This is a genomic window from Streptoverticillium reticulum (genome assembly GCF_047456005.1).
Taxonomy (GTDB): Bacteria; Actinomycetota; Actinomycetes; order Streptomycetales; family Streptomycetaceae; genus Streptomyces; species Streptomyces reticulum.
Genome location: NZ_CP179755.1, coordinates 6,417,501 through 6,878,873, shown reverse-complemented (window position 1 = coordinate 6,878,873; position 461,373 = coordinate 6,417,501). Strand labels below are relative to the sequence as shown.

Sequence of the window (461,373 nt, the reverse complement as noted above, 5' to 3'; positions counted from 1 at the left end):
GTGCTCGGGATCGATGCCGTGCCGCTCGTAGACGGCGCGGTACAGCCGCGCCTGCGCCGCGCCGTTCGGGGCGGTGATGCCGTTCGTACGGCCGTCGTAGTTGATGCCGCTGCCCCGGATCACGGCGAGGACGTCGTCGCCGTCGGCCTCCGCCTGCGCCAGGCGCTTGACCATCACGACGGTGATGGCTTCGCCCAGCACCATGCCGTCCGCGCGCCGGTCGAACGCGTGGCAGGCACCGCTTGCGGAGAGCATGCCCGCCTTGCTCGTCTCGGCGAACACGCGGGAGGAGGCCGCCAGGTTGACCCCGGCGACTATGGCGGCGTCGCACTCGCCGTTGCGCAGGCTGGTGCAGGCCTGGTGGGCCGCGACCAGGCCCGATGAGCAGGCGGTGTTGACGGCGAGCACGGGTCCGCCGAAGTCGAGCAGGTAGCCCAGCCGGGAGGCCAGGATCGCCTCGTGGTGCCCCGTGAGGGTGCCTTCGCCGCCGCCCAGGTGCTGGTAGTCGCCCTGCTCCGCGCCGACGAACATGCCGATCCGCTCGTCGCGCAGCTTCCGCTCGCCGTACCCCGCGGCCTCCAGAACGTGCCACGCCTCCTGCAGCAGCAGGCGTTGCCGCGGGTCCATGGTGCGCGCCTCACGCGGCGATATCTCGAAGAAGGCCGGGTCGAACTCGCCGATCCCGGGGACGAAGCCGCAGCGGACGGTCGCCGGATCCGGGGCCTGGGGGTCGCTCCAGTCGGGACGCCGGTCGTCGGGGACGGCCGAGAGCACGTCGCGCCCCTCCACGAGGATCCGCCAGAACTCGTCCACCGTGCGTGCGGCCGGGAAGCGGCCGGTCATGCCGATGACGGCGATGGGTTCCGGTACGGACTCCGGGCTCGGCGGGACAGCGGTCGCGGCCGGTGCGGGAGCCGGTGCCGGGGCTTCGGGCCGGGGGCCGGCCACGGCCGGCTCCGCTGCACAGTGGTCGTCGAGGTGGTCCGCGTGTTCGGACACCAGGTGCGCCACCAGCGTCTCCGGGGTGGGGTGGGAGAAGAACAGCGAGGGGACGACGTCGACGCCGAAGTGCGTGGTCATCGCGTTCGCGAGCCGCACCAGGGTGATCGATTCGAAACCGAGCTGGGCGAGGTTCTCGTCGGCGTGGATCTGGTCACGAGGCACCTGGACGGTCTCGGCGATCAGCGTCTCGAGGTCGGACAGGACGCGGGCGGCGAGGTGCTCGTGGTCCGGTCCCGCGGCCGGAGTGCCCGGCTGCTGCCCGGGCTCCGCCGACGCGGCAGCCACGGCGGGCGCTGCAGGCACAGCGGGTGCCTCGTCGATCCCGAGCAGACGACGCAACCGCTGCGGTTCGCCCGCCATGACGAGCCCTTGCGGCACGCCCCGGCCGATGAGCTGCTCGAAGAGCCGGATGCCCTCGGCGTTCTCCAGCAGGCGCTGGCCGCTGGAGGTGAGGTACAGCTCGGTGGCCCGCGCGTCGTCGAAGCCCATCTCGCCGTCGCGCCACAGCGGCCAGTTGATGGCCACGGTCGCGCCCGAGCGCGTTCCCCGGCGGACGCACTCGGCGCGGTGGTGGGCGTACAGCGTCTGGAACCGGTTGCCGACGGCGTAGTCGCAGCCGCCGAAGTCCCCGAGCTGCGCGGAGGACGACGAGAAGTAGCAGACGAAGTCGAGGGGTTCGTCCGCGAGGACCTCGTCGAGGACGAGCGTGCCGTCGACCTTGGCGGAGAGCAGGCCCGGGAAGGCGCGGGCTTCGCCGGTGAGCACGCTGCCCGTGCCGGGGACTCCCGCGGCGTGGATGACGCCGTCGATCCCGCCGAAGCGCTCGCGCGCCGACCGGACGACCTCCCGCATGGCCCGCCGGTCGGCGACGTCCGCCTGCTCGTAGTGGGCCTCGCCGCCCAGCGACTCGATCCGGGCGACCCGCCGTGCCCGGTCCGCGTCGAGGGGCGAACGGCCGGTCAGCACCAGCCGTGCCGACCGGGTCCGGGCGAGGTGCTCGGCGAACAGCAGCCCGAGCGCCCCCAGACCACCGGTGATCAGGTAGGTGCCGCCCTGCTTCAGCAGGTCGTCGCCGGAACCGGCGGTGGCCGGGCGGACCCGGCTGACGTGGCGCGTCCCGTCGCGGTACAGGACGCTCACGGGCTCGGCGAGTTCGGCGCTCAGCCGCTCGAACCAGGCGGCCATGGTCGTCGGGGCGCTCGTGCCCCGGGCGTCCTCGATCACCGCGGCGAACCGCACGCCGGGCAGGACCTGGCCGAGGGAGCGGTCGAAGCCCATCCACGACTCGGCGTGGGCGCGCTCGATCCCGTCGCGGAACTCGCCCGCCCGCAGCACGTACCGGACGCCCGGCTCCGCCGTCGCCACGGCCTGCAGCAGCTGGACGGCGTCGGTGCAGGACTGCGGTCCCGCCCCCTCCTCGACCGGCCACAGGTCCAGTACGCCGTCGACGGGGCCGAACCGCTCGCGGATCTCCGTGAGGACGCGGATCCAGTCGGCCCGGTCCTCCGCGTCGACCGCCCAGCGGCGCTGCGCGGCGTCGTCCGGTGCCGGTGTCCGCGCGACGAAGACGAGCGTCGCCCCGGGGTCGGTCTCCCCGGCGGCCCGCTCCAGCTCCGCCTGGTTCGCGGGGACGGAGCACAGGCACACCAGGGTCCTCGGCCCGGCGTGCTGCCGTACCGGAGCAGCCGCGGGCTCCCAGAACTCCTCGAACACGTGGGCCCCGGGGGTGTCCTGCCGCAGGGCACGGGCGGTGGCCGACGTGTCGATCCAGTGCCGCTCCCTGGCGAACGGGTAGGTCGGCAGGGCGATGCGCGGCGGCGTCCCGGCGCCGTGCAGCACGGACCAGTCGACGTCGGCACCCCGCACCCACAGGTCCACCAGCTCGGCGGGGCCGCCGGACACCGCGGCGTCGAGGCGGCTCCCGGAGCCCTGGACCGCCTGGCCGCGCGCGATACCGTCCTCCTCCCCCGCGACGAAGTCCTTGAGCCGGCCGAGCAGTTCGTCCATGGAGTCCGTGACGATGCCGAGCCGCTCCCGCATGGCCTCCCGGCCGATCTGCGAGGTGTGGGCGAGCGAGGGCAGGTCGGCGGAGGAGAGCCGCTGCGTCTCGATCCAGCCGGCCAGGTCGGCGGCCTTCGCCCGCAGCCGCTCCGCGCTGCGTGCGGAGAGCACGACCGCGACGGGTGCTTCGGGCGTACGGACGGCGGGCGGCTCCGCCCGGTACTCCTCGACGACCAGGTGCGCGTTGGAACCGCCCGCACCGAACGACGAGATCCCCGCGATGCGGGGGAACTCCCGCTCCGTACCGTCGACCACCAGCACGGGCCGCTTCCACTCGGCCAGCGTCTGCTGCACGGCGAAGGGGCTGTTCTCGAAGTCGATGTGCGGGTTCAGCTCCGCGGAATGCAGCGAGGGCACCAGCTGCCCGTGCTTCATCTGGAGCAGCACCTTGGTCAGACCCGAGATGCCGGCGGCGCTCTCCGCATGTCCGATGTTGCTCTTCACCGACCCGATCGCGCAGAACCGGTTGTCCTGGGTGTGCTCACGGAACGCTCGCGTGAGCCCGGCGATCTCGACGGGGTCGCCGAGCGAGGTCCCCGTCCCGTGCGCCTCGATGTAGCCGATCGCGCGCGGGTCGCTCCCCGCCTGCCGCCAGGCGTCGGAGACGGACCGGGCCTGCGCCTGCGGGCTGGGAACGGAGTAACCGTTCGTCCGGCCCCCGTGGTTGACCGCGATCCCCTTGATGACCCCGTGGATGCGGTCTCCGTCGCGCACGGCCCGGGCCAGCGGCTTGAGCAGGACGGCACCGACGCCCTCGCCGGGCACGTAGCCGTCGCCGCCCGCGCCGAAGCTCTCGCACCGGCCCTTGCTCGACACGAACTTGCCCTGCCCGAGCATCAAGTACTTGTTGGGGTGGACCGACAGGTTCACCCCTCCCGCAAGCGCGACGTCGCACGCGCCGGACCCGATGCTCTGGCACGCGAGGTGGATGGCGGTGAACGACGACGAGCACATCGTGTCGACGCTCATGCTCGGACCGTGGAAGTCGAAGAAGTACGACACCCGGTTGGCGACGGCCGACGGATTGCCGGACAGCGCGACGGGGTTGCCCAGGACCTGCTCCTGGGCGCCGTACAGCTGGTACTCCTCGTACATCACGCCGACGTAGACGCCGACGCGTGCCCGAGTCCCGTCGCCGGGCGGGGTGTTCAGCCGCTCGGGGGTGTAGCCCGCGTCCTCGACGGCCTCGTAGGCACACTGCAGGAACAGCCGCTCCTGCGGGTCCATCAGCTTCGCCTCGGGCGGCGAGATACGGAAGAACAGGGAGTCGAACTCGTCGACGCCGTCGACGAATCCGCCCCACTTGCTGTACGTCTTGCCGGGCGCGTCCTTGTCGGCGTCGTAGTACACGCTCTGGTCCCAGCGGTCGGCCGGGATCTCGGTCACGCAGTCGCGGCCCGCGGCCAGGTTCGCCCAGAACTCCTCGAGCGTGCGGGCCTTCGGGTAGCGCCCCGCCAGCCCGATGATCGCGATGTCGAGCCCCGTCCCCGTCGTCGGGCCCTGCGGGGCGGGCGTGGCCGGGAGCGCCCTCGGCTCGTCGAACCGCGTCGCCCACCTGCCCGTTCTGGGCGGCTTGCGCGCGAAGGCGGCCCGGCCCGGTGCGACGTCCCCGCCCCGGTGCGCCGGGGCAGGTCCCGCGGACACCCCCGCGGGACCGCTGTCGGGCTCCGCGCCCAGGTGCCGGGCCAGCTCGGGCCCGTGCGTGGCGAGGAAGTGGCCGGTGAGTGCACGGATGTCGCGGAACTCGAAGAACAGGGTCTTGGGCAACGACCCGAAGACGTCCTCCAGTTCGTCCGTCATCTTCATCATCATCACCGAGTCCAGCCCCAGGCTGTCGAACGCCGCACGGGCGTCGATACGGTCGGCCGGGAGCTTGATGACCTCGGAGAGGACGCGCGTGAAAAACGCCGTCGCCTTGGCTTCGAGAGTGCTGGTGTCGTTGTGCGTCACTGATGCGTCCCGGCGGCAGAGGAGAAGAGGGAACTCTGGTACGAAGCGGAGGAGCCCGTGTCATCGGCTCCCGCGCGGCCCGGTCCGGAAGCGACCAGGACCTGGTGGTGCGTCGAGGCGGCGACGCGGTAGAAGGCGGCGACCCCGGCCGCCGTGTCGAGGGGGACGACGCCGTGGCGCGAGCGCAGCATCGACCGGACTTCCGGTGACACGTCCATCCCGCCGTCCTCCCACAGCGGCCAGTTGACGGAGAGGCTGTGCCCGGAGCGCTCCCCCCGGGCCACGAGGTCCTGGCGGTGCCAGGCGTAGGCGTCCATGAACGCGTTGGCCGCCGCGTAGTCGGCCTGGCCCGCGTTGCCGAACGCCCCTGTCGTGGACGAGAACGTCACGAAGAAGTCCAGCGGCAGCGTGGACGTCGCCCGGTCCAGGTTCACCAGTCCGGACACCTTCGGAGCCAGGACTTCCGCGAACTCCTCGGCGCGCTTGGTCAGGATGTATCCGTCCCGCGTCACCCCGGCGGCGTGGATGACGCCGTCGATCCGGCCGTGCTCCTCGACCAGGGTGTCCACCACGGCGTCGACCTCGGCCGCGTTCGCGACGTCGAGCTGCACGTAGTGCGCCGACGCACCGTGGGACCGCAGCTCCCGCAGGGCTTCCCGCACCCGCCGGTCCACCGGCGAGCGCCCGGTCAGCACCAGCGTGACGCTGCCCGTGCGCGTGGCGATCTCCCGCGCGAAGACCAGGCCCAGCGCTCCCGCCCCACCGGTCAGGAGGTAGACCCCGTTCTCCCGCCACGGAACCGGGGCGACGTCGGCGGCGCCGTCGCCGTCCTCGATCCAGACGGGCACCTCGCGCCGCGCGTCGACGTACCGCACGAGCGTGTCGTCGGGGTGGGCACGGTTCTCCCGCACCCGCTCGGCCGCGGTCTCGGGTGTATCCGTCTCCTCCAGGAGGATGACCTGCGTCGAGACGTTGGGGTTCTCGATCGCGGCCGTGCGCAGCAGCCCGACGAGTCCGGCCAGCGGAGCGGACGCGGGTCCCCGGCCGATGACCAGCTGGATGCCGGCCCGGCCCGCCGACGCGCCGCGCAGCACGGAACGCACGTGTTCGAGTGCCTGCAGCCCGTACGCGGTGTACTGCTTGTCCAGTTCCTTGTCACCGGAGGTCAGCACGACGGCGTTGTCGTGCGCCGGCAGCAGCGCCGCCGCCTCCGGCATGTCGACGAGGAGCACGGTGCGCCGCACGCCGTCGTCCTCCGGCAGGGCGTCCGTCACGGGACGCGCCTGCCATCGGGGGTGCAGCAGCGCCCGGACGCCGGCCGGTTCGTCGCCGTGCCCCGGCTGCCCGTCGAGGGCGCGGAAGGACAGGCCGCCGATCCGGACACGCACGCGGCCCCGGTCGTCGGCCAGGTCCACGTCGAGCTTGTGGAGCGCGGCGTCGCCCGGCTGGTCCGCACTGGGGCGGACCAGCGCCCACATGGCGGCGGTGCCGCTGTCGAGGACGAGGACGTCGTCGATCGCGAAGGGCACGAGCACGGCGCCTTCGCGCCGCGCCCCCAGACTGCCGATCACTCCGACGGACGCCTGCAGCGCCGCGTCGAGGAGGCTCGGGTGCACCGTGTACTCGCCCTGAGTGCCGTGGGCCGCGGCGGGCAGCACGAGCTGCGCCAGCGCCTGGTCCTGCCCGACCCAGATGTGCCGGACGCCCCGGTGGGAGGGGCCGTAGGTGATACCGGCGGCGCCGTACGCCCGGTAGCACTGCTCGGAGGTGAGCTCCGTGCGGTCGCAGGCGTCGCGGAGGGCCTGGAGGTCGAGCACCGTCTCCGCGGCTCCCTCCGCCAGGTAGACGGCGCCTTCGCCGTGCACGACCGGTTCCGCGTCATCGGCGGTGCTGTAGACCCGGAACCCGATGTCGCCATCGGCCTGCGGGCGCAGGCCGACGTGCACTTCCCGCGGCTTGCCGGTCACGTGCAGCGGCTGTGCCAGGACGATGTTCTTCAGCGCCACGGGCGCCGCGGGCTCGGCCTGGGTCCGGCAGGTGATGCAGGTCGCGGCGACGGCCATCTCCAGCAGGGCCGCGCCCGGCATGAGCTTCGCGCCGCCCACGACGTGGTCGCGCAGGAACGGCTCGTGCCCGGTGAACACCGAGGTGAACCGCTGCTCCGTCAGGTCCGACGTGTTCTCGTGCACCAGGGGGTGCAGCACGCGCGGCCCACGGGTGTCCACGGCCCGGTCGTCGAACGGGAAGTGGCGCTCGCGGCCGAACGGATAGGTGGGAAGTGCGACGCGTCGCGGTGTCGCGCCGTTGGGGTAGAGGCGGTGCCAGTCGACGGGGACGTCGTTGACCCACAGTTCGAGCAGCTTCTCGTACTTCCCCTTCCCGGCCCAGGTGGCGACCAGGACGTCGGTGTCGGCGTCCTGGGCGAACAGCGCGGAGACGGTGTTCCCGTCCTTGGCCCCGCCGCGCACGACGTCGTCGGCGGATGTGCCCGCGAGGAAGCGGTGGAGCTTCTCGACGAGGTCCGGTGTGGAGGTGGCCAGGATGCCGAGGCGCTCCGGCAGCGGCTCGCGTCCGACCTGCAGCGTGTACGCCACGTCCGCCAGGTCGAGCGGGGCGTTGTCGGGACGCGTCAGCCATGCGGCGAGGTTGCGGGCCACGTCGCGCAGTTCGTCGCCGGTGCGCGCCGACAGGGGCACGGCGGCGGGGCCGGCGGCCGCCGGGGCGCGCTCCCCGGGTGCGGGGAGGTACTCCGAGACGATGACGTGGGCGTTGGAGCCGCCCGCGCCGAAGGAGGAGATCCCGGCGATCCGCGGGGTCGCGGGGTCGGGCGTCCGCCAGTCGGCGAGTTCGCGCTGGACGGTGAACGGGGTGCCGGCGAAGTCGATGTTCGGGTTCAGCGTCTCGGCGTGCAGGGACGGGGCGAGCTTGCGGTGCCGCAGCTGGAGCAGGACCTTCGTGAGACCGGCGATGCCGGCGGCGCTCTCCGCGTGGCCGATGTTGCTCTTCACCGACCCGATGGCGCAGAACTGGTTGTCCTGGGTGTACTCGCGGAAGGCCTTCGACAACCCGGTGATCTCGATCGGGTCGCCGAGCGCGGTCCCGGTGCCATGGGCCTCGACGTAGCCGACCTCGCGGGCACCGACACCCGCGGCCTTCAGCGCGTCGGCGATGGTTCCGGCCTGGGCGTGCGGGTTCGGCACGGTGTAGCCGTTGGTCTTCCCCCCGTGGTTGAGCGCCGTGCCCTTGATGACCCCGTAGATCCGGTCCCCGTCCGCGACGGCTTTCGCCAGCGGCTTCAGCAGGACCGCGCCGACGCCCTCGCCGGGCACGTAGCCGTCGCCGCCCGCGCCGAAGCTCTGGCAGCGCCCGGAGCCGGAGACGAAGTTGCCCGTGCTCAGCAGCAGGTACTTGTTCGGGTGCAGCGACAGGTTGACCCCGCCCGCGACCGCCACGTCGCAGTCGCCCCACCGGATGCTCCGGCACGCCAGGTGGATCGACGTCAGCGACGACGAGCACATGGTGTCCACGCTCATGCTCGGACCGTGGAAGTTGCAGAAGTACGACACCCGGTTCGCGATGGCGGCGGCGCTGCCGCTGACCGCGACGGGATCGCCGAGCGCCTGGCTCTGCGCGCCGTGGAGCTGGTACTCCTCGTACATCACGCCGACGAACACCCCGACCCGGCCGTCCAGCACGTTGCCGGCGCGGGTCTTCACCGACTCCCGGACGTACCCGGCGTCTTCGAGGGTCTCGTACACGCACTGGAGGAACAGCCGTTCCTGCGGGTCCATGATCTCCGCCTCGCGCGGAGAGATGTTGAAGAACAGCGGGTCGAAGTCGTAGGCGCCGTCGACGAATCCGCCCCACTTGCTGTACGCCTTTCCGGCGGCCTGCCGGTCGGCGTCGAAGTGGCTCTCGTGCTCCCACCGGTCGGCGGGGATCTCGGTGACGCAGTCCTTGCCCGCAGCCAGGTTGCGCCAGAACTCGTGGACGTCGTGCGCCTGCGGGTAACGGCCCGCCAGGCCGATGATCGCGATGTCGGCCGGCCCCGACGGGGCCGTGCCGGCCACCGCCGCCCCGGCCCGCGGCCGCCCGGCGCGCTCCCGCCAGGTGCCCGTCTCCCCGGGCTCGGTCCCGCGCGTGACCGGCTCGTCCGGCGCGACGACCCGTGCACCACTGCTCGCGGTGGGGACGAGGGAACGCACCTTCTGCCGGTGGGCGGTGACGAAGTGCCCGGCGAGTGCCTCAATGCTCTGGTACTCGAAGAGCAGGGTCTTCGACAGCGATCCGAAGACCTCCTCCAGGGCCCGGGTGAGGTCCATGGCCATCACGGAGTCGATGCCGTAGTCCTCCAGCGACGCCTCGGGGTCGATCCTGGCGGCGGGCAGGTTGATCACCGACGACAGCAGCTTCGTCAGGTACGCCACCGCCGCGCGCTCGATGCCTTCGCCCGTGGGACCGTCCTCGACCGTGGCGCGCTCGTCGGGGGTCGGGTCGTCTGCCGTCAGGTCCTCGGCGGCGGGCCCGGCCGGGGCGGACCCGTGCCCGGCCGCCGGGGCGCCGATGAGGGACGCGAAGCGCTCGGTGTCGCCCTCCAGGACCATGACCTGGTCCTCGTCGGTGGCGAGCGCCCGGTGCAGGGCGTCGATCCCGGTCCGGGTCCGCAGCGGGACCATGCCGAAGTTCTCGCGCATGCCCCGCTCGGTTCCGGTGTCGACGCCCATGCCGCCCTCGGCCCACAGCGGCCAGTTCACCGACAGCGTCCGGCCCCGCCGTTCGCCCCTGGCCACCAGGGTGTTGCGGTGCGCGGCGAAGGCGTCCATGAAGGCGTTCGCGGCCGCGTAGTCGGCCTGCCCGACGTTGCCCGACACACCGGCGACCGACGAGAAGGGCACGAGGAAGTCGAGGTGGACGTCCCGGGTGGCCTCGTCCAGGTTGACCAGGCCCGTCACCTTCGGCGCCAGGACGGCGTCGAAGTCGGCCTGGGTCTTCTTCAGGATGAAGCCGTCCCGGATCACGCCCGCGCTGTGCAGCACGCCGTCCAAGCGGCCGTACGTGTCGCGGATGCGGCGCACCAGCGCCTCCACCTGGGCCCGGTCCGTGACGTCGGCCTGCTCGTAGGCCGCTTCCGCACCCGACGACCGCAGCTCGGCGACGACCGCCTCCCGGCCCTCGTCCAGGGCCCCGCGGCCGGTGAGCACGATCCGCGCGCCCCGCACCCGTGCGGCGATGTCGCGGGCGAACAGCACGCCCAGCCCGCCGGCACCACCGGTGATCAGGTACACCCCGGCGTCCTTCCACGCCGCCGCCACGTCACCGTCGGCGGCGGCACCAGGCAGTTCGCGCCACCGCAGCACCTCACGGGCACCACCGCGGTAGCGGATCACCGCGTCGCCCGCCGCGGTGCGGTCGGCCGCCAGCCACGGAGCGACCCGCTCCGGGTCCTCCCACGGTTCCACCAGGACGACCTGGCCCACGACACGCGGGTTCTCCAGCCCCGCGGTCCGCACGACACCGGAAAGACCCGACCACACCGACGACTCCCCGTCGGCGCCCACGACCACCTGCACGCACACGTCGTCGTGCGAGCGCTCGGCCAGTATCTGCCGCACCACGCCGAAGACTTGCGACGCGTAGTCCGAGAACTGCCCGTCCACACCCGACGCGTCGGACTCCAGCCGGACGACCCGGGCCCCTCCGCGTGATGCGAGCGCGTCCGCGACCCGGGGCAGCCCGGCGACCACCGTCACCGCGGCGAGGCCGCCCTCGCGCGCGCTGCCCCGGTGTTCGTCACCGACCCAGTGCGGCGCGGCGAGGAACTCCCCGGTCTTCCCTGCCTCCCCGGACTTCCCCGCCCCTCCGGCCGAATAGGCCCGCGAGGACAGGCCCTTGAGCCGAACGGCGACCGTCCCGTCGTCGTCGCACAGGTCGATGTCGAGACGGCGGACCGCTGAACCCTCCTGCGGGCCGGCGCTGGGGCGCACCCATGCCCACATGGACCGCGCGCAATCACCGGTGATCTCCACCTCGTCGACCGCGAAGGGCAGGTGCGGTGTCCCGTCGCCGCTCGCGGTGACCCCCACGGCGGCCTGCAGGGCCGAGTCCAGCAAGGACGGGTGGAGGCCGTAGGCGTCCAGTGTCGCCCCGACGGTGTCGGGCAGCACCAGCCGGGCGACGGCCTGGCCGTCGCCCGCCCACAGCCGCTGGACGGCACGGTGGCCGGGACCGTAGTCGATGCCGTGTGCCGCGAAGGCGGCGTACACCTGATCGGCGTCCAGCTCCGCGTCCCGGCACTCCGACCGCAGGCCTGCCAGGTCGACGGTGGTCCCGGGGGTGCCGCCCGCGGCCGCACGCGGCACGAGCGCCACACCCTCGCTGTGGATCACCGGCTGCGCGCCGGGGTCCTGGTCGGGGTGGCTGCAGATCTCGAAGGCGATGGCGTCCCCGCCACCCGGGCTCAGGCGTACGTGCACCGCCAGGGACGCCTCTCCCACGACGACGGGCCGCGTCCAGGCGACGTTGGTGAGACGAATCGTCCCGTGCGGCTCGCCGTCCAGGGACACCGCCACGGCCGCCCGCACCAGTTCCAGGCATGCCGCCCCGGAGAGCGTCCGTTCACCGCTCACCCGGTGATCGCGCAGGAAGAACTCCTCCCCGGTGAACACCGAGCTGAACCGCTGCCCGGCCAGGCTGGACGTGTTCGTGTGCACGAGGGGGTGCAGCTGCCCGGCGCCCGGCCGCGGCGCCGGCGCCTCGTCCGTGGACGGCCAGTGGCGCTCGCGCTGGAAGGGGTAGGTGGGCATGGAGATCCGGCGCCGTGTGCCGGTCCTGTGGAGCTTCGCCCAGTCCACCGCCAGGCCCGCCACCCAGAGTTCGAGCAGCTTGCCGTACTTCTTCTTCTCGATCCAGGCGTCCAGCGCCCGCGCCAGGTCCTCGTCGGCGGCGAACACGCGCAGGCTGTCGTCGCCACCGCGGCGCTTGGCCTTCGCGCGGTACAGGCCGGGAACGTCCTCGCCCGCGAGGAAGCCCCGGAGCGCCTCGGCGAGTTCGCCGCCGGTGGCGACGACGAGGCCGAGCCGTTCCTCGAACGCGTCCCGGCCGGTCTGCAGGGTGTAGGCGATGTCGGACAGCGACTCCGCCGCCCCGTCCCGGGCGATCCAGTCCAGGAGCTGCTCGGCCTGGTCGCGCAGACCGGGTTCGGTCCGCGCGGACAGCACGATCGCCACCTCGGCGTCCGGCTCGTCACCGGGCTGCCGGACGACGCGGGCGGGGAGGTACTCCGCCACGACGACGTGGGCGTTGGACCCTCCGGCGCCGAACGAGGACACCCCGGCGATCCGCGGCGTCTCGGTGCCGTCGGCGCCGCGGGGGCGGGTCCACTCGGCCAGGGACCGCTGGACCGTGAAGGGGCTGCCCGCGAAGTCGATGTGCGGGTTCAGCACCTCGGAGTGGAGCGAGGGAACCAGCGTGCCGTGCTTCATCTGCAGCAGCACCTTGGTCAGCCCGGCGATGCCGGCGGCGCTCTCGGCGTGGCCGATGTTGCTCTTCACCGAACCGATCGCGCAGAACCGGCCGTCCTCGGCGTACTGCCGGAACGCACTGCTCAGACCGGCGATCTCGATCGGGTCGCCCAGCGACGTGCCGGTGCCGTGCGCCTCCACGTACGAGACGTCCCGGGCGTCCACGCCGGCCTGGCTCAGCGCCCGGCCGATCACCTTGGCCTGCGCCCGCGGGTTCGGAACCGAGTACCCGTTCGTCTTCCCGCCGTGGTTCACCGCCGTGCCGCGGATGACGCCGTAGATCGTGTCCCCGTCCGCCTCCGCACGGTCCAGCGGCTTGAGCAGGACCGCGCCCACGCCCTCACCGGGGACGTAGCCGTCGCCGCCGGCGCCGAAGCTCTCGCACAGCCCGCGGCTCGACGCCCACTTGCCGCTGCCCAGCATCAGGAACTTGTTGGGGTGCAGCGACAGGTTGACACCACCGGCGACGGCCACCTCGCACTCGGCGTTGAGGAGGCTCTGGCAGGCCAGGTGGAGCGCCGTGAGCGACGAGGAGCACATGGTGTCCACCGCCATCGAAGGACCGTGCAGGTCGAAGAAGTACGACACCCGGTTCGCGATGGAGGACGGGTTGCCGGACAGCGCGATGTTGCGTCCTCGCGCCTGCTCCTGGGCACCGTAGAGCTGGTACTCCTCGTACATCACGCCGACGAACACGCCGACGTTGCCGCCGAGCCCGTCGGCGCTGTGGCGGCTCAGTTCCGGCCGCGTGTACCCGGCGTCCTGGAACGTCTCCTGCACGCACTCCAGGAACAGCCGCTCCTGCGGGTCCATGAACTCCGCTTCGCGCGGGGAGATGTTGAAGAACAGCGCGTCGAAGCGGTCCGCACCGTCCAGGAATCCGCCCCACTTGGCGTACGTCTTCCCCACCGCGTGCTTGTCCGCGTCGTAGTAGCGACCGTGGTCCCACCGGTCGGCGGGGATCTCGGTGACGCAGTTCTTGCCGTCCACCAGGTTGCGCCAGAACTCCCGTATGTTCGACGCCCCCGGATACCGTCCGGCCACACCCACGACGGCCACGTCGGCGCGCCCCGTGACCCGCGGCCGCACCACGTCGCGCGCCCGCGCCCAAGGACGCTTCCCCGACACCGCGACCGGCCCGGCGACTTCGGCGGCGGTCGGGGCGGCGGCGTCGGCGGTCACGGCCGCGGTGTGCTCGGTCTCCCGGCCGGAAGACCCGTCGGCCACGCCGAGCAGTACGGCCAGCCGTTCCTCGTGCGCCGTCGCGAAGTACCCGGCGAGGGCACGGATGCTCTGGTACTCGAACCACAGGGTCTTGGGCAGCGAACCGAAGTCCTGCTCCAGCTTGCCGGTCAGGTTCATGGTCATGATCGAGTCGATGCCGTACACCTCGAAGGCGTCGTCGACGTCGATCCGGTCGGCGGGCAGGCGCAGTTCGGCCGCCAGCACGCCGGCCAGGTATGCGCACACGCGCTCGTCCCACGTGCCGTCCTGCCGCCCGGCGCCCGCACCGCGGTCCGGAACCGGCTGCGGCTCGGGAGCCGCGTGCACCACGTCCGCGGCGACCCGCGGCGCAGCCGCCTCACCGGCGCCGTAGGCGCGCGTGGAGAACCCGGTGAACCGGCAGGACACCACGCCGTCGTCGTCGCACACGTCGATGTCGAGCTTGCGCACCCCACTGCCGAGGACGTCGTCGGCGCTGTAGCGCACCCAGGCCCACATGCCGGCGCGGAACGGAGCGAGTATCTCCACCTCGTCCACCGCGAACGGCAGGAACAGCGCGCCGTCTTCGGCATCACGGCTCTCGGCGAGCAGCCCGACGGTCGCTTGCAGCGCCGAGTCCATCAGGCCCGGGTGCACCACGAACTCGCCCAGGGAATCCGCCGCCTCGGCGGACAGGCGCAACCGTGCGAGGGCCTGGCCGTCGCCGACCGCGATGCTCTCCACCCCACGGTGCCCGGGGCCGTAGTCGAGCCCCAACGACCGGTACAGGGCGTAGCAGCGCTCCGCGTCCCACCGCGCACCGTCGCAGGCGGCCCGCACGCCGTCCACGTCCACCGCCGTCACCGCGCCCGGCCAGCCCGGCAGCGCCGTACCACGGCAGTGCACCACGTCGTCGTCCGCCGGTCCGGGGGACGTCGTGACCGCGAAGCCCACCTCTCCCCCGGACTCGACCACCAGCGTCGTCCGCACCCGCACGGGCTCGTCGGCCACCTTGACGGGCCGCGCCCACACCACGTTGCGCAGCCTCAGCCCGCCGGCGTCGTCCACCGACGCCGCGACCGCGGCCCGCGCCATCTCCACGTACGCCACACCGGGCAGCACCCGCTCGCCCTGGACGACGTGGTCCCGCAGGAAGAACTCGTCACCGGAGAACACCGAGTCGAAGCGCTGCACGTCCAGGGTCGAGGAGTTCACCTGCGCCAGTGGGTGCACCGCGCCCACGCTCCGCGCACCGTGGGCGCGTGCCGCCGGCGTACCCACGTCACCGACCCAGTAGCGCTCCTTGGCGAACGGGTACGACGGCAGGGACACCCGGCGCACCGCGCCCGCGCGAGGCAGGGTCTCCCAGTCGAAGGCCAGTCCCTTGACCCAGAGGTCCATCAGCTTGGCGAACTTGCCCTTGTCGATCCACGCCCCGACGGTCGTCGCCATGTCGGAGTCGGCGGCGAGCAGGGTCAGGGTCTCCCTGTGCTGCTTGACGTCGCCCAGGTGCAGGTCCTCGACGTCGTCGTCGCCCGCGGCGAAGGCGGTGAGCTTGCGCGTGAGGTCGGCGAACGAGGCGACGCGCAGCGCGAGCCGCGACTCCATCGCCTCGCGGCCCACCTGGAGCGTGTACGCGACGTCGGCGAGGCGCAGGCGGGCGAGGTCCTGGCGGTCGAGCCAGCCGACCAGGTCCTGTGCCCGCTCGCGCAGGCGGGCGCGGTCCTTCGCCGAGAGCACGACCACCTGCGGGCCGTGGTCGTCCGCAATGGTGTCCGCCGTTTCGGCGCCGCGGTACTCCTCCACGATCACGTGCGCGTTGGAGCCCCCGGCGCCGAACGAGGAGACGCCGGCGATCCGGGGCGTCTCGGTGCCGTCGGCGCTGCGGGGGCGCTTCCACTCGGCCGGCTCCCGCTGGACGCGGAACGGGGTCGAGCCGAAGTCGATTTCGGGGTTCAGCTCCTGCGCGTGCAGGCTGGGGGCGATCATCCCGTGCCGCAACTGGAGCACCACCTTGACCAGCCCGGCGGCGCCGGCCGCGGCCTCCAGGTGGCCGATGTTGCTCTTCGCCGAGCCGATCGCGCAGTACTGACGGGCGTCGGTGTCCTTCGCGAACGCCCGGGAGAGGCCGCCGATCTCGATGGGGTCGCCGAGGGCGGTCCCGGTGCCGTGCGTCTCGACGTAGCCGATGTCGTGCGCCGACACCCCGGCCCTGTCCATGGCCTCGCGCACCGCCTCGGCCTGGGAGGCCGGGTTGGGCACGGTGTAGCCGTGGGTCCTGCCGCCGTGGTTGATGCTGCTGCCGCGCAGCACGGCATGGATGACGTCGCCGTCGCGCCGCGCGTCCGCCAGCCGCTTGAGCAGCAGGACGGCCACGCCCTCGCCGGGGACGAATCCGGTGCCGCCCGCGCCGAAGCTGCGGCACTTCCCGTCGTCGGAGAGCATCCGCACCCGGGACATGAGGACGTAACTCGACGGGTGGGCGTAGAGGTTGACCCCGCCCGCGAAGGCCGCGTCGCACTCGCCGCGGCGCAGGTGCTCCATCGCCTCGTGCACGGCGCTCAACGACGACGAGCACATGGTGTCGACCGCCAGGCTCGGGCCCTTGAGGTCGAGGAAGTAGGACACCCGGTTCGCCACGGCCGCGAACGACGTCACGGGGTGGAGGTTCTCGCCCTGCTCCCACAGCCGCGGCCCGTACAGCTCGAAGCCGGTCTTGGACACGCCGGCGAAGACGCCGACCCGGCCGCCGTGCCGGTCCGCCAGGCGCTGCCGGGTGTAGCCCGCGTCCTCGAGCGCGTTCCACGACTCCTGGAGGAACAGGCGCTCCTGGGGGTCCATGCTCATCGCCTCGTGCGGCGAGATGGCGAAGAACAGCGGGTCGAAGTCGGCGAACCCCTCCAGGAAGCCGCCCCACTTGCCGTAGCTCAGCCCCCGCGCGACGGCCTCGTCGCGGTCCGCGTGGAAAAAGCCCGTCAGGTCCCAGCGCTGCGGCGGGACCTCCGAGACGCAGTCGCGCCCCTCGGCCAGGTTCTCCCAGTACTCGTCGAGGTTGCGCGCCCGGGGGAAGCGCCCGCTCACGCCGATGACCGCGATGGCGTCGGCGGCGTCGGGCGTCTCCCGTGCGACGGCGGCCGGAGCGGGGGCGGCCCCGACGGGATCCCGCTCCACGACGGGGGCCGCGACCGCGGGGCGCGCCGCGCCGGCACCGGTCCAGGTGACGCACTGCTCCCGGTGTTCCGCCACGAAGTAGGCACCGAGGCTGTCCAGCGAGTTGTACTCGTAGAGCAGTGCGGCCGAAAGGCCGGGGAAGACCTCCGCGAGCTTCCGGTTCAGCCGCGTGACGACGATGGAGTCGATCCCGTAGCTCTCCAGGGAGGCGCCGGGATCGATCTGCGCGGCCCGCAGGCCGGTGACGCCGCCGAGCAGTCTGGCGAGCTTGTCGAGCACCCTGTCGCGCAACTCGTCCTCGCCGACGGCCGCCACGGGGACCGCCGCCGCGGTGAGCGCCGGGGAGGACGGGGGCGCGGCGGACCGGGCCGTGGCGGACGGGGCGGAGAAGGCCTCACGGATCCGGGGGCCGTCGCCCTCGACGGCCATCACCTGGCTGTGGGTCGTCAGGAGGAACTCGTGCAGGACGCGTATCCCGCTCTCCGTACGCAGGGGAGTCATGCCGAGGTCCTCGTGGAGCGCGCGCGCCGTTTCCTCGTCGACGGTCATGCCGCCCTGCGCCCACAGGGGCCAGTTGACGGACAGGCTTCGCCCGGAGCGCCGTCCCGCGGTGGCGAGGGCGTCGCGGTGGTGCGCGAAGGCGTCCATGAACGCGTTGGCGGCCGCGTAGTCCGCCTGGCCGGTGTTGCCCGTGACCGCGGCCCCCGAGGAGAACGTGACGAAGAAGTCCAGCGCGAGGTCCTGGCAGGCGTTGTCGAGGTTGGCCGTCCCGGTCACCTTCGGTGCGAGGACCTCCCGCAGCGTCTCCGTGCTCTTGGTGCGGATGAGGCCGTCCCTGGTGACCCCGGCGCTGTGGATGATGCCGTCGATCGAGCCGCACTCCCGCACGGCCCCGGCCACGAACTCCTCGACGGCCGCCGCGTCCGCGACGTCGAGCCGCACGTAACGTATCCGTGCGTGCGGGCGGCCCAGCGCCTCCAGCGCCCGAGCCCGCTCGCCGTCGAGGGGCGAACGGCCGGTCAGGAAGAGGGTCGTGCTGCGGACCGACCGCAGCAGGTCCTCGGCGAAGATCAGCCCCAGGCCGCCCAGACCACCGGTGATGACATAGGTGCCGCCTTCCTTCCAGGGCAGGTCGGCGGGGGCGGGGGCGGGCAGCTCCCGCCAGGCCAGGGCCTGCCGCTCGCCGTCGCGCCACCGCACCGCCGACGCGTCCGCGTGGTCCCGGGCCTCCAGGACCTGCTCGACCACCCGCTCCACGCCCCGGGCCCGGTCGACGAGCACCAGCTGCGGCACGACCTTCGGGTTCTCCAGCGCCGCGGTGCGCAGCATCGCGAGGAGACCGGACAGCGGCGAGTCGTCGCCGGTCTCCGGGCAGACGAGCTGGACGAGCGTCCGGGGCAGCGCCGGGCCGGCCGGCAGGCGCTTGAGCGTGTCGAGCACCTGGCAGGCGAAGTCCGTGTAGCGCGCCGCGAGCCCGGACGCCGGGCTCTCCAGGAGGTGGACATCGGGGGCGCCGCTGTGCGCCCGCAGGGCCTCCGCCGCCTGTCGCGGCCCCGCGAGCAGCACGACGTGCCCGGGGATCCCGGTGGCGGTGCCGTCGGCCGCCCGCTCCCAGACAGGACCGAACCTCACAAGTTCAGGGCCCGTCCCCTCGCCCGCAGGCACCGCCCCGCTGTTCACCGCTTCCTTGAACTGCTCCTTGGAGATGCGGTTCGCCTTGAGGTCCAACAACAACTCGACCAGTGCCTCGTTCACTTGGCCGCCCCTCCGTCTTCCGTTGCGCGCGTCGGCGCGGTGGTGAACGCCGGGCTGAGCATCTCTGCCGCGGCGGCCAGGTCGAGTGAGCCGTTCAGATAGTCGTCGAGGACGTCGTCGACCTGCGGTCGCGGGCCGCCGCCGTCCGGTTCCGCCGGGCCGTCGGGCCGGCCGGCCGCTTCATCGGCGACCCAGTACCGCTCCCGGGCGAAGGGATAGGTCGGCAGGGAGACCGGGCGCACGTCCATGCCGACGTGCAGCGCCCGCCAGTCGATGTCGAAGCCGTTCACCCACAGGTCGAGCACCTTGGCGTACTGGCCCTTGGCGATCCAGGCCGCGACGACCTCGCCCAGGCCCTCGTCGGCGGTGAACGCCGCGCCGCCGTCGCGGTTCACCCGGCTGCGGTGCAGGCCGTCGGCGTGCCCCGGCCTGTCGATGAAGTCGCGCAGCCTGTCCGCCAGTTCGTCGAGGGAGCCGACGACCGTGCCGAGCCGGTCGGGCATGGCCTCACGGCCGACCTGGAGCGTGTACGCGACATCGGCGAGCGGCACGTCTCCCCGTTCCGGGCCGGTCAGCCAGCGCAGGAGCGCGCCGGCCTGCTCCCGCAGCCGCTCCCCGTCCATCGCGGAGAGCACGACCACGGCCGGTCCGTCCGGGGCCTGCCGGGTATCGGGCCCGGCCGGGCGGTACTCCTCGATCAGTACGTGGGCGTTCGCGCCGCCCGCGCCGAAGGACGAGACGCCCGCCCTGCGCGGCACTTCGCGGGCGACCCCGTCGGCCTTGACGACGGGCCGCCGCCACGGGGCCAGCTCGCGCTGGACGACGAACGGCGAGGCCGCGAAGTCGATGTGCGGGTTCACCTCGTCCGCGTGCAGCGTGGGCGCCAGCTCGCCGTGGCGCATCTGGAGCACGACCTTGCACACGCCCGCCAGGCCCGCCGCGGCCTCCGCGTGCCCGATGTTGCTCTTCACCGAGCCGATCGCGCAGAACTGTGTGTCCCGGGTGTCGTGGGAGAACGCGCGCTTCAAGCCGTTGATCTCGATGGGGTCCCCCAGCGCGGTGCCGGTGCCGTGGGCCTCCACGTAGCTGATCGTGCCGGCGTCGATGCCCGCCTTGTCCAGCGTCCGGCGGATCAGATCCCCCTGTGCCACCGGGTTGGGCACGGTGTAACCGTTCGTCGTGCCCCCGTGGTTGACGCCCGTGGCGCGGATGACGGCGTGGATGCGGTCGTTGTCCCGTTCCGCGTCGTCGAGCCGCTTGAGGACGAGCGCGCCGACGCCCTCGCCCGGCACGAACCCGTTGCCGCCGCGCCCGAAGCTGCGGCACTTGCCGTCGTCCGAGAGCATCTGCAGCCGGGAGAGGCCGACATAGCCCGACGGGTGCAGGTAGAGGTTCACCCCGCCCGCCACGGCCAGTTCGCACTCGTCCCTGAGCAGGTGCTCGCACGCCTCGTGCAGCGCGGTGAGCGACGAGGAGCACATCGTGTCGACGGGCATGCTGGGGCCGTTCAGGTTCAGCTTGAACGACACGCGGTTCGCGACCGAGCCGAAGGAGGTGTAGGGGGACGTCGTGTCGCCGCGCCGCCACCTGTCGGGACCATAGAGGTTGTGACCGGCGCGCGTGATGCCGGCGAAGACCCCGACGCGCCCGCCGTGTTCCTGCTCCAGGCGCGCCCGCGTGTAGCCCGCGTCCTCGAAGGCCTTCCACGTCTCCTGCAGGAAGAGGCGCTCCTGGGGGTCGACCTCCACCGCCTCGTTGGGCGTCATCGCGAAGAACAGCGGGTCGAACTCGGCGAAGCCGTCGAGGAATCCGCCCCACTTGCTGTAGCTCTTGCCCTCGTCGGCGGCCCGGTCCTTGTCGGCCTCGTAGAAACCGTCGAGCCCCCACCGGTCCGCGGGGATCTCGGTGATCGCGTCCCTGCCGGACCGCAGGCCGGCCCAGAACTCGTCCAGGGTGTCGGCCTGCGGGAACCGCGCGCTCATGCCGATGATCGCGACGTCCCCGCCGCCGCGCGGCCGCACGGCGCGTTCCCGCCGGCGCGGCTCGGTCACGCGAGCCGGTGCCGTGAGCGCACCGGGCCCGGCGGGCGCCGGCGCGGGACCGTCCTGCGGCTTCGGCGCGAGGCCGACGACGCGCGCGATGTCCTCCTGCCGCTCGGTGACGAAGTGGTCGGCCAGCGCGGCGACGGTGCGGTACTCGAAGAAGAGCGTGCTGCCGACCTCCCCGAGGTCCTTCTGGAGCCCGTTGAGCAGTTGGAGGATCAGGATGGAGTCGATGCCGTACGTGGACAGCGGCTCTCCGGCCTTGACGGAGTCCACCGGGATCATCAGCGTGCGCGCCACCAGGTCCTTGAGGTAGGCGACCACGGCTTCCTTGAGGAGTCCCGGGTCCGTGCCCGTCGCCTGCGGCGCGCGCGTCGGCGCCTGCGGCGCGGCAGGCGTCACGGCAGGCGTCACGGCAGGCGTCACGGCGGACGGTGCTTCGACGGCGTCCGGCCGCTCGCCGCCCCGGGTCTGGTGGATCACTCCGTCGCTGTAGGCCACGACGACCTGCTGGCCGAGCACGTGTGCGTCGGCGGCGGGGAACTCGACCGCCTCGTACCCCTCCCATTCCAGGACGGACTGCCACATCTCGGGCTTGAGCGCGGGGCCGCCGTCGGTGCGCAGCTCCGGGTCGTCGTAGAGCCACCAGCCGTCCAGGAGCGCGAAGGTGAGCAGGCTGAACGGCGTGTACCCGTCGATCTCGTTGATGACCACCGCGGCCCCGGGCTTCATCAGCGCCTTGACGTTGCGCAGCGACTCGCGGATGTCCCGGGTGGCGTGCAGCACGTTGGTCGCGACGACGAGATCGTAGGCGCCCTCGGCGAAGCCCTGCTCCGCCACGGGCTTGCTCGCGTCGAACAACTGGCAGCGCAGGAAGGGGTTCTCCGCGCCGAATTCGCGTGTGCCGTGGATGAGGAATGCGTTCGACATGTCGGTGTAGCAGTACTCGCCGATGTTCCGCGCGTACGGCCCGAGCCGCCGCATCACCGTGGCCGTCGTACCGCCCGTCCCCGCACCCACTTCGAGGATGCGGACCTCGGCATCGGGGTCCTCGGCGATCCTGCGCTCGACCAGCTCGACGACGCAGTCGCCGACGACGTCGTTGAAGTGGTCCGCGATCATGTTCCGCTTGTAGATGCCCTCGACGAGGTCGAGCGAGGACCCGGGGAAGATCACCTCGACGGCCTGTGCCGTCCCCGTCAGGATCCCGGTCAGCACGCGGAAGGTCCGGTCGACCAGGTCGGCCGTGGCCCGGAGCTCCGGGTCGGCGAGCCACACCCGCTTGCCGCGCTCCCACTCCTGCTCGACCTCTCGCGCGTCGAGCCGGTCGCCGACGGCGGTGAAGGACCCGGTACCGGTCTCCTCGATGTGGCCGAAGCGCGTCAGGACCGCGAAGCACTCCCCCACCCAACGGTCGAACCCGTCCAGGACCCCGTTGTCCTGCATGAAGGACGCGACGTCGAAGACGCGCCTGCCGAACCAGCCGCGCTCCCTCAAGTCGCACCACAGCAGCCTGGCCAGAACCTCGTCCAGCTCCATCGCCTTGGCCTTCGTGCCGGTGCGGACGGACCGCACCTGGTCGGCGCGCGACGGCAGTGCCGGGGCGAGCGCGGGCCGGCGCACCGCGGACCCCAGCACGCGGACCGACTCCCGGTCGTCGAACGACTCGAACTTCTCCGGCTTGCGCGTGTTGAGGTGGGCCACCTGCACCAGCGGCGAGCCCAGCAGCCGCTCGACGGTGGACATGCCGAGGGCCGGGTCGATATCGGCCAGCCCCTCCTGCTCGTACAGGCGCTCCCTGATGTGCTGCGGCACGTCGAGGCCGCTGCCCACCGCACCCCAGTACCCCCAGTTGACCACCCGCACGGGGTAGGACCGCTCGGCGGCCAGGCGGTGGGAGAGGGCGTCCTCGACGGCGCTGCCCGCGACGTAACTGCAGTAGCCCATGGCCGGGTTGAGCGAGGAGACCGACGAGAAGAACAGCATGAAGTCCAGATCGTCGGCGTCGAAGACCTCGGCCGTCCACGCACTCGCGTCGAGCTTGGCGCTCAGGCCGAGCCGGAACCGCTGTTCCTCGGTGTTGGGCAGGCTCTGGTCCACCAGGCCGAACACGGAGTGGACCACGCCGTTGACCGTGCCGAAACGCTCCTTGATCCGCGCGTGGGCGGCGGCGAGCGACTCGCGGTCGGCGGCGTCGGCGCGGACGTACCAGGGCGCGGGGCCGAGCGCGGCCAGCCTGTCGATCTTGCGCTGGATGGCGTCGTCCTGCTCCCGCCTGCCGATCCACACGACCTGGGCTCCGAAGCGCCGGATCACGTCCTCGCTCCAGATCTCGCCGAGGCCGCCGGCCCCGCCCAGGACGACGTAGACGCCTCCCCTGGTGTACGGGCTGCCGGACGGCGCGGCGAGCGCGGCGGGCGCCAGCCGCCGGCGGAACCACTGCCCGCCCCGCAGCGCCCGGACCGGCTGTGCATCGGCGCTGAACAGGGTGGACACGGGAAGGGGGTCGCCCGCGCCGAGGTCGAACGCGTTCACCCGCCAGGTGGGGAGCTCCTTGGCCGTCACGCCGATCAGGCCCAGCACGCCCGCGTCGGCGGGGTGGACCCGCTCGCCGCGCAGCACGGGCTGCGTCTGCCGGGTGACGACGGTCCAGGTCAGGTCCGAACCCGCGTGCCCCAGCGCGAGCAGCGCCTTGACGAGGCGGAAGAACGCGATCACCCCGGCATCGGCCCGTCGCAGCAGCGCGGTGGCGTCCGCGTCCTCCCCCGTCCGCGAGATCCAGACGAGGTGCCGGACGTCCCCGACGCCCCGCAGCCGCGCGGTCAGCTCGTCCACGCCGAGCGCGGGGTCGACGTCGAGGAAGGCCGGCGCGCCGAACTCGGCCGCGAGCCGGGCGCGTTCGGTGGCGTCCGCGCCGAACACGACCACGCCGGCCTGCGGGGAGGGCTCCCGCGCGGGTGCCTGGTCCCGGACCCACACGGGGGCCAGCGTCAGGTGGTTCCCGTCCGCCGGGAGCGCCGGGCGCTCCGCGGGTAGGGGCTCCTCGCGGGCGGCGGGGGGCCTGCCGGGGGCCTCGACCGCCTCGGGCAGCCAGTACCGCTCGCGCTGGAAGGGGTACGTCGGCAGCGGGGTCCGCCGGTGCTCGCCGTCGGCGAACAGCTCCGCGTACTCCAGTTCACAGCCCTGGAGGTAGAGGTCGCGGACGACCGCGAGGTGCTCGACGCGCTCGCTCTCCGAGGCGCCGTCGGCGCACTGCCGGATGCGGGAGTTGCCGCGCCGCTCCTGCTCGGCGTCGCCGCCCCGGCGGCTCTCGGACAGGTCGGCGACGCGCACGTGCTCCTCGCGTCCGGTCGACAGCCACTCCCGCAGCCGGTCCTCCAGCTCGTCGGCGGTCCGCGCGACACAGGCCAGCCGGACCGCGCAGTGCCTGCGTCCGAGCAGCAGCGTCAGGCTGACGTCGCCCAGGTCGGTGCCGGGGTGGGCACCCAGGTGTTCCGCCAACTGCCGGGCTTGCGTGCGCAGTTGTCCGTGGGAGAGGGCGGAGAGTGCGACGAGGTGAACGGCCGGGCGCGTGCCGCCGCGCGGCCGCGCGGGCGCTTCCTCGACCACCATGTGGGCGTTGGTCCCGCTGAACCCGAAGGAGTTCAGCGCCGCGAGCCGCGGACGGCCCTCCTCGGCGGTCCAGTCCCGGTGGACCGTGTTGACGTAGAACGGGCTCGCCGCGAAGTCGATGTGCGCGTTGCCCTGCTCGAAGTTGAGGGAGCGCGGGATCTCGCGGTGCCGCAGCGCCAGCAGGATCTTGACGAGCCCGGACACGCCCGCCGCCGGCGACGTGTGGCCGAGGTTGGTCTTGACCGAGCCGATGGCGCAGTACTGCCGCTTGTCGGTGTAGCCGCGGAACGCCCGGGTCAGTGCCTGGAACTCGATGGGGTCGCCGAGCCGGGTCCCGGTGCCGTGCGCCTCGACGAGCCCGATGTCGGCGGGGTCGACGCCGTACTTGTCGTAGACGGCCCGCTCCAGCTGCTCCTGGGACTTCGCGCTCGGCGCGGTGATGCCGTTGGACGTGCCGTCCTGGTTGAGGCCGGAGCCGCGGACGAGGCCGTGGATGTGGTCGCCGTCGGCGAGCGCGTCGCCCAGGCGCTTGAGCACGACGAAGCCGACGCCGTCACCGGGTACGAAGCCGTCCGCCCGCTCGTCGAAGGTGTGGCACCGCCCGGTCGCGGAGAGCATCCCCGCCCGGTGGGCCTGCAGGTAGTAGTGGGGCGCGCACTGGACGGAGACGCCGCCCGCCAGGGCCATCTCGATCTCGCCCGCGCGCAGTGCCTGGCACGCCAGGTGCACGGCGACCAGCGAGCCCGAGCACGCCGTGTCGACGGCGATGGCGGGCCCCTGCAGGTCGAGGTGGTACGAGATGCGGGCAGGCATGATCGACTCGGCGTTGCCCCACATGGCCTGGGCCGGGGTGTCCGCTCCGGGCGACGGCAGGTAGTCGACGGGCTGAGTCCCGATGTAGACACCGCAGTTGGTGCTCCGGGCCCCCGCTCCGGCGTAGCCCGCGTCCTCCAGCGCCCGCCAGGACTCCTCCAGGGCGATGCGCTGCTGGGGGTCCATGTAGGTCGCCTCGACACCGGAGATCTGGAAGAACGCCGGGTCGAACCGGTCGATGTCGTTCATCAGCGACGCGTGACGGGGGACGTCCGCACCGGGCTCGACGAACCGGGACATGTCCCAGCGGGTGATCTCGCCGACCAGGCTGTCCCCGTTGGCGAGGTGCTCCCACAGCCGGTCGACGTTCTCCGCCCGGCCGAACCGCCCGCTCATGCCGACGATCGCGATCGGCTCCAGCTGCGGATCGGCGTTCCCGGCCCGCACCGCGTCGGTGCCCGCCGTGCCCGCCGCGGGTGCCGCGTCCGCCGTGGGGAGCGCGGCCCCCCGGCCCTGCCCGGGTCGCATCAGGCGGGCGCCGGCCTGCGCCGGGAAGTTCTCGGTGACGTGGGCCGCCAGCCGCAGGACCGAGCTGTGGTCGAACAGGTCGGTGGGCTCCAGCACCCCGCCGAGGATCTCGTTGAGGTCCCGGACCAGCTGGACGCCGACGATGGAGTCCACGCCGTAGTCCGCGAACGAGTCCTCGACGTGGACCTCGTGCTCCTCCAGTTCCAGGGCCTTCCGAAGCTGCGCCACGATCTCGCGCCGCACGTGCGCGTCGAGTTCGCGGACATCCCAGTCGGTCGCGTCCCGGTCGTTCGCGTCCCGGTCGTTCGCGTCCCGGCCATGTGCGTCCCGGTCCCGGTGGTCCGTGTCCGGCGCGGGTGCGCCGGCGCCGGTGCGGGCGACGACGACCTGGTGCCCGGCGTCATGGACCGCGGCGGCGGGGAAGGAGACGGCCGCGAAGCCCTCGTCGTGCAGCACCGACCGCCAGCGGTCGGGCTCCAGCGCGGGGCACCCGTCGATCCGCAGCTCCGGGTCCCGGAAGAGCCACCACCCGTCGAGCAGCCCGAAGGTCAGGTGCGAGAACAGGGTGCGGCCGGCCAGCTCGTTCAGCACGAGCGTGCCGTCGTGCCCCAGCAGTGCCCGTGCGTGGCGCACCGCCGCCCGGACGTCGCCGGTCGCATGCAGGACGTTGGTCGCGAGGACGATGTCGTACGTCCCCTCGGCCAGGCCCTGCCCCGCCGGGCTCCGCTCCACGTCGAAGAGCTCGTAGCGCAGGTACGGGTGCCCGGCTCCGAACTCCTTCTTCCCCGCGCGCAGGAAGTGGGCGGAGACATCGGTGTAGCAGTACTCCGCGACGCCGTCCCGGTGACGGCTCAGCGCCCGCAGCACCTTCTCGGTGGTGCCACCCGTGCCCGCACCGATCTCCAGCACCCGCACCCGGCGGCCGCGGTCGGCGGCCAGCAGGGCCTCGACGCGGTCCGCCACCTGCTCCGCGACGACCTCGTTGAGGGCCTCGGCGCTGTCACAGCGCCGGTAGACGCCCTCGACCAGCGCCGTCGAGGCATCGGGGAAGATCACGTCGGTTCCTCTGCGGCGTCCGGAAAGGACGTCGGGGCACCCGCGGATCGCCTGGTCCATGAGGTTGACGTAGGGGTTCGTGCCTCCGCTGTCCCGGCAGACGGCCGCCCAGCGCCGCCACGCGCCGGCACCTCCCTCGGACGCCTTCGGGGTCGGCGTATAGCGCTCCGCGTCCAGCTCCAGGTAACCGTGCTCGGCCAGGAAGCGGAGGCTCTCGTCGAGCCAACGGCCGTGGACCCGGCCCGGCTTCAGGCCGTCCCGGAGCGTGGCGACGGAGGCGCTGCCCTCCGCTGCCATGCCGAGCTCCTGCAACTGCGCGACCAACAGTCCGCACAGGAGGTCGTCGTCGAACCCCCGGCCGCTCCCGGAGTCCGCGATCACCCGCCGCAGCCGGGCGTCGTCGACGGTCCCGCCCCCGACGGCCCTTCCCCCGGCCGCTTCGGCGCGTGCCGCCTCCGGCGGGCACGCGACGTCGGCGGGCCAGCAGTGCCTCTTGGTGAACGGGTACCCGGGCAGCGACACGGGGGCCGGACGCCTGCCGCCGAACAGCTCCCGCCAGTCCAGGTCGTATCCCTGGCAGTAGAGCTTCGCGACGGCGCGCAGCGCCTCCGCGAACGCCTGCCGGTCGTGGCGCAGCAGGTTCGCCTCGCGCACCAGGTCGCCACCGGACTCCAGCACGTCGGCCCGCGGGACGAAGCCCTTGGGCACGCTGCCGTCGACGGCGCCCGGCACCGTCGCGCCGCCCAGCCAGTCGCGGAGCAGGCGCACGGCCTCACCTGTGTCGCGGGCCACCACCGCGCACCGGTGCCGGAAGTGGGCCCGGCCGTCGAGCAGCGTCGCGCTGACCCGGCGCGGGTCGTGCCCACCGGCACCGCCGTCGAGGAAGTCGGCCAGGTCGGCGACCCGCTGCCGCAGCGCCTCCGGGTCCTTCGCCGACAGGGCGAACAGGTGGGCGGGCACCGTCGTGTCGTGCTCGGATTCGGGCGTCACGAAGCTTTCCACCACCATGTGTGCGTTGGTTCCGCTCATTCCGAAGGCGCTCAGGGCCGCGACACGCTCGCGTCCCACCGTGCGCGGCCACTGTCTGTTCGCCCGGTTCACGAAGAACGGGCTGTCCTGCCAGTCGATGTACGTGCTCTCCCGCTCACAGTGCAGGCTGGCCGGGATGGTCTCGTGGTGCATGGCCTGGAGGATCCCGATCAGGCTGACCAGCCCGGACGCCGCGAGCGTGTGGCCGACGTTGGGCTTGGTCGAGGTCAGCGCGCAGTACCGGCGCCTGCCGGTGAGGCCGGTGAAGACGTCGTTGAGCGCGTTGACCTCCACCGGGTCGCCGAGCCGGGTTCCCGTGCCGTGGGCGACCAGGTAGTCGATCTCCGCCGGGTCGACGTCGTACTTCTCGTAGGTCGACCGCAGGAGGTCGGCCTGGGCGGCGCCGTTGGGGGCGGTGATGCCGTTGGACCTGCCGTCGTGGTTGATCCCACTGGCGCGGATGACGCCGTGGATCCGGTCCCCGTCGGCGATGGCCGCCGACAGGCGTTTCAGCACGACGACGGCGACGGCTTCGCCGGCCACCATGCCGTTGGCCCGCTCGTCGAAGGCGTAGCAGACGCCGTCCTCCGACAGCATTCCCGCCTGCCGCATGTCGGTGAGCTGCCGGGGTGTGGTGATCAGGCTGACGCCCGCCGCGAGGGCCGTGTCGCACTCGCCGTCCCGGATGCTCAGGCAGGCCTGGTGGGCGGCCACGAGCCCGGACGAGCAGGCGGTGTTGACCGCCATGACAGGGCCGTTGAAATCGAGGAAGTGGGCGAGCCGCGCGGCGAGCACACCGTCGTGGTTGGCGGTGATGCTGCCCGTGCTCCCGGCCAGGCCCTCGTAGTCACCGTGCTCGACACCCACGAACATGCCGACCCTGCCCGGCGAGCCGGGCTTCCAGGCCGCGTCCTCCAGCGCCCGCCACGACTCCTGCAGGAGCAGCCGCTGACGCGGGTCCAGGCTGCGGGCCTCCTTGGGGGAGATCTCGAAGAACAGCGGGTCGAACTCCTCCGGCCCCGCGAGCTGTCCGCAGCGGAAGGCACCGAGCGGGCTGTCCGCCGCCTCGCCCCACAGCGCGAGCCGTTCGGCACCGACCGGGCCGACGACGTCGCGGCCTTCCGAGAGGACGGACCACAGCTCGTCGACGTCACGCGCGCCGGGGAAGCGCCCGCTCATGCCGATGACGGCCACGGCTTCGCCGCTGCCCGCGGACCGCGCCCGGGGCGCGGAGTCCACCTGCGCGGCCGGCGTCGTCTCCTCCCGGACGGACACGTCGGGCGCGTCGGCGGGTTCGACCGCCGTCGGCGCGGGCGCCGCCCCGTACAGCGCCTCGAGGACGTCCTTGTGCTTGCCGGCGAGGTGGTCCCGCAGCTTCCCGAGCGTGGGGTGGCTGAAGAAGACCGACGGTGTGATCTCGACGCCGATGTGTCTGCCGATGCCGGTGGCCAGTTCGACGAGGCTCACCGAGTCGAAGCCGTACTCGGAGAGGTTGTCGTCCTGGTGGATCCTGTCGGACGGGACCTTGACGACGCGGCTGATGACGTCCCGGAGGTCCTTCTCCAGGCCCTCGTCGACGCCCGTCCCCGACGGCCCGGGACGCGGCGTGGCGGCGGGCTCCGCGTCGGCGGCCGCCGACGGTGGCGGCAGCAGGCCGAGGAAGCGGTGCACCCGGCTCGGCTCCCCGACCACGACCATGTGCTGGACGGCGTCCTGCGCCAACAAGGTCTCGAACAGCCGCAGTCCGTCCTCCGTCTCCAGGAAGTCCTGACCGCTGGAGCGCAGGTACAGATCGGTCGCGTCCTCGTCGAGGCCCATGCCTCCGTCGCGCCACAGCGGCCAGTTGATCACCGCGGTCCTGCCGGAGACCTCCCCTGCGACGCCCTGTTCGCCGCGGTGGGCGGCGTAGGCCGTCTGGAAGCGGTTGCCGAACGCGTAGTCGCAGGTGCCGAAGTCACCGATCACCGCGGAGGTCGAGGAGAAGTAGCAGACGAAGTCGAGGACTTCGCCGGCCAGCGCCTCGTCGAGCGCGAGCGTGCCCGCGACCTTGGCGGCCGCCGTCCGCTCGAACGCGGTCACGCTCTTGTCCAGAACGCTCCCCTGTCCCTCGGCTCCCGCGGCGTGGATGACGCCGTGGACGGCTCCGAACCGCTCACGAGCCTGTGCCAGGGCGCGCTTCATGTCGCCCGCGTCGCAGACGTCCGCACAGACGTACAGGGCCTTGTCCGCGCCGAGTTCGCGCAGCCTCTCCTGGCGCCGTGCGTCCGGTGCGGAGCGGCCGGTCAGCACGGTGTTGGCCCCGTGGGTGCGGATGAGGTGCTCGGCCACGAGCAGCCCGAGGCCGCCGAGACCGCCGGTGATGAGGTAGGTCCCGCCGCGCTTGAAGGCGCTGGGAGCCTCGGTCACCTCCGTCTGCCGCACGCGGCTGACGTAGCGCCCGCCGTCCCGGTACAGGGCGCTGGACGCGGTCTCCTGGCACACTTCGGCGGCCAGCCGCTCGGCCCAGCCCGCGGCCGTGCCGGGCCGCCGCGGGTCGGCGGCGTCCTGCAGCACGACCGTGAACGCGGTCCGCGGCAGGACGAGCCCCAGCGAGCGCTCGAAACCGACGGCCGCTTCGAGGTGGGCGCGCTCGACGCCGTCGCGGTACTGGCCCGCGTGCACGAACCGCCGCACGGGGACGCCGGCCCGGGCCAGCGCCTGGAGGGCGAGGAGGACCTCGCCGACGTCGTCGGGGCGCGAACCCGGTTCCAGCTTCCAGAGGTTCCAGACGGCGTCGACGGCGCCGTGGCTCGCGGCGATGGCGCCGAACGCGTCCGCGTAGTCACCGGCCTCCGCCCTGCGGACCTCGTACGCGTCCGGGGAGATCCGGCGGAAGGCGGTGCCCTGCCCGACGAAGGCGACGCGGGCGTCGGGGTCGAGCGCGCGGACCGCCCGCGCGACCTCGGCCTGGCGCTCGGCACCGCTGCACAGGCAGATGATGCTGCCGAGGCGCCGCGCCGGGCCTTCCGTCAGGGGTTCCGGCTCCCAGGCCTCGGTGAAGACGAGGGGCCGCGCGCGCTCCGCGGGCGCACCGGCCCGGGGCCCGCCCCGGTCGGCCCGCCCTCCCGCGGTGAGCTGCTGGTCGTCGAAGGGGAAGCAGCGCTCGCGGGCGAAGGGGTAGGCCGGCAGCCCGATGCGGCGCGGCCTGCGGCCGTCGTAGAGGACGGTCCAGTCGACGGGCACACCGTTCGCCCACAGTTCCAGGAGCTTGTCGTACTTCCCCTTGCCGGCCCAGGACGAGATCATCGTGCTCAGATCGGCGTCGGCGGAGAACAGCGTCCGCACGCCGCTTTCGCCCCTGGTCGAGCCGCGCACCACGGCCCCGGCGGCGCCGCCGGCCGAGCCGTCCGGGGCCAGGAAGGCGCGCAGCGCCGCCACCAGGTCCGGCACGGACGCGGCGGGAACGCCCAGCCGTTCCTCCATCGCTTCCCGCCCGACCTGCAGCGTGTAGGCCACGTCCGCCAGCTCCACGGCCGCGTTCTCCGGCCGTTCCAGCCACTCCAGCAGGCCCTCGGCCCGCGCCCGCAGCCCGTCCTCGGTCCGCGCCGACAACGGCACCACCGCGCCGAGCGCGGGGTCGAGCCGGTACCCGTCCTCGGGGCCGTCCTGCACGTGCTCCGCGATGACGACATGGGCGTTCGATCCGCCCGCGCCGAAGGACGAGATCCCGGCGATGCGCGGCGCCTGCGCACCCGTGCCGTTGCCGGGCAGGACGGGCCGGTCCCAGTCGGCCAGTTCGCGCTGGACGACGAACGGGGTGTCCGCGAAGTCGATGTGCGGGTTCAGCGTCTCCGCATGCAGGGACGGCGCCAGCTTGCCGTGCCGCATCTGGAGCAGCACCTTGGTGATGCCCGCGATGCCCGAGGCGCTCTCGGCGTGGCCGATGTTGCTCTTCACCGAACCGATGGCGCAGAACTGCTTGTCACCCGTGTGGTCCCGGAAGGCGTTCGACAGCCCCGTGATCTCGATCGGATCGCCCAGCGCGGTCCCGGTGCCGTGCGCCTCGACGTAGCTCACCGCACGCGCGCTGATCCCGGCGGACTCCAGGGCGCGGCCGATCGCCTCCGACTGCGCCTTGGGGTTGGGCACGGTGTACCCCCCGGCGCCACCGCCGTGGTTGACCGCGGTGCCCTTGATGACGCCGTGGATCCTGTCCCCGTCGGCGATCGCCCTCGCCAGCGGCTTCAGCAGGACCGCGCCCACGCCCTCGCCGGGCACATAGCCGTCGCCGCCGGCCCCGAAGCTCCGGCACCGGCCGTCGGTGGAGGCGAACTTGCCCTGGCTCAGCAGCAGGTACTTGTTCGGGTGCAGCGAGAGATTGACACCGCCCGCGACCGCTGCGTCGGACTCACCGGTCCTGAGGCTCTGGCAAGCGAGGTGAACGGCCGTCAGCGAGGACGAGCACATCGTGTCGATGCTCATGCTCGGACCGTGGAAGCCGCAGACGTGCGACACCCGGTTGGCGATGGAAGCCGAACTGCCCGCCACCGCCGACGACTTGCCCAGCAGCTGGCTCTGGGCTCCGTAGAGCTGGTACTCCTCGTACATCACGCCGACGAACACACCGACCCGACCGTCCAGCACGTTGCCGGTCCGGCTCTTCGGGCCGCCCCGCGTGTACCCGGCGTCCTCCAACGTCTCGTGGACGCACTGGAGGAACAGCCGCTCCTGCGGATCCATGATCTCCGCCTCGCGCGGAGAGATGTTGAAGAACAGCGGGTCGAAGTCGTACACGCCGTCGAGGAAGCCGCCCCACCTGCTGTACGACGTCCCGACGGCGTCCTTGCGCGGGTCGAAGAACTGCTCGTGGTTCCAGCGCGATTCGGGGATCTCGGTGACGCTGTCCCTGCCCGCCGCGAGGTTCTCCCAGAACTCCGCTACGTCGCCCGCCTGCGGGTAGCGGCCTGCCAGGCCGACGATCGCGATGTCCATCGGCCCCGCGGTGACCGCCTCCGGAGCGACGGCCGGGGCGGAGGGCGCGGTGGACACAGGCGCGGAGACCCGCCACGTGCGCTGCCGCCCGGCGGCGCTCGTCGACGCGGCGGCGCGGACCGTTCCCCCGGCACCGGGACCGCTCTCCCCTGTGGACAGGAGTTCGCGCATACGGTCGGGGTGGACTTCGAGGAAGTGTCCGGCGAGCGCCTCGATGGTGCGGTGCTCGAAGAACAGGGTCTTCGACAACGGCCCGAAGACCTCCTCCAGGGCCCGCGTCATGTCCATGGTCATCACGGAGTCGACGCCGTAGTCGTCGAGCGTCGCCTCCGCGTCGATCTTGGCCGGAGGCAGGTTGATCACCGACGACAGCCGCTGCTTGAAGTACGCCTCGGCCCGGCCGGCCAGGCCTTCCGCCCGCTCCGGCATCGACGGCGAGGGCGGCGACGACGGGCGACGGTCCTCCGTGCGCCGCGGTGCGGTCGTGGCATCGGGCTCGGGCGCGGCCAGCAGGGTGTGCCTCATCCGGGCCCGCTCGCCCTCCAGGACGAGGACCTGGTCGTCCGGTGCGGCCAACGCCCGGTACAGGGCCCGGACCCCGGTGTCCTCGCGCAGCGGGACCAGGCCGAACTGCGTCCGCAGCCACTGTTCGACGCCCGCGTCGACGTGCATCCCGCCGTCGGCCCACAGCGGCCAGTTGACCGACACCGTCCGGCCCCGGCGCGCGCCCTGTGCCACGAGCCCGTTCCGGTACGCCGCGTAGGCGTCCATGAACGCGTTCGCCGCCGCGTAGTCGGCCTGTCCCACGTTGCCGAACGCCCCGGTGAAGGACGAGAAGAGGACGAGGAAGTCCAGGTCCGCGTCCCGGGTCGCGGCGTCCAGGTGCACCAGGCCGGAGACCTTCGGGGCGAGAACGGCGGAGAAGTCCTCGGCCGACTTCTTCAGGATGAAGCCGTCCCTGAGCACCCCGGCAGAGTGCAGGATCCCGTCCACCCTCCCGTGCGTCCGGCGCGTCCAGTCCACGAGCGCGACGACGTCCTCCTCGACACTGACGTCCGCCTGCCGATAGTCCGCTTCGGCGCCCAGCAGCCGCAGCTGCTCCAAGAGCTCCCGCCTGCCCTCGTCCGGCGCGGCACGCCCGGTCAGCACGAGCCGGGGCCGGTCCGCCTTCGTGGCGATGTCCCGCGCGAACAGGGCGCCCAGCCCGCCGGCACCACCGGTGATCAGGTAGACGCCGCCGTCCTTCCACGGCAGCGCGGGCTCGGGTGCGTCCTCGAACTCGCGCCACCGCAGCACCTCGCGCACGCCCGACCGGTACCGGACCGCCGCGTCCTGCGGCGCGGCCCGGTCGGCGTCCACCCGGGACGCGGCACGCTCCGCCCCGTCCTCCGGGTCGATCAGGACCAACTGCCCCGAAACACGGGGGTTCTCCAGCCGGGCCGTCTTGAGGATGCCCGCCAGACCCGCCCACAGCCACGCGTCGGCGTCGGCCGGGACGACCAGCTGGACGCGGACGGCGCGCTGCGTCCGTTCGCCGAGCAGTTCCTTGACCTTCGCGAAGACCTGCCGGGCGTAGTCGGAGTAACGCCCGTCGACGCTCGTCGCAGCGGAGTCCAGGAGCACGACCTGTCCGGTTCCCCGTGCCCGCAGCGCCTGCGCGACCTCGGGAAGACCGATGAGCAGGGCCAGCGCGGCAGGCGTGCCGTCCGCTTCCCCCGCGTCCCGCGTCCGGTCGTGGGCGACCCAGCGCGGCGAGGCGAGCAGCTCGCCCGCGGGCTGCTCCGCCGGGAGCGCCCGCAGCGAGACGCCCCTGAGCCGTACGCACACCTTCCCCGCGTCGTCGCAGACGTCGATGTCGAGACGGCGGACCATGGCACCGGCGGACGCCGGCGTGCCGGCACCACCGCGCACCCACGCCCACATCGACGGGGTGCACGCGCCGAGCACCTGCACCTCGTCCACGGCGAACGGCAGGAGCAGCTGGCGCCGCGCCCCCTCCCCCGGCACCATGCCGACGCAGGCCTGGAGCGCGGAGTCCAGCAGGGCGGGGTGCAGCCCGTAGGCGCGCAGGGTCGTGCCGACGGCGTCCGGCAGCGTCAGCCGGGCCACGACCTGACCGTCACCGATCCACAGGCGCTCGACGCCGCGGTGCCCGGGGCCGTACGCGATGCCCTGCGCCCGGAACCAGTCGTAGACCTGGCCGGCGTCCACCTCGGCGCTCTCGCACTCCGCGCGCAGACGCGCGATGTCCACCTCGACGTCCGTGGGGGCCGCGGCGGGTTCCCGCGGCACCCGCACCACGCCCTCGGCGTGGACCACCGGGTCCGCGTCGGAGTGCAGGCCGACGATCTCGTAGCCGATCTCGTCCTGCCCCCTGGGCAGCAGCCGCACCTCGACGGCCTGGTGCCCCCGGCCCACCGTCACCGGCCGTGCCCACACGGCGTCGGCGATGGTCAGCGCGCCGTGCGGCTCGTCCAGCGAGGCCTCGACAGCGGCCCGTACCAGCTCCAGGCAGGCCGCGGCGGAGAGCACTCGCTCACCGTGCACCCGGTGGTCGGCCAGGAAGAACTCGTCCCCGGTGAACACGGAGGTGAACCGCTGCCCGCTCAGGCTGGACGTGTTCGTGTGCACCAGCGGGTGGAGCTGTCCCGCCGCCCGCGACCGCTGCTCGGTCTCCGTGCTCGTGACGGGCCAGTAGCGCTCGCGCTGGAAGGGGTAGGCCGGCATCGGGATGCGGCGTGGCACGCCCCGCCGGGGGAGCTTGCCCCAGTCGACCGGCACGCCCGTCACCCACAGCTTGAGCAGCTTGTCGAACTTGCCCTTCTCGGCCCAGGCGCCCAGCGTGCGGGCCATGTCGTCGTCCGCGGCGAAGAGTTGCAGCGCGTCGTCCCGGCGCCGCTTGACCGTCCCCCGGTGCAGGCCGGGAACCCCGGGAACACCGCCGTCGCCGAGGAAGCGCGTCAGCTTGGCGACGACGTCGGCGGTCGTGTCCGCCACGAGACCGAGGCGCTCCTCGAACGCCTCCCGGCCCGTCTGCAGGGTGTGCGCGACGTCCGCGAGCGAGGCCCCGGCACCGTCCTCGTCCGCGAGCCACTCCACGAGTTGCCCGGCCCGCTCCCGCAGGGCCTCCGGCGTCCTCGCGGAGAGCACGACGACCGCCGGGCCTTCCTGGGGGTGCTGTCGCGCCGGGTCGGGCACGTACTCCTCCACTATCAGGTGGGCGTTGGAGCCGCCCGCTCCGAAGGAGGAGACCCCGGCGACGCGCGGCAGCTCCGTGCCGTCGGCCGACAGCGGGCGCTGCCACTCCGTCAGCCCGCGCTGCACGAAGAAGGGGCTGTTCTCGAAGTCGATGTGCGGATTCAGCACGTCCGAGTGGAGCGAGGGCACCAGCTGCCCGTGCTTCATCTGGAGCAGCACCTTGGTCAGACCCGAGATGCCGGCGGCGCTCTCCGCATGTCCGATGTTGCTCTTCACCGAACCGATCGCGCAGAACCGGTTGTCGTCCGAGTACTCGCGGAACGCCCTCGTCAGGCCGGCGATCTCGATCGGGTCGCCGAGCGACGTGCCGGTGCCGTGCGCCTCGACGTAGCTCACCGACCGCGCGTCCACGCCCGCTTCCCGCAGTGCCCGGCCTATGACGTCGTACTGTGCACGGGGGTTGGGAACCGAGTAGCCGTTCGTCTTGCCGCCGTGGTTGACGGCCACGCCCCGTATGACGCCGTAGATCGTGTCGCCGTCCTCCTCCGCCTTCGCCAGCGGCTTCAGCAGGACGGCGCCGACGCCCTCGCCCGGAACGTAACCGTCGCCGCCCCGGCCGAAGCTCTCGCACTGCCCCTTGCTCGACAGGTACTTGCCGCCCGCGAGCATCAGGTACTTGTTGGGGTGCAGGGAGAGGTTCACACCGCCCGCGACGGCCAGCTCGCAGCCGCGCGTCAGCAGGCTCTGGCACGCCAGCTGGATCGCCGTGAGCGACGAGGAGCACATCGTGTCGACGGCCATGCTCGGCCCGTGCAGATCGAAGAAGTACGACACGCGGTTCGCGATCGACGACGCGCTGCCCGCCAGCGTGAGGTTGCGGCCCCTGGCCTGCTCCTGGGCGGCGTACAGCTGGTACTCCTCGTACATCACCCCCACGAACACGCCGACGTTCCCGCCGGGGCCGCCCTCGTCGCGATCGCGGCCCAGCGCCGCACGGGTGTACCCCGCGTCCTCGAACGTCTCCTGCACGCACTCCAGGAACAGCCGTTCCTGCGGGTCCATGTACTCCGCCTCGCGCGGGGAGATGTTGAAGAACAGCGGGTCGAAGTGGTCCGCCCCCTCCAGGAAACCGCCCCACTTCGAGTACGTCCTGCCGGCGGCGTCGACGTCCGGGTCGAAGAACCGGCTGTGGTCCCACCGGTCCTGCGGCACCTCGGTGACGCAGTCCTTGCCCTCGACCAGGTTCCGCCAGAATTCCCGCACCGACCGCGCCTGCGGGTAGCGCCCCGCCAGGCCGATGACGGCGACGTCGACGGAACCCGCGGCGTTCTCGGGGCGGGGTCGCGCCACGCGCCGGGCCACCTGCCCGAAGCGCCGGCGGGGCGCCGCGACCGAACGGGCGGCCGCAGCGCGGGTGTCGAAGGAGCCGGTCCCCGGCGCCGGTGCGTCCACACCGAGCAGGTGCCCCAGCTCGTCCTCGTGCGCCTCCAGGAAGTACTGCGTCAGGGCACGGATGCTCTGGTACTCGAAGAACAGTGTTTTGGGCAGCGAGCCGAAGACCTGCTCCAGCTCGGTGGTCAGGGCCATCGTCATGACGGAGTCGATGCCGTAGACCTCGAACGCGTCGTCGGCGTCGATCCGGTCCGCGGACAGGCCGAGCTCCGACGCCAGCAGCCCGATGAGGTACCGGGAGGTCCGGTCGTCGAGCCCGTCCCCGCTCACGGCCGCCCCGGCCGGTGCGGCAGCAGCGGTGCCCGACGGCTCGGGAGCGGCGCGGCCGGGCTGCTCGGGCCGGGACCGCGTGGTCGCGCCCTCGGCATCCTCGGCGCCCTCGGTCCCGTAAGGCCTGGCGGAAAACCCGTTGAACCGGCAGGACACGACGCCCGACCCGTCGCACAGGTCGATGTCGAGCTTGCGCACCCGGCTCCCGGGCCGGTCGTCGGCGCTGCGGCGCACCCAGGCCCACATCACCTCGTGGCACGGCCCGAAGACCTGCAACTCGTCCAGGGCGAAAGGGACATGGGCCGCGTCCTCCGGGCCCAGCCCGATCGCCGCCTGCAACGCCGAGTCCAGCAGGCTCGGATGCAGCACGAACGCGTCGAGCGAGCCGCGCACCTCCGCGGGCAGCCGCAGCCGGGCGAGCACCTGGCCGTCCCCGGCCCAGATGCTCTCGACGCCGCGGTGCGCGGGCCCGTACGCCAGGCCGAGCCGCCGGTAGGCCTGGTAGCAGTGCTCCGCGTCGAGCCGCGTCCCCGCCCACGCGGCCCGCAGCCCCGCCAGGTCCACCGGGTCGGCGGACGCCGGCTCGCCGAGCGACACCACGCCCTGGCCGTGCACCACGGGCACCGCCTCTTCCCCGGCCGTCTCCGGCAGTCCGGAGATCTCGAACGCGACCTCGCCGTCCCCGGCGGGGTACAGCTCCGTGCGGACACCGACGGGCCGCTCCCCGGCCTTGACCGGGCGCGCCCACACCACGTTGCGCAGCGTCAGTCCGACCGTGCGGCTCTCGACGGACGCCGTCACCGCCGCCCGCGCCATCTCCAGGTACGCCACACCCGGCAGCACGCGGTCGTCCTTGACCACGTGGTCCCGCAGGAAGAACTCGTCGCCGGAGAACACCGAGTCGAACCGCTGGGCCTCCAGGGTGGACGTGTTGGCGTGCACCAACGGGTGCAACCGGGCGCCGTCCTGCCCCGCACCTCCCGCCGCACGCGAGGCGGTGACCCAGTGGCGTTCGGGCGCGAAGGGGTACGTGGGCAGGGGAACGCGGCGCGGAGTCGTGGTGCGGGCGAGGAGCTCCCAGTCCACGCTCAGGCCGTCCGCCCAGAGGTCCATCAACTCCCCGTGCGCACCGCGCTCAAGCCGGTTCCGCACCGTGCGCTGCTCGTGCTCGTCGGCCTCGAAGTCCGCGAGCGCTTCGCGGGTGACCCGCGTCCGGCCGTGGCGCACACCGTCGATGTCCCGGACTCCGTCGAGGAACGCCCGGAGCTTCTCGTGCAGTTCGTCCCGGCTCTCCACCAGCAGGGCGAGCCGCTCCTCCATGGCTTCCCTGCCGACCTGCAGCGTGTACGCGATGTCCCCGAGCCGGGCGGTCCGGCCCCCTTCCGGGAGCCAGCGCACCAGCGCACGCACCTTCTCCCGCAGGCGCTCGGCGTTCTTCGCCGACAGCACCACCAGTTCCGGTGCCGGGTCGGGCACCGGCCGGTCGTCCGGCCGGGCGTACTCCTCGATCAGCACGTTGGCGATGGCGCCATGGGCACCGAACGAGGAGACGCCGGCGATGCGGGGCACCTCCGTGGTCACCCCCGCGACGGTCCGCGTGGGCCGCTTCCACGGCTCCAGCTCCTGCTGGACGCGGACCGGCGAGCCGGAGAAGTCGATGAAGGGGTTCAGCTGCCGCGCGTGGAGCGAAGGCGCGATCATCTTGTGCCGCATCTGCAGGACCACCTTGGTGATGCCCGCGATGCCCGCCGCGGCCTCCAAGTGGCCGATGTTCGACTTGACCGAGCCGATCGAGCAGAACCCCGACCTGTCGGTGTCCTCGCGGAACGCCTTGGTCAGAGCGGTGATCTCGATCGGGTCGCCCAGCGACGTGCCGGTCCCGTGCGCCTCGACGTAGCTGACGTCGTCCGCGGAGATCCCCGCGTCCCGCAGCGCGGCGACCATCAGGTCGGCCTGCGCGGACGGGTTGGGCACGGTGGTGCCGTTGGTCTTTCCGCCGTGCCGCGTCGCCACGCCCCGGATCACGGCGTGGATGTGGTCGCCGTCCTCGACGGCCCGGTCCAGGGACTTGAGCAGAACGCAGCCCACGCCCTCCCCGGGGACGTAACCGGTGCCGCCCTCCCCAAACGAACGGCAACGCCCGTCGGTGGCAAGGAAGTTCAGCTGGCTGAGCGCCACGTACTTGTTCGGGTGAAGCGACAGGTTCACGCCCGCCGCGAAGGCCATCGACGTCTCGCCGCTCCTGATGCTCTCGCACGCCATCGCGACCGCGTACAGCGAGGACGCGCAGGCCGTGTCGACGGTGAGGCTCGGCCCGTGGAGGTCGAAGAAGTACGAGACGAGGTTGGCGGCCTCCGCACGGTCGGACACGTCCTGGCCGCTGTAGAGCTGGTACTCGTTCCAGGTCATGCCCAGGTACACGCCGACCTTCCCGGCCCCGTCGGGGTTCAGGCCCTGCCGGGTGTATCCGGCGTCCTCCATGGCGGCCCAGGCCGCCTGGAGGACGAGCCGGGTCTGCGGGTCGGTCGCGGCGGCCCGCTTGGGCGGGATGCCGAAGAACATGGTGTCGAAGTTCTCGGCCCCGTCGATGAAACCGCCCCACTTGCTGACGGTCTTGCCGGGCCTGGTCTCGGGGGCGTAGTACGCGTCCTTGTCCCACCGGTGCGGCGGGATCTCCTCGATGCAGTCCTCGCCGTTGCGCAGCACGTCCCAGAACCGGTCGAGGTCGGCGGCGTGCGGGTAACGGCCGCTGATCCCGATGACGGCCACGTCCCGGGACCGCCCGGACCCGCCCGACGCCTCGCCGCGCGCGGTCACCCGGGCCTGCCCGGTCGTGGCCGCCGGCGCGGCGGGGAGCGTCGCGGCGGCGGTCGTCGCGGCGGCGGGCCGACCGGCGCCGAGCAGCGCCGTCATCCGCTCCGCGTGGTCGCGCACGAAGTATCCGGCCAGGTCGCGGATGGTGCGGTACTCGAAGAACAGCGTGCCCGGGACGGAGTCGAAGTCCTTGCCCAGCAGCCGCAGCAGCTCCAGGATCTGGATCGACTCGATGCCGTACGCGCCGAGTTCGGCGGCGGCGTCGATGCGCTCCGGCTCGATCTTGAAGACCTGGGAGATCTTGTCCTTGAGGTAGTCGACGGTCCTGGTGAACAGGTCGGGGGCGGCCGGCTCGGCGGCCGGGCGCAGCGGCTCGTGCTCGGCGGCCCACTGTGCCGGCTCGCGTTCGGCGACGCGCAGGACGCGTTCGATCCTCTCCCGGTCGCCCTTGGCCACCACGACCTGCGTCTCGTCCGAGGCGAGGATCGTCATCAGCGCCCGGATGCCCTCGGACGTCCCGAGGCCGCGCAGGCCGGAATGGTCGAAGTAGAGGGCCTTCGACGTGGCGTCCTGTGCGATGTCCCCGAGCATTCCGCCCTCGTCCCAGTAGGGCCAGTCGACCGTGATGGTCCGGCCGCGGCGCTCGCCGTCGGCCCGCAGCGCTTCACGGTGGTGGGCGTAGGCGTCGAGGAAGCGGTTGGCGGCCGCGTAGCTGCCCTGCCCGAAGTCGCCGAGGTGAGCGGCGATCGACGAGAACAGGACGAAGAAGTCCAGCGACTCCTCGCGCGTCAACTCGTCCAGGTGGACGGTTCCGTGCACCTTGGGCGCCAGGACCCCGTCGAAGTCGGCCTTCGCCGCGGTCAGTACGTCGCTGCCGCCCATGACGCCCGCGCTGTGGAAGACCCCGTCCAGTCGCCCGAACCGCGCCCGGGCCGCGTCGATCGCGGCGCGCACCGCGTCGCGGTCGGCGACGTCGCACCGCAGGTACGCGACCTGGGCGCCCGCCGCCTCCAGCGCCGCGGTCCGCTCCCGCAGGTCCGCGTCGAGTGCCCTGCGGCCGAGCAGTACGAGCCTCGCCCGGCACTGCTCGGCGAGGTACGTGCCGAGGTGTCCGCCGAGTTCGCCCGCTCCACCGCTGATGAGGTAGACGCCGTTCTCCTTCAGCGGCAGGCCGGACGGCACGGCGTCCACGCTGCCGTTCCACCGCCGCAGCACCCTCGTCGAACGGACGCCACCGGCACGCCGGACCTCCTGCCCGCGTGTGAACATCCCCTGCGTGACGCGGAGTTCGTCGAGCACTCCGGCGACCACGGACTCGGCGTCCGGCACCCCGTCGAACTGGAGGGTATTCATCCGGATCAGGTGGTTCACCGGGGTCATGGCACGCGCGAACCCCGAGAGCGACTGCGCCGCCGCTCCGGCCGGTCCCCGCTCTCCCGGCACGACGGACAGGTGCTGGAGTTCGTGTTCCAGCCCGGTGCCGTGTGCGGCCCGGAAGAAGTGGAGCAGACTCTCCAGTTCGACCGTGCGGTCGACACCGTCCGATGCCAGGGGCCACAGGTTGACGACGGCGAGCGGCGTCCGCCCCGGCAGGTCCACCGCGGTCAACAGCCGGTCGAAGTCCGCCTGGCTGAGCCGGTCGACGACGTAGTGGTCAGCGGCGCGCTCTTCGAACGATGCACCGGACCGCACCTGGATCACGGTTCCCGCGTGGTGCCGGCGGAAGAGCGCGACGCGTGCCGGTTCGTCGTCGAGGACGAGCAGGGTCGAGCCGGAGCCCGTCCCGGCCCCCGGTTCCGCCGTGTTGCCCGCCGCCACCCAGCGCGGCACGTAGAAGTGCAGGTCCTCGCTCCCGTGGCCCGCGCTCTGCGGTTGCGGCGCCTCGGGCTCGTACCGCCCGTCGATCCAGAACTCCTCACGGGCGAAGGGGTAGGCGGGCAGGGACGTGACCGGCGGCACCCGGTCGCCGAACAGGCCCTCCCATTCCAGGTCGTAGCCCTGGCGGTACAGGTCGGCCAGCGCGCGCAGGGTGTCCTGGTGCTTGCGCCGGTCGCCGGCCGGGCCGCCCGCGCGCGCGACCAGCTGACCGGCGTACTCGGCGAGCGCGGCCTGCGGTGCGAAGTCCCGTGGGCGCACGCCCTGGAACGTGTCGGGCGCTTCCTGTCCTTCGAGTACCTGGCGGAGCAGTCGCGCGGCGTCCTCGGGCGTCGCCGCGAGCAGTGCGCAGCGGTGCGCGAAGTGGTGTCTGCCGACCAGGAGCGTGGCGCTGATCCGGGCGAGACCGGCCTGGTCCTGGCCCCTGTTCTCCAGGAAGGCCAGGAGTTCGGCGGCCTTGGCCGTCAGGGCTTCGCCGGTCTTGGCCGAGAGCACGAGGAGGTGGGGCCGTGCGGGGTCACCGGTGTCCGCGGCCTCCGGCGCGTCGTACCCCTCGACGACGACATGGGCGTTCGTCCCGCTGATCCCGAAGGAACTGACCGCCCCCAGCCGCTTCTTGCCGGGCCCGCTCTTCCAGGGACGGGTCTCCTTGTTGACGTAGAAGGGGCTCCGCGCCCAGTCGATGTAGTCGCTGTCCTGCTCGCAGTGCAGGCTCACGGGCAGGGTTTCGTGCCGCAGCGACTGCACCAGACCGATCAGGCTCACCACCCCGGACGCGGCCAGGGTGTGCCCGAGGTTGCCCTTGACCGATGTCAGGGCGCAGTACTGCTTCTTGTCGGTGTACGGGCCGAAGGCGTCGGCGAGGGCGTTGACCTCGATGGGGTCACCGAGCCGGGTACCGGTGCCGTGCGCGACCACGTGCTCGATCCCGCTCGGGTCGATGCCGAACCGCTCGTGCACGGAGCGCAGCAGCGAGGACTGCGCCGACCTGCTGGGCGCGGTGATTCCGTTCGTACGGCCGTCGTAGTTGATGCCGCTGCCCTTGATGACGGCGTGGATCCTGTCCCCGTCCGCCAGGGCCCTGGAGAGTCGCTTCAGCACCACGACGGCGACCGCCTCGCCCACGACCATGCCGTTGGCGCGCTTGTCGAAGGGGCGGCAGACACCGTCGTCGGACAGCATCCCGGCGCGGCCGGCGTGCTGGAAGAACTGTGAGGTCGCGAGGATGTTGACGCCCGCGGCGAGCGCGGTGTCGCACTCGCCGGTGCGCAGGCTCACACAGGCCTGGTGCACGGCGACCAGCCCGGCGGAGCACGCCGTGTTGATCGCGACGACCGGTCCGGAGAAGTTCAGGAAGTACCCGAGGCGCGATGCCAGGATGCCGTCGTGGGCGGAGGTGAGGGTCTCACCGCTGCCGGCGAGCCGCTGGTAGTCGCCCTGCTCGGCACCGACGAACATGCCCACCGTGCTGTCTCGCAGCTTCCCGGCACCGTAGCCCGCGTCCTCCAGCGCCCGCCACGACTCCTGGAGCAGCAGCCGCTGCCGCGGGTCCATGGCCTCGGCCTCGCTGGGGACGATCTCGAAGAACAGCGGGTCGAACTCGGCCGCGCCCGGCAGCCATCCGCCCCTGGGCGCGTGGCCGCCGGGTGCCCCGGCCCAGTCCCGCCGCCGTTCCGCCGGAAGGGGCCCGACCACGTCCCTGCCGCCCGCGAGGATGTCCCAGAGGTCGTCGGCCGTCCGCGCCTGCGGAAAGCGCCCGCTCAGACCGATGACGGCGATGTCGTCCTCGCCGGGAACGGCGGCCGGTGCGGCAGCGGGCCCCGGCCGCGGCGACCTGGCGCTGCTCCGCCGCACGGGCGGCGGAGCCCCGGTCCCCTCGTACGTCCGCGCCACGGCTTCGCCGTGGTCCCGGACCAGGTGGTCCTGGACCATGCCCAGCGTGAAGTGCGTGTAGAGGTCCGCGGGCGTGAGGTCGATCCCGTAGTACGCGCTCAGCTCGGTGGCCAGCCGGGTGTTGCCGACCGAGTCGAAGCCCAAGTCGGCGAGTTTGTCGGCCGGTTGGATGCCGTCCGCCGGCAGCTTGAGCACGCCGGAGGCGATGCGGCGGAGGTCGGCCCGGACGAGGTCCGCGACCTCCGGTCGGTCGCTCCGCTCCGCGGGGAGCTGCTCGGCGGGCGAGTCGGGCGCGGTGTCGGCCGTGATCCAGTACCGCTGCGCGTCGAACGGGTACGTCGGCAGCCGGAGTTTCCCGGTACGGACCGCGGAGAAGAGGTCGCACCCGTGGAGGTCGGCGCCCGCGGCGAAGGCCTCGGCCAGGGCGGAAAGGTGCCGGGCGTACTCGGGGTCGGGGACGTCCGCTCCGAGGTGGAAGCCGGGGAGTTCCGGCCGGGGTGCCTCCCCGGGCGCGCCCCTGTCCTCACCGAGGTTGTGGAAGCAGCCGACGGCGCGGCCCTCACGTGTGAAGTGTTCCAGCGCGTCCCGCAGATCGGCGGTGCTCCGCACGACGAACGATGCGCGGACGTCGAAGTGTTCCCGTCCCAGCAGCAGCGTGGCGCTGAGGTCCATCAGGTCGACGCCGGTGCCCGCACGCCCGAGCCACTCCGCCAGGTCCCCGGCCCGGCGCCGCAGCGCCGTCCCGGTCCTGCCGGACAGGCAGACGAGGTAGGCGGCACGGGGCTGCGGCGCGACCGGCTCGCCGGGCGGCGCCTCCTCCAGGATCACGTGCGCGTTCGTACCGCCGAAGCCGAACGAGCTGACCCCGGCGCGGCGCGGGAGCGGCTCGCCCGCCTCCGAGCGCGGCGCGTCCCACTCCCGCGGGGAGTCCACGACGTAGAAGGGCGTCCCGTCCAGCGTGATGGCGGGGTTCAGCTTCGTGAAGTCCGGCAGGCCGGGCAGCTTCCCGTGCTCCATCGAGAGCAGGACCTTGATGACGCCCGCGATCCCCGCGGCGGGTTCGAGGTGGCCGATGTTCGGTTTGACCGAGCCGAGTCCGCAGTAATTGTGCGGTCCGGAGCCCGTGCCGTCGCCCCGGGCCCTGCCGAAACCTTCCACCAGTCCACGGACCTCGATCGGGTCGCCGGTCGGCGTACCGGTGCCGTGCGCTTCGACGTAACCGACGGTCTCCGGCGCGACTCCCGCCTGGGCGAAGGCCTTCGAGATGACCCTGGCCTGCGCGTCGGCGCTGGGATAGGTGAGGCTGCGGGTCCTCCCGCCGTGGCTGACGGCGCTGCCCCTGATGACACCGTGGATGCTGTCGCCGTCGCGCAAGGCGTCCGCGAGCGGCTTGAGGAGCACCAGGCCGCCGCCCTCGCCGCGCACGTACCCGTCCGCGCGTTCGTCGAAGGTCTTGCAGGAGCCGGTCGGGGACAGCATCCCGACCTTGGAGAACGAGACGGTCCGCTCGGGCGTCAGCACCAGGCTGATGCCGCCCGCGATCGCGACGCCGCACTCCTTCTGCCGCAGGGACTGCACTGCCAGGTGCACGGCGTCCAGCGATGCGGAGGACGCCGTGTCGACGGTCACGCTGGGACCGGTGAAGTCGAAGAAGTGGGAGACGCGGTTGGCGATGACGGCTCCCGCCGTCCCCGTGGCGTGATGCGCGGCGGGCTCTCGTACCTCTGCTTCCTGTAATCCCTTGTAGTCCAGGTTGAAGGCGCCTATGAAGACCCCGACATCGCTGCCGGCCAGCTCGCCGGGGCGCACGGCGGCGTCCTCGAGGCAGGACCAGGCGAGGTGCAGCATGATCCGCTGCTGCGGGTCCATGCTCTCCGCCTCCAGCGGAGACACCCGGAAGAACCCGGCGTCAAAAGACTCCACATCTGTCAGAAAGGCGCCCCACCGACTCGTTCCCGGACCTTCCGTGTCCGCGAACGCCCGCCAGTCCCAACGGCTTCCGGGCACTTCGCCGATGTGCGAGCGACCGCTCTCCACAGTGGCCCAGAACTGCTGGTAGTCGTCAGCTCCGGGGAACCGACAGGCCATGCCGATGATGGCGATGTCGTTGTCGTTGCTCTGCACAGAAAAGCCCTCTTTCAAACCCCGGCTTCCCGATCGAGACAGGCCACAACCGAGAAGGGGCGGCGATCAGGAAAGGACTTCAACTTCGAACTTTGTGAGTGGGTCCGACAGCAGCTCGGGACGGTGGCACCACCACATGCCGCGCAGGCTTCGTCGCCCACCGGCATTCGCCGGATCACGCTCCCGGCGTGATCCCCTGTGAAGCCGCGTCGCGTTCACGTTGGCACCGAAGAGCGAGCAGGCGCCTTACAGGACAACGAACGGCACGTGTCCCGCGAACGAACTCATCGGCGGGGTCGGGGGACTTCCGGACATCCCGCGGCCGAGGCCTCACGGCATAGAGGGGCTGGGGTGTGTGTCCGGACCGATACGCGGAAACTCATCAACGCGCCTACGCGTCTGCCGTTCCACGGACGTGCTCTCATCGCTTCCCCCGCCTACGATGCGTTTCAGACAGCAGGTACACGCTACCCCACGAGAGTCCGGCGTCAAGGCAGTTCAATAAGCTTGATCATTATTCGTGCGGACGGCGTTCCCCGCCCAGGGCCGGTCGGCCCTCCCGGGGGACCGACGAGCGCGTCGTTGCAGGTTGCGGCAGTTGCCCGCACGTCGGCACACCACCCGGCCCGGCGTTGCCGCTAACCCGCGCACGGCCGACGGCGGTTGACCCGCCAGGGGCGCACCGGGATGATCCATTTCCTGGCACGGTTGTTGCCGGGACCGATATTCACCAAGGGGTTCAGACGTGACAGAGGCCGTTTCCTTCCCGCAGGACCGCTCCTGCCCCTATCACCCGCCCACCGGCTACCGGCCGTTGCTCGAAGAGGGGCCGATCTCCCGCGTCAAGCTCTACGACGGGCGCGAAGCGTGGATCGTGACGGGCCACGCCGAGGCACGGCAGCTGCTGACCGACGAGCGACTGTCGTCGGTCCGCGAGAACCCCGCCTTCCCGGTGACCTCCCCGCGCTTCGCGGCCATCCCCCTCGAACAGCGCCGCACCCCGCTGCTCGGCGCCGACGGCCCCGAGCAGCACGCCCAACGCCGCATGCTGTTGCCGAGGTTCACCAACCAGCGCGTGGCCGACCTGCGCCCGCGGATCCAGCAGCTCGTGGACGAGCTGCTGGACGACATGGCCGAGAAGGGCCCGGCCGCCGACCTGGTCACGCAGTTCGCGCTGCCGCTGTCGTCCAGCGTGATCTGCGCGCTGCTCGGCGTGCCGTACTCCGACCGCGACTTCTTCGAGGAGCAGTCCTCGCTCCTGCTGCGCGCCACGACGGGCGAGGAGGCCGCGGGGGCCGCCGTCCGACTCATGGGCTACATGGGCGAACTGATCGCCCGTAAGGAGAGCGAGCCGGGCGACGACCTGCTGGACACCCTGGTCGCCCACATGCGAGCGGGCGAGCTGGAACGCCAGGACGCGGTGAGCCTGGCGATCTTCATGCTCATCGCCGGTCACGAGTCGACCGCCAGCATGATCACGCTGGGCACCCTGACGCTGCTGGAGCACCCCGAGCAGCTCGCCGCCCTACGAGCCGACGACTCGCTGTTCCCGAACGCCGTCAACGAACTCCTGCGGTTCCTCTCCATCGTGGAGGGCCTGGCCCGGGTGGCCACCACGGAGATAGAGATCGGCGAGGTGGTCATCCGCCCCGACGACGCGGTGTTCTTCGCGACCTCGCTGGTCAACCGGGACCCGTCCGTCTACCCGGTCCCCGAGGAACTGGACCTGACGCGCTCGGCGCGCCACCACATCACGTTCGGCCACGGCATCCACCTCTGCCTCGGTCACAATCTCGCGCGCGTCGAGATGGAGATCGCGCTGCGAGCCCTGTTCGCCCGCCTGCCCGGCCTGCGCCTGGCCGAACCGGTCGACCGGATCCCGTTCGCACCGGGCGACACGATCCAGGGGCCGCTCTCCCTCCCGATCGCGTGGTGAGGCCGGCCGTCCGGGGATCCACCATGATCAGGCAGAACCCACACTGGAGGGGCAAGTGAGAGACGAAGTCGTGACCCGCGCGACCACCCGGGTGGTCCCGGTGCCCGGGCTGGCGAAGCCGGTCGCGCTGATCACCCTGGACAACGGGCTCGACCCCACGAAGCCGAACACCTTCGGCCGCGAGGCCATCATCGGCATCGACGCCGCCTTCGACGCGGCGCTGGCCGCGGACCCGGCGGCGATCGCGGTGACCGGCAAGCCCTTCTGCTTCTCCGTCGGCGCCGACCTGGCCGCCGTCGGCATGGACCGCGAGACCACGCTGGCCGTCGGCAAGCTCGGCCACGACGCGTTCCGCCGCTTCACCGACTCCGCGATCCCGACGTTCGCGTTCGTCAACGGGGTGGCGATCGGCGGCGGACTGGAACTCGCGCTGTCGTGCCAGTACCGGACGGTGGCGGCGGACGTCCCCGCGATCGGCTTCCCGGAGTGCGCCCTCGGCCTGTTCCAGGGCTGGGGCGGCACGCAGCTGCTGCCGAACCTGATCGGTCCGGACCGCGCGGTCACCGTGATCATCGAGAACGCGTTCGACAACAAGATGCTCCAGCCCGCGGAGGCCGTCGAACTGGGCATCGCGGACGTGCTGCTGGACCCGGCCGACTACCTCGACGCGTCACTGCGCTGGCTCGCCGGTGTGGTCAACGGCGAGATCGCGGTGCCCCGCCCCGAGTTCGACCGCGGCGCGGGCTGGGACGCGGCGATCGCACGGGCGCACGCACTCGTCGAAGCCAGGACCCACGGCGCGTCGCCGGGGCCGGCGCGGGCCGTGGAACTGCTGGACTTCGCCCGCCACAACGACCTGGACCGCGGCTACCCCGCCGAGTCCGAGGCCATGGCCGACGTGCTGATGCGCGACGAGTCGCGTGCCAGTCTGTACGCGTTCAGCCTGGTGCAGTGGCGCGCGGCCCAGCAGCCGGGCATACCCGACGAGTCGCGGGCGCGTCCGGTGGAGAACATCGGGATCGTCGGCACGGGTCCCGAGGCCCTGCAGCTGGCCCTGCTGTTCGCGCGACAGCTGGACGTCCCGGTCGTGTTGACCGACACCGACCGGACACGCGTGGACGAAGGCGTGGCCCGCGTGCACGCCGAAGTCGGCACGCTGCTCGACAGCGGGCAGATGTCGCGGGACGCGGCGGACCGCGTCAGGGCGCTGGTGTCCGGCTCACCGGACCGGGAAGCGCTCCGGGGGGCCGACGTCGTCGTCGAGGCCCGGGACGGCGATCTCCCGGCGAAGCAACGGGGGTTCGCGGAGATCGAGGAGTACGTGTCGGCCGGATGCGTTCTGGCGACCACCACTTCCCGCACCTCTGTCGCGGAGGCCGCGACCGAACTGCGCCACCCGGAACGGATGGTGGGGTTCCGATTCGCCGAACCGATCGCCGCCATGCCGCTGTTGGAGGTCATGCGCACCGACCGGACCGACGACGCCGCGTTGGCGACGGCCTTCGCGCTGGGCAAGGGCCTGGGCAAGACCTGCGTACTGGTGTCGGACGCGCCCGCGTTCGTGGTCGACCGGGTGCTCGCCCGGTTCCTGGGCGAGGTCGTCGCGGCCCTGGACGAGGGCACGCCGTTCGAGGTGGCGGACCGGGCATTCGACCTGCTGGGGCTGCCGATGACTCCGTCGGGCCTGCTGGAACTCGTCGGCCCCGCAGTCGCCTTGCGCGTCGCCGAGGCCTTGCACACGGCGTTCCCCGACCGGTTCGCCGTGAGCGGGAACCTGCGGCGGCTCGTCGAAGCGGGCAAGGCCTCCGTGTGGCTCCGGGACGCCGAGGGCGGCAAGACCCTCGATCCCGAGGTCGCGGCGCTGTGGCAGGCCGGGTCCGCGCCGTCCACCGGCGCCGAGCTGCTGGACCGTACGTCGGTGGCCCTCGCCGACGAGATCCGGCGGATGCTGGACGAGGGCGTGGTGGCCGAACCGCAGGACGTCGACCTGTGCCTGATCCTGGGCGTCGGCTGGCCGTTCTGGCTCGGCGGGATCACTCCGTACCTCGACCGGGTCGGTGCGTCGGAGCGGGCGATCGGCCGGCGGTTCCTGCCGCCGGGCGTCGCCGGCGTTCCGGAGGAGTAGCGGCCCCGGACCCGGGCGGCCCTCCTTGCCTCCACCGTGCCGCCCCGGCGACCGCCTCGCGGCCGGCCGCCGGGGCGGTCCCGTGGAGCCTGTGCGACCGGGCGCCGGAGTTGTCACCGGGCGCCCGCTCCCAGCTCGGCGCGCCGCTGCAGCGGCTCCCACCAGTGCCGGTTCTCGCGGTACCAGGAGACTGTCTCGGCGAGCCCGGCGGCGAAGTCCTTGCGCGGCCGGTAGCCCAGTTCCTGGGTGATCTTGGTGCAGTCCACCGAGTACCGGCGGTCGTGGCCCTTGCGGTCGGTGACGTACTCCACCGACTCCCAACCGGCCCCGCACGCCTCCAACAGCAAGGAGGTCAGCTCCTTGTTGGTGAGCTCGGTGCCACCGCCGATGTTGTAGACCTCTCCGGGCCGGCCCTTCGTGCGAACCAGTTCGATGCCTTGGACGTGGTCGTCGATGTGCAGCCAGTCGCGGACGTTGAGCCCGTCCCCGTACAGCGGGACCGTGCGGCCCTGCATCAGCCGGGTGATGAACAGCGGGATCAGTTTCTCGGGGAAGTGGTGGTGGCCGTAGTTGTTGGAGCAGCGGGTCACCCGGACGTCGAGTCCGTGTGTGCGGTGGTGGGCGAGGACCATCAGGTCGGCGGCCGCCTTCGAGGCCGCGTAGGGCGAGTTGGGGGACAGCGGGTGCGTCTCCGGCCAGGAACCGTGCGGGATGGAGCCGTACACCTCGTCCGTGGAGATATGGACGAAGACGCCCCGGCCGTCGGCGTGGTGGCGCAGCGCCGCGTCGAGCAGGACCTGCGTCCCGCCGATGTTCGTCCGGACGAACTCGGCTGCGCCCAGGATCGACCGGTCCACGTGCGACTCCGCGGCGAAGTGCACGATCTGGTCGTGCTCGGCGACCAGCCGGTCCACGACCGCGGCATCGCAGACGTCGCCCCGGACGAAGGAGAACCCGGGGTGATCGCGCACCGGGTCGAGATTGGCCGGGTTGCCGGCGTAGGTCAGCTTGTCGAGCACGGTGACCCGTACTCCGGCCGGGCCGTTCGGGCCGAGCAGGGTGCGAACGTAGTGGGAGCCGATGAAGCCGGCAGCGCCGGTGACGAGGATCCTGGTGACGGTCATGACGAGATGCGCACTTTGCTGTGGTCCCCGAGCACCAGCCGATGGGCCGCCGGCACACCGGTGGCAGGGGTCACCTCGACGTTCCGCCCGATCAGCGAACTCTCGATGCGGCGGACCCCCTGGATCGTGGCCCCGGTCAGGACGATGGAGAACTCTATTTCGCTGGACTCGATCCGGCAGTCCGACGCTATCGAGGTGGACGGGCCGACGTAGGAACCGGCTATCCGTGTGTTCGCGCCGATCACGACCGGTCCCACGATCCGCGAGCCCCGTATCTCGGCGCCGGCTTCGATCGTGACCTGGCCGATGATCTCGCTGGCCTCGTCGACCGAACCCTCGACGCGGCCCCCGATGCCTTCCAGTACGGCGCGGTTGACCTCCAGCATGTCGATGACGTTTCCGGTGTCCTTCCAGTAACCGGAGATGGTCGTGGACCGGACGTCACGTCCGTGGTCTATGAGCCATTGCAGCGCATCGGTTATCTCCAACTCGCCGCGCGCGGACAGCTCGATGCCCCGTACGGCCTCATGCACGGCCGAGGTGAACAGGAAGACGCCGACCAGGGCCAGATCGCTGCGCGGGGCGGCCGGCTTTTCCTCCAGGGCCACCACCTTTCCGGAGATGTCGAGTTCGGCGACGCCGAAGGCGGTGGGGTCGGCCACCTTGGTGAGCAGGATCTGTGCGTCGGGGCGGCTGCCCCGGAACTCGTCCACGAGATCCGCGATACCGCCGACGATGAAGTTGTCACCGAGATACATGACGAAGTCCTCGTCGCCGAGGAACTCCCTTGCGATCAGCACAGCATGGGCGAGGCCGAGGGGCGCCGACTGCTGGATGTAGGTGACGTCGAGGCCGAAGGCGGACCCGTCGCCGACCGCCCGCCGGATCTCGGGGGCCGTGTCACCGACGACGATGCCGACCTCGCTGATTCCTGCCTCCGCGATGGCCTCCAACCCGTAGAAGAGCACGGGCTTGTTGGCCACGGGGACAAGCTGCTTGGCGTAGGTATGAGTGATGGGCCGCAGGCGGGTTCCGGCCCCGCCGGACAGTACGAGAGCCTTCATGTCGGCGCAGTCTAGATCAATAAGTCCGATGTCTTCAGTGCTTGTAGGGGGCTTGTAGGCGAACAGGGAACGTTCGGCGGTGGCACCGGCATTCCGGTTGTGACGGTTCGTCATGACGTCCGTCCGCGCCAGGTGGACACGAGAGGGGGAGCGGCAAATACGGCCGGACGCCTCCGGATTATGCTGGCGGGATGAGGGGGACCGAAAGCGTGTTGCGTGCGGTCGGTGACCTGCACGTGTCGTACGAGGACAACCGGGCGGTCGAGGCGACGGTCGCGGGGAGGGTGAGCGCGTGATCGAGAGCCTGCTGCCGTCGAGCGTGGTGTGCGCCCACAGTTTCGCCGATCGGCTCGACACTCTGCTGTTCCCGGAGGAGGAAGCCGTGATCGCCCGGGCCGTCGCCAAGCGGCGGGCCGAGTTCACCACGGTCCGTGCGTGTGCGCGGGAGGCGCTGGCGAAGCTCGGACACCCGCCGGCGCCGCTCCTGCCCGGGGAGCGGGGCGCCCCCGGCTGGCCGGAGGGCGTCGTGGGCAGCATGACGCACTGTCAGGGCTACCGCGCCGCCGTGGTGGCCCGGGCCGGCGAGGTGGCCGCGCTCGGCATCGACGCGGAGCCGGACGAACCCCTCCCGGACGACGTACTGGAGGCCGTCGCCCGCCCCGAGGACCTCACCGCGCTGGCCGCCCTGCCCTCCGGGGGCCCGGCCTGGGACCGGTTGCTGTTCAGCGCCAAGGAGTCCGTGTACAAGGCGTGGTTCCCGGTGGGCCGACGGCTGCTGGACTTCCAGGACGCTTCGGTCACCATCCTGCCGGACGGCACGTTCACGGCCCGCATGCTGGTGCCTGCACCGGACCTGCTGGGCAGGCCGCTGACCGGCTTCTCCGGCCGCTGGGCCGCCGGGAACGGGCTGGTGCTGACGACGATCGCGGTGGAGCCGTAGCGGGGTGCCTGCTCAAGCGCTGCTTGCGTCCTGCGCCTGACACCTGTCCACGTACTCACCGTTCCGGTCCGGAGGCGAGGCGGTCAATACGCGTGCCGGTCCGGCTTGTTCATCCACGCGCCGTAGGCCTGGGCGCCGAGCTCGGGATGGATCTGCTCGACCTTGATCCTCCACTCACTGAAGGGCTTCGTGTTGCATCACGCAGTCTCCGATCGGCATCACTATGACCGATTCGATGGCCGATTTGCCCGAAAAGTCGTATACGTATTAGCCTAACTCGGGTGGGTTCTCGTGCAAGCCGTGACGCCGGGGCCGACAGCGCCACCGTCGTGATCTCGCAGAAGGTGCGCGCAGACCGCGTCGAGGAGTACCGGCGCTGGCAGGACAGGACGAACGAGGCCGCCCGCGCATTCGCCGGTTTCGAGGGCGCCGAGGTCTACTCGCCCGAAACCGGCGAAGAGAACGCATGGGTGGCCGTCTTCCGTTTCTCCGGGGTCGACCACCTGACCGCCTGGTTGAACTCACGCCGAAGGCAGGAGCTGCTCGCCGAAGGACAGGAGCTGTTCGAGGGGCCCCCGACCCAGGAAGTGCTCCGCGGCGGTGCCGCTCCCGAGCGGGCCCCGGAGGCCATCACGGCCGTCATCTCGCACGAGGTCAGGCCCGGACAGGAACAGCGGTTCCTGCGTTGGCAGGCGAAGACCCTCAAGGCGCAGGAGAAGGCACCCGGTTTCATGGGGTCCGAATTGTTCAAACCGGTCCAAGGGGTTCAGGGAGTGCAGGAGCGCTGGGTCGTCGTCTTCCGCTTCGACACGCGCGAACACCTCGACGCATGGCTCGCCTCCGATGTCCGCGCGGAACTGCTGGAGGAGGGACGCAACTGTTTCGCCTCCTACGACGTGCGCAAGGTCGGCTCGGCGTTCAGCGGCTGGTTCCGTTTCGGCGAGGGAGCGCAGGGCCGTGCTCCGCCCAACTGGAAACAGGCCATGTCCGTGCTCCTGGCCCTCTATCCCACCGTGATGGTGCTGAACCTGACCGAGGGAGCCGAGCTGAACGGTGTCGGCGTTCCCGGATATATCGGGCTGTTCATCGGGAACATGCTGAGCGTCAGCGCGCTGACCTGGCTGCTGATGCCTCTGGTGAACAAGGCGCTCGCCTTCTGGCTGGTGCCCGCGCGCGCATGCGGCCGCCGCGTCGACCTGGTGGGCGCGGCCGTGGTGGTGCTCTGTTATCTGGTGACCATCGCGGTCTTCGGACTGATTGCGCCCTGACCGACCGCTGACCGTTGACCGCTTTCCACACCGGCCGAGCGAGGAGGGGAGGCCGTGATGTCCGAAGGAGCCGTCGAAAGAGCCGTCGAAGGGACGCTGATCCGGCGCGGCGACCCCGGCTACGAGAGCGCCAGGACCGACGCGGCCGCTGTCCGGCGCTCGTACGCCCCCGCCGCCTGGGACCGTCTGCAGGAACTCAAGGCGCGCTGGGACCCGGAGAACCTGTTCCGCTCCTGCCTCGCGCCATGACGGGCCGGGGGCGGGGCAGGCGTCGAGGCCGGCCGGATCAGAGGTGCCGACTGCAGCGCCGGTCTTTTGCCACTCCTTGAGCGACTGCAGGGCGTCTCTTTTCCGCAATCCCCGGCTCAGGGCCGCGACGGGGCGCACCTCTCCGGCCACCCCCGGAGCCGGCCGGCCATGGCAACTCGGCCGACTTCAGGGGTCGTCGACGGGGGATTTGAACCCCTTTCCGGCACTCCATGCATCTTGCAACGACTCCCGTGAGCCATCGCAGGGTGGCTCGATTTCAGTATTGGGTGCAAGATCCATGTTGTTACGCTCGCCGGGTGAACGCGATCAAGGGCAGAGGTCCGCTCTCGGAAAGAGTCGTCGCTGTCGTGGGCGCAGGGGCCAGCGGTATTCTCACGACGACCCAACTCATCACACAGGCCGCCGTTCTGAGCCGCGACCACAAGTTACGCATCCAACTCTTCGACCACACCGGTGAAATGGCGACCGGCCCCGCTTACGGTACGCCGCACGAATGCCATATCCTCAACATGCGTGCATCCACCATGACCATGTACGGCGACCGCCCGGACCACTTCCTCGACTGGATCGACTCACGTATTCCGCACGGGAGTCGACCGACATCCGGAGATGCCTACATACCCCGTGCACAATACGGCGGTTACCTTCGCGAGCAGTTGCGTTCCGCCGTCGAGGACGCCCACCGGCACGGCATCGAAGTGGAGTTCGTGAAGGCCCGCGTCACGGACTGTCTGCCCGGTACCGGAAAAGCACTCGTCCAGTGCGGGGACGTCGTATATCCATGCGACGCCGCGGTGCTGTGCTCCGGCGACCTGCCGGGGAAAGGGCTGCCGCAGCTGGCCGGTTCTCCGGCGTATACTTCTCCACAGCGGCCGGACACTCCGCGCTGCTCAACCTCCACCCGGGCGTCCTGCCCGCCTACCGCGGGGTGCTCACCTACGCCCGGGCGATGGCCAACTCCGATGCGCACGCCGGGTTCACGCTGCACCACATCAACGCCGACTGGGACGCGGGCGATGTGCTGTCCTGCACCACCCAGCCGCTGGACCACGACCGCTCGGTGCTGGAGAACATGATCCGGCACCACCGGGCCGGCGCCGCCCTGATGCACGAGGCGGTCGTCCAGACCCTCGAGGGCGAGCAGTTGCCCGGCGTTCCGCAGCCGACGGCCGAGGCGCGTTACTACACCCACGCCACGCCGGAGGAGCTGACGGCCATCCAGGACAAGGGGATCCGCCTGTTCCGGGCCGAGCCCGTCATCGGGACACTGGTCCGCGCCTTCTGCGCCGACGGCGGCAGCACGGCGCGCGGCGCGCACAAGGTCCTGCGGGACGCCGTCGTCGACGCCGGGATCCTGCCGTGACGCCCCCGGCCGGCCCCCCGAAGAGCGGCGCGGCGGGCGGCGCGCTCGGCCGGACGCTCACGATCGTGCTCACCCTGGCCTGCGCGATCACCTCGTCCAACATCTACATCAACCAGCCCGTCCTGACCGACATGGCGAGCTCCTTCGGGGTCTCCGAGGGCGCGATGGGCTCGGTCCCGACGGCCACGCAGTTCGGCTACGCGCTCGGCATCCTGCTGCTCGTCCCGCTCGGCGACACCCGCGACCGCCGCAAGCTGATCCTGTCCCTGGGGGCCGCGACGACGGTGGCACTGGCCGCCGCCGCGCTCGCCCCCGACCTCGCCGTCCTCACCGTCGTCAGCTTCCTGCTGGGCGCCCTCACCCCGATTCCGCAGATCGTCGTCCCGCTCGCCGTGGCGCTCACCGGCGGCCAGGCCAAGGGCCGGGTCGTCGGCGTCCTCCAAGGCGGCCTGCTGGTCGGCCTGCTCGCCTCCCGCACCTACGCCGGGGCACTGGCCGACCTCGTGGGCTGGCGCTGGGTCTACGGCTGCTCGGTCGCGCTGATGGTGATGCTCCTGGTCCTGCTGTTCTTCACGCTGCCCAAGGGCATCACCGGCAGTGCCGCGATGCCGTACGGCGATCTGCTCAAGAGCCTGCCGAAGCTGTTCCGGGGCAGCCCGCTGGTGCGCCGGGTGTGTACGTCCGGGGCACTGGTCGGCGTCTCCTTCGGCGCCTTCTGGACGACGCTCGCCTTCGTCCTTCAGGACTCCTACGGCTACGGGCCGGGCATCGCCGGGCTGTTCGGCCTGGTCGCCGCGGCGAGCGCGCTCGGTTCGCCGCGGGCCGGCCGGCTGGCCGACCGCAAGGGGGGCCGCTACACGCAGACGGTGCTGCTGGTCGTCTCGCTGGTCGGCTGGGCGACGCTCGCGGGCGGCAAGGAGTGGCTGGTCCTGATGGTGCTGGGCGTCGTCCTGCTGGACGTCGGCGTCTGGGGAAACCAGGTCGTCAACCAGGCCATGCTCTTCAAGCTCGACGCCGGGCAGCACAGCAGGCTCAACACCCTCTACTTCACGACCCGTTTCCTGGGGATCGCGATGGGCTCCCTCCTCGGTTCCCAGATCTGGAACGCGGGAGGGTGGTACGGCGTCTCCGTCCTCGGGGTGGGTGCGCTGCTGCTGGCCGCGCCAATCCTGTGCACCACCCGTGACGTGCGACCGGTGGACGACATCCCGGCCGGCACCAGCGCCGAGGAGGCCGCCTCCCGGGCGGGCTGACCTCACATCGGGAGGGCCTGCGCGGAACGCGCGGGTCCTCCCGGGCGGGACCTCGGTCCGGCCCGGGCCCGGCCGGCATCGGGAGAACCACGGCACCTCCGCCCGTTATGGGGGCGATGGGCCTGCACCGATGGACGGGTGGGCACGCGTGTGAGGTGAGGAGCAGCTGTGGGTGATCTGACGGTCGGTTCCCGGTCCGGGACCGATGAGCCCGAAGAACCGGCGGAGCATGGCCAGTTCGTCCGGCAAGCGGCGGGATCCGTGCCGGAGTCATCGCCACCGTCATCGTCACCATCGTCGTCGGCGGCCGGCAAGGAGGCGAGCGGTGGCCCGGCCGAGCGCAGGAAGCCGCGCTCCTTCTGGAAGGAGCTGCCGGTCCTCATCGGCGTCGCCCTGATCCTGTCACTGCTGATCAAGACGTTCCTGGTGCAGCCGTTCAAGATCCCGTCCGACTCCATGCAGAACACTCTCCAGCGCCAGGACCGGGTCCTCGTCGACAAACTGACACCGTGGTTCGACGCCAAGCCCCACCGTGGCGAGGTCGTCGTCTTCCGCGACCCGGGCGGCTGGGGCGACGACATACCCACCCCGCACCCCAACCTTGTCGAGCGGGCCTTCAGCTTCATCGGCCTGACGCCACCGGCCGATCAGAAGTACCTCATCAAACGGGTCATCGCGGTCGGCGGCGACACCGTCGAATGCCAGGGCACCGGCCTGGTCAAGGTCAACGGCAAGGCCCTGGAGGAAGACTCGTACCTCTACCCCGGCGCGACCGCGTGCGGCGACAACCCGTTCGGCTCGGTCCACGTTCCCAAGGGCCGGATCTGGGTGATGGGCGACCACCGCAACAACTCCGCCGACTCCCGCTACCACCAGAACCTTCCGGGCAACGGCACGCTCCCCGAGGACGCGGTCGTCGGCCGCGCCGTCGTCATCGCCTGGCCCGTCAGCCGCTGGACGAACCTCCCGGTGCCCGGCACCTTCGACCGGTCCGGGATCAACCCGCCTGCTCCGGTCGACGACCGAGGGCCTTCGCGTGCGCGTGAGCCCAGCCCCCGAGGGTGACGCCGGCAGCGATCAGAGCGACGTGCGCGAGGAGCGCCGGGACGAAGCCGCCGGGCAGCCACCCGAGCAGCCCGCGGTCGTCGTGGTGAAAGAGGAGGCGAAAGAGGCCCTGGCTGAAAACCACCATCGCCACCGCGCCGAGGATCTGCAGGACGTCGTATTTCTTCATGGCCTCTTCCCTCACGAGTGAATACGATACGAACGTATCAGCGTCGACATCCTCACACCCGCACACAGCATGGAAATTCCTGCATTTCGTCACACTCTTTCCAGTGCTACGGTGAGAGGTATGCGTGACGAAAACCCGACGGCATGCCTGATGTGCAACACACGCATCGCCCCTTCAACGCGAGGCCGTCCCGCCGTCTACTGCTCCCGCAGCTGCCAGGCCCGGGCATACCGTCGGCGCAAGAACCGGCTGCCCGCACCGGGCACCCCGGTCACGCCCCCGTCGCCGCGGCAGACGGACACCCGGGCACGCCAACGGCGCCGGATCGCGGAGGCGTTGTGGCGCATCGCCGCCGAAGAGGGCCTGGACGCGGCGAGCATGCGCCGGATCGCGGCCGAAGCCGGCGTCTCACTGCGCGTGGTCCAGTACCACTTCGACAGCAAGCACGCCCTCCTGGTCGACGCCCTGCGACTGCTGCACGAGGAGAACGGACGGATTGCGGCGACCCGCGTCCCTTCCGACATGACGGACCCGCACGGGCTGCTGCGTGCGCTGCTGAACGAATTCCTGCCGCTGGACGAGCAACGCGCTTCCGCGCTCCGGGTGTTCGCGGCGTATTACGCGCGCAGCCTCACCGACCCGGCGCTCGCGGCGGTCTTCCTGGCCGCCGAGCAGCCGCTGGAGGCGCTCGTCGGGGACATCATCGAGACGGGCCGGGCGTCGGGGAGCACCGCCCCGGGCCTCGACGTACGGCACGAGGCGGACCTTCTGGTGTCGGGGGCCACAGGCCTGGGCCTGGACGTCCTGCACGGGCGCCGCTCACTGGCGGATGTACAGGCGGTGTTGGACTACCACTTGTCCCGCATCTTTACGGCGGACGCCGCAGCGGGGCGGTGAGGGGGACGGAACCCGAAGATTGATCACGGCCGCACGCAGTCCCTAGGCTGTAGCCATGTCCGGCAAACAGGTTGATGCTTCGGTCATCGATGGCGCGCTGTGCAGTCGTGACGGCGAGGCGCCCTGGACCGTCGCGTGGGGCAAGCTGCCGCCGGGTGTCGAGACCGTCCAGGTGAGTTTTCGTCGCGGCCGCACGTCGCAGCCAGCGGCACGGATCGGTGTGTTGGGGCAGCACTGGGCCGGCGAGGTCGCCGGCCGTTTCGACAAAGTCGTGGTGAGCTTCGCCGGGAAGCGGGAGTCCGGCAAGGTCAAACCACGGGAGAAGACGCCGCAGCCACGTCGTCGGCTGCGGCGGGCGCGTGCCGACGGCACGGCACCCGTCGATCCCTTGGAGGAGATGAAGCAGCATTGGGGCCTGGCTGCGCTGATCCTCCAGCCGGGCGACGTCGAGCTGCCCGAACTACCCGACCTGCGGATCATCGGCGACCAGCTGTGACGGTCTCTGTTTCAGCGGCGCCGCGCCAGCAGGCACCGAGGGTGGACCGGGGGCGCGGCCCGGGAATCGGACGCGGCTCACCGGCTTCGCCCGGCCGGGCCCTCCCCCCCCCTCGTGGGCAAGGGCCCGGTCGGCCCCGTTCAGGAACGGTCCGGCACCGGCGCGGACTTGCCGGCCGGCACCGCCGCGGGATCCTGTTCGGCGTCGGTCGTTCGGCTGCTGCGGTTGAAGACGATGATCGAGACCACGATGACCGCGAACCCGACGATCTCCGACACGGTCGGGCGCTGGCCCAGTACGGGCCAGGCGATCAGTCCTGCGGCGATCGGCACCCCGTAGAAGTACGACGCCACCCGGTCCGCGCTCTCCGAACGCATCAGGACGAACAGGAGGCTGAGTGCACCGATCGACACCCCGACCGACATCCACAGTTCCGACAGCAGGAACTGCGGTGTCCACCGGATGACCCCCTTCTCGAAGATCAGTGCGCCGACGAGCATGACGACGGCCGACGAGCCGGACTGGACGCAGCCGTTGACCAACGGGTGTGCGCCGGGGTTCTTCATCTGGAAGTAGAACTGACCGGTGGACAGTCCCAGCAGACCGAGGAAACCGAAGGCGACGTTGGTCGGAGTGAGCCCGGACGACGACTCCAGGCCCCGGTATACCGTGATGGCGACACCGACCACTCCGCCGATCAGGGCCAGCACGGACAGCAGCCGGACCTTTCTCGCGGTCACGACGGAGACCATCAGCCACACCAGAATGGGCTGCAGCGCGATGATCAGTGCCGAGACCGCGGGGGTCATGCCGCGGTAGAGCGCGTAGAACACCCCGACGGAGAACACGCCTTGCAGCAGGATGCCGCTGATGACGAGGTGGATGTAGCCCGAGCGCGGCCAGGCGACCTTCAAGCACGTGACGAGGACGAACAGAATGACTGCGGTCGCGCCGAACCGGATTGCCAGGTAGTACAAAGGCTCCGCGTAGGGCAGGCCGTACCGGCCGCCCACGAATCCTGATCCGTAGATGGTGATGAACACCAGCACGGTCAGCGAAGCCTTGAGATTCCTGTTCCCGCCGGCCACTAGCGCACGCCGGCCTTGGCGTCGGCCGTGACCATGCCGGTGCGCGGACGCGTCGCATCAGGCGTGTCCGGAGCGTCCGGCGCGCCCTGAGTGCCGACCAGCCGACCCGCCAACTCGTATTCGTTGACCAGGGAGATGATCTCGTTCTTCAGCACCGCGATCGCCTTCGGGAAGTCGGCCTCGTCCACGGCCAGCCGCGTATTGGGGGCGGCCGACCGGGATTCCCTCTCCAGCATGCCGATGCCGTACACCCGGGAAAGAATGCGTCCGAGAATCACGGTCTTGTCCTGGGACGGCACATCGGTGATGTGGCTGAGGTTGATGTCGGTGATGTGGAAGAACGCGTCTTCCAGATAACCGAACCGGCCGACGAACTCCAGCGGCGACCGGAGCCCGGACTCCTGGAACCGGCGCAGGAACAGGTTCGCCAGGTGCTGGCAGAGCAGGTCGTTCGTTCCGTCGAAAATGGTGTAGACGCGAGCGTCGAGGAGCGCGTAGGCCGCTATGTTGTCCGGCGCGTCCGTGCGGTATCCCTCGCCACCGCACAACTGCTGGTAGTCGATGGCCGATTCGAGCATGAGCTCGGAGGACAGCACCTTGGTCGCCAGCGAGGCGAACATGCTGTTCTCGAGGTCCGTGTAGTAGTCCTCCGCCAGCATCAGATGCCGGTAGAGCGCGTTGCACACGACGTAGTTCTGCTTGATGCGGCTGACCTTGTACCGCACGTAGTCGATGTCGTGCAGCGTGCCGTCACCGATCGCCCTCGTGCTGACGTGACGCAGCGCCTCGGTGCTCAACCGGCGCAGGAATCCGCTGCTCATGGCGGCCTTGCTGAACCGGGACGCGCACAGGATCTCGGCGGCGTCGCCCAGGCTCTCCCTGGTCTTGGTGAGTCTGTAGTGGCGGGGCACGCTCAGATCCAGGGTGTTGAGTCCGTATCCGAGGTTCTTCAGCCCCAGGCTGTCATAGACCTCGGTGGTCTCGAACCCGCCGTCCGACCGCTTGTGCGCGAAGTAGGCGAACTCCTTGCGCTCCGGGTGCTTGGCGCAGACGATCCACCAGTCGGCCTGCTCGCTGAACGCCTGCCAGTGCTTGGTGCCGGTGATCCGGTACGTGTCACCGTCGTCGTGGTAAGTGGTCTGCATGCGCGCGAGGTTCGAGCCGCTGCTCGGCTCGGTGAAGGCGAGACCGCCGATGACGGGGTTGTGGAGGAAGTCGTCGAAGACCTCCTTCTTCAGTACGTCGTCACCGCCGGACGCCACGTTGCGGAGGAAGAGGACGGTCACGATCATGGTGTACATGCCCATCGGCAGATTGCGCTCGGACATGATCTCGATGATCTCGCACATCTCCCGGTGGCTCTCCCGGCCGCCGTACTCGCGCGGGATGGCCGGCAGGTAGATGCCCAGATCGACCAGCTTCTGCAGGTTCTCCTTGGACAACGGCTCCTGCGGCAGCCGGGCGCTGTCGAACTCGTCGATACCGCCCCGGAAGTTGTCGAGGAACTCGGTCGAATCGAGGTGGACCAACGGGTTGCGCGACACGCTCATGGCAATAATCCAATCTCGGCAGGCAATTCGGCTCTCGGCTCTGGTGCTACAGCGCGCTCAGTTCGGCCCGCAGGTGGTCCGGGATACCGGCGGTGGCTTCCCGCTCGTAGTCGAAATGGACCATGATGCAGGTGCCGTGGGCGACTTCGGCGCCGTTCTGCGTGGCCGTCTGCTCGATGGTGATCGAGGTGTTCCCGATCTTCGCGACCTTCGTCTCGATGACGACGTCGTCCGACGCGAAGATCTGCCGGGTGAAATCGATCTCGTACCGGCGCAGGATGAGCGCGAGGTCACGCATGTTCGGTTCTTTGCTGAACAGCCGGAAAATCGGCAACCGCCCATGCTCGAACCAGACCGGCACTGCGGAGTTGGTGACATGACCGAGCACGTCGACTTCGGAGAAGCGCGGCGAAATCGTCACCTTCACGTTCTACCCCCGATTACTTCAAATTGGTTCAGTTGTTCGAGTGATCGACAGTGTCTCATCGCTGAGGTTCCGTCATGGGTGTGACGTGCAGCACGCCTTCGGCACACCTGTCACTGCGTCACGAGTCGGCCCGTCGTGAAGCGGAACGACAGGGTCGTATCGAACACGCCGCCCGATGCTGGGCGATACCTGTGGACGAAGTCAACTGCCTTTGGAGAGCTTGAACAGGTGGCTTCGTGAGGCGGAGTTGAGATCCCCGAAGGAAAGTAATGACGGCCGCGGGCACTTCGGGTCGGTGCACTGACCGCAGCGGGGCGGGGATATGGCGCAGGGGTCGGGGACGGAGCGTCAAATGTTCAACTGCAGGCGCGGTGAGCGTCGCATGCGGAACTGACAACGAGGTGTACTCGCGTGGAACGGACATGCAGCCTGCACCCGACTACGGCGCCGCGGGCCTGCCTCCGACAGCGGAAACCCTCGGTCCTGCGTCCGGACATTCGGGGTTTCCGCTGCCGGAGTCACTCACTCCGTCTTCCCCCGTGAACTCCCGTCGGCACCCGGGCGCCGCGCGCTGAGCACGAGGCCCACCGGTTCCGTGTCCGTCGGCAGTCCCGTCATCGGTTCCCAGGACACGTCGGTGAAGCCGCAGTCCTTCAGTACGTCCTCGTACGCCGCGCAACTCCAGTAGTGGACGGCCAGCGAAGTCGGCGGCGTGGTGGGGATCGAGATGGTGAACGGGTCCCCGTCGCGGAGCCTGTCGGGGCGGTTCAGGACGAAGCCGTTGGGCTGGGAGACCTGCGGCTGCAGGCGGGGGTTTCCCACAATGGCGAGCAGACGCCCGTGAGGTGCGAGGTTGACGTATGCGCTGCGGCACATGCGGGCCAGGGTGCTGCGGCTGTCCGCGTAATGCAGAACGAGGGCTGCAGTGACGATGTCGAAGGCGCCCAGCACCGGCAGGCCGACGATGTCGTGCACCTCGTAGCGCACGCCCAGTTGCTCTTGCTGCTCTGTGCGTCGTGCGAGCTCGATCATTGCGGCCGAGGCGTCCACGCCGAGTACGTCGGCCGCTCCCTGTCGGCGTAACGCCCGGGTGAACGGCCCGCCGCCGCAGCCCAGGTCGAGGACCGAGGCGCCGTCCACCCGGCCGAGCGCGTGCAACAGCGAGGGGATTTCCACGTTTTCGCGATAGGGGCCCACGACACGGTCGACTTCACGGTAGTGCGCGGCAATCTCGTCGTACTGGAGGGACACCGGTTCTCCCTGGGGGTGTGGCCGATGAGGCCAATGGTGTGGGTGGTACAGGTTGCGTGATCATGCCAGCAGCGGCAGGAGGCATCAAGAGCCGCAGGAAGGCTCGGCCCGGCAGGCCGACCGCCGTCCGCGAAGCGCCGTATGATGCCCCAACTCACCCCCGTTGGCAAGGAATTCCTCGACGTCAGGCCTTCACCGCTCCGTGCCCGATACGCTTCGGGCAGCAACGGCCCTACCTCTCACAGGGCGCCCTGCCCGTCCGGTGCAGGGCCCCGGTCGTACCGGGAACCGCAAGAGTGAGGAGCCGAAGCTGATGGTGAGGCCGAAGGACAGAAGGAAGCACCGGCGACGGCATCCGCTTTGCGAGTGGGTGACGCTGTCGGCAGCGCTTCTGAACGTGGTTGCCGCCATCGCGCGGTGTTGCGATCAGCTGGTGCGCTGACGGCGTGCCGCTGACGTGGTTTCGGACGATCGGTCGGTCTGCTTGCCAAGTGGGCCCGGCCGCCGGGTAGTCGGCCGGGCCCACGCGATGCCTCGCGCGTGACAGACCTGGCTCCGGGGACCACCGGAGCCGGGTCTTTCGGCGCCGCGCGAGAGACTGCCCCGCCGGCCGGTCCGCGGATTCCCGGAAGTCGACCGTCTGACGTACAGTCATGTACGTTTCCGCAGCCCCGCTGTCCATCGTGCCCATCGGCCGACGACGCGGCCACTGTAGCAACTGCCCTTGCCGCGGACACCCGTGCTGTCCCGGATTCTTGCAGGTCACGGGGATGGCGAATCATGGCGCGCCCTTGCGAACGCCTGGCGACCGCCCCGCCCTCGCCCGCCGTCGAATGCATCTTCGCCGCAGGTCATCGGGGGTGGCGAAGGTGGCCAACAGCCCTGGCGCCAGGGTGGCGCGACCCTGGCGAACAGCATGATGTCGACCACGGCGTCGACCACGATGTCGACCGTCTGTTGAACGGAGTTCGCCACCATCCCGGCATCCCGGCCCCCTCACGGAGATGGATGCCTCATGTATACCGAGCGCCTTGCGCGACTCACTCGCCCCACGCTGCGCGCCGCGGCCATAGCCACCGCCCTCGCCGGCAGCCTGCTGATGCCGACCGCCGCTCTGGCGGCGGCCGTTCCCACCCCGAGCCCCTCCCCCACAACCCCCGGACACAACGGGTACGTATCCGCTGCCCGTTCCGACGCGCAGATCCGCTCGTTCTGGGAGAAGCACGCCCACGACAAGCCCTCCACCCCCACCCTCGACAAGAAGGCCGGGAGCAAGCCCGGCAAAGAAAGACGCGCAACCGAGGGCAGCACGACCGGCAGTGAGCCGGTCAGGATCGCCGGCACCAAGCCGACGGCGTCGGCAGCAGCCACGCCCAAGCGGAGCGCCCTCCGCGGTGCCGCCGACCTCCGCGAGGGCGTCCGCGCCTTCACCGGACGCCTCAACTGGGACGACGGCCCCGGCTACATGGGCCTGTGCACCGCCACCGTCGTCGTGTCCGACAACCACGACACCCTGGCCACCGCCCGCCACTGCATGAAGACGCTCTCCGACAAGGTCACCATCGACCCGAACGCCAACTACCGCTTCGCTCCCGGCTGGTACGTCGACGCAAACGGCGAGCACGCCCCCTACGGCTGGTTCACCTGGCGCGGTGCCGCGGTCACCCCCGAGAACGACCAGCAGAACGACGACACCGCCTTCATCGCCCTCAACCCCCAGAACGGCAAGCACGTGCAGGACGTCGTCGGATCTTCCGGCATCGCCTTCAACGCGGCTCTTCCGTCCAACGTCGCCATCGCCGGGATCCCCGGCGACGTCAACCAGCTCCACGTGTGCGAGCAGCCCGCCCACTGGGGTCAGGAGAACCCCCCGCAGATCCTGCTGCAGAGCTCCTGCGACGGCGACAGCGAACTCGCCGGCGGCGCGTCCGGCGGCGGCGTCTACGATGCCGACGCCTTCCGCAACGGCGGCGGCCTGTACGACATCGGCTCGTACTCCGGCTCCTACCTGAACCAGGCGGCAACCGCCTCCTTCCGCGACGAGGCGGCCAACATCTACCGGGCCGTCGGCGGTTCGCAGGGCAACGGCGACGTCGTCCTCAAGCCCGGCTTCACGATGAACGCCGATTCGTCCGTCACCGCGGGCGGCACCACGCTGACGCTGCAGAAAGACGGGCAGCTGCACCTCAACGGCCCGCGCAGGGACTGGTGGAGCGGCCAGTCCAACATCGGCGGCGCCCGCCTGGACTTCCAGAGCGACGGCAACCTCGTCGTCTACGACGGCAGCGGCACCGCACACTGGGCGCTCAACCTCAACAACCGCGAGGGCGGCACCGCACCCGTGGCGGGTTCGACGGTGAAGCTCCAGGCGGACGGCAACCTGGTGGTGTACGGGCCGGACGGCGCGGTGAAGTGGGCGGCCTTCTGCTACGGCACCGGCCACTGCTGAGCGGGGACGACGATGATGACGGGCGCCCCCGCAGGGTGCCCGTTACCGCACGCGGCTGTACGTCCTGACGATCACGCCGTTCTCGAACGCCCGCACCGACTCCAGCGTGAACTCGGTGACCGAGAAGCCCGAGCCGAACATCGGCATGCCGGAGCCGTACACCTGCGGGTACGTCTTGATGACCAGCTCATCGATCTCGTCCAGCAGCTCGCCGGCCAGCTGCGATCCCCCGCAGAGCCAGATACCCAAATCGCCTTCTTCTGACTTGAGTTCGCGGATCCTGCCGACCAGGTCGTCGGAGATCAGCTCCACGTTCGGGTCGGGCGACTCCGTGAGGGTGCGCGAGGCGACGTACTCGCGCATCTGCGCATACGGGCTGGTGATGCCGGCGTCCAGCGCCAACTGGTAGCTGGCCCGGCCCTGGACGACCGTGTCGAAGTGGCGGTTCTCCGCGGCGTCGAAGCCGAGGAGCTTACGGCCCTCGACGGAGACGGTCTCCGGGTACTCCTCCTTGAGGTACTCCAGGAACTCCGCGGTGGCGTACTTGAACATCGACGTCGCGTCACCGCCCGGGTCGCCGATGAAGCCGTCGATCGTGCAGGCGACGAAGTAGGTGAGCTCGCGCAAAAGGGTCCCCTCCCGTTGGGCGGTTGGACGTCCGGGCGCCTCCCGGCAACAACCACTTCATCTATAGTGCTTCACCTGTAGTGGTTAGGCAAGCAGGTTTTTTGAGGAGGTCCCCATGGCCAGAAATCCGGAGCGCAGGACGGCCCTCGTCGACGCCGCCATCGAAGTGCTCGCGCACGAGGGCGCGCGCGGACTCACCTTCCGCGCCGTCGACGCCCGGGCCGGCGTGCCGGTCGGCACGGCCTCCAACTACTTCGCCGACCGGGACGATCTGCTGACGCAGACCGCCGGCCGCATCCATGTACGGATGACCCCCGACCCCGCACAGGTCGGCCGGGCCCTGCGGCCGGAGCCCTCGCGCGAGCTGGTCACCGAGCTCATGCGGTGGCTGGTGCAGCGCATGTCCGCCGAGCGGACCGGTTACCTGGCCATGCTGGAACTCCGCCTCGAAGCCACGCGCCGCCCGGCGCTCCAGGCCGAGCTCAACCGCGCCGTGCGCGCCGCCTACGACGAGTCCGTGCGCTTCCACTTCGACGCCGGGCTGCCCGGGGACGAGGACACCTTCCTCGTTCTCTACCTCGCGATGACGGGCGTGCTCCTGGAACACCTCACGCTGCCCGACATGCTGCCCGAGCCCGACCTGGACCGGCTGGTGGAGTCGGTCGTCACGCGCGTCCTGCCGCCCCGGTGAGCCGGGCCAGCCGGGTATAGGAGTCCAGCAGCGCGGCGCGGTCGTACGACCCGGTCGTCACCAGCACCTCGTCCGCGCCCGTACGCCCGACCAGCGCCGCCAGTTCCGCCGCGACCTGCTCCTCCGTGCCGTGGATGTGCCCGCGCAGCCCGGCCTCGTAGTACTCGCGCTCCCGGTCCGTCATCGGCAGCGTCGCGATCTCCTCGGCGGACCGCAGCGGCGGGAAGACGCCGCGTGTACGGGACCGGGCGAGCGCCCACGCCTCCGGTATCAGCAGCCGCTCCGCCTCGTCGGCCGTTGCGGCGACGGCCACGTTCCCCGCGACCACGACGTACGGCTCCTGCCACCAGGGGGACGGCCGGAAGGCCGCCCGGTACCGGTCGATCGCGGCCCGCATACCGTCCTTGCCCTTCAGCCCGCCGATGACCAGCGCCGCTCCGGCCGCCGCCGCGACCTCCGCGCCGGCGTCGTTGGCCAGCACGAACGCCGGGACGCACAGACCCTCGGCCGGGTGGGCGTGCACCTGCGGGTAGGCGCGGGCCCCCGTGGTGAACCATTCGGCCAGCTCGGCCAGTTGGGCACCGAAGTCGGCCATGGCCTCCTTCTCCGTGCCCAGCGCCCGCCGGATCCCGTCGGTGAACCCGACGGACCGTCCGAGGCCCATGTCGATGCGCCCGGGGAACAGCGACTCGAGCACACCGAACTGCTCCGCGACGACGAGTGTCCGGTGATTGGGCAGCATCACCCCGCCCGTCCCGACCCGGATCCGCCGCGTCACCGCGGCCACCGCCGCCGCCAGCACGGTGGGCGCGGCCCCGGCAACGCCGGGCACGCCGTGGTGCTCGGCCACCCAGAACCGCCGGTACCCCAGCTCCTCGATCTGCTGCGCGAACCGCACGGTGTCGCGGAGCGCCTCGCCCGGCGGGCGGCCCTGCCGGGTGTGCGAACGGTCGAGGACGGAGAGGGGGACGGGGACGGGAGGGGTGGGAGTGGTCACGTTCAGTGCAACGTGGGTGGTGGGGGCGGGGATTCCTTCCCGGATCCCTCAGAGCCTCCGAGCCTCAGAAGGGGACGTCCAGCCCGGCCGCTCGCAGGCACTGCAGCGCCCTGCCCATGCACTCACCGGCCGAGGCCCCGTCGGCCCGGACGGCGTGCGGCAACGACCCGCCACCGGCGGCGAAGGTCCACGCCGGCTTGCCTTCACGCATGCGCTCGACGTCGACGCGGAGCATGGGCTCGACGCCCTGCTCGCCGAGCCATTCCATGATGAGCAGCGTCACGTCCTCGACACCGCTGTCCGGGTCCGGCTTGGGCCATCGGCGCTTCGTGTTCTTCACGGTTGCAACTGTACGGAGCCGTCCTTTATGCCTCGTTGTGGGGCCGAGGGGCAGCCTCGTGGGCAGCGGCGATGGCATCGATCCGGCCCGCGAGGTCGAAGTCGGCGTCGGTCAGCTTGTGCCCGGCATCGTGGGTCGTGATGGAGAACCGGACGTGGTCCCATCGGAGATCGATATCCGCGTGGTGACCAATGAGCCGCTCGACGTCTGCCACGTGCACGATCATTGCGACGCCGCCGTGGTAGCGGATGCCGAATGCACGGGTGATGGCGTCTCCCTCCCGCTGCCACCCTGGCCTGTCCAGCAGCCGCGCGGCGATCTGCTCGTCCGTCAACGGCAGAGAGTCGTCCGCCATAGCTCCCTCCTTTGCCGCTTCAGAGCTGCCTGACCAGTGACTCGAAAACAGGAGAGTTGCCGAACGGCTGGATGTCACCGAGCTTCTCCCAGCCCCACGCGTAGTACGCCGAGCGGGCCGGGGTGTTCTTCGGGTCCACCAGGATCGTTCCCAGATCCTCACTGCGGCCCGTCAGCAGCTCGTCATGAAGTCTGCGGGCAATTCCTCGGCGCCGCCACGGCGGTCGGACCATCAACTCCGAGATCGCGAATACCTTGCCCTGCCCGGTCAGCACCGAGACATGAGACGGGACCTCCCCGCGGAATCCGCCCCACCAGGTTCCCGACGGAGCGATCCCGAACCCGAAGACGTACCCGACGAGTTCATTGCCTTCCCGTGCCGTGACCAGCTCGAATCCGGGACGCTGCACGTATGCCGCGAGGCGGTCCAGGAAAGCCGGTCGTGATCGAAAGGCGCCGTCCAGCTTCTCCGCGTATGCCTCCTCGTACACGTCCGCCAAAGCCTCGCGCCGTTCGTCGGCCTCCTCGCCGTTCAACCTGCTCAGGTCCAGGTCAGCCATGCTTGTCCTCCCACTGTGCACCTACGCGACGAGAGCTCTCGATCTGTCCAGGAAATCCCGGACCACCGGGGAATCCTGGCGCTGTTCCACTCCTCTTCTAAAGGCGTCGAGGCGGGCGGTGGTGCGGGTCGACGAGACCTGGGCCAGCAGCGGCAGGGCGTCATGGGCCACATGGCACGCGTCGTCCACCTCACCCTTCTGCAGGTGCACTTCGGCAAGGACGACGGAGTACCAAGCCCTGTTGCGACCGTACCGATGGTCCATGGTCGTCAACGCCTTCTCGGTGAGCCTCTGAGCAATCCCGGTCTCGCCGAGGTCGGCATGGCACGTGGCAGCGAGACCGTCCAGCTCGGCCGACGAGTAGAAGTCGATCCACTTGGGGTCTTCGTTCGACGTTCCGTGATCGAACACCTTGTAGGCTCGGGAAAGCGCAGCGTGGCACTCCTTCGCGTCCCCGAGGAGAGACCATCCACAGGCCTCACGCAGGGCAAGCAAGGACATCAGTCTGGGCGGGACGTGCCGGGCGCTGATGCGCTGCCCCATCCGGGCCAATTCCGCTGCATCGCGGGGCATGCCGTTGCGGGCGGCTGCCATGGACATCTGTGCGTAGGCATGAACCTCGACCTCCGGGTCTTCGGCCATGCGCGCCTGGTACAGCGACTGATTGTAGAAACCCCATGCGTCCACTGGGCGGTCTGCGTCGTAGGCCAGCCACCCCGTCAAGACCGCCAAGTCTCCGCAAGCAGACCGCAGATGCCTGCCCGTCGCCTCCGTATAGCGCGCCGTGTTGATAAGCCGGTTCAGCGCACCAAGAGCACGCCGAGCGTCAAGGCTGAGGTTGTCGCCACCCATGCGTTCGTCGAGCTGCTTGAGCTGGCGCACTGTCTTGCGGACGGTCCTCACCTCTGCGGTTCCGATCCTGCGGGGCGTACCGCGTTCCGGGCAGAACCCCAGCGCGGCGAGCCCAGTGACGAAGTGCCGCCGGTCCACTGCCTGCTCCGGGTCGTCGAGTTGATCCAGCGTGACGACCGTACGCCCGGGCAGACGCCGAGCGGAAGAGTGGCAGGTGAAGCCGAGCGCCTCCATGCTCTCGCCAGCCAACGCGGACAGGACCCGCCGGTACACAGGGCGCGGACACGACACGTCTCCGTCCTCCCAGGTGGCGACCACCCGGGCCGTACACCCGGTGTTCTCGCCGGCCTTCCCTGCCTCTCTGTTGATCAGTTCGGCGAACTCGGGACGACTCATCTGGAAGCGTTCTTCGCGTACAGCCCGGATCTTCACGTTCGGGGTCTTCGTCTCGGCCATCGGGCTCGCAGGCTCCATTCATCAGCACTGTGCCAGAGCCGACCGTAGCGCCGTTCCCGACCGCTGATGGAGCGCATGCATCAGGTACTGCATCTGCAAGCGGAAGTTGCATCGAAGATGCATCACAGCGGCGTCGCTCGTGCGAACGCATGGGACCTACGGTCAGTGGCCTGCCCGACCATCCGAACGACACCGGGAGCACGCATGCACTCGAGGACGAACAGCACAACCGCCGCCGCTGACAGCCAGGCCATGTCAGGAGCCTCCTCCCCGCTCAAACTCCCGATCGGCAGCGTGGCACGCGATACCGTCCGGGACAGGGTGGGACGGGTGATGGGCAGGGAGGGACCGAACTATCAGTTGCGCCCCCTCAACGGCGGACGCGAATGGGAAGTGGCTCCAGGCGAGATCGAGCTCGCTCAGCCTTTCGGAAGCGTACGCGGAGGGTGTAACTGATGCGCTTGCTCGCCTACATGGTCGAGAACGGAGACCTGGTGATCGGCCTCGGAGATCCGCGCCGAGTAACTGCCGTCCGCACCGAACGGCAGCCCGATGGCCGTGATGACGTCGTCATGGAGTTCGAGGGCGGCCAGCCGCTGCGGCTCGACGCCGAGGACACGGTCAGCGTCCGGCGCAGCCATCGGCAGACGCCTGCCGACCCGCCCCGCGGCTAGGGTGTGTCCGATGGGCCAGTGCGGGCCCCGCGGCGTCCGGTGCTGGAGGAGTATCGTCCCGGAACAACCGCCTCCGGCAGCGGAAACCCTCGGTCCTGCGTCCGAAAATTCAGGGTTTCCGCTGTCGGAGTCACTCACATCCCAGAACGGGAAGCCCGTCAGCACGTGGTGCCTGGCGCAGGACGCGATAGCGGCCTCCTTCGCCAGGTGCCGTGCCTGGGGCTCGGGTACCTCCCAGCGCTAGCTGGGGGAGCATCACGGGGCCCGTGCCGACCCACCAGACACCGCCTAACCCAGCAACAACCCCCGGTCCCACCCCGTAACCGGCGCCGCATCCGTCGCAAAGGTACGGAGGGCCAACGCCACACCCGTCGCCCCCGTCAGGAAGCCCGCCGGGTCGCTGGTGATGTTGCCGTCCGAGGTAGGCGGGACCAGGCCGAACGGGGCCTCGGGCGCCGCCAGTTCCAGGATGCGGTCGGCCAGCCAGGGCAGTGCCGCGCGCAGGGTCGCGTCGCCGGTGTCGTCCGCCATGCGCCACGTGGTCTGGAGCAGGCCGCTCCAGCCGTGGCACAGGCCCGCGTCCTCCAGGCGGCCGGCGGCCCGGGTCTCGTGGGCCCGGCGGGCTTCCGCCAGTGCGGCCCGCAAAGCCGTCACGGCCGTGTCCCGCCACTCGGCGACGTCCAGCGCGCGTCCCGCCAGGTACAGGGCCCGCGCGATGCCGGCCGTCCCGTAGCACCATGACGGCCTGCCGGGGGTCGTGTCCTTGGCGACGACGGCGCCGTCGGAGTCCAGGACCATCGTGCGGGGCCACCACGGGCCGTCGGCGGCGAACTGCCGGACGGACAGCAGCCATTCGGCCATGCCGCGGATGGCCTCGTCCTGTCCGGCCACGGTCACCCCCGCCTCCCTCGCCAGGGCGAGCAGGGCCAGCGGGCCGGGGATGCCGTGGGCCAGGCCCACGTTGGCGTGGCCGGTCTCCACCGTCGCCCGTGCGAGGCCCGTACGGAGTTGTGCCGTCCACCAGCCGGGCAGGGCGCGGCCGTCGAGGTGCAGCGGCTCGGTCAGTCCGGTGAGCGCGGTCAGGACCTCGGTGAGCGCGTCCGGCCGGCCGGGGTCGTCGAGGAGGTGGGCGCCGAGGCCCGCCAGGCCGGAGATGACATCGTAGGTGCCGATGGTCACGCACACGCCGTCCTGCGGGCGGCGGCGCCGCTCCCAGGCGGCGAGGGCGCGGGCGAACGTCCGGACCTGGTCGGCGAGTCGGTCGGCGGCCTTGAGCGGGCGGCCGGTGATCAGGGCGGCCCGGGTCAGGGCGAACGACAGGGCGGGGACGCCCCGGTAGAGGCCCGGGGTGTCCTGAGGGGCGGTGCGAGCGCGGGTGACGGCCTCGCTCAGCCAGCGGTGGGCGGTGTGCCGGGCGTCCGCGTCGCCGTCGGCGCCGAGTTCGAGGTGGAGCAGGGCGATGCCCGGCAGGCCGTCGCTCAGGGTCAGGGCGTTCGCGGAGTCCAGCGGTTCCGGGTCTGCGAGACGTCGGGCGATGTCCGCGCACAGGGCGGCTGCCGCGCGCTGTTGTCGGTTCACGTGCGTGTCCGCTCCCGGTCGATGTGGGCGCGAACGGCCGTACGCGCCAGGGCGAGCGACTCCTCCTCGGCCCTGCGCATCGTGCCCGCCAGGCGGTTGTGGTGCATGTGCAGCAGTGCCGCGACGGCAGTCTTCTCGCTGCCCCACGCCGCGGCGCCGAGCCCGCGCAGCCGTGCGCCGTAGGCGGCGACGGCGGGTCCGCGGCGGTCCCAGATGTGCAGCAGTTCGGCGCCGCCGGGGAGGCGGCCGAGTTCGCCCCAGTCGCCGTCGGGGTCGATGATCCGGCGGGCCTCGCGCCGGAGGGCCATGGGGGCGGCGCGGTGTCCCTCGGGACCTTCGCCGTCGAGGAGTCGGAGAGCCGCCTTCCGGCCGTCGCCCGCCTCGGCGTGGAAGCGGTGTACGAGGTCCACGTAGTTCGCTGCCGCCAGAACACGGGGGTCCAGGGGCAGGGTGCCGGCGCGGGTCAGCTGAAGCTGTTCCAGGCAGGCGCGGCTGTCGGCCTCGAAGGCCGCCTCCGCGGCGGCCATGGCCTCGGGTCCGCCGTAGCGCTCCCACTCGGGCTCGTAGGCGTCGATGACCATGCGACCGCACAGGCCCTGCTGTTGGAGATCCTGGTGCCACTCCCCCAGCCGCGGCAGCAGACCGGTGCCGCGGAAGCGGAGCCGCAGGTGCGGCGCGGGGTCGCGGTAGCGGAGGAAGAACCACCGGTCGATGCCCTCGGGCAACCGCTCCAGCAGTTCCAGCAGCTCCGGCAACTGCCGGGTGAGCAGGGCGTCCTGGCGCTCCGGGGAGCAGTAGAGCTTGGCGTACAGCCATGACGATCCGGGGCCGTGCACGGTGCGCGGGCGGGCCGGGCCGAAGACCGGGGGCACGGCGGTACCGGCGGTGGTCCGTACGAGCGGGAAGGCGATCTCGGTGGCCCGGCCCCCGGCCCAGCCGTTGCCGTAGGCGCCCCCGGCGGGCGGCTCCTGGAGGAACGCGCCCGGGCGGCGCTGCCATTCGTGGCGCAGGAGTTCCCGCTGTGCGGGATCGTCCAGGTCGAGGGGGATGCGGTGGTCGGCGAACACCGAAGCGACGTGCCGGGGCACTCCCGCCCTCGTACGCCAGTGGGTGAAGCGCCGCTGCCATTCCCCGGGTTCGGTGGCGGGGTCGTACAGGGCGGGGTCGGCGGGGCGCCAGCGGGCCGCGGCCAGGACCGTCCGGCCGTGGCGGACGCGCGGGAGGCAGGGCAGGGCGTCCGCGGCACCCCAGTCCCAGCCGGGCCAGGCGCCGTCCCCGCTGCGGGCGATCTCCTCCAGGAAGCGGGCGAGGTCGGGGGCGTTGCCGCGGGGCAGGAGCATGCTGGGCAGAGTGGGGATGATCTCGCGGCCCAGGGTGACCGACACGAGCGCGAGCCGCCGGGGATCGGCGACGACCGCGAGGTCGGCGAGGGCGAGGGTGTGCGGCGCGGACCGGTCGGCGAACGTGGACACGCTGATGGTGTGGTCGAGCCACTGCGGGACGGTGGAGACGTTCGCGGCCTTGCCCGTACGGGTGCGGAAGGTCAACTGGGCGCGTATCGCCTGCGGGTTGCGGGTGGGGACGGAGCGTACGACGGCGCCGATGTCCTCGGCGGCGTCGCCGAGGAGGTGGCCGAACCGCCCGGCGACCGCTCCCGCGACCGGGGACACGCCGCCGACGACCAGACGGAAGTCACCGGCCGCCATGGCGTCGACCGAGTCGGCCAGCAGCTCGGCGAGGAGGTCGAAGGACGGGGGCGGCCCGGGGTCGGGGTCCGTGGCGGCGGAGGTGCCGACCGCGCTCAGGGCGGTCAGCAGCGCGTCGTCCAGGACGAGTTCGCGCTCGCCCGCCATCGTCGTCTCCGGGGCCAGGGCGAGCAGCAGCCGGTCGCGCGCGTCGATGTCCCCTACGTGGCCGGGACCGGGCGTCGGCCCCGGCCCGTAGCCGGCCGGGAGGCCCAGGCCCCGCTCCGGGTCGAGGAGTTCGAGCAGGGGTACGGCACGGTCGGTGCCGTACCGCTCCAGGAAGTCCGCGTGGAAGGTGCGCAGGTGGCGGGGCCCGGGGCGGCCGGCGGCCAGCGCGGCCAGCGTCCGTGCCGCGGTCTCGGCTTCGGCCCGTACGGACTCGGGCAGGCCGACCTGTGCGTCCAGGGCGAGGTCCACCTGCACCGTGCGCTCGCCCGGCCGGAGGCGCTGCATGCGTGCGGTCGCGGCGGCCAGTTCGGCCCGGCCCTGTCCCGGGGGCAGGGCCGCGTAGCCGGTCAGGGCGCTCCGGATTGCGGTGAGTTCGGCGACGATGTGGCGGCTGTCGGGCGAGAGCGTGTCCTCGTGGCCGGCGAGCAGGCCGAGGACGTGGGCGAGCGGGTCGGTACCGTCCAGCGGCGGGCGGAGCTCCGTGAGCAGCATGCCGCGGCGGACGAGTTCGGCGGGCATCCGCTCCACCGCCGCCGCGGGTGCGTCGGGGTAGGCGTCGTGCAGCAGGGCCAGCAACTCGGTCCAGGCCAGCGGAACGGCGGCGAGTTCGACGGTGCGGCGCACGGCCTCGGTGTGGCGCACCGTCACTTCCTGGAGGGGCTGTCCCTGCTCCGCCCTGGGGACGAAGGGCAGGACGAGCCGGTCGCCGCGGACCGTGCACAGGTCGTTGGCGGTGACGCGGAGCCGGGCGAGTACGGCAGGGTCGCGCTCCAGGCGGTCGACGACGCCGGACGCCCAGCCCATGTCCGCCCGTACGTGCTTGGTGTGGCCGTCGCCCCAGCGGGCGCCGGGCTCGGGCGCGAAGCCGACGGCGCTCACGCCCGCGAGCAGGCCGAAGGGGGTGGCCCGGCCGCTCATCCGCAGCCGGTAGCGCGTCACCGCGCGGGCGGCACGGCGGATCTCCTTGGCGCGCAGGGTCCGGCCCTCGGCCACGGCGTCGAGGACGGCCGAGAGAGAGGGGCTGGAGAGGGCGACCGCCTCCCGCAAGAGGGCGTCGGCGGCGGCCTGTTCGAGTACGGCAAGGTCAGTGGGCACCGGACCGGCGGATTCCGGCCCCGGCGGCCGTACCGCCGCCCGGAGCAGGACGAGGTCGGCGCAACCGAATGCCGCGGGAGCGGGGACCGCGCTCCTGCCGCCGCCGCTGGATCTTTCCTGGTGCACCGTCAACGCCCCTTTCCTCCGCCCACGGTCCGATCCGGTGCCGACGGGTTCGGGGCCCCGCCGGCACCGCGGTCATCGACTAACAGATGCAGCCCGTCTCCGGGTTGCAGATGCGGCCGGTGATCGGGCCGCCGTGCGTGATGAAGCCGAGGGCGTCCGCCGCGCCCGTCTCCTCGAAGGAGGGCACGGCGATTTCTTCCACATCCAGCTCAAACAGGTTTTCCATGGGAACTCCTCCTGTTGCCGATGGGCCAGTCCGCTCGACCGGCCGGCTGTGGACGGGACCCTAGAGGTGTTCCGAACAATCATTCAATAGCCGTGCAATTCCCTGATAAGTGCCCTAGTTCCGCCTCCGCGCCTCTTGCCGGAATGTTCGACAGTCCATACACTCCCCGCGCTCTTCGTACGCCCCGTACCCAACAGCGCGCCCCCCGGGCGCAGTTGAACGCGCCGTCGCCGGGCCGGTTCCCTGGAACGCACTGAGCGGAACCGGCGCGGACCGGCGCGGAAGGGCGGCTCGTGGACATACGTGCAGTGGTTGTCGGCGGCGGGTACGCAGGGCTCGTCACGGCCCGGGTGCTGGCCGGGCGGTGTGCCGGAGTGACCGTCGTCGAGCAGGACGGCCTGGGCCCGGATCCGGGTCACCGCAGAGGCACCCCGCAGAGCCGTCACCCCCATGCGCTGCTGGCCCGCGGCGCGCGCATCCTCGAAGAGCTCTTCCCCGGCCTGCAGGACGAACTGACCGACAGGGGCGCTCCCGTCTCCGACTTCGGGCGGTTCCCGATGCTGTACCCGACGGGCTGGTCGCCCCGGGTGCCGACCGGAATCGTCCTGCAGACCTTCAGCCGTCCGCTCCTCGAAGCCTGCATCCGCCGCCGCGTGCTGGAGGACCCGGCGGTGACCCTGCTCGACGGCACCCTGGTCACGGGACTCGCCCTCGACGCCCGCCGCGAACGGGTCGCCGGCGTACGGGCCGAGGGGCGCGGCACGCTCGAAGCCGACCTCGTCGTCATCGCCGCCGGACGGCACTCCCGGCTGCCCGCCTGGCTGGCCGAGGCCGGGCTCGCCGCGCCCGAAGTCCGCCGCGTCGACGGCAGGTTGTCGTACGTCTCCCGCATCTACGCGCGCGACGCCTCCGCCGACCCGGCCTGGCAGGCCTCCCTGCAGGCCACCCTCGCACCCGACACCGACCGCGGCGGCGCCGTGGTCGCCATCGAGGACGGCCGCTGGCTCGTCTGCCTGCTGGGGGCCGACGGCCGGACGGCCCCCACCGACCCCGACGGCTTCGCCGCCTACGCGGCCGGCCTCGCGAACCCGTACGTCCACGAGATCACCGGGACCGCCGAACCGCTCGGCCCCGCCTACCGCTACGCCGGGCTCGGCAGCGCATGGCACCGCTACGACCGGCTGCGTACCCGGCCCGCCGGTCTCGTCGTCCTCGGCGACGCGCTCTGCTCGCTCAACCCGCTCTACGGGCACGGCATGACCGTCGCCGCACTGCAGGCCGTCCTCCTCGGCCGGACGCTCGACGGCACCACCACGCTCCCCCGCGCCTGCCGCCGTTTCCAGCGGCGGGCGGGCCGGACGCTCGCCCTGCCCTGGCTCATGGCGGCGAGCCTGGACCTGGGCTGGCAGCCGGGACGCACCCCGCTCCCGGCCGCCCTCGCCCGCCGGCTCCTGCACCGGCTGCTGCGCCGCATTCCGGACGACCCGGACCTGTACCGGCGGTTCCTCGGCGTCCAGCACCTGACGGCGTCCCCGGCCACCCTCCTCGGCCCGGCCCTGCGGCCCGCCCGCGCCCGCACCAGGGGGACCGCGGCATGAAGGCCTTCCCTCCCGCCGGGCACCTCCTCTACCGGCTGCCCGCCTGTGCCCCGGCGCCCGGCCGAATACGCGAACTCGACGAGGCTGTCATGGCCTGGGCCGACGGCCCCGCCGCGCGCGACCGCCTGGCGGCCTCGCTCGCCGGGGAGCTCATCGCCCGCGCCTACCCCGGCCTGCGCCAGGACCGGGCGGCCGACCTGGCCGGCTGGTTCGCCTGGCTCTTCCTCGTCGACGACCTCCACGACCCCGACGGGACGGCCGACGCCGGCGTCGCCTCGCGGCTGCTCGGCACGCTCGTCCTGGAACCCGGCCCCGCCCCCGACGGGCCGCCCCTCGTCCGGCACCTGGCCCACGTCTGGCAGCGCATCGCCCGTACCCAGAGCCGGTGGTGGCGCATGCGGTTCCTCACCCACACCATGCATTTCCTCACCGCATTCCGCTACGAGGCCCTGTACCGGCGACACCGGCGCACCCCCGCACTCCGCGAGTACGTCCAACTGCGCCGCGCCTCCGGGTCCGTCACGGCCTGCCTCGACCTCCTCGAATTCGCCACCGGAAGGGAGGTCCCCCCGCTGCTGCACGAGACCGACCAGCTGCGCGGCATGTTCACCAAGGCCACCGACGTCGTGGTGTGGGTGAACGACGTGGTCTCGCTGGAGAAGGAACTGCACCTCCGCGAGAGCGTCAACGGAGTGCTCGTGCTGCAACGGCAGTTCGGGCTCACCCTGCAGGAGGCGGTGAACCGCGTCTACGCCAAAGTGGCCGCCGACGTCCACGCCTTCCACGCGCACGAGCGGGAACTGCAGCGCATGTGCAGCAGCTGGCCGGGGCTCACCGAGCGGGACCTGACGGCCCTGGCCTCGTTCACCGACGGCATGAGGGCGTGGATGCGCGCCAACCTCGACTGGTCGGCGCACTGCGCACGTTACCGGCACCGGCAAGCAGCCCCGTGACCCCGCGACAGGAAGAAGCGTCATGAGCACCTTCACCGCCGGCACCGCCCCCGGAGCGCTCCCCGGCCTCGGCCACATGTGGCCGCTGCTGCGCGACCCCACCGCCTTCCTCGCCTCCCTCCCGGCGCACGGCGACCTGGTGGAGATCAGGCTCGGCCGCGAACGGGCCTACGTGCCCTGCCATCCCGAGCTCCTGCGGCACGTCCTGACCGACGACCGCACCTTCGACAAGGGCGGCGCGTACTACGACCGGGCCCGGGCCATGGCGGGCAACGGCGTGGCCACCTGCCCGCACCGGGACCACCGCAGGCAGCGGCGGCTCATGCAACCCGCCTTCCACCAGGACCAGTTGAAGGCGTACGCGGCGGTGATGGAGCACGAGACGACCGAACTCACCGACTCCTGGGGGGACAGCGAGGTCATCGACGCGTACCCCGTCCTGTACGCCCTCGCGCTGCGCACGGTGACCCGCACCCTCTTCGCGGCGCACGTGGACGAGGGCGTCGTCGGGGAGATCCGGCAGTCCTTCGAGACGGCCTTCAGCGGGTTCTTCCGGCAGATGTTCATGCCGCCGGCCGTGCGCCGCCTCCCGCTCCCCTCCAACCTCCGTCACCGACGGGCGCTCCGGCACCTGCACGACACGGTCGAAGGGATCGTCGCCGCGTACCGGCGCGACGGGGCCCACCGGGACGACCTGCTGTCCGTGCTCTTCTCCTCCCAGGACGAGGACGGCGGCGGTCTCACCGACGCCGAGATCCACGACCAGGTCGTGACCGTGCTGGCCGCCGGGACCGAGACCGTCGCCGCCACCCTCACCTGGGCCCTCCAACTGCTCTCCGGCCACCCGGAGCAGGAACGCAGGCTCCAGGCCGAGGCCGACGCCGTCCTCGGCGGACGGCCGGCCCGCTGGGACGACATCGCCCGGCTCCCCTTCGCCGCACGCATCGTCGACGAGACGGTACGGCTCCATCCGCCCGGCTGGCTGTTCACCCGCGTCACCTCGGCGGAGACCGAACTGGCCGGGCGGCGGCTGCCCCCGGACACCACGGTCGTCATCGCGCCCACCACCGTGCACCGCCGCACCGGGGCGTACGCCCGCCCCCTGGACTTCGACCCGGACCGCTGGCTGGACGACCGGGCCGCCGCCCTGCCGCGCGGCGCCTTCCTCGGGTTCGGCGCGGGGGCGCGCAAGTGCATCGGCGACGGCTACGGCGTGGCCGAGTGCGTGCTGGTGCTGGCCACGATCGCCGGCGCCCGGACCGTGCGCAGCATGCCCGGCGCGGACACCCGGCCCGCGCCTCTGGCGGCCTTCCACCGGCCGCGCCGACTGCTGCTGCGGCTGGACCGGCGGGCGCCATAGGGGTGCGCCCCGCCAGGGGCCCCGTAAGGGGCGCGGGGAACTGCGCGACCAGCCCCCACCGGCCCGCAGCCGACACACCACCCCAGGGGTCCGGGGCGAAGCCCCGAGAACCTCGACTGCGGGAGCGTCGTGGCTGATCGCGCAGTTCCCCGCGCCCCTTACGGGGCCCTTACGGGCCGCCGCCAGGCCTGTGGCACACTTCGCTCACCCAGAACCGGCCACGCCGCACAGGCGTCGTCCGCTGGGAAGCGCAGGACCGACACACGGGGGAGCATGCGGTGAGCGGCACCGAGATCTACTTTGCCGGCAACTACCACGACATGAGCCAGCAGTACGGCACGGCGTCGGGTTTCCAGTTCGAGTTCTACTGCTCCCGCTGCCACGACACCTGGCGCTCGCCCTTCGAGCCCTACCGGGGCGGGCGCCTGGCCGGCTGGCTGAGCAAGGGGGTCGGGGCGGCGTCCGGCCTGCTCGGGTCCGTGGTGAGCGAGGTGTCCACCGCCGCCGACGGGCTGGCGGGCTCCAGCTGGGGCAAGTCGCGCGACGCCGCGTTCCAGCGTGCCATCACCGGGGCCGAGGGGCACTTCAACCGCTGCGCGCGCTGCGCCTCGTACGTGTGCGGACGCTGCTGGAACGCCGAGCAGGGGCTCTGCCTCCACTGCGCGCCCGACACCGCGGGCGAGATGATGGCGGCGCAGCAGCGCGGGCTCAACGACCTGGTGTCGCAGCGCGCCTACGACGAAGGGCAGCGGCGCGGCCAGGAGTACGACGCGCAGACGCCCCGGCAGCTGGTGTGCCCGCAGTGCCGCACCGAGACGCAGGGCGGCCGGTTCTGCATGGGCTGCGGCCACGAGCTGGCGCAGCAGCCGTCGTGCGCGGGATGCCGGACGCCGCTGCCGGACGGCGCGGCGTTCTGCCCGGGGTGCGGGCAGCGGCGGTAGGGGCTGTCGCCCCGTAGGGGGTACGCCCCATAGGGGGTGCGCCCCGTCAGGGGCGCGGGGAACTGCGCGACCAGCCCCCACCGGCCCGCAGCCGACGCACCACCCCGGTACCTGACCGGGGCGCCCCCCTATATCCGAACCGGCCCCGGATCCCGCGGATCTCCGCGCGCCGCTCCCCCGTGTGGCCCTGATTCCTTACCGAATGGAGCAGTAGAACTACGCAGCGGATGCTCCGGCAGGGGCGGCGGGTGAATCTCTGAAGCGAAGGAGGTACACCCAATGAAGTCAATTCGTACCGCTCTCTGTGGAACTCTGACGGCTGTTGCCCTCTGCGCGGCCCCGGCCGCGTACGCCCTCAGTCCCGCCCAGGCCGAGGCCCGCCTCGTCCAGGCGGGCCAGGACCATCGTTGCGACCACGGCTGCGGCGACCACGACCGTGACAACGGCCGTGACGACGAAGGCCGGGACGAGGACCACGGCCGTGACGACAACGGCCGCGACGAGGACCACGGGCGTGAGGACCACGGCCGCGACCACGACCACGGTCGCGGTGAGGACCACGGACGTGGCGAGGACCACGGCCGGGACCACGACCACGGCCGCGGTGAGGACCACGGTCGCGACCACGGCCGGGATCACGGCCGCGACCACGACCACGGTCGGGACAACAGCCGTCCGCACGGTCACAACCACGCGGGCGGCGGCGCCACCGCCATCACCCCGGCCGCGGAGTCCTCTCCCGACGCCTCGACGCTCGTCCTCGCGGGCGGCGCCACGGTGGCCCTGGCCGGTGGTCTGATCTGGAACCGCCGCCGCGCCGCGGCGAAGCGGTGACGGGAAGCGAACCGGCACCATGTCAGAAGCGCGCACAGGCGGTTTCGGCCGCCTGCTGACCGGAGCAGCCTGGACGGCACTGCTGCTGGCCCTGTGGCTACGCGGCCATGACATCGCCGAGGAGCCGATATCCCCGGCTCCGCGGACCGGTGACGCCGCCGCGGCCCGCTCCCCCGCGCGCACCGGCCTGCCCCCGGCACACGGACCGTTGCCGGGGGCGGGCCCCCAACAGCTGGCGATCGACGCCATCGGCCTGACGGCCCCCATCGAGGGCCACGGCCTCGACCCGCGCGGCGGGGTCGAGACGCCTCCGTTCGACAGGCCCAACTCCGTGTCCTGGTACCAGGGCGGTCCGCAGCCGGGCAGTGAGGGCGCCGCCATCCTGGTCGGGCACGTGGACACCGACAAGGCACCGGCGGTCTTCTACGAGATCCGCTTCCTCAAGCCCGGCAGCGCGATCACGGTGACCCGCAACGACGGCACCACCGCCCGGTTCACCGTGGAGGACGTCGCGCTCGTCGACAAGGACCACTTCGACGACGACAAGGTCTACGGGCCGCACGACCCCGGCCGCGCCGAGCTGCGCCTGATCACCTGCGGCGGCGCCTACGACCGTGCCCACCACGAGTACGCGGCCAACGTGGTGGTCTCCGCCTATCTGACGGGGGCGGCCGCGAAGCCGGCACCCGCGGCACCACCGCCCCCGGCGCCGCCCGCACCGCATGCACCGCCCGCACCTCCGGCCCCGCCCCGGCCTCCCCACCCGCCCGGCGGCACGAACGAACAGGGCGAGGAGGCCTGACCTCCTTGCCCGGGAGGCAATTCCGCCGGACCTGACAGACTATCGACCGGCCCCTGACCGCGGCTTTTCTCCAACTGCCGCAGGTCAGGGGCCGGTTCATTGCCATGCGGGCGGCTTGCGCACGGGCAGCGCGCATTCGGCAGCCACGGGGCGGTAGAAGAATCACTCTTCACCCCGTACCGAAGAGCCCCGTGCCGAAAGAGCCGAAAGAAGAGTGCGCATGCTGCTCGAGCAGGTCTATCAGGATGCCCCCACGGTCCGTTCCGGAAGGCACCGCACGACGGTCAACGAATTCACCGACCAGATACCCGCGCTGCGCCCGGAGGTCCTCCGGGAGGCTTCCGAACGGCTCGTGGAACTCGGGAAGTTCGACAGCGACAAGATCCTCGTCGAGGAGGACAAGGGCGCGATCCTCGGCGGTGCCGTCTCCCTCGCGGTCGGCCTCCCGCTCGCGGTGGCCCGCTGGTACACCTACGACGTCGGGCACAGCTCCATCCCGGTGCCCATCGACAGCGAGTACTTCAGCGGAACGCTCTACGTCAACGGCATCGAGCCGGGCGACCGCGTGACGATCGTCGACGACACGATCAGCACCGGCGGCACGCTCATCGCCCTGGTCGAGGCCGTGCAGGCCGCGGGCGCCACGGTCTCCGAGGTGCTCGTCGCCGTGGAGAAGCCCCAGAACGGCGGCCGGGAGAAGGTCGAGGAGCGCTTCGGCATCGATGTCCGGACGCTCGTGAAGATCGCAGTGGACGAGGTCTCCCAGCGCGCCTACGTGCTCGACTGACGCACCGTCACTCCCGCGTCCCCACCGAACCGCCGAAGGAGAGCCCAAGCCCATGCCCAGCCGCCAGGGGCCGGTCAAGCCCACCGAACTCCACGAGCTGACGCACCTCGCGGAGCCGGGAGCCGCCCGGATCTTCGCCAAGTGCGAGTTCATGAACCCCACCGGGAGCCACAAGGACCGCGTGTTCTCCTACATGCTCGACGAGCTGGAGAAGCAGGGCCGGATCAGCCCCGGCATGACCCTCGTCGAATGCTCCACCGGGAACGGCGGGGCCGCGCTCTCCCGCGTCGGCAGGGACCGCGGGTACAAGATCGCCATCATCATGCCGGCCGGCATGACCGAGGAACGCCGCAAGCAGATCGAGACGTTCGGCGCCACCGTCATCGAGACCTCGCAGGACGGCTTCCTCCTGGAGAGCGAGGACACCGCGCGGCAGTACGTCGCGGACCACCCCGGCAGCCACTTCCTCGACCAGTCGACCAACGAGCTGAACTGGCGGTCCTGGCGCAGTTGCGGCACCGAGATCGTCGCCGGGATGACGGAACGCGGGCTCGTGCCGGACCACTTCATCTGCTCCGTCGGCACGGGCGGCACCTTCACCGGCATCGCCGACGTCCTCAAGGCCGAGTACCCGGACATCGTCACCACCGCGGTGGAGGTGGACCGTTCGGCCGCTCTCTACGCCAAGCGCAAGGGCCTGCCCTTCGAGCACCACGCGCACAACATGATGGGGCTGGGGCCGGGCAAGGTGCCGTCCAACCTCCGCGAGGAGCTGGTCGACGAGGTCGAGCTGATCACGGGCGACGACGGCTGGACGACGATGAAGCGCCTGATCGCCGAGGAGGGCCTGTTCACCGGCCCCACGGCGGGCGGCAACATCTTCGCCGCGCAGCGCCTGGCGCGCACGCTGCCGCCGGAACAGGTCGTGGTCACCGTGCTGTTCGACGCGGCCTGGAAGTACTTCAGCATCTGGGACGGCAAGTACCGCGACTACGAGGCCGCCGGGGAGCGCACGCCGTGACGGGGCCGGGAGAGCGGCTCACCGCGGTGGCCGGGCGGCTGCGGGAGGCCTGCGAACGGGCAGGGCGGCCGGCGGACGACGTCGCGCTGATCGCCGTGAGCAAGTTCCATCCGGAGGCGGCCGTCCTCGACGTGCTGGCGACCGGGCACCGGCGCTTCGGGGAGAGCCGGGTGCAGGAGGCGCAGACCAAGTGGCCCGCGCTGCGCGAGCGTTATCCGGATGCCGAGCTGCATCTGATCGGTTCGCTGCAGACCAACAAGGCCGCGGCCGCGGTCGGTCTGTTCGACGTCATCCACTCCGTCGACCGGCCGCGGCTGGCGGCGGGCCTGGCCGCGGCCATGGACCGCACGGGCCGCCGGCCGCGCTGTCTGATCCAGGTGGACACCGGCGCAGAGGCACAGAAGGGCGGGGTCGCGCCCGATGCGCTGGCGGCCCTGGTGAAGGAGTGCCGGGACGTGTGCGAACTGCCGCTCACCGGGCTGATGTGCATCCCGCCCGCCGGGGAGGATCCGGTGCCGCACTTCCGGCTGTTGCGGTCACTGGCGGCCGAACACGGCCTGGCCGAGGTGAGCATGGGCATGAGCGCGGACTTCGGGGCGGCCGTCGCCGAGGGCGCGACGATGGTGCGGGTCGGTTCCGCGGTGTTCGGGCCCCGGCCCCGCGCCGGGGTCTGACCGGGCCTGACCGGGCCTGACCGGGTTCTATCGGGGGCGGGAAGGAGGCGGTGTGGTACCGCTGTTCGTGTTCAGTGCGCTCTCGGCGCTGGTGGACGTGTTCGCGGGCGACCGGCTGCAGCGGGTGGACCCGGGCAGTGTGGCCGCCGTGGCCTTCACCGCCACGGGCGCGGTCTTCTGCACCGCCGCGCTGGTCCGGCTGCGGTGGACGCGGCTGGTGGCGGTGGTGCGCGAGCACGGCAGGGACCTGGCCGTGCTCAACCTCTCCACGGCCGTCACCTGGCTGACCCTGCTCTACGCGCTCAAGCTGATGGAGCCCGCGATCGCCAACGTCGTGTCGATCGCCGTCGGCCCGGCCTGCACCGTGGTGCTGCAGGCGGTGTGGTGGCGGCGGGACCGGGTGCTGCCGGGCGAGGTCGTGTCCTCGTGCGGGATCCTGGCGACGCTCGTGGTGCTGGTGTGGATGTCGCTGGCCGGCCGCAGCGGGGTGGGCGCGCAGGAGCTGGCGCCCATGCTGCTGGGGGTGCTGGCGGCGGTGGTCTCGGGTGCCGCGTCCGCGGCGAACGTGGTCTTCTCCGCGCGACTGGGCGCGTCCGGCCTGGACGTGCCCACGGTGCTGGGGCTGCGGTTCGGCGCGGTGGCGGTGGGCGGCTGGGTGCTGGCCGGGACGGGCGGGGCCGGCGAGCTGCCGCGGGCGGTGACGCCGGGTCTGGTGGTCGCGGTGATCGGGGTGGCCGTTCCGGCGTATCTGGTGCAGCTGGGGGTACGCCGGGTGACCCCGATGACCGCCTCGATGATCATTTCGCTGGCTCCGGCCATGACCCTGCTGCTGCAGATGGCCGATCCACGGCTGTCCTTCTCCCCGTCCTCCGCCGTGGGCATCGCGGTGATCACTGCACTCATCGGCACGGGCCTGCTGGCGCGGCGCGGAGAACGACGGCCGACGGTGGTACAGGAGAAGGGTGACAGCACAGGTGACAGCACACATGCACTGCGTGATCGTTGATGCGTTCTCGACGGGGAGGTACCTGCCGGCCGCGCTGGCGCGGCGCGGCGTGGGCTGCACCCACGTCCAGAGCTCGGAGGCCGTTCCCGGGTTCTACCTGCGGACCTTCCCGTCCGGTGCGTTCGCCCCCGAGGACGCCCTGGTGCACCGGGGCGACCTCGACGGGCTCGTGGCCGAACTCGCCCGGCGGGGACCGGCGTTCGTGGTGGCCGGGGCCGAGACCGGCGTCGACCTCGCCGACGCCCTGGCCCACCGGCTGGGCGTGCCCGGCAACGCCGTCGACGCGGGGCGGGTCCGGCGGGACAAGTACGAGATGGCCATGGCCGTGCGCGGACACGGCCTGCGGGCGCCGGACACCCTGCGCACCCACCGGTTCGAGGCGGCCCGCGCCTGGGCCGAGGCCTACGACCGGTGGCCGCTGGTGGTCAAGCCCGCCGACAGCGCGGGCACGGACAACGTGTTCTTCTGCTCCAACACGGTCGAGATGTGCACGGCGTTCTCCCGCATCCTGGGCTCCTCCAACCTGATGGGGGCGGCCAACAGGACCGTGGTCGTCCAGGAGTTCCTGGCGGGCACCGAGTACTTCGCCAACTCCGTGAGCGTGGACGGCCGGCACCACATCGCGGAGATCTGGCGCTACCACAAGCGCCCGGGGCGGGGCGGTGCGGCCGTCTACGACTACGAGGAGCCGCTGTCCGACGACGATCCGGCGGCCCGGCTGATCCGCCCCTATCTGCTCGGCGTCCTGGACGCGCTCGGCGTGCGGCACGGCCCGGCGCACTCGGAGATCATGCTGACCGGGCACGGGCCGGTGCTCGTCGAGTGCGGGGCGCGGCTGGCCGGGTCGATCCTGCCCGACGTCGTCGACCGCTGCTTCGGCACCAACCACGTGGACCTCACCGCCGAGGCGCTGTCGGACCCCGCCGGATTCCGGACTTGGGCCGACCGGCCCGCCGAGCTCAAGACGCACCTGCGCTACGTGTCGCTGATCTCGCCCGTCTCCGGCCGGGTCACCTCCCTGTCGGGCTTCGGGCGGATCCGGGAGCTGGAGTCGTTCGCGGGGCTCCAACTGGGCGTGGGCGTCGGCGACGTGCTGGCACCGACCGTGGACTCGGCCACCTCGCCGGGCGTCTGCTACCTGCTGCACGACGACCCCGGGCAGATCGAGGCCGACTACCGGGCGCTGCGCGCCGCGGAACTGGACGGGCTGTACGCGGTGCAGTGACGCGTGCGCCTCTGGCGCTCCGGGGCCGGGCGGTGCAGGCTTGTGCGTTGCCCCGTAAGGGGCGCGGGGCTGTTGACATATGCGGCTCCGCCGCGTGGGCGCGACCAGCCACCGACGGCCCGCAGACGACGCACCACCCCGGTACCTCGACTGCGGGCGCATCGTGGCTGATCGCGCAGTTCCCCGCGCCCCTTACGGGGCAACGCACCCGGAACCGCACCGAGGAGGCGCATGCCGTGTCACCGCACCCGCCCGGCCGGCCGCAGGCCGCCCGCATAGCGATCACCCCGGCGGCGGCCGAGGTGCTCCGCCATCTGCGCGCGCAGCACGGCCCGCTGATGTTCCACCAGTCCGGCGGCTGCTGCGACGGCAGTTCGCCGATGTGCTACCCGCGCGGCGAGTTCCGCACCGGCGGCTCCGACGTGCTGCTCGCGGAGCTGGCCGTCGAGGGCGTGGCCGAGCCGACCGGCTTCTGGATGTCGGCCGAGCAGTTCGAGCGCTGGCGCCACACCCACCTCACGGTGGACGTGGTGCCGGGGCGCGGCAGCGGCTTCTCGCTGGAGGCACCCGAGGGGGTGCGCTTCCTCATCCGGTCACGGCTGCTGACGGACGAGGAGGCGCGACTGCTGGACGGGGCGGACGCCCCGTAAGGGTGGGCGCCCCGTAAGGGGCGCGGGGCAGTGTCGATATGCGGCTCCGCCGCGTGGGCGCGACCAGCCACGACGCGCCCGCACTCGACGTTCTCGGGGCTTCGCCCCGGACCCCAGGGGTAGTGCGTCGACTACAGGCCGTCGGTGGCTGGTCGCGCAGTTCCCCGCGCCCCTTACGGGGCACGAAGCCCTAGGACGCAACGTCGGCCAACGACAGCGTGTGCAGCCGCTCCGGCGGCCCGGGGCGCGCGTAGTACCAGCCCTGCGCGGTGTCGCAGCCCAGCGACCGCAGGTGCTCGGCCTGGGTGCCGGTCTCCACGCCCTCGACGGTCACCGACAGGTCGAGCGTGTGGGCGAGGGAGACGATGCCCTCGACGATCTTCACGTCGACGGGATCGGCCGGCGCCTGCTGCATGCCACGGGTGAAGGAGCGGTCGAGCTTGAGGGTGCTGACGGGCAGCCGGCGGAGGTAGGAGAGGTTGGAGTAGCCGGTGCCGAAGTCGTCGAGGGCGATGTCGACACCGAGGTCGGCGAGCCGGCGCAGGGTGTGCAGCTCCTCCTCGTCGGCCCCGATGAGGGCGTTCTCGGTGACCTCCAGGCACAGGGCCGAGGGGTCGAGCCCGGCGTCGTCGAGGACGGCGACGGTGTCGGCGACGAGCGTGGGGCAGCGCAGCTGGGAGGGCGAGAGGTTGACGTTGACCCGCAGCGGCGCGCGCCCGTCCCCCGTGCCGCCCCACGCGCGGGCCTGCCGGGCGGCCTGCTCCAGCACCCAGCGGCCCAGCGGCACGATCAGGCCCGTGCTCTCGGCGAGCGGGATGAACTGGTCGGGCCCCAGCACCCCGTGGACCGGGTGCAGCCAGCGGACCAGGGCCTCGGCACCGCGCACGGTGCCGTCGTCGAGGCGGACCAGCGGCTGGTACTCGATGAAGAACTCGCCGTTGTCGAACGCGGCGGGCAGGCGGTTGGTGAGGCTGTGCCGGGCGATGGCGCGGGCGTCGGAGTCGGCGTCGGCGGTCTCGTAGCGGTTGCCGCCGGCCGCCTTGGCCCGGTACATGGTGATGTCGGCGCTGCGCAGCACCTCGGCGGCGCCGGACTCGCCCGCGGCGCCGGTGACGATGCCGATGCTGGCGCGCACGGCCAGGTCCCGGCCGTCCACGGTCACGGGGCCGGAGAGCGCGGCGAGCATCCGCCGGGCGAGGGCCGCGGCGTCGGTGTCCGCGGCGGGGCCCGCGGTCAGGGCCACGAACTCGTCGCCGCCCAGGCGCGCCACGAGCTCCCCGGGGCCGCAGACGCAGGAGCGCAGCCGGTCGGCGACGGCGACGAGCAGCCGGTCGCCGACGGCGTGGCCGAGGCTGTCGTTGACGGCCTTGAAGCCGTCGATGTCGAGGTAGCACAGCCCGAAGCGGGCGTCCTCCGCGCCGCTCTCCAGGGCCCGGTCGAGGCGTTCGAAGAACAGGGCGCGGTTGGGCAGCCCGGTGAGGACGTCGTGGGTGGCCTCGTACCGCAACCGCTCGTGCAGCATGCGGCGTTCGGTGATGTCCTCCATGAGCGCGAGCTGGTACTGCGGCCGGCCCGCCGCGTCGCGCAGCAGGGCGACGGACATGTCGGTCCACAGCACGCTGCCGTCGCCGCGGTAGTAGGGCTTCTCGACGCGGTAGTAGTCGCGGTCGCCGCGCACGAGTTCGCGGTACAGGCCCCAGATGCCGGGCCCGTCGTCGGGGTGCACCAGCTCGCCGACGTTGCGGCCGGTCACCTCCTGCTCCAGGCCGCCGAACATGCGGATCAGCGCGTCGTTGACGTCCATGATGCGGCCGTCGACGTCCGCGATGCCGACGCCGACGGCCGCTCCCTCGAACACCGCGCGGAAGCGGGCCTCGCTGGACCGCAGGGCCTGTTCGGCCTCGGCCCGGGCGAGGCGGGCGGCGGCCTGCTGCTCGGCGACGGTGTGCTCGTGCAGGGCGCGCGCGAAGCCGGCGGCGACGGCGTGCTGCAGCCGGGCGCAGCGGGCGCGGCTCTCCTCGGGGGAGACGGCGGGGCCCGGCGGGCAGTACAGCACGAGGTAGGCGTCGATGACGCCGAGGACGAGCGGCAGCACCTCGGGGTCGGTGCACTGCGCCCGGACGAGCGCGGTGCCGACCCCGGTGGCGGGCCGGGGGTCGAAGACGCGCGCGTGCAGCGCATCGCGCAGCGTGGCCGCCAGGGGCAGCAGCTGGTTCTCGAACTCGGCGCGGGTCAGGGAGGTCTCCGCGGTCGGGTGGAGCGCACGGCTCCAGATCGCGGCGAAGCGCCGGAGCCGGTCGTCGTGCCCGGTCCGGTCACCCAAGAGCAAACCGGTTGTGCGGTTCGGACCGGTCGGACGGCGCTCCATCAGACTGTCTCTCCAGCTCATCGGAGGGGTGATGACAGGAGGCTACTGATCGCACGTTCGAAGGGAAGTGCCAAACGGAAATGAGCGATCCGCATTCGGCCACTGTGCACCTTCCGCCTCCTGCGCCCGTTTCTGCACAAACGATCACGCTATCGGCAGCATCGTTGGCCGCTGCAAGCAATGATCGCAAATAAATGATCACATAAAGACCCGATGCGCAATACCTCCGGGGTCCCGGATCGGAACGGCACCCTCCCCCGGAGGGTGCCGCGCCGCTTCCGCTCAGCGCACCCCCACCGATGCCAGCGCACGCCGCTGGGCCGGGGAGACCCGGGTCGGGAAGTAGAGGTAGCAGACGCCGCCGGAACCGCTCTTGACCTGCCCCTGGGCGTTGCGGCGCTTCGTCCTCAGCCAGATGGTCTCGAACTGCCGCCGCTGATAGACCCGTTCCACCTCGGCGTCGGACTTCGCCGCCGGGTCGTGGACGACCACGTCCCCGGACCGCGTGAATCCGGTCACGCACATCAGGTGGCCGGCCGTGCCGTAGCCCGCGCCGTCGAGCTCGGAGGCGAGGAAGGACTGCGAGGTGATGACGGGGATCCCCGCCCGCACCAGCCGCTCGGCCTCGTTCAGCGTGCGCAGCCGGGTGATCACGGCCTGCATGTCGTGGTACGTGGCCGCGTAGGCGGCGTTGAACGGCCAGTTGCCGCAGCCCTGGTACTGGTAGTCGTAGGTGAACCGGGCCGCGTGGCAGACCTGGGGATCCGCGTAGGAGGGGTCGACCCAGGCGAGGTCCCGGTGCGTCGGCCTGCGTCCCCAGTACTCGAGGACCATCTGCGAGGAGGTGGGGCTGCACCAGGCCTCCCCGCCGTTGTCGTACTGCGGGTACTGCCCCTTGTGGATCTCCTGCGAGTAGCGCGGCACGGTCAGCCGGTGCCCCGCGCCCTCGCCCGGCCGGGAGGCCGGGACGGTGAAGCGGTCCGGGACCGCGGACGCCATGGCGCCGAGCCGCCAGACGGTGGGCGTCAGCGCGGTGCCGGGCCTGCGGTACAGGGTGAGCCGGAGCTCGTAGGACACCAGGCGCACACCGCTCGCCGGGGCGCCGACGGCGAGGGTGTCGGTCGAGACGCCGCTCTTCCCGTCGCTCTGCCCGTCGACGGAGGTGCGCCGGATGTCGCCGGTCCCGTCGCCCGCCGTCCAGCGGCCCATGACGTACCAGGGCGTCCGCGTGCGGTCGTCGTAGGCGGCGCGCACCTCGGCCTGGAGCCAGGTGCCGGCCGGGGCGTGGGCGTTCCAGGAGACGACGATCTCGGTGGCGGGAGCGGGGAGCGTGTGGACGGGGGAGCTCCAGGTGGCGTACTCCCACTCCGACGTGACGTGGGTGTGCGGGTCCGTGTACGTGCGGGTGCCGAGGGCGTGGGCGATGCACAGCCCCGGGCGCCCGTCGCCGAGCACCCGGGTGCCGGCCCCTCTGCCGCCGGCCCACTGGGGGTAGGTGGTCCAGGCCCGGTAGTCGACGGAGGCCTCCGCGCGCGGCGCGGCGGTGGCGACGGGCGTGCTCGCGGCGGCGAGGGCGAGAGCGGCGGCGAGCACGGTGCGGCGGGGTGTGGCTCTGCTGGACATGTCGGGTGGGCCCCCAGTCGTGGGAAGTCGGACGTGGGTCGCATGCGGGGGTTTCTTTCCCCTGCGCCACGGTCCACCAATCGGGCCGTACGGCCCGTGTAAGCGACACCGGGGCGCCCCGAAGGGGCGGGGGCTCCGCCGCGTGGGCGCGACCAGCCCCCACCGGCCCGCAGCCGACGCACCACCCCAGGGGTCCGGGGCGAAGCCCCGAGAACCCCGACTGCAGGCGCATCGTGGCCGATCGCGCAGTTCCCCGCGCCCCTGACGGGGCGCACCGCACCCGTAGGGTGACCCGGTGAACGACCCGCTCCCCGCCCTCGCCCGCCGGCTCCGGGCCCTGCCCCCCTCCCTCGGCCCCGTCCGCCTCGTGGCCGTCGACGGCCACGCCGGCTCCGGCAAGACGACCTTCGCCGCGCGGCTGGCCGCCGCCCTGGGCGGCGCCCCCGTCCTGCACCTGGACGACCTCGCCACCCACGACGAGCTCTTCGCCTGGACGGACCGGCTCCGGGACGGAATCCTCGCCCCGCTCTCCCGCGGCGAGCCGGCGCACTACCGCGCCTACGACTGGACGGCCCGCCGCTTCGCCGGACCGGAGCATGTGCTCACCCCCGAGCCCGTGGTGATCGTCGAGGGCGTCGGCGCAGGCCGCAGCGCCCTGCGGCCCCATCTCGCCTGCCTGTTGTGGATGGAGCTGCACCACGAGGGCTCCTGGGCCCGGGGTCAACTCCGTGACGGCCCCGCACAGGCAGAATTCTGGGACGGCTGGAAGCGAGCGGAGCGCAGGCATTTCGCGGCCGACCCCTCGCGCCCGTATGCCGAACTCCTGGTGCTGCAGTGCACCGAGGGGTACGAGTTGCTGCCGGGACCCATGGCCAGCGCCTGAACTCCCCCTGTCCTCACGTTCGGTGACGATCCCCCGCCCCACCCCTCCCCGGCGGTGTGCGATTCCCCGCCGACTCCCCCAACTCGGCTTGACCCAGGGGCCGTACAGGACTTACGTTCTCAATGTGCGGCCCCCGAGGGCCGCTTGCGGACACGAAGCCCCCGGTTGTTCCCCCGTGATCGGGGGCTTCGTACTGCCCGCCACGCCCGCGATTTGGGCCCTTTGCCCCCTTGCCCCACCCCGCCGGGTCACCCTGGGTGACCGTTCCGCGGATCGCTCTTCCGTCCGCCCCCTGATCACCCGTGCGCCGTGAACTGCGCTCCCCGCACCCTTCGGCCGATCCCGGCCGCGCAGGTACGATGCGAGGCGGCGCACCCTCCGGCGGGCACCCCGCGGGACCTGTTGCCGGGTGTGCCGAGAGCGCTGGTCAACTCCCGTCCACAGCACAGCGGTTCGGAAAGGCGCGGCCAGGCACTCGCCCGGCAGCACGCTACGGGGGCAGGTTTGTGGGGGACGTGATGGATCTCGGGATGCAGGGCCCGCCCGCCCCGGCCGATCTCGCCTGGCTGCGCGCCGTCGACGCCTACACGATGGGCGCCTACGCGCAGGCGGAGGAGGAGTTCCGGACGGCGGTCCGCATCGATCCCGGCATGGCCGACGCCTGGCTCGGGCTGCACGCGCTGCGCGCCGACACCACCACGGCGCTGCTGCGGATGTACCGGCACCGGGACAGGTTCGGCGAACAGCGCGCCCGGCACCGGCGCCCGCTGAACTCCTGGTACTGGCTGGGCTGGTGGGTCCAGCCGGTACTGGAGAACAACCGCGACCTGCTGCTCGCCCACGCCTCGCACTGGCTCGACGGCCGGCACGTCCCCGAGCTGGACCGGGCGCTGGCAGGCTGCCCCCCGGCCGAGACCGACGTCCAGGTGCGCTTCCTGCACGCGTGCCGCTCCTACCTGGTCAAGGACTGGGACCAGCTCGTCCGGCACACCGAACCCCTGCTGGACGACGCCCTGCTGGGCATCGAGGCCGGGCTGTTCGGCGGCATGGCACGGGTGCGGCTGGAGATGTACGGGCAGGCCGAGCCGCTGCTCGCCGCCGCGCTGATGCGCTGCCGCAGCGAGCAGCCGCAGCGCAAGGAGCTGCGCTACTGGCTCGCCCGGGCGCACGAGGGCACCGGCCGCAGCGCCGCCGCCCTGCCGCTCTACCGGGCGGTCCACCGGGTGGACCCGTCCTTCATGGACACCGCGGCCCGGCTGACCGCCATCGCCGACGCGGACGGGCTGGACGATCACCTGGGCCTCCCGACCGTCCCCCTCGGCGGCAGCCCCCCGCCGGAGGCCGACCCGCCGCCCGGCCCGGCGGGCCCCCCGGCGGGGCAGGCCGGCCAGTACGGCCCGGGCGGCCGCACCTCCCCCGGCCCCCTCGACGACCGCGACCTCCTCACGGGCACGGACCCCGAGCCCACCGGCACCGCACCGGTCGACGCCGACGGCGTGCGCGAGAAGTTCCGGGTGCCCGCCCAGCCGCTCCCCCAGCCGCTGCCCGGGCGCTCCGACCCCGTCCTGCTGGCCAAGGCGCTCGCCGAACTGGAGCGGATGGTCGGGCTGGAGCCGGTCAAACGGCAGGTGCGGGCGCTGTCCGCACAACTGCACATGGCACGGCTGCGCGCCGGGCAGGGCCTGCCCGTCCAGCCCCCCAAGCGGCACTTCGTCTTCTCCGGCCCCTCGGGCACCGGCAAGACCACCGTCGCCCGGATCCTCGGCCGGGTCTTCTACGCGCTCGGCCTGCTCGGCGGCGACCACCTGGTCGAGGCCCAGCGGGCGGACCTGGTGGGCGAGTTCCTCGGGCAGACGGCCGTGAAGGCCAACGAACTGATCGACTCCGCGCTCGGCGGCGTGCTCTTCGTCGACGAGGCCTACAGCCTCTCCAACTCCGGCTACAGCAAGGGCGACGCCTACGGCGACGAGGCGCTGCAGGTGCTACTCAAGCGCGCCGAGGACAACCGCGACCGCCTGGTCGTCATCCTGGCCGGCTACCCCGAGGGCATGGACCGCCTGCTGGCCGCCAACCCCGGCCTGGGCTCCCGCTTCACCACGCGCGTCGACTTCCCCAGCTACCGCCCCGCCGAACTCACCAGCATCGGCGAGGTCCTGGCCGGGGAGAACGGCGACGCCTGGGACGAGGAGGCGCTGGAGGAACTGCGCAGCATCAGCGCGCACGTGGTCGAGCAGGGCTGGATCGACGAACTGGGCAACGGCCGTTTCCTGCGCACCCTCTACGAGAAGAGCTGCGCCTACCGCGACCTGCGCCTGTCCTGCTACCCCGGCACCCCCACCCGCGACGACCTGGCCACCCTCCGCCTCCCGGACCTGATGCAGGCCTACGGCGAGGTCCTCTCGGGCCCCGGCTGGGGAGTCACCCGCCGCGAGACGAGGGACCCCCAGGACCCGCAGTAGGGTTCCTCGCCCCGTGGGCGCCCCGTAAGGGGCGCGGGGCTGTCCACATATGCGGCTCCGCCGCGTGGGCGCGACCAGGCGCCCCGTAAGGGGCGCGGGGAACTGCGCGACCAGCCCCCACCGGCCCGCAGCCGAACGCACCACCGCAGAGGTCCGGGGCGTAGCCCCGAGCACCTCGACTGCAGGCGCGTCGTGGCTGATCGCGCAGTTCCCCGCGCCCCTTACGGGGCGCTGGCCGGGCGCCGACGGGGCAACAACCGTCAGCCCGCCAGTACCTCCTGCTCCTGCGGAGCACGCGGCACCTGTGCCGCAACCGGCGCGCCCCGGTGCGCCGGATCCCGCACCTCGCCGACGAGCATCTCCAGCACGTCCTCCAGGGCGACGAGCCCCAGCACGCGCCCCGACGCATCGGTGACGGCGGCCAGATGGGCGGCAGCCCTCCGCATCACCGTCAGCGCATCGTCCAGCGGCAGTTCGGCCCGTACGGTCTCCACCCGCCGCCACACGTGCTGCGGGACGGCCCGTTCCCGGTCCTCCAGGTCCAGTACGTCCTTGACGTGCAGATAGCCCATGAAGGACCCGCCGGGCGACGCGCACACGGGGAACCGGGAGTACCCGGTCCGTACGGTCAGCTCCTCGACCTGCCGGGGGGTGACCGACGGGTCGACGGTCACCAGCGTCGCGGGGTCCAGCAGCACGTCGGTCACCGGCCGGCTGCCCAGTTCCAGCGCGTCCTCCAGCCGCTCCTGCTCGGCGGAGTCCAGCAGTCCGGCCTGCCGCGAGTCCTCCACGAGGTGCGTCAGCTGCTCACTGGTGAACACCGCCTCGACCTCGTCCTTGGGCTCGACCCGGAACAGCCGCAGCACGCCGTGCGCACAGGCGCCCAGCAGCCGGGTGACCGGCCGGCACACCCGTTCGAAGGCGACCAGCCCCGGGCCCAGCCACAGCGCGGCCCGGTCCGGTGCGGACATCGCGAGGTTCTTCGGCACCATCTCGCCGATCACCAGGTGGAAGAACACCACCAGGGCGAGGGCGATGACGTAGCCCAGCGGATGCACCAGCTGGTCGGGCAGCCCCACCGCGTGGAAGACCGGCTCCAGCAGCGCCGCCACCGTCGGCTCGGCGACCGCACCGAGGGTCAGCGAGCACACGGTGATGCCGAACTGGGCGGCGGCCATCATCTGCGGCAGGTTCTCCAGCCCGGTCAGCACCGTGCGGGCACGGCCCGAACCCTCGGCCGCCTTCGGCTCGATCTGGCTGCGCCGCACGGACACGAGCGCGAACTCGGCGCCCACGAAGAATCCGTTGGCCAGCACCAGCACGCCGGCGAAGAAGAGTTGCAGCACGCTCATCGGACGTCCCCCGGGGTGCTGCCGGTGCGCACGATCCGCACGCGCTCGGCCCGGTGGTGGCCCACGCGCCGCACCGACAGCCGCCAGCCGGGCAGTTCCGCGGCGTCCCCGGGCACGGGGATCCGCCCCAGCAGCTCGGCGACGAGTCCGGCGACGGTCTCGTACGGGCCGTCGGGCGCCTCCAGTCCGATGCGCCGCAGCGTGTCGACCCGGCAGCCGCCGTCCGCGTCCCAGGCGGAGCGGCCGTCCTCGCAGACGACGGGCGCCAGTTCGGGCCGGTCGGCGTCCAGCGCGTCGTGCTCGTCGCGGACCTCTCCGACGAGTTCCTCGACGATGTCCTCCAGGGTGACCACGCCGGCCGTGCCGCCGTACTCGTCGACGACCACGGCTATCGGCTGCTCGCTGCGCAGCTGCTCCAGCAGCGGCTGCACCGGCAGGGTCTCGGGGACGAGCATGGGGGACACCGCGATCCGCCCCACGGGCGTGCGCCCGCGGTCGGGCCGGGGCACCGCGAGGGCGTCCTTGAGGTGCACCATGCCGACGACCTCGTCCAGCCGCTCCCGGTAGACGGGGAAGCGCGAGAGGCCGGTGGCGCGGGTGAGGTTGAGTACGTCCTCGGCGGTCGCGGTCGACTGCAGGGCGCTGACCTTCACCCGGGGGGTCATCACGTGCTGGGCGGTGAGGTCGCCCAGCGACAGGGTGCGCACGAACAGGTCGGCGGTGTCCTGCTCCAGGGCACCGGCCCGGGCCGAGTGCCGCGCGAGCGAGACGAGTTCGCCGGGGGTGCGGGCGGAGGCGAGCTCCTCGGCGGGCTCGACGCCCAGCGCCCGGACGAGACGGTTGGCGACCGTGTCGAGCAGGGTGATCACGGGCCGGAAGAGATGGGTGAAGACGCTCTGCGGGCCGGCCACGAAGCGGGCGACCTGCAGCGGCCGGGAGACGGCCCAGTTCTTGGGCACGAGCTCGCCGACGACCATCTGCACCGCGGAGGCGACCAGCATGCCCGCCACGACGGCGACGCCGGAGGCGGCACCGGCCGGCAGTCCGGCCGCGGTGACCGGCCCGGCGAGCAGCCGGCCGAGCGCGGGCTCGGCCAGCATGCCGACCGCCAAGGAGGTGATGGTGATGCCCAGTTGGGTGCCCGAGAGCTGGAAGGACAGCTCGCGCAGGGAGTCGACCACGGTCCGGGCCCGGGGGTCGCCGTCCGCCGCGGCCCGCTCGGCCTCCGGCTTCTCGACGGTCACGAGACCGAACTCGGCGGCGACGAAGAAGCCGTTCGCCAGGATCAGGAGCAGTGCTGCGGCAAGCAGCAGAAGGGACACGGTGACACTCATGACGCCGCCTCGCGAGGGGAGGCGGCGCAGGTACTACAGGACGATCCGTCCATTGCCGGAGGGAGTCACTCCTCGGTTCGCAGGTACCCCGGTCGGGGCGGGCACGTGTGTGCCCGAGGGACCAGAGTAATCAAGAAACCCGGACGATGGACCACGTCAGGCCGTGGAAGCGCCGGTTCCGTGTGCCTCGACCAGGGCCCGCAGCGCCCGGAAGTCGGCGATCGCCCGCTCCTTGGCGACACCGGGCTGGATGCCCATGGCGGGCAGGCTGGTGCCGTCGGAGAGGTCGAGGTGCACCCAGGCGTCGCCGTTGCGCAGGTTCACGCGGACGATCTCCGCCCAGGCCAGCCGGCGGCTGCGGGTGAGGTTCACCACGGTCACCCCGTCCCGGGTGGCGACCACCTTGGGACGGCTGAGCAGGGCGAGCACGCCGAGGCCGAGCAGCCCGGTGGTGATGAAGGTGATCCGGTCCCCGGTGGACAGGGCCTCCAGCATCAGCGAGACCACCGTGAGCACGACGACCAGCGCGACGCCGATGCTCAGCAGGACGACGCGGGTGCGGGTCGGGCGGAAGGTGACGGGCAGCTCGGGCACGGTGTTCTCCTCCGGGCTCTGATACGTGCGTGCGGACCGGAGGTCAGAGGCGGCAGGCGTGGATGCCGGTGGTCAGGATGGCGCGGGCACCGAGCTCGTACAGCTCGTCCATGATCCGCTGGGCGTCCTTCGCCGGGACCATCGAGCGGACCGCGACCCAGCCCTCGTGGTGCAGCGGGGAGACGGTGGGCGACTCCAGGCCGGGGGTGAGGGCGACGGCGCGCTCGACGTGCTCGACGCGGATGTCGTAGTCCATCATCACGTAGCGCCGGGCCACCAGGACGCCCTGCATGCGGCGCAGGAACTGCTGCACCTTGGGGTCGTCGGCCGGGGCGCCGGTGCGCCGGATGACCACGGCCTCGGACTTCAGGATCGGCTCGCCGATGATCTCCAGTCCGGCGTTGCGCAGGGTGGTGCCGGTCTCCACGACGTCCGCGATGATCTCGGCGACGCCGAGCTGGATGGCCGTCTCGACGGCGCCGTCGAGGTGGACGACGGAGGCGTCCACGCCGTTGTCGGCGAGGTGCTTGGTGACCAGGCCGGAGAAGGAGGTGGCGATGGTCATGCCGCCGAAGTCGGCGACGCCCTTCGCGGTGCCCGGGCGGGTCGCGTAGCGGAAGGTGGAGCCGGCGAAGCCGAGCTGCATGATCTCCTCGGCCTGCGAGCCGGAGTCGAGCAGCAGGTCGCGGCCGGTGATGCCGATGTCGAGCTTGCCGGAGCCCACGTAGACGGCGATGTCGCGGGGGCGCAGGAAGAAGAACTCGACCTCGTTCCCGGCGTCGACGAGGACGAGTTCCCTGCGGTCCTTGCGCTGGCGGTAGCCGGCCTCATGGAGCATCGCCGACGCAGGCTCGGAGAGAGAACCCTTGTTGGGGACGGCGATGCGCAGCATGAGGTCGGTTTCCTTCGTGCGTTGGGGTGGTGGTGTGTGGGGGAACTGATCGGCTGATCAGAGATGGGCGTAGACGTCGTCCAGGGAGATTCCCCGGGCGATCATCATCACCTGCAGGTGGTAGAGGAGCTGGGAGATCTCCTCGGCGGTGGCCTCGGCGCCCTCGTACTCGGCGGCCATCCACACCTCGGCCGCCTCTTCGACGACCTTCTTGCCGATGGCATGCACGCCCTTGCCCACCAGTTCGGCGGTGCGGGAGGCGGCGGGGTCGCCGGAGGCCTTCTGCTGGAGCTCGGCGAAGAGCTCCTCGAACGTCTTCCTGTCCATGGTGCCCCCTACCCTACGGGGTCCGCCGCGGCGCTCAGTGCCAGGGCTCGGACACCGAGCGCAGGACGGACGCCGTGGTGACGGCGGCGGTGACCGCCTCGTGGCCCTTGTCCTCGGACGAGCCCTCGAGTCCGGCGCGGTCCAGGGCCTGCTCCTCGGTGTCGCAGGTCAGCACGCCGAAGCCGATGGGGACCCCGGTGTCGACGGACACCTTCGTGAGCCCCTGGGTGACGCCCTGGCACACGTACTCGAAGTGGGGGGTGCCCCCGCGGATGACGACGCCGAGGGCGACGATCGCGTCGTAGCCGCGGCCGGCCAGGACCTTGGCGGCGACCGGCAGTTCCCAGCTGCCGGGCAGCCGCAGCAGGGTCGGCTCGTCGATGCCGTACTCGTGCAGGGCCCGCAGGGCGCCGTCGACGAGTCCGTCCATCGCCTTCTCGTGCCACTGGGCGGCGATCACGGCCACTCGCAGGTCCTGGCAGTTCTTCACACTCAGTTCGGGTGCGCCCTTGCCGCTCACGTCTCTCCTCGGTTCTGGTCGGTTCACTGGTTGCCGCAGGCGGACACCGGGTCGGCGTCGAGCCAGGGCAGGTCGTGGCCCATCCGGTCGCGCTTGGTGCGCAGGTACCGGAGGTTGTGCTCGCCCGCCTGTACGGGCATGGGCTCGCGTCCGGTGACGGCGAGGCCGTGCCGGACGAGGGCGGCGGTCTTCTCGGGGTTGTTGGTCAGCAGCCGCAGCGACCGCACGCCGAGGTCGGCGAGGATGCGCGCCCCGACGGCGTAGTCGCGGCCGTCGGCGGGGAGGCCGAGTTCCAGGTTGGCGTCGAGGGTGTCACGCCCGTCCTCCTGGAGCTCGTAGGCGCGCAGCTTGGGCAGCAGGCCGATGCCGCGCCCCTCGTGGCCGCGCAGGTAGAGCACGACGCCGCGGCCCTCGGCGGCGATCCGCTCCATGGAGGCGTGGAGTTGGGGCCCGCAGTCGCAGCGCAGCGAGCCGAAGACGTCCCCGGTGAGGCATTCGGAGTGCACGCGGACCAGGACGTCCGCTCCGTCTCCGAGGTCGCCCGCGACGAGGGCGATGTGCTCGACGCCGTCCACCGTGGAGCGGTAGCCGTGGGCGCGGAACTCGCCGAAGGCGGTGGGCAGCCGGGTGGTGGCCTCGCGGCGGACGGCGGGTTCGGCGGCGCGGCGGTGGGCGACGAGGTCCTCGATGGAGATGACCGACAGGCCGTGCCGGCGGGCGAAGGGGATCAGCTCGGGCAGCCGCAGCATGGCGCCGTCCTCGCCCGCGATCTCCACGATCGCGGCGGCGGGGCGCAGTCCGGCGAGCCGGGCCAGGTCGACGCCGGCCTCGGTGTGGCCGGGGCGGACCAGCACGCCGCCGGGCTTGGCGCGCAGCGGGAAGACGTGACCGGGACGGACGAAGTCGCCGGGGACGGACGCCGGGTCGGCGAGCATCGCGATGGTGATGGCACGGTCGGCGGCGGAGATGCCGGTGCTGGTGCCGTGCTCCCGGCCGGCGTCGACGGAGACGGTGAAGGCGGTGCCCATCGTCTCGGTGTTGCGCGCGACCATCTGCGGCAGGTCGAGCCGGTCGATGTCCGGCTCCTCCAGCGGCACGCAGATCAGTCCGCGGCACTCGCTCATCATGAAGGCCACGATCTCGGGGGTGATCTTCTCGGCGGCGACGACGAGATCGCCCTCGTTCTCGCGGTCCGCGTCGTCCACCACGACGACGGGCCGGCCGGCCGCGATGTCGGCGATGGCCCGCTCGACGGGATCCAGCACGAGCTCGTCGGCAACTGTCCAGCTCTGCAACATGGTCATGCGCCTACTCCTTTGTTCTCCCCCGGACTCCGTCCGGGGGCACCCCCATCTCCGCCCGCGCGGCGCAGAGGTGCGGCCTTCACCTTCGTCTGCGGCCCGGCGGCCGCGCGCGCGTCGCTCACGCCACTCCTTCCGCAACGGCGGCCGCCGGCACGCTCGCCCGACGCGAGCGCAGCCACCAGTCGCGCATGCCCCATACGACGAGGGCGAAGTAAACGACATAGACAAGACCGGAGAACGCCAGGCCGCTGCTGAACGCGAGCGGCACGCCGACGACGTCGACGAGCAGCCAGGCGAACCAGAACTCCACGTATCCACGGGCCTGGCAGACCATCGCGGTGAGGGTGCCGACGAAAATGTAGGCGTCCGGCCAGGGGTTCCAGGACAGTTGGGGCACGGCCGTGAACAGCCCGCCCACGGCGAGGGTGCCGACGGCGGTGCCCGCGAGGAGCAGGCCGCGCTCGCGCCAGGTGGCGAAGCGCACGGCTATCGAGCCGTCCTGCGCGTCGCGCCGGCCGCGCGTCCACTGCCGCCAGCCCCACACGGCCACGCCGATGACGAGCAGTTGCTTGCCGACGCCGCCGCTGAGGTGGGCGGAGGCGTAGGCGGCGACGAGGATGACGCCGGAGAGCAACTGCGTGGGCCAGGTCCACATGTTGCGGCGCCAGCCGAGCGCGAGCGCGATGAGGCCCACGGTGTTGCCGATCATGTCCGACCAGATGACGTGCTGTCCGGCGACCGTGAAGGCCTCGCCGTTCAGCCAGTTGAGGGCGCTCATGCGAGGGGCTCCCCGGAGGTGCGGGACGAGTGGCCGAGCAGCCGCTCGACGTACTTGGCGAGGACGTCGACCTCCAGGTTGACCGGGTCGCCGGGCTTCTTGATCCCGAGGGTGGTCAGGTCGAGGGTGGTGGGGATGAGGCTGACGGTGAAGTGGTCGTCGGCCGCGTCGACGACGGTCAGGCTGACGCCGTCGACGGTGATGGACCCTTTCTCCACGACATAGCGGGCGAGACCGTCCGGCAGGGCGATCTTCACGATCTCCCAGTGCTCGCCGGGGGTCCGCTCGGTGATGGTGCCCGTGCCGTCCACGTGTCCCTGGACGAGGTGTCCGCCCAGGCGTCCGCCGAGCGCCATGGGGCGTTCGAGGTTGACGCGCGAGCCGGGGGCGAGGGCGCCGAGGCTGGAGCGGTTGAGGGTCTCTGCCATCACGTCCGCGGTGAACTCCCCGTCGGCGTGCTCGACGACGGTCAGGCAGACGCCGTTGACGGCGATCGAGTCGCCGTGCTTGGCGCCTTCGGTGACGATCGGGCCGCGCAGGCGGAACCGGGAGCTGTCGCCGAGCTGTTCGACGGCGACGACCTCACCCAGTTCTTCGACGATTCCGGTGAACACGCTCAACTCTCCTCGGTGGCGGGGACGGTGGCGGGGGCGATGGGGGTGGCGGTGATGCGCAGGTCGGGACCGAGCCGGGCGACGTCGGTCACGTCGAGACGCAACGCCTGGGCGATGGTGCCGATTCCGGCGTCGCCGAGGGCGGTGGGCCCGGCGCCCAGGAGGGCGGGGGCGAGGTAGCCGACGACGCGGTCGACGGCGCCGGCCGCCAGGAAGGACCCGGCGAGGGTGGGCCCGCCCTCCAACAGGACGGAGCAGACGCCGCGTTCGTGCAGGGCGGCCAGCAGGGTGGTGACGTCGAGGCCCGGCCCGCCCGCGGCGCGGGGCAGCCGTACGACCTCGACGGTGCCGAGCCCGGCGAGGTGCCGGGTGTCGGCGTCCTCGGCGACGGCGACGAGGGTGCGGGCCGCCTCGTCCAGGACCCGGGCGCCGGGTTTGACGCCGGCGCGGGTGTCGACGACGACGCGCAGCGGCTGGGTGGCGTCCGGGCGCCCCCGTACGGCGAGGTGCGGGTCGTCGGCGTGCAGGGTGCCGGAGCCGACCACGACGGCGTCGGCCTCGGCCCGCAGGCGGTGCACGTCGGCGCGGGACTCGGCGGAGGTGATCCAGCGGCTGGTGCCGTCGGCGGCGGCGCTGCGGCCGTCGAGGGTGGCGGCGTACTTCCAGGCCACGAAGGGGCGGTGGTGCAGCACCGAGGTGAGCCAGGCGGCGTTGCCCGCCGCGGCCTCGTCGGCCAGCAGGCCGCCCTCGGTGTCCACGCCCGCGGCGGCGAGGGTCGCCGCGCCGCCGGTGGCGACGGGGTTGGGGTCGGCGACGGCGTAGACGACGCGGGCGATCCCGGCGTCGATCAGCGCCTGGGCACAGGGGCCGGTGCGACCGGTGTGGTTGCAGGGTTCGAGGGTGACGACGGCGGTGCCGCCGCGCACGTCGTGGCCCGCTCCGGCGGCGGCGCGCAGGGCCTCCACCTCCGCGTGCGGCCCGCCGGCCCGCCGGTGCCAGCCCTCGCCGAGGGGGCGGCCCTGCGGGTCGAGGACGACGCAGCCGACGACGGGGTTGGGGCTGGTCGAACCGAGGCCGCGGGCGGCGAGCGCGATGGCGCGTCGCATCGCGTCTGCTTCGGTAGCGGTGGCCACCGGGGTCCTCCTGCCTCTTCGGGCACGGACTCCGGGGCCGTCGTCGGGGACGACGAGAAGCGGGTGCACCGCACCGGGGAACCACATCCGGGACGGACTGCGGGGGTCGGGAACGCCCACGAGGGACGGACCGCCCGCGCCGGCCGCGACGATGTGCCGATGCGTACCCGCCGCGCACTGCCTCCCATCCGGACTTTAACCGTCGGTCCAGGAATTTCACCTGGTCAACCGGCCGCTGGCTGCGGACGGGTCGCGGACTGTAACCGCCGGTTCGGACTTTCACCGACCCCGGAGTGCGCTGCGTAAACGATTGTCGTTTGCTGATGAATACTGCCTGACCTGCGGTTTCTCTGAAATCAGCAGATCCGGCGCCTCCGAGCGTACGCCGCGCGACGCCACGGTGTCCACGGGGTCTTGACATGGAGGGAGGGGTTCTGGGTGAGACCCCGGTCACGTGGGGCACTGTGTTCCCCCGCCGTTCCCCCGCCCACGGCGGTCTGGCCGTACCCGGGGTCCGGCTGCTGCACTGGGCCGGATGAGACGGTACGACTGCGCGGCACACCCGGCGCGACGGGCCCTCGCCGCGGTCTTTGCCCTGCACGGCGCCCTGTCCGGAAGCCTCGCCACCCGGCTCCCCTGGATCCAGGAACACCTGGGCCTCGGACCGGGGCGGCTCGGCCTCGCCCTCGTCTTCCCCGCGCTCGGCGCCTCGTGCGCCATGCCCCTCGCGGCGCGGGTGAGCCACCGCTTCGGCAGCCGGGCCGCGCTGCGCGGACTGCTCGTCCTGCTGTGCGCCGCCTTCGCGCTGCCCGCCCTCTCCCCCGGCCCGGCGGTCCTGTGCGCCGCGCTGGCCGGGTACGGGGCGGCGGCCGGAATGGTGGACGTCGTCATGAATGCGCTCGGGGTGGAGGTCGAGGACCGGCTGGGCCGCTCGATCATGTCGGGCCTGCACGGGATGTGGAGCACGGGGACGCTCGCCGGTTCGGCGCTGGGCACGCTGGCCGCCCACCGCGGGACCGACGCCCGCGTCCACCTCGGCCTGACCGCCGCCGGTCTCGCCCTGCTGGGCGCCGCCGTCTGCCGGTGGGTGCCCGACCTGCGCGGCGGCACGGACCCGGCGCAGGATCCGCCGCCGCGCTTCGCCCTGCCGCCGCGTTCCGCGCTGGCCATCGGGGCGGTGGGCTTCTGCGCGGTGTTCGCCGAAGGGGCGGGCCTGGACTGGTCGGCGGTCTACCTCCGCCGGGAGCTGGGCGCCGCTCCGGATCTCGCGGCGGCCTGCACGACGGCGTTCACCTGCACGATGGCGGCGGCCCGGCTCGCGGGCGACACGGTGGTGCGGCGGTTCGGCCCGGTGACGGCGGTGCGGGCGGGCGGGGCGGCGGCGGCCGCGGGCGGCGCGCTGGTGGTCACGGCGCGCGGGCCGGTGGCGGCGACGGCCGGATTCGCGCTGATCGGCCTGGGAGTTGCCGTGGTCGTCCCGCTGGTCTTCGCGGCGGCGGGACGCAGCGGTCCGCAGCCCGCCCGGGCCATCGCGGGGGTGGCGACGATCGTCTACACCTCGGGCCTTGTGGCGCCGGCCGCGGTCGGGCAGATCGCCGCGGCGACGTCCCTGTCGGTGTCCTTCTGCCTGGTGACCGTGCTGGCCGCGGGCCTGGTGCTCGCGGCGGGCGCCCTGCGTCCGGCCGGGGACGCGCCGCGGGCCGTGGAACGGGCCCGAAGGACCCGGTCCACGGCCCGTGGTGGGGGACCGTGAGGCGTGCGAACGTCAGATCAGGATGCCGATCCGGTTGTGTCCCCGGTGGCGGCCGCCCTCGCGGTCGCAGTCACGGTCACGGCCGCGGTCGCCGCGGTCACCGCGGTCGCAGTCACGGCCACGGTCGCCGCGGTCCCAGCCACGGTCGCCGCGGTCGCAGTCACGGCCACGGTCGCCGCGGTCCCAGCCACGGTCCCAGCCGCGCTCACCGCGGTCGCAGTCACGGCCACGCTCGTGGCCGCCGCCACCCCAGCCCCAGCCGCCGCCCCAACCCCAGCCATTGCCCCAGAAGTTGTGGTGGTGGCTGTGCCGGAGGAGGCCTACGATCCAGCCGTGGTCGCCCCAGCCGCCGCCCCAACCGCCGCGGTCCCAGCCGCGGTCGCAGTCGCGGTCACGGCCGCGGTCCCAGCCGCGGTCGCAGTCCCGGTCCCGGCCGCGGTCCCAGCCACGGTCGCAGTCCCGGTCGCGGCCGCGGTCACGGCCCCGGTCACGGTCACCTCTGTCACGGTCGCCGTCGCGACCCCTGTCACGATCGCCGTCGTGGTCGTGGTCCCACGCGTGGTGGTGGGGCGCCGCCGGCGCGGCCTGGGCCACCCCGGCGACCGGAACGACAACGCCCGCGGCGAGGATCGCGGCAGCCGCGGTGCGGCCGACGAACTTACGCATGTATCTCTCCTGGATTGCAGGAAATCGGACAACCCACCCATACCTCGCATCCACCGCCCCCCAGCCGTCGGTCATGGGCATACAGCCCTAAGGGGTGAGAATTGCGCCGATCGCAGCAACGCCGGGCCGCACCGCGGGCCGGGGGGACCGGGCCGGGGAACCGGGCCGGGGGAATCGCCCCGCACCGCCCGCCTAACATGATCCGGACCCCCTCACGGAAACCCCCAGGAGCACACCATGGGCCTCGGCCTCCGCTGGACCCTGCACGGCGACGGCCGCACCCCCGCCCCCGGCGCCGTCGTCAGACCGGACGAGCGCCTCTCCTGGCCCAGGACCGCCGGACTGGGCGCCCAGCACGTGGTGGCCATGTTCGGCGCATCGTTCGTCGCTCCGGTCCTCATGGGCCTGGACCCGAACCTGGCGATCATGATGTCCGGCGTCGCGACCATGCTCTTCCTGCTGGCGACGCGCGGCCGGGTGCCCAGCTACCTCGGCTGCAGCCTCTCCTTCGTCGGCGTCGCCGCGATCATCCGGGCGCAGGGCGGCGACAGCGCGGCGGTCACCGGCGCCATCCTCGTCGTCGGCGCCGCGCTCTTCCTCGCCGGCCTGGCGGTGCGGAAATTCGGGGCGCGGATCATCCACGCGGCGATGCCGCCGGTGGTCACCGGCGCCGTGGTCATGCTGATCGGCTTCAACCTCGCGCCGGTGACGGCCACCACCTACTGGCCGCAGGACCAGTGGACGGCACTGCTGACCATGCTCTTCACCGGGCTCGCCGTGGTGTGCCTGCGCGGCTTCTGGTCCCGCGTGGCGATCTTCCTCGGGCTGCTCTTCGGCTATGCGGTCTCGTGGATCTCCGACCGGCTCTTCGGGAAGATCCACTCGGTGCACGGCGGCCCGCAGGCCGTCGACCACTGGCGGCTGGACCTCTCGGGCGTGGCCAAGGCCGACTGGATCGGGCTGCCGTCGCTGCACGGGCCGAGCTTCGGCTGGTCGGCGGCGCTCGTGGCGCTGCCGGTGGTCATCGCGCTGATCGCGGAGAACGCCGGGCACGTCAAGGCGGTCGGCGAGATGACCGGCGACCCGCTGGACGACCAGCTGGGCACCGCGATCGCCGCGGACGGCGCCGCCACGATGCTCTCCACGGCGGTCGGCGGCCCGGCCAACACCACCTACTCCGAGAACATCGGCGTCATGGCGGCGACCCGCGTCTACTCCACCGCCGCCTACTGGGCCGCGGCGTGCTTCGCGCTCCTCTTCGGCGTCTGCCCCAAGTTCGGCGCGGTCGTGGCGGCGATCCCCGGCGGGGTGCTCGGCGGCATCACGGTGATCCTCTACGGCATGATCGGCCTGCTCGGCGCGCAGATCTGGGTCCACAACAAGGTCGACCTGCGCAATCCGCTGAACCTGGTGCCGCTCGCGGCGGGCATCATCATCGGCGTCGGCGGCGTCAGCCTCAAGATCAGCAAGAACTTCGAGCTGAGCGGCATCGCGCTGGGCACCATCGTGGTCATCACGGGCTACCACGCGCTGCGGGCCCTGGCCCCCGCACACCTCAAGGGGCAGGAGCCGCTGCTGGACGAGGGCACGAGCGCGTACGACAACACCAGGGCCGAGGAGGCGTAGGGCGCTGCCGGGCGCCCGGCGACGCCCGGCGTTCGTTCACCCGTTCGGCTTAACTGTCCGACGGATTCACCTACTCTCCGCATCCGTCTGTCACTCTATGTATATGACGATGACGCGGGGGACGGTCACCGGACTCGACGGTGTCCTGGACGACATGCGGGAACTGGCGGCCGCACTGCCGCCGACGGACGGCGTGGCCGTCTTCAACGAGGTGTATCTGGCGGTCACCGAGGAGGTCGTGCACCGGCTGGACTCCGGCGCCTTCCCGGACCGTCCGGCGGCCGCCGAGCTCGACGTGCTCTTCGCGGACCGCTATCTGAACGCGGTGCACCGCGAACCGGGCCGGCGCCCGCCCGCCTGCTGGCGCCCGCTGATCCAGATGCGCGGCCACCCCGCGGTGCGTCCCCTGCAGTTCGCCCTGGCGGGCATCAACGCCCACATCGGCCACGACCTCGCCCTGGCCCTGGTCGACACCTGCCGGGCCCTGGACGCCGAACCCTGCGCGCTCGAGGGCGACTTCCAGCGCGTCGGCCGGCTGCTCGTCGTTCTGGAGGAGCGGATCCGCGAGGACCTGATGCCGGGCCCGGATCTGCTGGACGTGGCCGATCCGCTGACCCACCTGCTGGGGTCCTGGACCCTGGAGGCGGCCCGCGGCGCCGCCTGGGCCGCCTTCCGGGCCCTGTGGGCCCTGCGTGAACTCCCCGACCTGGCCGAGGAGTTCACGGACCGCGTCGACGCGAGCGTGGGGATGGTGAACCGGTGTCTGCTCACCCCGCTGGGCTGAAGCCCCCCGCGCCGCTCCCCGCGTCAGTCCTCCGGCAGCTCGACCGGAGCGATCTCGTCGTAGACGTCACCGGGGCCGGGGTTCGTCCCGTCCGTCGCCCCGCCAAACTGGTGCATCACGCCCCACACCGCGTTGAGCGCGGTCTGCACGGCGCCCTCGGCCCAGCCGGCCGTCCAGGAGATGTCGTCGCCCGCGAGGAAGATGCCCCGCTTGTCCTCGGGCAGCCGGTCCTGCATGAAGTGGGTGAACAGCCGCCGCTGGTAGCGGTAGTGGCCGGGCAGGTTGGCCTTGAACGCGCCCATGAAGTAGGGCTCGTTCTCCCAGGAGACCGTCACCGGGTTGCCGATGATGTGCTTGCGGATGTCGACCTTGGGATAGATCTCGCCGAGCGACTTGAGCATGACCTCCATGCGCTCCCCCGCCGACAGCGGCAGCCACTTGAGGCTGTCGTCGCACCAGGTGTAGGAGAGGCAGATGACGGCGGGCTGGTCGGGCCCGTTGTCGAGGAGGTAGGTGCCGCGGGTCATCCGGTCGGTGAGCGTCATCGACATCACGTCCCGTCCCGTCTCCTCGTCCTTGTCCAGCCAGAACGGCCGGTCCACAGGCACGAAGAGCTTGGACGACTCCATGTAGTGCGTCCGCTCCATCGCCGTCCAGTGGTCGATGGGGAACAGCTCGTCGTCGCACTGGATCTTGGACAGCAGCATCCAGGACTGTGCGGTGAAAATCGCCGCCCGGAAGGAGCGGATGTCGCCGTCCGCATCGGTCACCGTGATGCGGTTGCCCGACGTGCGGTGCAGCCGGGTCACGGCCGGGCGGTGCGCGCCGCCGTGCAGGGAGGACAGCGAAGTGCCCTGCGGCCAGTGGACGAGCTTCTCCGGCTCGCGCTCCCACAGCCGCAGCGGGAGCTGCTGGCTGCCGCCGACGATGCCGCGGTGGTGGTCGTCCGCCTCGGTGTAGACGACGCGCAGGATCTCCAGGATGGAGTTGGGGAAGTCGGTGTCCCAGCCGCCGGTGCCGAAGCCGACCTGGCCGAAGATCTCCCGGTGCCGGAAGGACTTGAAGGCCGCGGAGTCGCAGAGGAAGCCGTAGAAGGTCTGGTTGTCGAGCTTCTCCACCAGCTTCGCCCAGATCTCGCGGATGCGCGGCACGTCGCGCTCGCGCATGGCGCGGTTCATGTCGGAGAAGTCCGCGCCCTCCTCCAGACAGGCGTTCCACGCCTCGGCCACGTCGCGGTAGACCTGCGGCAGGTCGTCGATGGACTCCGCATAGTGCGACTCGCCCTTGAGATCCACGACGGTGGACGGGGTGGCGGGGGCCAGGGGGTTGGGGAAGGGCGTGGTCTCCAGGCCCACCAGGTCGATGTAGTGCTGGAAGGCGGTGGAGGAGGGCGGGAAGCGCATCGCGCCCATCTCGGCGGTCAGGCCCTCGTCGCAGCCGTCGAAGCCGACGGTGCGCAGCCGCCCGCCGATCCGGTCCGCCTCGTAGACGACGGGCTTGAGCCCCATCTTCATCAGCTCGTACGCGGCCACGATCCCGGACAGCCCGCCGCCGATCACGGCGACCTCGGTGCCGTGCTCGGTCGCCGGTATCTGGCCGAGGCCCGCCGGGTGGGCGAGGAAGTCGTCGTAGGCGAAAGGGAAGTCCGGGCCGAACATGGTGATCGGCGGCTCGACGGGCCGGCCGGACTCGTGCTCGTCGTGGGCGGCGGTGGGCACCGTGGACGTCATCGGCTGGACTCTCCTACTGACAGGGGGTGTTGGGGAGGGGGTGGAGGGCGGGGTGCCGCGGGGATCAGCGCAGCGCGCCGTACAACTCCGGGCGCCGGTCGCTCAGATAGGTGTTCTGGGCACGCGAGGACGCGAGCAGGTCCGGGTCCACGTCGGCGAGGAGCAGGTCCTCGCCGGCCCCGGCCCGCGCCCGTACGGTCCCGTCGGGCGCGGCCAGGCAGGACAGCCCGGCGAAGGGGAACTCGCCTTCGTCACCGCAGCGGTTGACGTAGGCGATGTAGAGCTGGCTCTCCCAGGCGCGGGTCGGCACGATCGTCTGCGGGACGATCTCGAACGGGCGCGCCAGCGCCGTCGGGACGAGCAGCAGGTCGGTCCCGGCGAGCGCATGCGCGCGCACGGCTTCGGGGAACTCCACGTCGTAGCAGATCAGCAGGCCGAGGCGGATGCCGTCGAGTTCGGCCTGGACCACGAGCTCCCGGCCGGGGGCGAAGTGGGCGTTCTCGTAGTCGCCGAAGACGTGCACCTTGCGGTAGTTGGCGAGCCGGGAGCCGTCCGGGCCGAAGAGCTGGAAGGAGTTGAAGACCGTGTCGCCGTCCCGCTCCGGGTAGCCGTAGCCGACGGCCAGCCCGTGCTCGGCCGCGATCCGGGAGACGGCCTCGGCGCCGGGCCCGTCGGCGGGCTCCGCGAGCTCGCCGAACCGGGAGCCGACGGCATACCCGCTCAGATACAGCTCGTTGGCCAGCAACAGCCGCGCGCCCCCGTCGGCCGCCCGCCGTGCGGCGGCCGCAAGAGCGGTGAGGCTGTCATCGGTGGAGGACGGAACGCCGCCGGGGCCCTGGTACAGCGCGATGCGCAGCGGATTCATTCGCGTCCTCTTCAACTGATCGAGCGGGGAGACCCGGCGTGCGCGACAAGGATTTGTTAAACGCCTTGACGGTACGGGCCGGTAACAGGGCCGGACAAGGCGCCGATGTTGCGTGCCAGCGGCACATTCATTGCGCGTTTCTGCAGCATTGCAGCGATTCGTTGCACGCCCCCGCCGACACGGCAGTGACGATCACGGCAGTGACGATCAGGGGTGCGGCCGCCGGAAATTGCGGAAAGGCCCGGTGATCGCGCAGTCCCTCGGCAATCCATGTGCTCGATGAGGAATTCGTCCCCGCACCGGGCCTGCGCCCGGGCCCGGCCGGAGGGGCTCCTCGCCCGGGGGAACTGCGGATCTTGCTGGTAGCGTCTTCCGGGTTTTGATGATGCGTCACCCTCGTGACGCCGGAACGGGGAGAACGACCACGTCATGATGGGCCACTCGCACGCCGTGAGCGGTGCACTGCTGTTCGCCGGCACGGCACCGTACCTGCCGCCGCTGGTCATGCACGCGCATCTGGCACCGCAGGAAATACTGATGGGCACGGTCCTGTGCGCCGGTGCCGCGCTGCTGCCGGACCTCGACCATCACGACGGGACCATAGCCAACTTCCTGGGCCCGGTGTCGAAGACGCTGTGCCGCTTCGTGGCCTGGGCCTCCGGCGGCCACCGGCACGCCACGCACTCGCTGTTCTTCGTGGCGCTGATGACGCTCGGCAGCTGGGCCGGAGTGACCTTCCTGGGGCGGCCGTTCACCCTGGTCATGACGTTCTTCCTGCTGGCCCTGGCCGTCCGGGCGCTCAACATCTGCCCGCCCGGACACGGCTTCCACGCCTGGGGCACCATCGTGGCGATGGCCGGTATCGGCACCGCGGTGATAGCCAAGTTCATCCCCTCGGCGCCGGGCTGGCTGCCGTACGCCGTCGGGCTGGGCTGTGTGGCCCACCTGCTGGGCGACTCGATCACCAAGCGGGGTGCGCCCTGGCTGTGGCCGATCAAGACCCGCTACGAAATAGTGGTGATCAAGTCCAGCGGCAACCGGCTGGAGACGGAGATCCTCACCCCGATCATGGGTGTGGCGACCGTCGCCCTGCTGTGGTTCACGGCGCTCTCGCCGGACGCCACGAACTGACCCATCGGACCCGCCCTAGGACGGCGCCCCGGAGCTGAAGCGCCGCAGCAGCGGAGAGAGGACGAGCACCGACTTCGTTCGTTCGACGAACGGCTCGCCCGCGATGCGTTCCAGGACGCGCTCGAAGTGCCGCATGTCCGAGGCGAAGACCTGGACGATCGCATCGGCCTCGCCCGTGACGGTGGAGGCCGAGGCGACCTCCGGGTAGCGGGACAGCCCCCGGTGGATCGCCTCGGGCGAGGTGTTCCGGCGGCAGTAGAGCTCGATGAACCCCTCGGTCTCCCAGCCGAGGGCCGCGGGGTCCACCCGTACCGTGAACCCCGTGATGGCGCCCTCGGCGCGGAGCCGGTCGACGCGCCGTTTGACGGCCGGCGCGCTCAGCCCGATCTCCGCGCCGATGTCGGCGTAGGAGCGCCTGGCGTCTTCGGCCAAGGCGTGCACGATGCGTTCGTCGAGCTCGTTCAGTCGCACTGCGGGTGGATCACTTCTCTAAGAGGGCCGGTGTAGTGAGAAGTAGATCACGGACGGGGCATTCACGACATCGCAGGCCTACTCCGCAGCAGCGGGCTCCACGGCGGTCCCCTCCGCGGACTCGCGCTCGAGCCGGGAGGACTTGCGCCCGTAGAAGAAGTAGATCAGCAGGCCGACGACCATCCAGGCGCCGAAGACCTCCCACGTGATGACGTCCAGGCTGCTCATCATGTAGATGCACAGCAGGAAGCCGATCGCCGGGAAGAACGGGCTGAGCGGCACCCGGAAGCTGCGCTTCATCGCGGGCCGCGTGCGCCGCAGCACGATGACGGCGACGTTGACCAGGGCGAAGGCGAACAGCGTGCCGATGCTGGTGGCGTCGGCGAGCTGGCCCAACGGGACGGCCGCGGCGAGGACTCCGCAGAAGAGGGAGACGATGATCGTGTTCGTCCGCGGGACGCCGCTCTTGGCGTGGACCTTGGAGAAGGCCTTGGGGACCAGGCCGTCACGGGACATGGCGAAGAGGATGCGGGTCTGGCCGTAGAGCACGGTCAGCACGACGCTGGCGATGGCGATGACGGCACCGGCCGCGAGCAGCACGGCCCAGAAGCTCTGGCCCGTCACGTCCTTCATGATCCCGGCGAGTGCGGCCTCCGTGCCCTCGAACTTCTTCCACGGCAGGGCACCGACGGCGACGGCGGCGACGAGGCAGTAGAGCGCGGTGACGATGATCAGCGAGAGCATGATCGCGCGCGGCAGGTCGCGCTGGGCGTCCTTGGCCTCCTCGCCCGCGGTGGAGGCGGCGTCGAAGCCGATGTAGGAGAAGAACAGCGAGGCACCGGCCGAGCTCACGCCCGCGACGCCGAGCGGCATGAACGGGCTGTAGTTGCCGGCCTTGACGCCCTGGAAGGCGACGCCGCAGAAGAGCAGCAGCGCGGCGATCTTGACCACGACCATGATCGTGTTCGCCCGGGCGCTCTCCTTGGCCCCGCCCAGCAGGAACACCATGCACAGCAGCACGACGATCAGCGCCGGCAGGTTGAAGATGCCGCCGTCGCCCGGCGGGTTGGCCAGCGACGCCGGGATGGTGACCCCGATCGTGCCGTCCAGCAGCTCGTTCAGGTACTGCCCCCAGCCCACGGCGACGGCCGCGACCGAGACGCCGTACTCCAGGATCAGGCACCAGCCGCAGACCCAGGCGACGAGCTCGCCCAGGGTGGCGTAGGCGTACGAGTACGAGGACCCGGAGACCGGGATCGTACCGGCGAGCTCGGCGTAGGAGAGGGCCGAGAACAGCGCCGTGATACCGGCGATGACGAACGAGACGATGACGGCGGGACCGGCCTTGGGCACGGCCTCGCCGAGCACGACGAAGATGCCGGTACCCAGCGTGGCACCGATGCTGATCATCGTCAGCTGCCACATGCCGAGCGACCGGCGCAGGGTGCCGCCCTCGCCCTGGCCGCCCTCGGCGACCAGGCGTTCGACCGGCTTGCGCCGCATCAGACGGGCACCGAGTCCGACGGGCGCCTGCGGGGTGCGCACGTCGTCGGCGGGGGGCGCTGTGCCGTGGTCCAACACTGGGTGGCTCCTTATCGCTGCCGGTGGAGGGCGCGGGCGAACGGCGGTCACCCACGGGTGCGCCGACAGGGCAGAGCAATCCCGTAGCAGGGGGGTACCGCCGAGCAAGCGGTACCCGCCACTCCACGTTCTGCGCAGACCTTATGAGGTGATGACCTGCGCTCGTAATGCACCATTATTGCGTATGCCCGTTCGATCATTGCGTGGGGTGCTTCGAAACGAAAGATCATTGCACCCCGCGTCAGGAATCGGTACAGGCTGAGCAAAAAAGCGAAGCAAAAAGGGGCGCGACCCGGATTCCGGGTCGCGCCCCTTCAGGGCAATGCGGGACTACTGCCAGCTGGCGTGCAGCGGCTTGCCCTCGGCGTAACCGGCGGCGCTCTGGACGCCGACGACGGCACGCTCGGCGAACTCCTCCAGGGAGCCGGCGCCGGCGTAGGTGCAGGAGGAACGGACACCCGCGATGATCGAGTCGATCAGGTCCTCGACGCCCGGGCGGGCCGGGTCGAGGAACATGCGGGAGGTGGAGATGCCCTCCTCGAACAGGGCCTTGCGGGCGCGGTCGTACGCCGACTCCTCGGAGGTGCGGTTGCGCACGGCGCGGGCCGAGGCCATGCCGAAGCTCTCCTTGTAGAGCCGCCCGTCGGCGGTCTGCTGGAGGTCGCCCGGGGACTCGTAGGTACCGGCGAACCAGGAGCCGATCATGACGTTGGATGCACCGGCGGCGAGCGCCATGGCGACGTCGCGCGGGTGACGGACGCCACCGTCGGCCCAGACGTGCTTGCCGTACTTCTTCGCCTCGGCGGCGCACTCGAGCACTGCGGAGAACTGCGGGCGGCCCACACCGGTCATCATGCGGGTGGTGCACATGGCGCCCGGGCCCACACCGACCTTGATGATGTCGGCGCCGGCCTCGATGAGGTCGCGCACGCCCTCGGCGGCGACGATGTTGCCCGCGACGATCGGGACCTGCGGGTCCAGCCCGCGGACGGCCTTGACCGCGGCGATCATGCCTTCCTGGTGACCGTGCGCGGTGTCCACGACGATGGTGTCCGCACCGGCGGCGAGCAGGGCCTTGGCCTTGCCGGCCACGTCGCCGTTGATGCCGACGGCGGCGGCGATGCGCAGCTTGCCGTCCCCGTCCACGGCCGGGGTGTAGAGGGTCGCGCGGAGGGCGCCCTTGCGGGTCAGAATGCCGACCAGCCTGCCGTCCTTGTCGACGGCGGGGGCGAGCTTGCGGTGGGCGGCGTCGAGCTGGTTGAACGCCTCGCGCGGGTCGATGTCGGCGTCGAGGAGCAGCAGCTCCCGGGACATGACCTCGGACAGCTGGGTGAAGCGGTCCACACCGGTCAGGTCGTGCTCGGTGACGACGCCGACCGGGCGCTGGTCCTCGTCGACGACGACGCCGGCGCCGTGGGCCCGCTTGGGCAGCAGGGACAGCGCGTCGGCGACGGTCTGGGCGGGAGTCAGCACGATGGGGGTGTCGAGCACGTGGTGACGGCTCTTGACCCAGGAGATGACCTCGGTGACGACCTCGATCGGAATGTCCTGGGGGATGACGACGATGCCGCCGCGGCGGGCAACCGTCTCGGCCATGCGGCGGCCGGCGATCGCGGTCATGTTGGCGACCACGAGCGGAATGGTGGTGCCCGTCCCGTCCGGCGTGGACAGGTCCACTGCCTGGCGGGAACCGACCGCGGAGCGGCTCGGCACCATGAACACATCGTCGTACGTGAGGTCGTACGGCGGCTTCTGGTCGTTGAGGAAACGCATACTGGCTCTCTCACCTGCGGTTTTGAGTACAAAGCGGGTGGGGAGTCAGCACCGAACCCGCACCGGATCGGGCTGAGGTTCCTGGACCCATCATCCATGATGTCGCCGCGTACTGGCCAATGGGAGTCGCATTCTGTGACTTCCCCCAGGCCCTTCATGTCCGGTCTGTACCTTCGGCCAAGGCCCCGGAGACCCGCTGGTCCGGGGCCCTTGGACGATCTCGGCCCTACAGTCCGGCGGCCTGCTTCAGGGCCTCGACCCGGTCGGTACGCTCCCACGTGAAGTCCGGCAGCTCACGGCCGAAGTGACCATACGCAGCCGTCTGCGCATAGATCGGACGCAGCAGATCCAGATCACGGATGATCGCCGCGGGACGCAGGTCGAAGACCTCACCGATCGCATTCTCGATCTTGTCGGTGTCGATCGTGTTCGTCCCGAAGGTCTCCACGAACAGACCCACCGGCTCCGCCTTGCCGATCGCATACGCGACCTGCACCTCACACCGCGTCGCCAGACCCGCAGCCACCACGTTCTTCGCCACCCAGCGCATCGCATACGCAGCAGAACGGTCGACCTTGGACGGGTCCTTGCCCGAGAACGCACCACCACCATGACGGGCCATACCACCGTAAGTGTCGATGATGATCTTCCGGCCCGTCAGACCCGCGTCACCCATCGGACCACCGATCTCGAAACGCCCCGTCGGGTTCACCAGCAGACGGTAACCCTCGGTGTCCAGCTTGATCCCGTCCTCCACCAGCTCCTTGAGAACATGCTCCACCACGAACTCACGGACGTCCGGCGCCAGGAGCGAGTCCAGGTCGATGTCCGAGGCGTGCTGCGAGGACACCACCACGGTGTCGAGACGGACCGCCTTCGCACCGTCGTACTCGATCGTCACCTGCGTCTTGCCGTCCGGACGCAGGTAGGGAATCGTCCCGTTCTTGCGCACCTCGGTCAGACGACGCGAGAGACGGTGCGCCAGGCTGATCGGCAGCGGCATCAGCTCGGGGGTCTCGTCACAGGCGTAGCCGAACATCAGGCCCTGATCGCCCGCACCCTGCTTGTCCAGCTCATCCTCATCACCCTCGACACGCGACTCATACGCCGTGTCGACACCCTGAGCGATGTCCGGAGACTGCGAACCGATGGACACCGAGACGCCACAGGAGGCGCCGTCAAAGCCCTTCTTGGACGAGTCGTAACCGATCTCAAGAATCTTGCCGCGCACCAGCTGCGCGATCGGCGCATACGCCTTCGTCGTGACCTCACCGGCAACATGCACCAGACCGGTGGTGATAAGAGTCTCGACAGCAACGCGGGACGTCGGGTCCTCACGGAGAAGAGCATCGAGAATGGTGTCGCTGATCTGGTCAGCGATCTTGTCGGGGTGACCCTCGGTCACAGACTCCGAGGTGAACAGGCGGCGGGACACTCCGCGTCTCCTTGCGTGCAGTCGGTCGGCGTTTCCGGAGATCTTGCCGGGAAGGCACTCGAGCGTCGTTGGACTTCCGATAGATCCCCACTCCTTCGGATGTCGGGCAGACCGCACGGAGGTCGTAGCACTCGTGCACGTGCTCGTGGAACGCCGCGTACTGGGCCTCGTTCGCCACGATCCGCTCGGCGAAGTAGCGGTTGTCCGTGAGGTTTTCGAGGAGCATGTTGTGGGCGACGAGCAGGCAGCCCTCGCGCAGTCCCGGGGTCGTGGCGCGCATGATCGGGGCGTAGACGGCCTTGTCGCGCAGCGCGGGGTCCTCGGCGTCCTTCGGCCCCTCCGCGTCGAGCACGCACAGGTCGACGTCCTCGACGGTCCGGCCGTACGGGACGGCGTCCGCGGTCACGTACGCGACATGCCCGGACAGCCCCAGCGCCGCGAAGTTCTCCTGCGCCAGGCGCATGCTGTCCGCGTCGACGTCGACGAGGGTCGCGCGGCCCCCGGCCGCCATGATGCCGGGCATCGCCCACACCGCCCAATAGCCGTAGTAGGAACCGGGGAAGAGCGCATTGCGGGGTGCCAGGATGTGTGCCAGCGCGAAGAGCAGCCGCGCTTCCTCGGGAAAGATGTAGGTCGCGTACGCGCCGTGCCGGAACCGGGCGGACAGCATGGCCCGGAAAGCGGCGAACTCCCCGGCGGGATAGGCCGTCGAGCCGATGAAGCCGGCTTTCTTCAGGCCGTCGAGAATGCGGTGCGCACAAGCCTGTTCGTCGACCGGAAAACGCGTCGAGAGGTTGAACTGGTCCGTGTTCAGCCCGACTTCGGACGGGGTGACGGCGCCGGAGCCGGTCCAGCGGCAGTAGGCGTCCCTGCCGAGGGCGCCGCGGCGGAAGGCGCGGTACTCGGCGTACGGGGCGAGGGCGTTGTCGATGACGACGTGCACCGGGCCGGTGGCCGCGGACGTGCCCTGAAGGAGGGTCATGTCCGCGGAGTATCCGGATTCGCCGCACACAAAAATCCCCATGACGGAACCGGGGAGGTTCCGCCATGGGGCCGGTGCCGTGCTTTGGCCTACGAGCCGTCCGGGTCCGCCCGGTCCAGGGCCGGGCGCGGGCCCGGGCCCGTCTCGTGGAGCAGGTGGTCCGCTGCCGCGGTGTCGGTGACGAGGCTGGTGACCAGGCCGGAGCGGAGCACCGCGCCGATCGCCGCCGCCTTGCGCAGACCGCCCGCGATGGCCACGACCTCCGGGATGCGGCGCAGCCGGTCCGCCTCGACCGTGATGCAGCGCTCCCCCAGGTCACGGCCGATGCGGCGGCCCTCGGCGTCGAAGAGGTGCGCGGACATCTCGGCGGCGGCGCCCAACGAGGCGTAGTGCGCGCGCTCCTCCTCGGTGAGCATGTCGTAGACGGTCGAGATGCCCGGTGCCCAGGAGCCGATGGACACCGCGGCGACGGTGACCTTGTCGAAGTAGTCGAAGGCCCGGGCGATGCCGGTCTGGCCGCGCAGCGCGGCGGCGGTGGCCGGGTCGGGCAGCAGCATCGGCGCGTAGATCGGGTGTGCCTCGCCGCCGGACACCTGGGCCGCCCGGCGCACGGCCTCGACCGAGCCGCGCTCGGCGGTGCCCGCGTCGTACACGCCGGTCAACTGGACGACCGTGCACGGCGGCAGCCGGTGCAGGGCCGCGGCCATGTGGATGGTGGAACGGCCCCAGGCCAGGCCGAGCACATCTCCCTCGTGCACCAGCTCGCCGAGCAGGTCGGCAGCCACCTCGCCGAGGTTCTCGGGGTCGGGCGCATCGTCGGCCGCATCGGCCGGGGACTCGACGACGACCGCGTGCCGCAGTCCGTAGCGGGCGCGCAGTGCGTCCGAGCGCTCCGCGTCCAGCTCGGCCGGCACCCGGATCTCGATCCGCACCAGATCGCGTTCGAGCGCCGTCTCCAGCACCCGGGCCACCTTGAAGCGGCTGACGCCGAACTCCTCGGCAATCTGGATCTTCGATTTGCCCTCGAGGTAGAAGCGGCGGGCCATCGCCGCCGCCTGTACCAGCTCGGCGGGCCCCATGGGCGATGCTGAACGGCCCGTCGACACCGCGGTCTCCTCACTACTTTGCAGAGTTCTGCCAGGACTTGATGGACCCGAATGCCGGACCCGACGTCATCCTGTCAGAAACGACGGTCCTTGATCAGGCCCCGACCTCGGCGCTCAGCAATTCGGGCGAGCGCCGACTGCGGTTCAGTGCCCGCAGGCCCAGGGCGCGGCGGCGGTCGCCTTCTCCGCCTGTGCGCGCAGGCCGCGTACGGCCGCTGCGGGGTCCTCCATACCGTAGACGGCGGAGCCCGCGACGAAGACGTCCGCGCCCGCCTCGGCGCAGCGCTCGATGGTGGTGGCCGAGACCCCGCCGTCGACCTGCAGCCACAGCTCCAGACCGTGCCGCGAGATCAGCTCCCGGGTACGGCGGATCTTGGGCAGCATGATGTCCAGGAACGCCTGGCCGCCGAAGCCGGGCTCGACCGTCATGATCAGCAGCATGTCGAGCTCGGGCAGCAGGTCCTCGAACGGCTCGATCGGCGTCGCGGGCTTGAGCGCCATGGAGGCGCGCGCGCCCTGGTGCCGGATCTCCCGCGCCAGCCGGACCGGCGCGGCCGCCGCCTCGGCGTGGAACGTCACCGAGCCCGCGCCCGCCTCGGCGTACTGCGGAGCCCAGCGGTCCGGGTCCTCGATCATGAGGTGACAGTCCAGCGGGATGTCCGTGGCCTTGCGCAGCGACTCGACGATCGGCACGCCGAGCGTCAGGTTGGGGACGAAGTGGTTGTCCATGACGTCGACGTGGAGCCAGTCGGCGCCCTTCACGGCCTGCGCCTCGTCGGCGAGGCGGGCGAAGTCCGCGGAGAGGATGCTGGGGTTGATCTGCACAGCCATGCCCCAAGCCTGCCATGACGCTGCGCTGTGCGGTGCCGCGGGGCGCCCCGTCAGGGGCGCGGGGAACTGCGCGATCAGCCACGACGCGCCCGCAGCCGAAGTACCCGGGGCTTCGCGCCCCGGACCCCTGGGGTTGTGCGTCGGCTGCGGGCCGGTGGGGGCTTGTCGCGCAGTTCCCCGCGCCCCTTACGGGGCGCAGGTTTCAAGCGGTACGGCGCAGCAGCGCCAGATACATCGCATCCGTCCCGTGCAGGTGCGGCCACAGCTGCACGTCCGGGCCCTCGCCCAGTGCCGGAACGCCCCGCATCAGCGGCCGTGCGTCGATCCACTCCGCGGCCGGGGCGGGCCCGCCCCGCCCCTTCAGCACGTCGTCCACGACGGCCCGCGTCTCGGCCAGGTGCGGCGAGCACGTCGCGTAGCCGACGACGCCCCCGACGCGCACGGCACGCAGTGCCTCCCGCAGCAGACTCCGCTGGAGCGGGGCGAACCCCTCCAGGTCCTCCGGGCGGCGCCGCCACCGCGCCTCGGGACGGCGCCGCAGCGCGCCGAGCCCGCTGCACGGGACGTCGACGAGCACCCGGTCGAAGACCCCCTCCCGCCACGGCGGTCGCGTGCCGTCGGCGGCGATGACCTGGTACGGACCGGGATTGCCGGCCAGCGCGCGCCCCACGAGGCGCGCCCGGTGCGGCTGCTTCTCCGAGGCCAGCAGCGCGGCACCGCGCTCGGCCGCGAGCGCACCGAGCAGGGCCGCCTTGCCGCCGGGCCCGGCGCAGCCGTCCAGCCAGCGCCGGTCCGGCCCGTCCAGCGGTGCGTCGGCCAGCGCGAGGGCGACCAGCTGGCTGCCCTCGTCCTGGACGCCCGCCCGCCCCTCGCGCACGGCGTCCAGCGCCCCCGGCTCGCCGCCCTCGGCCAGCCGCACCGCGTACGGGGACCAGCGGCCGGGCAGCCCGGAGTCCTCGCCGAGCGCCGCCAGGAGCTCGTCCGTGGTGGCCCGTCCGGGACGGGCGACGAGCGTCACCTCGGGCCGCTCGTTGTCCGCCTCCAGCAGGTCCTCGATCCCGGCCCGGCTGCCGCCGAGCGCGTCCCACAGCGCGGAGACGACCCAGCGCGGGTGGGAGTGCACGACGGCGAGGTGCTCCTCGGGGTCGTCCTCGTAGGGCGGGGCGACGCGCTCCACCCAGCCGTCCAGGTCGTGGGCGGTGATCTTGCGCAGCACGGCGTTGACGAACTTCGCCCGGCCGTCGCCGAGCACCACGCGGGCCAGCTCGACGCTGGCCGACACCGCGGCGTGCGGCGGGATGCGGGTGCCGAGCAGCTGGTGGGTGCCCAGGCTCAGCACGTCCAGCACCGGCGGGTCGACCTCGCGCAGCGGCCGGTCGATGCAGGACGCGATGATCGCGTCGTACGTCCCCTGGCGGCGGAGCGTGCCGTAGACCAGCTCGGTGGCCAGCGCGGCGTCACGCGCGTCGAAGCCGCCCTTCTCACGGGCCTTGCGCAGCAGCGGCGGCAGCACGAGGTTCGCGTACGCGTCCCGCTCGTCCACCGCCCGCAGCGCCTCGAAGGCGAGGATCCGCACCGGGTCCTTCTGCGGACGGCGGTGGGGTTTCGCGGGTCGGCTCTGCTGACGGCGGGGCGCGTGGTCGTTCAAAAGGTGCTCCGGAACTGGGGAAGGCGACCCCTCCAGCCTACGCGGGCTGATCGGCCCCGAGCTGCTCGCCTGCGGCGATGCGCACCCCGCGGGCCCAGTCGGCGGCCTGCATCGGTTTCTTGCCCTGCGGCTGGACCCACAGCAGCTCCACCGCGTGCGAGCCCGTGCCGATGTGCACGGAGTTCTTGGCGGCCCCGATCGCACCGGGGGCCAGGTCCGCGCGGTCGGGGGCGAGCGCCGCCGCCATCACCTTCAGGCGCTCGCCGCGGAAGGTCGTCCAGGCGCCGGGGGCCGGGGAGCAGCCGCGCACCACGCGGTCGACGCGGAGGGCGGGGGCGGCCCAGTCGATCCGGGCGTCCGCCACGTTGATCTTGGGGGCGAGGGAGATGCCGTCGGCCGGCTGCGGCACGGCCTTGAGGCTGCCGTCCTCGATGCCGTCCATGGTGGCGGACAGCAGTCCGGCACCGGCGAAGGCGAGCCGGGTCAGCAGGTCGCCGCTGGTGTCGGTGGGCCGGACCTGCTCGGTGAGCACGCCGAAGACGGGGCCGGAGTCCAGCCCCTCCTCGATGAGGAAGGTGGAGGCGCCGGTGACCTCGTCGCCGGCCAGGATCGCGTGCTGCACGGGGGCGGCACCGCGCCAGGCGGGCAGCAGCGAGAAGTGCAGGTTGACCCAGCCGTGCGCGGGAATCTCCAGGGCCGGCTTCGGCAGCAGGGCACCGTAGGCGACGACGGGGCAGCAGTCGGGCCCGATCTCGCGCAGCCGGGCGAGGAAGTCCTCGTCGCGCGGGCGGGCGGGCTTGAGGACCTCGATGCCGGCCTCCTCCGCGCGCTCGGCGACAGGGCTGGCGACCAGTCGGCGGCCGCGGCCGGCCGGGGCGTCGGGGCGGGTGACGACGGCGACGACCTCGTGGCGCTCGGAGGCGATCAGGGCGTCGAGGGCGGGGACGGCGACCTCGGGGGTGCCTGCGAAGACGAGCCTCATGGGTGGCGAACTACCTCTCCTCGAGCGCCGGGTGGAACGGCGCACCAGTCTAGAGGTGCCCGGGCCCCAGGGGGCGTGCGGGTGGATGCGCGCCCCATTCCGGAGTACGTGCGCCCCCATACCGTGACCCGGCGGGCCGTGGCGCGTTGGGTCAAGAGAGATTGACCGGAGCGGGCCGCAGCCACGGGCCTGCTGCCCTTGCCCCGCCAAGGGGCGTCAACTCGCGTCCGTATACGTCACGTTCACCGCCGGTCCGAGAGGCTTGTTCATGCCCGACCACGCAACCCACGACGCCCAGGCACGGGCCAGCCTGCATCTCCTGGTCCGGGACATCGAGAGGGTGCGCCGCCAGGTGGACGCCCTGCGCACCCTCACCGCCCAGCTCGGCAACGTCTACCGCCCCCGCAGGACGGGCCCCTCGGCGGGCTTCGTCGTCTACGGCCGGGCCCCCGCGCCGACCGTGCGCCTGGCCCAGGAGCTGCGGGACAGCGTCGAGACGCTGGTGACGGCCGCGGTGGACTTCGACCGCTCGCTGGGCTTCTCGTGGGACGCGGTGGGTTCGGCGCTGGGCGTCACCAAGCAGGCCGTGCACCGCCGTTACGGGGCACGCCGGGCGAACGGGCAGACCACGACGGAGCCCCCGGCCGAGACGACGGTGCGCACGGCGGAGCCGCCCGTGGTCCCGGCGGCCCGCTCGGTCCCGGTGCCGGAGCCGCGGGCATCGGTGTTCCCGGGGCCGCGTAACGGCTAGGGCCTGTCCGGCGGATTGCGCCCCGTAAGGGGCGCGGGGCTCTGCTGAATATGCGGCTCCGCCGCGTGGGCGCGACCAGCCCCCACCGGCCCGCAGGCAAGGGCACCACCCGGTGGCCCGGGGTGGTACCCCGGGCACCTCGGCTGCGGGAGCGTCGTGGCTGAGCGCGCAGTTCCTCCCCCAGCTACCGCTGGGAGGTGCCCCCAGCGCCCCTTACGGGGCTCTGCACAACCGTCACCCGATATCCGGCGGATCCACCCGCAACCGCACCGGCTCCCCCTCACGCCGCGCGAGGCGAACCGCCTGCGCCGCCTTCAATGCGGCCGCCAACGCAGCGCCCTGTCCAGGGCGCACCCGCAACAGCGCCCGCTCCCACTGCTCCCCGGGCGGCGGCTCCCCTGTCCGGGCCGGGGCACCGGCCCTGCGCACCGGCAACGGCACCGGCCCGAGCACATCCGTCCCCGGAGGCAACTCCGCGGAACCGATCAGCTCGGCCACAGCGGCAGGCGCCCCGGCGACCGACACCATCCGCGAGACGGGCGGGAAGCCCAGCTCCGCCCGGTCGGCCAGCTCCCGCATCGCATGGCCCGCCGGATCCCAGCGCACGAGCGCCTGCACGGGCCGCAGCGTCGGCTCGGCCACGACGACCACCGTGCCGCCCGCCTCCTGCCCCCGCACCAGGGCCGCAGCACCGAGCCAGCGGCGCAGCGCCTCCTCCCCGGCCCGCAGGTCGGGCAGGCCGAGCAGGGCCCACCCGTCCAGCAACAGGGCAGCCGCGTAACCGCGTTCGGCGACCGGCTCGGCGCCGGGCGTGGAGACGACGAGCGCGGGCTGGTCCGGCACGGTGTCCAGCACGTGATTGCGCCCCGAGGTGCGCACCGGCACCGCGGGGAAGGCCCGGCCGAGCTCCTCCGCCGTGCGCTGCGCCCCCACGATCCGTGCGCGCAGCCGGAAGCCGCCGCACTCGGAGCAGTGCCAGTCCGTGGTCTGCTGCCCGCACCAGCCGCAGTGCAGCCCGGCGTCGCGCTCCCGCGCCTCCAGCGGCCCCGAGCAGTGCCGGCACCGCGCAGGCTCGCGGCAGCGCTCGCAGCCGAGCCGGGGCGCGTAGCCGCTGCGCGGCACCTGCACCAGCACGGGCCCGTGCCGGAGCCCCTCCCGGGCGGCCTCCCAGGCGATCGTGGGCAGCCGCGCGGCCCGGGCGGCCTCGTCCCGCGCCTCGTCCTTCTCCTCCACCGTGCGGACCCGGGGGGCCGTCGCGCGCACCCGCTCCCGGTCCGCGGCCAGCGGCAGCGCCCAGCCGGTGTCCACCAGCTGCGCCGCCTCGACGGTGCAGCCGAAACCGCCCAGCAGGAACCCGGCCCTCTCCTGCACCGCGCGCAGCACCAGCACCTCGCGCGCGTGCGGCTGGGGGGCGTTGGTGTCGCTGTGACTGGAGTCGCCGTCGTCCCAGATGGCCACGAAGCCCAGGTTCCACACGGGCGCGAACATCGCGGCACGCGTACCGACGACGGCCCGCACCGCGCCGCGGTTCACGGCGAGCCAGCGGCGGTAGCGCTCCTCGGGGCCGAGGTCGGCCGTCAGCAGCACGTGCCGGCCCTGGCCGAGGAGCGCGGTCAGCTCCGCGTCGACCCGGGCGGCGACCCGCCCGTCCGGCACGACGATCAGCGCGCCCCGCCCGGAGGCGAGCGCGGCGACGGCCGCCCGCGCGAGCTCGGCGGGCCAGTGCGGCCCGGGCAGCGCCGTCCAGACGGCACGCGGGGAGTCCCCCCGCGCCAGGGCGTCCAGATACGCGGGCCCGGTCGGATACCGCACCCAGCTGCCCGCCTCGGGCGCACCGGGCCGGGGCAGCAGCCGGGGCGAGGCCTCGGCCTCGATACGGGCGTGCCGCGGCGGAACGGCCAGCTGGAGCACGTCGGCGAGCGACCCGGCGTACCGGTCGGCAACGGCCTTGCAGAGGCTCAGCAGCGACGGCCGGAGCACGGGCTCCGGCGACAGCACCTGGGCGAGCGCGGCCAGCGGCCCCTGGTAGTCGGACTCGGCCACCCGCTCGATGATGTACCCGTCGAGCAGCCCGCCGCCCTCGCGGCGGCCGTCCCGCACCTTGGACGTACCGGCCCCGAAGCGCACCCGCACCCGGGTGCCGGGCTGGGCGTCGGTGTCGAGCTCGGCGGGCACGGCGTAGTCCCACAGCCGGTCCAGGTGCACCGGCCCCTTGTCCACCAGCACCCGCGCCACGGGCAGCTCCCCGGCCAGCGCCGCCCCGCGCCACGTCCGCGGCTTGGCCCGCGGCACCTTGGCCTTGCGCACGCTCTCCCGGATGAGCGCCAGCTGCTCCCCCGCCGGCGACTGCTCGGGCCGCCCTTTCTCGCTGCTCACAGCTCCAGTCCTACCAGAGGGCAACGACAACGGCCCCGAACCGATCCAGCGGTCCGGGGCCGATGTGTGCCTACGGGGCTTACAGTCCGGCGGCCTGCTTCAGGGCCTCGACCCGGTCGGTACGCTCCCAGGTGAAGTCCGGCAGCTCACGACCGAAGTGACCATACGCAGCCGTCTGCGCATAGATCGGACGCAGCAGATCCAGATCACGGATGATCGCCGCGGGACGCAGGTCGAAGACCTCACCGATCGCATTCTCGATCTTGTCGGTGTCGATCGTGTTCGTCCCGAAGGTCTCCACGAACAGACCCACCGGCTCCGCCTTGCCGATCGCATACGCGACCTGCACCTCACACCGCGTCGCCAGACCCGCAGCCACCACGTTCTTCGCCACCCAGCGCATCGCATACGCAGCAGAACGGTCGACCTTGGACGGGTCCTTGCCCGAGAACGCACCACCACCATGACGGGCCATACCACCGTAAGTGTCGATGATGATCTTCCGGCCCGTCAGACCCGCGTCACCCATCGGGCCACCGATCTCGAAACGCCCCGTCGGGTTCACCAGCAGACGGTAACCCTCGGTGTCCAGCTTGATCCCGTCCTCCACCAGCTCCTTGAGAACGTGCTCCACCACGAACTCACGGACGTCCGGCGCCAGGAGCGAGTCCAGGTCGATGTCCGAGGCGTGCTGCGAGGAGACGACCACGGTGTCCAGGCGAACGGCCTTCGCACCGTCGTACTCGATCGTCACCTGCGTCTTGCCGTCCGGACGCAGGTAGGGAATCGTCCCGTTCTTGCGCACCTCGGTCAGACGACGCGACAGGCGGTGCGCCAGGCTGATCGGCAGCGGCATCAGCTCGGGGGTCTCGTCACAGGCGTAGCCGAACATCAGGCCCTGATCGCCCGCACCCTGCTTGTCCAGCTCATCCTCATCACCCTCGACACGCGACTCATACGCGGTGTCGACACCCTGAGCGATGTCCGGGGACTGCGAGCCGATGGACACCGAGACGCCACAGGAGGCGCCGTCGAAGCCCTTCTTGGACGAGTCGTAACCGATCTCAAGAATCTTCGCGCGCACCAGCTGCGCGATCGGCGCATACGCCTTCGTCGTGACCTCACCGGCAACATGCACCAGACCGGTGGTGATAAGAGTCTCGACAGCAACGCGGGACGTCGGGTCCTCACGGAGAAGAGCATCGAGAATGGTGTCGCTGATCTGGTCAGCGATCTTGTCGGGGTGACCCTCGGTCACAGACTCCGAGGTGAACAGGCGGCGGGACACATCGCTCCCTGGGGTTGCAGCGGCTGCTGGCTGATCATTGACGGACCCGGCCGAGAGCTGCGCTCGACCCGGAACCGGTGCCAGTTTATCCGGCGTTCTCGTGCTTCGGGCATCCCGTCTCGGATCGGCACCGGCGTGACCTGCGACACTCACCCCCGGAGTCCCAAGCGGCGCAAGGGAAACCGGAGGGCAGGAGTCCGCCGGAGCGTCAGCCGAGACGGCGGACGACGAGGTCCCAGACGACGTCCGCGAGGGCCTCCTTCGGGCCGTGCGGGACGGGGGTCTCGGAGCCGTCGGGGGCCAGCACGACGGCCTCGTTCTCCGCCGAACCGAAGGTCTTGCGCTCCCCCACCTCGTTGACAACCAGCAGGTCACACCCCTTGCGCGCCAGCTTGGCGCGACCGTTGGCCAGCACGTCGTCCGTCTCCGCGGCGAAGCCGACGACGACCTGGCCGGGGCGGGCGCGGTCCGCGGAGAGCTCGGCGAGGACGTCGGGGTTGCGGACGAGGGCGACGGGCTCGGGGTCCCGCCCGTCCCGCTTCTTGATCTTGCCCGTGGCGTACTGCGCCGGCCGGAAGTCGGCGACGGCGGCCGCCATCACCACGGCGTCGGCGTCGGCCGCGGCCTTGATCACCGCTTCACGCAGTTGAACAGCCGTGCCGACGTGGACCACATCGGCCCCGGCCGGGTCCTGCAGGTCGCTGTTCGCCGCGACGAGCGTCACACGGGCACCACGGGCCACCGCGGTCCGGGCCAGGGCATAGCCCTGGCGGCCCGAGGAGCGGTTGCCGAGGAAGCGCACGGGGTCGAGCGGTTCGCGGGTGCCGCCCGCGCTGATCACCACGTGACGGCCCGCGAGGTCCGGGGCCTGCGGGCCACGGGCCAGCACCCGGCGGCAGACCTCGAAGATCTCCTCGGGGTCGGGCAGCCGGCCCTTGCCGGTGTCGACGCCGGTCAGCCGGCCGACGGCGGGCTCGATGACGACCGCGCCGCGGCGGCGCAGGGTCGCCACGTTCTCCTGGGTGGCCGGGTTCTCCCACATCTCGGTGTGCATCGCGGGCGCGAAGACGACCGGGCAGCGGGCGGTGAGCAGGGTGTTCGTCAGCAGGTCGTCGGCGAGCCCGTGGGCCGCCCTGGCCAGCATGTCCGCCGTGGCCGGAGCCACGACGACGAGCTGCGCCTCCTGCCCGATGCGTACGTGCGGCACCTCGTGGACGCTCTCCCAGACCTGGGTGACGGCCGGGTGACCGGACAGCGCGGACCAGGTCGCCTCGCCCACGAAGTGCAGCGCGGACGCCGTCGGCACCACTCGCACGTCGTGCCCGGACTCCGTCAGCCGCCGCAGCAGCTCACACGCCTTGTAGGCGGCGATCCCGCCGCTGACCCCCAGAACGACCTTCGGCTTGTCCATTGCCGGCTGCTCCCCGCGCTCGCGTTTCCTACAAGCTCTATGACACACCAAGGGCCCGGCAGCCGTGCTGCCGGGCCCTCGGGTAAGAAGGTCGCCGCTTAGGCCGCCGGGGCCTCGATGGCCTCGGAGGTCAGCAGACCCGCGTTGATCTCGCGGAGCGCGATGGAGAGCGGCTTCTCGTGGACGTGGGTGTCCACCAGCGGGCCGACGTACTCCAGCAGGCCCTCGCCGAGCTGCGAGTAGTACGCGTTGATCTGACGCGCGCGCTTGGCGGCGTAGATCACGAGGCTGTACTTCGAGTCGGTCGCTTCAAGCAGCTCATCAATCGGCGGGTTGATGATGCCCTCGGGCGCGGTGATGGAAGAGGACACTCTCTGCCTTCCGTTGCGATCCAGCTGAATTGAATCCGGGATTCTCAGTGAATTCCGAGTTCAGCGCAGCAAGGCTACCAGTTCGCGCGCAACGTCCTCCACGGAGGTGTTGACCAGCGTGGTGTCGAACTCCGACTCCGCCGCCAGCTCGACGCGGGCGGCCTGCAGGCGGCGCTCGATCACCTCGGGCGACTCGGTGCCCCGGCCGGTGAGCCGGCGGACCAGCTCCTCCCAGCTGGGCGGCGCCAGGAAGACCAGCCGGGCCTCCGGCATGGTCTCGCGGACCTGCCGGGCGCCCTGGAGGTCGATCTCCAGCAGCACCGGCACGCCCGCCTCCAGGTGGTCCAGGACCGCCTGGCGCGGGGTGCCGTAGCGGTTGCCCGCGAACTCGGCCCACTCCAGCAGCTCGCCGTTGGCGATGAGCTTGTCGAACTGCTCGTCGTCCACGAAGAAGTACTGGACCCCCTCCTGCTCGCCGGGGCGCGGCTTGCGGGTGGTGCAGGACACCGAGAGCCACACCTCGGGGTGGGCCTTGCGCATATGGGCGACAACCGTGCTCTTGCCGACCCCGGAGGGGCCGGAGAGCACGGTCAGCCGCGGTTGTCTGGCCGGGGGAACGGGGGACGTCCCCCGGGAGACTGCAGTACTCATGCAGCGATTATCCCGGTTCCCGGGAGTGCCTGGGAACGTCAGGCGGCCGTGCCCCCGAACTCACGCTCCAGGGACGCGATCTGGTTGGAGCCGAGACCGCGCACCCGGCGGCTCTCGGAGATCCCCAGCCGCTCCATGATCTGCTTGGCACGGACCTTGCCCACACCGGGAAGGCTCTCCAGGAGGGCGCTGACCTTCATCTTGCCGATGACATCGTTCTTCTGGCCCTGCTCGATGACCTCGTGCAGCGAGGCGCCGGAGTGCTTGAGTCGATTCTTGACCTCGGCCCGCTCCCGGCGAGCCGCGGCGGCCTTTTCGAGCGCGGCTGCGCGCTGTTCAGGGGTAAGGGGCGGAAGAGCCACGCCTACGTCACCTCGGATGTCGAACTGTCGGATACGGACCGGTGAGGAACCTAGTCGGCCCACACCTGGGGAGCAACGAGCAACGCGCTTGCACGTTCGCTCTCGTCGGAGACTAGCGGCCGATCCCGCTCCAGTCAGCGAGAACAAGCGAAAAGTCCTGGTCAGACTCCGTCGACCAGGACTTTTCCGGACATAACAACCAACAATTTCGGCGTTAACGCGCCGCCGGACCGTTCGCCGCGACCGCTTCCTGCACCTCGCCGGCGAACCGCGCGGCACTCTCGCGCAGCGCGGCGACGTCCGGACCGTGACGCAGGACACCCCGGCTGACGTTCGGGACGACGTCGCGCACGGCCGCGCCGAAGACCTTCGGCAGATCCGCGGCGGTCGCGCCCTGGGCGCCGATTCCCGGGGCCAGCAGCGGGCCGTCGATGGCCAGATCCGCGTCGGCCGCACCGAGCGAGCCGCCCAGCGTGGCGCCGACGACCGCGCCGTAGGAGCCCATGGCCCCGGCGGCGGCCTCGGCGGCGTTCTCGGCGCGCAGGTGGCCCAGCATGGTGGCCGCGACCGTCGCGCCGTCGGCGCGCACGGCGTGCTGCACCTCGGCGCCCTCCGGGTTGGAGGTCAGGGCGAGCACGAAGACGCCGGTGCCGCTCTCGCGCGCCAGGTCCAGCGCCGGGCGCAGCGAGCCGTAGCCGAGGTACGGGCTGACGGTCACGGCGTCCGAGAACAGCGGCGAGGAGGGGTCGAGGTAGGTCGCGGCGTACGCGGCCATGGTGGAGCCGATGTCGCCGCGCTTGGCGTCCATCAGCACCAGGGCGCCGGCGGCCCGGGCGTCGGCGACGGCCCGTTCGAGGACGGCGATGCCGCGCGAGCCGAACCGCTCGAAGAACGCGGACTGCGGCTTGAGCACGGCGACCCGGTCGGCCAGCGCCTCCACGACGGTGTGCGTGAAGCGCTCCAGGCCGGCGATGTCGTCGGACAGCCCCCAGTCGGCGAGCAGCGAGGCGTGCGGGTCGATGCCGACGCAGAGCGGGCCGCGCTCGTCCATGGCACGGCGCAGCCGCGCGCCGAAGGGGGTGGGTGAGGTCATGCGGTCACCTTCCGGTGGTCGGCGCCGACGGCGTCGGCGAGGGTGGCGTACGGGCTGGCGGCGAGGCGCTCGGCCAGGCCGCGGTGGATGCGGCGGCACCAGAACGGGCCCTCGTAGATGAAGGCGCTGTAGCCCTGGACCAGCGTGGCGCCCGCCAGGATGCGCTCCCAGGCGTCGTCGGCGGTCTCGATGCCCCCGACACCGACCAGGGTGATCCGGTCGCCCACACGGGCGTACAGGCGGCGCAGGACCTCCAGCGAGCGCTCCTTCAGGGGGGCGCCCGACAGGCCGCCCGCGCCGATGGCCTCGACGGTGCGCTGGGGGGTGCACAGTCCGAGGCCGTCGCGGGCGATGGTGGTGTTGGTGGCGATGATGCCGTCCAGGCCGAGCTCGACGGCCAGGTCGGCGACGGCGTCGACGTCCTCGTCGGCGAGGTCGGGGGCGATCTTCACCAGCAGCGGGACCCGGCGCCCGGTCACCGTGCGGTCGGCGGCCGCGCGCACCGCGGTGAGCAGCGGGCGCAGGTGGTCGACGGCCTGGAGGTTGCGCAGCCCGGGCGTGTTAGGGGAGGAGACGTTGACGACCAGGTAGTCGGCGTGCGCGGCGAGGCGCTCGGTGGAGGTGACGTAGTCGGCGACGGCCTCCGCCTCCGGCACCACCTTGGTCTTGCCGATGTTGACGCCGACGGTGGTCCGGAAGACCGGGTTCCGCGTGGCGAGGCGCTCCGCGACGGCCGCCGAGCCGTCGTTGTTGAAGCCCATGCGGTTGATCAGCGCGCGGTCCGCGACGAGGCGGAACAGCCGCTTCCTGGGGTTGCCCGGCTGCGGCTGGGCGGTGACGGTGCCGATCTCGACGTGGTCGAAGCCGAGCATGCTCATGCCGTCGATGGCGGCGGCGTTCTTGTCGAAGCCGGCGGCCAGGCCGAAGGGGCCGTGCATCCGCAGGCCGAACGCCTCGGTGCGCAGCGCCTGGTGGCGGGGCGCGAGGACGGCCGCGGCGAAGGTGCGCAGGACGGGGATGCGGGCGAGGAGCCGGATCCAGCCGAAGGCCAGGTGGTGGGCCTTCTCGGGGTCCATGCGCTTGAAGATCAGGTCGAAGAAGAGACGGTACATTTCCAGCCTTCGGATCATGGAGAGGGGGACACCTCCCGGTGTCCCCCTCCGTCGCCTTTACGCCTCGCGGGCGGCGGTCAGATGCTCCGCGTGTTCCTGCAGGGAGCGCACGCCCACGTCGCCGCGGGTGAGCGCCTCGATGCCCTGGACGGCGGCCGCGAGGGCCTGGACCGTGGTCAGGCACGGCACCGCGCGGGCGACCGCGGCGGTGCGGATCTCGTAGCCGTCGAGCCGGCCGCCGGTCCCGTAGGGGGTGTTGACGATCAGGTCGACCTGGCCGTCGTGGATCAGCTGGACGATCGTCTTCTCGCCGTTGGGGCCCTCGCCCTCGCTCTGCTTGCGCACCACGGTGGCGTTGATGCCGTTGCGCTTGAGCACCTCGGCCGTGCCGGAGGTGGCCAGCAGCTCGAAGCCGTGGGCGACCAGCTCGCGCGCCGGGAAGATCATCGAGCGCTTGTCCCGGTTGGCCACCGAGACGAACGCGCGGCCCTTGGTGGGCAGCGCGCCGTAGGCGCCGGCCTGCGACTTGGCGTAGGCGGTGCCGAAGACGCTGTCGATGCCCATGACCTCGCCGGTCGAGCGCATCTCCGGGCCGAGGACGGTGTCCACGCCGCGGCCGTGGATGTCGCGGAAGCGGCTCCAGGGCATGACGGCCTCCTTGACGGAGATCGGCGCGTCCAGCGGCAGCGTGCCGCCGTCGCCCTCCTTGGGCAGCATGCCCTCGGCGCGCAGCTCGGCGACCGTGGCGCCCAGGGAGATCCGGGCGGCGGCCTTGGCCAGCGGTACCGCGGTGGCCTTCGAGGTGAAGGGCACGGTGCGGGAGGCGCGCGGGTTGGCCTCCAGCACGTAGAGGATGTCCCCGGCCATCGCGAACTGGATGTTGATCAGGCCGCGCACTCCGACGCCCTTGGCGATGGCCTCCGTCGAGGCCCGCAGGCGCTTGATGTCGAAGCCGCCGAGGGTGATCGGGGGCAGCGCGCAGGCGGAGTCGCCGGAGTGGATGCCGGCCTCCTCGATGTGCTCCATGACGCCGCCGAGGTAGAGCTCGTGGCCGTCGTAGAGCGCGTCGACGTCGATCTCGATGGCGTCGTCGAGGAAGCGGTCCACCAGGACCGGACGGGTCGGGGAGATCTCGGTCGACTCGGCGATGTACGACTCCAGGCGCGCCTCGTCGTAGACGATCTCCATGCCGCGGCCGCCGAGCACGTACGACGGACGGACCAGGACGGGGTAGCCGATCTCGTCGGCAATGGCCTTCGCACCCGCGAACGTGGTGGCCGTGCCGTGCTTGGGGGCGGGCAGGCCCGCCTCGGCGAGGACCCGGCCGAAGGCGCCGCGGTCCTCGGCGGCGTGGATGGCCTCGGGCGAGGTGCCCACGACCGGGACGCCGTTGTCCTTCAGCGCCTGGGACAGGCCCAGCGGCGTCTGGCCGCCGAGCTGGACGACCACGCCCGCGACCGGGCCGGCCTGCTGCTCGGCGTGGACGATCTCCAGCACGTCCTCCAGGGTGAGCGGCTCGAAGTAGAGCCGGTCGGAGGTGTCGTAGTCGGTGGAGACGGTCTCCGGGTTGCAGTTGACCATCACGGTCTCGTAGCCCGCGTCGCTCAGGGCGAAGGAGGCGTGGACGCAGGAGTAGTCGAACTCGATGCCCTGGCCGATCCGGTTCGGGCCGGAGCCCAGGATGATCACGGCGGGCTTGGTGCGCGGCGCGACCTCGGTCTCCTCGTCGTAGGAGGAGTAGAAGTACGGGGTCTTCGCGGCGAATTCGGCGGCGCAGGTGTCGACGGTCTTGTAGACCGGGCGCACCCCGAGGGAGTGCCGGACCTCGCGCACGACGTCCTCGGTCAGACCGCGGATGGCGGCGATCTGGACGTCGGAGAAGCCGTGCCGCTTGGCCTCGGCCAGCAGCTCCGGGTCCAGGCGCTCGGCCGCGCGCAGTTCCTCGGCGATCTCGTGGATCAGGAAGAGCTGGTCCACGAACCACGGGTCGATCTTCGTGGAGTCGAAGACCTCCTGCGGGCCGGCCCCGGCGCGGATGGCGTCCATGACGGTGTTGATCCGGCCGTCGGTGGGCACCGCGGCCTTCTCCAGCAGCGCGGCCTTGTCGCCGGGCTCGCTGACGAAGTCGAACTGCGAGCCCTTCTTCTCCAGCGAGCGCAGCGCCTTCTGCAGCGCCTCGGTGAAGTTGCGGCCGATGGCCATGGCCTCGCCCACCGACTTCATGGTGGTGGTGAGGGTGGCGTCCGCGGAGGGGAACTTCTCGAACGCGAAGCGCGGGGCCTTGACCACGACGTAGTCGAGCGTGGGCTCGAAGGAGGCCGGGGTCTTCTCCGTGATGTCGTTCGGGACCTCGTCCAGCGTGTAGCCCACGGCCAGCCGGGCGGCGATCTTCGCGATCGGGAAGCCGGTCGCCTTGGAGGCCAGTGCGGAGGAGCGCGAGACGCGCGGGTTCATCTCGATGACGATGACCCGGCCGTCGTCGGGGTTGACCGCGAACTGGATGTTGCAGCCGCCGGTGTCGACGCCGACCTCGCGGATGATCGCGATGCCGATGTCGCGCAGCACCTGGTACTCGCGGTCGGTCAGCGTCATCGCCGGGGCGACGGTGATGGAGTCACCGGTGTGCACGCCCATCGGGTCGAAGTTCTCGATGGAGCAGACGACCACGACGTTGTCGTGCTTGTCGCGCATCAGCTCCAGCTCGTACTCCTTCCAGCCGAGGATGGACTCCTCCAGGAGCACCTCGGTGGTCGGGGAGAGCGTGAGGCCCTGGCCGGCGATGCGGCGCAGCTCCTCCTCGTCGTGCGCGAAGCCGGAGCCGGCGCCGCCCATGGTGAAGGAGGGACGGACGACGACGGGGTAGCCGCCGAGCGTCTCGACGCCCGCGAGGACCTCGTCCATGGTGTGGCAGATGACCGAGCGGGCGGACTCGCCGTGGCCGGTCCTGGCGTTGACGGCCTCGACGACGCCCTTGAACAGGTCGCGGTCCTCGCCCTTGTGGATGGCCTCGACGTTGGCGCCGATGAGCTCGACGCCGTACTTCTCCAGGACGCCGTTCTCGTGCATGGAGATCGCGGTGTTGAGCGCGGTCTGGCCACCGAGGGTGGGCAGGAGCGCGTCGGGGCGCTCCTTGGCGATGATCTTCTCGACGAACTCCGGGGTGATCGGCTCGACGTACGTGGCGTCGGCGATCTCCGGGTCGGTCATGATCGTGGCCGGGTTGGAGTTGACCAGGATCACCCGCAGGCCCTCGGCCTTGAGGACCCGGCAGGCCTGGGTGCCGGAGTAGTCGAACTCCGCGGCCTGGCCGATGACGATCGGGCCGGAGCCGATGACCAGAACGGACTGGATGTCGGTGCGCTTAGGCACGCTGGCCCTCCATCAGGGAGACGAAGCGGTCGAACAGGTACGCGGCGTCGTGCGGGCCTGCTGCTGCCTCGGGGTGGTACTGGACGCTGAAGGCCGGCTGGTCGAGCAGCTGGAGGCCTTCGACCACGTTGTCGTTGAGGCAGACGTGGGAGACCTCGACGCGGCCGTAGGGGGTGTCGGTCGCCTGGTCGAGCGGGGCGTCGACGGCGAAGCCGTGGTTGTGCGCGGTGACCTCGACCTTGCCGGTCGTACGGTCCTGCACGGGCTGGTTGATACCGCGGTGGCCGTACTTCAGCTTGTAGGTGCCGAAGCCGAGGGCGCGCCCGAGGATCTGGTTGCCGAAGCAGATGCCGAACAGCGGCGTCCTGCGCTCCAGCACGCCGCGCATCACGGAGACCGGGTGGTCGGCGGTGGCCGGGTCGCCCGGGCCGTTGGAGAAGAACACGCCGTCGGGGTCGATGGCGTAGACGTCCTCGAGGGTCGCCGTGGCGGGCAGGACGTGCACCTCGATGCCGCGCTCGGCCATCCGGTGCGGGGTCATGCCCTTGATGCCCAGGTCGATCGCGGCGACGGTGAACTTCTTCGCACCGATCGCCGGGACGACGTACGCCTCCTTGGTGGCGACCTCGGCGGAGAGGTCGGCGCCCTTCATCTCGGGGGCCTGGCGCACCTCGGTGAGCATGGTGCCCTCGTCGGGCAGGGCGTTGCCGGAGAAGATGCCGACGCGCATGGCGCCGCGCTCGCGCAGGTGGCGGGTGAGGGCGCGGGTGTCGATGCCGCTGATGCCGACGATGCCCTGGTGGCGCAGTTCCTCCTCCAGCGAGCGCCGGGCACGCCAGTTGGAGGAGACGCGGGCGGGGTCGCGGACGACGTAGCCGGCCACCCAGATGCGGGCGGACTCGGGGTCCTCGTCGTTGACGCCGGTGTTGCCGACGTGCGGGGCGGTCATGACGACCACCTGGCGGTGGTAGGAGGGGTCGGTCAGGGTCTCCTGGTAGCCGGTCATGCCGGTGGAGAAGACCGCCTCGCCGAAGGTGACTCCGTGGGCCCCGTAGGCACGGCCGCGGAAGGTTCGGCCGTCCTCCAGGACGAGTACGGCGGGAACCCTGGCGGCTCCCCTGCTGGAGGTCGTCATCGTGCGCCTTCCGTCGTGCTGTCGTTCGTGGTGGGGGTCATGGTGGTGAGGGCCTCGACCCAGGCCGCGTGCTCGGCGGCCGTGTCGGAGCGGAAGCCCGAGTCGATCGTCTTGTCGCCGTGCTGCCAGGTGATCACGAGCAGGCCGCCCTCGGTGAGGACCTTGCCCGCGATGCCCTTGTCGAGGCGGGCGCCGCGCAGGGCGGCGGCGGGGACGAAGAAGTCCTGCGCCCCGGGGCGGTCGACCCGGACGCCTTGCTCCGTCAGGGTGAGTTCCGCCCGGCTGCGGGTGCCCAGGCCCTGCGCGACGATGCGGTCGAGCCACTGCCCGGCGGTGGTCGAGCCGTGGTACCGCCCGGTCATCGTGAGCGTGCTCGCGCCGGGGTCCGCGGGGACGGCCGGCAGCTCGGGCAGGTCGCCCTGGAGCGTGCCGCGCCACTTCCAGCCCTCGCGCATCAGCCAGTAGAGCAGTGCGATGAAGAGGAGGAGTCCCACGACCCAGCCGATCCGGCCGGCCCAGTGGGTGACGGCCTGGGACTTCTCCTCGGCCGCCAGAATCATCAGTGCAGGTGTCACGCCAGCTTCCCGTCCACGACCGTTGCCCGGCCCCGCAGGAAGGTGTGGGTGACGCGACCCGGCAGCTCGCGGCCCTCGTAGGGGGTGTTGCGGCTGCGGGAGGCGAAGCCCGCGGGGTCCACGACACCACGGTAAGCGGAATCGACCAGCGTGAGGTTGGCGGGCTCCCCGGGGGCGATGGGGCGGCCGTGACCGGCGAGGCTGCCGATGCGCGCGGGCTTGAAGGACATGCGCTCGGCGACCCCGGCCCAGTCCAGCAGCCCGGTGTCGACCATCGTGTGCTGGACGACGGACAGGGCCGTCTCCAGGCCCACCATGCCCATCGCCGCGGCGGCCCACTCGCAGTCCTTGTCCTCGTGCGGGTGCGGGGCGTGGTCGGTGGCCACGATGTCGATCGTGCCGTCGGCCAGCGCCTCGCGCAGCGCCATCACGTCGCGCTCGGTGCGCAGCGGCGGGTTCACCTTGTAGACCGGGTTGTACGAGCGCACGAGCTCGTCGGTGAGGAGCAGGTGGTGCGGGGTGACCTCGGCGGTGACGTCGATGCCGCGCGACTTGGCCCAGCGGACGATCTCGACCGAGCCGGCCGTGGACAGGTGGCAGATGTGCACCCGGGAGCCGACGTGCTCGGCGAGCAGGACGTCGCGCGCGATGACCGACTCCTCGGCGACGGCCGGCCAGCCGCCCAGGCCCAGCTCCGAGGAGACGACGCCCTCGTTCATCTGGGCGCCCTCGGTGAGCCGCGGCTCCTGGGCGTGCTGGGCGACGACGCCGCCGAAGGCCTTCACGTACTCCAGCGCACGGCGCATGATCACGGCGTCGTCGACGCACTTGCCGTCGTCGGAGAAGACGGTGACCCCGGCCGCGGAGTCGTGCATGGCGCCCAGCTCGGAGAGCTGCTTGCCCTCCAGGCCGACGGTGACGGCGCCGATGGGCTGCACGTCGCAGTAGCCGTGCTCCTTGCCGAGCCGCCAGACCTGCTCGACGACGCCGGCGGTGTCGGCGACGGGGAAGGTGTTGGCCATGGCGAAGACGGCGGTGTAGCCGCCGCTCGCGGCGGCGCGGGTACCGGTCAGGACGGTCTCGGAGTCCTCGCGGCCGGGCTCGCGCAGGTGGGTGTGCAGGTCGACCAGGCCGGGCAGCAGGATCCTGCCGTCGGCCTCGATCACCTGGGCGCCCTCGGCGCTCAGGCCCGTGCCGACCTCGGAGACGGTCTCGCCGTCGACGAGGACGTCCTGCGGCTCGCCGCCGAGGATCTTGGCACCACGGATCAGGATCTTCGACATGGTTACTTGTTCTCCTCGGTGCGGGCGTTGTTCGTGGTGACGGCCGGCTCGGAGCCGCCGAGCAGCAGGTAGAGGACGGCCATCCGGGTCGAGACGCCGTTGGCGACCTGCTCGACGGCCGTGCAGCGGTCGGAGTCGGCGACCTCGGCGGTGATCTCCATGCCGCGGTTCATCGGGCCGGGGTGCATCACGACGGCGTGCTCGGGCATCTTCGCCATGCGGTCGGCGTCCAGGCCGTAGCGCCGCGCGTACTCGCGCTCGGTCGGGAAGAACGCGGCGTTCATGCGCTCGCGCTGGACCCGCAGCATCATCACGGCGTCGGACTTCGGCAGCACCTGGTCGAGGTCGTAGGAGACCTCGCACGGCCAGCTCCCGACGCCGACGGGCACCAGGGTGGGCGGCGCGACGAGGGTGACCTCGGCGCCCAGCGTGGTCAGCAGGTGGACGTTGGAGCGGGCGACCCGGCTGTGCAGCACGTCGCCGACGATCGTGATCCGGCGCCCGGACAGGTCCTTGCCGAGGCCGGTGTCGGGGCCGACCAGGCGGCGGCGCATGGTGAAGGCGTCCAGCAGGGCCTGGGTGGGGTGCTCGTGGGTGCCGTCACCGGCGTTGACGACGGCGCCGTCGATCCAGCCGGAGTTGGCGAGCCGGTAGGGGGCGCCGGAGGCGTGGTGGCGGATGACGACGGCGTCGGCGCCCATGGCCTCCAGGGTCAGGGCGGTGTCCTTGAGCGACTCGCCCTTGGAGACCGAGGAGCCCTTGGCCGAGAAGTTGATGACGTCGGCGGAGAGTCGCTTGGCGGCGGCCTCGAAGGAGATGCGGGTCCGGGTCGAGTCCTCGAAGAAGAGGTTGACGACGGTGCGGCCGCGCAGGGTGGGCAGCTTCTTGATCGGCCGGTCGGCGACGCGGGCCATCTCCTCGGCGGTGTCGAGGATCAGGACGGCGTCGTCGCGGGAGAGGTCGGCGGCCGAGATGAGGTGACGCTTCATCCGGTTTGCTCCGTGGTTGAGGAGATATGCGGGGGTGAGGTGCGGGCGTGCGACCGCGCGGTCCCGGACAGGCCGGGTCCGCCGAGGGGTCGCTACTGCCCGTCGGCCGGTGCGGTCGCGCGCGTGCCGAGGAGCACGCTGTCGCGGCCGTCCTCCTCGGTGAGCTGGACCTTGACCGTCTCCCGCAGCGACGTGGGGAGGTTCTTGCCGACGTAGTCGGCACGGATGGGAAGTTCGCGGTGGCCGCGGTCGACGAGGACCGCGAGCTGGACGGCGCGGGGGCGCCCGATGTCGTTCAGCGCGTCGAGGGCGGCACGGATGGTGCGGCCGGAGAAGAGCACGTCGTCGACGAGGACCACCAGGCGGCCGTCGATGCCCTCGCCGGGGATCTCCGTGCGGGCCAGCGCCCGGGCGGGGCGCATCCGCAGGTCGTCGCGGTACATGGTGATGTCGAGGGAGCCGACCGGCATCGTCCTGCCGGTGATCTGCTCCAGCTTGACCGCCAGGCGGTGGGCGAGGAAGACGCCTCGCGTGGGGATGCCGAGGAGCACCACGTCGTCGGCGCCCTTGGCGCGCTCGTCGATCTCGTGGGCAATGCGCGTCAGGACCCGGGCGATGTCCGGTGCTTCGAGCACCGCACGCGCGGGTTCCGGCGCAGGAATGACTGCGTCCATGAAACGGACCTCCTTCTCCGCCTCACGGGACGGACATTAAAGGACGTCGGATTTACCTGTTCACCGTATCAGGCCCCACGGCGGGCACGGGCCGCGACCACCGACGGCCCAGCCGGTGGACCATTCGGCTTGACGAAGTGAGATTACGCTGCGTAACCTCACAGTGAGTTACCAGACACGCGGCGGCAGCCGCACGTCATACAGCGTCCGGGGAGCTTTATGTCCAGCGAATACGCCAAACAGCTCGGGGCCAAGCTCCGCGCCATCCGCACCCAGCAGGGCCTCTCCCTCCATGGCGTCGAGGAGAAGTCCCAGGGTCGCTGGAAGGCCGTCGTGGTCGGCTCGTACGAGCGCGGCGACCGCGCCGTGACCGTGCAGCGCCTGGCCGAGCTGGCCGACTTCTACGGTGTGCCCGTGCAGGAGCTGCTGCCGGGCACCACGCCCGGCGGTGCCGCCGAGCCCCCGCCGAAGCTGGTCCTGGACCTGGAGCGGCTCGCCCACGTCCCGGCCGAGAAGGCCGGCCCGCTGCAGCGTTACGCCGCCACCATCCAGAGCCAGCGCGGCGATTACAACGGCAAGGTGCTCTCGATCCGCCAGGACGACCTGCGCACCCTTGCAGTGATCTACGACCAGTCGCCCTCGGTGCTCACCGAGCAGCTCATCAGCTGGGGCGTGCTCGACGCGGACGCCCGCCGCGCCGTGCAGCACGAGGACGTCTGATCTTCTCGTTTTTCAGGGAGAAACGTAAAACCGCCGGGGGCGGGAAGAACCGTTCGGTTCTTCCCGCCCCCGGCGGTTTTCGTGCCTGCGGCTACGCGTCGTCGTCGCGGCGCAGGCTCGGCTTGAGCTCCTTGAAACGGCCGAGGAGGCCGTTCACGAACGCGGGCGAGTCGTCGGTGGAGAACTCCTTGGCGAGCTGCACCGCCTCGTCGATCGCCACGGCGTCGGGCGTGCCGTCCTCCCAGATCAGCTCGTACGCGCCGAGCCGCAGGATGTTCCGGTCGGCGACCGGCATCCGGTCCAGGGGCCAGTCGACCGAATAGGCGGCGATCAGCTCGTCGATCCGCGCGACATGCTTCGCGTAGCCCTCGACCAGCTGCATCGTGTACTCGTTGACCGGCGGCTGCCGGTCGTCGGACCGGGAGTGCCGCACCCAGTCCGCGAGGACGCCGAGCGCGGTGCTGCCGCGCTGGTCGGCCTCGAAGAGGATCTGGAAGGCACGCTTACGGGCCTTGCTGCGGGCGGCCACGGTTAGCTGTTCACCCGACCGAGGTAATCACCGGTGCGCGTGTCGACCTTGATCTTCTCGCCCGTGGTGATGAAGAGCGGGACCTGGATCTCGTAACCGGTCTCCAGCTTGGCGGGCTTGGAACCACCGGTGGAGCGGTCGCCCTGGACACCCGGCTCGGTGTGCTCGATGACGAGCTCGACGGCGGCCGGCAGCTCGACGTAGAGCACCGAGCCCTCGTTCGAGGCGACGGTGGCGGTGAAGCCCTCGATCAGGAAGTTGGCGGCGTCGCCGACGGTCTTGCGGTCGACCATCAGCTGGTCGTAGGTCTGCATGTCCATGAAGACGAAGTACTCGCCGTCCATGTAGGAGAACTGCATGTCGCGGCGGTCGACAGTGGCCGTCTCGACCTTCACGCCCGCGTTGAAGGTCTTGTCGACGACCTTGCCGGAGAGCACGTTCTTCAGCTTCGTACGGACGAAGGCGGGGCCCTTGCCGGGCTTGACGTGCTGGAACTCGACGACGGACCAGAGCTGGCCGCCTTCGAGCTTGAGCACCATGCCGTTCTTGAGGTCGTTCGTGGATGCCACGGTTGCGGTATCTCCTGGGCTGGTGGAACCAGAGAGTGCGATGCGCTCCGTCAGAGCGCGAGCAGCTCTTTGGTCGTAATGGTGAGTAGCTCGGGTCCGCCGTCCGCCTCGGGGCGGACGACGAGCGTGTCATCGATCCGGACGCCGCCCCGCCCCGGGAGGTGGACCCCCGGGTCTACGGTGACCGGCACGCAAGCGTCCAGTTTACCCATGGCCGACGGCGCCAGCCGCGGGTCCTCGTCGTTTTCCAGACCCACGCCGTGTCCCATCCTCGGTCCGGTGCGTTCTCCCAGGCCGGCCGCCTCCAGTACGACACGTGCGGCCCGGTCCACGTCGCGGTACGGCGTGCCCGGCGCCAGTGCCTCGCGGCCCGCGCGCTGAGCGGCGAAGACCTGGTCGTACAGCTCGATCTGCCAGTCCGCGGGCGAGGTGCCGATGACGAAGGTGCGGCCGATCTCGCTGCGGTAGCCGCGGTAGTCGGCTCCCAGGCAGACGCTGAGGAAATCGCCCTCCTCGACCCGGCGGTCGGTGGGCACGTGCCCGGCGAGCCCGGAGTTCGGCCCGGCCCCCACCGAGGTGGGGAAGGCCGGGCCGCCCGCGCCGTGGTCGACCAGGCGGCGCTCCAGCTCCAGCGCCAGGTGCCGCTCGGTGCGTCCGACCAGTATCGACTCCAGCAGCTCGCCCAGGGCCTGGTCGGCGATCTCCGCGGCGATGCGCAGGCAGGAGATCTCCTCGTCGTCCTTGACCACCCGCTGCTGCTCCACGGCCGGGCCCAGGTCGCCCAGCCGCAGCCCGGGCGCCACGGAGCGCAGGGCGCGGTGGCGGGTGACGGTCAAGTGGTGCTCCTCGACGGCCAGCGAGCGGGCCCCCGCGGCACCGGCCCGCTCGGCGGCGGCCACGGCCGGGTCGCCCTCGGGCGCGGTCAGCACCTCGACCTGGACCTCCTCGCCGGGCCGGCTGCGGCCGGTGGCGTCGGTGTACGGGTCGGTCGTGCAGACCAGCAGGTCGCGGTCGGGGCCGAGGAGCAGGACGGCCCCGGACGGCGCGCCGCCCGACAGATACCGGACGTTGGCGTCGCCGGACACCAGGGCGGCCTCGCTGCCGCCCGCCGCACAGCGCTCGCGCAGCCGCGCGCGGCGTGCCGCGTAGACCTCGGACATGGCTCCGAGCGTACGTTCGGCGGCGGTGACCGGCCGGTTCAGCGCGTCCGACCGGGCGGTTCCGGCGGCCCCGCGGGCCCCGGGCCGTCAGCGGGCGGCGGCACCGGCCAGGACGCGGGCCACGGCCTCGTCCAGGAGCCGGGCCGTGGTGGCCACGTCCTGCTGGGAGTTGTCGATGATCGGCAGCCCCGAGCCGTACCAGCCGGCCATCCGGCCGTGGATCCGGGCGACCTCCTCGTCGGCGAGGCGGCGGTTCCCGGTGCGCTCGGCGTTGCGCTCCAGGACCACGTCCAGACCCGGCAGCAGGACGACCGGCAGCAGGCCGGGGCCGACGTGCCGCTTCCAGCCGCCGAGGCCGACGACCGGGCGGTCGGGGAAGACGGCGTCGTCGAGGATGCAGGAGATGCCGTTGGCGAGGAAGTTGCGGGCGGCGAAGCCGCAGGTGCGGCGGGCGAGGCGGTACTGCGCCTCGGAGTTGTCGTTCCACCCGGACTGCGGGTCGGCGAAGCCGGAGCGCACCCACTCGCGCACGTCGTCCAGGCTGATGTGGGCGGTGGGCACGGCACGGCGGTCGGCCCAGTGCCGGGCGACCGTCGTCTTGCCCGCCCCGGCCGGGCCGATGAGCAGCACGGCCACGGCGGCGTGCGCCGCGTCGACGGGCGGCGGCACGGGCAGGCCGGGGGCGAGGGCGAAGTGCCCGGTCGCACCGTCGGACGGCACGGGCGGCGAGGACGGCGGCGGTCCCGGCGGCACCGCCGGAGGGGGCGCGGGCGCGGACCAGCCGGGCGCCGGGGCGGGGCCCGGCGGCATCGGGGGGTGGGGCGGCGGCAGCGGCGCTCCCACTGCGTGCTGCATCCGGTGGCACTCCAGTCTTGTGAAGGGGCCGCAACTACGGCCGGACGAGAGTACCGGAGCGCGCCCGCCCGCCCGGCCGCAGTGGGGTCAACGGCCGGGGCGGGCGCCAAGTGCCCGACGCGCCGCGCGGGTCAGGCCAGTTGCTCCGCGAGGGCCCGCAGTGCGAGCCGGTACGAGCCGATGCCGAACCCCGCGACGGTGCCGCTGGCGACCGCCGCGATCACGGAGGTGTGCCGGAACTCCTCGCGCGCGTACGGGTTGGAGATGTGCACCTCGATGAGCGGCGCGGTGCGCTGGGCGGCCGCGTCGCGCATGGCGTACGAGTAGTGCGTGAACGCACCGGGGTTGATGACGACGGGGACCGAGCCGTCCGCGGCCTCGTGCAGCCAGCGGATCAGCTCGCCCTCGTCGTTGGTCTCCCGCACCTCGACGGCGAACCCGAGCTCGGCGCCGAGCTCGGCGCACTCCTTGACGAGCCCGGTGTAGGACGTGGACCCGTAGACGTCGGGCTCCCGGGAACCGAGACGGCCCAGGTTGGGGCCGTTCAGCACGAGCACCCGGCGGCCGCTCACGCGGCGATCTCCGCGTGCGCGGCCAGCAGCATGGCCGGGTCCGGCGCCTCCAGAACGACCGGCTTGGCCAGGCCGTCCAGGACGATGAAGCGCAGCCGGTCGCCGCGGGTCTTCTTGTCGACCTTCATGGTCTCCAGCAGCTTGGGCCACTGGTCGCCGCGGTAGGTGACGGGCAGGCCCACCGCCTGCAGCACCGTGCGGTGCCGGTCGGCGGTCGCGTCGTCCAGCCGGCCTGCGATCCGGCCCAGTTCGGCCGCGAAGACCATGCCGACGGCGACGGCCGCGCCGTGCCGCCAGTTGTAGCGCTCGTTCTTCTCGATCGCATGGGCGAGGGTGTGCCCGTAGTTGAGGATCTCGCGGCGGCCGGCCTCCTTGAGGTCGCCGGAGACGACCTCGGCCTTGACCCGGATGGCGCGCTCGATCAGCTCGGCCGTGTGCGGGCCCTGCGGGGTGCGGGCCGCCTCGGGGTCCGCCTCGATCAGGTCCAGGATGACGGGGTCGGCGATGAAGCCCGCCTTGATGATCTCGGCGAGGCCGCTGACGTAGTCGTGGACCGGCAGCGACTCCAGCGCGGCCAGGTCGCACAGCACCCCGGCCGGCGGGTGGAAGGAGCCGACGAGGTTCTTGCCCTCGGCGGTGTTGATGCCGGTCTTGCCGCCGACGGCCGCGTCGACCATGCCCAGCACCGTGGTGGGCACGGCGATCCAGCGCACCCCGCGCAGCCAGGTGGCGGCGACGAAGCCGGCCAGGTCGGTGGTGGCACCGCCGCCGACGCCGACGATCACGTCGGTGCGGGTGAAGTTCGACTGGCCCAGCGCCTTCCAGCAGTAGGCCGCGACCTCGGCGGTCTTGGCCTCCTCGGCGTTGGGCACCTGGATGGCGATGGCCTCGTAGCCCTGGGCCGCGAGGTCCTCGCACAGCGCCTCGCCGGTCGCGGCGAGGGCCTCGGGGTGCAGCACCGCGACCCGCTTGGCGGGGCCGACGAGAGTGGGCAGCTCGCCCAGCAGCTGCTGCCCGACCAGGACCTCGTACGGCGCGGTGCCCGCGCTGCCGGCGACCTGGATACGGGTGGGGGCGTCCGTCATGGGTTCCTCACTGCGTGATGTCCGGTGTGGGGCCGGCGGGGAGTCCGAGCGCCTCGAGCACGGCGTCGGCGACCTCGGCGGGGGCCCGGCCGCCGGTGGCCACGACGGCCCTGGCGACCTCGGTGTAGAGGGGGCGGCGCTGTTCCATCAGCTCGCGCCAGCGCTTGCGCGGGTTGACGGCGAGCAGCGGGCGCGGGGCGTCCAGGCCCACGCGGTGCACGGCGTCGGCGAGTTCGACGTCGAGGAAGACCACGGGCAGGCCGGTGAGCAGGGCGCGGGTGGTGGGGTCCATGACGGCGCCGCCGCCGAGGGCGAGCACCCCGGGGTGCTCGGCCACGGCGGTGCGCACGGCCTGCCGCTCCAGCTCGCGGAAGTACGGCTCGCCCTCGTCGACGAAGATGTCCGGAATGGGCTTGCCGGCCGTCCGCTCGATGTCGGCGTCGGTGTCCCGGTAGCCGGTGCCCAGCCGCTCGGCGAGCAGGGCACCGACGGTGGACTTGCCGGCTCCCGGCGGGCCCACCAGGACGACGGACGGTGTCACTTGACGGCCAGGTTGTCGAGGTAGCCGCGGACGTTGCGGCGGGTCTCGGCGACGCTGTCGCCGCCGAACTTCTCCACCACCGCGTCGGCCAGCACCAGCGCCACCATGGCCTCGGCCACGATGCCGGCCGCGGGGACCGCGCAGACGTCGGAGCGCTGGTGGTGCGCCTGGGCCGGCTCGCCGGTGGTCACGTCGACGGTGGCCAGCGCCCGCGGCACGGTCGCGATCGGCTTCATCGCGGCGCGCACGCGCAGCAGTTCGCCGGTCGTCAGGCCGCCCTCGGTGCCGCCGGAGCGGCCGGTGGCGCGGCGGAGTCCGTCCTCGGTGGGCACGATCTCGTCGTGCGCCTTGGAGCCGGGCACCCGCGCCAGCTCGAAGCCGTCGCCGAGCTCGACGCCCTTGATGGCCTGGATGCCCATCAGCGCGGCGGCCAGGCGGGCGTCCAGGCGGCGGTCCCAGTGCACGTGCGAGCCCAGGCCGACGGGCACGCCGTAGGCCAGGACCTCGACGACGCCGCCGAGGGTGTCGCCGTCCTTGTGGGCCTGGTCGATCTCGGCGACCATCGCCTTGCTCGCCTCGGCGTCCAGGCAGCGCACCGGGTCGGCGTCCAGGCGCTCGACGTCCGAGGGCTTCGGGTACACGCCGTACGGGGCCTTGGCGGCGGCGAGCTCGACGACGTGGGAGACGATCTCGATGCCGGCGGTCTCCTTCAGGAAGGACCGGGCGACCGCGCCCAGCGCCACCCGCGCCGCCGTCTCCCGGGCCGAGGCCCGCTCCAGCACCGGCCGGGCCTCGTCGAAGCCGTACTTCTGCATGCCCGCCAGGTCCGCGTGGCCCGGACGGGGCCGGGTGAGCGGGGCGTTGCGGGCGAGCGCGGCGAGCTCATCGGGGTCGACGGGGTCGGCCGCCATGACCTGCTCCCACTTCGGCCACTCGGTGTTGCCGACCATGACGGCGATCGGGGAGCCGAGGGAGAGGCCGTGCCGGACGCCGCCGAGGAAGGTGATCTCGTCCCGCTCGAACTTCATGCGCGCGCCGCGTCCATAGCCGAGGCGCCGTCGGGCCAGGTGGTCCGCCACCATGTCGGTGGTGATCGGCACGCCGGCGGGAAGGCCCTCCAACGTCGCCACGAGTGCGGGGCCGTGCGACTCTCCTGCGGTCAGCCAGCGCAACCTGCTCAACGGGACTCCTCCTGCTCACGCCTCGGATCGTGGCGGCCGCGGCAACCCGGTCCGCCACCCCCGATCCTCCCATGCCGCGGGTTTTCCCCCGGTTACCGGTCCAGCTTGTGGACCTACTGCGTCAGGTTCCGAGACGCCGTCAGCGGCCGCGGGCGGCCAGCGCCGCCTCGCCCGCGGCGCGCATCGCGGCCAGCGGGGCCGGGGTGCGGCCGGTCATCTGCTCGACCTGGAGGACCGCCTGGTGCACCAGCAGGTCCAGGCCGCCGACGACCGCGCCGCCGCGCTGCTGCCACGCGGCGGCCAGCGGGGTCGGCCACGGCTCGTAGAGCACGTCGAAGAGCGTGCCGGGCCGCTCGGGCACGGCGGCGGCCAGGGCGTCGGTGGCGCCGGCGGGGGTGGTGGCCACGACCAGCGGGGCGGCGAAGGCCTCGGCGGCGTCCGCCCAGTCCGCCGTGCGCACGGCGACACCGAGCCGCTCGCCCCACTGCCGCATCTCGGCGGCGCGCTCCGCGCTGCGGACGTAGACGGTGACCTCGCCGGTGCAGATGCGGGCGAGCGCGGCGAGGGCGGAGGAGGCGGTGGCCCCGGCGCCGAGGACGGCGGCGCAGCCGGTCTTCTCGATGCCCCGCTCGCGCAGGGCGGCCGCGATGCCGGGGATGTCGGTGTTGTCGCCGAGGCGCCGGCCGTCCTCGGTGAACACGACGGTGTTGACGGCCTCCACCGAGCGGGCGGTGGCGCTGACCTCGTCCAGCAGCGGGATGACCGCGCGCTTGAGCGGCATGGTCAGCGACAGCCCGGCCCACTCGCCGCCGAGCCCCGCCAGGAACGCGGGCAGCGCGGCCTCGTCGACCTCGAAGCGGTCGTACGTCCAGTCCTGCAGGCCCAGTTCCGCATAGGCGGCCCGGTGCAGCACCGGGGAGAGCGAGTGGGCGATCGGCGAACCGAGCACCGCCGCGCGGCGGCGGTGCTGCGTCAGGTCACTCATCCCTGCTTCTTCTTTTTCTGGCTGTCGTTGAACTCGCGGACGAGCTTGTCGTGCTCGGCGAGGGTGTTGGCGAACTGCGTCTTGCCGTCGATGGAGACGAAGTAGTACCAGTCCCCCGGCTCCGGGTCCATGGCCGCCTGCAGGGCCACCATGCCCGGGTTGCCGATGGGGCCGGGCGGCAGGCCCTTGTGCACATAGGTGTTGTACGGGTCCTGGTCGGAGTGGATCTCTGCCGTGCCGATGTTGATCTTGCTCTGGTTCTTGAGGTAGTTGAAGGTCGAGTCGAACTGCAGCTTGCCGTTCGTCTCGGTGTTGGTGGGCTTGAGGCGGTTGTAGACGACCCGCGCCATCTTGCGGAAGTCGTCGTGCGTCACGCCCTCCGCCTGGACCAGGCTGGCCACGGTGACGAGCTGCATCGGCGATTTCAGGCCGAGTTCCTTGGCCTTGCCGTCCAGGTCCTGCTGCGCGTAGTTGTCCTTCGCGCGGGCCACCATCTGGCGCAGGATGTCCTCCGGCTTGGTGCCCTTGCCCGCGTTGTACTGCGACGGGAAGAGGAAGCCCTCCAGCGGGTCCTTGATCTTCGGGTCGTCGTTCGCCCAGGCCGGCAGCCCCAGGTTCTTCGCCTGGTCCTTCGCGACGTCCTTGGTCGTGCCCGGCTTGAGGTCGAGCTTCTTGTCGATCGCCGTGTAGACGTCGACGGCCCGGGTGCCCTCGCCGAAGGTGAGGAAGTTGGTGTTGTCGCTCATCATCTCGATGGCCGCCTGCGCCGACATCTCCTTGCGCAGGCTGTAGGTGCCCGGCTGGATGCCCTTGCCCTTGGCGCTCTTGTCGGCCGCCTCGGCGAACCCTCGGGCGCTCTTGACGACGCCGTTCTTCTCCAGGATCTGGCCCATCTGGGTCAGGCTCGACCCCTTGGGGATCACCACCTGGACCTGGCCGTTCCCCTCGCCCTCGAAGTCGGGCGCGGGGCCGAAGTTGGCCTGCCAGTAGTCGTACCCCAGGTACCCCAGGCCGCCCACGCCGCCGACCAGCACCACGGCGACCAGCAGACAGGCCGTGCCACTGCGGCGCTTCTTGGGCTGCTTGGTGCGCCGCTCCCGGCCGCGCTTGCGCCCCCCGGCCCCCTCGTCCCCGTCCACGTCCTCGTCGCCGGCGGGGACTGCCGGGGCCTCGGCCGGGTCGTCGAAGAGGGAGATCCGGTCGTCCGCGGGCTCCGCCTCGGCGGTGCGCTGCTCGCCCACGTACGGGACCTGATGCTGTCCCGTCTGTTCCTGGTGGGGCACCTGTTCCTGGTGCGGCACCTGCTCCTGGTGCTGCGGCGGGTAGGGGTCGGTGTGGCCGTAATGGTCCGCCTGCTCCACGGCATGGCCGACCGGGTACTGGCCGGTGTGCTGCTCCTGGTACTGGCCGGTCTGCTGTTCCGTGTACGGGGCCGCGCCGGGCTGTGCGGCGTAGGGACCCCCCGTGTCCTGCGAGGGGTCCCAGCCGTACTGCTGCTGACCGGGGTAGTGCTGCTGACCGTAGGGGGGCTGCTGCACCTGCTGCTGCGCGGCGTACTGCTGCCCGGCGTACCCCTGGTCCCCGTACAGGGGGTCCTCGGGGTGCCACGGTTGGGAGCCGGGACCCCGGCCGTACTCAGTCATCTATCCCCTAGAGCCGCACAGCGGCAGCCGATGAGCGCCCTTCGATGCCTCGCGGAGCGCGAGTCCGATATCTCGTCCTGCCCGGCAGAGATTCGAACAGCTGCCATGTCGCGCGGAACGTTACCGTATTGCGATCAGATGACCACGTCGACGGTCTCGCCCGGGGGACGCCCCGAGACCTTCTCGGTCTCCAGGGCGTTCTGGAGAATCACCACGGCTGCGGCCTGATCCACCACCGACCGGCCCTTCTTGGAACTGACGCCCGAGGCGCGCAGGCCCTGTGCCGCTGTGACGGTTGTCATCCGCTCGTCGACCAGCCGGACCGGGACCGGCGCGATGCGCCGGGCCATCTCCTTGGCGAAGGTCCGCACCTTGGCGGCCGCCGGACCCTCCCGCCCGCTGAGCGAGCGGGGCAGGCCGACGACGACTTCGAGGGGCTCGTACTCGGCGACGATCGCCGCCAGCCGCTTGTGGGCCTGCGGGATGTCCCGGCCGGGAACGGTCTCCACCGGGGTGGCGAGGACCCCGTCGGGGTCGCACGAGGCGACCCCGATCCGGGCGTCCCCGACATCCACGGCGATACGCCTGCCGCGTCGCACCGCGATCAGGCCGCTTCCGTGACGAGACGCTCGACGGCGGCCATGGCCTCGCCGACGGCCTCCGGGTTCTGGCCGCCGCCTTGGGCGACGTCCGGCTTGCCGCCGCCACCGCCGCCGAGGGTCTTGGCGGCCGTGCGCACCAGGTCGCCGGCCTTCAGACCGCGCTCGCGGGCGGCGTCGTTGGTGGCGATCACCGTCAGCGGACGGCCGTTGGCCACCGTGAACAGGGCCACCACGGCCGGGCGGCCGCCGTTGATCCGGCCGCGCACGTCGAGGACCAGCTTGCGCAGGTCGTCGGCGCCCGTGCCGTCGGCCACCTGCCCGGTCACCAGGGCCACGCCGCGGACGTCCTTGGCGCCCGCGGCCAGACCGGCGGCGGCCTGCAGGACCTTCTCGGCGCGGAAGCGCTCGATCTCCTTCTCGGCCTCGCGGAGCTTGGCGAGCATCCCGGAGATCTTCTCCGGCAGCTCCTCCGGGCGGCCCTTGACCAGCTCGGTCAGCTGGGCGACGACCGTGTGCTCCCTGGCCAGGAAGTTGTAGGCGTCGGCACCGACCAGGGCCTCGACGCGGCGCACGCCGGAGCCGATCGAGGACTCGCCGAGCAGCTTCACCAGGCCCAGCTGGGCGGTGTTGGCGACGTGCGTACCGCCGCACAGCTCCTTGGAGAAGTCGCCGATGGTCACGACGCGCACGCGCTCGCCGTACTTCTCGCCGAACTCGGCGATGGCACCGGCCTTCTTGGCCTCGTCCAGGCTCATGACCTCGGCGTGGACGTCGAGTTCACGGGAGAGGACCTCGTTGATCTTCTGCTCGACGTCGGTGAGCACCGTGCCGGGAACGGCGGCGGGCGAGCCGAAGTCGAAGCGGAAGCGGCCGGGCGAGTTCTCCGAACCGGCCTGGGCGGCCGTCGGGCCCAGGGCGTCGCGCAGCGCCTGGTGGGTGAGGTGGGTGGCGCTGTGGGCGCGGGCGATGGCCCGACGGCGCGTCACATCGATGGCGGCGTAGGCGGATGCGCCGAGCGTGACCTCGCCGACCTGGACGACGCCCTTGTGCACGCTGACGCCCGGAACCGGCTTCTGCACGTCGCGGACCTCGATGACCGCGCCGTTGTCGAGCTTGATGCGGCCCTGGTCGGCGAGCTGGCCGCCGCCCTCGGCGTAGAAGGGGGTGCGGTCGAGGACGACCTCGATCTCGTCGCCCTCGGTGGCGGCGGGCGAGGGCACGCCGTCCACCAGCAGACCGACGACCGTGGCCTCGTTCTCGGTGTGCGAGTAGCCCGTGAAGGCGGTCTCGCCGGACTCGTCGGCCAGGATGCGGTAGGCGGAGAGGTCGGCGTGGCCGCTCTTCTTCACCATGGCATCGGCCTTGGCGCGGTCCCGCTGCTCCTTCATCAGGCGGCGGAAACCGGGCTCGTCCACCGAGAGGCCCTGCTCGGCGGCCATCTCGAGGGTGAGGTCGATCGGGAAGCCCCAGGTGTCGTGGAGCAGGAAGGCCTTCTCGCCGGCCAGGACGGTGCCGCCGGCGGCCTTGGTCTCGGTGACGGCCGAGTCGAGGATGTTGGTGCCGGCCTTGAGGGTCTTGAGGAAGGCGGCCTCCTCGGCGAGCGCGACGGTCTCGATGCGCTTGCGGTCCGTCTCCAGCTCCGGGTACTGCTGCCCCATCGTCGTGATGACGGTGTCGACGAGCTCGCCGACGACCGGGCCGGTGGCGCCCATCAGGCGCATGTTGCGGATGGCGCGGCGCATGATGCGGCGCAGGACGTAGCCGCGGCCCTCGTTGCCGGGGGTGACGCCGTCGCCGATGAGCATGGTGGAGGTGCGCATGTGGTCGGCGACCACGCGCAGGGAGACGTCCGTGTCCGGGGCGGCGCCGTAGCGGACGCCGGTCAGCTCGGTGGCCTTGTCCATCACGACGCGCAGGGTGTCGGTCTCGTACATGTTCTGCACGCCCTGCAGGATCATCGCCAGGCGCTCGAGGCCGAGACCGGTGTCGATGTTCTTGCTCGGCAGGTCCCCGAGGATCGGGAACTCCTCCTTGCCGGCGCCCTCACCGCGCTCGTACTGCATGAAGACCAGGTTCCAGATCTCCACGTACCGCTCGTCGTTGACGGCCGGGCCGCCCTCGACGCCGAACTCGGGGCCGCGGTCGTAGTTGATCTCGGAGCAGGGGCCGCAGGGGCCGGGGACGCCCATGGACCAGAAGTTGTCCTTCTTGCCCAGGCGCTGGATGCGCTCGGCGGGGACGCCCACGACGTCCCGCCAGATCTGCTCGGCCTCGTCGTCGTCCTGGTAGACGGTGATCCAGAGCTTCTCCGGCTCCAGGCCGAAGCCGCCGTCGGCGACCGGCGACGTCAGCAGCTCCCAGGCGAGCTTGATGGCCCCTTCCTTGAAGTAGTCGCCGAAGGAGAAGTTGCCGCACATCTGGAAGAACGTGCCGTGCCGGGTGGTCTTGCCGACCTCCTCGATGTCCGGCGTGCGGACGCACTTCTGCACGCTCGTGGCGCGCGGGAAGGGCGGCTTGACCTCGCCCAGGAAGTAGGGCTTGAAGGGCACCATGCCCGCGGGGACCAGCAGCAGGGTCGGGTCGTCCGCGATGAGCGACGCCGACGGCACGACGGTGTGCCCGCGCTCCTCGAAGAAGCGCAGCCAGCGGCGGCGGATTTCAGCCGACTCCATCAGTGGTCCTCATTCCGAGTCGAGTTGGTCGAGTTGTAGGTGTGCTGCGTGTGGTGCTTGGGGTACTGCCGGCCGAGGGCGGCCTGCGGACGCTGGCCGGGCAGCGCACGGTGCCCGGGCTCCGGCTCCGGGGCGCTCAGCCCGAGCGCGTCCTTGAGCGCCGCCTCGCGGTGCGCCATGCCGTCGGCGACGTCCAGCGCGAAGAGCTTGACCCGGCGGCCCGCGATGACCGCGCGGTCCGCGGCCTGCAGGGCCAGGCTCTCCGGCGTGAGCTTGTTCAGCGTGCGGTTGACCTTGGTCGTGGCCCACACACCGGCGGCTACACCGGTGGTGAACCAGAAGGCGCGGCGAAACATTTCTGGGGTCAACCCTTCCCACGGGTACGGCGGCTGCCGCGCCGGGCGGACGGCAGGCTCTTGCCGACGAAGACGGTGCTCTGCGGTGCGTCACGGTCACGGCGGCCCATCGCGCGGCGGACGCCGTAGCCGAAGGCCGCGACCTTGACCAGCGGCCCGCCGAAGGCGGAGGAGACGGTCGAGGACAGCGCCGAGGCGTTGGCCGTGACCTCCTGGACGTCCGCGGCGATCGAGTCGACACGAGCCAGCTGGGTGTTGGCGGAGCGCACGGTCGCGGAGGCGTCGGCCAGCAGCGGCACGGCCTGCTCGGTGACCTCGGCGACCAGCGCGGTGGCGGCCTTCAGCGTCTGCGCGAGGCGGACCAGGACCAGGGCGATGAACGAGACGAGGATCGCCCAGAAGACGGCCACGAGGATCCCGGCCACTTCTCCACCGGACACGCTGCACCGCTCCCTGCTGTTGCATCTCACCAAACGTCGGGTTCCGACCTTATCGCGCCGGACCTGCGGGCCCGTACCGCATTACCGCGCGCTCGGGGCCTGCGCGAAGAGCTCCGGGAACGCACAAGCCCGCCGGCTCGCCGGCCACAGGGGCCGGAGAGACGACGGGCTGAGCAGAAGGAGAGCTCTACGACCGGATCAACGGGCGTAGTACTCGACGACGAGCTGCTCGTCGCAGATCACGGGGATCTCCTTGCGGTTCGGCTCACGGTCCAGGCGGAAGGCCAGCGCGGCCAGGTTGACCTGGAGGTAGCGCGGGGTCTCACCCTCGGCGGCGAAGCCACCGGCGCGGGCCGTCTCGAAGAGGGCCTTGGCGCGGCTGCGCTCGCGGACCATCACGACGTCGTCGGGACGGACGCGGAAGGACGGCTTGTCGACCTTGCCACCGTTGACCTCGATGTGGCCGTGGACGACCATCTGACGGGCCTGGTAGATGGTGCGGGCGATGCCCGAACGCAGGACCAGGGCGTCGAGGCGGCGCTCGAGCTCGACCACCAGGGCCTCACCCGTCTTGCCCTCGGCCTTCTTGGCGCGGTCGTAGGCGCGGGCCATCTGGCGCTCGCTGATGTCGTACTGGGCGCGCAGACGCTGCTTCTCGAGCAGACGGACCTTGTAGTCCGAGTTCTGCTTGCGGCCACGGCCGTGCTCGCCCGGCGGGTAGGGGCGGGCCTCGAAGTACTTGACGGCCTTCGGCGTCAGGGCGATGCCGAGCGCACGGGACTTCTTGACCTTGGGACGCGACTGGTTAGGCACGTTCTCCAGACCTCCGTTGTAGGTTAGGTTAGGCTCACCTTACTCAAGGAGATCGCATGTCTCGCCCGGGGAACACCAGCGACATCACGGACAGCACGAAAGAGGCCGACGCGCTCGATGGCGTCGACATGACGGAGGTCCGATCAGATCGTGGTCAGCCGCGTCCCAGCGGACTTGAAATCGCGCGGATGCCGTCAGCAGCCGAACGCACACGAACTCTCGTACAGAGTACATGCTCCGGAGCACTGCTGATCCCCGGCCTCGACGCCATGCGCCCCGACCTGCTCGTCCCCGAGGCCCGCACGGTGGGCCCCGACGGCGAGGTCCTGCTGGTGTTCCCCGCCGACTCCCCCGTCGTACGGGCCGCCACCCACGCGGTGGACGACGAGCTGACGGCCGTGCTGGAGCTGACCGACGTGGCCCCCGTCTCGGTGCCCAACCGGATCCGCGGCCGCGCCTGGCTCTCCGGCTGGCTCACCTGCCTGCCGGGGGTCGCCGAGCCGGGCCGGACGATGCTGCGGCTGGAACTCGGCGACCTCTGCGTGGACGACCTGTGGGGCGTGGAGCAGACCGAGCCGGAGGAATTCGCCCGGGCCGACGCCGATCCGCTGGCGGAGTACGAGACGGAGCTGCTGCAGCACCTGCACGCGGCCCACGGCGAGCAGGTGCTCGGCCTGTACTCCCTGCTGGGCGAGCGGGCCGAGGGGGCCCGCACGGCGGGCGACCGCGCCGTGCCGCTGGCCCTGGACCGCTTCGGCCTCCGCGTGCGCTTCACCCGGGCCCGGGGCGGCGGTACGGCGGCGGAGCGCTCCTTCGACGCCCGCTTCGAATTCCCGCGGCCGGTCCGCGACATCGCGGGGCTGCGCAGGGCGATGCACACGCTGTTCGAGGCGGCGCTGGAATAGGAACGGGGGCCGTGCCCCTTCCTCAGCCCTCCGCCCCGCCGCGCAAGCGGCCCCGCACCCGCTCGACGACATCGGCATACCTCGCCTCGGCCCCGTACCGCGTCGGCTCGTAGTACCGCTTGCCGTGGATCGCGTCCGGCGCGTACTGCTGCGCGGCGATACCCCCCGGCACGTCGTGCGGATACACGTACCCCTGCGCGTGCCCCAGCTTCTCCGCGCCCTTGTAGTGCCCGTCGCGCAGGTGCGGCGGCACGGGCCCGGCGAGGCCCGCCCGGACGTCGGCGAGGGCGGCGTCGATCGCCAGGTACGCGGCATTCGACTTCGGCGCGAGGGCCAGCGCCACGGCGACCTGGCTCAGGATGATGCGGGCCTCCGGGAAGCCGATGAGCGCCACGGCCTGGGCGCCGGCCACGGCCGTCTGCAGGGCCGTGGGGTCGGCCAGGCCGACATCCTCGCTCGCCGAGATCATCAGCCGCCGGGCGATGAACCGGGGGTCCTCCCCCGCCTCGATCATCCGGGCCAGATAGTGCAGCGTGGCGTCGACGTCCGAGCCCCGGATGGACTTGATGAGCGCGCTGGCGACGTCGTAGTGCTGATCGCCGGCGCGGTCGTACTTCACCGCCGCGCGGTCGACGGAGTCCTCCAGGGTCTCCAGCGTGATCTCGGACTCGCCCTTGGCGATGGCCGAGCCCGCGCCCGCCTCCAGGGCGGTGAGGGCGCGCCGGGCGTCGCCGCCCGCGATGCGCAGCAGGTGCGCCTCCGCGTCCGCGCCGAGGGTCACCGCGCCGCCGAGCCCCCGCTCGTCGGCGAGCGCGCGGTGGACGAGGCCGCGCAGGTCGTCGTCCGTGAGGGCCTGGAGCGTCAGCAGCAGGGAGCGGGACAGCAGCGGGGAGATGACCGAGAAGTACGGATTCTCCGTGGTCGCCGCGATGAGGGTGACCCAGCGGTTCTCGACGGCCGGCAGCAGGGAGTCCTGCTGGGCCTTGCTGAAGCGGTGGATCTCGTCCAGGAAGAGGACCGTCTCCTTGCCGTACCCGCCGGAGGCGCGGCGGGCGCCGTCGATGACGGCCCGGACCTCCTTGACGCCGGCGGTGATCGCGGAGAGCTCCACGAAGCGCTTGTTGGTGGCCTGGCTGACCACGTAGGCGAGAGTGGTCTTGCCGATCCCGGGCGGACCCCAGAGGATCACCGAGGACGGCCCGGCGGGGCCGCCGCTGCCCTCCCCCACCAGCCGCCGCAGGGGCGAGCCGGGCTTGAGGAGATGGCCCTGCCCGACGACCTCGTCGAGCGAGCGGGGACGCATACGGACGGCCAGGGGACTGCCGGCCGGGTCCTTCTCCTGGCGGTCCTCTGCAGCTGCGGTGAACAGGTCGGGCTCCACTCCGGAAACCCTAAGCCACGGTACTGACAACGCCGCCGGGCCAGGAGGTCCGACGGCGTTGATCAAGACATCTGCGGGAGGCGGGCGGTCAGGCCGTGCCGCCCGTCCAGAACCACCACCACTTGGTGAGGATCAGCATCCCGATGATGCCGACGTGCAGCACCGGGAGCACCCAGTGGAACTCCAGCAGCATCCGCTTGAGCCCGGCCGGAGCCGGGATGAAGCCGTGCCGGACGTTCTGCACGGTGACGTACCAGAACATCACGATCGTGGCGACCCAGGCCAGGCAGCACCACAGGCACAGCGACCCGATGACGTACAGCGACTCGTACTGCAGCCACGAGACGAAGCCCACGCCGAAGAGACAGCCGGCCTCCATCCCCAGCCAGTACCAGCGGCGGTAGCGGGCGCCGGACAGCAGCCCCAGCCCGATCGCGATGATCGCGCCGTAGCAGACGAGCCCCAGCATCGGGTTGGGGAACCCGAAGGCCTTGGCCTGCGCGCTCTCCATGATGTTGCCGCAGGAGACGATGGGGTTGAGGCTGCAGCCGGGGGTGAACGTCCTGCCGTCGACCTTGGCCTCAAGGATCTTGAACTTGTCGAGCGTGATGACCCAGGACGCCAGCAGGCCCATGGCACCGGTGATCACCAGCATCAGGGCGAAGGCCCGGCTGCCGCCCACGGCACCCGAGGCGGGTCCGTCCCGCTCCACGCCGTCGGTGTCGGAACGATCCAGTGCCGAAGTGGTCATAGTGCCGTGGGTCCCATCAGTCGGTCGTTGCACCCATTGTGCCTCAGGGGCCTGACAATCAGCCCTGTGCAGCCAGGAGTTCACTCACGACGGTGTCGAAGGCGACGGGCCGCTGCTCGCCGCTTTCCAGATCCTTGAGCTGCACCACACCTTCCGCCAGGTCACGCTCGCCCGCGACGAGCGCGAAGCGCGCGCCCGAGCGGTTGGCCGACTTCATGGCGTTCTTCAGGCCCTTGCCGCCGAAGGCGAAGTCGGTGGCGACGCCCGCGCGACGCAGCTCCGTCACGAGGCCGAAGAGCTTCGTGCGGGCCTCCTCGCCGAGCGGCACCGCGAAGACCTGGGTGGCGGCGGGCAGTTCGAGCTCGATGCCCTCGGCCTTGAGCGCCAGGACCGTACGGTCCACGCCCAGCGCCCAGCCGACGGACGGCAGCGCGGGGCCGCCGATCATCTCGGACAGGCCGTCGTAACGCCCGCCGCCGCCGACGGCGGACTGCGAGCCGAGGCCGTCGTGGACGAACTCGAAGGTGGTCCGGGTGTAGTAGTCCAGGCCGCGGACCAGCTTCGGGTCGTCCTCGAAGGCGACGCCCGCCGCGGTCAGCAGCTCGCGCACCTGCTCGTGGTAGGCCTTGCAGGCCTCGCACAGGTGGTCGCGGAGCATGGGTGCGCCCACGAGCTGCTTCTGCACGGCCTCGCGCTTGTCGTCCAGCACCCGCAGCGGGTTGATGTCGATGCGGCGGCGGGTGTCCTCGTCCAGGTCGAGCCCGCGCAGGAAGTCCTGCAGCGCGGCGCGGTAGGCGGGGCGGCACTCCTTGTCGCCGAGCGAGTTCAGCAGCAGGCGGAAGTTCTTCAGGCCCAGCGACTTGTAGGCGTCGACGGCCAGGATGATCAGCTCGGCGTCCAGTGCCGGGTCCTCGGCGCCGATGGCCTCGGCGCCGACCTGCGAGAAGTGGCGGTAGCGGCCGGCCTGCGGGCGCTCGTAGCGGTAGTACGAGCCGGAGTACCAGAGCTTGACGGGCAGGTTGCCGCCCTTGTGCAGGTTGGCCTCCAGCGCGGCGCGCAGCACGGAGGCGGTGCCCTCGGGACGCAGGGCGAGCTGGTCGCCGCCGCGCGTGGTGAGGGTGTACATCTCCTTGGTCACGATGTCGGTGGACTCGCCGACGCCGCGGGAGAACAGCTCGACCTGCTCGAAGCCGGGCGTCTCGATGTAGCCGTAGCCGGCGCGCCGGACCGGCGCGGCGATGGCCTCGCGCACGGCCAGGTAGACCGCGGAGTCGGGCGGGGTCAGGTCGTAGGTGCCCTTGGGGGCCTTGAAGGTGCTCACGGAAACTTTCGTCACATTCCTCGTCGCGGAGCCGGGGAAACGGCTCCAGGGCCGGCGGCCACTTCCCGCAGGAAGGGGTTGGTGGCGCGCTCCTGGCCGATGGTCGTCTGGGGGCCGTGGCCGGACAGCACCACGGTCGAGTCATCGAGCGGCAGGCACACACGGGCCAGCGACTGGAGGATCTCGGCGTGGTCACCGCCGGGCAGGTCGGTGCGTCCGATGGAGCCGGCGAACAACAGGTCGCCCGAGAAGAACACCGAGGGGATCTCGGCGGTCTCGGGGAGCCGGAAGGTCACCGACCCCTTGGTATGGCCCGGTGCGTGCGCGACGGTGAACTCCAGGCCCGCAAGGTCGAGACGGGCGCCATCGGACAGCTCCTTGAGGTCGTCCGGCTCCCCCACCGTCAGCTCGCCCATGAGGTGCGCCCCGATGGAGCGGCCGAGCGCCTTCTCCGGGTCGCTCATCATGTAGCGGTCGGCGGGGTGGATCCAGGCCGGGACGTCATGGGCGCCGCACACCGGGACGACCGAGGCGACGTGGTCGAGATGGCCGTGGGTGAGGACGACGGCGACGGGCTTGAGCCGATGCTTCTTCAGCGTCTCCTCGACTCCCTGGGCCGCCTGGTGGCCCGGGTCGATGATCACGCACTCCTCGCCTGCGGCCGGGGCGACCAGGTAACAGTTGGTCCCCCAGGCCCCGGCGGGGAACCCGGCAATCAGCACGTTCGTCCTTAAAAAGTCGGCCAGCAGAGATCCGGCGGGAGCCCCGGCGAAGGGGTCCGGCCCTCTCAGAGCCTACCGGCGCCACTCCCGCAGCCGCGAACCCGTATACGGTACGGACACACCTGCGATTCGCGGCTCAGTGGCACGACAGACGGACAGCGACACCGACAGTCACGGACGAGACGGTACGAGGAGACGACCCGGTGGTCAGTAACGAGCAGCGGCGACGGCAGCTCGCCCGTGAGAAGTTCGAGCGGCAGCAGCAGCGCCGCGAGGAGAACCGGCGCAAGGCCCGCCGCCGCAACGCGGTGATCGCCGCGGGCCTCGCCGCGATCCTGGCCGCGGGTGGCGGCGCGTACGCCGCGGGTGCCTTCGAGGGCAACAAGAAGGACAGGGTCGACGCCGCCGAGTCCTCGCCCTCCGCGAAGCCGGACCCGTGCGCCAAGCCGGCGTCTGGCTCGCCCTCCACGAAGACGTGGAAGTCCGAGCCGGAGATGAGCATCGACAAGTCGGCGTCGTACGCGATGAAGCTGAACACGACCTGCGGCGCCATCGACGTCAAGCTCGACGCCGAGAACGCCCCGCACACGGTCAACTCGTTCAACTTCCTCGCCGGCGAGGGCTTCTTCGACCACTCCAAGTGCCACCGCCTGACCACCGGCGGGATCTACGTCCTGCAGTGCGGCGACCCCAAGGGCACCGGCCAGGGCGGCCCGGGCTACACGCTGCCCGACGAGAACCTCAAGGACGCGAAGCTCAAGGGCAAGGTCTACCCGGCGGGCACGGTCGCGATGGCGAACCAGTACAACGCGCAGACCGGACAGGGCCGCAACACGGGCGGCAGCCAGTTCTTCCTCGTCTACCAGGACAGTCCGCTGCCTCCCGACTACACGCCCTTCGGCACGATCGGCGAGGAGGGCATGAAGACCCTCAAGAAGATCGCCGGCGCCGGTGAGCAGTCGGGCGCGGGCGACGGCGCGCCGAACGCGACCGTGGTGATCGACAAGGCGTCCGTGACCAAGTCCTGATGCGCGGAAGGCGAAATTTCGGTCGCGCGGGATACGGACAGCCGGGCCGCCGTTCGCCTATGTTGGCGTTGTGTAGGGTGCCTGCTCCGACGGCTGCCCGCACCCAGATGATCAAGCCGTCGGACCGGTCGGGGCGCGGCCCCGCCCGGAACAACTGTGGACGATGCGCGAGGGCCGCACGCCGGCCCCGGCATCATGTGGAGGAGGCGCTGTGAGCAGCGACCCATGGGGCCGCGTCGATGAGACGGGGACCGTGTACGTGCGTACCGCCGACGGCGAGAAGGTCGTCGGCTCGTGGCAGGCGGGTTCCCCGGAGGAGGCTCTCGCTTACTTCGAGCGCAAGTACGACGGCCTGGTCGTCGAGATCGGCCTCCTCGAGCGACGGGTGAGGACCACCGACCTGTCGGCCAAGGACGCGATGACCGCCGTCGAGCACCTGCGCACCCAGGTCGACGAGCACCACGCCGTCGGTGATCTGGCCGCGCTGCGCGAGCGGCTGGACGCCCTCGTCGCGGTCGTCGACTCGCGCCGCGAGGAGCGCAAGGCGGCGAAGGCGAAGCAGTCCGAGGAGGCCCGTACGGCCAAGGAGGCGCTGGTCGCCGAGGCCGAGGAGCTGGCGGCCAGCGAGCAGTGGCGGTCGGCCGGCGAGCGGCTGCGCGCTCTGGTCGACACCTGGAAGGGCCTGCCGCGGCTGGACCGCAAGACGGACGACGAGCTGTGGCACCGCTTCTCGCACGCCCGCTCGGCGTTCTCCAAGCGGCGCAAGGCGCACTTCGCCTCGCTGGACGCGCAGCGCGAGGACGCCCGCAAGGCCAAGGAGAAGCTGGTCGCCGAGGCCGAGGCGCTCTCGGGGTCCACGGACTGGGGCCCCACGGCCGCCCGTTACCGCGAGCTGATGCAGGACTGGAAGGCCGCGGGCCGCGCCCAGCGCGAGGCCGAGGACGAGCTGTGGGCCCGCTTCCGCGGCGCCCAAGACGTCTTCTTCCAGGCCCGCAGCGGGGTCTTCGCCGAGCGCGACGCCGAGCAGGCCGGCAACCTCACGCTCAAGGAGGAGCTGGCCGCCGAGGCCGAGAAGCTGCTCCCCGTCACGGATCTGAAGGGGGCGCGGGCCGCCTTCCGTTCGATCAACGAGCGCTGGGAGGCCATCGGCCACGTGCCGCGGGACGCCCGGCCGAAGATCGAGAGCCGGATGCATGCGGTCGAGCGCGCCATCCAGGACGCCGAGGAGGCGGAGTGGCGGCGCACGAACCCGGAGGCGCGGGCCCGTGCGGCCGGTCTGACCGGGCAGCTCCAGGCCGCCGTCGACAAGCTCCAGGAGCAGGCCGACAAGGCGCGTGCCGCGGGCAACACCGCCAAGGCGGACAAGCTCACCAAGGAGCTGGAGGGCCGCAAGGCGCTGCTGGACCAGGCCCTGAAGGGTCTTGAGGAGTTCGGCGGCTGAGCCGTCAGCACATGAGTAAGGGGCGCCGGCCATGGGCCGGCGCCCCTTACTCACGTCCGCCTACGGTCTGCGGGCCGAGGTCACGCGGTAGACGTCGTAGACGCCCTCTACACCGCGCACGGCCTTGAGGACGTGCCCGAGGTGCTTGGGGTCGCCCATCTCGAAGGTGAAGCGCGAGGTGGCCACCCGGTCGCGGGACGTCTGCACGGCCGCGGAGAGGATGTTGACGTGCTGGTCCGACAGGACGCGCGTGACGTCCGACAGCAGCCGCGACCGGTCCAGGGCCTCCACCTGGATGGCGACCAGGAAGACCGACGACTGGGTGGGCGCCCACTCGACGTCGATGATCCGCTCGGGCTGCTGGGAGAGCGAGTCGACGTTGACGCAGTCGGCGCGGTGCACGGAGATGCCGTTGCCGCGGGTGACGAAGCCGATGATGGGGTCGCCCGGGACGGGGGTGCAGCAGCGGGCCAGCTTGACCCACACGTCGTCGACGCCCTTGACGACCACGCCCGGGTCCGCGGTGGAGCGGCGCTTGGAGCGGGTGCGGATCGGGGCGGTCTCCTCGATGTCCTCGGTCGCCGCGTCCTCGCCGCCGAGCGCCTGGACGAGCTTCTGCACCACGCCCTGGGCGGCGACATGGCCCTCGCCGATGGCGGCGTAGAGGGAGGAGATGTCGGGGTAGCGCATCTCGTGCGCGAGGGTGACGAGCGAGTCGCCCGTCAGGATCCGCTGGATCGGCAGGTTCTGCTTGCGCATGGCCCGCGCGATGGCGTCCTTGCCCTGCTCGATGGCCTCGTCGCGGCGCTCCTTGGAGAACCAGGCGCGGATCTTGTTGCGGGCGCGCGGGGACTTGACGAAGCCCAGCCAGTCGCGCGAGGGGGCGGCGCCGGGGGCCTTGGAGGTGAAGACCTCCACCAGGTCCCCGTTGTCCAGGGTCGATTCGAGCGGCACCAGGCGCCCGTTGACCCGCGCGCCTATGGTGCGGTGGCCGACCTCGGTGTGCACGGCGTAGGCGAAGTCGACCGGGGTGGCCCCCGCGGGCAGCGCTATGACGTCGCCCTTGGGCGTGAAGACGAAGACCTCGTTGCGGGAGAGGTCGAAGCGCAGGGACTCCAGGAACTCGCCCGGGTCCTCCGTCTCCTTCTGCCAGTCGAGCAACTGCCGCAGCCAGGCCATGTCGTTGACGGTGTCCTGGTTCTTGCCGGCGTGCTTGGGCACATCGGTACGGATCTTGGAGGCTCCGGCGACGGCCTCCTGCTTGTACTTCCAGTGCGCGGCGATGCCGTACTCGGCGCGGCGGTGCATGTCGAAGGTGCGGATCTGCAGCTCGACGGGCTTGCCGCTGGGCCCTATGACCGTCGTGTGCAGCGACTGGTACATGTTGAACTTGGGCATCGCGATGTAGTCCTTGAACCGCCCCGGCACCGGATTCCAGCGGGCGTGGACGGTGCCCAGCGCCGCGTAGCAGTCGCGGACGGTGTCGACGAGGACGCGGATGCCCACCAGGTCGTAGATCTCGGCGAAGTCGCGGCCGCGCACGATCATCTTCTGGTAGACGCTGTAGTAGTGCTTCGGGCGCCCGGTGACGGTGGCCTTGATGCGGGCGGCGCGCAGGTCGGACTGCACCTCGTCGATGACGGTCGCCAGGTACTCGTCCCGCTTGGGGGCCCGCTCGGCCACCAGCCGCACGATCTCGTCGTACATCTTGGGGTAGAGGATCGCGAAGGCGAGGTCCTCCAGCTCCCACTTGATGGTGTTCATGCCCAGCCGGTGCGCCAGCGGGGCGTAGATCTCCAGCGTCTCGCGGGCCTTCTTCTCCTGCTTCTCCCGCTTGAGGTAGCGCATGGTGCGCATGTTGTGCAGCCGGTCGGCGAGCTTGATGACCAGGACGCGCGGGTCCTTGGCCATGGCGACGACCATCTTGCGCACGGTCTCGGCCTGGGCGGCCTCGCCGAACTTGACCTTGTCGAGCTTGGTGACGCCGTCGACGAGCAGGGCGACCTGGTCACCGAAGTCGCGGCGCAGGGTGTCGAGGCCGTACTCCGTGTCCTCGACGGTGTCGTGCAGCAGGCCCGCCATCAACGTGGCCGGATCCATGCCCAGTTCGGCGAGGATCGTGGTGACGGCCAGTGGGTGGGTGATGTACGGGTCGCCGCTCTTGCGCTTCTGGCCGCGGTGCCAGCGCTCGGCGACCTGGTAGGCGCGCTCGATCTGGCGCAGGGTGGCGACGTCGGCCTTCGGGTCGTTGCTGCGGACGATGCGCAGCAGCGGTTCGAGCACGGGGTTGTACGGGCTCTGGCGCTGGACGCCGAGGCGGGCGAGGCGGGCGCGGACCCGGCTGGAGGAGCCGGGGCGGGGCGCGGGGCCCTGCACGGGGGCGGACCGGACCGGGGCGGGGGCCGGGCGGGCCTCGCCGGCAGCGGTCTTCTCGCTGCGCCCGTCCGGGGCGGGAGTCGGCGCGGACCCGTCCGCGCCCTGCGGGCGGCCCGTGGGCGTGCCCGCGGCCGCCGCGGCCTCGCGAGCCGTTTTGTCCTGCTGGGCGGCGGTGAGCGGCTGGGCCTCGTCTGGCAAGAGCACTCCTCAGGGGTGTCCGGCCCCCCGATCAGGTCCGGACGTCCGGACTGCCATGGTATCGATCCCGGCCGGGGGTACGCCGCTCGCCCGGCGACCGGGGGGGACGACGAAGGCGGGCGCCGGGGTGCTCCCCGGTGCCCGCCTCCACCTCCGTACCGGCCGGTCAGACCGTGATCAGGACCTCCAGCGGCGCGCCCTCCAGGACGGCCTCCAGACGCTCCCGGCCCGGCAGGAAGCCGAGCTCCATCAGCATGGCGACGCCCGCGACCTGGGCGCCCGCCCGGCGGATCAGCTTCAGCGAGGCCTCGGCCGTGCCGCCGGTGGCCAGGACGTCGTCGATGACGAGCACCCGGTCGCCGGGCTGCAGCGCGTCCGCGTGTATCTCTATCTCGGCCGTGCCGTACTCCAGCTCGTACGCCTGGGCCAGGGTCGCGCCCGGCAGCTTGCCCGCCTTGCGGACGGGGACGAAGCCGCGGCCGGCCCGGACGGCCACGGGGGCCGCCAGGATGAAGCCGCGGGCCTCCAGGCCGACGACCTTGTCCGCCTGGAAGCGCTCGCACAGCTCGGCGAAGGCCTCGGTCAGCGCGCCGAACGCGGTGGCGTCGGCGAGCAGGGGGGTGATGTCCTTGAACATCACGCCCGGCTTCGGGTAGTCGGGGACGTCGATGATGCGGCTGAGCAGCAGGTCACGCAGCTCCTGGCCGGTGCCCTCGGGGCGGACGGTGCTCACTGGCGCCTCCCCGAGGGACGGCCGCCGCGATTGCCGCGGCTGCGGCCGCCGGCCTGGCGGCGCTGTCCGACGACACCGGCCGGGGACGCGTCCTCCGGCTCCTCGCCGTCGTCGTCATCGGTGTCCTGCAGGTCGGCGCCCTCGCCGGAGTCGGCCTTGGCGGCCGCGGCGGCCCGGCGGGCGAGCACCCGCTTGGACAGGGCCCGCATCTGCGGGTCGCGCTCCTTGAGGTCGGCGACCAGCGGGGTGGCGATGAAGATCGACGAGTAGGCGCCGGCCGCGAGGCCGACGAACAGGGCGAGGGAGATGTCGTTGAGCATGCCCGCGCCCAGCACGCCGCCGCCGATGAACAGCAGTCCGGCGACCGGCAGCAGGGCGACCACCGTGGTGTTGATCGAACGCACCAGGGTGCCGTTGAGGCTGCGGTTGGCGAGCTCGCTGTAGGTGAAGCGGGTCTGCTTGGTGATGCCCTTCGCGCTCTCCTTGAGACCGTCGAAGACGACGACGGTGTCGTAGAGCGAGTAACCGAGGATGGTCAGCAGACCGATCACGGTGCCCGGGGTGACCTCGAAGCCGACCAGGGCGTAGATGCCGACGGTGATGGTGAGGTCGTGGATCAGGGCGATCAGGGCGGCGAGCGCCATGCGCCACTCGAAGGCGATCGCCAGGTAGATCACCACGAGGACCATGAAGACGCCCAGGCCCGTCCAGGCCTTGTTGGCGATCTGGTCGCCCCAGCTGGGGCCGACGATGTCCGTGTTGATCTTGTTCGTCGAGACGTCCAGCTTCTTGGCCAGCGCGTCCTGGGTCTTGCGCGACTGGTCCGTGCTCAGCTCGCTGACCTGGACGCGCAGGGTGCTGTCACCGAGCTTCTGGACGGTGGCCGTGTGCCCGGAGGCGTTCTGGGCCGTCAGCCGGGCCTGTTCCGCCGAGACGGAGGTCTTGGGCGTGGTGAAGACCGCGCCGCCCTTGAACTCGATGCCCATGTTCAGGCCGCGCACCGACAGGCCGACGATGGCCGTGATGGTGATGAGGATCGAGATGCCGTACCAGATCTTCCGCTTGCCGACGAAGTCGTAGCCGACCTCGCCGCGGTAGAGCCGGGCGCCGAGAGTGCCGAGTCGCGACATCTCACGCCTCCTTCGGGTCGACGGTGGCGGAGGGACGGCGGCGGGAGGACCGCAGCGGCGGCCTGACGCCGAGTCGCTGGGGGTCGAGCCCGGACCACGGGTGGCCGCTGGCGAAGAACTTGCGGCGGGCGAGGATCGTCATCAGCGGCTTGGTGAAGAGGAAGACCACGACGACGTCGAGCAGCGTGGTCAGGCCGAGGGTGAACGCGAAGCCCTGCACCTTGCCGACGGTGACGATGAACAGCACCGCGGCGGCCAGGAAGGAGACGAAGTCCGAGACGAGGATGGTGCGGCGGGCGCGCGGCCAGCCGCGCTCCACGGCCGGACGCAGGGTGCGGCCCTCGCGGATCTCGTCACGGATCCGTTCGAAGTAGACGATGAACGAGTCGGCGGTGATGCCGATCGCCACGATGGCACCGCACACGGCCGGCAGGTTCAGCGCGAAGCCGATGGCCGGGCCCAGCAGAACCATGATCGTGTAGGTGAGCACCGCCGAGCACAGGAGGCTGGCGAGGGCGACGAGCGCGAGACCGCGGTAGTACGCCACCAGGTAGATGATCACCAGGCCGAGACCGATGGCACCGGCGATCAGACCGGCGTTCAGCTGCTCACCGCCGAGCGCGGCGGTCACGGAGGTCTCGTTGACCACGTCGAAGGACAGCGGCAGGGCACCGTAGGACAGCACGTTGGCCAGGTCCTGGGCGCTCTGCTGGGTGAAGTTGCCGGAGATCTCCGCCTGGCCGCCCGCGATCGAGGTGCTGACCGACGGGTCGGAGACGACCTCGCCGTCGAGGACGATCGCGAACTGGTTCTGCGGCGGCGCCTTGCTGGCGAGCTGGCCGGTGACCTCGGCGAACTTCTTGGAGCCGTTCGAGGTGAACTTCAGCTGGACGAGCCAGCCCTTGCCGGTCTGGCTGTCGAAGGCGGCGTTGGCGCTGCTGACGCCGGTGCCCTCGACGGACACCGGGCCGAGGATCTCCTTGACCCCGCCGTCCTTGCGGCACGCGACGATGGTGTCGGTGGGCAGGGCGTTGGCCGCCGCCTTGGCCGCGTCGGAGCGGCCCTCCTTGGTGGAGCAGTCGACCGCTTCGAGCTTCTTCTGCAGGGAGGCCATGTCCGTCGCGGACGGGCTGGGCGTGGGCGACTTCTGGTCGTTCTTCTTGCCGTCGCTCTTGCCGTCCTGCGAGGCGGAGGCGGACGGCGTCGCCGAGGGGCCGGAGGCCTTCAGGGCGTCGGTGACGGCACGGCCCTGGGTGCTGGCGCTCGCGGACGGCGAGGGCGAGCCGGAGGGCTTGCTCTTGTCACCCTTGTCCTTGGCACCGCCCGAGGCGCTGGGCGTGGGCTCGGGGGCCTTGGCGCCGGAGGTCGACACCAGCACGGGCCGGAAACCGAGCTGGGCGGTGGTGCCCACCTGCTCGCGGGCCTGCTTCGCGTTCGTCCCGCGCGGGATGTTCACGATGATGTGCCGGCCGCCCTGGGTCTGGACCTCGGCCTCCGAGACACCCAGACCGTTGACACGCCGCTCGATGATGCCGACGGCGGTGTTCATGTTGGTCTGGTTGATCGCGTTGGGCCTGCCGGGCTGGTTCTTGGCCTCCAGCGTGAAGCTGGTGCCGCCCGCGAGGTCGATGCCCAGCCGCGGCGTGGTGTGCCCGGAGGCGAACATCCCCCCGGTCAGCGCCACCATGGCGATCAGGATGAAGGCCAGGACTCTGCCCGGCCTGCCCTGGCCGCCCGGGGACCTGCGGCCCTTCTTCGGTGCTGCCACCTTGTCGTTTCTCCCTGTCCAACCGCCGGGCGTCGGGTGTGCGCCGGGCGGCCACGAAGTCTTGTGGGGACGTGCCCCCGCCGGAGCCTAGACGACCGCAACGGAACCGCGGTGCACCGCTCCCTGGGTGCTCCGCGGTTCCGTGACACGGTTACTTCGCGTCGGCGTCGCCGTCGCGCTTGGCGTCCTTCGTCCCCTCGGCGGACTCGCCGGGCTGGTCGGCCTTGTCGGCCGGGTTCTCGGAGCCGGCCTCGGCGGCGGCCTCCTTGCCCAGGTCGGTCTTCTTGCTCAGATCCGTCTTCTGCTCACCCTCGGCGGCCCCGGCCTCGGCCTCGGTCCCGGTCAGCGAGGAGACGTCGTCCGGGACGACCGTCTCGTCGGGCTCGATGCCGTGGACGATGCGGTTGTACTCGGCGTCCTCCAGGACGGCGCCGATGGAGTTCTTCGCGTAGATCGCGTGAACGCCCGGGGCGACCTCCAGGAGGACCGTGTCGTCGCTGACCTCCTTGACGGTCGCGTACATGCCGCCGATCGTCCGCACGCCGGTGCCCGGCTGCATGTGGTCGCGCATCTGCGCCGCCTGGCGCTGCTTGTTCTTGGCCGACCGGGTCATCAGGAACATGGCCCCGATGAGCACGATGAACGGCAGGAGACTCACGATATTCACGGGACGGGGTTTCCTTCACACGACCGCGATGGGGACACGGCCTGGTCTACGGGGGTGGTATGCCGCACCGATAAGGACGGCATCGGCGGAGTCTAAGCGAGCCCGCGCCTATGGAACAACGCTCAGCATGGCACCGGGGTTCCTGACGGGACCAGTCCCCGCGCCGTCACCCGCCGAAGAGCGCGGACTGCCCGGGGCCCCCCGAACCCTGCTGCGGAGGCACCAGGCCCAGGTGCGCCCAGGCCGCCGGAGTGGCCACCCGGCCCCTGGGCGTGCGGGCCAGCAGCCCCTCCCGCACCAGGAAGGGCTCGGCGACCTCCTCGACCGTCTCGCGCTCCTCCCCCACCGCCACCGCGAGGGTGGACAACCCGACGGGACCGCCGCCGAAGAGCTTGAGCAGGGCGCCCAGCACGGCGCGGTCCAGCCGGTCCAGGCCGCGGGCGTCGACCTCGTAGACCTCCAGGGCCTGGGCGGCGATCTCCCGGGTGACGATGCCGTCCGCCTTGACCTGGGCGTAGTCGCGGACGCGGCGCAGCAGGCGGTTGGCGATGCGCGGGGTGCCGCGCGAGCGCCCGGCGATCTCGGCCGCGCCGTCCGCCGCGATCTCCACGTCGAGCAGCCGGGCCGAGCGGTGCACGACGCGCTCCAGCTCGGCGGGGGCGTAGAACTCCATGTGCCCGGTGAAGCCGAAGCGGTCGCGCAGCGGGGGCGGCAGCAGTCCGGCGCGGGTGGTGGCGCCGACGAGGGTGAAGGGCGGCAGCTCCAGCGGAATGGCCGTGGCTCCGGGGCCCTTGCCGACGACGACGTCGACGCGGAAGTCCTCCATGGCCATGTAGAGCATCTCCTCGGCGGGCCGGGACATGCGGTGGATCTCGTCGAGGAAGAGGACCTCGCCCTCGGTGAGGGAGGAGAGGATCGCGGCCAGGTCCCCGGCGTGTTGGATGGCGGGGCCGGAGGTGATGCGGATGGGGGCACCCATCTCCGCGGCGATGATCATCGACAGGGTGGTCTTGCCGAGGCCGGGCGCACCGGAGAGCAGGACGTGATCGGCGGTGGCGCCGCGGGCGCGGGCCGCCCGCAGGACGAGGTCCAGCTGCTCGCGGACGCGCTCCTGGCCGATGAACTCGCCCAGGTCCTTGGGCCGCAGGGCGGCTTCGACGGCCTGGTCCTCCCCGTCGGCGACGCCGCCGACGATCCGGCCGCCCGCGGCGGGCAGGCCGGTCGTGCTCGCGGGTGCGGAATCGTCGTACGGGTTCACGGGTGGGACCTCATGGTTCGTGGCGGGTCGGGGTACGGGCGGGCCGCCCGGTGCACGCGATCATGCCGCACGGCACCGACGGCGCGGCGGGGCGCCCGGGCGGGCGGCGCGGTGCGGCCGGTGGGCGGCGCCATCGGTCAGCGCGCCCGGTTGAGCGTCTGCAGGGCGGCCCGCAACAGCTGGCCGACCTGGGGCTGCGCACCCTCGGCGAGGGCGGCCTCCGCCTGCGGGGTCACGGCGGCGACCGCCTCGTCCGCCTCGCGGGTGGCATAGCCCAGGCCCACGAGCGCGGCGTGCAGCTGGTCGCGCCAGCCGGCGCTGACCGGGGTGCCGATGCCCGCCTGCGAGCCGCCGGAGGCGACCGGCTCGCCGAGCCTGTCCTTCAGCTCCAGCAGCAGCTTCTGGGCACCCTTCTTGCCGATGCCGGGCACGGCCGTGAGGGCCTTCTCGTCACTGGAGGCGAAGGCGCGGCGCAGTGCGTCCGGGCTGTGCACGGCGAGCATGGCCTGGGCAAGGCGGGGGCCCACGCCGCTTGCGGTCTGGAGCAGTTCGAAGGTCTGCCGCTCGTCGTCGTCGGCGAAGCCGTAGAGCGTCAGGGAGTCCTCGCGGACGACGAGGGAGGTGGCGAGGCGGGCGGGCTGTCCGATCCGGAGCGTGGCCAGGGTGGCGGGCGTGCACTGGACGGCCATGCCGATGCCACCGACCTCGACCACGGCGGTGTCGGGGGCGAGGGCCGCGACCGGCCCGGAGACGAAGGCGATCATCGGGTGCCCTTCGGGAGTCGTGCGGGAACGGTGCTGCGGTGGGCGGCGGCGATCTCCTGCAGGCGATTGGCCGCGGGCGCGCGCCAGATGTGGCAGATGGCCAGCGCGAGCGCATCCGCGGCGTCGGCCGGCTTCGGCGGGGCGTCGAGCCGCAGCAGGCGCGTCACCATGGAGCCGACCTGGGCCTTGTCGGCCCGGCCGGAGCCGGTGACGGCGGCCTTGACCTCGCTGGGGGTGTGCAGCGCAACGGGCAGTCCGCGGCGGGCCGCACAGAGCATCGCCACGGCACTGGCCTGGGCGGTACCCATGACCGTGCGGACGTTGTGCTGGCTGAACACCCGCTCCACGGCGACGTATTCGGGCCGGTGCTCGTCGAGCCACTGCTCTATGCCGCGCTCGATGAGGACCAGACGCTCGGCGGTGTCGATCTCGGCCGGGGTCCTGACGACACCGACGCCGACCATGGTCAGCCGGCGGCCGGCCGCCCCCTCGACGACCCCCACGCCGCACCGGGTCAGCCCCGGGTCCACGCCCAGCACCCGCATGGCGCCCCTCCCTTCGATCACCTGCGCGCAGGCTATCGGCTGCCTCTGACAACGCCCGGTCACGCCGACGGGCCGGCGGGGAAACCACCCCGCCGGCCCGTCGGCCGAGCACATCGCACGTCTTACGCGTCGACCTTGGCCATGACCTCGTCGGAGACGTCGAAGTTGGCGAAGACGTTCTGGACGTCGTCGCTGTCCTCGAGGGCGTCGATCAGCCGGAAGATCTTGCGCGCGCCCTCCTCGTCGAGCTCGACCTGCATGGTGGGCACGAAGTTGGCCTCGGCCGAGTCGTAGTCGATGCCGGCCTCCTGGAGCGCGGTGCGCACCGCGACCAGGTCGGTGGCCTCGCTGAGGACCTCGAAGCTCTCGCCGAGGTCGTTGACCTCCTCGGCACCGGCGTCCAGGACCGCGCCCAGCACGTCGTCCTCGGTGAGCTCGCCCTTGGGGACGATTACGACGCCCTTGCGGTTGAACAGGTAGGACACCGAGCCCGGGTCGGCCATCGAGCCGCCGTTGCGGGTCATGGCGACGCGGACGTCACCGGCGGCGCGGTTGCGGTTGTCGGTGAGGCACTCGATGAGCACGGCGACACCGTTCGGGCCGTAGCCCTCGTACATGATCGTCTCGTAGTCGGCGCCGCCGGCCTCGAGACCGCCGCCACGCTTGACCGCGGAGTCGATGTTCTTGTTCGGAACCGACTGCTTCTTCGCCTTCTGGATGGCGTCGTAGAGCGTCGGGTTGCCCTCGATGTCGACACCGCCCATGCGGGCCGCGACCTCGATGTTCTTGATCAGCTTCGCGAAGAGCTTGCCGCGCTTGGCGTCGATCACGGCCTTCTTGTGCTTCGTCGTAGCCCATTTAGAGTGGCCGGACATCTCGCCTGTCTCCTTCGCGTAACCAAATCAGAAACGAACGACAGAGATCCTACCGGGATCCCGTCACTGCGCTGCGCGCACCATCTCCACGAAGAGCCCGTGCACGCGGTGGTCGCCGGTGAGCTCCGGATGGAAGGACGTGGCCAGGACGTTGCCCTGCCGGACGGCGACGGTGTGACCGTCGTGGGAGGCGAGCACCTCGACGTCGGCTCCGGTGGACTCGACCCACGGGGCCCGGATGAAGACGCCCTCGACGGGGCCGCCCGCTATGCCGCGGACGTCGACGGCCGCCTCGAAGGACTCGTTCTGCCGGCCGAAGGCGTTGCGGCGGACGATCATGTCGATGCCGCCCAGGGTCTCCTGGTCGTCGCGGCCGTCCAGCAGCTTGTCGGCCAGCATGATCATGCCGGCGCAGGTGCCGTAGACGGGCATTCCGGAGCGGACGCGCTCGCGCAGCGGCTCCAGCATGCCGAAGACGACCGCGAGCTTGGACATGGTGGTGGACTCGCCGCCGGGGATGACCAGGCCGTCGACCTCGGCCAGTTCCTCGGGACGGCGGACCGGGCGGGCCACGGCGTCCGCCGCCGCGAGGGCGACCAGGTGCTCGCGGACGTCGCCCTGGAGGGCGAGAACGCCGATGGTGGGGGTGGACACGGGATACTCCCTCTTCGCTCTGCTTCCGGTGCACGTGCCGGCGGGCGGCCGCAGGAACCCCTGCGCACCGCCCACCGGGAACGGCCGTGTCACCAGCCGCGGTTGGCGTACCGCTCGGTCTCGGGGAGGGTGTCGCAGTTGATGCCGACCATGGCCTCGCCCAGGTTGCGGGAGGCGTCCGCGATGATCTTGGGGTCGTCGTAGAAGGTGGTGGCCTTCACGATGGCGGCGGCGCGCTTGGCCGGGTCGCCGGACTTGAAGATGCCGGAGCCGACGAAGACGCCCTCGGCGCCGAGCTGGCGCATCAGCGCGGCGTCGGCGGGGGTGGCCACGCCACCCGCGGAGAACAGCACGACGGGCAGCTTGCCCAGCTCGGCGACCTCCTTGACCAGCTCGTACGGGGCGCGCAGCTCCTTGGCCGCGGCGTACAGCTCGTGGTTGTCCAGGCCGCGCAGGCGGGAGATGTCGCCCTTGATCTGGCGCAGGTGACGGACGGCCTCGACGACGTTGCCGGTGCCGGCCTCGCCCTTGGAGCGGATCATGGCCGCGCCCTCGGCGATGCGGCGCAGCGCCTCGCCCAGGTTGGTGGCACCGCAGACGAACGGGGTGGTGAAGGACCACTTGTCGCTGTGGTTGACCTCGTCGGCGGGGGTGAGGACCTCGGACTCGTCGATGTAGTCGACGCCGAGGGACTGCAGCACCTGGGCCTCGACGAAGTGGCCGATGCGGGACTTGGCCATGACCGGGATGGAGACGGCGCCGATGATGCCCTCGATCATGTCCGGGTCGGACATCCGGGCCACGCCGCCGTCCTTGCGGATGTCGGCGGGCACCCGCTCCAGGGCCATGACCGCGACGGCGCCGGCGTCCTCCGCGATCTTGGCCTGCTCCGGCGTGACGACGTCCATGATCACGCCGCCCTTGAGCTGCTCGGCCATGCCGCGCTTGACGCGCGCCGTGCCGGTCTCGGGAGTCTGCGGGGTGCTGGCGGTGGACACGATGTGACCTCACTAAATCAAGGGCCGGTGATGCTGGCAGGTTCATCCAACCCAGTGCCCGGAAGCCGAAAAAGGGCCAATCCGAGGTCAGTGGCCTGTCCGGTCCGCCAGTGCCACGGGCGGCTCGTCGTCCATCTCGAAGGCCAGGGGGAAGGGCGCGTGGCCCGCGAGACGGAACCAGCGCACCACCCGGTGCCGGCGCACGGCCCGCGCGGCCCGCACCGCGTCGTTGTGGAACCGGCGGGCCATCGGCACCCTGCGAACCGCCTGCGCCAGCTCCTCCAGCGACTCCTCCCCGCCGGGGGCCTCGCGCACGGCCTCCACCTGCGGCCCCTCCGTGAAGACCGCACGCAGCGCCTGGCTCAGCTCGCTCTCGGCGACCTCGCGCTGTTCCTCCTCGGCCTGCCGGGCGGCGTGCGCGGCCTGGTAGAGGAGGATCGAGGCGGCGGGATCGAGCACCCCTGCGGTGCCGAGCTCCTGGGCGACCGAGGCACGCCGCAGCAACTGGGCGTCCAGGGCCGCGCGGGCCGCGTCGATACGGCTGTGCAGCCGGTCCAGGCGCCCGGCGGTCCAGCTCAGGTAGACGCCGACCAGGACGAGCGCGGCCGCGATCCAGATCAATGTGGTCACGCCGGGTCACAGTACCGGCCCGCCCGGCGGGGCCCTCTCCACCCGAGGGTGGAGAGGACAGGGTGGAGCCGCCCGGGCCGAGGACCCACCCCCGCTCCGATCCGTCTCCACCCGGCCGGTTCCTACCGTCGAGATGTCGATGCAGACGGAGGAATCCCCATGCAATCCCGTTCCAGGCACACGCTGTTCACCGCCCTCGCGGTCAACGTCGCCCTGCCCCTCGTGCTGTTCTACGTACTGCGCGGCGCGGGCATGGTGCAGTGGCAGGCGCTCCTGCTCAGCAGCGCCCCGCCGGCGCTCCACGCACTCGGCGAGGCGGTGATACGACGCCGGGTCGACCCCTTCGACATGTTCGTCCTGGTCCTGCTGCTGGTCTCCGCCGGCACATCGGTGATCAGCGGGAGCCCGCGGGTCCTGCTGCTGAAGGACGCGGCGCTGCCCGCCGCCCTGGGCCTGTGGATCCTGAGCACGCTGACCATGGCACGCCCCTTCGCCTTCCAGTTCGGGGCCCGGCTGCGCGGGCCGGAGGCCGCCGCGGTCGCGGAGCGCGCATGGCGGGAATCGGCCGAATTCCGCGGCGCGCTGAGGGGGTTGACGGCGCTGTGGGGCGGCATGGAGCTGCTGGACGCGGCGCTCAGCACGGTGAACGCACTGGTACTGCCGGTGGACGTGGTGCCGCTGGTGGGCCGCATCGCATCGCTCGGCCTGATCGGCCTGTCGGCAGTGATCAGCATCCACCGCAGCCGCAGCTTCCGCGCCCGGCACGGCATACCCCTGTTCGGGGCGCGCCCCGAAAGGGGCGCGGGGCAGCCACACATGCGGCTCCGCCGCGCGGGCGCAACCAGCCACGGACGGCCTGCACCCGCAGAACGGCCGTAACCGGCCGGGGCCTAATCCCTGGCAAGCCCGAACCGCGCCCGCAGCCCGGTCCGTTCATCGGTGGCGACGGAAGCCGCGCCGGCGGCCACGGTCTCGTACACGGCCAGAATGTCCGCCCCGACCGTCACCCAGTCGAAGCGCCGCACATGCCGGCGACCCCGCTCGCCGAGCTCCGCCCGGCGGGCGGGGTCGCCCAGCAGCCGCACGGCCGCCGCGGCCAACGCATCCGCGTCCTCGTTGGCGAACAGCTCGCCCGCCGCCCCCTGGTCCAGGACCTGGGCGAAGGCGTCGAGGTCGCTGGCGAGGACGGGCGCGCCCGCCGACATGGCCTCGACCAGGATGATGCCGAAGGACTCGCCTCCGGTGTTGGGCGCCACATACAGGTCGACGCTGCGCAGCAGCCGCGCCTTGTCCTCGTCGCTGACCATGCCGAGGAACTCGACGTTGCCGCGCATCTCCGGCGGCAGGCCGGCGACGGCCTCCTCCTCGTCACCGCGCCCGGCGACGAGGAGCCGGGTGCCGGGGCGCTCCGCGAGGATCCCGGGCAGGGCGCGCATCAGGACGGGCAGGCCCTTGCGGGGCTCGTCGATGCGGCCGATGAAGCCGATGGTCCCGCCCTGCCACTCCGGCCGCGGCTCGGCGGAGGCGAAGAAGCCGACGTCGACGCCGTTGGGGATGACCACCGCGTCGCCCCCGAGGTGCTCCACCAGCGTCCTGCGGGCGTACTCGCTCACCGCGATCCGGGCGCTGATCTTCTCCAGCGCCGGCTGGAGGATGGGATAGGCCGCGATCATCGCGCGCGAGCGCGGATTGGAGGTGTGGAAGGTCGCCACGATCGGGCCCTGGGCGGCCCAGCAGGAGAGCAGGCCCAGCGACGGGGTGGCCGGCTCGTGGATGTGGATGACGTCGAAGTCGCCCTCGTGCAGCCAGCGGCGCACCCGTGCGGCCGAGAGGAAGCCGAAGTTCAGCCGGGCCACCGAGCCGTTGTACGGCACGGGCACGGCCCGTCCGGCCGAGACGACGAAGGGCGGCAGCGGGGTCTCGTCGTCGGCGGGCGCGAGCACCGAGACCTCGTGGCCCAGCCGGATCAGGTGCTCGGCGAGGTCCCTGATGTGGAACTGGACGCCTCCGGGGACGTCCCAGGAGTAGGGGCAGACGATCCCGATCCTCAAGGCTTCTCCGTTCCGGAGCATCCGGAGCCCTCCGGTTGCGCGGGGCTCGTGTCGGGGCGGGGTTCGGCGGGCCGCTCGAGGTCGGCGAGCCACAGCCGCTGGAGCATGTGCCAGTCCTGCGGGTGCGCGGCGATGCCGGAGGCGAAGGCGTCGGCCATCTCCTGGGTCAGCATCGCGGCCTTCTCGGCGCGGGTGCCGGTCGCCGGCACCTCCAGGGGCGCGTGGACGCGGCCCTTCTGCACCCGCGTGCGGTCGTACCAGAGCGTCACCGGCAGCAGCAGGGCACCGGTCTGCACGGCCAGCATGGCGGGTCCGGCGGGCATCTTGGTGGCCTCGCCGAAGAAGGAGACCTCTATCCCGGAGGAGGACAGATCGCGGTCGGCGACCAGGCAGACCACCCCGCCGGAGCGCAGCCGCCGGGCGAGCGTGCCGAAGGCGCTGCCGCCGGAGTGCGGCAGGACCTCCATGCCCAGCCCCTCGCGGTAGGCGACGAACCGGTCGTAGAGGGTCTCGGGCTTGAGCCGCTCGGCGACGGTGGTGAAGGGCACCCCGAGCCGGGTGGTGAGCCAGGCGCCGGCGAGGTCGTAGTTGCCCATGTGGGGCAGCGCCAGCACCACGCCCCGCCCGGAGGCCAGGGCCTCCTCCAGGTGGTGCACGCCCTCGGGGTCGAAGCCGGTGCGGATGCGGTCCTTGCTCCACGAGGGCAGCCGGAAGGACTCCATCCAGTAGCGCATGTAGGAGCGCATGCCCTCCCGGGAGAGCCGGGCGAGCTCCTCCGGTCCCGCGCCGGGGACCACCCGGGCGAGATTGGACTCCAGGCGCAGCACCCCCTTGCCGCGCCGTCGCCAGGCCACGTCGGCGATCTGCCGGCCCAGCACGGTGGCGACGGGCTCGGGGAGCGTCCGGACCGTGCTCCACCCGAGCCCGTACAGCGCGTCGGTCAGCTGTTCCCTCACCCGGCGCCGCCCGGGCCCGCCGTCACGGACGCGTCGGCCTCGGCGGCCTCGCGCCGCACGGTCACCACCCGCTGGACGAGCGTGACCAGGCTGCCGACGGCCACCAGCCACAGGGCGACGGGCAGCAGGATCTGGACGTGCGGGACGCCGAAGGCGTGCAGCCCGGAGAGGCCGCAGGCGACCAGCGAGACGACGAGCCGTTCGGCGCGCTCGACCAGGCCGTTGACGTTCACCGGCAGGCCGATGCTCTCGCCGCGGGCCTTGGTGTAAGAGACCACCTGGCCGCTGGCCAGGCAGAAGATGGCCACCGCGCACAGCGCGAGGTCGTCGCCGCGCCCGGCGTACCAGAGGGCCAGGCCACCGAAGATCGCCGAGTCCGCCACCCGGTCGAGGGTGGAGTCGAGGAAGGCGCCCCAGCGGCTGGAGCGGCCGAGCTGACGGGCCATGTTGCCGTCGACGAGGTCCGAGAAGACGAACAGGGTGATGACGATCGTGCCCCAGAAGAACTCGCCCCTGGGGTAGAAGGCCAGCGCGCCCGCCACCACACCACCGGTACCGACGAGGGTCACCGCGTCGGGGCTCACGCCCAGTCGGATGAGCAGCGCGGCGAACGGCGTGAGAACACGCGTGAAGAACGCACGCGCGTACTTGTTCAGCATGGCCTTCCCGGAGGGTCGTATGCGGGCCGGAGGTCGGAAGGCCACCGGCTGGCCCATCGTAGCCAGGCCGCCGGAACCCGCCGCGCACACCACCCCCGCTGCGCCCGCCGGGGCGGAGGGCGATTGCCGGCCACTCAAACGGTTGCGCCCCCGTGTGCGACGTATGGACGCAGCGTGACCACGGTGGAAAGCTCGAAGGACCGCAGGTGTCGACCGGAGAGGCGAGACACATGGGCGAAAAGACGAATGCGCATCCAGGGGCCGCCGGCAGGGCAGTGACGGCCGACCGGCCGCAGAACATCCGCAACGTGGTGCTGGTCGGCCACAGTGGGTCCGGGAAGACGACCCTGGTGGAGGCACTGGCCCTGACCACCGGTGCCGTCAACCGGGCCGGCCGGGTCGAGGACGGCGCCTCGCTCTCGGACCACGACGAGATCGAGCACCGCCAGCAGCGCTCGGTGCAGCTGTCCCTGGTCCCCGTCGAATGGGGCGGGATCAAGATCAACGTGTTGGACACACCCGGCTATGCCGACTTCGTCGGCGAGCTGAGGGCCGGTCTGCGGGCTGCGGACGCGGCCCTCTTCGTCGTCTCGGCCGCGGAGGGCGCCGAGGGCATCGCGGGGGCGACCCGCATGGTGTGGGAGGAGTGCGCGGCCGTGGGCATGCCCCGCGCGATCGTGCTCACCCACCTGGAGGCCGCACGGGCGGACTTCGAGCAGCTCACGGAGACCTGCCGCGCAGCCTTCGGAGGGGACTCCCCCGACGGTGTGCTCCCGCTCTACCTCCCGGTGCGCGGGCCGGAGGGCCCCGACGGGCACCGTCCGGTCACCGGGCTCGTCGGGCTGCTCTCGCAGCGGGTCTTCGACTACTCCGGCGGCGAGCGCACCGAGTCCGCGCCCTCCGCCGACCAGCTGCCGCTGATCGAGGAGGCACGCAACCGGCTCATCGAGGGGATCATCGCCGAGAGCGAGGACGAGACCCTCATGGACCGCTACCTCGGTGGCGAGGAGATCGACGTCAAGACCCTCGTCGAGGACCTCGAACGGGCCGTGGCCCGGGGCAGTTTCCACCCCGTGCTCGCCGCCGCCCCGGCAGCCGAGGGCGCCCGCCAGGGCCTGGGCACGGTGGAGCTCCTGGAACTGGTCACCGGCGGCTTCCCGACCCCGCTGGAGCGCGAGGCACCGGCCGTCACCGCCCCGGACGGCGGTGCCCGTCCCCCGCTGTCCTGCGACCCGGAGGGTCCGCTCGCCGCCGAGGTCGTCAAGACCGCCTCCGACCCCTACGTCGGGCGCCTCTCCCTGGTCCGGGTCTTCTCCGGCACCCTGCGCCCCGACGAGACCGTGCACGTCTCCGGGCACGGCCTGGAGGACCGCGGGCACGAGAGCCACGACGTCGACGAGCGCGTCGGCGCGCTCTCCTCCCCGTTCGGCAAGCAGCAGCGCCAGCTCGCCCAGGCCATCGCCGGCGACCTGGCGTGCGTCGCCAAGCTCACCCGCGCCGAGACGGGCGACACCCTTTCGGCCAAGGGCGATCCGCTGCTGATGGAACCCTGGCTGATGCCCGACCCGCTGCTGCCCGTGGCCATCCAGGCGCACAGCAAGGCGGACGAGGACAAGCTCTCCCAGGGCCTGGCCCGGCTCGTCGCCGAGGACCCCACCATGCGGCTGGAGCAGAACCAGGACACCCACCAGGTGGTCCTGTGGTGCCTGGGCGAGGCCCACCGGGACGTCGCCCTGGAGCGGCTGCGCACGCGCTACGGCGTGCAGGTCGACGTCGTCCCGCACAAGGTGTCCCTGCGCGAGACCTTCGGCGGCAAAGCCGCCGGCCGCGGCCGGCACGTCAAACAGTCCGGCGGCCACGGCCAGTTCGCGATCTGCGAGATCGAGGTCGAGCCGCTGCCCGGCGGCTCCGGCATCGAGTTCGTCGACAAGGTCGTGGGCGGCGCGGTGCCCCGGCAGTTCATCCCCTCCGTGGAGAAGGGCGTACGGGCCCAGGCCGCCCGCGGGGTGGCCGCCGGCTATCCGCTCGTCGACGTCCGGGTCACCCTCCTCGACGGCAAGGCGCACTCGGTGGACTCCTCCGACGCCGCCTTCCAGACCGCCGGTGCCCTGGCCCTGCGCGAGGCGGCCGCCGAGACCCGCATCCACCTCCTGGAACCGGTCGCCGAACTCCGGGTCCTGGTCGCCGACGACTTCGTCGGCGCGGTCATGAGCGATCTGTCCGGACGGCGCGGGCGCGTCGTCGGCACCGAGCAGTCCGGCGCGGGCCGCACCCTGGTGCGCGCCGAGGTGCCCGAGATCGAGATCGGCCGCTACGCCGTGGACCTGCGCTCCCTCTCGCACGGCACCGGGCGGTTCAGCCGCGGTTACGCCCGGCACGAGCCGATGCCGCCGCAGCTGGCGGACCGCATCCGCGAACAGGCGGATAACGGGGCATAGTTGGCAAGCCGCCCGTCCCAACTCAGCCAGGACGGGCGGCTTTCCGATCTCCGGCGACAGCCGGCACCCCGCACCACTACGCTGAGCATGCGGCCCATGACGCAGAACGCGGGCCGGGGGGCGGGAGCAGGCCGGAGCACCGGACGCGCGCGGCATTGGGGGGCTTAAGTGGCAGGGGATGCGTTCGACTTCAGCCCGGGGGCACAGATCCCGGTCGCCGGCGGCGCCGGACAGACCGCCGCCACCCAGGCACTGGCCTCGGCCGCCTACCGCGACGGCCCGGTGGACGAACTCCTCAAGGCCAATTCGGACTGGGCCACTTCCGAGGTCAAGCCGCCCCGCATCTCCCTCTTCGAGCCCAACCTGGGCGAGGCCTTCGCCCGTGCCGTGCAGAACCGGATGCTCGCCGGCGGCCGCAAGCCGCTCATCCAGTCCTTCGGGCTCGAACCCCAGGTCATCGTCGAGCACTGCCTGGCCGCCTCCCGCATCCGCAAGGAGCGCGACGCCCGACTGACCCTGATCATGGTCCTGTTCGGGCTGCTCTTCCTGCCCGGCGTCCTGCTCTGGCTCGGCGCCTTCCAGCTCCGCCGCACCCTCGCCGGTTCCCAGGACAAGCGCGCCGGCGCGCTGGGCGTGGCCCTGTTCGGCGTGCTCGGCCTGGCCATCGTCGTCCTCTTCGTCAAACTGCCCTTCACCGGCTTCTGGTACATCTACCTGCGCGCCATGCTCGTCGCCCCCGTGATCGGCGGCCTGTGGGCGCAGCAGATCTGCGAGCGCACCGCCAAGGACCTCCGCGAGCGCTGGACGGGCCTGCTCGACGGCGGCGGCATCGGCGCCAAGATCCCCGAGGCCGTGCCCTCCACCCCCGGCGAGAGTGCCGCCGAACAGCTCCGCCAGAACCTCGAACGCCTCGCCGCCGAGCAGCACAGCAACGTCGTCTTCTACGCCGGCCCCAAGGGCATACTCGGCATGGGCACCCGCTGGGGCAGCTGGCAGCTCGCCGAGGACCTCGTCCCCCTCGACCCCGGCAAGGACATCAACCCCTTCCGCAGCTGGGACATCGTCCGCGCCATCCACGACCAGCTCAAGCTGCTCGAGCGCACCCCCATCAACACCGGCGGCCTCACCGCCCCCGACGTCGAGCACTGGGTGGTCTCCCCCATCGGCGAGGGTGCCGGCGCCGTCTCCCGCCCCGCCGGCACCGACTCGGCCACGTACCAGATAAGGGGTCCCCGGCTCCAGGAGATCTGCGACAAGCAGCACTTCGGCAGCGGCGACCGGCACTACCTGGGCGTCCAGTTCGTGCTCTGGGACGGCCAGTTGGTCATCACCCTGCTCATCAACGTCACCGTGCTGCACAAGACGCTGCGCATCGAGGTCACCGGCCACGCCCTCGGCCCCACCCACGCGGTCTTCAACGGCCGCCCCAAGACCCGGACCCGGACCTTCCGCAAGGCCCTCAAGTTCTGGGAGACCTGGGAGCGCACCCTGCGCGTCGTCGAGCCCCGCGAGGTCGTCCGCCTCTCCGTGCGCGCCCCGCTCACCTGGTACCCGCCGCTCCTGGAGTACTGGGGCGGCAAGCTCGTCCTCCCCGAGCCGTTCGGGCTGCGCCACGCGTGGGCCGACAAGCCGTGGCGGCACCGCTTCATGGCCGACGACGCCCTGCGCGCGGCGACTCCGGTGCTGCGCGTGGTGCATCAGGCCGCCTTGCGTGTCCTCGCCGAAAATGGCGTGAACACCGAGAAGTTCGGCAACCGGGCCAATACGTTGAGCGGGGCGATTCAGGATCCGACGCCGCGTCAGGCCGATGTCTACAACGCTTGACGTTCTCTGACGGTTGTCTGTGGTTGATCGCGCAGTTCCCCGCGCCCCTTACGGGGCGCGGCACCGCGCCGAACCTCACCTGAAGATGCCCGTGTGTCCCAGCGAGTAGCGCCCCGGTTGCGGGTAGAAGGCCAGGCCGTGCGGCCCTGCCCCCACCGGGATGCGGGCGATCTGATGGCCGTCGTTGGTGTCGATCACATACACCTCGCTGTTGTAACGCCCCGACAGCCACAGCTCCTTGCCGTCCGCCGACACCCCGCCCATGTCCGGGCTGCCGCCGTCCGGCAGCTCCCACTTCTTCACCAGCTTGCGGGTGGCCAGGTCCAGCACCGAGATCGAGCCCTCGCCCCGGTTCGAGATGTACATCGACTTCGAGTCCCGGCTCACGTAGAGGCCGTGCGCCCCCTTGCCCGTCGGCATCAGCCAGGGCTCGGTGAACTTGTCGCCGTCCAGCACCCACACCCCGTCGGCCATCATGTCCGCGACGTACCAGGTCTTCCCGTCCGAGGCGATCTTCACGTCCTGCGGCATCGCCCCGTCGAACGGCAGCTTCTGCTGGCCGATCACCTTCATCCGGGCCGTGTCCACCTTCAGCAGTTCCCCGGAGAACTCGCAGGAGACGATGAAGTACCGCCCGTCCGGCGAGAAGTCGGCGTGATTGACCCCCAGGCAGCTCACCGGCTCGGTCTTCATCCGCTTCATGGTGTGGGCGTCCCGGAACACCAGCTCACGGTCCATCGACGCCATCACCACCGCGTACTTGCCGTCCGGGGTGAAGTAGAGGTTGTAGGGGTCGTGGACGTCGACCGGCTTGCCCGCCTTCCCCGTGGCCGGGTCGATCGGGGTGAGCGTGTGGCCGCGGTCGTTGTTGACCCACAGCGTCTTCAGGTCCCACGACGGCACCACGTGCTGCGGCTGGTTGCCGACCGGGATCGTCTCGATGACCTTGTACGTCCTGGGGTCGATGACGCTGACCGTGTCCGACTCGGTGTTGGGCACGTACACCCGGGACGGGAAGTTCCGCACCACCGGCGACAGGGCGTTCGGCCGGTCCGCCGCGTACACGTCGTTCGGGTCCAGCAGCGGCGGCATCCCCGGCAGCCCCTGCGGCACCCCCCGCGCCGCCCCCTGGCCGTGCCCGCCCGGATGCGTCTGCCGTGCGGCCGGCCCCTCCTTGCCGCTGCTGCCCCCGCCGCAGCCGGCGACGGCCGCCAGGACGAGGCAGAAGGACGCCGCCAGCACGGCGGGACGGCGCAGCGGACGCGAACGGACCGGACGGAAGGGGTGGCGAGGACCGGGACGAACGGGCGAGAACGGGATCATCGGGTCAGCAGCTCCGTAGTCGTCACCGCACGCAGACCGCGGCGGTGGAGGCCGTCGAGGATCGCGGGCAGCGCGGCGACCGTGCCGGGATGCCCGAAGTGCAGACTCACCACCGACCCGGGCCGCACCGCATTCAGCACGGTACGCCGGACCGCCTCGGCGCCGGGGTCGGTGAAGTCGAGGGAGTCCACGTCGTACGAGAGGACGTGCGGGTAACCGGCCTTTCGCGCCAGCTGCGCCACCTGGTCGGTGGCCCGCCGCGCCCGGGACGGCCGGAACCAGCGGCCGATGCCGCCCGTGAGCCGGCGCAGCCGGTCGGCACACTCGGTGATCTCGGCATAGGCGGCCTTCGCGCCCATCGAGCAGATGCTGAGATGGCGCATGGTGTGATTGCCCAGCTCGTGCCCGCCGTCGAGCACCCGGCGGGCCATCTGGGGCTGGGCGTCCAGCCAGTCGCCGACCGCCAGCACGGTCACCCGGGCCCCGGCCCGCTCCACCTCGGAGAGCAGGGCGAGGGCCGACTTCGCATCACCGCGGCCGTGGAACGTCAGGGCGACGCCGTGCCCCTGCCGCGGACCGTGCTCGATCTGGGCGGGCAACCCGGCCGGCAGCCGGGGCAGTACGGGCGGCGCGCCCGGTGGTACGGACACCCGGGGCTTCGCCGCGGGCGGGCGCGAGGGCTGCGCGTGGGGCGGTGTCCCGTCCTCGTGGCAGCCGGAGACACCCGCCCCGGCCGCTCCGGCGAGGGCGCCGCCTGCGGCTGCGCGCAGCACGGTGCGACGGTGAAGAAAAGTCACCGTCCCATTAGATCTTCTTTAGTAGGAATCGGGGCGATTTGCCCTATTTACCCCGTTCCGTGTCCTCCCGGAGAGGCCGGTACAGCCGAATATCCGGTTTACCGGTTCATACGGTCGGCCAGACGTCGGCGAGCATCTTCCGGGTGTCCGCGAGCAGTTGCGGAAGCACCTTGGTGTGCCCGACGACGGGCATGAAGTTGGTGTCCCCGCCCCAGCGGGGAACGATGTGCTGGTGCAGGTGGGCGGCGATGCCGGCGCCGGCGGTCGCCCCCTGGTTCATGCCGATGTTGAAGCCGTGGGCCCCGGAGGCGGCGCGCAGCGCCCGCATGGCGCGCTTGGTGAACCCGGCCAGCTCGGCGGTCTCGGCCTCGTCCAGTTCCGTGTAGTCGGCCACGTGCCGGAACGGGACGACCATGCAGTGACCGCCGTTGTACGGGTAGAGGTTGAGCACCGCGTAGACGCGCTCGCCCCGCGCGATGATCAGCCCGTCCTCGTCGCTCTTGGCCGGGATCGAGCAGAACGGGCAGCCGTCGTCCGCGCCCGTACCCGTGGGCTTGTTCTCCCCCTGGATGTACGCCATCCGATGGGGCGTCCACAGGCGCTGGAAGGCGTCGGGAGCGCCGACTCCGAACTGCTGCTCCGGCTCACTCGTCATGCTGAGAAGCATATTCCCCGGCAGGGACGCGCCGAGGGGCGGCCCTGGCGGGCCGCCCCTCGGGCTGTTCGTACCGCGGAACGTCAGACCTGGACGCGGCGCTCCACCACGTCGACGATCTTCGCGATGGCCTCTTCGCGCGGGATGCCGTTCTCCTGCGAACCGTCGCGGTAACGGAACGACACCGTGCCCGCGTTCATGTCCTCGTCACCGACGATGATCATGAAGGGGACCTTGAGCTTCTGGTGGTTGCGGATTTTCTTCTGCATCCGGTCCGAGGAGGCGTCGACCTCCACCCGCAGGCCCTGCTTCCTCGCCTCCGCGGCGAACTCCTGCAGGTACGGCACGTGCGCCTCACCGATCGGGATGCCGACCGCCTGGACCGGGGCCAGCCACGCCGGGAACGCGCCCGCGTAGTGCTCCAGCAGCACGCCGAAGAACCGCTCGATCGAGCCGAACAGAGCCCGGTGGATCATGACGGGCTGCTGGCGCGAGCCGTCCGCCGCCGTGTACTCCAGGCCGAAGCGCGCGGGCTGGTTGAAGTCGACCTGGAGGGTCGACATCTGCCAGGAACGGCCGATCGCGTCACGCGCCTGCACCGAGATCTTCGGGCCGTAGAACGCGGCGCCGCCCGGGTCCGGGGTCAGCGGCAGGCCCTGCTTCTCGGCCGCCTGGCGCAGCGCCTCGGTGGCCTCCTCCCACGCCTCGTCCGAGCCGATGAACTTGTCCGACTCGGGGTCGCGGGTCGAGAGCTCCAGCTCGAAGTCGGTCAGGCCGTAGTCGCGCAGCAGGTCGAGCACGAAGGTGAGGAGCGTGTCGAGCTCCTCCGGCATCTGCTCCTTGGTGCAGTAGATGTGCGAGTCGTCCTGGGTGAAGCCGCGGGAGCGGGTCAGGCCGTGGACGACGCCGGACTTCTCGTAGCGGTAGACCGTGCCGAACTCGAAGAGGCGGAGGGGGAGCTCACGGTAGGACCGCCCGCGCGACTTGAAGATCAAGTTGTGCATCGGGCAGTTCATGGCCTTCAGGCGGTAGTTCTGCCCGTCGAACTCGATGGGCGGGAACATGGCCTCGCCGTAGTGCGGCAGGTGCCCCGAGGTCTCGAAGAGGTGTTCCTTCGTGAGGTGCGGGGTGTTCACGAACTCGTAGTCCGCGTCCTCGTGCCGGCGGCGCGAGTAGTTCTCCATCTCCTTGCGGATCACCCCGCCCTTGGGGTGGAAGACCGCCAGGCCGGGGCCCAGCTCGTCCGGGAAGGAGAACAGGTCGAGCTCGGCGCCGAGCTTGCGGTGGTCGCGCTTCTCGGCCTCGGCCAGGAAGTCCAGGTGCGCCTTCAGCTCGTCCTTCGTCGGCCACGCGGTGCCGTAGATGCGCTGGAGCATCGGGTTCTTCTCGCTGCCGCGCCAGTACGCGGCGGCGTTGCGCATCAGCTTGAACGCCGGGACGACGCGGGTCGTCGGCAGGTGCGGACCCCGGCAGAGGTCCTTCCAGCACAGTTCGCCGGTCTTCGCGTCCAGGTTGTCGTAGATGGTGAGCTCGCCCGAGCCGACCTCGACGTCCGCGCCGTCGTCGTGCGACGCGGAGCCCTTGAGGCCGATCAGCTCCAGCTTGTACGGCTCGTCCGCGAGCTCCTCGCGGGCGGCCTCGTCGGTGACCACGCGGCGGGAGAACTTCTGCCCCCGCTTGATGATCTCCTGCATCTTCTTCTCGATGGCCTTGAGGTCATCGGGGTGGAACGGCTTCTCGACGTCGAAGTCGTAGTAGAAGCCGTCCTTGACCGGCGGGCCGATGCCCAGCTTGGCCTCCGGGAAGAGCTCCTGGACGGCCTGGGCCATGATGTGCGCGGTCGAGTGGCGCAGGATGTTGAGACCGTCCTCGGAGGAGATCTCGACGGGCTCGACCTCCTCGCCGTCGGCGACGACGTACGCGAGGTCCTTGAGCTCGCCCGCGACCCGGGCGGCGACGACGGTGCGCTCGCCCGCGAAGAGCTCGGCGGCCGTCGTGCCCGTGGTCACCACGCGCTCTTCCCGCTCGGAATCGCGTTGGATGGTCACACGGACGTCTGACACCGGTCTCTCCTGACTCACGGGATGCCACAGCGGTTCGCTGCGGCCTGAATCGTACCGAGCCGGGCCCACTGCCCGCTAAACGGTCAGCCGTCGCCGTCCCTCTCCCCCAGGGCCTCGAGATTCTCCTGGAGCGATTTGAGCAACCTGTCCCGCTCCGCCTCGTCCACCTCCGCGGGCATCACACCGCCCGCGTCGGCCAGCCGCCGGAAGCCGCTGCGGCTCTCCAGCCGCCCGGTCACCCTGACCGGCAGGCCGAGCAGGTGTGCATAGCCGGCGATGCGGTAGTCCTCCGCGCCGAGCACGGCCCGCACCTGGGTGACGTCCGCACCGGCCAGCACCCGCAGCCGCACCGTCCCCGCCCCGCCCTGTGCCTCGCGGCGCATCCGCACCACCGCCGCGGTGAGCAGGACGGGCACCGAGGGCTCGTCCCGGACGTACCGGGCGCCCGCCTCGCGCAGCGCCGGGAGGTCGCCCGGGCTGAACTCGACGGGCTCGGGCCGCGCGGCGAAGCCCCCGGGCGGACCGGCGGCGGGCGCCCACTCCACGCCGATGCGGATGCCCTCCGAGCCGCCGACGAGCGCGACCACGGCCTCGGTCAGCTCCCTGCTCACCCCTGCCGCGACGGCCGCGTCGAGGGCGTCCCAGCGCCCCGTGGCCCGCTGGTAGTCGCAGCCGTCGCGGGCCGCCTGCAGGGCGCGCAGCAGGGCGGTGACGACGGCCCGGGAGCCGTCCGCCGGGGCGAACACGGTCAGTTCGCGGCCGCCCGGCGCGGGGCCCACCAGCAGCGGTTCCAGGGCGGCCTCGGCCTCGCGGCGGCGCCGGGCGCCGTGGTGGCCGGCCGGGCCGCGGGCGGCGAGGGCGCCGGCGAGGAGCATGGCGCGGACTCCTGCGCGCAGCCGCTCCTGCGCGGTCCAGGCGGCGGCCGGGACGCGGGGTTCGGGGATCCCGCGCCACCAGCGGACCTCGTCGCTGGGCAGGTGCAGGGCGACGAGGACGGCGCGCGCGGAGGGGGCGGCGCTGCGTTCGAGCGCGGTGAGGGCCTCGGCGAGCAGGTCGGCACTGTCGGGGAAGGCGCTGCTCTCCGGGACGAGGAGGCTGGTGCCGGCGCCGGCGCCCTGGGGCGGTGTCCAGCGGCTGTAGCGCCCGTGGCTGCCGCCGCGGCGCCGCCAGCCGTGCCGGGCGAGCAGGGCGGCGAGGACGCGGGGGTCGGGCGGCGGGGCGGGCCGGGCCGCGACGGTGCGGTGCTCGGGCCGTTGATGCATCAGGGTCTCCCTCCCGCCCCGACCCGGTTCATGATGGCGCAGAGGGCGCGGTCGTCGAAGACGTGCGAGGTCGGTATCCGCACGGTGGTCCGGCGTCTGCCGGTCACGGGGTGCCCGGCGAGGTTGGTCCAGTAGCAGCAGTGCCGCAGTTCGAGGCGGTCGTGGCCGGCGCGGAGCCAGTCGTCCGGGCTCCGGGGCACGATCATCACGACGAGGATCTTGTGCACGGAGACCGGGGTGCGGGCGAGCTTGACCAGGTGGTCGTTGTCGAGGGTGAACGGGACCGACGTGCGGGCGCCGGGCACGGCCGCCCAGGGGCCGAGCTGGTAGGTGCACTTGAGCTGCACCTTGATGGTGACCTCGTCGTCGGCGATGTGCCCGGGGGCGCTGTGGCTGACGTGCCAGTCGATGCCGTTGTCGGGAAAGGGCTGGGCGAGCGAGCAGCCGGCTGCGGCGGCCACCGCGTGCAGATAGCCGATCTGCAGGGTCTCCATGCAGGCCGTGACGGCGAGCGTGCCGCGCACCGGCCCGGGCGGGGGAACCGGTGGGGTCAGCAGGCCGCCGGTCGGTGCGGCGGGGTCGGGCTGCGCGAGCGCCATGTCCGAAAGCCTTCCGGGCTCGCCTGTCCTGTGGTCCGTACAACTGTGTTGTCTCCGCACGAACTCCCCGCCAAACAGGGGCGGTTCGGTCCGGACTACGGCCGGGTATCACCTGGCGGGGAGGGGAAACACGCCATTTGCCGGACAAGCGCGAGGAGTTGTGACATGCCGTGCTGGTTCGAAGGAGCACTTGCCGCCTTCGACACCGAGACCACCGGTGTCGACGTCGAACACGACCGGATCGTGTCGGCGGCGGTCGTGGCGCAGTCACAGGCGGGGGCCTCGCCGGTGGTGACGCGCTGGCTGGTCGACCCCGGGGTCCCGGTCCCCGAAGGGGCGACGGCCGTCCACGGTCTGACGGAGGCCCATCTGCAGCGGCACGGCCGGTGGCCGTCCCCCGTGATGGAGGAGATAGCCCGGGCGCTGGCCGGCCATGCCGCCCGTGGCGTGCCGCTGGTGGTGATGAACGCGCCGTTCGATCTGACGCTGCTGGACCGGGAGTTGCGCCGGCACCGGGCGTCGTCGCTGGCCGGGTATCTGGCCGGGTCGCCGCTGTGCGTGCTGGATCCGTGGGTGCTCGACAAGCACCTGGACCGCTACCGCAAGGGCCGCCGGACGCTGACGGACCTGTGCACGCACTACGGGGTGGAGCTGTCCGGGGCGCACGACGCGTCCGCGGACGCGGTGGCGGCGCTGGAGGTGGTCCGGGCGGTGGGGCGGCGCTTCGCCTCGCGCCTGGACCGGCTGAGCCCGACCGAGCTGCACGCACGACAGGAGGTGTGGCACGCGGCGCAGGCGCGCGGCCTGCAGGCGTGGTTCGCGCGCAACGGCTCCGACGAACAGTGCGACCCGGCATGGCCGCTGCGGCCGGAGATCCGCGCCGCAGCGTAGGGCCCGGCCACAACGCACAAGGCCGGTCCGTCAGTTGACGGACCGGCCTTGCCCTGGTGGGCGATACTGGGATCGAACCAGTGACCCCTTCGGTGTGAACGAAGTGCTCTCCCGCTGAGCTAATCGCCCGGGCCGTTCTCGCGGTTTCCCGCGGGAACGCACTGAACAATACAGGTGATCGCGCCGTTCCTTCAAATTCCCGGGGCCCCGCGCTCCAGGCGGGCACGCAGCCCGCGCCGGCCGGCGCGCATCATCCACGCGTGGTTGGCGAGGAAGAAGGGGCGGCCGGGCAGGGCCAGGCGCCGCATCACGGGCTTGCGGACCTCCACTTCCTGATCGAAGCGGGCCAGGCTGCCGGCCGTGCCGCGGTCCAGGACGGTCCAGCGGGCCCAGCCCTCGAGGTCGCCGGTCATGGCGATCTCGAGGACGCGGGCGGCGGGGTCGCGGCGGGTCTCGCGGGCGGTGACGGTGAGCTCGTACGGCAGGAACGAGCGGAAGCGCGCGGTGCCGCCGGTGTCGTCGACGGGATCGACCCGCCGGACCTGCGGCCACCAGTCGGGATACTCCTCCGCGGCCTCGAGGACGGCGTAGACGGCGTCGGGGGGCGCGGGCAGCGGCCAGGCGTCGCGGAAACGGTAGCGGTGCAGGGAGCGCCGGGGCATGCCGCCAGGGCACACCAAAAGACCGAGGGCCCGCAAGGTGGTATTCCTTGCGGGCCCTCGGTACCAGGGTGGGCGATACTGGGATCGAACCAGTGACCTCTTCGGTGTGAACGAAGCGCTCTCCCGCTGAGCTAATCGCCCGGGCGCACCGCAAACATTACCGCATGTCAGAGGGTGCGCCGAACCGCCTGCGCGGGGTCGGCGGCGCCGCTGCGCCCACGTCGTCACGCTCCGTGTCCCCGCTCTCCGCGCCCGGCGCACCGCGACGTCCACCGGCGCGTTCCGGAAATGACCGGTTCGGCGGTATACACGGCGTTCCGACTGGGCCGTACGAGGTATCCGAAGAGCCTCAAAACGGTCAGAGGGGTTTACAACGGCACCGTAGGTGGCATGTCGATTTCGCCGACGTGCGAATCCCCGAGCGCACACTGAGCGAAAGGCCCTGGCGCTTATGAACACCACGGTCAGCTGCGAGCTGCACCTGCGCCTCGTTGTGTCGAGCGAATCCTCACTGCCTGTACCCGCAGGCCTGCGGTACGACACGGCCGATCCGTATGCCGTGCACGCCACCTTCCACACCGGAGCCGAAGAGACGGTCGAGTGGGTCTTCGCCCGTGACCTGCTCGCCGAGGGCCTGCACCGGCCCACCGGCACCGGCGACGTCCGCGTCTGGCCGTCCCGCAGCCACGGTCAGGGCGTCGTCTGCATCGCGCTGAGCTCTCCCGAGGGCGAGGCACTGCTGGAGGCCCCGGCCCGGGCGCTGGAGTCCTTCCTGAAGCGGACCGACGCCGCCGTCCCGCCGGGCACCGAACACCGTCACTTCGACCTGGACACGGAGCTTTCCCACATCCTGGCCGAGAGCTGACCTCCGGAGCGCACCAGCCCACTCGGGGAGGCAGTGCGCAGCATCTTGCACATACGGCACGACACGGCGTCGTCGCCGCGGATCCTCCGCGGCGGCGGCGCCGTCGCGTTGCGCCCTTGCGGGCGCCGGTAAGGTCGGTGCCCGCAGTCGAACAGGTGCCGCCCCGGAACCATCCGCCCCGCCCGTCCCATCCGCCCGGCAAGGGAGCGTCCGAATCCGTGCTGATCAACCATGACACCCGGTGTGCGCTGGATGCCGTCGTCGATCTCCTCAACAGCGGCCCCGGCGACCCGCAGGAGCTGCAGGGCTTCGTCGAGCGCCATGGGATCAGCGGGATCGGGGTGCTGCAGGACGAGGACCTGCGGGCGGTGCTGGCCGTACGGGACCGGTTCGCGCAGGTCTTCGACGCCGAGGCCGTGCCGGACGCGGCGGAGCTGCTCAACGTGCTGATCGCCGGAGCGGGCACCACGCCACGGCTGACCGACCACGACGGCTACGACTGGCACGTGCACTACTTCGCGCCCGGCGCCTCCGTGGCCGAGCACCTGGCGGCGGACGGCGGGATGGCACTCGCCTTCCTGCTGGTGGCCGGCGAACGCGAGCGGCTGCGGCGCTGCGCGGCACCGGACTGCGGGCGGGCCTTCGTCGACCTCTCCCGCAACCGCTCGCGCCGCTACTGCGACGGCCGCACCTGCGGGAACCGGCTCCATGTCGCCGCGTATCGGGCACGCCGCCGGGGAGCGGCGGACTGAGCTTCACCATCGGTAGAGATCGTGGACCGCGGTCACCAGGATCAGGGTGGCTATGAAGGTCAGGAAGAACATCAGGGGCGGTTGCGACAGTGCGAAGAGGCAGCCGCGCGGTTCCTCGGTGATCTCGGCCGGTTCGTCGTTCATCTCCGCCGATCATGGCGCAGCCGGGACCCGGTGCACCGGCGAACGCGCAAACTCGGCAGGGGAGTTCGTCAGATCCCGTGCTTCTTGAGGATCGCCTCGATGTCGGAGAAATCCTCCCCGTCCTGCGCGGGGGCCTTCTTCGTCCTGCCCGTGGGGCGCTCGGTGCGGGCGGGGCCGAGCGAGGGGGCGGAGGCGGCGGGGGCCACGGCGTCGGGCCCTGCGGCGGCGGCCGCCGCCCGGCGCTCCTTGCGGCTGCCCCCGCGGCGGCGCTCGACGGCCCTGCTCGCCGCGAACAGCACGGCCGAGAGCGCGAGCACGGCGAAGCCGGCCCAGACGGAGGGCTTGAGGACGAGACCGGTGAGCCAGTCGACGACGCCGGTCAGGACCAGCCCGACGGGGATCAGGGCGTAGGCGGCGATGCGGGTCGCGGCGAGGAAGCGCTTGCGGTAGGCCGTCAGCACGGCGATGCCGAGGCCGGCCGCGGACACCGCGGCACATACGGTCGAGGTCAGCATCCGGTCCTCCTGTCGTGACGGTCTTCTGCCTCCATCCTGCACCGGCCCGGACGGCGCGGGCCACGGCCCGGCGGGGGCTCAGGGAGATCTCCGGGTCGTCTCGGGGGCGTTCTCCTCCCCGGGACCGAGATCTCCGCGCCCTGTGCGGGCTGGGAGACTGGTCCCATGAGCGACACCGACACCACCGCCCCCGTCGTCCTCGACGTCTGGTGCGAGCTCCAGTGCACCGACTGCCGTACCGCCCTCGACGACCTGCGCGCACTGCGCGCCCGGTTCGGCGAACGGCTGGAGATCCGGCTGCGGCACTTCCCGCTGGAGAAGCACAAGCACTCCTACGCCGCCGCGCAGGCCGCCGAGGAGGCGGCCGAGCAGGGACAGGCGTGGCCGTACGCCGAGGCGGTGCTGGCCCGCGCCGAGGAACTGGAGAAGCGGGGCGAGGCGCTGCTGACCGAGATCGCGGCCGGACTCGGGCTGGACGCCGAGGAGATCGACACCGCGCTGATCGACGGGCGGCACATGCTGATCGTCGACGCCGACCAGGCGGAGGGCAAGGCGATCGGGGTGACCGGTACGCCCACCTACGTCATCGGCGGGGAGCGGCTGGACGGCGGAAAGAGCCAGGACGGCCTGCGGCAGCGGGTCGAGGAGATTGCCGAGCGGCTGCTGGCCGGCTGATCGCCGCGGGGCTACAGCAGTTCCTTCGACAAGTGGTACTCCTCCGGCTCGTAGCCCAGTGACTCGTACAGTCGCCGTGCCGGGGGGTTGTCGGCGAAGACGTTGAGCCGGAGGCGTTCCGCTCCGGCTGCGCGGGTCTCGGTCTCGGCCAGGAGCATCAGCGAGCGGCCGTGACCCCGGCCCCGGTGGGCGGGGTCGACCTCCACGCGGTAGACGAAACCGCGCAGGGCGGCCCACAGGGTGCCCACCTGGGTGCCGCGGTGGGTGAGGACGCGCAGCAGCATGCCGTCGGTGCAGGGGCCGTCGGGGAGCAGGGCGCGGTGATCGGCCTCGGCCTGGGCGTGGGCGCGGTCGGCGGGGACGCCGTATGCGGTCCAGCGCTCCGCGTACTCCGCCTGTGCGGCCGGTTCCCAGGCCGCGAACTCCGCCTCCGTCATGGGCCGTCCGCCGGTGCCGTCCGGCAGGGACGGCGGCTCGGCGGACAGGAGCTTGCCCATGGTGCGGTGGCGTTCGGTGTAGCCGAGCGCGGTGGCGAGCGGCAGGCCCGCCGCGGCCTGTTCGGCGGCGACGCAGACCTCCACCCGCCGGCAGCCCCAGCCGCGCAGCACCTCCTCGGCGGCGAGGGCCGCGACCGTGCCCCGGCCGCGGCGCCGGTCGGGCGCCTGGACGCCGAGCCGGACGATCCGTCCGACGCCGGGTCCGAAGCGCCGGTCGGTGGCGAGGTCGATGCTGCCGACCGGGCGGCTGTTGACACGGATCTCGTACCGGCGGGACCGACCGCCGTCGTCGGTGCGCTGTTCGGGGGCCGCGGGGCGCAGGGTGGTGGTCACGTTGGTGTTGTACCGGCCACGCGGCCGTACGTCACCGGCTTTACGGATCGGGAACGGTCGCCGCGTGCTCGTCGAAGACCCGCATCGCCTCCGCCGTCACCGGGCCGGGCGCGGCGGGGAGCCCGCGGCCGTCGAGGGTGTGGACGGCCTGGACGTCGCGGGTGCTGGAGGTCAGGAAGACCTCCTCGGCACGTTCCAGGACGTCGAAGGGCAGGTCGGTCTCCTTGGCGCCGACCCATTCCAGGACGAGGGCCCGGGTGATGCCGGCGAGGCAGCCGGAGGCGAGCGGCGGGGTGTGCAGCGCGCCGTCGAGGACGACGAAGACGTTGGAGCCGGTGCCCTCGCAGAGCCGGCCGGCGGTGTTGGCGAACAGGGCCTCGGAGGCGCCCTGTTCGCGGGCCCGGGCCAGGGCGACGACGTTCTCGGCGTACGAGGTGGACTTGATCCCGGTGAGGGCACCGCGCTCGTTGCGGGCCCAGGGGACGGTGACCACGGCCGTGGCGTCCGGACGGCGCGAGACCTCGGTCAGGGCGACGAGGAGGGTCGGGCCGCCGTCGCCGCGGTCGGAGCCGAGCGGGGCGAGGCCTCCGGTGAAGGTGATGCGGAGTCTGCCCCGGGGCGCCGGGTTGGCGTCGAGAACGGCCGTGCAGGCGGCCCGCACCTCGTCGAGGTCCGGCTCGGGCAGGCCGATGCCGCGTGCCGACGCGGCGAGCCGGGCCAGGTGCCGGGTGAGCGCGAAGGGCCGGCCGTCGGTGGTCTTGAGCGTCTCGAAGACGCCGTCGCCGACGGTCAGGCCGTGGTCGAAGACCGAGACCCTGGCGTCCGCGGGGTCGCACAGGGATCCGTCGAACCAGATCTTCACCGGGTTCTCCCTCCGAGCGGCTGGTACGTACCCGACGCTATCGCCAGCAGCCGGGCCGCCTTGAGTTCGGTCTCGGCCCACTCCCCCTCCGGGTCGGATCCCCAGGTGATCCCGGCGCCGGTGCCGAACCGCAGGACGGGGCCGCCGGCGGCGGCCCGGTCGATCCAGAACGTGCGGATGCCCACCGCGAGTTCACCGGTGCCGCGGTCGGCGTCGACCCAGCCGACGCCGCCGCAGTAGGGGCCGCGGGGTGCGGTCTCCAGGGACTCGATGATCTGCAGGGCACTGGCCTTGGGGGCGCCGGTGACCGAGCCGGGCGGGAAGGTGGCGGCGAACAGCTCCGCCCAGGCCCGTCCCCGGTGCTCCTCCGCCGTCTCACCGCGGACGGTGGAGACGAGGTGCACCAGGCCGGGGTGCGGCTCGACCGCGCAGAGCGCGGGGACGGTGACGGAGCCGGTGGCGCAGACGCGGCCGAGGTCGTTGCGGACCAGGTCCACGATCATGACGTTCTCGGCGTAGTCCTTCTCCAGCAGTTCGTCCGCGGTGCGGGCGGTGCCCTTGATCGGCCCGGACTCGACCGTGGTGCCGGTGCGGCGCAGATACAGCTCCGGGGAGGCGGTGGCGACCTCCACCCCGTGGGCGGGCAGCCGCACCGTGCCCGCGTGGGGGGCGGGGTTGCCCCGGGCGAGCAGCGCGGTGAGGGCGTCGACGTCGGCGGCGGCCGGGTCGGGCAGGGGCGCGCTCAGCACCCGGCAGAGGTTGGCCTGGTAGACCTCGCCAGCCGCGATGTGCTCGCGGATGCGGCGGACGCCCGCGATGTAGGCGTCCCGGTCCAGCGAGCTGGTCCAGGCGTCCGGGGCGGGCCCGCGCCAGCGGCCGGGGACCGGGGCGGGGGCCGGCGCGGGCCGGACGTCGGCGAAGCGGGCGCAGTGCAGGCCGCCCTCGAAGTCGGCGACGACCGCCCACCAGCCCGTGGAGTCCAGAGCGGCGGGGTCGCTGGTCACGTCGCGCAGATCGGTCGCGAGCAGCCCGCCGAAGCGGGCCATGGGGGTGAGGTCGTGCACGTCAACGAGTCTATGGCGCGGTCCTCCGGGCGACCCGGGGACGGGATCAGCGCAGCACGCTGCGGAAACGGAATTTGAGCTGGAGCCGGAATCCGCTAGAGTTCAACACGTCGCCGGGACGCGGAAGCGGGCCGGAGAAACGACAACTGCGGACGTGGCTCAGCTGGTAGAGCATCACCTTGCCAAGGTGAGGGTCGCGAGTTCGAATCTCGTCGTCCGCTCGATGTGGGGGATCTTCCCGACCCCCCGCTCCTGGTGGAGTGGCCGAGAGGCGAGGCAACGGCCTGCAAAGCCGTCTACACGGGTTCAAATCCCGTCTCCACCTCCAAGGACGATTAGCTCAGCGGGAGAGCGCTTCCCTGACACGGAAGAGGTCACTGGTTCAATCCCAGTATCGTCCACTGGATCCCCATGGATCTTCCCCGCGCGATTAGCTCAGCGGGAGAGCGCTTCCCTGACACGGAAGAGGTCACTGGTTCAATCCCAGTATCGCGCACGCAGCACTGCCCGGACGATTAGCTCAGCGGGAGAGCGCTTCCCTGACACGGAAGAGGTCACTGGTTCAATCCCAGTATCGTCCACTGGATCCCCATGGATCTTCCCCGCGCGATTAGCTCAGCGGGAGAGCGCTTCCCTGACACGGAAGAGGTCACTGGTTCAATCCCAGTATCGCGCACCATGATCGGCCGGAGGCCGGAGCACCACGGTGTTCCGGCCTCCGGCCTTTTGCGGCGTCGGCCCGCACACACGCCTTGGCCGGGTACCTCCCCAGGTACCCGGCCAGCCGTGCCGTCCGCCGCACCCCCGTCCCCACGGGGTTCAGTTGCCGGTCTGTCCCCGGCCCGGGCCGCTCTCCCGGGCCCGGGGCGCTCAGCGCCCCAGCATTCCGGCCACGGACGACGCCTGAGTGACGACGGCGTGCCAGCCGCCGAAGACCACCGCGAGGAGGGCCGCCAGGGGCAGCACCATCACCGTGGCCACCAGCGGGTGGCGGGTCGGGGAGGATCGGTCGCCGAAGATCTCCGCGGCACCGGGCGGCTGCGCCCGGCCGGCCGTGGTGCGCCGTGCCGTGTCCGACATGCTCTCTCCTCCCTCCGTTCCCTGCCCGTGCGTCCCGCTGCAAGGGCGGCGGGCGTCCGACCTCGGGGGACGAGTACTGTCGCCCGCCGCTTGTGTTCCACAGTAGGCGCGGGCCGGGGGCCGGACGTCATGCCCGCGTACCGATTGCCGGGCCTCCCCGAGGATGAGGCTGCAGCCCGGGTGCTACTCCCCTGGGTGGAGAACACGGGTCCGCGCCTGGGGGACTTCCCGGAGGCGCACCCCGGCGCGGGCTCGCGGCCGCGGGTGACTTCGATCACTCGGGCCCGGCCGGGCCACGGCTCCGGCCCGTCCCCGGCCGCTTCCCGCGCCCGCACCGCCCGGCCCGTCCGGCGGGCCCGTCAAACCCCCTTCCGCCATGGCTTCTTGGCCTCTCCCCCAGGTCCGGAGGCCCACAACCGCCGCCCCGCGCACCCGCTCAGGGACCCCGGCGGGGCACCGGCAAACCCGTTGCCGACGCATGCGCGGCCTCTCAGCGCGCCCGGCCGTCAATCCGTAAGCTGTGCCACGTCAGACGCCGGGCGTACGGCGGGCGGCCAAGTGGGGCGGCCCCACCGGAGGTAGGGGACGAAGATGACGATGATGCGGCTCCGGCGCGAGGACCCGCGTGTCGTCGGCTCGTTCCGGCTGCACCGGCGGCTGGGCGCGGGCGGCATGGGCGTGGTCTACCTCGGCTCCGACCGGCGCGGCCAGCGCGTCGCGCTGAAGGTGATCCGGCCGGACCTGGCCGAGGACCAGGAGTTCCGTTCGCGTTTCGCCCGCGAGGTGTCGGCCGCCCGGCGCATCCGCGGCGGCTGTACGGCGCGGCTGGTGGCCGCGGACCTGGAGGCGGACCGGCCCTGGTTCGCCACGCAGTACGTCCCCGGCCCCTCGCTGCACGACAAGGTGAACGAGGAGGGGCCGCTGTCGGCCGCTCAGGTCGCCTCCGTCGGGGCCGCGTTGGCCGAGGGGCTGCTGGCGGTGCACGATGCCGGAGTGGTCCACCGCGACCTCAAGCCGTCGAACATCCTGCTCTCCCCCAAGGGCCCCCGCATCATCGACTTCGGGATCGCCTGGGCCACCGGCGCGAGCACCCTCACCCACGTGGGCACGGCCGTCGGCTCGCCCGGCTTCCTCGCGCCCGAGCAGGTGCGTGGCGCCGCGGTGACGCCGGCCACGGACGTCTTCGCCCTCGGCGCCACGCTGGCCTACGCCGCCACGGCCGACTCTCCGTTCGGGCAGGGCAGTTCGGAGGTCATGCTCTACCGCGTGGTGCACGAGGAGCCGCAGCTCATGGGCGTGCCCGATGCGCTCGCGCCGCTCCTCCACGCATGTCTGGCCAAGGATCCCGAGGACCGGCCGAGCACGCTGCAACTGTCGCTGCGGCTGAAGGAGATCGCCGCGCGCGAGGCGCACGGGCTGTCGGAGGTCCGTCCGCCGGCGCCGCGGCGCGAGCCGGACCGGCCGCAGGGGCGGCGGGCCGAGGAGTACGAGCGGCAGCGCACCGAGCGGCAGCCGGGCAGTTCGCCCACGCCCCGCCCGCACGCCCCCGCGCGTCCGCAGGCCCGGCAGCATCCGCAGCCGGCCGAGACGGTCCGCGCCCCGCGACCGCCCGCAGCGGGGCGCACCGGCACGCGTCCCGGCCCCCGGCGCCCGGGGCCGGACCGGCGGCTGCTGCGCCAGCGGCTGATCGTCTTCGTGGTGGTGACGCTGCTCGTCGCCCTGGGCATCGCGGCGGCACAGGGCTGCCAGGGCCCGGCCCGCACCACGAACGGCCAGCCGGCGACGGTCGTGCGCCCCGAAGGGGCGCGGGGAACTGCGCAACCGGCCACAACCGACCCGCACCTGCCCCACAACGCTCAGCTTGCCGGGCGCCCCGACGTAACCGCGTAAAACGCAACAGCGGCGGCCGCACCCACGTTGAGCGAGTCGATCCCGTGCGCCATCGGGATGCGGACCCATTCGTCCGCAGCCCGCAGCGCGCGTGCCGACAGTCCCTCGCCCTCCGCCCCGAGCATGAGCGCGACGCGGTCCAGGCGGTGCGGGGCCGCCGCGTCCATGGGCGTGGCCTTCTCGTCCGGCGTCAGGGCCAGGACCCGGAAACCCGCCTCGCGCAGCGTCTCCAGGTCGCGCGGCCAGGTCTCCAGGCGCGCGTACGGCACGGAGAAGACGGCGCCCATCGAGACCTTCACCGAGCGCCGGTAGAGCGGATCGGCACAGTCCGGGGAGAGCAGGACCGCGTCCATGCCGAGGGCGGCGGCGCTGCGGAAGATGGCGCCGATGTTGGTGTGGTCGTTGACCTTCTCCATCACGGCGACGCGACGCGCCCCGCGCAGCAGCCCGGCGGCGTCCGGCAGCGGCTTGCGCTGCATGGACGCCAGGGCGCCGCGGTGCACGTGATAGCCCGTCACCCGCTCGGCGAGCTCGGGCGCGACGGCGTACACCGGGGCGGGGGACTCCTCGATGACGTCCCGCATCGTGTCGACCCACTTGGCCGAGAGCAGCATCGACCGCATGGCGTAGCCGGCCTGCCGGGCGCGCCGGATCACCTTCTCGCCCTCGGCGATGAACAGGCCCTCGGCCGGTTCGCGGCGGCGCCGGAGCTCGACGTCGGTCAGGCCGGTGTAGTCGTGCAGGCGCGGGTCGTCGGGGTCGTCGATGGTGATCAGGTCGGCCATGCTCGTGTGCTCTTCTCGGTTGTGCTAGGACGCGGTACCGGCCGTGCAGCGCACGACCTCGCCGATCACGATGACCGCGGGCGGGCGTATGCCCTCCGCCTTCACCCTCTCCCCCACCGTGGCGAGCGTCGCGTCGACGCGGCGCTGCGCCGCCGTGGTGCCCTCCTGGACGACGGCCACGGGCGTGTCCGCGGGGCGGCCGTGGCCGATCAGGACCGCGGCGATCCTGCCGATGTTCTCCACCGACATCAGGAGGACGAGCGTGCCCTGCAGTTGGGCCAGGGCCGCCCAGTCCACCAGGGAGCGCGGATCGTCGGGAGCCACGTGCCCGCTGACGACGGTGAACTCGTGGGCCACGCCGCGGTGGGTGACGGGGATGCCGGCCGCGGCCGGCACGCTGATCGAACTGGAGATGCCGGGGACGACGGTGCACGGGATGCCGTGCTCGGCCAGGGCCTGCACCTCTTCCATGCCGCGGCCGAAGACGAACGGGTCGCCGCCCTTGAGGCGGACGACGGCCTTGCCGGCCTTCGCGTGCTCGATCAGGGCGTTGTTGATGGCCTCCTGGGCCATGAACCGGCCGTACGGGATCTTCGCCGCGTCGATGATCCCGACGTGCGGCGGGAGTTCGTCCAGCAGGTCGCGCGGGCCCAGCCGGTCGGCGATGACGACGTCCGCCTCGGCGAGCAGGCGGCGGCCGCGGACGGTGATGAGGTCCGGGTCGCCGGGGCCGCCGCCGACGAGGGCGACGCCCTTGTGCCGGGGGCGGTGGTGCGGGGCGGCGAGCGAGCCGTCGCGCAGCCCCTCGACGATCGTGTCGCGCAGGGCCGCCGAGCGACGCGGGTCGTTGCCCGTGAGCACGGCGACGGTGACGCCCTCGCTGCGGCCGGTGGCCGGGGTCCAGGCGGAGGCGGCCGTTGCGTCGTCGCTGCGCACGGCCCACACGCGGCGGGCCTCGGCCTCGGCGGAGGCGGCCGCGTTGGCGGCGGGGTCGTCGGTGGTGATCAGGGCGTACCAGGCACCGTCGAGGTCGCCGTCGCGGTAGCGGCGGCGCTCCCAGCGCAGTTCACCGGTCTCGGCCATGGCCTCCACGGACGGGGTGGCGGAGGGCGACACCAGCAGGACGTCCGCACCGGCCGCGATCAGCGCGGGCAGCCGGCGCTGGGCGACCTGGCCGGCGCCGAGGACGACGACGCGCCGCCCGGCAAGACGGAGTCCGACGGGGTAGGGGGCGTGCTCGGCCATGGCGGTGCGGCCTCTCGTAGTGCGGTACGGGTTCGTCGGCGCACACGCCGTTGTGTGCAGGGGAGGCGGGCGGACGGGGTACGTCCCCTGGGGGCGCACCCCGCCTGCGACGGGTCCGTCAACCCTTCTCCGTCACACCCGCGGTGTCAAAGGTGGCCACCTCGTGCATCGCGCGGGCGGCGCTCTGCACCACCGGCAGCGCCAGCAGGGCACCCGTGCCCTCGCCCAGGCGCAGGTCCAGGTCCACCAGCGGGCGCAGCCCCAGCTTGGTGAGCGCGGCCACGTGGCCGGGCTCCGCGCTGCGGTGTCCCGCGATGCACGCGGCGAGCGCCTCCGGTGCGATGGCGCGGGCGACCAGGGCGGCCGCGCCCGCGCTCACGCCGTCCAGGATCACCGGCGTGCGCAGCGAGGCGCCGCCGAGGATCAGGCCGACCATGGCGGCGTGCTCCAGGCCGCCGATCGCGGCGAGCACGCCGATCGGGTCGTCCGGGTCCGGCTGGTGCAGTTCCAGGGCGCGGCGCACGACGTCGACCTTGCGGGCGTGCATCTCGTCGTTGATGCCGGTGCCGCGGCCGGTGATCTCGGCCGGGTCCGCGCCCGTGTAGACGGAGATGAGGGCGGCCGACACCGTGGTGTTGGCGATGCCCATCTCGCCCGTCAGCAGCGCCTTGTTGCCCGCCGTGACCAGGTCGCGGGCCGTCTCGATGCCGGTCTCGACGGCGCGCAGCGCCTCTTCACGGGTCATCGCGGGCCCGGTGGTGAAGTCGTTGGTACCGGGCCGGATCTTGCGCGGCAACAGGCCGGGGGTGCTGGGCAGTTCGGCCGCCACGCCGACGTCCACGACGCAGACCTCGGCGCCGACCTGGTTGGCGAAGGCGTTGCAGACCGCCCCGCCGCCCAGGAAGTTGGCGACCATCTGGGCCGTGACCTCCTGCGGCCAGGCCGTGACGCCCTGGTGGTGCACGCCGTGGTCGCCCGCGAAGATCGCGACGGCGGCCGGCTCCGGGATCGGCGGCGGGCACTTGCGGGACAGGCCGCACAGCTGCGCCGAGATGATCTCCAGCATGCCGAGCGCGCCGGACGGCTTGGTCATCCGCTTCTGGCGCTCCCACGCCTCGCCGAGCGCCTTGGCGTCCAGCGGGCGGATGCCGCGCAGGGTCTCGGCGAGCAGGTCGTGCGGGTCCTCGCCGGGCAGGGCGCGGCGCCCGTACGTCTCCTCGTGCACCACCCACGACAGCGGGCGGCGCTTGGACCAGCCGGCCTGCATCAGCTCGGGCTCGTCCGGGAATTCGTCGACGTAGCCGATGCAGAGGTAGGCCACGACCTCCAGGTGCTCCGGCAGGCCGAGGGCGCGGACCATCTCGCGCTCGTCGAAGAAACTGACCCAGCCCACGCCGAGGCCCTCCGCGCGGGCGGCGAGCCAGAGGTTCTCCACGGCCAGCGCGGAGGAGTACGGGGCCATCTGCGGCTGGGTGTGCCGGCCGAGGGTGTGCCGGCCGCCGCGGGTGGGGTCGGCGGTGACGACGATGTTGACGGGCGTGTCGAGGATGGCCTCGATCTTCAGTTCCTTGAACTGCTTGGCCCGGGCCTTCGGCAGCGACTTGGCGTAGGCGTCGCGCTGCCGGGAGGCCAGCTCGTGCATCGTCTGCCGGGTCTCGGCGGAGCGGATGACGACGAAGTCCCAGGGCTGCGAGTGCCCGACGCTCGGTGCGGTGTGCGCGGCCTCGAGGACGCGCAGCAGCACCTCGTGCGGGATCGGGTCGGTGCGGAACCCCTTGCGGATGTCGCGGCGTTCGCGCATGACGCGGTGGACCGCTTCGCGCTCGGCGGCGGCGTATCCGTCGGCCGGGGGGCCGGCCGGTACGACGGGCTCGGGCTCGACGGGCTCGGCCGGTTCGGCGGCCTCCGCCTGCGGCTGCGCCTCGGCGTCCGGTGCCGGGGCGTCCTGCTCGGGCGCGGCCGGTTCGGGGTGCGCGGGGGCCTCGGCCTCCGGCGCGACCGCCTCGGCCGCCACCGGCGTCACGGGCTCGGCCCGGACCTCGGCAACCGGCTCGGGCTCGGGCGCGACGTGCTCCGCGGGCTGGTCGGCGGCGGGCTGAGGAACCGTCGGCACTGCGGGCTCGGCCTCGACCTCGATCACGGCAACCGGCTCGGGCTCCGGCTCCACCGGTGCCGGCTCGGGCGCCACGGGCTCGGGGTGCGGGGCAACGGCCTGCTCGGGCGCGGCCGTCGGGGCAGCCGGCTCGGCCTGGACCTCGGCGACCGGCTCCGGTGCTGCGGGCTCGGCCGGCGCCACGGCGACCGGCTCGGGAGCGGGCGCCTCGACCGTCACGGGCTCGGACACCTCGGCCGGTACCGGAGCCTCCGGTTCGGCGGGGGCGGCAACGGCCTGCTGCACCACGGCAACCGGCTCCGGCGCAACGGCCTGGGCGGCCACCGGCACGACGGGCTCGGGCACGACGGGCTCGGGGGTCGCCGCAACCGCCTCGGCCTGCGGCACCGCGACCGGCTCCGGCACCACGGGCTCGGCCTGCACCGGGGCGGGGTCGGCCGGCGCGGCGGGCACCGGCTCCTGCGGCGCGAGGTCCTGAGGAACCGTCGGGGCCGGGGCGGGCTCCTCCGGCGCCGGGGCGGCTGCTGCCGGGGCGGGCTCGGGCTGCACGGGGGCGGCCTCCTCCGCGACGGCGACCGGCTGCGCCACGGGCTCGGGGTGGACGGACCCGGCCTGCGGGACCGACTCGGCCGCCACGGGCACGACCTGATCCGGCGCCACCGGGGCCACGGCCTGCTGCGCAGGCTCCTCGTGCACCGGGGCGGCCGGAGCCGCGGGCTCCTCCGGGACGACCACGGCGGCGGCCGGCACGGCGGCCGGCTCGGGCTCCGCCGGCTGTACCGGCTCCTCCGGGGCAGGCGCCGCCTGCTCCGGCACGGCAGCAACCGGCTCCGGCGCCTGCTGCACAGGAGCGGCCTGTGCAGGAACAGCCGCCTCGGCCGGCGGCTGCACCGGCTCGGGAGCAGCGGCAGGGGATCCCGCACCGGCCACTATCGACTCGGCGGCGCCCCCGGCCGGGGTGCTCTGGGGCGGCACGCCACCGGTGTTCTGCGACGGGACGAAGGCCACAACCGGCTCCGCGGCGGGCGCAGTCGGGGCCGCGTCGGCCTGGGGCACGGGCGGGCGGACCGGCGTGGCGGCCGGCGGCTGCGGCGCGGCCGGGCCGCGGTCCGCGAGGGAGCGGACGACGCCGCCGCTCGACGGGTCCGGCACGGGCGGGCCCATGTGCAGCGGACGGCGGGCCGCCGAGGGAGCGGTGGGGGCGGCGGGCGCCGCCGGGGTGGCGGGGGGCGGGGTGCGGACGCCGGTGAAGTCGACGGATCCGGTGTCCCGGCCGCCCGACTCGTGCGTGCCGCCGCCCTGGAGGGTCGGCTGTTCCATCCAGGCGCCCTGGGCGCCCGGCATCAGCAGCAGGTCGTCCTCGTCGGCGGTGTCCGCCTGGTCGAGGAAGATGTACGGAGCCGGGCTTCCGGTGTCGGCAGGAGCCGGCGCATCCGCGGGGAGCGGGTGCCCGGGCAGTGCGCCTGCGTTCTCCGGCTGTCCCTCGTCCGGGAACCGGCCGGTGTCGGTCATGCGTACCCCTCGCCCATCGGTAGTGCTCCTTCCAACCGCTGACGCCCATACACACAACGAGCGTCCATGCCTCGCGGCACGTGCGTGCCACCGCTGCCACCCTGCCCTGTGCCCGCCAAAAGGGGGACGCGTTCGGTGCATTGATGACTGTGGTGTCCGACACCGGGCGGCCGCACAACGGTCCGCCAGCCTACCCCGGTCGGGTGTACGTCCGCGATCTCACCCGTGGGGGCGATGGCCGCTGAGCAGGAAGGTTACGGCCCGTTCGCGCTCGGTCCAGGCGCTTGTGTCCAACTCCACTGCCTGCAGCAGAGTGCACTCCACCGCGTAGCCGCCCTCGGCGAGCACGCGGCCGACCGCCTCGGCCTCGTCCCGGGTCGCCGCGTGGCTGACGATCCGTTCGGGACGGCGCGCCGCGCACGCGGCGACGACCGGGGCGCCGCCGCCGGCGACGCGCACGACGTCGGGTTCGGGGAGGTCCTCCAGGACGTGGGGTGCGGTGCCGCGGACGACCTGCAGTTGCACGCCGTGGCGGCGCGCGGCGGCGGCGGTGCGGGCGCAGGCCTCGGGGTCGCGGTCGACGGCGATGACGGCGGCGCCGAACCGGCCGGCCTCGACGGCGGCCGCGCCGCTGCCGGAGCCGATGTCCCAGACCAGGTCGCCCACGCGGGGCCCCAGCCGGGCGAGTTGGGCGGCCCGCAGCTCGGTGGACTCGCCCTCGCCGAGCGGGGCCCCGTAGGCGTCGGCGGGCAGCGCCCAGCCGCGGACGGCCGGCGGGTAGCCGGGGTCGCGCCCGGCGATCCAGCCGCCGCCGGTGGCATGGGTGCCGGAGCCGCCGATGACGATGACGACGTTCGGGTCGCGCCAGGTGTGGTCGGCGGCCCGGTCGGAGGTGAGGACGGTGACGCGCTCGCGCTCGGTGCCCAGTTCCTCGCAGATGACGAAGGTGCGGTGGACGGGGCCGAGCAGCAGGGCGAGTTCGGCGGGGCCCGCGCCGGGCGAGGTGAGGACGGCGACCTTGGGGTGGGCGCGGCAGACGTTGACGGCGCGGCGCAGGTCGCGGGCGTGGGCGACGACGACCTGGGCGTCGTCCCAGGGCATGCCGGCCCGGGCGAAGGCGGCGGCGACGGCGGAGACGGCGGGCACCACCTCGACCTCGAGGCCGTGTTCGGGGGCGCGCAGGGTGCGGACGACGCCGAAGAAGCCGGGGTCGCCGTCGGCGAGCACCACGGCCGAGCCGCGGTGCTGGGCGATGCGGCGGGCGGCGAGGTCGACGCTGCCCAGGCGGATGCGCTCGGCGCCGGGCGGGATCTCGGGCAGGGCCAGGTGGTGTGCCGCGCCGGCGACCAGGGTGGCGGCGCCCACGGCGGAGCGGGCCGCGTCCGTCAGCGGTGAGCCGTCCCACCCGATCACCGTGACCCGGTCGGCCATCGTCGTCTGTCTCCTGGACTTGTCTCGGGTCGGGCCGCGCACGGCGGTGCGGGCAGGGTGAGGGTACCCCGGGCTGGTCCGGACCAGGGCGGGGCGGGGGCCTGCGGGGCTAGGGCGGGGCCGATGGGTCAGTGCGGGTCCCGCGGCGTCTGGTGCGGTGGATCGCAAGGCGGAGCATCATCCGCGTACTGGGCGTACTCGGGTGATGCGACAACGCGGCGAGGCGCCGTGCCAGACGTCGCGGGGCCTGTGCTGACCCATCGGCCCCGCCCTAGCGCCAGTCCGGGAAGGCGGCGGCGTAGTCGGAGTAGCCGTAGCCGCCGGTGTGCTGTTCGCGCACCTCGTCGAGGTCCTCGGGGAGCAGGCTCCAGACGATGAGGTCGGTGCGGATGTCCGTCCAGCCGCCGTCCTCGGTGCGGCTGCGCGCTATCCAGGCGTTGCGCAGGACGCCCTCGCTGATGCAGCCGATCTTCTGGGCGACCTGCTGGGCGGCGGTGTTGTCGGCGGCGGTGCGCATTTCGAGGCGTTCGAACTTCTGGTCGCGGAACAGCCACTGCGCGGCGGCGAGCACGGATTCGCACGCGTAGCCCTCGCCGCGGGCCCAGGGCGCGGTGACGTAGGAGGCCTCGGTGCACAGCGTGCGCCAGTCGGTATTGCGGAGGTACACGGCGCCGACGAGGCGGGAGGTGAGGAACTCGGTGACCGCAAAGACGATTCCGCGGCCGGAGGTGCGTTCCTCGGGGGCGCGGCGCAGGGCCCAGTCGCGGGCCTCGGCGGTGGTGTAGGGGTGCGGGGCGGTGGTCCAGGCGGTGATGAGCTCGTCGTTCATCATCTCCGCGAGGGCGGGCACGTCCCCTGCCTCGAACGGGCGCAGCACCAGCCGGTCCGTACTGATGGAGATGTCCGGAAAGGTGGAAGTCATGCGCTGCTCCAACGCCGAGGGAGGGTGGGCTCGGGTTCGCTCGGGTGCACCAGCATGCAGCATCGGCAGGTGAGTGCGCCAAGCGCGTGGGCCCCGCGCACGCCGGGGCGCGCGCGGGGCCTGCGACCGTACGGACGGCCGAGATTACAAGGTGTCAGCTCTTGACGGGGCCGAAGGCGGGGATGACGGCGCCGTTGCTGAACTTCTCCTGGATGAACTTCTTCACCTCATCGGAGTTGAGGAGCTTGGCCAGCTTCTGGATCCGCGGGTCGGCCTCGTTGCCCTTCTTGACGGCGAGGAAGTTGGCGTACGGGTTGTTCTCGGCCTTCTCCAGGGCCAGGGAGTCCTTGGCCGGGTTGAGCTTGGCGGAGATGGCGAAGTTGCCGTTGATCACGGCCGCGTCCACGTCGCCCAGGCGGGCCGGGATCTGGGAGGCCTCCAGCTCGGTGAACTTCACGCCCTTGGCGTCCTCGACGTCGGAGAGCTTGGCCTCGGCGCCGACGCCGTCCTTGAGCTTGATGATGCCGTTGTCGGCGAGCAGCTTGAGTGCGCGGCCCTCGTTGGTGGCGTCGTTGGGGACGGCGATGGTCGAGCCGGAGCCGAGGTCGGCGACCTTCTTGTCCTTCTTGGAGTAGAGGCCGAGGGGCTCGATCTCGACGTTGACGACGGGCACGATGTCCGTCTTGTTCTTCTTGTTGAAGTCGTCGAGGTAGGGCTTGTGCTGGAAGAAGTTCGCGTCGACCTCGCCGCTCTGGGTGGCGGTGTTGGGCAGCACGTAGTCGTTGAACTCCTTCACCTCCAGCTTCAGGCCCTCCTTGGCCGCGAGGTGGTCGCGGACGAAGTTGAGGATGTCGGCGTGGGGGGTGGGGCTGGCGGCGACGACGAGCTTGGCCGCCGGGTCGGCGTCCTTGCCCTTCTTCTCCGAGACGGAGCCGGTGTCGGAGGGGGCGCTGCAGGCGCTCAGGCCGAGGGTGAGCGCGGCGGCGGCCGCGACGGCGGCGGTGAGCTTGACGGTGGTACGCACGAAGAGTGCCTCTTTCCTGGATCACGAGGTGATGCCGCCCGGCAAAGGGTCCGGGCTCGTGGGGGTTCCGCGGGGCCGCCGGCCCCGGGGGTCAGGGGGTTTCCGCCGCCTCGGCCGGCTCGGCCCGCACGGGGACGGACTGTGCGGGAACGGGGGCGGTGGCGGCTTGGCGGCGCAGGCGTCGCAGGCCCACGGGGGCGGACTGACGGCCGCCGCGCCGGGAGAGGCTGCGGACGACGAGGTCGCCGGCGAGCTGGACGAGCGTCACGATGACGATGAGCAGCACGATGGTGGTGTTCATCAGGCCGGTCTCGTGGCGCATGTAGCCGTAGGTGATGGCGAGGTTGCCGAGTCCGCCGCCGCCGACCGCGCCGGCCATGGCCGAGTAGCCGATGAGGGCGATGACGGTGGTGGTCAGCCCGGCGACGAGGGAGGGCAGGGCCTGCGGGAGCAACACCTTGAGGACGATGGTCCAGGTGCCGCCGCCCATCGACTGCACGGCCTCGACGAGGCCGTGGTCGACCTCGCGGACGGCGGTCTCCACCAGGCGCGCGAAGAACGGGATGGCGCCGATGGTCAGGGCGACCACGGCCGCGCTGGGGCCGATGGAGGTGCCGATCACCAGGCGGCTGAAGGGGATCAGCCAGACCAGGAGGATGATGAAGGGCAGCGAGCGGCCGAGGTTGACGACCGCGCCGAGGACCTTGTTCACCACGACGTTCTGCAACAGCGAACCGCGGTCGGTGAGGACCAGCAGGATGCCCAGCGGCAGTCCGCCGACGACGGCGTAGACGGTGGACCACCACACCATGAAGAGGGTGTCCAGACAGGCGTCGCGCAGCAGTGGCTGCATCTCGGTCCAGGTCACTTGGCACCTTCCTTCAGGGCAGCGGCGGCGGGTGCCGGCGTGTTGACGTCCGCGACGTCCACCTGCAGGCCCTGCTCGCGCAGGAAGCCGATGGGGACGACGTTCTCCTCGAAGCGGCCGGGCAGCTCGATGCGCATCCGGCCGATCTGCTTGCCGGCGACGGTGTCCATCGCGGCGCCCAGGATCGAGATGTCGACGTTGTAGGTGCGCGACAGCTGGGAGATCACCGGCTGGGTCGCGGCCTCGCCGTGGAAGGTGACGTCCACGACGGTGCGGTCGGGCCCGGAGGGCTCGCCGCCGACGGGGAAGAGTTCGGCCGCGAGCTCGGAGCCGGGGGTGGCCAGCAGCTCGGCGACGGTGCCGGACCCCACGACGCGGCCGCCCTTCATCAGGGCCGCGGAGTCGCAGATGGTCTTGACGACGTCCATCTCGTGCGTGATGAGCAGGACGGTCAGGCCCAGCTGCTGGTTGAGGTCGCGCAGCAGCTGGAGGATCGAGCGGGTGGTCTCCGGGTCCAGCGCGGAGGTGGACTCGTCGGAGAGCAGCACCTTGGGGTCGCCGGCCAGGGCGCGCGCGATGCCGACGCGCTGCTTCTGGCCGCCGGAGAGCTGGCCGGGGTAGGCCTTGGCCTTGTCGGCGAGGCCGACCAGGTCGAGCAGTTCGAGGGCCTTGCGGCTGCGCTCCTTGCCGGAGACGCCGAGGATCTCCAGCGGCAGCTCGATGTTGGCCTGCACGGTGCGCGAGGAGAGCAGGTTGAAGTGCTGGAAGACCATGCCGATGCGGCTGCGTGCCCGGCGCAGTTCGGCGCCGGCGCGCGGGCCGCGCCCGGCGAGGGCGGTGAGGTCCTGGCCGGCCACGGTGACCGTGCCGGAGCTGGGGCGCTCCAGCAGGTTGACGCAGCGGATGAGGGTCGACTTGCCGGCGCCGCTCTGGCCGACGACGCCGTACACCTCGCCCTCACGGACGTGCAGATCGACGCCGTCGAGGGCGGTGACCTCGCGGCCTCGTGAGCGGTAGACCTTTGTCAGGCCCGTAGTGGTGATCACAGAGTTTCCGTCACTGTCGAGTGCGCGGCGATGGTGACGCCGGCGCACGGGCATGCATTGCGGAATGCGGCATCAGGGGGGATCGTCCCCGGGGGCGCTGGAGCGCGGGTCGGGGGGTCCTGGTGACGCGGGGCCGAGCGGTCCGGGCGGCGGGAAGGGGCCGACTCCGGGCTCAGGTGGGTCTCGCTTCGGGGCGCGAGGCAAAGGGGCCCTCAGCAGTCACACATTCGACACATGCAACGAGCACCGGGCGTCGTCATCGCCTCGGTCGCAAAGGTGCGGCTGCTCGTCGTGGTCATGCGGGCCAGTAAAACAGAAGTGCGTGCGAATCGGCCACGCCTGTCCGAATACCGGACAGTGGTGATCACAGCGTGGACCCCCAGGGGTCGCCGGGGGTACCCCCAGGGGTCGCGCGCGGGGGCCCGCCAGGGGGCCACTACAGTCGTCCCATGCCTGTCATGCCCCATCCGTCCGTCCGCGCCGCCCGGGAGCCGCGGTGATCGACGCGCTGACGCTCGCCGTCGGTCTGACCGCCCTCGTGCTGGCCGCCTGGTGCGGCTTCGCCTTCTCGCGCGACCAGGCCACCAAGGACTGGCACTTCATCGGCATGGCCGTGGTCACCCTCCTCGCCGTGATCCAGCTCGTGGTCGGCGTGGTGCGGCTGGCCGGCGGCGACAAGCCGCACCAGGGCACCACGATCTTCGTCGCCTATCTGCTGGGCTCGGCCGCCGCGATCCCGGCCGCGGCCTTCATGTCGCTGGCCGAGCGGACCCGCTGGGGCTCGGCCACGGTGGCGGCGGGCGCCGTGATCCTCGCCGTGCTGGAAGTACGGCTCTACGACATCTGGGGAGGCTGACGTGACCGAGGCCGACGTGACCGAGCCCACCACCACCGCGTCCAAGGGCGGCTTCGACCTCGGCCAGGGCCCGGGCCGGCTGCTGGTCTGGCTGTACGGGGTGTTCACCGTCGCCGCCGCGTCCCGCTCGATCGTCCAGATGATCCTGGACTTCGGCCGGGCCCCGCTGGCCTACGTCCTGTCGGCGGCCGCCGCCGTGGTGTACGCCTTCATCACGTACTCCCTGGTGCGCGGCGGGAACACGGCCCGCAGGGCGGCGCTGGTGTGCTGCGCCGCCGAGCTGGCCGGGGTGCTGCTGGTCGGCACCTGGACCGTCGTCGAGCCGTCCGCCTTCCCCGACGCCACCGTGTGGTCGGACTTCGGGATGGGCTACCTCTTCATCCCGGTGATCCTGCCGCTGACCGCGATGATGTGGCTGCGCCGGGCCGGCCGACTGCCCGCAGGCGGCTAGGGCGTTCGCGCCCCGTCAGGGGCGCGGGGAACTGCGCGACAAGCCCCCCACCGGCCCGCAGCCGACGCATCACCCCAGAGGTCCGGGGCGCAGCCCCTGGGGGCACCCCCAGCGGTAGCTGGGGGAGGTAGCTGGGGGAACCTCGACTGCAGGCGCATCGTGGCTGAGCGCGCCCACGCGGCGGAGCCGCATATCGAAAACAGCCCCGCGCCCCTTCGGGGTGCCCCGGCTAGGCGCTCGTCACATAGGCGGGCGCCGCGTCCTTCTCCAGGGTGATCAGGGTCAGGGTGCGGGTGACCTCTTCGGTGCCGACGGGCGCGTAGCCGCAGCGGCGGTACAGCCGCAGGCCGCCCTCGCCGCGGCGGCCGGTGGCCAGCCGGTAGCGCTTGGCGGAGCACTCCTCCGCCAGCCGCTCCTCGATCGCCGTCAGCAGCCGGCCGCCCAGGCCGTGCCGCCGCATCCGCGGGTGCACGATGAGCCCCGTGATGACCGCCGTGCCGTCGGCCCCGGCGGTGCCGCGCACCGAGCCGACGACCTCCGCGCCGAGCCGGGCCACCAGGACGCGGCTCCCGGCCAGTTCGGCGCGCAGGGCGTCGAGGCTCTGGGTCAGCGGCTGGATGGACCAGTCCCCGTGGAGCTCGGCCTCGTCCTGGTAGCAGAGGTACTGCAGTTTGAGGATCTGCTCGGCATCGCTGTCGCCTGCAGCCGAGATGGTCACGCTCATGCCCATGCGCACGCCTCCCGAATTCGGTCCGCCCTAACAGGAGCCGCCGCAGATGCACGCCGCTCCATGGCGCCGGTTGTCTAACGCTCCTCTCCCCCGCGTCCAGGAGCCGCAATCTCCGCCATGAGCATTCTGCGCAGACATCCCAGGCAGCGGGAACGTACGGGCCCCAAAGATCCTTGTGAGATACCCAACTCCCCTGCGATTTCTCGGTACGTCGGATCGCGGGAGGAGAGCAGGGCCGAGAGCAGCCCGGGACAGCGGCCGGGCAGGCGGCGGACGGCGGCCCGCAGCTGCCGCCCGGTCTCGGCGGCCAGCACGGCCTGTTCCACCCCCGACTCCAGCCGCTCGCCGGACGGTTCGGCGGCGACCGGGTCGTAGGGCACCTCGCGCCGGGCACGGCGGCGCCAGGCGCGGGCCTCGGCGCGCACCGCCGTCCGTATCCGCAGGGCGGTGTCGGCCGTCCGGGACAGTGCCCCGGCGCCGCTCAGCAGCCGGAGCCAGACGGCCTGTTCGAGGTCGGCCGCCTCCATGCCCGCCGCGTGGGCCTCGGCCGCACACTCGGCGGCCAGCAGGGGGCGCAGCCGGGTGAGGAGATCGTTCGGCGTCATGCGGGACGGGACATCCGGCCCCGCCCGGGCGGTTTCCGGAACGGTGGGTAATCACTCGTCCGAGTGGTTACCCACCGCCAGAAGGAGACCAGAGGTCACTTCTTGAGGAAGTCCGCCCGTGCGAACGCCGCCGTGTCGCAGTTGTCCGAGAAGATGCCGTCGATGCCGGTGGCGTAGTAGGCCTTGAAGGCCCCGAAGGCGTCGCCGTAGGCGTTCGGGTCGCTGCCGCGCTGGAAGTCCGCGGGCAGGAAGGTGTTCTCGTTGCGCATGGTGTACGGGTGCAGGATGAGCCCGGCGGCATGCGCGTCGCGGACGAGCGTGGTGGGCTTGCCGAGCTTGCCGTTCGCGTCCCGGGGGATGATCTGCTGCACCCACGGCCCGATGCCCTCGGCGAAGCCGGCTATCCACTTCAGGCCCTGCGGCGTGATGAGGTCGGCGACGGTGCGCGGGTCGCCCGCCTCGACGAAATCCCAGGGGCGGGTCTTGAGGTCGTCCAGGAGGAAGATCTTCGGGGCGTGGACGCCCAGCTTCGTCAGCCTCTGCAGGCTGCTCGGCTCGAAGGACTCCAGGAACTGCGGCGAGTCGGCGCGGTGCCGGCCGTACCGGCGCAGCAGCTTCGCCAGCGGCTCCTCCAGGCCGAGGCCCAGCTTGCGGAAGTAGGTGGCGTGCTTGGTCTCCGAGTGCAGCCAGACCCGTCGGCCGCGCTTGCGGCCCTGCTCCTCGGCCCACTTGAGGACCTCTTCGAAGGTGGGCACGTCCCAGCGGCCGTCGTAGAGGGTGTTGTGCTGCCGGTTGCCCGGTATGCGCTCCTTGGCGCGCAGCCGCTTGAGCTCGGCGAGGGTGAAGTCCTCGGTGAACCAGCCGGTGTGGGACTCGCCGTCGACGACCTTGGTGGTCTTGCGGGAGGCGAACTCCGCGTGGTCGGCGACATCGGTGGTCTGCGTGATGTCGTTCTCGTGACGGCAGACCAGGTGCCCGTCCTTGGTGGGGACGAGGTCCTGCTCGATGACGTCCGCGCCGTTGTCGAGCGCGAACTGGTAGGAGCCGAAGGTGTGTTCCGGCCGGTAGCCGCAGGCACCCCGGTGCCCGATGACCGTCGGCACCGGGAGGTCCTTGTAGGAGCCGCCCTTGCCGTGACCGCCCGCGCTCCGCTGCTGCGCCGCTGCCGCCGGGCCCGCCCCGCTGCCCAGGACGACCGCTCCCGCGCCGAGGGCCGCCGCGGCCCCCAGCAAAGAACGCCTGCCCGGACGCTGCTCCTGCTGCATGTACGCTCCTGCTCGTTGTTCTTCCGGCGCCTGTCCGGCACCTGTCAGACGGGGTGATCGTAAAGTCGTCCGCCCCTCGCACAGAAGGGTGTAGAGGGAACAGAGGGACAACTCACGTCAACACTCTGTTCCGCCTTGCCGAAACCCGGTGTGCGCATGCCACGTACTCGCGAGTATCCTCGGCGCCCTGCCCCGCCTGACCACCACGACCGGAGGACCCGTTGTCCCGCATTGTGCTCAAGGCGATTCTCGGATTGCTCATGCGCGTCCTGTACCGCCCGAAGGTCGAGGGGGCCGAGCACATCCCCGGGACCGGGCCGGTGATCCTCGCCGGGAACCACACGACGTTCATCGACTCGCTGTTCGTGTCCCTGATCGTCAAGCGCCAGGTCTACTTCATCGGCAAGAACGAGTACGTCATGGGCAAGGGCCTCAAGGGCCGCCTGATGGCGTGGTTCTTCCGCTCCTCGGGCATGGTCCCGGTCGACCGCGACGGCGGCAACGGCGGTGTGGCCGCGCTGATGACCGGCCGCAGGATCCTCGACGAGGGCAAGGTCTTCGGCATCTACCCGGAGGGCACCCGCTCCCCCGACGGCCGGCTCTACCGCGGCCGCACCGGCATCGCCCGGCTGACGCTGATGACGGGCGCGCCCGTGGTGCCGTTCGCGATGATCGGCACGGAGAAGGTGCAGCCGAGCGGCAAGGGGATGCCCCGCATCGCCCGGGTGACGGTCCGCTTCGGCGAGCCGCTGGACTTCTCCCGCTACGAGGGCATGGACCGCGACCGCTACGTGCTGCGCGCCGTCACCGACGAGGTGATGAGCGACGTCATGCGGCTGTCGGGCCAGGAGTACGTGGACATGTACGCCACCAAGGCCAGGGCGGCCTGACGGTCGCACATTACGCGCGAGGCGCCGCCGCGGGATTCCCGCGGCGGCGTTTCGTGCTGTCCGGACTATCCGAAGCAGTGCGGCTGGAAGTCCGGGTCCGCCGGGCCCTTGCGGCCGAGCGCGTTGAGCACCCACTGGGCGACGACCGGGTCCTTGGTGGCCTGGTCGTGCATGAACGGGTCCAGCGGGCACTTGTCCTGGAGCACGACGTTCGTCAGGTGCTCGGACGGGCCCGTCAGCAGGGCGCTGGTGTAGGGGATGACGACCTCGTCGTGGCGGGTCGTGATGACCGTGTAGTCCGGCCCGGCCGGGGTCTCGTCGCCCGCGTTGAGCTTCTGCATCAGGTCCGAGCCCCAGCGCTGGTCCAGGCAGGACGGGCAGAAGGTGTAACCGGCGGGAATCGCCAGCGGGTTCTTGGTCCCGTGGTTGGACGGGACGATGCCGACGAGGTCGTTCACCTTGTCCGCGCCGCCGAGGAACTTGACGTAGTAGCGCGGCATCATGCCGCCCTGGCTGTGGCCGACGATGTCGACCTTCGCGGCGCCCGTCGCGCCGCGCACGGCCTCGACGAAGTCCCGCAGTTCGGCGGCCGCCTGGGGTATCGGGTCGGTCTCCATGTGCCCGTAGTTGAAGGCGAAGACGCAGTAGCCCGCCTCCTTGAGCTTGGGCGAGAGGGCCTGCCAGTTCTCGGCCATCAGCTTGAACGTGCCGTTGACCAGCACGACCGGCTGCGGGTGGGCCGAATCCGGCTTGCAGGACCAGTCGTTGGCGCCCTTCGGCGGGATGTCGAGCGGCGAGGCGGAGGCCGGTGACGCGGCGAGGCCCGTGAGACTCAGCGCGGCGGCGGCCGCGGCGGCGATCAGAAACCGTGCTGTGGTGCGCAGGCGCGTGTGACGCATGGGGGGATTCCTTTGACACAGGGGCGTCCCGGGCGGACGCCCTCGTCCGAACCACGTTCGACAATGTCGACCGGTGGACGAGATATTCCCGGGTGCGTCAGGACCGCGTCAAGGTGGTTACCGACCGGTAAACATCACACGGCCCGGGACTTGAAGCCCCGGGCCAGATGATGCTGGGATGGCTCATCCGAGCGCGTCGGCTCAGCCGCCCGCGCCCTCCGCGAGCCGCTGGCCGCGCAGCAGGAACCAGGCCGCGACCGCGGTCCCGGTCAGCACGAACGCACCCACACCCGAGGCGATCCGCAGCCCCTCGACGAAGGCGTCCTGCGCCGAGGAGAGCAGGGCCGCCCCCGTGTCCGCGGGCAGCTGCGCCGCGGCCTCGACCGCGCCGCCGAGCGACTCGTGCGCCCCGGAGGCGGCGTCCGCGGGGACGCCCACGGGGATCGCGAAGCCGCGGTAGACGCCGGTGACGATCGAGCCGAGGAGGGCGATGCCGAGCGCCGCACCGAGCTCGTACGCCGTCTCCGAGACGGCCGCGGCCGAGCCCGCCTGCTCCTTGGGCACGCTGGAGAGGATCACGTCGGCGGTGACGGTGAACGAGAAGCCCGCGCCCACGCCCACGACCAGCAGGACGGCGCCCAGCAGCGGATAGGGGGTGGTCGTCTGGAGCCAGGAGAGCACCGCCAGCGCGATGCCGATCGCGCCGAGCCCGCCCGAGACGACCGTCCGCACCGAGAGGCGCCGGGCGGCCTGCCCGGCCAGCAGGCCGGCCGTCACCGCGCCCACGGCCGCGGGCAGTTCCGCGAGCCCCGCCTCCAACGGGCTGCGGTCCTGGACCAGTTGGAGGAACTGGGAGAGGAAGAAGACCAGCCCGGACAGGCCCAGGATCGTCAGCAGGTCGGCGAGCACCGCGCCGGAGAAGCCGCGGTGGTGGAAGAGCCGCATGTCCAGCAGCGGCGAGGGCAGCTTCAGCTGGCGCCGGACGAACCACACCAGCGTGACCACACCGACGACGGCCGCCACCGCGACGGGCAGGCCGAAGCCGATCGTCGCGCCCTCCTTGATCGCATAGACCACCGCGATGATGCCGACCATCGACAGGGCCACGCTGAGCAGGTCCCAGGGGCCGGGCGAGGGGTCGCGCGACTCGGGCAGCAGCTTGAAGCCGACCAGGACGAGCACCGCCATCACCGGCAGGTTGATCAGGAAGACCGAACCCCACCAGAAGTTCTCCAGCAGGAAGCCGCCGACGACCGGCCCCACGGCCGCGCCCGCCGAGGCCATCGCACCCCAGATGCCGATGGCCAGGCTGCGTTCCTTGGGGTCGTGGAAGAGGTTGCGGATGAGCGCCATGGTGGACGGCATCAGCGTCGCGCCCGCCACGCCCAGCAGGGCGCGGGCCACGATCATCATCTCGGGGCTGGTCGCATAGGCGTTGAGCACCGAGACCGCACCGAAGGCCACGGCGCCGACGAGCAGCAGCCGCTTGCGGCCGATGCGGTCGCCGAGGCTGCCCATGGAGACCAGCAGACCGGCGATGACGAAGGAGTAGACGTCGCCGATCCACAGCAGCTGGGTGCCGGAGGGCTTGAGGTCCTCGCTGAGGAAGGGCGTCGCCAGGCCGAGCACGGTCGCGTCGACGGCGACGAGCAGGACGGCCAGGACGAGCACGGCCAGCGCGAGCCAGCGACCCGGGCGCGGGGCGTCCGCCGCGTCCGGCGCACCGGACGGCGGGGAGACGGTCTCATGGCTCACGGTTCCATCCTCCGTCGCAGGGCGCCGCCGAGCAGCAGCTCGGAGACCATGTGGCTGATGTCCCGCGCGGCCACCCTGCCGTCCTGGACGGCCCAGGCGCCGGAGGCCACGAGGCCGTAGAGGGCCTCGGTGAGCCAGGCCGGGGAGAGGTCGAGGCGGAAGGCACCCTCCTCCTGGCCGCGCCGGAAGAGCCCGGTGATCCGGGCGTCGAGGCGGTTCCAGCCCTCGTTCATGCCGCCCTCGTAGAGGGCGTTCTCGCCGTAGAGGAAGGCGATGATCCCGGCGACGGACTCGGTGCACGCGATCATCCGGCGCACGGCGTCCGCCGCGTCGCCCTCGTCCAGCCGGGCCTCGTCCAGGGCGCGGCCGAGCCGCTCGATGCCGTGGTTCTCCAGCGCGCGGACGAGGGCGTCCCGGCCGGAGAAGTGCCGGTGCAGGGTGGCCCTGCCGATGCCGGCGGCCCTGGCGATCTCGTCCATGGAAGCGGTCGGCTTGCGGGTGAGCAGGCCGGCGGCTGCTCTCAGTACCTGGTCTCGATCCACGCTCATGAGACGACGATAACCCGAATGAGACATGGACGTCTCATTCGGGTTATCGATGTCTCATTATTGGGCGCGTTTGGCGTCCGCCCACTCCCGCTGCACGGCCAGGTCCGCCTTGACCTCCTGCAGCTGGGCCACCACGGCCGACGGAGCAGTGCCGCCGCGGCCGTTGCGGGAGGCGAGGGCGCCCGGCACCGTCAGGACCGAGCGGACCTCGGGCGTCAGGTGCGGCGAGATCGCGGCGAACTGCTGGTCCGTGAGGTCGTCCAGCTCGATGCCCTGCGCCTCGCACTCCTTGACGCAGGCACCCGCGACCTCGTGCGCCACCCGGAACGGCACGCCCTGCTTGACCAGCCACTCCGCGATGTCGGTGGCCAGCGAGAAGCCGGCCGGGGCCAGCTCCTCCATGCGCGCCCGGTTGACCGTGAGGGTCGCCATCATCCCGGTGAAGGCCGGGAGCAGGACCTCCAGCTGGTCGCAGGAGTCGAAGACCGGCTCCTTGTCCTCCTGCAGGTCGCGGTTGTACGCGAGCGGGAGGGCCTTGAGCGTGGCCAGCAGCCCGGCCAGATTGCCGATCAGCCTGCCGGACTTGCCGCGCGCCAGCTCGGCGATGTCCGGGTTCTTCTTCTGCGGCATGATCGAGGAACCGGTGGAGAAGGCGTCGTGGAGCGTCACGAAGGAGAACTCCTTCGTGTTCCAGATGATCACCTCTTCCGCGAGCCGGGACAGGTCGATGCCGATCATCGCCGTGATGAAGGCGAACTCGGCGGCGAAGTCCCGCGAGGCCGTGCCGTCGATGGAGTTGCCGGAGCTGCCGCGCTCGAAGCCGAGGTCGGCGGCGACCGCCTCCGGGTCCAGCCCGAGGGAGGAACCGGCCAGCGCCCCCGAGCCGTACGGGGAGACCGCCGTGCGCTCGTCCCACTGCCGCAGCCGCTCCGCGTCCCGCCCGAGGGCGTGCACGTGGGCGAGGACGTGGTGCGCGAAGAGCACGGGCTGGGCGTGCTGCAGGTGCGTCCGCCCGGGCATGGCCACGTCGGGGTGCGTCTCGGCCAGCCCGACCAGCGCCTCCTGGAGGTCGGCGATGAGCCCGCCGATGATCCGCGCGTGGTCGCGCAGGTACATCCGGAAGAGCGTGGCCACCTGGTCGTTCCGGGACCGCCCGGCGCGCAGCTTGCCGCCGAGCTCCGGACCGAGCCGCTCCAGCAGGCCGCGCTCCAGGGCGGTGTGCACGTCCTCGTCGGCGACGGTGCCGGTGAACGTCCCCGCGGCGACGTCGGCCTCCAGCAGTCCGAGGCCCTCGGTCATCCGCTGGAGCTCGCCTGCGCTGAGCAGCCCGGCCTTGTGCAGGACGCGGGCGTGGGCGCGGGAGCCGGCGATGTCGTACGGGGCGAGCCGCCAGTCGAAGTGGACGGAGGCGGAGAGCTTGGCGAGGGCCTCGGCCGGCCCGTCGGCGAACCGGCCACCCCAGAGCCGTACGCCTCCGGCGGGGTCCTGGTCCTGCGTTCCGGTGGTCATCGTCGGTTGCTCCTCGTCTGCCCCCGCCCAGCGCCGGGGCGGGGGATGGTCGTCGGTCGTCAGTGCAACCGCGGCCTACAGGGCCAGGTCACGCTTCGCGGCGATCTTCGAGGAGAGCCCGAAGATCTCGATGAAGCCCTTCGACATCGACTGGTCGAAGGTGTCGCCGGTGTCGTAGGTGGCGAGGTTGAAGTCGTAGAGCGACTGCTCGGACTTCCGGCCCGTGACCACGGCCCGGCCGCCGTGCAGCGTCATCCGGATGTCGCCGGAGACGTGCTCGTTGGCCTCGGCGATGAAGCCGTCCAGGGCCCGCTTGAGCGGGGAGAACCACAGGCCGTCGTAGACGAGCTCGGTCCACCGCTGCTCGACCTGCCGCTTGAACCGGGCGAGCTCCCGCTCGACGGTGACGGCCTCCAGCTCCTGGTGCGCGGTGATCAGAGCGATGGCGCCCGGCGCCTCGTAGACCTCGCGGGACTTGATGCCGACCAGCCGGTCCTCGACCATGTCCAGCCGGCCCACGCCCTGGGCGCCGGCCCGCTCGTTGAGCTGCTGGATGGCCTGGAGCACGGTGACGGGCTTGCCGTCGATCGCGACCGGGACGCCCTGCGCGAAGGTGATGACGACCTCGTCGGCCTCCCGGGGGGTGGCCGGGTTCGCCGTGTAGTCGTAGACGTCCTCGATCGGGGCGTTCCAGATGTCCTCGAGGAAGCCGGTCTCGACGGCCCGGCCGAAGACGTTCTGGTCGATGGAGTACGGCGACTTCTTGGTCGTCGCGATCGGCAGGCCCTTGGCCTCGCAGAAGGCGATGGCCTTGTCCCGCGTCATCGCGTAGTCCCGGACCGGGGCGATGCACTTCAGCTGCGGGGCGAGCGAGGAGATGCCGGCCTCGAACCGCACCTGGTCGTTGCCCTTGCCGGTGCAGCCGTGGGCGACGACGCTCGCGCCGTGCTTCTCGGCGGCAGCCACCAGGTGCTTGACGATCGTGGGCCGCGACAGGGCGGAGACGAGCGGGTACTTGTCCATGTACAGCGCATTGGCCTTGATCGCCGGGAGGCAGTACTCCTCGGCGAACTCGTCCTTGGCGTCCGCGACCTCGGCCTCGACCGCACCACAGGCGAGCGCGCGCTTGCGGATGACGTCCAGGTCCTCGCCGCCCTGGCCGACGTCCACGGCGACGGCGATGACCTCGGCGCCCGTCTCCTCGGCGATCCAGCCGATGGCGACGGAGGTGTCAAGGCCGCCGGAATAGGCGAGTACGACGCGCTCGGTCACGGGGTTCTCCTTACGGTGCAGTGCGCTGCGTTCTGCTGCTCTCATGCGCTGGTAGGCATAACTATGCAGTGCGCCGTATGTTTCGTCAATAGCTCGGGGGGGTGAATCGTTCGGGTGTGGGTGTCGGCCGGGCGTTCTACGATGCGACTATCGACGAGTCCGAGCAGGGGAGGTTGCCATGACCGTGCAGGACGACTTCCTGCGGGAGACCATCGAGCGCGCCGCGGCAGTGTTCGAGGGCTTCAAGATCGAGGCTGTGGGGGACCGGATCGTCATGACGCCGCAGAGCGACATTCAGGGGTGGACGGTCCGCCGCATCCTCAATGCCATCGAGGACAGCGGTATCGACGAGGACCGATTCCTGGCCGACGTCTTGATCCGATTCCCGGGTGAGGCGCCACGCTGCCCTGACGTCGCAATCATGGAAGAGGGGGCAGAGAAGCCCTACTCACACGAGGCCTTGTTGGCTGCCGTCGAAGTTGTCTCCACGAAGCAGGATGCCAACGACTACGAGATCAAGGTGCGGCAGTACGCCCGCTTCGGCGTCCCGGCCTACCTCATCGTCGACCCGTTCGAAGGCGTATGCCACCTGCTCAGCCTCCCTGAGGGTGACGAGTACACCAGCTGCCGAAAGTTTACGTACGGCGCGACAGTGACTCTCAACCTGGCGGACGGCAGCAAGGTTGAGATCCCGACAGACAAGTTCAAGCGCTGGAACTGAACAGCCGGACCGGCCTGGCCACATAGCCGCCGAAGCCGCCCGGTCCGGACGCGCGCTCCCGTCGGACATCGCCACGGCCGAGGACTGGGTCGCCCTCGACCCCGCCGTGCGCCGGCTGTGGGTCCTCCCCGACACCGAAGGCGAGTCGTCGCCGGCCATAGCCCTCTGCAACCCCAACGGCCACATACGCCAGGCCGCCCCCGGCGCCGCCGCCCTCCTCCCCCTCGTCACCATCCGTTGCGCGGACTGGGTGGCCCCGGTACGCGAGCAGGCGCGGGAGCTGCTCCGCAGCGCACTGCCCGACACGCGCCTCGAAATACTGGCCGCGGTCACCGCCGTCGCCCTGCGCACCGCGCAACGGCAGCACGGCGGCTTCGCCCACGAACTCGTGGTGGCGGCGGCACGGGAACCCGGCGCCGTCGACGCCCTGTTGACCTGCAAGGACAGGTCCGCCCGGCGCCTCGGGCACCGGATCGCCGTCGAACAGGGGCGGTTCTCCCCCGCCCGCCTCGCGGAGATCGCGGCCGCCGACAGCGACATCGTCGTCCAGGACCTCTGCGCGAACGCGGCGCTCGCCGCCACGCCGCAGGACGACCAGATCATCGAGCCGCTCCTCGGCTCCCGCCAGTCCCGCATCCGCGCGGCCGGCGTGACCGCGCTCAACCGCACCGGCGACACCGGGCGGGCCAGCGCCTTCCTCGCCGACCGCTCCGGTCTCGTACGGGCCTGCGCGCGTTGGGTGCTGCGGCAGCACGGCATCGACCCGGTGCCGTACTACCGCACCGCGTGCGCCTCCCCCGGCGCCGTCGCCGGCCTCGGCGAGTGCGGCACTCGCGCGGACGCCGCGCTGCTCCGGCCACTGCTCGCGCACCCGCGGCCGGGGGTACGGACGCGGGCGGTCGCGGCCTTGCGTGCACTGGGTGCGGACGACCCGGAACAGCTGATGCCGCTGCTGGACGACCCGTCGGGGGCCGTGGTCCGCGAGGCCGCCGTCAGCCTCACGCCCTCCGCCGACCGCCTCCCCGAGGCGTGGCTGCGGGAACGCCTGACAGCCGACCGCCCCGACCACGTACGGAAGGCGTCCTTCCGCCTGCTGTCCGCGCACCGCTCCATGGCCCGGCTCCGCTGCTTCCTCGACCTGCTGGACGACCCCCACCCCACCCTGCGCGCGGCCGCCCGCACCTCCCTCGCCCGCTGGGCTCCGGCCGACGCGGCGGCGGGGTACCGGGCCCTTGCCGACGAGGACCGCGCCCGGCTGGACGCGCAGCTCGACAGTGCCGCCGCGACCATCGGCGAGCGGAAGGTGACCGTGCTGCACTGGTACCTGCAGGCATCCCGCTGACCCCGGATTTGGATCACGGGGCGGAACAGGATATTTTCTTTCTGCACGCCCCACCGGGAACAACCCGGAGGGAACGGGCACCGGGACGTGGCGCAGCTTGGTAGCGCACTTGACTGGGGGTCAAGGGGTCGTGGGTTCAAATCCCGCCGTCCCGACACGGTGGCGAAGGGCCGCCGAGGATTCTTCCTCGGCGGCCCTTCGCATGTCCGGCAGACAGCGGCAGAGGGGCGCCGGACCCCGGCGCCCCCGCCCCCTCACCGCTCCTTCTGCGCCAACCTCAGCAGATGGTCCGCCAGCGCCTGCCCCCCACTCGGATCCCGGCTGATCAGCAGGAGCGTGTCGTCGCCCGCGATCGTGCCGATGATCTCGTGGACGCCCGCCTGGTCGATGGCCGAGGCGAAGAACTGGGCCGCGCCCGGCGGGGTGCGCAGGACGACCAGGTTGGCGGAGGCCTCGGCCGAGATGAGGAGTTCGGCGGCCAGGCGGCCCATGCGGGCCTCCGAGGCGGATTCGCCGAGGGGGGCGCGGGGGGTGCGGTCGCCGCCCTCGGAGGGGACCGCGTAGATCAGTTCGCCGCCGGTGTTGCGGATCTTGACCGCGCCCAGCTCGTCGAGGTCGCGCGAGAGCGTGGCCTGGGTGACGGAGAGGCCGTCGTCGGCGAGCAGCTTGGCCAGCTGGCTCTGCGAGCGCACCGGCTGCCGGCCGAGGATGTCGACGATCCTGCGGTGGCGTGCGGTGCGGGTCTGCGGCACGGCCGGTCCGCCGCCGGCGTGGAACGGCTCGGTCTCCTGCGCCTCGGGCATCTTTACGTCAGTCTCCGGATCATCTCGTTCCTCGTGCGGCGTCCAGGACACCGGGCAGGGCCTGGAGGAACGTCTCCACGTCATCCTCGGTGATGATCAGCGGAGGTGCGAGGCGCACCACGTCGGGTGCGACCGCGTTCACCAGGAGGCCGGCTTCCTGTGCAGCCTGCTGCACCGTCGGTGCGAGGGGCTCGGACAGGACAATACCCAGCAGCAGGCCCGCACCACGGACGTGGTCGACGAGCGGGTGGTCGAGCGCAGCGATCCCGTCACGCAGCAGGGCGCCCGTGTGCTTGACGCGGTCGAGGATCCCGTCCGTCTCCAGGGTGTCGAGGACGGCCAGGGCGGCCGCGCAGGCGACCGGGTTCCCGCCGAAGGTCGAGCCGTGCTGACCTGCCGTCAGCAGGTCGGCCGCGGTGCCGAAGGCGACGGTGGCGCCGATGGGCAGTCCGCCGCCCAGGCCCTTGGCAAGGGTGATCACATCCGGTTCGATCCCGTGCCCAAGGTGGTCGAACCAGTACCCGGTACGGCCGATACCTGTCTGGATCTCGTCCAGGACGAGCAGGGTCCCCGTGGCCCGGGTGATCTCGCGGGCGGCGGCCAGATAGCCGGGCGGCGGGACGACGACGCCGTTCTCGCCCTGGAGCGGTTCCAGGATCACCATCGCCGTCTCCGTCGTGACCGCCGCGCGCAGCGCCTCGGCGTCCCCGTACGGGACGTGGGTGACGTCCCCCGGCAGCGGCAGGAACGGCTCCTGCTTCGCGGGCTGGCCGGTCAGGGCGAGGGCGCCCATGGTGCGGCCGTGGAAGCCCCCGGCGGCCGAGACCATGTGCGTCCGGCCCGTGCGCCGCCCGATCTTGAACGCCGCCTCGACCGCCTCCGCACCGGAGTTGGAGAAGTAGACGCGCCCGGGACGGCCCGCGAGGGCGAGCAGCCGCTCGGCGAGGGCGACGGTGGGCTCGGCGGTGAAGAGGTTGGAGACGTGGCCGAGGGTCGCGATCTGCCCGGTCACCGCCCGGACGACCGCGGGGTGCGCATGGCCGAGGGCGTTGACGGCGATGCCGCCCACGAAGTCCAGGTAGCGCTTGCCGTCGGCGTCCCACACCGCCGGGCCCGCGCCGCGCACGAGGGGGATGCGCGGGGTGCCGTAGTTGCCCATCAGGGCGCCCTGCCAGCGCCGGGTGAGCTCGTCGTTGGTCACGCCTGCCCCTCCTCCGTGTCCGGCACGACCATCGTGCCGATGCCTTCATCCGTAAAGATCTCCAGCAGGATCGAGTGCTGGACCCGCCCGTCTATCACGCGGGCGGTGGTGACGCCGTTGCGGACGGCGTGCAGGCACCCCTGCATCTTGGGCACCATGCCGCTGGCCAGCTGCGGCAGCAGCGCCTCCAGTTCGCTCGCGGTGAGCTTGCTGATGACCTCGTCGCTGTGCGGCCAGTCCTCGTACAGGCCCTCCACGTCCGTCAGGACCATCAGCGTCTCCGCGCCCAGCGCGGCGGCGAGGGCGGCCGCGGCCGTGTCGGCGTTGACGTTGTAGACATGGCCGTCGTCGCCGCTGCGGGCGACGGAGGAGACGACGGGGATGCGGCCGTCGTCCAGCAACGTCTCGATGGCGCCGGTGTCGATGTGGGTGATCTCGCCGACGCGGCCGATGTCGATGCGCTCGCCGTTCAGCTCCGCGAAGTGCTTGACGGCGGTCATGGTCCCGGCGTCCTCGCCGGTGAGGCCGACGGCCAGCGGGCCGTGCTGGTTGAGCAGCCCGACCAGCTCTCGCTGGACCTGTCCGGCGAGCACCATGCGCACGACGTCCATGGCCTCGGGCGTGGTCACCCGCAGCCCGGCCTTGAACTCCGACTCCAGGCCCATCCGTTCCAGGGCGGCGCTGATCTGCGGGCCGCCGCCGTGCACGACGACCGGGCGCAGCCCGGCGTGCCGCAGGAAGACGACGTCCTTCGCGAAGGCCGCCTTGAGCTCGTCGTCGACCATGGCGTTGCCGCCGAACTTGATGACGACGGTCTTGCCGTGATGGCGCGTCAGCCAGGGCAGCGCCTCGACGAGGGTCTGCGCCTTGGGCAGGGCGGTGTGCTTGCGGGTCGGGGTGCTCATGAGGAGTAGGCGCTGTTCTCGTGGACGTAGTCGGCGGTGAGGTCGTTGGCCCAGATCACGGCGGACTCCGTGCCCTCGGCGAGATCGGCGGTGATGCGGACCTCCCGGTAGCGCATGTCCACCAGGTCGCGGTCCTCGCCGACCGAGCCGTTCTTGCAGACCCATACGCCGTTGATGGCGACGTTCAGCCTGTCCGGGTCGAAGGCGGCCGAGGTGGTGCCGATGGCGGAGAGCACCCGGCCCCAGTTGGGGTCCTCGCCGTGGATGGCGCACTTGAGGAGGTTGTTGCGGGCGATGGACCGGCCCACCTCGACGGCGTCGTCCTCGGTGGCCGCGCCGACGACCTCGATGCGGATGTCCTTGCTGGCGCCCTCCGCGTCCCCGATGAGCTGGCGCGCCAGGTCGTCGCAGACGGTCCGGACGGCCTCGGCGAAGGCCGCCGGGTCCGGGGCGACGCCGGAGGCGCCCGAGGAGAGCAGCAGCACGGTGTCGTTGGTGGACATGCAGCCGTCGGAGTCGACCCGGTCGAAGGTGGTGCGGGTGGCGGTGCGCAGCGCCTCGTCCAGGCCGGCGGCGTCGACGTCGGCGTCGGTGGTCAGCACGACGAGCATGGTGGCCAGGCCCGGGGCGAGCATGCCGGCGCCCTTGGCCATGCCGCCCACCGTCCATCCCTCGCCCTGGGCGAAGGCGGTCTTGTGGACGGTGTCGGTGGTCTTGATGGCGATGGCCGCCTTCTCGCCGCCGTGCGGGGACAGCGCGGCGGCGGCCTTCTCGATGCCGGGCAGCAGCTTGTCCATCGGCAGCCGGACGCCGATCAGGCCGGTGGAGGCGACAGCGATCTCGCCCGCGTTGTGGCCGAGCACCTCGGCGGCCTTCTCCGCGGTGGCGTGCGTGTCCTGGAAGCCCGCCGGGCCGGTGCAGGCGTTGGCGCCGCCGGAGTTGAGGACGACGGCGGAGACCTCGCCGCCCTTGAGGACCTGCTGGGACCACAGGACGGGCGCGGCCTTGACGCGGTTGGCGGTGAAGACGCCGGCAGCGGCCCGGCGGGGGCCCTCGTTCACCACCAGGGCCAGGTCGGGGCTGCCGCTCTCCTTGATCCCTGCGGCGATGCCCGCCGCCGTGAATCCCTGTGCTGCGGTGACGCTCACTGCATCTCCTTGTCGGCTTCCTGGGGGGACGGGTCCCGGTGGACGGCACGCCGGGGGCGGGCCGGGGTCTCGCACGGCGCCAGCCGCGCGAGGACGGTGGCGACGATCTTGCGCACGCTCATGGCGCCACCCCCGTGGCCGGCAGGCCCAGGTCCTCGGGGAGGCCGAGGGCGAGGTTCATGCTCTGCACGGCGCCGCCCGCGGTGCCCTTGGTGAGGTTGTCGATGGTGCTCACCACGACGATGCGGGACGCGTCCTCGTCGAGGACGGCCTGCACCAGCGCGGTGTTGGAGCCGAGGACGGCGCCGGTGGCCGGCCACTGGCCCGCGGGCAGCAGGCGGACGAACGGCTCGCCCTCGAAGGCCTTCTCGTACGCCGCGCGCAGGGCCTCGGCGGTCACGCCCGGGCGGGCCTTGGCGCTGCAGGTGGCGAGGATGCCGCGGGGCATGGGCGCCAGGGTGGGGGTGAAGGAGACGCCGACCCGCTCCCCTGCGACGGCGGAGAGGTTCTGGATCATCTCGGGGGTGTGCCGGTGGCCGCCGCCGACGCCGTACGGGCTCATCGAGCCCATGACCTCGCTGCCGAGCAGGTGCGGCTTGGCCGCCTTGCCCGCGCCGGACGTGCCGGAGGCGGCGACGACCACGGCCTCGGGCTCGGCGAGCCCGGCCGCGTACGCGGGGAAGAGCGCGAGCGAGACGGCGGTCGGGTAGCAGCCGGGCACGGCGATCCGGCGGGTGCCGCGCAACGCCTCGCGCGCGCCCGGCAGTTCGGGCAGACCGTACGGCCAGGTGCCGGCGTGCGGGGAACCGTAGAAGCGTTCCCACTGCGCCGCGTCGGTGAGCCGGAAGTCCGCGCCGCAGTCGACGACCAGCGTCTCGTCGCCGAGTTCCGCGGCGACGGCGGCGGACTGCCCGTGGGGCAGGGCGAGGAAGACGACGTCGTGCCCGGCGAGCGCGGCGGTCGTGGTGGGCTCCAGCACCCGGTCCGCCAGCGGCGACAGGTGCGGCTGCAGGGCCCCGAGGGGCTGGCCGGCGTTGGAGTTCCCGGTCAGGGCGCCGATGCGGACGCCGGGGTGCGCGAGGAGCAGGCGCAGCACTTCGCCGCCTGCATATCCGCTCGCTCCGGCCACCGCCGCGCGTATCGCCATGGGTCCGTCCCTCCTCCTGGGTTGGCATGACTATACGGAGAGCTGCACGTTTATGCAATACCTGGAATAGGTGTGCGGATACGGCCGCGTCGATGGCCGAACCCTCCAAATCCCGGCAGCCCGTCTCCGTGGATCACGGCATTCGCCGTGCGCATCTGCGCTGGCAGAGTCGTTGGCGAGTTGTTCGACCACAACAAAGGGGGTTGCAGATGAACGGCATGGAGGACGTGGTGGTCACCGGTCTCGGGGCCACGACGCCGCTGGGCGGGGACGTCGCCTCGACCTGGGCCGGGATGCTGGCCGGGGAGTCGGGCATCCGCGCGATCGAGGAGGACTGGGCGCAGCAGCTGCCCGTCCGGATCGCGGGACGGCTGAAGACCGAACCGGCCGAGGTGCTGGACCGGGTGCAGGCCCGCCGCATGGACCGCTGCGAGCAGATCGCGCTCGTCGCCGCGCGCGAGGCGTGGGCGGACGCGGGGCGCCCGGAGGTCGACCCGGAGCGGCTGGCCGTGGTGATCGGCACCGGCACCGGGGGTGCGCTGACGCTGCTCGGCCAGGACGACGTCCTGGAGGCCTCGGGGGTGCGGAAGGTGTCCCCGCACACCGTTCCCATGCTGATGGCGAACGGTCCCGCGGCCTGGGTCAGCATCGAGCTCGGGGCGCGGGGCGGCGCCCACACGCCGGTGAGCGCGTGCGCGTCCGGGGCCGAGGCGATCGCCATGGGCCTGGACCTGATCCGCCTCGGGCGGGCGGACGTGGTGGTGGCGGGCGGCACCGAGGCCTGTGTCCACCCGCTGCCGCTGGCCGGCTTCGCCCAGGCCAAGGCGCACTCGACGCGCAACGACGAACCGGGGCGGGCCTCGCGGCCGTTCGACGTGGACCGGGACGGGTTCGTCATCGGCGAGGGCGCCGTGGTGGTCGTCCTGGAACGGGCCGGGTTCGCCGCGGCACGGGCCGCGCGGGCACATGCGGGGCTGGCCGGGGCCGGGGTGACGTCGGACGCGTTCCACATCACCGCGGCGCATCCCGAGGGGCAGGTGCGGGCGATGCGGGGCGCGTTGGAGAGTGCGGGGGTCTCCCCGCGCGATGTCGGGGTGGTGCACGCGCACGCGACGTCCACGCCGCAGGGCGACCTGGTGGAGGCCGAGTCGGTGGCCGAGGCGGTCGGGCTGCACGCGGCCGTGACCGCGACGAAGTCGATGACGGGCCATCTGTTCGGGGCGGCGGGGGCCGTGGGGGCGCTGGCGGCGATCCTGGCGGTGCGGGACGGGGTGGTTCCGGCGGTGCGGAACCTTGAGGCGCTGGATCCCGAGGTGAAGCTGGACGTAGTGGCCGGGGAGCCGCGACCGGGGCGGTACGAGGCTGCGTTGGCCAACGCGTTCGGGTTCGGCGGGCACAATGCGTCGCTGGTGTTCACGCGGGTGGGGTGACGGTGTCATTGCGAGTGCGGGCCGGTTGTGGCCGGTCGCGCAGTTCCCCGCGCCCCTGAGGGGGCGCAACCCGAGGGCGGGACCGCGGCGCCCCACCCACCACCGCGCCACCCGCTCCCGGGTGCATGCGCACCGCGCCCACCAGCGCCCCCACCGACACCAGCGCCAGCAGGCAGAAGGCCACCGCGTACGCGGACCCCGGCCGTACCCACTCCCCCGCCCGGAGGGCCACCGTGGCCGCCGCCACGCCCAGCCCGGCGGCGGCCTGCTGGGCCGTCGACTGGAGGGTGTTCGCGTGGCCCATCCGCTCCTGCGGGACGTCCGCGAAGGCGATGACCTGGTAGCACGTCAGCCCCAGCGAGCGTGCGGCGCCGCTCACCACCGCGAGAGCGGCGATCAGTGCGATCGGCGTGCCGGCGGTGAGGAACCCGCAGAGGACCGTCGTCGCGACGACGCCCGCCGCGGCGGTCACCAACAGGGGCCGGAAGCCGAACCGTTGGAGGAGCCGGGTCGTCGCCGGCTTGATGCCTATGTTGCCGACGAAGACGAACAGCACCATCGCTCCCGACTTCACCGCGCTCCAGCCGAAGGCCTCCTGGAAGAGCAGCGGCAGCACGAACGGGACCGCCGCGACAGTGATCCAGAACAGGGAGCCGCCGGACACCGACGCCCGGAAGGCCGGGATCCGCAGGGTGCGCAGGTCGACGAGCGGGTGCTCGGTGCGCAGCAAGTGCCGTGCCGCAGCGGCCAGCAGCGCCACGGACAGCACGCCGAAGACGGCCACGGGCGTCCCCTGCGCGTGCCGGTCCGACAACAGATGGGCTGTCCAGGTCAGCGCACCCAGCCCCGTGGACGTCAGCAGGACACCGGTCCGGTCCAGCCGCGGCGGAGCCGCACGGCCCGGCCCGTCGTCGACCAGGCGCCACGCGACGGCGAACGCCACTGCCCCGAGCGGGATGTTGACGAGGAACATCCAGGGCCAGCTCGCACACGTGGTGATCAGTCCGCCCAGCAGCGGCGCGATCACCGGTGCCACCAGACCGGGCCAGACGACGTACGAGATGAGCCGGGGTATGTCCGGCTTGTCCACCCCCGACACCACCATCAGCCGGCCCACCGGCACCATCATCGCTCCCCCGGCGCCCTGCACGACCCGCATGGCCACGAGCCATCCGAGGCTCGTACTCAGCGCGCAGGCCAGCGAGGCCGCGGTGAAGACGGCGATGGCCGTGAGGAAGACGCGCCGGGGGCCGAAGCGGGCGGCCAGCCAGCCGCTGAGCGGTATCAGGACCGCCAGCGTGACCAGATAGGCCGTCACCACCAGGCCGATCGCCGTCGGTGCGACGCCCAGTGCGGCACCCATCCGGGGTGCGCCGGTCGACACGATCGTGCCGTCGAGGTTCTCCAGGAAGAAGCATCCTGCGACCAGGAGCGCGGTGTTGCGGTGTTTGCTGTCGATCACCCGTTCATGGTGCGCGGCACCGACCCTTGACCACAAGTTCCGCGTCGGAACACTAGAGTTGCGCCCCATGCAACTCCCCGACATGAACCTCCTCCCCGCCCTCCACGCCCTGCTCCGCGAGGGCAGCGTCACCGGTGCCGCCGCCGAGATGCACGTCTCGGCCTCCGCCATGAGCCGCACCCTGGGGCGGCTGCGCCGGGTGGTCGGGGATCCCCTGCTGGTGCCCGCGGGGCGCGGGCTGACGCTCACGCCGCGGGCGCTGGAGCTGCGGCCGCAGGTCGAGGCGGCGCTGCTGGGGGCGCTGACCGCGCTGCGGCCGCCGCAGCCCGTCGACATCGCCACGGTGGAGCGGGAGTTCACGCTGCGGACCAACGACGCGATGGCCGTCGTCCTCGGTCCCGCGCTCACCGAGCGCATCGCGCAGCAGGCGCCCGGCATCCGGCTGCGGATCCTGCCCGAGGGCGACGAGGACCCCGCGGACCTGCGCGACCGCATCGACCTGGACCTCGGCTCCCTGCCCGCCCTCCCCCACGACGTGCGCAGCACCCCGCTCTCCCGGCACCGTCACGCCGCGGTCTCCCGCGCCGCCGCCGCGCATGCGGACGAGCCCCTGACCGTCGAGCGCTTCGCCGCGATCCCGCACATCACCGTCTCGCGGCGCGGCAGGGCCCACGGCGTCGTCGACGAGCGGCTGGCCGAACTCGGCCTGAGCCGCCGGGTCCTGGCCACCGCGCCGTCCTTCGTCACGGCCTGCTTCCTCGTGCTGCAGTCCGACGCCCTGGCCCTGCTGCCGGAGGCGGTGGCCGTCCGGGCGGCCGGCGTGATGCCGTTGCACGTGCGCGAGATCCCGCTGGACCTGCCGGCGGTCACCGTCGGCATGGCCTGGCATCTCCGCGTCGACGCCGACCCGGCCCACCGGTGGCTGCGGGCCGCGGTGGCCCGGATCGCGGCACAGGAGGAGCCGGGCCTCAACTGAGCGCGGAGCGCAGCCGGTTCACCCCCTCCGTCAGCTCCGCCGTGCCCGCCACGCCCGCGAAGCTCAGCCGGACGTGCGGCGCGGGCGGTTCGGCGGAGTAGTACGGGCGGCCGGGGGCGACGGCGACGCCGGCTCGCAGGGCGGCCGCGGCCAGGGCGTGTTCGTCCGTGCCGTCGGGAAGGCGCGCCCAGAGGTGGAAGCCGCCGGGCGGCACGAAGTCCACGGTGGTTTCCGGGAGTTCCCGGCGCAGGGCGGCGAGCAGCGCGTCGCGGCGGGTGCGCAGGGCGGCGGCGACGGCGCGCCGGTGGCGGGGCCAGGCGGGCGAGCCGACGAGTTCGAGGGCGGCCTCCTGGAGCGGGCGGGGCACGAAGAAGCTGTCGACGACCTGGATCGCCCGCAGCCGGTCGAGGACCGGGCCCCGGGCGGCGAGGGCGCCCACCCGCAGGCTGGGCGAGGTGAACTTGGTGAGCGAGCAGACGTGGACGACGATGCCGTCGGGGTCGTCGGCGGCGAGCGCGGGCGGCAGCGGCGGGGCGTCCTCGTGGGCCAGGCGGCGCGCGAAGTCGTCCTCGACGACGAACGCCCCGGCCTCGCGGGCCGCCCGCAGGACCTCCTGCCGCCGCTCGGGGGCCAGCACGGCACCGGTCGGGTTGGCGAAGAGCGGCTGGCAGACGAACACCCGGGCGCCGCTGGCCCGGAACGCCCGCTCCAGCAGGTCGGTCCGCACGCCCCGGTCGTCGGCCGGCACGGGCACGGGGCGCAGCCCGGAGGCGCGGGCGGTGGCGAGCATGCCGGGGTAGGTGGGGGACTCGACGAGCACGGGTGCGCCGGGCGGGGCCAGGGCGCGCAGGGCGACGGCGAGGGCGCTCTGGCCGCCCGCGGTGATCAGGACGTCGGAGGGGGCGAGGGTGCCGGAGGGCCCGCCGATCTCGCGGGCGAACCAGGCCCGCAGGTCGGCGACGCCCTCGACGGGCGGGCGTCCCCACACTCCGGGCCGGCGCCCGGCCCGGCCGAGGGCGGCGGCCAGGGCGCGCTCGGGCTGCAGGGCGGGGTGGAGGTAGCCGCTGTGCAACTCGATGACGCCGGGCGGGGGTTCGGCGAGGGTGTCGAGCACGCCGGAGGCGTCCACGGAGCGGGGGACGGCCTCCTCGCCGGTCTCCGCGCTGAGCGCGATCTGCTGCCAGGAGGTGTCGCCGCTCCGGGAGGGCGGGCCGGTGCGTTCCGCGCGGAAGGCGCCGGCGCCGGGCCGGGTGACCACCAGGCCCTCGGCGGCCAGGGCGGCCAAGGCGCGGGTGACGGTGACGGGGCTGACCCGGAAGCGTTCGACGAGGGCCCGGCTGGACGGCAGCTTCTCACCCGGCGAGTAGCGGTCGAGCTCGCCCCGGAGAGTCCCGGCCAGTTCCGCCACGCTGTTACTCTCGTGCATGACAGTACAAGATAGCGCTATCGGTCGCAGTGCGATAGCGGTGAACGGGGGAACGCTGCTGGCCGCGCTCGGCGTGGTGGCGTTCTCGCTGACCTTCCCGGCGACCGCCTGGGCCCTGGAGGGTTTCGGGCCCTGGTCGGTGACCGCGTGCCGGATGACCCTGGCCGGGCTGACGGCGCTCGGCGCCCTCCTGGCGCTGCGCGCGCGGCTGCCCCCGCGCCGTCACTGGGGCGGGCTGTGCGTCGTGGCGGGCGGTGTCGTCGTCGGCTTCCCGCTGCTGACCACGCTGGCCCTGCAGACCTCGACGACCTCGCACGCGGCGGTGGTGGTCGGCCTGCTGCCGCTCACCACGGCGGCGTACGCGGCGGTGCGGACCCGCACCCGGCACGCGTGGACGTTCTGGGCGGCGGCGCTGGCCGGGGCGGCCGTGGTCGTCGCCTTCGCGCTGCTGCAGAGCGGCGGGGCGCCCTCCCGGGGCGACCTCCTGCTCTTCGCGGCCCTGGTGGTCTGCGCCGCGGGCTACGCCGAAGGGGGCCGGCTCGCCCGGGAGATGCCGGGGTGGCAGGTCGTCGGCTGGGCGCTGGTCCTCTGCCTGCCCGTGGCCGTCGCGGGGGCGGCCGTCGCGCTGTCCGCCGAGCCGGCGCGGCTCGGCTGGCACGCGGTCTCCGGGCTGCTGTGGCTGGCGCTGGGCTCGCAGCTGCTGGGCATGGTCGTCTGGTACCGCGGCATGGCCGCGATCGGGGTGGCCCGGGCCAGCCAGCTGCAGCTCGCGCAGCCGCTGCTCACGCTGGTCTGGTCGGTGGCGCTGCTGGGCGAGCGGCTGTCCCCGGCGGCGCCGGCCGCCGCGGTGGGCGTGCTCGTCTGCATCGCGGTGACGCAACGGTCACCGTAAACTTGGCAGCGTTCCCACAGTGCACGTGTCCAACCTCATCGGAAGGGGCACCGTCGATGCATGCGAGCAAGGGCGACCGGCTGGTGGTGCACGGCAGGGTGGTCGGGCAGCAGGACCACACCGTCGAGATCGTCGAAGTGCTGGGACCCAAGGGCAACCCGCCGTACCGGGTCAAGGACGCCAAGGGGCACGAGACGATCATGTCCCCCGGCCCCGACTCCGTCGTGGACCACCGCAAGGCCGCGGACAGGACCTGACAGCCCCCTGCAGACCCCTCGGCTCACCGCGGCGGGCGCGCGCGGTGCGGGTAGTGGTCCCGCACCACGCGCGCCATCGCCCCGATGGGGTCGGAGACGACCTGCTTGGCCGAGAAGTAGGCGTTGCCCTGCACCTCCGGGTGGGCCGCGTCCAGCGTGAGGTGCCGGGAGAGCTCGGCCGGGTCCTGCCAGGGCGCGGGCTGTGCGGGGTCGCCGGCCCGGTAGAGGGCCTCGCCGACGTAGAGGTGCACGCCCGTGCCGCGGACGGTCTCCGCCCACCAGGGCACGAGCTTCGCGTAGTCGGCGGCGCGGTTGCCGATCTCCCAGTAGATCTGCGGAACGATGTAGTCGATCCATCCCTTGCGAACCCATGAGCGGGTGTCCGCGTACAGGTCGTCGTAGGTCTGCACCCCGGCCCGGGTGTCCGAACCCCGGGGATCCGTCGTGCGGTTGCGCCACACGGCGAACGGGCTGATGCCGAACTGCACATGCCGCTTGCGGCGCTTGATGCGCTCGCCCGTCTCCCGGACCAGCCGGTCGATGTTGTCGCGCCGCCAGGCCGCCCGGTCGGGGAAGCCGGCGCCGTGGCGCTCGTAGGCCGCCGTGTCGTCGAAGGCCTGGCCGGAGACGGGGTAGGGGTAGAAGTAGTCGTCGAAGTGCACCCCGTCGAGGTCGTAGCGCCAGACGGCGTCCAGCATCGCGTCCTGGACGAAGCGGCGGACCTCGGGCAGGCCGGGGTTGTAGTAGAGCCTGCCGCCGTAGGGCAGCACCCAGTCCGGGTGCACCCGCGCGGGATGGCCGGGCACCAGCCGGCCCGGGTCGGTGTGGTTGGCCACGCGGTAAGGGTTGAACCAACCGTGCAGCTCCAGGCGGCGCTTGTGCGCCTCGCGCACGGCGAAGGCCAGCGGATCCCAGCCCGGGGAGCGTCCCTGATGGCCCGTCAGGTACTCCGACCAGGGCTCGTAGCGGGACGGCCAGAAGGCGTCCGCGGTCGGACGGACCTGCAGGATCACGGCGTTGAGCCGGCGGGCCACGGCGGTGTCGAAGAGGGCGAGGAGCTCGGCCCGCTGGAGGTCCGGGGCCAGGCCGGGCCGGGAGGGCCAGTCGATGTTGGCGACGGTCGCCGTCCACATGCCACGGAACTCCCGCTTCCGCCGGGTCCGCCCCTGGGGTTCGGGTTCCAGGGCCCCGGCCTCGCCGGTCGCCAGCAGGGCCGTCATGGCTCCGGCGGCTGCCACGGTGAAGCCTCTTCGGCTGATTCGCCCCATATGGACGCCTCCTTGAATGCACCCTGTCAGAACAGTCACACCGTCTGCATCAGCATGCCCACCCAGGGGCCCTCCGCACCGCACGCTTGCGGAGGTAACGTCGTGAGCAGAGTCCGGATCAGTGCAGTGCAGGATCAGCGAAGACCGAAAGGCACGACGTGAGCGACATCGAACGCGTGGGAGTGGTGGGCTGCGGCCAGATGGGCGCCGGTATCGCGGAGGTGTGCGCCCGCGCCGGCCTGGAGGTCAAGGTCGCCGAGACCACCGGCGAGGCCCTGGAGCTGGGCCGCACCCGGCTGACCAACTCCCTCGCCAAGGCCGCCGAGCGCGGCAAGATCACCGAGGAGGAGCGGGACGCCACCCTGGCGCGGCTCAGCTTCACCACGGACCTGGGCGAGTTCGCCGACCGCGACCTGGTCATCGAGGCGGTCGTGGAGAACGAGCAGGTGAAGACGGAGATCTTCCAGGTCCTCGACCAGGTCGTGACCCGGCCCGACGCGATCCTGGCCTCCAACACCTCCTCCATCCCGCTGGTCAAGCTCGCCGTGGCGACCTCCCGCCCCGACCAGGTCATCGGCATCCACTTCTTCAACCCGGCCCCGGTGCAGCAGCTCGTCGAGCTGATCCCGGCGCTGACCACCTCCGAGGAGACGATCAAGCGCGCCGACACCCTGGTCGGCCAGATCCTCGGCAAGCACGCCATCCGCGCCCAGGACCGCTCGGGCTTCGTCGTCAACGCCCTGCTCATCCCCTACCTGCTGTCCGCGATCCGGATGTTCGAGTCGGGCATCGCCAGCCGCGAGGACATCGACAACGGCATGGAGCTCGGCTGCGCCCACCCCATGGGCCCGCTCAAGCTCTCCGACCTGATCGGCCTGGACACCGTCGCCTCGGTCGCCGACAGCATGTACGCCGAGTACAAGGAGCCGCTGTACGCCGCTCCCCCGCTGCTGCAGCGCATGGTCGACGCGGGCCGACTGGGTCGCAAGACCGGTTCGGGCTTCTACACCTACTGAGACATCTGCCGAGCCGTCCGCCGGGCCGGCGCGCGCCCCCTTCACACGGGGTGTGCGCCGCTGACCCGTGAACACCCTCCGCACACGCTCCCGCCCCGCCCCACGAAGCGGTTGACTCGCCTCAGCAGGCAAGCAACGGATTCACCTTCCGGAAGGGGTACGGACCGTGACCATCCATCCCGAGCACACGGCCGCGAAGGCGGCTGAGCTCGCGGAGCTCCGGCGCAGCTTAGATGTGGGTGTCGTCCGCATCGACGGCCGGCTCGCTCTGCTGACCCAGCGCAGCGAACAGGCGGAGCACGAACTGGAGGAGATGGCCGAGCGGCTGCGGGCCCTGGAGCACGGCCGGTGGCCCCTGCCGTCGCTGGCCGCGCTCACCGGCCTGGCCGGCCTGGCGGTCGCCGTGTGGCAGGCGTCCGGCCGATGAGCGCGGGGTGCGCGTGATTCATTCTGCGACCCCCGTGGTCCCCGTTGTCCCCGTTACCGGATCGGTCAGCCGAGCCGGATGTGGTGCAGCAGGAGCAGGGCCGCCGCCATGTTGGCCGCCGGCACCTCGCCCCGGGCGATGAGGTCGGGCGCCAGCTTCAGCGGCACCCACTCACGGCGGTCCGACTCGAAGGCGTCCTCCGGGTCACCGATGTACTCCGCCTCGTCCGCCCAGTAGATGTGATGACGGGCGTCGGTGAGCCCGTTGGACGGCTCGACGGACATCAGGTGCCGCAGGGGACCCGGCCGCCACCCCGTCTCCTCCTCCATCTCCCGGGCCGCGGCGCTCGCGATGTCCTCGCCGTCGTCGACGACGCCGGCCGGCAGCTCCCAGCCCCAGTTGTCCGTGATGAAGCGGTGCCGCCACAGCAGCAGGACCTCATTGGCCGCATTGACCACCGTGGCCACGGCAACGGGCCGCAGCCGGATGAGGAAGTGGTCGAGGTGGCGGCCGTCGGGGAGTTCGACGTCCGCGAGATTGACCCGGAACCATCGGTTCTCGTAGACGGTCAGCTCCCTGAGATTCTTCCAGCGCACGTGTCTGCCACCTTCCGCCGAGGTGGCCACCTCCCCGGGGGCTGTCCTCACCAGGGTCACAAGGGCACGCGCAACGCCCCGTCGATCATCTCGGCGGCCTCGGCCGTGGCCGCGCACCCGCTTTCGATCAGGTGCTCGCGCACCGCCCGGAGCCGGTCCCGTAAGCGCTGCGACTCCATGCCTCTCGCCTGCTCGGTCATCTCCCGTGCGGTGGCCACCGCCTTGTCCGCGTCTCCCTGACGCAGCTCGATGTGCGTGAGCATGGCGAGCCGGTGGACACGGCCCCGGTCGTGCGCGGGGGTGTCGACGGCCCGGTCCGCGTGCTCACGGGCGGGTCCGAGGTCGCCGAGGCTCAACAGGGCCTCCGCCACCTGCACGTTCACCAGTCCCGGCTGCACGTAGCCGGTCTCGGCGGGCTCCTGGCCGCGGTGGATGCGCTCGGCGGCGGACTCGGCGCGCCGGATGCAGGCCAGCGCCCCGGCCCCGTCCCCCAGCCGGGCATAGGACTTGGCCTGCATGGCGTAGAGATCGGCGGCGAGCGCCGGGGTGAGCTGCGGGCCCGCGGCCCGCAGCGCCGACTCGGCGAAGGCGACCGCCTGCCGGTGCTCCCCCATGAAGAGCGACTGGTTGACGAGGAGCGCTATCACATACGCCCCCAGCCCCCGGTCCCCGCTGGCCTTGGCGAGCCGCAGCGCCTGGTGGAAGTAGCGCTGGGCGAGTCCGTGCGCGTCGGAGTCGTAGGCGCAGATGCCGGCGACGGCGACCAGGCCCCCGGTGGCCCGGTGCAGCTGCCGCCCCGTGGCGTCGGAGTAGCTGCCGCGCAGCAGGGGCGCGGCCTCGGCGTTGAGGAAGCCGACGACCCTGCCGCGGGTCGCCACTCCCCCGGCCTTGCGGTACATCTGCTCGTAGTGCGCGCGGGCGGCGCGCAGCATCTCGATGTCGTCCATGGAGACCCGGGTCAGGCCGCGCCGGGAGACGTCGGCGTCCTCGGGCGGGTTCTCCCACTCCCAGACCGGGATGACGGCGGGGGTGCCCGTGACGGCGGGGGCCCGCACGACGTGTTCCCGCTGCTGTTCGTCGGAGCGCCACAGGGCGGTGGCGCGCTCGACGAAGCCGGACAGCGGGGTCCCGGGCACCCGGGGGGTGCCGGGGGTGCCGAGGCCGATGTCGTCGAGGGTCAGCGCGCGGTGCAGCCGCTCGCCGAGGACCTCGCAGATCAGGTCCGGCACCTGGCCGCGCGGCCGCTGGCCCTTCAACCACCGGGCGACGGCGGTGTGTTCGTAGCGCAACGCCAGTCCCCGGGCCCGGCCCGCCGCGTTGATGTGGGCGGCCAGGCCGGCATGGGAGATGCCCGCCTCGTCGAGGACGGCGTCGAGCAGTGTGTTGGGCTCCATCCTGCCCTCCGGTGCGCTCGGTGGGATCAGCGTAGTGGGGATCCGTTCGCACGGGGTGTGAACGGGCCATCGCCGCCGGAGCGTTCAGGACCGGCCACAGGGCAGGGCCAGGGGGCCGGGCAGGGGCGGGCCGTCGCTGCCGATGGCGAGCAGGGCGAAGTCGTCGGCGAGCAGGCCGCGGGTGTGGCGCAGCAGGGCGGCCTTGACGCGCTCGACGATCGCCGCGGGCACCAGCGGGGCGCTGCGGACCGCGTCGGCCAGGGCCCCGGCGAGCGGGAAGAGCCGGCCGGCCCGGTCCCGGGCGTCCTCGGCGCCGTCCGTGTGCATGACCAGGGCCTCGCCGGGCGCGAGCGGCGGCAGGGGCACCAGGGGAAGCCGGGCGGGGAGCGGGAACAGCCCCAGCGGGGGCAGCGGGTCGCCGGGCTCCAGGGCGACGACCCGTGCGGTGCCCTCCGGGGTGCGGGTGAGGTGGTGCGGCCAGGGGTGCCCGCAGTTGAGGGCGGCGACGTGGCCCTCCCCGCGCACCTCCAGGAGCAGGACGGTCGCGAAGTCCTCGGTCTCCGACGGGCCGGGCGGCCCGGTGCGCGCCTTCTCGCTCAGGTGCCGCTGCAGTGCGCGCTCCAAGCGGCGCAGCACGTCGGGCAGTTCGGCCTCGTCGTGCGCGGCGTCGCGGAAGGAGCCGAGCAGCGCGGCCACGGTGGCGATGGCGGGGATGCCGTGCCCGCGCACGTCGCCCATGACGAGGCGCACGCCGTGCGGGGTGGCGAGCACCTCGTAGAGGTCCCCGCCCATCAGGGCTCCCTCGCTGGCCGACAGGTGGACGCCGGCCAGCGTGATGCCGTCGATCCGGGGCGGCAGCGGGCGCAGCACGGCCAGTTGGGCGGCGGCCGCCACCTGCCGGACCTGCTCCAGCTGGCCGAGCAGCCGCAGCCCGCGGCCGCTGGTGAGATAGCTGGCGCCGACGACGGCGAGGATCGCGCAGCACGTGCCGAGCCGGGCGGCGGCCCCCGCCCGGGCGACCGGACCGATCGGCAGCAGGGCGAGCAGCGCGCAGAGCCCTCCGAGCAGCACGCACCGGCGACGGCCGGTGCCGGCACAGGCGATGGCGGGTGCAGCTGCGAGCAGCTGCATGAACTCGGTACCGAGGGGGCTCACGCACTCCCAGGCCAGCACTCCGGAGACCCAGAGCCCGGGCAGGACGAGGACGAGAGCCCGCCGGAACCGCAGAAGAGCCCCGGTACGGATCATTCCGTCGGTCCCCCTAGCGCAACGACGGGCCGATTCTCGCCGACAGGTTCCGGCCTGGGGAAGGTGACGTCGCCCCGGTTCCACCCTATTGAGTGATATTCGGCAGGCGTTGCCTGACAGCGGTGCGATAGAGGCGAAGGGCGCCCCGGAGAAGCGGGGCGCCCTTCGGCACTGCGTCGGAACGCGGGCGTCAGCCGCGCAGGACCGCGCCGGTCCGCTCGACGGCCGACTGCACCGCGGCCTCACGGGCGGCCGTGGCCTCCTCGGCGGTCAGGGTGCGGTCGGAGGCGCGGAAGCGCAGCGCGTAGGCCAGCGACTTCTTCCCCTCGCCCAGCTGCTCGCCGGTGAAGACGTCGAACAGGCGCAGCGACTCCAGGAGTTCGCCCGCGCCGTCCTTCAGCGCCGCCTCGACGTCGGCCGCGGGGACCGAGGCGTCCACGACGAGCGCGACGTCCTGCGTGGCCACGGGGAACGCCGACACGTGCGGGGCCTCGACCGGACCGGTGCCCGCCCGCTCCAGGAGGTCGAGGTCGATCTCCATGGCGCAGGTGCGCTCCGGCAGGCCGAACGCCTTGGTGACGCGCGGGTGGAGCTCACCGGCGCCGCCGACGCGCACCTCCTGGCCGCCCACCACGGCGAACAGCGCGGCGCAGCGGCCCGGGTGGAACGGCGCCGCCTGGCCCTGACGGACGATCAGCTCGACACCGGCCTCGCGGGCGACCGTGCGGCCCGCCTCGACGGCGTCCGCCCAGTCGGCCGGGCGGCCCTTGCCCCACCAGCCGGCCTGCTCGCGGGCACCGGCCAGGACGACCGCCGCACGGCGCGGCTGCCGGGGCAGCGCGGCGTCGAGGGAGGCGAGCTCCTCGTCGGTCGGACGGCGGTCGATCGGCAGCCGGGCCGGGGTGACCTCCGCGCCGGTGGGCAGGAAGACCAGGCCCGTCTCGAAGAGCGCCAGGTCGTGCTCGCCGCGGCCGTCGTTGCGGCGCAGGGCGGCGAACAGCCCCGGCAGCATCGTCGTGCGCAGGGCGGGCTCGGTGTCCGAGAGCGGGTTGGCCACGCGCACCACGGTGCGGCGTGCGTCGTCCGCCTCCAGGCCCAGGTGGTCCAGCGCCTCCTCCCCGATGAAGGGGTAGTTGAGCACCTCGGTGTACCCGGCACCGGCCAGCGCCCGGCCCACCCGGCGGTGCAGGCGCTGACGACCGGTCAGGCCGCGCCCGGCGGGCGGCTGCGGGAGGGTGGCGGGCAGGTTCTCGTAGCCCTCGAGCCGGATGACCTCTTCGGCCAGGTCGTTCGGGTCGGTGAGGTCGGGCCGCCAGCTGGGGACGGTCACGATCAGCTCGTCCTGACCGTAGACGTCGCAGCCGACCTGCTGGAGGCGGCGGACGACGGTCTCCCGGCCGTACACGACGCCGGCCACGCTGTCCGGGTGGTCGGCACGGATGGCGATCGTGCGGGGCGCGCTCGGCGCGGTGATCTCGGTGACGCCGGCCTCGGCCGTGGCGCCGGCCAGCAGCACCAGCAGGTCGACGGTGCGCTGGGCCGCGGCGGACGCGGCCTGCGGGTCGACGCCGCGCTCGAAGCGCTTGGACGCCTCGGAGGTCAGCTTGTGACGCCGGGCGGTACGGGCGACCGGCACCGGGTCGAAGTGCGCCGCCTCGATGACGACCTCGGACGAGCTCTGCGCCGCCCCGTGGTCCGCGATCTCGGTGTCCGCGCCGCCCATCACACCCGCCAGGCCGATGGGGCCGCGGTTGTCGGTGATGACCAGGTCCTCGGCGTCGAGGACGCGCTTGGCGCCGTCGAGCGTGGTGAGCTTCTCGCCGGGCTGCGCACGGCGCACGCCGATCGGGCCGTCCAGGAGCGAACGGTCGTAGGCGTGCAGCGGCTGGCCGAGCTCGAGCATCACGTAGTTGGTGATGTCGACCGTCAGCGAGACCGGGCGCATGCCGGCCTTCTGCAGCCGGCGCTGCAGCCAGAGCGGCGAACGGGCCTCGGCGTCGATGCCGGTGACCGTGCGCGCGGTGAAGCGGCTGCAGCCGACCGGGTCGGCGATCTGCACCGGGTAGCCGTGGGCGTTGGGCGCCGGGACGTCCAGCAGGGCCGGGTCGCGCAGCGGCAGGCCGTAGGCGATGGCGGCCTCGCGGGCGATGCCGCGCATCGACAGGCAGTAGCCGCGGTCGGGGGTGACCGCGATGTCGAGGACCTCGTCGACGAGCTGGAGCGGCTCGATCGCGTCGGTGCCGACCTCGTGCTCCGGGGTCAGCACGATGATGCCGTGCGTGCCGTCGTCGCCCATGCCGAGCTCGTCGCCCGAGCAGATCATGCCGCGCGAGACCTTGCCGTAGGTCTTGCGCTCGGCGATGGCGAAGTCGCCGGGCAGGACGGCGCCGGGCAGGGCCACGACGACCTTGTCGCCCACGGCGAAGTTGCGGGCGCCGCAGACGATCTCCTGCGGCTCGCCGGTGCCGTTGGCCCGGCCGACGTCGACCGTGCAGAAGCGGATCGGCTTGCGGAAGCCCTCCAGCTCCTCGATGGTCAGCACCTTGCCGACCACCAGCGGGCCGGTGAGGTCGCCGCCGAGCTGCTCGACGCGCTCGACCTCGAGGCCCGCGGCGATGAGCTTGGCCTGCACGTCGCGGCCGGTCTCACCGGCCGGCAGGTCGACGTATTCCCGCAGCCAGGAAAGCGGGGCGCGCATCAGATCTCCATCCCGAACGGCCGGGTGAAGCGGACGTCACCCTCGACCATGTCTCGCATGTCCTCGACGTTGTGGCGGAACATCAGCAGTCGCTCGATGCCGAAGCCGAACGCGAAGCCGCTGTACTTCTCCGGGTCGATGCCCGCAGCGGTCAGCACCCGCGGGTTGACCATGCCGCAGCCGCCCAGCTCGATCCAGCCCTCGCTGGAGCAGGTGCGGCAGGGGCGCTCGGGGTCGCCCGCCGAGGCGCCGCGGCACACGTAGCACTGCATGTCCAGCTCGGCCGACGGCTCGGTGAACGGGAAGTAGTTGGGACGCAGCCGGGTCGTCAGGCCCTCGCCGAACAGGGAGCGCACCATGTGCTCGATGGTGCCCTTGAGGTCGGCCATGGTCAGGCCCTCGTCGACGGCGAGGAGCTCGACCTGGTTGAAGACCGGCGTGTGCGTCGCGTCGAGCTCGTCCATGCGGTAGACGCGGCCCGGGCAGATCACGTAGATGGGCGGCTCGCGGTCGAGCATCGTGCGGACCTGCACCGGCGAGGTGTGCGTGCGCAGCACGACCTCGGACTCGGCCTGCTTCTCCGGTCCCTGGACGAAGAGGGTGTCCTGCATCGCGCGGGCCGGGTGGTCCTTGGCGATGTTCAGGGCGTCGAAGTTGAACCACTCGGCCTCGACCTCGGGGCCCTCGGCGACCTCGTAGCCCATGGCCACGAAGACGTCCTCGATGCGCTCCGAGAGCGTGGTGATCGGGTGACGGGCGCCCGCGGGGATGCGGTCGTAGGGCAGCGTGACGTCCACCGCCTCCTCGACCAGCACCCGGGCGTCGCGCTCGGCCTCCAGCTCGGCCTGCCGGGCGGCGAGGGCCTTGCTGACGGCACCGCGGGCCATGCCCACGCGCTTGCCGGCCTCGGCCTTGGCCTGCGGGGGCAGGGCGCCGATCTCGCGGTTGGCGAGAGCGAGCGGGGAGGTGGGTCCGGTGTGCGCGACCTTGGCCTCGTGGAGGGCGTCGAGGCTCGCCGCGGCGGCGAAGGCGGCGAGCGCCTCGTCCCGCATGCGCTCGATCTCTTCCGGTTTCAGTGCCTCGACCTCGACAGGGTCGTACGACTTATTGGGTGCGGACATCTCTTCCCGTGCTTCCGATTGGCTTTGGCTGGCTTCGCTGCGCTGCGCGGCTTCGCCCCGACGGCTTTGGACCGAGGCGGTGCCAAAGGTGCCAAAGGTCGAGTCTAAGGGGCGCGTGGAGGGGGACGGCCCGTGGGCTTGGGTCAGAGCCGGTCCAGGAAGGCCGGGGCGCCCACGGGCAGGGTAAATCGGAACTGGGCACCGCCGCGGGCGGCCCGTCCGACCGTGATCGTCCCGCCGTGGGCGTCGATGATGCCCTTGACGATGTACAGGCCCAGGCCCGTGCCGCCGCGCTTGCTGCCGCGCCAGAAGCGGGTGAAGACGCGCGTCATGGACTCCTCGGGGATGCCGGGGCCCTCGTCGCTCACCGTCACGGCCGTCCCCTCCCTCCGCGCGGTCAACAGAGCCGGTGCCACCTCTATGGTCACCTGTCCCTCGCCGTGGCGCACGGCGTTTTCCAGGAGGTTGCCCAGGACCTGGTCCACCTTGTCCGGATCCGCCCACAACGCGGGCAGCGGCTGCTCGGCGACCTTGACGACGAACCGCTCGCGCGGCTGGCCCGCCCGGGTGTGCGCCTCGACGTGCCGGTGCACGGCGGCGACCATGTCGACCGGCTGGCGGTGCACCTCCAGCCGCCCCGAGTCGATGCGGGAGATGTCGAGCAGCTCGGCGATCAGCCGGGTGACCCGGTCGGCGTCGGCGTCGACCGTCTCCAGCATCAGCCGCTTCTGGTCGTCGGTGAACCGCTCCCACTTGGCCAGCAGCGTGGCCGTGAAGCCCTTGACCGAGGTCAGCGGCGAGCGCAGCTCGTGGGCGACGGTCGCGATCAGCTCGGCGTGACTGGCCTCGGTGCGGCGGCGCGCCTCGGTGCCGCGCAGCTGGACGACCACGCTCACCACGCGCCCGGTCGGCCGCTCGCGCACGTACCGGGCGGAGACCAGCACCTGGCGGCCGCCGGGCAGCAGCAGATTCCGCTCGGGCTGGCCCACCCGGGTGGTGAGGCCGCCGTACGGGTCGGTCAGGGCCCACCAGCGGCGGCCGTCCAGATCCTCCAGCGGCAGGGCCTTCTCCAGCGGCCGGCCGAGCGCCTCGGCGGAACCGAGGCCGGTGATCCGGGCCGCGGCGGCGTTGAAGCAGGTCACGCGGCCGGTCTCGTCCGCGACGACCAGGCCGTCCGGCAGGTCGTCGGGATGCGGCAGGGGCCCGTCGGCGACCGCGGGCGCGGAGCGCCCGGCCGCACTCCCGGACGTCCTGACGTTCATCACCCGACACCCCTCCCGAGCCCCAGGAGCGCCACCCTACTAGCTGGAGGTCACGGAGCGGCACCCTCCGGACGCGCGCTGCGCACGGGCGGAGGCGTACAGGCACACGGCGGCGGCCGTGGCGAGGTTGAGGCTCTCGGCCTTTCCGTGGATCGGAACGCGCACCACGGCGTCGGCGAGTGCGCGGGTCTCCTCCGGCAGGCCCCAGGCCTCGTTGCCGAAGATCCAGGCGGTGGGGCCGCCCATGGTGCCCTGGTCCAGCTCGTCGTCCAGGTCCTTCTCGCCCGCGCCGTCGGCGGCCAGGATCCGGGCCCCGGCGTCCTGCAGCCCGCGCACGGCCTGCTCGACGGGGACGCCGACGGCGACCGGCAGGTGGAAGAGGGAGCCCACGGAGGCGCGGACCGACTTGGGGTTGTAGAGGTCCACCGAGGCGTCGGTCAGCACGACGGCGTCCGCACCGGCGGCGTCCGCACAGCGCAGCACCGTGCCGGCGTTGCCGGGGTCGCGCACGTGGGCCAGGACGGCCACCAGCCGGGGCCGGGCGGCCAGGATCTCCTCGAAGGGGGTGTCCAGGAACCGGCAGACGCCGACCAGGCCCTGCGGGGTCACGGTCTGCGAGATGTCGGCCACCGTCTCGTCGGTGGCGTGGTGCACCCGGACCCCGGCGGCCAGCGCCGCCTCGATGATCTCGGAGTGCCGCACGGCGGCCTCGACCGTGGCGAAGAGCTCGATGAGGGTGGGCTCGCCCGCGGTCCGGTGCTCGATGGCCTCGCGGACGGCCTGCGGGCCCTCGGCGATGAACCGGCGCTCCTTGACCCGGAAGTTTCTCCTGGCCAGCCGCCGGGCGGCGACGACGCGGGGGGAGCGCGGGGAGATCAGCTCGGGGGTGCCCATGGGCGGCGGCTCACTTCACTGGGTGGGGCGTACGGGCGCGGGCGCGCGCCGGGTGACAGACGGCAGCGGACCCGCAGGCCTCGAAAGGCCTGCGGGTCCGCTCGGAAGCCGTGGGGCGCCGGATCAGGCGGCGGCCTTCGGGGCGTTCACGTCGGCCGGCAGCGCCTTCTGGGCAGCCTCGACCAGCGCGGCGAACGCGTTGGCGTCGTTGACCGCGAGGTCGGCCAGGATCTTGCGGTCCACCTCGATGTTGGCGGCCTTCAGACCCTGGATGAGGCGGTTGTACGTCATGCCGTTCTGGCGGGCAGCGGCGTTGATGCGCTGGATCCACAGCTGACGGAAGTCGCCCTTGCGCTTCTTGCGGTCGTTGTAGTTGTAGACCAGGGAGTGGGTGACCTGCTCCTTGGCCTTGCGGTACAGGCGGGAGCGCTGACCGCGGTAGCCGCTGGCCTGCTCGAGGATCGCCCGGCGCTTCTTGTGGGCGTTGACTGCCCGCTTGACGCGTGCCACTTGTTAACTCCTTGTAGCGGGGTCGCGGTGGATTCTCACGCGACCCGGAAATCGATGGGGTCCCGGTCGGACGCGCACCCCGCGGTGCGGGGTGCAGGGCGTCACTTGCCGAGAAGCTTCTTGATCTTCGCGGCGTCGCCCGGGGCCATCTCGGCGTTGCCGGTGAGGCGACGCGTCAGCTTGGACGACTTGTGCTCGAGCAGGTGGCGCTTGCCGGCGCGCTCGCGCAGGACCTTGCCGGAGCCAGTGATCTTGAAGCGCTTGCTGGCACCGGAGTGCGTCTTGTTCTTCGGCATCGCGCCGTATCTCCTCGTCGGTGGCGCTCCCGCCCGCCGGGGCGGGCACAAGGGAGCGTCAGCTGTGTTCGATTGCGGTCCGGGACTCTCGCCCCGGGGGCGATCCGGGGCACAGGGCCCCGGAATCACGCCTCTGCAGGCTCCTCGGCGGCGTCCGCGGCGTCCGCCGGTCCGCCCTCGCGAGCGGCCTTGCGGGCGGCCTGCGCCTCGCGGGCCTCGGCCATCGCCTCGGTCTTCTTCTTGTGCGGACCGAGGACCATGATCATGTTGCGGCCGTCCTGCTTGGGGTTCGACTCGACGAAACCCAGCTCCTGGACGTCCTCCGCGAGACGCTGCAGCAGTCGGTAGCCCAGCTCGGGCCGGGACTGCTCGCGACCACGGAACATGATCGTGATCTTGACCTTGTCGCCCTGCTTGAGGAACCGGACGACGTGACCCTTTTTGGTGTCGTAGTCGTGCGGGTCGATCTTCGGCCGGAGCTTCATCTCCTTGATGACCGTGTGCGCCTGGTTCTTGCGCGCCTCACGGGCCTTCATGGCCGACTCGTACTTGAACTTCCCGTAGTCCATGAGCTTGCAGACCGGCGGGCGTGCGTTCGCCGCCACCTCGACCAGGTCGAGGTCGTACTCCTGCGCAAGCTCCAGGGCCTTGGCAAGCGGCACAATGCCGACCTGCTCGCCGCTGGGACCGACAAGTCGCACCTCGGGAACGCGAATCCGGTCGTTGATGCGGGGCTCGGCGCTGATGGATCCTCCTCGGTAGCACCACACGGCCGTCCGGCGGACAGCCGCGTCTGTTGTACGTACGGACCAACCGCGCCGGTGCACAAAAAATGCCCCGGACGGCACAGGCGGGGCTCCAAGAAACCGGAACACCGCCACGGAAAGCCGCGGGGCGCAATCGGGCGGCTCCATCGTCCGTACGGAACGATGGCCACCACCTGACCGGAAACGACCTGCCGACCCGGGGTCGGCGAGGTGGGAGTTCGGAGCCTCCACTTGTTGGGCCGGGCACGCACGTGTCCAGCCGGTCGATCCACCACATTACCAGCTGTGGAGCAGAGGGCCCAACCCGTGGCGAACCGATTCGGTGACGGCACGTATCGTGTGCGGCATGAGCGACGCAAGCCCCACCGGCGAGACCCCCGACTTCGACTCCCTGACCCGTGACATCGCGGAGGTGCCCGCGGTCGAGGTGATCACCACGGTGGCGGTGCACCTGATGAGCTCGGCGGCGGTCAACCTGGGCCTGGCCGAGGAGGGCGAGGCGCACAAGGACCTGGACGAGGCGCGGAAGCTGATCACCGCACTGGCCGGCCTGGTCACGGCGAGCGCCACCGAGATCAGCAACTTCCATGCGGGGCCGCTGCGCGACGGGCTGAAGTCGCTGCAGCTGGCGTTCCGCGAAGCGTCTGTCGTGCAGGACGAGCCCGGGCAGGGGCCCGGCGAGAAGTTCACCGGGCCCGTGTACGCCTGACCGTTCTTCGGGTGCGGGTTCGCTGTGGCCGGTCGCGGCCACGCGGCGGAGCCGCTGGGGGTACCTCCTGGGGGCACCCCCAGCGGTAGCTGGGGGAGGTAGCTGGGGGAGTAGCTGCCCCGCGCCCCTTCGGGGCGCCCCTGTTACGGGGCGCTCTCGGGCTTGCCCGTCAGGTGGCCCGGCGGGGCCTCGTAGCTGCCGGAGGCGATCTCGTCCGCGATCAGGACCGGCGCCTGCGGCGGATGGGTGAGGCGGTGTGCGTACGCCGCCAGCACGGCGCCCACCAGGGGCGCGATGACGAACAGCCACAGCTGCGAGAGCGCGCTGCCGCCCGCGAAGAGCGCGGGGCCGATGCTGCGCGCCGGGTTCACCGAGGTGCCGGTCAGCGGGATGCCGACCAGGTGGATCACCGCGAGGGCCAGGCCGATGGCCAGGCCGCCGAAGCCCACCAGGGCGATCTTGTGGGTCACCGCGAGCACGACGAAGACCAGCAGGAAGGTCAGGACGACCTCCGCGAGGAACGCGCCGCCCGTGTTGATGTGCACGGCGGAGCGGTCGCCGAAGCCGTTGCTGCCGAAGGAGCCGCTGGTCTTCAGCCCCGGCACCTGCTTGGCCAGCAGGAACAGCACCGCCGCGCCGACGATGCCGCCCAGGATCTGGGCGATCCAGTACTCGATGGCCGTATGGAGCGTGATGCGCCGCTCCACCAGCATTCCCAGCGTCACCGCCGGGTTGACGTGGCACCCCGAGACCGGGCCCAGCGCGTACGCCAGGGCCAGAAGGGTGAAGCCGAAGGCCAGCGAGATGCCGAGCACCCCGATGTAGTCGGCCGCCAGGACGGCGGAGCCCACGGCGAAGAAGACCAGCAGCAGGGTCCCGAGGAACTCGGACGCGACGGCGCGGGTCTTCACGGGATTCAGCTGCAGGGTTTCCAGCTTCAGGGCGACCATGGCGACCTCCTGGATCTCGCGGACCGTCCCTCTCGCATTGTCGGACGGTCCGCCCCGGGTCGCCTGTCGGAGATCAGCGGCCGGATCAGCGGCTGAAGAGCGGCTCCCCCGGGACCGCCGCCTCCGGCGGCAGCAGGGCCAGGTCCAGACCCCGGACCAGCCGGGCGCGCAGCACCTCGTCGGCCGCGAGGGCCTCGGCCACCCGCGGCACCGTCTCGCCGGGTGCCGTGCCGGGGACCAGGGCGAGCGCCAGGGTCCCGTCGGCCTCGGCGGACGGGGCCAGGTGGGCGCGCAGCACGCCGGGCTCGGCGGCCAGCACCGCGCGGAGCGCCTCCGCGACGGCCGGGTCGGCCAGCGGGTCGGTGCTCTGCCGGCCCTCGGCGAGGGCGAGCAGGGCGTGGCCGGTCAGCGGGTACGTCACCGGGCCGGCCAGGTCGAGGACGATCGTGTCCGCCTTCTCGTGCGCGGCGGCCTGCAGCGCCTGGTGCAGGGGCACGGCCACCGGGCGGGCGTCGGCCCGCCAGCGGGCCAGCGTCTCCAGGGAGGTGAAGGCGGGCAGCGCCTTGCGGCCGTCCGGGGCCTGCAGGGTGGGGACGGCCATGTCGCTGGTCTTCTCGCGCTTGAGCCCGTCCGGGCCGGTCTCCACCTCGCCGAGCACGGCGACGACGGGCACCAGCAGGCGGGCGCCGCGCAGGGCGGCGAGCACGCGGGGCTCGCCGGTGGCCGGGTCGGCCGCCCATGCGGCCAGGGCCGCGGTCAGTTCGGCGTCGGCGGAGCCGTCGTCGTCGGCGAAACCGGGGTCAGGAATGTTCTTGAGGGCCACGGGGGCAGGGTATCGGGGGCGTCTTGGCCGCGTTTGTCGGGGGCTGCGGGCCGGTGGGGGCTGGTCGCGCAGTTCCCCGCGCCCCTGACGGGGCGCGCCCCCGTCACCGCCGCCTCAGCGCAAACGCGGTACCCAGCAACAACACCCCCGCCGCCCCGGCAAGGACGGCCGCCGTGCGGGGCCCGGCACCCCGCGAGCCGCCCGGGTGGGGCCCCGGCCCCGCCCCGAAGTACCGTGCCCCGTACGCCCGCGGCGCCAAGGCCTCGCGGCCCGGCCGCGAACCCTCCGCCACGGCCGCCGCAGGATCCACCAGCCCCGCCCCCACCCCGTCGTTGCGGCCCCCGGCCGGTGCGTCCTGGGCCGTTGCCGTCAGGAGGCGGCGGACCTGCACGGGGGTCAGCCCGGGGTGCGCGGCGCGGATCAGCGCGACGCACCCGGAGACGAAGGCGGACGCCGCACTCGTGCCCCAGCCCTCGTAGTAGCGGCGGTCGGGGTCGGCGATCACCACGTCGACGCCGGGTGCGCTCACGGCGGCGTACCACCGGCTGGTGGAGAACGCGGCGTGGTTGCCGTAGCGGTCGACGGCGGTGACGGCGACGACGCCGGGGTAGGCGGCCGGGTAGGAGACGTGGTCGCCGTGCTCCCCGCCGTTGCCGGCCGAGGCGACGACGACGGCGCCCTTGGCGAGGGCGTACTGGACCGCGGCGTCCTCCCCGGGCTCGGGGTGCGCGGTGTCGCTGTCGTCGCCGAGGGACAGGTTGATCACGTCGGCGCCGTGGTCCGCGGCCCAGCGGATGCCGTCCGCGAGCGCGCCGCCGCGCGAGCTGCGGGCCTTCGGCCGGGCGGGGTCGGTGTCCTCCAGGATGACCCTCACCGGCAGGATCCGGGCCTCGGGCGCGACGCCCACGACCCCGTCGCCGTCGCCCTGGCCGTGGCCGCGTCCGGCGATGATGCCGGCCATGGCGGTGCCGTGCCGTGCCCAGGCGCGTTCGCCGGGCGTGGCGCCGAAGCCGACGAAGTCCTTGCCGGGCAGCACCCGGCCGTGCAGATCGGGGTGGCCCTCGTCGACCCCGGTGTCGAGGACGGCGACGGTGATACCGGCGCCCTTGGTCGTCCGCCAGGCGTCCTGGACGTGCAGGGCGTCGAGCGCCCACTCCTGGTCCCGTATCGCATCGGCGCCGGCCGGCCCGGCGGACAGCGCGACGAGCGCGGCGGCGGTGGCGACGGCGGTCAGGGCGCGGGCCCTCACGGGGTCTCCCCGTCCGCCGTGCGGGCCGCGTCGCGGTAGCCGCGCTCGATCCGGGCGGCCAGCGCGGTGGCGTCGTTGCCGAGCCCGGCCTGGGCGGCGGCCGTCGTGGCGCCGGGGGCGACGGCCGCGGGGGCGGGCTGGGGCGGGACGCCGGTGCGGCCGTCCGCGAAACCGGTGACCGCGTACACCACGGCCGGGACGTCCGTGAGGACCGAGATGCGCCAGCTGGCGCGCTGCGCGTCGCCGAAGTTCCCGGCGACGGTGCCGGCGGGGGCGTAGGGGCGGGGCATCAGGTCGGTGCGTTCGTCGAGGTGTTCGTCGGAGAAGCGGTGGTTCAGGGCGCGCATGCCCGCCCGGCCGGTGTCCGTGATCAGGAGGCCGACCGTGGTGACGCGGGTGGAGGTGGCGTCGGCGTATGTGGCGCGCAGCAGGCGCCGGCAGCCGGCCGGGGCCAGGGCCCGGGCCAGCAGCGGGTCGAAGGCGTCGGTGCAGCCGCCGTCGGGGGCGACTCCGAGGCGCGTCCAGTCGCGGGCGGCGCCGCCGGGTCCCGCCGCGTCGCTGTGGATCGCCGGGGGGAAGAGGCGGTCGACGGGCTCCTCCTGCCAGCGGGTGGCGCCGTGCGCGTAGGCGGCCTCGGCGGCGGAGGGCGCGTCCGGCCCGTCCACGAGCCAACTCCCGGCGAGGGCCCCGGCGATGAGCCCCGTGCCGAGCACCGCGCACACGGCCGCCGCGACGGTGCGCCCGGTGGTGCGCCGCGGCGGGCGGGCGGGGTACGGCGGGATGCTCCCCCAGCTACCTCCCCCAGCTACCGCTGGGGGTGCCCCCAGCGGTGCCCCCAGCGGTGCCGTCGGGCAGGGCGGGGCGTCCGCTTCGGTGCTCACCCTGTGCGCTCCCCCTCGCGAACCGGCTCGCCGTATCGCCCGATCGCCTTTCGGGGCAGGCCGGTTCGTATCACGACATCTCGCCGCCACGGCTCCGCGGCCGGGCGTCCGCGCCACTCTACGGGTCCTCCGGCGGCCCCGGCCATCCGCCCTCTCCCGGCCCCTGGTCAGCGGTGATCGGCTCTGGCAAGCTGCGCCCATGCCGTTAGCGACCGCTCCCCGCGTCACCGGCTCCACCGCCGACCGGGCCCGCTACGACCGGGCCACGGGCGGTCTGACCGCGCCGCTGGCCGTGGTCGATCTCCGGGCCTTCGACGCCAACGCCGCCGACCTGGTGCGCCGGGCGCGGGGCAAGCCGGTGCGGGTGGCGAGCAAGTCGGTGCGCTGCCGGGCGCTGCTGGAGCGGGTGCTGGCCCGGGACGGGTTCGCGGGGGTGCTGGCCTTCACGCTCGCCGAGGCGCTGTGGCTGGCGCGTTCGGGCGTCGACGACGTGCTGCTGGCCTACCCGTCGGCGGACCGGGCGGGCTTCGCGGAGCTGACCTCGGACGCGAGGCTGGCGCGTGCGGTGACCGTGATGATCGACGACCCGGCCCAGCTCGCCCTGGTCGAGGCCGCCCGTGCGGGGCGCGAAGAGGTGCGGGTCTGCCTGGAGTTGGACACCTCGCTGCAGCTGCTCGGCGGCCGGGTGCGGCTGGGGGCGCTGCGCTCCCCGGTGCGCGACCCGGAGCGCCTGGCGGAGCTGGCGCGCTCCGTCGGGCGCCGGCCGGGCGTGCGGCTGGTGGGGCTGATGGCGTACGAGGCGCACGTGGCCGGCGTCGGCGACGCCCCGGCCGGGCACCCGGTACGGGCCCGGGCCGTGCGGCTGGTGCAGGCCGCCGCCCGCCGGGAGCTCGCGGTCCGCAGGGCGGAGGCCGTGGCGGCGGTCCGGGCGGTGGTGGACCTGGAGTTCGTGAACGGCGGCGGCACGGGCAGCGTGCAGCACACCGCGGCCGAGGCGGCGGTGACGGAGGTCGCCGCGGGGTCGGGGCTGTTCGTCCCGCGCCTCTTCGACGACTACACGTCCTTCCACGGCCGCCCGGCGGCCCTGTTCGCCCTGCCGGTGGTGCGCCGCCCGGGCGTGGGCGTGGTGACCGTGCTCGGCGGCGGCTACCCCGCCTCCGGCGCGCCGGGCCGCGACCGGCTGCCGGTCCCGCACCTCCCGGCGGGCCTGCGCCTCGCCCCGCAGGAGGGCGCGGGCGAGGTGCAGACGCCGCTGCTGGGGCAGGCGGCCGACGACCTGCTGATCGGCGACAAGGTGTGGTTCCGGCACGCCAAGGCGGGCGAACTGTGCGAGCGTTTCGCCGTGTTGCACCTGGTGGACGGGGACCGGGTGACGGAGACGGTGCCGACGTATCGCGGCGAGGGCCGCACGTTCTTGTGAGCGCCCCGTCAGGGGCGCGGGGAACTGCGCGAGCAACCACGACGCGCCTGCAGCCGAAGTGCTCGGGGCTTCGCCCCGGACCCCAGGGGTAGTGCGTCGACCGCGGGCCGGTGGGGGCTGGTCGCGCAGTTCCCCGCGCCCCTTACAGGGCACCTGGTCGCGCCCACGCGGCGGAGCCGCACATCGAAACAGCCCCGCGCCCCTTACAGGGCACCTGGTCGCGCCCACGCGGCGGAGCCGCACATCGAAACAGCCCCGCGCCCCTGACGGGGCACCCCTGACGGCGTCAGAACGCCCTGTCCACCTGGTCCGGCACCACAGAACCGTCCGCCCGCCGCACCGGCCCGTGCGAACCGTCCGGCGCGGTGTACGCGCTCGTCGCGCACGGGTACGCGCCCGACTTGCGCGGCATCGGGTCGATGAACATCGGGTTCGTCACCCAGCGCCCGTCCGCGTCGTCGTACGCCCGGCACATCAGCTCGGCCTTGTTCCGGTTGATCGCGACGTGCGCGCCGGTCGCGTCGCCGACGAAGGTCACGTCGGTGTCCGCGTCCCCGGCGCCGAGGGCGATGCGGTGCGCGGCGTCCTGCCGCTCCCACGCCTTCGCGCCCTTGATCTTGAAGATCTCCTGGTTGATCAGGCACCGCTTGCCGTCCATGTACGGCAGGGCCTCGCCCTTCCCGTCCGGCACGTCGCCGCAGCCGCGGATGCCGGCGGTCAGGCGGCCCTTCTGGACGATGCTGCGGATGCCGATGGTGTGCTTGCGGTCGATGCCCACGCCGCCCGACCAGGCCTCGGCGATCGGCTCGGACGAGGCCGAGACGATGTAGACGTCGAAGCCGGCCGCCTTGAGCGTGCGGATCAGGTCCTTCTGCTGCTCGTAGTAGCGCACGTACCCGGCGAGCTTGTGCGTGCCGACCGTCTGCGTGCTGCCGACGGGAGCGGCCAGCTGCTCCGCACGGGCCTTGCGGGCGAAGGAGGTCAGGGCGGAGGGGGTGTGCCCGGCGAAGAGCTGCGGGATCCAGGCGTACGCGGGCACGGTGCGGCGGTGGTTCCAGTCACCGGCGAAGGCGGCGGCGCCGCTCATGGTCTGCGACTTCTCGCGGATCTCGAAGATCTCGTCGGCGCAGGCGGTGTTGCGGGAGGTGGGCAGCGGGCGGCCGGCCGGCACGGCGGTGCCGCAGGCCCGGGTGAGGGCCTCGTCGGCGGCCGGGGTCAGCCACTTGCTGGTGTCCTTCCAGGACTTCGGCCGCAGGATCTTGTCGTGCTGCAGCGCCCAGGCGAGCGTGGCGTCGGTGATGTCGTTCTTGACGACGGTGTTGTCCCAGTCGAAGGCGGCGACGGGACGGGGGCCGCCCTGGCCGGAGCACGTACCGCGCTCGTCGATCATCTTCTGCAGCTTGGCGCGGTTGTCGCCGAACCAGGCGAGGCTCTTGTCGAGCTGCGGGCACGCGGCCAGCGTGCCGTGGGCGGGGGCCGCTCCGGCGGGCAGGGGGGCGGCGAGGGTCGCGGCGGCAGCGAGGCCGACGACTATGGCGGTCTTCTTGCGCATCAGAACTCTTCGGTGCAGGAAACGGGCAGGGCAGGACACCGGAACCGACCGGACGGCCGGTTCCGTATCCGATCATGGACCCTACAGCGGGGTCACATAGGCGCCCGCGATGCCTCCGTCCACGAGGAACTCGGCGGCGTTGACGAAGGACGAGTCGTCGCTGGCGAGGAAGGCCACGGCGGACGCGATCTCCTCGGGCTCGGCGAACCGGCCCACGGGCACGTGCACGAGCCGGCGCGCCGCCCGCTCCGGGTCCTTGGCGAACAGCTCCTTCAGCAGCGGGGTGTTCACCGGCCCCGGGCACAGCGCGTTGACGCGGATGCCCTCGCGGGCGAACTGCACGCCCAGTTCGCGGGACATGGCCAGCACGCCGCCCTTGGAGGCGGTGTAGCTGATCTGTGAGGTGGCGGCGCCCATGACGGCCACGAAGGAGGCGGTGTTGATGATGGAGCCGCGGCCCTGGCGCTGCATGTACGGCAGGGCGGCCTTGCAGCAGAGGTAGACGGAGGTCAGGTTGACCTCCTGGACGCGCTTCCAGGCGTCGAGGCCGGTGGTGAGGATGGAGTCGTCGTCGGGCGGGGAGATCCCGGCGTTGTTGAAGGCGACGTCGACCGAACCGTAGGTGTCGAAGGCGGCCTTGAACAGCGCCTCGACCTCCTCCGGGCTGGTGACGTCGACCTTGACGAACAGGCCGCCGACCTCCTCGGCGGCGGCCTTGCCGGCCTTCTCGTCGATGTCGGCGCAGACGACGTGCGCGCCCTCGGAGGCGAGCCGCCGCGCGGCGGCCAGCCCGATGCCGCTGCCGGCTCCGGTCACGACGGCCGTGCGGCCCACGAGGCGGCGGCAGACGGGGGTACCAGGGGAGGTCTGGTCGGTCACTTGCTCTCCTCCGTGCTGATGAAGACGTTTTTGGTCTCGGTGAAGGCGGACAGGGCGTCGGGGCCGAGCTCGCGGCCCAGGCCGGAGCGTTTGAAGCCGCCGAAGGGCGTCCAGTAGCGCACGCTGCTGTGGGAGTTGACGGAGAGGTTGCCCGCTGCGACGGCGCGCGAGACGCGCAGGGCGCGGGCGACGTCCCGCGTCCACAGCGAGCCCGACAGCCCGTACTCGGTGGCGTTGGCGAGGCGTACCGCCTCCTCCTCGTCCTCGAAGGGGATGACGACGGCCACCGGCCCGAAGACCTCTTCGACCGCGGCACGGTCCTCCGGGCGGCCCTCCAGCACGGTCGCGGGATACCAATAGCCCTTGCCCGCCGGTGCGTTGCCGCGGATGGCCGCGGGCGCGGTCTCGGGGACGTAGGAGCGGACGCGCTCGCGGTGCGCGGCGGAGACGAGCGGGCCCATCTGCGTGCCGGGGTCGGCGGGGTCGCCGGTGACGAAGGACAGCACCGCGGGCTCCAGCAGCTCCATGAAGCGGTCGTACACGGAGCGCTGGACGAGGATGCGGCTGCGGGCGCAGCAGTCCTGGCCGGTGTTGTCGAGGAACGAGCCGGGGGCGGCGGCCGCGGCGCGTTCGAGGTCGGCGTCGGCGAAGACGATGTTCGGGTTCTTGCCGCCGAGTTCGAGGGTGACGCGTTTGACGTCCGCCGCGCACTTGGCCATGATCTGCCGCCCGACGGCGGTGGAGCCGGTGAAGACGACCTTGGCGACGCCGGGGTGCTCGACCAGGGCGTTGCCGGTGACCGGCCCGGCCCCGGGCAGGACCTGGAGGAGCCCTTCGGGCAGCCCTGCCTCCAGGGCGAGTCCGGCCAGCCGCAGGGCGGTCAGCGGGGTGGTCTCGGCGGGCTTGACGAGCACCGCGTTCCCGGCGGCCAGCGCGGGGGCGAAGCCCCACGCGGCAATGGGCATGGGGAAGTTCCAGGGGGCGATGACGGCGACGACGCCCAGCGGCTCGTGGAAGGTGACGTCCAGGCCGCCGGCGACGGGGATCTGGGCGCCGAGGAGCCGTTCCACTCCCCCGGCCGCGTAGTCGAGCAGGTCGCGGACGTTGCCCGCCTCCCAGCGGGCGTTGCCGACGGGATGGCCCGCCTCGCGGACCTCCAGGAGGGCGAGTTCCTCCAGGTGCCCGTCCACGGCCGCGGCGAAGCGGCGCAGCGCGCGGGCGCGGTCGCCGGGGGCGAGGGCCGCCCAGTGGCGCTGTGCGGCGGCGGCGCGGCGGACAGCTGCGTCCACCTCCTCGGGAGAGGTGCCGGGGACGACGGCGACGGTCTCCTCGGTCGCCGGGTTGACGATCTCGTGCTGGTGCACCTTGGTTCCTTTACAAGCGCTCGAAGGAGCGGAACCGCTCCCAGTCCGTGACGGCGGTGTCGTAGGCCTCCTGCTCGACGCGGGCCATGTGCCGGTAGTGCTCGACCACGTCGTCGCCGAAGGCGGCGCGGGCTATCGGGCTGGCCTCCCACAGTTCGGCCGCCTCGCGCAGGGTGGCCGGGACGTGCACGGCGTCGCCCGCGTACGCGTTGCCCGTGCACACCTCGGGGAGTTCGAGCTCGTGCTCGATGCCGTACAGCCCGGCGGCGACCATGCCGGCGACGGCGAGGTAGGGGTTCACGTCGCCGCCCGGCAGCCGGTTCTCGAAGCGGTGGGATTGCCCCCGGCCGACGATGCGCAGGGAGCAGGTGCGGTTGTCGGGGCCCCAGGCCACGGCGGTGGGGGCGAAGGAGCCGGGGCGGAAGCGCTTGTAGGAGTTGATGTTGGGGGCGTAGAGCAGGGTGAAGTCCCGCAGGGCGGCGAGCTGTCCGGCCAGGAAGTGCTGCATGACGCGGGACATGCCGTACGGGCCGCCGTCGTCGGCCAGGACGGGGTGCCCGGCCTCGTCGCGCAGCGAGAGGTGGATGTGACAGGAATTGCCCTCGCGCTCGTCGTACTTGGCCATGAAGGTGAGCGCCATGCCCTCCTGGGCCGCGATCTCCTTGGCACCGGTCTTGTAGACGGCGTGCTGGTCGCAGGTGGTGAGGGCGTCCGCGTAGCGGAAGGCGATCTCGTGCTGGCCGAGGTTGCACTCGCCCTTGGCCGACTCGACGGTCATGCCGGCCGCGCCCATCTCGTTGCGGATGCGGCGCAGCAGGGGCTCGACGCGGCCGGTGCCGAGGACGGAGTAGTCGCAGTTGTACTGGTTGGCGGGGGTCATGTCGCGGTAACCGCGGTTCCAGGCCTGCTCGTAGGTGTCCCGGAAGACCATGAACTCCAGCTCCGTGCCCGCGTACGCGGTCCATCCGTGCTCGGCCAGCCGGTCGAGCTGGCGGCGCAGGATCTGCCGCGGGGAGGCGAGGACGGGCGAGCCGTCGTGCCAGGCGAGGTCGGCGGTGAGCAGGGCGGTGCCGGGGTTCCAGGGGGTGCGGCGGAGGGTGGCGAGGTCCCCGTGCAGGGCGAAGTCGCCGTAGCCGTGCTCCCAGGACGACATGGCGTAGCCGTCGACGGTGTTCATGTCGGTGTCCACGGCGAGGAGGTAGTTGCAGCCCTCCGTGCCGTGGTCGAGGGCGTCGTCGAGGAAGAACCGGGCGGCGAACCGCTTTCCCTGGAGCCGTCCTTGCATGTCCGTGAAGGCGAGGACGACGGTGTCGATCTCCCCGGTGTCGACGAGCCGGCGTAGTTCCTCGACGGCGAGCGGGGGTGTGCGGTCTGCCACGGTGGTGCCTCCCTGTCGGGCCTTCGGCGGTGCGACCGGAGGTCTTAAGGTAGGCCGGTAGACCATTGATTGGGAAGGGGTCCGATGAACGAGGATGCGGATGCGGCGGAGCGGCTGGCGCCGGTGCTGCGGCCGGTCCGTGCGGGCAACGGCTTCGAGGAGGCCCTGCAGCAGATACTCCAGCTCCTGCGCCTGGGCCTGGTCGCGCAGGGCGAACGGCTGCCCGCCGAGCGGGAGTTGGCCGACCTGCTGCACATCAGCCGGGTGACGCTGCGCGAGGTGCTGAAGGTGCTCCACGACCAGGGGCTGGTGGAGAGCCGGCGCGGCCGCTACGGCGGCACGTTCGTACTGGCCCGGCCCGCGGCCCACGGCGAGGCCGAACTGCGGCGCCGGGTCGCGGCGGTGGACGTCGAGGACACGCTGCGCTTCCGCGAGGTGCTGGAGACGGGCGCGGCCGGGCTGTGCGCGACGCACGGGCTGACCGGGGAACAGGCGCACCGCCTGGAGGAGGCGCTGGCCGCCACGCACGACGCGCCCCTGCACGACTACCGCCGCCTGGACACCAGGCTCCATCTGACATTGGCCGAACTGTCGGGCTCCCCCTCGCTGGCCGCGCAGTACGCTGCCGTGCGCGCCACGGTCAACGACCTGCTGGACTGCATCCCCCTGCTGGTGCGGAACCTGGAGCACTCGCAGCGCCAGCACACCGCACTGGTGGCGGCGGTGCTGGAGGGGGACGCGGACCAGGCGCGCGAGGTGATGCGGGAGCACTGCTGCGGCACGGCGGCGCTGCTGCGGGGGTTTCTGGCGTGACGGCGCGACGGCGCGACGGCCGGAGTTACGCGGGATTAACGCAGGGGGGTTGCCTTTCTGCTGCCCGCCCGGCAAAGGTATGGCGCAAAACCATTGCCCGAAGGAGCGGCTCATGGCCGATCGCACTGCGCCCGCCTGTCCGCCCGCCCCCGAGGATGCGTACCTGGAGAAACGCACCCTGCGCCGGGGCAGCGCCGGCCCCCTGCTGCTCACCGGCCTCGGCGTGGCCTACGTCGTCTCCGGTGACTACTCCGGCTGGAACTTCGGCCTGGCGCACGGGGGGTTCGGCGGACTCGCCGCGGCAGCCGCCCTGATGGGCGTGATGTACACCTGCATGGTCTTCGCCCTCGCCGAACTGGCCGCCATCCTGCCCACGGCGGGCGGCGGTTACGGCTTCGCCCGGCGTGCGCTCGGCCCGTGGGGCGGCTTCCTCACGGGGACGGCAATCCTCATCGAGTACGTCCTGGCACCGGCTGCCATCTCCATCTTCATCGGCGACTACGTCGCCTCACTGCACCTGTTCGGGCTCACCTCCGGATGGCCCGTCTACCTGGCCTGCTTCGCCGTCTTCATAGGCATCCACCTGTGGGGCGTGGGCGAGGCACTCCGCTTCTCCTTCGTCGTGACCGGCATCGCGGTCGCCGCACTGCTGGTGTTCGCCGCCGGGGCGTTCACGCACTTCGACGCCGGACGCCTGAACGACATCCCCGTCGACCACTCCGCCCTCGGGGCCTCCTCCTGGCTGCCGTTCGGGGTGCTGGGCATCTGGGCGGCCTTCCCGTTCGGCATGTGGTTCTTCCTCGGCGTCGAGGGGGTGCCGCTGGCCGCGGAGGAGACGAAGGACCCGGCGCGCACGCTCCCGAAGGCGATGGCCACGTCCATGGGCATCCTGCTGCTCCTCGCCCTGCTCACGTTCGTCGCCGCCGGCGGGGCGGGCGGCGCCGACGCGATCAAGGACGCGGGCAACCCGCTGGTCACCGCGCTGCAGCCGGACGGGCACGCCACCACCCTGAGCAGGATCGTCAACTACGCCGGCCTGGCGGGCCTGGTGGCCTCCTTCTTCTCCCTCATCTACGCCGGCTCGCGCCAGCTGTTCGCCCTCTCCCGGGCCGGCTACCTCCCCCGCTTCCTCTCCCTCACCAGCCGCCGCAAGGCCCCCTGGCTCGGCCTGCTGGTACCGGGCACCCTGGGCTTCGCCCTCGCCGCGGCGACCGGGGACGGGGCGCGCATGCTCAACGTCGCGGTCTTCGGCGCCACCATCTCGTACGCCCTGATGTCGCTTTCCCACATCGTGCTGCGCCGCCGGGAGCCGGGGCTGGCGCGCCCGTACCGCACACCCGGCGGCACGGTGACATCGACGGCGGCTTTCCTGCTGGCCTGTTCGGCGCTGGTGGCCACGTTCCTGGTGGACACGACGGCAGCCTTCATCGCACTGGGCGTCTACGCGGTCGCGGCGGCCTACTTCGGGTTCTACAGCCGCCACCGGCTGGTGGCGAACGCACCCGAGGAGGAGTTCGCGGCGCTGGCGGCGGCGGAGGCGGAACTCGAATGACCCGCGCAATCGAAAGGACCGTGCAGAACATGCCCGTTCAGCCCCTCATCGGCGTCACCACCTACCTGTGCCGGGCCCGCTGGGGCGTCGCGTGGGACCTCCCGGCGGCACTGCTGCCGGACGCGTACCCGCAGTACGTCCGGCGCGGCGGCGGCCTGGTGGCGATGCTGCCGCCGGACGACCCCACGGCGGCCGGCCCGTTGCTGCGCCGCCTGGACGGGCTCGTCCTGGCGGGCGGCGAGGACTTGGACCCGGCCCTGTACGGGGAGGAACCGCATCCGCGTGCGGGCACACCCGTACCGGAACGGGACCGCTGGGAACTGGCGCTGCTGGAGGCGGCGTTGGAGCAGGGTGTGCCGGTGCTGGGCATCTGCCGGGGCATGCAGCTGATGAACGTCCACGCGGGGGGCACGCTGTGCCAGCACCTGCCGGACGAGGTGGGGCACGAGGGGCACAACCCGGTGGTGGGGGCGTTCAGGGAGCATGCGGTCACGGTGGTGCCGGGAACACGGACGGCGACGTTGGTGAAGGGCTCGGCGGTGGCGACGCATCACCATCAGGGGGTGGCGCGGCTCGGGGAGGGGCTTGTCGCCTCGGCGCATGCGGAGGACGGGACGGTGGAGGCGGTGGAGTTGCCGGGCGCCGCGTTCGCGGTGGGGGTGCAGTGGCACCCGGAGGTGGGGGACGAGTACGGGCTGGTGCGGGGGGTGGTGGAGGCGGCGAGGGGGTGAGGCGCGGGTGACGCCCCCGGCCGCATCATCAACCACGGAAGGACCCCTTAGGGCCTCTGCTCACAGACCAACTCCTCCAGCCAGGAGAGTTCGACGAGAGCGATCGGATCACGTCGCACCTGGACCCGCAGGCGCACTGGTGTACACGCGCCGAATTGACGGCAGTTGTATCGTCGGTCAAGCTCATGTTGACGCACGCTGCCGAACACGGAGTGCGCAGCATCGCAATACCCCGGATCGCTGCCGGGCTCGGCGGGCTGGAGTGGCGTGACGTCGAAGCAGTCATTGCGCCCGCAGTTGCTGCCGCTCAACCAGCGGGTCCCATGACGGACATTCCGGCTTCTGCGGACGCAAATCTTCACCACCACGGGCCTGTCGCGATGATGTGCGCCTGCGCAGGGCGGCGGCGCCCCAAGGTGCCGGGCAATCCCCTGGTGTCACACGAGCTGTGCTGCGCATCCTGCGCCAAGAACTCCGGGCCGTGCGGACGACTCGAAACCGCCCTTGACTGGGCCAAGCGGCACTCGGACACCAACCCCTCCCACACCGGCTACCGAGAGACCACACATCGGACCTGGGAAACAACATTGGTGGAGTTGACCGCCACATAGGCGCCTGCCCCGGACGGGCACCGGGCCCCGCCACCACCCCGGCGTCAGCCGGGGGCGAAACGGCTAGTGGCGGGACCCGCGCGCGTCAACCCCAGCAAATCACGCGCCGGCCCCGTCGGCCGCTGACCGTGCGGCCACACCGCCCGCAGCGCCCGCCGCAAAGCGAGCCCCGCCACCTGGATCTCGACCAGCCGCCCCGAGGCCAACTCCTCCCCCACCGCCAGCTCGCTCAGCACCGACGGCCCCGCACCGCCCACCACGGCCGACTTCACGGCCGTGGTCGACGCCAACTCCAGCAGCGGCGCAGCCGTCACGCCCCCCAGCGCCGCATCCAGCACCTGCCGCGTCCCCGACCCCCGCTCCCGCAGGATCAGCGGGGTCGCCGCCAGCTCCCCTGCCCCCAGCGGGGACCGGCGCCGTGCCCACGGATGTCCCGGCGGGGCCACCACCACCAGCCGGTCGTGTCCCACGACCACCCCGTCGAGCCCGGCCGGCACGTCGAGGCCCTCGACGAAGCCCAGGTCCGCCTCCCCCGCCAGCAGCCGTTCCGCCACCGCCGCCGAGTTTCCGGCCAGCAGCGACACCGCCGTGCCGGGCCGCTCCGCGCGCAGTGCGACCAGCCAGCCGGGCAACAGATATTCGGCGATCGTCATGCTCGCCGCCACCCGCAGCCGCGAGTCGCGCCGCCCCCGCAGCGCCTGTGCCCCGGCGTCGAAGGCCTCGGCCGCCTCCACGATCCGCCGTGCCCAGTCGGTGACGAGCACCCCGGCGTCCGTCAGCCGCGAGCCGCGCGGCGAGCGCTCCACGAGGGCCACGCCGAGCAGCCGTTCCATGCTGCGGATGCGCCCGCTGGCCGCGGGCTGGGTGATGCCCAGCTCCCGCGCCGCCCGCCCCAGGCTGCCCAGCCGGGCCACGGCGAGCAGCAGCTCCAGCGCCCCGAAGTCGGGCACCCGGTGCGCCAGCGGCGCCTGTGGACCGTTCCCCTCGCTCATAACTCCAGCTTATGCCGTCATAGCTACAACGTCCCTGGTGGGAGCCCCGGCCTCGGGAGACCGTGAACCCATGAGACACCTCGGCCCCAACTGGTACGCCTCGGTCATGGGCACGGCGATCGTCGCCGCGGCCGGCGCCGCCCTCCCGCTGCACGCGCCCGGACTGCGCGGCGCGTACGAAGCCGTCTGGGCACTGGCAGCGCTGATGCTCCTGACGCTCCTGACCGCCCGGGCCGTGCACTGGACCCGCCACACCGACCAGGCCCGCCGGCACCTGGACGACCCCGCCGTCGCCCCCTTCTACGGCTGCCTGGCCATGGCCCTCCTCGCCGTGGGCGGCGCCACCCTCTCCGTCGGATCCGGCGTGATCGGGCAGGGCCCGGCCGTGGCCGCCGACGCCGTGCTGTGGACTGCCGGCACCGTCGTCGGCCTGGTCGCCGCGGCCGGCGTGCCGTACCTGATGGTGACCCGGCACCGCATCGAGCCGGGCCAGGCCTCCCCGGTGTGGCTGCTGCCCGTGGTGGCGCCGATGGTGTCCGCCGCGCTGGGCCCCGCGCTCGTACCGCACCTGCCGGCCGGGCAGTGGCGGGACGCGATGACGCTGGGCTGCTACGCCCTGTTCGGCATGAGCCTGCTGACCGTCCTCCTCATCCTGCCGCTGGTCTTCTCGCGGCTGGTCCACCACGGGCCGCTGCCGCTCGCCCTCACCCCGGCGCTGTTCCTGGTGCTGGGCCCGCTGGGCCAGTCCGTGACAGCCGTCAACAACCTCGCCGACGCCACCGCGGGCGGCCCGTACGCCTCCGCCACCGCCGCGTTCGCCGTGCTCTACGGCGTCCCCGTGATCGGCTTCGCCGTGCTGTGGCTGCTGATCTCCGTGGCGATGACGGTACGGGCCTTCCGGCAGGGCATGGGCTTCGCGATGACCTGGTGGGCGTTCACCTTCCCCGTCGGCACCTGCGTCACGGGCGCAGCCGCACTGGGCCGCCACACCGGACTGCACGCCTTCACCTGGCTGGCCGCAGCCCTGTACGTGCTGCTGGTGACCGCCTGGGCGGTGGCCGGGACCCGCACGCTGGCCGGGCTGGTCAGCGGACGGCTGCTCGCAGCGCCCGCCCCAGCACCGCTGGTGCCTGTGCCAGCGACGGTCCGTACCACGTGAGATGACGCCCGCTGACGAGCGCGGACGGCAGCCCCGGGAACGCCTCGGGGCCGTCGTCGTGCGTGAAGCGGTAGGGCTCGTCGGGCAGGACGACCAGCTCCGCACCTGATGCGTTGAGCTCGTCCAGGGGGACGCGGGGATAGCGCTCGGCGTGCGCGGCAAGGACGTTGACCACGCCGAGGCGGGCGAGGAGGTCGCCCGCGAAGGTGTCGCGGCCGAGGAGCATCCAGGGCCGGCGCCAGACCGGTACGACGGCCCGCACCGGGGGCCCTGCGGGCGGCAGTTGGTGCCAGGCGGTGCGGGCTGCGTCCAGCCAGGCGGGGCGCGGCAGTCCGCAGGCGTCCACCAGGACGCGTTCCAGTTCTCTGAACGCCTGGTCCAGCGTGCGGATTTCGGTGACGAGAACGGTCAGCCCCGCGGCCCGCAGGGCGGCCAGGTCCGGGGCGCGGTTCTCTTCCTCGTTGGCGATGACGAGGTCGGGCGCGAGGCGCGCGATACGGGCCATGTCGGGGTTCTTGGTGCCCCCGACACGGACGACGTCCAGGTCTGCGGGGTGGTCGCACCAGTCGGTTGCACCGACGAGGAGTTCGGGTGCGGTGGCGGCTACCGCCTCGGTGAGGGACGGGACCAGGGACACGACGCGGCGGATGGTCATGGGGTGATGATGCGCCCCGTAAGGGGCGCGGGGAACTGCGCGACCAGCCACGACGCGCCCGCAGCCGACGTACCCGGGGCTTCGCCCCGGGCCCTCAGGGCAGTGCGTCGGCTGCAGGCCGGTGGGGGCTGGTCGCGCAGTTCCCCGCGCCCCTTACGGGGCGCCTGGTCGCGCCCACGCGGCGGAGCCGCATATGTGAACAGCCCCGCGCCCCTGACGGGGCGCCCCCTGCGGGGCGCCCCCGCAGGGCCCTACCGCACCGGCGCGATCTTGTCCTCAAGCCCCGGCCGCGCGTCGAGCCATCGGCGCGCGGACTCCTTCTCCTTGCCCTTGCCGCCCTTCTGGATCTCCGCCTCCAGCGACGACAGGTCCTTCTCCGACATCTTGAAGTTCTTCACCCACTCCGCGATCTTCGGGAAGTCCTTGGCGAAGTCCTTCTTGCCCACCGCGTGGATCTGCTCGCCCTCGCCCCAGGCGCCCTTGGGGTCCTTGAGCTTCTTCAGGTCGTAGGTGCCGTAGGCCCAGTGCGGCGACCACAGGGTGGTCACGACGGGTTCCTTCTTCTTGATGGCCCGGTCCAGGTCGGCCAGCATCGTGGCCGTCGAGGAGGAGACGACCTTGTACTCGCCGTCCAGGCCGTACTCCTTGAGCACCTTGTCGTTGAGCTTGCCCATCATCCCGGCGCTGGCCTCGATGCCGACGATCCGCCCGCCGAACTCCGAGCCCTTGCCCTTGAGATCGGCCAGGGAGTTGACGTCCTTCACGTACGACGGCACGGTCAGCTCCAGCGAGGTCGGCCCGTACCAGGAGCCGAGGTCGGAGAGCTTGTCGCCGTAGCGGTCCATGTACTGCTTGTGCGTCGTGGGCAGCCACGAGTCGAACTGGACGTCCATCTGGCCCTGGGCCAGCGCCGTGTAGAGCGGCCCGGGGTCGAGCTGCTTGACGTCCGGCTTGTAGCCGCGGTCCTCCAGGATGTTCTGCCACAGGTAGGTCGAGGCGACGGCCTCGTCCCACGGGAAGTAGCCGAGCTTCACGGTCTTGCCCTGGCCGACATTCTTGCCCGCGGCCACGGTGTCCCTGCCGCCGTCGCCGCCGGCGATCCGCATGCCGCCCGCGACGAGTGCGAGGACGACGACGCCCACGGTGGCCACGGCCGTGCCGGGCCGGTAGCGCAGGACGCTCGCGGAGCGCGAGAGGCCCACGGCACCCTGCGCCGCGGCGGCCCGGCGGCCCAGCGCCGAGACCCGGCGGCTGAGCGCGCCCGTCATCCGGTCCAGGTACATGGCGAGGACGACGACGGCGAGGCCGCTCTCCACGCCGCGGCCGATGTCGACCTGGGTGACGGCCGCGTACACGGCCTCGCCGAGGCCGCCCGCGCCCGCCATGCCGGCGATGACGACCATGGACAGCGCGAGCATGATGACCTGGTTGACGCCCGCCATGATGGTGGGCAGCGCCAGCGGCAGCTGGACCCGGGTGAGGGTCTCGCGCGGCGGCGTGCCGAACGCCTTGGCCGCCTCGACGAGTTCGCCGTCGACCTGGCGGATGCCGAGCTCGGTCATCCGCACGCCCGGCGGCATCGAGAAGACGACCGTGGCGATCAGGCCCGGCACGGTGCCGATGGAGAAGAACATCACGCCGGGGATCAGGTAGACGAAGGCCGGCATCGTCTGCATGACGTCCAGGACGGGGCGCAGCACTCCGCTGACCCGCCGGTTGCGGGCCGCCCAGATGCCCAGCGGCACGGCGGTCAGCAGGGTGATGGCGCTCGCGACGAGCACGAGGGACAGCGTGGACATGGCCTCGTGCCACAGCCCGAAGGAGTCGATGAGCGCGAGGCCCGCGAAGGCGAGCACGGCGGCGAGCAGCCCGCGCAGCCACCAGGCGATCACCGCGAGGATGCCGGCCATGAGCAGCGCGTTGGGGGCGCCGAGCACCGCGTCCACGCCGTCGTACATGCCGCTCAGGACGGTGCTGATGGCGTCGAAGAGACCGCCGAGGTGGGCCTGGAGCCAGTCGACGGCGCTCTTGGCCCAGCTTCCGAGGTGGATCCTAGGCACCGGCGGCCACCTCCTCGGCGGGCTGCGCGGGCCGGTCGCTCAGGGCCGCCATGAGGCGGTCCCGGGTGACCACGCCGGTGGGCCGTCCGGCCTCGTCCGTGACGACGACCGGGTCGCCGTTGCACGCGAAGGGGGCGAACAGCTCGGCGACGGGCGCCTCGGCGCTCACGGTCGCGGCGCCGTCCGGCACGCCGGCCGTCCGCTCCATGATCGATCCGGCGGTGAGGACCCGGGAGCGGTCGACGTCCTGGATGAAGGAGGCGACGTAGTCGTCAGCGGGCCGGACGAGGATGTCCTCGGCGGTGCCGTTCTGGACGATGCGGCCGTCGCGCATGACGGCGATCCGGTCGCCCAGGCGCATGGCCTCGTTGAGGTCGTGGGTGATGAACACGATCGTCTTCTTGAGTCGCCTCTGCAGGTCGAGCAGCTGGTCCTGCATGTCGCGGCGAATGAGCGGGTCGAGGGCGCTGAAAGACTCGTCCATCAGCAGCAGGTCGGCGTCGGTGGCCAGCGCGCGGGCGAGGCCGACGCGCTGCTGCATGCCGCCGGAGAGCTCGTCGGGCCAGGACTTCTCCCAGCCCTTCAGCCCGGCCAGGTGCAGCGCCTCGGTGGCCCGCTCCTCGCGCTCCGCGCGGGGCACGCCGCGCACCTCCAGGCCGTAGCCGGCGTTCTCCAGCACGCTGCGGTGCGGGAAGAGGGCGAAGTGCTGGAAGACCATGCTGATGTTCCGGGAGCGGACCTCGCGCAGCTCGCGCGGGGACAGGGCGGTCAGGTCCTGTCCGTCGTAGCGCACCCGGCCTGCGGTGGTGTCCTCCAGCCCGTTGAGCATGCGCAGCAGCGTGGACTTGCCGGATCCCGAGAGACCCATCACCACGAAGATCTGGCCCGCCTCGACCTCGAACGAGGCGTCGATGACCGCCGCCGTGGTGCCTTCCGCACGCAGCTCCTCGCGGCTCGCGCCGCTCTTGAGCCGCGGCACGGCGGCTTCGGGTCGTTTACCGAACACTTTGTACAAGTGCTCGGCCTGCAGCCTGATCACATACACCTCTCGGGTCGAACTTGCTCGCACCCGGCCTCCCCCGACGGGCCGGGCGTACAACGGACCGCGCCTGCCCCGGGCCATTCCGGTCAAACCGAACAGTGAGCCAGTTCACATGTCGGTGGCATACGGCATCATCTGACCCGTGACGCGACGCCTGATGCTCCTCGACACCGCCTCCCTGTACTTCCGCGCCTACTTCGGCGTGCCGGAGTCGGTGAAGGCCCCGGACGGCACGCCCGTGAACGCGGTGCGCGGCCTGCTCGACTTCATCGCCCGGCTCGTCGCCGACCACCATCCGGACGACCTGGTGGCCTGCATGGACGCCGACTGGCGCCCGCAGTGGCGGGTGGACCTGATCCCCTCGTACAAGGCGCACCGGGTGGCCGAGGAGGTCGAGGGCGGGCCGGACGAGGAGGAGACGCCGGACACCCTCTCCCCCCAGGTCCCGGCGATCGAGGCCGTGCTCGACGCGCTGGGCATCGCCCGCATCGGCGCCGCGGGGTACGAGGCGGACGACGTGATCGGCACCCTGACCGCGCGGGCGCGGGGCCCGGTGGACATCGTCACCGGCGACCGCGACCTCTACCAGCTCGTCGACGACGCGCGCGGCGTGCGCGTGCTGTACCCGGTCAAGGGCGTCGGCACGCTGCAGACCGTGGACGAGGCGGTGCTGCGCGAGAAGTACGGGGTGGACGGGCCGGGGTACGCGGACCTGGCGCTGCTGCGCGGCGACCCCAGCGACGGGCTGCCGGGCGTGCCGGGCATCGGCGAGAAGACGGCCGCGAAGCTGCTGGCGGCGTACGGCGACCTCGCCGGGATCACGGCCGCCGCGGAGGACCCGGCGTCCCGGCTGACGCCCGCGCAGCGCAGGCGGCTGCTGGAGTCCCGCCCGTACCTGGAGGTGGCGCCCACGGTGGTGCGGGTCGCCTCCGACGTGCCGGTGCCGCCGTGCGACATCGCCCTGCCGGCCGGGCCCCGCGACCCGGATGCGCTGGAAGTGCTCGCGGCGCGCTGGGGATTGGGCGGATCCCTGCAGCGGCTGCTCACCGTCCTCGCCGGGTGAGCTGTAAAGTTAGGTACACCTTACCAATCGTTGCATCGCGCCCCAGGGAGACAGCCGTGACAGAGCGTCCCGTCCGCAAGAAATCGCAGGTGACCCGCGCCCGCGTGGTGCGCACCGAGCGCCTCTCCCCGCACATGGTCCGCGTGGTGCTCGGCGGCGAGGAGCTCGCCGGGTTCGGCGCCGGCGAGTGCACCGACCACTACGTCAAGCTGCTCTTCCCCGTCGAGGGCGTCGACTACCCCGAGCCGTTCGACATCGACGCGATCCGCCGCGACATGCCGCGCCACGCATGGCCGCGGACCCGCACGTACACGGTCCGCGCCTTCGACCGCGCGGCGCAGGAGCTCACGGTCGACTTCGTCGTCCACGGCGACGAGGGCCTCGCCGGCCCGTGGGCCGTCCGCGCCGAACCGGGCACGGAGATCCTCTTCCTGGGCCCCGGCGGCGCCTACGCCCCCGACCCGGCCGCCGACTGGCACCTGCTCGTGGGCGACGAGAGCGCACTGCCGGCCGTCGCCGCGGCGCTGGAGCGGATGCCGGAGGGCGCCGTGGTCCACGCCTTCGTCGAGGTCGCCGACGAGCGGGAACGGCAGGAGCTGCAGCTGCCCGCCGGGGTGGAGGTCTCCTGGCTGCACCGCGACGGCGCGCCGGTCGGCAAGGCCCTGGTGGAGGCGGTGCGTTCGCTCGACTTCCCGCCGGGTGACGTGCATGCCTTCGTCCACGGCGAGGCCGGTTTCGTGAAGGAGCTGCGCCGCCACCTGCGCATGGAGCGCGGGGTGCCGCGCGAGCGGCTGTCGATCTCCGGCTACTGGCGCCGGGGCCACGACGAGGACGGCTGGCAGGCGTCGAAGCGCGAGTGGAACCAGCAGGTCGAGGCCGAACAGGAAGGCCCGGCAGCCGCCTGACGCCCCGTATCCTCGCTGCATGATTCTTGCCCGGACAGCCGTGGCCGCGACCGCCGCGGCCGCGCTCGCCCTGTCCTCCCCCGACTCCGGCTCCGGCGACTCGTCGCTGGTGCACGAGGGCAGCGCCGCCCAGCGCGGCCGGGAGACGGTCTTCACGGTGACGGCCGACCAGGGCCACGGCAGTCTGACCGTGGAGTCGGAGGCGTTCGTGAAGAAGCTCACGCTCCGGGAGAAACGGTTCCGTACGGGCAAGGACGGCGAGCTCTACACCAGGGTGGCCGGCATGGTGCCCTGCGACATCGAACCGGGCACGTACCCCGTGGAGTTGAAGGAGGACGACGAGACGGTGGACACCGCCGAACTGACCGTCACCTCCGACATGGACCCGGGGAACCGGGACTTCTGTGCGTCGCACGCGAGTTACGACGACGCGGTGGACCGGACGAGCGAGACGGCACCGGATCCGGACGAGGACGGCGGCGGGGGCGTCGGCCTGGGCGAGTTGGCGGCGGTGATCGCGGGGACCGCGGTGCTGTCTGCCGTGCTGGCGTCTGCGGCAACGTACTTGGTGACGCGGCGCAGGAGGAGGAGCCCCTGACCCTCCCCCAGCTACCGCTGGGAGGTGCCCCCACTTTCGCCGTTTCTTGGGGGGCAAGCCCCCCAACCCCCCTGGTTTTGCGACTGCGGGCCGACTGCGGCTGGTCGCGCAGTTCCCCGCGCCCCTGACGGGGCGCGGTTTCAGCCCGTCCGGCGTTTGAGGACCGGGGTTCGGGGCGGAGCCCCGAGAAACGGCGAAAGTGGGGGCACCTCCCAGCGGTAGCTGGGGGAGGGACCGGGGCCTCCTCACCCCACCGACGAATACGCCACGACACCCCGCAGCAACCCGTCAACCGCCTTGCGTGCGTTCCGCGCCACAGGACTCCCGGCCGGCGCCGCCGCGGCGATCTGCCCCAGCACATCGATCAACTGCTTCGACCACCGCACGAAGTCACCCGCCGGCATCTCGATCTCCCGCAGCACCTCGTCCAGCCCATGGCCGGAGGCCCACCGGTACGCGGCCCACGCGAAGCCCAGGTCCGGCTCGCGCTGGCCGACGCCCTCGGCCTGGTTGATCTTGTGCTGTTCCTCCAGGGCGTCCAGCCGGCCCCAGATGCGGACCATCTCCGCGAGCGCCTCCTTCGCGGCGCCCGACGGCAGCTTCGGGGCCACCGCCTCGTCCGCGGCCCGGGCCTCGTAGACCAACGCCGAGGCGCACGCGGCCAGTTCGGCCGGATTGAGGCCTTCCCAGACGCCGTCGCGCAGGCACTCCGAGGCCAGCAGGTCCAGCTCACCGTAGAGGCGGGCCAGCCGGCGGCCGTCCTCGGTCACCTCGTCGCCGTGCAGATAGCCGAGGTCGGTCAGGAGCGCGCAGATGCGGTCGAAGGTGCGGGCGATCGTGTTCGTCCGGCCCTCGATGCGCCGCTCCAGCTGGCGCGTGTCGCGCAGCAGCCGGTGGTAGCGCTCGGCCCAGCGGGCGTGGTCCTCGCGCTCGTCGCAGCCGTGGCAGGGGTGCGCCCGGATCGCGGTGCGCAGGCGCGCGATCTCGGTGTCGTCCACGGCGGCCGAGCGGGACTTGCGGTGCCGGTCCGGCTCGATGTGCCCGGCCTTCGTGCGCAGCGCGGAGGCCAGGTCGCGCCGGGACTGCGGGCTGCGCGGGTTGAAGGACTTGGGGATGCGCATCCGCTCCAGCGGCTCGACCGGCACCGGGAAGTCGATCGGGGCCAGCCGCTTGACCTGCCGCTCGGCGGTGAGCACCAGCGGGCGCGGCCCCTCGTGGGGGTCGAAGCCGCGGTGCCGGTCCGTGCGGCCGGGGGCCGTGCCGGGGTCGAGCACGAGTGCCAGGCCGGCGAACTTGCCGGTGGGCACGTGGATGACGTCCCCGGGCTTGAGCCGCTCCAGCGCGGCCGCCGCCGCGGCCCGCCGCTGCACGGCGCCCTGCTTGGCCAGCTCCGTCTCGCGGTCCTTGAGCTCGCGGCGCAGCCGCGCGTACTCCTCGAAGTCGCCCAGGTGGCAGTCGATGGCCTCACGGTACCCGGCCAGGCCCTCCTCGTTGCGCTGGACCTGGCGCGAGATGCCGACGACCGACTTGTCGGCCTGGAACTGGGCGAAGGAGGTCTCCAGCAGCTCGCGGGAGCGGTGCCGCCCGAACTGGGAGACCAGGTTGACCGCCATGTTGTACGACGGCTTGAAGCTGGATCTCAGCGGGTACGTGCGCGTGCCGGCCAGGCCGGCCAGGGCGGCCGGGTCCATGGCGCGCTGCCACAGCACGACCGCGTGGCCCTCGACGTCGATGCCGCGCCGCCCGGCGCGGCCGGTCAGCTGGGTGTACTCGCCGGGGGTGATGTCGGCGTGCTGCTCGCCGTTCCACTTGACGAGCTTCTCCAACACCACGGAGCGGGCAGGCATGTTGATGCCCAGCGCCAGCGTCTCGGTGGCGAACACGGCCTTGACCAGGCCCTTGACGAAGAGCTCCTCCACGACCTCCTTGAAGGTCGGCAGCATGCCCGCGTGGTGCGCGGCGATGCCCCGCTCCAGGCCCTCCAGCCACTCGAAGTAGCCCAGGACGTGCAGGTCCTCGTCAGGGATGGCAGCGCAGCGCTCCTCCACGATCGAGCGGACCCGGGCGCGCGCCGCGTCGTCGTTGAGCCGCAGGCCCGCGTAGAGGCACTGCTGGACGGCGGCCTCGCAGCCGGCCCGGCTGAAGATGAAGGTGATGGCGGGCAACAGGCCCTCGGCGTCGAGCCGTTCGATGACCTCGACCCGGCTGGGCGTCCAGATCCTGCTGCGCTGGCGGCGGTCGCGCTCGCGGTCGGCCTCGCGCAGGTTCCGCCCGCGGCGGCGGTCGCGGCCGCCCATGGGGCGACTGTTCTCCATGCGAGCCAGGCGCACCAGGTCGGGGTTGACCTCGCGGCGGCCCGTGCCGGGGGCGCCGGCGCGGGCCTCCTTCTCCTCGAAGAGGTCGTACATCCGCCGCCCGGCCAGCACGTGCTGCCACAGCGGGACGGGCCGGTGCTCGGAGACGATCACCTCGGTGTCGCCGCGGACGGTGTCGAGCCAGTCGCCGAACTCCTCGGCGTTGGAGACGGTGGCGGAGAGGGAGACCAGGGTCACCGACTCCGGGAGGTGGATGATGACCTCCTCCCAGACGGCGCCGCGGAAGCGGTCGGAGAGGTAGTGCACCTCGTCCATGACCACGTAGCCGAGGCCGATCAGCTCCGTCGAGCCCGCGTAGAGCATGTTGCGCAGCACCTCGGTGGTCATCACGACCACCGGGGCTTCGGCGTTGACACTGTTGTCGCCGGTGAGCAGGCCGACCTTGGTGGCGCCGTAGCGCTTGACGAGGTCGCTGTACTTCTGGTTCGACAGCGCCTTGATGGGCGTGGTGTAGAAGCATTTGCGGCCCTGGGTGAGGGCCAGGTGGACGGCGAACTCGCCCACGATGGTCTTGCCCGAGCCGGTCGGGGCCGCGACCAGCACGCCCTTTCCGGCTTCCAGGGCCTTGCACGCCTCGATCTGGAAGGGGTCCAGCTCGAAGTCGTACATCTCGCGGAACGGGGCAAGCGCAGTGGCCTGCTCGGCGGCGCGCTGCCTGGCCAGGGCGTAGCGCTCAGCAGGGGACATGTCGTCGGTCATCTTGGCTACGAGCCTACCGGGCACGTATGACAGACACCTGATCTTTAACGGGCCGGGGGTCCGGGGGGTGCCCCCCGGGGAACACAGCAACCGGCCGGGGGTCCGGGGGGTGCCCCCCGGGGAACACAGCAACCGGCCGGGGGTCCGGGGCTGCCCCCGGGGAACACAGCAGGGGCAGGGGTCTCAGCGGGCGGCCCCCAGCAGGCGCACGGCCCCCGGCACCGTCTCGGCGGTGAGCGGCAGCGGGCCCAGCGGTTCGCCGTCGGCGTAGCCGGTGATCCCGTCCGCCGCCAGGGTCACCCTGGCGGCCCGGTGGACGGTGACCGCGGGGTGGCCGAGGTGGGTGCCGCGGTAGACCCGGGGGAAGACGGCGAGGAGGGTGGAGCGGCTGCAGGGGCCGACGACGGTGATGTCGAAGAGCCCGTCGTCCAGGCGGGCGCTGCCGCAGATGCGCATGCCGCCGCCGTAGGAGTCGGCGTTGCCGACCGCGACGAGGGTCGCCTCCAGCTGCTGCTCGGGGCCGTCGTCGAGGCGGATCCGGTACGGGATGGGCCGCAGGGCGGCCAGTTCGGCGATCATCGCGGCGTCGTAGCGCAGCCGCCCGGTGGGGAAGCGCAGCCGGTTGCCGCGGTCGTTGACGCGGGAGTCGAAGCCGGAGGCGAGGACGGTGCCGAACCAGGTGTCCCCGGCCCGGCCTCGGACCCGCCCCAGGTCGACGGCCCGGCCGCCGTCCCCCTTGAGCGAGCGGGCGACGGCCCGGCCGGCGGCCGCCGGGTCGCGCACGGGCAGCCGGTTGGCGCGGGCGAAGTCGTTGCCGGTGCCGACGGCGACCACGCCGAGCGGGGTGGGGGTGCCGGCCACGGCCTGGAGGGCGAGCGAGACCATGCCGTCGCCGCCGACGGCGATCAGTGCGCCCGTCCCGCCCGCGACCGCCTCCCGCGCGCGGCGCAGCGCGTCGGGGGCGTCGGTGCCGACGACGGTACGGACGTGGAAGCCGGCGTCGCGGAGCACCGCGGCCGCGGGCCGGGCGGCGCGGGCGCCGCGGCCGCGGCCCGCGGAGGGGTTGACGAAGAGCGTGATGTCGCTGGTCACGCGGGGACCCTACCGGCTGGTCACCGGGCGGCCGCACCAGTTCGGACAACGGCGGAGGGGCGGTCGCCGGTGCCGGCGACCGCCCCTCGTCAGGGCCTTGTGCGTCAGGTCACGTCGTCGTACCCGGACCGGCCGGTGGAGTGCGCGCCGTCGGCGGACGGCTGCTCCGGCAGGGCGGGCAGCGGTTCGCTGTCGCCGATGGACTGCGGGGTGAGGTCCAGCGGGGCCGCCTCGTCGTCGTCCAGGTCGCGGTCCGGGTTCGCCTTCTGCTTGCGCTTGTCGTTGACCAGCGCGATGCCGACGGCGATGAAGTAGAGCACGATGATCGGGCCGGCCAGCAGGAACATCGAGAACGGGTCCACGGTCGGCGTGGCCACCGCGGAGAAGACCGTGACGCCCATGACCATGGGCCGCCACCAGCCGAGCATCCGGCGCCCGGTGAGGATGCCGCCGAAGTTGAGCATCATCAGCAGCAGCGGCAGCTCGAAGGAGAGGCCGAAGACGACCACCAGGCGCGTGACGAGGTCGATGAGCTCGTCGAGCGGCAGCAGGTTGGTGACGCCCTGCGGCGTGAAGTCGATGAGGACCTTCGCGGCCGCGGGCAGGGCCCAGTACGCGAAGTAGGCGCCGGCCCCGAAGAGCGGGACACCGGCGGCGACGAAGCCCAGTGCGTACTTCTTCTCGTTCCTGTGCAGCCCGGGCGCCAGGAACGCCCACAGCTGGTACAGCCAGACCGGGCTGGACAGCACCAGGCCGGAGACCAGCGAGACCTTCACCATGAGGGTGAAGGGCCCGACGAGGCCCGACATGGTGATGTTGCCGCAGGTCTTGGTGGCGTCCTTCTGCGACAGCTCGGAGAAGGAGACCTGGCAGCCGATCGCCTGCTGGATCGGATGCTTGAAGACCTCGATGATGTCCTTGTAGTAGAAGGCCGCCACCACGGCCACCACGACAATGGCGACCACGGACTTCGCGAGGCGATTGCGCAGCTCGCGCAGGTGCTCCACGAGGGGCATCCGGCCCTCGGGGTCCTTCACCTTCTTGCGGGCAGAGTTGGCCAACCCACGTCCCTATCTCGTGCGGCAGACGGCGGCAGACGGCGCCGTCCTGATCGTTGCCCGGTTCAGTGCTGCGTCGTGCGGTCGCTCGGCTCGGTCACCGGGCGGGAGCTCACGTCGCCGGGGGCAGCCTTGATGGTACGGGCGCTCTGGGTGTCGGCGGGCGGGTCGGCCGGGGCGGAGGCGTTGTTCTGTCCCTCGGAACGCATCGCCTTGGCCTCGCTCTTGAGGATCCGGGCGGACTTGCCGAGGGAGCGCGCCATGTCGGGGAGCTTCTTCGAGCCGAAGACCAGCACGACCACGACGAGGATGAGGATGATCTCGGGGGCGCCGAGCCGTCCGAACATATGCGTGTACCTTCTCACCGAAGCGGGATGGGGGTGGGACAGACGACTGACCGGACAAATGTCCACCAGACGTACCGCAGCGATCGTAACGCGCAGCAGTGAACGCCGGGCAATCCCTCTGCATACTCCCAGTTGCGGCCCTCCGCCTCGTCACCAGGGCCACCGGAACCAGACTACCCGTCCCGTTCCGGGCCTCAGCAGGGCGCCGGGCGGGGGCCGTTTCAGTCCCGGTGGAGCGCCTGGGCGGTCTGCGCGGCGAGCGGGACCGCGGCCCGCTCCAGCTCCTCGGCCGCGCGGGTGATGCGCTGCGAGCTGTCGGCCACCTGCCGGGCCAGCCGCCTCACCTCCACGAAGACACGCACGGAGAGCACCCCGAGGACGGCGATGCCGCAGAAGGCGAGGACGACGGCGATCATGGGCCACAGCATGGGACGAGCCTAACGGGGGAAACGGGCAGGTCAGGCGGTTCGGGCGGGGGTCAGGCAGCTCAGGCGGTGATGTGGAGCCGCAGTGTCCGCACGCCGCCGCCGGTCAGCAGCGCGACGATCCGCTCCCCCGCGGGCTTGCGCACCGCGGAGCCGCAGTCGGGGCAGGTGAAGGAGTAGAAGGTGGTGCGGTCGCTGGCGCCGATCGCCAGCCGCAGTGCCCCCGCGGCCAGCTCGAAGCTGCTGCGGCAGTCGGGGCAGGCGGCCTTGAAGACCGCGGCAACCGTCGTGCACCCGTCCATCACATCCCCTTTCACACCGTTCACCGCGGCTCCCTCCCGCCGTCGCCCCTCACTCGCCGTAGCCCGCGAGGGCCTCGCGGGCCGCGTCCCGCGCGCTGTCCGCCAGCTCCTGCGGGGAGACGATCCGCCCGTCGCGGCCCAGCCGCAGTGCCAGCCGCCGCAGCGAGGCCGGGTCGGGGGCGCGCAGGGTGATCCGCAGCCCGCCCTCGGGCAGCTCCTCGGCGCTGTCGTGCGGGTAGTACTCGGCGACCCAGCGGCCGCCGGGGCCGACCTCGATGACGACCTCGGGGTCCTCGGCGGCGGGCTGGACCAGCGCCACGGACAGGTCGCGCAGCTCGACGGGCGGCGGGTCGGCGGGCGCGTCCAGCAGCCGGATCTCGGCCACCCGGTCCAGTCGGAAGGTGCGCCGGGCCTCCGTGAGCCGGCACCAGGCCTCCATGTAGGTGCGGCCCACGGCGAACAGCCGGATCGGGTCGACCTCGCGCTCGGTGAGCTCGTCGCGCGCGGGCGAGTAGTAGCGCAGCCAGAGCCGGCGGCGCTCGGAGATGGCCCGGTCGACCTCGGCGAAGACGCCGCCCTCGGACTCGAAGCTGACCGAGAGCCGCGAGCTGGCGCCCGCGGCCTCCCCGGCCGCCGCCTCGATCTTGGCGGTGGCGCGGACCAGCGCCTGCCGGTCGCCCTCGCGCAGCCCGGGCAGGGTGGCGACGGCGCGGGCGGCCACCAGCAGCGCGGTGGCCTCGTCGGCCGCGAGCCGCAGCGGCTCGCCGGTGCTGGTGCCCGAGGCGTCGGGGTTGTGCCACCAGATGCGGTCGCCGTCGGTGTCGATGTCCAGCAGGTCGCCGCCGCGGAAGCTGGTGCCGCACATGGGCAGCACGTCGAGGTCGCCGATCAGCTCGTCCTCGGTGATCCCGAAGGCGCGGGCCACGTCGGCGACGCGGGCGCCGGGGCGCTCGCGCAGATAGGTGACGAGCGACAGCATCCGCCGGGTCTGGTCGATGGCGTTGGTGGCCATGAGTAGTCGGTCCTGTTCCTCTCAGCCCTTGGCCACGGCACGCAGCCGGTCGATCACATCGGCCCGCAGCTCGGCCGGTTCGAGCACGATCACGTCCGGGCCGAACTCCACCAGCCAGGCGTCCAGTCCGTGGCCGTAGGGGATCTCCAGCTCGTCCCAGCCGCCGCCCAGGTCACGGGTGGCGGTGGCCCGGGCGCGCAGCGGATAGCCGTGCCCGGCCCGCACCTTGATCAGGGCGGTGCCGGTGGCCGTCTCGCCGGCCCAGCTCTCGACCGTCTCGCGCACGGTGACGTGGTCGGGCACGGGCGCGGTGAAGGGCAGCGCCCGGGAGCGGACCCGGCCGGAGATGCGGGAGAGCCGGAAGACCCGCTCGGCCTTGCGGTCGCGGTCCCAGCCGGCCAGGTACCAGTGGCCGCGCCAGCACTCCAGCGTCCACGGCTCGACGTGCCGCTGCTCGGGGCGGGCGGCGTTGGCCTTGCGATAGTCGAAGGTGACGGTCCGACGGTCGCGGGCGGCCAGCATCAGCGGCTCGAAGGCCGACTCGTGGACGGGGATGCGCGGCTCCAGCGCGAGGTGCCCGTAGGAGTCCTCGGCCACCGGCATCCCGGCGGCGCGCAGCTTCTGCAGCGCACCGCTGGCCGCACCGGCCAGGCGGGCCTGCTGCCAGACCTTGGCGGCAAGGCCGAGGGCGGCGGCCTCCTCGACGTCCAGGGTGACCGGGGGGAGGCGGTTGCTGTCCCGGCGGGCGAGGTAGCCGAAGTCGCCGTCGGCGCTCTCCACCGTCTCGATGATCAGGCCGAGTTCGCGGAGGTCGTCCTTGTCGCGCTCGAACATCCGGTTGAAGGCGTCATCGCCGCCCTCGGAGACACCGTTGCCCGGCCCGAACGCCTCGAGGTAGGCCTCGATGGACCCCCGCAACTCCCGCTTGCTGAGCGGCCGGCGGGTGCCCAGCAGGCACAGCGCCAGGTTCATCAGCCGCTCGGCCTTGGCAATCGCCATCGACGCCCTCTCTACTTGTGCTCTCAACCGCTGACCGTACCGCTCGCCGCTGCCACGGCAAAAGCCGAGGGCCCGCGCCCGCAGGCACGGGCCCCGGGCCCTTCACATCACGACGCGTCTCAGACGGCGACCAGGTCGCAGACGAAGATCAGGGTCTCGCCCGGCGCGATCTTGCCGCCGGCGCCGCGGTCGCCGTAGGCCAGGTGCGGCGGGATGATCAGCTGGCGGCGGCCGCCGACCTTCATGCCCTGGACGCCCTTGTCCCAGCCCGCGATGACCTGGCCGGCGCCGAGCTTGAACTGCAGCGGGGTGCCGCGGTTCCAGCTGGCGTCGAACTCCTCGCCCGAGGAGAAGGAGACGCCCACGTAGTGGACCTTGACCATGGCGCCCGCCGTGGCGACCGCCCCGTCGCCCTCCCAGATGTCCTTGATCTCGAGGTCGGCCGGCGGCTCGCCGCCCGGGAAGTCGACCTCGGGCTTGTCGATGTTCACGAAAGTGCTCCTACGAACGGTTCTTGCGGACAGCCGTGCAATTCTGGCAGATCGCGATCTGTTCTCAGACCTTGCCCACGATGTCGACGACGAAGACCAGGGTGTTCTTGTCCAGACCGCTCTGCGCCTGGCCCTCGTAGCCCAGCTTCGGCGGGATCACCAGCTCCACCCGGTCCCCGACGTGCTTGCCCACCAGGCCCTGGTCCCAGCCCTGGACGACCGAACCGGTGCCGATCTGGAAGGCCGTGGCGCCCGAGTGGTCCCAGGAGGAGTCGAACTTCTGGCCGTCCTCCCACTTCACGCCCGTGTACTGGGCGATCAGGCCGTCACCCGCCTTGATCTCCGGACCGTTGCCCTTGATCAGCACCTGCTGCTTCAGGTCCGTCGGGGGCTTGGTGTCCTTGGGGATGCTGATGTCGGCGGCCTTCTGGGAGTTCGGCTTCACCTCGGGCATGCCCTCCTCCGGCTTGGCCTGCTCGCCCTTGGCCTCGCTCTTGGAGTCGACCTTCTGCGCACCGACCACGTCGATCACCCACACCAGGCCGTCCTCGGGCTTCACCCCGGCCTGCGGGTTGAGCTGGTCCCCGATGAGCGCCTTCGCGGTGCCCTCGACCTCGATCCGGCTGCCGGCCTTCTGGCCGACCACGGCGTCCAGCACCTTCGCCGGCATCTCCTGGCTCGGCTGGCCCAGCTGCTGGACCATCTGCCGGCGCGGGCCCTTGCCCGACTTGTCCTGGGTGGTCCACGTGCCGCCGAGGGGCTTGTCGTCCTTCATCGTCTGCCCGGCGAAGTCCAGCCGGACATAGGAGCCCTTCTCCGCCTTGTCGCCCGTGCCCTCGGTCAGGGTCTTGACGACCAGCTTGTCCGACGGCTTGGCGCCCTTCGGCGTGGAGATCTTGGGCTGCTCGCCGAACTTCCCCTCCACCGTGACCTTGGCGTCCGACGATCCTCCGCCGTCGCCCCCGCACGCCGCGGCGGCGAGCAGCAGGACGGGCACGGCCAGAGCCGCGGCGAGGCGACGCGTGTTCTTCGTGTGGTTCATGAAGTCCAACTCGGGCTAGGGGGGTCGCTGGGCAGTGCCCGTCACTCTACGGCCTGTGCCGCACCGATCAACCCTGCCCGACACGGATGTGCGCCGGGTCCGGCGGACCCGGCGCACATCCGTGCCCTTTACGCACCACCGGACTCTCACATTCCGGCGATCAGCTTCTCCACCCGGTCGTCCACCGACCGGAACGGGTCCTTGCACAACACGGTGCGCTGCGCCTGGTCGTTGAGCTTCAGATGCACCCAGTCGACGGTGAAGTCCCGCCGCTGCTCCTGCGCCCGCCGGATGAAATCACCGCGCAACCGGGCCCGGGTGGTCTGCGGCGGCACCGACTTGCCCTCGAAGATCTTGACGTCGTTGCACACCCGCGCCGCCTGACCGCGCTTCTCCAGCAGGTAGTACAGCCCCCGCCGGCGATGGATGTCGTGATAGGCGAGATCTATCTGCGCAATGCGCGGATGCGACATCGTGATGTTGTTCTTCGCCCGGTACCGCTCGATGAGGCGGTACTTCATCACCCAGTCGATCTCGGTGTCGATGCGGTCCAGATCCTCGTCCCGGATCGCCTCCAGGGAACGCCCCCACAGCTCCAGCACCCGCTCGACCGTGCCCGTGCGGATACCGCGGCGCTCGCAGAAGTCCACGGCCTTCTCGTAGTACTCCTGCTGGACCTCCAGGGCCGAGGCCTCCCGCCCACTGGCCAGACGCACCTTGCGTCTGCCCGTGATGTCATGGCTGACCTCGCGGATCGCCCGGATCGGATTCTCCAGCGTCAGATCCCGCATCACCGTGCCCGCCTCGATCATGCGCAGCACGAGATCGGTCGCACCGACCTTCAGCAGCATGGTCGTCTCGGACATGTTCGAGTCGCCCACGATCACATGCAGGCGGCGGTAGCGCTCGGCGTCGGCGTGCGGCTCGTCCCGGGTGTTGATGATCGGGCGCGAGCGCGTGGTGGCCGAACTGACACCCTCCCAGATGTGCTCGGCACGCTGGCTCACGCAGTAGACCGCGCCCCGCGGCGTCTGCAGCACCTTCCCCGCGCCGCACAGCAGCTGCCGCGTCACCAGGAAGGGGATGAGAATGTCCGCAAGACGCGAGAACTCCCCGTGCCGCGCGACGAGATAGTTCTCGTGGCAGCCGTAGGAGTTCCCGGCGGAATCGGTGTTGTTCTTGAAGAGATAGACGTCGCCCGCGATCCCCTCCTCGTGCAGGCGGCGCTCGGCGTCGACGAGGAGACCCTCGAGAATGCGCTCGCCCGCCTTGTCGTGGGTGACCAGCTCGGTCACGCTGTCGCACTCGGGAGTTGCGTATTCCGGGTGCGAGCCCACATCGAGGTAGAGGCGGGCGCCGTTGCGCAGGAAGACATTGCTGCTGCGGCCCCAGGAAACGACACGGCGGAAGAGGTACCGCGCCACTTCGTCAGGGGACAGCCGGCGCTGTCCCCTGAAGGTGCACGTGACGCCGTACTCGTTCTCCAGCCCGAAAATGCGGCGGTCCATGCCTGAACACTACGCCTGATGCTCCGCGCTGAAACCGGGTTCGACAGCCCCGTTCCGATCATTTTCCGACCGCGCCACGACCGTCGAGACGGACACCGGAGCCTGCAGGAAGCGCCGGGCCCCGACCAGGACGGCCGTCGCAGCCGCACCACCGCCCACGGCCACCACGAACCCGGCCATGGCACCGCCGTATTCGACCGCCGGACCGACGAAGGCCGTGCCGATGGCCGCACCCACGCCGAACGACGTCACCAGCCAGGAGAACGCCTCCGTCACCGTGCCCTGCGGCGCATGCCGGTCGACCACCACGAACGCACAGGCCAGCGACGGCGCGAGGAACACACCCGCCACACCCGCGAGCACCGTCATCGGCACCACGCCCGGCACCAGCAACAACGGCAGGTAGCACACGGCCATCGACGCCGCGAGCACCCGCAGCCGCTGCTCCGGAGTCCCCGGCCACTGCCGGGCCCCGTAGACGAAACCACCGATCAGAGCGCCGACACCGACGGCCGACAGCAGATAGCTGGACACCATGCCGCCACCGTGCCCGTCGCCGTAGGCCACCGCCGCGACCGCGATCGAGCCCATCGCCGTACCGATGAAGAAGAACGCCGCCAGCACCACGCGCAGCCCGGGCGAGCGCAGCGCGCCCAGCCAGTGCGCGTCGCGCGGCTCGCTGCGCCACTGCCGCGAGGGCTGCGAGGTGACCACGGCCAGCGTGCCGAGCACACCGAGGACGTTGATGACGAACAGCGAGCCCGCCTCGGACCAGCAGGCGATCAGCCCCGTGACGATCAGCGGCCCGAAGACGTAGATGAACTCCTGGGCGACGGCGTCGAGGGCGTAGGCGGCGTGTATGCGCTCCTCCTTGCCCTTGAGGACCGACGGCCACAGGGCCCGCAGCCCGCCCTCCATCGGCGGCGTGAAGAAGCCCGCCACGATCATGGCGGCGTAGGCCAGCGGCAGCGGGTCCAGGCCCACCACGGCGAACACCGTCATGCCGAGCGCCGCCAGCAGCGACGCGGGCAGCATCACCCGGAGCTGGCCACGGAGGTCGACGGCCCGGCCGAGCAGCGGCTGACCGACGGCGTTGGCCACGCCGTAGACGGCGGAGAGCCCGCCAGCCAGGGCGTAGCTGCCGCCCTGGGCACGGACGAAGAGCACGATCGCCAGCGCCGCGGTGGCGTTGGGCAGCCGTCCCACCAGGGTCCCGGTGAGCAGCCGTACCGCGTACCGCGTTCTGAGCATGTCGCCGTAGCCGCCGCCCGCCGCTGCCATGGCCCGCCTTCCCTGTCAGCGCTCGGTCGCGTGAACGCTGTGTTGCCGAACCGCCGGTTACCGGCTGGTTTTACGTATAACTGAAGCAGTTATACGTACCATGGCCGCAACCCCCGGGTCCAACCGCGGGTCGGCAGGAAAGGGACACCCCACCCGTGACGGACAAGGTGCCGGACAAGCCCACCAGCCGGGACGTCGCACGCGCAGCCGGGGTCTCCCAGGCGACGGTCTCCCTGGTCATGGGCGACAAATGGCGCGGCCGCGTCTCCGAACGCACCGCCACGGCCGTCCGCACCGCCGCCCGCGAACTCGGCTACCGCCCCAACCTCGCCGCCCGCAACCTCCGCCTCGGCCGCACCCGCACCGCCCTCCTCGTCGTCCCCGCCCTCACCAACGAGATCTTCGCCCGCGTCCACACCGGCGCCGCCCGCGTCGCCGCCGAACACGGCATCGGCGTCCTCCTCTACCCCTCCCCCGACGGCACCGGCCCCGCCCGCGACCCCTTCGCCTCCGCCCGGGCCACCCTCGACGGCGTCATCGCCTCCTCCATGGCCGCCGACGCCCTCGACGCCCTCCGCGAAGGAGGCCTCCCCCTGGTCATGCTCGACAGCGACCCCAAACACCCCGAAGCCTCCGCCACCGTCAACCTCGACATCGCCGACGGCATGCGCCAGGTCGCCCACCACCTCCTCGACCTCGGCCACCGCCACTTCGGCCACCTCGCAGCCGACGTCGACTCCTGGACCTTCCGCGTACGCGCCCGCGCCCTCGCCGACACCCTCCGCACCGTCCCCGGCGCCACCGTCGTCCGCACCGAAACCGCCACACTCGACGTCACCGCCGGACGACAGGCCGCCGAACGCGCCCTCACCGGCCCCGGCCCCCGCCCCACCGCACTCGTCTGCGACGGCGACGTCCTCGCCGCCGGCGCCTGCAAAGCCGCCCGCAGACTCGGCCTGCGCATCCCGGAAGACGTCTCCGTCACCGGCTTCGACGACCTCTCCCTCGCCACCGCCGTCGAACCCGAACTCACCACCGTCCGGCTCCCCGCCGAAGCCGTCGGCGAAGCCGGCATGCGCGCCCTCATGACCGTCCTCGACGGCCGCACCCCCACCGCCGACGCCCTGCCCGTCCACCTCGTCACCCGCGGCTCCACCACACACAACGCCGCGCGCCCCGCGGGCAGTTGACCCAGCGGGGCGCGCGGCGCAAGCACCACGGAGAAACGGCGGAACTCAGTCCCCCGAACCCTGCTCCTCCGCATCGGAATCGGACTCGTCCTTCGTCAGATCGGAGGCCTCCGCCCCGGCCCCCGCCTCCAGCAGCCGGGACAACTGGCGGCCCAGCAGTCTCTTGAACTTGCGCTGCTGCGGCCGCGTCCGGTCCAGCACCGCGACCTCCAGCTGCTCCGCGGTCAGCGTCCGCTCACTGCCGTTGGTGTCCCGCGCGAGGGACTCCACCGCCAGCTTGAGCGCCTCCGCCAGCGTCATCCCGTCCCGGTGACGCTGGTCGAGATAACTGCTGATCTGATCCGCATTGCCGCCCACCGCGACCGAACCGTGCTCGTCGACGATCGAGCCGTCGTGCGGCAACCGGTAGATCTGATCGTCCTCCGGACCCGCACCCACCTCGGCGACGATCAGCTCGACCTCATACGGCTTCTCGGCCGCACTGGAGAAGATCGAACCCAGCGTCTGGGCATAGACGTTCGCCAGACCACGCGCCGTCACGTCGTCACGGTCGTAGGTGTAACCCCGCAGATCCGCGTACCGGACGCCGCCGATACGCAGATTCTCGAACTCGTTGTACTTCCCGACCGCCGCGAACGCGATCCGGTCGTAAATCTCGCTGACCTTGTGCAGCGCACGGGACGGGTTCTCGGCAACGAACACCACACCGTTGTCGTACTGAAGCACCACGACGCTCCGGCCGCGCGCAATGCCCTTGCGGGCGTACTCGGCACGGTCGGCCATGGCCTGCTGAGGTGAAACATAGAACGGCGTCGACACCGGCTATCCGTCCCTTTCTGTCAATGGCGAAAGCATGCAAGAAGCCCCGGACGAGCCCTAGAGCAGCGCGGCCCGCGGACCGTCCGGCTCCTCCAGCCGCCGCTCGTGAATCGCCCGGACGACCTCGGAGCACTCGGCCTCGGTGAGCCTCCGGAAACCCTCGTCCGTGATCACGGTGACGATCGGATAGATCCGGCGCGCCAGATCCGGCCCACCCGTCGCGGAGTCCTCGTCGGCCGCGTCGTACAACGCCTGCACCACCAGCGTCGTCGTCTGCTGCTCCGTCAGGTCCTCGCGGAACAGCTTCTTGAACGACCCGCGCGCGAAGAGCGAACCCGACCCCGTCGCCGCGAAGCCGTGCTCCTCCGAACGCCCGCCCGTCACGTCGTAGGAGAAGATCCGCCCCTTCTGGCGGTCCACGTCCCACCCGGCGAACAGCGGCACCACGGCCAGGCCCTGCATGGCCATGCCCAGATTGCTGCGGATCATCGTGGAGAGCCGGTTGGCCTTGCCCTCCAGGGAGAGCTGCACGCCCTCCACCTTCTCGAAGTGCTCCAGCTCCAGCTGGAACAGCTTGACCATCTCCACGGCGAGACCCGCCGTGCCGGCGATCCCGACCGCCGAGTACTCGTCGGCCGGAAAGACCTTCTCGATGTCCCGCTGCGCGATGAGATTGCCCATCGTCGCCCGCCGGTCACCGGCGAGCACCACGCCGCCCGGGAACGAGGCCGCGACGATCGTCGTCCCGTGCGGCGCCTCGATCACACCCTGCGCGGGCAGCTGCCGGTTGCGCGGGAGCAGGTCTGGCTGGTGGGCAGCCAGGAAGTCCATGAACGACGAGGAGCTGGGCGTCAGGAAGGCAGCTGGTAGACGCCCGATGCTACGAGGGTTGGCTTCCACACGTTTCCTTCCAGGTACGCGATGGCCCGGCGCATGGCGCCGACGTCATCTCTCAACTTTCCGAGTGCTGAGTTGCAGTTGAAGCACAGCACGCCACGGACCTTATCCGTCTCATGGCAATGATCCACATGCACTGCAGGAGCCGACAGGCAGATACAGCAGACACCTGCTTGCGCCGTGATCATCTCATCGCGCTGAGCCTCTGTGATGCCGTACGTCCGCTTGAGGTGGCCGGCACGCCCTTGGAGAGCACGGCATGCCTTGCAGCGCGTCGACAGCCCATCGGAGGCCGTTGCGTTCCGATGCCATTCCGAGTGCGGCTTGATCTCCCCGCACTGGCGGCAGTACTTGTGCCCGTCCGGAGCGTCCACTCTGGGGCGGACGTTCTTCCCCTTCGACTTCTGCCGCTCCTGGTGGTACTCGGCCGCACATGCTCTGCAGTAGCACTGCAACCCGTCAGGCATTGATCGATTGGCAGCGAACGCCTCGCGCGGCTTTTCCTGGCGACACCGCGCGCAGCGCTTCACGTCCTCCGACACCACCAGCCACCCCACCCTTTCACCTTCAATTCGAAGGTCATTGCCCCCCTTTCTGAACGAAACTTCGAACGAAGTCCTCCGCATTCTCCTCGAGCACATCATCGATTTCGTCCAGCACAGAGTCCACGTCGTCCGACAGCTTCTCGTGCCGCTCCTTGAGGTCCTCGGACGCCTGCGCATCCTGCGCCTGCTCCTCGACCTCCTCCGTCGAACGCGTGGCCTTCTGCTGCCCGCCGCCGGTGTCCTTTGTCGCCATGCCCCTCACCCCGCTCGTGTGTCGACGAAAGTTCCGTGTGCGATTGCGATCCCCGCGCAAGATCGACCCTACAAGCCGGATCCCGCCGGGGCCCTGCACTTGCTACAACGTCCCGGAACCACCGGGATGATTCCCGGTTCGCCCGGTTCTTAAGACCCTGCTCTGGCCTTGCTCAGCCCCCCGACAGCACCCGCACCAGCTCCTCCGCCGTGCGGCAGCGGTCCAGGAGTTCCTTGACGTGGTTGCGGGTGCCGCGCAGCGGTTCCAGGGTGGGGACGCGCTGCAGGGAGTCGCGGCCGGGGAGGTCGAAGATCACCGAGTCCCAGGAGGCCGCGGCCACGTCGTCCGCGTACTGCTCCAGGCAGCGGCCGCGGAAGTAGGCCCGGGTGTCCTCCGGGGGGGCCGTCCTGGCGCGGGCCACCTCGGTCTCGTCCAGCAGCCGCCGCATCTTGCCGCGGGCGGCGAGGCGGTTGTACAGGCCCTTCTCGGGGCGGACGTCCGCGTACTGCAGGTCCACCAGGTGCAGCCGGGCCGCGTCCCAGTCCAGGCCGTCGCGGCGGCGGTAGCCCTCCAGGAGCTCGCGCTTGGCGACCCAGTCGAGCTCGCCGGACAGGCTCATGGGGTCGCGCTCCAGCCGGTTGAGCACGTCCTCCCAGCGGCCCAGGACGTCCTTGGTCTGCTCGTCCGCGTCCGCGCCGAAGCGGTCCTCGACGTACTTGCGCGCCAGCTCGAAGTACTCCATCTGCAGCTGCACGGCGGTGAGTGTGCGGCCGCTGCGGAGGGTGATCAGGCGGCGCAGCGTGGGGTCGTGGCTGACCTGGTGGAGGGTGCGGACGGGCTGTTCGACGGCGAGGTCGGAGGCGATGAAGCCGTCCTCGATCATGGAGAGGACGAGGGCGGTGGTGCCGAGCTTGAGGTAGGTGGAGATCTCGGAGAGGTTGGCGTCGCCGATGATCACGTGGAGGCGGCGGTACTTCTCGGCGTCGGCGTGGGGCTCGTCGCGGGTGTTGATGATGGGCCGCTTGAGGGTGGTCTCCAGGCCGACCTCGACCTCGAAGTAGTCGGCGCGCTGGCTGATCTGGAAGCCGTGTTCGTGGCCGTCCTGGCCGATGCCGACGCGGCCGGCGCCGGTGACGACCTGGCGGCAGACGAAGAAGGGCGTCAGGTGGCGCACGATGTCCGAGAAGGGGGTTTCCCGCTTCATCAGGTAGTTCTCGTGGGTGCCGTAGGAGGCGCCTTTGTTGTCGGTGTTGTTCTTGTAGAGGTGGATCGGCTGGGCTCCGGGCAGCTGGGCGGCGCGCTCGGCGGCCTCGGCCATGATCCGTTCGCCGGCCTTGTCCCAGAGGACGGCGTCCCGGGGGTTGGTGATCTCCGGGGAGCTGTACTCGGGGTGCGCGTGGTCGACGTAGAGCCGTGCCCCGTTGGTGAGGATGACGTTGGCCAGGCCGATGTCCTCGTCGGTGAGCTGGCTGGAGTCTGCGGCCTCGCGGGCGAGGTCGAAGCCGCGGGCGTCCCGCAGCGGGTTCTCCTCCTCGAAGTCCCAGCGGGCACGGCGTGCCCGGTGCATCGCGGCCGCGTAGGCGTTGACGATCTGGGACGAGGTGAGCATGGCATTGGCGTTCGGGTGACCGGGGACGGAGATCCCGTACTCCGTCTCGATGCCCATTACTCGCCGTACGGTCATGCGGCCCTCCTTGCCCGGCGGCGCCCCGGGATGGGGTCCGCGCTCAAGTACCGCTGCGCTTCCGGTCCGTGTGCGTCCCCCACGCGCTGCGCGGCGGTACCAGAGAGCCTAGAACGGCTTTGCGGCGCTGGGGAGATCATTACAGTCATTGCTCCGGTTCGTGCCGTGCCGGGGCCCGCGGGGCGCGGGGCGCGGCCGGCAAAAGCACGACCGGCCGCGGACGCCCTGGGAGCCCCCCGCCGGGAGGGGCGGGGGAAGGACATCCGCAGCCGGACGGCGGTGCTACAGGTACTGGCCGGTATTGGCCACGGTGTCGATGGAGCGGCCGGTGTCGGCGCCCTGCTTTCCGGTGACGAGGGTGCGGATGAAGACGATCCGCTCGCCCTTCTTTCCGGAGATGCGGGCCCAGTCGTCGGGGTTGGTGGTGTTGGGGAGGTCCTCGTTCTCCTTGAACTCGTCGACGCAGGCGGCGAGCAGGTGGGAGACGCGGAGGCCCTTCTGGTTGTGGTCGAGGAAGGCCTTGATGGCCATCTTCTTGGCCCGGTCCACGATGTTCTGGATCATGGCGCCGGAGTTGAAGTCCTTGAAGTAGAGGACTTCCTTGTCACCGTTGGCGTAGGTGACCTCCAGGAAGCGGTTCTCCTCGGATTCCGCGTACATCTGCTCGACGACGGACTGGATCATGCCGTCGACCGTGGCCCGGGCGTCTCCCCCGTGCTCGGCGAGGTCGTCGGCGTGCAGTGGCAGGGTTCGGGTGAGGTACTTCGAGAAGATGTCCTTGGCGGCCTCGGCGTCCGGGCGCTCGATCTTGATCTTCACGTCGAGCCGGCCGGGGCGCAGGATCGCGGGGTCGATCATGTCCTCGCGGTTGGAGGCGCCGATGACGATGACGTTCTCCAGGCCCTCCACGCCGTCGATCTCGGAGAGCAGCTGGGGGACGATGGTGTTCTCCACGTCCGAGCTGACGCCGGATCCGCGGGTGCGGAAGAGGGAGTCCATCTCGTCGAAGAAGACGATGACGGGGGTGCCCTCGCTGGCCTTCTCCCGGGCGCGCTGGAAGATCAGCCGGATGTGCCGCTCGGTCTCGCCGACGTACTTGTTGAGGAGTTCGGGGCCCTTGATGTTGAGGAAGAAGCTCTTCCCCGCGGGCTTGCCGGTGACCTCGGCGACCTTCTTGGCAAGGGAGTTGGCGACGGCCTTGGCGATGAGCGTCTTGCCGCAGCCGGGGGGGCCGTAGAGCAGAACGCCCTTGGGCGGCCGGAGTTCGTGCTCCTTGAAGAGGTCGGGGTAGAGGTAGGGGAGTTCGACGGCGTCGCGGATCAGCTCGATCTGGTTTCCCAGGCCGCCGATCTTGGAGTAGTCGATGTCCGGGACCTCTTCGAGGACGAGTTCCTCGACCTCGCTCTTGGGGATGACCTCGTAGACGTAGCCGGAGCGGGTCTCCAGGAGCAGGGCGTCGCCGGGGCGGATGGTGGCATCCAGCAGTGGCTCGGCGAGCCTCACCACCCGTTCCTCGTCGGTGTGTCCGATGACGAGGGCCCGTTCGCCGTCCTCGAGGATCTCCTTGAGGGTGACGATGTCGCCGTGCCGCTCGAAGGCCATCGCGTCGACCACGTTGAGCGCCTCGTTGAGCATGACCTCCTGGCCGCGCCTGAGGTCCTCGAGTTCGACGCTGGGGCTGACGTTGACCCGGAGTTTGCGGCCTCCGGTGAAGATGTCGGCCGTGCCGTCCTCGTTGCCCTGCAGGAAGACGCCGAAGCCTGCGGGCGGCTGGGCGAGCCGGTCGACTTCTTCCTTGAGGGCCACGATCTGATCGCGGGCCTCACGCAGGGTGTTCGCGAGCCGCTCGTTCTGTGCGGAGACGCCGGCCAGGTTGGTCTGGAGCTCGACGATGCGCTCTTCGAGAATCCTCGTGTGGCGCGGAGAGTCGGCGAGCTTGCGTCGCAGGACGGCGATCTCCTGCTCAAGGTAGGCAACCTGGCCCGCGGGGTCGTCGGACCCTCGTCCCGGCCGGATGCCGCGGTTCATGTCGTCGTCGTGGGCTGCCACGGTCCTCACCTCCTCCAAGGGGAGCTGGACGCTTCCTGACCCTACCTGGGCCGGTGCAGGTTGAAACCCCTAGATCACAAACCCGGTCGGAGTGTGTCCGATCTTCACCCTTGCGCACGTCCTCACGGGAGGGGGATACCCACCCATCAACATCGGAAAGCGGGCGGTTGTATCGTCGACTCGGTCAACACCCGTCAGGGCTGGCTCCATTTGATTCACGTACGCAGGAAACGGCAGGCGAGACGACCGTGCAGAACGAAGGCCTCAGCGAGCTGGAAGTCTGGATCGACCAGGACCTGTGCACCGGTGACGGTATCTGTGTGCAGTACGCGCCCGAGGTCTTCGAGCTGGACATCGACGGCCTGGCGTATGTGAAGAGCGCGGACGACGAACTGCTGCAGGACAAGGGTGCCACGACTCCGGTTCCGCTGACGTTGCTGAACGATGTCCGGGACTCGGCGAAGGAGTGCCCCGGCGAGTGCATCCATGTGCGCCGGGTGTCCGACAAGGTCGAGGTGCACGGCCCCGACGCGGAGTGACGGGTCACACACTCCCTGCGACGGGAAGTGCGGTGAGGCCGAACTTCCCGTCGGCCCACCGCCATTCGACGGCCCGGCGCAGATCCGGGCAGCATCGCGGCACGCTCGCCCCGGAGTAGCCGAGCAGGGTGGCCGAAATCCTGTCGTCCGTCGCGGTGAAGGCGGTGACGCTCATCTTCTGCCGCGGGTCGACGAGCGTGGCGACGACGCGGGGCGGTTCGCCCTTCGCGGCCGGTGCGCCGAGGACGTAGACGCCGCTGGGCGGTGTGCCTCCGCCGGCGCGGCAGCGCACGACGGCGGCCGTCTCGGGGCGGCCGTCCCCGTCCAGGTCCGCCGCCTCCTGCTTGACGACCTCCACGGGCGTCCGGCCGCAGTCCAGGGGGAAGTGGGCGGCGCGGGCGTCGGGTGCGGGGGAACGCATCGCCACGGGTGCGGTGGTGTCGCCGGGGCCCAGCAGGGCGGTGCCCGCGATGACCGCGGCGAGCGCGGCGGCGGTGCCGAGCCAGTGCGCGGGGCGGGGGCGGGCGTGCGGGAGGGGCTGCGGCCCGGCAGGGTGCACGTGACTCCTGAGGATGCGCAAGGACGTGGATCTTCCGCATCGTGCCATACGACTTGTCGCCGGGGAACAGCGGCTCGCCCTCAACGCAGCGGCGCCGCCGCCGAGTTCCGCGGTGTGCGGGACCCGGTGGCGGCGCCGGTGGCGTGGCACCAGGGGCTCAGCCCTTGTTGGGGCCTTCGTAGTCCTCTCCGTACGCGCCCTTCGCCGGACGGCGGCGGCGCATCGGCGGCTCGACGCCGTCGGCGAGGCGGCGGGCGGTGACGAGGAAGCCGGTGTGGCCGATCATCCGGTGGTCGGGGCGGACGGCCAGGCCCTCGACGTGCCAGTTGCGGATCATCGACTCCCACGGCTGCGGTTCGGCGAAGCAGCCGATCTCGCGGATGGACTCGACGGTGCGCGCGAGCTGGGTGGTGGTGGCCACGTAGCAGCAGAGGATGCCGCCGGGCACGAGTGCCTTGCGGACGGCTTCCAGGCACTCCCAGGGGGCGAGCATGTCCAGGATGACCCGGTCGACGTCGGTGTCGGAGAGGTTGTCCTGGAGGTCGCCGACGGTGAGCTGCCAGGCGGGGTGCGGGCCGCCGAAGTAGCGCTCCACGTTCTGCTGGGCGATCTCGGCGAAGTCGGCGCGGCGCTCGTAGGAGTGCAGCATGCCCTGGTCGCCGATGGCGCGCAGCAGGAAGCTGCTCAGGGAGCCGGAGCCGACACCGGCCTCCACGACGCGGGCGCCGGGGAAGATGTCGGCGAATGCCAGGATCTGCCCCGCGTCCTTGGGGTAGACCACGGCGGCTCCGCGCGGCATGGACAGGACGTAGTCGGGGAGCAGGGGGCGCAGCGCGAGGTAGGCGACGTTTCCCGTGGTACGGACAACACTGCCCTCGGGGGCACCGATCAGCTCGTCGTGCGGGAAGGCACCCTTGTGGGTGTGGAACTGCTTCCCGGCTTCGAGCGTGAAGGTGTAGTGGCGTCCCTTGGGGTCGGTGAGCTGGACCTGGTCCCCGACCTGGAAGGGGCCGCGACGGCGGGCGGCACCGGTCGGTTCGGACATGTGACCAGCCTACCGGGTGGCCTGCGGCCTGCCGACCACGAGTGCGGTGCGGGGCGCCTCGTAGGGGCGCGGGGCTGTGCACATGTGCGGCTCCGCCGCGTGGGCGCGACCGGGCGCCCTGTAAGGGGCGCGGGGAACTGCGCGATCAGCCACCCACGGCCTGCAGCCGACGCACCACCCCAGGGGTCCGGGGCGAAGCCCCGGGGACGTCGGCTGCGGGTGCGTCGTGGTTGCTCGCGCAGTTCCCCGCGCCCCTACGGGGCGCCCGGCCTCGCCATCGCGGCCACGAAGGCCCGTTCCACGTCCGCCGTGGACAGGACGCCGTAGATCTCGCCGCTCTCCTCCGTCACGAGGTACTCGGTCGCGGGGTGGGCGCGGAGGGTCTCCAGGAGGTCCTCGCCGGTGAGCTCGGCGGAGACGTGCATCTCCGCGGTGAGGTCCTGGGCGAGGCCGCCGACGGCGACCCAGGGGCGGCGGTGCTGGGGCACGGCGACGATGGCGGCCTCGCGGACGAGCGCGGTCGGGGTGCCCTGGCCGTCGACGACCACCAGGGCCCGGGCGCCCGCCTCGTTGGCGCGGCGCAGGGCCTCGGAGAGCGGGGTGGCGGCGACGACGGGGACGGCGCGGCGGGTGAGGGTGCGGGCGCGCAGGCGGGGCAGGTGCTCGCGGAGGCGGGCCATGCGGAGGCTGTTGCCGGCGCCGGTCCAGATGATGGCGGCGAGGATGGCGGCGAGCAGGGCGTCGGTGAGCGAGTCGACGCCGCCGAAGTCGGCGGGGGCGTCGCCGAGGCCGCCGTGGGTGAGCAGGGGCAGGCCGACGAGCACGGAGACGGCGAGGGCCCGTCCGACCCAGGCGGCGGCGATGGTTCCGGTCATGGCCCGGCCGCTGATCTTCCAGACGACGGCGCGGAGCATCCGGCCGCCGTCCAGGGGCAGCCCGGGCAGCAGGTTGAAGACGGCCACGAGCAGGTTGGAGATCATCAGCCCGGCGAGCAGGACGCCGGGGACGGTGGCGGGCTCGACGGCGAGCCAGCCGAGGTAGAACAGGCCGGCCAGGACGAGGGAGAGCAGGGGGCCGACGAAGGCGAGGACGAATTCGCGGCCCGGGGTCTCGCTCTCCTTCTCGATCTCGGAGACGCCGCCGAAGAACTGCAGCTGGATGCGGCGCACCGGGAGCTTGAAGCGCAGGGCGGCCACGGTGTGGGCGAGTTCGTGGACGAGCACGGAGGCGTAGAAGGCGACCGCGAAGAAGAGGGAGACCAGGTAGCGGGCGCGGCCCAGTTCGGGCAGCACCCGGTCGAGCTGGCCGCCGAAGACCCAGGTGATCAGGGCGGCGACGAGGAACCAGCTGGGGGCGACGTAGACGGGCACGCCGAAGGGCCGGCCCATGAGGATGCCGCCGCCGGTGCCGCGCGGGCGCGGCGGCCTGCGGTCCCCGGGGTCGCTCTGCCCGCCGGCTCCCCCGCCGTCGGATCGGCCCTGGCCGCTTGTCTCCACGGTGTCGGTGTCCCCTCGTCGGATGCGTTCCCCCCGCACCCGCCCGGTGCGCTGTCTTTTCACACGATCATGCAGTGCGGGGACCCCTGCCGTCGATGGTATGCGCCCGGCTGTCGGTGACGGGCCGTAGGGTTCTGTGTCATGGATACCGCCACCGAGCATTCCGCCGTTCCGGCCCCGGAGGGGGCGGGCGGCCGTATTCCCGCGCAGTCCCGGCCGTCGCGCCCGGTGTCGCTGTCGCCGTCGCGGGCGGCGGACTTCATGCGGTGTCCGCTGCTCTACCGCTTCCGGGTGATCGACCGGCTGCCGGAGAAGCCCAGTGCGGCGGCGACCCGGGGCACGGTGGTGCACGCGGTGCTGGAGCGGCTCTTCGACGCCCCGGCGGCCGAGCGCACCGTGCCGCGGGCGCGCGGGATGGTGCCGGGCGCGTGGGAGGAGCTGCTGGCCGCGCGTCCGGAGCTGGCGGAGCTGTTCGCGCAGGAGGACGGCTCGCAGGACGCGCAGCAGCTGGGGAAGTGGCTGGCGGACGCCGAGCGGCTGGTGGAGCGCTGGTTCACGCTGGAGGATCCGGCGCGGCTGGAGCCGGCGGAGCGCGAGCTGGTGGTGGAGACGACGCTGGACTCGGGCCTGCTGCTGCGCGGCATCGTGGACCGGCTGGATGTGGCGCCCTCGGGCGAGGTGCGCATCGTGGACTACAAGACGGGCAAGGCCCCGGCCCCGCAGTACCGCCAGGACGCGCTGTTCCAGATGATGTTCTACGCGCTGGTGGTGTGGCGGCTGCGCGGGCAGGTGCCGCGCCGGCTGCAGCTGGTCTATCTGGGCAGCGGGGACGTGCTGACGTACGACCCGGTCGAGGCGGAGCTGCTGGCGGTGGAGCGCAAGCTGCGCGCGCTGTGGGACGCGATCGTGCTGGCCACGGAGACGGGTGACTGGCGTCCGCGGCCGACGAAGCTGTGCGGCTGGTGCGACCACCAGGCGGTCTGCCCGGAATTCGGCGGCACTCCCCCGCCGTATCCGCTGGCCGTGGAGGCTCAGGGCAGAATGGACCCGGTCTAGCAAAGGAGTTCTCCTGTGGCGATCCGTGTCCTGTTGGTCGACGACCAGCCGCTGCTGCGCACCGGCTTCCGCATGATCCTGGAGGCCGAGCAGGACCTGGCCGTCGTCGGGGAGGCCGGGGACGGCCTGCAGGCGCTCGACCAGGTGCGTGCGCTGCAGCCCGATGTGGTGCTGATGGACATCCGGATGCCCCGGATGGACGGCGTCGAGGCGACCCGGCAGATCACCGGCCCGGAGCGCAACGGCCCGGCCAAGGTGCTGGTGCTGACGACCTTCGATCTCGACGAGTACGTGGTGGAGGCGCTGCGCGCGGGGGCCAGCGGTTTCCTGCTCAAGGACGCTCCCGCGCACGAACTGGTGCAGGCGATCCGGGTGGTGGCGGGCGGCGAGGCGATGCTGGCGCCGAGCATCACGCGGCGGCTGCTGGACAAGTACGCGGGTCATCTGCCGTCGGGCGAGGAGCCGTTGCCGGACACGCTGCACACGCTGACCGACCGTGAGGTCGAGGTGCTGAAGCTGGTGGCGCGGGGTCTGTCGAATGCGGAGATCGCGGCGGATCTGTTCGTCAGCGAGACGACGGTCAAGACGCACGTGGGGCATGTGCTGACGAAGCTGGGCCTGCGGGACCGGGTGCAGGCGGCGGTCTATGCCTACGAGAGCGGGCTGGTGCGCCCCGGCGCGCAGTAGGCGGCACCGGGGCGCGGGAGGGGGATCGGCGGGTCAGCTCTTGTTGGCGGACTTGCCGATCTCCCAGAAGCGGAAGACGGTCGAGGCGTCGAGCGTCCATTGCAGGCCGGAGATGCGGGAGTTGGCGACCACGTACTGCTTGCCCTGCCACAGCGGCAGGACGGGCAGGTCCTGGGCGACGGTGTTCTGCAGTCTGGCGAAGTCGTCGACGGTGGCGGAGCGGCTGCCCTGTGCGGCGGTGGCCGGCAGGATCTTCTCCGCTATCTCCTTGGACTCGTAGTTGTTGGCCAGTTCGCTGTCCTCGCCGAAGAACGGCGCGGTGAAGTTGTCCGGGTCGGGGTAGTCGGGGATCCAGCCCTTGACGTAGACGCCGTAGGCGCCGGCGTGGACGCCCTTCTCGTACTCCTCGAACGGGACGCTCTTGACGTCGGCCTCGAACAGACCGCTGTCGTTGAGCTGCTTGGCGATCTCCTGGAACTCGGCGACGGTGCCGGGCCCGTAGCGGATGGGCGTGGCCCACAGGGTGAGCTTGACCTTGCCGTGGATGCCCTCGGACTGCAGGGCCGCGGCGGCCTTGGCGGGCTGGGGGCGGTCGCCGTAGAGGTCGAAGTACGAGGTCTTGTGGCCGGTGATGCCGCTGGGGACGACCGAGTAGAGCGGTTCGGCGGTGCGCTTGTAGACGTCGCGGACGAGTGCGCTGCGGTCGACGAGGTAGGCGATGGCCTTGCGGACCCCGGCCTTGCCGGCCACCGGGTCCTTGGTGTTGAAGACCATGTGCTGGATCTCGGCGCTGGAGCCCTCGATCACATTGAGCTTGTTCTTGTCGTCGGCGTCCACCGCCTGCAGGTCGGCGATGTCCTTCATGGCCAGGCCGCGGTAGGCGAGGTCCACGTCGCCCTTCTGGACGGCGTCCTTGAGTTCCGCCTGCTCGCCGTGGAAGAACTTCAGCGTCATGCCGCTGTTCTGCACGGTGGCCGGGCCCTTGTAGGAGCCGTTGACCTTGAAGACGGCCTTGGACTTGTCGAAGGAGTCCAGCTTGTAGACGCCGGAGCCGACGGCCTTGCCGTCGGTGCGCAGCTTGTCCATCGGGTACTCGGTGTGGTCGACGATGGAGCCGGCACCGGAGGCGATCTTCTGCGGGAAGGTGGCGTCGGGGCGCTTGAGGTGGAAGACCACGGTGGACTTGTCGGGCGTCTTGATGTCCCCGATGGTGGAGAGCATCGCGGCGGCCGGGCCGTCCTTGTCGTTGATCTTCATCGTGCGGCGGAAGGACCAGGCGACGTCCTCGGAGGTGAGGGGGTGGCCGTTGGTGAACTTCAGCCCGTCCTGCAGCGTGCACTCGTAGGTCTGGCTGGAGTGGTCCTTGAAGGTGCAGCTCTTGGCCGCCTCCGGGGTCGGGACGGTGCTGCCCTTGGGGAAGCTCATCAGCGACTGGAAGACGTTGTTGAACAGCAGCCAGGATCCGGGGTCGTAACCCGAGGCGGGGTCGGTGGTCACGACCTCGTCGGTCATCCCCATGACCACCGACTGCCCGGTGCCGGCCGCCTTGCCGTCCTCCGATCCGCACCCGCTGAGCAGGGCGGCGGCGAGCCCCGCGCCGAGCGGGGCGGCGAGCCACTGGTCACGTTTCTTCACTTGCACGTTCCTCACAGTTCTCGACTGAGGCGGTGACGGGTGACGGCCGCCGTGGGGCTGCTGAGATCGTTCTGTGGAGCTGTGGTGCTGGTGGAGCTGCCCCGCGGGCGGGGGTGAACCGCTAGGCGCCGTGGGCGAGTTCCCAGGGCTGCAGTTCCGAGGCGGAGTTGAGGGCCCACTCCGCTCCGGTGAGGCCGTTGCGGACGGCGACGTACTGCTTGCCCTGCCACAGCGGGAGCACCGGCACCTCGTCGGCGATGATGTCCTGGGCCTGCTGGAAGTACTGGTTGGCCGACTCGCGCGCGGCCGTCTGGCGGGACTGCGGGAGCAGTTCGCCGCTGATCTTGTTGTTGCGGTAGGGCGAGTGGAGGAAGTTGTCCTTGCCGATGAACGGCGCGATGAAGTTGTCGGGGTCCGGGAAGTCGGGGAACCAGCCCATGCCGTAGACGGCGTACTTGCCCTTGGCGGCCTCGGGGCGGAAGTCCGCCCACTTGACGCCCTGGACCTTGGCGTCGAACAGGCCGCTGTCGTTCAACTGCTTCTGCAGCACCTTGAACGCCTTCTCGGTGGCCTCACCGTAGTGGTCCGTGGTGTAGGTGAGGGTGACCGGTACCGGCGAGGTGATGCCGGCGCCCTGCAGCAGGGTGCGGGCCTTGCTCGCGCTGGGGTCCTGGTACCGGTTGGAGAAGGAGTTCTGGTGCCCGCCGATGCCGGAGGGCACCAGCGAGTACAGGGGGTCGTCGGCGCGGTTGTAGGCGTCGCGGGTGAGCGCCTGGCGGTCGACGACCTGCGCCATGGCCTGGCGCACCGCCTTGTTCTTCACCGTGGGGTCGTCGGTGTTGAAGGCGAGGTAGCTGATCTCGGCGCCCGGGTTCTCCAGGAGCCGTACGCCGCTGGGCGGGTTGTCGCGCAGCCTGCTGATCTGCTCGGGCAGCATGGTGCGGTTCATGAGGTCGATGTCGCCGCCCTCGAGCGCCTTCTCCATCGACGCCGAGTCGTCGTAGAAGCGCATCTCGACCTTGTCGTTCTGCAGCTCCACCGACCCGTGGTAGTCGGGGTTCCTGGTGAGGACGGCCTTGGTGACGCGGTCGTCCTTGACGTCGGTGCTCAGCGTGTACGGGCCGGAGCCCACGACCTTGAAGCCGTCGCCGAGGCCGTCCTTCTTGTACGCCTGGTGGTCGACGATCGAGCCGGCCGGGGTGGCGATCTTCTGCGGGAAGGTGGCGTCGGGCGACTTGAGGTGGAAGACGACCTCACGGTCGGTGGGGGTCTCCACCTTGTCGATGTTGCTCAGCAGGGAGGCCGGGCCGTTCTCGAAGTTGATCGCCGTCACGCGGTCGAAGGAGAACTTCACGTCCGCGGAGGTGAGCGGGTGCCCGTTGGAGAACTTCAGGCCCGCGCGCAGGGTGCACCGGTACTGCTCGTTGTTGCGGTCGCCGAAGCTGCACGTCTCGGCGGCGTCTCCGACCGGGGTGGCGCCCGAGCGGGGCAGCCGCATCAGGGTCTGGAAGGTGCTGTGCAGGACGTTCCAGGCGCCGATGTCGTACGCGGCCGCGGGGTCGAGGGGCGCGGGTGCGTCGGTGGTCTCCTCGAACCGGTCCGTGGTGCCGATGACGACGGCCTTGCCCGTACCGGATCCGCTGCTGCCGCCACAGGCGGCGAGGGCGGGGGCCAGCAGGGCTGCCACGGCCGGCAGCACCAAGGTCTTGCGGTTCATTGTGCGGGGTTCTCCCTGTGGTGCGTCAGTTCCCGGAAGAGATTAGTCCGGACCGCCACGGCCCCCGGAACACGGCGAAGTTGATGCGATATCACACCGTGATAACAGTCGACGACGGACCGATATCCGGACGCGGGAATCTTCCACGCACTCGGTGATCAATCGGGACACAAGGGTGCGCTTCCGCTCGCGCGGGAGCGCTTCCCCACCCCGTGCGGCCACCCCCGGACCCCCGCGCCCGGTGACGAACGTCACTCCGCCCCGCCGCGGGGCACCCGGTGGAATTCGGCCGCCGCATTCGGCGCGGAAAACCGGTCCTCCGACGCCCAGCGTTTCCGTCCTCTTACACCCCGTAATTCGGGCCCGGGATCAGACGCTGCAGAAATGAAAGATCGACTTCCTCCAGCGAGCCCACCACCGTGCGCCCGGCGGCCGGCGGGATGGGCGCGACCGAGGGCACGGCCACCACCCGGCAGCCCGCGGCCTCGGCGGCCGTCACGCCCGTCAGGGTGTCCTCCACCACCGCACAGCGCGCCGGGTCCGCCCCGAGCCGGGCCGCGGCCAGCAGATACGGGTCCGGGTGGGGCTTGGTCCGGGTCAGCTCGTCCCCCGCGACCGTCAGCGCGAAGTGCTCCGGGCCGAGGGTGTGCAGCACCCGGTCGATGATCTGCCGGTGCGAGGCCGAGACCAGCGCCGTGGGCACCGAGTGCGCGGCCAGCTCGGCGAGCAGCCGCCGGGCGCCGGGCATCAGCGGCACGCCCCCGCCGATCATCTCGGCGAAGCGGGTGTTCAGCAGCACCGTCAGCTCGGCCAGGGCGATCCTGGCGCCCGTGGCCTTGATCAGGAAGGAGGCGCTGCGCGTCATCGGCCCGCCGACGACGACCTCGCGGTACTCCTCCAGGAGCTGGTGGCCGAGCTCGGCGAAGACCGCGACCTCGACCTCCCACCAGAATCCCTCGGTGTCGACGAGGGTTCCGTCCATGTCGAGCAGGACCGCCTGCAGGGCCGGACCCGTGGACTGACGGCTGTCGACCGCCGGGATGCTGCTGGTCATCGGCGCACCTCCTGAAGGGACGAGAAGGCCGGTCCGCACGGTCCCCTGCGGGACGGCGGACCGGCCTCCACCGGGCCGACAAGTGTACGTCCGTTCAGCACGGCACGTCGCGTCGATATCCGGGGCCTACGGGCCGTACGGGCCGCACGGTCAGTCCGAGGCCTCCGGGCCGGGCCCCTCGGTGCGGTCCTCCGTGCGGTCCTCGGCCCGGTCCTCCGGCCGGTCCGCGCGGTCGGCACGGTCCTCCTCGCCCTCCTCCTTCGCCTGCGGCTTCGGCGGGCGGGTGCGGCCGCCGGCCGTGTCCCGCAGGTACGAGCCGTCCCGGCCGCCCCCGTCGATCCCCGGCTCGGCGGCCAGGCCGCCCGGCTGCGGGTCGCGGCGGCGCAGGTAGCGCTCGAACTCGCGGGCGATGGCCTCGCCGGAGGCCTCCGGCAGGTCCGCGGTGTCCCGGGCCTCCTCCAGCGACTGCACGTACTCCGCGACCTCGCTGTCCTCGGCCGCCAGCTGGTCCACGCCCAGCTGCCAGGCCCGGGCGTCCTCCGGCAGCTCGCCCAGCGGGATGCGCAGGTCGATCAGGTCCTCCAGGCGGTTGAGCAGCGCCAGGGTGGCCTTCGGGTTGGGCGGCTGGGAGACGTAGTGCGGCACGGCCGCCCACAGGCTGACCGCGGGGACGCCCGCGTGCGTGCAGGCCTCCTGGAGGATGCCCACGATGCCGGTCGGGCCCTCGTAGCGGGACTCCTCCAGATCCATGGTCCGGGCCAGGTCGGGGTCGGAGGTGACCCCGCTGACCGGGACGGGTCTGGTGTGCGGGGTGTCGCCGAGCAGCGAGCCCAGCACCACGACCAGCTCCACGCCCAGCTCGTGGGCGAAGCCCAGGATCTCGTTGCAGAACGAGCGCCAGCGCATGCTCGGCTCGATGCCGCGGACCAGGACGAGATCGCGCGGGGCGGGGCCCGGGGTGCGCACCACGGAGAGCCGGGTGGTGGGCCAGGTGATCTTGCGTACCCCGCCGTCCAGCCACACCGTGGGGCGGTTGACCTGGAAGTCGTAGTAGTCCTCCGCGTCCAGCGCGGCGAAGACCTCGCCCTTCCACTCCCGGTCCAGGTGCGCGACCGCACTGGACGCGGCGTCACCCGCGTCGTTCCAGCCCTCGAAGGCACAGATCATGACCGGGTCGATCAGCTCGGGTACCCCCTCAAGCTCGATCACCCAGCGCCTCCTTCCGACCGGGGCGGATCTCCGTCACCGCCGCCGGCTGCCGTTCCGTGCAGTTGACTTGCTCAGTCCCCCAAGCCTACGGCCTTCCCGGCCCCCGTTCGCAGCCCTTGTCGGGCAGTTGATTGCACGGTGCAGGGTCATTCGCGGTCGCCCCATCCTTCGCGGTAGGCGCGCCAGTCGTCCGCGGTGGCGGCGAAGTCCACGTAGAGGGCCACCCCGAAGGCCTGCCGCCCGCGGTCCTGCCGGGTCAGCCCGAGCCGGGCGCCGCGCACGGCGGCGTCGGCGGTCTCGGCCGTGCTGTTGTGGCCCAGGTTGTCCGAGTGGTAGAAGGGCAGGCCCATCAGCAGGTCCGTGGTGCTCGGCGTCACCTGCAGGGCGAGGGCCGTCTGCCGGGCGACGTAACCGCCGTAGAGGCTCTCCCACGGCAGTGCGGTGTCGTACGACATCACGGCGATCTGGTCCGTCCGCCGGGCCACCTGTCCGAAGTAGTGCTGCGTCCACCACTTCGGGCTGCCCAGCGTCTTCGCCGCGCGGTGCATCGAGGGCAGCGGGTCGATCTGCTGGGCGGCCACCGACAGCACCCCGCCGCCCGCGCGCACCGCCGGGTGCAGGGCGTCCAGCAGCGCGAGGTAGCCGGTGTCGCCGGTGCGCACCGGCTCGACGTCCAGGTGCACCCCGTCGAAGCCGACCCGCAGCACCTGCCGGGCGCTGGTCACCACGGCGTCGCGGGTCGCGGGTGCGTCCAGCCGCAGTCCCCCGCCGCCCCCGCGCACCACCACGTCGCCCAGCCAGGCCTGGACGCGCACGCCGGGCAGGTCGCGGTGGACCGCGTCGATCAGCCACCGGGCGCCCGCGTAGTCCCGGGCGGGCAGGGTGCCGTCGTGCTCCAGCGGGCCGGCGTGCAGATAGAGGTCGCGGATGCCGGTGCCGGCAACGCGCTGTTCCAACTGCGCGAGGTCCGCGGCGGAGTGCCGGCCGTCCACCCAGGCGTGCCCGAGCCACAGGGCGTCCCGCCCCCGGCTGACGGCGTCCTTCGCGGGCACCCCGGCGTACGCGGCCCGCAGCATGCCGGCCGTCACCACGACGGGTACCAGCAGCAGTGCGGTCAGCACGACGGCGGCCCGCGCCAGCAGGCGCCGCGACGGGCGCAGTCGGCGCAGATCCGGCCTCTTCATGGCGTCCCCCTCCCTACGGGTGACGGGAGAACAGGCGTTCCGGTTGCGCCCCGAAGGGGCGCGGGGCTGTGTCGATATGCGGCTCCGCCGCGTGGGCGCGACCAGCCCCCACCGGCCTGCAGCCGACGCACCACCCCTGACGGGGCGCACGCCCGAGGGGAGGGGCACCGCCCGGTGCCCCTCCCCTCGTCGGCGATCCGCAGGATCAGCCCTTGTCGTGCAGCACGTCCTTCACGCGCGCGCGGACGTCCTCGGTGTCCAGGCCGCGGATGGTCAGCGTGGTGCGGCGGCGCAGCACGTCGTCGACCGTCTCGGCCCACTCGTGGTCGCGGGCGTAGACGACCTGGGCCCAGATCTCCGGGCCGTCGGGGTGGATCCGCTCGCCGAGCTCGGGGTTCTCGTTGACCATGCGGGCGATGTCGAAGGACAGCGAGCCGTAGTGCGTGGCCAGGTGACGGGCAGTCAGCGGGTCCATGCGGCTGCCGGGCTCGCGGTCGACCAGCAGGCGGTGGGCGACGGCGTTGGGGTTGGCGACACCGGGCAGCGGGGTGCGGCGGACCAGGCTGGAGACGGGCTCCATGTCCTCGGTCAGCGGGCTGCCGGGCACCTTGGCCAGCTTGGCCATCACCGTGCGGCCGATGTGGCGGTAGGTGGTCCACTTGCCGCCGGCGACGGACAGCATGCCGCCCTTGCCCTCGCTGACGACCGTCTCGCGCTTGGCCTGGGCGACGTCGCCCGGGCCGCCGGGCAGCACGCGCAGGCCGGCGAAGGCGTAGGTCATCAGGGAGCGGTCGAGGTCGGCGTCCTGGATGGAGAACGCGGCCTCGTCCAGGATCTGCTGGATGTCGGCCTCGGTGGCGCTGACGTCCGCCGGGTCGCCCTCGTACTGGGTGTCGGTGGTGCCCAGCAGGAGCTGGTCCTCCCAGGGCAGGGCGAAGGTGATGCGGTACTTGTCGATCGGGGTGGCCATGGCAGCCTTCCACGGCGACTTGCGCTTCATCACGATGTGCGCGCCCTTGGAGAGGCGGATGGAGGGGGCCGCGCCCTTGTCCTCCATCTTGCGCAGGTGGTCGACCCACGGGCCGGTGGCGTTGAGCACCACGCGGGCGTCGACACCGAACTCGGTGCCGTCCGTGCGGTCCTTGAGCTCGGCACCGGAGACCTTGCCGTGGGTGAAGCGCAGGCCGGTGACCTCGGCGTGGTTGAGGACGACCGCGCCGGACTCGACGGCGGCGCGGACGGTCATGACCGCCACGCGGGAGTCGTTCATCTGGTGGTCGTAGTAGACCGCCACGGCCTTGAGGTTGTCCGTGCGCAGACCGGGGTTGTCGGCCTTGGCGCGGGCCGGGGTGATCACCTTGCCGACGCCGTCGCCGAAGGCGGACAGCGCGGAGTAGGCGAAGACGCCGGCGCCCAGCTTGGCGGCGCCGACCGGGCCGCCCTTGTAGACCGGCAGGTAGAAGGTGAGCGGGTTGACCAGGTGCGGGGCCACGTCCTTGGCCAGCACCCGGCGCTCGTGGTGGTTCTCCGCGACCAGCTTGACGGCACCGGTCTGCAGGTAGCGCAGACCGCCGTGGACGAGCTTGGAGGAGGCGGAGGAGGTGGCGCCGGCGAAGTCGCCGGCGTCCACCATGGCGACCCGCAGACCGGCCTGCGCTGCGTGCCAGGCCACCGAGGTGCCCAGAATGCCGCCACCGATCACCAGGAGGTCGTACGTCGCCTTCGACAGCCGGTCCCGGGTCTCTGCGCGGCCCGGGTTGGCACCGGCGGCCGGGTGCGTTCCCAGGGTCGGAACGCTCTGCGGGGTTGTCATGATTACTCCTCGTCCTCGATCCAGCCCATGGTCCGCTCGACGGCCTTGAGCCAGGACTTGTACTCGCGGTCACGCGTGTCCGCGTCCATGCGGGGGGTCCACTCGGCGGCCCGGCGCCAGTTGGCGCGCAGCGCGTCGGTGTCCGGCCAGAAGCCGACGGCCAGGCCGGCGGCGTAGGCAGCGCCGAGGCAGGTGGTCTCGGCGACCATCGGGCGCACCACGGGGGCGTCCAGGAAGTCCGAGAGCGTCTGCATCAGCAAGTTGTTGGAGGTCATGCCGCCGTCGACCTTGAGCGCGGTCAGCTCGACGCCGGAGTCCTTGGTCATGGCGTCGGTGATCTCGCGGGTCTGCCAGGCGGTGGCCTCGAGCACGGCGCGGGCGATGTGCGCCTTGGTGACGTAGCGGGTCAGGCCCGCGATGACACCGCGCGCGTCGGAGCGCCAGTAGGGGGCGAACAGGCCGGAGAAGGCCGGCACGAAGTAGGCGCCGCCGTTGTCCTCGACGGAGCTGGCGAGCGTCTCGATCTCGGCGGCGCTCTTGATCAGGCCCATCTGGTCGCGCATCCACTGCACGAGGGAGCCGGTGACGGCGATGGAGCCCTCGAGGGCGTAGACCGGCTTCTGGTCGCCGATGCGGTAACCGACCGTCGTCAGCAGGCCGTTGTAGGACTGGACGGGCTCGTCGCCGGTGTTCATCAGCATGAACGTGCCGGTGCCGTAGGTGGACTTGGCCTCGCCCTGGTCGAAGCAGGTCTGGCCGAAAAGGGCCGCCTGCTGGTCGCCGAGCGCGGAGGCGACGGGAACGCCGGCCAGGGCGCCGCCCTTGGCGGTGCCGTAGACCTCGGCGGAGGAGCGGATCTCCGGCAGCACGGCTGCCGGGATCTCCATGGAGGACAGGATGCGCTCGTCCCAGGCCAGGGAGCGCAGGTTCATCAGCATGGTGCGCGAGGCGTTGGTGACGTCGGTGACGTGCACACCGCCGTCGACACCACCGGTGAGGTTCCAGATGACCCAGGAGTCCATGGTGCCGAAGAGGATGTCGCCGCGCTCCGCGCGCTCGCGCAGGCCCTCGACGTTGTCCAGCAGCCAGCGGACCTTGGGGCCGGAGAAGTAGGAGGCCAGCGGGAGGCCGGTCTCGCGGCGGAAGCGGTCCTGGCCGACGTTGCGGCCGAGCTCCTTGCACAGGCCGTCGGTGCGGGTGTCCTGCCAGACGATGGCGTTGTGGACGGGCTCACCGGTGTTCTTGTCCCACATCAGCGTGGTCTCACGCTGGTTGGTGATGCCGATGGCCTTGACGTCGGCGGCGGTGATGCCCGCCTTCTCGACGGCGCCGGCGACGACCTCCTGGACGTTGCGCCAGATCTCCGCGGCGTCGTGCTCGACCCAGCCCGGCTTCGGGAAGATCTGCTCGTGCTCCTTCTGATCGACGGAGACGATGCGGCCGTCGCGGTCGAAGACGATGCAGCGGGAGGAGGTGGTGCCCTGGTCGATCGCCGCGATGAACGGGCCGTGACCGTGGCTGTCGGTGGTGCTCATTGGTGTCTGCTCCTGGGGGTCTGAAGGTCTCGGCGGGTGCGTCAGAACGCGAGCTGGTGGATGCCTGCGGCGAGGGCGCCGCCGACGATCGGGCCGACGACGGGGATCCAGGCGTAGCTCCAGTCGGAGCCGCCCTTGTTCGGCAGCGGCAGCAGCGCGTGCACGATGCGGGGACCGAGGTCACGGGCGGGGTTGATCGCGTAACCGGTGGGACCGCCGAGCGAGAGGCCGATGCCGACGACCACGAGGGCGACCATCAGCGTGCCGGTGCCGCTCGTGGCCAGGCCCTTGGTGAGGCCCATGGTGAGGATGAAGAGCACCAGCACCGTGGTGGCGATGATCTCGGTCACCAGGTTCTGCACGACATTGCGGACCTCGGGGCCCGTCGAGAAGATGCCCAGCACCGGGCCGGCCTGCGGCTCGGCGGTCTGGTCGACCATGCCCTCGTGGGGGTTGAGGCTGCCGACGATCTCGTCGTCGGTCAGGTGCGCCTTGAACTGCCCGTGGTAGGCGAGCCACACCAGCGTGGCGCCGATCATCGCGCCCAGCATCTGGGAGCCGATATAGAGGGGCACGTCGCTCCACTTGACCTGGCCGTCGACGGCCAGGCCGATGGTGACGGCCGGGTTCAGGTGCGCACCGGACTTGCTGCCGATGTAGGCACCGGCCAGCACGGCGAAGCCCCACCCGAAGGTGATGGCCAGCCAGCCCGCGTTCTGTGCCTTGGAACGCTTCAGAGTGACGGCGGCGCAGACGCCGCCGCCGAGCAGAATCAATACCGCGGTACCGATGGTCTCACCGGTGAAGATGTCGGAGCTGGACACCCGCGACTCCTTTGTCCTTCGTCCAGGGGAAGGCGAACCCCGGGTCCATCCGGTGGTCCGCACCCTCCGAGAGGGTGGTGATCGGTCCCGTGGCACTGCACACCATAGCGAATATGTCGGTAGGTGTTCGACAATGCCGACCGATGAACGGCAGTTTTCTGGACGGTTAAGGGCACGTCAAGGGAGGTGTGACGGGAAACTCTCGGCCAGCTGGCCGGAAATCTACGTTCGGATACCGACCGGTAACGAGGGGGTCTCGGGAGGCCCTCCGAGAGCCCCGCCGGGAGCCTCCGGAAGCGCCCCCGGAAGGGCCCCTCAGAAGCGTCCGGCGCCCAGATCGCGGGAGACGGCCCGCGCACAGTCACGCACCGCGGCGACCAGCCGCGCCCTGAGTTCACCGTCTTCGCATACCCGCTCCACGGCCCCCGTGATCCCCACGGCACCGACCGGCATCCGCCGCCGGTCGTGGATCGGCGCGGCCACCGAGGCCACCCCGGCCCAGGTCTCCTCCACGTCCGCCGCCCAGCCGCGCGCCCGGGTCAGGTCCAGCACGCCCTCCAGATCGGGCATGGCGGTCACGGTCTGCGGGGTGAAGGCCTCCCGCTCGGCCTCGGCCAGCTCGGCGTGCGCCACCGGGTCGTAGGCGCACAGCACCTTGCCCAGGGCGGTGCTGTGCAGCGGCTGCATCGCGCCGACCTCCAGCACCTGGCGGCTGTCGTCGGGACGGAAGACGTGGTGGATGATCAGCACGCCCTGCTGGTGGAGCACGCCCAGATAGACGCTCTCGCCGCTGGAGCGGGCCAGGTCGTCGGCCCAGACCAGGGCGCGCGCCCGCAGCTCGTGCACGTCCAGGTAGCTGTTGCCGAGCCGGAGCAGCTCGGCGCCCAGCTGGTAGCGGCCGGAGGCGGGGTCCTGCTCGACGAAGCCCTCCTGCTGGAGGGTGCGCAGGATGCCGTGCGCCGTACCCTTGGCCAGTCCCAGTGCGGAGGCCACGTCGGACAGGCCCAGCCGCCGCTCGCCGCCCGCGAGCAGCCGCAGCATCGCCGCTGCGCGTTCGAGCGACTGGATGGTCCGTGCCATCGGGGAAACCTCCTCCACCAGCATGCCGTTCGGCATTGCTGAACACTATCGGCCGATGCCGACCAAGAGGTAGCGGACAGCGACGTGATCATGATCGCGGAGCCGGTTCCTCCGGGTGGCCCCGGACGTCGACCGGAACACCGACCGGAACATCAACCAGAACACCAACCGGAACGTCAAGCTCCGGCATAGCGCCGGGATAGCGCGGCTGTAGCGCCCTGTCCACAGCATGGAATGCCCTCGGCTTCCCGCCTCCCCTGCAGCTACGCTTGCGGCGTGCGCCCTCTGCAGGAGAGCGCAAAGCCGACAGCCGTCGCACACCCGGGAGCATCCCCATGGCCTCGCATACGCCATCGTCCGTCCGTGTCCCCCGAGCCGAGCAGTTGCGCGAGGCCCTCGCCACCCGAGTGGTGGTGGCCGACGGTGCGATGGGCACGATGCTCCAGGCGCAGGATCCGTCGCTCGACGACTTCCAGCAGCTCGAAGGCTGCAACGAGATCCTCAACGTCACCCGCCCCGACATCGTGCGCTCGGTGCACGAGGCCTACTTCGCGGTGGGCGTGGACTGCGTGGAGACCAACACCTTCGGCGCCAACCACGCGGCGCTGGGCGAGTACGAGATCCCGGACCGTGTCTTCGAGTTGTCCGAGGCCGGTGCGCGGATCGCCCGCGAGGTGGCGGACGACTTCACCGCCGCCGACGGCCGCACCCGCTGGGTGCTGGGCTCCGTCGGCCCGGGCACCAAGCTGCCGACGCTGGGCCACGCCCCCTTCACCACGCTGCGCGACGCCTACCAGCAGAACGTCGAGGGCCTGGTGGCCGGCGGCGCTGATGCGATCCTGGTGGAGACCACCCAGGACCTGCTGCAGACCAAGGCCTCGGTCATCGGCGCCCGGCGCGCCATGGCGGCGGCGGGCGCCGACCTGCCGCTGCTGGTGCAGGTGACGGTGGAGACGACGGGCACGATGCTGCTCGGCTCGGAGATCGGCGCGGCGCTCACGGCGCTGGAGCCGCTGGGCATCGACATGATCGGCCTCAACTGCGCGACCGGCCCGGCCGAGATGAGCGAGCACCTGCGCTACCTCTCGCGGCACGCCCGCACCCGTGTCTCGGCGATGCCGAACGCCGGTCTGCCGGTGCTGGGCAAGGACGGTGCGCACTACCCGCTCTCCCCGGCCGAGTTGGCGGACGCGCACGAGACGTTCGTGAGGGAGTACGGGCTGTCGCTGGTGGGCGGCTGCTGCGGTACGACGCCGGAGCACCTGCGCCAGGTCGTCGAGCGGGTGCGCGGCCTGAACCCGGCCGAGCGCAGCCCGCGGCCCGAGCCCGGCGCCTCCTCCCTCTACCAGACCGTGCCCTTCCGCCAGGACACCTCGTACCTGGCGATCGGTGAACGCACCAACGCCAACGGCTCGAAGAAGTTCCGCGAGGCCATGCTGGACGGCCGCTGGGACGACTGCGTGGAGATGGCCCGCGAGCAGATCCGCGAGGGCGCCCACCTGCTGGACGTGTGCGTGGACTACGTCGGCCGCGACGGCGTGGCCGACATGGCCGAGATCGCCGGCCGCTTCGCCACCGCCTCCACCCTGCCGATCGTGCTGGACTCCACGGAGCCCGCGGTCATCCAGGCGGGTCTGGAGAAGCTGGGCGGCCGCGCCGTGATCAACTCCGTCAACTACGAGGACGGCGACGGCCCCGACTCCCGCTTCGCGCGCATCACCCGCCTCGCGGTCGAGCACGGCGCGGCGCTGATCGCCCTGACCATCGACGAGGACGGGCAGGCCCGTACGCCCGAGCACAAGGTGGCGGTCGCGGAGCGGCTGATCACGGACCTGACGGGCAACTGGGGCGTGCACGAGTCGGACATCATCGTCGACTGCCTCACCTTCACCATCGCCACCGGCCAGGAGGAGTCCCGCAAGGACGGCATCGCCACCATCGAGGCCATCCGCGAACTCAAGCGCCGCCACCCGGACGTCCAGACGACGCTGGGCCTGTCGAACATCTCCTTCGGCCTCAACCCGGCCGCCCGCATGGTCCTCAACTCGGTCTTCCTCAACGAGTGCGTCGAGGCCGGCCTGGACTCCGCGATCGTGCACGCGAGCAAGATCCTGCCGATCGCCCGTCTGGAGGACGAGCAGCGCGAGGTCGCCCTGGACCTCATCTACGACCGGCGCCGCGAGGGCTACGACCCGTTGCAGCGGTTCCTGGAGCTCTTCGAGGGCGTGGACACCAAGTCCATGAAGGCCGGCAAAGCGGAGGAGCTGGCCGCGCTCCCGCTGGACGAGCGCCTGCAGCGGCGCATCATCGACGGCGAGAAGAACGGCCTGGAAGCCGACCTCGACGCGGCGCTGGCCGAACGTCCGGCGCTCGACATCGTCAACGACACGCTGCTGGCGGGGATGAAGGTCGTCGGCGAGCTCTTCGGCTCCGGCCAGATGCAGCTGCCGTTCGTGCTGCAGTCCGCCGAGGTCATGAAGTCGGCCGTGGCCTACCTCGAACCGCACATGGAGAAGAGCGACGCGGAGGGCAAGGGCACGATCGTGCTGGCCACCGTCCGCGGCGACGTCCACGACATCGGCAAGAACCTCGTGGACATCATCCTCTCCAACAACGGCTACAACGTGGTCAACCTGGGCATCAAGCAGCCGGTCTCGGCGATCCTGGAAGCTGCGGAGGAGCACAGGGCCGACGTCATCGGCATGTCCGGGCTGCTGGTGAAATCCACCGTGATCATGAAGGAGAACCTGGAGGAGCTCAACCAGCGCAAGCTGGCCGCCACCTACCCGGTGATCCTGGGCGGCGCCGCGCTCACGCGCGCGTACGTCGAGCAGGACCTGCACGAGATCTACGAGGGCGAAGTCCGTTACGCGCGCGACGCGTTCGAGGGTCTGCACCTGATGGACGCGCTCATCGCGGTGAAGCGGGGCGTTCCGGGAGCCACGCTCCCGGAACTGAAGCAACGCCGGGTGCCGAAGCGGGAGACGGCGGCGGTGGTGGAGGCGGACGAGCCGGAGGGCTCGGTCCGCTCGGACGTGGCCACGGACAACCGTGTTCCCGAACCGCCCTTCTGGGGCACGCGCGTGGTGAAGGGCATCCAGCTGAAGGAGTACGCCTCCTGGCTGGACGAGGGCGCACTGTTCAAGGGCCAGTGGGGCCTGAAGCAGTCGCGTACGGGCGGGCCGACCTACGAGGAGCTGGTGGAGTCCGAGGGCCGCCCGCGCCTGCGCGGCCTCCTGGACAGGCTCCAGACCGAGAACCTGCTGGAAGCGGCCGTCGTCTACGGCTACTTCCCGTGCGTGAGCAAGGGCGACGACCTCATCCTGCTGCACGAGGACGGCACCGAGCGCACCCGCTTCACGTTCCCGCGGCAGCGGCGCGGCCGACGCCTGTGCCTGGCGGACTTCTTCCGCCCGGAGGAGTCGGGCGAGACGGATGTGGTCGGCCTGCAGGTCGTGACGGTGGGATCGAGGATCGGCGAGGAGACGGCGAGACTGTTCGCCTCCGACTCCTACCGCGACTACCTCGAACTGCACGGCCTGTCCGTCCAGTTGGCGGAAGCGCTGGCCGAGTACTGGCACGCACGCGTCCGCGCCGAACTCGGCTTCGCGGGCGAGGACCCGGCGGACGTGGAAGACATGTTCGCGCTGAAGTACCGGGGCGCCCGCTTCTCGCTGGGGTACGGGGCGTGCCCCGACCTGGAGGACCGCGCGAAGATCGCCGACCTGCTCCAGCCGGAGCGGATCGGGGTGCAGCTGTCGGAGGAGTTCCAGTTGCATCCGGAGCAGTCGACGGATGCGATCGTGATTCACCACCCGGAGGCGAAGTACTTCAACGCGCGGTGAGGCGGCGTTGACCGGCCGGGGTCCGGGGGCGGTGCCCCCGGACGGCGGCCTCACGGGCGGACCGTGAGGCCGTCCAGGGTGAGGTCGAGCAGGCGCTCTGCCTGCTGTCGGTGTTCAGCACCCGCCGAGGTGAGGGCGATGCCTTCCAGGGCGGCGCCGATGTCGGTGGGCTGGATGTCCGTACGGATCGCCCCGGCGGCCGTGCAGGCGTCCATGAGTGAGGTGATGGCGGCCTGGATCATCTCCCGGCTGTGACCATAAGGGTTGCTTCCCGTCGCGGCGATGGCACGCAGGGCGTCGATCATGCCGTATTTGGCGGTGACGTAGTCCAGGAACAGGCGTGTCCATGCGCGCAGGGCCTCTGCCGGCGGCTTCTGCGCGAGCAGAGCGGGGGCGGCATCGCACAGGCGGGACACCTCGTTGCGGTAGACCGCCTCGATCAGGGCCTCCCGGGTGGGGAAGTTGCGGTACAGGGTCGCACTGCCCACGCCCGCCTCCTTGGCGATGCGTTCCAGGTGCGCGTCCAGCCCCTCCGCCGTGAACACACGTGCAGCGGCCGTGAGGATCTTCTCCCTGTTCCGCCGTGCGTCAGCCCGCAACTCGCCATCCCCTCATCGAAACCCTCCGGACTTGCTAACCGGAGGCGCCCCCACTTAACGTGAACCAACCGGGGACGCCTCCGGTTTCACTGTAGGTCGCGGCACCGACCTGCGCACATCCCGGGAGAGGAAGCCGTTCATGTCGGGCATCCAGGGCAAAGTCATCGCGATCACAGGCGCCAGCAGCGGCATCGGTGAGGCGACCGCGACCTACCTCGCCGAAAGGGGCGCCCAACTCGTGCTCGGAGCCCGGCGCGAGGACCGGCTGAACGCTGTCGTGGACGGCATCACGGCGAAGGGCGGCACCGCCGTCGGCGTCGTCGTCGACGTCACGTGCCGCGAAGACCTCCAGCGCCTGACGGACACGGCCCTCGACCGGTACGGCCGGCTCGACGTCCTCGTCTCCAATGCGGGCACGATGGCCGTCTCGCCGTTCGACGACCTGCGCCAGGACGACTGGGACGCCATGGTCTCCACCCACATCACCGGCCTTCTCAACGGCATCGGCGCAGCCCTGCCCGTCTTCCGCCGGCAGCGCTTCGGCCAGTTCGTCAACGTCGGCTCCACTGCGGCCTACGTCGTCAAGACCCCGCAGGCGGTCTACGCGGCCACCAAGACGACGGTGAAGGTGCTCACCGAGGGCCTGCGCCAGGAATCGGGACCCGACCTGCGCGTCACCCTCGTCTCGCCCGGCTTCACCCATACCGAGGGCGTCGGCAAGGGGGCCAGCCCCGAGGCAGCGGCCGCGATGACCCGACAGCGCGACGAGATCGCCATGCCGCCCTCGGCGGTCGCCTCCGCCATCGGCTACGCCATCGAACAGCCCGACGGCGTCGATGTCAGTGAGATCGTCGTCCGTCCTACGGTGCAGGCCTGATCGCAGCTGCCCGGGAAGGTGGTGGTGGGCACCGAGGTTGATGACGGGGGGCGGCGGCCGCCGCCTCCCTGGCACGCTGGTGATTGCCAGAAGGAGGTGACGGACCCATGGGCGTCGCCCATCAGAACGGCGAGCCGTGGACGCTGGACGATGTCCTGGCCTTGCCGGAGGACACCAGTCAGCGGGTTGAGCTTGTAGGGCGAGCGCTGATGACGAGTCCTGCGCCGGGGAGGCCCCACCAGCGGGCGTCGTACCGGTTTCACGTGCTGCTGGAGCGGGCGGCCGAAATTGCTGACGCCCCGGTCGAGTTGTTCGAGGGGATCAACGTCATCGTCCCGGACGGGCTGCTCATCCCCGACCTGGTCGTCCTGGATGCCGCTGCCGACCCCGATGGGGGCAACGGTGGAGCACCCTCACCTCTCCCGACGACCTCGTCGAAGCGATCCGAGCCGCCCGGGCGGAGCCGGATGAGACGGCGGACCGGCCCCGCCTCACACCCCGTCCACCAACTGCGCCACCCCCTTCCCCACCGACCAGTCGATGCGCTCGTTCTCGACGAGTGTGATGACCACGTCCTCGGGGCGGATGCCCGCATCCGCCCCCAGGTTCGCGACGATCCGGCGGTACAGCTCCTTCTTCCGCTCCTCCGTGCGGCCCCGCACAAGCGTGATCTGGACGAAGACGACATCCTGCCGCTCCACGCCCATGTAGTGCCGGTCGAAGACCAGTTCACCGTCACCGTGCGTGCTGATGATCTGGAACCGGTCGTCGTCGGGGATCCCTATCGCCGCAACGAGCGCGCGGTGCACGCCGTCTGCGATGGCCTGCAGTACGGCCGCCGGCTTGTCGGAGCGCGCGTCGATCCTTACGAGGGGCATGGCAACCTCCATTGTTCGAGAGATCACGTACAACGCGCCCGGCTGCCAAGATCTTCCCTCAATCCTCCAGCACCACCGTGAACCCCCGATCCGTCGGCAGCGCAGCCGTCTTGACGTGCGCGACCCCGCCCCGGTCATCCGCGTCGTACCACCAGCCCTGCGACGCGCTCGCAAAGGCCTCCGGCGACTCCAGGCGCGGCAGTACGCACCCGTCCAGCGTCACCGCGTCCGGTCCCGCACCCATGTGCACCGTGAACTCGTACGGGCGTTCCGTCTGCTTGCCCCGGAACTCGCCCTTCGACGCGCCCACATGGAGCGTCGTGTCACCGTCGCCCCGCTCCCCCGGCCCGCGGACCGTCAGCGTCTGCTGCGCGTACGCGCCCGCGCGGTGGGCGCGCGTCACGCCGTCGTCCTCGTACAGCGTGAAGGAGGACTTCCCCTTCGACGGGTAGACGTCCCACGCCAGCGGCGACGCCGCCGTGCGGTCGCGGTACGACCTGATGCCCGGCCACATCGGCACGTTCGCACCGGACTTCACGAACAACGGCAGCGTGTCCAGCGGGGCCCGGTAGCCGTTCACCACGGTCGGGCCCTCGTACGTGCGGCCCGTCCAGTAGTCGGTCCAGGTGCCCCGCGGCAAGTAGATGCCGTCACGCACCTCCTTGTCCTCGTACACCGGTGCCACCAGGAAGTACTCCCCCGCCAGGAACTCGTACTTCGCCGCGTCCGACGCCGCCTTCGCGTCGTGCGGGTACTCCAGGGCCAGCGGCCGCACCGGGCCCACGCCCGTGTGCGCCGCCTGCGCCGCGTACGTGTACATGTACGGCAGCAGCGCTTCCTTCAGCTTCAGGTACTTGCGGTTGATGGACGTGTACGGATCGCCGTAGCGCCACGGCTGCTTGTCGCTCGGCGCCCAGCCGTCCATCGTCATCACCGACGGGAGGAACGTCTTCCACTGCAGGTCGCGGACATACGTCTTCGGGCTGCCGGCGAAGATGCCGTCCACGTCACCCGTCGTGTACGCCAGGCCCGACATCGTCGCCCCCGCATACGTGGGGATCTGCCAACGGATGTAGTCCCACGAGCCCTTCTGGTCACCCGACCACTGCACCCCGCACCGCTGTGCCCCCGACCAGCTCTCCGGCGCCCACGTGAAGCCACGGGCGTCGCTGTTGTCCTCGATGCCCTTGTACGCGTCCTTGCAACCGTCCAGCGCGAACTTGTAGCCGTCGCCGACCCACGCCACATCCAGCTTGGCCACCCGCTGGCCGGACTTCACCTGGTCGGCCAGTTTCGTCAGGCCGTCCTCGGTCCACAGGCCCATCGCCGCCTTGCGGTCGCCCAGGCCCTTGTCGGCCTCGCCCAGGTTCTCGTAGCCGCAGCCGTAGCCGTCGTTGACGAGCATCCAGCCCAACGGCATGTCGGCGGCCTTGTAGCCGTCGGCCACCTTCAGGGCGTCCAGCGTGTGCCGTTCACCGCGGTTCTTGTTGTGCAGGTAGCAGTCCGAGTCGCCGATCTCCAGGCCGTAGAGCGGTGGCAGGAAGGGCCGTCCGGTCAGCTTCGTGTACTGGCCGATGACCTCCTTCGGCGTCCTGCCCGCGAAGTAGTAGGCGTCGAAACGGTGTTCCTTCTCCGTCGTCGTCACCGGGTCGGTGAAGGCGTACGTGCCCGGTGCGTATGTGTTGCGGAAGACTCCGTATCCCGCCGACGACAGGTAGAACGGCACCGAGTTGGGGTGGCCGCCGTCGTCCCAGTTGTAGTCGACGCCCGCCTCCACCGTCTTGCCCCGGTGCGAGGTGTTGCCGCGGCCGTTCTGCATGCCTGCGCCGTAGAACTGTTCGTCCGCGCCGCGTGCGAGCGTCTGGGTGGTGCTGTCCTTGTCCCACGTCAGACCCTTGGTCTCCGACCACACGCGCGTGCCGTCCGCGCGGTACAGCGCGAAGCGCAGCGGTGCCTTGTACGCGCGCAGGGTGACCGCCGACGTGGACAGTTCGTAGCGGTCGCCCTTCTCCTTCCAGCGGGTGCGGGGCGGTGCACCCTGCGGCAGCACGATGTCCTTGCCCGTGGGGTCGGTGAAGGTGCCGTCCGGCGCGAGTTCGACCCGGAAGGTGTCCGGGGAGACGAAGGTGACCCGGGCCGCCGCCCGGCCCGCCGTCAGCCGGTAGGCCGCCGAGCTCTCGGCCTCGAAGCCCGTGACGTCACCCACCGTCGTGCGCTCCGGCGGGTCCGGCGGGCCGGCGTGCGCACTGCCCGCCGGGCCGGCCGCCGCGGCCGCCAGGCCGAGCAGGGTGCCTGCCACCACTGCCCTCAGTCGTCTGCGAAGTCTGCGTGTTGTCATGCTCGCGTGCATAGTGCGCCCGGCACCCCGACGACCATGGACTCGCGTCACACGCTCCTGGACTTTCCCGCACATGCGTCCGGGACGCCCCTGCACAGCAGAGAGCGCCCCGGAAAGCAGTTCAGTCGGCTACAGCGCCACGCCCAGCAGCGCGTCCACGGCCCGCGAGACCAGGCCGGGCGCACCCGGGTCCGTCCCGCCGTCCGCGGCCTGGGCCGCGGCCCAGCGGTCGACGGCGGCCAGGGCGGCCGGGGCGTCCAGGTCGTCGGCGAGGGCCTCGCGGATCTCCTCGACGAGCGCGTCCGCGGACGGGCCGTCGGGGCGCGAGACGGCGGCGCGCCAGCGGTCCAGGCGCTCCACGGCCTCGTCGAGGACCGAGTCCGTCCACTCCCAGTCGGCGCGGTAGTGGTGGGCCAGCAGGGTGAGGCGGACGGCGGCCGGGTCGACGCCGTCGCGGCGCAGCTTGGAGACGAAGACCAGGTTGCCCTTGGACTTGGACATCTTCGCGCCGTCGAGGGCGACCATGCCGGCGTGCACATAGGTCTTGGCGAAGGGGTGCTCGCCGGTGAGCGCCTGCGCGTGCGAGGCGCCCATCTCGTGGTGCGGGAAGATCAGGTCGGAGCCGCCGCCCTGCACGTCGAAGCCCATGCCCAGGTGGTCCAGGGCGATGGCGACGCACTCGATGTGCCAGCCGGGCCGGCCCGGGCCGAGCGAGGCGCCGTCCCAGCTGGGCTCGCCCGGGCGGGCGGCCATCCACAGCATCGGGTCGACGGGGTTCTTCTTGCCGGGGCGCTCCGGGTCGCCGCCGCGCTCGGCGGACAGCAGCCGCATCGCCTCGGCGTCGAGGTGGGAGACGCCGCCGAAGGACGGGTCGGAGGCGACGGAGAAGTAGATGTCGCCGTCGAGCTCGTAGGCGGCACCGGCGTCGCGCAGCCGCTCCACCAGGGGAACGATCTTCGGTATCGACTCCACGGCGCCCACGTAGTGCTGCGGGGGCAGCATCCGCAGGGCGGTCATGTCCTCGCGGAAGAGGGCCGTCTCGCGCTCGGCGAGGGCCGTCCAGTCCTCACCGTCGCGCACGGCCCGCTCCAGCAGCGGGTCGTCCACGTCGGTGACGTTCTGGACGTAGTGAACCTGCCGCTTGGTGTCGAGCCACACGCGCTGCACGAGGTCGAACGCGTTGTAGGTTGCCGCGTGCCCCATGTGGGTGGCGTCGTACGGCGTGATGCCGCAGACGTAGATACGGGCGACGGGACCGGGGGCGAGGGTCACCCGTCCGCCGGTCGCGGTGTCGTGGATCCTGAGGTCGCGGCCACTGCCAGGCAGGGCGGGCACCTCGGAAGCGGGCCAGGCATGCATGCCCCGAGCGTAACCGGACGCGGCTTCCGGATACGAACCGGATCCGGTGGTTGGCCGAACCGGCCCTCTTGCGGCAGTTGAACACTGCCGCTAGTTGAACGCGCCTTGAACGTGGGCGACGGTCACCACGGCGCCCCCGTCAGGGGCGCGGGGAACTGCGCGACCGGCCACGACGCGCCCGCAGTCGAAGTCCCCGGGGCTTCGCCCCGACCCCGGGGTGGTGCGTCGGCTGCAGGCCGTCGGTGGCTGATCGCGCAGTTCCCCGCGCCCCTGACGGGGCGCTACTGGTCGCGCCCACGCGGTGGAGCCGCATATGTCCCTTCGGGGCGCTCACACCGGCGGCCAAGGGATCGCGGGCCACTGTCCGCTCGGCTCGCGGTGCCGTCCCGTGCGCAGGAGCTCCGCGACCCGCTCCCGGAGGGCGTCGATCTCGGCCGGGGTGATCAGCTCCGCCAGCCGCCCGGCCAGGGGGCTCCCCTCGGCCAGATCGGCCGAAAGCCGTCGCAGCGCCTCCACCGCCTCCTCCGGCAGCGGCTCCCCCGCCCAGCCCCACAGCAGGGTGCGCAGCTTGTCGTCCGCGTTGAAGGTCACACCGTGGTCGATGGCGTAGAGCCGGCCGTCGGCGGCGGGCAGCAGGTGACCGCCCTTGCGGTCACCGTTGTTGATGACGGCGTCGAGCACGGCCAGGCGGCGCAGCCGCTCGTCGTCCGCGTGCACGAGCAGCGCCGTGCGGTCCTCGCCGACGTCCGCGTAGCCCACGGCCTTCCAGCCGGGCCCGGGCTCCTCCCCCTCGACGAGGGCGAGCAGCGCGGGCTCGTCCGCCTCCCCGTCGGAGGACCCGTCGGAGGCCTCTATCCACAGCTGGCACATGCCCGGCCCGTACGGCCCGTCCCGCAGCACGGTGGGCGGGACCAGGCCCCAGCCCATGGCCTCGGAGAGCTCGTACGCGGCGACTTCGCGCTGGGCCAGCGTCCCGTCCGGGAAATCCCAGAGCGGCTGTTCCCCCGCGACCGGCTTGTAGACGCAGGCGGCGCTGTGGCCCGCGTACTCGACCGTGCAGTACAGGACCGCGTTCGAGGCCCCGCGCACCTGCCCACGCACCGTCAGCTCGCCCTTGGAGAGCAGCTCGTGCGGGGTCACGCTCCGCGGCGGTATCCGTTCTGGCGCGGGCATACGTGTCCCTCCGGGTCGAGCGGCAGGCTGCACAACGGGCACGGCGGGCGGCCGGCGTTGACGACTTCCAGGGCGCGCTTGGCGAAGGACCGGGCCATGGTCCCGGTGATGCGTACGCGCAGCATCGGCGGCCCGTTCAGCTCGTCCTGCAGCAGCCGCTCCTCGGCCTCGGCGAGGTCCTCGTCGGTGTCGGCGTCCAGCTCGACGAGGGCCTGCGCCTCGACGACCATGCGCTCGCTCTCGCCGTCCCAGGCGAGGGCCATCGTGCCGACCCGGAACTCCTCGTCGACGGGGGTCTGCAGGGGAGCCGCGTCGGCGAGCTCCGCGGGGGCCACGGCGGGTACGGGGGCGCTGCCCCCGGTGCGCCGGACCACTTCGTCCAGCAGCTCGTCGATGCGCTCGGCGAGCGCCTCCACCTGGGCCTTCTCCAGGGCTACGGTGGTGACCCGGCCGGCCGCGCTGGCCTGGAGGAAGAAAGTGCGGCGGCCCGGCAGCCCGACCGTACCGGCGATGAAGCGGTCCGGCGGGTCATAGAGGAACACCTGACGGGACAACGTCCTGCTCCATGGGGTTCGGTGGTCGGAAGGTACGGATCCGGGTGTGGTGCCGGCGGCCCCGCCTCACCACGTCCCCACCCTACTGCGCACGGCGATCACGGTGCCCCCGCACCGCCCCCGACGGCCGCGTCCCCGCTGCCGGCCCCGGGCACCTCCTCGTGCGGGGCCAGGCCCGCGAGGTCCCCGGTGTCGCCGAGGCGCAGCAGGAACGGCCGCAGCCGGGTGTAGCGGACGGCGCTGACCGAGCAGGGGTCGACGGCGATCCGCTGGAACTGGTCGAGGTGCAGGCCGAGCGCGTCGGCGACGATCGCCTTGAGGATGTCGCCGTGCGAGCACATGAGGTAGACCGCGTCGGGCCCGTGCTCCCGCTCGATGCGTTCGTTCCAGTCGCGCACGGCGTCGACGGCGCGGGTCTGCATGGCGCGTACGGACTCGCCGCCGGGGAACGCCGCGGCGGAGGGATGGCGCTGGACGACCTCCCACAGCGGCTCGCCGGCGAGTTCGGCGATCTTGCGGCCGGCCCAGTCGCCGTAGTGGCACTCGCCGATGCGCTCGTCGGTGTGCAGCGGCAGCTCCGGACGGGCGGCGAGCAGCGGGGCGAGGGTCTCCCGGCAGCGCTGCAGCGGACTGGTGACCACGGCGGCGAGCGGCAGGGCGGCCAGCCGGCCGGGGAGGGCGGCGGCCTGGGCCGCGCCGCGCTCGTCGAGGGCGACACCCGGGGTCCATCCGGCGAGCACGCCCCCGGTGTTGGCGGTGGACCGGCCGTGCCGGACCAGGATCAGGGTGGGCATGGGGGCCAGCCTAGGGGGTGTCCGATGGGTGGCCCCCGGTGTGCGGGAGAAAGGAGAGGCGCGAGAATGCCCGCGTGATCGTGGACTGTGCCATCTACCGGGACGGGCGCCGCACCGAGGGCCCGGCCGACTTCTCGGACGCGCTGGAACAGGCGCGCAGCCAGGGGGACTCCTTCGTCTGGATCGGGCTGTACGAGCCCACGGAGGACGAGTTCGCGCTGGTGGCCGAGGAGTTCCGGCTGCACCCGCTGGCCGTCGAGGACGCGCTCAAGGCGCACCAGCGGCCGAAGCTCGAGGTGTACGAGGACTCGCTGTTCCTGGTGCTCAAGCCCGTGGCGTACGACGACGAGCGGGACACCGTCACCGCCGGTGAGCTGATGCTGTTCGTCGGCGACTGCTTCGTGGTCGCCGTCCGGCACGGCGAGGGCGGCACGCCGGCCCGGGCGCGGCAGCGGCTGGAGCGGGACCCGGAACTGCTGCGGCACGGGCCGACGGCGGTGATGTACGCGATGAGCGACGAGGTCGTGGACCGCTACACCGAGGTGGCGGCCGCCCTCCAGGCGGACCTGGACGAGCTGGAGGCGGAGGTCTTCGCCCCGGTGGGCACGGACAACAAGAACACCGCTGCACGGATCTACTCCTTCAAGCGGCAGCTCGTGGAGTTCCGGCGCGCGACCGTCCCGCTCACCGTGCCGCTCGCGCGACTGTCCGGCGCGGGGCTGCCGTTCGCGGACGAACGGTCCCGGCCGTTCTTCCGTGACGTGAGCGACCACCTGGCGCGCGCCAACGAGTCGGTGGAGGGCCTGGACCGGCTGCTGTCCGACATCCTCTCGGCGCACCTGGCGCAGATGGGCGTGCAGCAGAACGACGACATGCGCAAGATCTCGGCCTGGGCGGCCATGGCCGCGGTGCCCACGATGATCGCCGGGGTCTACGGGATGAACTTCACGCACATGCCCGAACTGCGGCAGCCGTGGGGCTATCCGGCGGCGGTCGCGGTGATGGCGGGGCTGGTGGTGTGGCTGTACCGGATGTTCAAGCGGCGCGGCTGGCTGTGACGGCCACCGGGGGACAACCACCGGGTGACAACCGCCGGGCCGGTCAGACGAATTCGGGGTGCCTGGGCGCCGGACCGCCCAGGGCGTTGCGCCGGCGCGGCATGCGCAGCGTGACCATCCGCCGCCAGCCGCAGAGACGTTCGTAGGCGTACAGCACGTGAATGGCCGCCACGAGGGCGGCGGTCTTGCTCGGGGGCCAGCGCAGGATGCGGCCCATGTGGCCCGCCACGGCGAGGCTCACGTCGCGGTGGACGGCGATCTCGGCGAGGGCGCTGCGGCGCAGGATCCGGCGGATCGCCCGGCCGTGCCCGGCGGCGGTCAGGCGCAGCAACTCCTCGTGGCAGTAGGAGAGATGATTGCTCTCGTCGTGACGGATCACGGTGACGGCCCTGCCGACCTCGGGGTGGTCGCCGAAGTGCTCGACGAGCATCTCCATGTGCTCGGCCGCACGTTGCTCGGTGACCCTGCTGTGCGCGAGGTAGATGACGATGTCCCGTTCGGTCAGCCGGGTTTCGCCGCGCAGCCTGGTGTGCGGGAGGCCGATGCCACGCCGCTCCAGGATCCCGGTGTAGTCGGTCTCGGGGGGCACCTCGACGGGCTCCAGGCCGCGTTGGTGCAGCAGGGACCGGAAGATGCGGCCGTGTCTGTCCTCGTCGGCGCCGTGCCGGGCGATCTTGGGGGCGAGGGCGCGGTGGCGCTCGGGGACGAGGGCCGCGATCCGGCCGTTCTCCCAGCCGCCCCGGTCCTCGCCGCCGGCGGCGATCGAGCAGAAGAGCCGGAAGGATTCGTCGTCGCCGAGGATCTCCTGGAACAGACTTCTGGCCGAGAGCATCACGACCGCCTCCGTCTCCACTCCACCACCACGACATTCGCGAAATCCCAGTCAAATGCCCTGCAGGAGCAGCGGCAACAGGGGGCGGCGCGCACTCGGCCGAACGAAGGACGCACGCAACCTGCCCCCGGCCCGTAACCCTTGGCCCGTACGGGCGTTGTGCTGGTGTCGGCCGTGGCGGGGAAGCCACCCCCGAGCCCCCACCACGGCCGCAGAGCCCCCTCCGGCTACGCCAGCCCGGCCCGCTCCAGCGCCTCGACTCCGGTCCGCAGCGCCGTGATCCGCTCGTCCAGCGTGAAGCCCGCGGGGGCGAGGGAGAGCGTGGTGACCCCCGCATCGGCGTAGGCCTGCATACGGTCGGCGATGCGCTCCACCGGGCCGAGCAGCGTGGTGGAGTCGATCAGCTGCCGCGGCACGGCGGCGGCCGCGCCCGCCTTGTCCCCGGCGAGGTACTTCTCCTGGATCTCGGCCGCCTCCTTCTCGTAACCCATGCGCTGCGCCAGCTTGTTGTAGAAGTTCTGCTTGGCGCTGCCCATGCCGCCCACGTAGAGGGCGGTGTACGGGCGGAAGAGGTCGGCGAGGGCGCCCGGGTCGTCGCCCACGGCCATCGGGACGGTCGGCACGAGGTCGAAGCCGTCGAGCTCCTTGCCGGCCTTGGCGCGGCCCGCGCGCAGCGCGCCGAGCGTGGTCTCCTCGGCGTGCTCGGGGGCGAAGAAGACGACCAGGGCACCGTCGGCGATCTCGCCGGTCTGCTCCAGGTTCTTCGGCCCGATCGCCGCGATGTACAGCGGGATGTGCTCGCGCACCGGGTGCACGGTCAGCTTGATCGGCTTGCCGGGGCCGCCGGGCAGCGGCAGGGTCCAGTGCTCCCCCTCGTGGGTGAGCCGCTCGCGGGACATCGCCTTGCGGATGATCTCGACGTACTCGCGGGTGCGGGCGAGCGGCTTGTCGAACTTCACCCCGTACCAGCCCTCGGACACCTGCGGACCGGACACGCCCAGGCCCAGCCGGAAACGGCCGCCCGAGAGCGAGTCGAGGGTCGCGGCCGTCATCGCCGTCATGGTGGGCGTGCGGGCGGGGATCTGGAAGATCGCCGAACCGACGTCGATCCGCTCGGTCTGCGCGGCGACCCACGACAGCACGGTGGGGGCGTCGGAACCGTACGCCTCGGCCGCCCAGCAGACGGCGTAGCCGAGCCGGTCGGCCTCGCGGGCCACCGCCAGGTTGTCCGCATCCATCCCGGCTCCCCAGTAGCCGAGGTTGATTCCGAGCCGCATCCGAGCCATCGGGGCACTCCCTACCGATCAGTAACGTCGTCGTTGCCGGGACTGTAGCGTGCCGGCCGGGGATACGTCACCGGGCGTCGGCCGCGGGGCGGGCCGCGGCCAGTAAGGTCACCCGCTATGGAGCTAAGGCATCTCGGGCGCACGGGCCTGCGCGTGTCCCGGATCGGGCTCGGCACGCTGACCTGGGGCCGGGACACCGACGAGCACGACGCGGCGGAACAGCTCAAGACGTTCCTGGAGGCGGGCGGCACGCTCGTCGACACCGCGGACGTCTACGCGGACGGCGGCGCGGAGTACCTGCTCGGGCAACTGATGGAGGAGCTCGTCCCGCGCCGCGACCTGGTCATCGCGACGAAGGCGGGCAGCGTGCCGGACCCGGACCGGCGGTTCGACGGTTCGCGCGGGCATCTGCTCGCCGCGCTCGACGCCTCCCTGGAGCGGCTCGGCACCGACTACGTCGACCTGTGGCAGCTGCACGCCTTCGATCCGTTCACCCCGGTGGAGGAGACCCTCCAGGCCCTCGACCTCGCCGTCGCCAGCGGCCGGGCCCGCTATGCGGGGGTCTCCAACTTCTGCGGCTGGCAGCTGGCCAAGGCCGCCACCTGGCAGCTCGCGGCACCGGGCACGCGCACCCGGCTGGCCAGCACACAGATGGAGTACTCGCTGCTGCAGCGCGGCATCGAGCGCGAAGTGCTGCCGGCCGCCCGTGACCTGGGCATCGGCATCCTGCCCTCGTCGCCGCTCGGGCGCGGCGTGCTGACCGGCAAGTACCGCCGCGGCACCCCGGTGGACTCGCGCGGCGCCTCGGACCACCTGGCCGCCTTCGTCGAGCCGTACCTGGACGAGGCGGCGGGGCACATCGTCGACGCGGTCGCCACGGCGGCGGACGGGCTGGCGACGACGCCGCTGCAGGTGGCCCTGGCCTGGGTCCGGGACCGCCCGGGCGTGGTCGCCCCGATCGTCGGGGCGCGGACGGCGGAGCAGCTCGCGGCGGCGTTGTCAGTGGAGACCCTTACGCTTCCGGACGAGATCTGCAGGGCTCTCGACGACGTGTCGGCGCCCGTGCACCGCTACCCCGATCAGGACTGGAGCACGCTGTGACGACCGATCACCCCGCCGAGGGGGCCGATTCCGCCGCCGCGGAGGGCGGGCGGCGGTCCGCCGCCGCCGAGGCGCTGGCGGCCGCCGTGCGGGCCGTCGAGAGCGGGGAGCGGTCGGCCGCCTCCTTCTTCAACGAGCCTGCTGCGCGGCCCGCGGCGCGGCCGGCGCCGAAGCCTGCCCGGATCCCGGCGGCTGCGCCGGCGCCCGCACGGCGGCAGCCGGTCCCTCCGGGGGCCGGGGTGCGCGAGGTGCTGGCGGCGGGCGGGGCGCCCGAGTCGCTCGCCGGGCCCGCGACCGAGGTTCTCGGCGAGCAGGCGGCCGACGTGCTGCGCGAGGACCCGTGGCAGCTGCTGGCGGTGCCGGGTGTGCGTCCCGAGCAGGCCGACGGCTTCGCGCGGGCGCTGCTCGGTGCGGAGTGCGGGCCGGGGGACGAGCGTCGGGCGCAGGCCCTGGTCGTGTGGCTGCTGGAGCGCGCCGCCCTCGCGGGGCACACGGTGCTGGAGTCGTCGGTGCTGCGTGCCGAACTGGCCCGCCGTTCCGTGCCCGACGCGGACGCGGACGCGGCGCTGCAGGCGGCCATTGCCGAGGGTGCGGTGCTGGTGTTCCAGGAGGGCGAGCAGGGGGAGGCGGCGGAGGAGTCGGAGGAAGCCGCCGACGTCCGGCTGCTGTTGGGGCTCGACCGGTACGCCATGGCCGAGGAAAGCCTCGCCGACGGGCTGGCCCGGCTGCTCAACAACGGCCCGGCGGAGGCCGGTTCGGAGTGGGAGGAGGCGGCGGCCGCCGCTCCCTCGCCCTCCGCCGCCGAGCTCGTGCGCGCCACGGCCGGGGCCGGTCTCGTGACGCACAGCGGCGGCGAGACGGCCCGCGCGGAGCCGGCTGCGCTGGTGGCCGCCGCCCGTTCGCTCGGGCTGCGCGCGTGGGCCGCCGCGCACACCGAGAACGGCAGGCGCCGTCTCGTCGAGCAGGGCGAGGCGGACGCGGTGACGGTGGCGGGTCTGCTGGCGGGCCGGGAGGGTCCGGGGCGTGACGAGGACGGTTCGTTCGCGCTCGACCTGCTCGCCGTCCTCGATGCGCCCCAGCTGGACGTGGAGACGACCGCCCTGCTGGTGGAGTCGCTGGCGGACGGCACGCGGCTGGTACTCAGCGGCGACCCGGGCGTGCTCTGGTCGGCCGGTGCGGGCCGGGTGTTCGCGGATGTGGTGGCGTCCCGCGCCTGCCCGGTCGTGGTCTCGCGCACCCCGGACCCGGGTCCGGTGGGCGAGTTGGTCTCCGGCATCGGCATCGGCGAGCTCAACCAGGTGGACGCCCCGGGCAAGGAGGTCGTGATCGTTCCCGTGCGGGACGCCGGTGAGGCGGTGCACCGCACGGTGCAGCTCGTCGCCGACTCCGTGCCGCGCGCGATCGGTGTGCCGCCGGAGCAGACCCAGGTGATCACCCCGGGCCACGGCGGTGCCGCGGGAACGCGGGCGCTCAATGCGGCACTCAAGGAGCGACTGAACCCGGGCCCCGGCCGGTTCGGCGGTTTCGACCCGGGCGACCGGATCGTGCACGTTCCGGCGCCGGGCCGGGCGGTCCCGGGCACGGTGGTCTCGGCGGATGCCGAGGGGCTGCGCCTGGAGTGCGGCGGTGCCCCGGTCGTCGTGGCGCCGGACCGGGTTCCGGAGGAGGTGCGGCACGGCTGGGCCGTCACCGCGCACCAGGCGGCCGGGATGCGCTGGCCGGCCGCCGTGGTGGTGCTGCCGGGCGATGCGGCCGGGGAGCTGACCCGGGCGTGGGTCTACACCGCGTTCAGCCGTGGCGAGCGCCATCTGTCGGTCGTGCACGGCGTCGACCAGGCGCTGCCCCGGGCGGTCGCCGAGGTGCCGGCGAAGGAGCGGACCACCCGGCTGCGGTCCCTGCTGGAGGCGCAGACCCGCACTGCCGGGTGACCAGACGCTCCGCGGGGAGTGCGGTGCGTCGACCTGCGGGCTCGTCTGGGGGCACCTCCTGGGGGCACCCCCAGCGGTAGCTGGGGGAGGTAGCTGGGGGATGGTCGCGCCCACGCGGCGGAGCCGCACATCGAAACAGCCCCGCGCCCCTTCGGGGCGCCCGGCAGGGGGAGGGCTCAGCCCTTCCCCTGCCGGGCGCGGGTCCCGCTCGCGGACTCCTCGTCGCCGCCGTCCTCGTCGATTCCGTCGTCGATCCCGTCGTCGCCGTCGTCGCCATCGTCGAAGGCGTCGTCGCCGAGGTCGTCGAGCTCCTCGTCGAAGACGGCGCTGACGTCGAACCGGCAGATCACCCGCTGCGCTTCGGGCTGTTCGAAGGGTTCCGAGAGCCAGTCCCCCGGCTCCGCGAGTCCGTCGGCCGCGGCCACCCACAGAGTGGAGTCACCCTCCTCCAGGCCGAACTCCTTGTGCCGGGAGGCGATTTCATCCGGTTCGTACTCCCCGAAGAGCACCGTGACCGCCGCGTGCACGCTGCTGCCCACGATGCCCGCCGCCGTGCCGGGCGCCCCGGCGTCCGCCTCGACGTCGGGGTCGAGGTCGGCGACGCGCTGGGCCTGGGCGAGCAGCCGCTGGGGCTCGGCCACCGCATAATCCCTGCGGATCAGCACGCTGAGCGCGCTCGGCTCTTCCGGACCCGCGTAGCCGGGCAGGGAGTCGTCGCCGGGGATCTCGAAGGGGGTGACCTCGTCGTAGACGTCGTAGAGCAGCTCGTCGTAGGCCTCGGCTGTCGCGGCCAGCTCGTTGAACGCGGCGTAGACGGCCGGGTCGTCCTCCCCCGAGCGGCGTTCTACGGCCTCAAGGTGGCGGTCCAGAGCGGCTTTGACCGCCTCGGCGGCGGCCCGTACCTCGGCAGCGGTCGGCTGCGCAGCATCAGACATACTGCAGACGCTATCCGTACCGGGGCTGTTCCCGCACAATAGATGCGATGCCGGAATACGAATTCTGTGATGTGTATGTGCCGCGGGGGGTCTCCCGAGGGGCGGCCACGCGCCTGCTGACCGATCATGCCGAGTACGGACACTGGGAGTTGGACCGCCTGCGCCTGTACCCCGACGGCAGCCGCAGGGTGCGGCTGCGGCGGCGGATCATCCGCCAGCTGCGCGCCACGTGGTGACCGCACGGACGACTGCGATGACACGGAAGGAGCGGGCCCCGCGATCCGCGGGACCCGCTCCGTACTGCCGTGACCTACGGGCTCAGCCCTGCGCGCCCTGCGAGCGGCGGTAGAGGACCGCACCGCCGAGCAGCAGCGCGGCGCTGGCCGCGCCGGCCATGCCGATCTGGCCGGCGCCGGTGTGCGCGAGCTGGGCGGCCTTGGTGCCGGCCTGCGCCATCGTGGACGGCTGCTCGGGCGCACGGTGCACGCCCTTCACGGCCGTGACGGGCTTGACCTCGTGCGTGCCGGGCGCACCCGGGGCGTGGCCGCCCGGCTGGTGCTGCGCGGGCTGCTGCTCGTGGCCGCCCGGCTGACCGCCCTCGGAGGGCGGGTTGCCGTGGTGCTGCCCGTGCCCGGGGTGGTGCGGGCCGTGGTCGTCGCAGTCGTCGGACGGGGGCTGCCCGTGGTGGCGGGACGGCTCGTGCTCCCAGGGGCCGCCCTGCTCGCGGTCGCCGCCGACGTCGTTGAAGCACCCGTTGCCGGTGGCCGAGTTGCCGACGCCGACGGCGCTGACGTTGTCGCCGCAGGCGTTGACCGGGACGCTGACCGGGACCTGCACGACGTTCCCGGAGGCGATGCCGGGCGAGTGCTCGGCCTTGCCCGCGGCGAGGGCGACGCCGGTGCCGCGGCCCTCGTGGCCTTCACGGCCCTCGTGCCCGTTGCCGCCGTGGCCCTTGTGGCCCTCGTGGCCCCGGTGGAAGTGGCCGCCGCCGTTGATGCAGGTGTTGCCCGAGGCCGAGTTGAGCAGACCGACCACGTTCACGGTGTTGCCACAGACGTTCACCGGTGCGTGGACCGGGACCTGCACGGTGTTGCCGGAGGCGACACCGGGGGAATGTGCGGCGACGCCCTCGGCGCCGGTGTCCGCGTGTGCGTAGCCGCCGGTGACGGCGAGTACCCCGCTCGCCGCCGCTACGGTGAGCAGGCCCTTCTTGGAGACCTGTCGCATTGCTTCTGCCCCTCTGCTGCTTTTTGCGCTTCTTGCCATGTCGAAAACCGAGCGGCCCAGCCGACGGCTCATCGAAACCCCGGCGGCTCCGAAGCGCATGGCGCGCGCTTCGGAGCCGCCCTCCTTCAAACCCTCATGGAAGGGGGCACAACGTCACTTGTTGATGCAGGTGTTGCCGGTGGCCGGGTTCAGCAGCCCGACGACGTTGATCGTGTTGCCGCACACGTTGACCGGGACCTCCACCGGCACCTGCACGACGTTGCCGGAAACGACTCCGGGGCTGTTCACGGCAGCGCCCTCGGCGCCCGAGCTGGCAGCAGCCACCCCCGCGCCCGCGAGCACGAGACCGCCGGTGGCAGCCGCAGCAGCGGCGACCTTCTTGAGCATGGATTCCTCCTTGTTGGCATGCGGTCCCAGCCGCGGACCGCACACCTGTAACGACACGGAGGCAATCGGGCTACGTAGCCATGAGGGCATTCACTCTTTCCGGCTACGAAAGCGCCAAGATCGAGCAGAGTGGCTTTTGTTCAGTACCCGAGTCAGCACTCATCCAGGAAGCGGTCGAGCACCCGCGCCCCGAATTTCAGACCATCCACCGGCACCCGCTCGTCCACTCCGTGGAACATCCCGGCGAAGTCCAGCTCGGGGGGCAGCTTGAGGGGCGCGAAGCCGAAGCAGCGGATGCCGAGGTCGGCGAAGGACTTGGCGTCGGTGCCGCCGGAGAGCATGTAGGGGACGGCGCGCGCGATGGGGTCCTCGGCCTTCAGCGCCGACTGCATCGCCTCCACGAGGTCGCCGTCGAAGCTCGTCTCCAGCGCCTTGTCCGCGTGCACGTCCTCGCGCCGCACGCGCGGCCCGAGGATCCGGTCGAGGTCGGCGAGGAACTCCTCCTCGTACCCGGGCAGGTAGCGGCCGTCGACGTGCGCCGTGGCCTGCCCGGGGATCACGTTGACCTTGTAGCCCGCGCCGAGCATGGTCGGCGCCGCGCTGTTGCGCAGCGTGGTGCCGATCATCCGGGCGATGCCGCCGAGCTTGGCGAGGGTCGTCTCCATGTCCTCCGGGTCGAGCGGGGTGCCGAGCGCGTCGGAGAGCTCGTCGAGGAAGGACCGCACGGTCTTGGTCACCCGCACCGGGAACTCGTGCCGCCCCAGCCGGGCGACCGCCTCGCAGAGCTCGGTGATCGCGTTGTCCGTGTTGGTCATCGAACCGTGGCCCGCCGTGCCGTCCACGGTGAGCCGCATCCAGTGCATGCCCTTCTCGGCCGTCTCGATCAGATAGAGCCGCAGGTTCTCGTTGACGGTGAAGGAGAAGCCGCCCACCTCGCCGATGGCCTCGGTCACGCCCTCGAAGAGCCCGGGGTGCTTGTCGACCAGGTGGCGGGCGCCGTAGGTGCCGCCCGCCTCCTCGTCGGCGAGGAAGGCGAGCACGACGTCGCGCGGGGGCTTGCGGCCCGAGCGCATCCGGTCGCGGACGACCGCGAGCGTCATCGCGTCCATGTCCTTCATGTCCACCGCGCCGCGTCCCCAGACGCACCCGTCGGCGATCTCGCCGGAGAAGGGGTGGTGGGTCCAGTCGTCGGCGTTGGCCGGGACGACGTCGGTGTGCCCGTGGATGAGCAGGGCGGGGCGGGACGGGTCCTCGCCCTCGATGCGGGCCACGGTCGAGGCGCGGCCCTTGTGGGACTCGAAGATCTGCGGCTCGAGCCCGACCTCGGCGAGCTTCTCGGCCACGTATTCGGCGGCGGCACGCTCTCCCGGTCCGGAGTGGTCGCCGTAATTGCTGGTGTCGATCCGGATCAGATCGCGGCAGAGGTCGACGACCTCGCTCTCGGCGCTCCCCGCCCCCGCGCCCCCGCTACGGGCCGGCTTCGACTCGCTCACGCTGCCTCCTCGTGGTTCATCGGCCGGGGCCCGACTGCGGACGGACCCCGGCTCTGGGTCCTCCGCCATCCTCTCTCGCCCGTTCCCGCAGCCCAAGGCCGCAATGCTGCCGACATACGGCCGCAACGAACGGCCCCGCACGGGCCCCGGGGCCCCAGGACGGGCCCTGGTCCGGCAGGGTGATCGAGCACCCCCGGATGTTTGCTATTGTTTTCTCTGTCGCCGCGGGGAACACCCCGCAGAGACAAACACCTAGTCCGGGTGGCGGAATGGCAGACGCGCTAGCTTGAGGTGCTAGTGCCCTTTATCGGGCGTGGGGGTTCAAGTCCCCCCTCGGACACTCACAGAAAAAGAAACCCCAGCTCAGCTGGGGTTTTTCTGTGTGTTCGGATCCACTTCACACGGGCGTCAAGGCATGAACGTTTCTCTCACCGACCGGCCCACCGGCACCCCGGCGACGGGCCGCACCGTCCGGGTGGGCGTGCTGGTCACCGCGCTCCTCACCGCCTGCATTGCGTTCCAGCTCAATGCCAGCATGCTCAGCCCCGCGCTGAAGAGCATCCAGGACAGCCTCGGGGCCAGCTCCGCGGAGGTCGGCCTCACCCAGACCGCCTTCTTCACCTCGGCGGCGCTGTTCTCGCTCTTCCTGCCGCGGCTCGGCGACGTCGTCGGGCGCCGCAAGGTGCTGGCCGGAATGCTGGCCCTGATGGCCGTCGGCTGCGTCGTCGCGGCGCTGTCGGACAGCGTGCCCATGCTGTTCGTGGGCCGCATCCTGCAGGGTGCGTCCGGCCCGACCGTCCCGCTGTGCCTGATCATGCTGCGGCAGGAGGTCACCGAGCCCAAGCGGTACGGCACCCTGCTCGGCATGATCACCGCCGTCAACGGCGGCGTCGCCGGCGTCGACTCCCTCGCGGGCGGCTTCCTCGCCGACAAGCACGGCTTCCAGGCCGTCTTCTGGGCCATGGCCGCGGTGGCCGTGATCGCGACCGTGCTGGCCGCCACCATGACGCCGGAGTCCAAGGTCGAGGGCGCGCACCGGATGGACTGGCCCGGCGTCGGCCTCCTCGTCGTCTCGGTCGGTTCGCTGCTCGTCGCCCTGAACGAGGCCGGCAAGCTCGCCGCCGCCAACTGGGGCCTGGTCGCCGGGCTGGTCGTCGTCGCCGCGGCCGCGTTCGCCGTGTTCTGGCGCATCGAGGACCGCTCCAAGCACCCGCTGGTCGCCACCCGGCACCTCAAGCAGCGCGGCACCTGGGCCACGCTGCTGACCACCACGCTCACCATGACCGGCGTGTTCGCCGTCATGAACGGCCTGATCCCGGCCTTCGCCCAGGACGCCAAGGCCGGCCTCGGCATGACCGCCGAGCAGTCCGCGTGGTGGACCCTCACCCCGTACGCGCTCGCCGGCCTGGCCATGGGCCCGGTCGCCGGCCGCCTCGCCGCCACCTTCGGCTACGGGCGCATCCTGCGGATCGGCCTCGTCGGATCGGTGGCCTCCGTCGTCCTGATGATCGTCACGATCCCGGCGCACTCGCGCCTGATGCTGCTGGCGACGTCGATCCTCGTGGGCATCGCCTACGCGGGCGTGGCGAACATCGTGCTCAACGGGCTCGGCATCGTGCTGTCCCCGAACGAGAACCCCGGCTTCCTGCCCGGCCTGAACGCGGGCGCGTTCAACCTGGGTGCAGGCCTGAGCTTCGCCCTGCTGTTCGCCGTGCAGACGGCGGCCCAGCCGTCCGACCCGGCGTCGGCGAGCGGGTACGTCACCAGCATGATCGCCGGTGTGGTCATCATGGCCGCCGCGATCGGGACGTCCTTCCTGATCCCGAAGCCGGTCGCGGCGGAGGCACAGGAGTAACGGCGCCGCGCCGCCCGTACCCGTCCGAAAGCCCCGGCTGTGCCGGGGCTTTCGGTTTTCCGCGGTGCGTATCATCGGCCGGATGATCACCAAGAAGGCGTCCGCCGCCCCCTGCCGGATCACCGTGTGCCGCGGCTGCTGCTGCGGCGACCCGGCGAAAGTGCCCGGGGTCGATCACGGCGGGCAGATACCCCGGCTGCGCGCGGCGCTGGGCGGGGCGGCGGAGGTAAGGGCGTCGGAGTGCCTGGACGTCTGCGACCAGGCCAATGTGGTCGTGGTGCAGCCGTCGGCCGCGGGGCGGGCCGCCGGGGGGCGGCCCGTGTGGCTGGGGCTCGTCAACGACGACGAGGCGCTGACGGACATCGCGGCGTGGGTCCGGGCCGGGGGTCCGGGGCTGGCGGAGCCGCCGGGGGTGCTGGACCTGTACGAGTTCACCGTCTCGCGACGGGTGGGGAAGGCGCTGGAGGGCTGAAGCCCTCGCCCCGAAGGGGCGCGGGGAACTGCGCGCTCAGCCACGACGCGCCTGCAGTCGAGGTTCCCGGGGCTTCGCCCCGGACCCCTGGGGTAGTTGCCTCAACTGCGGGCCGTCGGTGGCTGGTCGCGCAGTTCCCCGCGCCCCTTACGGGGCGCGATCACGGCAAGTCCAGTGCCGGGTTCCGATCGAAGAAGCCCGTCGGCTTCAGCGTGAAGCCCGTCGCATCGGCCGGCATGACCGGCCACTCCTCCAGGCGCGGCAGGTGCGTCGGCCCGAACGTGTGCCACACCGTCAGCTCCGTGTCCCGCAGGGACTCGCCGCCCGTCGTCCACTCCGGCAGGCCCGCGCCCCCGGGGTGCTGGTTGGGGTGTTCGCCCGCCGGGTAGCGGCGGTCGGGGCGGTGCCGGGTGACCCACACGTGCTTGGTGCCGTAGGTCATGCGCCGGGCCACCGGGGAGCCGGGGCGGGCGAGGACGGCCGGGCCGGGCTGCGGGACGAGCGTGTAGGCGACCGGCTGTCCCATGCGGTTCCGCGCAGCGGAGTTGGTGATGCGCCAGCGGCGGCCGACGGACGTGTCCGCGAGGCGGCCGCCCTCCGCGCTGTCCGTGAGCACGGTCGTCCGGGTCGTGAACGCATTGCCGTTGGGGTTGCCGGGCCCGTCCGGCAGCGGCACCACGTCCACCTCCTCGACCGTGTTGGCCGGTCCGTCGACGGCCGCGTCGAGCCGTACGCAGAACAGGTGCTGGTGGTACGGGGCGAGCAGCCCCGGCGCCACCTCCGTGCCGAACGGCGAGCCCTCCCCCGGCTCGACGGCCGAGGTCTGCACGATGCCGGTGGACTTGGCCTCGAAGGCGATGGTGCCGTCCTGGTGGAAGTACCAGTAGAAGCCGTAGTCGTAGTTGCCGACGGTGGCGATGAACGAGACGACCAGGCGCCGCGAACGGCGGCTCTCGACGGCCATGTCGGCGAACACGTCGGTGTGCTTCCACAGGAGTCCGTGGTCCTCCTCGTGGATGCAGACCGCGTTGGGCAGCGTCCGCGGCCTGGCCAGGTCGTCGGCGACGACGGCGTCGAGGTAGCGGATCTCGCCGAGGCAGTCGCAGCCGAGGCGGAGGGCGTTGGCGTTGGCGCCGAGGCCGTACTCGCCCGCGTCGAGGAAGGCGACCCAGTTGCGGGACGCGTCCGGTTCCCCGTAGGCCACGGCCATCTCGGCCAGGGAGGCGCGGTGCAGCACGGAGCGTTCGCGGTCGCCGTCGCGGTGGGTGATGCGGTGCAGGACGAGGCCCTCGCGGGCGTTGAAGTCGACGCGGAAGCTCCAGTTCTGCCAGGTGAGCAGCGGGCCGTCGAGGCGGAAGGAGGGGCCCTCGGGCTGGGTGATCTCCAGCGGGCGCAGGCCGGTGCGGGCGGGACCGGTGAACTCGCGGGCGTAGCGCCCGCATTCGGCGGGTACGGGCACTGCCCCGGTGTCGACGAGGCGCACGACCCGCCGTTCGGTCACGTCGACGTCCGCCACCAGCCCGCCCACCGGGTGGGCCCACGGGCTGTCGGAGGCGTCGCAGCGCAGCCAGGTCAGCGAGCGCACCAGGCGGCGGCCGGGCCGGGCGTCGGGCGCGCAACCGGCCGCCAGCGGTGCGCAGATGGCCAGTTCCAGGGCTTCGTCCGGCACGCCGCGGGCGGCCATCGCCGTGCGCCAACCGGGGTCCGCCTTGACGATCGCGTCGACGACGCCCTGTTCCTCGAAGGCGAGTTGGGGCTGTCCGTCCTTGGCCGGGTCGAGTTCCCGGTGGGCGAGGAGCAGTCCGGCGGTGACGTCGACGACGGCCTCGGCCGCGGCGCCGGTGGCCGCGTCGAGGAGGGTGACCCGCAGTCTGCGGACCACCGGGTCGCCGGGGCGGTGGGCGGCCGCGGTGTGCCGTTCGGGCTCGTCGAGCAGGACGAGGGGGAAGCGGGTGGTGTCGTGCACCTTGCCCGCTTCCTCGAGTATGCGGCGGGCCTCGGTGATCTCCTCGGCGCTCAGCGGGTCGAGGGGGTGCGGGAGGGCGGGCCCGGCGGGGGGTGTGGGGGCGGGGTGGCAGCAGGAGGTCATGAGGAAACCTTTCTGTCGGCTCGATCGGCTCAACGGGCCCTGTGCGGCGGCGTGGTGGAGCCACCCGCCGCCTTCTCCAGCTGGAACGCCTCGTTGCCCAGGCCGATCCGCGCGTGCACCTGCGGGCGCACCACCTTGAGCACCAGGCCGTAGCCGAGCCCCAGCAGCACGGCCGCGCCGATGATGCCCGGCAGGATCCAGCGCAGCGCGGAGTCGGGGGCGGCACCGAGCAGGACGTGGAAGTCCGTGACCGCGTAGCAGGCGATGACCACCAGGGCCGCCCCGGCGACGCCGGAGGCGAGCAGCCGCGGGGCCTGGGCGCGGGCCGCACCGCGCCGGACGAAGAAGGCGATGACGGCCGCGCTGGCCGCGGCCATGAGCACGATGATGCCGAGGGCGCCGACGTTGCCCATCCAGGTGAACAGATGCAGCACGGGCGCCGTCGGGTCGCCGTGCGGCCGGTCGTCGGTGACCGCGAAGGCCGCCACGGCCAGCAGCGAGACGGCGCTCTGCAGCAGGGAGCCGTGGGCGGGCGCGCCGCTGGTCCGCGCGGTGCGGCCGACGGCCCCGGGCAGCAGGCCCTCGCGGCCCATGGCGAAGGCGTAGCGGGCGACGACGTTGTGGAAGCTGAGCATGGCGGCGAACATGCCGGTCACGTAGAAGACGTGCATGACGTCCGTGAAGGCCGTGCCCAGATGGTTCTGTGCGAGGGTGAAGAGGAGGTCGGGCCCTTCCTTCCGGGCGAGTCCGACGATCTGCGAGGGGCCGGCCGCGACGCCCAGGGCCCAGGAGCCAGCGGCGAAGAGCACGGCGGTGAGGCCGACGGCCAGGAAGGTGACCCGGGCGACGGTGACCTGCGGGCTGCTGGTCTCCTCGGCGTAGACGGCGGCCTGTTCGAAGCCGACGAAGGCGGCGATGGTGAAGCAGAGGGCGGTGCCCAGCCCGGCCCCGGAGAGGGTGGTGGGGTCGAAGGCCTGCAGCGAGAGGCCGTCCTTCCCGGGGCTGCCGAGACCGGAGATGTCGAAGACGGCGACCATCGCGCACTCGACGATCAGCAGGACGCCGAGGACCCTGGCGTTGAGGTCGATCTTCAGCCAGCCGCAGACGCCGATGACCACGACGCCCGCGAGGGCGGGCACCCACCAGCCGACGGCCACCCCGAAGTACTTGTCGAGCAGGCCGGCGACCTCGAAGCCGAAGATGCCGTAGATGCCGAACTGCATGGTGCTGTAGGCGACCAGCGCCACGACGGAGGCGGCCGTTCCGGCGGTGCCGCCGAGGCCGCGGGCGATGTAGGCGTAAAAGGCACCGGCGTTGTGGACGTGCCGGCTCATCTCGGCGTAGCCGAAGCAGAAGAGGGTGAGCACGCAGCCGAGGATGACGAAGAGCAGCGGCTGGCCGACGATGCCCATCGTCCCGTAGATGGTGGGCATGACGCCGGCCGTCACCATCAGCGGCGCGCTGGAGGCGGCCACCGACAGCAGCAGTCCCGGCACGCCGATCCGGTCGGCGCGCAGGCGTCTTTCCAGGCCCTTGAACGTGCGGATCTCGCTGGCTGTGCCCGTCGGCATGGCGGGGTGGTCCTTCCCGTGGGGATGGGCGGTGCGGCCGCGCCAGTCGGGCTGCGCGCCGGCGTCGGTCATGCGGCTCCCAGCACGGCGCGCCGCGCGGCCTGGAAGGCCTGGCCGGGGTCCCGGTCGGGGTAGGACCAGGGGGCGCGGGTGGCGTGCGGGCCGATCCGGGTGAGCAGGGCGGCCGCCTCGGCGGGGCGGCCCTCGTGGAGCTTGGCGTGGGCGAGGTAGTTGAGGTCGACCTTGCGGCGCGGGTGGGTGACGGCGGGTGCGGTGTCGGCAGCGTCCGCCGCGTCGTCAGCGTCGTCGTCGACGTCCCATTCGAGCCACCAGTCGAAGGCGGCCTTCATCACCTGCCGGGCCCGGCGGGTGGTCCAGTGGCCGGAGCGCGCGGGGTCGGCGGGCTCGACGCCGGCGCGGGCGAGGACGCGGAAGCGCTCGGCGTGGGCGACGACGGGCAGCACGGCCAACGGCGAGTCGGCGGGCGCCTGTTCGGCCGCCCAGGAGGCGAAGTCGTAGACCTCGTGCAGCGGGTCGTCGCGGTCGCCCTGCTGGTGTTCGGCGAGGCAGGCGGCCATCAGGTGGTGCGCGTGGTGGTGGTCGCGGTGCCGGGCACGCACCTGGTCGAAGGCGCGTACGCGCTCGTCGTCGGTGCCGGTGCGGCGGGCGAGGATCAGCAGGCAGAGCCAGGGGGTGGGGTCGCGGGGCGCCATCCGGGCCGCGGCGAGGCACAGGGTGCGGGCCTCGTCGGGGCCGTCCTGGCCGCGCACGGCCCGGAAGACGGCGGCGCAGGCGAGGAGGGCGGCGGCGTCGGGGCTGTCGGGCTCGGCCAGTTGCCAGTCGCGGGCCCAGGCGGCGCTGGCGGCGCCCTCGGCGAGGACGACGAGGCGGTGGCCGCGGCGGTCCCAGTCCTCGCCGGTGCAGGCGAGCAGCTTGCGGGTGGCGTCCCAGCGGCCGCGGGCCAGGTCGTCGCGGACCGCGGCGAGGCGGGTGTCGTCGAGCGCGGGGTCGAAGGTGGGCCCGTCCTTGTGCCGGGAACGGCCCAAGGGGGGTGGAGGCGTCATCGGCGTACGTCCCTCCGGTCGCCTCGGCGCTGCGCGCGTAATCGTTATCAGTGACGCACAGCAAACCGGTAGTCACTGCTCCGAGTCAAGACCCGATCTTGGACCTGACCAAACGTCAACTGACGTATCGTCAGGAGTGGTTACCTCCGGTTGCCGGTTCCCGTGCGCGCCGGCAGCCGCGGGCCTCGCCCTAGCCGAGGTCCCGCGCCGCGGCGCGCCCCGCGGCGCGGCCCGAGAAGAGGCAGCCGCCCAGGAACGTCCCCTCCAGGGAGCGGTAGCCGTGCATGCCGCCCCCGCCGAACCCGGCCGCCTCGCCCGCCGCGTAGACGCCCGGCAGCGGCTCGCCGCCGGGGGTGAGGACCCGCGCCGAGAGGTCGGTCTCCAGGCCGCCGAGGGTCTTGCGGGTGAGGATGCTCAGCCGCACGGCGATCAACGGGCCTGCGGCCGGGTCGAGAAGGCGGTGCGGGGCGGCGATGCGGGTGACCCGGTCGCCGAGGTAGCCGCGGGCGCCACGGAGGGCGGCGATCTGGAGGTCCTTGGTGAAGGGGTTGGCCATCTCCCGGTCGCGGGCGGCGATTTCGCGGCGCAGCCCGTCCGCGTCGATCAGCTCCTTGCCGGTGAGGGCGTTCATGCCGCGCACGAGCGCGGACAGGTCGCGCTCGACGACGAAGTCGGCGCCGCGGTCCAGGAACGCCTGCACCGGCCCCGGCACCCCGGCCCGCGCGCGGCCCAGGACGCCGCGAACGCTCCGGCCGGTCAGGTCGGGGTTCTGGTCGGAGCCGGAGAGCGTGAACTCCTTGCCGATGATGCGCCGGTCGAGCACGAACCAGGTGTGGTCGTGGCCGGTGTGCATGATGTGTTCGAGGGTGCCGAGCGTGTCGAAGCCGGGGAACAGCGGCACGGGCAGCCGCTTGCCGGTCGCGTCGAACCAGAGCGGGGACGGGCCGGGCAGGATCCGGATGCCGTGCCGGGCCCAGACGGGGTTCCAGTTCTCGATGCCCTCGGTGTAGTGCCACATCCGGTCACGGTTGACGAGGCGCCCGCCCGCCGCCTCCGTGACGCCCAGCATCGCGCCGTCCACGTGCGCGGGGACCCCGGAGAGCATCCGCTCGGGCGGTTCGCCGAGGCGGCGCGGCCAGTGGGCCCGGACCAGGCCGTGGTTGCCGCCGATGCCGCCGGAGGCGACGATCACCACGGGGGCGCGGAGGGTGAACTCGCCCGCCTTCTCCCGGCTGCTCGCCGCGCCCCGGGCCGCCGTGCTGGGGGCCAGGACCTCGCCGCTCACGGTGTCGACGGCGCCCGCGGTGCGGGAGAGGGCGGTGACGCGGTGCCGGAAGCGCAGGTCCGCCAGGCCGCGGGCGGCGGCCTGGCGCACCTGCCGCTCGAAGGGCTCCAGCAGTCCCGGCCCGGTGCCCCAGGCGATGTGGAACCGCGGGACGGAGTTGCCGTGGCCGGTGGCGTCGTAGCCGCCGCGCTCGGCCCAGCCGACGACCGGGAAGAGGCGCACCCCGAGGCGGCGCAACCAGGCCCGTTTCTCGCCCGCGGCGAAGTCGACGTACGCCTCGGCCCAGCGGCGCGGCCAGTGGTCCTCGGGGCGGTCGAAGGCGGCGGTGCCGAGCCAGTCCTGCCAGGCCAGGGCGTGGCTGTCGCGGATCCGCAGGCGGCGCTGCTCGGGCGAGTCCACGAGGAAGAGACCCCCGAAGGACCAGAACGCCTGACCTCCGAACGATTGTTCCGGCTCCTGGTCCAGGAGGATCGTCCGCCGCCCCGCCGCGGCGAGCTCCGCCGTGGCGGCCAGGCCGGCCAGACCCGCCCCGATCACGATCGCGTCCGCGTCGTACGTCGTCACATCCGCACATCCGCCCTGGTCGGAGAGGTATCGAAAGGACCCTTCGGAAGGGTGTTCGTGCGCGTCCGATCCTCGGGGCACCCCTGATCACAGTCAACCGTTTGACCGGATGAACGGCCGAAAGAGGGGTACTCGACGGTCATCCCGCCCACCGGGCGGCTATCGTTTTTCTGTCAAGTCTCCTACGACCGCCCGGTCTTGAGGTGCGCGACGTGATGGTCTTCGCCTTCGGCGTGAGTGCCGCCTGCTGCCTGGGCGTGGGGTTCGTGCTCCAGCAGAACGCCGCGCAGCGGGCACCGATGAGCGACTTCCTCTCGCTCCGGCTGCTGCTGGACCTCATGCGGATGCCGCGCTGGCTGGCGGGCATCGCCCTGATGGTGGCCGGAATGATCCTCGGCGCCGTGGCACTCGGACAGGGCGAGATCTCGCTGGTCGAACCGCTCCTCGCGACGAACCTGCTGTTCGCCATGGCCCTCTCCCGCTGGCAGACCAAACAGCCGCTCGGCCTCACCGGCTGGGGCGGACTGGTGCTGCTGGCGTGCGGGGTGACCGCCTTCATCGTCGCCGGGCAGCCGCACGGCGGCGACACCGTCACCGACCCGCTGCGGCACTGGCTGATCATCGGGATCATGGTGGGCACCGCGATGCTGCTGGCCGCGGTCTCCAAACGGGTCCGGATGAGCACGGAGGCCGCTCTGCTGGCGGTGGCGGCCGGGCTGCTCTACGGCGTGCAGGACGCGCTGACCCGGGTCAGCGGCGAGCGCTTCGGGCACGGCGGCTGGGCCGCCCTCGTCACCAGCTGGCAGCCGTACGGGGTGCTGGTGATCGGCGTGACGGGCCTGGTGCTGGTGCAGAGCGCCTTCGAGACGGCCCCGCTGCGGATGTCGCTGCCCGCGCTCACCGCGGCCCAGCCGCTGGCCGGCATCGCCTGCGGCGTGGGCTTCCTCGGCGACCGGCTGCGGACCACGCCGGGGGCGCTGGCGTGGCAGGCGGCCGGGCTGGCGGCCATCGTGGTGGGCATCGTGCTGATCGGACGGCATCCGGCGATGCCGTCCGGGATGACGGAGGAGGGGCACATGCGGGATCTTCAGCCGCACTGAGGTTTCATCTCGGTATGACGGATCAGCAACCGCTCTCCGCGGATGAAGTACTGGACATCGTCGACGAGCACGACCGCGTCGTGGGGCAGGCCCCGCGCGGCGAGGCCTATGCGCGGGGCCTGCGGCACCGGTGCGTCTTCGTCCTGGCCCGGGACGGTGAGGGCCGGATCTTCGTCCACCGGCGTACGGACCGCAAACTCGTCTTCCCGTCGCACTACGACATGTTCGTGGGCGGTGTCGTGGGCACCGGCGAGTCCTACGACGAGGCCGCACTGCGGGAAGCCGAGGAGGAACTGGGCGTCAGCGGGCTGGCGGCGCCGACGCCGCTGTTCCGGTTCCTGTACGAGGGGGACGGGGGGAGCTGGTGGTCGGCGGTGTACGCGGTGCGGTGCGACCTGGCGGTCAGGCCGCAGGAGGAAGAGGTGGCGTGGTGGGCCTTTCTCCCCCAGGCGGAGCTGGAGGAGCGGCTCGGGGAGTGGGAGTGGGTGCCGGATGGCCTTGAGGCGTTCCAGCGGCTGCGGAAGGGGAGTTTCCTCTGCCCCTGACCCGCCCCTTCCCGAAACCGGGGCTCCGCCCCGGACCCCGGGCCCCGTAAGGGGCGCGGGGAACTGCGCGAGCAACCACCGACGACCCGCAGCCGACTCACCCCACCGTCACCACGACCTTCCCCCGCACATGCCCCTCGGCAGAGAGCCGCTGCGCGTCCGCCGTCCGTTCCAGCGGAAAGACCTGGGCCACCTCCACCCGAAGGGCCCCCGCCTCCGCCAGGTCCGCCAGAGCGGCGAGGTCCGCCGCGTCCGGGCGGACCCACAGCAGGCGGCCGCCCAGTTCCGCCACCGCGGGGTCCGCGATGGAGACGAGGCGGGCGCCCGGGAGCGTCAGCTCCGGGGAGGTGCGGATGACGCCGCCGCCGACCAGGTCCAGCACCGCGTCCACGCCGCCGGGCGCCAGCGCCCGGACCCGGTCGGCGAGCCCGTCCCCGTAGGTGACGGGCTCGGCCCCGAGCATGCGCAGGTAGTCGTGGTTGCGGGCGCTGGCCGTGCCGATGACGCGGGCGCCCAGGTGCCGTGCGATCTGGACGGCCATCGAGCCCACCCCGCCCGCCGCGGCGTGGATCAGGACGGTCTCCTCCGGGCGCACCCGGAGCGCCTTGACCAGGGACTGGTAGGCGGTCAGCCCGGCCAGCGGGATCCCGGCGGCCTCCTCGAAGGTGAGGTTGCCCGGCTTGCGGGCCAGGGTGCGCACGGGGGCGGCCACGTACTCGGCGAAGGTGCCGCGGGAGAGGAAGTCCTCCCGGACGTAGCCCATGACCTCGTCGCCCTCCGCGAACTCGGGAACGTCCGGCCCGGTGGCGACGACGACGCCCGCCATGTCCCAGCCGGGGACGACGGGGAAGACCGGCTGGAGCGCCCCGTCCAGGTAGCCGGCCTGGGCCTTCCAGTCGACGGGGTTGACTGCCGCGGCCCTGACCCGGACCAGGACGGCGTCCGGGCCGACCTTCGGCTGCGGGAGGTCGCCGTACTCCAGGACCTCCGGGCCTCCGTAGGAGCGGTAGCTGACGGCCTTCATCGCGCCTCCCTCACTGCCTTCGTACCAGCGTCTGCCGCTCCGGCCGGTGCCGCCACCGCAGCGTCCCGGAGCGTGTGGATCTTCCGCAGGCCCAGTCCGGCCACCACGGAGACCAGCAGGAACGCCGCTCCCGCGATGACGAAGGTGAGCGTGAACTGGCTCTCGGCGGGCAGCTTGGGGGCGCCCGGCGGCAGGTGCTCGACGCTCTTGGAGGCCAGCACCGTGGTGATCATGGCGCTGCCGATGGCACTGCCGGTCGAGCGGGAGATGGAGTTGATGCCGTTGGCTATGCCGGTCTGGTGGTGCGGCACGCTGGCGACGATGACGGCCGGCATGGCCGCGTAGCCGAAGCTGATGGCCGCGCCGACGAACATGCCGGCGGCGATGACGGCGTAGGCGTGCTCGTGGTCCAGCGCGATCCACACGAAGCCCGCGGTGCCGATGAGCGAGGCGAGCAGCATGACGGGCCGGGGGCCCTTGTGGCGGACGAGCTGGCCGCCGACGGGGGCGGCGAGCAGCGAGACGACGGTGCTCGGCAGCAGGAACTCGACGGAGGCCCGCAGCACGCTCGCGTCGAAGCCGTAGCCCGCGATCTTCGACGGCATCTGCACCAGGTAGGAGACGCCGATGAAGAGGGCGAAGGAGCCGAAGCCGACGAGCAGGCCGGAAAGGTTGGCGAAGAGCACCGGGCGGTGGGCGAACATCCGCATGTCGACGAGCGGTTCGCGGACCTTGCGCTCGACGAGCGTCCACACGGCGGCCATCACGGCGGCGCCGGCGAAGCAGCCGATCGTGCGGCCGGAGGCCCAGCCCCACTCGTGGCCCTGGGTGATGGGCAGCAGGAGCAGGACGAGGGTGGCGGCCAGGCTGAGCGCGCCGAGGACGTCGGTGCGTCCGCCGGTGGTCTCCCGGGTGGCCGGGACCAGGGCGGCGACGGCGATCAGGGCGAGCGCGGCGAGGCCGGTGGCCAGCCAGAAGGCGCTGCGGTAGTCGGGGTCGTCGCCGGAGGTGAGCAGGCCGGTGGCGACGAGCGCCAGGCCGCTGCCGAAGGCGAGGGTGCCGCTGACCATGGCCATGGCGCCGGGCAGCCGGGCCGGGCGGACCTCCTCGCGCAGCACGGACAGTGCCAGCGGGAAGATCGCGGTCGCGGCGCCCTGCAGGACGCGGCCGACGATGAGCCAGGTCAGGGAGTGGGTCACGGCGGCGAGGACGGAGCCCGCGACCATGACGACGAGCACGCCGACCAGGGTCTGCTTCTTGCCGTGCTGGTCGCCGAAGCGGCCGAGCAGCGGGGTGAAGACGGCAGCGGACAGCAGGGTCGCCGTGGTGACCCAGCTGACATCGGCGGACGTGGTGTGCAGGTCACGCTGGATGAGGCCGAGGATCGGCACGACGAGCGTCTGCATCATCGAGACGACCATGGCGGCGAGGCTCAGGGCGAAGACGATGACCGTCTCGTTTCTGGATTTCACGGGAGTCCTTCGGAACCTTCTCGTTACTTCACGACTTACTTCACGACGTGGATGCTTGAGGTCGTCAAGCAACTGGGGAAAGGTACGCCCGATACTTCAGGTGGTCAAGTTAATAGTTCAAGTGATGAAGCTCTCGGTCCCCCGTATTCTGACGGCCGGTCAAGGGAGGATCATGAGCAACAGCACCACCCCGCACACGGGCACCGAGCCCTACACCGTCCCCCTCGCACCGGGGGTGAGCGCCTACGTCCAGCCCGACGGCGGCTGGTGCCTGAACAACGCCGGGTTCGTGACCGACGGCACGACCACCCTGCTGATCGACACCGCCGCGACCGAGCGGCGCGCGCGGCTGCTGCGCGACGCCGTCACCGGCAGCGGGGCTCCCCTGCCGTCCCTCGTGGTCAACACCCACCACCACGGCGACCACACCTACGGCAACTGCGTCTTCCCCGGGGCCACGGTGATCGGGCACGAGGCCTGCCGCCGCGAGACCCTGGCCGCGGGCCTGCAGCTCCACCTGGCGTGGCCGGATGTCGACTACGGCACCATCGAGATCACCCCGCCCGCCCTCACCTACACGGACACCCTCACCCTCCACGTCGGGGAGACCGAGGTGCGGCTGCTGCACCCCGGGCCCGCGCACACCGTCGGCGACACGATCGTCCATCTCCCGCAGCAGGGCGTCGTGTTCACCGGCGACCTGGTCTTCAACGGCGGCACCCCGTTCGTCATGATGGGCTCGCTCAGCGGCTCGCTGCGCGCCCTCGGGACCCTGCGCTCGCTCGACGCCGAGGTGGTCGTGCCCGGCCACGGCCGGGTGACCGACCCGGGCGTCTACGACACCCTGGAGGCCTACCTCCGCTACGTCGCCGACCTCGCCCGCACCTCCCACGCCGCCGGCCTCACCCCGCTGGAGGCGGCGCAGAAGGCGGACCTCGGGGAGTTCGCCGCGCTCCAGGAGAGCGAGCGCCTGGTGGCCAACCTGCACCGCGCCTACGCCGAACTGGACGGGCTCCCCGAGGGCTCGCCACTGGACCTGATCCCCGTCCTGGGCGACATGGCGGTGATGAACGGCGGCAAGCCGCTCGCCTGTCACGCGTGACGTGCCCTCGGACGGGCCCCAAGGGCCCTGGACGTCATACCGACTGGTCGGCATCATGATCCGCGGCGACATCGACATCGACCACTGAACGACCACTGAACGTCCCATCTTCCCTGCGAGGAGCGAGCGATGAGCAGAGGCGGCACCCCCGGAGTTCCCGGAGTCCCCGGAATCGACCCCGAGCGGCTGAGGGCCTGTCTGGAGCGCGCACGGCCCGGGCTCGTCCGGGGGCCGCTGTCCGCCGAGCTGATCCAGGGCGGACGGTCCAACCTCACCTACGCCGTCACCGACGGCACCGGCCGCTGGGCGGTGCGGCGGCCCCCGCTGGGCCACGTGCTCGCCACCGCGCACGACATGGCGCGCGAGCACCGCGTGATCGGCGCCCTGCACGGCACCGCCGTGCCCGTGCCGGAGCCGCTGCTGCTGTGCGAGGACGAGGACGTCATCGGGGCGCCCTTCTACGTCATGGAGTTCGTCGAGGGCACCCCGTACCGCTCGGCCGCGGAGCTCGCCGCGATCGGCCCCGACCGGACGCGCAAGGTGGTGCTGCAGCTCGCCGACATACTCGCCGACCTGCACGCCGTCGACCCGGCCGCCGTCGGGCTCGCGGACTTCGGGCGCCCGGAGGGGTTCCTGGAACGACAGCTGCGGCGCTGGGAGAAGCAGCTGGAGTCCTCGCGGAGCCGGGAGCTGCCCGGCATCGAGGAACTGCGCGCCGGCCTGGCCGAGGCGCTGCCCGACTCCCCCGCGCCCACCGTCGTCCACGGCGACTACCGGCTCGACAACGTGCTCGTCGGGGCCGACGACACCGTACGGGCCGTCCTGGACTGGGAGATGTCCACCCTCGGCGACCCGCTCACCGACCTCGGTCTGCTGGTGATGTACAGCGAGCAGCGGAACGTCCCCGGCTCGCCGCTCGCCACCACGCGCGAGGCACCCGGCCACCCGGAGACCGGTGAACTCATCGAGCGCTACGCCGCGTTGTCCGGGCGCGACGTCTCCGCGCTGCCCTGGTACACGGCCTTCGCCTACTTCAAGCTCGCCGTGATCCTGGAGGGCATCCACTACCGCTACACCCTCGGCCGCACGGTCGGCCCCGGCTTCGGGGGCATCGGGGCGCTGGTGCCGCTCTTCGTGGGCAACGGCCTGACCATACTGACGAAGGGCTGAGCCGTGGACTTCTCGTTCGACGCGCGCACCGAGGAACTGCGCGGCAGGCTGCTGGAGTTCATGGACGAGCACGTGCACCCGGCGGAGGCCCTGGCCGAGGAGCAGCGGGCCGCGCTCGCCTCGCCGTGGGAGACCCCGCCGGTCGTCGAGGAACTCAAGGCGGAGGCACGCCGACGGGGCCTCTGGAATCTCTTCCTGCCCGATGAGGAGTACGGAGCCGGCCTGACGAACCTCCAATACGCTCCCCTCGCCGAGATCACCGGCCGCAGCCCGCAACTCGCCCCCACCGCGCTCAACTGCGCCGCCCCCGACACCGGGAACATGGAACTGCTCGCCGAGTTCGGCACCGAGGAGCAGCGCAAGCGGTGGCTGGAGCCGCTACTGGACGGCCGTATCCGGTCCGCCTTCGCGATGACCGAGCCGGAGGTGGCGTCGTCCGACGCCACCAACATCGGGACGCGGATCGAGCGGGACGGCGACGCGTACGTGATCACCGGCCGCAAGTGGTACATCTCCGGGGCGATGAACCCCGACTGCGCGGTCTTCATCGTCATGGGCAAGACGGATCCGGACGCGGAGGACGTGCGGCGGCAGCAGTCGATGGTGCTGGTGCCGCGGGACACCCCCGGCGTCGAAGTGCGCCGCGCCATGCGGGTGTACGGCTACGAGGACCACTACCACGGCGGGCACGCGGAGGTCGTCTTCGACGGGGCCCGGGTGCCGGTCTCGCACCTGGTCGGCGAGGAGGGCGGCGGCTTCGCCATCGCCCAGGCCCGCCTGGGCCCCGGGCGCATCCACCACTGCATGCGGCTGATCGGCATGGCGGAATGCGCGATCGAGCTGATGTGCCGCCGGGCGGTGACCCGGGAGGCCTTCGGCAAGCCGCTGGCCCACCAGGGCGTGGTGCAGGAGTGGATCGCGGACTCCCGGGTGGCCGTGGAACAGTTGCGGCTGCTGGTGCTCAAGACGGCCTGGCTGATGGACACGGTGGGGAACCGTGGGGCGCACACGGAGATCCAGGCGATCAAGATCGCGACGCCGCGGACGGTGGTGCAGATCATCGACCACGCCGTGCAGTTGCACGGCGCGGGCGGGGTGAGCCAGGACTTTCCGCTGGCGGAGCTGTGGGCTGCGGCCAGGACGCTGCGCTTGGCGGACGGGCCGGACGAGGTGCATCAGCGGTCGCTGGCGCGGCGGGAGTTGCGCAGGTACGCGTAGGGGGGTGGGGCCTCGGCCCCACCCTTTTCCCGATGTTCCAGGAGAGCTAAAATTTGATGTCGGCTCGCTTCGCAAGCCGGGTCAGCTTCGGATTGCTGCGTTTGTGCAATGTCGTGAGCACCCGCAGGAGTTCCTGGCTTGTGGGATGCACCTTCGCCATCTGCGGAGCAAGGGCCCAAGCCTTCTCCAGGTCCTCCAGAGCGCCGTCACGGTCACCGAGAGCCAGCTTCGACCTCGCGACGTTCATGTGCATGGGGCTTGTTCGAGTTGCCGGCAAGGTCAGTCGACCGCTTGCTGCCAACTCTTCCATGGCTTCGATGGCGTTAGCGTGTCTACGGAGATCGCCGGAAGTGGCAATGACGTGAACGGCTGTGTTCTGCGGGCCGAAATGGATGCCCAGGCGGTTGGCATCTGTGTCGAAATCCTCAGACAGCTGCCAGGCCTTCGCAATGTGGAGATCCGCTGTTCGATGGTCCCTCAGTCGGCCGGCCAGTGTCAGCCCGCGGAGGTGAAGAATCCCCAGGGCGTACGAACGGCCCGTTCCCTTCGTCTTCCCGCTCTCGACCTGTGTAATCGCGCGGTCCACCACGGCCAGCCCGTCCTCGAACTCTCCGTGGTTCAAGTAGACCCCGGCTTCGTCTCGTGCGGCGATAGCCAGCGAGACGGGGCCAGCCTGTTGCGCGGCCAACTTCTGCTTCGTGACAGCGAGGTCGGCAAGCGTCATCCACCTGTGCCTCGCTGCGAGCCAGTACACCGCGGAATACGCCTCCGCGACCATCGCCCACGCTTCCGGGGTCCCAGCCGAGTGGGCATGATTCGTCACGCCGGAGACGAGGCCGGGCAACTTGAGCAGCACCTGACCGAGGTCGGCCTTTCCCCGGATGACGACCATTTCGGCCAGGTCCGCCTTGAGTTTCCTCTCTGTCGCCTCCGGCTCCCGTGGCAGGTCAAAGCGCCTGATAGCTGCGTTGAGAGCCTTCAACGAGTCCTCAGCCCCGACAACAGGGGTGGTCCCGAGGACCACCTCCAAGCTGACGCCGAAGGCTCGGGCCAGTGCTGCAGCCACCCCTTGGGTGAGAGCGCGTTCCCCGCGTTCGATCTTCCCCACGTGGGGACGCGAGAGACCGGCTCGTAGCGCGAGCTCTTCCTGCTTCCACCCACGCTCGTTCCGGAGAACCTTCACGTTCGCCCCCGGCCCGGGGACATCGATGATTGCGCTCATGCCTACCGCCTGCGGCTCCGAATCGGTCTTCCTCACTCCATGGTGCAGCCAACCCCCCGGTTGACGCGGGGCGTTTGGGTACACGCTGGGTACCTCGATCGCTGGCCACACCCGTTGTACAGGTCCAGCCTGTCAGCAAGAAGCGACGAGGAGCGAGCCGTGAACGGTGAGACGCGCAGAATGATTCGGCGGCACCCCGCCAAGGCCACGGATGGGGCACTGGACACCATGCTCGGCGGTGGGAGCCGGTGAGGAGCGCGGCACGCGCCCACCTTGACCTGATGATGGCCGCTCGGGGAAAGGACGGCGCCCTGCTGCTGGAAAGCGCCAAGCTCCAGCCGCTGGCGTGCCGGAGCGACTTGGGCGAGTTGGCAGACGGCGCGGACCTCGCGCCGGGCACGATGCAGTACCCCGACTGCATCTGTGCCGAGCACCGCGAGGGACGGGGCCGGCCGGACTCGACAGTCAGGCTGTCGGCAGCCCAGGGGACGGAGAGCCAGAAGCGCACGGCAACACCGCCCGGCAGTCACTTTGAGGCGGGTGGCAACAGAACTCGATTCGAAGGGGGTTCGACATGTGGCACACGCTGAGCAACGACGACTGCGACCACGATTGGGTGCAGTGGAGCGGAGCCACGCGCTGCCGTAAGTGTGGCGCGACACAGTAACAACGCCGAAAGCGGGAAGGGAGAACCCGTGATCGAACGAGTCGACTGGGAAGAGCTCCCCGCCGAACTGCGCAGCACGGTGGAGGAGCATGCAGGGCGGGTGATCTCCTCGGAGATCGTCGCCGAGGGGCTCAACTGCGCCGCTGCCCTTGTCCTGACCACGGAACGCAGTGGACGTCTGTTCTTCAAGGGTGTGCGCGAAGCCGATGTCGAGGCCGTCGCGGCACTCGGCTGCGAGGCACGCATCAACGGTGTGGTGAAGGACGTCTGCCCCACGGTCCGCCACCGCTTCCGGGCCGGCGGGTGGTCCTGTCTCGCCTTCACGTTCGTCGATGGTCGACATGCCGACCTCGGACCCGGAACGAGTGACCTGACAGCCGTGGCGTCCGCTCTGCAGCGCATGCAGGCGTTCGACGGTTCCGCCTTCCCCGCCCCGCCCTTCGCCGACCGGTTCACGTCGCATCTGCTGCCCGGTGAAGCCGAGTTCCTCGGCGGAACCGCATTGCTCCACACGGACACGAACCCGCACAACATGCTGATCGACAACCGCAACGGCTCCGCCTGCATCGTGGACTGGGCCATGCCGGCAACCGGCCCCGCGTGGGTGGACCCTGCGTGTACGGCCGTGCGGCTCATGGAATGCGGACAGGAACCTGCTGACGCGTTGGCGTGGCTCGATGGATTCACCAGCTGGCGGAACGCGGACCCGAAGGCGATTCAGGCGTTCGTCGACGTCACATGCCGGCACTGGACAGCAACCATGGGCGAACGAGCCGCAAAGCCGAGCAACACCAGATTCCGGCATCTGCTCGGCTTCTCGCGCGAAAGCCGCTGATGTCCCCCTACGGCCGCAACGCCCGCAACAGCAAGTCCGCCAGATGATCCGCCACTTCCCGAGGGCTCAGTGAGCCCTCGGGCCGGTACCACGCGCTCAGGTGGTGCACGGACCCGAAGTGGTAGTCCACCACCAGGTCCGCGGGGGTCGCCGCGGTGAAGACCCCCGCGTGCTGGCCCTCCTCCACCAGGGCGCGGAAGCGTTCGTGGTAGCGGCGGCGCTCCGCGCGCACCTGTTTGAGCTTCTCCTCGCCCAGGTGGTGCATCGACCGGAAGAAGATCGTCGTGTCGTCGAGGTTCTCGATCGTCGTCACCACGACGTCCGCCGCCGCGTCCCGCAACCTCCGTTCCACCGGCGCGTCCGAGCGGGCGAACGCGTCGAGCCGCTCCTGCTGGAGGCGCAGTACGCGCCCGTAGATCTCGTGCAGCAGGTCGTCCTTCGACCCGAAGTAGTGGTAGAGCGCGCCCTTCGTGACGCCCGCCGCCTCCACGATCTCCTGGACGGAGGTCCGGTCGTAGCCCTGTTCCGCGAACAGGCGGGTGGCCGCGGCCAGCAGGCGCCGCGGGACGGGGCGTACGCAGTCGTCCGCCCCGGCGGCGCTCACGAAACAGCTCCCTTCTCCTCCATCGTGCGCTGCAATCGGCTCATGCCGTCGAGCCAGCGGTCCGGGTCGGTGGCCCGGCCCGCGTAGAACGCCGCGGCCTCGGGGTGCGGGAGGATCAGGAAGCGGTCGGCGGCCATCCCGTCGAAGAGGGCGTCGGCCACCTGTTCCGGCTCGACGGCCGTGGGGGCCAGCAGTTCCTCGCCGACCGCCCCGGCGGCGCGCAGCATGTCCGTGCGCACGCCCAGCGGGCAGACGGCGTGGACGGCGATGCCGCGGTGGCGGTAGGTCGCCGAGAGCCACTCGGCGAAGGCGAGCGCGGCGTGTTTGGAGACGCTGTAGGGCGCCGAGCCGAGCATGGTGAGGAGCCCGGCGGCGGAGACGGTGGCGACGAAGCGGCCGTTGCCGCGCTCCAGCCACTCGGGCAGCAGGGCGCGGGCTGCGCGGACGTGCGCCATGACGTTGACGTCCCACGCGGAGGCCCAGGCGTCCTCCGGCGCCTCGGGGCCGCCGGAGGGGGCGACGCCGGCGTTGGCGCAGTAGATGTCGATCGTGCCGCCGAGCGCCGCGCGGGCGGCCGGCACCACCTCGGAGGCGTCGCCGGGGACGGCGGTCGCACCGGTCTCCGCGGCGACGGCCGCGGCCTTGTCCGCGTCGAGGTCGTTGACCACGACGCGGGCGCCCTCGGCGGCGAAGCGCCGGGCGAGCGCGGCACCGATGCCGCCCCCCGCTCCCGTGACCACAACTCCCGCGTCCCGCACGCCATTCACTGTCGGCCTCCTCGGCTCGGCTGCACCGGCACACCAACCATTCGGTATGCGACGGTGCTTAGCACACCCGTACCCCTCAGGTTGAGCGAACATATGAACCCGTCACAGAACGGCTGGACACACCCCCTTGACAGCAGGACGATGCGCCCACATCTGACCTTCTTCAGGGGGACGCCATGGCGGGCATAGGCGTGCAGCCGTACTGGGAGCTGACCTTCGACGCGGAGGGGGATGTCGACCCCCACGAGCGCGAACTACTGGTCCAGGGCGTCCTGGAGCGCAATCTCACCGATCTGGTGCTGTTCGCGCACGGCTGGAACAACGACCGCTCGTCGGCCACCGCCCTCTGCGGCCGCTTCTACGCCCCCTTTCCCGGCCTGCTCGGCCACGCCTCCCGTGACGTCCGGCTCGGCTACGGCGGAGTGATCTGGCCGTCGATGCGCTTCACCGACGAACCCATTCCCCACTTCCCGCCGCAGGCGACCGGCACGGCCGCCGGGCCCGGGCTCCCGCCGGGCACCCGGGAGGCCCTGCTCAAGGTCTTCCCCGGCAGCCGGACCGTGGTGAACCGGCTGGCCGAACTGGCCGAGGAGCAGCCGGAGGACCGGGCCCGGCTGGTGGAGTTCGTCTCCCTCGTGCGCACCCTGGTCTCCGAGCAGCGGCGCGGGGTCGCGGTGGCGGGCACCGCGCCCGACGCGTTCGTCCCCGACCTGGAGCCGCCCGCCGCCGAACCGCCGGGCGCGGAGCCGCTGATGCTCACCGAGGACGTCGAGCGGGTGTGCGCCCGGTTCGCCGACGCCCTGGAGCGGACCGGGGCGCGGACGGCCGCGCTGTTCGGCAGTGCGCTGCAGCGGCTGTGGGGCGGGGCCCTCGAAGTGCTGCGCCAGGGCTCGTACTGGGAGATGAAGCGCCGGGCCGGCACGGTCGGCCAGTGCGGGCTGGGCCCGGCGCTCACGGTGCTCGCGCATTCGGCCCCGGGGTTGCGCGTGCACCTGGCGGGGCACAGTTTCGGCGCCCGGCTCGTGTCGTTCGCGCTGCGCGCCCTGCCGGACGGTGCGGGCGCCGTCCGCTCCGTCACCCTGCTCCAAGGCGCCTTCTCGCACTACGCCTTCGCGCCCCGGCTGCCGTTCGACCACGACCGGGCCGGCGTGCTGCGCGGCCTGGAGCACCGGGTCGACGGGCCGCTGGTGTGCTGCTATTCGCGCCACGACACCGCGCTCGGGGTGTTCTATCCGCTCGCCTCGATGATGGTGGACGACACGGCCTCGCTGTTCGGCCGGGACGACGACCGCTGGGGGGCGCTGGGCCACGACGGCGTCCTGTCCGTGGCGCCCGTCGCCCGGATCCCCCTGGAGCGGGCGCTGGCAGGCGCGTTGCCGTCGCACGGCTTCGCCAGCGTCGACACGTCCGGGGTCGTCCGGCACGGGGGTCCGCCGACGGGTGCGCACGGCGACATCTGCCATCCCGAACTGGCCCGTCTCATCCTGGTCGCCGGGCGGATCGTCCGCTGAACGGAGGGCGAGGATCCGCCAGGTTCGCCCGCACCCCACATCGCCGCGCGCATCGGGGGTAGCAGAGCCGAGTCGGCCGTGACCGCGGCGGCGGCCGACGGGTCCGAATTTCCGATGGATCCGATGGGCGACGTATTACGTCCCTTCCATGTCGATCCGAGTCCGCGCTGCCGGAGGTGGGATGCAGTGGCAGGTTTCAGAGCTCTGGCCCGAGAGGTGCGCAATCCACGGAACACGATCGCGCTGCGACGTACCTCCTTGCGCAAGTGTCTTGAGCGTTTCGCCCCGTACGGGCACCGCGCCACCTGGCGCCACCTGTGCACCCGGGCCGGCCTGGCCCCCGACGACCGGTCCCCGGACCCGGAGCGGCTCGTCGCGGCGCTGGCCGAGCTCGAGGAGGCCCGTGAGGTCTGGCTGGCCTACGAGGTCGAGTTCGCCGTCCGGCGGCGGCGCGAGAAGCACGACGGCATCCGCCAGCCCAGTGCCGTCGACGACTGGCACCGCAACACCTGGGGCGGCTGCGACATCGTGCCCTGCGCGTCCCCCGACGTGCAGCCGGCCGCGAGCCTCGCGGAGGTGCTGCGCCGGGTGATCCGGGCCATGGAGTCCGCACCGGGCAACGCCTGCCCGGTCTGCGCGCAGGAGCGCATCGAGTGGCGCACCGACCTGGAGCGCTACCCGCTGCAGGGACCCGTCTGCACCGACTGCGGCATCGTGGTGCCGGAGTCCGTGCTCACCACCCCCGCCCTGTCGGCGGCCCGCCGCTACGCCCTGGCCGGGCGGTACGCGGTGGTGTGAGAGAGAGCGCCGGGGGCTTGCGGGCGTCCGCGCCGGAGCTCCCCGGCGCACAGTGCCCGCCAGGTCTCAGGACGGCGCCCCGTCAGGGGCGCGGGGAACTGCGCGAGCAACTACGACGCACCCGCAGCCGAAATACTCGGGGCTGCGCCCCGGACCCCTGGGGTGGTGCGTTCGGCTGCGCGCCGGTGGGGGCTTGTCGCGCAGTTCCCCGCGCCCCTGACGGGACGCCCGGTATGGGCGCGTCGTGGCTGGTCGCGCCCACGCGGCGGAGCCGCAAATCGAAACAGCCCCGCGCCCCTTACGGGGCCCTACGGCGCCGGCTCGCCGTAGAGCCGCGAGCCGGTGACGAGGCCTCCGAAGCGGTCGTCCGGGTTGGACAGGGCGCACTTGTCGAGCGAGAGGCAGCCGCAGCCGATGCACTGGTCGAGGCTGTCGCGCAGCGCGCCGAGCTGCTCGATCCGCCGGTCCAGCTCCGCGCGCCAGCTCTCCGAGAGCCGTGCCCAGTCCGCACGGTTGGGGGTGCGCTCGTCGGGCAGCCCGGCCAGCGCCTCGCGGATCGTGGCGAGCGGGATGCCGACGCGCTGGGCGGCCCGTATGAAGGCGACCCGGCGCAGCGCGTCGCGGTCGTAGCGGCGCTGGTTGCCGGAGGTCCTGCGGCTGCTGATGAGGCCCTTGGACTCGTAGAAGTGCAGTGCGGAAACCGCCGCGCCGCTGCGGGCGGAGAGCTGGCCCACGGTGAGTTCCTGGACCTTCTGGGGGATCTGCGGCACGTGCAGACTGTACGCTCTCCGGCACTGTGCCCTGGTGAGCGGGAGGCGACGCGGACATGACCGAGCCCCGGATCTTCACTTCGCCCGAGGCCCTGCGGGCCGCCGTCGGCGAGGAGCTCGGCCCGAGCGGCTGGCTGGAGGTGGACCAGCGGCGGATCGACCTCTTCGCGGAGGCGACCGGGGACCACCAGTGGATCCACGTGGACCCCGCGCGGGCGGCCGCCGGTCCGTTCGGCACGACGATCGCGCACGGCTATCTGACGCTGTCGCTGCTGCCGTCGTTCGTCCCGATGCTGCTGCGGGTGGAGAACGTCCGGATGGGCATCAACTACGGCGTGAACAAGGTCCGTTTCCCCGCCCCCGTCCCGGCCGGCTCCCGGCTGCGGGCCCGGGCGCGCCTCGCGGGGGTGGCGGAGACCGAGGGCGGGGTGCAGCTGACGACGGTGGTGACCGTCGAGCGCGAGGGCGGCGAGAAGCCGGTGTGCGTGGCGGAGTCGGTCAGCCGCTACCTCTGGGCGTAGCCGGCTCGGCGTGGCCGACCATGCGCAGGGCGAGGTCCGCGTAGAGCTCGCCCACCTCACCGGGAGTGTGCCTGCCGTCCTCGCGGAACCAGCGGGCCACGTCGATGCACAGGGAGAGCACGGCACGGGTCGTGCCGCGGACGTCCGGGACGTCGAACTCCCCCGCCGCGACGCCGTCCTCGACGATCGAGCGGACCGCGGCGTCGGTCTCCCGGCGCAGGGCGACGATCTCGGTGTGGTGCTCCTCGCCGAGCGCGCCGAGCTCGTACTGCACGACGCGGGCGGTGGTGTGGTGCTCGGCGTGCCAGCACACGAAGGCCCGGACGGCGGCGGACAGCCGTGCGGCCGGGTCGCCCGCGCCGTCGCGGGCCCGGCTCACGATGTCGAGGGCGAGGCGGTGGCCGATGCCGCTGATGCGGTAGAGGAGTTCTTCCTTGGTGCGGTAGTGGATGTAGAGGGCGGCGGGGCTCATGCCGGCGCGGCCGGCGATGTCCCGGGTGGTGGTGGCGTGGTAGCCGCGCTCGGCGAAGGCCTGGACGGCGGCGGTCAGCAGCCGCCGGGCGGCGTCGGGGGTGACGTCGGCCCACTCCTCGGCCCGGCCCGCGTCCCGCTGCGTCTGCGCATCCATCCCGCGCCCTGCCCTCCCGGCCCGCCGCGGGCCCTCCGCCGACAGAACGACCACCATACCGCCGAAGCTGAGCAAGCGCTTAGGGGGTGTCCGATGGAGTGGCACACCGGTGGCGCGGGCAGCATTCCCGCAGGTCCGCAGCACAGGAGGTCCTCGCATGCCCGACAAACACCCCGGCGGCCTGCCCGTGGCGGCCGCCGCGCTGACCGCGACGGTGGCGCTCTACATATCGCTGGTCGTCTTCGGCAACATCACCGACTTCGACACCAACCGGCAGTTCGTGCGGCACGTGCTGGCGATGGACACGACGTTCCAGGACAAGGCCCTGATGTGGCGGGCGATCACCAACCACGCGCTGCAGGACATCACCTACGTCGCCGTGATCGTCTGGGAGGCGGTGACGGCCCTGGCGCTCCTCCGGGCGACGGAGCTATGGGCCCGGGCGCTGCGGCGGGCGCGCCGCGGGGGCACGGCGGAGTACGGTGCGGCGCGGCGTGCGAGCACGCTGGGGCTGGTGCTGCTGATGCTGCTCTTCGGGGCGGGGTTCATCGCCGTCGGCGGCGAGTGGTTCGCGATGTGGCAGTCGGCGAAGTGGAACGGGCTGGCGGCGGCCGCGCGGAACTTCTTCCTGGCCGGGTTCGTGCTGCTCCTGGTGCAGCTGCCGTCACCGCAGTGGGGCAAGGAGCGGGCCGCCGCACGCGTCTGATCCGATCCATTGACTCCCACCGCCGCGAATCCTACGGTCATCCATAGGAATCCTCGGCGGGTGGGAGTCATGCCATGACCAGTACGGGCGGCGAGCAGGCGCGCAAGACGGCGGAGGGGCTGGAGTACCTGTCCGGCTTCGGCAACGAGCACAGCAGCGAGGCCGTGCCCGGAGCCCTGCCGCACGGGCGCAACTCTCCGCAGCGCGCGCCTCTCGGGCTGTACGCGGAGCAGCTGAGCGGCACCGCCTTCACCGAGCCCCGGCACAGCAACCGCAGGTCGTGGCTGTACCGCATCCGCCCCTCGGCGGCGCACCCGGCGTTCACGCGCATCGACAACGGGGCGCTGCGCAGCGCCCCGTTCCCGGAAGGCGTAACCGACCCCAACCGGCTGCGCTGGAACCCGCTGCCCGAGCCCGCCACGGGCACGGACTTCCTGGCCGGGCTGTGGACGCTCGGCGGCAACGGCGACGCCGCCCAGCGCTCGGGCATGGCCGTGCACCTGTACGCCGCCAACGCCTCCATGACCGGGCGGGTGTTCAGCGACTCGGACGGCGAGCTGCTGATCGTGCCGGAGCGCGGCGGACTGCTGCTGCGCACCGAGTTCGGCCTGCTGCGCGCCGAGCCGGGGCACGTGGCGCTGATACCGCGCGGGGTGCGCTTCCGGGTGGAGCTGCTCGACGAGACGGCCCGCGGCTACGTCTGCGAGAACTACGGTCAGCCCTTCGTCCTGCCCGAGCTGGGGCCGATCGGCGCCAACGGGCTGGCCAATGCACGGGACTTCCTCGCTCCGACCGCCGCTTACGAGGACGTCGAGGGACCGGTCGAGGTGGTCACCAAGTACTGCGGCAACCTCTGGTCGGCCACGTACGGCCACTCGCCGCTGGACGTCGTCGCCTGGCACGGCAATCTGGTCCCGTACGTCTACGACCTGCGCCGCTTCAATGTCATCGGCTCGATCAGCTACGACCACCCCGACCCGTCGATCTTCACGGTGCTGACCTCGCCGTCGGACACCCCGGGGCTGGCCGGCGTCGACTTCGTGGTCTTCGCACCGCGCTGGCTGGTCGGCGAGGACACCTTCCGGCCGCCGTACTTCCACCGGAACGTGATGAGCGAGTACATGGGCCTGATCGAGGGCGCCTACGACGCGAAAGCAGAGGGCTTCCTTCCCGGCGGCGGCTCGCTGCACAACATGATGTCGGCGCACGGCCCGGACCGGGACACCTTCGAGAAGGCGAGCGCGGCCGGGCTGAAGCCGCAGAAGCTGGACGACGGGCTCGCCTTCATGTTCGAGACCCGCTGGCCGGTGACCCTGACGCCGCAGGCGGCGCAGGCCGGTCACTTGCAGCGGGGCTACGACGGGGTGTGGCAGGGTCTGGAGCGTCACTTCCGGCCCTAGGCGGCAGCGCCCCGTCAGGGGCGCGGGGAACTGCGCGACCAGCCCCCACCGGCCCGCAGCCGACACACCACCCCAGGGGTCCGGGGCGAAGCCCCGAGAACCTCGACTGCAGGCACGTCGTGGCTGAGCGCGCAGTTCCCCGCGCCCCTGACGGGGCGCGAAGATCCACCGGACACACCAGGAGCCCTCGCCGTGAGCACCTTCGCCCCCGACTCCCTCACGCTCAACCGCAAGCTGCCGCTGTGGTACCAGGTGTCGCAGTCGCTGCGCGCCTCGATACTCGGCCGCCGGCCCGAGGACCCGCTGCGGCTGCCCACCGAGGACGCCCTCGCCGCTCACTACGGCGTCAGCGTCCTCACCATGCGGCAGGCGCTCAAGGAGCTGGAGGCGGAGGGGCTCATCACCCGGCACCGGCGGCGCGGCACCTTCATCGAGCCGAGCGCCCGCAGCAGTGCGCCCGTGCGGCTGCTGGGCTCGGTGGACGCGATCGTCGCCCAGCAGTCCGGGGAGCGCACGGAGGTGCTGAGCCACGGCCCGGTCCCGGTGCCGGGCGCGCTGGCCGAGCACTTCCCCGGCCTGGCCGAGGCGGTGCACTACCGGCGGCTGCGCTGCGACGAGACGACCGGCGAGCCGGTGAACTGGGCGGAGAACTTCGTCCGCCCCGAACTGGCCGGGCGCATCGGCCCCGCGGACCTGGAGCGCTGGCCGATGACCAAGGTGCTGCGGGACGTGGCGGACGTGCGCATCGGCCGGATCACGGACACGGTGCAGGCGCGGCTGGCGGACCCGGAGACGGCGCAGCTGCTCCAGGTGCCGCTGCTGAGCCCGATCCTGCACTACACGGGCGTCACGAGGGACGAGAGCGGCCGGGTGGTCGACGTCGCCCTGATCCGCTACCGCGGAGACCGTTTCTCGTTCAGCGTCACCGTCGAGGCGCCGTAGCGACGACGGCCACGTGGGCGGGTGTGCCGGAGGATCCGGCCGGCCCCGGGGAAAGGGCGGGCCGTGCCGTACGGGCCGGGGCCGGGCTCAGACGGTGTGGCTGCGGTTGCCGAAGAGCGAGCGCCGCAGCCGGCGCAGCGGGGCCAGCAGGGAGACCCGGGCGGTACGGCCCCGGCTCTTCGCGGCGCGGGCGTGATCACGCGACGTGAGCTCGCGCATCAGCACGGTCGCACCCTCGACCTCCCGCTGCGGCAGGGCGGGGCCGCCCAGTACCGCGAGATGACGGTCGAGGCGCGCACTGGACGCACTGCTCCCGTAGCTGATGGCAGGCACACGAGGCCTGCTGCGCATTGCTATCTGGTCCATTGAGACTCCCCACCCGTACGAGGCACCCGGCCAAGGCAGAGTAACCCTATCGCCCCATCGCGTCACCCGCGCATCGGCGGGGCGGATTCACCACCCCGTCAAGGGCGTTGACGCACCTGGCGTGAACCTGTCGTAACAGCCCGCGAGTTGGCCGGTACGAACAGAAACCGGAGAGGAGGCAATCACGCTCCGTTGCGGTACATTCACCCCGAATTGCTCTCTCGGCGGAGGGACGCACATGAGCGGGGAACCGGGTGCCGGGCGGCTTCTGGCGGGCCGTTACCGACTGCTGGACGGGCTCGGACAGGGCGGGATGGGGACGGTGTGGCGGGCGCGGGACGAGGTCCTGGACCGCGACGTGGCCGTCAAGGAGGTCCGGGCGCCGGACGGAATGCCTGATGAGGAGGTGCGCACCCTCTATATCCGGCTGGAGCGGGAGGGGCGCGCGGCGGCCCGCGTGGCGCACCGCAACGTCGTCGGCGTGCACGACGTGATCACCGAGGACGGCCGGCCCTGGATCGTCATGGAGCTGGTGCGCGGGCTCTCGCTCGCGGAGATCCTGGAGGCGGAGGGCCCGCTCACGCCCGCGCGCACCGCGCACATCGGCGCAGAGGTGCTCGCCGCGCTCCGGGCGGCGCACGCCGTGGGCGTGCTGCACCGGGACGTAAAACCGGGAAACGTACTCGTCTCCAACGACGGGCGTGTCGTCCTCACCGACTTCGGCATCGCGACGGTCGCCGGGAGCTCCACGCTGACGACGACCGGACAGCTCCTCGGCTCGCCGGAGTTCCTGGCCCCCGAGCGCGCGCTGGGCGGCCCGCCGGGGCCGGAGTCGGACCTGTGGTCGCTGGGGGTGACGCTGTACGCGGCGGTGGAGGGCTACTCGCCGTTCCGTCAGGACACCGCGCTGAGCACGCTGCGCGCCGTGGTGGACCAGGAACTGCCGCCGCCGCGCCGGGCCGGCGGGCTCGCGCCCGTGCTGGAGGGCCTGCTGCGCAAGGACCCGCGGCTGCGCATGGGAGCCGAGGAGGCGGCGCACCTGCTGCGGACCGCGGCCGCGGGCGGTGCGCCGCGCGCGGTGCCGGCCGCCTACGCCCCGACGGTGGTGGCGCCGCCGCCACCGGAACCCCCGCAGGAACCCGGACCGGCCACCACGACGGCCGTTCCCGCGCAGCCGCGCCGGGGGCGGGCGGCGCTGCTCGTGGCCGGGGTGCTCGTCGCGGCGCTCGCGGTGGGCGGGCTGGTGTGGGCGCTGGCGGACCGCGGGAGTTCGGGGAACGAGGGGAAAGAAGGGAGCACATCGTCGGCGGGCAGTTCGGCGCCGGGCGACGACGGGAACAGCGGGAACACGGAAACACCGTCGGGCGGGAAGTCCGCCTCCCCCGGCGCCTCCGTCGGCGTCGCCCTCACCGCGGTGCGCGACCACTACAACGGGCCCTGCCCGCCGCCGGACGCCGCCGCCCCCTCCTTCACCGCGGCCCTCACGGTGACCCGCGCCCCGGTGGACGTGGTCTACCGCTGGGTGACGGACAGCGGGGGCGGCGACTGGCAGACCGTCAGGTTCGCGGACACCCGGCCCCGGGTCGTGCAGCATGCGGAGACGGGCAGGAGCTCGGGCAAGGGCTGGGTCGCCGTCGAGGTGAAGAGCCCGCAGCAGGTGACGTCCCGTCATGTCTCCTTCACGCTGACGTGCCGGGCGACGCCGCCGACGAGCGGCACCCCGTCGGCCGGTTCGTCGGGTCCGACGAGTTCGGCGTCGCCCTCGGCGGGCCCGGCGACCGGCTACACCTCCAACGGGTCGTACGGCTCAGGCGGCCGATGAGAAGACCGGCAGGAATCCGCCGGACTGTCCGGCGGCGGTGGGGTGGTAGGACTCGTCGACGGGGAAGGTCAGGCTGTTGAGCCAGGGGTCGTCGGAGCAGATCTCGTGCCCGGCGAAGGTGGAGTTGGCGTCACCGTAGGCGAAGCCGTGGTCGGCGGCGCGCTTGGCGATGACGGAGTCGAGGACGTCGGCCGCGTCGTTGATGGCCGTCCGCTTGGTGTCGCTGAGTCCGACGCAGTCGACGCCGGTTCTGTAGAAGCGGGGGTAGCCGAGGACGACCACGTGTGCCGAGGGCGCCTTGGCGCTGATGGCGGAGTAGACGCGGTCGAGCTGTGCGGGCAGCTGATTCTGGACATACGTGCGGGCCTGGGCGATGCGGTCCAGACAGGAGCTGTCGGAGCCCAGCACGCAGCTGGACATGACGTCCGAGAAGCCCGCGTCGTTGCCGCCGACGGTGATGCTGACGAGCCCGGTGGAGGTGGAGAGCGGGCCCAGCTGGCTGGTGAGAACGTCACCCGTCCGGGCTCCGGAACAGGCGGTGAAGGCGAAGTCCGCGGGGGAGTTCGCGGCGGCCCAGAGCGCGGGGTAGGCCTTGGTGCTGCGCTTGCAGTCGCCGCTGGACGCGTCGTAGTCGCCCGCTCCGACGCCGGACGAATACGAGTCACCGAGCGCCACGTAGGCGGGAGTTGCGTCCTGCGACGCGGCATGTGCGGTGCCGGCCCCGCCGAGGGCGAGGGCGGCGGTCAGGGCCAGGGCGGTGAGGGCGCCCTGGAGCCGGGACGGATTCATGGAACCTCCTCTACCAGGCTTTTCTCCTACCTCGGTGGTAGCAGCGACCTGGCGTCGCTGGAAGTGTCCATGCCAAAAGTGGTCCTTGATCGGTCTCTTCGGCGGGCGTGGCGCAAACAGAAGGCGACGAATCGGTGGCCGGAAACACGCCGAACGCGGATTCCCCGGATGTTCATCCGACGGACGTCGTCCGGTTGTGGCGGAAGCGCCGCCCGGAAGCTGCTTGCGTGGTCTTCACACCTTGACGGGCCTCCGGCGACTGCGCGACATTGAAGCCCGGCATCCGGCGCTTCGGGGGGCAAAGTCGCCAATGCAGAGCTTCACAGATCTCCACGGTCCCGCCGAACCTGCGGAATCCGGCGGCACGGACGAGCACGCCGGGGGGAGGCAGCCGCTCGGCGACTCCCTCCCCGTGATCGCGGGTGCCGCCGCGGCCATCGCGGGAGCCGGCTGGGCCCTGGCCCTCGCCGACATCGGTTCGCCGCTGCGCGCGCCGTTCACCCTGTTCTTCCTGATCATGGCGCCGGCGTGCGCCGTGGGGGCCGCCCTGCACGGCCTCGACCCCCTGAGCCGGTCGGTGGTGGCCGCCGGCGGGGCCGTCGCCCTGGACCTGCTGGTCGCGCAGACCATGCTCGCACTGCACGCCTGGACCGTGCGGGGCGGTGTCGCCGCGGTCGCGGCCGTCAGCCTTCTCGTGTTCCTGCTGGCCCACGCGCGGCGCCACCGGAGCCGCACGACGAGAAGCCGGGCTTCCTGACGTGGACATCAGCGTGTACCGGCCCGGCGAACTCACGGCGGCCGACCGGGCTGCGTGGTCCGCCCTGCAGGCGCGGGCGGTGGAGGACGGCTCCCCACAGCTCGCGAATCCTTTCCTCGCACCGGAGTTCGCCCTCGCGGTGGGGCGCACCCGGCGCGGCACCCGTATCGCGGCCGTCCGGGAGGACGGCGAACCGGTGGCGTTCTTCCCCTTCCAGCGCACACGTCTGGGCGTGGGCCGGGCCGTGGGGCTGGGCGTCTCGGACGCCCAGGGGCTGGTGCACCGGCCGGGCTTCCAGTGGGACAGCCGCGAACTGCTGCACGCCTGCGGGCTGTCGCTGTGGGAGTTCGACCACCTGGTGGAGGGTCAGAAGCCGTTCGAGGTCGCGGCCTCCGGCTCCTTCGCCTCCCCCGTCATCGACGTCGACCAGGGCTTCGCCCACTATCTGCAGGCCCTGCGCAAGCAGTCGCCCAAGTTCACCCGCACCACGCTGGCCAAGGAGCGCCGGCTCGGCCGGGACGTGGGCGAGGTGCGCTACGTGCACGACGAGCGCGATCCGGCCGTTCTGCGCGTCCTGACCGGATGGAAGTCGGCGCAGTACCGAAGAACGGGACGCAGCGACCGCTTCGCCCGCCCCTGGATATCCCACCTCGTCGACCAGCTCTTCCACACCCGCACGGCGTCCTTCTCCGGGCTGCTGTCTGTGCTCTACGCGGGTGACCGGCCGGTCGCCGCGCACTTCGGGCTGCGCACGCAGACGGTGCTGGCCTGCTGGTTCCCCGCGTACGACCTGCGGTTCGCCAAGTACTCGCCGGGGCTGGTGCTGCACCTGCGGATGGCCGAGGGCGCGGCGGCCGCGGGAATGGCCTATCTGGACCTGGGCCGGGGCGGCAAGTCCTACAAGGACTCCCTGAAGACCCGTGAACTCAGCGTCTCCGAGGGCTGGGTGACGAGGCGTCACCCCGTTGCGCTGGGGTACCGGGCGCGCCGTGCGCCGGTGCGTGCGCTGCGCAACACCGTGCTCGCGCGGCCCGAGCTCTTCGACCCCGCCGACCGGCTGCTCAAGCGCGTGGGGCGCATCCGCGAGGGCGGCTGAACCCCCTCGGGTGCCCTGTTCCGCGCCCAACTGACCGTGCAACCATGGGTGGTTGCATCGGGCATAAACACACCAAAGGAGGAGTCTCCGCCTCAGCTCTTGCCATTCAGTCGCAAGCTTCAATACCGTCGTACATCTACCCGCATCGGCCCATCATGTCCAAGCGGCTCGGGGAGGGCTCACAGCGCCGCCATGATGTCCGGCGCGGGGCGCGGCAGGGGGTGCCGCGCTCGGCCGTCAACACTGCCGAGTCGCGTGCCGCGCGGCCGGTAACACATGCCAACTCGCCCGGGACCGACGGCGGTTCCCCGCCGTGCGGACGGGGCGAGTACCCCCTTTTCGCACCGGACAACCACCGGACCGCTCTTGGGCGGGCGGTCCACCGGACGAGAGGGAAACAGGACTCATGAGTGCGTTCCTGCGCCCGCCGGCGAGTCAGGACCAGGATCCGGACCCGGAGACATCCGGACGCCGATACCGCCCGGTGACCTCGCAGTTCGCGATAAGGCCACCGGTGAGCGTGGTGATTCCCGCCATGAACGAGGCGGAGAACCTTCCGTACGTCTTCAAGACGCTTCCCGACTGGATCCATGAAGTGGTCCTGGTCGACGGCAACTCCACCGACGACACGGTCCGGGTCGCCCGCGACCTGTGCCCGGACGTCAAGGTGGTCCAGCAGCTGGGCAAGGGCAAGGGCGATGCGCTGATCACCGGCTTCGCCGCCTGCACCGGCGAGATCATCGTCATGGTCGACGCCGACGGCTCCGCGGACGGGGGCGAGATCCTGCGCTACGTCTCCGCCCTCGTCGGGGGCGCCGACTTCGCCAAGGGATCCCGCTTCGCCAACGGCGGCGGCACCGACGACATGACACTCATCCGCAAGCTCGGCAACCGTGTGCTGTGCTCCATCGTCAATCACAAGTTCGGGGCCCGCTACACCGACCTTTGCTACGGCTACAACGCGTTCTGGAAGCGCTGCCTGGACGAGATCGCCCTGGACTGCGCCGGTTTCGAGGTCGAGACGCTGATGAACATCAGAGTGGTCAAGGCGGGCCTGCGGGTCCAGGAGATTCCCAGCCATGAGTTCGTCAGGATCCACGGCACCAGCAATCTGCGGGCCGTGCGCGACGGACTGCGGGTGCTGAAGGTGATCCTCCGCGAGCGCGGCGAACGCCGCGGCCGGCCCCGGCAGCAGCCCCGGCTCGCGATCGCACCGGCCGCCAACCGCGGGGACGTCTCTTGACCACCGCGGACACGGACCCGGAAGGTCGCCCCGGGGGACGGGCTGCGGGCCCGTCCGTCTCGGTGGTCATCTGTGTCTACACCGAGGACCGCTGGGGCGACATCCTCGCCGCGGTGGCCTCGGTGCACGGCCAGTCCCACCCGGCGCTGGAGACGCTGGTCGTCGTCGACCACAACCCGGCCCTGCTGCGCCGCCTGGCCAAGGCCTTCGGCGACGACGGCGCCGGCGCGGAGCCGGGCCGGGTGCGCGTCCTGGCCAACTCCGGCCCGCGCGGCCTGTCCGCCGGGCGCAACACCGGTACGGAGGCCGCCGTCGGCGAGGTGGTGGCCTTTCTCGACGACGACGCGGTGGCCGAGCGGGACTGGCTGCTGCACTTCGCCGAGGGCTACGCCGACCCCCGGGTCATGGCGGTCGGCGGGCGCACCATGCCCGTCTGGGCGTCCAGGCAGAGGCCCGCCTGGTTCCCCGAGGAGTTCGACTGGGTCGTCGGCTGCACCTATCGCGGCCTGCCGCCCGGCCGGGTGCAGGTGCGCAACGTCCTCGGCGGCAACGCCTCCTTCCGCAAGTCGGCGCTCACCGCGGTCGGCGGCTTCGCCAGCGGCATCGGGCGCGACGGGCAGCGGCTGCCGCTGGGCGGCGAGGAGACCGAGCTGTGCATCCGGCTGACCCGGGCCGTGCCGGATGCGGTGCTGCTCATCGACGACCGCTCGGTGATCCACCACCGGGTGCCCGCCGCCCGGGAGCGGTTCGGCTACTTCCGCACCCGGGCCTACGCCGAGGGCCTGTCCAAGGCCCTGGTCGCGCGAAGTGTCGGCCCGCAGCAGGGACTTGCCTCCGAGCGCCGCTACACCACGCGGGTGCTGCCCGCGGGTGTGGCCCGTGGGCTGCGGGACGCCCTGCTGGGCCGGCCCGGGGGCGCGGGCCGGGCCGGGGCCATCGTGGCCGGGGTGGCCGCCGCCGCCGGGGGCTACGCCCTGGGCAGCCTGCGGGCGCGCCGGGGCGGGCAGCGGTTCGCGGTGGCACGGCCGGCGCCGCCGGGGGCGAGAGCCGGGGAGGAGGGAGCATGAGCGGCAGCGCTGTCCCGATCCTGATGTACCACGCCGTGGGACATGCGCCGGCCCGCGCGGCCTACGGCCTCTCGGTCGCCCCGGAGGCCTTCGCCGAGCAGATGCGGCTGCTGCACGGCTTCGGCTTCACCCCGGTGACGGTCGCGATACTGGCCGCCGCCTGGCGCGAGGGGAGCGCGCTGCCGCCCAAGCCGGTACTCATCACCTTCGACGACGGTTATGAGGGCGTGCACCGTTACGCCCTCCCCGCCCTCGCCGAACACGGCTTCGCCGCCACGCTGTTCGCCTCCACGGGCTGGCTGCGCGGCGAGCACGACACGGGCGGCGCGCTCGATCTCATGCTCGGCTGGGACCAGGTCCGCGAACTCGCCGCGGCCGGGGTCGAGATCGGCGGCCACAGCCACACGCACCCCCAGCTCGACCAGCTGCCCGAAGAACGACTGGCGTTCGAGGTGGAGCGCTGCCGCGAGCTGATCACCGCCGAACTCGGCCGCCCGCCGGTGTCGTTCGCCTATCCGTACGGCTATTCCACCCGGCGGGTACGCGGGGCGGTGCGGGCGGGCGGCTTCTCCGTCTCGCTCGCCGTGGGCAACGGCATGGCGGCGCGCCGGCAGGGACCGTATGCGCTGCAGCGGGTGACGGTGCGGCGCACGACGGGTATAGCCGACTTCGAGCGCATGGTGGAGGGCCGGGCGGTGGGCCGGCTGTTCGCCAGGGACCGGGCTCTGACGAAGGGGTACGCCATCGTCCGCAGGAGCCGCCAGGCCGTCAGGAAGGCAAGCGAAGCACGTGTCTGACACGTCCACCCGGACCGAGGAGCGGGCAGCGGAGCCGAGCGGCCGGAGGCTGCGGCTGCCCGGGAGAGGAGGCGGCAGCCCGCTGTTCCGCAATGCCTTCGCACTGATGCTCAACACCGGCATCAGCGCCGTCCTGGGCCTGGGCTACTGGCTCGTGGCCGCGCGCTACTACACGGAGTCGGCCGTCGGCCAGGGGTCGGCGGCCATCGCCGCGATGAAGCTCCTCGCGGGGATCACCGCGGTGACGCTCACCGGCGCGCTGGCCCGCTTCATCCCGGTCGCGGGGCGCACCACGGGCCGGCTCGTCTTCCGTACGTACGCGGCCAGTTCGCTGGTGGTGGCGGCCGCGGCGGGCGTCTTCCTGCTCACGCTGGGGATGTGGGGTCCGTCGTACCGGTCCCTGCACGGGCTGCTGCCCGGGATCGGCTTCGTCGTGGCCGTCGTGGCCTGGTCGGTCCTGACCCTGCAGGACGGGGTGCTGACGGGGCTGCGCAGCGCGCCGTGGGTGCCGGTGGGCAACACCGCCTTCTCGGCGGTGAAGCTGGCGCTGCTGGTCGGGCTGGCGGCGGTGCTCCCGGTGTCCGGAGTGTTCGTCTCGTGGGTCGTCTCGATCGCCGTGTCGGTGCTGCCGCTGGGCTGGCTGGTCTTCCGGCGGCTGGTGCCCGCGCACGTGCGGGCCACGGAGCAGACGGCCCGGCCCGCCTCCTACCGGGAGATGGGCCGCTTCCTCGCCGGGGACTGCACCGGCTCGCTGTTCTCGCTGGCCGTGGTCTACCTGATCCCGGTGATCGTCGCGGCGCAGATCAGCTCCACCGACAACGCCTACTTCTACATCACCTCCACCATCGGCGGCACCGTCAACCTGCTCGCGATCAACATGGGCGCCTCGCTGACCGTCGAGGGCTCGCACGACCCGGCGCGGCTGGCGGACAACTGCCGGGCCGCGCTGCGCCGGATGGCCAAGATCATGATTCCGGTCTGTCTGGCGATGTTCCTCCTCGCGCCGTACGTCCTGCAGGTGTTCGGGCCGGGGTACGCCCACGCCGCGACGCCGCTGCTGCGCTGGTACGCGGTCGGGGCGGCGCTGCGCGTGGTGATGGAGGTCTACTTCGCGGTGCTGCGGGCGCAGAGCCGCACCGCCGGGCTCGCCTATCTGCAGGGGCTGCTGTGTGTGCTGGTGCTCGGGCTGACGCTGCTGCTGCTCCCCCGGATGGGGATGACGGGCGAGGGCGTCGCGGAGGTCTCCAGCCTGGCGGTGATCTGCTCCGTCGCCGCGGTACGGCTGCGGGCCGTGCTGCGGGGCGCCGCGCCCGCGCCGGACGCCGCGCAGCGTGCCGACGGGGCCGCCCCCGACGGCGACCTTGCGGACCTGGCCGTGGACGGCGACCGCCACGACGTGCACCCCCCTGCGGAGAACGAGGAACCGCCCGCCGAGCGCGAGCGGTTGCGCGACAGCACCGTCCGGGTGCTGCGCGCCGCGCTCGACGTGGACACCATGCCGCTGGGCGTCCGGGTGGACTTCGACCACCCGGAACGGCGCCCGGACATATGGCGGATGCCGCCGCCCGCCGCTTCGCCCGAGCCCTCTGCCTCCTCCGAACCGTCCGAACGCCCCGAGCAGCCGGAGCAGCCCGAACCGCCCGCCCCGCGCGAGCAGCAGAAGCGCACCCGGCCCCGGCCCGGCCCCGAGGCCGCCGTCTGGGGACTGCTGGTCTCCGCCCTGGCGCTGTACTGGGTGCCGCTGTGGGCCGCCGGCCGGGTGGACCTGGACGGCATGGGCGGGCTCGGGCTGATCTCCGTCCTGCCGGTGGCGACGCTCGTGGGCGCGGCGCTGCTGGTGCTCTCGTTCGTCTCCGCCCTGTGGCTGGACCGGCCGCGCACCCGGCTGCTGACGGCCGTCCTGCTGCTGACGGTCGTCTCGCTGCACGCGGTGCCCGCCCTGCTGGAGGGACAGCCGCGGTTCGCCACGGCCTGGCAGCACGCGGGCTTCATGGACTACATCGACCGCACCGGGGTGGCCGCGCCCGATCTCGACGCGCGCTGGAGCTGGCCCGGCTTCTTCGCCCTCGCCGCGTTCGCGGCCCGCGCCTGCGGCGTCACCGACCTCACCGAGGTGCTGCGCTGGTGGCCGCTGGCGATGCAACTGCTGTGCCTCGCACCGCTGGCGCTGCTGCTGCGGGCGGTGCGCGCGGACTGGCGGGCGAAGTGGACGGCGCTGTGGCTGTTCGTGCTGTGCGGCTGGGTCGGGCAGGACTACTTCTCGCCGCAGTCGCTCAACTACGTGTTCTACCTGCTGTTCATGGCCGTGCTGCTGGTGTGGTTCCGCTGGCCCGGGCAGCTCCGCGGGAAGCTGCTGCCCGGCGAGCAGGAGGTCGCCCCCCTCGGGCACGGACAGCAGGCGGTGCTGCTGGCGCTGCTGGTCGCCCTGTTCGCCGCATCGGTCTCCAGCCACCAGCTGACGCCGTTCGTGATGCTGGGCGTGCTGACCGTGCTCGTCCTGGTGCGCCGCTCGACCCTGCGCGGGCTGCCGCTGCTGTGCGGCGTGATGCTGGCGGTCTGGATCGGCTTCCTCGCCGAGCCCTACTGGTCCGGTCACTTCAACGAACTGTTCGGCGGCCTCGGTTCGCTCGGCGGCAACGTCTCCTCGTCCGTCTCGGGCCGCATCCAGGGCGGCAGCAGCACGCACAAGCTCGTGCTGTACGTACGGGTCCTGCTCGCCGGCGGCATGTTCGCCTTCGCCGCCCTCGGCTGGTGGCGGCGGCGCCGCGCCGGGATCGGCGACCTGTCGCTGCTGGTGCTGACCTGTGTGCCCTTCCTCGCCTTCGGCATGCAGTCCTACGGCGGCGAAGTCGCCCTGCGCGTCTTCCTGTTCGCCGTGCCCGGCGCGTGCGTCCTCGCCGCGCTGGCGCTCTTCCCCCGCACGCGCACGGGGAGGGGGCGCGGCCCGGCGATCCCGACGGCGGCGGCCCTGCTCGCCGGGCTCGTCCTCGTCTTCGGCTTCCTCGTGGCCCGCTGGGGCAACGAGTCCTTCGAACAGGTCCGCCCCGGCGAGGTCGCCGCCATGGACTATGTCTACGCCCACGACCAGCCGACCGTGCGGCTGCTGTGGATGAGCAGCAACACCGTCAACGACGTCACTCCCGCCATGCCCTGGGGTTCGCGCGACATGGAGCGGGTGTTCTACGACCCGGTCCTGGCGCCCCGCACGCCGGTCGACGTCCCCGGGCTGGTGACACGGCTGCGCGAGGCCGGGCCGAACGCGTACCTCATGATCAGCACCGGCCAGTCGACATACCTCGAACTGAGCGCCGGCTACTCCCCCGGCTGGCAGCGGGAGATGCGCAGCGCCCTCGACAAGCGGTCGGAGCTGCGCCGGGTGCTGTCCAACGAGGACGCGGTGCTGTACGAGCTGAAGCAGAAGCCGTCCGGGGAGGCGGCCCGGCCACGGCCGGGCCCGGCGGGGCCGCGGGTGACGTGGACACCGGCGTCGGTGATCGGCGGGCTCGCCGCGGCGGCCCTGCTGGCGCTGCTGACGGCACGCGAACTGGTACGGGTCGGCCTCCGGCCGGGGGTGCGGCAACTGCGGTGGATGCAGGGGTCGTTCTGGTTCGCGTTGCCGTTGTTGGGGGTGCTGGTGGCGGTGCTGGTGCAGCGGCTGGTGACGATGTCGTAGCCCCGTAAGGGGCGCGGGGCGGTTACATAAGCGGCTCCGCCGCGTGGGCGCGACCAGTCATCTGCGGGTGCGTCGTGGCTGGTCGCGCAGTTCCCCGCGCCCCTTACGGGGCACGCCCTCTCAGTAGAAGGCGCGATAGCAGAGCGCGGCCACCGCGTTCAGACCCGGAGCCGGCCCGCCGGGCCGGTGGTGCGGGACGCGGTGCCCGTTGAGGGCGGCAACCCCGGTCGCCGGGTAGGAGACGGCGACCCCACCGGCGCGGTCCCAGCTCGGATCGCTCTCCAGCGATCCGAGCTCCGCCGCAGTCCGGCCGGCCAAGTCCGGGTGCACATGCAACGGACCCACCTCGCCGCAAGCCGTGGTGAGCAACGTGAGGTCGCACTGTGCGGTGTCGGTGTGCAGATACACCGCGTCGTCGCCCTCGTAGTAGCCGTAGGCCGCGAAGGTGGGCACCAGGAGCCGTCCGCTCAGGGCCCGTGCCGTGCCGGTCAGGGCCAGGTGGAGCCGGGCGAGCAGCGGGCCGTTGGCGGCCGGGGTGCCGGGGCGTCCGGTGCGCCGCCGGGCGGTGACGGGGGTGCGGGGACCGTTCTCGGGTATCCGGGCATAAGGCCGACAGGCGCGGGCCTCCGCGGCGAGCCCGCCGGTCAGGTCGCGGTCCCACAGGCCGGGGAGGCGGACGAATCCGTCGGCGGCGAGGGCGCGTTGGTCGGCTCGGGCGACGGTGGCCGTCACGGGGCGTCGGCGGCGTTCGGCCAGGACACGTCCGGCGTGTAGTGGGCCAGTTCGCTCTCGGCCGGGACGGTCAGCACGCCGGCGAAGCAATAGCCCTCGGCCAGCGGCACCTTGGCGCGGTCGGCCAGCCGCTCGGCTATCGCGTCCCTGGCCTCGGGGGCCGCCTTGGCCAGGGAGATGACCTCCCCGGGCAGCACGTAGTAGTTGTCTTCCGCATCGACGATGACCAGCGCCTTGGTCGCGCTTTCGCACATGGGTGGAGCCCTTTCGGACACGGCAGGGAGCGGTGGGGGCGGTCCGGACGCCGCTCGAAGTGTTGCGGCGCCCGGGGCCGTAAGGCAACCGCCGGGACGGTGCCCCACCCGGCGCACGGGAGGCGCCCTAGGTCAGCCAGCGGACCTCGTACGCCCCCAGCCCGATGTCGTGCCCGTCCACCGTGGCGGTGATGGGCCGGTCCAGCGTGTTGACGACCAGCGCCGTCCGGTCCGAGGCGAGGGCGCGCACATGCGCGGCGTCGGACCCGCCGACGTCGGGCGTGCGCAGGCGGGTGCCCGGGTGGAAGGCCGTGACGAAGCGCTGCAGCAGGTCCATCATCGGCAACTTGCCGCCGCCGCTGCCCAGTTGGGTGGCGCTCCACAGACAGCCCGGGCAGTCGGCGGTCTGCTCCTCGGGGTTCCAGTAGAAGGCGGTGGCCACGCCGGCCCCGGCGAGCTCCATCATGGCCGTGGCCTGGACGGCGATGCGGTGCGGCTCCGTCCAGCCGCGGCGGTTGTCCTGGGCGTCGGGCGGCTCGACGTACCACTCGGCCCACCACACGGGCAGCCCCGTGGTCTTCGTCAGCCATGTGCTGACGTCGGCGAACTTGCGGGTGGCCGCGAACTCGTCGGGCAGCATCCGGTTGCCGTCGCGCGTGTAGCTGGAGCCGTCGACCACGACGAAGTCGGCTCCCGCCTTGTGCTTGTCCCAGTACTCCAGGGCGTCGACGGACCGCTGGTCCACCACCCCCCAAGGCCCTTGCAAGGACGAGGCGTTGGAGGCGTTCCCGGGCGTCTCGGTGTCCATGACGACGTACGGACCGCCGACGAGGGCGTTCCTGTTCTGTTTCTTGATCTCCGCGTAGACGAGGTTGTAGAGCTCGGTGTACCCCTCGTAGTCCCAGCGCTTCCTGGAATCGTCGTAGAAGCCCTTGAACTCGTTCCACACGACGAAGTGCCGCACGTCCGGATAGCGTTGGGCGATCACGCCCGCGAGGTGGGCGAAGTCCTTGTAGTGGGCCCGGTCGGGGGCCGTCTCCAGGGACTTCTGGGACCAGTTGGTGCGGTTCCCGCCGCCCTTCATCCAGTCCGGGGCGCAGCACAGCGTCAGCACCGGCGTGGCGCGGGTGCTGCGCATGAGGGCGACGCGGCGGTCGAGGTCGGCGAAGTTGTAGGACCCCGGTCTGGGCTCGGGGTTGTCGGCGCCCCAGCCCATGATGTGCTGGTTCTGCGGCATGGGGTCGGCGGAGAGCACCCCGGCGGCGTTGCTGCGGGCGCCGTCGTTGCCGAGGTCGGCGCTGTACTGGGTGTGCGTGAACCCGAAGCCGAGGTAGGCGGGGGTGCCGCCGCCGGTGTTGCCGGGCACGCCCTGGGCGCCACGGGCGCGGCCGCCGGACTGGCAGCCGCCGGCACAGAGCAGCAGTACGAACGCGGCGACGACGGCCGCGACCAGGGCGACGAGGTGCGCCCGATTTCCGTCATGACGTCCCATCACGGGCCAGGGTATCGCTCGCGCTTCCGGTGCCGGGCACAATCGCGCCCCGTAAGGGGCGCGGGACAGCTACATTTGCGGCTCCGCCGCGTGGGCGCGACAAGCCACGAACGCCCCGCAGCCGAAAGGCGACCAGGACGGTCAGCCCTCGTACACGGCCCGCAACGCGTCCTCGGCGGCGGCGAGGGCCGCAGCCCGGTCCAGGCCCAACCGATGGGCCCGCTCGGCGAACGCCCGCGCGGCGTCCGCAGCCGCACGGGCCCCCGCATCCCCTTGGGCCGCAATGAACGTCCCATTGCGGCCCCGGGTCTCGATCACTCCGTCCGCCTCGAGCGCCCGGTACGCCTTGGCCACCGTGTTGGCCGCGAGTCCCAGGTCCTCCGCGAACCCCCGTACCGTCGGGAGCTTGTAGCCCACCGGCAGTTCGCCGGAGCGGGCGCGCTCCGCGATGCGGGCGCGGATCTGCTCGTAGGGCGGTTCGGCCGCTTCCGGGTCGACGGTCAGGTGCAACGCCACGGTGGAACTCCAGGCTGTGGGATGTGGTCGCACCTATTGTGCGTCAGGACGCTACAGCTCGAGCGCCGTTCCGTACGAGCCGAGCCACGTGTTGAGCCCCAGCACGAGTTCCGTGCTCGTCCGGAAGCCCTCCCCCGCGTCCTCGGAGAGGGCGCGTGCGACGGCTGCGGTGTCCAGCAGCGGCCGTACGGGGGCGTCCTGGTCGGCGAGCACGCGCCGCAGCTCCGCGCCGAGGGCGTCCGCGTACCGCGGGTCCTGGGTACTGGGGTACGGGCTCTTGACCCGGTCGGCCACGATGCCGGGGAGCACGTCGCGCACGGCGGCGCGCAGCAGGGACTTCTCGCGCCCGTCGAAGGTCTTGAGCGCCCAGGGGGTGTTGTAGACGTACTCGACCAGCCGGTGGTCGCAGAACGGCACCCGCACCTCCAGCCCGACGGCCATGCTGGCGCGGTCCTTGCGGTCGAGCAGCAGCTGCACGAAGCGGGTCAGGTGCAGATAGCTGACCTCGCGCATGCGCCGCTGCAGTCCGCTCTCGCCGGGCAGGTACGAGATCTCGGCGAGGGCGTCCCGGTAGCGGGTGTCCTGGTAGCCGGGGAGGTCGAGCTTGGCGAGGACGCCCGGGTCGAGCAGGGCGGTGCTGCCGCCGCTCTGCTCCCCGGCGAAGCTGTCGAAGATGCCGCCCGCGATCCACGGGAAGGTGTCGGCGTGCACGGCCTCGGGGTCGTGGAACCAGCGGTAGCCGCCGAAGACCTCGTCCGCGGACTCCCCGGACAGCGCGACCGTGGACTGTTCGCGGATCGCCTTGAAGAGGAGGTAGAGCGAGGTGTCCCCGTCGCCGAACCCCATGGGCAGGTCACGGGCGTTGAGGACGGCGTCGCGGTTGGCCCGTTCCATCAGCGCGGCGGTGTCGAGAACGATGTCGCTGTGGTCGGAGCGCACGTGCTCGGCCAGGGCGTGGGCGTACGGCCCGTCGGGGGTGGGCCGCAGCGTGTCGGCCTTGAAGTTCTCCGTGTAGCCGGTGAAGTCGACCGAGAAGGACCGCACCGGGCCTCTGCCCGCGTCGGCCAGGCCCTTGGCGGAGAGGGCGGTGATGGCGGAGGAGTCGAGCCCGCCGGAGAGCAGGGTGCACAGCGGGACGTCGGCTATCAGCTGGCGGGCGACGATGTCGTCGAGCAGTTCGCGGACGTGCCGGACGGTGGCGGCGGTGTCGTCGGTGTGCTCGCGGGCTTCGAGGGACCAGTAGCGCCGGACGGTCAGCCCGGCGCGGCGGACGCGTGCGGTGTGGCCGGGACGCAGTTCGTACATGCCCCGGTAGACGGCGTGGCCGGGCGTCTTGGTCCAGCCGACGAGCTCGGCGAGGCCCTCCGCGTCGACGGCGGGGCGCACGGCGGGGTGGGCGAGGATGGCCTTGGGCTCGGACCCGAAGAGTACGCCGTCCGAAGTGGGCCAGTAGTAGAGGGGTTTGATGCCCATGCGGTCGCGGACCAGGAGCAGTTCCTCGGTGCGCGGGTCCCACAGGGCGAAGGCGTACATGCCGTTGAGGCGCTGCGTGAAGTCCTCGCCCCATTCGAGGTAGGCGTGCAGCACCACTTCGGTGTCGCTGCTGGTGCGGAAGGTGTGGCCGTGGGACTCCAGTTCGGCGCGCAGCTCGCGGTAGTTGTAGACCTCGCCACTGTAGGTGGTGGCGAGCAGGGTGCGCCCGTCGTGTTCGACGAGCATCGGCTGCCTGCCGCCCTCGATGTCGATGACGGCCAGCCGGCGGTGTCCGAAGGCGGCGTGGGTGTCGAGCCAGATGCCTGCGGCGTCCGGGCCGCGACAGGCCATGGTCCGCGTCATCGCGTCAAGGGTGCCGCGCTCGGTGGTGAGATCCCGGCCGTAGGAAACCCATCCCGCGATACCGCACATTGCTGTACCCCTCTCTTCGACGGATCGGGGCATGACGCTACGCCGATATAGATGCACACACCATCTATGAGGAGGTAAAACCTTTTGATTCAGGCCAGTTGAGCCGCCTACGGTTCCCGCCATGACATCAACGACACACATCCTGGTCCGCGACCTGCGCCCCGGCGACCCCGAGGACGCGGCGGCCGCGGCCGAGACGCGGCGCGCGGCCCTGCCGTTCATGCTGGTCACGCCCGAACTCCTGGCCTGGGAGGCGGAACACTCGCCCGCGGAGGCGCACTACCGGCTGCTGGTGGCCGAGGTGGACGGCACGGTCGTGGCCACCGCACGGACCGGCCTGTTCTTCGACAGCCCCGAGCCCGGAAAGGCCTATTGCAACCTGTACGTCCATCCGGACGCGGCCGGCCGGGGCGTCGGATCGACGCTGCTGGCGGCAGCCGAGGAACACCTGGCCGGGCTGGGCGCCCGGTCCGTGTACGCGTGGGCCCTGGAGGACGGCCACTCCGTCGCCTGGGCCGGCCGCCGTGGCTACGAACCCCGCCGCCGGGCCCGCTTCCTGCGCCTCGACCTCGCCGCACTGCCGCCGGAGACGGCGCCGCCGGCCGGGATCGAACTGCGGACGGTCGCGGACTTCGCGGACGATCCGCGGCCGTTGTACGAGCTGGACGCGGCGGTGTCGCTCGACGAGCCGGGGGAGGTGGAGACGGAACCGATCCCGTACGAGGAGTGGCTGGCCGCCCACTGGGAACGGCCGGGCATGGACCGCGACCTGTCGGTGGTCGCGGTGGCCGATGGCACCCCGGTCGCGTTTTCGCTGGCGCGGACGGACGGTCGGGGGCGGTACATGTCGGCCATGACCGGCACTGCACGCGAGTGGCGGGGCCGGGGGTTGGCCAGGCTGACGAAGAACCGCTCACTGCACCTGGCCCGCGAGGCGGGGTGCATGGAGGCGTTCACCGGTAACGATGCCGGGAACGTACCGATGTTGGCCGTGAACCGATGGTTCGGGTACGAGCCGGCGGCGGATGAATGGCACTGCGTGCGGGTACTGGGGTGACCGTGGGGTGGTGCGCCCCGTAAGGGGCGCGGGGCGGTCACATTATGCGGCTCCGCCGCGTGGGCGCGATCAGCCACAGCGGACCCGCAGTTGCTCACAGGCGCCGGTACCGCGCCCTCCGCTCCGCGCGCAGCGCGACACGGTCGCGCACCCGCAACGCGCTCAGCTCCGCACCGGCCACCCGCCCGAGCCGCGGCAGGAAGTCGTCGTCCCCCTCCTCCACGATCCGGTCCACGATCCCCCGCCCCAACAGGTCGGCGGACCGCACCCCTTGCCGGTCGGCCACCTCGAACGCCCGCTCCGTGGTGCGGTGGAGGATCGCCGAGGCGCCCTCCGGCGGCAGCGGTGACAGCCAGGCGTGCCGCGCCGCGACCACCCGGTCGGCCGGGAGCAGGGCGAGCGCGGCGCCGCCCGCGCCCTGGCCCAGCAGCAGGCACAGGGTCGGCGCGTCCAGGGTCACCATGTCGGCGAGGCAGCGCGCGATCTCGCCCGCGAGCCCGCCCTCCTCGGCCTCGCGGGACAGTGCGGCCCCGGCCGTGTCGACGACGGTGAGCAGCGGCAGCCCCAGTTCGGCCGCGATGCGCATGCCCCGCCGCGCCGCCCGCAGCCCGGCGGGCCCGAGGGCCTGCCCGTGCTCCGGGACGCCCGCGGCGGGCGTGGCCCGGCTGCCGCGGTCGTGGCCGAGGACGACGCAGGCGGCACCGCCGACCCGGGCGAGGGCGAGCAGCAGCCCCGGGTCACGCTCCCCGGCACCCGTACCGCTGAGGAGCGTGACGTCATCGGCGGCGACCGCCAAGAACTCCCGCACACCAGGCCGTTCGGGCCGGCGCGACCGCCTGATCGACTCGGCGGTGGACGGCGGCTCCCCGGCAGAGGGCTCCACCACAGCGGGCAGCGACACCGGCTCCGCACCGTCGTCGCACAGCACCGACAGCGCCCGCGCCGCAACCCCGGCCAGGCGTGCCGCAGGCAGCACCGCATCGACGAGCCCGTTCGCCAGCAGGTTCTCCGCGACCTGCACGCCCTGCGGGAACTCCTCGCCGTACAGCGCCTCGTGGACCCGGGGGCCCAGGAAGCCGATGAGCGCGCCGGGTTCGGCGGAGGTGAGGTGGCCGAGGGAGCCCCACGAGGCGAGGACGCCGCCGGTGGTGGGGTGCCGGAGGTGCACCAGGTAGGGCAGTCCGGCGGCCTTGTGCTCGGTGATCGCGGCGGCGACCTTCACCATCTGCAGGAAGGCGATGGTCCCTTCCTGCATCCGGGTGCCGCCGGAGGCGGGCGCGGCCAGCAGCGGCAGCCGCTCGGCCGTCGCCCGCTCCACGGCCCGCACCAGCCGCTCCCCCGCCGCGACCCCGATCGACCCGGCCAGGAAGCGGAATTCGCAGGCCACGACGGCCACCCGGCGGCCGTGCAGCAGTCCTTCGCCGGTGATGACGGACTCGTCGAGCCCGGTGCGCCGGCGCGCGGCGAGCAGGTCGGCGCGGTAGTCCGGGTCGTCCTCGGTCAGCGCGAGGGGCTCGTCCCAGCAGCGCCAGCTGCCGGGGTCGACGACGGCCGCGATGAGGTCGAGCGCGGGGGTGTGCATGGGGTCACCCTGCCACGGGGAGGCGGAGCAGTTCCTCGAACCCGCCTGCGGTGCGGGCGAGGTCCTCCAGCTCGTCGAGCGCCGCGACGGCCCGCGCCGCTGCGACGGGGTCGCGCTCGGCCAGGCCGCTCTCGGCGAACTCGTCCTCGTCGAGGCGGAGGACGGCGGTGCCGTCCGCGGAGCGCCACAGGTCGAGGTCGAGGTCGGTCACGACGAGCGTGCCGTCCTCGACGCGGGCGGGCCGGGTGATGTCGCAGTACCAGCCCTTGAGCGTGCCGCGGGCGTCTCGGACCTCCTTGACGGAGTACCAGCGGTCGCGCCAGTAGTGCTCGGTGAACACGTCGCCCTCCTCGAAGCGGACGAACCCGAAGTCCCGGGCGGCCGCGCCGGCCCAGGGGGCGCGGACGACGACGCGGGTGCCGTCGTCGTGGACGAGGGTTGCGGGGTAACGGGTGTCGGGGCGGGGGGTCTTGACGAGTCGCACGGTAGTGATCATGTGTGCAGCCTCTCGCGCTGCCGCGCGGCCGGGCCAATGGTTTTCGCCCCGTCAGGGGCGCGGGGAACTGCGCGACCAGCCACAGCCGGCCTGCAGCCGACGCATCACCCCAGGGGTCCGGGGCCGAAGCCCCGGGGCTTCGACTGCAGGCATGTCGTGGCTGATCGCGCAGTTCCCCGCGCCCCTATGGGGCGCAGCCCCTAACCCCGGACCATCGCCGAGCAGTCGCTCGGGGTGGCGTTCTCCGGGTCCAGCGCATTGGCCGCCTCGTGGAACGCCACCCGGTCGATCGTGCCGATGGCCAGGTGCTCCGAGATGTCCACCGGGCACAGGTCCTGCAGCAGGACGTTCTTCACGTCGGGCCCGGACAGGAACTGCGTCTGGTACGGCGTGACGACCTCGTCCCACTTGGTGGCGATCACCGTGTAGCGGATCCCGGGCAGCGTGTCCCCGCCCTCGTTGAGCTTCCGCATGAACGGCGAGCCCACCACCTGGTCGGTCAGGCCGGGTGCGGTCGCGTTGATCACCTTCCGCGCGGCGGGGCCGATGCCGGGGACGATGTCCATCAGCCTGGCGATCCCTGACAGCGTCGTCCCGTGGCTGTTGGGCGCGATGCCGACGATCGCGTTCACCTTGTCGGCGCCGCCGAGGAACTTCGTGTAGTAGCGCGGCAGCATGCCGCCCTGCGAGTGCCCGACCATGTCGACCTTCGACGCGCCGGTCTCGGCGAGCACCTTGTCGACGTACGCGGCGAGCTGCTCGCCCGACTTCTCGATCGAGCCGAGCCCGTAGAAGACCGGCACGCCCGGGAGCTGGCCGTAGTCGAAGGAGAAGACGCAGTAGCCGCGGCTGGTCAGGTAGGGGGCGAAGGACCACCAGTTGGTGGAGCCGTTCTCCATGGTGCCGTGCACGAGGACGACGGGGCGCGGGTGCGCGGCGGACGGCTTGCAGGAGTAGTCGTTCCAGCCGCTGGTGACGGCGGGCGCGGCGCTGCCCTGCGGGGCCGCCACGGCCTCCGGTGCGGCGGCGGCCATCGTCGTCAGGGCGACGACGGGCAGCAGGGCACGGAGGGATCTCCAGCGCATCTTCGGGCGCAGCTTCACAGGGACTCCTTGCTGGTGTGGGGAGTTCGGCGGGGGAAGGCATGGCGGAGCAGCGGAGTGAGCCGGTTCACTCGCGTGTGAAAAGTTGGTTAACTTACCTGCGAGTAGGTTGCGGGTGATCTTTGCTTGCGTCAAGGAAAATTTCCGAGATTCCCCCAAGGAAATACGACGTAACGCCGAACGTTTCAGGCCACGTTCAGGCCACGTCGGTCCAGGTCCGGTCCAGGGTCGCCGCGGGACCCGCCGCACCCGGGCCGAAGAGCTCCCGCACCCTGTCGACCGCCTCCTCGACGCGGCGCGCCTTCTCGTCGGCGGGGTCGAAGGTCAGCTGGTGCGCGGCGTGCCCGGCGTCCGTCAGCCCCTCGGCACGCAGCGCCACGGCCCGCACCCGCGCCCGCTGCAGACCGAGCGCGGCGTGCAGGGCGTAGGCCGCCGCGGTCAGTTCGGGCGTGTGCGCGGTCGGCTCGGCGAAGGTCCGCGCGCGGGTGGTCGACGAACCGTCCGCGTACCGGACGGTGAGCCTCAGGCCGTGCGCGACCCGGCCGCTCTCCCGCAGCCCGGCCCCGAGCCCGTCGGCGAGCGTGAGCAGCGCACGGCGCCGGTACTCCGGGTCCAGTTCGTCGGCGGCGAAGCGGTGTTCCGCGCCCATCGAACGGGCCCGCGCGGCCGGGCCGACCGGGGTGGGGTCGATGCCGTGCGCCAGTTCGTGGACCCGCCGCCCGGCGGCCGCACCGAGGATGCGTTGCAGCACGGGCAGCGGTGCGGCGGCGATCCTGCCGACGCTGTCCAGCCCGTAGGCGCACAGCGTACGGGCGGTGGCGGGCCCGACCCCGTACAGCGCGGCGGCCGGGCGGCGCGCCAGGAAGGCGGCCGCCGCCCCCGGCCCGGCCGGAACCGTCCGCACGCCCCCGGCCGGACCGTCCTGGGCGGCCATCCGCGCCAGCATCGGGTTGCCGCCGATCCCCACCGTGCAGTCGGCCCCGTACCGGGCGAGCGCGCGCACCCGCAGCAGCGCGGCGAGGTCCTGCGGGCCGTGGCCGAAATAGCGCAGGGCGCCGCGCACTTCGGCGAGCGCGGCGTCCGGCGGCAGCGCCTGCACCAGCGGCGTCAGGTCGCCGAGCAGCGCGAGCAGCCCGTCATAGGCGCCCTCCCCCAGGGAGCCGCCCGCGACGGGGTGGAAGTGGACGTACAGCACGGTGGGGGCCGGCGGCTCCGGTTCGTATACCGCCGGGACCGTGGAGAGGTGCGCTCCGCCGTTCATCCCGCGCTCCCCGGGCTCGCGTGCCACAACTTGCGCCCGGTGGCCGGGCCTTCGCCCGCGGGCTGCAGGTCGGACCAGGGGTGCAGGGTGTAGCCGGTGGGCAGTTCGATGCGGCGGCCGTCGACGGCGTCCGGCCCCGTCGCGAGCGGCCGCGCCAGCTCCGCGGCCACCGCGTCGAGCCCGCCCTCCGCCCGCAGCCGGGTCAGTTCCCCGAGGTCCCAGGCCGCCGAGCCGACCACACTGAGGCTGCGGGGGCCGCGGCGCTGGACGACGCCGCGCACGAGCAGCAGCCAGGAGTGGAAGACGGTACGGGCGCAGGCCGGGTGGCTGTCGTCGAAGAAGGCGCAGTCGACCAGGCCCGTGCCGTCGTCGAGGGTGGTGAAGATGACGCGCCGGCCCGACCGGACCGGCGGGGTCTGGGTGGCGGCCTTGGCGCCGGCCACCAGCACCGTCTCGCCGTGCCGCGCCGCGCGCAGCCGGCTCGCCGGGATCGCGCCCAGCTCCGCCAGGAACGCCCGGTGGTCGGACATCAGGTGGCGCGAGGCGTCCATGCCGAGCACGCTCAGCTCCGCACCGAGCCGTTCGGCCGCGTCGAGGTCGGGCAGGCCGATCGGCTCGGCGCGGGCGCTGTCGACCAGCGTGGGCTGGGCCGGGGACACCGGCCCGTGGTGCCGCCGGTGCAGCTCGGCGATGTGCAGCAGCAGGTCGCGGCGGTTGGCGCCGAAGGCGTCCAACGCACCGACGCGGGCGAGCCGTTCGGCGACGGGCCTGCGGGGGCGGCCGCGCTGCCACAGGTCCTGCAGCGAGGTGTACGGGCGCCCCTCGACGATGCGCCGGGTCTCGGCCTCGGTGATGCCCTGCACCTCGGAGAGGGCGAGGCGGATGCCCAGCACCCCGCCATCGGACACCAGTTCGATCCGATAGGCGGCGTCCGAGCGGTTCACGTCCAGCGGCAGGATCGGCACCCCGCGCCGCCGCGCGTCCGCGAGCAGCAGCCGCTTGGGGTACATCCCCGGGTCGTGCGTGAGCAGCCCGGCGTAGAAGGCCGCCGGATGGTGGGCCTTGAGCCAGGCCGACTGGTAGGTCGGCACCGCGAAGGCCACCGCGTGCGCCTTGCAGAACCCGTACGAACCGAACGCCGCGACGATCTCCCAGGTGCGCCGCACGACGTCCGCGCCGTACCCGCGCGCGGCGGCGCGCTCGGCGAACCAGGCCCGTACCCGGCCGACCAGTTCGGGGTCCGACAGGGCGCGCCGGGTCTCGTCCGCGAAGCCGCGGTCGCAGCCGGTCATGATCCGCAGGATCTCGATGATCTGCTCGTGGAAGACGACCACGCCGTACGTCTCGCGCAGGGTGTCCTCCAGATCGGGGTGCGGGAGGCGGACGGGCGCGCGGCCGTGCCGGGCCTCGATGAAGGGCCGCACCATGTCGGCCGCGACCGGGCCGGGCCGGAAGAGCGAGATGTCGACGACGAGGTCGTGGAAGGTCGCGGGCTGGAGCCGCCCGATCAGGTCGCGCTGGCCCGGCGACTCGATCTGGAAGCAGCCGAGCGTCTCGGCGGACCGGATCAGCTCGTACGTGGCCCGGTCCCCCGGCGGCACCTGCGCGGGGTCGTCCAGGTCGAGGCGGCGGCCGGTGGCCCGTTCGAGCTCGCCCACCGCGTGCGCCATCGCGGACTGCATCCGCACGCCGAGCACGTCGAGTTTGAGCAGTCCGAGCCGTTCGACGTCCTCCTTGTCGAACTGCGACATCGCGAACCCCTCGCCGCTGGTCGGCACCACGGGCGTACGGGCCCGCAGCGAGGCGTCCGACAGCAACACCCCGCACGGGTGCATGGCGACCCCGCGCGGCAGCGCGTCCAGCGCCTCGACCAGCTCCCACATCCGCCGCCCGTAGCGGGCCGCGTCGATGCCGCGCAGCTCGGGCAGTTCGGCCAGCGCGGCCCGGGCGTCGCGGGCCCGGATGTGCGGGAAGGCCTTGGCGAGCCGGTCCACCTCGGCCGGGTCCATGCCGAGGGCGGCGCCCACGTCGCGGATCGCGTGCCGCACCCGGTAGGTCTCGGGCATGGCGACGGTCGCGACCCGGTCCTCGCCGAAGCGGGCGAAGACCGCGCGGTAGACCTCCAGGCGGCGCGCGGACTCGACGTCGATGTCGATGTCGGGCAGCGCGCGGCGGTGCGGCGACAGGAAGCGCTCCATCAGCAGGCCGTGTTCGACGGGGTCGGCGTGCGCGATGCCCAGCAGGTGGTTGACGAGGGAACCCGCGCCGGAGCCGCGGGCGGTGACGCGGATGCCGAGCGCGCGGGTGTCGTCGACGACCTGCGCGACGGTGAGGAAGTACGAGGCGAAGCCGTGCCCGTCGATGATCCGCAGCTCTTCGTCCAGCCGGTCCCAGTACGTGCGGTCGCGGTCGTGGCCGCTCAGTACCAGGGCCGCCGCGCAGCGGGACCGCAGCACCCGCGCCGCGGTGCGCGGCCCGGCGCTGACCAGGTGCGGCTCGGGGAAGTGGACGGTGCCGAGGCCCAGGTCGCCCTCGGGGTCGACGCGGCACTCGGCCGCGGTCTCCTCGGTCGCGGCCAGCAGCCGGCGGGCGGCGTCCCGGCGGAGGCCGGCGGCCTCCGCGATCCGCTCGGCCACGGCGGCCATGGCCTGCGGCCCCTTGAGCCAACGCTCCCCGCTGTCGCGCGCCCCGGGCCGGCGGCGGTCGACGGGCACCAGCAGGCGGGCCGCGTCGAGCACGTCGGCGACCGGCCCCTGCCCCGGGTCGGCGTAGCGCACGGCGTTGCCCAGGACGGCCCGCACCCCCTGCTCGGCGGCGAACCCGGCGGTGCGCGCGGCGAGCCGCAGCGAACCCGGTCCGGTGCCGGTGCGCCCGTGGCAGACGACCTCCAGCCGCAGCGCCGTGTCACCGAACATTTCCCGCCAGGGCGCGAGCAGCCGGGCGGCTCGGTCCGGGCGCCCGGCGGCGAGTGCCCGGCCGACCTCGGAGTCCGGCCCGAGCAGCACGGTCAGCGGGGCGCGGATCCCGGCGGCGGCGCGCGCCAGGTCCTCCCGGTCCAGCTCGGGCCGCGGCGCGGCTCCCGCGTGGGCGGCGGAGACGAGCCCGCACAGGGCGGCCCAGGCGGCCGCCCCGTCGCGGGCGAGGAAGACGGCGCGGGGCGCGGACTCGTCGACGAAGGCACCGCCGCGGACGGGGTGGCGCGGGCGCGGCCCCTGTTCTCGTACGGCTTCCCGCACGGCCAGGTCCACCCCGAACAGCGGCCGCACCCCGGCCTGCGCCGCGGCGTCGGCGAAGCGGACCGCGCCCGCGAGGGTGTCGCGGTCGGTGAGGGCGAGCGCGTCCATGCCGCGCTCGGCGGCCCGGGCGGCCAGCTGCCCCGGGTGCGTGGCGCCGTACCGCACCGAGAAGCCCGATGCGGTGTGCAGGTGCGTGAACGCCGCCATCGCACCTCCTGCGCTTGCCGTGCTGTTGTCCGCCGCTCCCCCCTGGCCGGATTTCGACCCTCCGAGCTCCACGATAGACCACTTCTCGAAAATTAGTTCGAGTGCATGTTCGAGGAGGCCTTGCGTACGGTGCCTCCGTGACGCAGGACGGGCACGGCGGCCGCCACGACTGGCAGCCGCGGACCTTCATGGCCCGGCTTCCCGAAGACGCTCGCCGCGAGCTGCTCGCCATGGCTCGCACCGGGCATCACGACGCCGGCGAACTCCTCATGATGCAGGGCGACATGACGGATCACGTCCTGGTGCTCGGCTCCGTCCGGGGCGCGGGATCATCCGCCTGCGCCAAGATCAGCTCGATCCTGGCGGACGGCACGGAGGGGATCCTCGGCATCAGGGTGAGCGGGGACGTCGTCGGCGAGGCGGCCGCCGTCCGCGGGTCGGCACGCTCGGCGACGGTCACGTGCTGCAGCCCCGTACGCGTCCACGTGCTCGCCCGGGACGCCTTCCTGGGGTTCCTCGACCGGCACCCCGTCGCCTGGCGGGCCCTGCTGTGCATGACCTTCGACCGGCTCGACGCCGCCAACCGCCGCCGGCTGGACTTCGCCGCCTTCAGCGTGGTCGTCCGGCTGGCGCGCGTCCTCGTCGAGCTCGTCGAACGGCACGGCTTCCGCAGCGCGGACGGCCACGAGCCGGGCGTCCACCTGTCCCAGGCGGAGCTGGGCCGGCTGATCGGGGCCCGCGAGGACGCGGTCGGCCTGGCGATGCGGCAGCTGAAGCGGGACGGCCTGGTCGTCACGCACTACTGCCGGGTGACCGTGACCGACCTCGACGGGCTCCGCAGCCTCGCCCAGCTCCCCTGACTCACCCGCCGGGTCACCCGCCGACGACGGCCGCGACGACCCCCAGGCACAGCATCAGCGCCGTCCAGGGCACGGCCCGCTGCACGTGCCGGTTCTTCGCCAGCGCGATCTCGCCCAGCAACTCCGCCATGGCCCACGCCTGTTCGCACTGGGCCCGCCGGCAGGGCGGGGGCGGCAGGCCGACCCCCGTGATGCCGAAGGGATTCGGCGGGGTGGGCGCGTGCAGCCGCGGCCTTATCGCCTTCGCGATATGGAAACCCGAGGCGCAGAATGCGACCGCGAATGCCAGGAGCAGACCGTCGACGACCGGCGTCCAGCGAATGGCCGCCCGGCCGCCCAGCGCGGCAACGGCCGCCACCACTCCGCCGGTGTGCACCATGAGCAGCGTGTTGACCTTGGCGTCCGCCTGCTGGACGTAACCCTGGAATGCGGTGAGCGCTCCGAGCGCGACCTTGACCGAGATCTCGTCGGCTTCCCTCTGTTCGACTTCCCGGGACATCGCTCCGAACCTCCTCTCCGGAAACGGCAATGAGTCCATGAGATACCCGGCGGTATCACGTGGACGCCGTACGGATCAGGCATTGTCGGTGTGGCCGCCGTCACTGCGGGTGAAGCCGGATCCGTACGGAATCCGGCGTCCGGACCCCGTGCGAGCGTGTCCTGTGGAGTTCCGGCGCACGGGAGTGATCGCCTTGCTTGAAGACAACCTCGAAGACAACACCGGGCGGGGCAACGCCGAGCGGAGCAACGCCGAGCGCCGTCTGTGGCTGGCCATCGACGCCGTCGGCTACGGAAGGCGCTCGGACACGCAGAAGAACGCTGTCCAGACAGCGCTCAGGAAGACCGTGGGCAAGGCCGCGGACCAGGCCGGTCTGCACAGCGCGACGTGGGACACCCAGGTCAGCGGGGACGGCCAGATATCCGCGATCCCGGCCGGTGAGTCCGAGCAGCGGGTGGTCGACGACTTCGTCCGGCACCTGGTGGCGCAACTCCATCGCCACAACGAGCCGTTCCGCCCCGAGGAGCGCCTGCGCCTGCGCATCGCGATCCACCACGCGCCCTATCTGCAGGGCCCGAACGGCTGGAACGGGCGGGCGCCGGTCGAGGTGACGCGGCTGGTCGACAGCGAACTCCTGCGCAGCGCCCTGGACTCGAAGCAGGGGCCCGACGTGGCGGTGGCCCTCTCCGACCCCGTCTACATGGACCTCGTCGCGGCCGGTTCGACCTCCCTCGACACCCACCGCTTCCGGCCCGTCGAGGTCAGAGGAAAGAGCGGCGAGGCCTCGCACAGGGCGTGGCTGTGGGTTCCCGACGGCCGGGCCGACGGCGGGGTCCGCAGGAGGCCGCGCATTCTCGTCCTCGTCCTCGTCGTGGTCCTAGTCGCCACGGCCGTGACCGCACTGTTCGTCGCACACTCCCTCGGCGCGGGCGGCGCACCCGTGCCGGCGGCGCGGGTGACCATCGAACCGGGCGCACCGTACGGCGACGGCAGCAGGGCAACGGCCCGCCTCACCACGGCCCGTGCGGCCCCCCGGCCCGGCACGCGCCGGCTGCGGCTGGCCGTGTCCGACCACTTTCCCGACCAGGTGCTCTGCCGGCACAACACCACGGTGTCGGTGACCCTGCACAAGAACGGCATGCAGTCGACCACCGGCGCCCTGCACGACGGGGACACCTTCGGCGTCCCGCTGGAGGCCGGACGGACCGACGCGGCTCTGGACCTGGTCATCGCCTCGAACCCGGGGTGCGCCATGGATCTGAGCTTCGACGATGTCACCCCGGACGAATGAGAGTTGGGAGTGTTGAGGGTCATGCAAAGGAAACCCGGCCCGTGCACCAAAGCCGCCCTGCAGCTCGCCACGCTCGTGGTGCTCACCGTGCTCCCCCTGACCGCCGCCTGCGACAGCACCGGCGGCAGCGCGCAGTTCCTCGGGCGCGACGCCCGCGGCTCCATCACCATCGGCGTGAAATCGGACCAGCCCGGCACGGGCTGGCAGACCGACGGCTACAAGTACTCCGGTTTCGACATCAAGGTCGCCGACGCCCTGACCAAGGACCTGCACCTCGGCAGGACCTTTTCCAACGTCCCGTCGGAGGACCGGGTCGCCGCACTCACGCAGAGCGATGCGAACCATGTCGATCTGGTGATCGCCACCTTCTCGATCACACGGGAGCGCACGAAACGGATCTGGTTCGCGGGCCCGTACGCCGAGACCCAGCAGGGATTCCTGGTGCGCAAGAACGGCCCCGTTGTGAAGTCCCTCGACGATCTGCGCGGCAAACCGGTCTGCGCATGGACCGGCACCGTCTCCGCAGAGGCATTGCAGAACCGCGCCCAGGGCCTGGGCACGTACGAGGCCCCCACCGCCGCCCAGTGCGTGGACGACCTGCGCAGCGGCCGGGCCGCCGCATTCTCCACCGACCAGCTGATCCTCTACGGTTTCGCCTCGCGGTACGACGAACTGGAGGTCGTCCCCGACGTGGTGATCGGCTCCGCGAACTACTACGGAATCGGCATGGCCAAGAAGGACCAGAACGGCCGCTCCAACCTGCGGGACTGCCGACGGCTCCGGGACGCCCTGAAACGGTATGTGGGCACGAGCGCATGGGACTTGGACCTGAAGACGGAACTCCCTCTGGTCGAGAAGATCCCGGACTGGAAGACGCGGTACCGGCCGAGCCTGGCCAATGTCGACCGGTTGTCCTGCACGGACGACGTGGAGGGGTGAGGGGGGTTCTCGATCAGCGGCAAGCGCGTTGACTCAGCAGCCAGTCCTTTGCCGCCTCCAAGGCGTCGCGGCCGCCGTCCGGAATCTCCTCGTCGGGAGAAATGCGCCCGTCGTAAATCCGGCCGGTGCGGTCGGCGTCCTTGCCCTCGGTGAGGATCAGCACGGCCCCGTCGGAGAGGCGGTGGGCGTTGTTTCCCGTGGGAAGACCAAGGGTCCGCTGCCCGAAGAACCGCGTGTCCGGCCGCCCCCGAAAAGCAATGGCAACCGCCTCGCCCGCACTGGCGGTTGCCTTGCCGGTCAGCACGGCGACGGGCGCGTCGGGGTGGGCGACCGGGGCGCCGCTCCCCCAGGACGCCTCACCGTCGCGAGGGTTGCCGTCCTCGACCGTCCACACGGACTTCTTGCCGTCGGGCCCGACGAACATGCCGACGTCCCCGTCCCCCAGGACCCGCCCCAGGACAGCAAGGGGCGCCCACATGCCTCCGCCGTCCTCCTGACGCAGATCCACCACCCACCCACAGGCCCGGTCCCGGTCCGCCTCCGCCACTGCCGCGCGACCTTGCCGCACGTACTCCGCGAACGCCGCTTCGGACCGCACCCCGGGCAGGGATATGTAGCCGATGCGGCCTTCCAACGACCGGCCCTGCAGGCCGTCGAACGTCTTGGCCGGGGCTTCGAATTCCCCTTTCGCCCGCTGCGGTTCGTGGAAGGAACTGTGATTGTCGTTCAGTGAGTTGACGGCAAAGCGGATCGCCTCGTAGGTGTCTTCCGGCTTCTGCGCGGAGCGCGCCAACGAGAACGCGGTGCGGCGCACCCGGGGCCAGTCGACCTTGTCGCGGCGAAGGGAGTTCTTCTCCATGATGTCCAGCGCCGCCGACAGATAGGACCGGGCGTTGGGCGACATTCCCTCGTTCGCCCGCTGCGTGCATCCGGTTCCTGCCACAAGAACACCAACCAGCCCGGCACAAGCAACCAAACGCGACGCGCGTCCCCGCCCCATCGATCCCCTCATGGTCTTGGGTTTGGCCTTCCTGGTCACGGCTCGGCCAGAACTGCAGCAGCCAGTGCTCGACGGGGCTTTCGGTGGGCCCATCGAGTTCGTCTTCTTCCTGGTGGAGTGCTTTCCGGAGCCTGGGAGAGGTGCTCGAGTCTCATCGCCGGACAGAGCGATGGATCGTGGCTGCTGAGGCGCAGCCCTGCCCACAGAGGACACCAGTGACATGCTGACGCACCCTACATTCTTTGGTGTGTCGGTCGATGCCGCTGAGCAACTAGGGGACTGCCTGATGGGTCGGTGACGTGCCGGGCTGTCGGTCGTTCAGGGCCGTGTGGGGCGGGGTGATCCGACCGAGTCCGAATGGGCCCAGTTGGAGCCGCACTTGCCGACCACCGCGTGCCGCGCTCATCAGCACGCTTCCGGCGCGCCAGAAGGAGCCGCGCAAGCCCGGCAGGGGTTTCACCATTGGCACAGTCAGGATCACCATTCGACCGGCCAGGGGTGTCCATGCAAGTCCTAGATTCAGGTGGTGTCTCGGAGGATTTCTCCGGTGTCAGGCCATCTATTTCTGCCGAGGGCGTGAATGAATACCAAGCGTGTCATGATCAGCGCGACTGTCGTCGCTGCCACAGTCGGATCCCTTGTTGCCGGTGCGTCGAGCGCGTTCGCGCATGGTTTCGTCACCCCGGACCGTTCGCCCGGGAACAGCCCCACTTGCGCGTCGGGGAGCACGCCCGGAGGTGACCTCAGGGCGCGCCAGGACGTCGCGCAGAACGTTCAGAACGGGTATGTGGGCGACGCCCTCTACAACAAGCAGTCCTTCGAGGCCCCGAAGACCGCATTCGACACGGGAAGCCTTGACGGCAAGATCGCCTCGGGCGGAACGTCCTTTCCGGGAAGCCGGCTGAACGAGCAGACGTCGACGATGTGGGCGAAGCAGGATTTCCAGCAGGGCCAGACCGTCACGGCCGGCTGGTGCCTCACCGCCGCGCACAAGACGGCCAGCTTCCAGTACTACATCACCAAGAAGGGCTGGAACCCGGACAAGCCGCTGACGCGTGACTCCTTCGAGAAGGAGCCGCTGTCGACGGTCGACGGAAACAACCAGGCGCCGGTCTCGGGCCTGCACCGGATCCCGCTGCCCGCTGACCGCACCGGGTACCACGTCATTCTCGCCAAGTGGAACGTAGGCGACACTGCGAACGCCTTCTACAACGTCATGGACGTCACCGTTAAGGGCGACAGCGTGGGGCAGAAGCCGTCCGCTCCGACCGGCCTGCACGACATGGGCGTCACCGCACATCAGGTCGACCTGATGTGGAACCCGGCCCCCGGGCAGGACAAGGTCACGGGCTACGAGGTCTGGCGCGACGACAAGAAGATCGCCGACGTCAAGAACGGCCTGGATTACCCGGTGTTCAAGGACGCGCCGGTATCTCCCGACACGCGGTACACCTACAAGATCCGCGCCGTGAACACGGCGGGCGAGTCGGCCTTCTCCAACACCCACACCGTGACCACGGCCAAGCCGTCGTCCGGGACGCCGGTGGTGTCGCAGGCGTGGCTGGTGAAGAAGGACGACGGGCAGACGCTGGTCTCGGTGAAGGGCACCGGCGAGCCGGGGGCGCAGGTGTTCGTCAAGGCCAAGGACGGTTCCTGGAGCGACCGCAAGGTCACCGTCGGCCGGAACGGCGAATTCGCGTTCGTCAGCGGCTACTTCGAGCAGGACGGTGTGACCGTCCAGCTTCGCAAGGACGGCCAGGAGTACACCTCGGCGAAGGCGGCCCTGCAGGCCGCCCCGGCGACGATCACCACTCCTGCCGACGGCTCCGAGGTCGGCACCGCCTTCACCGTGACGGGCACGGGCGAGGCAGGTGCCGAGGTCACTGTGAAGGCCGGCAGCACCGAGACCAAGGTCAAGGTCAAGGCCGACAAGACCTGGACGGCGACGCTGACGAACGTGACCGCCGGGGCCCAGCAGCTCACCGCTGTCCAGACCATCGACGGCGCCAAGTCCACGGCGACCACCCGCGCGGTCACCGTCATCGACCCGGACGCCCCCTCCCTGCCCGCATGGGACTCCCGTGCCGCCTACACCAAGGGCGACCGAGTCACCCACGACGGCGCCGCTTACGAGTGCGTCCAGTCCTACCAGGGCGTCGGCGACCCGAACTGGATCACCGCGCTCTCCCTGTGGAAGCCGGTGACGGCTTAGTACTGCAACAACAGTGGGGCTGCCGGCTCCTCTTGAGCGCAAGAACGGGTGGACGCCGGCGGAGCAGGCCGGTGAGCGGGGGCCGACGCCCGGACCATGGCGGCGGTCCTCCCCGCAGACGCCTTCGAGACCCGCTCCGCCGGCCCGGGTGCGCACGGCCCGCGCGAGCACGCCGCGCGGGCCGGCTGGGCCCAGCCCTCAGACGGTCAACTCCCCGCCACCGACCGCGACTCGGCCACCGCGAGCCCGACGATGGCGGCGAGCAGCACCGCAGTTCCCGCGACCGTGGCCGCGGTGAGGTGTTCGCCGAGCAGCAGCGCGGCCAGTGCCGCCGCGCTGACCGGTTCGATCAGCATCACCACCGATGCCGTGGTCGCCCGCACCGCGGCGGTCCCGGCGAAGTACAGCGGGTAGGCCAGTGCGGTGGTGACGGCGGCGACGTACAGCAGCATCAGCACCACCCGGCCGGGGTGGGCCATGTGCGGCACGAGGCCCTCGCCGCAGGCGAACGGCAGCAGCACCGCCGCTCCGATGCCGAACGACCACAGCGTGAGGGTGTACGGGTCCTCCCCCGCGCCGTGTCGTCCGGCCCAGCGGCCCAGGAGGCTGGACGCGGCGAACCCGGCGGCGGACAGCAGCGCCAGCGCGACCCCGAGGGGACGTACGACGCCCTGCTGGTTGCCCAGGACCAGGACCGCGAGGCCGGTCAGCGCGCCGCCGACCGCCAACGCCCCGCCGCGCCCGGTGCGTTCCCCCAGGAACAGCCGGCCTCCGGCGGCGGTGAGGACCGGGGCCGCTCCCAGGGCAACGATGGTGGCGACGGCCAGTCCCGTCTCCTCGACCGCACCGAAGTAGGCGGTCTGGAACACGGCCAGGGCGATGCCGGTGCCCGTGAACAGCAGCATCCGGCCACGGGGAGCGCGGCGGGCGGGGCGCAGTGCGGCGCCCGCGATCAGCAGCGCCATGCCGCCGAGGAAGCGCCAGAACGACACGGCCATCGGCCCGAAGTCGCTCGACCGGTAGACGATTTCCACGGCGGCGCCGGTCGTTCCCCAAGTGGTGCCGGCCATCGCCAGACAGGCGAGCCCGCGCAAGGCAGTTGTGGACACAGTGCGTTCTCCAGATGTCATGGAGCAGTTGGTCGTCGTGATCTCCCGTGTGCGGGTACGACCAAGAAGCGCGCCGGCCCTGTCGAGGGCCGGCGCGCCGGCGTCCCGCTCTAGACGGCGGGAGGCGCGAGCACTGTCGAACGCATGGTCACTACTGTACGGACCCGGTGAGAGCGGTGTCCTCGGACTGCGCCACGGTGCGGGATGCGACCGGGACCGGGGCCGGACGGCGCTGCCGGTAACGGCGTTCGGCCAGCCACGTCGCGGTGAGCAGCGCAGACAGGGCGGCGCCCAGCGTGCACACTCCGGTCCAGCCCGCCGCGCCCCAGGTCGCCGAGGTGAGGGCGGATCCCAGCGCGCCGCCCGCGAAGTAGCTGGTCATATAGGCCGAGTTGAGGCGGTTGCGGGCTTCGGGGCGCACCGCGTACACCAGGTTCTGGTTGCTGATCTGCACGCCCTGCACCGCGGCGTCGAGCACGAGGATGCCGGCCAGCAGCGCGGCCAGCGACCAGTGACCTCCGGAGCCGCCCAGGGCGAGCAGGCCCCAGGAGCCCAGGAGCAGGAGGGCCCCGGCACCGGTCACGTGGTGCACGAGTCCCCGGTCGGCCAGGCGTCCGGTGACCGATGCCGCGAGCGAGCCCGCCGCGCCCAGCAGGCCGAGCAGTCCGATCGCCGATTCGGACCAGCCGTAGGCGGGGCCGGAGAGCAGGAAGGCCAGGGCCGTCCAGAGCACGCTGAACGTGGCGAAGGACAGCGCGCCCAGCGCGGACCGCCACCGCAGCACCGGTTCGCGGGCGAAGAGCGTGACGGTCGACCCGAGCAGCTTGGGGTAGCCGAGGCCGGCGTCGGTGCGCAGACGGGGAAGGACGCAGCGCAGCAGGACCGCCATGGCCGCCATGAGCACGGCGTTCACCCAGTACACGGTGCGCCAGCTGCCGAGGTCGCTGAGCAGTCCGGCGGCCGTGCGGGCGAGCAGGATGCCCAGCAGCAGGCCCGTCATGACGGTGCCGACGGTGCGGCCGCGCTTCTCGGGAGCGGCGAGCGTCGCCGCGTAGGGGACGATGACCTGGGCGGCGACCGAGGTCAGCCCGGTGAGGGCGGTGCCGATCAGCAGCACCGCGGTGTTGGGGGCGTTCGCCGTGACCAGCAGGAAGACGGCGGTGGTCGCGCACAGCGTCACGGCAAGGCGCCGCCGTTCCAGGAGGTCGCCGAGGGGCAGGAGCAGGATCAGCCCGAGCGCGTAGCCGGTCTGGGCGGCCGTGACGACCAGCGCGGAGACGGCCGTGCTCATATGCATTTCGCGGCCTATCACCCCGAGCAAGGGCTGCGCGAAGTAGTTGCCCGCGGCGGACAGTCCGCAGGCGACCGCCATCACGAGGAGCGTGCCACGGCCCAGTTCGCCGCCGTCTTTCCGTGCGTGTGTCATGGAAACAAGTGTCCCGGCCAGGCACTCATGAAGCCAATGCATTGTTTTCATCGAGCCATCGCGTTCTACGATGGATGCATGGAGCTGCAACAGATGCGCTATGTCGTCGCGGTGGCGGAGACCGGTGGTTTCACGCGCGCGGCCGAGCGGTGCCACGTGGTGCAGTCGGCGCTCAGCCACCAGGTCGCCCGCCTGGAGAAGGAGCTGGGAACGCGGCTGTTCGACCGCACGAGCCGCGCGGTGCGGCTCACGGCGGCGGGCGAGGCCTTCGTCCCCGTCGCGCGGCAGGCGCTGGACGCCGCCGAACGCGCCCGCGCCGAGGTCCGGGCCGCCACGGGCAAGGTGTCCGGGAATCTGGCCGTCGGCGCCATCTCCACCGTTGCCGCGGTCGACCTCGCCGACGCGCTGCGCCGGTACCAGACCCGTTATCCGGACGTGCGGATCTGCCTGGTCGGCGGCGTCAGCGAAGAACTCATCGAGCGCGTACGGGACAGCTCGCTCGACGTCGCCTTCACCGGCCTGGACCCGGGCACCGTGCCGAAGGGCGTCCGGTACCAGGAGCTGGCCCGCGGGGAGCTGGTCGCCATCGTGGCGCCGGAGCATCCCCTCGCCGGCCGGAAGCGGACGGATCTGCAGAGGCTGGCGCGCGAGCCCTTCATCGACTTCCCGGCCGGTTCGGCGGCCAGGCGGCAGCGCCAGTCGGCCTTCGAGGCCGCGGGCCTGACCACCGATGCACCGTTCGAGGTCACCACCGTGGAGTTCCTCGCCCGGCTGGTGCGCGCCGGCCTGGGCGTCGGCATGGTGCCGGAGGCCATCGCGGCCGAACTGCCCGGCGTGCACATCCTGAAGGTGAAGACCCCGCCGACCCGCGTGGAGATGCTGGTGTGGGGCAAGCTCGGCCCGTCCCCCGCCGCCGCGGCCTTCCTGTCCCAACTCGGCGTCGGCACGGCACAGTAGGTCCATGGACTCCATGGACCACATCGCCCAATTCCACAGCGACACCGGCGCGTTCGCGGCCGCCGTCCGCCGGTCCGCCCCCGAGGGCACACCCGCACCCCCCGTTCCGTCCTGCCCCGGCTGGTCCGTGGGCGACCTCGTCGTGCACCTCGCCACCGTGCAGCGGTACGTGGCCCGGCTGCTCAGGGAACGCCTCACCGAGCAGCCGGACCACTCCGACCTCTCCTTCCTTCAGCTCCCGCCGGACACCGACGGCTGGCCCCACCCGGACAACGCGCCGAACCGCACCCCGCTCCCGGCGACCCTGGTCGACTGGTTCACGGACGGGGCCGCCGCGCTGGAGGAGCTGTTCCGCAGCAGCGCACCGGACGAGCCGGTGTGGACCTGGGCACCGGACCGGACCGCCGGTTTCTGGATGCGGATCCAGGCCATCGAGGCCGCCGTGCACCGCTGGGACGCCGAGAACGCCACCGGGACCGCCCGCCCGGTCGCCCCTGCGCTCGCGGCCGATGCCGTCGGCCAGAACTTCCGGGTGATGGCACCGTTCCGGCGGACCCTGCGGCAGGCACCGCCCGGCTCGGGCGAGCGCTTCCGGTTCCGCCGGACCGACGGGACGGACCTCTGGACCGTGCACTTCGACGGCGACGTCGTCCGGCTCGACGAGGGCGGAGACGGCGACGGCCCCTGCGACGTCGAGCTCGCCGGCACCGCCTCGGACCTGATGCTGTTCCTCTGGCAGCGCATCCCCGCCGGGCAGCTCGCCGAGGTGAAGGGAGACCGGGGCGTCCTCGACCGCTACTTCACCCTCGTTCCGCCCGTATGAGCCTCTCGCAGGCGTCACTCCGGCACCGGCTAGAATTGAAGAGTTCTTCAATTCACGATGTGCGGTGACGGCTGTGGAGGAGGGTGGAGAGTGGCGGGGAAGCCGGTTCCGCTGTACCAGGCGAAGGCGGAGTTCTTCCGGATGCTCGGGCATCCGGTGCGCATCCGGGTGCTGGAGCTGCTGCAGGACGGGCCCATGCCCGTACGCGATCTGCTGGCCGCGATAGAGATCGAGCCCTCCAGCCTGTCGCAGCAGCTGGCGGTGCTGCGCCGCTCCGGGATCGTCACCTCCACCCGCACCGGGTCGACGGTCGTCTACGAGCTCGCCGGGGGCGACGTCGCCGAGCTGATGCGCGCCGCGCGCCGCATCCTCACGCAGATGCTCAGCGGACAGAACGAGCTGCTGGAGGAACTCCTCGAAACCGAGACCGGAGCGAAGGCGGCGCGGCGATGACCGAGAAGGCCAGTGAGAAGACCAGTGAGCGGTGGGCCGAGAAGCAGCTCGCCCTGCGCGTCGGCGTCTACGTCTTCGTCACCCACCTCATCGCCGGGTTCATCTGGCTGCTGTTCTACCTCGGCGATCACGCCAACAAGTAGACAGACCCCTACCCCGAACGGCCCGCACCGCCTGCGGCAGCACCCGGTACCCCGCACGCTCGGGGCATGCCCTCATTCCCCGACGAGGTCAGAAGCGCGGTGACCGGCCGCGCCGCGCTCCTGGTGATCGGCGCGCTCGTCCTCCAGCTCGCCTTCATCACCTCGTACATCGGCGCCTTCCACGACCCCAGGCCCACCGACATCCGCCTCGGCGTCGTCGCTCCCCCGCAGGTCCGTGGCACCCTCGTCGAGCGGCTGGGCAGCCTGCCGGGGAGTCCGCTGGATCCGCGCGCGACGGACGACCGGGCCGCGGCCGTGCAGCAGCTCCGGGAGCGCGAGCTGGACGCCGCGCTGGTGGTCGACCCGCGCGGCACCACCGACACCCTGCTCACCGCGGGCGCCGCGGGGGCCTCGCTGGGGCAGGCCGCCGAGGCGGTGCTGGTCCGCGCCGAGGCAGACGGGAAGCGGTCGGTGAAGGTGACCGACGTGAACCCGGCGAGCGGCGGCGACGCCCGCGGGCTGAGCTCGTTCTACCTGGTCGTGGGCTGGTGCGTGGGCGGCTATCTGTGCGCGGCGATTCTCGCCGTCAGTGCGGGCGCGCGGCCCGCCAACCTCCACCGGGCCGTCATCCGGCTCGGCTCGATCGCCGTCTACGCGGTCGTCGCCGGACTGCTGGGCGCGGTCATCGCGGGCCCGGTGCTCGGTGCGCTGCCCGGGAGCGTCGCGGGGCTGTGGGGGCTGGGCGCCCTGGTGGTGTTCGCGGTCGGGGCCATGACGCTGGCGCTGCAGGGGCTGGCCGGCGTCGTCGGGATCGGGCTGGCGATCGCGATCGTCGTGGTCCTCGGCAACCCGAGCGCGGGCGGCGCCTACCCGTACCCGCTGCTGCCGCCGTTCTGGCGCGCCATCGGCCCGTACCTGCCGCCGGGCGCGGGCACCTGGTCCGCGCGCTCCGTCGCCTACTTCGGGGGCAACGCCCTCACCGGCCCGCTCCTCGTGCTGTCCGCCTGGGCGGTGGCGGGTGCGGCGGTCGCCGTGGCGTCCGCGGTGCGGAAGGCCCCGTAAGGGGTTCCACGGCGCCCCGTCCCGCGTCGCCGCCCGCCCCCTCCACGGGCGGCGACGCGGACGTCTCATGTGACGGAGGGGACTCCCGTGCACAGACCGACCGTTCGGTCTGAGAAGTGTTCGGCCATTGCTGCCGCCTTCCCGGATCGCCCCGCCCGCCGCGCGCACGCACGGCGGGCCATTTTCGGCCGGTCCGCGGGGTCTCCCGGGCCGCACACAGGGATCATTAGATCCAATGGTCATCGACCACGCAAATCGCAATTTCGAAGGCTCATTTGATATTTCAACAATGAATCCACGGCATATCCGCTGGTCAACACTCCCGTAACATCAATTGCCCCCTTTCTCGTACAAGTCGGGCGTCGATGTAAGCGCGACGTTTCACGCCCTCCCCTTCCGGGACATTCCGCCCGCCAGTTCGAGCCAATTACCGAGAGCTTTCAAGCGGCGACTGAAAGTGTTCGATCGGTGTGCGTTCATGCCCAACTTGGGCAAGACTGCCGTCCGTTATCTGACCCGCGAACAAGGGAGTGTTCGGAATGCGGTACATCACTCGGGGGATCGCGCTGGGCGCCGCGCTGGCACTGGGCGGCGGTCTGGCGGCGGCCGGAACGACGGCCGCGAGCGCCGCGCCCGCCACCGGGGCGCACACCCAGAGCCTGTACGCACCGTCCGCTCTGGTCCTGACCGTCGGCCAGGGCGACGACGCGGCCAGCGCCGGCATCCAGCGCGCGGTCACCCTCAACTGCACGCCGGGCCCCAGCGGCACCCACCCGGCCGCCAAGGCCGCGTGTGCCGATCTGCGGTCCGCGGGCGGCGACTTCGAGAAGCTCACGACGGTGAAGACGGGCGTCCTCTGCACCAAGGAGTGGAACCCGGTCATCGTCACCGCGCAGGGCGTATGGGAAGGCCAGCGCGTGAACTTCGACAAGGTCTTCGGCAACCCGTGCGAGATGAAGGCGGCCAAGGGCACGCTCTTCGAGTTCTGACCGGTCCCGCACACGCGGCGGCCCGCACGAGCAGCGGCCCCCGGACACCGTGGAGGTGTGTCCGGGGGCCGCGTCCATGGGGCCGGGGCACGCTCAGGGAATCCGCGTACCGGTCGCGGCCAGGGCAGCCGTCACCGGCTGGTAGTAAGTCGTCCCGCCCAGCGTGCAGTTGCCACTGCCGCCCGATGTGAGACCGAGGGCCTTGTCCCCGTCGAAGAGGGGGCCTCCGCTGTCGCCGCCCTCGGCGCAGACGTCGGTCTGGATCAGCCCGCGGACCGTGCCCTCCACGTAGTTGACCGTGGCGTCGAGGCCGGTGACCTTGCCGCCGTGCACCCCGCTCGTGGAGCCGCTGCGCTGCACGGCCTCGCCGATCCTGGCGTCGGCCGCCTGCTTGATCTCCTGGGCGCCGGCGCCCAGGACGCCGTGGAGGTTCACCTGGCTCGGGTGGGGAACGTCCTCGGTGTACTTGACGAGGGCGTAGTCGTGGTCCGGGAAGGCGTAGGACTCGGTGGTCCCGATCGGCCGGCCGCCCTTGCTGTCGGACCAGCCGTTCTCGACCGCGCCGCAGTGCCCCGCGGTCAGGAAGTAACCCCCCTCCCACTGGGGGGCCGTGCCGTCCTTGCTGACGTTGAACCCCAGCGAACAGCGGTACTTGGCACCGTAGATCCCGTCGCCGCCCGCGATGAACCGGGTGAGCCTGGTGGCCGTTCTGTGCACGACGGCCTTCTCGCCGAGCCCCGAGACGACCCGGTTCAGCCGTGCCATCCGGTCACCCGTGACCGTGGGGTCGGCGGTCACGACGACCTGGTTCAGTCTGGGGTCGGTCACCCAGGCGGTGCCGGGGATGGCGGCAGACCTGTCCAACTCGACGCGCGCCGCATCCAGTTGCGGGAGGGAGTACCGTACGGACCGGGCCTCGGCGCCGGACGCACGGACGGCGTCCCCGGCGCCCGGGTCGAGGACGTCGACGACGAGCCTGTGGGTCTTCGTGTCGTAGTACGAACCTGCCGTCGCGCCCTTGAGGCGGTCGACGAGGGTCGCGGCGAGCTGCCCGGCGGCGGACTCGGAGAGGACCTCCGAGACGGGGCGGGGAGCGGCTTCTGCGGGCTGCGGTGCGAGGGTGACGGCCGCGAGAGCGGCCGCGGCGGCACCGCCGAGGGCGGCGCGCGCGAACGACCAACGGTTCTTCAACTCGGCACCTCCAGTGGGGGGTTGGGCCGCACGCACGGACGCCGGGCCCGGAGGACGAACGACACAGCCGCACCCCCGATAGGAGGTCGCGTCCATGCCAAGTTGTCCGTCGAGTGTCCCGAGCGGAGGAGGGAGTGCACAAGGGCGAATTTCAGTAGCGCGCAAATCTATGCGCACGCCGGTGCGCCCCGTCAGGGGCGCGGGGAACTGCGCGAGCAACCACGACGCGCCCGCAGTTGACGAAGTGCATCGGCTGCAGGCCGTGGGCGGCTGGTCGCGCCCACGCGGCGGAGCCGCATAATGTCACAGGCCCGCGCCCCTACGGGGCGCTACGCATGTCCGATGCCCGTCTCCTCCTCACCCCCCGTTTCAGGGGACGACGGCTCGACCGGGATGTGCTCGCTCTCCACCGAGGAGGTGCCCCGCCCCGCCCGTTCGAGGAAGCGCAGCAGCTCCACCGGGAACGGCAGCACCAGCGTCGAGTTCTTCTCCGCGGCCACCGCCACGATCGTCTGCAGCAGCCGCAGTTGCAGGGCGGACGGCTGGTCGGACATCGTCGCCGCCGCCTCCGCCAGCTTCTTCGACGCCAGCAGCTCCGCGTCCGCGTTGATGACCCGGGCCCGGCGCTCCCGCTCCGCCTCGGCCTGCCGGGACATCGAGCGCTTCATCGTCTCCGGCAGCGAGACGTCCTTGATCTCGACGCGGTCGATCTGCACGCCCCAGCCGATGGCCGGGCTGTCGAGCATCAGCTCCAGGCCCTGGTTGAGCTTCTCCCGGTTGGAGAGCAGATCGTCCAGGTCGCTCTTGCCGATGATCGAGCGGAGCGAGGTCTGGGCCATCTGCGAGACCGCGAAGCGGTAGTCCTCGACCGCGATCACGGCCTCCGCCGGGTTCACGACCTTGAAGTAGACGACCGCGTCGACGCGCACGGTCACGTTGTCCCGGGTGATGCCCTCCTGGGCCGGCACCGGCATGGTCACGATCTGCATGTTGACCTTGCGCAGCCGGTCCACCGCGGGAACGATCATGGTGAATCCCGGCTGCCGGATCTCCGGGTGCAGCCGTCCCAGTCGCAGCACGATGCCGCGCTCATACTGCTTGACCACCCGGGCCGCCGCCATCAGATACACGAGCCCGACGGAGCCCGCGGCCACCACTGCCACCACGAGGTCTTCGACCATCACGGCCCCCTGCCGTCACACGTCAGGTGATACGTCCACGGTATGCCCGTGCCCGGGCGTGGTCGAGCCCCCGGCCGTGGGGCCGGGGGCTCTGTGCTGCTGGCCGCAGGCGATGGGGAAGGGCGGAGCGCGCTCGCGGTCAGACGGCGGGGAGGGGCGGGCGAGTCAGAAGACGCTCACCCCGTAGGCGCCGAGCGCCTGGGTGACGGGCTGGAAGAAGGTCGTCCCTCCGGAGCTGCAGTTGCCGCTGCCGCCGGAGGTCAGGCCGAGGGCGGTGGAGCCGGAGAAGAGCGCGCCGCCGCTGTCGCCGGGTTCGGCGCACACATTGGTCTGGATCAAGCCGCGCACGATCTGTCCGTTGCCGTAGTTGACGGTGGCGTTCAGACCGGTGACCTTGCCGCCGTGCACCCCGGTCGTGGAGCCGCTGCGCTGGACGCTCTGCCCGACGCGGGCGTTGCCCGCGGAGGTGATGCGCTGCTGGCGGCCGTTGTAGAGGTCGACCGCACTCGGGTGCGGCACGGCGCCGTTGGTGTACTGCACGATCCCGTAGTCGTTGCCGGGGAAGCTGGTCCCGACGGTCGGGCCGATGCTCGTGGAGTGGTTCGCGTTGGCGTAGTAGGGCGGCTTCCCCTGGGTGCAGTGGCCTGCGGTGAGGAAGTAATAGGTGTTGCCCTTGCGGACGTTGAAGCCGACGGAGCAGCGCCACGAGGGCGCGTAGATCGCGTCGCCGCCGGCGAGGAGCGTGCGGAAGGCTCCGGGGGTGCGTTCGATGCGTATCGCCTCCGCGCCGGAACCGGCACGGTGTCTGAGTCTGGTCAGGTCGCCTGCGGAGACGGTGGAATCGGCCGTCACCACAAGGGTGTCGGTCGCCGGGTCGACGGCCCATGCCGTGCCCGCGACGTCCGCGGACTCCACGGCCGCACGCGCCGCGGACAGTTGCGCGGCCGAGTGGACGGCCGCGGAGGCGCCGTCGGCGTGGGCGCTGCCGACGGCGAGGACGGAGGCGGCCAGCAGGCCGCCGGCCACGGCGAGCACCGAGGTGGGGCGCTTGATCCTCACGTTCTTCCTCCCGTGGGGGGTCGGAGGGGCGCAGCCGAAAGGGCACGCCGCATTCCGATTTCGCCGTGCCCCTGACAAGCGCCTGTGCTCGGGAGTATTCGGGCCGGGAGGCGCAGGGCGCAAGAGCCTCTTTCGGACGCCGTCCTGTCTGCGGGGCACGCCCGCAGACAGAGGCAACCGGGTGTGCGGTGGGCGGCCCGCACGCCGGGAGCGGCTCCACGCGGGGGCCGCACGCGGCAGTGCGTCGACTGCGGGTCCGCCTTGGCTGGTCGCGCAGTTCCCCGCGCCCCTTACGGGGTGCTGATCACGTCCCGCTCCCCCGCCGGCACCTCGAACGGCAACGTGTTCCCCGGTGGCGGGAAGGGGCAGATGAAGTGTTCGGCGAAGGCGCACGGCGGGAGGTGGGCGCGGTTGAAGTCGACGGTCACGCCGCCGTCCGCCGCCGGGGCGGGCGGGCGCAGGAAGCGGAAGCGGTAACTGGAGCCGCCGCTGGTGCCGTCGGCGAAGACCGCCCACAGCGAGCCGTCCTCCTCCGCCGCGACCTGCAGGCTGTACTCACCGCCGCCGAGGGCCAGTTCACCGGCCAGGCTCAGGCCGCGTTCACGCCCGTCCGCGTTCACCACCGGCACGACCGTGCGGCCGCCCGCGTACGGCCGGAACGTCCCGGGCAGCACCCAGCGTTCGTCGTAGTCGAAGGCGTCGATGCCGCCGAACTCCTGCCGGGCCGCCGACTGCGGGTCGAAGACGCGCACCGCCCACTGGCCCTCGCGCCGCAGCACCAGCAGCCGGCGCTCGCCGTGCGCGACCCACACCGCACCGGCCGAGGCGTCGGGGCCGAGCCGGATCCATCCCTCGAACGGCTCCCCGTTCACGGTCAGTCCGTCCTCGGCGAGGGCGGTGAGCAGGACGGCGTCATCGGTCCCGGGATCCTCGGTCCAGCGCCCCGGAACGCCCGGGATCCGGCCGTCGGGGGCGTCGGCGAGCCAGTACGTCCCGGTCAGCGCCAGCGGCCCGTACGGCGCCGAGACCGTCCTGGTGCGCTGCTCGCGCCACGCGGCCCACTGCTCTTCGGCATCAGTCGTGCTCATGGCCGCCCACTGTTCCATACGGGGGCGGGAAGACCGAGGTGCTCGCGCAGCGTCGCGCCGCTGTACTCCGTACGGAACGCCCCGCGCTCCTGCAGCAGGGGCACCACCCGGTCGACGAAGTCGTCCAGCCCGCCCGGGGTGAGGTGCGGGACGAGGATGAAACCGTCGGCGGCGTCCCGCGTCACGAACTCGTCCATCCGCGCCGCCACCTCCTGCGGCGTGCCGACGAACGACTGCCGGCCCGTCGTCTCGATGACGGTCTCCCGGATCGACAGCCCCTTGGCCTCCGCCAGCGCGCGCCACTGCGCGGCGACCGCCGACGGGTCGCCGATCCGCACGCGGCCCTGCGCGAGTTCGCCCCCGGGGTCGGGGTCGACGTCCGGCAGCGGGCCGTCGGGGTCGTAGCCGGACAGGTCACGGCCCCAGACCTGCTCCAGCGCCAGGATCGCGTTCTGCGGCGAGACCTGCTGCCGGCGGATCTCCGCGGCCCGCTCCTGGGCCTCGGCGGCGGTGTCGCCGAGCACGAAGGTCACCCCCGGCATGATCTTCAACTCGTCCGGCCCGCGCCCGTATGCGGCCAGCCGCCGTTTGACGTCGGCGTAGAAGGCGCGGCCCGACTCCAGAGTGCCGTGCCGGGTGAAGACGACGTCGGCGGCCGAGGCGGCGAACTCGCGGCCCTCGTCGGAGTCGCCGGCCTGGATGACCACGGGGTGGCCCTGCGGACTGCGCCGGACGTCGAACTCGCCCGCGACGGAGAAGTGCCGGCCGTGGTGGGTGAAGGGACGCGCCCGCCCGCACGGCGTCCAGGAGTCCCACAGCTCCCGCGCTGTGGCGACGAACTCCGCGGCGCGCGTGTAGCGGTCGGCGCGGTCGAGGTAGCCGCCGCGGCGGAAGTTCTCGCCCGTGAACGCGTCGGAGGAGGTCACCACGTTCCAGGCGGCGCGCCCGCCGCTGAGGTGGTCGAGCGAGGAGAGGCGCCGGGCGAGTTCGTAGGGCTCGTTGAAGGTCGCGTTCACGGTGGCGGCCAGGCCGAGCCGTTCGGTGACGGCGGCCAGCGCGCTCAGCACCGTGATCGACTCGGGCCGGCCGACGACGTCCAGGTCGTGGATGCGGCCCTTGTGCTCGCGCAGCCGCAGCCCCTCGGCGAGGAAGAAGAAGTCGAACAGGCCGCGTTCGGCGGTGCGCGCGAGGTGCTCGAAGGAGGAGAAGTCGATCTGGCTCCCGGAGCGCGGGTCTTGCCAGACCGTGGTGCTGTTGACGCCGGGGAAGTGTGCGGCGAGGTGCATCTGCCGACGGGCGGTGCGGGTCATGCGGTCTCCCTTGCCGGTGCGTAACGGTTGGCGGGGCGCGGCAGTCCGAGGTGCTCGCGGAGCGTGCCGCCCGCGTAGAAGCGGCGCAGCAGGCCGCGGTGCTGGAGCACGGCCACGGTGCCGTCGACGAGCAACGGCAGATCGCGGCCGGGCTCCTCGGGCCGGAGGTGGAGGCCGTCGACGACGCCGTCCTCGTACCAACGCCCGGCCAGGTCCGCGAGCGCGACCGCGTCGGCGGCGGCGTGCAGGGCGACGGGCACGGAGGCGAGGACGCGGAGCCGGCGCGGGTCGCGCCCGTGGGCGCGGGCGCGGCGGTGCAGTTCGTCGCGGACGGCGGCGAGTTGTCCGGGGTCGCCGGTCCGTTCGGTCCGCACCAGGGCGACGTCTGCGTGGCGGGCCGCGGTGTCGCGCGACGGGCCGGCGGTGGCGTCGACGGCGACGACCGGCCGGCCCTGCGGGGGCCGGGGCACGATGGACGGGCCGCGGACACGGAACCCGGGGCTCTCGAAGTCGACGTAGTGCAGTTTGTCGCGGTCGACGAAGCGGCCGGTGGCCCGGTCGCGGATCTCGGCGTCGTCCTCCCAGCTGTCCCAGAGCCGGGCGACGACGTCGGCGACGGCGTCCGCCTCGCGCCACAGCACGTCGTCGGGCGCCGCGGGCCGCCGGCCGAAGAGCCGGGCGGCGGTCTCGCCGGCCGACACGTCGACGGTCCAGCCGGCCCGGCCGCGGCTGACCCAGTCCAGGGTGGAGACGGCGGAGGAGACGTGGAAGGGCTCGGTGTGCGTGGTGGTGACGGTCGGGACGAGCCCGATCCGCTCGGTCGCGGGCGCGACGCGGGCCAGTACGGCGAGCGCGTCGATCCGGGACTCCCGCGGGGTGCGCGGCCCGAAGGCGTCCCCGAGCGTGACGAAGTCGAGCCGCCCGCGCTCCGCGAGACGGGCGGCGTGGAGGTAGGGCCGGGGGTCGGTGGTGCCCGGCTGGTCGATGGCGACGGCGAGGTGCAGCATGCGAACTCCTGTGTAATCAGGGGGATTTCAGACGGATTACCGCACCCCGTCAGGGGCGCGGTACCTCTGCCGGACATGCGGCTTCCGCCGCGTGGGCGCGACCGGCCACGGACGGCCCGCACCCGTCGAACCGGCCCCCGGCCAGCACCCCCAGCACCGCCCGCGCCACGGCGTCGTTCTGCCGGAACCCGGCCGACCCGCTGTGCGGCCGCGCGAACGCGGGGGCCCGCGCCGTGGTGTGCGGTCCCAGGGCGAACCGGCGCGGGTGCGGCCGCCCGTCCCGGCCCACGACGCGCCCGTCGTCCGGGCCGACGACGAGCAACCCCGAGGCGTTGACGGCCACTTCGCCCGCCAGCCCCCGCAGCAGCGGATCCGCCGACCTCCCCACGCTCGCCGCAGGCAGCCTCGCCTCGACCAGCGCCCGCGCCTCGACCACCCGCCCCGGCACGCTGACGCTCTCGGCCCGGAACACCCCGCGCCCCGCGTCGGCGGTGATGCGCACGTCGGCGCCGAGGAAGCGCACCACTCCCGCCCGGGAGAGCGCGAGCAGCTGCCGCAGCCGGGGCCCGGGCGGGCCGGACGCCAGGTAGTTGAACAGGCCCTGCCACTGGTCCCCGGCGTCGCCGAGGCGGGCGAGCTGCCTGTGGACGGAGAGCAGCCCGAGGAAGACGGCCAGGTCCGGGCTGTGCCGGGGGTCGTGGCGCCGCGCCACGTCCGCGGCAATGTGCGCCCGCACGCCGTCCTGCAGCGCTTCCGCGTCCGGGAAGCGCAGCCCGGCGAGCGGCAGGTCGAGGGCGTCCAGGTCGAGCCGGTCGGCGGAGTCGGGCACGGAGGAGGCGACGAGGACGTCGAGTTCGGCGCTGCCGGGCTCGCAGGCCGCGTACTTCTCCTCGAAGTCGGGCCAGTCGACGCGGGTGCGTTCCGGATGGGCGGCGAAGAGCCGGTGGTAGTGGGCGAAGCCCAACTCCTTGGCGACGAGCGGCCGCACGTCGCGCTCGAACTCCGGCGGGCCGGGCCGGCGGCGCAGTTCCCCGGTCTCGGGCGGCCCGAGGAAGCGGGGCAGCGGGGGCCGCTCCCCCTGCCACCGGTATCCCGTCTTGGAGCGGTACGGGACGCCGCGGCGCGAGCCGACGTGCAGGACGGGTTCGTGCCCGGAGGGGTGGTACGTCAGCGTGCCGGTGCCGTCGTCGGTGTACCGTCCGCCGCGGCCTTCGGTGAGCAGCACCATCAGGTCGACGAAGGCGAGCCCCATGCCCCGGACGAGGACGGGCTGCCCGGGCCGTAACCCGCTCAGGTCGCTGTCGGCGGTGAACTCGGGCGGCAGATGGACGAGTCCGTGGGCGGCGGCGAAGGCGGCGAGCGCCTGCTGTTCCGGGTCCGGCTGGGCGGGGAGGTGCCCGAGGGTGAGCACGACGGCGTCGGCGAGCAGGGGTTCGGCCCGTCCCGCCAGCCACACGCGTTGCTGCCCGTCGCGTGGGCCGGAGAGCCGCACGGCCCGGCGGCGGTGCTCGTGGACGGTGACGCCGGGCGGCAGCGCGGCCACCGCACGCCGGTGGAACCAGCGGAGGTAGGCGCTCTGCAGCCGCCGTCCGGCGAAGCTGCGCGGGGTCAACGCACGGGCCTCCGCGGCGACTTCGGGATCGCCGGGCGGTTCGACGACGCCGTCGCGGACCTGCGCGGCCCACTCGGCGAGCGAGGGGCCGGGGCGGACCGGGCCCGCGGTCCCGACGGTGTCGTCGGTGAACATCGTGACGTCCTCGGCCATGGAGTTCATCCACAGCAGCGGCGACTGGCCGTGCCGCCAGATCCGTCCGGCGCCGGGCGGGTACGGGTCGACGAGGTGCAGGTCGAGACGGCGGTCCCCGAGCAGCGCGGGGGCGTTGGCGGCGATCCGTTCGACGAGACCGGTGCCGCGCGGGCCCGCGCCGACGACGACGAGCGACGGGACGGGCAGGGCGGGAGAAGGCATGCGAAGGCACTCCGTGGATGCGGGGATCGAACACGGACGGTGCTGCCTTCGCACGAGCCGCGCCCCTCAGCGCGGACCCGTCGTCGAGGCTACGTCGGTTGACGCGGAAACGGAAGGCTGCTCCACTTGGGGCATGGCAACGACGCAGCGGCTGGTGACGCGCAGCCACATCGACTTCGGTCGGGTGTGGTCGGCGTCCTGTACGGGTTGAGGATTCCCCGCCGCGCTGCCTTCGCCTTGCGGCCGGGGTCGTTCGACCCCGGCACCGCACTCCCCCTCAGTGCTCAACTCCCCCTCAGCACTCAGCAGTCACAACAGCTGCAATCACAGTCGCACCCGTCGCCGCAATTGCTGCAGCAGTCACAGCAGTTGCAGCAGTCACCGCAACCTCCGCATCCATCACAGCTGTCGCAGCAGTCGCACTTGTAGCACCAGCCCTCCCTCGGCCAGCCCGTCCACGGGTCGGTGTAAGGGTCCTTGCAGCACACCTGGCACGTGCAGAACAGCCCCGTCCACACCAGGCACCCCGACAGCAGGTCCCGCTGCGGACCGCGCGGCGGCCCCGGCGGGGCGGGCGGCGGCGGCATCACCGGCGGCGGGCCGAAGGACGCCTGCTGTTTGGAATGAGCCGATTGCCCTGAATGCCCGCCATGTCCGCAGGCGTTGCCGCTGCCGAACGCACGGTCCACCGCCCGCTCCAGCTCATGGACCAGCAGCACATGCGCCAGCCTGCCCTGCGCCTTGCTCCCGAAGTCGGCCTCGCGCAGCGCCAGCCGCACGCCGTGCACCGCGTCGTCGCACAGCCGCCGCACCTCCACCAGGTCCGTACCCGTCGCGGCCACCGGGTTCCACGCGCCCGTGCGCGCGTCCTCCGCCAGGTCCTCGACGGCGTCCAGCAGGTGCGCGAGCCGGCCGAAGAGCCGGCCGGCCTCCTCCAGCGGAGCCTTGTTGGCGGGACGTCCGGCCAGAACGGCCGTGTAGCCGAAGGCCGCTGCGGTCGCCGTCTCCGTCGGCTCGGTCACCGCCAGCAGCGGCGTGCCGGCCCCGGCCAGCGCCTCGATGCCCGACTGCCGTTCGACCGCGTCCACCAGAACGGCCGTGTCGAAGCCGAGCTCCGATCCGGTCCGCGCCCCGGCCCTGTCCCACCGGGCCGCCATCCGGCGGGCCGCGGCCGCGACCGGACGCCGCGCCAACAGCCCGTCACGGTCCTCGACATGGTCACGCATCTTCGCCGAGGCCAGCACGAGCGAGACGGACGCGGCCAGCCGCGCGCCCTCGCCGTGCGCCACGGACGCGCTGCGCATGCCGCGCAGCGCACACGGACCGGCCGTGCGGCGCCAGGCGCCCACGCCCTCGGTGCGCGGCGACTGCGCCTCCACCAGAACAGATATGACCAGTCCGTCATAGTTCGTGGCGATCCGGGCCATTTGCCCGTGATCCCCCTTCAACGCCAGGCAGAGGCCGCACAGATGAGCCATCCACTCCGTCCGCATCGCCTCGGACAAGCGGTGCCTGCATGGCCTGATGATCCCGAACAAAATGTGCCCCCGTGGTGTGGCGACGTGTGTGGTGCCGATGTGCCCGGGCATCCTAATCACCGGGGCAGGACACCGGGCCGGGGCCCGCCCGTCCCTCGAAGAGACCGCATATGCCCAGGTCCAGCGCCTACGGCCGACTCCGGGAGTTTCTGACGCAACGCCAACCGCTTTGCACCAGATGCGTCACGAAATCCTCGCTCGGCGGCCATCCACTTGGCACATCATCCGCATCATGGACGACCATAGAGGGCGCGGGCGGAACACACCGCGTGTGAGAGGAGGCGTCCATGGGATCGGTGCGCAAGGCGAGTGCGTGGCTTGGCCTCGTCGACGACAACAGCGATGACGAGCGCTACTACGACGACGAGTACGCCGAGGGGCCCGAGCCCGGAGACTCCTGGGTCACCAACCCCAAGGTGCGGGTGGCCGACGAGGTCGCCCAGGAGCAGGGCACCCGTATCGCCACGGTCACCCCGGACGGCTTCCGGGACGCCCGCGGCATCGGCGAACTCTTCCGCGAGGGCGTCCCGGTCATCGTCAACCTCACCGCCATGGAGCCGAACGACGCCAAGCGCGTCGTGGACTTCGCGGCCGGTCTGACCTTCGGCCTGCGCGGCTCGATCGAGCGCGTGGCCACCCGCGTGTTCCTGCTCACCCCCGCCGACTACCAGGTGGTCAACGGGGAGCCGGTGGGGCGGCGCGGGGGGTTCTTCAACCAGAGCTAGGCAGAATGGGTTGTCGGCCGGGGGTCCGGGGGTTGTCCCCCGGGAAAGCACAGCAACCAGAGCTGACCCTTTACGGGGTCGGGGTGCTCACCGGAACGCGTCGATGCCGGTGAGCGCCTTGCCCAGCACCAACTGGTGCATTTCGACGGTGCCCTCGTACGTGAGCACCGACTCCAGGTTCGTGGCGTGCCGCATCACGGGGTACTCGAGCGAGATCCCGTTGGCGCCCAGGACCGTGCGTGCAGTGCGGCAGATCTCGATCGCCTCGCGCACGTTGTTGAGCTTCCCGAAGCTCACCTGCTCCGGTCGCAGCCGGCCCGCGTCCATCCGCCGGCCCAGGTGGTGCGCGAGCAGGATCCCCTTGTGCAGCTCGACCGCCATGTCGGCCAGCTTGGCCTGCGTCAGCTGGAAGCCGGCGATCGGCTTCCCGAACTGCTCGCGCGTTCCTGCGTAGTCGAGCGCCGTTTCGAAGCATGTGCGCGCGGCACCCATGGCGCCCCAGACGATGCCGTAGCGGGCGTGGCTCAGACAGCCGAGCGGACCGCGCAGCCCGATCGCCTCCGGCAGGACGGCGTCGGCGGGCAGCCGCACCTCGTCCAGGACCAGTTCGCTGGTGACGGACGCGCGCAGCGACCACTTGTGCCGGATCTCCGGCGCCGAGAGGCCCGGGCTGTCGGTCGGGACGACGAAGCCCCGGATGCCCTCGTCGGTCTGCGCCCAGACGACGGCCACCCCGGCGACCGAGCCGTTGGTGATCCACATCTTGCGGCCGGTGAGCACCCAGTCGCCGCCGTCGCGCCGGGCGTGGGTGCGCATGCCGGCGGGGTCCGAGCCGTGGTCGGGCTCGGTGAGCCCGAAGCAGCCGATGACCTGGCCGGACGCCATCTCCGGCAGCCAGCGCTGCCGTTGCTCCTCCGAGCCGAAGCGGTGGATCGCGTACATCGCGAGGGAGCCCTGGACGGAGACGAGGGAGCGGATGCCGGAGTCGGCGGCCTCCAGCTCCAGGCAGGCCAGCCCGTACTGGACGGCGGTGGCCCCCGCGCACCCGTACCCGTCGAGCTGCATCCCGAGGGCGCCCAGGGCGCCCAGTTCCCGGGCGAGTTCACGGATGACGGGGAGCTCGCCGCTCTCGTACCACTCCGCGACGTGCGGCAGCACGCGGTCGGCCGCCCACTGCCTGACGGCGTCCCGGATGGCGCGGTCCTCGTCGGACAGGAGGTCGTCGATCCCGAGCGGATCACGGGGATCGAAGGCAGGGAGGGCGCGAGTCATGCGCCTGACGTTACGGGTGAGTAACCCGTAACGTCCAGTGCCGGCTTGGGGCTTGCGCCCCGTAAGGGGCGCGGGGCTGTTACTCCCCCAGCTACCTCCCCCAGCTACCGCTGGGGGTGCCCCCAGGAGGTACCCCCAGCGGCTCCGCCGCGTGGGCGCGACCAGCCACGACGCGCCCGCACCGGGCGCCCCGTAAGGGGCGCGGGGAACTGCGCGACAAGCCACGACGCACCCGCAGTTGAAGTCCCGGGGCTTCGACTGCGGGCCGGTGGGGGCCGGTCGCGCCCACGCGGCGGAGCCGCATATGTCAACAGCCCCGCGCCCCTACGGGGCGCCGCTCTCCGCAGAGCGCGGCAGCCGCAGCGCCGCCAGGCCTCCCGCGAGGAGCAACCCCGCGCTCACGGCCAACGTCACGTGCAGACCGTGCACAAACGCATCCCGCGCCGCCACCCGCAGCGCGGCCCCGGCCGGCCCGCCGAGCCGGTCGGCGACCTCGTACGCCTCCCCCACGGAGTGCCCCGCCGCGACCCCGGCCGCACTCGGCACACCCGGCACCGCCGCAACTCCCGGCGCGTACGCCGCATTCATCACGCTGCCCAGCAGGGCGATGCCGATGCCCGCGCCCAGCTGGTACGACGTCTCCCCGATCGCCGCCGCGCCCCCGGCCGACTCCGCAGGAGCCTCGCTGAGCATCGATTCGTACGCCCCGAACAGCGTGGTCTCCAGGCCGAAGCCGAGCAGGACGAAGCACGCGACCATCAGGGCCGGCCGGTCCTGGCGGCCCAGGGCGGTCAGGGACAGCACCGCCACCGCCGTCAGCGCGAAACCCGACGCCACCATCGCCCGCGGTCCGACGCGGTGCAGCACCCGGGAACCGACAAGTCCCGCGGCCATGGCGGCCAGCGTGAGCGGCAGCAGCCGCATCCCGGTCTGCAGCGGGGTGAGGCCCAGCACGAGCTGCAGGTACTGCGCCGCCACCAGCTCCAGGCCGACGAGGGCCAGCATGGCCAGCACGATGCAGCCCACGGAGGTGCCGAACGCCGGGCGGCCGAACATCCCGAGGTCGACCAGCGGATGGGTCCGGCGGCGCTGCCGCCGGACGAAGAGGACGAGCAGCGCGGCGCCCAGCGCGGCCGGCACCAGCGTGCCCAGCGACAGCGGCTCGGCGGTGCCGATCCGTTTCACCCCGAGGACCAGGCCGAACAGCCCGCAGGCCGCCATCAGTGCACCGAGCACGTCCCAGGGCCCGTTGCGGTCGCCGGTCGACTCGGGCAGCAGCCACCGCCCGACGGGAAGGCTGACCGCCATCAGCGGCAGGTTGATGAGGAAGACCGAACCCCACCAGAAGTGCTCCAGCAGGAAGCCGCCGAGCAGCGGCCCGACCGCCGCGCCTATCGCGGCCACCGCGCTCCAGATGCCGATGGCCAGGGCCCGTTCCCGGCGGTCGGGGAAGACCTGCCGGAGGATGGAGAGCGTCGCGGGCATGATCATCGCGCCGCCGGCGCCGAGCAGCGCCCGCGCGCCGATGAGGACCTCCGCCGAGTCGGCGAAGGCCGCCACGGCCGAGGCCACGCCGAAGAGCGCGTAGCCGAGCAGCAGCACCCGGCGCCGCCCGACGCGGTCGCCGAGGGTGCCGAAGAGGATGAGCAGCGAGGCGCAGACGAGCGGGTAGACGTCGACGATCCAGAGCAGCTGGATCGCGCCGGGGCGCAGGTCCTCGGTGACGGCCGGCACCGCGACGTGCAGAACGGTGGCGTCGACGGCGACGAGCAGCAGGCTGACGCAGAGCACGACGAGCACGGTCCAGCGGCTCGCGCCGCTTCCGTTCCCGCCGTACGGCAGCCGGTCCCGCCGGGAGCGCTGCCGGGGAACGCCCGAGGACCGCCGGTGGTCGGCGGTGGTCGTCCCGGACATTCACACACCTCCGTGTCGTGCGAGTCGACAGAGTACGCGAGTCCCGCCCGTGCGCACGTGGCCCGTCTCACCTCAGGGGGCTGGGACAATCGGTCGGGTGACTGATCTCGTTTCGCCCTCCGGCATACGCACCGGCGCCCCCGCCGCCGCGTACGGCGGCCCGCTGCGCGGCCGCGCGGTACCGGGGGTGCTGCGCAGGGCCGCCCCGGCGCTGCTGGTGTACGCGGGGGTGCGGGCGCTGGGGGTCGTGGTGCTCGCGGTGTGGGGACTGTCCGACGGCAAGGACCCGCTCACGCTGCTGTCGGCGCGCTGGGACTCGCTCTGGTACGCGCGGATCGCCGAGCACGGCTACGGGTACACGCTGCACCTGAGCGGTGGGCGGGTCCATTCCGACCTGGCGTTCTTCCCGCTGCTGCCCTCGCTGGAGCGGGGCCTGTCGGCGGTGCTGCCGCTCTCCGCGGGCGAGGCGGGCCTGGTGGTCAGCGCGGTCGCGTCGCTGGGCGCGGCGGGGGCCCTGTTCGCGATCGGCGAGCTGTGCCACGGGCGGCGGGCGGGCATCGCGCTCGCGGCGCTGTGGGCGGCGCTGCCGGTCGGGATCGTGCAGTCGATGGCGTACTCGGAGTCGCTGTTCACGGCGCTGGCGGCGTGGAGCGTGTACTGCGTGCTCACCGGCCGCTGGGTGTGGGCGGGTTCGCTCGCGGCGCTGGCCGGACTGACCCGGCCGGTGGGGGCGGCGGCGGTGGCGGCCGTGTGGATCACGGCGGCGGTGCTGCTGTGGCGCGGGGCTGTTGCATATGCGGCTCCGCCGCGTGGGCGCGACCAGCCACCGACGGTCCCCAGCCGACACACTGCCCAGGGGTCCGGGGCGAAGCCCCGGGGACGGCGGCTGCGGCGGATGCTGCTCGGGGTGGCACTGGCCCCGCTGGGCTGGCTCGGCTACGTGGCCTGGGTCGGGGTGCGGACGGGCAGCGTGACCGGCTACCTCGACGTGCAGGGCGGCTGGGGCAACGGCTTCGACGGCGGGCTGGCCTTCGGCCGGTTCGTCGGCGGGCTGCTGGGCGGCCCGGGGTTCGCGGGCGGACTCGCACTGCTCGTCGGCGTCGGGCTGGTGCTCTGGCTGTACACGGCCGGGGTGCGGCGGCGCCAGCCGCTGCCGCTGCTGGTCTACGGGGGCGTGGTGCTGCTGCTCGCGCTCACCGCGAAGGGGTACTTCGGCTCCAAGCCGCGCCTGATGCTGCCGGCGTTCCCGCTGCTGCTGCCGCTCGCGGCGGCCGTGGCGCGGCTGCGCACGGTGCGGGCGGCGGCGACGGTGGGGGCGGTGGCGCTGGCGTCGGCGGTCTACGGAGCGTTCTGGCTGCACGGCTCCGGTCCGCCATGATCGATTATCGGGCGTTCCCGGGGCTTTCCCGGGACCGGCCGCGGCGGGCCGCCCACAAACACCGCGGAACGCGGCGACCACGGGCCGGCGAACGCCGGGGAACGAATGGGGAATTGCCCCGGAAGCCGCCGGACACTGCTCGGCGGCTTTTTTCCTGCGCGCATTTTATGCGGCCCTTATCCGGCGGATTCAAACACGCCGGAGGTCAGGATTGAGACGCATTCCACATCACATCGTCATCACAAAGAGGCCCGATCGGCCAAGCCTCCCCGTCACGCAATGTAACGTCGATTGAGTGCCTACCAATGACGAGCTCCTGCCCACGCAGGAGCGCCGGACCGAGCCCCCGCGCCCGCGGATGACCCGCGCCCGCGTGGGGATCCTCGCGGCGACCTCCATGGTCTACGCGGCGATCGTGGTCGGCGTGCTCACCACTTCCTGGCCGGTGCGGTTCGACTGGCAGGTCATGCTCTTCCGGCCGTACAAGCAGTGGCCGGAGATCCACGCCTTCCTCGACTACTTCGTGGTGCTGGGCCAGCGCGGCCCGACCGCCGTGGCGGTGGCCGCCTGGCTGGGCTGGTGCGCCTACAAGCAGAAGACGCTGCGTCCGCTGCTGGTGCTGGGCGTCTCGCTGCTCCTGCTCAACGCCACGGTGGGCGCGGCGAAGATAGGCATGGGGCGGCTCGGGCCGCACTACGCGACCAACGTCGGCTCCAACGAGATGTTCGCCGGCGGCGACATATTCCCCTCGGGCCACACCGCGAACGCCGTGGTGACCTGGGGCGTGCTCGCCTACCTGGCCACCACGCCGCGCACCCGCCGGATCGCCTCGGTGGCCGCCGCGCTGCTGGCGCTGGGCGTCGGCATGACGACGGTGTACCTGGGCACGCACTGGATGAGCGACGTGACCCTCGGCTGGACCGCGGGCCTGATGATCCTGCTGGTGCTGCCCTGGTTCGAGGCGCCCATGGCGCGCACCGACGCCTGGCTGCTGGCCCGGTACCGGAAGCTGCGCGACCGCCGCGCCCCCGTGCCGGCCACGGTCGCCGCTCCCGTCCCGCTGGGCGCGCCGCGCTCCCCGGCGGACGACGAGGCGCCGGTCCTGGAGCCGGTGGGCGCCGGGAGCCGGGCGGGCGGACGCCCGCACCTGCCGCAGCGGCCGCACACGGCCCGCTCGGAGCGGACGCCGGTCACCCCGACCGGCAGCCGCCGCCCGCCGCACGCGGACCGGGCGCAGCGCACCACACCGCTGGGCCCGGCCACGGGCCGCGGCCGCACGGTGGGCTGACGGCAGGACGGCAGAACGCACCGATGGCGGCGGTCCCGGGTTCCCGGGGCCGCCGCCATCGGCGTGTCCGGGCTCCGCTCAGCCCTTCCAGCAGCGCCGCACGATGCCGTCGACGACCTCGAAGTTCAGCCGCCCCGCCAGGTATTCCATAGTGATGACCACGCCGGGCGGCAGCGCCCGCACGGTCGTCCAGCCGCGGGCGCGGGCCCGTTCGGCGGCGGTGTCGGCGTCGAGCCCCACGTAGTCCTCGGGGGCGTCGTCGGGGTCGGGCGGAAGCTGCGGTACGGGCGCCATGGCAGCCACCGTAGGGGGCTCCGGGCGGGGTGGGAAGCGGGGGACGGGCACGCTCCCGTCCGGTTCGGGTCCGCCACTGGTCACACTTCTGTCACAGAGGGCGTACGCCGGTTTACTCCGGCCCGGCAGGCCCCGTACGGCAATTCCGCACCCCCGGCACCGCCCCCGTAATCACCCCCGGGGAAATTCACGACACCTTTTCCGAATACCCCCGGCAACTCCGCGGAACGCACCCGGAATTCCCGGCACCGCGGCCGCACCGTTATGCGCCGCCGGGAATTCCGGGGCGGCACCCTGCACGGCTCCGGCACATCCGGAATATAAAGTTCCAGCCTCTTGGGGGACCCTGCGCCGCGCACGATTGACGGACGGTCGGCGAGGCACCCTCGCGCGCCGGGCGGCGGGCGAGCATCATGGCGGGTGCCCGGGGGAGCCCATGTGCACGACAGGCCGTACGAGCCGAGAGCGAAGCGAGGGGGCACGGATGGGGACCGACACCGCGCAGGCGACCACTGCGCCGGCCCGGGAGCGCCGGCCCGGCGCCGTCGTCGTCGACTGGCTGACGACCACCGACCACAAGAAGATCGGCCACCTCTACCTGATCACCTCGTTCGCCTTCTTCCTCGTCGCCGGGCTGCTCGCCATGCTGATGCGGGCCGAACTGGCCCGTCCCGGGCTGCAGTTCCTCACCAACGAACAGTTCAACGAGGCGTTCACCGCCCACGGCACGATCATGCTGCTGCTCTTCGCCACCCCGGCCTTCGCGGGCTTCGCCAACGAGATCATGCCGCTGCAGATCGGCTCGCCGGACGTGGCCTTCCCCCGGCTCAACATGCTCTCGTACTGGATGTACCTGTTCGGCGGCCTGATCGTGGTGAGCAGCCTGCTGATGCCCGAGGGCGGCGCCGCCTTCGGCTGGACCGGCTACGCCCCGCTCAACAGCGCGGTGCGCTCGCCGGGGATCGGCACCGACATGTGGATCCTGGGCCTGGCCCTGTCGGGCTTCGGGACGATCCTGGGCGCCGTGAACTTCCTGACCACCATCATCGGGATGCGCGCCCCCGGCATGACGATGTTCCGGATGCCGGTCTTCACCTGGAACGTCCTGTTCACCTCGATCCTGATCCTGATGGCCTTCCCGGTCCTGGCCGCGGCCCTGCTGACCCTGGAGGCGGACCGCCGGTTCGGGGCGGTGGTCTTCGACTCGGCGAACGGCGGGGCGCTGCTGTGGCAGCACCTGTTCTGGTTCTTCGGGCATCCCGAGGTCTACATCATCGCGCTGCCGTTCTTCGGCATCATCACCGAGATCATCCCGGTCTTCTCCCGGAAGCCGATCTTCGGCTACGTGATGCTGATCGGCGCGACCATGGCCATCACCGCCCTGTCCGTGGTGGTCTGGGCGCACCACATGTTCGCCACGGGCGCGGTGCTGCTGCCCTTCTTCTCCTTCATGTCCTTCCTGATCGCGGTGCCGACGGGCGTGAAGTTCTTCAACTGGATCGGCACCATGTGGCAGGGCTCGCTGTCCTTCGAGGCGCCGATGCTGTGGTCGGTGGGCTTCCTGGTGAGCTTCCTCTTCGGCGGGCTCACCGGCGTGATCCTGGCTTCGCCGCCGCTGGACTTCCACGTCACGGACACCTACTTCGTCGTGGCGCACTTCCACTACGTGGTGTTCGGGACGGTGGTGTTCGCGATGTTCGCAGGCTTCTACTTCTGGTGGCCCAAGTTCACGGGGAAGATGCTGGACGAGCGGCTGGGGAAGATCCACTTCTGGACCCTCTTCACCGGCTTCCACCTCACGTTCCTCGTCCAGCACTGGCTGGGCGCCGAGGGCATGCCGCGCCGGTACGCCGACTACCTGGCGGCCGACGGCTTCACCGCGCTCAACACGGTGTCCACGATCGGCGCGTTCCTGCTGGGCCTGTCGACGCTGCCGTTCTTCTACAACATCTGGAAGACCGCGAAGTACGGCAGGCAGGTCGAGACCGACGACCCCTGGGGCTACGGCCGCTCGCTGGAGTGGGCGACCTCCTGCCCGCCGCCGCGGCACAACTTCCTCACCCTCCCCCGCATCCGCTCCGAGTCGCCGGCCTTCGACCTGCACCACCCGGAGACGGCCCGCCCGCCGGTGCCGACGGCCCCGGCCGAGCCGGGACCGGCCGGCGCCTGACGGGGCGTCGCCGGGGGTTCAGCGGGCGGTGGGGGGCCGCTCGTCGATCCGTACGGAAAGGTCGTTGTCGGCGGTGTAGTACGGGCTCACCCGGGCAGGGGCGTAAGAGGCGTCGACGTCCTGCGGGGGGTAGGTGAATATCTGTTTCTTGTCGGCGACGTCGTCGAGGATGCGGGCGATCCGGGCCGGGGCGCCCTCGGCCGGCCGCAGCCACAGGTCCCAGACGTCCAGGCCGCCCCGCCACTCCTCGCACAGGCCGGCGAAGGGGAGGGTGAAGGTGAAGTCCGGGCCGTCGGCGGTGACCGGTGCGGTGCTCATGACATCGCTGTCACGGCGCAGCCGCGCCTCCACCACGGCGTCCTTCAGCCAGGCCTCCGGGTCGCCGACGCAGTAGAGCGTGCCGTGACCGGTGAGGCCCGAGGGGTCCAGGAGGAGATCCCCCGCCTCGGCGTGCGGGGAGCGCAGCCAGCTGCGCAGCGAGAGGTTGCCGTGCTTCGTCGCGTACGGGATGCGGACCGCGAGCGGCGAGGTGCTGGGGCCGGGTCTGCGGTCGACCAGGGAGCGCAGGTCGGCCAGGCCCGGCACCAGCCGCCGCGGGGCGTCCTCGCCGCAGGCGGCATGGACGTCCCAGCGGCCCTCCGGGAGGGCGACGGTGCTCGGCAGGACGGCGCGCACCCGGCCCTCGCCGTTGGCCGTGAGCGGCAGACGGACCTCACCGGACTCGTCGCCGCCCCTGCGGCGCAGGACGAGCGCTGCGGACCAGGTGGCGCAGGCTTCGGAGAGGCCCGGGGCGTCGAGGTCGAAGGTGAGTCCGCCCGCGGAGTCCGCGATGCAGTCGGCAGTGGGGTTCCCCATGCCGAAGGCCATGGGAGGGGCAGACACGATGGTGCACTCCTCGGGGGTGGTGGAGCCGCCGGGACCGGCGGCGTCGGCGGGCACGGTGGAAGGGGTCATGCGGCACGCACCCGGCGGAAGGCGGCGCGGCTCGCGTCCCTGGTCTTGAACGCGCTGCTGAGCAGGGCCCCCCGGGTCCGGTGCAGCGAGCCCCGCAGGGCGCCGCGGCCGGTCAGGTCGGCGAAGAGGGCCTCGTAGCGCTCGGCGACGTGCACGGGGTCGAACCGGGCCGCGTTCTTCAGCGCCTCCCGGCCCATGCGCCGCCGCAGCTCGTCGTCGTCGATCAGCTTCAGCAGCCCGGCCGCGATGGCGTCCGTCTTGCCGACGGGCACCAGCAGGCCGTCGGTCCCGTCGGTGATGATCTCGCCGGGGCCGTGCGGGCAGTCGGTGGAGACCACGGGCAGGCCACAGCGCATGGCCTCGACGATGGTCATGCCGAAGGACTCCAGGCTGGAGGTGCAGACGGCGATGGAGCCCTTGACCCACTCGGGGTCCAGGGGGTTGGCGGGGCCCATGAGGAACACGTGATTGTAGAGGCCGAGCTTGTCGATCAGGGCCCGTAGCTTGGCGCGCTCCGCGCCGGCGCCGTAGATCCGCAGCCGCCAGTCGGGACGCTCGGCGGCCACCTTGGCGAAGGAACGGATCAGCACGTCGTATCGTTTCGCCGGAGCGAGCCGGCCGGCGGCGATCACCCACTTGCCGGTGCCGTCCGCCGGCTCCAGCGCCGGCGCAGGAACGCCGTTGGGCACCGCCTCGATCCGCACCCCGGGCAGCCGCATCAGCTTGCGGTAGGTGCGCGCGTCGGCCTCGGTCACGGTGGTGACCGCGTCCAGCCGCGGGTAGTGGGTGCGCAGCTCCAGCTTCAGCGGCCCGCTGTGGGTGCCCAGCGTCAGGTGCTCCTGGCCCACCCGCACCGGACCGCGCCGGGCCTGCCGGGCGATGTGCACGTTGAGGCCGGGACGGGTGCCGACGACCACGTCGCAGTCCAGGCCGCGCAGGTGCCGGGCGATCCGCTCGTCGGTCAGCGCGCTGTACTGCCCGTAACGGCCCTCGGCGGCGGGGAAGGCGGAGGCCGGGACGGCGTACTCGGGAAGCTCGCCCGCGTACTCCGGGCTGTCCTTGCGCAGGTCCACCAGGTGCCGCAGGCGGACCTTGCCCCCGGGGGCGAGCATCGGCTCGTCGCGGTGACGGAAGACGGAGACGATCTCCACGTCGTGCTGCTCCGCGAGGGTGCTCGCGAGGTTGTACGTGGTGCGGATGGTGCCGCCGATCCCGTACGCGTTGTGAATCAGGAATGAGATGTGCATTCGTCCCCATGCAGCCGGTGTGCCGTGGTCATCACCCGATGACCCGCCTCCTGAAGGTTAGACCGTGGCCGGTGCCGCCGGGTTGGCCGTGATCGTCAACTCGTTGTCCGAGCGTTGGCGAATCGGTAGCGGGGACGGGAACTTTTCCGGGGCGTGACCCCGGCCACGGATCGTCCGTTGTCTTCTTGTGGGCCGGGAAGAGCCCGGCACCGCGCACCCCGTGCACCACAGCTGCACCACCGTTTTGCCCGCACCAAGTTCGAGGAGCTCCCCGTGCCGCGCATGCTCGATGTCAGCGACGAAGTACGCGCCGAGATCGGCGACGAAGAGGCGGACCGACTGCTCGGCGGCGACAGCGCCCCGGGCGTGTACGACTGCACCTCCTGCCGCACCCAGGGCGACATCGAGCGCGAGCGCACCAGCACGGTGCTGTTCGTCGGCGATGAGACGGCGGTGCTGGCCTTCGCCCACGCGGCCTGCATCCCCTCCCAGGTCGTGGAGGTCTCCGAGGAGCAGCTCCAGGGCGCCGTGAAGTCCATCACCGCCGGCGAGGGCGGGCAGCCGGTGCCGGAGGTGCCGCTGCAGGCCGAGCTGGGCGTGACCAGCGGCCTGGTCCTGGTCGACGGGGACGTCCACCCCGCGCTGGTCGTCGAGCCGCTGGGCCCGATCGCCCGCCCCGGCACCACCGGGCCCGTCGACGTCTTCCTCGACCTGCTCCGCGAGCAGGGCTTCAAGGAGGTCCCGGGCATGGACCGGGTGCCGGACCCCATCAAGGGCTGGTCGGTGCTGCTGGCCATGGGCCAGCTGCACGCGATCCTCCAGCCGGGCCCGGGTGCCGGCGCCGCCGTGGCGTGGTGGCAGGCCCACCAGCCGATGGAGGTGGCCCCCGAGTGGCGCGCCGCCGTCAACAAGCAGCGTCGCGTCCTGATCCTCTGCTCCCCCGCCGGAACGATCGGTGCGCAGCCCCGCGAGGACCTGCTGCGCGATGCCCTGGACCGGGCCGCCGCGGCCGGACGGCTGGTCGGCGCGAGCATGCCGCTCGCGGGCACCTGATCCACCGTGCACGCCCGGCGCACACCACCCCGGCGGGGCATTCCCGCGCCGGGCCGCATCCCCGCGGCTCCGGAGTCGTTGGCAGGGATGTGTACTCATACGAACCCGTTTCCCGGATCTCGTATCCGAACTACATCCCCGGCATGCGCCCACCCCGCGATGCCTCCGCGGAGAGTCAGCCCGGCTCGGTCACCCCGATCTACGACGCTCTCTGCTCCGAGTACCGCCGGTCCTTCCGGACGCTGCCGGGTGACCGCGCCGGGGAGGAGGAGCTGAGGTTCAGGGGGTTCGGCGCCAGCCAGCCCGCCGGCAGCTATCAGCAGCCGTATGCGGGGGCCTATCAGGGGACCGGGTACAACCCGGCCTGGGATTCGTACTACGGGCGGCAGCGGAGCGGCAGTTCGCTGCCTGCGCTGCCGCCCGCGCCGCGGCGCAATTTCTAGCCTGCGGCAGTCCCGCGCCCCTGACCGGGGCGCGGAAAACGGCTGCTACTTCCTCTTCGGCTGCTACTTCTTCTTCGAGCGCTTCTCCCGGACCCGCACCGACAGGTGGATCGGGGTGCCCTCGAAGCCGAACTCCTCGCGCAGGCGGCGCTCGACGAAGCGGCGGTAGCCGGCCTCCAGGAAGCCGGAGGCGAAGAGGACGAAGCGCGGCGGCTTGGTGCCCGCCTGGGTGCCGAAGAGGATGCGCGGCTGCTTGCCGCCGCGGATCGGGTGCGGGTGCGCGGAGACGAGCTCGCCCAGGAAGGCGTTCAGCCGGCCCGTCGGGACGCGCGTCTCCCAGCCCGCCAGCGCGGTCTCGATCGCCGGGACCAGCTTCTCCATGTGCCGGCCGGTGCGCGCCGAGACGTTGACCCGCGGCGCCCAGGAGATCTGCTGCAGCTCGGTCTCGATCTCGCGCTCGAGGTAGTAGCGGCGCTCCTCGTCCAGCGTGTCCCACTTGTTGAAGGCGATGACCATCGCGCGCCCGGCCTCGACGGCCATGGTGATGATGCGCTGGTCCTGGACGCTGATGGTTTCGCTGGCGTCGATCAGGATGACGGCGACCTCGGCCTTCTCGACCGCGGCGGCGGTGCGCAGGGAGGCGTAGTAGTCCGCGCCCTCCTGGAGGTGGACGCGCTTGCGGATGCCCGCGGTGTCCACGAACTTCCAGGTCGTGCCGCCCAGTTCGATCAGCTCGTCGACCGGGTCGCGGGTGGTGCCGGCCAGCTCGTTGACGACGACGCGCTCCTCGCCCGCCACCTTGTTCAGCAGCGACGACTTGCCCACGTTCGGGCGGCCGATCAGCGCGATGCGGCGCGGGCCGCCGACGACCCCGCCGAACGTCGCGGCCGGGGCCTCCGGCAGCGCCTTGAGGACCTCGTCCAGCATGTCGCCCGTGCCGCGGCCGTGCAGCGCGGACACCGGCATCGGCTCGCCGAGGCCCAGCGCCCACAGCATCGCGGCGTCGGCCTCGGCGGACGGGCCGTCGACCTTGTTGGCGCACAGCACGACGGGCTTGCCGGCCCGGCGCAGCAGCTTGACGACGGCCTCGTCGGTGTCGGTGGCGCCGACCGTGGCGTCCACGACGAAGACGACCGCGTCGGCGGCCTCGATGGCGTACTCGGCCTGGGCGGCGACGGAGGCGTCGATGCCGAGGACGTCCTGCTCCCAGCCGCCGGTGTCGACGACCTTGAAGCGGCGGCCGGCCCACTCGGCCTCGTAGGTCACGCGGTCGCGGGTGACGCCCGGGCGGTCCTCGACCACGGCCTCGCGGCGGCCGATGATGCGGTTCACCAGCGTCGACTTGCCGACGTTGGGACGGCCGACGACGGCGAGGACGGGCAGCGGGCCGTGCCCGGCGGCCGCGAGCTCGCTCTCGACCTCCTCGGCGTCGAAGCCTTCCTGGGCGGCGAGCTCCATGAACTCCGCGTACTCGGCGTCGCCAAGCTCACCGTGCTCGTCGCCGGTGTGGATCTGGTCGTTCATGAAGTCCGTTCCTCAGTTCTTCGTCGTCGGCGGACCCTGACGGTCCGCTACTCAGTCTCGTTCAGCGCCCGGTGGAGCGCCTGGCGTCCGCCAGGTGCGCGCTCAGCCGCTGCTGGATGCGCACGGTCGCCTCGTCCAGCGCCTTGCGCGTGCGCCGCCCGCTGCCGTCGCCGGCCTGGAAGGGCTCGCCGAAGACCACGTCCACGCGGCTGCGCAGCGGCGGCAGCCCCCGTATGAGGCGGCCCCGGCGCTCGGCGCTGCCGAGCACCGCCACCGGCACGATCGGCGCGCCCGAGCGTACGGCGAAGTACGCCAGGCCCGCGCGCAGCGAGGCGAAGTCGCCCTCGCCGCGGGTGCCCTCGGGGAAGATCCCCAGCACGCCGCCCTGGTCCAGGACCTCCAGCGCCGCGGTGATCGCAGTGCGGTCGGCGCCCGTGCGGTCGACCTTCAGCTGACCGATGCCCTGCAGGAACGGGTCCAGCGGGCCGACGAACGCTTCCTTCTTGATCAGGAAGTGCACGGGCCGGGGCGCCGTGCCCATCACCATCGGGCCGTCGATGTTGTGGGTGTGGTTGACGGCCAGGATGCAGGGCCCCGCGGCGGGCACCCGCCAGGCACCCAGCACGCGCGGCTTCCACAGCCCGTACATCAGGCCGATGCCGATCCGCCGCCCGACGGCGGCACCGGAGGCGGACCCGGTCACGCCGATCGCTTCTCCTCGATCAAAGTGACCACACACTCGATGACCTGGTCCAGCGTCAGCTCGGTGGTGTCGACCTCGATCGCGTCGTCGGCCTTGGCCAGCGGCGAGGTCTTGCGGCCGGAGTCGGCGGCGTCGCGCTTGACCAGAGCGGCCTGGGTGGCGGCCAGGTCGCCCGCCTCCTTGCCCTTCAGCTCGCCGTTGCGGCGGGCGGCGCGGGCCTCGGCCGAGGCGGTCAGGAAGATCTTGACGTCGGCGTCCGGGAGGACGGTGGTGCCGATGTCCCGGCCCTCGACGACGATGCCGGCCGGCGCCTCGGCGGCGATCGCCCGCTGCAGCTCGGTCATCCGGGTCCGCACCTCCGGCACCGCGCTGACGGCGCTGACCGCCGCGGTGACCTCCTGGGTGCGGATGGGACCGGACGCGTCCGCGCCGTCGACCGCGATGGCCGGGGCGGCCGGGTCGGTACCGGAGACGATCTCGGGCTTGCCCGCGGCGTCGGCGACGGCCTGCGCATCGTTCACGTCGATGCCGTTGCTGAGCATCCACCAGGTGATCGCCCGGTACTGGGCCCCGGTGTCCAGGTAGCGCAGGCCCAGCTTGGCGGCGACGGCCTTGGAGGTGCTGGACTTGCCCGTGCCGGAGGGGCCGTCGATGCCGACGATCACGGCTGCCGGAGCGGTCCGGGCGGCGGTTTCCACGGTGTTGGACACCTTCCTCTGTGCACGGGGCGGAGAACATGGGCGGCTACGAGCCTCACACAAGGTTACTGGCTCGCCCGACCGCCCCGTGCAGCCGCTGCCTCGCTGCCTGCGGCCCGCCACGACGCGCCCGCAGTCCAGGAACTCCCCCAGCTACCGCTGGGGGTGCCCCCAGGAGTGCCCCCAGGGGCTGCGCCGCGAACCCCTGGGGTCGTGCGTCGGCTGCCGGCCGGTGGGGTTGATCGCGCAGTTCCCCGCGCCCCTTTCGGGGCGCCTGCAGGATCCGCCGGAACCGCCCCTACTGCCGCACCGACCAGCCGCGATCGCGCAGCGTCGCGGCCAGGCCGGCGACCGCGCCCGGCTCGACCATCAGCTGGATCAGGCCGGCCTGCTGGCCGGTGGCGTGCTCGATGCGGACGTCCTCGATGTTGACGCCCGCCCGGCCGGCGTCGGCGAAGATCCGGGCCAGCTCGCCCGGCTGGTCGCCGATCAGCACCGTGATCGTCTCGTACACCGCCGGGGCCGCACCGTGCTTGCCGGGGACGCGGGAGCGGCCGGCGTTGCCGCGGCGCAGCACGTCCTCGATGCCCACCGCGCCCTCGCCCCGCTTCTCGTCGTCGGCGGACTCCAGGCCGCGCAGGGCCCGTACCGTCTCGTCCAGGTCGGCGGCGACGGCGGAGAGGATGTCGGCCACGGGGCCGGGGTTGGCGGAGAGGATGTCGATCCACATCCGCGGGTCGGAGGCGGCGATCCGGGTCACGTCGCGGATGCCCTGGCCGCACAGCCGCACGGCCGTCTCGTCCGCGTCCTCCAGGCGGGCGGCGACCAGGCTGGAGAGCAGCTGCGGGGTGTGCGAGACGAGGGCGACGGCGCGGTCGTGGGCGTCGGCGTCCATCACCACGGGCACCGCCCGGCACAGGGCGACGAGCTCCAGGGCGATGTTGAGGACCTCGGTGTCGGTCTCGTGGGTGGGGGTGAGCACCCACGGCCGGCCCTCGAAGAGGTCGGCGCCGGCCGCCATGGGCCCGGAGCGCTCGCGCCCGGCCATGGGGTGCGTGCCCAGGTAGCGGGACAGGTCGCAGCCGAGCGCCTCCAGCTCGCGGCGCGGGCCGCCCTTGACGCTGGCGACGTCGAGATAGGCGCGGGCCGTCCCGCTGCGGATGGCCTCGGCGAGGGTCGCGGCGACGTGCGCGGGGGGCACGGCGACGACGGCGAGGTCGACCGGTCCGTCCGGTTCCTGGTCGGTGCCGGCGCCGCGGGCGGCGGCGGTGCGGGCCTGGGCGGGGTCGTGGTCCCGGAGGTGGACCTGGACGCCACGGCCCGCGAGGGCGAGGGCTGCGGAGGTGCCGATCAGGCCGGTGCCGATGACGAGGGCTGTTCTCACCGGACCCAGCCTAGTGCCGCCCTGCGGGACGGGGAGCGCGGTGTCCGGTACAACGAAGGGCATGATCTATCACGTGGTCCCCCTGGACGACTGGCTCGCCCTGCCCGACCGCCCGTACTCCCCCGCCTCCCTGGCCGACGACGGCTTCGTGCACTGCTCCCCCGACGAGGCCACGACGCTGGCCGTGGTCTCGGCGTTCTACCGGGAGACGCCGGGACCGCTGATGGCGCTGCTGATCGACGAGCACAAGCTGGACGTCATGGTCCGCTGGGAGCCGGCGGACCCGGCCCCGCCGCCGGGGGTCGCGCCGGGGACGCGGTTCCCGCACGTCTACGGGCGCATCACGCGCGACGCGGTGGAAGGGATGATGGAGGTCCAGCGCGACGACGCGGGCCGGGCGACCGGCATGACCGTGTGGTCGTAGCGGTCGTTCGGTGGCTGCGGGCCGTCCTGGGCTGGTCGCGCAGTTCCCCGCGCCCCTTACGGGCGCGGGGTGCCGCGTTTAAAGATCGACCTCGCGCATGAGCATGCCGACCTCCGTGTTCGTCAGGCGGCGCAGCCAGCCCGACTTCTGGTCGCCCAGGGCGATCGGGCCGAAGGAGGTGCGGACGAGCTTGTCGACCGGGAAGCCCGCCTCGGCCAGCATGCGCCGCACGATGTGCTTGCGGCCCTCGTGGAGGGTGACCTCCACGAGGTAGTTCTTGCCGGTCTGCTCGACGACGCGGAAGTGGTCCGCGCGCGCCCAGCCGTCCTCGAGCTCGATGCCCTTCTTGAGCTGCTTGCCGATGTCGCGCGGCAGCGGGCCCTGGATGGCGGCGAGGTAGGTCTTCTTGACGCCGTAGCGCGGGTGCGTCAGGCGGTGGGCCAGCTCACCGTGGTTGGTGAGCAGGATGATGCCCTCGGTCTCCGTGTCGAGGCGGCCGACGTGGAAGAGCCGGGTCTCGCGGTTGGTGACGTAGTCGCCGAGGCACTGACGGCCGTCCGGGTCCTCCATGGTGGAGACCACGCCGGCCGGCTTGTTGAGGGCGAAGAAGAGGAAGGACTGGGTGGCGACGGTCAGGCCGTCGACCTTGATCTCGTCCTTCTCCGGGTCGACGCGCAGGCCCTGCTCGGTGACGATCTGGCCGTTGACCTCGACGCGGGCCTGCTCGATCAGCTCCTCGCAGGCACGGCGCGAGCCCATGCCGGCCCGGGCCAGCACCTTCTGCAGGCGCTCGCCCTCCTGCTCCCCGAAGGTCTTGGGCAGGTTGAGCTTCGGCTTGTTGTGCCGCTCGCGGTTGCGCTCCTCGATCTGGGCGTCGTACTCGCGCGGGCGGGCGGGGGGCTGGGTGCGGCCGCCGCGCGGCGCACCGGCGCCCGTCCTGCCGCTCGTGGGGCGCTTGGGGCCGCCCTTGGCGCCGCCACGGGCCGCGGCGCCCCGGCTGCCGCCGCTGCGCTCCGCGTCGGGGCCGACGTCGTAACGGCGCTCCTCCGGGCGCGGCCGGCGCGGGCGCTGCTCCTGCTGCCGGTCGTCGCGCCGGGCGCCGGAGCGGCCGTCGTCGTACCGTCCGCCGCCGGAGCGGCCGCCCTGGGAGCGCCCGCCGCCCGAACGCCCGCCGCCGGAGGACGGACGGGGCGCCCCGCCCCGTGCGCCGCCCCGGTTGTCCCGGCTGCCGCTACCGCTGTTCCTGCCGCTGCTTCGCATCAAAGTTCCGTCTTGTCGTCTGCGTCGGTGTCCGGTGCGTCCGGATCGAAGGACGGGACCCCCTCCTGGGAGTCCCCCTCGACCGCTTCCGCCTCGGGGAGGAACGGTGCGAGCTCGGGAAGCTCGTCCAGGCCGCGCAGGCCCATCCGCTCCAGAAAGTAGTTCGTCGTCCTGTACAGGATCGCACCTGTTTCGGGTTCCGTCCCCGCCTCCTCCACCAGACCCCGCTGGAGGAGGGTGCGCATGACGCCGTCGCAGTTCACGCCGCGGACGGCCGAGACCCGGGAACGGCTGACCGGCTGACGGTACGCGACGACGGCCAGGGTCTCCAGCGCGGCCTGGGTCAGCCGGGCCTGCTGGCCGTCCAGGACGAAGGCCTCGACGGCGTCGGCGTACTCGGGCCGGCTGAAGAAGCGCCAGCCCCCGGCCACCTCGCGCAGCTCGAAACCGCGCCGCTGGACGGTGTACTCGTCGGCCAGCTCCCGCAGCGCCAGGGCGATCTCGCGGCGGGGCCGGCCGAGGACCCTGGCCAGGTGCTCCTCGGTGGCGGGCTCGTCGACGACCATCAGCACGGCCTCCAGGGCCGGCCCCAGGTCGAGCTCCGCCACGGCGGACGTCCCGGCGGGCGGCTCCGCCGGGCTCTCGTGCGTCGCCTCGGTCATTCCGTCGTCTCCTCGGGCTCGCGGTCGAACTCGTCCGTCACCGCCGGGGCCCCCTCGGCGCCCGTCCAGCGCACCGTCAGCGCCCCCAGCGCCTCGTCCTGGTCCAGGGCGACCGCGCGCTCGCGGTAGAGCTCCAGCAGGGCGAGGAAGCGCGCGACGACGGTGAGGGTGTCGGGCGCGTCCTCGATCAGCTGTCCGAAGCTCGCCTCGCCGGCCGTGCGCAGCCTGGTCACCACGACCTCGGCCTGCTCGCGGACGCTGACCAGGGGGGCGTGGATGTGGTCCACGTACACCTGCGGCTTCGCCTTCGGCTGCATCGCCTTGGCGGCGAGCCGGGCGAACGCCTCCGGGCCCAGGCCGAGGACGACCTCGGGCAGCAGCTCCGCGTGGTGCGGCTCCAGGCCGACGGTGCGCGGCCGGCGGCGGCCCTCGTACGCCATGCGGCCGCTGAGGATCTCCGCGATCCGTTTGTACGCGCGGTACTGCAGCAGCCGTGCGAAGAGCAGGTCGCGGGCCTCCAGCAGGGCCAGGTCGGCCTCGTCCTCGACCTCGGCGGCGGGCAGCAGCCGGGCGGTCTTGAGGTCCAGGAGCGTCGCCGCGACGACGAGGAACTCGGTCGTCTGGTCCAGGTCGAAATCCGGTCCCATGGCCCGGAGGTGGGCCATGAACTCGTCGGTGACCTTGGACAGGGCCACCTCGGTGACGTCCAGCTTGTGCTTGGCGATGAGCTGCAGCAGCAGGTCGAACGGGCCCTCGAAGTTGTCCAGCCGGACGGTGAACCGCCGGTCGTCCGCCGCTCCCCCGGTCTCCCCGGCGGCCGGCTCCGCGGGAGCGGTCTCCTCGGGAGGCGGCGGGGGCTGCCCGGCCGGGCCGTGGCCCAGGGTACGGCGGGCCGGGGCGGCGGGGGCTGGGGGCATGAGGGTGGTCCAGGTGCGGTGGCGGAGGGGCCCGTCGAACGGGCGGGCGGAGCTGAGGGGCAGGCTACCGGCGAACCGGCTCAGCGGCCCCGCAGGCGCCGCACGAGAATGCTCGCGTCGCCGCGCGACTCCAGGTCGGCGAGGACGACGGCGACGGCCTCCCGGACGATCCGGCCGCGGTCGACGGCGAGCCCGTGCTCACCGCGCAGCACCAGCCGCGCGTGCTCCAGGTCCATGAGCTCCTCGGCGGAGACATAGACGGTGATCTTCTCGTCGTGGCGTTCGCGGCCGCTGGGGCGGCGGTTGGCGGTGCGTGCGCGGCGCTTGCCCGGGGCGGTGGCCCCGTCCGTCCGCGCGGGGGCGGCAGCGGGGCGCTCGCGGCCTCCGTCCGGGCGGCGCGCCTCCTCCTGCTCCTGGCCCGCGGCCGGAGCGGCCGCGGCGCGTGCGGTGCCCTCCTGCGCGGCGGTCCGGCCCGGCTGCGCGGCGTCCGGTCCGTCACCCGGGCCGGGCACCCTCGGCGGCGTCTCGCCGTTCAGCTTCCGGCGGGGGGAGGAGGACTGGAGCCCCGACCCTCCGGTGGTGCGGAACAGTTCGTCGGCGCCGGGCAGACTCACTCGGCGTGACACCGGGCGAGCACCTCCCTGGCGAGCTGGCGATAGGCGGCGGCGCCGACGGAGTTGGACGCGTAGGTGGTGATGGGCTCGCCTGCGACCGTGGTCTCGGGGAAGCGCACCGTACGGCCGATGACCGTGTGGTAGACGTGGTCGTCGAAGGCCTCGACGACGCGCGCGAGGACCTCGCGGCTGTGCACGGTCCGCGAGTCGTACATCGTGGCGAGGATGCCGTCCAGCTCCAGCTCGGGGTTGAGCCGCTCCTGGACCTTCTCGATCGTCTCGGTGAGCAGGGCCACTCCGCGCAGGGCGAAGAACTCGCACTCCAGGGGGACGATCACCTTGTGAGCCGCCGTCAGGGCGTTGACGGTCAGCAGGCCGAGCGACGGCTGACAGTCGATCACGATGTAGTCGTAGTCGGCCATCAGCGGCTTCAGGGCGCGCTGCAGGGTGGACTCGCGGGCGACCTCGCTGACGAGCTGGACCTCGGCCGCGGACAGGTCGATGTTGCTGGGCAGCAGGTCCATGTTGGGGACCGCGGTCTTCAACAGGACCTCGTCGGCCGACATCCCGCGCTCCATCAGGAGGTTGTAGACCGTCAGGTCCAGCTCCATCGGGTTGACGCCCAGTCCGACGGAGAGCGCGCCCTGCGGGTCGAAGTCGACGAGCAGCACCCGGCGGCCGTACTCGGCGAGTGCGGCGCCCAGGTTGATGGTCGAGGTGGTCTTGCCGACCCCGCCCTTCTGGTTGCACATCGCAATGATTTTGGCCGGGCCGTGGTCCGCCAGCGGTCCGGGGATGGGGAAGTACGGCAGGGGACGCCCGGTGGGGCCGATGCGCTCGCGGCGCTGGCGCGCGGCGTCGGGGGCGAGCGTCGCGGCGTACTCCGGGTCCGGCTCGTATTCGGCGTCGGGGTCGTAGAAGTGACCGTCCGGCACTTCCTCGTACTCGGCGAGGCGTGCGGGGTCCGTGCTGTCCCGGCCGCCGGCCATGGCGTTCACGTGTTGACCGTCCATGCTCTGGTGGGCTGTCGTCATGGTCTGGATGTCGTGGTGTGCTGCGAAGGTGCGGACAGCGACGGAGCCGACAGCGTGAAGTCCCACGGGACTCCCGTTCTGCATAGGCATTCCTGGGTGACCACCCCCGGGAGCAAATGTCGACTCATTCACAAGTCGTCCTACCTCCTTGGTGACCAGGAAACATCTAGATAGGTCAGCGTGGCACCATGCCGACGGTTGGCGACTCTATGGCGTGTCGGCGGTCCGCAGCAACACAATCCGCCGGAGACGGCACGATGTGTCGGCAATCGAACACCCTTCTGTCAAGGGCGTACGCCCGGTAACCCGGAAGTTTCACAGGCGGCTGCACCGGAGGCGGAAACACCCCGGCCGGGCCTTGCTCGGCAAGGCCCGGCCGGGGTGCACTCCCGTCGTACGGGGTCGTCGGTTCAGCCGAGCAGGGTGCTCAGCTCGACCTGCGGCAGGCCGTGCGCCTCGGCGACGGGGCCGTAAACGACCTGTCCCTCATGGACGTTGAGGCCCTTGGCCAGAGCGGCGTCCCGGCTCAGCGCCTCCTGCCAGCCGCGGTTGGCCAGCTCCACGATGTAGGGCAGCGTGGCGTTGGTCAGCGCGTAGGTGGAGGTGTTCGGGACGGCGCCGGGCATGTTGGCGACGCAGTAGAACACGGAGTCGTGGACCGTGAAGGTCGGCTCGGTGTGGGTGGTCGGACGCGAGTCCTCGAAGCAGCCGCCCTGGTCGATCGCAATGTCGACAAGTACACTTCCGGGCTTCATCTTGGCGACGAGCTCGTTGGTGACCAGCTTCGGGGCCTTGGCGCCCGGGATCAGCACCGCACCGATGACGAGGTCGGCCTCGGTGACGGCCTTCTCCAGCTCGAAGGCGTTGGAGACGATCGTCTGCACCTTGGTGCCGAAGACCTTGTCGGCCTCGCGCAGCTTGTTGATGTCCTTGTCGAGCAGGGTGACGTGGAAGCCCATGCCGACGGCGATCTGCGCGGCGTTCCAGCCGGAGACGCCGGCGCCGATGACGACGGCCTTGCCCGCGTGGGTACCCGGGACGCCGCCCGGCAGGACGCCGCGGCCGCCGGCCGAGCGCATCAGGTGGTAGGCGCCGACCTGCGGGGCCAGCCGGCCCGCGACCTCGGACATCGGGGCGAGCAGCGGCAGCGCGCGGTTGGCGAGCTCGACGGTCTCGTACGCGATGGCCGTGGTGCCCGACTCCAGCAGCGCGTCGGTGCACTCGCGGGAGGCGGCCAGGTGCAGGTAGGTGAAGAGGGTCTGGCCCTTGCGCATGCGGTGGTACTCCTCCGCGATGGGCTCCTTGACCTTCAGCAGCAGGTCGGCCGTGGCCCAGACCTCGTCGGCCGTGTCCAGGATGGCGGCACCGGCGCCCACGTACTCGGCGTCGGTGATGGAGGAGCCGAGACCGGCCCCCTTCTCCACGAAGACCTGGTGGCCGTTGCGCACCAGCTCCAGCACACCGGCGGGGGTGATGGCCACGCGGAATTCGTTGTTCTTGACCTCGCGGGGGATGCCGACCTTCACGTCGATCACGGTCCTTGAATCAGAGAATGACAGGCTAATCCCGACATGCAGGGCACGCCAGGGCAGACCGCGTCGCTCGCGGCTCACCCAGTCTAATGAAGGATGGTTCGCTGTCTAGCCTTGCAATGCACCAATCTTTGCGGATACTGCCACTGATTTCGTAGGCGGCTCGCCGGTAACTGTGGGTCACCCCGAAGCAGCGGAACGAGCCGTCCCGAGCACCTCCGGAGCGGGCTCCTCCACCGCGAGGAGCTCCCCGGCCGCCTGCCGGTGCTGCTCCGCCGCGACCGCGTCGCCGCGCCGCTCCAGGGCGTCCGCGAGCCGCAGCCGCGTCACGGCCTCCAGCCGGGTGTCCCCGGACTGCCGCGCGCACTCCGCCGCCTCCCGGCTGATGCGCAGCGCCTCCCGGGCGCGGCCCGCGTACTCCAGCACCAGGGCCGCCTCGCTCAGCGCCCGCGCATGACCGGGCAGGTCCCGCAGCCGGCGGCACACCGCGGCCGCGGCCCGCCAGTCGCGCAGCGCGTCGTTCCACTGCCCGGCCTGGGTGTGCACCGTGCCGAGCCGCCCGTACAGCCGTGCCTGCTCGGCGAGTTCACCCCGGGTCAGGCGCAGCTCCAGGCCCCGCCGGAACCAGTCGGCGGCCCGCTGCCAGTCGCCCAGCTCCTGGTGGGCGGCGGCGACGGACTCCAGTGCACGGCTGATGGCGTACGGGTCGCCGGCCTCGCGCGCGGACTGGAGCGCGTCCCGGTACCGGCCGAGCGCCTCCGCGGTGCGCCCGGCCCGGGTGTCCAGGTCGCCGAGGTTCAGCAGGGCGGCCGCCTTCTCCAGCGGCATCTCGCAGCGCCGCGCCACGTCGAGGACGAGCTGGTGCAGCCCGTAGAGCTCGGGGGCCGCGGCCTCGGCGCCCAGGTGCGCGGTCAGCGCCCGGGTCAGCGCCGAGACCAGCCGCCGGGCGAGGGTGTCCAGACGGCCGTCCTCCACGGCCATCCGCGCCGCCGCCAGCAGCGCCGGGAGCCGGGCGTCGAGCCACTGGCCGGCGGCCGCGGGCGACGGGAAGCGCAGCGGCCGGGGCAGCTGGTCGATCCTGCGGCGCACCGACGGGTCGTCACGCTCGGTGGCCGCCCGGCAGGAATGCAGCTGCCGCACGGTCCGCTCCAGCATCCGCGCCCTGGCCAGTTCCACCTCCGTCTCCCGCTCCTGGGCCTCCAACAGGGCCCGCAGCAGCGGCGTCAGACAGCCCGGCACCCGGTACTGCGGCGGCAGCCCACCGTCGGGCGCTCCCCCGGGAGTCTCGGGGCGCAGCATGCCCCGCACGGTGAAGTCCTCCAGGAGACTCTCGGCCGTGGAGAGCGAACAGCCGGCCAGTGCGGAGGCGGTGTGCGCGTCGACGAGCCCGGCGGGGGCCAGGGCGAGCAGGTGCAGGGTGCGGGCGGCGGCCGCCGGCAGGGACTCGTAGGCCAGCCAGAACGCCCGCGCCAGCGGCCGCCCCGCGTTCTCGGCCCCCTGCTCGCGCAACCGCTTGACCACCTCGAGCACCGACATCTTGGGCCGGGCCGCCAGCCAGCCGCCGACCAGGATCAGCGCCGCGGGCTGGCTGCCGCACTCCTCGGCGACCGCCGCCGCGGCCACCGGGTCGCAGGTGATGCGGTGACCGCCGTACCGCTCCAGGAGTTTGACGGCGGCATGGGTGTCCAGCCCGCCGAGGGTGCACGGCCGGACGTCCGGCACCCCGGTCAGCGGGCCGCGGGAGACGGCGACGACGAGGCAGTCGGACTCGTCCGGCAGCAGCGGGTCGACCTGTTCGGCGCCCGCCGCGTCGTCCAGCACGATCAGCGCGCGGCGCCCGTCCAGGGCCCGGCGCAGGGCGGCGGCGAGCACGTCCTCCTCCGCCCCCGCGGGGACGGGCGCCCCGAGCGCGGCGAGCAGGGCCCGGGCGGTGCGCTCGGTGGGGACGGGCTCCCCGTCTGCACCCGTGAGGCGGGCGCGGAGTACTCCGTCCGGGTAGTCCCCGGCCAGCTGCCGGGCCAGCTCCTCGGCGAGGGCGGTGCGGCCGGAACCGGGCTGGCCGGCGATGAGCAGCACCCGGCTGCGGGGGCGTTTGCGACCCGAAAGAGTGTCGAGCCCGGCGCGCACGATGTCCTCGCGCAGCTCCTTGATCTCACGCGCCCTGCCGACGAAGGGGTGAGAGGGAGGCGGGGCCTGACGCCCCCTCACCCCGGTCTGCTGCGCTCTCCCGGCCTCCGCCACGGGTCCACTCCCGTCCACCTGCCGGCCGCGGATGCGGCCGTGACGCGACGAGCCTAGTTCACTGCGTGAGGCGCGAACGGATGCCGGGAGCCCGGCCCCGGAGAAGATCACCTATTCGGGTCGACTGATGGTAGGCCCGGAGCGGGCGCGCCCCGTCAGGGGCGCGGGGAACTGCGCGAGCAACCACAGTGCACCCGCAGATGACATGCCGTTCCCGGGGGGCCGTGCGTCGACTGCAGGCCGTCGGTGGCTGGTCGCGCAGTTCCCCGCGCCCCTGACGGGGCGCAGCCCTACGCCTCGAACGGCCGCGCCGGCCACTCCGCGTCCGCCGGGCGCAGGGCGTCCAGCCCTGCGCCCGTCCGCGCCGCGACCAGTGAAAGGACGCCCACCACCAGGCAGTTGTTGTGCAGCTCCCCCGCCAGCACGCCCCGCACCAGGTCCGCCACCGGGACCCTGGCGAGCTCCATGTCCGCCTCTTCCTCCTCGACGTCGAAGCGCTCGCCCTCCGCCTCGGAGATGCCGCGGGCGAGGAAGACGCGGACGGCCTCGTTGCAGCCGCCGGGCGTCGTGTAGACGTCGGTCAGCACCCGCCAGTCCTCGGCCTTGACGTGGGCCTCCTCGTACAGCTCGCGCTGGGCGGCCCGCAACGGGTTCTCGCCGGGGACGTCCAGCAGGCCGGCCGGGATCTCCCACAGCTTCTGCCGCACGGGGTGCCGGTACTGGCGCAGCACCAGCACCCGGTCCCGGTCGTCCAGGGCGAGCACGGCGACCGAGCCGGGGTGCACCTGGTAGTCGCGCTTGACGACGGTGCCGTCCGGCATCACCACCTCGTCCGTGCGCACGCTCGTCTTGTTGCCGGTGAACGGCGTCTCGCCGGCGACGACGCGCCATTCCTCGGCGGTGTCCTTGATGACCGTGCTGCCCATGTCCGTCTGTCCGTCCTTACGTCTCCGGAAAGCAGAAACCGGGGCGAGAGGCTCCCGCAAGGGAGTCCTCACCCCGGTTCCACCGTACAGATCAGCCCTGCTGGCGCTGCACGGCCGCCTTGATCAGGCCCGCGAAGAGCGGGTGCGGGCGGGTCGGGCGCGAGCGCAGCTCCGGGTGGGCCTGGGTGGCCACCAGGTAGGGGTGCACCTCGCGCGGGTACTCGACGTACTCGACGAGCTTGTTGTCCGGGGACGTGCCGGAGAACTGGATGCCGGCCTTCTTCTCCAGCTCGGCGCGGTAGGCGTTGTTCACCTCGTAGCGGTGACGGTGGCGCTCCTCCACGTACGGCTGGTCGTCGTAGACCTCGCGGACGATGGAGCCCTCGGCGAGCTTGGCCGGGTACATGCCCAGGCGCATCGTTCCGCCCATGTCGCCCTCGCCGGCGACGATGTCCATCTGCTCGGCCATCGTGGAGATCACCGGGTGCGCGGTGGCCGCGTCGAACTCGGTGGAGTTCGCGCCCTCGATGCCGGCCAGGTTGCGGGCGGCCTCGATGACGACGCACTGCAGACCGAGGCACAGGCCCAGCAGCGGGACCTTGTTCTCACGGGCGTAGGTGATCGCGCCGACCTTGCCGTCGACACCACGGTCGCCGAAGCCGCCGGGCACGCAGATCGCGTCCACGTCCGCCAGCTGCTTCTTGGCACCCGCGGGGGTCCTGCAGTCGTCGGAGGTGACCCACTTGATCTTCACGCGGGCCTTGTTGGCGAAGCCGCCCGCGCGGATGGCCTCGGTCACCGACAGGTAGGCGTCCGGCAGGTCGATGTACTTGCCGACCAGCGCCACGGTGACCTCGTGGTCGGGCTGGTGGACGCGCTCCAGCAGGTCGTCCCACTGCGCCCAGTCCACGTCGCGGAACGGCAGGTCGAGCTTGCGCACGACGTAGGCGTCCAGGCCCTCGGTGTGCAGGACCTTCGGGATGTCGTAGATCGACTTGGCGTCGATCGCGGCGACCACGGCATCCTCGTCCACGTCGCACATCAGCGAGATCTTGCGCTTGATGGCGGTGGGGACCTCGCGGTCGGCGCGCAGCACGATCGCGTCGGGCTGGATGCCGATGTTGCGCAGCGCGGCCACGCTGTGCTGGGTCGGCTTGGTCTTCAGCTCGCCGGACGGGCCGATGTAGGGCAGCAGGGAGATGTGCACGACGAAGACGTTGTCCCGGCCGACCTCGTGGCGGACCTGGCGGACGGTCTCCAGGAACGGCAGCGACTCGATGTCGCCGACGGTGCCGCCGACCTCGGTGATGACGACGTCGACGTCGTCGGTGGCCATGCGGCGGATGCGGTGCTTGATCTCGTTGGTGATGTGCGGGATGACCTGGACGGTGTCGCCCAGGTACTCGCCGCGCCGCTCCTTGGCGATCACCGAGGAGTACACCTGGCCGGTGGTGACGTTCGCGGAGCCGTCGAGGTCGACGTCAAGGAAGCGCTCGTAGTGGCCGATGTCCAGGTCCGTCTCGGCACCGTCGTTGGTGACGAAGACCTCACCGTGCTGGAACGGGTTCATCGTGCCCGGGTCGACGTTGAGGTACGGGTCGAGCTTCTGCATCGTCACCCGCAGGCCCCGCGCCTTCAGCAGCGCGCCCAGGCTGGAGGCGGTCAGCCCCTTGCCGAGCGAGGAGGCGACACCCCCGGTGACGAAGAGGTGCTTGGTCGTCGTGGGCTTTGCGGCAATGGCCAAAGGGGGGCTCCCGTGGTCGCGAGTGGAGGATGCGTACCGGCGATCACCCGGTTGTTTTCGGGGGTGCCGTCGCTGCGGTTGGGGGGTCTTGCGCCCTCCGGTCCACGGGGTACCAGGGTATCAGCGCCCGGAGCCGGGCGCGCCCGGTGACGCGGTGCGACGGCCTCGCGCCCCCTGCGTCACAGGCCACCCATTCGGCACAGATTCCGCCGCCAACCGTCGCGCGTGTCCCAACTCCGCGTCGTATCCTGCTCGGACACATGCAGCGAGCCGGCCGGCACGGCACCGTCTCCCCCCAGCCACCGCTGGTCAGGTGCCCCAGGAGATGCCCCCATCTGGATTCCGGAAGCAGAGCTCGACGAAAGATCTCTTGACCGCCAAGGACCCCCCGGGGTCACGATGCCGTTCGACTGGAGATGACGTGGCCGGGCGTATCGAGGACTACGCACTGATCGGCGACATGCAGACCGCCGCCCTGGTCTGCCGGGACGGCACGGCCGACTGGCTGTGCCTGCCGCGATTCGATTCCCACGCGGCGTTCGCCGGACTGCTCGGCACGGAGGAACACGGCTACTGGCGGATCGGCCCGGCACACCCCTCGGGGGCGGCTCCGCCGCGCGCCGACCGCCGCCGGTACCGGGGGGATTCCCTCGTGCTCGAATCCGAGTGGGACACTCCGCGAGGTACCGTCCGGGTGATCGACTTCATGCCTCCCCGTGACGGCGCCCCCCAGCTGATCCGGATCGTGGAGGGCGTCAGCGGCCGGGTGCCGATGCGCTCGGCGCTGCGGATGCGGTTCTCCTACGGGCGCGTCGTGCCGTGGGTGCACAAGGTGGGCGACCGCACGGTGGCCGTCGCGGGCCCCGACTCCGTCTGGCTGGACACCGCGGCCGACACCTTCGGCAAGGACCTCACCACCTACTCCGACTTCACCGTCTCCCCCGGTGAGCGCGTCGCCTTCACCATCAGCTGGCAGCCCTCGCACCGCGAGGCGCCCGCGCTGCCCGACCCCGAGGGGGCGCTGGAGGCCACGGAGGAGTTCTGGCGGGAGTGGGTGACCCACTGCACGTACCACGGCCCCTACCGGGACGCGGTGGTCCGCTCGCTCATCACCCTCAAGGCGCTCACCTACGCCCCCACCGGCGGCATCGTCGCCGCCCCGACGACCTCCCTGCCGGAGGACATCGGCGGCTCCCGGAACTGGGACTACCGGTTCACCTGGCTGCGCGACGCCGCGATCACCCTCTCCTCCCTGCTGCGCACCGGCTACCGCGAGGAGGCCCGGGCCTGGCGCGAGTGGCTGCTGCGCGCGGTCGCCGGCGACCCCGAGAACCTGCAGATCATGTACGGCATCGCCGGGGAGCGCGAGCTGGGCGAGAGCGAGCTGGACTGGCTGCCCGGCTACGAGAACTCCCGGCCCGTGCGCGTCGGAAACGGCGCCGCCGGCCAGCTCCAGCTCGACGTCTACGGCGAGGTCACCGAGGCCCTGCACCTGGCCCACATGACCGGGCTCGCCCGCAACGACTACGCGTCCCTGCTCCAGCTGCGGCTCATCGGCTACCTGGAAGACCACTGGACCGAGCCCGACGAGGGCATCTGGGAGGTGCGCGGCCCGCGCCGGCACTTCGTCCACTCCAAGGTGATGGCCTGGGTCGCCGTCGACCGCACCATCAAGCTCATCGAGTCCGGCGACGTCGACGGGCCGCTGGAGCGCTGGCGCGAGCTGCGCGAGGACATCCACCGGGACGTGTGCGACAAGGGGTACGACAAGGAGCGCAACACCTTCACGCAGTCCTACGGCTCGAAGGAGCTGGACGCCTCCCTGCTGCTGATCCCGCAGATGGGCTTCCTGCCGCCCGACGACAAGCGCGTCATCGGCACCATCGAGGCCATCCAGCGCGAGCTGTCCACCCCCGACGGCTTCGTCCTGCGCTACCCGACCACCGGCTCCGAGGCCGGGGTGGACGGACTCGAAGGGGACGAAGGGGCCTTCCTGGCCTGCTCGTTCTGGCTCGCCGACGACCTGGCGATGATCGGCCGGGTCGACGAGGCCCGCCAGCTCTTCGAGAAGCTGCTGGCTCTGCGCAACGACCTGGGCCTGCTCGCGGAGGAGTGGGACCCGCGGCTGCAGCGGCAGGTCGGCAACTTCCCGCAGGCGTTCAGCCACGTGCCGCTGATCGACACCGCGCTGCGGCTCACCGCGTCGAGCGCGTTCGGAGGCTGAACCACAGCGCGAGCGCCCCGACGGGGAGGGCGAGGACGGCTGCGGCGGCATTGAGCCCGCCGTAGCCGTACACCGCGGTCAGTGCTCCGGAGAGCGCGCCGCCCGCCGCGCCGACCAGGTTCATCAGGGTGTCCGACATCCCCTGCACCTCCGGGCGGTGCGCGGCGTCCACGGACTCGCTCAGCAGCGTCGACCCCGCGACCGTGGCGCAGGACCAGCCGGCGCCCAGCAGGAACAGCCCCGCCGCCACGGCCCATTGACGGTTCCCCGCGGTGCCGGCCAGCAGGGTGGCGGCCACGTAGACCACCTGTCCCAGCAGGATCACCGGCACCCTGCCGAACCGGTCCGCCGCCCGGCCCACCAGCGGCGAGAGCGCATACATCCCGGCCACGTGCAGGCTGACCGTGAGGCCCACGATGCTCAACGAGGCGCCCTCGTGGGCGAGATGGACGGGCGTCATCGTCATCACGGAGACCATCACCGCGTGCCCCAGCACCAGGGCGGCCAGGCCCGTCAACGCGGCCGGGGACGCGGCGACATGGCGCAGCGCGGTGCGCATGCGGGCCGCGAAGCCTTCCTTCCGCTCGTGAGGGGCGGAGGGCGCGGGCTGCTCCTGCTCCTGGGCCAGCAGGAGCGGGTCCGGGCGCAGGCCGGTGTGGATGATCAGCCAGCCGAGGAGGAAGGCCACCACCGAGAACACGAACGTCCCCGCCGCGTCCGGCAGTCCGAGCGGCCGGGCCAGCACCGCCCCGGGGCCGCTGAGGTTGGGGCCCAGCACACTGCCGAGCGTCGTGGACCACACGACCAGGGAGAGCGCTCCCGCACGGGCGCGGGGCTCCGCGAGGTCGGTGGCCGCGTAGCGGGACTGCAGGTTGGCGGCGCTCGCCGCGCCGATCAGCAGCATCCCCAGCAGGGTCACCGGCAGCAGACCCGCCCCGGCCGCCAGTGGCACCGTCAGCGCCCCCGCGGCCGCGATCAGCCAGCCCGCACCGAGGCCGGTCCGGCGCCCGCGCGCCCGGGAGAGAGCGGCCAGCGGCACGGACAGCAGCGCCGCGCCGAGCGTGGCCAGGGTGGTGGCGAGGCCGGCCGTCGCCTGGGAACCGGAGAGGTGCTCGACCAGCAGCCCGCCCGAGGAGATCATCGAGCCCATGCCGACGCCGGCGACCACCTGTGCCGACATCAGCACCCTGAGTGTGCGGCGCTGGACCGCCGCCTTCGGGATGCGGGCCTTCTGTTGTTCTGCCGATATACCGGATATCTCCGGTGAGTTGGGCGAGGGGCCGGGGGCTGCGGTCATGCGCGACAGCGTAGGGGCGCAGGTCCCCCCGCGGGACGGTAGGTTCCGGGCATGGAACAGCACGACCTCCCGCCGGGCCCGCAGGGGACGATCACGGTGGCGCGCGCCCTCGAACTGCCCGCCCTGCGCCGGGGACTGCCCGAGGTCGTGGCCGCCGCCGACCGGCTGCACCGGCCCGTGCGCTGGGTGCACGCGGGCGAGGCCCCCAACATCGCCGCCCTCCTCAAGGGCGGCGAGCTCCTGCTGACCACCGGGCTGGGCCTGGGCAGCCGCCCCGCCGAACAGCGTGCCTTCGTCCGGAGGCTGGCCGAACGGGACATCGCGGCCCTGGTCGTCGAGCTCGGGGCCCGGTTCCCCAGCCTGCCCGCCGCCGTGGTGGACACCGCCCGTTCGTGCGGGCTGCCGCTGGTCCAGCTGCACCGGGAGGTCCCGTTCGTCGCGGTCACCGAGGAGATCCACACCGAGCTCGTCAACCAGCACTACGCCCTGCTGCAGCGCGCCGAGGAGGTCCACCGGCAGTGCACCGAGGTGCTGCTGGGCGGGGGCGGGGTGCCCGAAGTGCTGCGGCTGTTCGCCGACTTCACCGGCAACCCGGTCTTCCTGGAGACCGCGGAGGGACGGCTGCTGTACGCCGCCGGGCCGGGCGGCGGTGGCGGGGGTCGGGGCGGGGGTGCCGATCCGCTCCAGGTCTGGGACGGGCTGCGGGGGGCCTCGCTCGCGGGCAGCGTCGTCACGGACGTGCCGGGGCAGGGGCCCGGGGCCGGTGCCGTGCGGGCCCGGCTCGTGGTGCTGCCGGTGAACGTGCCCCTCGCGCCCGTGCACCGCATCGCCGCCGACCGGGCCGCCGGGCTGCTCGCCGTCGTCCTGCTGCAGGCCCGCCAGGAGGAGGAGCTCGCAGCCCGGGGGCGCGGCGACTTCCTCACCGACCTCGCCGGGGAACGGCTCGACGCGGCGGACGCGCCCGCGCAGGCCCGGGTGCTCGGCTTCCGGCCCGGCGACGGGCCGTTGCTGCCGATGGTGATGCGGATGGCCACCGGCCCGGTACCGGCGGACAGTTGGGCCGCGCTGGCGTGCGCGGTGCAGGAGGAGCTGCGGGCGGTGGGGGTACCGCTGCTGCTGGGCGTACGACTGCCGGAGGGCCGGGTTCCGGTGCTGGCCGGTCTCCGGGACGAGGCCGAACGGGCCGCGGTGGCGGGGCGGGTGGCGACCGCGCTGCGGTCCGGGGCGGAGCGGGCGGGGTTCCGGACGCCGCCGGTGGTGGTGGCCGGGGTCGCCTCGACGTGGGAGTCCGTGGGGGGCGCGCTGCGGCATGCGGCGGAGGCTGCGACCGCTGCGCAGGGGCTGCCGGACAGGGAGTGGCACGACGTGCGGCGGCTCGACGTGGACGTGTTGCTGTGGCGGCTGCGGGCCGATGGCGATTTGGCCTCCTTTGTCGGACGGGTTCTCGGGCCGCTGCTTGTGCATGACCGGTCTGCGCGGCCCGCGTTGCTGCCCACGCTGCAGGCCTATCTGGCGCACGCGGGGCGCAAGGCGGAGACGGCGCGGGAGCTGCACGTCAACCGGCAGACGCTGTACGACCGGCTGGGGCGGATCGAGCGGCTGCTGGGGGTCGAACTGGAGGATCCGGACGCGGCGCTGGCGCTGGGTGTTGCGTTGCGGGCGCGGCGGCACGTCGTGGGTCGGGGGTGGGGCGGGGGCGGGACGGGTCCTTCCGGGGACTGAACTTTTTGCGGCGGTCCGTTCCGCGCGAGGGTGCCCCGCACTTTCGCCACAAAAAGTTTTTACGTCCCTCTCCAGGACCCGCCCCGCCCCCGCCCCACCCCCTCGCGCCCGTTGTCGGTCGAGTCAGTCGCGCCGGCCCAGTTCGTCGTACACGCTCAGGACGTGCGCCACCGTGTCGTCCTCCGACGGCCAGCCCGCCGCCTGGCGGCGTCCCGCTCGTACCAGTCGGTCGCAGCGGATCGGGTCTTCCAGGAGCCTGACAACCGCCTCGGCCAATGCTGTCGCGTCCCCGCAGGGGACGAGTTCGGCCGCGTCGCCCACCAGCTCCGGGACTCCACGGGCCTCCACCGCGACCAGTGGCACTCCGGCATGGAGCGCCTCCTGGGCCAGGAGTGAGCGTGCTTCCCAACAGCCCGGCAGCACGGCCACATCGGCCACCGCCAGCAGTTCGGGCACGTCGTCGCGCCGTCCCACCAGCTGCACCGGCAGGGCTTCGGCCTCGATCCTGCGCTGCAATTCCGGGCGTTCGCGGCCCTCTCCCGCGACGATCAGCAACGGCTCCGGGTCCAGTTCGCGCCAGACCCGGGCCGCGTCCAGCAGCATCCCGTAGCCCTGTCCGGGCTCCAGCCGGCCGACGGTCACCAGCAACGGCCTTGCCACCGCGCCCAGTTCGGCCCGCGCTTTGAGGCGCAGGGTGTCGTCCGGCTCGGGATCCGGCACGGGCCGCGGCGCCGGCACCGCCACCGGCGCCAGCCGGGCGTCGCGCGCCCCGCGCAGCCGCGCCTGGTCCACGAGCTCCGACGAAGCGCCGAGCACCACCGCCGCGGTGCGCGCGGCACGGCGCTCCATCAGGCGCACGACATGGGCCCGCGCGCCCGCGGCACGCACCCGGGTGTGCCAGGTGACCACCAGCGGCGTCGGACGGCCGCGCAGCGCAAGCGCAGCCAGCACACCCGACTTCAGGCCGTGCGCGTGCACCACGTCCGCGCCCTCGCTGACCGCGCGGATGTCCGCGACGGCCAGGGCGTCCGTTCCCGGGCGCAGCGGGGTGAACACGGCACCGGAGTCCGGGATTCCGAACTCCTCGCCCGTCCGCGGCGGCGCGCACACCGTCACCCGCAGCCCGTGCGCCACGAGCCCGGCAGCCAGCGACCGCACGTGTGCGCCGCTCCCGGCACTCCCGCTGCCCAGGACTTGAACGGCGTGCAGGGGCGGCCGGGCCGGTGTGCTGCTCACGCGGGGGAAGCTCCTGGGTCGTCGTCGGGCAGAGGCGTACGGCGAGGTGCTGCGCCCAGGATGCCAGCCCCCGCCGACATCCCGGCACCGCCGTACCGAGGGTCGGCCGCCCCACCTCGCCCGCACATCAACGGATTCACCCGCTTTGGGGACTCTTGACCTCCACGACCAGGGCCACGGCCACCAGCGCGGCGGCGTGCAACGCCAGCCCCGTACGGCCGTTGCCCGCCACCACGGCCGTCCCGAGCCCGGCACCGAGGGCGTGTGCGCCGGTGTCGCCGAGCATGGTGCGCGCGGCCAGGTCGTCCCTCAACAGGGCCACGGCGGCACCGACGGGAGCGGCTGCCGCGTCCACACCCCGCACCATTCCCGGCAGCCCGAGCGCCACCACGGCACCGGCGGCCCGACCGGGCCGGACGTCCAGCAAGTTCACGAGGTGCGCAGACCCGGCAATGACGACCCCCGCAAGCACCTTGTCAACCACCCGCGGCCGCAACACGGCCCCGGCGACGAGCCCGGCACCCCCGATCCCGAAGAGCTTGACCGCCCCACTGGTGACTTCCCCGCCCCGCAAGGCAGCGAGATGAGCCCGAAACCCCCGACGAGGATCACCGGCACCGGCATGATCGTCATAGGCCCCGCACACGGCAGAGGTCACAACGGCCAACGCCCCGGCCCCCCGAACCGGCGAAGGGAGGGGGGAGAGACCCGCAAGAACCCCCGCGGCCGCCGCAGGCCCGGCGCACAAGTCAACGCCCCGCCCAGCGCGATTGACCCGTTCCCACACCCGAGACCCACCAGGCTTACGGGCACGCAAAACCCCGTAAACCCCGAACGAAACAAGGGCAGCAGCCCCGAACCCCACACCCGTCCATCTCCGCTGCATGATCATCCAGCCCACGCTACAGAACTGGTCACCGGGGCGAGGGGGCGTGCCGGGAGCGGCGCGTGCCCTGGAGAGGGACGTAAAAACTTTTTGCGGCGATGAGAAGAGAGCACCCCCGCGTGGAACGGCCCGCCGCAAAAAGTTCAGTCCCCGGAAGGGCCCGCCCCGCTCCCGGCCCGCCCCCGACCCGAACGACGGACGGCACCGGCCACGGCCAGCAGCTCCTCCGCATGCGCCCGTGCCGACTCCGAGTCCTCCTGGCCCGCCAGCATGCGGGACAGTTCCCGCACCCGGGCCTCGCCCTCCATGGCGCAGACCCCACTGCGCGTGACCGAGCCGTCGTGCGTCTTCTCGACGACGAGATGGCGGTCCGCGAACGCGGCCACCTGCGGCAGGTGCGTCACCACCACGACCTGTGCGGACTCGGCGAGCTTCGCGAGCCGCCGCCCGATCTCCACGGCGGCCTTGCCGCCGACCCCCGCGTCAACCTCGTCGAACAAATAGGTAGGCACAGGATCCGTACCCGCGAAGACGACCTCGACGGCCAGCATCACCCGCGAGAGCTCACCCCCCGAGGCCCCCTTGGCGATGGGCCGCGCCTGCGCGCCCGGGTGCGGGGTGAGGAGCAGCTCGACCTCGTCGGCCCCGTACGGGCCGTACTCGACAGCGCGCCCCGCGACCTCGATGCCGGACTCGGCATCCCCGGCCTCGGACTGCTGGACGGCAAAGGCCACCCGCGCATGCGGCATGGCCAGTTCCGCCAGCTCCTCCGTGACCGCGTCAGCGAAACGCTTCGCCGCCTCGGCGCGCGCCTCGCTCAGCTCCTGTGCCAGCGCCCCGAGTTCGGCCCGCAGGGCATCCCGCTCGGCGACGAGCTCTCCGATCCGGTCGTCGTCGCCGTCCAGCTCGCCCAGCCGCGCAGCGCTCTGCTCGGCCCACGCGAGGACCTCCTCGACGTCCGCGCCGTACTTGCGCGTCAGGTGGCCCAGGGCGGCCCGCCGCTCCTCCACGGCGGCCAGCCGCCGGGGGTCGGCGTCGAGGTCGTCCGCGTACCCCGCGAGCTCCCCGGCCACGTCGCCCAGCAGGATCCCGATCTCCCCCAGCCGCTCCGCGAGCGCCGCGAGCACAGGATCATGGGACCGCACAGCCTCCAACGCCCGGTGCGCCCCGGCGACGAGCGTCGCCGCATCGACGCCTTCGGGATCCTCGGGGTTCCCGACAACGGCCGCGTGCGCGGCCGTCGCCGCAGCGGCGAGCGCCTCGGCGTGCCCGAGCCGCTCGGCCTCGGCGGCCAGTTCGGCGTCCTCGCCGGCCACCGGCTCGACGGCGGCGATCTCGTCCAGGCCGAAGCGCAGCAGATCCGCTTCCTGGGCGCGCTCGCGGGCCCGCGTGGTCAGCTCCGTCAGCTCGGCGGCGACGGCGCGCAGCCGGCGGTAGACGTCGGTGTACTTGGTCAGCGGCACCGACACCGCGGCGCCCGCGTACCGGTCGAGGGCCTCCCGCTGCCGGGCGGACCGCAGCAGCCCCTGCTGGTCGGTCTGCCCGTGGACGGCGACGAGCTCCTCGGAGAGCTCGCCCAGCAGCCCCACGGGCACGCTGCGCCCGCCGAGATGGGCGCGCGAGCGCCCCTCCGCGGAGAGGGTGCGGCTGATCAGCAGCATGCCGTCGTCGAGTTCGGCACCCGCCTCCTCCGCCCGTACGGCCACGGCCGAGCCGCGGTCGACGGCGAGCCGGCCCTCGACCACCGCGGCCTTGGCCCCGACCCGCACCAGCGCAGGGTCGGCGCGCCCGCCGAGCAGCAGCCCCAGGCTCGTGACCACCATGGTCTTGCCGGCACCCGTCTCGCCCGTCACCGCGGTGAAACCGGGTGACAGCTCGACCACCGCGTCGTCAATGACGCCCAAGGACCGGATCCGCATCTCCTCCAACACGGATACGACCATACGAGGTTCCGGGGCCGCCTCGCGACGGCCTCCCCCACTCACCCTCCTGGGGGCAGCCCCACCACCGGTCCGGGTGACCGCTCCATGGCCCCGGCAGCCCTTGCGGGGCCAGGCTCGGAGCATGACCACCCGAGTCCGCGGCCGCCGCGGCGCCGCCACGATCGTGCTCGCCACCGCCGTCACCCTGGCCACCGTCGCGGGCGCCACGGCCACGGCCGCCGGCTCCCGCTCCCCGGGCTCCCTGGACGGCGTGTGGCGGACGGACGGCTACGGAACAGTCGTCTCGGTCGACCAGGACGGCCGCCGCCTGCGCAGCTACGAGACCACGGCCGCCGGCTGCCTCCCCGGCGGCATGGACGCGTCCCGCCCCCACGCCGACGGCCCGTTCCGGCAACAGGGCGAGGCCCCGGTCACACTGACCGCCGCCGGTCCCGGCCGCGCCCGGATGGGCCAGGCGGACGACGCCGGCCACCGCACCCTGCGGCGCATCGCCGCCCTGCCCGCCGCCTGCCGCGACCCGCATCCCGCCCAGGACCCGCGGGCGGTCTTCGACACCTTCTGGCAGACGTACGCCGAGAACTACCCCTTCTTCGCCGCCCGGGGCATCGACTGGCAGGCCGTACGCGACCGCTACCGCCCCCGGGTCACCGCCCGGACCACCCCGGACGAACTGTTCGCCGTCCTGCAGCAGATGATCGAGCCGCTCCACGACGGCCACACCTACCTGAAGAACGGCACCGGCGACGACTTCACCAAGCTGTACGCGGGGCACCGCGCGGACACCGCCACGCCGACGCGCGAGTCGATCGCGCGCATCGACAAGGCGGTCGCGCACGCCGTCGGCGTCCCCCTGCGGTCCTGGGCCCAGGGCGCCGTCTCCTACGCCGACCTCCCGGACGGCACCGGCTACCTGCGCATCACCCGCTTCGAGGGCTACACGAAGGACGGCACGTACGAGGCGGACAGCGCCGAACTCGACCGCGCCCTGGACGCCGTCTTCACCCCGGAACGCACGGCGTCCCTGCGCGGCCTGATCCTCGACCTCCGCTTCAACGGGGGCGGTTCGGACCGGCTGGGCCTGCGCGTGGCCGAGCGGCTGGCGGACCGTCCGTACACCGCCTACCTCAAGCACGCGCGCAACGACCCGCAGAACCCGGGGAGTTTCACGCCCGCCGAGCCGGTGCCGGTCGCCCCGCACCGCGGCGGCCCGGTCTGGACGGGCCAAGTGGCCGTCCTCACCGGCCGCCTGACGATCAGTGCGGGCGAGACCACGACACAGGCCCTCATGGGCCGCACACCCGCGCCCGTCCGCATCGGCGAGAACACGCAGGGCTCGTTCTCGGACGTCCTGGGCCGCCACCTCCCGAACGGCTGGACCTTCGGCCTGCCGAACGAGGAGTTCGTGGACGCCCGGGACGGCAGGACGACGTACGACATCCGGGGCATCGCCCCGGATGTCGCGACTCCGGTCTTCACGGAGGAGGAACTGGCATCGGGCCGCGACTCGGCACTGATGGAGGCCACGAGGCGACTGGGCCAGCCCCGTAAGGGGCGCTGCCGCACCAGGGGCGTGTCCGGCGGATCTTCGCGCCCCGTCAGGGGCGCGGGGAACTGCGCGATCAGCCACGACGCGCCCGCATTCGAGGTTCTCGGGGCTGCGCCCCGGACCCCGGAGGCAGTGCGTCGGCTGCAGGCCGTCGGTGGCCGGTCGCACAGTTCCCCGCGCCCCTGACGGGGCGCCGCACTAGTGCGGCGCCCCCCGCCACCCGGCAACGGGCAACGCGAACTTCGCGACCAACCGGTCAGTGAACGACGCATGATGCAACCGCGCCAAGCGGACGGGCACGGCTCCCCGCCGCACCTCCACCCGCGCACCGGCCGGCAGCTCCACGCTGCGCCGGCCGTCGCACCACAGCACCCCGTTCGGCGTCTCCGGCTGCACCTCCACCGCCAGCACCGAATCCGGCGCCGTCACCAGCGGCTTGGCGAACAGCGCGTGCGCGCTGATCGGCACCATCAGCAGCGCCTCGACCTCGGGCCACACCACCGGCCCGCCGGCCGAGAACGCATAGGCGGTCGACCCGGTCGGCGTCGCGCACACCACACCGTCACCGCCGAACCGCGACACCGGCCGCCCGTCCACCTCGGTGACGACCTCCAGCATGCGCTCGCGCGCCGCCTTCTCCACGGACGCCTCGTTCAGCGCCCAGTCCCGGTGCACGATCTCGCCGTCGGTGCGCACGAGCACGTCGAGGGTCATCCGCTCCTCGACCTCGTAGGCGCGCGTCACGACGCGGTCGACGACTTTGTCCAGATCGTCCCGCTCGGCCTCGGCCAGGAAGCCGACCCGTCCGAGGTTGACGCCCAGCATCGGCACCCCGGACACCCGGGCGAACTCGGCACCGCGCAGCAGCGTGCCGTCACCTCCCAGCACGACCAGGAGTTCACAGCCCGCGAGGGCGTCCGGGCTGCCGGGCCCCGTCTCCACGCGCTCGGCCGAGGCCGGCAGCGGCAGGTCGGCGGCCTCCTCGGCGAGGACCCGCACCCCGATGCCGCAGCGCAGCAGCCCGTTGACGACGAGTTCCGCACTCCGGATGGCCGCGGGCCGTCCCGTGTGCGCGAGGAGGAAGACGGTACGTGAGCCCGTCCCGGACTGTGTTGCTGCCGATGGTGCTTCTGAAGTGGTCAACGGGGCCCCTCCGCCACTGCACGGTCAACGTCCGCCGGGTCCAGTTCGGGCGCACCGGCGCGCAGCCACAGAAAGTACTCGACGTTGCCGGAGGGCCCCGGCAGCGGGCTGGCCGTAACCCCGAGTACGCCCAGTCCGAGCTCGGCGGCGCGCCCGGCGACGCCGCGCACGGCCTCGGCGCGCAGCTCGGCGCTGCGCACCACGCCGCCGCTGCCCAGCCGCTCCTTGCCCACCTCGAACTGCGGCTTGACCATGAGCACGAGGTCGGCGTCAGGGGCCGCGCAGCGCACCAGCGCGGGCAGCACCAGGCCGAGCGGGATGAAGGACAGATCGCCGACGACGATGTCGACGGGCACGTCGTCGATCTGCTCCAGCGTCAACTCGCGTACGTTCGTGCGGTCCTTCACGGTGACCCGCTCGTCGCTCTGCAGCGACCAGGCGAGCTGCCCGTAGCCGACGTCGACGGCGACGACGTGGGCGGCGCCGGACCGCAGCAGGACGTCCGTGAACCCGCCCGTCGACGCTCCCGCGTCCAGCGCCCGGCGGCCCTCCACCACGAGGCCCTGGGGCACGAAGGCGGCCAGCGCGCCGGCGAGCTTGTGCCCGCCGCGCGAGACGTAGTCCGGGTCGCTCTCGTCGCCGACGACGACGAGCGCCGCGCTGGTCTCCACCTGCGTGGCGGCCTTGGTCGCGGTCGCCCCGCCGACGGTGACGCGGCCGGCCGCGATCAGCTGGCTCGCGTGCTCGCGCGAACGGGCCATTTTGCGGCGCACCAGCTCGGCGTCCAGTCGGCGGCGGGTCACTGCCACGTGCGGTTCAGCTCCTGTTGTCGTGCGGGTGCGGAGGCCCGGGCGGGCCGGGGCGCTGGTCGAGCGCGGCGAGCGTCTCGCGCAGCCCCTTGTGTACATCCTCGTACACCTCCAGGTGACCGCTCACCGCGAGGTGGTCGGCGTCGGCGAGCCGGGCCAGCCCGGCGTCCACCTCGGGGTGGCCGGTGGGGGTGCACACGACGCCGAGGGGCTGCGTCGGGTCGGTCACGTCGGTCATGACTCCGACGCTACCCCGGAACGGATGTTTCCCGGCGTTGCCCTCTCCCTGCGGTACCGTCCATGACGATGGCGACCATCGAGGAGTGCCGTGACGCACTCGAACGGCTGGCGGAGCACCTCGCGGGGGCGAGCGGCGAGTTCCGCGCCGCCGCCGCGCCCGACCGCTCCCTGAGCTGCCATCTCACCGACCTGGGCGTCACCTTCGTGGGCCACCTCAGGGAGGGCCGCATCCAGGACGTCCGCACGGTGCAGGACGTACCGGAGCGGCGCGCCGAGATCGGCCTGGAGATGACCGGCGACGACCTGGTGGCCCTGGTCGACGGCCGGCTGAACTTCGCCCGCGCCTGGGCCGGCGGCCGCGTCAGGATCCAGGCGAGCCTGCGGGACGTACTGAGACTGCGGTCACTGCTCTAGGGCGTGTCCGATGGGTCGGCACAGGCCCTAGTACCGCGCCCCGAAGGGGCGCGGGGCGGTTTCATATGCGGCTCCGCCGCGTGGGCGCGAGCAACCACAGCGCACCCGCACCCGACTCACCTCAAAGCCCCAGCCGGGCCAGCGCCTTCCCGGCGTCCAGCCCGCACACCCCGTCCCCCGCGGCGCTCCAGCCCGCCGCGCACAGCGCCCGCAGCCCGTCGACGGGCTCGCCCTCGCCGTCCAGCACCAGCTCGTCGCCCCGCACGGACGCGGTCCAGCCGCCGCAGCGCCCGTCCTCCGTCACCACGGGGTGCGGGACCAGCAGCCCCCGCAGGTCCTCGGCCACGAACGTCGGCCGGTGCCGCGGCTCCGCCGCGATCAGCTCCGCCGCCGACGTGACCCCGGTGAGGACCAGCAGCGAGTCCACGCCGCCGACGTACGCCCCCTCGATGTCCGTGTCGAGCCGGTCCCCGACCACCAACGGCCGCTCCGCGCCGGTCCGCAGGATCGTCTCCCGGTGCATCGGGGGCAGCGGCTTCCCCGCCACCTGCGGCACCACACCGGTCGCCAGGCTCACCACACGCACCGCCGCGCCGTTCCCCGGCGCGATCCCCCGGGCGCTCGGAATCGTCAGGTCCGTGTTCGACGCGAACCACGGCACTCCCCGCGCCACCGCGTACGAGGCCTCCATCAGCCGCCCCCACGGCATCTCCGGCCCGCCGAACCCCTGGGCCACGGCGGCCGGGTCGTCGTCCGCCGACTCCACCGGCACCAGCCCGCGCTCGCGCAGCGCGACCCGCAGCCCCTCCGCGCCGATCACCAACACCTTCGACCCGGCGGGCAGTTGGTCCGCGATCAGCCGGGACACCGCCTGCGCCGAGGTGATCACGTCCCCCGGTTCGGCGGGCACCCCGAGCTCCGTCAGGTGAGCGGCCACCGTGTCCGGCGTCCGGGCCGCGTTGTTGGTCACGTAGGCGAGGTGCATCCCGCCCGCCCGGGCCGTCCCCAGCGACTCCACGGCGTGCACGATCGCCTCGCCGCCCGCGTACACCACGCCGTCGAGATCCAGCAGTGCGGTGTCGTAGGCCTCGTTCAGCCGCAGCTCACTGGCGCTCGGCCGGGTCCGGACGGTCGGCTGGTTCATGCTGTGATCGCTCCTTGTGCTGTATGTCTCTTCCTCGATCATTTCATTGCCGCACGGGCCCCGGGACATAGCATTTCCCAATGAGCACTCCAGGGCGTGGCCAGGACGGCCACACAGGACAGGGGCTGCAGCTCGCTCCCTTCCGAGGGCTGCGCTACGTGCCCGAGCGGGTGGGCAGCCTCGCAGCCGTCACCTCGCCGCCGTACGACGTCGTCGTGCGCCCCGACGGCCTGCGCCTCCTGGAGACCGCCGACCCGTACAACATCGTCCGGCTCATCCTCCCCCAGGCCGCCACCGCCGCCGACCGGCACCGCCTGGCCGCGGAGACGCTGCGCCGCTGGCAGGACGAGCGCGTCCTGGCCCCCGATCCCGAGCCCGCGCTCTACGTCTACGAGCAGCGCGGCGAGGGCATTCTGCAGCGCGGTCTCATCGGCGCGCTGCGCCTCACGCCCCCCGAGGAGGGCGTCGTCCTCCCCCACGAGGACGTCATGCCGCACATCGTCGAGGACCGGGCGGCCCTCATGCGCGGCACCGGCGCCAACCTCGAACCCCTGCTGTTCTCCTACCGCGGCAACGGCGACGGCATGACGGGCGCGGCCGGCGTCATCGAACGGGTGATCCGCACCGAGCCGCTGCTGTCCACCGCCACCGACGACGGCTACGCCCACCGCCTGTGGTCCGTCACCGACCCAGGCGACCTGGCACGCATCGACGAGGACCTCTCCCACCAGCAGGCCCTCATCGCCGACGGCCACCACCGCTGGGCCACCTACCTGCGCCTGCGCGCCGAGCAACCGGCCCCCGGCCCCTGGGACTTCGGCCTCGTCCTGCTCGTGGACACCGCCCGCTACCCGCTCCGCGTCCGGGCCATCCACCGCCTGCTACACCGCCTCCCGGCCGCCGACGCGCTGGCCGCCCTGGGCGGCTCCTTCCGGGTCCGCACCGTGGATGGCCCCCTGCCGCGCGCCCTGGAGGCCCTGGCGGAAGCGGCGGTGGGCGAGGAGCCGGGCAACGCCTTCGTCCTCGCCGGCGACGGCCGCTACCACCTGATCGACCGGCCCGACCCGGACCTCCTGGCCCGAACGATCCCCGCCGACCGCCCCCGGGCCTGGCGCGAACTCGACGCCACGGTCCTGCACTCGACGCTCCTGGAGCACGTCTGGCGGGTGCCGGACGACCCCGAGCACATCGGCTACATCCACGACACGGCGGCCGCGGTCGAGCAGGCGGAACGCCACGGCGGCACGGCCGTGCTGATGCACCCCGTCCGCGAGGACGTCGTGCGCGAACTCGCCGAGCAGGGCGTCACGATGCCGCGCAAGTCGACGTCGTTCGGCCCCAAGCCGGCGACGGGCCTGGTACTGCGGAGCCTCGCGCTGAACTGACGAAGGGCGGAACTCCCGGAATCGATCCGGGAGTTCCGCCCTTCGCATGATCAGCGATCAGCTCTCGCTGCTCGTGTCCTTCTTGTCGCCCTCGGCCTCAGCGGCCTCAGCGGTCTCAACAGCCTCAGCGGCCGTGTCGCCCTGCTCCTCGGCCTCCGTCTCGGCCTCCTCGAGCGCGTCCGTGAACTCCACGCCGTCCAGCTCGGCGAGCCGGTCGGAGGCGTTCGTCGTGCCGCCCTGGTCGGCCTCCAGAGCCTTGGCGAACCACTCGCGCGCCTCGCTCTCGCGGTCCACCGCGAGCAGCGCCTCGGCGTACGCGTAGCGCAGGCGGGCGGTCCACGGCTGGACGGAGTTCGACGCCAGCTCGGGGCTCTGCAGCGTGACCACCGCGGCCTCGGCCTGGCCCATGTCCTTGCGGGCACCGGCGGCGACCAGGCGCATCTCGACCTGGCCGGCCTTGTCCAGCTTCTGCACCTCGGGCTCACCGGCCATCGCCAGCGCACGCTCCGGGCGGCCCATGCCGCGCTCGCAGTCCGCCATGACGGGCCACAGCTCGACGGAACCGGTCATCCGCCGCGCGGCACGGAACTCGGCCAGCGCCTCGGAGTACTTGCCGACCGCGTACGCGGCGAAGCCGGCGGCCTCGCGCACGGCGGCGACACGGGAGGCGAGACGCAGGGCGATCCGCGCGTACTCGTAGGCCTGCTCCGGCTCCTCGTCCAGCAGGTTGGCCACCATGACGAGGTTGCGGGCGACGTCCTCGGCAAGCGTCTTGGGCAGGCTCATCAGCTCCTGCCGGACGTCCTTGTCGATCTCCTCGCCGGTCACGTCGTCCGGAATCGGCAGGCGCTTCACCGGCTCGCGGTCGCCACGGTCCCGGTCACGGTCCCGCGTGCGGTCGTCGCGACGGCCGTAACCACCCGAGCGGTCGTCGCGGCCACGGTAGCCACCACGCTCGTCGTCACGGCGCGGACCACGCGGGCCACGGTCGTCGCGGCGGAAGGAGGGGCGGTCATCGCGACGCTCGTCGCGGCGGAAACCGCCACGGTCGTCGTCACGGCGGGGACCACGGTCATCACGGCGGAACGAGGGACGGTCGTCGCGGCGCTCGTCGCGACGGAAACCGCCACGGTCGTCGTCACGACGCGGACCACGGTCGTCACGACGGAACGACGGACGGTCGTCGCGGCGCTCGTCGCGACGGAAACCGCCACGGTCGTCATCGCGACGCGGACCACGGTCATCACGGCGGTCATCGCGACGGAAGGACGGACGGTCATCGCGACGGGGGCCACCGCGATCGTCGTCGCGGCGGAAGGAAGGACGGTCGTCGCGGCGCTCGTCGCGACGGAAACCGCCACGGTCGTCGTCACGACGCGGGCCACGGTCGTCACGACGGAAGGACGGACGGTCGTCACGACGGTCATCACGGCGGAAACCGCCACGGTCGTCATCGCGACGCGGACCACGGTCATCACGGCGCTCGTCGCGACGGAAGCCACCGCGGTCATCGTCACGGCGACCGAAACCACCGCCGGCCGGACGGCCACCACGGTCGTCGCGGCGGAAGGAGGGGCGGTCGTCGCGGCGGGGGCCACCGCGATCGTCGTCACGGCGCGGGCCACGGTCATCACGGCGGAAGGAAGGACGGTCATCGCGGCGCTCGTCGCGGCGGAAACCGCCACGGTCGTCATCGCGACGCGGACCACGGTCATCACGGCGGTCATCGCGACGGGGGCCACCGCGGTCGTCGTCGCGGCGGAAGGAAGGACGGTCATCGCGGCGCTCGTCGCGGCGGAAACCGCCACGGTCGTCGTCACGACGGCCGGAGCCACCACCAGTGGGACGGCCGCCGCGGTCATCGCGACGGAAGCCGCCGCGCTCGTCGTCGCGGCGGAAGCCGCCACCGTCGCGACGCGGGCCGCGCGGGCCACCGCGGCGCGGGTCGCCGCCCGATCGATCGTCGCGAGAGTTGGTGGGCATCGACGTGACTCCTGTCTTGAGGTACGCAGTCATTCTCGCGCACCCGGTCGACAGGCGCGCTTCGACATAAAACAAAAAGGACCCTTGGTCCCAGCGTGAACGCTGGGACCAAGGGTCCTTGAAAGATTGTTCGGCGGCGTCCTACTCTCCCACACGGTCCCCCATGCAGTACCATCGGCGCTGAAAGGCTTAGCTTCCGGGTTCGGAATGTAACCGGGCGTTTCCCTAACGCTATGACCACCGAAACCCTATCGGGTTCGAGCGAACAAGCACACTCTTTAATTTAAGTGAAACTGGTTCAACCGGTGCGACTGTTCGCAACCCGGGAACCACACAGTGGACGCGAGCAACTGAGGACAAGCCCTCGGCCTATTAGTACCAGTCAGCTCCAACCGTTACCGGTCTTCCACACCTGGCCTATCAACCCAGTCGTCTACTGGGAGCCTTACCCCATCAAGTGGGTGGGAGTCCTCATCTCGAAGCAGGCTTCCCGCTTAGATGCTTTCAGCGGTTATCCCTCCCGAACGTAGCCAACCAGCCATGCCCTTGGCAGAACAACTGGCACACCAGAGGTTCGTCCGTCCCGGTCCTCTCGTACTAGGGACAGCCCTTCTCAAGACTCCTACGCGCGCAGCGGATAGGGACCGAACTGTCTCACGACGTTCTAAACCCAGCTCGCGTACCGCTTTAATGGGCGAACAGCCCAACCCTTGGGACCGACTCCAGCCCCAGGATGCGACGAGCCGACATCGAGGTGCCAAACCATCCCGTCGATATGGACTCTTGGGGAAGATCAGCCTGTTATCCCCGGGGTACCTTTTATCCGTTGAGCGACGGCGCTTCCACAAGCCACCGCCGGATCACTAGTCCCGACTTTCGTCCCTGCTCGACCCGTCGGTCTCACAGTCAAGCTCCCTTGTGCACTTACACTCAACACCTGATTGCCAACCAGGCTGAGGGAACCTTTGGGCGCCTCCGTTACCCTTTAGGAGGCAACCGCCCCAGTTAAACTACCCACCAGACACTGTCCCTGATCCGGATCACGGACCCAGGTTAGACATCCAGCACGACCAGAGTGGTATTTCAACAACGACTCCACACACACTGGCGTGCATGCTTCACAGTCTCCCACCTATCCTACACAAGCCGAACCGAACACCAATATCAAGCTATAGTAAAGGTCCCGGGGTCTTTCCGTCCTGCTGCGCGAAACGAGCATCTTTACTCGTAGTGCAATTTCACCGGGCCTATGGTTGAGACAGTCGAGAAGTCGTTACGCCATTCGTGCAGGTCGGAACTTACCCGACAAGGAATTTCGCTACCTTAGGATGGTTATAGTTACCACCGCCGTTTACTGGCGCTTAAGTTCTCAGCTTCGCACACCCGAAGATGCGCTAACCGGTCCCCTTAACGTTCCAGCACCGGGCAGGCGTCAGTCCGTATACATCGCCTTACGGCTTCGCACGGACCTGTGTTTTTAGTAAACAGTCGCTTCTCGCTGGTCTCTGCGGCCACACCCAGCTCAGGAAGTAAATCCCATCACCAGACATGGCCCCCCTTCTCCCGAAGTTACGGGGGCATTTTGCCGAGTTCCTTAACCATAGTTCACCCGAACGCCTCGGTATTCTCTACCTGACCACCTGAGTCGGTTTAGGGTACGGGCCGCCATGAAACTCGCTAGAGGCTTTTCTCGACAGCATAGGATCATCCACTTCACCACAATCGGCTCGGCATCAGGTCTCAGCCCCAATGTGTGACGGATTTGCCTATCACACGGCCTACACCCTTACCCCGGGACTACCACCGCCCGGGCTGGACTACCTTCCTGCGTCACCCCATCGCTTACCTACTACAAGTCTGGGTCGTCGGCTCCACCACTTTCCTTCACCCGAAGGATCCAGAACGGCTTCACGGACTTAGCATCGCCTGATTCGATATTGGGCGTTTCAAAGCGGGTACCGGAATATCAACCGGTTGTCCATCGACTACGCCTGTCGGCCTCGCCTTAGGTCCCGACTTACCCTGGGCAGATCAGCTTGACCCAGGAACCCTTAGTCAATCGGCGCACACGTTTCCCACGTGTGTATCGCTACTCATGCCTGCATTCTCACTCGTGAACCGTCCACAACTCGTTTCCACGGCTGCTTCACCCGGCACACGACGCTCCCCTACCCATCACAGCAGACGTTGGTCCTTATGCTGCAATGACACGACTTCGGCGGTACGCTTGAGCCCCGCTACATTGTCGGCGCGGAATCACTTGACCAGTGAGCTATTACGCACTCTTTCAAGGGTGGCTGCTTCTAAGCCAACCTCCTGGTTGTCTCTGCGACTCCACATCCTTTCCCACTTAGCGTACGCTTAGGGGCCTTAGTCGATGCTCTGGGCTGTTTCCCTCTCGACCATGGAGCTTATCCCCCACAGTCTCACTGCCGCGCTCTCACTTACCGGCATTCGGAGTTTGGCTAAGGTCAGTAACCCGGTAGGGCCCATCGCCTATCCAGTGCTCTACCTCCGGCAAGAAACACACGACGCTGCACCTAAATGCATTTCGGGGAGAACCAGCTATCACGGAGTTTGATTGGCCTTTCACCCCTAACCACAGGTCATCCCCCAGGTTTTCAACCCTGGTGGGTTCGGTCCTCCACGAAGTCTTACCTCCGCTTCAACCTGCCCATGGCTAGATCACTCCGCTTCGGGTCTAGAGCGTGCAACTCTGGTCGCCCTGTTCGGACTCGCTTTCGCTACGGCTTCCCCACACGGGTTAACCTCGCTACACACCGCTAACTCGCAGGCTCATTCTTCAAAAGGCACGCAGTCACGACATCAAGTGCAAGCACTTGATGCGACGCTCCCACGGCTTGTAGGCACACGGTTTCAGGTACTATTTCACTCCGCTCCCGCGGTACTTTTCACCATTCCCTCACGGTACT

At 72.1% G+C, this 461,373-nt stretch carries 376 protein-coding genes, 10 tRNA genes, 2 rRNA genes, 1 pseudogene and 1 riboswitch (2 of these 390 running past the window's edge); of the genes and pseudogenes, 129 read left to right on the top strand and 260 right to left on the bottom strand.

The window, feature by feature from the left end:
* The 3 genes in view from ACMATS_RS31520 to ACMATS_RS31510 are tightly spaced (each overlapping or abutting the next) and all read right to left on the bottom strand, a layout consistent with a single transcriptional unit that may run on beyond the window.
* Window positions 1–5,013, bottom strand: partial view of an SDR family NAD(P)-dependent oxidoreductase gene (locus tag ACMATS_RS31520; protein ID WP_414169804.1) — the start only. 12,423 nt of this gene lie to the left of the window's left edge; the window shows 5,013 of its 17,436 coding nt (coding positions 1–5,013); its start codon is at window positions 5,011–5,013; its stop codon lies off the left edge, out of view.
* Window positions 5,010–18,662 (bottom strand): SDR family NAD(P)-dependent oxidoreductase, encoded by a 13,653-nt coding sequence (locus ACMATS_RS31515; protein ID WP_414169803.1) that lies wholly within the window; start codon window positions 18,660–18,662, stop codon window positions 5,010–5,012. Before ACMATS_RS31515 ends, ACMATS_RS31520 begins: the two co-directional genes overlap by 4 nt.
* A complete protein-coding gene (locus ACMATS_RS31510) occupies window positions 18,659–46,339 on the bottom strand; it encodes an SDR family NAD(P)-dependent oxidoreductase (protein ID WP_414169802.1) in 27,681 nt (9,226 codons plus the stop codon). Before ACMATS_RS31510 ends, ACMATS_RS31515 begins: the two co-directional genes overlap by 4 nt.
* Window positions 46,340–47,084: 745 nt before the next feature.
* Here ACMATS_RS31510 and ACMATS_RS31505 point away from each other — a divergent pair.
* Window positions 47,085–48,275, top strand: a complete 1,191-nt coding sequence (locus ACMATS_RS31505; protein ID WP_391155229.1) for a cytochrome P450 — start codon at window positions 47,085–47,087, stop codon at window positions 48,273–48,275.
* A gap of 55 nt (window positions 48,276–48,330) precedes the next feature.
* Window positions 48,331–50,400 (top strand): 3-hydroxyacyl-CoA dehydrogenase NAD-binding domain-containing protein, encoded by a 2,070-nt coding sequence (locus ACMATS_RS31500; RefSeq protein WP_414169801.1) that lies wholly within the window; start codon window positions 48,331–48,333, stop codon window positions 50,398–50,400.
* Window positions 50,401–50,513: 113 nt separating this feature from the next.
* Here ACMATS_RS31500 and rfbB read toward each other — a convergent pair whose 3' ends face one another.
* Together rfbB and ACMATS_RS31490 are read right to left on the bottom strand one after the other, a co-directional pair.
* Window positions 50,514–51,524, bottom strand: coding sequence for a dTDP-glucose 4,6-dehydratase (gene rfbB / locus ACMATS_RS31495; protein WP_414169800.1), 1,011 nt, complete (start codon window positions 51,522–51,524; stop codon window positions 50,514–50,516).
* Complete coding sequence (locus ACMATS_RS31490; protein ID WP_414169799.1) at window positions 51,521–52,588, bottom strand: glucose-1-phosphate thymidylyltransferase; 1,068 nt, start codon at window positions 52,586–52,588, stop codon at window positions 51,521–51,523. Before ACMATS_RS31490 ends, rfbB begins: the two co-directional genes overlap by 4 nt.
* 292 nt (window positions 52,589–52,880) lie before the next feature.
* Between ACMATS_RS31490 and ACMATS_RS31485 the strand changes: the two genes are divergently transcribed.
* From ACMATS_RS31485 to ACMATS_RS31440, 10 genes and pseudogenes are all read left to right on the top strand, one after another.
* Complete coding sequence (locus tag ACMATS_RS31485; RefSeq protein ID WP_414169798.1) at window positions 52,881–53,528, top strand: 4'-phosphopantetheinyl transferase family protein; 648 nt, start codon at window positions 52,881–52,883, stop codon at window positions 53,526–53,528.
* 281 nt (window positions 53,529–53,809) lie between these two features.
* The gene (locus ACMATS_RS31480; RefSeq protein ID WP_414169797.1) at window positions 53,810–54,796 is read left to right on the top strand and encodes an antibiotic biosynthesis monooxygenase; all 987 of its coding nucleotides are present in this window, start codon (window positions 53,810–53,812) and stop codon (window positions 54,794–54,796) included.
* 57 nt (window positions 54,797–54,853) lie between these two features.
* Window positions 54,854–55,045 carry a BBE domain-containing protein gene (locus tag ACMATS_RS31475; protein ID WP_391155236.1) on the top strand — a complete coding sequence of 64 codons (192 nt, stop codon included), beginning with the start codon at window positions 54,854–54,856 and terminating at the stop codon, window positions 55,043–55,045.
* Between the two features lie 230 nt (window positions 55,046–55,275).
* Window positions 55,276–55,863, top strand: a pseudogene (locus tag ACMATS_RS31470) (FAD/NAD(P)-binding protein); the annotation flags it as partial.
* Window positions 55,848–56,429 carry a formyltransferase family protein gene (locus ACMATS_RS31465; protein WP_414169796.1) on the top strand — a complete coding sequence of 194 codons (582 nt, stop codon included), beginning with the start codon at window positions 55,848–55,850 and terminating at the stop codon, window positions 56,427–56,429. The pseudogene ACMATS_RS31470 and the gene ACMATS_RS31465, both read left to right, overlap by 16 nt.
* Entirely contained in the window at window positions 56,426–57,682 is a 1,257-nt protein-coding gene (locus ACMATS_RS31460) for an MFS transporter (RefSeq protein ID WP_414169795.1), read from the top strand. Before ACMATS_RS31465 ends, ACMATS_RS31460 begins: the two co-directional genes overlap by 4 nt.
* 177 nt (window positions 57,683–57,859) lie before the next feature.
* Entirely contained in the window at window positions 57,860–58,747 is an 888-nt protein-coding gene (lepB, locus tag ACMATS_RS31455) for a signal peptidase I (RefSeq protein ID WP_414170830.1), read from the top strand.
* A gap of 22 nt (window positions 58,748–58,769) precedes the next feature.
* Window positions 58,770–58,937, top strand: a complete 168-nt coding sequence (locus tag ACMATS_RS31450; RefSeq protein ID WP_336416478.1) for a hypothetical protein — start codon at window positions 58,770–58,772, stop codon at window positions 58,935–58,937.
* Window positions 58,938–59,036: 99 nt separating this feature from the next.
* The gene (locus ACMATS_RS31445) at window positions 59,037–59,813 is read left to right on the top strand and encodes a TetR/AcrR family transcriptional regulator (RefSeq protein ID WP_414169794.1); all 777 of its coding nucleotides are present in this window, start codon (window positions 59,037–59,039) and stop codon (window positions 59,811–59,813) included.
* Window positions 59,814–59,868: 55 nt separating this feature from the next.
* Window positions 59,869–60,309, top strand: coding sequence for a hypothetical protein (locus ACMATS_RS31440; protein ID WP_414169793.1), 441 nt, complete (start codon window positions 59,869–59,871; stop codon window positions 60,307–60,309).
* Window positions 60,310–60,449: 140 nt separating this feature from the next.
* Here ACMATS_RS31440 and ACMATS_RS31435 read toward each other — a convergent pair whose 3' ends face one another.
* The 4 genes from ACMATS_RS31435 to ACMATS_RS31420 all read right to left on the bottom strand — a co-directional run bounded on the left by ACMATS_RS31435 (window position 60,450) and on the right by ACMATS_RS31420 (window position 64,625).
* Entirely contained in the window at window positions 60,450–61,397 is a 948-nt protein-coding gene (locus tag ACMATS_RS31435) for a DMT family transporter (RefSeq protein ID WP_390779136.1), read from the bottom strand.
* Window positions 61,397–62,947 (bottom strand): acyl-CoA dehydrogenase family protein, encoded by a 1,551-nt coding sequence (locus ACMATS_RS31430; protein ID WP_414169792.1) that lies wholly within the window; start codon window positions 62,945–62,947, stop codon window positions 61,397–61,399. The genes ACMATS_RS31435 and ACMATS_RS31430 overlap by 1 nt, the downstream gene beginning before the upstream one ends.
* Window positions 62,948–62,993: 46 nt before the next feature.
* Window positions 62,994–63,368, bottom strand: a complete 375-nt coding sequence (locus tag ACMATS_RS31425) for an acyl-CoA thioesterase (RefSeq protein ID WP_390779134.1) — start codon at window positions 63,366–63,368, stop codon at window positions 62,994–62,996.
* A 528-nt stretch (window positions 63,369–63,896) separates the two neighbouring features.
* Window positions 63,897–64,625, bottom strand: coding sequence for a class I SAM-dependent methyltransferase (locus ACMATS_RS31420; protein WP_391155247.1), 729 nt, complete (start codon window positions 64,623–64,625; stop codon window positions 63,897–63,899).
* Window positions 64,626–65,640: 1,015 nt separating this feature from the next.
* On the opposite strand from ACMATS_RS31420, the gene ACMATS_RS31415 reads away from it, so the two are divergent.
* The gene (locus tag ACMATS_RS31415) at window positions 65,641–67,074 is read left to right on the top strand and encodes a hypothetical protein (RefSeq protein WP_414169791.1); all 1,434 of its coding nucleotides are present in this window, start codon (window positions 65,641–65,643) and stop codon (window positions 67,072–67,074) included.
* Between the two features lie 42 nt (window positions 67,075–67,116).
* On the opposite strand, the gene ACMATS_RS31410 is transcribed toward ACMATS_RS31415, so the two are convergent.
* Complete coding sequence (locus ACMATS_RS31410; RefSeq protein WP_414169790.1) at window positions 67,117–67,701, bottom strand: dihydrofolate reductase family protein; 585 nt, start codon at window positions 67,699–67,701, stop codon at window positions 67,117–67,119.
* A gap of 115 nt (window positions 67,702–67,816) precedes the next feature.
* On the opposite strand from ACMATS_RS31410, the gene ACMATS_RS31405 reads away from it, so the two are divergent.
* Window positions 67,817–68,392, top strand: a complete 576-nt coding sequence (locus tag ACMATS_RS31405; protein WP_336416487.1) for a TetR family transcriptional regulator — start codon at window positions 67,817–67,819, stop codon at window positions 68,390–68,392.
* Here ACMATS_RS31405 and ACMATS_RS31400 read toward each other — a convergent pair.
* The 5 genes from ACMATS_RS31400 to ACMATS_RS31380 all read right to left on the bottom strand — a co-directional run bounded on the left by ACMATS_RS31400 (window position 68,367) and on the right by ACMATS_RS31380 (window position 71,951).
* A complete protein-coding gene (locus ACMATS_RS31400; protein ID WP_414169789.1) occupies window positions 68,367–69,389 on the bottom strand; it encodes an MsnO8 family LLM class oxidoreductase in 1,023 nt (340 codons plus the stop codon). The genes ACMATS_RS31405 and ACMATS_RS31400 overlap by 26 nt on opposite strands.
* Before the next feature lie 64 nt (window positions 69,390–69,453).
* Entirely contained in the window at window positions 69,454–69,729 is a 276-nt protein-coding gene (locus tag ACMATS_RS31395; protein ID WP_414169788.1) for a hypothetical protein, read from the bottom strand.
* 25 nt (window positions 69,730–69,754) lie between these two features.
* Window positions 69,755–70,084 (bottom strand): 4a-hydroxytetrahydrobiopterin dehydratase, encoded by a 330-nt coding sequence (locus ACMATS_RS31390; RefSeq protein ID WP_414169787.1) that lies wholly within the window; start codon window positions 70,082–70,084, stop codon window positions 69,755–69,757.
* 19 nt (window positions 70,085–70,103) lie between these two features.
* Window positions 70,104–70,643, bottom strand: coding sequence for an N-acetyltransferase family protein (locus ACMATS_RS31385; protein WP_414169786.1), 540 nt, complete (start codon window positions 70,641–70,643; stop codon window positions 70,104–70,106).
* A 21-nt stretch (window positions 70,644–70,664) separates the two neighbouring features.
* Window positions 70,665–71,951 (bottom strand): hypothetical protein, encoded by a 1,287-nt coding sequence (locus tag ACMATS_RS31380; protein WP_414169785.1) that lies wholly within the window; start codon window positions 71,949–71,951, stop codon window positions 70,665–70,667.
* A gap of 455 nt (window positions 71,952–72,406) precedes the next feature.
* Between ACMATS_RS31380 and ACMATS_RS31375 the strand changes: the two genes are divergently transcribed.
* Window positions 72,407–72,625: a hypothetical protein gene (locus ACMATS_RS31375; protein WP_414169784.1), complete on the top strand. Its 219-nt coding sequence runs from the start codon at window positions 72,407–72,409 to the stop codon at window positions 72,623–72,625.
* 288 nt (window positions 72,626–72,913) lie between these two features.
* Here ACMATS_RS31375 and ACMATS_RS31370 read toward each other — a convergent pair whose 3' ends face one another.
* The 3 genes from ACMATS_RS31370 to ACMATS_RS31360 form a co-directional block, all read right to left on the bottom strand.
* On the bottom strand, window positions 72,914–74,203 hold the full coding sequence (locus ACMATS_RS31370; RefSeq protein WP_414169783.1) for a lanthionine synthetase C family protein: 1,290 nt from the start codon (window positions 74,201–74,203) through the stop codon (window positions 72,914–72,916).
* Complete coding sequence (locus ACMATS_RS31365) at window positions 74,200–77,337, bottom strand: lantibiotic dehydratase (RefSeq protein ID WP_414169782.1); 3,138 nt, start codon at window positions 77,335–77,337, stop codon at window positions 74,200–74,202. Before ACMATS_RS31365 ends, ACMATS_RS31370 begins: the two co-directional genes overlap by 4 nt.
* A gap of 79 nt (window positions 77,338–77,416) precedes the next feature.
* Window positions 77,417–77,563: a hypothetical protein gene (locus tag ACMATS_RS31360; protein ID WP_336416494.1), complete on the bottom strand. Its 147-nt coding sequence runs from the start codon at window positions 77,561–77,563 to the stop codon at window positions 77,417–77,419.
* A gap of 293 nt (window positions 77,564–77,856) precedes the next feature.
* Between ACMATS_RS31360 and ACMATS_RS31355 the strand changes: the two genes are divergently transcribed.
* The 12 genes from ACMATS_RS31355 to ACMATS_RS31300 all read left to right on the top strand — a co-directional run bounded on the left by ACMATS_RS31355 (window position 77,857) and on the right by ACMATS_RS31300 (window position 89,414).
* Window positions 77,857–79,161, top strand: a complete 1,305-nt coding sequence (locus tag ACMATS_RS31355; RefSeq protein ID WP_414169781.1) for an FAD-dependent oxidoreductase — start codon at window positions 77,857–77,859, stop codon at window positions 79,159–79,161.
* Window positions 79,158–80,114 (top strand): terpene synthase family protein, encoded by a 957-nt coding sequence (locus ACMATS_RS31350; RefSeq protein ID WP_390779119.1) that lies wholly within the window; start codon window positions 79,158–79,160, stop codon window positions 80,112–80,114. Before ACMATS_RS31355 ends, ACMATS_RS31350 begins: the two co-directional genes overlap by 4 nt.
* A gap of 22 nt (window positions 80,115–80,136) precedes the next feature.
* The gene (locus tag ACMATS_RS31345; protein WP_414169780.1) at window positions 80,137–81,474 is read left to right on the top strand and encodes a cytochrome P450; all 1,338 of its coding nucleotides are present in this window, start codon (window positions 80,137–80,139) and stop codon (window positions 81,472–81,474) included.
* Window positions 81,475–81,752: 278 nt separating this feature from the next.
* Window positions 81,753–82,415 (top strand): double zinc ribbon domain-containing protein, encoded by a 663-nt coding sequence (locus ACMATS_RS31340; protein WP_414169779.1) that lies wholly within the window; start codon window positions 81,753–81,755, stop codon window positions 82,413–82,415.
* Window positions 82,416–82,694: 279 nt separating this feature from the next.
* Entirely contained in the window at window positions 82,695–83,249 is a 555-nt protein-coding gene (locus ACMATS_RS31335; protein WP_390779116.1) for a hypothetical protein, read from the top strand.
* Between the two features lie 19 nt (window positions 83,250–83,268).
* Window positions 83,269–84,051: a class F sortase gene (locus ACMATS_RS31330; RefSeq protein ID WP_414169778.1), complete on the top strand. Its 783-nt coding sequence runs from the start codon at window positions 83,269–83,271 to the stop codon at window positions 84,049–84,051.
* A gap of 220 nt (window positions 84,052–84,271) precedes the next feature.
* Window positions 84,272–84,838, top strand: a complete 567-nt coding sequence (locus ACMATS_RS31325; RefSeq protein WP_390779114.1) for a phosphoribosyltransferase family protein — start codon at window positions 84,272–84,274, stop codon at window positions 84,836–84,838.
* Window positions 84,839–84,890: 52 nt separating this feature from the next.
* Window positions 84,891–85,859 (top strand): cysteine synthase family protein, encoded by a 969-nt coding sequence (locus ACMATS_RS31320; RefSeq protein WP_414169777.1) that lies wholly within the window; start codon window positions 84,891–84,893, stop codon window positions 85,857–85,859.
* Window positions 85,856–86,533, top strand: coding sequence for a YggS family pyridoxal phosphate-dependent enzyme (locus ACMATS_RS31315; protein ID WP_414169776.1), 678 nt, complete (start codon window positions 85,856–85,858; stop codon window positions 86,531–86,533). Before ACMATS_RS31320 ends, ACMATS_RS31315 begins: the two co-directional genes overlap by 4 nt.
* A 52-nt stretch (window positions 86,534–86,585) precedes the next feature.
* A complete protein-coding gene (locus tag ACMATS_RS31310; RefSeq protein ID WP_414169775.1) occupies window positions 86,586–87,539 on the top strand; it encodes an EamA family transporter in 954 nt (317 codons plus the stop codon).
* Window positions 87,508–88,764, top strand: coding sequence for an ATP-grasp domain-containing protein (locus ACMATS_RS31305; RefSeq protein WP_414169774.1), 1,257 nt, complete (start codon window positions 87,508–87,510; stop codon window positions 88,762–88,764). Before ACMATS_RS31310 ends, ACMATS_RS31305 begins: the two co-directional genes overlap by 32 nt.
* Window positions 88,765–89,000: 236 nt before the next feature.
* Window positions 89,001–89,414 carry a DUF779 domain-containing protein gene (locus ACMATS_RS31300; protein WP_414169773.1) on the top strand — a complete coding sequence of 138 codons (414 nt, stop codon included), beginning with the start codon at window positions 89,001–89,003 and terminating at the stop codon, window positions 89,412–89,414.
* Between the two features lie 190 nt (window positions 89,415–89,604).
* Here the strand turns inward: ACMATS_RS31300 and ACMATS_RS31295 are convergent, their stop codons facing one another.
* The gene (locus ACMATS_RS31295) at window positions 89,605–91,782 is read right to left on the bottom strand and encodes a putative bifunctional diguanylate cyclase/phosphodiesterase (protein ID WP_414170829.1); all 2,178 of its coding nucleotides are present in this window, start codon (window positions 91,780–91,782) and stop codon (window positions 89,605–89,607) included.
* A gap of 282 nt (window positions 91,783–92,064) precedes the next feature.
* A complete protein-coding gene (locus ACMATS_RS31290) occupies window positions 92,065–93,405 on the bottom strand; it encodes a peptidase C39 family protein (protein ID WP_414169772.1) in 1,341 nt (446 codons plus the stop codon).
* Window positions 93,406–93,700: 295 nt separating this feature from the next.
* On the opposite strand from ACMATS_RS31290, the gene ACMATS_RS31285 reads away from it, so the two are divergent.
* The gene (locus tag ACMATS_RS31285) at window positions 93,701–94,288 is read left to right on the top strand and encodes a uridine kinase (protein ID WP_390779108.1); all 588 of its coding nucleotides are present in this window, start codon (window positions 93,701–93,703) and stop codon (window positions 94,286–94,288) included.
* 518 nt (window positions 94,289–94,806) lie between these two features.
* Window positions 94,807–96,747: an AAA family ATPase gene (locus ACMATS_RS31280; protein WP_391155288.1), complete on the top strand. Its 1,941-nt coding sequence runs from the start codon at window positions 94,807–94,809 to the stop codon at window positions 96,745–96,747.
* A 260-nt stretch (window positions 96,748–97,007) separates the two neighbouring features.
* Here ACMATS_RS31280 and ACMATS_RS31275 read toward each other — a convergent pair whose 3' ends face one another.
* From ACMATS_RS31275 to ribD, 10 genes are all read right to left on the bottom strand, one after another.
* A complete protein-coding gene (locus ACMATS_RS31275) occupies window positions 97,008–98,099 on the bottom strand; it encodes a hemolysin family protein (RefSeq protein WP_414169771.1) in 1,092 nt (363 codons plus the stop codon).
* A complete protein-coding gene (locus tag ACMATS_RS31270) occupies window positions 98,096–99,433 on the bottom strand; it encodes a hemolysin family protein (protein WP_390779105.1) in 1,338 nt (445 codons plus the stop codon). Before ACMATS_RS31270 ends, ACMATS_RS31275 begins: the two co-directional genes overlap by 4 nt.
* Window positions 99,434–99,589: 156 nt before the next feature.
* Window positions 99,590–100,027: a PH domain-containing protein gene (locus ACMATS_RS31265; protein ID WP_390779104.1), complete on the bottom strand. Its 438-nt coding sequence runs from the start codon at window positions 100,025–100,027 to the stop codon at window positions 99,590–99,592.
* Window positions 100,028–100,070: 43 nt separating this feature from the next.
* Window positions 100,071–100,919, bottom strand: coding sequence for an ATP phosphoribosyltransferase (gene hisG, locus ACMATS_RS31260; protein ID WP_390779103.1), 849 nt, complete (start codon window positions 100,917–100,919; stop codon window positions 100,071–100,073).
* A gap of 57 nt (window positions 100,920–100,976) precedes the next feature.
* Window positions 100,977–101,246: a phosphoribosyl-ATP diphosphatase gene (locus ACMATS_RS31255; protein WP_336416513.1), complete on the bottom strand. Its 270-nt coding sequence runs from the start codon at window positions 101,244–101,246 to the stop codon at window positions 100,977–100,979.
* 34 nt (window positions 101,247–101,280) lie between these two features.
* The gene (gene ribH / locus ACMATS_RS31250; RefSeq protein WP_336416514.1) at window positions 101,281–101,766 is read right to left on the bottom strand and encodes a 6,7-dimethyl-8-ribityllumazine synthase; all 486 of its coding nucleotides are present in this window, start codon (window positions 101,764–101,766) and stop codon (window positions 101,281–101,283) included.
* A 23-nt stretch (window positions 101,767–101,789) separates the two neighbouring features.
* Entirely contained in the window at window positions 101,790–103,070 is a 1,281-nt protein-coding gene (locus ACMATS_RS31245; RefSeq protein ID WP_414169770.1) for a bifunctional 3,4-dihydroxy-2-butanone-4-phosphate synthase/GTP cyclohydrolase II, read from the bottom strand.
* A gap of 118 nt (window positions 103,071–103,188) precedes the next feature.
* Window positions 103,189–103,848, bottom strand: a complete 660-nt coding sequence (locus ACMATS_RS31240; RefSeq protein WP_414169769.1) for a nicotinamide mononucleotide transporter family protein — start codon at window positions 103,846–103,848, stop codon at window positions 103,189–103,191.
* Entirely contained in the window at window positions 103,845–104,462 is a 618-nt protein-coding gene (locus tag ACMATS_RS31235; RefSeq protein ID WP_414169768.1) for a riboflavin synthase, read from the bottom strand. The genes ACMATS_RS31240 and ACMATS_RS31235 overlap by 4 nt, the downstream gene beginning before the upstream one ends.
* Before the next feature lie 2 nt (window positions 104,463–104,464).
* Window positions 104,465–105,595, bottom strand: a complete 1,131-nt coding sequence (gene ribD / locus ACMATS_RS31230) for a bifunctional diaminohydroxyphosphoribosylaminopyrimidine deaminase/5-amino-6-(5-phosphoribosylamino)uracil reductase RibD (RefSeq protein ID WP_414169767.1) — start codon at window positions 105,593–105,595, stop codon at window positions 104,465–104,467.
* Window positions 105,596–105,765: 170 nt separating this feature from the next.
* A riboswitch (FMN riboswitch) is annotated at window positions 105,766–105,896 on the bottom strand.
* A gap of 234 nt (window positions 105,897–106,130) precedes the next feature.
* On the opposite strand from ribD, the gene ACMATS_RS31225 reads away from it, so the two are divergent.
* Complete coding sequence (locus tag ACMATS_RS31225) at window positions 106,131–107,348, top strand: MFS transporter (protein WP_414169766.1); 1,218 nt, start codon at window positions 106,131–106,133, stop codon at window positions 107,346–107,348.
* Window positions 107,349–107,360: 12 nt separating this feature from the next.
* Here the strand turns inward: ACMATS_RS31225 and ACMATS_RS31220 are convergent, their stop codons facing one another.
* Window positions 107,361–108,014, bottom strand: a complete 654-nt coding sequence (locus ACMATS_RS31220; protein WP_414169765.1) for a hypothetical protein — start codon at window positions 108,012–108,014, stop codon at window positions 107,361–107,363.
* Window positions 108,015–108,251: 237 nt separating this feature from the next.
* Here ACMATS_RS31220 and ACMATS_RS31215 point away from each other — a divergent pair, with 237 nt between their 5' ends.
* Both ACMATS_RS31215 and ACMATS_RS31210 read left to right on the top strand, forming a co-directional pair.
* Window positions 108,252–109,640, top strand: a complete 1,389-nt coding sequence (locus ACMATS_RS31215; protein WP_390779096.1) for a uracil-xanthine permease family protein — start codon at window positions 108,252–108,254, stop codon at window positions 109,638–109,640.
* Between the two features lie 103 nt (window positions 109,641–109,743).
* Window positions 109,744–110,424, top strand: coding sequence for a DUF5995 family protein (locus tag ACMATS_RS31210; protein ID WP_414169764.1), 681 nt, complete (start codon window positions 109,744–109,746; stop codon window positions 110,422–110,424).
* A 23-nt stretch (window positions 110,425–110,447) separates the two neighbouring features.
* On the opposite strand, the gene ACMATS_RS31205 is transcribed toward ACMATS_RS31210, so the two are convergent.
* Both ACMATS_RS31205 and ACMATS_RS31200 read right to left on the bottom strand, forming a co-directional pair.
* Complete coding sequence (locus ACMATS_RS31205; protein WP_390779094.1) at window positions 110,448–112,154, bottom strand: flavin monoamine oxidase family protein; 1,707 nt, start codon at window positions 112,152–112,154, stop codon at window positions 110,448–110,450.
* 64 nt (window positions 112,155–112,218) lie between these two features.
* Window positions 112,219–113,019, bottom strand: coding sequence for a carbon-nitrogen hydrolase family protein (locus ACMATS_RS31200; protein ID WP_390779093.1), 801 nt, complete (start codon window positions 113,017–113,019; stop codon window positions 112,219–112,221).
* Window positions 113,020–113,448: 429 nt separating this feature from the next.
* On the opposite strand from ACMATS_RS31200, the gene ACMATS_RS31195 reads away from it, so the two are divergent.
* Window positions 113,449–114,150 (top strand): metal-dependent hydrolase, encoded by a 702-nt coding sequence (locus tag ACMATS_RS31195; RefSeq protein WP_414169763.1) that lies wholly within the window; start codon window positions 113,449–113,451, stop codon window positions 114,148–114,150.
* Between the two features lie 15 nt (window positions 114,151–114,165).
* Here ACMATS_RS31195 and ACMATS_RS31190 read toward each other — a convergent pair whose 3' ends face one another.
* The 9 genes from ACMATS_RS31190 to fmt all read right to left on the bottom strand — a co-directional run bounded on the left by ACMATS_RS31190 (window position 114,166) and on the right by fmt (window position 124,959).
* On the bottom strand, window positions 114,166–114,621 hold the full coding sequence (locus tag ACMATS_RS31190; RefSeq protein WP_336416525.1) for an Lrp/AsnC family transcriptional regulator: 456 nt from the start codon (window positions 114,619–114,621) through the stop codon (window positions 114,166–114,168).
* A gap of 78 nt (window positions 114,622–114,699) precedes the next feature.
* Window positions 114,700–116,202 carry an amino acid permease gene (locus ACMATS_RS31185; RefSeq protein WP_390779090.1) on the bottom strand — a complete coding sequence of 501 codons (1,503 nt, stop codon included), beginning with the start codon at window positions 116,200–116,202 and terminating at the stop codon, window positions 114,700–114,702.
* A gap of 330 nt (window positions 116,203–116,532) precedes the next feature.
* Window positions 116,533–117,975, bottom strand: a complete 1,443-nt coding sequence (locus ACMATS_RS31180; RefSeq protein ID WP_390779089.1) for a GuaB1 family IMP dehydrogenase-related protein — start codon at window positions 117,973–117,975, stop codon at window positions 116,533–116,535.
* Between the two features lie 226 nt (window positions 117,976–118,201).
* Window positions 118,202–119,410 carry a methionine adenosyltransferase gene (gene metK / locus ACMATS_RS31175; protein WP_227724696.1) on the bottom strand — a complete coding sequence of 403 codons (1,209 nt, stop codon included), beginning with the start codon at window positions 119,408–119,410 and terminating at the stop codon, window positions 118,202–118,204.
* Window positions 119,349–120,392, bottom strand: a complete 1,044-nt coding sequence (locus ACMATS_RS31170; RefSeq protein ID WP_414169762.1) for an O-methyltransferase — start codon at window positions 120,390–120,392, stop codon at window positions 119,349–119,351. Before ACMATS_RS31170 ends, metK (ACMATS_RS31175) begins: the two co-directional genes overlap by 62 nt.
* Before the next feature lie 89 nt (window positions 120,393–120,481).
* On the bottom strand, window positions 120,482–121,471 hold the full coding sequence (locus tag ACMATS_RS31165) for a sugar-binding transcriptional regulator (RefSeq protein ID WP_336417370.1): 990 nt from the start codon (window positions 121,469–121,471) through the stop codon (window positions 120,482–120,484).
* A gap of 171 nt (window positions 121,472–121,642) precedes the next feature.
* Window positions 121,643–122,329, bottom strand: a complete 687-nt coding sequence (gene rpe, locus ACMATS_RS31160) for a ribulose-phosphate 3-epimerase (protein ID WP_414169761.1) — start codon at window positions 122,327–122,329, stop codon at window positions 121,643–121,645.
* Window positions 122,330–122,531: 202 nt separating this feature from the next.
* Window positions 122,532–123,977, bottom strand: coding sequence for an RsmB/NOP family class I SAM-dependent RNA methyltransferase (locus ACMATS_RS31155; RefSeq protein WP_414169760.1), 1,446 nt, complete (start codon window positions 123,975–123,977; stop codon window positions 122,532–122,534).
* A gap of 37 nt (window positions 123,978–124,014) precedes the next feature.
* A complete protein-coding gene (gene fmt / locus ACMATS_RS31150; RefSeq protein ID WP_414169759.1) occupies window positions 124,015–124,959 on the bottom strand; it encodes a methionyl-tRNA formyltransferase in 945 nt (314 codons plus the stop codon).
* 268 nt (window positions 124,960–125,227) lie between these two features.
* Between fmt and ACMATS_RS31145 the strand changes: the two genes are divergently transcribed.
* Complete coding sequence (locus tag ACMATS_RS31145; protein ID WP_390779085.1) at window positions 125,228–125,710, top strand: hypothetical protein; 483 nt, start codon at window positions 125,228–125,230, stop codon at window positions 125,708–125,710.
* 234 nt (window positions 125,711–125,944) lie between these two features.
* Here ACMATS_RS31145 and ACMATS_RS31140 read toward each other — a convergent pair whose 3' ends face one another.
* The 14 genes from ACMATS_RS31140 to pyrR all read right to left on the bottom strand — a co-directional run bounded on the left by ACMATS_RS31140 (window position 125,945) and on the right by pyrR (window position 142,399).
* Window positions 125,945–128,086: a primosomal protein N' gene (locus tag ACMATS_RS31140; protein ID WP_414169758.1), complete on the bottom strand. Its 2,142-nt coding sequence runs from the start codon at window positions 128,084–128,086 to the stop codon at window positions 125,945–125,947.
* 79 nt (window positions 128,087–128,165) lie between these two features.
* Window positions 128,166–129,374, bottom strand: a complete 1,209-nt coding sequence (metK, locus tag ACMATS_RS31135) for a methionine adenosyltransferase (RefSeq protein WP_414169757.1) — start codon at window positions 129,372–129,374, stop codon at window positions 128,166–128,168.
* Window positions 129,375–129,582: 208 nt separating this feature from the next.
* Complete coding sequence (gene coaBC / locus ACMATS_RS31130; protein WP_391154329.1) at window positions 129,583–130,785, bottom strand: bifunctional phosphopantothenoylcysteine decarboxylase/phosphopantothenate--cysteine ligase CoaBC; 1,203 nt, start codon at window positions 130,783–130,785, stop codon at window positions 129,583–129,585.
* 98 nt (window positions 130,786–130,883) lie between these two features.
* Window positions 130,884–131,156 carry a DNA-directed RNA polymerase subunit omega gene (gene rpoZ / locus ACMATS_RS31125; protein WP_049718421.1) on the bottom strand — a complete coding sequence of 91 codons (273 nt, stop codon included), beginning with the start codon at window positions 131,154–131,156 and terminating at the stop codon, window positions 130,884–130,886.
* A 60-nt stretch (window positions 131,157–131,216) separates the two neighbouring features.
* Window positions 131,217–131,807: a guanylate kinase gene (gene gmk / locus ACMATS_RS31120; RefSeq protein WP_336414383.1), complete on the bottom strand. Its 591-nt coding sequence runs from the start codon at window positions 131,805–131,807 to the stop codon at window positions 131,217–131,219.
* Window positions 131,808–131,845: 38 nt separating this feature from the next.
* Window positions 131,846–132,169 (bottom strand): integration host factor, encoded by a 324-nt coding sequence (locus ACMATS_RS31115; protein ID WP_390779081.1) that lies wholly within the window; start codon window positions 132,167–132,169, stop codon window positions 131,846–131,848.
* 214 nt (window positions 132,170–132,383) lie between these two features.
* Window positions 132,384–133,262 carry an orotidine-5'-phosphate decarboxylase gene (pyrF, locus tag ACMATS_RS31110; RefSeq protein ID WP_414169756.1) on the bottom strand — a complete coding sequence of 293 codons (879 nt, stop codon included), beginning with the start codon at window positions 133,260–133,262 and terminating at the stop codon, window positions 132,384–132,386.
* Window positions 133,259–134,374: a quinone-dependent dihydroorotate dehydrogenase gene (locus ACMATS_RS31105; protein ID WP_414170828.1), complete on the bottom strand. Its 1,116-nt coding sequence runs from the start codon at window positions 134,372–134,374 to the stop codon at window positions 133,259–133,261. Before ACMATS_RS31105 ends, pyrF begins: the two co-directional genes overlap by 4 nt.
* Before the next feature lie 57 nt (window positions 134,375–134,431).
* Window positions 134,432–137,743 carry a carbamoyl-phosphate synthase large subunit gene (gene carB / locus ACMATS_RS31100; RefSeq protein ID WP_414169755.1) on the bottom strand — a complete coding sequence of 1,104 codons (3,312 nt, stop codon included), beginning with the start codon at window positions 137,741–137,743 and terminating at the stop codon, window positions 134,432–134,434.
* Window positions 137,736–138,878, bottom strand: a complete 1,143-nt coding sequence (carA, locus tag ACMATS_RS31095) for a glutamine-hydrolyzing carbamoyl-phosphate synthase small subunit (protein WP_414169754.1) — start codon at window positions 138,876–138,878, stop codon at window positions 137,736–137,738. Before carA ends, carB begins: the two co-directional genes overlap by 8 nt.
* Window positions 138,875–139,453 (bottom strand): hypothetical protein, encoded by a 579-nt coding sequence (locus tag ACMATS_RS31090; protein WP_414169753.1) that lies wholly within the window; start codon window positions 139,451–139,453, stop codon window positions 138,875–138,877. Before ACMATS_RS31090 ends, carA begins: the two co-directional genes overlap by 4 nt.
* Entirely contained in the window at window positions 139,450–140,736 is a 1,287-nt protein-coding gene (locus ACMATS_RS31085; protein WP_390779076.1) for a dihydroorotase, read from the bottom strand. The genes ACMATS_RS31090 and ACMATS_RS31085 overlap by 4 nt, the downstream gene beginning before the upstream one ends.
* 2 nt (window positions 140,737–140,738) lie before the next feature.
* Window positions 140,739–141,725 carry an aspartate carbamoyltransferase catalytic subunit gene (locus tag ACMATS_RS31080; protein WP_414169752.1) on the bottom strand — a complete coding sequence of 329 codons (987 nt, stop codon included), beginning with the start codon at window positions 141,723–141,725 and terminating at the stop codon, window positions 140,739–140,741.
* A gap of 92 nt (window positions 141,726–141,817) precedes the next feature.
* On the bottom strand, window positions 141,818–142,399 hold the full coding sequence (gene pyrR, locus ACMATS_RS31075) for a bifunctional pyr operon transcriptional regulator/uracil phosphoribosyltransferase PyrR (protein WP_414169751.1): 582 nt from the start codon (window positions 142,397–142,399) through the stop codon (window positions 141,818–141,820).
* Between the two features lie 219 nt (window positions 142,400–142,618).
* Between pyrR and bldD the strand changes: the two genes are divergently transcribed.
* Window positions 142,619–143,119 carry a transcriptional regulator BldD gene (gene bldD / locus ACMATS_RS31070; protein ID WP_171084876.1) on the top strand — a complete coding sequence of 167 codons (501 nt, stop codon included), beginning with the start codon at window positions 142,619–142,621 and terminating at the stop codon, window positions 143,117–143,119.
* Between the two features lie 91 nt (window positions 143,120–143,210).
* Here the strand turns inward: bldD and nusB are convergent, their stop codons facing one another.
* The 15 genes from nusB to rpsD all read right to left on the bottom strand — a co-directional run bounded on the left by nusB (window position 143,211) and on the right by rpsD (window position 157,122).
* Entirely contained in the window at window positions 143,211–143,648 is a 438-nt protein-coding gene (nusB, locus tag ACMATS_RS31065) for a transcription antitermination factor NusB (RefSeq protein ID WP_390779074.1), read from the bottom strand.
* Between the two features lie 2 nt (window positions 143,649–143,650).
* Window positions 143,651–144,217, bottom strand: coding sequence for an elongation factor P (gene efp / locus ACMATS_RS31060; protein ID WP_336414375.1), 567 nt, complete (start codon window positions 144,215–144,217; stop codon window positions 143,651–143,653).
* 50 nt (window positions 144,218–144,267) lie between these two features.
* Entirely contained in the window at window positions 144,268–145,377 is a 1,110-nt protein-coding gene (locus tag ACMATS_RS31055) for an aminopeptidase P family protein (RefSeq protein WP_390779073.1), read from the bottom strand.
* An 87-nt stretch (window positions 145,378–145,464) separates the two neighbouring features.
* Entirely contained in the window at window positions 145,465–146,232 is a 768-nt protein-coding gene (locus tag ACMATS_RS31050) for an AAA family ATPase (protein ID WP_390779072.1), read from the bottom strand.
* Window positions 146,233–146,363: 131 nt separating this feature from the next.
* Entirely contained in the window at window positions 146,364–146,804 is a 441-nt protein-coding gene (aroQ, locus tag ACMATS_RS31045; RefSeq protein WP_390779071.1) for a type II 3-dehydroquinate dehydratase, read from the bottom strand.
* The gene (gene aroB, locus ACMATS_RS31040; RefSeq protein ID WP_391154318.1) at window positions 146,801–147,889 is read right to left on the bottom strand and encodes a 3-dehydroquinate synthase; all 1,089 of its coding nucleotides are present in this window, start codon (window positions 147,887–147,889) and stop codon (window positions 146,801–146,803) included. Before aroB ends, aroQ begins: the two co-directional genes overlap by 4 nt.
* A 7-nt stretch (window positions 147,890–147,896) precedes the next feature.
* Window positions 147,897–148,430, bottom strand: coding sequence for a shikimate kinase (locus ACMATS_RS31035; RefSeq protein WP_390779069.1), 534 nt, complete (start codon window positions 148,428–148,430; stop codon window positions 147,897–147,899).
* Window positions 148,427–149,611, bottom strand: a complete 1,185-nt coding sequence (gene aroC / locus ACMATS_RS31030) for a chorismate synthase (RefSeq protein ID WP_390779068.1) — start codon at window positions 149,609–149,611, stop codon at window positions 148,427–148,429. Before aroC ends, ACMATS_RS31035 begins: the two co-directional genes overlap by 4 nt.
* A 139-nt stretch (window positions 149,612–149,750) precedes the next feature.
* Window positions 149,751–150,596 (bottom strand): shikimate dehydrogenase, encoded by an 846-nt coding sequence (locus ACMATS_RS31025; RefSeq protein WP_414169750.1) that lies wholly within the window; start codon window positions 150,594–150,596, stop codon window positions 149,751–149,753.
* Window positions 150,593–152,239, bottom strand: coding sequence for an endolytic transglycosylase MltG (gene mltG, locus ACMATS_RS31020; protein WP_414169749.1), 1,647 nt, complete (start codon window positions 152,237–152,239; stop codon window positions 150,593–150,595). Before mltG ends, ACMATS_RS31025 begins: the two co-directional genes overlap by 4 nt.
* A gap of 134 nt (window positions 152,240–152,373) precedes the next feature.
* On the bottom strand, window positions 152,374–152,838 hold the full coding sequence (ruvX, locus tag ACMATS_RS31015) for a Holliday junction resolvase RuvX (RefSeq protein WP_390779065.1): 465 nt from the start codon (window positions 152,836–152,838) through the stop codon (window positions 152,374–152,376).
* 5 nt (window positions 152,839–152,843) lie between these two features.
* Entirely contained in the window at window positions 152,844–155,513 is a 2,670-nt protein-coding gene (gene alaS, locus ACMATS_RS31010; protein ID WP_414169748.1) for an alanine--tRNA ligase, read from the bottom strand.
* A complete protein-coding gene (locus tag ACMATS_RS31005) occupies window positions 155,513–155,869 on the bottom strand; it encodes a DUF6167 family protein (protein ID WP_390779063.1) in 357 nt (118 codons plus the stop codon). The genes alaS and ACMATS_RS31005 overlap by 1 nt, the downstream gene beginning before the upstream one ends.
* An 8-nt stretch (window positions 155,870–155,877) precedes the next feature.
* The gene (locus ACMATS_RS31000; protein ID WP_336414363.1) at window positions 155,878–156,309 is read right to left on the bottom strand and encodes a DUF948 domain-containing protein; all 432 of its coding nucleotides are present in this window, start codon (window positions 156,307–156,309) and stop codon (window positions 155,878–155,880) included.
* A gap of 198 nt (window positions 156,310–156,507) precedes the next feature.
* The gene (gene rpsD / locus ACMATS_RS30995; RefSeq protein ID WP_336414362.1) at window positions 156,508–157,122 is read right to left on the bottom strand and encodes a 30S ribosomal protein S4; all 615 of its coding nucleotides are present in this window, start codon (window positions 157,120–157,122) and stop codon (window positions 156,508–156,510) included.
* A gap of 188 nt (window positions 157,123–157,310) precedes the next feature.
* On the opposite strand from rpsD, the gene ACMATS_RS30990 reads away from it, so the two are divergent.
* Window positions 157,311–158,027 carry a DUF2470 domain-containing protein gene (locus ACMATS_RS30990; RefSeq protein ID WP_414169747.1) on the top strand — a complete coding sequence of 239 codons (717 nt, stop codon included), beginning with the start codon at window positions 157,311–157,313 and terminating at the stop codon, window positions 158,025–158,027.
* Window positions 158,028–158,049: 22 nt separating this feature from the next.
* Here ACMATS_RS30990 and ACMATS_RS30985 read toward each other — a convergent pair whose 3' ends face one another.
* From ACMATS_RS30985 to ACMATS_RS30970, 4 genes are all read right to left on the bottom strand, one after another.
* Window positions 158,050–159,408: a replication-associated recombination protein A gene (locus tag ACMATS_RS30985; protein WP_414169746.1), complete on the bottom strand. Its 1,359-nt coding sequence runs from the start codon at window positions 159,406–159,408 to the stop codon at window positions 158,050–158,052.
* An 88-nt stretch (window positions 159,409–159,496) separates the two neighbouring features.
* Window positions 159,497–160,159 carry a vitamin K epoxide reductase family protein gene (locus ACMATS_RS30980; protein ID WP_390779061.1) on the bottom strand — a complete coding sequence of 221 codons (663 nt, stop codon included), beginning with the start codon at window positions 160,157–160,159 and terminating at the stop codon, window positions 159,497–159,499.
* Window positions 160,160–160,217: 58 nt separating this feature from the next.
* Window positions 160,218–161,480, bottom strand: a complete 1,263-nt coding sequence (gene hisS / locus ACMATS_RS30975; RefSeq protein ID WP_414169745.1) for a histidine--tRNA ligase — start codon at window positions 161,478–161,480, stop codon at window positions 160,218–160,220.
* An 11-nt stretch (window positions 161,481–161,491) separates the two neighbouring features.
* Window positions 161,492–162,202: an MBL fold metallo-hydrolase gene (locus ACMATS_RS30970; RefSeq protein WP_390779059.1), complete on the bottom strand. Its 711-nt coding sequence runs from the start codon at window positions 162,200–162,202 to the stop codon at window positions 161,492–161,494.
* 203 nt (window positions 162,203–162,405) lie between these two features.
* Here ACMATS_RS30970 and ACMATS_RS30965 point away from each other — a divergent pair, with 203 nt between their 5' ends.
* Window positions 162,406–163,230: a peptidylprolyl isomerase gene (locus ACMATS_RS30965; RefSeq protein ID WP_390779058.1), complete on the top strand. Its 825-nt coding sequence runs from the start codon at window positions 162,406–162,408 to the stop codon at window positions 163,228–163,230.
* 211 nt (window positions 163,231–163,441) lie between these two features.
* Window positions 163,442–164,671, top strand: a complete 1,230-nt coding sequence (locus ACMATS_RS30960) for a DUF349 domain-containing protein (protein WP_414169744.1) — start codon at window positions 163,442–163,444, stop codon at window positions 164,669–164,671.
* A gap of 60 nt (window positions 164,672–164,731) precedes the next feature.
* Here the strand turns inward: ACMATS_RS30960 and ACMATS_RS30955 are convergent, their stop codons facing one another.
* The 12 genes from ACMATS_RS30955 to ACMATS_RS30900 form a co-directional block, all read right to left on the bottom strand.
* Window positions 164,732–167,245 carry a RelA/SpoT family protein gene (locus ACMATS_RS30955; protein ID WP_390779056.1) on the bottom strand — a complete coding sequence of 838 codons (2,514 nt, stop codon included), beginning with the start codon at window positions 167,243–167,245 and terminating at the stop codon, window positions 164,732–164,734.
* Window positions 167,246–167,411: 166 nt separating this feature from the next.
* Window positions 167,412–167,978: an adenine phosphoribosyltransferase gene (locus ACMATS_RS30950; protein ID WP_390779055.1), complete on the bottom strand. Its 567-nt coding sequence runs from the start codon at window positions 167,976–167,978 to the stop codon at window positions 167,412–167,414.
* The gene (gene secF, locus ACMATS_RS30945; protein WP_390779054.1) at window positions 167,975–169,108 is read right to left on the bottom strand and encodes a protein translocase subunit SecF; all 1,134 of its coding nucleotides are present in this window, start codon (window positions 169,106–169,108) and stop codon (window positions 167,975–167,977) included. Before secF ends, ACMATS_RS30950 begins: the two co-directional genes overlap by 4 nt.
* 1 nt (window position 169,109) lies before the next feature.
* Entirely contained in the window at window positions 169,110–170,876 is a 1,767-nt protein-coding gene (secD, locus tag ACMATS_RS30940) for a protein translocase subunit SecD (RefSeq protein ID WP_390779053.1), read from the bottom strand.
* Between the two features lie 151 nt (window positions 170,877–171,027).
* The gene (gene yajC / locus ACMATS_RS30935) at window positions 171,028–171,543 is read right to left on the bottom strand and encodes a preprotein translocase subunit YajC (RefSeq protein WP_390779052.1); all 516 of its coding nucleotides are present in this window, start codon (window positions 171,541–171,543) and stop codon (window positions 171,028–171,030) included.
* 166 nt (window positions 171,544–171,709) lie between these two features.
* Window positions 171,710–172,801 (bottom strand): Holliday junction branch migration DNA helicase RuvB, encoded by a 1,092-nt coding sequence (ruvB, locus tag ACMATS_RS30930; protein WP_414169743.1) that lies wholly within the window; start codon window positions 172,799–172,801, stop codon window positions 171,710–171,712.
* A 137-nt stretch (window positions 172,802–172,938) separates the two neighbouring features.
* On the bottom strand, window positions 172,939–173,565 hold the full coding sequence (gene ruvA, locus ACMATS_RS30925) for a Holliday junction branch migration protein RuvA (protein WP_390779050.1): 627 nt from the start codon (window positions 173,563–173,565) through the stop codon (window positions 172,939–172,941).
* Window positions 173,562–174,110, bottom strand: coding sequence for a crossover junction endodeoxyribonuclease RuvC (gene ruvC / locus ACMATS_RS30920; protein ID WP_390779049.1), 549 nt, complete (start codon window positions 174,108–174,110; stop codon window positions 173,562–173,564). Before ruvC ends, ruvA begins: the two co-directional genes overlap by 4 nt.
* 122 nt (window positions 174,111–174,232) lie before the next feature.
* Complete coding sequence (locus ACMATS_RS30915) at window positions 174,233–174,985, bottom strand: YebC/PmpR family DNA-binding transcriptional regulator (protein ID WP_336414347.1); 753 nt, start codon at window positions 174,983–174,985, stop codon at window positions 174,233–174,235.
* A 63-nt stretch (window positions 174,986–175,048) separates the two neighbouring features.
* Window positions 175,049–175,639 (bottom strand): pyridoxal 5'-phosphate synthase glutaminase subunit PdxT, encoded by a 591-nt coding sequence (pdxT, locus tag ACMATS_RS30910; RefSeq protein WP_390779048.1) that lies wholly within the window; start codon window positions 175,637–175,639, stop codon window positions 175,049–175,051.
* A gap of 89 nt (window positions 175,640–175,728) precedes the next feature.
* A complete protein-coding gene (pdxS, locus tag ACMATS_RS30905; RefSeq protein ID WP_390779267.1) occupies window positions 175,729–176,640 on the bottom strand; it encodes a pyridoxal 5'-phosphate synthase lyase subunit PdxS in 912 nt (303 codons plus the stop codon).
* An 84-nt stretch (window positions 176,641–176,724) separates the two neighbouring features.
* Window positions 176,725–177,267 (bottom strand): hypothetical protein, encoded by a 543-nt coding sequence (locus ACMATS_RS30900; RefSeq protein ID WP_390779047.1) that lies wholly within the window; start codon window positions 177,265–177,267, stop codon window positions 176,725–176,727.
* 159 nt (window positions 177,268–177,426) lie between these two features.
* Here ACMATS_RS30900 and ACMATS_RS30895 point away from each other — a divergent pair, with 159 nt between their 5' ends.
* Window positions 177,427–178,146: a VC0807 family protein gene (locus ACMATS_RS30895; protein WP_414169742.1), complete on the top strand. Its 720-nt coding sequence runs from the start codon at window positions 177,427–177,429 to the stop codon at window positions 178,144–178,146.
* An 11-nt stretch (window positions 178,147–178,157) separates the two neighbouring features.
* On the opposite strand, the gene ACMATS_RS30890 is transcribed toward ACMATS_RS30895, so the two are convergent.
* From ACMATS_RS30890 to pgsA, 3 genes are read right to left on the bottom strand one after another with little or no spacing between them, the layout of a single operon-like run.
* Complete coding sequence (locus tag ACMATS_RS30890) at window positions 178,158–179,318, bottom strand: glycosyltransferase family 4 protein (protein WP_390779045.1); 1,161 nt, start codon at window positions 179,316–179,318, stop codon at window positions 178,158–178,160.
* A complete protein-coding gene (locus ACMATS_RS30885; RefSeq protein ID WP_414169741.1) occupies window positions 179,315–180,274 on the bottom strand; it encodes a phosphatidylinositol mannoside acyltransferase in 960 nt (319 codons plus the stop codon). The genes ACMATS_RS30890 and ACMATS_RS30885 overlap by 4 nt, the downstream gene beginning before the upstream one ends.
* On the bottom strand, window positions 180,271–180,933 hold the full coding sequence (pgsA, locus tag ACMATS_RS30880; RefSeq protein ID WP_390779043.1) for a phosphatidylinositol phosphate synthase: 663 nt from the start codon (window positions 180,931–180,933) through the stop codon (window positions 180,271–180,273). Before pgsA ends, ACMATS_RS30885 begins: the two co-directional genes overlap by 4 nt.
* A gap of 230 nt (window positions 180,934–181,163) precedes the next feature.
* Here pgsA and ACMATS_RS30875 point away from each other — a divergent pair, with 230 nt between their 5' ends.
* Together ACMATS_RS30875 and ACMATS_RS30870 are read left to right on the top strand one after the other, a co-directional pair.
* On the top strand, window positions 181,164–183,371 hold the full coding sequence (locus tag ACMATS_RS30875) for an elongation factor G-like protein EF-G2 (RefSeq protein ID WP_414169740.1): 2,208 nt from the start codon (window positions 181,164–181,166) through the stop codon (window positions 183,369–183,371).
* 168 nt (window positions 183,372–183,539) lie between these two features.
* A complete protein-coding gene (locus ACMATS_RS30870) occupies window positions 183,540–185,195 on the top strand; it encodes a hypothetical protein (RefSeq protein ID WP_390779041.1) in 1,656 nt (551 codons plus the stop codon).
* Window positions 185,196–185,270: 75 nt separating this feature from the next.
* On the opposite strand, the gene ACMATS_RS30865 is transcribed toward ACMATS_RS30870, so the two are convergent.
* The 6 genes from ACMATS_RS30865 to ACMATS_RS30840 form a co-directional block, all read right to left on the bottom strand.
* Window positions 185,271–186,518, bottom strand: coding sequence for a hypothetical protein (locus tag ACMATS_RS30865; protein ID WP_414169739.1), 1,248 nt, complete (start codon window positions 186,516–186,518; stop codon window positions 185,271–185,273).
* Entirely contained in the window at window positions 186,515–187,315 is an 801-nt protein-coding gene (locus ACMATS_RS30860) for a polysaccharide deacetylase family protein (protein ID WP_414169738.1), read from the bottom strand. The genes ACMATS_RS30865 and ACMATS_RS30860 overlap by 4 nt, the downstream gene beginning before the upstream one ends.
* A gap of 106 nt (window positions 187,316–187,421) precedes the next feature.
* Window positions 187,422–187,982 carry an HIT family protein gene (locus ACMATS_RS30855; RefSeq protein WP_390779038.1) on the bottom strand — a complete coding sequence of 187 codons (561 nt, stop codon included), beginning with the start codon at window positions 187,980–187,982 and terminating at the stop codon, window positions 187,422–187,424.
* A 71-nt stretch (window positions 187,983–188,053) separates the two neighbouring features.
* Window positions 188,054–190,033, bottom strand: a complete 1,980-nt coding sequence (thrS, locus tag ACMATS_RS30850) for a threonine--tRNA ligase (protein ID WP_414169737.1) — start codon at window positions 190,031–190,033, stop codon at window positions 188,054–188,056.
* Window positions 190,034–190,116: 83 nt separating this feature from the next.
* Complete coding sequence (locus ACMATS_RS30845; protein WP_390779036.1) at window positions 190,117–191,295, bottom strand: hypothetical protein; 1,179 nt, start codon at window positions 191,293–191,295, stop codon at window positions 190,117–190,119.
* Window positions 191,295–191,894, bottom strand: coding sequence for a DUF4365 domain-containing protein (locus tag ACMATS_RS30840; RefSeq protein WP_390779035.1), 600 nt, complete (start codon window positions 191,892–191,894; stop codon window positions 191,295–191,297). The genes ACMATS_RS30845 and ACMATS_RS30840 overlap by 1 nt, the downstream gene beginning before the upstream one ends.
* Window positions 191,895–192,059: 165 nt before the next feature.
* Between ACMATS_RS30840 and ACMATS_RS30835 the strand changes: the two genes are divergently transcribed.
* Window positions 192,060–192,785, top strand: a complete 726-nt coding sequence (locus ACMATS_RS30835) for a 3'-5' exonuclease (RefSeq protein ID WP_336414332.1) — start codon at window positions 192,060–192,062, stop codon at window positions 192,783–192,785.
* A 54-nt stretch (window positions 192,786–192,839) separates the two neighbouring features.
* Here ACMATS_RS30835 and ACMATS_RS30830 read toward each other — a convergent pair.
* From ACMATS_RS30830 to ACMATS_RS30820, 3 genes are all read right to left on the bottom strand, one after another.
* Window positions 192,840–192,914: transfer RNA gene (locus ACMATS_RS30830), tRNA-Val, on the bottom strand.
* A 62-nt stretch (window positions 192,915–192,976) separates the two neighbouring features.
* Window positions 192,977–193,447, bottom strand: a complete 471-nt coding sequence (locus tag ACMATS_RS30825; protein ID WP_390779034.1) for an SRPBCC family protein — start codon at window positions 193,445–193,447, stop codon at window positions 192,977–192,979.
* A gap of 69 nt (window positions 193,448–193,516) precedes the next feature.
* A tRNA-Val gene (locus ACMATS_RS30820) sits at window positions 193,517–193,588 on the bottom strand.
* A 310-nt stretch (window positions 193,589–193,898) separates the two neighbouring features.
* Between ACMATS_RS30820 and ACMATS_RS30815 the strand changes: the two genes are divergently transcribed.
* Both ACMATS_RS30815 and ACMATS_RS30810 read left to right on the top strand, forming a co-directional pair.
* Entirely contained in the window at window positions 193,899–194,312 is a 414-nt protein-coding gene (locus tag ACMATS_RS30815; RefSeq protein WP_003959770.1) for an SsgA family sporulation/cell division regulator, read from the top strand.
* Window positions 194,313–194,530: 218 nt separating this feature from the next.
* Window positions 194,531–195,064, top strand: coding sequence for a CGNR zinc finger domain-containing protein (locus tag ACMATS_RS30810; RefSeq protein WP_390779033.1), 534 nt, complete (start codon window positions 194,531–194,533; stop codon window positions 195,062–195,064).
* 3 nt (window positions 195,065–195,067) lie between these two features.
* Here the strand turns inward: ACMATS_RS30810 and ACMATS_RS30805 are convergent, their stop codons facing one another.
* Window positions 195,068–195,208 carry a hypothetical protein gene (locus tag ACMATS_RS30805; RefSeq protein WP_336414329.1) on the bottom strand — a complete coding sequence of 47 codons (141 nt, stop codon included), beginning with the start codon at window positions 195,206–195,208 and terminating at the stop codon, window positions 195,068–195,070.
* Between the two features lie 68 nt (window positions 195,209–195,276).
* Window positions 195,277–195,723 carry a hypothetical protein gene (locus ACMATS_RS30800; protein ID WP_390779032.1) on the bottom strand — a complete coding sequence of 149 codons (447 nt, stop codon included), beginning with the start codon at window positions 195,721–195,723 and terminating at the stop codon, window positions 195,277–195,279.
* 165 nt (window positions 195,724–195,888) lie between these two features.
* Here ACMATS_RS30800 and ACMATS_RS30795 point away from each other — a divergent pair, with 165 nt between their 5' ends.
* Window positions 195,889–196,398, top strand: a complete 510-nt coding sequence (locus tag ACMATS_RS30795) for a DsbA family protein (protein ID WP_390779031.1) — start codon at window positions 195,889–195,891, stop codon at window positions 196,396–196,398.
* 11 nt (window positions 196,399–196,409) lie between these two features.
* Here ACMATS_RS30795 and ACMATS_RS30790 read toward each other — a convergent pair whose 3' ends face one another.
* Genes ACMATS_RS30790 through ACMATS_RS30780 form a run of 3 tightly spaced genes read right to left on the bottom strand, consistent with a single transcriptional unit; the run spans window position 196,410 to window position 199,154 of the window.
* Complete coding sequence (locus ACMATS_RS30790) at window positions 196,410–197,228, bottom strand: GNAT family N-acetyltransferase (RefSeq protein WP_390779030.1); 819 nt, start codon at window positions 197,226–197,228, stop codon at window positions 196,410–196,412.
* Between the two features lie 40 nt (window positions 197,229–197,268).
* On the bottom strand, window positions 197,269–198,090 hold the full coding sequence (locus ACMATS_RS30785) for an aminotransferase class IV (RefSeq protein ID WP_390779029.1): 822 nt from the start codon (window positions 198,088–198,090) through the stop codon (window positions 197,269–197,271).
* The gene (locus ACMATS_RS30780; protein WP_390779028.1) at window positions 198,087–199,154 is read right to left on the bottom strand and encodes a chorismate-binding protein; all 1,068 of its coding nucleotides are present in this window, start codon (window positions 199,152–199,154) and stop codon (window positions 198,087–198,089) included. Before ACMATS_RS30780 ends, ACMATS_RS30785 begins: the two co-directional genes overlap by 4 nt.
* Before the next feature lie 148 nt (window positions 199,155–199,302).
* Between ACMATS_RS30780 and ACMATS_RS30775 the strand changes: the two genes are divergently transcribed.
* From ACMATS_RS30775 to ACMATS_RS30750, 6 genes are all read left to right on the top strand, one after another.
* A tRNA-Gly gene (locus ACMATS_RS30775) sits at window positions 199,303–199,375 on the top strand.
* A 33-nt stretch (window positions 199,376–199,408) separates the two neighbouring features.
* A tRNA-Cys gene (locus tag ACMATS_RS30770) sits at window positions 199,409–199,482 on the top strand.
* Between the two features lies 1 nt (window position 199,483).
* Window positions 199,484–199,555, top strand: a tRNA-Val gene (locus tag ACMATS_RS30765).
* Window positions 199,556–199,578: 23 nt separating this feature from the next.
* Window positions 199,579–199,650: transfer RNA gene (locus ACMATS_RS30760), tRNA-Val, on the top strand.
* Between the two features lie 13 nt (window positions 199,651–199,663).
* Window positions 199,664–199,735: transfer RNA gene (locus ACMATS_RS30755), tRNA-Val, on the top strand.
* A gap of 23 nt (window positions 199,736–199,758) precedes the next feature.
* Window positions 199,759–199,833, top strand: a tRNA-Val gene (locus ACMATS_RS30750).
* Window positions 199,834–200,024: 191 nt separating this feature from the next.
* On the opposite strand, the gene ACMATS_RS30745 is transcribed toward ACMATS_RS30750, so the two are convergent.
* Window positions 200,025–200,234, bottom strand: a complete 210-nt coding sequence (locus tag ACMATS_RS30745) for a hypothetical protein (protein WP_390779027.1) — start codon at window positions 200,232–200,234, stop codon at window positions 200,025–200,027.
* A 591-nt stretch (window positions 200,235–200,825) separates the two neighbouring features.
* Here ACMATS_RS30745 and ACMATS_RS30740 point away from each other — a divergent pair.
* The gene (locus ACMATS_RS30740; protein WP_414169736.1) at window positions 200,826–202,124 is read left to right on the top strand and encodes a protein kinase domain-containing protein; all 1,299 of its coding nucleotides are present in this window, start codon (window positions 200,826–200,828) and stop codon (window positions 202,122–202,124) included.
* Here the strand turns inward: ACMATS_RS30740 and ACMATS_RS30735 are convergent.
* The 8 genes from ACMATS_RS30735 to ACMATS_RS30700 form a co-directional block, all read right to left on the bottom strand.
* Window positions 202,091–202,909 carry a TrmH family RNA methyltransferase gene (locus ACMATS_RS30735; protein WP_390779025.1) on the bottom strand — a complete coding sequence of 273 codons (819 nt, stop codon included), beginning with the start codon at window positions 202,907–202,909 and terminating at the stop codon, window positions 202,091–202,093. The two genes, ACMATS_RS30740 and ACMATS_RS30735, sit on opposite strands and share 34 nt — an antisense overlap.
* Window positions 202,910–202,933: 24 nt before the next feature.
* Window positions 202,934–204,154: a uroporphyrinogen-III C-methyltransferase gene (gene cobA / locus ACMATS_RS30730; RefSeq protein WP_390779024.1), complete on the bottom strand. Its 1,221-nt coding sequence runs from the start codon at window positions 204,152–204,154 to the stop codon at window positions 202,934–202,936.
* A 118-nt stretch (window positions 204,155–204,272) separates the two neighbouring features.
* Window positions 204,273–207,779, bottom strand: coding sequence for a nicotinate-nucleotide--dimethylbenzimidazole phosphoribosyltransferase (cobT, locus tag ACMATS_RS30725; RefSeq protein ID WP_414169735.1), 3,507 nt, complete (start codon window positions 207,777–207,779; stop codon window positions 204,273–204,275).
* 219 nt (window positions 207,780–207,998) lie between these two features.
* On the bottom strand, window positions 207,999–209,210 hold the full coding sequence (cbiE, locus tag ACMATS_RS30720) for a precorrin-6y C5,15-methyltransferase (decarboxylating) subunit CbiE (protein ID WP_414169734.1): 1,212 nt from the start codon (window positions 209,208–209,210) through the stop codon (window positions 207,999–208,001).
* A 271-nt stretch (window positions 209,211–209,481) separates the two neighbouring features.
* On the bottom strand, window positions 209,482–210,132 hold the full coding sequence (locus ACMATS_RS30715; RefSeq protein ID WP_390779021.1) for a GNAT family N-acetyltransferase: 651 nt from the start codon (window positions 210,130–210,132) through the stop codon (window positions 209,482–209,484).
* A gap of 154 nt (window positions 210,133–210,286) precedes the next feature.
* Window positions 210,287–211,156, bottom strand: a complete 870-nt coding sequence (locus ACMATS_RS30710) for a MetQ/NlpA family ABC transporter substrate-binding protein (RefSeq protein ID WP_390779020.1) — start codon at window positions 211,154–211,156, stop codon at window positions 210,287–210,289.
* Between the two features lie 91 nt (window positions 211,157–211,247).
* Window positions 211,248–212,024, bottom strand: coding sequence for a methionine ABC transporter permease (locus ACMATS_RS30705; RefSeq protein WP_414169733.1), 777 nt, complete (start codon window positions 212,022–212,024; stop codon window positions 211,248–211,250).
* Entirely contained in the window at window positions 212,021–213,070 is a 1,050-nt protein-coding gene (locus ACMATS_RS30700; RefSeq protein WP_414169732.1) for a methionine ABC transporter ATP-binding protein, read from the bottom strand. Before ACMATS_RS30700 ends, ACMATS_RS30705 begins: the two co-directional genes overlap by 4 nt.
* Before the next feature lie 496 nt (window positions 213,071–213,566).
* Between ACMATS_RS30700 and ACMATS_RS30695 the strand changes: the two genes are divergently transcribed.
* The gene (locus ACMATS_RS30695; protein WP_336414313.1) at window positions 213,567–213,926 is read left to right on the top strand and encodes a hypothetical protein; all 360 of its coding nucleotides are present in this window, start codon (window positions 213,567–213,569) and stop codon (window positions 213,924–213,926) included.
* A 1-nt stretch (window position 213,927) separates the two neighbouring features.
* On the top strand, window positions 213,928–214,377 hold the full coding sequence (locus ACMATS_RS30690; RefSeq protein WP_390779018.1) for a hypothetical protein: 450 nt from the start codon (window positions 213,928–213,930) through the stop codon (window positions 214,375–214,377).
* 229 nt (window positions 214,378–214,606) lie between these two features.
* Here ACMATS_RS30690 and ACMATS_RS30685 read toward each other — a convergent pair whose 3' ends face one another.
* From ACMATS_RS30685 to ACMATS_RS30675, 3 genes are all read right to left on the bottom strand, one after another.
* Window positions 214,607–215,107 (bottom strand): GNAT family N-acetyltransferase, encoded by a 501-nt coding sequence (locus ACMATS_RS30685; protein ID WP_390779017.1) that lies wholly within the window; start codon window positions 215,105–215,107, stop codon window positions 214,607–214,609.
* 74 nt (window positions 215,108–215,181) lie between these two features.
* Window positions 215,182–215,712, bottom strand: a complete 531-nt coding sequence (locus ACMATS_RS30680; protein WP_390779016.1) for a sigma-70 family RNA polymerase sigma factor — start codon at window positions 215,710–215,712, stop codon at window positions 215,182–215,184.
* 95 nt (window positions 215,713–215,807) lie between these two features.
* A complete protein-coding gene (locus ACMATS_RS30675; protein ID WP_390779015.1) occupies window positions 215,808–216,977 on the bottom strand; it encodes a glycerophosphodiester phosphodiesterase in 1,170 nt (389 codons plus the stop codon).
* A 221-nt stretch (window positions 216,978–217,198) separates the two neighbouring features.
* Between ACMATS_RS30675 and ACMATS_RS30670 the strand changes: the two genes are divergently transcribed.
* On the top strand, window positions 217,199–217,867 hold the full coding sequence (locus ACMATS_RS30670) for a lysophospholipid acyltransferase family protein (RefSeq protein ID WP_414169731.1): 669 nt from the start codon (window positions 217,199–217,201) through the stop codon (window positions 217,865–217,867).
* A 65-nt stretch (window positions 217,868–217,932) separates the two neighbouring features.
* Here ACMATS_RS30670 and ACMATS_RS30665 read toward each other — a convergent pair whose 3' ends face one another.
* The 5 genes from ACMATS_RS30665 to ACMATS_RS30645 all read right to left on the bottom strand — a co-directional run bounded on the left by ACMATS_RS30665 (window position 217,933) and on the right by ACMATS_RS30645 (window position 223,850).
* Window positions 217,933–218,766, bottom strand: a complete 834-nt coding sequence (locus ACMATS_RS30665) for an alpha/beta fold hydrolase (protein WP_390779013.1) — start codon at window positions 218,764–218,766, stop codon at window positions 217,933–217,935.
* Window positions 218,767–218,967: 201 nt separating this feature from the next.
* Window positions 218,968–220,521, bottom strand: coding sequence for an MFS transporter (locus tag ACMATS_RS30660; protein ID WP_390779012.1), 1,554 nt, complete (start codon window positions 220,519–220,521; stop codon window positions 218,968–218,970).
* Window positions 220,518–221,069, bottom strand: coding sequence for a TetR/AcrR family transcriptional regulator (locus ACMATS_RS30655; protein ID WP_390779011.1), 552 nt, complete (start codon window positions 221,067–221,069; stop codon window positions 220,518–220,520). Before ACMATS_RS30655 ends, ACMATS_RS30660 begins: the two co-directional genes overlap by 4 nt.
* A 57-nt stretch (window positions 221,070–221,126) precedes the next feature.
* Window positions 221,127–222,578, bottom strand: coding sequence for an argininosuccinate lyase (argH, locus tag ACMATS_RS30650; RefSeq protein WP_414169730.1), 1,452 nt, complete (start codon window positions 222,576–222,578; stop codon window positions 221,127–221,129).
* A gap of 75 nt (window positions 222,579–222,653) precedes the next feature.
* Complete coding sequence (locus ACMATS_RS30645; protein WP_390779009.1) at window positions 222,654–223,850, bottom strand: argininosuccinate synthase; 1,197 nt, start codon at window positions 223,848–223,850, stop codon at window positions 222,654–222,656.
* Window positions 223,851–224,028: 178 nt separating this feature from the next.
* Here ACMATS_RS30645 and ACMATS_RS30640 point away from each other — a divergent pair, with 178 nt between their 5' ends.
* The 3 genes from ACMATS_RS30640 (at window position 224,029) to ACMATS_RS30630 (ending at window position 226,068) form a co-directional block, all read left to right on the top strand.
* Window positions 224,029–224,571 (top strand): Uma2 family endonuclease, encoded by a 543-nt coding sequence (locus tag ACMATS_RS30640; protein WP_171085893.1) that lies wholly within the window; start codon window positions 224,029–224,031, stop codon window positions 224,569–224,571.
* Between the two features lie 106 nt (window positions 224,572–224,677).
* Window positions 224,678–225,913 (top strand): HEAT repeat domain-containing protein, encoded by a 1,236-nt coding sequence (locus tag ACMATS_RS30635; protein WP_414169729.1) that lies wholly within the window; start codon window positions 224,678–224,680, stop codon window positions 225,911–225,913.
* An 81-nt stretch (window positions 225,914–225,994) separates the two neighbouring features.
* Window positions 225,995–226,068 (top strand) — tRNA-Pro (locus ACMATS_RS30630).
* 99 nt (window positions 226,069–226,167) lie between these two features.
* Here the strand turns inward: ACMATS_RS30630 and ACMATS_RS30625 are convergent.
* The 6 genes from ACMATS_RS30625 to argC are packed head-to-tail and all read right to left on the bottom strand — an operon-like array spanning window position 226,168 to window position 231,117.
* The gene (locus ACMATS_RS30625) at window positions 226,168–226,716 is read right to left on the bottom strand and encodes an arginine repressor (protein ID WP_336414301.1); all 549 of its coding nucleotides are present in this window, start codon (window positions 226,714–226,716) and stop codon (window positions 226,168–226,170) included.
* A gap of 19 nt (window positions 226,717–226,735) precedes the next feature.
* Window positions 226,736–227,917, bottom strand: coding sequence for an acetylornithine transaminase (locus ACMATS_RS30620; RefSeq protein WP_391154278.1), 1,182 nt, complete (start codon window positions 227,915–227,917; stop codon window positions 226,736–226,738).
* Window positions 227,914–228,822 (bottom strand): acetylglutamate kinase, encoded by a 909-nt coding sequence (gene argB, locus ACMATS_RS30615; protein ID WP_390779006.1) that lies wholly within the window; start codon window positions 228,820–228,822, stop codon window positions 227,914–227,916. The genes ACMATS_RS30620 and argB overlap by 4 nt, the downstream gene beginning before the upstream one ends.
* On the bottom strand, window positions 228,819–229,970 hold the full coding sequence (gene argJ, locus ACMATS_RS30610) for a bifunctional glutamate N-acetyltransferase/amino-acid acetyltransferase ArgJ (RefSeq protein ID WP_414169728.1): 1,152 nt from the start codon (window positions 229,968–229,970) through the stop codon (window positions 228,819–228,821). Before argJ ends, argB begins: the two co-directional genes overlap by 4 nt.
* Window positions 229,967–230,092, bottom strand: coding sequence for a hypothetical protein (locus ACMATS_RS30605; protein ID WP_255316257.1), 126 nt, complete (start codon window positions 230,090–230,092; stop codon window positions 229,967–229,969). Before ACMATS_RS30605 ends, argJ begins: the two co-directional genes overlap by 4 nt.
* On the bottom strand, window positions 230,089–231,117 hold the full coding sequence (argC, locus tag ACMATS_RS30600; RefSeq protein WP_414169727.1) for an N-acetyl-gamma-glutamyl-phosphate reductase: 1,029 nt from the start codon (window positions 231,115–231,117) through the stop codon (window positions 230,089–230,091). Before argC ends, ACMATS_RS30605 begins: the two co-directional genes overlap by 4 nt.
* 209 nt (window positions 231,118–231,326) lie before the next feature.
* On the opposite strand from argC, the gene ACMATS_RS30595 reads away from it, so the two are divergent.
* Window positions 231,327–232,547, top strand: coding sequence for a beta-ketoacyl-[acyl-carrier-protein] synthase family protein (locus tag ACMATS_RS30595; RefSeq protein ID WP_414169726.1), 1,221 nt, complete (start codon window positions 231,327–231,329; stop codon window positions 232,545–232,547).
* Here ACMATS_RS30595 and ACMATS_RS30590 read toward each other — a convergent pair.
* Window positions 232,531–234,009, bottom strand: a complete 1,479-nt coding sequence (locus ACMATS_RS30590) for an MFS transporter (protein WP_414169725.1) — start codon at window positions 234,007–234,009, stop codon at window positions 232,531–232,533. The genes ACMATS_RS30595 and ACMATS_RS30590 overlap by 17 nt on opposite strands.
* Before the next feature lie 67 nt (window positions 234,010–234,076).
* Between ACMATS_RS30590 and ACMATS_RS30585 the strand changes: the two genes are divergently transcribed.
* On the top strand, window positions 234,077–234,985 hold the full coding sequence (locus ACMATS_RS30585) for a LysR family transcriptional regulator (protein WP_414169724.1): 909 nt from the start codon (window positions 234,077–234,079) through the stop codon (window positions 234,983–234,985).
* Here the strand turns inward: ACMATS_RS30585 and ACMATS_RS30580 are convergent.
* Window positions 234,978–236,411 (bottom strand): PLP-dependent aminotransferase family protein, encoded by a 1,434-nt coding sequence (locus tag ACMATS_RS30580; RefSeq protein ID WP_414169723.1) that lies wholly within the window; start codon window positions 236,409–236,411, stop codon window positions 234,978–234,980. The genes ACMATS_RS30585 and ACMATS_RS30580 overlap by 8 nt on opposite strands.
* Here ACMATS_RS30580 and ACMATS_RS30575 point away from each other — a divergent pair.
* Window positions 236,410–237,303: a DMT family transporter gene (locus ACMATS_RS30575; RefSeq protein ID WP_414169722.1), complete on the top strand. Its 894-nt coding sequence runs from the start codon at window positions 236,410–236,412 to the stop codon at window positions 237,301–237,303. The two genes, ACMATS_RS30580 and ACMATS_RS30575, sit on opposite strands and share 2 nt — an antisense overlap.
* Before the next feature lie 56 nt (window positions 237,304–237,359).
* Window positions 237,360–237,560 carry a DUF1918 domain-containing protein gene (locus tag ACMATS_RS30570; RefSeq protein WP_414169721.1) on the top strand — a complete coding sequence of 67 codons (201 nt, stop codon included), beginning with the start codon at window positions 237,360–237,362 and terminating at the stop codon, window positions 237,558–237,560.
* A gap of 23 nt (window positions 237,561–237,583) precedes the next feature.
* Here the strand turns inward: ACMATS_RS30570 and ACMATS_RS30565 are convergent, their stop codons facing one another.
* On the bottom strand, window positions 237,584–238,828 hold the full coding sequence (locus tag ACMATS_RS30565) for a glycoside hydrolase family 10 protein (protein ID WP_390778997.1): 1,245 nt from the start codon (window positions 238,826–238,828) through the stop codon (window positions 237,584–237,586).
* A 158-nt stretch (window positions 238,829–238,986) separates the two neighbouring features.
* Between ACMATS_RS30565 and ACMATS_RS30560 the strand changes: the two genes are divergently transcribed.
* Together ACMATS_RS30560 and ACMATS_RS30555 are read left to right on the top strand one after the other, a co-directional pair.
* Window positions 238,987–239,844: a 3-hydroxybutyryl-CoA dehydrogenase gene (locus ACMATS_RS30560; protein WP_336414289.1), complete on the top strand. Its 858-nt coding sequence runs from the start codon at window positions 238,987–238,989 to the stop codon at window positions 239,842–239,844.
* Window positions 239,845–240,010: 166 nt separating this feature from the next.
* The gene (locus ACMATS_RS30555; protein WP_171085865.1) at window positions 240,011–240,271 is read left to right on the top strand and encodes a hypothetical protein; all 261 of its coding nucleotides are present in this window, start codon (window positions 240,011–240,013) and stop codon (window positions 240,269–240,271) included.
* 65 nt (window positions 240,272–240,336) lie between these two features.
* On the opposite strand, the gene ACMATS_RS30550 is transcribed toward ACMATS_RS30555, so the two are convergent.
* The 10 genes from ACMATS_RS30550 to infC form a co-directional block, all read right to left on the bottom strand.
* The gene (locus ACMATS_RS30550; RefSeq protein ID WP_390778996.1) at window positions 240,337–240,867 is read right to left on the bottom strand and encodes an NUDIX hydrolase; all 531 of its coding nucleotides are present in this window, start codon (window positions 240,865–240,867) and stop codon (window positions 240,337–240,339) included.
* A 56-nt stretch (window positions 240,868–240,923) separates the two neighbouring features.
* Window positions 240,924–242,261, bottom strand: coding sequence for a tetratricopeptide repeat protein (locus tag ACMATS_RS30545; protein ID WP_336414286.1), 1,338 nt, complete (start codon window positions 242,259–242,261; stop codon window positions 240,924–240,926).
* An 84-nt stretch (window positions 242,262–242,345) separates the two neighbouring features.
* Complete coding sequence (locus tag ACMATS_RS30540) at window positions 242,346–243,509, bottom strand: PP2C family protein-serine/threonine phosphatase (protein WP_414169720.1); 1,164 nt, start codon at window positions 243,507–243,509, stop codon at window positions 242,346–242,348.
* Window positions 243,510–243,699: 190 nt separating this feature from the next.
* Entirely contained in the window at window positions 243,700–246,207 is a 2,508-nt protein-coding gene (gene pheT / locus ACMATS_RS30535; protein ID WP_414169719.1) for a phenylalanine--tRNA ligase subunit beta, read from the bottom strand.
* On the bottom strand, window positions 246,207–247,328 hold the full coding sequence (pheS, locus tag ACMATS_RS30530) for a phenylalanine--tRNA ligase subunit alpha (RefSeq protein WP_390778993.1): 1,122 nt from the start codon (window positions 247,326–247,328) through the stop codon (window positions 246,207–246,209). The genes pheT and pheS overlap by 1 nt, the downstream gene beginning before the upstream one ends.
* A 143-nt stretch (window positions 247,329–247,471) precedes the next feature.
* Entirely contained in the window at window positions 247,472–248,590 is a 1,119-nt protein-coding gene (locus ACMATS_RS30525; protein WP_414169718.1) for an ATP-binding protein, read from the bottom strand.
* A 39-nt stretch (window positions 248,591–248,629) separates the two neighbouring features.
* Window positions 248,630–249,484 (bottom strand): TrmH family RNA methyltransferase, encoded by an 855-nt coding sequence (locus ACMATS_RS30520; RefSeq protein WP_391154263.1) that lies wholly within the window; start codon window positions 249,482–249,484, stop codon window positions 248,630–248,632.
* Window positions 249,485–249,607: 123 nt separating this feature from the next.
* Entirely contained in the window at window positions 249,608–249,994 is a 387-nt protein-coding gene (gene rplT / locus ACMATS_RS30515; RefSeq protein WP_171085850.1) for a 50S ribosomal protein L20, read from the bottom strand.
* Window positions 249,995–250,095: 101 nt separating this feature from the next.
* Window positions 250,096–250,290, bottom strand: a complete 195-nt coding sequence (gene rpmI, locus ACMATS_RS30510; protein WP_171085849.1) for a 50S ribosomal protein L35 — start codon at window positions 250,288–250,290, stop codon at window positions 250,096–250,098.
* A gap of 125 nt (window positions 250,291–250,415) precedes the next feature.
* A complete protein-coding gene (gene infC / locus ACMATS_RS30505) occupies window positions 250,416–251,060 on the bottom strand; it encodes a translation initiation factor IF-3 (RefSeq protein ID WP_390778991.1) in 645 nt (214 codons plus the stop codon).
* A 343-nt stretch (window positions 251,061–251,403) separates the two neighbouring features.
* On the opposite strand from infC, the gene ACMATS_RS30500 reads away from it, so the two are divergent.
* A complete protein-coding gene (locus ACMATS_RS30500; RefSeq protein ID WP_390778990.1) occupies window positions 251,404–251,766 on the top strand; it encodes a DUF1844 domain-containing protein in 363 nt (120 codons plus the stop codon).
* Between the two features lie 143 nt (window positions 251,767–251,909).
* Here the strand turns inward: ACMATS_RS30500 and ACMATS_RS30495 are convergent, their stop codons facing one another.
* The 4 genes from ACMATS_RS30495 to ACMATS_RS30480 form a co-directional block, all read right to left on the bottom strand.
* Window positions 251,910–252,716, bottom strand: coding sequence for an MIP family channel protein (locus ACMATS_RS30495; protein ID WP_390778989.1), 807 nt, complete (start codon window positions 252,714–252,716; stop codon window positions 251,910–251,912).
* A gap of 85 nt (window positions 252,717–252,801) precedes the next feature.
* Window positions 252,802–253,539: an SseB family protein gene (locus tag ACMATS_RS30490; RefSeq protein ID WP_414169717.1), complete on the bottom strand. Its 738-nt coding sequence runs from the start codon at window positions 253,537–253,539 to the stop codon at window positions 252,802–252,804.
* Window positions 253,540–253,642: 103 nt separating this feature from the next.
* On the bottom strand, window positions 253,643–254,788 hold the full coding sequence (gene mycP, locus ACMATS_RS30485) for a type VII secretion-associated serine protease mycosin (RefSeq protein ID WP_414169716.1): 1,146 nt from the start codon (window positions 254,786–254,788) through the stop codon (window positions 253,643–253,645).
* On the bottom strand, window positions 254,785–255,669 hold the full coding sequence (locus tag ACMATS_RS30480; RefSeq protein ID WP_414169715.1) for a hypothetical protein: 885 nt from the start codon (window positions 255,667–255,669) through the stop codon (window positions 254,785–254,787). The genes mycP and ACMATS_RS30480 overlap by 4 nt, the downstream gene beginning before the upstream one ends.
* 199 nt (window positions 255,670–255,868) lie before the next feature.
* Between ACMATS_RS30480 and ACMATS_RS30475 the strand changes: the two genes are divergently transcribed.
* Window positions 255,869–257,089 carry an alanine racemase gene (locus ACMATS_RS30475; RefSeq protein WP_414169714.1) on the top strand — a complete coding sequence of 407 codons (1,221 nt, stop codon included), beginning with the start codon at window positions 255,869–255,871 and terminating at the stop codon, window positions 257,087–257,089.
* 286 nt (window positions 257,090–257,375) lie between these two features.
* Here the strand turns inward: ACMATS_RS30475 and ACMATS_RS30470 are convergent, their stop codons facing one another.
* From ACMATS_RS30470 to ACMATS_RS30455, 4 genes are all read right to left on the bottom strand, one after another.
* Window positions 257,376–258,641, bottom strand: coding sequence for a haloacid dehalogenase-like hydrolase (locus tag ACMATS_RS30470; protein ID WP_414169713.1), 1,266 nt, complete (start codon window positions 258,639–258,641; stop codon window positions 257,376–257,378).
* An 81-nt stretch (window positions 258,642–258,722) separates the two neighbouring features.
* Window positions 258,723–259,520 carry a 3-oxoacyl-ACP reductase gene (locus ACMATS_RS30465; RefSeq protein WP_390778983.1) on the bottom strand — a complete coding sequence of 266 codons (798 nt, stop codon included), beginning with the start codon at window positions 259,518–259,520 and terminating at the stop codon, window positions 258,723–258,725.
* The gene (locus ACMATS_RS30460; RefSeq protein ID WP_414169712.1) at window positions 259,517–260,884 is read right to left on the bottom strand and encodes an aldehyde dehydrogenase family protein; all 1,368 of its coding nucleotides are present in this window, start codon (window positions 260,882–260,884) and stop codon (window positions 259,517–259,519) included. The genes ACMATS_RS30465 and ACMATS_RS30460 overlap by 4 nt, the downstream gene beginning before the upstream one ends.
* Window positions 260,885–260,894: 10 nt before the next feature.
* Window positions 260,895–262,262, bottom strand: a complete 1,368-nt coding sequence (locus tag ACMATS_RS30455) for a glutamine synthetase family protein (protein ID WP_414169711.1) — start codon at window positions 262,260–262,262, stop codon at window positions 260,895–260,897.
* An 84-nt stretch (window positions 262,263–262,346) separates the two neighbouring features.
* Here ACMATS_RS30455 and ACMATS_RS30450 point away from each other — a divergent pair, with 84 nt between their 5' ends.
* From ACMATS_RS30450 to ACMATS_RS30435, 4 genes are all read left to right on the top strand, one after another.
* Complete coding sequence (locus tag ACMATS_RS30450) at window positions 262,347–263,075, top strand: FadR/GntR family transcriptional regulator (RefSeq protein WP_414169710.1); 729 nt, start codon at window positions 262,347–262,349, stop codon at window positions 263,073–263,075.
* A 112-nt stretch (window positions 263,076–263,187) separates the two neighbouring features.
* Window positions 263,188–264,627 (top strand): ethanolamine permease, encoded by a 1,440-nt coding sequence (gene eat / locus ACMATS_RS30445; RefSeq protein WP_414169709.1) that lies wholly within the window; start codon window positions 263,188–263,190, stop codon window positions 264,625–264,627.
* Window positions 264,628–264,656: 29 nt separating this feature from the next.
* Complete coding sequence (locus ACMATS_RS30440; RefSeq protein ID WP_391154246.1) at window positions 264,657–265,358, top strand: gamma-glutamyl-gamma-aminobutyrate hydrolase family protein; 702 nt, start codon at window positions 264,657–264,659, stop codon at window positions 265,356–265,358.
* A 56-nt stretch (window positions 265,359–265,414) separates the two neighbouring features.
* Complete coding sequence (locus tag ACMATS_RS30435) at window positions 265,415–265,969, top strand: macro domain-containing protein (RefSeq protein ID WP_414170827.1); 555 nt, start codon at window positions 265,415–265,417, stop codon at window positions 265,967–265,969.
* Window positions 265,970–266,013: 44 nt separating this feature from the next.
* On the opposite strand, the gene ACMATS_RS30430 is transcribed toward ACMATS_RS30435, so the two are convergent.
* The gene (locus tag ACMATS_RS30430; RefSeq protein ID WP_414169708.1) at window positions 266,014–266,961 is read right to left on the bottom strand and encodes a LysR family transcriptional regulator; all 948 of its coding nucleotides are present in this window, start codon (window positions 266,959–266,961) and stop codon (window positions 266,014–266,016) included.
* 70 nt (window positions 266,962–267,031) lie between these two features.
* Here ACMATS_RS30430 and ACMATS_RS30425 point away from each other — a divergent pair, with 70 nt between their 5' ends.
* Window positions 267,032–268,120 carry a TDT family transporter gene (locus ACMATS_RS30425; RefSeq protein WP_414169707.1) on the top strand — a complete coding sequence of 363 codons (1,089 nt, stop codon included), beginning with the start codon at window positions 267,032–267,034 and terminating at the stop codon, window positions 268,118–268,120.
* On the opposite strand, the gene ACMATS_RS30420 is transcribed toward ACMATS_RS30425, so the two are convergent.
* The 3 genes from ACMATS_RS30420 to ACMATS_RS30410 all read right to left on the bottom strand — a co-directional run bounded on the left by ACMATS_RS30420 (window position 268,047) and on the right by ACMATS_RS30410 (window position 271,874).
* Entirely contained in the window at window positions 268,047–268,775 is a 729-nt protein-coding gene (locus tag ACMATS_RS30420) for a helical backbone metal receptor (protein ID WP_414169706.1), read from the bottom strand. The genes ACMATS_RS30425 and ACMATS_RS30420 overlap by 74 nt on opposite strands.
* A gap of 251 nt (window positions 268,776–269,026) precedes the next feature.
* The gene (locus ACMATS_RS30415) at window positions 269,027–270,835 is read right to left on the bottom strand and encodes an ABC transporter permease/substrate binding protein (protein WP_414169705.1); all 1,809 of its coding nucleotides are present in this window, start codon (window positions 270,833–270,835) and stop codon (window positions 269,027–269,029) included.
* Window positions 270,828–271,874, bottom strand: a complete 1,047-nt coding sequence (locus ACMATS_RS30410) for a quaternary amine ABC transporter ATP-binding protein (protein ID WP_414169704.1) — start codon at window positions 271,872–271,874, stop codon at window positions 270,828–270,830. Before ACMATS_RS30410 ends, ACMATS_RS30415 begins: the two co-directional genes overlap by 8 nt.
* A gap of 160 nt (window positions 271,875–272,034) precedes the next feature.
* Between ACMATS_RS30410 and ACMATS_RS30405 the strand changes: the two genes are divergently transcribed.
* Genes ACMATS_RS30405 through ACMATS_RS30395 form a run of 3 tightly spaced genes read left to right on the top strand, consistent with a single transcriptional unit; the run spans window position 272,035 to window position 274,443 of the window.
* The gene (locus tag ACMATS_RS30405; protein ID WP_414170826.1) at window positions 272,035–272,940 is read left to right on the top strand and encodes a 5'-3' exonuclease; all 906 of its coding nucleotides are present in this window, start codon (window positions 272,035–272,037) and stop codon (window positions 272,938–272,940) included.
* A gap of 56 nt (window positions 272,941–272,996) precedes the next feature.
* Window positions 272,997–273,845, top strand: a complete 849-nt coding sequence (locus ACMATS_RS30400; RefSeq protein WP_414169703.1) for a siderophore-interacting protein — start codon at window positions 272,997–272,999, stop codon at window positions 273,843–273,845.
* A 19-nt stretch (window positions 273,846–273,864) separates the two neighbouring features.
* Window positions 273,865–274,443, top strand: coding sequence for a hypothetical protein (locus tag ACMATS_RS30395; RefSeq protein ID WP_414169702.1), 579 nt, complete (start codon window positions 273,865–273,867; stop codon window positions 274,441–274,443).
* A gap of 245 nt (window positions 274,444–274,688) precedes the next feature.
* Here ACMATS_RS30395 and ACMATS_RS30390 read toward each other — a convergent pair whose 3' ends face one another.
* The 12 genes from ACMATS_RS30390 to ACMATS_RS30335 form a co-directional block, all read right to left on the bottom strand.
* Window positions 274,689–277,517 (bottom strand): DEAD/DEAH box helicase, encoded by a 2,829-nt coding sequence (locus tag ACMATS_RS30390; RefSeq protein ID WP_390778969.1) that lies wholly within the window; start codon window positions 277,515–277,517, stop codon window positions 274,689–274,691.
* 183 nt (window positions 277,518–277,700) lie between these two features.
* The gene (locus ACMATS_RS30385; protein ID WP_414169701.1) at window positions 277,701–278,609 is read right to left on the bottom strand and encodes a diacylglycerol kinase; all 909 of its coding nucleotides are present in this window, start codon (window positions 278,607–278,609) and stop codon (window positions 277,701–277,703) included.
* A gap of 104 nt (window positions 278,610–278,713) precedes the next feature.
* Window positions 278,714–279,670, bottom strand: coding sequence for a twin-arginine translocase subunit TatC (tatC, locus tag ACMATS_RS30380; protein WP_390778967.1), 957 nt, complete (start codon window positions 279,668–279,670; stop codon window positions 278,714–278,716).
* Window positions 279,671–279,732: 62 nt separating this feature from the next.
* The gene (gene tatA / locus ACMATS_RS30375) at window positions 279,733–280,014 is read right to left on the bottom strand and encodes a Sec-independent protein translocase subunit TatA (RefSeq protein ID WP_390778966.1); all 282 of its coding nucleotides are present in this window, start codon (window positions 280,012–280,014) and stop codon (window positions 279,733–279,735) included.
* A 221-nt stretch (window positions 280,015–280,235) separates the two neighbouring features.
* On the bottom strand, window positions 280,236–280,442 hold the full coding sequence (locus ACMATS_RS30370; protein ID WP_336414250.1) for a hypothetical protein: 207 nt from the start codon (window positions 280,440–280,442) through the stop codon (window positions 280,236–280,238).
* A 59-nt stretch (window positions 280,443–280,501) separates the two neighbouring features.
* A complete protein-coding gene (locus ACMATS_RS30365; protein WP_390779264.1) occupies window positions 280,502–280,741 on the bottom strand; it encodes a hypothetical protein in 240 nt (79 codons plus the stop codon).
* 49 nt (window positions 280,742–280,790) lie between these two features.
* Window positions 280,791–281,753, bottom strand: a complete 963-nt coding sequence (locus ACMATS_RS30360) for a helix-turn-helix transcriptional regulator (RefSeq protein ID WP_390778965.1) — start codon at window positions 281,751–281,753, stop codon at window positions 280,791–280,793.
* Between the two features lie 21 nt (window positions 281,754–281,774).
* Window positions 281,775–282,752: a helix-turn-helix transcriptional regulator gene (locus ACMATS_RS30355; protein WP_390778964.1), complete on the bottom strand. Its 978-nt coding sequence runs from the start codon at window positions 282,750–282,752 to the stop codon at window positions 281,775–281,777.
* A gap of 119 nt (window positions 282,753–282,871) precedes the next feature.
* Window positions 282,872–283,243, bottom strand: a complete 372-nt coding sequence (locus ACMATS_RS30350) for an FKBP-type peptidyl-prolyl cis-trans isomerase (RefSeq protein WP_390778963.1) — start codon at window positions 283,241–283,243, stop codon at window positions 282,872–282,874.
* A gap of 64 nt (window positions 283,244–283,307) precedes the next feature.
* Window positions 283,308–284,285 carry an FKBP-type peptidyl-prolyl cis-trans isomerase gene (locus ACMATS_RS30345; RefSeq protein ID WP_390778962.1) on the bottom strand — a complete coding sequence of 326 codons (978 nt, stop codon included), beginning with the start codon at window positions 284,283–284,285 and terminating at the stop codon, window positions 283,308–283,310.
* Window positions 284,286–284,431: 146 nt separating this feature from the next.
* Window positions 284,432–285,793: a Pup--protein ligase gene (gene pafA, locus ACMATS_RS30340; RefSeq protein ID WP_171080349.1), complete on the bottom strand. Its 1,362-nt coding sequence runs from the start codon at window positions 285,791–285,793 to the stop codon at window positions 284,432–284,434.
* Between the two features lie 9 nt (window positions 285,794–285,802).
* On the bottom strand, window positions 285,803–287,074 hold the full coding sequence (locus tag ACMATS_RS30335) for an MFS transporter (protein ID WP_414169700.1): 1,272 nt from the start codon (window positions 287,072–287,074) through the stop codon (window positions 285,803–285,805).
* Between the two features lie 239 nt (window positions 287,075–287,313).
* On the opposite strand from ACMATS_RS30335, the gene ACMATS_RS30330 reads away from it, so the two are divergent.
* Window positions 287,314–288,264, top strand: coding sequence for a LacI family DNA-binding transcriptional regulator (locus tag ACMATS_RS30330; RefSeq protein WP_414170825.1), 951 nt, complete (start codon window positions 287,314–287,316; stop codon window positions 288,262–288,264).
* 45 nt (window positions 288,265–288,309) lie between these two features.
* On the opposite strand, the gene prcA is transcribed toward ACMATS_RS30330, so the two are convergent.
* The 6 genes from prcA to arc form a co-directional block, all read right to left on the bottom strand.
* Complete coding sequence (gene prcA / locus ACMATS_RS30325) at window positions 288,310–289,083, bottom strand: proteasome subunit alpha (protein WP_391154223.1); 774 nt, start codon at window positions 289,081–289,083, stop codon at window positions 288,310–288,312.
* Between the two features lie 57 nt (window positions 289,084–289,140).
* Window positions 289,141–289,983: a proteasome subunit beta gene (prcB, locus tag ACMATS_RS30320; protein WP_414169699.1), complete on the bottom strand. Its 843-nt coding sequence runs from the start codon at window positions 289,981–289,983 to the stop codon at window positions 289,141–289,143.
* A complete protein-coding gene (locus tag ACMATS_RS30315; protein ID WP_414170824.1) occupies window positions 289,935–290,528 on the bottom strand; it encodes an endonuclease VII domain-containing protein in 594 nt (197 codons plus the stop codon). The genes prcB and ACMATS_RS30315 overlap by 49 nt, the downstream gene beginning before the upstream one ends.
* Window positions 290,529–290,559: 31 nt before the next feature.
* Window positions 290,560–290,778, bottom strand: coding sequence for a ubiquitin-like protein Pup (locus ACMATS_RS30310; protein WP_030608326.1), 219 nt, complete (start codon window positions 290,776–290,778; stop codon window positions 290,560–290,562).
* Between the two features lie 172 nt (window positions 290,779–290,950).
* Window positions 290,951–292,462 (bottom strand): depupylase/deamidase Dop, encoded by a 1,512-nt coding sequence (dop, locus tag ACMATS_RS30305; RefSeq protein WP_390778956.1) that lies wholly within the window; start codon window positions 292,460–292,462, stop codon window positions 290,951–290,953.
* A gap of 282 nt (window positions 292,463–292,744) precedes the next feature.
* Window positions 292,745–294,511, bottom strand: coding sequence for a proteasome ATPase (arc, locus tag ACMATS_RS30300; RefSeq protein WP_390778955.1), 1,767 nt, complete (start codon window positions 294,509–294,511; stop codon window positions 292,745–292,747).
* 248 nt (window positions 294,512–294,759) lie between these two features.
* On the opposite strand from arc, the gene ACMATS_RS30295 reads away from it, so the two are divergent.
* Window positions 294,760–295,050, top strand: coding sequence for a ferredoxin (locus tag ACMATS_RS30295; protein WP_390778954.1), 291 nt, complete (start codon window positions 294,760–294,762; stop codon window positions 295,048–295,050).
* Window positions 295,051–295,054: 4 nt separating this feature from the next.
* Here ACMATS_RS30295 and ACMATS_RS30290 read toward each other — a convergent pair whose 3' ends face one another.
* The 3 genes from ACMATS_RS30290 to ACMATS_RS30280 all read right to left on the bottom strand — a co-directional run bounded on the left by ACMATS_RS30290 (window position 295,055) and on the right by ACMATS_RS30280 (window position 298,150).
* Complete coding sequence (locus tag ACMATS_RS30290) at window positions 295,055–295,609, bottom strand: hypothetical protein (RefSeq protein WP_336414240.1); 555 nt, start codon at window positions 295,607–295,609, stop codon at window positions 295,055–295,057.
* Window positions 295,610–295,766: 157 nt separating this feature from the next.
* Window positions 295,767–296,654 carry a tRNA (adenine-N1)-methyltransferase gene (locus ACMATS_RS30285; RefSeq protein WP_171080361.1) on the bottom strand — a complete coding sequence of 296 codons (888 nt, stop codon included), beginning with the start codon at window positions 296,652–296,654 and terminating at the stop codon, window positions 295,767–295,769.
* 254 nt (window positions 296,655–296,908) lie between these two features.
* On the bottom strand, window positions 296,909–298,150 hold the full coding sequence (locus ACMATS_RS30280) for a site-2 protease family protein (RefSeq protein WP_414169698.1): 1,242 nt from the start codon (window positions 298,148–298,150) through the stop codon (window positions 296,909–296,911).
* A 141-nt stretch (window positions 298,151–298,291) separates the two neighbouring features.
* On the opposite strand from ACMATS_RS30280, the gene ACMATS_RS30275 reads away from it, so the two are divergent.
* Both ACMATS_RS30275 and ACMATS_RS30270 read left to right on the top strand, forming a co-directional pair.
* Window positions 298,292–299,206, top strand: a complete 915-nt coding sequence (locus ACMATS_RS30275; protein WP_414169697.1) for a RecB family exonuclease — start codon at window positions 298,292–298,294, stop codon at window positions 299,204–299,206.
* Between the two features lie 15 nt (window positions 299,207–299,221).
* Window positions 299,222–299,893: a response regulator gene (locus ACMATS_RS30270; protein ID WP_087928839.1), complete on the top strand. Its 672-nt coding sequence runs from the start codon at window positions 299,222–299,224 to the stop codon at window positions 299,891–299,893.
* A gap of 33 nt (window positions 299,894–299,926) precedes the next feature.
* Here the strand turns inward: ACMATS_RS30270 and ACMATS_RS30265 are convergent, their stop codons facing one another.
* The 9 genes from ACMATS_RS30265 to ACMATS_RS30225 all read right to left on the bottom strand — a co-directional run bounded on the left by ACMATS_RS30265 (window position 299,927) and on the right by ACMATS_RS30225 (window position 311,944).
* A complete protein-coding gene (locus tag ACMATS_RS30265; RefSeq protein ID WP_390778950.1) occupies window positions 299,927–301,528 on the bottom strand; it encodes an ABC transporter substrate-binding protein in 1,602 nt (533 codons plus the stop codon).
* A gap of 121 nt (window positions 301,529–301,649) precedes the next feature.
* Window positions 301,650–303,245 carry an ABC transporter substrate-binding protein gene (locus ACMATS_RS30260; protein ID WP_391154210.1) on the bottom strand — a complete coding sequence of 532 codons (1,596 nt, stop codon included), beginning with the start codon at window positions 303,243–303,245 and terminating at the stop codon, window positions 301,650–301,652.
* Window positions 303,246–303,588: 343 nt separating this feature from the next.
* Complete coding sequence (locus tag ACMATS_RS30255; protein ID WP_390778948.1) at window positions 303,589–304,299, bottom strand: HAD family hydrolase; 711 nt, start codon at window positions 304,297–304,299, stop codon at window positions 303,589–303,591.
* A 150-nt stretch (window positions 304,300–304,449) separates the two neighbouring features.
* Window positions 304,450–305,508 carry a PAC2 family protein gene (locus ACMATS_RS30250; RefSeq protein ID WP_390778947.1) on the bottom strand — a complete coding sequence of 353 codons (1,059 nt, stop codon included), beginning with the start codon at window positions 305,506–305,508 and terminating at the stop codon, window positions 304,450–304,452.
* Between the two features lie 146 nt (window positions 305,509–305,654).
* Window positions 305,655–306,692 carry a hypothetical protein gene (locus ACMATS_RS30245; protein ID WP_414169696.1) on the bottom strand — a complete coding sequence of 346 codons (1,038 nt, stop codon included), beginning with the start codon at window positions 306,690–306,692 and terminating at the stop codon, window positions 305,655–305,657.
* A gap of 205 nt (window positions 306,693–306,897) precedes the next feature.
* Window positions 306,898–308,505, bottom strand: coding sequence for a glycerol-3-phosphate dehydrogenase/oxidase (locus ACMATS_RS30240; RefSeq protein ID WP_390778945.1), 1,608 nt, complete (start codon window positions 308,503–308,505; stop codon window positions 306,898–306,900).
* 2 nt (window positions 308,506–308,507) lie between these two features.
* Window positions 308,508–310,040, bottom strand: a complete 1,533-nt coding sequence (gene glpK, locus ACMATS_RS30235) for a glycerol kinase GlpK (RefSeq protein WP_390778944.1) — start codon at window positions 310,038–310,040, stop codon at window positions 308,508–308,510.
* A gap of 41 nt (window positions 310,041–310,081) precedes the next feature.
* Complete coding sequence (locus ACMATS_RS30230) at window positions 310,082–310,864, bottom strand: MIP/aquaporin family protein (RefSeq protein WP_336415760.1); 783 nt, start codon at window positions 310,862–310,864, stop codon at window positions 310,082–310,084.
* Window positions 310,865–311,179: 315 nt separating this feature from the next.
* On the bottom strand, window positions 311,180–311,944 hold the full coding sequence (locus ACMATS_RS30225; RefSeq protein WP_336415761.1) for an IclR family transcriptional regulator: 765 nt from the start codon (window positions 311,942–311,944) through the stop codon (window positions 311,180–311,182).
* A 335-nt stretch (window positions 311,945–312,279) separates the two neighbouring features.
* Between ACMATS_RS30225 and metH the strand changes: the two genes are divergently transcribed.
* The gene (metH, locus tag ACMATS_RS30220) at window positions 312,280–315,789 is read left to right on the top strand and encodes a methionine synthase (RefSeq protein ID WP_414169695.1); all 3,510 of its coding nucleotides are present in this window, start codon (window positions 312,280–312,282) and stop codon (window positions 315,787–315,789) included.
* A gap of 50 nt (window positions 315,790–315,839) precedes the next feature.
* On the opposite strand, the gene ACMATS_RS30215 is transcribed toward metH, so the two are convergent.
* The gene (locus ACMATS_RS30215; RefSeq protein WP_390778942.1) at window positions 315,840–316,388 is read right to left on the bottom strand and encodes a TetR/AcrR family transcriptional regulator; all 549 of its coding nucleotides are present in this window, start codon (window positions 316,386–316,388) and stop codon (window positions 315,840–315,842) included.
* Between the two features lie 139 nt (window positions 316,389–316,527).
* Between ACMATS_RS30215 and ACMATS_RS30210 the strand changes: the two genes are divergently transcribed.
* On the top strand, window positions 316,528–317,265 hold the full coding sequence (locus tag ACMATS_RS30210) for an SDR family oxidoreductase (RefSeq protein ID WP_414169694.1): 738 nt from the start codon (window positions 316,528–316,530) through the stop codon (window positions 317,263–317,265).
* A 491-nt stretch (window positions 317,266–317,756) separates the two neighbouring features.
* Here ACMATS_RS30210 and ACMATS_RS30205 read toward each other — a convergent pair whose 3' ends face one another.
* The 6 genes from ACMATS_RS30205 to ACMATS_RS30180 all read right to left on the bottom strand — a co-directional run bounded on the left by ACMATS_RS30205 (window position 317,757) and on the right by ACMATS_RS30180 (window position 324,361).
* The gene (locus tag ACMATS_RS30205) at window positions 317,757–318,143 is read right to left on the bottom strand and encodes a tautomerase family protein (protein WP_390778939.1); all 387 of its coding nucleotides are present in this window, start codon (window positions 318,141–318,143) and stop codon (window positions 317,757–317,759) included.
* 58 nt (window positions 318,144–318,201) lie between these two features.
* A complete protein-coding gene (locus tag ACMATS_RS30200; protein ID WP_414169693.1) occupies window positions 318,202–320,481 on the bottom strand; it encodes a TIM-barrel domain-containing protein in 2,280 nt (759 codons plus the stop codon).
* Window positions 320,482–320,610: 129 nt separating this feature from the next.
* A complete protein-coding gene (gene mshC / locus ACMATS_RS30195) occupies window positions 320,611–321,840 on the bottom strand; it encodes a cysteine--1-D-myo-inosityl 2-amino-2-deoxy-alpha-D-glucopyranoside ligase (protein ID WP_336415765.1) in 1,230 nt (409 codons plus the stop codon).
* 330 nt (window positions 321,841–322,170) lie between these two features.
* On the bottom strand, window positions 322,171–323,013 hold the full coding sequence (locus ACMATS_RS30190; protein WP_390778937.1) for an SCO1664 family protein: 843 nt from the start codon (window positions 323,011–323,013) through the stop codon (window positions 322,171–322,173).
* A complete protein-coding gene (locus tag ACMATS_RS30185; RefSeq protein WP_336415767.1) occupies window positions 322,977–323,567 on the bottom strand; it encodes a DUF3090 domain-containing protein in 591 nt (196 codons plus the stop codon). Before ACMATS_RS30185 ends, ACMATS_RS30190 begins: the two co-directional genes overlap by 37 nt.
* A 98-nt stretch (window positions 323,568–323,665) precedes the next feature.
* Window positions 323,666–324,361 carry a histidine phosphatase family protein gene (locus ACMATS_RS30180; RefSeq protein WP_414169692.1) on the bottom strand — a complete coding sequence of 232 codons (696 nt, stop codon included), beginning with the start codon at window positions 324,359–324,361 and terminating at the stop codon, window positions 323,666–323,668.
* 74 nt (window positions 324,362–324,435) lie between these two features.
* On the opposite strand from ACMATS_RS30180, the gene ACMATS_RS30175 reads away from it, so the two are divergent.
* The gene (locus ACMATS_RS30175) at window positions 324,436–325,419 is read left to right on the top strand and encodes a magnesium and cobalt transport protein CorA (RefSeq protein ID WP_390778935.1); all 984 of its coding nucleotides are present in this window, start codon (window positions 324,436–324,438) and stop codon (window positions 325,417–325,419) included.
* A 43-nt stretch (window positions 325,420–325,462) separates the two neighbouring features.
* Here the strand turns inward: ACMATS_RS30175 and ACMATS_RS30170 are convergent, their stop codons facing one another.
* Both ACMATS_RS30170 and ACMATS_RS30165 read right to left on the bottom strand, forming a co-directional pair.
* Window positions 325,463–326,251 (bottom strand): ferritin-like domain-containing protein, encoded by a 789-nt coding sequence (locus ACMATS_RS30170; RefSeq protein WP_414170823.1) that lies wholly within the window; start codon window positions 326,249–326,251, stop codon window positions 325,463–325,465.
* A gap of 227 nt (window positions 326,252–326,478) precedes the next feature.
* Window positions 326,479–327,528, bottom strand: a complete 1,050-nt coding sequence (locus tag ACMATS_RS30165; RefSeq protein ID WP_391154339.1) for an LLM class F420-dependent oxidoreductase — start codon at window positions 327,526–327,528, stop codon at window positions 326,479–326,481.
* A gap of 126 nt (window positions 327,529–327,654) precedes the next feature.
* Here ACMATS_RS30165 and ACMATS_RS30160 point away from each other — a divergent pair, with 126 nt between their 5' ends.
* Together ACMATS_RS30160 and ACMATS_RS30155 are read left to right on the top strand one after the other, a co-directional pair.
* The gene (locus ACMATS_RS30160; RefSeq protein ID WP_414169691.1) at window positions 327,655–328,638 is read left to right on the top strand and encodes an aldo/keto reductase; all 984 of its coding nucleotides are present in this window, start codon (window positions 327,655–327,657) and stop codon (window positions 328,636–328,638) included.
* Window positions 328,635–330,566, top strand: coding sequence for a helix-hairpin-helix domain-containing protein (locus ACMATS_RS30155; RefSeq protein ID WP_414169690.1), 1,932 nt, complete (start codon window positions 328,635–328,637; stop codon window positions 330,564–330,566). The genes ACMATS_RS30160 and ACMATS_RS30155 overlap by 4 nt, the downstream gene beginning before the upstream one ends.
* A 176-nt stretch (window positions 330,567–330,742) precedes the next feature.
* Here ACMATS_RS30155 and ACMATS_RS30150 read toward each other — a convergent pair whose 3' ends face one another.
* Window positions 330,743–331,501, bottom strand: a complete 759-nt coding sequence (locus ACMATS_RS30150) for a hypothetical protein (protein ID WP_414169689.1) — start codon at window positions 331,499–331,501, stop codon at window positions 330,743–330,745.
* Window positions 331,502–331,548: 47 nt separating this feature from the next.
* Between ACMATS_RS30150 and ACMATS_RS30145 the strand changes: the two genes are divergently transcribed.
* Window positions 331,549–331,737, top strand: a complete 189-nt coding sequence (locus tag ACMATS_RS30145; RefSeq protein ID WP_171080410.1) for a DUF5703 family protein — start codon at window positions 331,549–331,551, stop codon at window positions 331,735–331,737.
* An 82-nt stretch (window positions 331,738–331,819) separates the two neighbouring features.
* Here ACMATS_RS30145 and ACMATS_RS30140 read toward each other — a convergent pair whose 3' ends face one another.
* From ACMATS_RS30140 to ACMATS_RS30130, 3 genes are all read right to left on the bottom strand, one after another.
* Window positions 331,820–332,728: a chaplin gene (locus tag ACMATS_RS30140; RefSeq protein ID WP_390778931.1), complete on the bottom strand. Its 909-nt coding sequence runs from the start codon at window positions 332,726–332,728 to the stop codon at window positions 331,820–331,822.
* 153 nt (window positions 332,729–332,881) lie between these two features.
* Window positions 332,882–333,115 (bottom strand): chaplin, encoded by a 234-nt coding sequence (locus ACMATS_RS30135; protein WP_390778930.1) that lies wholly within the window; start codon window positions 333,113–333,115, stop codon window positions 332,882–332,884.
* A gap of 152 nt (window positions 333,116–333,267) precedes the next feature.
* Window positions 333,268–334,608 carry a M20/M25/M40 family metallo-hydrolase gene (locus tag ACMATS_RS30130; protein WP_390778929.1) on the bottom strand — a complete coding sequence of 447 codons (1,341 nt, stop codon included), beginning with the start codon at window positions 334,606–334,608 and terminating at the stop codon, window positions 333,268–333,270.
* 255 nt (window positions 334,609–334,863) lie between these two features.
* Here ACMATS_RS30130 and ACMATS_RS30125 point away from each other — a divergent pair.
* From ACMATS_RS30125 to ACMATS_RS30115, 3 genes are all read left to right on the top strand, one after another.
* Window positions 334,864–334,948, top strand: a tRNA-Leu gene (locus ACMATS_RS30125).
* Window positions 334,949–335,023: 75 nt separating this feature from the next.
* On the top strand, window positions 335,024–336,463 hold the full coding sequence (locus ACMATS_RS30120; RefSeq protein ID WP_414169688.1) for an MFS transporter: 1,440 nt from the start codon (window positions 335,024–335,026) through the stop codon (window positions 336,461–336,463).
* An 82-nt stretch (window positions 336,464–336,545) separates the two neighbouring features.
* Entirely contained in the window at window positions 336,546–336,935 is a 390-nt protein-coding gene (locus ACMATS_RS30115; protein WP_390778927.1) for a (2Fe-2S) ferredoxin domain-containing protein, read from the top strand.
* A 160-nt stretch (window positions 336,936–337,095) separates the two neighbouring features.
* Here the strand turns inward: ACMATS_RS30115 and ACMATS_RS30110 are convergent, their stop codons facing one another.
* The 4 genes from ACMATS_RS30110 to ACMATS_RS30095 form a co-directional block, all read right to left on the bottom strand.
* Window positions 337,096–339,024, bottom strand: coding sequence for a primary-amine oxidase (locus tag ACMATS_RS30110; protein ID WP_414169687.1), 1,929 nt, complete (start codon window positions 339,022–339,024; stop codon window positions 337,096–337,098).
* Window positions 339,025–339,053: 29 nt separating this feature from the next.
* Complete coding sequence (locus ACMATS_RS30105; RefSeq protein WP_390779261.1) at window positions 339,054–340,595, bottom strand: APC family permease; 1,542 nt, start codon at window positions 340,593–340,595, stop codon at window positions 339,054–339,056.
* Between the two features lie 68 nt (window positions 340,596–340,663).
* The gene (locus ACMATS_RS30100; protein WP_391154190.1) at window positions 340,664–341,659 is read right to left on the bottom strand and encodes a hypothetical protein; all 996 of its coding nucleotides are present in this window, start codon (window positions 341,657–341,659) and stop codon (window positions 340,664–340,666) included.
* A 190-nt stretch (window positions 341,660–341,849) separates the two neighbouring features.
* The gene (locus tag ACMATS_RS30095; protein WP_414169686.1) at window positions 341,850–343,508 is read right to left on the bottom strand and encodes an FAD-binding dehydrogenase; all 1,659 of its coding nucleotides are present in this window, start codon (window positions 343,506–343,508) and stop codon (window positions 341,850–341,852) included.
* Window positions 343,509–343,723: 215 nt separating this feature from the next.
* Here ACMATS_RS30095 and ACMATS_RS30090 point away from each other — a divergent pair, with 215 nt between their 5' ends.
* Together ACMATS_RS30090 and ACMATS_RS30085 are read left to right on the top strand one after the other, a co-directional pair.
* The gene (locus ACMATS_RS30090) at window positions 343,724–344,608 is read left to right on the top strand and encodes a DMT family transporter (protein ID WP_414170822.1); all 885 of its coding nucleotides are present in this window, start codon (window positions 343,724–343,726) and stop codon (window positions 344,606–344,608) included.
* Window positions 344,609–344,622: 14 nt separating this feature from the next.
* Window positions 344,623–345,153 (top strand): NUDIX hydrolase, encoded by a 531-nt coding sequence (locus tag ACMATS_RS30085; protein WP_414169685.1) that lies wholly within the window; start codon window positions 344,623–344,625, stop codon window positions 345,151–345,153.
* A 97-nt stretch (window positions 345,154–345,250) separates the two neighbouring features.
* Here ACMATS_RS30085 and ACMATS_RS30080 read toward each other — a convergent pair whose 3' ends face one another.
* Window positions 345,251–346,177 carry an NADP-dependent oxidoreductase gene (locus tag ACMATS_RS30080; protein WP_390778922.1) on the bottom strand — a complete coding sequence of 309 codons (927 nt, stop codon included), beginning with the start codon at window positions 346,175–346,177 and terminating at the stop codon, window positions 345,251–345,253.
* Window positions 346,174–347,649: an MFS transporter gene (locus tag ACMATS_RS30075; protein ID WP_414169684.1), complete on the bottom strand. Its 1,476-nt coding sequence runs from the start codon at window positions 347,647–347,649 to the stop codon at window positions 346,174–346,176. Before ACMATS_RS30075 ends, ACMATS_RS30080 begins: the two co-directional genes overlap by 4 nt.
* Window positions 347,650–347,821: 172 nt before the next feature.
* On the opposite strand from ACMATS_RS30075, the gene ACMATS_RS30070 reads away from it, so the two are divergent.
* The 3 genes from ACMATS_RS30070 (at window position 347,822) to ACMATS_RS30060 (ending at window position 351,139) form a co-directional block, all read left to right on the top strand.
* On the top strand, window positions 347,822–348,751 hold the full coding sequence (locus tag ACMATS_RS30070) for an MBL fold metallo-hydrolase (RefSeq protein ID WP_390778921.1): 930 nt from the start codon (window positions 347,822–347,824) through the stop codon (window positions 348,749–348,751).
* A gap of 129 nt (window positions 348,752–348,880) precedes the next feature.
* Window positions 348,881–349,921: a phosphotransferase family protein gene (locus tag ACMATS_RS30065; protein ID WP_414169683.1), complete on the top strand. Its 1,041-nt coding sequence runs from the start codon at window positions 348,881–348,883 to the stop codon at window positions 349,919–349,921.
* A 3-nt stretch (window positions 349,922–349,924) separates the two neighbouring features.
* A complete protein-coding gene (locus tag ACMATS_RS30060; RefSeq protein WP_414169682.1) occupies window positions 349,925–351,139 on the top strand; it encodes an acyl-CoA dehydrogenase family protein in 1,215 nt (404 codons plus the stop codon).
* A 46-nt stretch (window positions 351,140–351,185) separates the two neighbouring features.
* Here ACMATS_RS30060 and ACMATS_RS30055 read toward each other — a convergent pair whose 3' ends face one another.
* Entirely contained in the window at window positions 351,186–352,361 is a 1,176-nt protein-coding gene (locus tag ACMATS_RS30055; RefSeq protein ID WP_414169681.1) for a helix-turn-helix transcriptional regulator, read from the bottom strand.
* A gap of 695 nt (window positions 352,362–353,056) precedes the next feature.
* Between ACMATS_RS30055 and ACMATS_RS30050 the strand changes: the two genes are divergently transcribed.
* Window positions 353,057–353,863, top strand: a complete 807-nt coding sequence (locus tag ACMATS_RS30050; protein WP_414169680.1) for a phosphotransferase — start codon at window positions 353,057–353,059, stop codon at window positions 353,861–353,863.
* Window positions 353,864–353,870: 7 nt separating this feature from the next.
* Here the strand turns inward: ACMATS_RS30050 and ACMATS_RS30045 are convergent, their stop codons facing one another.
* Window positions 353,871–354,467: a TetR/AcrR family transcriptional regulator gene (locus tag ACMATS_RS30045; protein ID WP_414169679.1), complete on the bottom strand. Its 597-nt coding sequence runs from the start codon at window positions 354,465–354,467 to the stop codon at window positions 353,871–353,873.
* A complete protein-coding gene (locus tag ACMATS_RS30040; protein ID WP_390778915.1) occupies window positions 354,464–355,234 on the bottom strand; it encodes an SDR family NAD(P)-dependent oxidoreductase in 771 nt (256 codons plus the stop codon). Before ACMATS_RS30040 ends, ACMATS_RS30045 begins: the two co-directional genes overlap by 4 nt.
* A gap of 176 nt (window positions 355,235–355,410) precedes the next feature.
* On the opposite strand from ACMATS_RS30040, the gene ACMATS_RS30035 reads away from it, so the two are divergent.
* Entirely contained in the window at window positions 355,411–356,745 is a 1,335-nt protein-coding gene (locus ACMATS_RS30035; RefSeq protein ID WP_414169678.1) for a serine-threonine protein kinase, read from the top strand.
* A gap of 186 nt (window positions 356,746–356,931) precedes the next feature.
* Window positions 356,932–357,543 (top strand): hypothetical protein, encoded by a 612-nt coding sequence (locus tag ACMATS_RS30030; protein ID WP_336415792.1) that lies wholly within the window; start codon window positions 356,932–356,934, stop codon window positions 357,541–357,543.
* A 308-nt stretch (window positions 357,544–357,851) separates the two neighbouring features.
* Here ACMATS_RS30030 and soxR read toward each other — a convergent pair whose 3' ends face one another.
* Entirely contained in the window at window positions 357,852–358,313 is a 462-nt protein-coding gene (gene soxR, locus ACMATS_RS30025; RefSeq protein ID WP_390782421.1) for a redox-sensitive transcriptional activator SoxR, read from the bottom strand.
* Window positions 358,314–358,369: 56 nt separating this feature from the next.
* Between soxR and ACMATS_RS30020 the strand changes: the two genes are divergently transcribed.
* On the top strand, window positions 358,370–358,834 hold the full coding sequence (locus ACMATS_RS30020; RefSeq protein ID WP_414169677.1) for a MaoC family dehydratase: 465 nt from the start codon (window positions 358,370–358,372) through the stop codon (window positions 358,832–358,834).
* On the opposite strand, the gene ACMATS_RS30015 is transcribed toward ACMATS_RS30020, so the two are convergent.
* On the bottom strand, window positions 358,812–359,462 hold the full coding sequence (locus ACMATS_RS30015) for a TetR/AcrR family transcriptional regulator (RefSeq protein WP_414169676.1): 651 nt from the start codon (window positions 359,460–359,462) through the stop codon (window positions 358,812–358,814). The two genes, ACMATS_RS30020 and ACMATS_RS30015, sit on opposite strands and share 23 nt — an antisense overlap.
* Before the next feature lie 157 nt (window positions 359,463–359,619).
* On the opposite strand from ACMATS_RS30015, the gene ACMATS_RS30010 reads away from it, so the two are divergent.
* From ACMATS_RS30010 to ACMATS_RS30000, 3 genes are all read left to right on the top strand, one after another.
* Complete coding sequence (locus ACMATS_RS30010) at window positions 359,620–360,168, top strand: DUF2165 domain-containing protein (protein WP_414169675.1); 549 nt, start codon at window positions 359,620–359,622, stop codon at window positions 360,166–360,168.
* A gap of 74 nt (window positions 360,169–360,242) precedes the next feature.
* The gene (hmgA, locus tag ACMATS_RS30005; protein ID WP_414169674.1) at window positions 360,243–361,568 is read left to right on the top strand and encodes a homogentisate 1,2-dioxygenase; all 1,326 of its coding nucleotides are present in this window, start codon (window positions 360,243–360,245) and stop codon (window positions 361,566–361,568) included.
* A 192-nt stretch (window positions 361,569–361,760) separates the two neighbouring features.
* A complete protein-coding gene (locus ACMATS_RS30000) occupies window positions 361,761–362,510 on the top strand; it encodes a GntR family transcriptional regulator (RefSeq protein ID WP_414169673.1) in 750 nt (249 codons plus the stop codon).
* A gap of 87 nt (window positions 362,511–362,597) precedes the next feature.
* Here the strand turns inward: ACMATS_RS30000 and ACMATS_RS29995 are convergent, their stop codons facing one another.
* Complete coding sequence (locus ACMATS_RS29995; protein WP_390782415.1) at window positions 362,598–362,876, bottom strand: hypothetical protein; 279 nt, start codon at window positions 362,874–362,876, stop codon at window positions 362,598–362,600.
* A gap of 238 nt (window positions 362,877–363,114) precedes the next feature.
* On the opposite strand from ACMATS_RS29995, the gene ACMATS_RS29990 reads away from it, so the two are divergent.
* A complete protein-coding gene (locus ACMATS_RS29990) occupies window positions 363,115–364,698 on the top strand; it encodes a serine/threonine-protein kinase (RefSeq protein WP_414169672.1) in 1,584 nt (527 codons plus the stop codon).
* On the opposite strand, the gene ACMATS_RS29985 is transcribed toward ACMATS_RS29990, so the two are convergent.
* Complete coding sequence (locus ACMATS_RS29985; RefSeq protein WP_414169671.1) at window positions 364,684–365,487, bottom strand: SGNH/GDSL hydrolase family protein; 804 nt, start codon at window positions 365,485–365,487, stop codon at window positions 364,684–364,686. The genes ACMATS_RS29990 and ACMATS_RS29985 overlap by 15 nt on opposite strands.
* A gap of 310 nt (window positions 365,488–365,797) precedes the next feature.
* On the opposite strand from ACMATS_RS29985, the gene ACMATS_RS29980 reads away from it, so the two are divergent.
* From ACMATS_RS29980 to ACMATS_RS29955, 6 genes are all read left to right on the top strand, one after another.
* On the top strand, window positions 365,798–366,244 hold the full coding sequence (locus ACMATS_RS29980; RefSeq protein WP_391154150.1) for a hypothetical protein: 447 nt from the start codon (window positions 365,798–365,800) through the stop codon (window positions 366,242–366,244).
* 1 nt (window position 366,245) lies between these two features.
* Window positions 366,246–367,340 carry a GNAT family N-acetyltransferase gene (locus tag ACMATS_RS29975; protein ID WP_390782412.1) on the top strand — a complete coding sequence of 365 codons (1,095 nt, stop codon included), beginning with the start codon at window positions 366,246–366,248 and terminating at the stop codon, window positions 367,338–367,340.
* A gap of 406 nt (window positions 367,341–367,746) precedes the next feature.
* On the top strand, window positions 367,747–368,583 hold the full coding sequence (locus ACMATS_RS29970; RefSeq protein WP_390782411.1) for a glycosyltransferase family 2 protein: 837 nt from the start codon (window positions 367,747–367,749) through the stop codon (window positions 368,581–368,583).
* Window positions 368,580–369,650: a glycosyltransferase family 2 protein gene (locus ACMATS_RS29965; RefSeq protein ID WP_414169670.1), complete on the top strand. Its 1,071-nt coding sequence runs from the start codon at window positions 368,580–368,582 to the stop codon at window positions 369,648–369,650. Before ACMATS_RS29970 ends, ACMATS_RS29965 begins: the two co-directional genes overlap by 4 nt.
* Window positions 369,647–370,447: a polysaccharide deacetylase family protein gene (locus ACMATS_RS29960; RefSeq protein ID WP_414169669.1), complete on the top strand. Its 801-nt coding sequence runs from the start codon at window positions 369,647–369,649 to the stop codon at window positions 370,445–370,447. Before ACMATS_RS29965 ends, ACMATS_RS29960 begins: the two co-directional genes overlap by 4 nt.
* Window positions 370,440–374,120 carry a lipopolysaccharide biosynthesis protein gene (locus tag ACMATS_RS29955; RefSeq protein ID WP_414169668.1) on the top strand — a complete coding sequence of 1,227 codons (3,681 nt, stop codon included), beginning with the start codon at window positions 370,440–370,442 and terminating at the stop codon, window positions 374,118–374,120. The genes ACMATS_RS29960 and ACMATS_RS29955 overlap by 8 nt, the downstream gene beginning before the upstream one ends.
* A 120-nt stretch (window positions 374,121–374,240) precedes the next feature.
* Here the strand turns inward: ACMATS_RS29955 and ACMATS_RS29950 are convergent, their stop codons facing one another.
* The 5 genes from ACMATS_RS29950 to asnB all read right to left on the bottom strand — a co-directional run bounded on the left by ACMATS_RS29950 (window position 374,241) and on the right by asnB (window position 379,019).
* Window positions 374,241–374,852 carry a hypothetical protein gene (locus tag ACMATS_RS29950; protein WP_414169667.1) on the bottom strand — a complete coding sequence of 204 codons (612 nt, stop codon included), beginning with the start codon at window positions 374,850–374,852 and terminating at the stop codon, window positions 374,241–374,243.
* Entirely contained in the window at window positions 374,849–375,106 is a 258-nt protein-coding gene (locus ACMATS_RS29945) for a hypothetical protein (protein ID WP_390782406.1), read from the bottom strand. The genes ACMATS_RS29950 and ACMATS_RS29945 overlap by 4 nt, the downstream gene beginning before the upstream one ends.
* Before the next feature lie 127 nt (window positions 375,107–375,233).
* Window positions 375,234–376,598, bottom strand: coding sequence for a xylan 1,4-beta-xylosidase (locus ACMATS_RS29940; RefSeq protein ID WP_414169666.1), 1,365 nt, complete (start codon window positions 376,596–376,598; stop codon window positions 375,234–375,236).
* 141 nt (window positions 376,599–376,739) lie between these two features.
* The gene (locus ACMATS_RS29935) at window positions 376,740–377,114 is read right to left on the bottom strand and encodes a GntR family transcriptional regulator (protein ID WP_390782404.1); all 375 of its coding nucleotides are present in this window, start codon (window positions 377,112–377,114) and stop codon (window positions 376,740–376,742) included.
* A gap of 51 nt (window positions 377,115–377,165) precedes the next feature.
* Window positions 377,166–379,019, bottom strand: a complete 1,854-nt coding sequence (gene asnB / locus ACMATS_RS29930; RefSeq protein WP_414169665.1) for an asparagine synthase (glutamine-hydrolyzing) — start codon at window positions 379,017–379,019, stop codon at window positions 377,166–377,168.
* 121 nt (window positions 379,020–379,140) lie between these two features.
* Between asnB and ACMATS_RS29925 the strand changes: the two genes are divergently transcribed.
* A complete protein-coding gene (locus tag ACMATS_RS29925) occupies window positions 379,141–380,076 on the top strand; it encodes an N-acetyltransferase family protein (RefSeq protein ID WP_414169664.1) in 936 nt (311 codons plus the stop codon).
* A 94-nt stretch (window positions 380,077–380,170) separates the two neighbouring features.
* On the opposite strand, the gene ACMATS_RS29920 is transcribed toward ACMATS_RS29925, so the two are convergent.
* The 5 genes from ACMATS_RS29920 to ACMATS_RS29900 all read right to left on the bottom strand — a co-directional run bounded on the left by ACMATS_RS29920 (window position 380,171) and on the right by ACMATS_RS29900 (window position 387,961).
* On the bottom strand, window positions 380,171–381,658 hold the full coding sequence (locus tag ACMATS_RS29920; protein WP_414169663.1) for a carboxyl transferase domain-containing protein: 1,488 nt from the start codon (window positions 381,656–381,658) through the stop codon (window positions 380,171–380,173).
* A gap of 4 nt (window positions 381,659–381,662) precedes the next feature.
* Window positions 381,663–382,154 carry a DUF402 domain-containing protein gene (locus tag ACMATS_RS29915; protein ID WP_390782400.1) on the bottom strand — a complete coding sequence of 164 codons (492 nt, stop codon included), beginning with the start codon at window positions 382,152–382,154 and terminating at the stop codon, window positions 381,663–381,665.
* Window positions 382,155–382,354: 200 nt separating this feature from the next.
* Window positions 382,355–383,239 carry an esterase/lipase family protein gene (locus ACMATS_RS29910; RefSeq protein WP_414170821.1) on the bottom strand — a complete coding sequence of 295 codons (885 nt, stop codon included), beginning with the start codon at window positions 383,237–383,239 and terminating at the stop codon, window positions 382,355–382,357.
* A 214-nt stretch (window positions 383,240–383,453) separates the two neighbouring features.
* Window positions 383,454–384,518, bottom strand: coding sequence for a hypothetical protein (locus ACMATS_RS29905; protein ID WP_391154138.1), 1,065 nt, complete (start codon window positions 384,516–384,518; stop codon window positions 383,454–383,456).
* Window positions 384,515–387,961, bottom strand: a complete 3,447-nt coding sequence (locus tag ACMATS_RS29900; RefSeq protein WP_414169662.1) for a DNA polymerase III subunit alpha — start codon at window positions 387,959–387,961, stop codon at window positions 384,515–384,517. The genes ACMATS_RS29905 and ACMATS_RS29900 overlap by 4 nt, the downstream gene beginning before the upstream one ends.
* Before the next feature lie 137 nt (window positions 387,962–388,098).
* Here ACMATS_RS29900 and ACMATS_RS29895 point away from each other — a divergent pair, with 137 nt between their 5' ends.
* On the top strand, window positions 388,099–388,821 hold the full coding sequence (locus ACMATS_RS29895; protein ID WP_390781893.1) for a Crp/Fnr family transcriptional regulator: 723 nt from the start codon (window positions 388,099–388,101) through the stop codon (window positions 388,819–388,821).
* A gap of 13 nt (window positions 388,822–388,834) precedes the next feature.
* Here ACMATS_RS29895 and ACMATS_RS29890 read toward each other — a convergent pair whose 3' ends face one another.
* The gene (locus tag ACMATS_RS29890) at window positions 388,835–389,320 is read right to left on the bottom strand and encodes a hypothetical protein (RefSeq protein WP_390781894.1); all 486 of its coding nucleotides are present in this window, start codon (window positions 389,318–389,320) and stop codon (window positions 388,835–388,837) included.
* Window positions 389,321–389,513: 193 nt separating this feature from the next.
* On the opposite strand from ACMATS_RS29890, the gene ACMATS_RS29885 reads away from it, so the two are divergent.
* Together ACMATS_RS29885 and ACMATS_RS29880 are read left to right on the top strand one after the other, a co-directional pair.
* The gene (locus tag ACMATS_RS29885; protein WP_414169661.1) at window positions 389,514–390,611 is read left to right on the top strand and encodes a hypothetical protein; all 1,098 of its coding nucleotides are present in this window, start codon (window positions 389,514–389,516) and stop codon (window positions 390,609–390,611) included.
* Window positions 390,612–390,632: 21 nt separating this feature from the next.
* Complete coding sequence (locus tag ACMATS_RS29880) at window positions 390,633–391,550, top strand: transporter substrate-binding domain-containing protein (protein WP_414169660.1); 918 nt, start codon at window positions 390,633–390,635, stop codon at window positions 391,548–391,550.
* A gap of 13 nt (window positions 391,551–391,563) precedes the next feature.
* Here ACMATS_RS29880 and ACMATS_RS29875 read toward each other — a convergent pair whose 3' ends face one another.
* Window positions 391,564–392,589, bottom strand: a complete 1,026-nt coding sequence (locus ACMATS_RS29875; RefSeq protein WP_414169659.1) for a S41 family peptidase — start codon at window positions 392,587–392,589, stop codon at window positions 391,564–391,566.
* 748 nt (window positions 392,590–393,337) lie between these two features.
* Here ACMATS_RS29875 and ACMATS_RS29870 point away from each other — a divergent pair.
* Window positions 393,338–394,762, top strand: coding sequence for a lytic polysaccharide monooxygenase (locus ACMATS_RS29870; RefSeq protein WP_414169658.1), 1,425 nt, complete (start codon window positions 393,338–393,340; stop codon window positions 394,760–394,762).
* Window positions 394,763–394,968: 206 nt separating this feature from the next.
* Here ACMATS_RS29870 and ACMATS_RS29865 read toward each other — a convergent pair whose 3' ends face one another.
* Window positions 394,969–395,892, bottom strand: coding sequence for a DMT family transporter (locus tag ACMATS_RS29865; RefSeq protein WP_414169657.1), 924 nt, complete (start codon window positions 395,890–395,892; stop codon window positions 394,969–394,971).
* 130 nt (window positions 395,893–396,022) lie between these two features.
* Window positions 396,023–397,297, bottom strand: coding sequence for an MFS transporter (locus tag ACMATS_RS29860; protein WP_390781900.1), 1,275 nt, complete (start codon window positions 397,295–397,297; stop codon window positions 396,023–396,025).
* Window positions 397,298–397,375: 78 nt separating this feature from the next.
* On the opposite strand from ACMATS_RS29860, the gene ACMATS_RS29855 reads away from it, so the two are divergent.
* The 6 genes from ACMATS_RS29855 to ACMATS_RS29830 all read left to right on the top strand — a co-directional run bounded on the left by ACMATS_RS29855 (window position 397,376) and on the right by ACMATS_RS29830 (window position 401,724).
* Window positions 397,376–398,254 (top strand): LysR family transcriptional regulator, encoded by an 879-nt coding sequence (locus tag ACMATS_RS29855; RefSeq protein WP_414169656.1) that lies wholly within the window; start codon window positions 397,376–397,378, stop codon window positions 398,252–398,254.
* Window positions 398,255–398,258: 4 nt separating this feature from the next.
* On the top strand, window positions 398,259–399,077 hold the full coding sequence (locus tag ACMATS_RS29850) for a maleylpyruvate isomerase family mycothiol-dependent enzyme (RefSeq protein ID WP_414169655.1): 819 nt from the start codon (window positions 398,259–398,261) through the stop codon (window positions 399,075–399,077).
* 90 nt (window positions 399,078–399,167) lie between these two features.
* Window positions 399,168–399,530, top strand: a complete 363-nt coding sequence (locus ACMATS_RS29845; RefSeq protein WP_390781903.1) for an ArsR/SmtB family transcription factor — start codon at window positions 399,168–399,170, stop codon at window positions 399,528–399,530.
* The gene (locus ACMATS_RS29840) at window positions 399,527–399,673 is read left to right on the top strand and encodes a DUF6126 family protein (protein WP_390781904.1); all 147 of its coding nucleotides are present in this window, start codon (window positions 399,527–399,529) and stop codon (window positions 399,671–399,673) included. Before ACMATS_RS29845 ends, ACMATS_RS29840 begins: the two co-directional genes overlap by 4 nt.
* A 66-nt stretch (window positions 399,674–399,739) precedes the next feature.
* Window positions 399,740–400,735: a DUF3533 domain-containing protein gene (locus tag ACMATS_RS29835; protein WP_414169654.1), complete on the top strand. Its 996-nt coding sequence runs from the start codon at window positions 399,740–399,742 to the stop codon at window positions 400,733–400,735.
* Between the two features lie 539 nt (window positions 400,736–401,274).
* Entirely contained in the window at window positions 401,275–401,724 is a 450-nt protein-coding gene (locus ACMATS_RS29830) for a subtilase-type protease inhibitor (RefSeq protein WP_414169653.1), read from the top strand.
* 93 nt (window positions 401,725–401,817) lie between these two features.
* Here ACMATS_RS29830 and ACMATS_RS29825 read toward each other — a convergent pair whose 3' ends face one another.
* From ACMATS_RS29825 to ACMATS_RS29790, 8 genes are all read right to left on the bottom strand, one after another.
* Window positions 401,818–403,011 carry a S1 family peptidase gene (locus tag ACMATS_RS29825; protein WP_414169652.1) on the bottom strand — a complete coding sequence of 398 codons (1,194 nt, stop codon included), beginning with the start codon at window positions 403,009–403,011 and terminating at the stop codon, window positions 401,818–401,820.
* Between the two features lie 233 nt (window positions 403,012–403,244).
* Window positions 403,245–404,096, bottom strand: coding sequence for a slipin family protein (locus ACMATS_RS29820; protein ID WP_414169651.1), 852 nt, complete (start codon window positions 404,094–404,096; stop codon window positions 403,245–403,247).
* Between the two features lie 165 nt (window positions 404,097–404,261).
* Window positions 404,262–405,155 carry a S1 family peptidase gene (locus tag ACMATS_RS29815; protein ID WP_414169650.1) on the bottom strand — a complete coding sequence of 298 codons (894 nt, stop codon included), beginning with the start codon at window positions 405,153–405,155 and terminating at the stop codon, window positions 404,262–404,264.
* A 290-nt stretch (window positions 405,156–405,445) separates the two neighbouring features.
* Complete coding sequence (locus ACMATS_RS29810) at window positions 405,446–406,243, bottom strand: DUF1684 domain-containing protein (protein WP_414169649.1); 798 nt, start codon at window positions 406,241–406,243, stop codon at window positions 405,446–405,448.
* Window positions 406,240–407,553 (bottom strand): NtaA/DmoA family FMN-dependent monooxygenase, encoded by a 1,314-nt coding sequence (locus ACMATS_RS29805; protein ID WP_414169648.1) that lies wholly within the window; start codon window positions 407,551–407,553, stop codon window positions 406,240–406,242. Before ACMATS_RS29805 ends, ACMATS_RS29810 begins: the two co-directional genes overlap by 4 nt.
* Window positions 407,550–408,560 carry an LLM class flavin-dependent oxidoreductase gene (locus ACMATS_RS29800; protein WP_414169647.1) on the bottom strand — a complete coding sequence of 337 codons (1,011 nt, stop codon included), beginning with the start codon at window positions 408,558–408,560 and terminating at the stop codon, window positions 407,550–407,552. Before ACMATS_RS29800 ends, ACMATS_RS29805 begins: the two co-directional genes overlap by 4 nt.
* A gap of 49 nt (window positions 408,561–408,609) precedes the next feature.
* Window positions 408,610–410,529 carry an FAD/NAD(P)-binding protein gene (locus tag ACMATS_RS29795; protein ID WP_414169646.1) on the bottom strand — a complete coding sequence of 640 codons (1,920 nt, stop codon included), beginning with the start codon at window positions 410,527–410,529 and terminating at the stop codon, window positions 408,610–408,612.
* 302 nt (window positions 410,530–410,831) lie between these two features.
* Window positions 410,832–412,067 carry a DUF5685 family protein gene (locus tag ACMATS_RS29790; protein WP_391154334.1) on the bottom strand — a complete coding sequence of 412 codons (1,236 nt, stop codon included), beginning with the start codon at window positions 412,065–412,067 and terminating at the stop codon, window positions 410,832–410,834.
* Window positions 412,068–412,354: 287 nt separating this feature from the next.
* Between ACMATS_RS29790 and ACMATS_RS29785 the strand changes: the two genes are divergently transcribed.
* Window positions 412,355–412,792: a cell division protein SepF gene (locus ACMATS_RS29785; RefSeq protein ID WP_171080524.1), complete on the top strand. Its 438-nt coding sequence runs from the start codon at window positions 412,355–412,357 to the stop codon at window positions 412,790–412,792.
* A gap of 87 nt (window positions 412,793–412,879) precedes the next feature.
* On the opposite strand, the gene ACMATS_RS29780 is transcribed toward ACMATS_RS29785, so the two are convergent.
* Entirely contained in the window at window positions 412,880–414,064 is a 1,185-nt protein-coding gene (locus tag ACMATS_RS29780; RefSeq protein ID WP_390781914.1) for an acyl-CoA dehydrogenase family protein, read from the bottom strand.
* A gap of 324 nt (window positions 414,065–414,388) precedes the next feature.
* Complete coding sequence (locus ACMATS_RS29775) at window positions 414,389–415,978, bottom strand: MFS transporter (RefSeq protein ID WP_414169645.1); 1,590 nt, start codon at window positions 415,976–415,978, stop codon at window positions 414,389–414,391.
* 97 nt (window positions 415,979–416,075) lie between these two features.
* On the opposite strand from ACMATS_RS29775, the gene ACMATS_RS29770 reads away from it, so the two are divergent.
* Both ACMATS_RS29770 and ACMATS_RS29765 read left to right on the top strand, forming a co-directional pair.
* Window positions 416,076–417,356, top strand: a complete 1,281-nt coding sequence (locus ACMATS_RS29770; protein WP_414169644.1) for a hypothetical protein — start codon at window positions 416,076–416,078, stop codon at window positions 417,354–417,356.
* 295 nt (window positions 417,357–417,651) lie between these two features.
* The gene (locus ACMATS_RS29765; RefSeq protein WP_414169643.1) at window positions 417,652–418,644 is read left to right on the top strand and encodes a phosphatase PAP2 family protein; all 993 of its coding nucleotides are present in this window, start codon (window positions 417,652–417,654) and stop codon (window positions 418,642–418,644) included.
* A gap of 78 nt (window positions 418,645–418,722) precedes the next feature.
* On the opposite strand, the gene ACMATS_RS29760 is transcribed toward ACMATS_RS29765, so the two are convergent.
* Window positions 418,723–418,938, bottom strand: a complete 216-nt coding sequence (locus ACMATS_RS29760; RefSeq protein ID WP_390781917.1) for an I78 family peptidase inhibitor — start codon at window positions 418,936–418,938, stop codon at window positions 418,723–418,725.
* Window positions 418,939–419,422: 484 nt separating this feature from the next.
* Here ACMATS_RS29760 and ctaD point away from each other — a divergent pair, with 484 nt between their 5' ends.
* Window positions 419,423–421,108, top strand: coding sequence for a cytochrome c oxidase subunit I (gene ctaD, locus ACMATS_RS29755; protein ID WP_414169642.1), 1,686 nt, complete (start codon window positions 419,423–419,425; stop codon window positions 421,106–421,108).
* A gap of 18 nt (window positions 421,109–421,126) precedes the next feature.
* Here ctaD and ACMATS_RS29750 read toward each other — a convergent pair whose 3' ends face one another.
* Window positions 421,127–422,062 (bottom strand): hypothetical protein, encoded by a 936-nt coding sequence (locus ACMATS_RS29750; protein WP_414169641.1) that lies wholly within the window; start codon window positions 422,060–422,062, stop codon window positions 421,127–421,129.
* Window positions 422,059–423,309, bottom strand: coding sequence for a glycosyltransferase family 4 protein (locus ACMATS_RS29745; protein ID WP_414169640.1), 1,251 nt, complete (start codon window positions 423,307–423,309; stop codon window positions 422,059–422,061). The genes ACMATS_RS29750 and ACMATS_RS29745 overlap by 4 nt, the downstream gene beginning before the upstream one ends.
* Window positions 423,310–423,582: 273 nt before the next feature.
* Between ACMATS_RS29745 and ACMATS_RS29740 the strand changes: the two genes are divergently transcribed.
* Both ACMATS_RS29740 and ACMATS_RS29735 read left to right on the top strand, forming a co-directional pair.
* Window positions 423,583–424,362 carry a hypothetical protein gene (locus ACMATS_RS29740; RefSeq protein ID WP_390781921.1) on the top strand — a complete coding sequence of 260 codons (780 nt, stop codon included), beginning with the start codon at window positions 423,583–423,585 and terminating at the stop codon, window positions 424,360–424,362.
* A 143-nt stretch (window positions 424,363–424,505) separates the two neighbouring features.
* Complete coding sequence (locus ACMATS_RS29735; RefSeq protein WP_414169639.1) at window positions 424,506–424,805, top strand: hypothetical protein; 300 nt, start codon at window positions 424,506–424,508, stop codon at window positions 424,803–424,805.
* A gap of 63 nt (window positions 424,806–424,868) precedes the next feature.
* On the opposite strand, the gene der is transcribed toward ACMATS_RS29735, so the two are convergent.
* From der to ACMATS_RS29715, 4 genes are all read right to left on the bottom strand, one after another.
* Complete coding sequence (gene der / locus ACMATS_RS29730; RefSeq protein WP_336416755.1) at window positions 424,869–426,329, bottom strand: ribosome biogenesis GTPase Der; 1,461 nt, start codon at window positions 426,327–426,329, stop codon at window positions 424,869–424,871.
* Between the two features lie 61 nt (window positions 426,330–426,390).
* Window positions 426,391–426,978 (bottom strand): lysophospholipid acyltransferase family protein, encoded by a 588-nt coding sequence (locus ACMATS_RS29725; RefSeq protein WP_391154332.1) that lies wholly within the window; start codon window positions 426,976–426,978, stop codon window positions 426,391–426,393.
* 50 nt (window positions 426,979–427,028) lie between these two features.
* A complete protein-coding gene (gene cmk / locus ACMATS_RS29720) occupies window positions 427,029–427,742 on the bottom strand; it encodes a (d)CMP kinase (protein ID WP_390781923.1) in 714 nt (237 codons plus the stop codon).
* A gap of 286 nt (window positions 427,743–428,028) precedes the next feature.
* Entirely contained in the window at window positions 428,029–429,114 is a 1,086-nt protein-coding gene (locus tag ACMATS_RS29715; RefSeq protein ID WP_390781924.1) for a prephenate dehydrogenase, read from the bottom strand.
* Between the two features lie 61 nt (window positions 429,115–429,175).
* Here ACMATS_RS29715 and ACMATS_RS29710 point away from each other — a divergent pair, with 61 nt between their 5' ends.
* Window positions 429,176–429,538, top strand: a complete 363-nt coding sequence (locus ACMATS_RS29710; protein WP_414169638.1) for a DUF952 domain-containing protein — start codon at window positions 429,176–429,178, stop codon at window positions 429,536–429,538.
* Between the two features lie 78 nt (window positions 429,539–429,616).
* Here the strand turns inward: ACMATS_RS29710 and ACMATS_RS29705 are convergent, their stop codons facing one another.
* The 9 genes from ACMATS_RS29705 to ACMATS_RS29665 form a co-directional block, all read right to left on the bottom strand.
* Window positions 429,617–430,798: a pseudouridine synthase gene (locus tag ACMATS_RS29705; protein WP_390781926.1), complete on the bottom strand. Its 1,182-nt coding sequence runs from the start codon at window positions 430,796–430,798 to the stop codon at window positions 429,617–429,619.
* A complete protein-coding gene (scpB, locus tag ACMATS_RS29700; protein WP_390781927.1) occupies window positions 430,798–431,460 on the bottom strand; it encodes an SMC-Scp complex subunit ScpB in 663 nt (220 codons plus the stop codon). The genes ACMATS_RS29705 and scpB overlap by 1 nt, the downstream gene beginning before the upstream one ends.
* Entirely contained in the window at window positions 431,457–432,377 is a 921-nt protein-coding gene (locus ACMATS_RS29695) for a segregation and condensation protein A (protein WP_414169637.1), read from the bottom strand. The genes scpB and ACMATS_RS29695 overlap by 4 nt, the downstream gene beginning before the upstream one ends.
* A gap of 80 nt (window positions 432,378–432,457) precedes the next feature.
* Window positions 432,458–433,003, bottom strand: coding sequence for a hypothetical protein (locus ACMATS_RS29690; RefSeq protein WP_390781929.1), 546 nt, complete (start codon window positions 433,001–433,003; stop codon window positions 432,458–432,460).
* On the bottom strand, window positions 432,988–434,115 hold the full coding sequence (locus ACMATS_RS29685; protein ID WP_336416764.1) for a ParA family protein: 1,128 nt from the start codon (window positions 434,113–434,115) through the stop codon (window positions 432,988–432,990). Before ACMATS_RS29685 ends, ACMATS_RS29690 begins: the two co-directional genes overlap by 16 nt.
* Window positions 434,116–434,435: 320 nt before the next feature.
* Window positions 434,436–435,551 (bottom strand): alanine dehydrogenase, encoded by a 1,116-nt coding sequence (gene ald, locus ACMATS_RS29680; RefSeq protein ID WP_336416779.1) that lies wholly within the window; start codon window positions 435,549–435,551, stop codon window positions 434,436–434,438.
* Between the two features lie 186 nt (window positions 435,552–435,737).
* The gene (locus ACMATS_RS29675) at window positions 435,738–437,831 is read right to left on the bottom strand and encodes a tetratricopeptide repeat protein (protein WP_414170820.1); all 2,094 of its coding nucleotides are present in this window, start codon (window positions 437,829–437,831) and stop codon (window positions 435,738–435,740) included.
* 257 nt (window positions 437,832–438,088) lie between these two features.
* Entirely contained in the window at window positions 438,089–438,724 is a 636-nt protein-coding gene (locus ACMATS_RS29670; protein ID WP_414169636.1) for an NUDIX domain-containing protein, read from the bottom strand.
* Window positions 438,725–438,815: 91 nt separating this feature from the next.
* Window positions 438,816–440,468, bottom strand: a complete 1,653-nt coding sequence (locus ACMATS_RS29665; protein ID WP_414169635.1) for a CTP synthase — start codon at window positions 440,466–440,468, stop codon at window positions 438,816–438,818.
* Between the two features lie 421 nt (window positions 440,469–440,889).
* On the opposite strand from ACMATS_RS29665, the gene ACMATS_RS29660 reads away from it, so the two are divergent.
* Window positions 440,890–442,692 (top strand): glycoside hydrolase family 15 protein, encoded by a 1,803-nt coding sequence (locus ACMATS_RS29660; RefSeq protein WP_414169634.1) that lies wholly within the window; start codon window positions 440,890–440,892, stop codon window positions 442,690–442,692.
* Here the strand turns inward: ACMATS_RS29660 and ACMATS_RS29655 are convergent.
* Window positions 442,664–443,989: an MFS transporter gene (locus ACMATS_RS29655; protein ID WP_414169633.1), complete on the bottom strand. Its 1,326-nt coding sequence runs from the start codon at window positions 443,987–443,989 to the stop codon at window positions 442,664–442,666. The two genes, ACMATS_RS29660 and ACMATS_RS29655, sit on opposite strands and share 29 nt — an antisense overlap.
* Window positions 443,990–444,040: 51 nt before the next feature.
* On the opposite strand from ACMATS_RS29655, the gene ACMATS_RS29650 reads away from it, so the two are divergent.
* Window positions 444,041–445,711, top strand: a complete 1,671-nt coding sequence (locus ACMATS_RS29650) for a PucR family transcriptional regulator (RefSeq protein WP_414169632.1) — start codon at window positions 444,041–444,043, stop codon at window positions 445,709–445,711.
* A 123-nt stretch (window positions 445,712–445,834) separates the two neighbouring features.
* Here ACMATS_RS29650 and ACMATS_RS29645 read toward each other — a convergent pair whose 3' ends face one another.
* From ACMATS_RS29645 to recN, 3 genes are all read right to left on the bottom strand, one after another.
* Window positions 445,835–446,947: a glycosyltransferase family 4 protein gene (locus ACMATS_RS29645; protein ID WP_414169631.1), complete on the bottom strand. Its 1,113-nt coding sequence runs from the start codon at window positions 446,945–446,947 to the stop codon at window positions 445,835–445,837.
* 136 nt (window positions 446,948–447,083) lie between these two features.
* Window positions 447,084–447,380 carry a hypothetical protein gene (locus tag ACMATS_RS29640; RefSeq protein WP_414169630.1) on the bottom strand — a complete coding sequence of 99 codons (297 nt, stop codon included), beginning with the start codon at window positions 447,378–447,380 and terminating at the stop codon, window positions 447,084–447,086.
* Between the two features lie 596 nt (window positions 447,381–447,976).
* Window positions 447,977–449,776, bottom strand: coding sequence for a DNA repair protein RecN (gene recN, locus ACMATS_RS29635; RefSeq protein WP_414169629.1), 1,800 nt, complete (start codon window positions 449,774–449,776; stop codon window positions 447,977–447,979).
* 121 nt (window positions 449,777–449,897) lie between these two features.
* On the opposite strand from recN, the gene ACMATS_RS29630 reads away from it, so the two are divergent.
* The gene (locus ACMATS_RS29630) at window positions 449,898–451,508 is read left to right on the top strand and encodes a S41 family peptidase (RefSeq protein WP_414169628.1); all 1,611 of its coding nucleotides are present in this window, start codon (window positions 449,898–449,900) and stop codon (window positions 451,506–451,508) included.
* 12 nt (window positions 451,509–451,520) lie between these two features.
* On the opposite strand, the gene ACMATS_RS29625 is transcribed toward ACMATS_RS29630, so the two are convergent.
* Genes ACMATS_RS29625 through ACMATS_RS29615 form a run of 3 tightly spaced genes read right to left on the bottom strand, consistent with a single transcriptional unit; the run spans window position 451,521 to window position 453,512 of the window.
* The gene (locus tag ACMATS_RS29625; protein WP_390781939.1) at window positions 451,521–452,465 is read right to left on the bottom strand and encodes an NAD kinase; all 945 of its coding nucleotides are present in this window, start codon (window positions 452,463–452,465) and stop codon (window positions 451,521–451,523) included.
* Complete coding sequence (locus ACMATS_RS29620) at window positions 452,462–453,268, bottom strand: TlyA family RNA methyltransferase (RefSeq protein ID WP_390781949.1); 807 nt, start codon at window positions 453,266–453,268, stop codon at window positions 452,462–452,464. Before ACMATS_RS29620 ends, ACMATS_RS29625 begins: the two co-directional genes overlap by 4 nt.
* A 13-nt stretch (window positions 453,269–453,281) precedes the next feature.
* On the bottom strand, window positions 453,282–453,512 hold the full coding sequence (locus ACMATS_RS29615; RefSeq protein ID WP_390781940.1) for a hypothetical protein: 231 nt from the start codon (window positions 453,510–453,512) through the stop codon (window positions 453,282–453,284).
* Window positions 453,513–453,580: 68 nt separating this feature from the next.
* On the opposite strand from ACMATS_RS29615, the gene ACMATS_RS29610 reads away from it, so the two are divergent.
* Complete coding sequence (locus tag ACMATS_RS29610) at window positions 453,581–453,928, top strand: sterol-binding protein (protein ID WP_390781950.1); 348 nt, start codon at window positions 453,581–453,583, stop codon at window positions 453,926–453,928.
* A gap of 121 nt (window positions 453,929–454,049) precedes the next feature.
* Here the strand turns inward: ACMATS_RS29610 and ACMATS_RS29605 are convergent, their stop codons facing one another.
* On the bottom strand, window positions 454,050–455,072 hold the full coding sequence (locus tag ACMATS_RS29605) for an HAD hydrolase-like protein (protein WP_390781941.1): 1,023 nt from the start codon (window positions 455,070–455,072) through the stop codon (window positions 454,050–454,052).
* A gap of 80 nt (window positions 455,073–455,152) precedes the next feature.
* Between ACMATS_RS29605 and ACMATS_RS29600 the strand changes: the two genes are divergently transcribed.
* Complete coding sequence (locus ACMATS_RS29600; protein ID WP_414169627.1) at window positions 455,153–456,457, top strand: DUF1015 family protein; 1,305 nt, start codon at window positions 455,153–455,155, stop codon at window positions 456,455–456,457.
* A gap of 57 nt (window positions 456,458–456,514) precedes the next feature.
* On the opposite strand, the gene ACMATS_RS29595 is transcribed toward ACMATS_RS29600, so the two are convergent.
* The 4 genes from ACMATS_RS29595 to ACMATS_RS29580 form a co-directional block, all read right to left on the bottom strand.
* Window positions 456,515–457,303: a hypothetical protein gene (locus ACMATS_RS29595; protein ID WP_414170819.1), complete on the bottom strand. Its 789-nt coding sequence runs from the start codon at window positions 457,301–457,303 to the stop codon at window positions 456,515–456,517.
* Window positions 457,304–457,308: 5 nt separating this feature from the next.
* Window positions 457,309–458,391 (bottom strand): hypothetical protein, encoded by a 1,083-nt coding sequence (locus ACMATS_RS29590; protein WP_414169626.1) that lies wholly within the window; start codon window positions 458,389–458,391, stop codon window positions 457,309–457,311.
* Between the two features lie 177 nt (window positions 458,392–458,568).
* A 5S ribosomal RNA gene (gene rrf, locus ACMATS_RS29585) occupies window positions 458,569–458,685 on the bottom strand.
* Between the two features lie 107 nt (window positions 458,686–458,792).
* Window positions 458,793–461,373, bottom strand: a 23S ribosomal RNA gene (locus tag ACMATS_RS29580); it runs 543 nt beyond the window's last position.

What these genes read in the sequence shown, in the direction of transcription:
- argB (WP_390779006.1), bottom strand. Translation starts at nt 228,822, where the DNA reads ATGAGCACCCCGACCCGCAAGCACACCGCCCTGCCCAAGGCGCAGACC.
- ACMATS_RS30145 (WP_171080410.1), top strand. Translation starts at nt 331,549, where the DNA reads ATGCCGGAATACGAATTCTGTGATGTGTATGTGCCGCGGGGGGTCTCC.
- pyrF (WP_414169756.1), bottom strand. Translation starts at nt 133,262, where the DNA reads ATGACCTCACCCACCCCCTTCGGCGCGCGGCTGCGCCGTGCCATGGAC.
- ACMATS_RS30180 (WP_414169692.1), bottom strand. Translation starts at nt 324,361, where the DNA reads ATGCCCACCCTGATCCTGGTCCGGCACGGCCGGTCCACCGCCAACACC.
- ACMATS_RS29695 (WP_414169637.1), bottom strand. Translation starts at nt 432,377, where the DNA reads ATGCCCCCAGCCCCCGCCGCCCCGGCCCGCCGTACCCTGGGCCACGGC.
- ACMATS_RS29600 (WP_414169627.1), top strand. Translation starts at nt 455,153, where the DNA reads ATGAGCACTCCAGGGCGTGGCCAGGACGGCCACACAGGACAGGGGCTG.
- ACMATS_RS30070 (WP_390778921.1), top strand. Translation starts at nt 347,822, where the DNA reads ATGAGCAACAGCACCACCCCGCACACGGGCACCGAGCCCTACACCGTC.
- pyrR (WP_414169751.1), bottom strand. Translation starts at nt 142,399, where the DNA reads ATGGACGCAGTCATTCCTGCGCCGGAACCCGCGCGTGCGGTGCTCGAA.
- ACMATS_RS29835 (WP_414169654.1), top strand. Translation starts at nt 399,740, where the DNA reads ATGCCCTCATTCCCCGACGAGGTCAGAAGCGCGGTGACCGGCCGCGCC.
- ACMATS_RS31390 (WP_414169787.1), bottom strand. Translation starts at nt 70,084, where the DNA reads ATGGCGGACGACTCTCTGCCGTTGACGGACGAGCAGATCGCCGCGCGG.
- ACMATS_RS29880 (WP_414169660.1), top strand. Translation starts at nt 390,633, where the DNA reads ATGCAAAGGAAACCCGGCCCGTGCACCAAAGCCGCCCTGCAGCTCGCC.
- ACMATS_RS30595 (WP_414169726.1), top strand. Translation starts at nt 231,327, where the DNA reads ATGAACGGCATGGAGGACGTGGTGGTCACCGGTCTCGGGGCCACGACG.
- ACMATS_RS30520 (WP_391154263.1), bottom strand. Translation starts at nt 249,484, where the DNA reads ATGGGCACCCCCGAGCTGATCTCCCCGCGCTCCCCCCGCGTCGTCGCC.
- ACMATS_RS31025 (WP_414169750.1), bottom strand. Translation starts at nt 150,596, where the DNA reads ATGAGTGACCTGACGCAGCACCGCCGCCGCGCGGCGGTGCTCGGTTCG.
- ACMATS_RS30110 (WP_414169687.1), bottom strand. Translation starts at nt 339,024, where the DNA reads ATGACCTCCTGCTGCCACCCCGCCCCCACACCCCCCGCCGGGCCCGCC.
- ACMATS_RS30685 (WP_390779017.1), bottom strand. Translation starts at nt 215,107, where the DNA reads ATGGGCATGAGCGTGACCATCTCGGCTGCAGGCGACAGCGATGCCGAG.
- ACMATS_RS29615 (WP_390781940.1), bottom strand. Translation starts at nt 453,512, where the DNA reads ATGACCGACGTGACCGACCCGACGCAGCCCCTCGGCGTCGTGTGCACC.
- ACMATS_RS31145 (WP_390779085.1), top strand. Translation starts at nt 125,228, where the DNA reads ATGCCCGACCACGCAACCCACGACGCCCAGGCACGGGCCAGCCTGCAT.
- ACMATS_RS30845 (WP_390779036.1), bottom strand. Translation starts at nt 191,295, where the DNA reads ATGCATCAACGGCCCGAGCACCGCACCGTCGCGGCCCGGCCCGCCCCG.
- ACMATS_RS29650 (WP_414169632.1), top strand. Translation starts at nt 444,041, where the DNA reads ATGGAACAGCACGACCTCCCGCCGGGCCCGCAGGGGACGATCACGGTG.
- ACMATS_RS30150 (WP_414169689.1), bottom strand. Translation starts at nt 331,501, where the DNA reads ATGTCTGATGCTGCGCAGCCGACCGCTGCCGAGGTACGGGCCGCCGCC.
- ACMATS_RS29810 (WP_414169649.1), bottom strand. Translation starts at nt 406,243, where the DNA reads ATGAGCACGACTGATGCCGAAGAGCAGTGGGCCGCGTGGCGCGAGCAG.
- ACMATS_RS31465 (WP_414169796.1), top strand. Translation starts at nt 55,848, where the DNA reads ATGCGACGCCGCGGTGCTGTGCTCCGGCGACCTGCCGGGGAAAGGGCT.
- ACMATS_RS30260 (WP_391154210.1), bottom strand. Translation starts at nt 303,245, where the DNA reads ATGAACCGCAAGACCTTGGTGCTGCCGGCCGTGGCAGCCCTGCTGGCC.
- ACMATS_RS31180 (WP_390779089.1), bottom strand. Translation starts at nt 117,975, where the DNA reads ATGCGTTTCCTCAACGACCAGAAGCCGCCGTACGACCTCACGTACGAC.
- ACMATS_RS30330 (WP_414170825.1), top strand. Translation starts at nt 287,314, where the DNA reads ATGGGCGACAAATGGCGCGGCCGCGTCTCCGAACGCACCGCCACGGCC.
- ACMATS_RS29735 (WP_414169639.1), top strand. Translation starts at nt 424,506, where the DNA reads ATGCGCCCACCCCGCGATGCCTCCGCGGAGAGTCAGCCCGGCTCGGTC.
- ACMATS_RS29970 (WP_390782411.1), top strand. Translation starts at nt 367,747, where the DNA reads ATGAGTGCGTTCCTGCGCCCGCCGGCGAGTCAGGACCAGGATCCGGAC.
- argC (WP_414169727.1), bottom strand. Translation starts at nt 231,117, where the DNA reads ATGGCGATACGCGCGGCGGTGGCCGGAGCGAGCGGATATGCAGGCGGC.
- cbiE (WP_414169734.1), bottom strand. Translation starts at nt 209,210, where the DNA reads ATGGCCGACCGGGTCACGGTGATCGGGTGGGACGGCTCACCGCTGACG.
- cobA (WP_390779024.1), bottom strand. Translation starts at nt 204,154, where the DNA reads ATGGCCGAGCACGCCCCCTACCCCGTCGGACTCCGTCTTGCCGGGCGG.
- ACMATS_RS29820 (WP_414169651.1), bottom strand. Translation starts at nt 404,096, where the DNA reads ATGGTCGAAGACCTCGTGGTGGCAGTGGTGGCCGCGGGCTCCGTCGGG.
- ACMATS_RS29795 (WP_414169646.1), bottom strand. Translation starts at nt 410,529, where the DNA reads ATGCCTTCTCCCGCCCTGCCCGTCCCGTCGCTCGTCGTCGTCGGCGCG.
- ACMATS_RS30335 (WP_414169700.1), bottom strand. Translation starts at nt 287,074, where the DNA reads ATGGCAGCGGCGGGCGGCGGCTACGGCGACATGCTCAGAACGCGGTAC.
- coaBC (WP_391154329.1), bottom strand. Translation starts at nt 130,785, where the DNA reads ATGGACAAGCCGAAGGTCGTTCTGGGGGTCAGCGGCGGGATCGCCGCC.
- pheT (WP_414169719.1), bottom strand. Translation starts at nt 246,207, where the DNA reads ATGCGCGCCCCGCTTTCCTGGCTGCGGGAATACGTCGACCTGCCGGCC.
- ACMATS_RS31345 (WP_414169780.1), top strand. Translation starts at nt 80,137, where the DNA reads ATGAGCACCTTCACCGCCGGCACCGCCCCCGGAGCGCTCCCCGGCCTC.
- ACMATS_RS31215 (WP_390779096.1), top strand. Translation starts at nt 108,252, where the DNA reads ATGGGCCTCGGCCTCCGCTGGACCCTGCACGGCGACGGCCGCACCCCC.
- ACMATS_RS30285 (WP_171080361.1), bottom strand. Translation starts at nt 296,654, where the DNA reads ATGTCCGAACCGACCGGTGCCGCCCGCCGTCGCGGCCCCTTCCAGGTC.
- ACMATS_RS31475 (WP_391155236.1), top strand. Translation starts at nt 54,854, where the DNA reads ATGTCCGAAGGAGCCGTCGAAAGAGCCGTCGAAGGGACGCTGATCCGG.
- ACMATS_RS29940 (WP_414169666.1), bottom strand. Translation starts at nt 376,598, where the DNA reads ATGGGACGTCATGACGGAAATCGGGCGCACCTCGTCGCCCTGGTCGCG.
- ACMATS_RS29905 (WP_391154138.1), bottom strand. Translation starts at nt 384,518, where the DNA reads ATGAACGGCGGAGCGCACCTCTCCACGGTCCCGGCGGTATACGAACCG.
- ACMATS_RS30875 (WP_414169740.1), top strand. Translation starts at nt 181,164, where the DNA reads ATGGGCGAAAAGACGAATGCGCATCCAGGGGCCGCCGGCAGGGCAGTG.
- ACMATS_RS30105 (WP_390779261.1), bottom strand. Translation starts at nt 340,595, where the DNA reads ATGCCGACGGGCACAGCCAGCGAGATCCGCACGTTCAAGGGCCTGGAA.
- ACMATS_RS30815 (WP_003959770.1), top strand. Translation starts at nt 193,899, where the DNA reads ATGAACACCACGGTCAGCTGCGAGCTGCACCTGCGCCTCGTTGTGTCG.
- ACMATS_RS29985 (WP_414169671.1), bottom strand. Translation starts at nt 365,487, where the DNA reads ATGAATCCGTCCCGGCTCCAGGGCGCCCTCACCGCCCTGGCCCTGACC.
- ACMATS_RS29945 (WP_390782406.1), bottom strand. Translation starts at nt 375,106, where the DNA reads ATGTGCGAAAGCGCGACCAAGGCGCTGGTCATCGTCGATGCGGAAGAC.
- ACMATS_RS31375 (WP_414169784.1), top strand. Translation starts at nt 72,407, where the DNA reads ATGCGCTTGCTCGCCTACATGGTCGAGAACGGAGACCTGGTGATCGGC.
- ACMATS_RS31165 (WP_336417370.1), bottom strand. Translation starts at nt 121,471, where the DNA reads ATGGGGCCCGCCGAGCTGGTACAGGCGGCGGCGATGGCCCGCCGCTTC.
- ACMATS_RS31055 (WP_390779073.1), bottom strand. Translation starts at nt 145,377, where the DNA reads ATGTCCGAGGTCTACGCGGCACGCCGCGCGCGGCTGCGCGAGCGCTGT.
- ACMATS_RS30120 (WP_414169688.1), top strand. Translation starts at nt 335,024, where the DNA reads ATGAACGTTTCTCTCACCGACCGGCCCACCGGCACCCCGGCGACGGGC.
- aroB (WP_391154318.1), bottom strand. Translation starts at nt 147,889, where the DNA reads ATGACGGACGCCCCCACCCGTATCCAGGTCGCCGGCAGCGCGGGCACC.
- ACMATS_RS31325 (WP_390779114.1), top strand. Translation starts at nt 84,272, where the DNA reads ATGCTGCTCGAGCAGGTCTATCAGGATGCCCCCACGGTCCGTTCCGGA.
- ACMATS_RS30035 (WP_414169678.1), top strand. Translation starts at nt 355,411, where the DNA reads ATGGCGGGCATAGGCGTGCAGCCGTACTGGGAGCTGACCTTCGACGCG.
- ACMATS_RS31445 (WP_414169794.1), top strand. Translation starts at nt 59,037, where the DNA reads ATGCGTGACGAAAACCCGACGGCATGCCTGATGTGCAACACACGCATC.
- ACMATS_RS29910 (WP_414170821.1), bottom strand. Translation starts at nt 383,239, where the DNA reads ATGCGCTGGAGATCCCTCCGTGCCCTGCTGCCCGTCGTCGCCCTGACG.
- ACMATS_RS30470 (WP_414169713.1), bottom strand. Translation starts at nt 258,641, where the DNA reads ATGCGCAAGAAGACCGCCATAGTCGTCGGCCTCGCTGCCGCCGCGACC.
- ACMATS_RS31295 (WP_414170829.1), bottom strand. Translation starts at nt 91,782, where the DNA reads ATGGAGCGCCGTCCGACCGGTCCGAACCGCACAACCGGTTTGCTCTTG.
- ACMATS_RS29630 (WP_414169628.1), top strand. Translation starts at nt 449,898, where the DNA reads ATGACCACCCGAGTCCGCGGCCGCCGCGGCGCCGCCACGATCGTGCTC.
- ACMATS_RS30675 (WP_390779015.1), bottom strand. Translation starts at nt 216,977, where the DNA reads ATGCAGCAGGAGCAGCGTCCGGGCAGGCGTTCTTTGCTGGGGGCCGCG.
- ACMATS_RS30200 (WP_414169693.1), bottom strand. Translation starts at nt 320,481, where the DNA reads ATGACAACACGCAGACTTCGCAGACGACTGAGGGCAGTGGTGGCAGGC.
- ACMATS_RS29995 (WP_390782415.1), bottom strand. Translation starts at nt 362,876, where the DNA reads ATGGACCAGATAGCAATGCGCAGCAGGCCTCGTGTGCCTGCCATCAGC.
- ACMATS_RS29670 (WP_414169636.1), bottom strand. Translation starts at nt 438,724, where the DNA reads ATGGGCAGCACGGTCATCAAGGACACCGCCGAGGAATGGCGCGTCGTC.
- ACMATS_RS30080 (WP_390778922.1), bottom strand. Translation starts at nt 346,177, where the DNA reads ATGAAGGCCGTCAGCTACCGCTCCTACGGAGGCCCGGAGGTCCTGGAG.
- ACMATS_RS31280 (WP_391155288.1), top strand. Translation starts at nt 94,807, where the DNA reads ATGGATCTCGGGATGCAGGGCCCGCCCGCCCCGGCCGATCTCGCCTGG.
- ACMATS_RS30355 (WP_390778964.1), bottom strand. Translation starts at nt 282,752, where the DNA reads ATGGCGATTGCCAAGGCCGAGCGGCTGATGAACCTGGCGCTGTGCCTG.
- ACMATS_RS30500 (WP_390778990.1), top strand. Translation starts at nt 251,404, where the DNA reads ATGAGCGACGCAAGCCCCACCGGCGAGACCCCCGACTTCGACTCCCTG.
- ACMATS_RS31290 (WP_414169772.1), bottom strand. Translation starts at nt 93,405, where the DNA reads ATGTCCAGCAGAGCCACACCCCGCCGCACCGTGCTCGCCGCCGCTCTC.
- ACMATS_RS30345 (WP_390778962.1), bottom strand. Translation starts at nt 284,285, where the DNA reads ATGAACCACACGAAGAACACGCGTCGCCTCGCCGCGGCTCTGGCCGTG.
- hisG (WP_390779103.1), bottom strand. Translation starts at nt 100,919, where the DNA reads ATGCTGCGCATCGCCGTCCCCAACAAGGGTTCTCTCTCCGAGCCTGCG.
- ACMATS_RS30395 (WP_414169702.1), top strand. Translation starts at nt 273,865, where the DNA reads ATGATTCTTGCCCGGACAGCCGTGGCCGCGACCGCCGCGGCCGCGCTC.
- ACMATS_RS29785 (WP_171080524.1), top strand. Translation starts at nt 412,355, where the DNA reads ATGGGATCGGTGCGCAAGGCGAGTGCGTGGCTTGGCCTCGTCGACGAC.
- ACMATS_RS30575 (WP_414169722.1), top strand. Translation starts at nt 236,410, where the DNA reads ATGACAGTACAAGATAGCGCTATCGGTCGCAGTGCGATAGCGGTGAAC.
- ACMATS_RS31385 (WP_414169786.1), bottom strand. Translation starts at nt 70,643, where the DNA reads ATGGCTGACCTGGACCTGAGCAGGTTGAACGGCGAGGAGGCCGACGAA.
- ACMATS_RS31240 (WP_414169769.1), bottom strand. Translation starts at nt 103,848, where the DNA reads ATGAGCGCCCTCAACTGGCTGAACGGCGAGGCCTTCACGGTCGCCGGA.
- ACMATS_RS30210 (WP_414169694.1), top strand. Translation starts at nt 316,528, where the DNA reads ATGTCGGGCATCCAGGGCAAAGTCATCGCGATCACAGGCGCCAGCAGC.
- fmt (WP_414169759.1), bottom strand. Translation starts at nt 124,959, where the DNA reads ATGAGGCTCGTCTTCGCAGGCACCCCCGAGGTCGCCGTCCCCGCCCTC.
- ACMATS_RS30065 (WP_414169683.1), top strand. Translation starts at nt 348,881, where the DNA reads ATGAGCAGAGGCGGCACCCCCGGAGTTCCCGGAGTCCCCGGAATCGAC.
- ACMATS_RS30240 (WP_390778945.1), bottom strand. Translation starts at nt 308,505, where the DNA reads ATGACAACCCCGCAGAGCGTTCCGACCCTGGGAACGCACCCGGCCGCC.
- ACMATS_RS30895 (WP_414169742.1), top strand. Translation starts at nt 177,427, where the DNA reads ATGCAATCCCGTTCCAGGCACACGCTGTTCACCGCCCTCGCGGTCAAC.
- ACMATS_RS30665 (WP_390779013.1), bottom strand. Translation starts at nt 218,766, where the DNA reads ATGCGTCACACGCGCCTGCGCACCACAGCACGGTTTCTGATCGCCGCC.
- argH (WP_414169730.1), bottom strand. Translation starts at nt 222,578, where the DNA reads ATGACCACCGGAACGCAGGACCAGGACCCCGCCGGAGGCGTACGGCTC.
- ACMATS_RS30655 (WP_390779011.1), bottom strand. Translation starts at nt 221,069, where the DNA reads ATGAGCGTGGATCGAGACCAGGTACTGAGAGCAGCCGCCGGCCTGCTC.
- rpmI (WP_171085849.1), bottom strand. Translation starts at nt 250,290, where the DNA reads ATGCCGAAGAACAAGACGCACTCCGGTGCCAGCAAGCGCTTCAAGATC.
- ACMATS_RS30255 (WP_390778948.1), bottom strand. Translation starts at nt 304,299, where the DNA reads ATGACCAGCAGCATCCCGGCGGTCGACAGCCGTCAGTCCACGGGTCCG.
- ACMATS_RS29925 (WP_414169664.1), top strand. Translation starts at nt 379,141, where the DNA reads ATGACATCAACGACACACATCCTGGTCCGCGACCTGCGCCCCGGCGAC.
- ACMATS_RS30570 (WP_414169721.1), top strand. Translation starts at nt 237,360, where the DNA reads ATGCATGCGAGCAAGGGCGACCGGCTGGTGGTGCACGGCAGGGTGGTC.
- ACMATS_RS29900 (WP_414169662.1), bottom strand. Translation starts at nt 387,961, where the DNA reads ATGGCGGCGTTCACGCACCTGCACACCGCATCGGGCTTCTCGGTGCGG.
- ACMATS_RS30115 (WP_390778927.1), top strand. Translation starts at nt 336,546, where the DNA reads ATGATCACCAAGAAGGCGTCCGCCGCCCCCTGCCGGATCACCGTGTGC.
- ACMATS_RS30915 (WP_336414347.1), bottom strand. Translation starts at nt 174,985, where the DNA reads ATGTCCGGCCACTCTAAATGGGCTACGACGAAGCACAAGAAGGCCGTG.
- ACMATS_RS30015 (WP_414169676.1), bottom strand. Translation starts at nt 359,462, where the DNA reads ATGGATGCGCAGACGCAGCGGGACGCGGGCCGGGCCGAGGAGTGGGCC.
- ACMATS_RS30585 (WP_414169724.1), top strand. Translation starts at nt 234,077, where the DNA reads ATGCAACTCCCCGACATGAACCTCCTCCCCGCCCTCCACGCCCTGCTC.
- dop (WP_390778956.1), bottom strand. Translation starts at nt 292,462, where the DNA reads ATGACCGTACGGCGAGTAATGGGCATCGAGACGGAGTACGGGATCTCC.
- ACMATS_RS30010 (WP_414169675.1), top strand. Translation starts at nt 359,620, where the DNA reads ATGCCCGACAAACACCCCGGCGGCCTGCCCGTGGCGGCCGCCGCGCTG.
- ACMATS_RS29890 (WP_390781894.1), bottom strand. Translation starts at nt 389,320, where the DNA reads ATGTCCCGGGAAGTCGAACAGAGGGAAGCCGACGAGATCTCGGTCAAG.
- ruvA (WP_390779050.1), bottom strand. Translation starts at nt 173,565, where the DNA reads ATGATCGCCTTCGTCTCCGGGCCGGTCGCGGCCCTCGCCCCCGACACC.
- ACMATS_RS31405 (WP_336416487.1), top strand. Translation starts at nt 67,817, where the DNA reads ATGGCCAGAAATCCGGAGCGCAGGACGGCCCTCGTCGACGCCGCCATC.
- pgsA (WP_390779043.1), bottom strand. Translation starts at nt 180,933, where the DNA reads ATGCTGAACAAGTACGCGCGTGCGTTCTTCACGCGTGTTCTCACGCCG.
- ACMATS_RS30740 (WP_414169736.1), top strand. Translation starts at nt 200,826, where the DNA reads ATGACGATGATGCGGCTCCGGCGCGAGGACCCGCGTGTCGTCGGCTCG.
- ACMATS_RS29840 (WP_390781904.1), top strand. Translation starts at nt 399,527, where the DNA reads ATGACCGAGAAGGCCAGTGAGAAGACCAGTGAGCGGTGGGCCGAGAAG.
- ACMATS_RS30440 (WP_391154246.1), top strand. Translation starts at nt 264,657, where the DNA reads ATGCCCGTTCAGCCCCTCATCGGCGTCACCACCTACCTGTGCCGGGCC.
- ACMATS_RS29800 (WP_414169647.1), bottom strand. Translation starts at nt 408,560, where the DNA reads ATGCTGCACCTCGCCGTCGCCATCGACCAGCCGGGCACCACCGACCCC.
- ACMATS_RS31210 (WP_414169764.1), top strand. Translation starts at nt 109,744, where the DNA reads ATGACGATGACGCGGGGGACGGTCACCGGACTCGACGGTGTCCTGGAC.
- ACMATS_RS30745 (WP_390779027.1), bottom strand. Translation starts at nt 200,234, where the DNA reads ATGTCGGACACGGCACGGCGCACCACGGCCGGCCGGGCGCAGCCGCCC.
- ACMATS_RS29780 (WP_390781914.1), bottom strand. Translation starts at nt 414,064, where the DNA reads ATGACTCGCGCCCTCCCTGCCTTCGATCCCCGTGATCCGCTCGGGATC.
- ACMATS_RS30360 (WP_390778965.1), bottom strand. Translation starts at nt 281,753, where the DNA reads ATGGCCACCAACGCCATCGACCAGACCCGGCGGATGCTGTCGCTCGTC.
- ACMATS_RS30715 (WP_390779021.1), bottom strand. Translation starts at nt 210,132, where the DNA reads ATGACTTCCACCTTTCCGGACATCTCCATCAGTACGGACCGGCTGGTG.
- mltG (WP_414169749.1), bottom strand. Translation starts at nt 152,239, where the DNA reads ATGACTGAGTACGGCCGGGGTCCCGGCTCCCAACCGTGGCACCCCGAG.
- ACMATS_RS31255 (WP_336416513.1), bottom strand. Translation starts at nt 101,246, where the DNA reads ATGGACAGGAAGACGTTCGAGGAGCTCTTCGCCGAGCTCCAGCAGAAG.
- ACMATS_RS30170 (WP_414170823.1), bottom strand. Translation starts at nt 326,251, where the DNA reads ATGCTCTCGGCCAGAAGTCTGTTCCAGGAGATCCTCGGCGACGACGAA.
- ACMATS_RS30425 (WP_414169707.1), top strand. Translation starts at nt 267,032, where the DNA reads ATGAGACACCTCGGCCCCAACTGGTACGCCTCGGTCATGGGCACGGCG.
- der (WP_336416755.1), bottom strand. Translation starts at nt 426,329, where the DNA reads ATGAACGACCAGATCCACACCGGCGACGAGCACGGTGAGCTTGGCGAC.
- ACMATS_RS30840 (WP_390779035.1), bottom strand. Translation starts at nt 191,894, where the DNA reads ATGGCGCTCGCGCAGCCCGACCCCGCCGCACCGACCGGCGGCCTGCTG.
- ACMATS_RS31380 (WP_414169785.1), bottom strand. Translation starts at nt 71,951, where the DNA reads ATGGCCGAGACGAAGACCCCGAACGTGAAGATCCGGGCTGTACGCGAA.
- ACMATS_RS29865 (WP_414169657.1), bottom strand. Translation starts at nt 395,892, where the DNA reads ATGACATCTGGAGAACGCACTGTGTCCACAACTGCCTTGCGCGGGCTC.
- ACMATS_RS30205 (WP_390778939.1), bottom strand. Translation starts at nt 318,143, where the DNA reads ATGCCCCTCGTAAGGATCGACGCGCGCTCCGACAAGCCGGCGGCCGTA.
- ACMATS_RS30365 (WP_390779264.1), bottom strand. Translation starts at nt 280,741, where the DNA reads ATGGACGGGTGCACGACGGTTGCCGCGGTCTTCAAGGCCGCCTGCCCC.
- ACMATS_RS29775 (WP_414169645.1), bottom strand. Translation starts at nt 415,978, where the DNA reads ATGTCCGGGACGACCACCGCCGACCACCGGCGGTCCTCGGGCGTTCCC.
- eat (WP_414169709.1), top strand. Translation starts at nt 263,188, where the DNA reads ATGGCCGATCGCACTGCGCCCGCCTGTCCGCCCGCCCCCGAGGATGCG.
- ACMATS_RS29750 (WP_414169641.1), bottom strand. Translation starts at nt 422,062, where the DNA reads ATGACCCCTTCCACCGTGCCCGCCGACGCCGCCGGTCCCGGCGGCTCC.
- ACMATS_RS30580 (WP_414169723.1), bottom strand. Translation starts at nt 236,411, where the DNA reads ATGCACGAGAGTAACAGCGTGGCGGAACTGGCCGGGACTCTCCGGGGC.
- ACMATS_RS31330 (WP_414169778.1), top strand. Translation starts at nt 83,269, where the DNA reads ATGTCAGAAGCGCGCACAGGCGGTTTCGGCCGCCTGCTGACCGGAGCA.
- ACMATS_RS31350 (WP_390779119.1), top strand. Translation starts at nt 79,158, where the DNA reads ATGAAGGCCTTCCCTCCCGCCGGGCACCTCCTCTACCGGCTGCCCGCC.
- ACMATS_RS29710 (WP_414169638.1), top strand. Translation starts at nt 429,176, where the DNA reads ATGATCTATCACGTGGTCCCCCTGGACGACTGGCTCGCCCTGCCCGAC.
- ACMATS_RS31220 (WP_414169765.1), bottom strand. Translation starts at nt 108,014, where the DNA reads ATGCGTAAGTTCGTCGGCCGCACCGCGGCTGCCGCGATCCTCGCCGCG.
- ACMATS_RS29760 (WP_390781917.1), bottom strand. Translation starts at nt 418,938, where the DNA reads ATGGCGCCCGTACCGCAGCTTCCGCCCGACCCCGACGACGCCCCCGAG.
- asnB (WP_414169665.1), bottom strand. Translation starts at nt 379,019, where the DNA reads ATGTGCGGTATCGCGGGATGGGTTTCCTACGGCCGGGATCTCACCACC.
- ACMATS_RS31205 (WP_390779094.1), bottom strand. Translation starts at nt 112,154, where the DNA reads ATGACGTCCACGGTGCCCACCGCCGCCCACGACGAGCACGAGTCCGGC.
- ACMATS_RS30405 (WP_414170826.1), top strand. Translation starts at nt 272,035, where the DNA reads ATGCTCCTCGACACCGCCTCCCTGTACTTCCGCGCCTACTTCGGCGTG.
- tatA (WP_390778966.1), bottom strand. Translation starts at nt 280,014, where the DNA reads ATGTTCGGACGGCTCGGCGCCCCCGAGATCATCCTCATCCTCGTCGTG.
- ACMATS_RS30865 (WP_414169739.1), bottom strand. Translation starts at nt 186,518, where the DNA reads ATGATCCCGTTCTCGCCCGTTCGTCCCGGTCCTCGCCACCCCTTCCGT.
- ACMATS_RS30640 (WP_171085893.1), top strand. Translation starts at nt 224,029, where the DNA reads ATGACCGTGCAGGACGACTTCCTGCGGGAGACCATCGAGCGCGCCGCG.
- alaS (WP_414169748.1), bottom strand. Translation starts at nt 155,513, where the DNA reads ATGGAGTCGGCTGAAATCCGCCGCCGCTGGCTGCGCTTCTTCGAGGAG.
- ACMATS_RS31360 (WP_336416494.1), bottom strand. Translation starts at nt 77,563, where the DNA reads ATGGAAAACCTGTTTGAGCTGGATGTGGAAGAAATCGCCGTGCCCTCC.
- hmgA (WP_414169674.1), top strand. Translation starts at nt 360,243, where the DNA reads ATGACCAGTACGGGCGGCGAGCAGGCGCGCAAGACGGCGGAGGGGCTG.
- ACMATS_RS31245 (WP_414169770.1), bottom strand. Translation starts at nt 103,070, where the DNA reads ATGACCATGTTGCAGAGCTGGACAGTTGCCGACGAGCTCGTGCTGGAT.
- ACMATS_RS29825 (WP_414169652.1), bottom strand. Translation starts at nt 403,011, where the DNA reads ATGGACGCGACCTCCTATCGGGGGTGCGGCTGTGTCGTTCGTCCTCCG.
- ACMATS_RS30495 (WP_390778989.1), bottom strand. Translation starts at nt 252,716, where the DNA reads ATGGTCGCCCTGAAGCTGGAAACCCTGCAGCTGAATCCCGTGAAGACC.
- ACMATS_RS29850 (WP_414169655.1), top strand. Translation starts at nt 398,259, where the DNA reads ATGGACTCCATGGACCACATCGCCCAATTCCACAGCGACACCGGCGCG.
- ACMATS_RS30245 (WP_414169696.1), bottom strand. Translation starts at nt 306,692, where the DNA reads ATGAAGAGGCCGGATCTGCGCCGACTGCGCCCGTCGCGGCGCCTGCTG.
- ACMATS_RS30990 (WP_414169747.1), top strand. Translation starts at nt 157,311, where the DNA reads ATGCCGTCAGCAGCCGAACGCACACGAACTCTCGTACAGAGTACATGC.
- ACMATS_RS31050 (WP_390779072.1), bottom strand. Translation starts at nt 146,232, where the DNA reads ATGCAGCACGCAGTGGGAGCGCCGCTGCCGCCGCCCCACCCCCCGATG.
- ACMATS_RS30835 (WP_336414332.1), top strand. Translation starts at nt 192,060, where the DNA reads ATGCCGTGCTGGTTCGAAGGAGCACTTGCCGCCTTCGACACCGAGACC.
- ACMATS_RS29990 (WP_414169672.1), top strand. Translation starts at nt 363,115, where the DNA reads ATGAGCGGGGAACCGGGTGCCGGGCGGCTTCTGGCGGGCCGTTACCGA.
- ACMATS_RS30625 (WP_336414301.1), bottom strand. Translation starts at nt 226,716, where the DNA reads ATGCCCGAGGCGCAGGAGACCGAGCCGTTCCACGCCGGCGGCGGACCG.
- ACMATS_RS31415 (WP_414169791.1), top strand. Translation starts at nt 65,641, where the DNA reads ATGTATACCGAGCGCCTTGCGCGACTCACTCGCCCCACGCTGCGCGCC.
- ACMATS_RS30100 (WP_391154190.1), bottom strand. Translation starts at nt 341,659, where the DNA reads ATGACGCCTCCACCCCCCTTGGGCCGTTCCCGGCACAAGGACGGGCCC.
- ACMATS_RS30090 (WP_414170822.1), top strand. Translation starts at nt 343,724, where the DNA reads ATGGTCTTCGCCTTCGGCGTGAGTGCCGCCTGCTGCCTGGGCGTGGGG.
- ACMATS_RS30855 (WP_390779038.1), bottom strand. Translation starts at nt 187,982, where the DNA reads ATGCTTCTCAGCATGACGAGTGAGCCGGAGCAGCAGTTCGGAGTCGGC.
- ACMATS_RS31490 (WP_414169799.1), bottom strand. Translation starts at nt 52,588, where the DNA reads ATGAAGGCTCTCGTACTGTCCGGCGGGGCCGGAACCCGCCTGCGGCCC.
- ACMATS_RS30825 (WP_390779034.1), bottom strand. Translation starts at nt 193,447, where the DNA reads ATGCCCCGGCGCTCCCTGCACCGCTACCGTTTCCGCGACGCCTGGCCG.
- ACMATS_RS31270 (WP_390779105.1), bottom strand. Translation starts at nt 99,433, where the DNA reads ATGAGTGTCACCGTGTCCCTTCTGCTGCTTGCCGCAGCACTGCTCCTG.
- ruvC (WP_390779049.1), bottom strand. Translation starts at nt 174,110, where the DNA reads ATGCGGGTGCTGGGCGTGGACCCGGGGCTGACCCGGTGCGGCGTGGGG.
- scpB (WP_390781927.1), bottom strand. Translation starts at nt 431,460, where the DNA reads ATGACCGAGGCGACGCACGAGAGCCCGGCGGAGCCGCCCGCCGGGACG.
- ACMATS_RS30140 (WP_390778931.1), bottom strand. Translation starts at nt 332,728, where the DNA reads ATGCGACAGGTCTCCAAGAAGGGCCTGCTCACCGTAGCGGCGGCGAGC.
- ACMATS_RS30450 (WP_414169710.1), top strand. Translation starts at nt 262,347, where the DNA reads ATGAACGAGGATGCGGATGCGGCGGAGCGGCTGGCGCCGGTGCTGCGG.
- ctaD (WP_414169642.1), top strand. Translation starts at nt 419,423, where the DNA reads ATGGGGACCGACACCGCGCAGGCGACCACTGCGCCGGCCCGGGAGCGC.
- glpK (WP_390778944.1), bottom strand. Translation starts at nt 310,040, where the DNA reads ATGAGCACCACCGACAGCCACGGTCACGGCCCGTTCATCGCGGCGATC.
- ACMATS_RS30420 (WP_414169706.1), bottom strand. Translation starts at nt 268,775, where the DNA reads ATGACCATCCGCCGCGTCGTGTCCCTGGTCCCGTCCCTCACCGAGGCG.
- ACMATS_RS30085 (WP_414169685.1), top strand. Translation starts at nt 344,623, where the DNA reads ATGACGGATCAGCAACCGCTCTCCGCGGATGAAGTACTGGACATCGTC.
- ACMATS_RS29960 (WP_414169669.1), top strand. Translation starts at nt 369,647, where the DNA reads ATGAGCGGCAGCGCTGTCCCGATCCTGATGTACCACGCCGTGGGACAT.
- ACMATS_RS29805 (WP_414169648.1), bottom strand. Translation starts at nt 407,553, where the DNA reads ATGACCCGCACCGCCCGTCGGCAGATGCACCTCGCCGCACACTTCCCC.
- ACMATS_RS29685 (WP_336416764.1), bottom strand. Translation starts at nt 434,115, where the DNA reads ATGCCTATGCAGAACGGGAGTCCCGTGGGACTTCACGCTGTCGGCTCC.
- ACMATS_RS30275 (WP_414169697.1), top strand. Translation starts at nt 298,292, where the DNA reads ATGGATACCGCCACCGAGCATTCCGCCGTTCCGGCCCCGGAGGGGGCG.
- ACMATS_RS30545 (WP_336414286.1), bottom strand. Translation starts at nt 242,261, where the DNA reads ATGGAGCCCAACACACTGCTCGACGCCGTCCTCGACGAGGCGGGCATC.
- ACMATS_RS29860 (WP_390781900.1), bottom strand. Translation starts at nt 397,297, where the DNA reads ATGACACACGCACGGAAAGACGGCGGCGAACTGGGCCGTGGCACGCTC.
- ACMATS_RS29830 (WP_414169653.1), top strand. Translation starts at nt 401,275, where the DNA reads ATGCGGTACATCACTCGGGGGATCGCGCTGGGCGCCGCGCTGGCACTG.
- ACMATS_RS29725 (WP_391154332.1), bottom strand. Translation starts at nt 426,978, where the DNA reads ATGTACGGGCTGTGGAAGCCGCGCGTGCTGGGTGCCTGGCGGGTGCCC.
- ACMATS_RS30565 (WP_390778997.1), bottom strand. Translation starts at nt 238,828, where the DNA reads ATGGGGCGAATCAGCCGAAGAGGCTTCACCGTGGCAGCCGCCGGAGCC.
- carA (WP_414169754.1), bottom strand. Translation starts at nt 138,878, where the DNA reads ATGACGACCTCCAGCAGGGGAGCCGCCAGGGTTCCCGCCGTACTCGTC.
- ACMATS_RS30800 (WP_390779032.1), bottom strand. Translation starts at nt 195,723, where the DNA reads ATGCTGACCTCGACCGTATGTGCCGCGGTGTCCGCGGCCGGCCTCGGC.
- ACMATS_RS30805 (WP_336414329.1), bottom strand. Translation starts at nt 195,208, where the DNA reads ATGAACGACGAACCGGCCGAGATCACCGAGGAACCGCGCGGCTGCCTC.
- cobT (WP_414169735.1), bottom strand. Translation starts at nt 207,779, where the DNA reads ATGACCGACACCGGCCGGTTCCCGGACGAGGGACAGCCGGAGAACGCA.
- metH (WP_414169695.1), top strand. Translation starts at nt 312,280, where the DNA reads ATGGCCTCGCATACGCCATCGTCCGTCCGTGTCCCCCGAGCCGAGCAG.
- ACMATS_RS30160 (WP_414169691.1), top strand. Translation starts at nt 327,655, where the DNA reads ATGGAGCTAAGGCATCTCGGGCGCACGGGCCTGCGCGTGTCCCGGATC.
- ACMATS_RS29655 (WP_414169633.1), bottom strand. Translation starts at nt 443,989, where the DNA reads ATGACCGCAGCCCCCGGCCCCTCGCCCAACTCACCGGAGATATCCGGT.
- ACMATS_RS30135 (WP_390778930.1), bottom strand. Translation starts at nt 333,115, where the DNA reads ATGCTCAAGAAGGTCGCCGCTGCTGCGGCTGCCACCGGCGGTCTCGTG.
- ACMATS_RS31085 (WP_390779076.1), bottom strand. Translation starts at nt 140,736, where the DNA reads ATGTCGAAGATCCTGATCCGTGGTGCCAAGATCCTCGGCGGCGAGCCG.
- ACMATS_RS30540 (WP_414169720.1), bottom strand. Translation starts at nt 243,509, where the DNA reads ATGATCCGTACCGGGGCTCTTCTGCGGTTCCGGCGGGCTCTCGTCCTC.
- gmk (WP_336414383.1), bottom strand. Translation starts at nt 131,807, where the DNA reads ATGAGTACTGCAGTCTCCCGGGGGACGTCCCCCGTTCCCCCGGCCAGA.
- ACMATS_RS30225 (WP_336415761.1), bottom strand. Translation starts at nt 311,944, where the DNA reads ATGGCACGGACCATCCAGTCGCTCGAACGCGCAGCGGCGATGCTGCGG.
- ACMATS_RS31225 (WP_414169766.1), top strand. Translation starts at nt 106,131, where the DNA reads ATGAGACGGTACGACTGCGCGGCACACCCGGCGCGACGGGCCCTCGCC.
- ACMATS_RS29605 (WP_390781941.1), bottom strand. Translation starts at nt 455,072, where the DNA reads ATGAACCAGCCGACCGTCCGGACCCGGCCGAGCGCCAGTGAGCTGCGG.
- ACMATS_RS30680 (WP_390779016.1), bottom strand. Translation starts at nt 215,712, where the DNA reads ATGACGCCGAACGATCTCCTCACCCGGCTGCGCCCCCTGCTGGCCGCC.
- ACMATS_RS31430 (WP_414169792.1), bottom strand. Translation starts at nt 62,947, where the DNA reads ATGAGCGTGTCGCGCAACCCGTTGGTCCACCTCGATTCGACCGAGTTC.
- ACMATS_RS31080 (WP_414169752.1), bottom strand. Translation starts at nt 141,725, where the DNA reads ATGAAGCGTCACCTCATCTCGGCCGCCGACCTCTCCCGCGACGACGCC.
- ACMATS_RS29745 (WP_414169640.1), bottom strand. Translation starts at nt 423,309, where the DNA reads ATGCACATCTCATTCCTGATTCACAACGCGTACGGGATCGGCGGCACC.
- ACMATS_RS31200 (WP_390779093.1), bottom strand. Translation starts at nt 113,019, where the DNA reads ATGAATCCGCTGCGCATCGCGCTGTACCAGGGCCCCGGCGGCGTTCCG.
- ACMATS_RS29980 (WP_391154150.1), top strand. Translation starts at nt 365,798, where the DNA reads ATGCAGAGCTTCACAGATCTCCACGGTCCCGCCGAACCTGCGGAATCC.
- secF (WP_390779054.1), bottom strand. Translation starts at nt 169,108, where the DNA reads ATGTCGCGACTCGGCACTCTCGGCGCCCGGCTCTACCGCGGCGAGGTC.
- ACMATS_RS29705 (WP_390781926.1), bottom strand. Translation starts at nt 430,798, where the DNA reads ATGCGAAGCAGCGGCAGGAACAGCGGTAGCGGCAGCCGGGACAACCGG.
- mshC (WP_336415765.1), bottom strand. Translation starts at nt 321,840, where the DNA reads ATGCATGCCTGGCCCGCTTCCGAGGTGCCCGCCCTGCCTGGCAGTGGC.
- recN (WP_414169629.1), bottom strand. Translation starts at nt 449,776, where the DNA reads ATGGTCGTATCCGTGTTGGAGGAGATGCGGATCCGGTCCTTGGGCGTC.
- rfbB (WP_414169800.1), bottom strand. Translation starts at nt 51,524, where the DNA reads ATGACCGTCACCAGGATCCTCGTCACCGGCGCTGCCGGCTTCATCGGC.
- ACMATS_RS30980 (WP_390779061.1), bottom strand. Translation starts at nt 160,159, where the DNA reads ATGACCACTTCGGCACTGGATCGTTCCGACACCGACGGCGTGGAGCGG.
- ACMATS_RS31170 (WP_414169762.1), bottom strand. Translation starts at nt 120,392, where the DNA reads ATGACCCTCCTTCAGGGCACGTCCGCGGCCACCGGCCCGGTGCACGTC.
- pafA (WP_171080349.1), bottom strand. Translation starts at nt 285,793, where the DNA reads ATGGACCGCCGCATTTTCGGGCTGGAGAACGAGTACGGCGTCACGTGC.
- ACMATS_RS29610 (WP_390781950.1), top strand. Translation starts at nt 453,581, where the DNA reads ATGGCGACCATCGAGGAGTGCCGTGACGCACTCGAACGGCTGGCGGAG.
- ACMATS_RS31195 (WP_414169763.1), top strand. Translation starts at nt 113,449, where the DNA reads ATGATGGGCCACTCGCACGCCGTGAGCGGTGCACTGCTGTTCGCCGGC.
- ACMATS_RS30390 (WP_390778969.1), bottom strand. Translation starts at nt 277,517, where the DNA reads ATGACCGACGACATGTCCCCTGCTGAGCGCTACGCCCTGGCCAGGCAG.
- ACMATS_RS30165 (WP_391154339.1), bottom strand. Translation starts at nt 327,528, where the DNA reads ATGCGGCTCGGAATCAACCTCGGCTACTGGGGAGCCGGGATGGATGCG.
- ACMATS_RS31105 (WP_414170828.1), bottom strand. Translation starts at nt 134,374, where the DNA reads ATGTACCGTCTCTTCTTCGACCTGATCTTCAAGCGCATGGACCCCGAG.
- ACMATS_RS29920 (WP_414169663.1), bottom strand. Translation starts at nt 381,658, where the DNA reads ATGCACACCCCCGCGCTCGACCTCATCGCGGCCGTCGTCGACCCCGGC.
- ACMATS_RS30370 (WP_336414250.1), bottom strand. Translation starts at nt 280,442, where the DNA reads ATGCTGTGGCCCATGATCGCCGTCGTCCTCGCCTTCTGCGGCATCGCC.
- ACMATS_RS30475 (WP_414169714.1), top strand. Translation starts at nt 255,869, where the DNA reads ATGCCGTTAGCGACCGCTCCCCGCGTCACCGGCTCCACCGCCGACCGG.
- ACMATS_RS29855 (WP_414169656.1), top strand. Translation starts at nt 397,376, where the DNA reads ATGGAGCTGCAACAGATGCGCTATGTCGTCGCGGTGGCGGAGACCGGT.
- ACMATS_RS31440 (WP_414169793.1), top strand. Translation starts at nt 59,869, where the DNA reads ATGTCCGGCAAACAGGTTGATGCTTCGGTCATCGATGGCGCGCTGTGC.
- ACMATS_RS31320 (WP_414169777.1), top strand. Translation starts at nt 84,891, where the DNA reads ATGCCCAGCCGCCAGGGGCCGGTCAAGCCCACCGAACTCCACGAGCTG.
- bldD (WP_171084876.1), top strand. Translation starts at nt 142,619, where the DNA reads ATGTCCAGCGAATACGCCAAACAGCTCGGGGCCAAGCTCCGCGCCATC.
- pheS (WP_390778993.1), bottom strand. Translation starts at nt 247,328, where the DNA reads ATGTCCGCACCCAATAAGTCGTACGACCCTGTCGAGGTCGAGGCACTG.
- ACMATS_RS31335 (WP_390779116.1), top strand. Translation starts at nt 82,695, where the DNA reads ATGAAGTCAATTCGTACCGCTCTCTGTGGAACTCTGACGGCTGTTGCC.
- ACMATS_RS29915 (WP_390782400.1), bottom strand. Translation starts at nt 382,154, where the DNA reads ATGATCACTACCGTGCGACTCGTCAAGACCCCCCGCCCCGACACCCGT.
- ACMATS_RS30020 (WP_414169677.1), top strand. Translation starts at nt 358,370, where the DNA reads ATGACCGAGCCCCGGATCTTCACTTCGCCCGAGGCCCTGCGGGCCGCC.
- ACMATS_RS30190 (WP_390778937.1), bottom strand. Translation starts at nt 323,013, where the DNA reads ATGCCCGCGCCAGAACGGATACCGCCGCGGAGCGTGACCCCGCACGAG.
- ACMATS_RS30795 (WP_390779031.1), top strand. Translation starts at nt 195,889, where the DNA reads ATGAGCGACACCGACACCACCGCCCCCGTCGTCCTCGACGTCTGGTGC.
- ACMATS_RS30055 (WP_414169681.1), bottom strand. Translation starts at nt 352,361, where the DNA reads ATGAGCGCAATCATCGATGTCCCCGGGCCGGGGGCGAACGTGAAGGTT.
- ACMATS_RS30525 (WP_414169718.1), bottom strand. Translation starts at nt 248,590, where the DNA reads ATGAACGTCAGGACGTCCGGGAGTGCGGCCGGGCGCTCCGCGCCCGCG.
- ACMATS_RS31275 (WP_414169771.1), bottom strand. Translation starts at nt 98,099, where the DNA reads ATGAGCGTGCTGCAACTCTTCTTCGCCGGCGTGCTGGTGCTGGCCAAC.
- ACMATS_RS30735 (WP_390779025.1), bottom strand. Translation starts at nt 202,909, where the DNA reads ATGGCCGACCTGATCACCATCGACGACCCCGACGACCCGCGCCTGCAC.
- ACMATS_RS31005 (WP_390779063.1), bottom strand. Translation starts at nt 155,869, where the DNA reads ATGTTTCGCCGCGCCTTCTGGTTCACCACCGGTGTAGCCGCCGGTGTG.
- ACMATS_RS30605 (WP_255316257.1), bottom strand. Translation starts at nt 230,092, where the DNA reads ATGAGCGTGCGCAAGATCGTCGCCACCGTCCTCGCGCGGCTGGCGCCG.
- ACMATS_RS30430 (WP_414169708.1), bottom strand. Translation starts at nt 266,961, where the DNA reads ATGAGCGAGGGGAACGGTCCACAGGCGCCGCTGGCGCACCGGGTGCCC.
- ACMATS_RS30310 (WP_030608326.1), bottom strand. Translation starts at nt 290,778, where the DNA reads ATGGCGACAAAGGACACCGGCGGCGGGCAGCAGAAGGCCACGCGTTCG.
- rpe (WP_414169761.1), bottom strand. Translation starts at nt 122,329, where the DNA reads ATGGCTGTGCAGATCAACCCCAGCATCCTCTCCGCGGACTTCGCCCGC.